The organism is Rhodovulum sp. ES.010 (genome assembly GCF_900142935.1).
Lineage (GTDB): Bacteria > Pseudomonadota > Alphaproteobacteria > Rhodobacterales > Rhodobacteraceae > Rhodovulum.
In genome coordinates, this window is sequence record NZ_FSRS01000001.1 from 1,721,866 (window position 1) to 2,176,400 (window position 454,535).

Here is a 454,535-nt window from a genome sequence, read left to right on the forward strand (position 1 = left end):
CCCTCCAGGGTCACGTCGAACGCGGGCGCGTGGACGGCCTGGAAGGCAAGATGCACGTCCTCCAGAACGGGTTCGGACAGGTCGCCAGGAACACCAGCGTGAGGTGCAGAGTCTCCTCGGGCGTCACCCGCCCGACCGGCAGCGTCGCCTGCACGCGGACCAGCGCCGCGCGCACCGCGCCGGGCAGGTCGATGGCGGCAAAGGCGCGGATCATCTCGGGGCCCTCCGGGTCGACAGGTGATCGAGGCGCGCCGCGATCTCGGGGCGGACCGGCCCCGGCCGCGGCGGGTCGCGCAGCGTGCTCGCCCAGCGGTCGGGCGGCGACCACCCCGCCCGTTGCCGTGGCCAGACCAAGGCGCGCAGCACCGCCTGCGCCTCCGGGGGCAGGATGTCGGGAATGTCGAAATCGTTCAAGACCGCCCAGCCCCCCGCCCAGGCCCGGGCGACCGACCACGGGTTGTATCCGCCCCCGCCGAGAACGAGATAGCGGGGGCTGACCGGCCTCAGCGCCGCCACCACGGACCAGAGCGAATTGTTCGAAAGGGACAAGCGCGCCAGCGGGTCCTCCTCCAGAGCATCTGCCCCGCATTGCAGCACGATCGCCTCGGGCGCCTGCGCCTCGATGCGCGGCAGGATCAACCGCGCGAGGATCGCCGCCATTTCCGTGTCGTTCAGCCCCCGCGGCACCGGCAGGTTGAAGACATTGCCGACGCCCGCATCGCCCAGCGCCCCGGTGAACGGCCAGCGCCGTTCCTCGTGGACCGAGATCATCAGCACGTCGGGGTCGTCGCGGAACGCGGCCTCGACCCCGTCGGGGTGATGGGCGTCGATATCGACATAGGCGATGCGCGTGACGCCTGCCCGCCGCAGCGACAGGATCGCCAGCACCGGGTCGTTGAGATAGCAGAACCCGCTCGCCCGGCCCTTCTGCCCGTGATGGGTGCCGCCGGCCGGGTGATGGATCACCCCGCCATCGCGCAGCAATTCGCCCGCCAGCAGCGCCCCGCCCGCCCCCGTCGCGGGGCGGCGGAACATCTCGGGGAAAACCGGGTTGGACGGCGTGCCGAGGCCGAACCGCGCGCGCTCCTCCGCCGCCACCCGCTGGCGGGCCTCGGCGCGCTCCAGCGCGGCGAGATAGGCAGGGTCGTGCCAGAGCGCGAGCGCGGCCGGCTTGGCCCGCGGCGAGGCGCGATAGTTCGCCGGACCCAGCCAGCCCAGCGCCCGGCCCAGGTCCATCACCGTCGATACCCGCGGGATCGCCAGCGGATGCCATGCCCCGTAGGACGAGCCCCGGTAGATCTCCGCCCCGAGGAAAAGCGGCGTCACCGCGCCAGCAGCGCCTCGATCTTGCGGGTCACCTTGCGCGAGGTGGGTTTGGTCAGCGAACCGTAGGTGTCCACCACCTCGCCCTCGGGCCCGATCAGCACCTTGTTGAAATTCCAGCGCGGCGCGAAGCCGTGTTCGGCCTTGAGCCACTTGTAGAACGGGTGCGCGTCGGCCCCCTTCACATGGGTGATCTCGGTCATCGGCAGGGTCAGCCCGAAATTGACGTCGCAGAATTCCTTGACCGCCGCCTCGCTGGACAGTTCCTGCTTGAAATCGTCCGACGGCACCGCCAGCACCACCAGCCCCTCGGCCCCGTAGCGGTCGTGCAGCGTCTGCAGCCCGTCATATTGCGGGGTGAACCCGCATTGCGAGGCGGTGTTGACCACCAGCACCGGCTGGCCCCGAAAACCGTCCAGCGCGATCTCGCCCCCGTCGATCGAGTCGAACCGGAACCCCTGGGCGGCTTCGGCGGACGGCGCGGCGAGGCCGAGGGTCAGGGCGAGGGCGGCGGTCATGCGGCGCATGGTCGGGCATCCTTGGCGTCAGGTTGTGCAGGGGAGGTATCGCGGCGCCCCGCCCGGTCAAGCACCGGCGGCGGCGTTGCATTCGGCGCGCCAGCGGTTATCTATCGCGCACTAGACCGTGCTATGGTTCCGGTATGATCCGCTACACGCTCACCTGCGCCGATGGCCACCGTTTCGACAGCTGGTTCCAGTCGGCAGACGCCTTCGACAGCTTGCGCGCCAGCGGCATGATCGTCTGCGCGACCTGCGGCAGCGACCGCGTCGAGAAAAGCCTGATGGCCCCAAGCGTCAGCACCGAGCGCACGCCCCCGGCGCCCGCCCCCGACCGCCCGCTGGCCCGCACCAAGGGCCCCGCCGAACAGGCGCTCGCCGAACTCAAGCGCAAGATCGAGACGCAGTCCGACTATGTGGGGCCGAAATTCGCGCAGGAGGCGCGCGACATGCATGACGGGCTGATCCCGCACCGTCCGATCCATGGCGAGGCGCGTCTCGACGAGGCGAAGAAACTCGTCGAGGACGGCGTGCCGGTCGCGCCCCTGCCCTTCCCCCCCGGTCGCAAGACGAACTGAAGGAGCCGCCCCCATGACCCCGCTGATCACCGGCGCAAACCGTGGCATCGGGCTGCGCCTGTTGCAGGACTACGCCGCCGAGGGCCTCTCGCCCATCGGCACCACCCGCGCCGACGATGCGCCGCGGGTGGACGGCGCGCGCTGGGAAGCGCTGGACGTGACCGACGCGAAGCAGCAGAAGGCGCTGGCCGGAAAGCTGTCGGCCCAGCCGGTCGACCTGCTGATCTGCAACGCCGGCCAGTTCCTGGACAAGCACGAGGCGCTGGAGACCGGTTATCCGCCGGCGATGTGGGCGCAGACCTTCGCCACCAACGTGACCGGCGTCTTCCTGACGATCCAGGCGCTTTTGCCGAACCTCCGGCTGGCCGCGCGGCCGCGGATCGCGGTGATCTCCTCGACGATGGCCTCCTCGGAACGCGCGCCGGGCGGCTCCTACATCTACCGCGCGTCCAAGGCGGCGGCCGTCAATCTCGGCCGCAACCTGGCCGCCGATCTGAAACCGATGGGCATCGCGGTCGGCATCTATCACCCCGGCTGGGTGCGGACCGACATGGGCGGCGCCGGGGCCGATATCGACGTGGCCGACGCCTCGGCCGGCCTGCGCGCGCGCTTCGAGGTGCTGAGCCTCGACACCACGGGCTGTTTCGAAACCTGGGACGGCCGCCCGCATTCCTATTGAGCTTGGCCGGGCCTTGGCCTAGAGGGGGCCGGAAGTGCAGGCGGGGGGCGCAGAAGGCGGGCAATGCCGGTTCTGGTGATGAAATTCGGGGGCACCTCGGTGGCCGATCTCGGCCGCATCAGGAACGCCGCCCTCAAGGTCAAGCGCGAGGTCGAGCGCGGCCATGACGTCATCGTCATCGTCTCGGCCATGTCCGGCAAGACCAACGAACTGGTCGGCTGGGTCGAGGAGACCTCGCCGCTCTTCGACGCCCGCGAATACGACGCCGTGGTCAGTTCCGGGGAGAACGTGACCGCCGGGCTGATGGCGCTGACGCTGCAGGAAATGGACGTGCCCGCCCGCAGCTGGCAGGGCTGGCAGGTGCCGCTGAAAACCTCCAGCGCGCATTCCGCCGCCCGGATCGAGGAGATCCCGCGCGCCAATATCGACCAGAAATTCGCCGAAGGCATGCGGGTGGCCGTGGTCGCCGGGTTCCAGGGCATCAGCCCCGAGGGCCGGATCACCACCCTGGGCCGCGGCGGCTCGGACACCACCGCCGTGGCCTTCGCCGCCGCCTTCGGCGCCATCCGTTGCGACATCTATACCGATGTGGACGGGGTCTATACCACCGATCCGCGCATCGAGGACAAGGCGCGCAGGCTGGATAGGATCGCCTTCGAGGAAATGCTGGAACTCGCCAGTCTCGGCGCCAAGGTGCTGCAGACCCGTTCCGTGGAACTGGCGATGCGCTACAAGGTGAAGCTGCGGGTGCTCTCCAGCTTCGAGGATACCGACGACAATTCCGGCACGCTCGTCTGCGACGAGGAGGAAATCATGGAACAGAACGTGGTCTCGGGCGTCGCCTATCAGCGCGACGAGGCGAAGATGACGCTGATCTCGGTCGCGGACCGCCCCGGCATCGCCGCGGCGATCTTCGGCCCGCTGGCCAAGGCCGGCGTGAACGTGGACATGATCGTGCAGAACATTTCCGAGGAGGGCCGCACCGACATGACCTTCTCCTGCCCGGTCAACCAGGTGGCCCGGGCCGAAGAGGCGATGAACGCCGCCAAGGGCGCGGGCGAAATCGATTTCCAGGAGCTCGTCGCCGATACCGACGTCGCCAAGGTTTCGGTCGTCGGCATCGGCATGCGCAGCCACGCCGGCGTCGCCTCGCGGATGTTCGATGCGCTGGCCGCCGAAGGAATCAACATCAAGGTCATTACAACCTCGGAGATAAAGATTTCCGTTTTGATCGACCGCAAATATATGGAACTCGCCGTTCAGGCCCTCCATGATGCGTTCGAATTGGACCGCGCCAACTGAAACGGGGGCCGATGCCCGAGGACCAGACCGACAGCGCCAGCCGCAGGTTGCTCGGCCGCCTGCGCGAGGCCCTCGCCGAGCCGGGCGCGGGCCAGGAACGGCTTGACCGCATCACCAGCATCATCGCCGAGCAGATGGGCACCGACGTGTGCTCGATCTACCTGCTGCGCGATGCCGACACGCTGGAACTCTGCGCGACCGAGGGGCTGAAACCCGAGGCGGTCCACCAGACCCGGCTCAGGATCGGCGAGGGCCTCGTGGGCCGGGTGGCCAAGACCGCCCGCCACGTCAATACCGGCAACGCCCCGCAGGAACGCGGCTTCCGCTACATGCCCGAGACCGGCGAGGAGATATTCTCGTCCTTCCTCGGCGTCCCGGTCCAGCGGCTGGGCGAGCGCATGGGCGTGCTGGTCGTCCAGTCCAAGCAGGGCCGGCAGTATTCCGAGGACGAGGTGTACGCCCTCGAAGTCGTCGCCATGGTGCTGGCCGAGATGACCGAGCTCGGCGCCTTCGTCGGCGAGGGCGAGGCGCTGGCCGCGCTGCACCAGCGCCCGGTCATGATCCAGGGCACCGTGGGCCAGGAGGGCGTCGCCGTGGGCCATGTCTGGCTGCACGAGCCCCGCGTGGTCATCGCCAACCCCATCGCCGACGACCCCGACACCGAACTGGCCCGCCTGCACGCGGCGGTGGACCGGCTGCGCGTCACCGTCGACGAGATGCTGAACGCCGCCCCCGGCACCGACAAGGACCAGCTCCAGGTGCTGGAAGCCTACCGGATGTTCGCCAATTCCCGCGGCTGGAAACGCCGGATGGAGGAGGACATCGCCCGCGGCCTGTCCGCCGAGGCGGCCGTGGAAAAGGAACAATCCGCCGCCCGCGCCCGGATGCAGACCGTGCCCGACCCCTACCTGCGCGAGCGGCTGCACGATCTCGACGACCTCTCGAACCGGCTCTTGCGCATCCTCACCGGCCAGGGCGAACGCACCGGCGCCGAGCGCCCGGCCGACCCGATCCTGATCGCGCGCAATATCGGGCCCGGCGAATTGCTGGATTACGGGCGCAGCTTGCGCGGCATCGTGCTGGAAGAGGGCTCGGTCGGCAGCCACGCCGCCATCGTCGCCCGTGCGCTGGCGATCCCGCTGGTCATCCATGCCGGCCGGATCACCGCCGAGGCGCTGAACGGCGACCCGATCCTGCTGGACGCCGAACAGGGCGTGGTCCATCTGCGCCCCGAGGAAAGCGTGGCCAACGCCTTCGCCGACAAGATGGCGATGCAGGCCAAGGCGCAGAAACGCTATACCACGATCCGCAACGAACCCGCGCTGACGCTGTGCGACACGCGGATCGGCCTGCACATGAATGCCGGGCTGATGGCCGACCTGCCCTCGCTCGACAGTTCCGGCGCCGAGGGGGTGGGCCTCTTTCGCACCGAGCTGCAGTTCCTGACCCGCCCGCAGGTGCCGCGCCGGGCCGAGCTTGCCGCGCTCTACTCGCGGGTGATGGATGCCGCCCAGGGCAAGCGCGTCGTCTTCCGCACCCTCGACATCGGCTCGGACAAGGTGCTGTCCTACATGAAGCCGCAGGACGAGCCGAACCCCGCGCTCGGCTGGCGCGCGATCCGGGTGGGCCTGGACCGGCCGGGCATGATGCGGATGCAGCTTCAGGCCCTGATCCGCGCGGCGAACGGCCGGCCGCTGACGGTAATGTTCCCGTTCATCGCCCAGCTCGACGAATTCCGCGCCGCCCGCGACCACCTGCTGCGCGAGATCGACCGCGAGGAACGGCTGGGCCGCGCCCTGCCCGAGAAGGTCGAGATCGGCGCGATGGTGGAAACCCCCAGCATGGCCTTCGCGCCGCGCCAGTTCTACGAGATGGCCGATTTCATCTCGATCGGCGGCAACGACCTGAAACAGTTCTTCTTCGCCGCCGACCGCGAGAACGAGCGCGTCCGCCGCCGCTACGACACGCTCAACGTCAGCTTCCTGACCTTCCTCGAACAGATCGTGAAGCGCTGCGAGGATACCGACACGCCGCTGAGCTTCTGCGGCGAGGACGCCGGCCGCCCGGTCGAGGCGCTGTGCTTCGCCGCGATGGGGTTCCGCACGCTGTCGATGCGCCCCGCCTCCATCGGCCCGGTCAAGCACATGCTGCGCAAGAGCGATCTCGGCGAGGCCCGCGCGGTCATCGACGCTGCCCGCGCCAGCGGCGCGCAATCGGTGCGGCCCGCGGTGATGGACTGGCTGCGCCGCCGGGGCGAGTAGCGACCCGCGACCGCCGGCCGCCCAGCCGCCTCAGGCGCGTTCGGCGATCGCCGCGGCGAAACGTTCGAACAGGTAATAGCTGTCCTGCGGCCCGGGGCTCGCCTCGGGGTGATACTGGACCGAGAACACCGGGCGGTCGGTCATCCGAATCCCGCAGTTCGAGCCGTCGAACAGCGAGACATGGGTTTCCTTCACGCCCTCGGGCAGGGTCTGGCTGTCCACGGTGAACCCGTGGTTCATCGAGGTGATCTCGACCTTGCCGGTTTCCAGGTCCTTCACCGGGTGATTCGCCCCGTGATGGCCGTGGTTCATCTTGATCGTCTTCGCGCCCAGCGCCAGCGCCAGCATCTGGTGACCGAGGCAGATGCCAAAGAGCGGCACGTCCTTTTCCAGCACCTTGCGGATCATCGGCACCGCGTAGTCCCCGGTCGCCGCCGGGTCGCCCGGCCCGTTCGACAGGAACACCCCCTGGGGGTCCAGCGCCAGCACGTCCTCGGCGGTGGCGGTCGCGGGCAGCACCGTCACCTCGCAGCCCGCCGAGGCGAGGCAGCGCAGGATGTTGCGTTTCGCGCCGTAGTCGATGGCGACCACCCGGTGCCCCGGCCCCTCGCGGCGGGTGTAGCCCTCGGGCCAGGCCCAGCGCATCTCGTCCCACCGGTAGCTCTGGGCGCAGGTGACCTCGCGGGCGAGGTCCAGCCCTTCGAGCCCGCAAAAGCCGCGCGCCTTGGCCACCAGCGCCTCGATGTCGAACCGGCCCTCGGGATCGTGGGCCAGCGCCACATGCGGCGCCCCCTGCTGGCGGATCGCACGGGTCAGCCGCCGCGTGTCCACCCCGCCGATCCCGATTCGGCCCCGCTTCGCCAGCCATGCCGTCAGCGGCTCGGCCGCGCGCCAGTTGCTGGGCTCGGTCGGGTCCCATTTCACCACCATGCCGGCGGCGACCGGCTCGGCGGTCTCGTCGTCCTCTGCGTTCACGCCGACATTGCCCACATGGGGAAAGGTGAAGGTCACGAGCTGCCCCGCATACGAGGGGTCGGTCATGATCTCCTGGTAGCCCGTCATCGCGGTGTTGAAGCACAGTTCGGCCACCGTCTCGCCGGTGGCGCCGAAGCCCTGGCCGTAGAACACGGTCCCGTCGGCGAGCGTCAGGCAGGCGGTCGGGCGGGGGCTGGCGGCGGCGGGCGACATCGGGACTCCTCGGGCGGGGGATCGCGCGCAAACTAGGGGGCGCCGCGGCAAGAATCAAGGGGCGCGGCAAAAAGCAAAATTCCGCAATTTCAATTACTTGAAAGAAAACGCCGGGCTTGCCTGCCGCCGGGGGGCGCACTATTTTCGCCAACTCGATGCCCCGGGCACGAAAGGCGACAGGCATGGATCTCAGAACCCGCATAGCGACGGCCCTGAAGACGGCGATGAAGAACAAGGAGGCCGAGCGCCTCGCGACGCTGCGCCTCATCAACGCCGCGATCAAGGACCGGGACATCGCGCTGAGGGGCGAAGGCCGCGAAGACGGCGTCACCGACGCCGAGGTGCTGGCGATCCTGGGCCGCATGATCAAGCAGCGCCACGAAAGCGCGCGCGCCTACGAGGAGGCGGGCCGGCTCGACCTCGCCGAGAGCGAGCGGGCCGAAATGGCGGTGATCGAGGACTTCCTGCCCCGCCAGCTCACCGAGCAGGAGATCCACGACGCGATCGAAGCCAAGATCGAAGGCCTCGGCGCGGAGTCGATCCGCGACATGGGCCGGGTGATGGCGGCGCTGAAGGCCGATTATGCCGGGCGGATGGATTTCGGCACCGTCGGGCCGATGGTGAAGGACCGGCTGGCCTGAGCGCCCCGCACCGGCCTGCGGCATCCTGCCCCCCCCGTCGCGTGGCCGACCGGGCTTGCGGGGGCGGCAGGAGATGCCATCTAGGGATACACGGTCGTGCGCGAACACAGGGTCGGCGCCGCGACGCATCTTGCGCTTTCGCCCCCCGGGCGGCGGCGCTAAGCTGGACCCGGGGATCGAGACAGGAACCTGAGGATGCTGAACAGCCTCAAGCGAAGCGTCAACAACTACACGAGGACCGTGAAACCGCACGAGTGGCCCGCCGTGGCGCTGCGCGGGGCGGCGCTGGTCCTGATCGTGAGCCACCTGATCGCGTTCTTCTTCATCTACTCGCACATCATCTTCATCTCGACCGGCGTGGTGATGGGCCTGTTGCTAGCGCGCGAGATGTACGAGGATCTCGCGCAGCGGTTCTTCCGTCTGAAGGCGGAGGAATACGAAAAGGACCTGATGGAGTTGCACGAGCGGGAGCATCCGCAGCATCCCGACGAGGACCCCTCGCTTCTGATCGAGGGGCGCGCCTCGATGAAGGACATCAGCGAGCGCAACTCCAGGCGCTGAGCCGTCCGGCCGCGGCGGCGGCGCGCGCCCGGGGCCCGCGGGCCCGGGGCGACGCCTGCCCTGCCCCGCAAGGCGCCGTCAGGCCGGCGGCAGGTCGTGGCCGACCATCCCGAACACCGCGTCGAAGCTGCGGTCCAGCGCCACGTCGAGATCGGCCATGCCGACCGGCAGCCCGAGATCCACGAGGCTGGTGACCCCGTGCTCGCGGATGCCGCAGGGCACGATCCCCTCGAAATGCGACAGGTCGGGGTCGACGTTGATCGCCAGGCCGTGGAAACTCACCCAGCGCCGGAGACGCACGCCGATCGCGGCGATCTTGTCCTCGCGCGGCGCGCCGGTGGGCCCCGCGCGCAGGTCCGGGCGCACGACCCAGACGCCGACCCGGTCGGGCCGCGTCTCGCCGACCACGTTGAACTCGGCCAGCGCCGCGATGGTCCAGGCCTCCAGCGCCCGGACGAAGCGGCGCACGTCGCGCCCGCGCCGGCCGAGGTCGAGCATCACGTAGACCACCCGCTGACCGGGTCCGTGATAGGTGTATTGCCCGCCGCGCGGGCTGCGGAACACCGGAAACCTGTGCGGGTCGGTCAGATCCTCCGGCCGGGCGGACGTGCCCGCGGTGTAGAGCGGCGGGTGCTCGACCAGCCAGATCGCCTCCTCCGCGCGGCCCGCGGCGATCGCCTCGGCGCGCGCCTCCATCTCCCGGCAGGTCTCCTCGTAGGGCGCCAATCCGTCGAATACTCGCCATTCGGGGCGCATGGTCGTCCTTTCCAGCCTTGACAGCTTTGCGGGCTGACCGCGACACTACTTCCACTCTGGCGCCCGCGCCGCCCCCGCGGACGGGGACCGCTTTTTGGGAGACATGGCATCATGAAAAAGCAATTTGCAATGGCCTGCGTGGCGACGAGCCTGGTCGTCACCCCGGCCTCCCGCGCGGCGGCCGACGCGGGCGACATCGCGGGCGGGATCATCGGCGGGATCATCGGCGGCGCGATCATCAATGAGGCGACCAAGAAGAAGAAGGTCTACCGCAAGACCTATCGCCCCTCCTCCGGCATCTCGTCGGCCACCCGCGAGCAGAACCGCGAAGTGCAGACCTCGCTCAACTATTTCGGCTTCCCGGCCGGCACCGTGGACGGCGTGCTGGGCCGGAACTCGCGCAACGCGATCTCGCAGTACCAGGCCCATATGGGGTACCCGGCCACCGGAAAGCTCACGCCCTATGAACGCGACTTCCTCGTCACCTCCTACCACCGTGCGATCGCGGGCGGGCCCAGCACCTCGCAGATGATCGCGGCCAATCCGCAAGGCCCGCGCGGGCTGCTGAAGACCTACCAGCAGCAGCTTGCCACCGGCGGCATGATGGCGACGCAGCCGATGGCGCCCGCGCAGCCCGGCACCACCGTCGTGATCAACCCGCAACCGCAGGCCGCGCCGCAGGGGCCGGTCGCGGCCGCGGCCCCGGCCCTGTCGACCCTGCCCGCCGTGACGGCGACGGCCGCGGCCGGCGCGGACGGGGCGGCCAAGCCCGCGCTGCCGACCTTCCTGGGTCAGGGCGGCGGGCAGTCGCTCAACTCGCATTGCAACAAGGTCAACCTGGTCACCAGTTCCAATGGCGGCTTCACCACGTCGGCCTCGATGACCGACGCCAGCTTCGCGCTGGAAGAGCAGTTCTGCCTCGCGCGCACCTATGCCATCGCCGGGGGGGAGGAGATCGCCGCCAAGATCACCGGCGTCGGCGCGGACCAGATCGCCGAGCAATGCGCCGCCTTCGGCCCCGCCCTGAAGGAGCATGTCGCCGCGCTCTCCTTCGACCCGATGGACACGGTCGTGAAGGGCGTGCGCGGCTTCGTGCTGGAGTCCGGCATGTCGCCGGCCCAGCTGGCGGGCACCGCCAAGGTCTGCCTCTCGGTGGCCTACCGCACCGACAACATGGATGTCGCGATCGGCTCGGGGCTGCTGCTGGTGGCGCTGGGCGAGACGGTCTATGCCGAACTCATGGGCCACCACCTCGCCCAGGGCTTCGGCACCGCCAGGCGGACGGACCTCGCGCTCGACTGGTACGATGCGGCGCTCGGCGCCGTCGAGAGCGGCACCGCGCCGGTCTTCGCCCCCGGCCAGCCGGAGCGGAGCGACCTGCTGCGCAATGCCGCCTACCGGGTGGGCGGCAGGTCCGACGGCGCCGCCGCCCCCGACGTGGCGAGCACGCCCCAGCCCGCCGCGCTGCCCACCTTCACGGTCGACAACTGACGCATGACACGACCGGGGGCGGGCCCGTCGCCCGCCCCGTCCGGCACCGCCCGCAGGCCCCGCGAGAAAGCGCGAAAATCCCCCTTCACATCGCCGGGCGAAGCGGCTATGTAGCCGCCCACTACCAGATCACGTGCGGTCGTGGCGGAATTGGTAGACGCGCAGCGTTGAGGTCGCTGTGGGGTAACACCCGTGGAAGTTCGAGTCTTCTCGACCGCACCATCCCTTCCCGTCCAGCGACAGATCGGCCCGCCCCGCGGCGCAGCCTGACAGCGCGCTGTGCACCCGGCCGAACCACCGACCGAATTCTGTGCATCTGCCGCGCCGCACGACGGCCCCGCGCCGCCGCGGGCTGGCCTTCAGCGCCCCGCATTCTATTTTCCATGCATCCCGATCGCCGCCTCCGGCACGGCCGACCCGGCCCGCACGGCACGGCGAAAGGGCAAGAACCGACGCCGCAACATGCTGATATCATGGCACCATTCTGCGCCACCCATCGTTTCCAAGTTCTTCGTTGCACTCCGGGAAACTCGTGATACCGTCTTTTGCAAAGGACGAAGGGTCCGCAGAAAAGCGCGGCGCAAGAGACCGCGCGACACAACAGGGGGTTACGGTTGACCGCTGCAACGGACAACGGGTTCGTGGTCTTCGACCGCGTCCAGAAAAGCTATGACGGCGAAACGCTCGTCGTAAAGGATCTCAACCTCGAGATCGGCCAGGGCGAGTTCCTGACGATGCTGGGGCCCTCGGGCTCGGGCAAGACGACCTGCCTGATGATGCTCGCCGGGTTCGAGACGGCGACCCACGGCGACATCCTGCTGGACGGCCAGCCGATCAACAACATCCCGCCGCACAAGCGCGGGATCGGCATGGTGTTCCAGAACTACGCGCTGTTCCCGCACATGACCGTGGCCGAGAACCTGGCCTTCCCGCTGGAGGTGCGCAAGATCGGCAAGTCCGAGCGCGAGGAAAAGATCCAGCGCGCGCTCGACATGGTGCAGATGGGCGGCTTCGGCGGGCGGCGCCCGGCGCAGCTTTCGGGCGGCCAGCAGCAGCGCGTCGCGCTGGCCCGCGCGCTGGTCTTCGAGCCCGAGCTGGTGCTGATGGACGAACCGCTCGGCGCGCTCGACAAGCAGCTGCGCGAGCACATGCAGTTCGAGATCACGCGGCTGGCGCACAATCTCGGCATCACCACCGTCTACGTCACCCATGACCAGGTCGAGGCGCTGACCATGTCCGACCGCGTGGCGGTGTTCGACGACGGCCGCATCCAGCAGCTGGCCGAACCGGACGTGCTGTACGAAGAGCCGGAAAACAGCTTCGTCGCGCAGTTCATCGGCGAGAACAACACGCTGATGGGCAAGGTGAAGGAGATCAACGGCGATGTCTGCCTTGTCGAGCTCGACGACGGCGAACTGATCGACGCCAAGCCGGTCAACGTGAAACGGCCCGGCGACCGCACCGTGGTCTCGATCCGGCCCGAGCGGGTCGAGATCAACCGCGAGCGGCTGGGCCCCGACGCGCACCTCGTCCATGCCGAGGTGCTGGAATTCATCTACATGGGCGACATCTACCGCACCCGGCTGCGGGTGGCGGGCAACGAGGATTTCGTCATCAAGACGCGCAACGCCCCCGATCAGCGCCGGCTGAAACCCGGCGAGCATATCGAGATCGGGTGGCAGCCGCAGGACTGTCGCGCGCTGGATGTCTAAGCGCGCGTCCAAGCCCCGCCGCCGGCCCGGCCAGGCGGGGCACAGACAAACCAACCGGGCCATCAACAAGGAGAGACTACCGATGAAACTCAAACACGTGCTTCTGACGACCGGCGCCGCGATGCTTGCCGCCCCGGTGGCCGGGGCGCAGGAGATGGCCGACTCGATGACGCTGGTGTCCTGGGGCGGCGCCTACCAGAACAGCCAGGTCAACGCCTACACCGAGCCCTACAAGGAGATGCACCCGGGCCTGGAAGTGGTCTGGGACGAAAGCTCGAACGAGGCGGTCGCCAAACTGCGCGCGATGAACGAGGCCGGCAACCTCACCTGGGACCTGGTCGACGTGACCGCGGCCGACGCGATGCGGCTTTGCGACGAGGGCCTGGCGATGGAGGTCGACCATGACGAGCTGCTGGCCGAGGCGCCGGACGGCACGTCCGCGTCCGACGATTTCGGCGACACCATCGTCAGCGACTGCTTCATCCCGCAGATCGTCTACTCGATCACCTTCGGCTACCGCACCGACATGATCCCCGAGGGCACCGAGCCGCCGAGCGACATCTGCGCGATCTTCGACACCGAAGCCTATCCGGGCAAGCGCAGCCTCGAAAAGCGCCCGATCAACAACGTCGAATGGGCGCTGCTCTGCGACGGCGTGCCGAAGGCCGAAATCTACGACGTGCTCGAGACCGAGGAAGGCCAGGAGCGCGCGCTGGCCAAGCTGGAGACGATCAAGGACGACGTGATCTGGTGGTCGGCCGGCGCCGACACGCCGCAGCTGCTCGCCGATGGCGAGGTGGTGATGGGCTCCACCTATAACGGCCGGCTGTTCAGCCTGATCGAGGAGCAGGACCAGCCCGTCGCGATGCTGTGGGACGGCCAGGTGTTCGACCTCGACGGCTGGATCATCCCCGACGGCCTGCCCGAAGAGCGGCTGGCGCGGGTCAAGGACTTCGTCCGCTTCGCCACCGACACCCAGCGGCTGGCCGACCAGGCCAAGTACATCTCCTACGGCCCGGCGCGCGACTCGTCGCAGCCGCTGGTCTCGACCCATGCCGAGCTCGGCATCGAGATGGCGCCGCACATGCCGACCAACCCGGAGAACGCGCAGAACACCTTCCTGCAGAACTTCGAGTGGTGGGCCGACTACCGCGACGACCTGGACGCCAAGTTCCAGGCCTGGCTCGCGCAGTAAGCGCAGGCTGACCGGCCGGGCGCGCCGCGCGCGCCCGGCCCGCCGCCGACGACGGCGGAGTTTTGCGGGGACAGACGCGATGCCCAAGGGATACATCATCGGCCATATCACCGTGACCGACCCGGAGGCCTACCAGGACTACATCCGGCGCGACACGCCGATCCTGGAAAGCTACGGCGGCCGGTTCATCGTGCGCGGCGGCGCCTCCGAGGCGCCCGAGGGTCCGGTCAAGGACCGCCACGTGGTCATCGAGTTCCCCGATTTCGAGACGGCGAAACGCGCCTTCCATTCGCCGGAATACCAGGAGGTGGCGCGGATCCGCCATGCCACCGCCGAAAGCGACATCGTGCTGGTCGAGGGGGTGGAATGACCGATATCGCCACGGGACCGGGCGCCTCGGGGCGCCGTCAGGACATCGCCCACAGCGCCGCGCCCGCGACCGGCCCGGTTCTGGCCGCCGACGGCCGCCCGCTCAAGCAGAGCCTGCGCCGCGCGCTGCGCGCCGAGAAGCTGCGCGCGCTGGCGCTGATCGCGCCGCTGCTGATCTTTGTCCTCGTGACCTTCATCGCGCCGATCGCGGACATGCTGTTCCGCTCGGTCGAGAACCAGATCGTGTCCGAGACCCTGCCGCGGACCGCCCAGGCGCTGCAGGACTGGGACCACAATTCCGGCGACCTGCCGCCCGACGACACGCTGGCGGCCTTCACCTACGACATGGTGGCCGCCGCCGAGCGCAAGGAACATACCCGCCTCGGCACCCGCCTGAACTACGAAATGACCGGCATCTCCTCGCTGTTCCGCAAGACCGGGCGGCGGGTCGACGATTTCGGCGAAATCTACATGGACCAGCTGATCGAGGTCGCGCCCGCGCTGGAAGAGCCCGCGACCTGGATGACGCTGATGGCCGCGCCCGACTGGCTGGCCGATTACGAGGTCTGGAACGCCGCGCGCACCGCCGCGGACGAGGCCGGGCGCGACTTCGACCAGGTCCCGCCTCTCTTCGAGGTCAAGGCGGGCGTCGCCGAGGTGCTGCCCGAAACCGCCGACGCCTATGGCGAGTTCGCCCGCATCGTCCAGGTCGAGGACGAAGACAACCCCGCCGAGGAAGAGGCCTGGGCGCCGGTGTTCCTCGCGCTCTACCGCGACCTCGTGCATGTCGGCCCCGGCGCGCTCGACGATCTGGACCCCGAAAGCGCGGCGATCCTGGCCCCGGCCCACGACGCGGTCGAAGGCTTCGAGACCGTGCCGCTGGCCGATCTCTATATCGACGCCGACGAGGACTGGGCCGATCCGCAGGTCTGGGCGACGATCCAGGCGTTCGCCCCCGACTATACCGCGGGCTACTTCCTCTCGTCGGTCGACCTGCAGAAAACGCCCGACGGCATCGCCGCCCAGCCCGAGAACCAGCAGATCTACATCATGCTGTTCGAGCGGACGCTGTTCATGAGCCTGATGATCATGGGCAGTTGCGTCCTGTTGGGCTATCCCATCGCCTACCTGCTGTCGAACCTGCCGCTGCGCACCTCGAACATCCTGCTGATCCTGGTGCTGCTGCCGTTCTGGACCTCGCTCCTGGTGCGGACCTCGGCCTGGAAGGTGCTGTTGCAGCAGCAGGGCGTGATCAACGACGTGCTCGTCTGGATCGGGATCGTGGCCGACGACGCGCGGCTGGTGATGATCAACAACCAGTTCGGCACCATCGTCGCGATGACCCACATCCTGCTGCCGTTCATGATCCTGCCGCTCTACTCGGTCATGAAGACCATTCCGCCGTCCTATGTGCGGGCGGCCAAGAGCCTCGGCGCGACCAACTGGACCGCGTTCTGGCGGGTCTACTTCCCGCAATCGGTGCCCGGCATCGGCGCGGGCTGCATCCTCGTCTTCATCCTGGCCATCGGCTACTACATCACGCCGGAACTGGTCGGCGGCACGACCGGGACGTTCATCTCGAACCGGATCGCCTATCACATTTCCACGTCGCTCAACTGGGGCCTCGCCGCGGCGCTGGGCTCGATCCTGCTGATCGTGGTCCTGATGCTCTACTGGCTCTACGACAAGCTCGTGGGCATCGACAACGTGAGCCTGGGGTAACCACACATGTCACAGATGGACCTGCCGCCCTATGCCACCACCGGCCAGAAGATCTGGCATTACGGGTTCAAGGTGCTTTGCGGGCTGATCTTCTTCTTCCTGATCGCGCCGATCCTGGTGATCATCCCGCTCAGCTTCAACGCCGAGAACTTCTTCACCTTCACGCCGGGCATGCTGGCCTTCGAGGCCGACGCCTATTCGCTGAAACACTACCGCGACTTCTTCACCAATCCCGACTGGCAACAGGCGCTGTGGAATTCGGTCAAGATCGCGCCGGCGGCGACCTTTCTGGCGGTGACGCTGGGCACGCTGGCGGCGGTGGGCCTGTCCCAGGAGCACGTGCCCTACCGCCGCGCGATCATGGCGATCCTGATCTCGCCGATGATCGTGCCGCTGATCATCTCGGCGGCGGGGATGTATTTCTTCTACTCGCGGATCGGGCTGCAGGGCACCTATCTGGGCGTCGTTCTGGCCCATGCGGCGCTGGGCATCCCCTTCGTCATCATTACCGTGACGGCGACGCTGGTGGGGTTCGACAAGTCGCTGACGCGGGCCGCGGCGAACCTGGGCGCCGACCCGGTGACGACCTTCTTCAAGGTGCAGATGCCGCTGATCCTGCCCGGGGTGATCTCCGGCGGGCTCTTCGCCTTCATCACCTCCTTCGACGAGGTGGTGGTGGTGCTGTTCGTGGGCTCGGCCAACCAGCAGACCCTGCCCTGGCAGATGTTCACCGGCCTGCGCGAACAGATCAGCCCGACGATCCTCGCGGTGGCCACGATCCTCGTGGCGATCTCGATCGCGCTTCTGACCACGGTGGAAGTCCTGCGCCGCCGGTCCGAGAAACTGCGGGGCATGAGTCCCGGTTGATCCCGCCCCTTTGCGAAACGGCGCGGCGCTTCTTACGTTGAAGACGGTGACGCGAACAAAGGAGGGAGCCCATGAAACCGCTGCAAACGCTGGTCCTGCTGGCCAATGAGCGCGAAGCGCAACTGCTGGTCAATCTCGGCCCCAACAAGGGCCTCACCGAACTCCTGCGCTTCGATGCGGCGCAGAACATCGAGTATTCCGACCAGCGCGGGCGCGAGCAGGGCGGCCCCGACATGGGCGGCCATTCCTACCAGCCGCCGACCAGCCCGCGCGAGCAGAACCGCGAGGCGTTCGCCGACGACGTGCTGAAGGTGAGCCTGCAGGAATGGGAGCGCGGCGATTTCACGCGCTTCGTGATGAGCGCGCCGCCCAAGATGCTGGGCGAGTTGAGGAACCGGCTGGCCGGCCCCCTCAAGGGCGCGCTTGCCGCGGACATGGACAAGGACATCGTGGGGGTTGCGACGGACGACCTGCCACGCCATTTCAAGGATGTGATCGTTTTCTGAACCGGGGCGCCGGTGCTCCGGCCACAACGCGGAGACGCTGACCTGCCACGGGATTTTTCCTCCACCTGCGATTAGAGTCCGACCCAAGGAGGGGACGGACAATGAAGCGAACGAGATACAGCGAAGAGCAGATTATCGGCATCCTGGCCGAGCATGAGGCCGGGGCGAAGTGTGCCGATCTGTGCCGCAAGCACGGCATGTCGGAGGGGACGTTCTACAACTGGAAAGCCAAATACGGCGGCATGACGGTGTCAGAGGCCAAACGGCTGAAGGCGCTCGAGGACGAGAACGCCAAGTTGAAGAAGCTGCTGGCGGAGCAGATGCTGGATCTGGCCGCGATGCGCGAGCTGGTTTCAAAAAAGTGGTGACGCCCGTCGTGAAGCGCGAGGCGGTCGCGCATCTGAAGGCCCGGTTCGGGCTGTCGGAACGACGGGCGTGCCAGATTGCCGGCGCGGATCGGAAGACGATCCGCTACCGGTCGCAACGCGCACCCGACACGGAACTGCGCGGCCGATTGCGGGAGCTTGCCAACGAGCGTCGGCGGTTCGGCTACCGGCGGCTCTTCGTCCTGCTCCGGCGGGAGGGCGAGCCCTCGGGGATCAACCGTATCTACCGGCTTTACCGCGAGGAAGGGCTGACCGTCCGCAAGCGGCGCGCGCGGCGCAAGGCCATCGGCACCCGCGCCCCGATCCTGGTCGAGGCGCGCGCAAATGCCCGTTGGTCACTGGATTTCGTCCATGACCAGTTCGCGTGCGGGCGGCGGTTCCGGGTGCTGAACATCGTCGATGACGTCACGCGCGAATGCCTCGCCGCGATCCCGGACACGTCGATCTCCGGCCGGCGCGTCGCGCGGGAGCTGACGGCGCTGATCGAACGTCGCGGCAAGCCGGGAATGATCGTGTCGGACAACGGGACGGAACTGACCTCGAACGCGATCCTGAAGTGGTGCGCCGAGAACCGGATCGAATGGCACTACATCGCGCCGGGCAAGCCGATGCAGAATGGCTTTGTCGAGAGCTTCAACGGCCGGATGCGGGACGAGTTCTTGAACGAGACGCTGTTTCGTAACCTCGCCCATGCCCGCGACCTGATCGCCGCCTGGGTCGCCGACTACAACACCGAGCGCCCCCATTCGGCCTTGGGCTATCAGACCCCGGCTGACTACGCGCAGACCCTGACCACCGCAATCGCCCGACCCGCTGCGCGAGATGAGAGCTCCGCGCGTCGGGCGATTGCTCAACCCGCGCCATTTGGCGTAAACACCAACCGGGCTCCGGTCGCGGCTGGATGAAAGATCAGTGGCAGGTCAACGCCCCCATGACCGACACGACCGATTCCCCGAGCGACGACCAACCCGAAGCCGGCGGCCGGCAGAAGACCGTGAACGGCAACACCCGCGAGGTCTGGACCCGCGGCCTCTGGATGCTGGTTCTGCTGCTGCTGTTCTCGATCGCCCAGGCGCTGCTGTGGGCGACCGCGATCCTTCAGTTCGGCTGGCTGCTGTTCACGGGCAGGAAGAACCCGCACATCACCGATTTCGGCACCAAGCTCGGCAACTGGATGGCGATCACGGCCCGCTACCAGGCCGTGGCCGGCGAGGAAAAGCCGTTCCCCTGGTCGGAATGGAAATGACCATGGCGGCAGGGACCCTGGCGGCAGGGGGCTCCGCCCCCTGACCCCCGGGATATTTCGGGCCAGAAGAAGGCCGGGACGCGGGCAGCGCGCCCCGGCCGCCGTCAGTCTTCCATCGCTTCGAGCTCGTCGATCATCCCCGAGATCATCGACAGCCCCTTGTCCCAGAACGCCGGGTCGGAGGCATCCAGTCCGAAGGGCGCAAGCAGTTCCTTGTGATGCTTGGAGCCCCCGGCCTTGAGCATGTCGAAATACTTGTCCTGGAAGTCTGCGCCGCTTTCCTCGTAGACCGCGTAGAGCGCGTTCACCAGCCCGTCGCCGAACGCGTAGGCGTAGACATAGAAGGGCGAGTGGACGAAATGCGGGATATAGGCCCAGAAGGTCTCGTAGCCCGGCATGAACTCGAAGACCGGGCCGAGGGATTCGCCCTGCACGCTCATCCAGATCCCGTTGATGTCCTCGGGTGTCAGTTCGCCGCCGCGCCGCGCCGCGTGCAGCTTGCACTCGAAATCGTAGAACGCGATCTGGCGGACCACAGTGTTGATCATGTCCTCGACCTTGCCGGCCAGCAGCGTCTTCTTCTGCGCCGGGGTGTCGGCCGCGGCCAAGAGCTTGCGGAAGGTCAGCATCTCGCCGAAGACGGAGGCGGTTTCGGCCAGCGTCAGCGGGGTCGAGGACAAGAGCTCGCCCTGGTCGGCGGCCAGAACCTGGTGCACGCCGTGGCCCAGTTCATGGGCGAGCGTCATCACGTCCCGCGGTTTTCCGAGGTAGTTCAGCATGACATAGGGGTGCACATCCGTCACCGTGGGATGCGCGAAGGCGCCCGGCGCCTTGCCCGGTTTCACGCCCGCATCGATCCAGCCCTTCTGGAAAAACGGCTCGGCCAACTCGGCCATCTTCGGCGAGAAGTCGGAATAGGCCTCCATCACGGTCGCTTTCGCCGTCTCCCAGTCCACCGTCTTGGGCTCCTCGGTGGGCAGCGGCGCGTTCCGGTCCCAGACCTGCAGCTTGTCGAGCCCCATCCAGCGCGCCTTCAGCGCGTAATAGCGGTGCGAGAGCTTGGGATAGGCCGCCACCACCGCATCGCGCAGCGCCGCGACCACCTCGGGCTCGACGTCGTTGGCCAGGTGCCGGCCGGTCTGCGGCGTCGGCATCTTGCGCCAGCGGTCCTCGACCTCCTTTTCCTTCGCCAGCGTGTTGTGGACGCGCGCGAAGAGCTTGAGGTTCGCCCCGAAGGTCTCGGCCAGCGCGCGCGCCGCCGCCTCGCGTTTCGCCCGGTCGGGATCGGTCAGCAGGTTCAGCGTGCCCTCGATCCCGAGCATCTCGCCGTCGACGTGGAATTCCAGCGCCGCGATGGTCTCGTCGAACAGCTTGTTCCAGGCCGAGGCGCCGACCACCGACTGGTCGTGCAGGAACTTCTCCAGCTCATCCGACAGTTGGTAGGGCCGCATCGCGCGCAACCGGTCGAAGACAGGCTTGTAGCGGGCGAGATCGGCATTCGCCTCGAACAGCGCCTCCAGCCGGCCGTTCTCGATCCGGTTCAGCTCCAGCGTGAAGAAGACCAGCGGCGTGGTATGCGTGGTGATCCGGTCCTGGCAGTCCGACAGGAACTTGGCGCGGCCCGCATCCACCGTGTTCTGGTAATAGCGCAGCCCGGCAAAGGACATGATCCGCCCCGAGACGCGGTTGATCGCCTCGTAGCGATGCACGCAGCCCAGCATCCCCCCGGCATCCAGATCGCCCAGCTTGCCCTCGTAATCGGCGGCAAACGCGGCGCATTCGCGCTCCAGCCAGTCCATGTCGCGCGCGATCTCGGGCGCGTCGGGGGCGGCGTAAAGGTCGGTCAGGTCCCATTCCGGCAGGTTGCCGAGGCCCTCTCCGGCGGTGGCATTGGCATCGAAGACGGGGGCGGGGGGAGCGATCGTCATGGGAACCTCTCTGATGTCGCGACGCTTCAACACATAGGGCCGGGGGGCGGGGGCGGGCAAGGGCAGCGATCCGCGCCCCGCGCCTTCTTCTGGCCGGAAGCATCCCGGGGGAGTCGCCCGGAACGGGCGACGGGGGCAGAGCCCCCGCACGGCCCCACCAGTCTTCACGCTCGACAGCGTGGGCGGGCCGGTATAGGCCGGAAGGCAACCGAGCTCAGACGCGGAGCCAGCGATGAAACTCTTGATGGTGGGCCCGGCGGGGCAGGAGAAACCGGCCCTGATGGATGCCGAGGGGCGGTTGCGCGATCTTTCGTTCAAGGCCGGCGCCTTCGCCGGCGAGGGCGTCTCGCTCGAGGCGCTCGACGCGATCCGCGCACTCGACCCGGAGGCGCTGCCCGTGCTGACCGAGACGCCCCGGATCGGCTCCTGCCTCGCCTCGGTGCCGAATTTCCACTGCATCGGGCTGAACTACGCGCGTCACGCCGCCGAGACGGGGGCCAAGCCACCGGCCGAGCCGATCCTGTTCTCCAAGGCGACCTCGGCGCTCTCGGGCCCCTACGACCCGGTCCCGATCCCCCCCGGCTCGGAAAAGGCCGACTGGGAGGTGGAGCTCGGCGTGGTCATCGGCCGCGCCGCCTGGCAGGTGACCGAAGCCGAGGCGCTGGCCCATGTCGCGGGCTATTGCGTGGTCAACGACGTCTCCGAGCGCAGCTTCCAGATCGAACGCGGCGGGCAGTGGATCAAGGGCAAGTCGGCGCCCGGCTTCGGCCCGGTGGGCCCCTGGCTGGTCACCGCCGACGAGGTGCCCGACCCGCAGGCGCTGGCGCTCTCGCTCGACCTGAACGGCGCGCGCGTGCAGGACAGTTCGACCGACGACATGATCTTTTCCGTGGCCGAGCTGATCAGCTACATGAGCCGGTTCTTCCGCCTCGTGCCGGGCGACCTGATCGCCACGGGCACGCCCGCGGGCGTCGGCATGGGCATGCGGCCGCAACGGTTCCTGCGGCCCGGCGACGTGATGGACCTGCGCGTCGAGGGGCTCGGGGCGCAGCGCCAGGAGGTGGTCGCGGGCTGAGCCCGCGGCCCGCGCGGGGCTGCGCGCCCCCCGCCTCCGGCCGCGGGCGGGGCGCCCGGCTGCGCCGGGCGCGCCTCCGGCGGGAGTATTTGGGCCAAGAAGAAAGCGGGCGGCGCGGCTAGGGGCTGCGGGCCGGCGCGAGGTCTTCGGCGGCGGTGCGGCGCACCGGGCCGGCGATCCCGTCCCAGGCACCGGGGACGAGCGCCACGCCCAGGACGCGCTCCGGGTTGGTCGGCGGGGGCATCTCGACGCCCTCCAGCCTTTCGAAGCCGAAGCGCCGGTAATAGGGCGCGTCGCCGACGAGGATCACGCGCGCCGCCCCCCGGCCCCGCGCCCGGTCCAGCGCGTCCTGGATCAGGATCGCGCCCAGCCCCTCGCCCTGGCGCGTCGGATGCACCGCGATGGGCCCGAGCAGCAGCGCCGCGGCCGCGCCCACCCGCACCGGCCAGAACCGGATCGCCGCGGCCAGCGTGCCGTCCGCGTCGCGCGCGGTGAGGCACAGTTCGGGCACGGGGGCCACGCCCTCGCGCAGGCGGTAGGACGACAGCGCCGTGCGCCCCGGCGCGAAGCACAGGTCGTAGAGCGCCTCCACCTCCCACCAGTCCTCTGCGGTTTCCTCAGCGAGGGTGATCACGCACCCGGCCCCCCGGTTGTCCTTGGATCGCCCCTAGCACGCGGCTATGACGGGGGCAAACGCGCGCGAGGTTTCCCATGTTCTACCGCCCCGAGGACGGCCACGGCCTGCCCCACAACCCGTTCAACGCCATCGTCACGCCCCGGCCGATCGGCTGGATCGCCACGCGCGGCGCGGACGGGGCGGACAACCTCGCGCCCTATTCCTTCTTCAACGCGGTGGCCTATGTGCCGCCGCAGGTGATGTTCGCCTCGACCTCGGCCAAGCCCGACCGCGAGGGCACCAAGGACAGCGTCGCCAACATCCGCGAGACCGGCGTCTTCTGCGTCAACATCGTGCCCTTCGCGCTGAAGGACGCGATGAACGCCACCTCGGGCGCCTTCCCGCGCGAGGTGGACGAGTTCGCCCGGGCCGGCCTGGAAAAGGCGCCATGCCGGACCATCGACTGCCCCCGTGTCGCCGCCGCCCCCGCGAACCTCGAATGCCGGCTCACGCAGATCGTGCGCCTGTCCGGCGACGCCAATTTCGCCGTGTTCGGCGAGGTCACCGGCATTCACCTGCGCGACGACTGTCTGGCCGGCGGGCGGTTCGACGTCACGCTCTACCAGCCGCTCGCGCGCCTGGGCTACCGCGACTACGCGGTGGTGCGCGAGGTGTTCGAGCTCAAGCGCCCCGGCGAGTAGGCCCTGCGGCTTCGCTGCGGGTTCAATTCTGCGCGGGCGCCCTTAAAAGGGGCGGGATTCGCGAAACCAACGAGAGGGGCGGACCAGATGGAACGGATGATCGCGGTGATCGGCGGCTCGGGCGTCTACGAGATCGACGGGCTGGAGGACGCGGCGTGGCAGGCGGTGGAGAGCCCCTGGGGCACGCCGTCCGACGAGATCCTGACCGGCACGCTGGAGGGCGTGAAGATGGCCTTCCTGCCGCGCCACGGCCGCGGCCATGTCCACGGCCCCACCACCGTGCCCTACCGCGCCAATATCGACGCGCTCAAGCGGCTGGGGGCGACCGACGTCGTCTCGGTCTCGGCCTGCGGGTCGTTCCGCGAGGATTTCGCGCCCGGCGATTTCGTGGTGGTGGACCAGTTCATCGACCGCACCTTCGCCCGCGAGAAGAGCTTTTTCGGCCAGGGCTGCGTCGCCCATGTCAGCATGGCGCATCCCACCTGCGGCCGGCTTGGCGCCGCCTGCCTGCAGGCCACCCGCGACGAGGGCATCACCGTGCATGACGGCGGCACCTATCTCGCGATGGAGGGGCCGCAATTCTCGACGCTCGCCGAGTCCCGGCTCTACCGCGAGAACTGGGGCTGCGACGTGATCGGGATGACCAACATGCCCGAGGCCAAGCTCGCCCGCGAGGCCGAGCTTTGCTACGCCTCCATCGCCATGGTCACCGACTACGATTGCTGGCATCCCGACCACGACGCGGTCGAGGTTTCCGACATCGTCAAGACGCTGACGGGCAATGCGGAAAAAGCCCGCGCCATGGTCACCCGCCTGCCCGGCCTTCTGGGCGCGCACAAGCCCTGCGAGAAGGGCTGCGACCGGGCGCTGGACTACGCGATGATCACCGCGCCGGAAAAGCGCGACCCGGATGTGATCGCCAAGCTCGACGCGGTGGCGGGACGCGTGCTGAACGGCTGACGCCGCCCGGGCCGAGGCGCCGGGACGCGGGCCGCATGTTCCGGCATACGGCCCGCCGCACGCCAGCGCCGCGTGGGCGGGACCTCAACGAAGGGGTATCGTCTGGGATGTCCGCAGGGCGGACGAAGCTGCCGTTGCCCGCATTTAACCCAGAGTCTGCTTTCAGTTTGAACCGTTCAACAAACGGTTCTTTTGGGAGATACGCAAGCGGCAGCTTTGAGCCCGAAGTCACCGACGCAATGTCGCGATGGGGTTCGCCTCCTTGAACTGAAAGTGACCTAAGGGATGGCTCATGTTTGGTTCTAAGACATCGCCTTAAATGTTGAGATGAATTGAACTATTCTGTCAGATCTACCAGCGGCCCATGGATAGGATCGCCGTTTGAGTCAAACCGACTAACGTTTCGATAATGGTTGTAGAAGGTTTCAGGGGACAACCCGAACGCAACTTCAAACGCCTCAGTCCAACCGACACCGTGCCCTAGGCTGTCATAGAACTGCCCAATGGCTGGGTAGCCATACAAATCGACCAAATCAATAGCACCAACTGTTCCAGCACGATAGACATCTAGCGCTCGCGAGGCGAGAGCATCTCTTTTCTCAAGCGCTGTGAGGTCGGGAAAAGTATTTTCCAACCGGCGATAGTTAACGATACGATAATCCCAATCAGGTGTCCGCAACGCAAACTGATTTCCGTAGGCTTGCGCGCTTCCCTCGCTCAACCACACAGGACCTTCATGCAATAGCTGCTCTTCTAGCCCTCGTTCCGTGAGTACAGCCCCCGCTAATTGGAATTGCATCAGGTGAACCATTTCATGAGCTATTAGAGAGTCCATCCACGCTTGATCAATCTCGGCCACGAGGCCAGCATCGTTTGCTACACACAGATACATAATGCCCGGCAGGGTCCTACCAGAGACACCTCTGTGCGATGTACAAGCATCCGCGATACCAGAGGACTCGTCCACAATTGGTAACTGCCCATGCTCAGAAAGCAAGCGTTTCAAGTCTGTCTCATTGTCGGCAACTACGATGACGTCGCGTCCAGCAAGATCAACCCTAAATGTCCGCTTTATGCCAATATGGGCTCGCATTGTAGAGGCGAGTACGCGCCCTCTAAAGCTCGAACCTATTGCGTCAGAAAAAACGATTTCCGGCTTGTCGTTTCCCAGTGATGGCCAGAACTGTTGTAGCTCAGTTTGGATCAGTCCGATGCGACGGCAGACGCTATTACCAAGACTCACATCAAATGTGCGTTCAAAGACCAACCCGCTCTCGAGTTGGAATTCTGCTAGAGCTCTGCGCGTATTTGGACCCACTTCCCCATCGCTAACACCGGGATCATAGCCAGCCTCAGTAAGCTGATTTTGCACGCAACGAACTCCCTCCTTTATTTGTGCGGCGGAAGCATTCGGGAAGATGAAAAGAAGAACAAAAAAACAGAATACCCGCATAGATCAATTTCCTTGGTGGTTCATCCGATTATTGTAGTTGGAGAGATTGCAATTTTCAGTATTGTTTTCAAGTCTGACCTCCCTTTCTGGCACAAACTTTGTGGGGCGTCTCCCCGATGCACCAGAAATCTATCAAATAGCTTAGTCCAGAGCAGACATTCGTGCAACGCGCAGCATCCGAAACTTAGGGCTCGAAGCGGCCCAACGGCCGGGGCGTGATCGCCCGCCGAGGGCGGATCGTCAGCGCCCGATACCGGCCCGCCTATTTGCCGTCGCCGTGCTCTTTCATGAACGTGCGGATGAAGGCGCGGATCTCGCGGGCGGCCGAGGTGTCGAGCTCCTTGCACAGCTCCACGAACGCGTCGCGCTCGGCCTTGTCGAGCCGCAGGACAAGCTGGCTGTCCTTCTTGCCACTCTTCTTGCCCATGGCGGCGCCACCCTCCGCAACCTTGACTTTTTGCCTAGGCGTTGTATATACACCCCATCCATATCGCAACCGGGGACGTTGGTGCAATAACGATAACGAAAGGATAACGACCATGACCCTTCAATCCGCGCAGGCCATCCTCATGCGGGACCGCATGGACTGGCGCAAGCCGCATCTGAACTGGATTTCGGACAGGTATTACCGCTACTTCCGCACGTCGCGCGGCTGACGGGCCGGGCCGTCTCGCGGCAATCGGAAGCATTGAACCCGGCCGCACAATCGGCCAAACGGGGAGCCAAAAGGAAAACGAGGGCGCCCCGCGATGCCGAAGACCACCTCCGTCAAGGATTACATCCGCACGATCGTCGACTTCCCGCACGAGGGGATCATGTTCCGCGACGTGACGACCCTGTTCGCCGATCCGCGGGGCTTCCGCATGGCGATCGACCAGCTGCTGCACCCCTATGCGGGCGAGCGGATCGACAAGGTCGTGGGGCTCGAGGCGCGCGGCTTCATCCTGGGCGGCGCGATCGCGCACCAGTTGTCCAGGGGCTTCGTGCCGGTGCGCAAGAAGGGCAAGCTGCCGGCCGCCACCATCGCCGAGGACTACCAGCTCGAATACGGCGAGGCGGTGGTCGAGATCCACGATGACGCGCTTTCGCCGGGCGAGAAGGTGCTGGTCGTCGACGACCTGCTGGCCACCGGCGGCACCGCCGCGGCGGGCATCAAGCTGTGCGAACGGCTGGGCGCCGAGATCGTCGGCTGCGCCTTCATCGTCGATTTGCCCGACCTCGGCGGCCGCAAGCGGCTGGAGGCGATGGGCATCGACGTGCACGCGCTCTGCGACTATTCGGGCCACTGACCGGCGCTCACCGCGCCCGCAGCACCGCGCCCGGGTTCATGACGCCCAAGGGGTCGAGCGCGTCCTTGATCGCGCGCATCGCGGCCAGCTTGGCCGGGTCGCCATAGCGTTCCAGGTCCTCGACCTTCAGCCGCCCCACCCCGTGCTCGGCGCTGACCGAGCCGCCCAGCGCGTGCACCAGGTCGTGCACGCAGGCCTTGATCGCCCCGCGCTTGTCCTCGTGGTCGGCACGGCTTTCGCCCGGCACCGGGAACACGTTGTAATGCAGGTTGCCGTCGCCGACATGGCCGAAGCAGTTGACGCGGAACGCCCCGATCTTCGCCAGCGCCGGCCCGCCCTGCGCGATGAACTCCGGGATCGCGGACAGCGGCACCGAGATGTCGTGCGACGAGATCGCGCCGATCTTGCGGTTCGCCAGCGGCAGGCTTTCGCGCACCGCCCAGAACTCCGCCCGCTGCGCCTCGGACTGCGCGATCAGCCCGTCGCTGACCAGCCCCGCCTCCGCCGCCTCGGCGAACAGCGCCTCCAGCGCCGCGTCCGGGTCCTGCCCCGCCCCCAGGCCCAGGTCGATCAGCACCGCCCAGTCCGGCGGCACGGGCCAGGGCAGGCGCACCTCCGGCATGGTCTCGGCCAGGAAGTCGAAGCCCTGCCGCGCCATCAACTCGAAGGCCGACACGCCCTCGCCGATCCGCGCCTGTGCCAGCGCCAGCAGCTTCAGCGCCGCCTCCGGCCCCTCCACCACCATCAGCGCCGCCCCGGTCCGCGCGGGACGCGGCGCCAGCTTCAGCGCGGCGGCGGTGATGATCCCCAGCGTCCCCTCCGCCCCGATCAGCAGGTGGCGCAGGTCGTATCCGGTATTGTCCTTCCTCAGCCGCTTCAGCCCGTTGAGGATCGACCCGTCGGGCAGCACCGCCTCCACCCCGAGGCACAGCTCGCGCGCATTGCCGTAGCGCAGCACGTTGACCCCGCCCGCATTGGTCGCCAACAGCCCCCCGATCCGCGCCGAGCCTTCCGAGGCCAGCGACAGCGGGAACAGCCGCCCGGCCGCCTCGGCGGCCTCCTGCACCTCGGTCAGGATCGCGCCGGCCTCGGCCACCAGCACGTTCTCGTCCGCGTAGACGGCGCGGATCGCCCGCATCCGCTCCAGCGACACGATCACCGGCGCCGGCCCCTCGGGCATCACCTGCCCCCCGACGAGGCCGGTCCCCCCGCCATAGGGCACGATCCCCACCCGCGCCTCGGCACAGGCGCGCACGATCGCGGCCACCTCCCCGGCCGAGCCGGGCGCCAGCAGCAGCCCGCCCTGCCCCGCATAGCGGCCGCGCGGCTCTTCCAGGTAGGCGGGCGCGAGGTCGCGCACCGCCTGTTCGGGCAGCCGCGCCCGCAGCGCGGCGGCGACATCTTCGGTGACGGGGTTCAGCATGGGCGGTCCTTTCGGCCCCGGTGAACCACGCCCCCCGTCCGCGTGCAAGTCACTCGGGGTCGTGCAGATGCGCGGGCTCCAGCACGATCACCGTGGGCCGCTCGGGCAGGGTCTTCAGCGACACCTCCAGGTGGCTTTCGCCGGGGCGCCGCACCTCGAACTCCTCGCCGATCCCGGTCAGGAACCGGTCCAGCGAGTAGTCCCCGAACCAGTGCATCGGGATGACGATGGAGCTTTTCAGCCGCTCCAGCACGCCGATCATCGTCGGCAGGTCCAGCGTCAGCCCGCCATCCACCGGCGCCATCACCACGTCGAGCCGGCCGAGCGAGGCGTACTGGTTGTCGTCGGGCGCGTGATGCAGGTGGCCCAGATGCCCGATGCACAGCCCCGCCACCTCGAAGACGAAGATCGAGTTGCCGTTCTCGCGCACCACGTTGCGGTCGTAGCCGCGCACATCGGTGGGCACGTTGCGCACCAGCATCTCGCCGAGGTCGAGGTAATGGTCGGCCGCCTTGCCCTCGCTGTCGGCCCAGCCCTGCAGCACATACGGGATCGACGGGTCGGGGAAGGCGGTGAAATGGGTGTGATGCGCGTTGTTCATGGTCACCACGTCGGGGATCAGCCCGGTGGTCCCGAGAAACCCGGTGAAGTCGGTCGCCGCGGTCAGCCCGCCCGCGGTCTCGATCACGAAGGTCGCGTGGTCGACATAGTTCAGCCGCACGCTGTAGGCGTCCGGCAGCGGCGTGCCGAAGCTGGCGCGGTGGACGTAGCTCAGCGCCGGGTCGGCGTCGGCAATGGCGATGCAATGGCTGGGGCGGCGCTCCTGCGCCAGCGCGGGCAGCGCGACGAGGATGCAGAGAAGCGTCAGGCACGAACGGATCATGGGCGGGCACCTCCTCGCCCAAAGGATAGCGCATCCTGGCGCGCGGTCACGGCCCGCGGAATGCCAAGGGAAGGTGAACGCGCCGGCCGGCGGGATCCGACAAAAGTCCGATGAAAGTCCGATGGAATTCCGATGCAATTCCGATGCCGGACTCCGGGCCGCAACGGGTGTTGCGCGCTACCCCGTGCCGGTCGCCGTCCGCCCGCGCCGGTCGCTGCGCAGGTTGGCGTAGAGGACATGGTTGCGCCAGCGCCCGTTGATCTGGAGATAGGCCTGCGCCACGCCCTCGTACTTGAAGCCGCTCTTTTCCAGCACCCCCCGCGAGGCCGCGTTCTCGGGCAGGCAGGCCGCCTCGATCCGGCTGAGATCGCGCAGGGTGAAGGCGTGGTGCACCACCGCCTCGATCGCCTCGCGCATGTAGCCCTGGCGGGCAAAAGGCTCGCCAATCCAATAGCCTAGCGTGCCCGATTGCGACGGCCCCCGGCGGATGTTGTCAAGCGTGATCGCCCCCAGCAGCACGTCGTCGGCGCGGCGGATCAGGAACAGCGGCAGCGCCGAGCCCGAGCCCAGCGCGCGCTGCGCCCAGTAGACCCGGTTGGTGAACGCCTTGCGGGTCAGGTGATCCTGGGCCCAGGCGGGCTCCCAGGGGGTCAGGAAGGCCGCGCTGCCCGCGCGCAGCGCGGTCCAGTCGCGAAAGTCGGAATGGGCGGGCGGGCGCAAGGTCATCCGCTCGGTCTCGATGCGGACCCGGCGCCTCAGGCTCAGCATCAGGCCGCGAGCCTGCCCTGCAGCGCCTCCAGCGCCGGCGCCCGCTCCACCGGCCCGTAGAGCGCGAGCGCCGCGCGCCCCGTCGCCGCCAGCCGGGCGGCGAAGTCGCGCACGTCGCCCGTCGTCACCGCGTCGATATGGGCCACCGTCTCGTCCACGCCGGGCACGCGGTCCCAGATCGACACCAGCCGGGCCAGCCGCTCGGCGCGGTTCGACAGGCTTTCCAGCCCCATCAGCAGCCCGGCCTTCATCTGCACCCGCGCCCGCGCCACCTCGGCCGGCGTGAGGTCCTGGGCGGCGCGCGCCATCTCGGCCATGGTCAGGTCGGCCATCTCGCCGATCTGGTCCGCCCCGGTGCCGGCATAAAGCGTGATCGTCCCGGTATCGGCATAGGCGCCGGCCTGGGCGAACACGGTATAGCAAAGCCCGCGCTTCTCGCGCAGTTCCTGGAACAGCCGCGAGGACATCCCGCCCCCAAGCGCCGTGGAAAACACCTGCGCGGTGTAGATCGCGGGGTCGCGGTAGCCCGGGCATTCGAAGGCCAGCGCCATATGCGCCTGTTCCAGCGGCTTGACCTCGCGCCGCTCGCCCCCGGTGAACCGGGCGGGTTCGTGGCCGTCGCGCCCGGCGGCCTGCATGCCGCCGAACAACCCCTCGGCCAGCCGCACGATCTCGTCGTGGTTGACGGCCCCGGTCGCCGACAGGATCATCCGGTCCGGCGTGTAATGCCGCCCGATGAACGCCAGAAGGTCGGCGCGCGAAAACCGCCGCACCCGCTCGGCCGGGCCCAGCAGCGTGCGCCCGATCGCCTGGCCCGGATAGGAGACCTCCTGCAGCCAGTCGAAGATCACGTCGTCGGGCGTGTCCAGCACCTGCCCGATCTCCTGCAGGATCACGCCCCGCTCGACCTCGATCTCGTCGGTCTCGAACCGCGGATTCAGGAGGATATCGGCCAGCACGTCGAGCGCCAGGGGCACGTCGGCCTCCAGCACGCGGGCGTAATAGGCCGTCATCTCGCGCCCCGTATAGGCGTTGATATAGCCGCCCACATCCTCGATCGCCTCGGCGATCTGCAGGGTCGTGCGCTTCCCGGTGCCCTTGAAGGCCATGTGTTCCAGGAAATGGGCGATGCCGTTCTCGTCGGCGCGCTCGTCGCGGCCGCCGGCCATGACCCAGATGCCGATGGCGGCGGACTGCACATCGGGCATGCGCTCGGTGACGATACGGAAGCCGTTCGGCAAGCGGTGCAGGTCTACGCTCAAAGCCCGCGCCTTTCCTCGATGAGTGCCTCGATCGCGCCCAGGTCGTTGTCCACGACCGTCACGCGTTCGTTTCGCTCATACAGGTCCGCCATGCGCTTTGGAAGAGGGGGGCGCGCCCCGGTCGCAGCCTCGACCGCGTCGGGGAATTTCGCCGGATGCGCCGTGGCCAGCGTGATCATCGGCGTGGCGGCGCCGGGCTGATCCTCGGCCACCTTCACGCCGACGGCCGTGTGCGGGCACAGGACTTCGCCCGTGGCGCGATGGGTCGCGCGGATCGTCTCGCGCGTTTCCTCCTCGGACGCGCGGCCCGAGGCAAAGACCTCGCGCAGCGCCTCCAGCGCGCCCTGGCTGATGGTGAACCCGCCCTCGGATTTCAGCGCCTGAATCTGCTGCGCCACCGCGGCGCCGTCGCGGCCGTAGGCCTCGAACAGCGCACGCTCGAAATTCGACGAAACCTGGATGTCCATCGAGGGGCTGATCGACGGGGTGACGCCGTGGGTCTCGTAGGCGCCGCCGGTCAGCGCCCGGTGCAGGATGTCGTTCTGGTTGGTCGCGATCACCAGCCGCTCGATGGGCAGGCCCATGCGCTTCGCGATGTAACCCGCGAAGATGTCGCCGAAATTGCCCGTCGGCACGGTGAAGCGCACGGCGCGGTGCGGTGCGCCGAGGCTCACCGCGGCGGTGAAGTAATAGACGACCTGCGCCAGCACCCGCGCCCAGTTGATCGAGTTGACGCCCGCGAGCCCCACCCGGTCGCGGAAGTCGAAATCGTTGAACATGTCCTTCACGGCGGCCTGGCAATCGTCGAAATCGCCCTTGAGCGCCAGCGCGTGCACGTTGTCTTCCGCGGGCGTCGTCATCTGCCGGCGCTGTACCTCCGAGACCCGCCCCTCGGGAAACAGGATGAACACGTCGACATTGTCGAGCCCCCGGAACGCCTCGATCGCCGCCGAGCCGGTGTCGCCCGACGTTGCCCCCACGATCGTTACCCGCTCGCCCGAGCGTTCCAGCGCACGCTGGAACAGCTGGCCGATCAGCTGCATCGCGAAATCCTTGAAGGCCAGCGTCGGCCCGTGGAACAACTCGAGCAGGAAGTGGTTCGGCCCGAGCTGGACCAGCGGCGCGCGGGCGGCATGGCCGAACCCCTCATAGGCGCGCGCGATCACCGCCTCGAACTCGGTATCGGAGAAGGCGTCGCCGACGAAGGGGCGCATCACCCGGAAGGCGGCGTCCTCGTAAGACAGCCCCGCCAGCCCCGCGATCTCGGCCGGTTCCATCACCGGCACGGTCTCGGGCACGTAGAGCCCGCCGTCGCGCGCGAGCCCGGTCAGCATCGCCTCTTCGAATGTCAGGATCGGGGCCTTGCCCCGCGTGGACACATAGCGCATCTGCCTGCCTTCTCTCAGCCTGCCGCCTGATACGCCAGAGGCGCGGCCCTGTCACCCGGAGAGAAGGCATTCGGTGGGGGGGGAAGTGTCCGGGCCGCGGGAGCGCGCGGCACCGGACGAAAACAGGGATCGCTCGGCAGTCGAACCCGAACGGGCGCCTGGGCGCCACTCCCCGGTTCCCTTGACTGGCGTTGTCCGCCATTCTGCGCGGCCCCTTGGAAAACCTCGGAAAGCCGTTGTATCGCGGACCAAAGGAAACATATTGAGAGGAGCAGCACAAGCGAAAGCTGCGACATTCCGCCGCCTTTCTGCGCCTGCCCATCCCCGAGGGAGACATCCATGAGCCAGCCGTCCTTCCGCCCCTTCGAGACGCTGATCGACCGCGAGCGCGCGCTCGGCATCCTGCGGCAGGCGACCGACGGGGCCGATGACGGCGAGCTGTTCCTCGAACGGTGCCGGTCGGAGGTCCTGAGCTTCGACGACGGGCGCGTGCGCACCGCGAGCTACGACGCCTCCGAAGGGTTCGGCCTGCGCGCCGTCCGGGGCGAGGCCGCCGGCTACGCCCATTCCACCGAGATCTCCGAATCGGCCCTGAAGCGCGCGGCCGAAACCGCGCGTCTGGCGGTGGCCGATGGCGGCGGCACGCTGGCCGACGGCCCGCCCGCCACCAACCAGCGCCTCTACACCGACGCGGACCCGATGGCCGACGCGGAGTTCGGGGTGAAGCTCAACACGCTGCGCGAGATCGACGCCTTCGCCCGCGGGCTTGACCCGCGCGTGATGCAGGTCACGGCGAGCCTTGCCGCCTCGCTGCAGGAGGTGTTCATCCTGCGCCCCGACGGTACGCTGCTGTCGGATATCCGCCCGATGAGCCGCCTGAACGTGGCGGTGATCGTCGAACAGGACGGTCGCCGCGAATCGGGCAGCCATGGCGGCGGCGGGCGGCGCGGGCTGGCCGTGCTGATCGACCGGGCGGACTGGGAGGCCTCGACGCGCGAGGCGCTGCGGATCGCGCTGGTCAACCTGCGCGCCGAGTCCGCCCCGGCCGGTGTCATGGACGTCGTCCTCGGCCCCGGCTGGCCGGGCGTGCTGCTGCACGAGGCGGTGGGCCACGGGCTGGAAGGCGATTTCAACCGCAAGGGCAGCTCCGCCTTCGCCGGGCTGATGGGCCGACAGGTCGCCGCGCCCGGCGTCACCGTGCTGGACGACGGCACCATCCCGGACCGCCGCGGCTCGATCAGCTTCGACGACGAGGGCACGCCCTCTGGCCGGAACGTGCTGATCGAGGACGGCGTTCTCGTCGGCTTCATGCAGGACCGGCAGAACGCCCGCCTGATGGGGGTGGCGCCCACCGGAAACGGGCGGCGCGAGAGTTTCGCGCATCCGCCCATGCCCCGGATGACCAATACCTACATGCTGTCCGGCGACGCGGCGCCCGACTCGCTGGTCTCCGAGTTGAAGGACGGCATCTATGCCGTGGGATTCGGCGGCGGGCAGGTCGACATCACCAACGGCAAGTTCGTCTTCTCCTGCACCGAGGCCTACCGCGTGAAGGACGGCAAGGTCGGCGCGCCCGTCAAGGGCGCGACGCTGATCGGCGACGGGCCGACCGCGCTGCAGAGGATTCGCGGCATCGGCAACGACCTGGCACTCGACCCGGGCATCGGCAATTGCGGCAAGGGCGGCCAGTGGGTGCCCGTCGGCGTGGGCCAGCCGAGCCTGCTGATCGGCGGGCTGACGGTGGGCGGCGCGGCGGCCTGATCCGGCCGCCAGAAAAATTCGCGCTAAAGGCGAAAAAATATACCGTCATTCATCTTCTGTTAACCTTCTTCGCGTTTAAGTTGTTTCCAAGGATGAGCGGAACTGCGGAGACGTGGAGAACATTTCTTCCTACCACCCCCTCGCACCACCCACCCGGGAAGACTCCTGGCAACGTGGTTCCGCTTCATCCGGCCGCGCCCTCGGGCGCGGCCTAACTTTTTGGGACATCGTAGTCTCCGGCGGGCTGGACCGGCGCCCGCCACCGGCTAACTCTCCTCCATGCGCCGCCTCGCCCTGCTCCTGTTTCTTCTGCCGTCGCTGGCCGCGGCCAATGACTGGGCCGCGCTCGACCGGCCCGGCGCGATCGCGATCATGCGGCATGCGCTGGCACCCGGCACCGGCGACCCGGCAGGTTTCCAGCTGGACGACTGCGCGACGCAGCGCAACCTCGACGCGCGCGGCCGCGCGCAGGCGCGCGCCATCGGCGCGGCGTTCCGCGAGCGGGGGATCGCCTTCGACCGCGTGCTGACCAGCCAGTGGTGCCGCTGCCGCGAAACGGCGGAGCTTCTGGGCCTCGGGCCGGTCGTCGAGACGCCCGCACTCAACTCCTTCTTCGGCGATTTCCCGCGGCGCGAGGCGCAGACCCGCGCGGCGCGCGACCTGCTTGCCGCGGCCGAGGGGCGACCGATGCTGGTCTCGCACCAGGTCAATATCTCGGCGCTGACCGGCCGCGGCACCCGCTCGGGCGAGGTGCTGGTGATCCGGCTTGATGGTGAGGCGGTCGAGGTTCTGGGCAGCATCCTCATCGACCCCTGATCACTCCGCGACGAAGGCGACGAGGCGGCCGAGGGCGAGCGCCGGAAGCCAACAGAGTAGCGACATCACGGCGACGGTCCGCCGAAGCGCGCGCGGAGCGGTGACCGTGTCGCGGCGGACACCGAACCAGAGCGCCGACAGGGTGCCGAGCAGGACAAGCAGCATCTTGGCCTGGAAAACCGCTGTCGACGCATACGTCGCCGGCGCCGCGAGAAACAGCAGCCCGCCAAAGACCACCGCCACGGCAAGTCCCGTGGCCGCGACCTGCCTCAGGACACGGACAAGCGGCACGAGGGGCACGCTCGGCCAGAGCCCCAGCAGCCGAAGGTCGAGCGGCAGGACGGCCCCCACCAGAAGCGCGATGCCGAACACATGCAACGCACTGACGGCGGCATAGCCCCAGCGCGAGACCCGCATCCATTCCGCAAGTCCGGTCGTGGCCAGCAGGCTCCAGGCGTCCGCCACCGCGGCCGGTCAGTCACGTCCGGGATAGAGGTCGTAGAGCGTGCCCCCAATCCGGATACGCTCGGCCTTCATCACGCGCCGGGACATTTCGGACGCCGGCTCCCCGACGAAGGTCGCCTCGACACCGGGCGAAAGATCGTCGTCCGCAAGACCGGCCCGCGCGTTGCGCCAGGGCTGGCCCACCTCGACGGTCCAGGTCTCGTCCCCGGCCTCGACCCGGAGTTCGCCATGGGGATTGCCGAGCCGGGCCTCGACGATGATGCCGGTCAGTTCGATGTTGTCGCCGCTCGTCCAGCGCCAGCCGTGATGGGCGAGGGCCGGAACCGACAGCGCCAGCGCAAGCGCCGTGCCGATCACCGCGCGTCGGGTATGCCGCATGTGCCAGGCTCCTCTCGTCGTTGCCGACACGCGAGGAGCTAGTGCAGCGACGCGCCGTCGCCACACGGCGCCGCGCCCGACCGCCTGTCCGCCGGTGAGCGCCGGGGTGTTCACCCTCTGTTAACCTTGGCTCGCGCACTCTCCCCCGGCCTTCGACCGGAGCCTGTTGCCGTGGATAGCCTGCCCCTCGATTCGCCGATCGCCGCCCCGCGCGAGGACGCGCTGCTCGCCGCGCTCAGGCTGACCCGGTCGCGCCGGGTGGGCCCGACGACCTATTTCCGCATGATGGCCGAACATGGCAGCGCCGCGGCGGCGCTTGAGGCCCTGCCCCGCGTGGCGCAGGCGGCCGGGGTCGAGGACTACGCGCCCTGCCCCGCGGGCGTGGCGCGCGCCGAACTCGACCGCGGCCGGGCGCTGGGGGCCCTGCCGCTGCTGCACGGGACCGCGGACTACCCCGACGCCCTGCAGGACTTGCCCGACGCCCCGCCGATCCTCTGGGCGCTCGGCCGGCGCGAGTTGCTGTCCCGCCCGATGGTCGCGCTCGTCGGGGCGCGGAACGCGTCGTCGCTGGGGGTGCGCATGGCGCGGCGGCTGGCCGATGGGCTGGCGGAGGCGGGCCATGTCGTCGTCTCCGGCCTGGCACGCGGCATCGACCGCGCGGCCCATCTCGCCGCCCTGAAAGGCGGCACTGTCGCGGTGCTGGCGGGCGGCATAGACGTCGCCTACCCGACCGAGAACGAGGGCCTGTTCGCTGAGATCGGCGAGGCCGGGCTGAGGTTGTCTGAGCATCCCGCCGGGCTTCAGCCCCAGGCGCGCCACTTTCCGCAGCGCAACCGCATCATCTCCGGCCTGTCCCGCGCCGTCGTCGTGGTCGAGGCCGCGTCCCGCTCGGGGAGCCTCATCACCGCGCGCACCGCGCTCGACCAGGGGCGCGAGGTGCTGGCGGTGCCCGGCCACCCGCTCGATGCCCGCGCCTCGGGCTGCAACATGCTGATCCGCGACGGGGCGACGCTGGTGCGCGGCCCCGACGACGTGCTCGAGGCCCTGAACGCGCAGCCGACCCTTTTCGAGCGGCGCCCCGAAACCGCCCCCGCCCGTGTTGCCGAGCGGGCGCGACCGCAGATCACGAACGTGCCCGAGACACCGGCCCATGCCCGACGCGAGACGCCGGCCGACCCGGCCCAGCTCCACCGCGAGATCCTCGACAGGCTCGGCCCCTCTCCCCTGGCCGAGGACCAGTTGATCCGCGACCTGGCCTTGCCCGCAGGCCGGATCGCCCCCGAGCTTCTGACGCTGGAACTCGAAGGCCGGATCGCGCGCGCACCCGGAGGGCTGATCTCGCGCCGGGACTGAACCCCGCCCGCCGGGGCGCATTGACATTCGCTACCGGCCGCCCACATGTTCCGCCGCCAAGCCCGCAAGCGCGAGTCGAAAGGAATTTCATGCCCGTCGTTGTCGTCGAGTCTCCGGCCAAGGCCAAGACAATCAACAAATATCTGGGCGACGACTACACGGTTCTGGCCTCCTACGGACATGTGCGCGACCTGCCGCCCAAGGACGGCTCGGTCGATCCAGAGCACGATTTCGAGATGAAATGGGAGGTCGCGAGCGACAGCAAGAAACACGTCAAGGCGATCGCGGACGCGCTGAAGGACGACAACGCGCTGATCCTCGCCACCGACCCCGACCGCGAGGGCGAGGCGATCTCCTGGCACCTCGAAGAGGCGCTGCGCAGCCGCAAGGCGATCAAGAAGGACACCGACGTCAAGCGGGTGGTGTTCAACGCGATCACCAAGTCCGCCGTGACCGAGGCGATGAAGAACCCCCGCCAGGTGGACGAACCGCTGGTGCACGCCTATCTCGCGCGCCGCGCGCTGGATTACCTCGTGGGCTTCAACCTTTCGCCGGTGTTATGGCGCAAGCTGCCGGGCGCGAAATCGGCGGGCCGCGTGCAGTCGGTCTGCCTGCGGCTGATCGTCGAACGCGAGATGGAGATCGAGGCGTTCCGGCCCCGCGAATACTGGTCGGTGAAGGCGATGCTGGCCACCCCCCGCGGGCAAAGCTACGAGGCGCGCCTTGTCACGCTGGGTGGCAAGAAGCTCGACAAGTACGACCTCGGCACCGCGACCGACGCGGAGATGGCCGTGCAGGCGATCACCTCGCGCGACTTCACCGTCGCCTCGGTCGAGGCCAAGCCGCAAAGCCGCAACCCCGCGCCGCCCTTCATGACCTCGACGCTGCAGCAGGAGGCGAGCCGCAAGTTCGGCTTCGGTGCGCGCCAGACGATGCAGGCGGCGCAACGGCTCTACGAGGCGGGCTACATCACCTACATGCGGACCGACGGCATCGACATGGCGCCCGAGGCGGTGATGGCCGCGCGCGACGCGATCAAGGACCGGTTCGGCGCCGACTACGTGCCGAAAAGCCCACGGATGTACAAGAACAAGGCCAAGAACGCGCAGGAGGCGCATGAATGCGTCCGGCCCACCGAGATGACGCGCGATCCGGGCAAGCTGCGCGTCACCGACGACGCGCAGAAGAAGCTCTACGACCTGATCTGGAAGCGCACGCTGGCCAGCCAGATGGAAGCCGCGCGGCTGGAACGCACCACGGTCGAGGTCGAAAGCGGCGACAAACAGGTCGCGCTCCGCGCCACCGGCCAGGTCGTGCTCTTCGACGGGTTCCTCAAGGTCTACGAAGAGGGGCGCGACGACGACGTCGTGGATAACGACGACAAGCGCCTGCCGCAGATCGCCGAGGGCGAGGCCGCGAAAAAGGAAAGCGTCTCCCCCGAACAGCACTTCACCCAGCCCCCGCCCCGCTACACCGAGGCGACGCTGGTGAAACGCATGGAAGAGCTCGGTATCGGCCGGCCGTCCACCTATGCCTCGATCGTGACCACGATCCAGGACCGCGGCTACGTGACGAAGGACAAGAACCGCCTGATCCCCGAGGACAAGGGGCGGCTGGTGACGGCCTTCCTGTCCAACTATTTCCAGAAATACGTGGGCTACGAGTTCACCGCGAACCTGGAGGACGAACTCGACGACGTCTCGGCCGGCGAACGCGACTATCACGAGGTGCTGGAGCGCTTCTGGCGCGACTTCTCGGCCGCGCTGGCCGAAACCTCGGACCTGCGGATTTCCGAGGTGCTGGACAAGATCGACGAGGTTCTCGCCCCCCACCTCTACCCGCCGCGCGAGGACGGCGCCGACCCGCGGGTCTGCCCCAAATGCGGGCTGGGCCGGCTGAACCTGAAAACCGCGCGTTCGGGCGGCGCCTTCATCGGCTGTTCCAACTACCCCGAATGTCGCTATACGCGCCCGCTGTCGGCCCCCTCGGACGACCCGGCCGCCGAGCTTGACGGCAAGGTGCTGGGCCATGACGAGGGCGAGGAGATCACGCTGAGAAACGGTCGCTTCGGCCCCTATGTGCAGAAGGGCGAGCCGACCGAGGAGCAGCCCAAGCCGCCGCGCGCGAGCCTGCCCAAGGGCTGGGCGCCCGAGGAGATCGACCTCGAAAAGGCGCTGATGCTGCTCTCCCTGCCGCGCGAGATCGGCCCCCATCCCGAGGATGGCGAGCCGGTCGAGGCGGGCATCGGGCGCTATGGGCCGTATGTCCGGCACGGCCGCGTCTATGCCAACCTTCCCGAGGTGGAGGAGGTGTTCACCGTCGGCATGAACCGCGCGGTGGAGGTGCTGGCGCAGAAGAAATCCCGCGGGCGCGGGGCGGGTGCGGCCAAACCGCTGCGCGAACTGGGCGAGCACCCGGAAAAGGGCGGCGCCGTCAACGTGATGGAAGGCCGCTACGGACCCTACGTGAAATGGGAGAAGGTCAACGCCACCCTGCCCAAGGGCGTCGAGCCCGAGGACGTGACCATGGAGACGGCCGTACAGTTGATCGACGAGAAGGCGGCCAAGAAGGCTGGTCCGAAGAAGAAGCCCGCTGCCAAGAAAGCCGCCCCGAAGAAAAAAGCGGCGCAGGCGAAGACGGACTAACCCGGCGTCACGGCAAGCCACCGTGAGCCGAGTTGATTGGCCTTTCCCAAGCAGGTCCCTCAGCCTCGGATCGAACGAAACGAACCGAGGCAATCCAATGACATCACGAGCAGTTTCCCGCCGCGCCGCGCTCGCGACCCTTGCAGCAACGCTGACCGCGCCAACGCTTCTGCGCGCGCAGGCGCGGCCGACGGTGCGCCGCAACACCTCCAGCTTCTCGCAGCAGCACTGGTCGGACCACTTCGACAGCCTGGGCGCCGCCGCCATCGTGGCCGACACGACCTCGCGCGCCCTTCATTTCTGGAGCGGCGACGGGCAGGACTACCGCGTCTACCCCACCTCGGTGCCGATCAGCGAGGAATTGACCAAGCGCGGCTACACGCGCGTGGTGCGCAAGAAGATCGGCCCGGACTGGACCCCCACCCCATCCATGCTGGAGCGCAACCCCGACCTGCACTACATGCCGCCCGGCCCCGACAATCCGCTGGGAACGCACGCGATGTATCTGTCCTGGCCCGCCTACCTGATCCACGGCACGCATGACACGCGCAAGATAGGGCGGCCCTCCTCGGACGGTTGCATCGGGCTGTATAACGAGATGATCGCGGAGCTCTACGCGATCACGCCGGTCGGCGCGCAGGTCAGGATCATCTGAGCGAAACCGCGCCACGGCGCGGCACTTGATTGACTCCCCCGCGCCCCTTCGCCACTACTCGGGGCGCGACGGTTCAGACGGGGAGCGATCCATGCAGAAGGTCTATTCCAGCGCCGCCGAGGCCCTCGACGGCCTCTTGTTCGACGGCATGTTCATCGCCGCAGGCGGCTTCGGGCTCTGCGGCATCCCCGAGCTTCTGATCGACGCGATCAGGGAGGCGGGCACCAAGGACCTGACCTTCGCCTCGAACAACGCGGGCGTGGACGATTTCGGCATCGGGCTGCTGCTCCAGACCCGGCAGGTCAAGAAGATGATCTCGTCCTATGTGGGCGAGAATGCCGAATTCATGCGGCAATACCTGTCGGGCGAGCTGGAGCTGGAATTCAACCCGCAAGGGACGCTCGCCGAGCGGATGCGCGCGGGCGGCTGCGGCATCCCCGGGTTCTACACCAAGACCGGCGTCGGCACCCAGATCGCCGAGGGCAAGGAGGAGAAGGTCTTCGACGGCGAGACCTACATCCTCGAACGCGGGATCGTGGCGGATCTGTCGATCGTCAAGGCGTGGAAGGCCGATACCACCGGCAACGCGGTGTTCCGCAAGACCGCGCGCAACTTCAACCCGCCGGCGGCGATGTGCGGAAAGGTCTGCGTGATGGAGGTGGAAGAGATCGTCCAGCCCGGCGAACTGGACCCCGACTGCATCCACCTGCCTGGCATCTACGTGCACCGGCTGATCCAGGGCGAGCACGAGAAGCGGATCGAACAGCGCACCACCCGCGCGGCGTAAGGGAGAGAACGACATGCCTTGGGACCGCAACCAGATGGCGGCGCGCGCCGCGCAGGAACTGAAGGACGGGATGTATGTGAACCTCGGGATCGGCATCCCGACGCTGGTGGCCAACTACATCCCCGAGGGCGTGACCGTCACGCTGCAATCGGAAAACGGGATGCTGGGCCTCGGCCCCTTCCCGGTCGAGGGCACCGAGGACCCGGACCTGATCAACGCCGGCAAGCAGACCATCACCGAACTGCCCCATTCGGCCTATTTCGACAGCGCCGCCAGCTTCGGCATGATCCGCGGCGGCAAGATCGCGATGGCGATCCTCGGCGCGATGGAAGTGTCCGAGAAGGGCGACCTTGCGAACTGGATGATCCCCGGCAAGCTGGTCAAGGGCATGGGCGGCGCGATGGACCTGGTCGCGGGCGTCAAGCGGGTGGTGATCGTGATGGACCACACAAACAAGCACGGCGAGTCGAAGCTCTTGAAGGACTGCACCCTGCCGCTGACCGGCACCGGCGTCGTGAACCGCATCATCACCAATCTCGGCGTGCTGGACGTGGTCGAGGGCGGGCTTCGAATCGTCGAATGCGCCGACGGGGTGACCGAGGACGAGATCCGCGACGCGACCGTTGCGAAAATCGTGAACTGAAATCGCCCACGTCCCGGCGCGCGGTCCCGTGACGACGCGAGCGGCCGCTGTCGGCATCGTGGCGCGGCACCGGCGGCAGCGACTGCGAAGACGGACAGGTGCACAACCCTGTTCCGCGGTGGTACCTGCGCCTCGGGGCGTCTTCCTCATACCCTCATCGAGAGTCGAAAGCGACGAGGCGCCGTTCGGTCGGCAACCGCCCCCATGACGGGCCGGCGTTGCGCCTTTCCGTATGCGCACGCCAACCATATGGTCCGGCGCGATGGCTATGGGCCAGGGTTGGCAGCATAACGGGCCGCGGGGATCGGGACGCGCGTATGGATCAGGCGGCCGAGGACAGGGCAGAGACGGGCATTGCCGCGATTCCGCTTGCCGAAAACGTGCCGGTGGATGCGCTGCTCGCCGGGGTGGTGGCCGCGCTTGCGGCCGAGGGATGCCGTGTTGCGGGGTTCCGCCAGATGCGGACCGATGGCGGCATCGCGCTCGAAGACCTTGCCGGGGGCGATATGTTCGCCATTTCGCAATCGCTCGGCCCGGGATCGCGGGGATGCAGCCTCGATCCGCGGGGGCTGGCCGAGGCTGCGGGCGCCGCGCTGCGGGCGCTCGAGACCGGCCCCGACCTTGTCGTCCTGCCGCGCTATGGCAAGGCCGAGGCCGAGGGGCACGGGTTTCGCGCCGTGATCGCGCGGGCCTGCGAACGGCAGATCCCGGTTCTCGTCGCGGTGCGCCCGGCCTGCGAGTCCTCGTGGTTGGAGTTCACCGGCGGACTCGCCGCCCGGCTGGACCCCGACCCGGACGCCTTGCTCAGCTGGTGCCGGGCGGCGCTGGCGGACCGCCGCTGAGCCCGGTCGAGATCAGGGCAGCGCCAGGATCACATGGCTCGACTTGACCAGCGCGGTCGCCGCGTCGCCGGGTTGCAGGTTCAGCGTTTCGGCGCTGTCGCGGGTGATCGTGGCGGCCAGCGTCTTGCCACCGCCAAGTTCCAGCACGATCTCGCTGTTCACGGGCCCGTCGGTCCGGTCGGCGACGGTGCCCGTCAACCGGTTCCGCACCGAGGTCAAACCGACCTCGTCCGCCTTGGCGAGGATCACGAAGCTGGACTTGACCAGTGCGAAGACCTCGACGCCGGGTGCCAGCGCCATCTCGGAGGCGCTGCGCCCGGTGATGACGGCGGTCAAGGTCTGGCCGCCGCCGAGTTCCATGTCCACCTCTGCGCTGACCGCACCTTCGGTCACGGCGGTCACGGTGCAGCGGTAGGCGTTGCGGGCCGAGGTCTTCATCATCAGGCTCCAGAGCATGTCGCCGGGGTCGAGGTCGATCTGGGTCTCGAGCGAGGCGACGACGCGCGCAAGCCCGTCCTGGATCGCGGTGAAGGCGGCGATCACCTTCTCGCCCGCGGGCGTCAGCCGGGCGCCGCCCCCCGCACGTCCGCCCGGCGCGGCGGTGACCAGCGGGGTCGCAAAGACGTTGTTCATCGCCTGGACGCCATCCCAGGCAGCCTTGTAGGACACGCCCACCTCGCGCGCGGCGGCCGAAATCGACCCGGTCCGACCGATCGCGCGCAACAGCGCCACGCGGTCCGCGCCCATCCGCGCCCCGGGCCGTTCCAGCGTCAACGCGCTGCGCAGATTCGTCGGCATCGCCGGTCTGGACCTCCCGTTCTCGTCGCCCCGTCATATCGCGTGCTGCCAAACCCCGCCACCGCCGCGTAAGGTCCAGCGCGTCGCGACCCGGACCTTCTGCCCGGACGCCCGGAGGGAGGTCTGGTGCCGGCCACCATCGCACCCGTCCGGCCATCCAGGCAGGTGCGGGAGCGCGCCGACGACCGCGCCGGCGCGTGCGCCGCCCCCGGCCAAGGGCGATGCCAAACGCGCGACCGAAGACGACGTGGGCCTTGCTGCCACGACGGTCTTCGCAATTCGGGCCCTCGATGCTGGCGGCGAGAATGGCGCGTCGCTTCGCGCGGATTCTGGCCATTTGCGTAATGCTCACCCGGTGTGCAGGTTTCTCCGCTGCGCACAAGATTTCGCAGGAAAAGACAGGGCTGGCCGGTGCCCACGTCGCAAAAGCGCTGCGTATTCGGGCGCTCTCGCCGTGTGGGCCAGATGATCGTCGAAAAGTCTTGCCCCGAACTCAGACCGCTCGCTATGCAGTCAGGGTACATAGCGCTTTTCTGAAGCAACGGAGCCGCCCGATGACCTTCCGCAGAACCGTCCTGCGCAGCAGCGCCGCCGCGCTGTTCGTCTCCCTAGCGCTCGCGGCGCCCGCCCGGGCCGCCGAGACCATCGTGGCGGTGGCCGCGAACTTCACCGAGGCCGCGAACGAGATCGCCGACGCCTTCGCACAGGCCAGCGGCCACAGCGTCACCTACAGCTTCGGGCCGACCGGGCAGCTTTACACCCAGATCACCCAGGGCGCGCCCTTCGAGGTCTTCCTTGCTGCCGACCAGGCCCGGCCCGAAAAGGCCGAGGCCGAGGGCTTCGACGTGGCCGGGTCGCGTTTCACCTATGCGGTAGGTCGGCTCGTGCTGTGGAGCGCGGATGCCGACATGATCGACGGCACCGCGGCGGCGCTGACGGAGGGCGCGTTCACCCATGTCGCCATCGCCAACCCCGAGACCGCGCCCTACGGCGCGGCCGCCGTCGAGGTGATGGAGGCGCTCGACATCCAGGAGACGCTGGCGCCCAAGATTGTGCAGGGCAAGAGTATCAGCCAGGCCCATCAATTCGTCGCGACCGGCAACGCCGAACTCGGCTTCGTCGCGCTCAGCCAGGTCGTGAACGGGGACCCTGGCGCCCGCTGGACGATCCCGCAGGACCTCTACAGCCCGATCCGGCAGGACGCGGTCCTGTTGAAGACCGGCGGACAAAGCGCGGCGGCGGCGGCCTATCTCGACTTCCTCAAGGGGCCCGAGGCACGCGCGATCATCGAGAAATACGGCTACGCCGCAGGAGACTGAGCCATGGCGGAGGCGCCCCTGCTCGACGCAGGAATGGTCGAGACGATCCTGCTCACGCTGAAGCTTGCCGGCGTCACGACCCTCGTGCTGCTGATCGTGGGGACCCCGCTGGCCTGGTGGCTGTCGCGGGCGCGTGGGCTGTGGAAAGAGGTCGTGGCCACCATCGTGGCCCTGCCCATCGTGTTGCCGCCCACGGTCCTTGGCTTCTACCTGCTGATCGCGATGGGCCCGAACTCCCCGCTGACGGCGATCCTGGGCCGCAAGCTGTCCTTCACCTTCGAGGGACTTGTCGTGGGCTCGGTGATCTACTCGCTGCCCTTCGTGGTCAACCCGATCCGCAACGCCTTCGAGGCGATGGGGCACAGGCCGATGGAGGTGGCCGCCACGTTGCGCGCATCGCCGCTGGATGCGTTCTTCACCGTCGCGCTGCCGCTGGCCTTGCCCGGCCTGTTCACCGGCGCGATCCTGGGCTTCGCGCATACGGTGGGCGAGTTCGGCGTCATCCTCATGATCGGCGGCGGAATCCCCGGCGAGACCAAGGTGCTGTCGGTGACGATCTTCGACTATGTCGAGACGCTGCAATGGGACAAGGCGCATGTGCTGGCGGGCGGCATGCTGGCGATGTCGTTCGCGGTGATCCTGGCGATGCTGCTGGTCGAGCGCCGGCTCAACCGGGCGCGGCAATGATCGGGGCGGCGTTCCGGGGCCGGTTCGGCACGTTCGATCTTGACGCCGCGTTCGAGGCGCCGGGAACCGGCATCACCGCGCTCTTCGGCCCGTCGGGCTGCGGCAAGACCACCCTCCTGCGCGCCATCTCGGGGCTGATCCGCCTGCCCGAGGGACAGCTGAGCGTCAATGGCGAGAGCTGGCAGGAGGGGCGCCGCTTCACGCCGCCCCACCGCCGCGCCGTCGGCTACGTGTTCCAGGAGGCGAGCCTGTTTCCGCATCTCTCGGTGATGGGCAACCTCACCTTCGGGATGCGCCGCCGCAAGGGGCCCGCGCCGGTCGGGCTGGACGAGGTTGTGGACCTGCTCGGCATCGGACGCCTGTTCGACCGCCACCCCGCGCAGCTGTCGGGGGGCGAACGCCAGCGCGTCGCGATCAGCCGGGCGCTGCTGTCGCAACCCCGGCTGCTGTTGATGGACGAGCCACTCTCGGCGCTCGACCGCTTCTCCAAGGACGACATCCTGCCCTACCTGGAACGGCTGCACGCGGCGCTGTCGATCCCGGTCCTCTACGTCAGCCACGACATCGCCGAGGTGGAACGGCTGGCCGACACGCTGGTTCTGATGGACGCTGGCCGGGTGCGCGCGGCCGGGCCCATCGCGGACCTCCTGGCCGACCCCGCGCTGCCGCTGATCCGGATGCCCGCACCGGCAGCGGTGATCGACGGCGAGGTGATCGCGACGGACCCCCGCTACGGGCTCTCGGAGGTCGCCGTGCCGGGCGGGCGGCTGACGGTACCGGGCGACCTGGGCCCGCCGGGCACGCGCCGGCGGCTGCGCATCCCGGCCACCGACGTGAGCCTCGGCCGCCACGCACCGCTGGACACCACCATCCTGAACGCCCTGCCGGCCCGGATCGAGGGCGCCGAGGAGACGGCCGATCACCAGATGACGCTGCGCCTGCGCCTCGGCCCGGACGGGCGCGGCGCCGCGCTGCTCGCCCGCATCTCGCGCAAGTCCTGGGACACCCTTGCGCTGCAGCCCGGCGAACGCGTCGTCGCCCGCCTGAAAGCCGTCGCCCTCGCCGGTCCCGCCTGAGCCTCGTCCTCATGCCCCCCGTCCCTCGTCGAGGGTGGCGCCCCCATGGTCGGCGCTCCGGCCGAGCGGGTCGGGGCCGGCACCGCCCAATGGGCCATCGTCGAGCACGGCGGCGCGGACCCAATCCCCTGGGTCGGGGCCCCTGTAAAGATCGATTCTGATCTACCGTTTCGGAAAATGCGGTTGCACGGGTCTCGCCTTCAACCGCTTGCGAAGCTCAGAGAAGGACCAAACCCTGAACAGCGCTGCCCCATAAACGCGGACTCCGGGGGGAGCCGGTCAAGCGATGCGGCGACGATGGCCGCGCAACATTTCGCATGAAGAAGCGTTTTTAAGACGCCGGGGTGCATCCCGGTCATGCGCACTCGCAAGGAGCCCATCATCATGAGCCGTCCGCCATGTCTGGCAACCGCCTCCCTTGCGCTCGTCGCCGCGCTGGCCGCGAGCCTCGCGGTCGCTTCGCCATCCCCGCGCACCATCGAGAGGGCTGCGCCCGCTGCCGAGCCCGACAAGGCCACACCGGCGCCGCCCGAGAAGGTCAGGATCGCGCCCGACGAAGGCGGCCACGCCACCCCGCCCACCTTCTCCTTCACCGGGACCTATGTCGCACCCTGGACCGCGCAGGCCGCTCGGTCGATCGCCCTCGGCCCCGATACGACGATCCCGTACATGGTCGCGCCGGTCGATCCGTTCGATGCCGGCATCTACGTCTGGGACGCGTGGCCGGTCCGGAGCCCGGACGGTGCCATCGCCGATATCGGCGGCTGGTCGGTCCTGATCGCACTGACCGCCGAGCAAGACCCCGATGCGCGCTTTCCGTTCTATTCCCGGTCCACCTGGAGATACTATTACACCAACGGCGACCGCTGGCTGCCCGGCGGCGTGATCTTCGACCGGACCGAGGCGCTGGGCTCGCGCCAGTGGGCGGGCTCGACCATGTACGACCCCGACAGCGGCTCCATCACCTTCTTCTACACCGCCGTAGGCAGCCCGGACGCGCCCAATCTCGCAGAGGACGTGCCCGACCGCGCCTTCGCCGACAACCACCCGGCGGCGGGCCGGCCCGACACGACGCAGCGCATGGCGCAGGTATCGGCCACGGTGTCGGCCGGGCCGAACGGCGTGGCCTTCGCCGATTTCGGCCCGCACGAGATCATCCTCGAGGCCGATGGCGAGATCTATGCGACCGCCGAGGCCTTCGTGCCCGACAACGTCATCTACGGCATGCGAGACCCCGAGTACTGGCGCGACCCGCAGAGCGGCGCGGAATACATCCTGTTCACCGCCAACGCCGCGGGCTTTCCTTCGCCGCATAACGGCGCCGTGGGCGTGGCCCGGCGCGAGGGTGCGGGCTGGCAGCTTCAGCGGCCGATCCTGGTGGCGCCGGGCGTGTCCTCGCAACTGGAACGCCCACACATCGTCGAGCGCGACGATGGCCTCTATCTGTTCTTCTCGACCCACGCCTTCACCTTTGCCGACGACCTGTCGGGTCCCGAAGGGCTTTACGGGTTCTGGAGCCCGTCGGGCGACCTTCGCGGCGCCTGGCAGCCGATCAACGGGCATGGGCTGGTCGCGGGCAATCCGCCGGCATCGCCCACGCAGGCCTATTCCTACCTCGCGCTGCCCGACGGGCACGTGATGAGCTACATAAACACGCCCTACGGCTTCAAGGCCGACCCGGCGGAGGACCGCGTGATGGTCGGCGGGCCGGCCCCGATGTTCCGCATCGCGCTGGAGGAGGGCAAGTCGACCATCGTCGCGTCGCCCGCGCCGACCACCGGCGTCGAGTGATCGCCGTGCTGCGACTTGCCGTCGTCCTCGCCGGTCTGCTCGTCGCCGGCCCGCTCGCCGCGCAGACGCCAGAGCGCGCCAAGCCCGGGCCACCCGCCGGCACCGTAGAGTTGGCCGGGTTCGAGCCGGACGCGATGTCGGGGCTGGCGTCGGTTCGGCTGCGCTCGCCGTGGCACGAACCGACCTTCGTGGAGGGCACCGACGGCCGCGCGTTGCGCTTCGACGGCTATTCGACCTTCGTAGAAGGCGTGCTGCCCGAGCGGGTGAGCGTTCCGGCGACGCTTCGCTTCGATCTCGCGGTCTGGTCCTGGCCGGTGGCGCGGGCGGGGCTCGTGGTCCTGCACGGGCCGCCGCGCATCGCGGTGACGCTCAACCGTTGGGGACGGCTTGTGGCCACCGCCGAGACGCCGGACGGCGTGCGGCAGGTCGTGGCCCCGAAGCCGCTGACGCGCGGGACATGGCACTCGGTGGCGCTGCGGATCGGGGCCGAGGGCGACGTGCTGGACCTGTATCTCGACGGCGCCCGGATCGGCCAGTCCCGCGGTGCGGCGCCCGCCCAGCTCGCGGGCGGCGTCACGCTGGGCCGCGACGCCACCTCGGGCCTTGCGCACGGTGCCTACCAGCGCGGCGTGCTCAACGGCGCGCTCGACCGGGTGCGGCTGACGCCGGGCGCCGTGCCGACCGCGGCCCTGCGAACCGAGCTCCCAACGCGCGCGGCAGACCTGCGCCCGAGTCCAAGACGGTTCGAGGACGATCCGCACCGCCCGCGCTACCACCCCATGCCGCCAGCGGGCTGGACCAACGAACCGCACGGGCTGATCCGCGCCGACGGCCGCTGGCATCTCTATTACCAGGCCAATCCGAACGGCCCTTGGTGGGAGCACATGCAGTGGGGTCACCTCGTCTCGGAGGATCTGGCCCGCTGGGAGGCGCGAAAGACCGCGCTCTGGCCCACGCCGGGATTCGATCGCGCCGGCATCTGGGTGGGCGACGTGATGCCCGACCGGGACGGCTTCCGCGCGCTCTATTCGGGCGTGAACGGCCAATGGGCGGGCGTCGGAATGGCCGAGACCGACGGGACGGATCTCGGCCGCTTCGAGAAATCCGCCGACAACCCGGTGATCGTCGAAACCCCGCCGGGCTATCAGGACATGCGCGATCCGTTCGTCATCCGGCGCAAGGACGACTGGTTGATGCTGATCGGCGCCGGGCGCGCGGCGCCGCAGGTGCCGACGATCCTGACCTATTCCTCGCCCGACATGGCCGCCTGGACCTTCGAGGGCGAGCTGCAGATGGGCGCTGTCGAGCGCTTCGGCACCTATTGGGAACTGCCAAAGCTCCTGCGCCTGCGGGATGACCGCCACGCCTTGATCGTCACCACCGTGAAGCCGCACACGCCAGCCCGCACGCAGTACTGGATCGGCGACTGGGACGGGCGGCGGTTCCTGCCCGACGACCTCGTGCCGCGGCCGCTGGATCTCTTCGGCACGCATCTCGCACAGTCCACCCACCCGCTGGGTGACGGCCGACATGCGGCCATCGGCATCGTGCCGGAAACCGCCCGCACCACCGAGGAGCGGCTCGAAGCGGGCTGGATTCACGGTTTCTCGCTTGCCCGGACCATCGACCTCTCCGAGGATGGCCGGCATCTGGTGCAGCGACCGGCCGAGGCCGTGCAGGGCCTTTTCGGCCCGCCGGCATGGGAAGCGCGCGACGTCGCACTCGACGATCGGGCGCTGCGGCTGGGCAATGGCGATGCCTCGGTCGCCCGGATCGAGCTGACGATCGACCCGGGCGACGCGCACCAGATCGTCGTCGCTCTGCGCGCCACGGCGGACCGGCGCGAGGCGACCCGGCTGCGGCTGTTCCCCGTTTCGCGCCGCATCGCCTTGGATTTCTCGGACAGCTCGGCAAGCCCCACGGCTCGCTCGGACTCGCTTTGGGAGCGCTATTCAGATCCCGAGGACGGGGCGATCTCCCTGACCCTGTTCGTGGACCGATCGTTCGTGGACGGCTTCATGGCGCGCGGAGAGGCTTTCGCCTTCCGCACCTTTCCGACGGCGCCCGATGCGAACGCCGTGTTCCTCAGCGCCCTCGGCGGCGCCGCCCGGCTTGTCGAGGCGCGCGTGGCAACGCTCGTGCCGGCCCCGAATGCGCGCACCGGAGGCCAAAAGTGAACCGGGAAAAAAGACCCTTTCCCGGAAGGCTGCACTTCCCGAGGTCGTTCCAAGGCTGCCGCGACCCGGCCCATTGCAGCCGCTCGCCGATTTATGCGACGCTGCATCGCAGCCTCTCCGAACCGGTCATTCGTGCATGATGCAGCATTTGTCGCGATTGATGGGCAGCAGTGCGGACGAAGCTGTCGGCCGACGAATCTCATGAATCCCCGAATTTTGCGGTATGCCGGACCGCGCGCCGCGCGCTCGACCGCACCGCCCTGGTCGGCCGTCAGGCCGACGTCGTGGTCGATGCCTGTTCTTGGATGTTGCCGGGCTTCAGGACGAGCGCCGTGGCGAGCGCGAGGGCTGTGGTACCGACGAACATCGGCAAGGGTCCGAAGGCCGACGATGCTGCGCCTGCGGCCACGGGCCCCGCGATGTTGCCCGCGCTGGTGATTAGCAGCGCTGCGGTGAAGCTGAGCGAGGGAAGCTCGGGAAAGAGCCGCTCTGACCAGAGCGATAGAACCGCGCTGATCATCATCACGAAAACGCCGTGCAGACCCGCCGATACGATCACGCCGCCCCACGATGTCGGGGCCCAGGCGATGATCGCGACGGACACCGCCGCGCCGATATTGAGCGCGCGCAGGAGCCACGACAGACCGATCGCGGATTTGATCCGGGCCGTCAGGAGCCCGAACAGGCCGAGCGCACCGTAGGCGGCAAAGACGACCGCGCCGCTCGCCTGTGATGGCAGCCCGGCGAGTCCGCCCTGCTCGGTCACCCGGTCGGCGGCGAAGGTGACGTAGATACCGTTGGTCACGCCGAAGGAGAACGCGACGAGATAGAGCGGAATGGCCGAGCGGGTGGCAAGCTCGCCCCATTTGCGCCGCGGTAACTCGCCGGCGGGCTCCACCGTATCGGTCAGCGCCAGAAGGTTGGCGAGTGCCGCACCGGCCGCACCGGCGGCGAAGACGGCCCAGACAACGCGCCAGCCGTAGCCGAAGAAGGCAAGGGACAGGGCGAGAAGACCGGTCAGCAGCACCCCGACCGCCGTTCCCGAACTGATCATCGACAACGCCCCGGGGCGATCGCTCTCATAGAGAACCCGCTGGACGGCGTTGTTGAACGGCGTCCACGAGAACCCCGCGCTGGAGCTGGCGAGGCAGAAGCCGACGGCCAGAATGATGGCGTTTGAGGATGCGGCCACGGTGGCAAGGCCGAAAGTCGCCGCGACCATGCCGATCACGATGGGCACGCGCGGACCCGCGCGGGCGATGAGGATGTAAGAGCAGGCAAGGCCGATGAAGAACGCCGCGAAGCCGAGGCTCGAGATGAGGCCTGCCGTGCTGGTCGAGATCGAGAAGTCCTCGCGGAACTGCGGCAGAAAGAGGCCGAATCCGATCCGCGCGGGGCCGAAGGCGATCGCGGTGGCGACTGACCCTGCCGAGGCGATACGTGTGAGGGTCTGCATGGTCACCTCCTGTCGCTTGGAAAGACTGGGCTGGTCGGATACAGGTTCCTCGATTGAGTACGTGCATCGCAGGGTACACCGCCGGGGCGCTGCTCGCGAATCTCACCTGCCGCAACGCGCCCTTGGCGCCCCGCGGAGGCCCATGTCACCAGCAGCGGTACGCCTTGGAAACAGGTGTCCTCGACGAACTGCCCGATCCGCAGGATCGCGTCGCTCGCGGTGTTGTTGTACCCGTGGACGAAGACCAGAAGCTCGCCCCGCCCGAGCGGTTAGGATGATTGCGAGAACATTCACGCGAGAGTCGAGATATGACACCTCCGCCGCAGGGAACCGCCCAGCCCATGCCGACATGGGTGCTGTAACCCTTCGTGTTGGGAACATTCGCCCTGACCTGGGGCATCGTCGGCAGCTACATCCTGTTTCCCGGGGCCATGGACGCGACCTTCGGCCAGATCAGCGGCGCACACCCATTTTTTTCCTCGCCACCTGGGCCCCCGGGATTGCCGCGGTCACGCTGATCCTTGTCCGGAGCGGATGGCGCGGGCTGCGGGCCTTTCTCTCGCGGCTGTTGCTCTGGCGCTGTGCCCCGGTCTGGTGGCTGTTCATCCTCGCCGGGCTGCCGTTGGTGTTCATGGCCGGGTCGCTGATCAAGGGCGGGCCACTGTTGGCGCCCCTGCCGCCCGAGGGCGCCGGGCCGGTGCTGGCGCTTTTGGGGATGATGCTGTCCCTCGGCCCGGTCGAGGAATTGGGGTGGCGCGGTCTTGCCCAGCCGATCCTGCAACGGCACATGGCGCCGATCTGGGCCGGCGCACTGATCGGCATGACCTGGGGAATCTGGCACCTGCCGGCCTTCCACCTGGCCGGCGTCGTGTTCGAGGATTGGGCCTTCCTGCCCTTTTTCATCGGCAACGTGACGCTTGCGATCCTGGTCACGCCGATCTTCAACAGCGCGCGGGGCAGCCTGTTGCTGCCCATGCTGTTCCACTGGCAATTGATCAACCCGTTCTGGCCTGACGCGCAGCCCTGGGATACCTGGATCCTGGTCGCCGTGGCCGTGGCGGTCGTCTGGCGACATCGTGACAGCCTGTTTTCCCCCACCGGCGCAGCGACCGAGGTCGTCCCGCCCCCCGCAGCGGGGTGATGGCTATGCGTGCGCGACGCCTTCTGGCCGCGATCGGCCTTTGTCTGGTCACGGCGGCCCCGGCGACCGCGCGGGACCCCGCCTCCGAACTCGCCGAGGTGCTCGACCGGTTCCGGGATCGCTACGGCTTTCCCGGCGGGACGGCCGCGATTGCCTTGCCGGGCACCCGGTTGGTCGCGGCGGCCAGCGGTCTGGCCGATGTCGAGGCGGGCCGAGCGATGACGTCTGGGACGCCGATGCTGGCGGCGAGCCTCGGCAAGAGTTTCGTCGCGGCGGTGGTGCTGGCGCTGGAATCCGAGGGGCGCCTTTTGCAGGCTGAACACCTGTCCGAGCACCTGGGCGACCGGCTTTGGTTCGACACGCTACCGAATGCCGCGCCAATCACGATTGGCCACCTGCTGCGCCACCAGTCGGGCCTGCCAGACCACCCGCATCTGTCCGAGTTCCAGACCGCGCTGGCGATGCGGGTCGCAGACAACGGGGCGGCCTTCACCCCGGAGGAGGTTCTGGCCTTCGCCCTGGGGCAGGACCCGCTGTTCAGGGCCGGGGCGGGCTGGGCCTATAGCGACACCGGCTATATCCTGTTGGGTCTGGTGATCGAGCGGGTAATAGGGCGGCCCTATTACGACGTGTTGCGCGAGATTCTGCTCGACCCGCTGGCGCTACGCGAAACGCGCCCCTCGGACCGGCAGGGTATCCCCGGTCTTGCCGTCGGCTACACGGTCCCAGGCAACCCGTCCGGTTTGCCTGAGCGGACGGCGGATGCGGCGGGACGGCTGGTATGGAATCCGGCGGTGGAATGGACTGGGGGCGGCTTGGCCTCCACCGCGTCCGATCTGGCGCGCTGGGGGCAGGTTTTGTTCCGCGGGACTGCGCTAGAGCGCGTCGCATTTAATCGGCCTCATAGCCGGCCGCCTTGAAGTAGTTGTAGCATTCTTGGTCTGAGACGAGGTCGCAGACATGGCCGACGGCCGCCCAAAGTTGATCGTAGGTTCGCGCGGCTGCCTTCCTTATGAGCGACTTCAGCTTTGAGAACGCCATTTCGATGGGGTTCAGGTCCGGGCTGTAAGGCGGCAAGAACAGGAACCAGGTGCCAATCGCACGCAGGGACGCCGCTGCGGCCGGGGCCTTATGGCTCGACAGGTTGTCGAGAATGACAACGTCGCCTTTGCGCAGCGTCGGCCCCAGCTGGGTTTCGATGTAGAGGGCGAACATCTCGGCGTTCATCGCCCCGTCGATGATCCATGGTGCGTCGAGCCGGTCGTGGCGCAGGGCCGCGACGAAGGTCTGGGTGCGCCAATGTCCGAACGGCGCGTGATCGACGAGGCGCTGCCCGAACGGGGCCCAGCCGGTCGTCTTGGCCATGTTGGTTTTGACCGAGGTCTCGTCCACAAAGGCCAGCCGGTCCAGATGGTTGGCCATGAAGGGCTGGCGTTTCGCGATCCAGATGCGCCGCAGATCGGCGACATCCTTGCGCTTCTGCTCAAGCGCCTGCAGGTCTTTTTTCGTGCGTCAGACCAAGCCCGCGCAGCACCCGCCAGATCGTGCCGCGATGGACCTCGATGCCATGGGTTTCGGCCAGCTCAACGGCCAATTCATCGAGCGTGATCTCGCCCTTGGCGGCGACGCGGGCTTCGATCCAGCCGGTCACGCCCGCAAGCTTGCCGTGCCCGCCGCCATTGCCTTGGGGCCGGGGCTTGAGTGATCCGGTCTCGCGACGCAGTTTGATCAGCTCGTTCACGAACTTCGGCGATACTCGGAAGTGCCGTGCCGCTTCGCGATGCCCATGACCTTCGTCCACGAACGCGACGACACGCTCGCGTAGCTCTATCGGATGTGGTTTGCCCATCTATGACCCCCATATCTGCCTCAAAGAGACGGAATCACATCACGGCCAATCTGGGAATCCTGAATCCGAAAGCCGGCGACACGCTCTAGAGGCGCCCTATCTCGATCGGTTGCTGGACGGCGTGCCAGTCGCGCCGGATACGCCGAGCATCCGATACGGGGCAGGCGTCGCGATCTATACCGAAATGCCGCGGGGGCCGGTCTATGGCCATGGCGGCTGGATCCCCGGCTGTGCTTCCAGCCTGTGCTACTACGTCGATCACGGCGTGACCGTGGCCTTCCAGATCAACACGGACAAGGGACCGTCGACGACAGTTCCGACCTTGTCCCGGCGCTGCAGGGGGCGCTGGCCGAGTTGGCGCTCGCCCTAGCAACCCGGAATACCACCGGAATACGGCACTAACGCTCCTGGTAGAAGCCTGAGAATCCCGACCCGGAACATCCCTCACCCGGATCTCAACACGTGCCCTCTCACTCAAGGCGCAATTGGGCAATCCGTGCGCGGACTTGCGTGCCCGTATCATCGCTGTCTGAAGAGATGGCCACCCCGACGAGGCTTCCGGGAGCCTCACCAAAAGCGCGACGATGGTCGCGGGCAAGGTCGACGCGCTCGGCAGCGGATCCGGTTCCCGACATCCTCTTGATTATGCTTCTCCCGCGCGGCCCCAGATACGGGCTTGGCAGGATCTCTTCTTGCGCATGGGCGCCACCCCAGATGTACATCAGGACACGAACGTTGGGGTTATCGAGAAGCGTACGGACGCCGCTTCCTTGGACATCCTGCGCCACCTGCTCTGGCAGGAAGACGAAATACAGCGACAGGTTTCGATCATCACCGCCCTTTCGGGTCAGATCGGTCGGAGGAACCGATTTCTCGACGGCCCATGTCCAGGACGCCTGGCGGGTCCGCCACAGGGACGACGGAAGCGCTGTCCAAAGAAGCGAGACAGTGTCGTCGGACCGCACAGCGAGGCTGGTGCCTTTGGGGGCGTATTCATTGCTGGAAAAGAGCGAGAACCGCTGCTCCTTCCAGCCGTGATCGAAGGCTATCTCGTGGCCAGTGGCTGGCACCGCCGCGATGGACAGTAGACTGACCAGGGCTGTCATGGTTCTGCGCATATGCCATCTCCTCTGGCGCGTGAGATAGGGCAACAGGCCTGTTTGAATAGTCGCTTGCGATTGGTCGAGGCATTCGATGCGCGAGGGACCTGCCGCGAACGGCTTCACCAAGCATGGAGTTTTCCGCCGTTACCATATTGCGACACAAGGGCATGTCTGCCGCGGCTAGGGCGCGCACGCTCCGGTTTCGCGAACGGCTGCAAGGGCGGCTCTTCAGTCGCGGGGCACGGGATCGCACTTGAGGCGCGAGATGTGTCCGTCCCACAGGCGCGCGAGGATCACCTCTGCCTCGTCCATGTCGGTGATGAGGTCATCGGGCGCGGTTGCCGCCACGACGTCCCTGGCCTCATGCACGATCTGCCCGCTCACGGCGATGACCGGGACCGGCACGGTCATCCGCAACGCAACGATCAGCCTTGCCAGCGCCGGGGCCGCATGCGCCCCGGCCGCCGACAGGCCGATCAGGACAGGTCTTGCGGCCGCGATCCGATCGACGAGCGCCTCATGGGGCAGGCCAAGCTCCAGGGTGATATCCCAGCCTTTCCGGCGGAAGAAGTCGGCCGCCATACGCAAGCCCAACGTGTGGGTTTCGCCGGGGACGGTGGCGAAGAGCGCCGCACGGCAGGTGCGAGGCACGGCTGGACGATCATGCCTGTCAAGCGCCCGCAGGATCGCGAATATGCGCGCCGTTGCGGTGGTGACCTGCATGAAGGACAGGTCATCTTCGGTCCACCACTGCCCCAGCATTCGCGCCGCAGGAGCAAGGTAGTGCAGGTACAGGTCATCGATCGTTGCGCCTTTGGCCAGCGCCTCCTGTGCGATCCGGGCGGCTGCGTCCGGCTCTTTGGATGTGAGAGACCTGCACAAGTCCACGAGCGTCTCCTCGGAGGGGGCAACGACTTGCGTCTGCCCCGGTGGCCTGTCCCGCGCCGCAAGCCGGGAGAGCACTTCCTCGGCGACCGATTGCACGGCCTCGGGCGGAAGGACCGAGAAGAGCTCGGTCGTTCTTCCCGTCGCCTGCTCATATTTGCCGGGGCAGAAATCCTCGCTCTGCGACGTCGGGCGCGACATCCAGGCCTCCAATGGTCTTCATGTTCTGCCGACAGGGCTTCGTTCGCGCGTCAACCAATCCGAAGCGTATCAGAGGGCCACGAACGATCAATTCCGCAGTTGTGGAAAGGTCTTACTTCCTTGACACTTAGCCGCGTCGGAAGGCGGCAAACCAAAGGCTCAGAATTCACCCGGGTGCCCTCCTTTGCGGGCCACCCCCATGTATAGCAGGCTGCTGAAAAACCTCGCTCTGGACGTCGGTTGAGGGACGTGATTCACCCCTTGGGCGGTTGCCGGAGGGGTTGGGATGCGGGGCGCGGACGAGACGGGCGGGTCGCTGTTCAGCTATGTTGACATCGAGGCGCGGATCCCGGCGCGGCATCCGTTGCGGCAGATCCGGCGGGTCGTGAACGAGGCTTTGGCCAGCCTCGATGCCGAGTTCGAGACGCTCTACGCCCCGGAGGGCCGGCCCTCGATCCCGCCGGAGCGGCTGATCCGGGCGAGCCTTCTACAGATCCTGTTCTCGGTACGCTCGGAGCGGCAGTTGATGGAGCAGATGGATTACAACCTCATGTTCCGCTGGTTCGTGGGCCTGGGGATCGACGACGCGGTCTGGGTCCCCACCGTCTTCACGAAGAACCGTGACCGGCTGCTGACCACCGACATGGCGCGCAAGGTGATGGGCGCGATCCTGGCTCACCGGGAGGTCGCACCGCTGCTGTCAGACGAGCACTTCTCGGTGGACGGCACGCTGATCAAGGCCTGGGCTTCCATGAAGAGCTTCCAGCCGAAGACCGAGGGCAGCCCGCCCGGCGCGGACGGGCCGGGTGACCCGCCGGGGGACACCGATCAGGATACCAGCCCCGACACCGCCCCTGCCCAGCCCGAAGCCGAGACCGTCCCGATGCCCAGCCCCAGCCGCCGCCACCGCAACGCCGAAGTCGACTTCCGCGGCGAGAAGCGCTCCAACGCCACCCATGCCTCGATCACCGACCCCGACGCGCGGCTGTTCCGCAAGTCGCAGGGGACGGGCGCGCTGCTCTGTTACATGGGGCATGCGCTGATGGAAAACCGCAATGGCTTCGTCGTCCAGGCCGACCTGACCCGCGCCGATGGCCATGCCGAACGCCGCGCCGCGCTCGACATGATCCACCGCCATTCCCCCGGCTCGACCCGCCGCCTCACGCTGGGCGCCGACAAGGGCTACGACAGCGCAGATTTCGTCGCCGATCTGCGACAGGCCCACGTCACGCCGCATGTCGCCCAGAAGGCCCGACACTCCGCCATCGACGGCAGAACCACCCGCCACCCCGGCTACGCCCTGTCCCAGACGCGCCGCAAGAAGATCGAAGAGCCCTTCGGCTGGGCCAAGACCGTCGGCGGCATGGCCCAGACCGTATACCGCGGCCTCGACCGCGTCGCCGCCCGCTTCACCTTCACCATGGCCGCCTGCAACCTCGCCAGACTGCCGAAGCTGCTGGCCGCCTGAAGCCAAAGGCAGGGCCGAGACCAAGCACACAGAACAGACGACGCCGGCCTCACGGGTGAGGGTCAGGGAAATCCGTCCGGCCGCAAGAGAATTTCAGCGGCCTGCTAGAAAATCGACCGGTTTGCCCTCGGCTGACATGGGCGCCGAATTTGAAACGAGCTCGGCGGAATAACTCGAAAGGTCGTTTTCTCCACAGACTCTGTGGGCAAATCTGTCCCTCCCCCTGCACGGGCCGGTACTTGCCTTCGTCAGCAGCGCCTTGGGCTCGGGGCTCGTTCTTGATCAAAGCCAGAACAGGAAGGCTGCGGCGAGGGCGACGGCTGAAAAGAAGGTCTCCGGACATCGGTCGCTCCGGGTCGCTGTCGCCCCCGGGCATTGTCAGAGAAAACCCGCTTGACCCGGCATGGGCCAACGCCGGCCGTCAGGTCATACCCAAACCCGGCCGCTGTCTTTCGAGCCGGCACATCCGCAAGACCACCCACGCCGGCGGGCGGAGTATCCGGGTCCGCATGGCCGAAGGCGGAAGCGCGTCGGCTTGCATTCGTCCTGGCACGCAGCCGGCGGGACGCGGCCGGTCGGCGCGCGCTAGGCGCTGAGCGGGGCCGTGCCGGAGGCGAACTGGAACAACTCCGCCTCGGCGAGCGGCTTCGAGAACAGGAAGCCTTGGAGCACGCAACACCCCAGCCCGCGCAGGATCTCGGCCTGCCGGGCGGTCTCGACCCCCTCGGCCACGGTCGCGATGCCAAGGGTCTCGGCGATTTCGACGATGGCGCGCACCAGATGGCGCGAGCGGGTGTCCCGCGCGACCGGCGTGACGATGCGCTTGTCGATCTTCAGCGCCGAGGGCGCGATCTCCATCAGGCCGATGATCGAGGCATGGCCCGAGCCGAAATCGTCGATCTCGATGTCGATCCCGGCCTCGCGGACGAGGTCAAGGTGGAACTTGAACGCGTCGCTTTCCTCTTCCACGAGGATCGATTCGAGCAGTTCGAAGGCGACATTGGTCTCCTCGTCCGCGATGGCGCGCGCCGCGGCGACCACATTGGGGTCGTGCATCCGGCCGGAACTCACGTTGAAGGCGATCTTGGGCACGAACAGCCCGCGCGCGCGCCAGCGCGCCAGCGCCTCGCGCGACTTCTCCAGCACGAGCGCGTCGATCTCGGGCACGATGCCGAGTTGGTCGGCCACGTGCATGAAGGCCGGCGGCGCGAGCAGGCCGCGCGTCGGGTGCCGCCAGCGCAGCAGGGTCTCGATCCCGACCAGGCGGCCGTCGCGGGCAGAGACCTGCGGCTGGAACACCGGGAAGAACTCGTCATTCTCGAGCGCCTCGTGCAGCGACGCGGCGAGACGGCGGTCATCGAGGATGGATTCGTGCAGGTCCTCGGTGAAGAACGCCATCCTGTTGCGGCCGCCGGTCTTGGCACAATAAAGCGCCGCATCGACAAAGACCTGAAGCTCGCCGTTCGTCTCGACGATGTCCTGCGTGTGGGCGATGCCGAAGCTCGCCCCGAAGCGGCATTGCCGGCCCTGATACATGAACGGCTCGCGCAGGCGGGCCTGGATACGCTCGACGAGAGCGCGGGCATTCTCGGGACTCTGGAACGGGGCCAGGATGATCGTGAACTCGTCGCCGCCGATGCGCGCGACGAAGTCGCTGGCGCGAATACTCTCGCGCAGGACCTTGCCGACATGGCGCAGGACCAGATCGCCGGCCTCATGACCCAGCGTGTCGTTGACGTATTTGAAGTGGTCGAGGTCGATGCGGATCAGCACGCAATCCCGCGGGCCGAGGCCGCGCGCAGCGCTCTTGACGCGGTCGGTGAGGACCTGGTCGTAGTAGCGGCGGTTCGGCAGGCCCGTCAGCCCGTCGTGCAAGGCCTGGCGCTCGTTCTCGATGCGCATGTCCTCGGCCGCCTTGTGGGCGCGGCGGAGTTCGTGTTCGCGCGCCACGTCCGCGGTCACGTCATAGACCGCGCCCGTCCAGACGACGGTGCCGTCCTCTTGACGTCGCGGGGTGGACGCACCGGCAAGCCAGACCTCGCCACGATCGGGATGGCGGACGCGAAAGCGCAAGGACCAGGGGCCGAGCGTGCGCCAGCTTTCGTCGATGCTCTCCATCATCGCCGCGAAATCGTCGGGGTGCACGCGGTCCAGCGCCTCTGCCCCCAACCCTTGGCTCCGGTCGCCGTCGAAGCCCATCAGAGAGCAGAAGCGGCCGGTCGTGTAGGGAAAGTCGAACGTGCCATCGGGCCGGCGGCGAAACTCGTAGAGCCCGACCGGGGCGATGCTGGCGACCGACGACAGCCGTTCATGGGCGCGCCGCACCTCTTCGGCCGCCTCCGCCGCCCGGTTCTCGACCTCGAGCCGCTCGGTGATGTCGACCGCGTTGCCGTAGAAGGTGGTCCTCCCGTCCGGTCCCACCGCGGGACCGGCGGACGCCAGAATCCACCGCTGGCCGAGGTCGGGATGATCCACGCGATGCCGGAACTCGGCGCGCGACCAGGTCTTTTCCGCGGTGCGGAACGTGTCCAGGATCGCCTCCCGGTCGTCGGGCGGGATATGGCGGAACACGACGTCGCCATCGGCCTGGAGCGCCTCCAGCGAGACGCCCATGAGTTGCGGCATGTTCGAGGTGCAATAGGGAAAACGCGTCGTTCCGTCCGCGTTGATCTGGAACGCGAAAAGCGCGCCGGGGGCGTTCTCGGCCATGGTGCTCAGCCGCTCGTGCGCGGCGCGGATTTCGTCGGATATGGCTTCGAGGCGCGCCTCGTTCTCCTTGTCCCGGTCGATGCTGATGAGCACGCCGGCGACAAGCGGCGGCAGGCCCCGGTCCGACCGGTCGATCCGACGCGCCACCACGCGATACCAGCGATAGCTGCCGTCGGCGTGGCGCTTGCGGTTCTCCGCTTCATAAAGGTCCGTCCGGCCGTGCAGCAGGTCCTCCATCGCGGCGATGGCGCCGGGGCGGTCCTCGGGGTGGATCACCTCGGACCAGGCCGCGTGGCTGGAGGGAAAGGCGCCGGGCGCGTAACCGAGCAGGTGATAGGTTTCGTCGGGCGCCCAGCCTCCGCCGTCGTCGGGGCAGATGGTCCAATAGCCGATCTCGCCCGACAGGGCCGCGGTGCGCAGGACCTCCTCGCTGGCGAGCGCGTCGTTGCGCGCGGCCTCGGCGTGGGCCAGCGCCTCGGAAAGCTGCGCCTGATGCTCCTTGATCGGGGTGATGTCGGTGAGACTGCCGCACACCATGTCCGGCAGGCCATGCGCCGCGCGGTCGATCCTGCGGCCGGCCGAGGTCATCCAGCGCCAGCTGCCATCGGCATGCCGCAGACGGAAGTCGCAGGCGAACGCGTCGGTTTGGCCGGCCTCGATGGCGGCGTGGCCATCGAGCGCGCGCTCCCGATCCTCGGGATGGATCAGGGCGCGGAAGCGATCGGCGTCGATTGGCTCGCCCGTCTTCAGCCCGAGCAACGCGGCCAGGTTCTCGCCGAACCAGCCCTCGCCCGTCGCGGGGATGCGCATCCAGGCCACGACATTGCTGTTCTCGTGCGACACGCGCATCAACTCGGCCATGCGCTGCGCCTCGTCCCGCGCCTGGCGCGCATCCGCAAGCGCGGCTTCGAGGGTCTGCGCCTGGGCCTTCCGGTCGGAAATCTCCACGAGACTGCCGCAAACGATCTCGGCCTCGGCGCTGTCGCCAGGATTGTACTTGCAGGCGGTCGCCGCGAACCACTTGTAGGCGCCGTCCTTGCAGCGCAGCCGGTAGTCCACACGGAAGATGTCGGCCTGGCCGCCGATCAGCCGCTCCATCGCCTCTATCGCGGCCTGGCGATCCTCCGGGTGAATGCGCGCGCGCACCCAGGCAGACTCCAGCTCGACCTCGCCCGGGGCGTATCCGAGCATCGCGTAATAGGTCTCGGTCGCGAAGATACGCCCCCGCGGGACATCGAAATACCATTGCCCGAACCCGGCGACCGCGGCGGCCTTGCGCAGGATGTCGAACTCGCGGTGATGGCCGTAGGCGTCGCACGCGGGACGGGCCAGACCCTGCGGCCGGCAGCAGGCGAGCTGTCGCGGCGCCCCCTGCACCTGCACCAGAAGGGCGGCGACCCGCCCCTCGGCGCGGATGACGGCGATCGTACAGTCGAGGTTGCGCAGGGTGCCGTCCTGCAGGAAGAAGCAGCCGCTGAATCGTTCGTCCGCCCCGCCGTCCAGCATCCGCCGGCGGGCCTGCTCCATCGCGTCGCGGAAGCGCGGCTCCAGGAGGTCGCGGTCGGTCAGGCCCACCATTCGGCCCGCCCCACAGCCGAGCAGTGCGACCGCCGCCGCATTGGCGCCAAGGACGGTGCCATCCGGCGAGACGATCCAGGCCGGGGCCTGGAGCTGGTCGATCGCTACCTGCATCTGGTCGAGCATCTGGTCCACGTTACACCGAATCACTGGGCAGCTCCCCCACCTTCTTGAGGGGCATTCCTTAATCCCCGGCTTATGGCGCTGGCGGAGGTGGCCCCGGACACGCAAGGGCCGGGGCGGGAGCGCGATGGCCGGCGGGTCGGGACGCCATGCGCCAGGACCGGGGCGCGCCGGCAGCCTACCCTCGCCGCATTTCGTCGGAAGGCGGGCTGCGCCGAGCCGTTTTTCCGCGGCACGGCCGGAGGAGAGCGGCCGGTTTCGCAGGACCATCGCCTTTCAGGATAAATGCCAGTATAAATGCGCTTTTTTGGGCCTTTGTTCTTTCTTATCTGCCTATATGGCTTCTGTTGGGGATTTTGTTTTAAATTCGGGCACACCGACCACAGCCCGGACATCGTTTCAGACCCATGCGTCACTTTCCCGTCTTCCTCGACACGGACGCGCGCCGGATCGTCGTCTCCGGCGCCGGCGAATGCGCGGTCGCCAAGCTGCGCCTGCTGCTCAAGACCCAGGCCAGCGTGGCGGTCTTCGGCGAAAACCCCGACCGGCAGGTGCTGGACTGGGCGGCCAAGGGGCGTCTTCGCTGGGTTCCGCGCCAGATCGCGGCCGGCGATGCGACGGGTGCGCTTCTCGTTTATGCGGCCAACGCGGAAGCGCACGCGGATGCGCGCGCCGCCGCGATCGCACGCGACGCCGGCGTTCTGGCGAACATCGTCGACAATCTCGACGACAGCCAGTTCATCACCCCCGCGATCGTCGACCGCGACCCGGTCACCGTCGCCATCGGGACCGAGGGCGCGGCGCCGGTGCTCGCCCGCGACATCAAGCGGCGGATCGAAGAGATGCTGCCCGTCACGCTCGGCCGGTTGGCCCGCGTCGCCCGGGCGTTCCGCCCCCGTGCCGAGCGGCTGCCGCCGGGCGAGGCGCGGCGGCGGTTCTGGAGCCGCTTCTTCTTCGAACGGGGACCGCGCGCCCTGGCCGATGGCGGCGCCGACGGTGCGCATGCTGCCCTCGTCACGTTGCTCGACGAAGTCGCGGCCGAGAGGACGGACGGACATGTCGCCCTGATCGGCGCGGGACCGGGCGCCCCTGAACTCCTGACGCTGAAGGCGCGGCGGCTGCTGCACGGGGCCGACATCGTCATTCATGACCGGCTGGTGCCCGCGGCGATCCTGGAACTGGCCCGGCGCGAGGCCGAGATCGTCGAGGTCGGCAAGACCGGTTTCGGGCCGGGCTGGAAGCAGGACGACATCGACGCCCTCATCGTCGCCAAGGCCCGCGAGGGGCTGAAGGTCGCCCGGCTGAAAGGCGGCGACCCGGCGGTGTTCGGCCGGCTCGAAGAGGAAATCGCGGCCTGCAAGGCGGCGGGGGTGAGCTGGGAGGTCGTGCCGGGGATCACCGCGGCCTCGGCCGCGGCCGCATCAATGGGCCAGTCGCTGACGCGGCGCGGCCGGAACACGGATGTGCGGCTTCTGACCGGGCACGACACCACGGGCTTTGCCGAGCAGGACTGGCGATCGCTCGCCCGCCCCGGCACGGTCGCCGCGATCTACATGGGCAAGCGCGCCGCGACCTTCCTGCGCGGGCGCCTGATGCTGCACGGCGCGGCCGACACGACCCCGGTGACCATCGTCGAGAACGTCTCGCGCCCCGACCAGCGCATCGTCCCGACCCGCCTGATCGACCTCCCGGAGGCGCTGGAGGGGATCGCGGGGCCGGCGACGCTGATGCTGGGCCTCGCCCCGCACGACGCGGCACGGGCGGCCGATATCGGCATCGACCTGAAGGAGGCGCTGTGATGCCGGCGCGGGACGCAACGCCGAAGGTCGTGACCGCGAACGACCTGCTGACCGGCGACGTGGTCTATCTGGCGGGCGACGGGGCGTGGTCGCGCCGGCATGTGGACGCCCGCCTCCTGCAGGACGCCGAGGCGGCGCGCGCCGCGCTGGCAGCGGCGGCGGCGCAGGCCGACAAGGTCGTCGGCGCCTATCTCGCAGAGGCCCGCCCCGGCCCGGACGGCCACCCGGAGCCGGTGCATTTCCGCGAGGTGTTCCGCACGCGCGGCCCGTCCAACTACCGCCACGGCAAACAGGACACGGGCACGCCCCGCGCCTGACATCCGCAAGGGACCGACATGTACAGCTATACCGATTTCGACGAGCAGTTCGTCCGCGCCCGCGTCAGCGAGTTCCGCGGCCAGGTGGCGCGCCGCCTGGACGGGTCATTGACCGAGGACGAGTTCAAGCCGCTGCGGCTGATGAACGGGCTCTACCTGCAGCTCCATGCCTACATGCTGCGGGTGGCCATCCCCTACGGCACGCTGAACGGCCGCCAGATGCGGCAGCTCGCTTACATCGCCGAGCGTTGGGACAAGGGCTACGGGCATTTCACCACGCGCCAGAACGTGCAGTTCAACTGGCCGCGCCTGACCGATGTGCCCGATATCCTGGACGCCCTCGCCGATGTCGAGATGCACGCGATCCAGACAAGCGGTAACTGCATCCGCAACGTGACCGCCGACCATTTCGCCGGCGCCGCCGCCGACGAGATCGCCGACCCGCGGCCGGTGGCCGAACTGATCCGGCAATGGTCCACCGACCACCCCGAGTTCCAGTTCCTGCCGCGCAAGTTCAAGATCGCCGTCACCGGCAGCCCCAACGACCGGGCGGTGACCCGCGCCCACGATATCGGGCTGCGCATGGTGCTGCGGGACGGCGCGCCCGGGTTCGAGGTCAGCGTGGGCGGCGGGCTGGGCCGCACGCCGATGATCGGCAAGGTACTGGCCGCGTTCGTGCCCGAGGCGGAGTTGCTGCCCTATCTCGAAGCGATCGTCGCCGTCTACAACCAGCACGGCCGGCGGGACAACAAGTACAAGGCACGGATCAAGATCCTCGTCCACGAAGAGGGGCTGGAGACGATGCGCGCCCGCGTCGAGGCGGAATTCGCCGCCCGCAAGGCGCAGTTCGCCGCCCGCAAGGCGCAGTTCGCCGGCGTGCCCCGCGAGATGGCCGACCGGATCGCCGCCGGGTTCCGCGCCCCCGAATTCCGCCCCGGCGCCATCCCAACGGTGCACGACCCGGTCCTGAGCGCCTTCATCGACACCAATGTGACGGCGCATCGCCGCGCCGATCATGCCATCGTCACCGTCAGCCTGAAGGGGATCGGCGCGACGCCCGGCGACGCCACGGCGGCGCAAATGCGCGTGCTGGCCGATCTGGCGGAGCGCTGCAGCCATGGCGAGTTGCGCGTCGGCCACGAGCAGAACATCATCCTGCCCCATGTCCGGCGCGAAGACCTTGCCGCTGTCCACGCGACCCTGATGGAGGCGGGGCTTGCCACCGCCAATGCCGGGCTCCTCTCCGACATCATCGCCTGCCCGGGCATGGACTATTGCGCGCTGGCCACCGCGCGCTCGATCCCCGTTGCGCAGGAGATCTCCCACCGTTTTGCCGATCTCGACGCCCAGCGCGAGATCGGCCCGCTGAAGCTCAAGATATCGGGCTGCATCAATGCCTGCGGGCACCACCATGTCGGCCATATCGGCATCCTCGGGCTGGAGAAGGCCGGGGTGGAAAGCTACCAGATCACGCTGGGCGGCGACGGAACCGAAACCGCCGCCATCGGGGAACGGCTGGGCCCCGGCTTTGCCCATGACGAGATCGTGCCCGCGGTCGCGCGGTTGATCGACGCCTATCTCGACCTGCGCCTGAACGCGGACGAGACATTCCGCGAGGCCGTCCGCCGGCTGGGCCTCGCGCCGTTCAAGGCGGCAGTTTACAAGGAGGACCAACGCGATGCGGCCTGACCCCCGACGCCTTCGCGCGCTCAACGCCTTCTACGCCGACCGGGACACGTCGGAGATCGTCGCGCATGTCGCCCGCGGCCTGTTCGGCGGGCGCGCGGCGCTGGTGTCGAGCTTCGGCGCGGAATCGGTCGTGCTCCTGCACATGTGGGCCGACGCCGACCGGACGGCCCCGGTTCTGTTCGTCGACACCGAGATGCTGTTCGCCGAAACGCTCGCCTACCAGCGGGAGGTGGCCGACCGGCTCGGGCTGTCGAACATCGTGCGGATTGCGCCCGATTCCGCGGCGGTCAAGGCCGAGGACCCCGACCGCACCCTGCATGGCCGCGACGCGGATGCCTGCTGCACCCTGCGCAAGGTGCGCCCGCTGGCCCGCGCCCTGGGCGACTACGATGTCCTGGTGTCGGGCCGGAAACGATACCAGACCGACAGCCGCGCGGATCTGGCGGTGTTCGAGCAGGACGAGGCCGGCCGGCTCAAGGTCAATCCGCTGACCCACTGGCGCCCAGAACGCATCGCCGCCTACATGGACGAACACCGCCTGCCGCGCCATCCGCTGGTGGCACGGGGCTTCCGGTCCATCGGCTGCGCGCCCTGCACTACGCCGGTCGCCGAGGGCGAGGACCCGCGTGCCGGCCGCTGGCGCGGATCCGAGAAGGCCGAATGCGGCATTCACTTCATCGACGGGCGGACGGTGCGCCCCGGGCGGGAGGACGCGGCATGAGCGTTGTGCTGACCGATCGGGGCATCGCGCACGACGCGACCCCGTTCGCCCCGCTGGACGAGTGGACCGGCGCCGGCGGGGTCGACCTGCCGAACAGCGTGGACGCGGCCGAGGTCTTCGCCCGCGTCCGGGCCGCGGAGGCCGTCCGCATCGCGTTTCCCTCCTTCGCCGACGGTCGGGGCTTCACCCTGGCGCGCCGGCTGCGCCAGCTCGGCTTTGCCGGACGACTGCGCGCCGCGGGTCACGTCCTGCCGGACCAGTACCGCCACCTGCGCCGGGCGGGCTTCGACGACATCGCCTTCGACGACGCGGCCGCCGCCGCGCGGTTCAGCGCAGCGGTGCCCGACGCAGTGTCTGAGAGCTACCGCCAAAGGCTCGGCTTCACCACCGGCGTCCCCGTTCCACCGCGCCCGTAGCGCGCCTGTGCCATCGCGCCGCGCGGCAGCCCCGCGCGAAGCTCAGTCGCGGGCGCAGAAGGGGGCGAGGCTTTCGATGAACGCGTCGACGAATTCCAGCGCGATCATCGACGAGCGGGACAGCCGCGAATGGAGCACGTCCAGATTGTGATGAACCCGCGGGACGAATGGCCGGATCTCGATCCCGGTGCGGGCGAATTCGCGGGCGTCGAGGACGCTGACCACCGAAACGCCGACCCCTTCGGCCACCAGCCGGCAGGCCGCACCGAACTGGCGGGTCTCCACGCAGGTCCGGGGTGAGACGCCGCATTGCCGGAAGGCGGCGTCCACCGACCGGAAGAACGGATCGTCGCGCCGGGTGTGGATCAGCCGTTCGCCCCCGAGATCGGCGGGCGCGATCTCGGCCTGCGCGGCAAGCGCATGTCCCGGCGGCAGCACGCAGACCGCCGGCACCGGGATGCGGTGCGCCTGAACCGCCGGGTGCCCCGCGAAATCCGCCGTCAGCCCGACATCGCAATGCTCGGCGATGATCCAGTCGAGGATGCGCTCGGGCCGGTCGGGCTCCAGCGTGACTTGCACATCCGGTCGCGACGTCAGAAAACGGGCGAGGACGCCCGGCCTCGGCCAGCAGAAGCCGGGCCTCGGGGGTCGGCTCGGCCAGGCCGCCCTTGCGGTTGAACAGCGTCAGGCCGGTGGCCTCCGACAGCGCCTGCACCAGCCGGCTGACCGCGGGCTGCGAAATGCCCATGAGGGCGGCGGCGCGGGTATAGCTGCCCGTCTGCGCCACCGCCTGGAACGCCTCGAGCTGGCGCAGGCGCACCTCCGACCCGACTACCTGGCGTTCGTCCATCCTGCGATCCGCGGCCTCGGCCATAACGCTGCGTTATGGCAGCTGTCATAGTAAATTCATTTGAAACAAAGATGACGCGGTGGTTTCGGTTTTTTAGGATGTCGTCGGCCCCGCGTCGGCGCATGGCTTCGCAATCGACCATTCGGAGAACACGCATGATCCTGAACCGCTCAACGACCGCCCTGGCCGCGGTGCTGGCGCTTGGCGCCGCCCCCGTCGCCGCCCAGACCGAGATCCAGTTCTGGCACGCCATGGGCGGGACCCTCGGCGAGAAGGTCGAGGAGATCGCCAACGGCTTCAACGAAAGCCAGGACGAGTTCGTCGTGTTGCCCACCTACAAGGGCAACTACACCGAGAACATGACCGCCGCGATCGCCGCCTTCCGCGCCGGGCAACAGCCGCATATCGTGCAGGTCTTTGAAGTCGGCACCGCCACCATGATGGCCGCCGAGGGCGCGGTGAAGCCGGTCTACCAGATCATGGAACAGGCCGTCATCGACTGGAACCCCGACGCCTACCTGCCCGCCGTCCGGTCCTACTACTCCACCCCCGAGGGCCAGCTTCTGTCGTTGCCCTTCAACTCCTCGACGCCGGTCCTGTGGTACAATCAGGACCTGCTGACCGAGGCCGGCATCGAAGACGTGCCGTCGACCTGGGACCAGATGTTCGCCGCGGCCGACAAGCTGCAGGAGAACGGCCACGACTGCGCCTTCTCGTTCGGCTGGCAGTCCTGGGTGATGATCGAGAACTACCTCGCCTGGCATGACGAGCCGATCGGCACGCAGGAAAACGGCTTCGCCGGCCTCGACACCGAACTGGTGATCGGCCAGAGCGAGGACCTGACCACACTGCTCCAGCGCATCGCCGACAGCATGGAAGCGGGCACCTTCAAGTATGGCGGCCGCCGCGGCGACTCGCTGCCGCTCTTCACCTCGGGCGAATGCGCGATGTGGATGAACAGCTCGGCCTACTATGCCTCGATGAAGGAGCAGGCGGAGTTCGAGTTCGGCCAGGCCATGCTGCCGCTGAACACCGCGGCCGCCGACGCGCCGCAGAACTCGATCATCGGCGGCGCGACGCTGTGGGTGCTCGATGGACACGAAGACGCCGCCTACCAGGGCGTGGCCGAGTTCTTCAACTACATGTCGCGACCCGAGGTGCAGGCGGACTGGCACCAGTCCACCGGCTACGTGCCGATCACCACCGCCGCCTACGAGCTGAGCCAGGAACAGGGCTTCTACGAGCAAGAGCCAGGCACCGACACCGCGATCAAGCAGCTTTCGCTGAACGAACCGACCGCGAATTCGGCCGGTCTCCGCTTCGGCAACTTCGTCCAGATCCGCGACATCATCAACGAAGAGCTCGAGGATCTGTGGGCCGGCAACCAGTCGGCCGCAGAGGCTCTCTCGAACGCGTCCGAACGCGGCAACGCGTTGCTGCGCGAATTCGAGGACGCGAACTCCTGAAACCACTCACGACCGCGGGGGGCGGGCCATCGGTCCGCCCTTCGTGCATGGAGGGACCGATTTGCGCACCAAGAAGGTCACGTTCCGCCACCGATGGCTTCCCTATCTCCTGGTGGCGCCGCAGATCGCGATCACCCTTGTCTTCTTCATCTGGCCGGCCAGCCAGGCCCTTTACCAGTCGGTGCTGCGCCAGGACGCGTTCGGCCTGCGGACCGAGTTCGTGGGGCTGGCGAATTTCGCCCGGCTCTTCGGCGATCCGCTCTATCTTGAGAGCTTCGTCACCACGGTCGTCTTCAGCGCGCTCGTCGCGGGGCTGTCGATGGGGATCGCGCTGGTCCTGGCGGTGATGGCCGACCGGGTGATCCGCCAGGCCACGGCCTATCGCACGCTGCTGATCTGGCCCTATGCCGTCGCCCCGGCCGTCGCCGGCGTGCTGTGGTGGTTCCTGTTCAACCCCACCATCGGCATCGCGGCCTACGCGCTGGGCGTGCTGGGCTACGACTGGAACCATTACCAGAGCGGTACCGACGCCATGACGCTTATCGTGATCGCGGCCGCCTGGCGGCAGGTGAGCTACAATTTCCTGTTCTTCCTGGCCGGACTGCAGGCGATCCCGCGGTCGCTGACCGAGGCGGCGGCCATCGACGGGGCCGGCCCGGTCAAGCGGTTCTGGACGATCCAGTTGCCGCTGCTATCGCCGACGGTGTTCTTCCTGATCGTGGTCAACGTCGTCTACGCGTTCTTCGAGACGTTCGGCATCGTCCACGCAACGACCAGCGGCGGGCCGGGCAACGACACGGTGATCCTCGTCTACAAGGTGTGGCGCGACGCCTTCGAGGGGCTGAACCTCGGCTCGTCCGCCGCGCAATCCGTGGTGCTGATGGCCATCGTGATCGCGCTGACCGCGATCCAGTTCCGTTATCTCGAACGGCGGGTGGAATACTGATGGTCGAACGCCGCCCCCTACTGAGCTTCATCCAGCATGCCACGCTGATCCTCGGCGCGGCGATCTTCGTGTTCCCGATCTACCTCGCCTTCGTCGCCTCGACCCATACGAGGACCGAGGTGAACAGCGGCCTGCCGCTGCTGCCGGGGGACCGGTTCCTCGAAAACTACGGCGCCGTCTTGGGCGAGGGCCTGTCGACCGCCGGGGCACCGCCGATCGGGCTGATGCTGATGAACTCCACGATCATGGCGTTGGCGATCACGCTGGGCAAGCTGGCGATCTCGCTGTTGTCGTCCTTCGCCATCGTCTATTTCCGGTTCCCGTTCCGGGTGCTCGCGTTCTGGACGATCTTCATCACGCTGATGCTGCCGGTCGAGGTGCGCATCCTGCCGACCTACGAGGTCGTGGCGAAACTGGGGATGCTGAACTCCTATGCGGGCCTCTCGATCCCGCTGATCGCGTCGGCCACCGCGACCTTCCTGTTCCGCCAGTTCTTCATGACCGTGCCCGACGAGCTGACCGAGGCCGCGCGGATCGACGGGGCCGGGCCGATGAAGTTCTTCCGCGACATCCTCGTGCCGCTGTCGCGCACCAACATCGCGGCGCTCTTCGTGATCCTGTTCATCTACGGCTGGAACCAGTATCTCTGGCCGCTGCTCGTCACCACCGACGAGAGCTATTACACCGTGGTCATGGGCATCCAGCGGCTCGCCAACGCGGCCGAGGAGGTGCCTCAATGGAACCTCATCATGACGACCGCGATCCTGGCGCTGCTGCCGCCCGTCATTGTGATCCTCGCGATGCAGCGCCTGTTCGTCCGCGGCCTTGTCGAAGTGGAGAAGTGATGTCCGAGATCCGTCTGAACGAGCTGCGCAAGGTCTATCCCGGCGGGGTCGAGGCGATTCCGGGGCTGTCGCTCGACATCACCTCGGGCGAGCTTTGCGTCCTGGTCGGGCCGTCCGGCTGCGGCAAGTCCACCCTTCTGCGCATGGTGGCTGGTCTGGAGGAGGCGACCGGCGGCGAGATCTTCATCGACGGCCAGCGCGTGAACGACCTGGAGCCCGCGGCCCGCGACATCTCGATGGTCTTCCAGAACTACGCGCTCTACCCGCATATGAGCGTGTTCGACAACATGGCCTACGGGCTGAAGAACCGCGGCATGCCGAAGGACCGGATCGCCGAGAAGGTCGGCACCGCCGCCGAGATGCTGGGGCTGTCCGGGTTCCTCAAGCGCCGGCCTCGCGAATTGTCGGGCGGCCAGCGCCAGCGCGTAGCCATGGGCCGGGCGATCGTGCGCGAACCCGCGGCGTTCCTGTTCGACGAGCCGCTGTCCAACCTCGACGCCAAGCTGCGGGTCAAGACGCGGGTCGAGATCCGCGACCTGCAGCAGCGGCTGGGCACGACCTCGATCTACGTCACCCACGACCAGCAGGAGGCGATGACGCTCGCGGATAAGCTGGTGGTTATGAATGCCGGCCGGATCGAGCAGATCGGCGCGCCGATGGAGGTCTACGAACGGCCCGCCTCGCTATTCGTCGGCGGCTTCATCGGCTCGCCGCCGATGAACGTGCTGCCGGCGGATGCCGGGGCCGCCCTGGCCGAAGCGGCGGGCGTCGCGCTGCCGCCAGCCCGCGAGGTCGTGATCGGCGTCCGGCCCGAGGCGCTGCAGCGCGCACCGTCGGGTCCGCTGGCGCCGACCGTGCGGGTCGTGGAACGCCTTGGCGCAACCGCCAACGTGCACGGGGTCCTGGAGGATGGCCGGACCGAGATCATTGCCAGCCTCTCGGGCGACGACCTGCCCGGCCCCGGCGAGCGGCTGCACCTCGGCGTGGCGCCGGGCAGCGTTCAGGTCTTCGCCAAGGAGGACGGGCGCCGGTTGTCCTGACCGCACCCGATCCTGCCGGTTCAGAACTCCGTCCAGACGGTGTCGCCCGACACCTGTCTGGGGCGCGCGTCCGACGGGGCGGCCGGCGCCCGCCGAGGCGCCCCCGGCGCCTGGGCCGGACCGCCCAACCGGAACTTGGACACGATTTGCATCAGGCGGTCCGCCTCCTGCTTGAGCGTGGCGCCGGCGGCCGTGTTCTCCTCGACCATCGCGGCGTTCTGCTGGGTCATCTGGTCAAGCTGCGACACGCCGCCGTTGATCTCGCTCAGGCCGACCGACTGTTCCTGCGCGCCGGTGGCGATGCCATCGATCAAATCGGATATCTCGGCCACCTGCCCGACGATGACGGACAAGGCATCGCCGGCCCGGTTGACCCGCGACACGCCGGATTCCACCTGCCGGGAACTGGTCTCGATCAGCCCTGTGATCTCCTTGGCCGCCTCGGCGGAGCGCTGGGCCAGCGCGCGCACCTCGGAGGCGACCACGGCGAAGCCACGGCCCGCCTCGCCCGCGCGCGCCGCCTCGACGCCCGCGTTCAGCGCAAGCAGGTTGGTCTGGAACGCGATGTCGTCGATTACGCCGATGATCTGCGTGATGCCGGTCGAGGAGTGCTCGATCTCGGACATCGCGCCGACCGCCTCCTTGACCACGGCGCCACTCTCTTCGGCGCCGCGCCGCGCCTTTGAAGCGGCATCCGCCACCTCGGCTGCTCCCTCCGCCGTCGACCGCACGCTGGTCGTCAACTCGTCCATCGCCGCCGCGGTCTCTTCCAGAGTCGCGGCCTGGCTTTCGGTACGCTGCGACAGGTGGTCCGAGGCGCCGCTGATCTCCTCGGCCCGCGCCTGCACTTCTTGCGCATTCTCCATAACGGCGCCGATGATGTCGCGCATCGCGTCGACGGTGCCGTTGAAATCAGCCCGGATCTGCTCGTAGCTGTCGGGGAAACGCTCCTCCAGCCGCTGGGTGAGATCGCCATCGGCCAGCCCGCGCATCGCGGCGCCCAACCGGTCGACGACGCGCTGCTGGTCTTGGCGGTCCTCTTCCTGCTGGGCGGAAAGATGCTCCGCCTCCGCCAGTCTGTCGCGGAACGCGACCAGATCGCGCCCCATCGTCCCGATCTCGTCGAGCCGGTCGGCGGTGGCGACCGAAGCGGTATGGTCGCCGCCCGAAACCGCGTTCATCGAGGCCAGGAAGTCCCTCAGCGGCCGGGTGATCGTGCGGGCGACGAGAACGCTGAGGCCAACACCGACGGCGAGGCCGACGACCACGAACAGCACGACGCCGTTGCGCAGGGAAATGAGCCCCGCGAGATACTCCTGGCGGTCCAGTTCCGCGACCAGGGTCCAATCGGCAAAATCGACATCCACGGGCAGCGTGTAGACGATGCTGTCGAGCCCGGTGATACCCTCCACCCCGTGGTGAAGGCCCGTCTCGCCGGCGCGCAAGGCGGTGACGAAGGCGCGCTCGGGCAGCGGCGTGAGCACTTCGAACCGGTCCCCAAGGCGCGAGTAGGTCCGTGCGCGACCGTCGGCCCCCGCGATATACATGTCCCCGTGGGCGCCCAGGAGGGAGGCCTGGCTGACCAGCGCCGACAGATCCCCGATCGGAATCTGGACCGCGAGCAGGCCGAGCCTTTCGCCCCGCTCGTCGAAAACAGGCGCGGCCATGAAGGCGGCCGGGGCGTCCCCGCTCGGCGCATACTCGCCGATATCGGACACGGCCACGCTGCCGGCCGGCGCCGCCGCGGCTTCGCGCACCACGCGGCCCAGGCCCGAATCGGCGTAGGTGCCGGAAACCAGATTCGTCCCGAACTCGGCCTCCTTGGTAACCGAGTAGACCAACCATCCATCCGGGTCGAAAAGGAAGACGTCGTAGTAGCCGAACCCCTCCAGCATCCTCGCGAAATCGGCATGCTGGCGGTCATGCACCCGACCGTAGGCCCCGGGGGCGCCCGCCGGCTGCGGACTGGCCGAGGTATACGCCGCGCGGACGGCGGCCAGGCTGGCCCCCTCCGCATCCAGCGACTCGCGGAATGCAGCGAGCGCACGTGCCAACGAGGGGCTGGCCGCCTGCGCAGCGATGGCCGTTTCGCGATCGGCAAACCAGTCCGCCACGCGATCGGTCTGGTCGTTCGCCATCGCCGCCAGGTCGTTGACGGCGCCTTCGTAGCTGATCTGGTAGGCCCGGTTGTACAGGAGGGCCCCCAGACCGGCCATCGAGACGAACATGATGGCGACAATCATCACGGTCAGCCGTGAACCGATCGGCAGTTCCAGGACTCTCTTCATTGGTACGCGGGCTCCATCCAGTTAACTGCCAAAGAAAATCGGCTACGGCCCTGCTACCGCGGATACCTACAAGAAAGTCCTAAGGTCGGCCGCTTGCGCCGGGGCTCGCCGGCGGGCCTATTGTTAGAACTTGTCTAAATTAAGGCCTTGTGCGAAAAGAGCGCCTCGGATGATACACGCATCCCGGACGCGGGCGGGCGCCCAGTGCCGGTCGGCCAAACCTGCGCGCGCAATGGGTGCGTCGGCTTCCCGTGTTGCGCCACCGACGGGGCGATCAGCCTGAACGCGAGTATCTCAGTCCCTTGCGGATTCAGTGCGCCATGACCCGCTTGCCCGCCCTCGTCAGCGCCCTTGCCTGCCTTGCACCCGCGGGCGCCGTCAACGATCTGTCGCACCGCTTCGTGATGCCGAGCACGGGCGGCTGCCCGGCCGGCGAAGACTGGAGTGCGCCCCTGCGGGTGGACACGATCAGGCGGCGTTTTTGACCATGGCGCGAGCGTGGCGGTCTTCGAACTGGGCGGGGCTGAGATACCCCAGGGCTGAATGTAGGCGGCAGCTGTTGTAGGCTTCGATGAAACGGGGGACGCCGACTGCGACTTCCTCATACGTTTCATACTCCATCAGGTATGCATCCTCCACCTTCAGCGTCTTCATGAAACTCTCGGCCTGTGCGTTGTCATACGGATTTCCGCGACGGCTCATGGAGCCGAGGAAACCGTGTTCGGCGAGAATGCTGCGATGCGGTTCTGACGCGTACTGGGATCCGCGGTCCGTGTGGAAGAGGCAGCCGGGCAAGGGGCGCCGCTCCGCGATAGCGTTTTCGAGCGCCTTCGCTGCCAGGCGGGCATCGATTCCGCGGCCGACGGCATGGCCGACAACGCGCCGCGAGCAGGCGTCGAGGATCAGCGCGGCATAGGAGAAGCCTCCGCGGATGGCGATGTACGTCAGGTCGGCCACCCAGAGCTGGTCCGGGCCATGAACCTCGAACTCCTTAGCGATGAACGGAAAGATCGGCCCGCCATGATCGCTGTCGGTCGTGCTCACGAAACGCCGGCGCAGCCGCGGGTTCAGGTCGTTCTCCTTCATCAGCCGCCGCACCTTCTTAGAGTTGACGACCATGCCTCTGTGGCGGAGCTCGGCACCGACACGGCGATAGCCATAGCCCTCGAACTCGTCGGTAATCGCCCGGATTTCCGCGATGATCGCTGCGTCGCCGGGCTTCGGACCGGAATCGGCATAGAAGCTGGATCGCGCGACACCCATCGGCTTACATCCTCGCCGGATCGGGAGGCCGCGGGGCCGACAGTCCCGGATATAGGCCCGTTTCTCGGCAAGCGTCCTGAGCGCTGAGCCCCTTTTGAGACAGCTCGATCTCACGGGCCTGGCGACCGGCCAGGCGCTCGAGCGCGGCTATCCGGGCTTCGCATTCGGCCATCAGCTCAGCTGCCGCCACGTCCTCGTCGAGGGCGCCGGCGTCTGCCTTTTCGACCCAGATGCGGATCAGGTTGCGCGACAGATCGTGGCGGCGGCCGAGTGCATGCAGCGTCTCGCCGCCATGATACTCGGCGACGACCTGGCGCTTGAATTCGGTACTGTGACTACGGTGGCGTCTGGACATGGGCTTTCTTCCTCTGAAAGCCCGTAGGGGATCAATTCAACCGGTCCGACTGGTCCACCCGCAGGGGCGCACTCCATAGCTGACCTCTCATAGCGTCACCATCTTCGTTCAATCGTCCGATCATAACGGCAAGATTTGCGTGCAAAAGCCGTCGCCGCGCTACACGTGCACAAACTGTCGCCGCGCTACAGCCAAGCGCAGACCGCGCAACGGCATAGAACTGATACCCAAATGAGACCCATAGCGGAATAGCACTGCGAGACCTGACAGGCGGCGCGCGCCAAGATATTGTTTTTATTTGCAAAAAGTGGTGCCCGGGGGCGGCATAAACTGTTGTTTTTATTGTAATATGTTGCGGGGCGGTGGGACTTTTTTCTTTCACCATGTTTATTGGATTTTTCCGGATATGTGTCCCACTTTTCCGATGGGGATTCAGGCCGGAGTTCACTGCTCGGGCCGGTGCCGCATCGCCGCAGCGCCTGGACATGACGGCGGCGATCCTTAGGAATGGTGACAGTAAGGAAGATCAATCTGGACGAGTGTGACTAACCCGCGCCTCACCTGCCCGATCTGCATGCACCGTGAGGCCGGATTGATCCCCGCCCCTCGGCATGTGCCCGCGTGGGATGATCTGACCGTCCCGGAACAGATGGCGATGCTGGCCGAAGTGGGCACCGCACTTGGTCGCGGCACGGCTGGTTTCTCTGCCTCATCCGATCACGGCCATTTCCACCTGCGGGAAGCCAGTACGGCGCGTCTGACAACCGGCGGCCGCGATCCGCTTCTACCGCTGCTCGCCGAGCGTCTCGACACCGCGCACTCGGTCGACTTGGCAGTTGCCTTCGCCATGGACAGCGGCGTGGCCCTGCTGGAGCCCTGGTTCCGGGAGCTGCTGGCGCGCGGCGGGCGGCTCAGGATCGTGGTGGGCGACTATCTCGACACGACCGACCCGACCGCCTTGGCCCGTTTGCTGGACCTAGAAGGCGCGGAGCTCTTCGTGTTCGAAACTGGCGGCCTCAGCTTTCACCCCAAGGCCTGGCTATTCCGTGCCGCCGATGCACGCGGGGCGGCAATTGTCGGTAGCTCGAACCTGTCTCAATCGGCGCTGACCGATGGTGCGGAATGGAACCTGCATTCCGAAGACGCGGCAGACAGTGTCGGGGTGGCTTTTCAGGACTTGCTGGCATGCCCCGAGGTAAAACCGCTGACGGCAGCATGGGTCGATGCCTATGCGAAACGCCGCAGGGCGCGCCCGATGCCCGAATTCACCGCCCGCGTTGTGGCAGAAGAAGGCCCACCACCGGAGCCGCATACGATCCAGCAGGAGGCGCTGGCGGCGCTTACACAAAGCCGTTCGAACGGCCACCGCGCCGGGCTTGTCGTGCTGGCCACCGGGCTGGGCAAGACCTGGCTGGCGGCTTTCGACACGATCCGTGCTAGGGCGGGCCGCATCCTCTTCGTCGCCCATCGCGACGAAATCCTAACCCAAGCCATGGCGGCCTTTCGCAAGGTCCGCCCCGAAGCCAAACTGGGCCGCTACACGGGCACCGAGAAAGAGGCAAATTCAGAAATCCTCTTCGCCTCGGTTCAGACACTTGGCCGCGTCGGTCACTTGCGCCAATTCGACCGAGACCATTTCGACTATATCGTGGTTGATGAATTCCACCACGCCGCGGCCCGCACCTACCAGAAGCTGATCGAGCATTTCACGCCCGGCTTCCTGCTCGGCCTGACCGCTACGCCCGACCGGACGGATGGCGCGGACCTTCTCGGCCTCTGCGGTGAAAACCTCGTCTACGAATGCGACCTGTTCCGCGGGATCGACGCAGGACATCTGGCGCCCTTCCACTATTTCGGCGTTCCGGATGACGTGGATTACGCACAGATCCCCTGGCGTTCCGGCCAGTTCGACCCCACCGCGCTGGACGCAGCCCTGGCCACCGAGGCGCGGGCGGTAAATGCGTTGGAACAATACCGCAAGCGCGCAACCGGCCCAGCGATCGGCTTTTGCTGTTCTATGCGCCACGCCGACTACATGGCGGATTACTTCCGCAACGCCGGTCTGAAGGCTGTTGCCGTCCATTCGGGCCAAGGCTCCGCCCCGCGGGCGAGCTCCCTCGCAGCGCTTGGTCGCGGCGAGATCGACATCCTCTTCGCGGTCGACATGTTCAACGAAGGCGTGGACGTGCCCGAGATCGGCACCGTGCTGATGCTGCGTCCCACCGAAAGCGCGATTATCTGGCTGCAACAACTCGGCCGCGGCCTGCGCCGCGTCGAGGGCAAGGTGCTGCAGGTGATCGACTACATCGGCAACCACCGCAGCTTCCTCACCAAGGTCGCAACCCTTCTGCAGGCCGGCGCAGGCGATCGCTCGATCTCGACCAAGCTGGACGTGCTTCAGGCCGGTGAGTTCCAAATGCCCCAGGGCTGCGAGATCACCTATGAGCTCGAAGTCATCGACATCCTGCGCAATCTCCTCCGCCCGAAAGAAGGCGCGGCGGAGCTTGAAGCCTTCTATGTCGATTTCCGGGACCGGACCGGTATCCGCCCCACGGCTGTCGAAGTCTTCCGCAACGGCTTCGACCCCCGCGCCTCCGGCCATGGCGGCTGGTTCGATTTCGTGCGGGACATGGGCGATCCCTTGCCCGAACGTCCTTTCGCCACTCACGGTCGTCTCTTGGGTGAATTGGAACGGCCCAGGGGTTTGTCCCGATCCGCCTTGACCGGACTGCGCGACGTCGTAGCCGGGCGGCAACCGAGCGAAGGCGCGTCAGAGCTTGCCTTCAACCCGCACCTGGCTCAGGGCAGCGACGGCTTTCGGTTGGCCCGGCCAGACGCCTCAGGTGAGTTGGAACTGCTTGTGCGCGAGTTGGTCGAATGGCGCCTGGCGGAAGCGCCCATCGTTCGCGAGGCCGCCGAGGCATCCGCAACCTTTGTCGGCAAGCCACAGGCTCTGGAGCTTTGGCAGCGCTACTACGTGCCGGACATCGCCGAGTTCTTTGGCGAAGAGTACAAGCAAAACCTTTGGCGCACCGGGATGAAGGCGCTGCCGAAGAAGAAGATCATGGTGCTTCTAGCCAATGTTTCGACCCAGGACCTGACCTACGAAAACGCATTCCTCAGCCCGTCACGACTGAAATGGTTCAGCCAAAACCAGACGCGCCAGGACAGCAAGCATGGCCGGATCATCAGCGGTGAGGAAGGTCATGAGGTACACCTGTTCATCCGCCGCGGGAACAAGGTGAACGGCAAGGTCAATCCATTCATCTATTGCGGGCAGCCCAGGTTCGCTGGATGGGAGGGTGAGAGGCCAATCGAAGTCCAATGGGAATTGGCTTCGCCGGCGCCGCGCGAGCTTTGGGCGGAGCTCGGAATTGCAGATCAAGATTGATAGCCTCGACAAAGCTAAATCAGCGTTGCCCCTGGGGGCATAGGAAGACAACGGCACATGGCAACCACGGAGCGGCAAGGACTGATTTCACGCTTTTTCTCGCGTGTCAGCGACACTGATCGTGACGTGCCTACGACCGAAGGGCCTCCTGCGTCTGGACATGAGGCCTGGGGCGACAATGCAACGCGCTCGGTAAGTGACTTGGTCAAGTCCGTTCTGAGGCAACCGAGTTGTTTGATTGTCACAGGATACCAGGACTTCCTATCTTCTCTGACAATCTTGCTCGAAACGGTCGACAAACTTGACGAGCGCCCAGAAGGCATGACCTGCCACTGATCTTTCATCCAGCCGCGACCGGAGCCCGGTTGGTGTTTACGCCAAATGGCGCGGGTTGAGCAATCGCCCGACGCGCGGAGCTCTCATCTCGCGCAGCGGGTCGGGCGATTGCGGTGGTCAGGGTCTGCGCGTAGTCAGCCGGGGTCTGATAGCCCAAGGCCGAATGGGGGCGCTCGGTGTTGTAGTCGGCGACCCAGGCGGCGATCAGGTCGCGGGCATGGGCGAGGTTACGAAACAGCGTCTCGTTCAAGAACTCGTCCCGCATCCGGCCGTTGAAGCTCTCGACAAAGCCATTCTGCATCGGCTTGCCCGGCGCGATGTAGTGCCATTCGATCCGGTTCTCGGCGCACCACTTCAGGATCGCGTTCGAGGTCAGTTCCGTCCCGTTGTCCGACACGATCATTCCCGGCTTGCCGCGACGTTCGATCAGCGCCGTCAGCTCCCGCGCGACGCGCCGGCCGGAGATCGACGTGTCCGGGATCGCGGCGAGGCATTCGCGCGTGACGTCATCGACGATGTTCAGCACCCGGAACCGCCGCCCGCACGCGAACTGGTCATGGACGAAATCCAGTGACCAACGGGCATTTGCGCGCGCCTCGACCAGGATCGGGGCGCGGGTGCCGATGGCCTTGCGCCGCGCGCGCCGCTTGCGGACGGTCAGCCCTTCCTCGCGGTAAAGCCGGTAGATACGGTTGATCCCCGAGGGCTCGCCCTCCCGCCGGAGCAGGACGAAGAGCCGCCGGTAGCCGAACCGCCGACGCTCGTTGGCAAGCTCCCGCAATCGGCCGCGCAGTTCCGTGTCGGGTGCGCGTTGCGACCGGTAGCGGATCGTCTTCCGATCCGCGCCGGCAATCTGGCACGCCCGTCGTTCCGACAGCCCGAACCGGGCCTTCAGATGCGCGACCGCCTCGCGCTTCACGACGGGCGTCACCACTTTTTTGAAACCAGCTCGCGCATCGCGGCCAGATCCAGCATCTGCTCCGCCAGCAGCTTCTTCAACTTGGCGTTCTCGTCCTCGAGCGCCTTCAGCCGTTTGGCCTCTGACACCGTCATGCCGCCGTATTTGGCTTTCCAGTTGTAGAACGTCCCCTCCGACATGCCGTGCTTGCGGCACAGATCGGCACACTTCGCCCCGGCCTCATGCTCGGCCAGGATGCCGATAATCTGCTCTTCGCTGTATCTCGTTCGCTTCATTGTCCGTCCCCTCCTTGGGTCGGACTCTAATCGCAGGTGGAGGAAAAATCCCGTGGCAGGTCAAAAGCTGCGACCAGCTCCGGGGCGGGATGGATGCTTCGCTCTACAAGGACTACATCCTCACGCTCCTCTTCGTGAAATATGTCTCCGACCGCGCAGGCGAGCCCGATGCGCTGATCGAGGTGCCGGAAGGCGCGTCCTTCGCGGACATGAAGGACCTCCGCGAGTCCAAGGCCATCGGCGAAGGCATGGACATGATCATCGCCCGGATCGCCGAGGAAAACGACCTGAGCGGGGTGATCGACCGGGCCTTCTTCAACGACCCCGAGAAATTCGGGCGCGGGCAGAAGATGATCAACACGCTGACCGCGCTGATCAACATCTTCAGCCGGGAAGAGCTGAACTTCTCGAAGAACCGCGCCGATGGCGACGATATCCTCGGCGACGCCTACGAATACCTGATGCGCAATTTCGCGACCGAGGCGGGCAAGTCCAAGGGGCAGTTCTACACCCCGGCCGAGGTCTCGCGCGTCGTGGCGGCCGTGGCGGGCGTCAGCCGCGCCACCAGCCCGAAACAGTCGGTCTATGACCCGACCTGCGGCTCGGGGTCCCTGTTGCTCAAGGCAGCGGAAACCGCCCGCGTGCCGATCTCGATCTTCGGGCAGGAGATGGACATCGCCACCCGAGGCCTCGCTCGCATGAACATGATCATGCACAACCGCGCCACCGCCGAGATCGCGCAGGGCGACGTGATCGCCGAGCCGCATTTCCTGGCCGATGCCCAGACCCTCCAGACCTTCGATTTCGTGGTGGCCAATCCGCCCTTCTCCGCCAAGGCCTGGGCCTCCGGCCTGACAGAGGACACGAAATACGGCCGGTTCGACGATGGCGAGCCGCCCGCCAAGAACGGCGATTTCGCGTTCCTGCTGCACATCCTCGCCTCGATGAAGGCGACCGGGTCGGGTGCGGTGATCCTGCCCCATGGCGTTCTGTTCCGCGGCAATGCCGAGGCCCGGCTGCGGGAAAGGATCCTGAAACGCGGCTATATCAAGGGCATCATCGGCCTGCCGGCCAACCTGTTCTACGGCACCGGCATCCCCGCCTCGATCATCGTCCTGGACAAGGCCGAGGCAAGCGACCGCCGCCCGGTCTTCATGATCGACGCCTCCAGGGGCTTCACCAAGGACGGCAACAAGAACCGCCTGCGGGAACGCGACATCCACAAGATCACCGATGCCTTCACCCGCGGCCAGGAAATGCCGGGATATTCCCGCCTCGTCCCCTTCGACGAGATCGCGCGGAACGAGTTCAACCTGAACATCCCCCGCTACATCGACGCCTCCGAGCCCGAGGATCTGCAGGATATCACCGCCCACCTGCAGGGCGGCGTGCCCGACCGCGACATCGATGCGTTGCGCAATTTCTGGGATGTCATGCCCAGCCTGCGCCCCACGCTCTTCGGGCCGAACCCGCGGGCGGGCTATTCCGACCCGCTGATCGCCCCCGACGCGGTGCGCGCCACCATCCGGAACCACCCCGATTTCGCGGCCTTCCGCGCGCAGGTCACCGAAATCCTGGATGGCTGGGTGCAGGCCAACACCCCCGCGCTGATGAGCATCGAACAGGGCGATCACCCCCGCGACCTGATCCACGCCATTGCCGAGGACATGCTGGCCCGGTTCGCCGCCGCCCCCCTGATCGACCGCTACGAGGCCTATCAGCGCCTGATGACCTATTGGGCCCAGACCATGCAGGACGACGTGTTCATCATCGCGGGCGGCGGCTGGCTGGCGGCGCGCGACCTGCGCGAGGCCCGCAAGGAGGTCAAGGACGGCAAGACGAAATGGCTGGAGGACGGCGACCTGACCGTGAACAAGGTGCGCCTTGTGGCCGATGTCATCCCGCCCGCGCTGATCACCGCGCGCTTCTTCCCTGACCTCAAGGATGCGTTGGACCAGGCCACCGCCCGGGCCGAAGAGCTGGGCCGCGAGATCGAGGAGCTGGCCGAGGAACACGGCGCCGAGGGCGGGCTGCTGGCCGAGGCCCTGACCGACACCGGCAAGCTGACCGCCGCCTCGGTCAAGGCGCGCGAGGCGTTGGGCGAGGCCGATGCCGAGGAACGCCCGCTGCTGAAACAGGCCGCCAGGCTGCTGAAGGCCGAGGCCGCGGCGAAAAAGGCGGCGAAAGAAGCCGAGGCCAGGCTGACCGAGGCCGTGCTGAAAACCTATCCCGAATTGACCGAGGACCAGATCCGCACCCTTGTCGTGCAGGACAAGTGGCTCGCCGATATCGCCGCCGCCATCGGGGCCGAGGTGGAGGCCAGGACCGAGGCCCTGACCGCCCGGGTGCGCGTGCTGACCGAACGCTATGGCCAGACCCTGCCGCAGATCATGGACGATCTGGCCGCGCTGGAGGCCCGGGTGGCCGGGCATCTGGCGGCGATGGGGGTGGCGGGATGAGTGGGGCGACTTTGCCCCAGGGCTGGAGCCTGAAGCGCCTGGACGAACTTGCCAGAGTGACAAGCGGTAAGCGGCTTCCTAACAGGCCGCTGAAATTCTCTTGCGGCCGGACGGATTTCCCTGACCCTCACCCGTGAGGCCGGCGTCGTCTGTTCTGTGTGCTTGGTCTCGGCCCTGCCTTTGGCGTCAGGCGGCCAGCAGCTTCGGCAGTCTGGCGAGGTTGCAGGCGGCCATGGTGAAGGTGAAGCGGGCGGCGACGCGGTCGAGGCCGCGGTATACGGTCTGGGCCATGCCGCCGACGGTCTTGGCCCAGCCGAAGGGCTCTTCGATCTTCTTGCGGCGCGTCTGGGACAGGGCGCAGCCGGGGTGGCGGGTGGTTCTGCCGTCGATGGCGGAGTGTCGGGCCTTCTGGGCGACATGCGGCGTGACGTGGGCCTGTCGCAGATCGGCGACGAAATCTGCGCTGTCGTAGCCCTTGTCGGCGCCCAGCGTGAGGCGGCGGGTCGAGCCGGGGGAATGGCGGTGGATCATGTCGAGCGCGGCGCGGCGTTCGGCATGGCCATCGGCGCGGGTCAGGTCGGCCTGGACGACGAAGCCATTGCGGTTTTCCATCAGCGCATGCCCCATGTAACAGAGCAGCGCGCCCGTCCCCTGCGACTTGCGGAACAGCCGCGCGTCGGGGTCGGTGATCGAGGCATGGGTGGCGTTGGAGCGCTTCTCGCCGCGGAAGTCGACTTCGGCGTTGCGGTGGCGGCGGCTGGGGCTGGGCATCGGGACGGTCTCGGCTTCGGGCTGGGCAGGGGCGGTGTCGGGGCTGGTATCCTGATCGGTGTCCCCCGGCGGGTCACCCGGCCCGTCCGCGCCGGGCGGGCTGCCCTCGGTCTTCGGCTGGAAGCTCTTCATGGAAGCCCAGGCCTTGATCAGCGTGCCGTCCACCGAGAAGTGCTCGTCTGACAGCAGCGGTGCGACCTCCCGGTGAGCCAGGATCGCGCCCATCACCTTGCGCGCCATGTCGGTGGTCAGCAGCCGGTCACGGTTCTTCGTGAAGACGGTGGGGACCCAGACCGCGTCGTCGATCCCCAGGCCCACGAACCAGCGGAACATGAGGTTGTAATCCATCTGCTCCATCAACTGCCGCTCCGAGCGTACCGAGAACAGGATCTGTAGAAGGCTCGCCCGGATCAGCCGCTCCGGCGGGATCGAGGGCCGGCCCTCCGGGGCGTAGAGCGTCTCGAACTCGGCATCGAGGCTGGCCAAAGCCTCGTTCACGACCCGCCGGATCTGCCGCAACGGATGCCGCGCCGGGATCCGCGCCTCGATGTCAACATAGCTGAACAGCGACCCGCTCGTCTCGTCCGCGCCCCGCATCCCAACCCCTCCGGCAACCGCCCAAGGGGTGAATCACGTCCCTCAACCGACGTCCAGAGCGAGGTTTTTCAGCAGCCTGCTAAGGCGGGCGAAGACCTGATGACGGCCCGGGATGCGTGGTTCGGCCTTCTGGACCCGGTGGAGCAGCCCAAGGGGGATGACGAGGTTCTGGCCTATTTCTCCAGCCCCGGCGGTTGGGAAGACGATCCGCAAGCCGAGGAAAAGGCCCGGCGGCGCCAGGCGCTCTACAAGCTGGCCGGGGCCTATGCCCGGGCATTCGCCGCCGCCGCCGAGGATCCCGCCGCCTCGGGCGTCAACGAGCTTGAACTTGCCCAGTATCGCCGCGAGGTCGACCATGCCATCGCGCTGCGCGACGCAGTGCGCCTCCACAGCGGCGACGCGGTGGACATGAAGCAGTTCGAGCCCGCGATGCGGCACCTGATCGACACCTACATCAAGGCTGACGAGACCGAGGTGATCTCGCATCTCGACGATATCAGCCTGATCGACCTGGTCGCCAGCAAGGGCGCCGAAGCCGAAGGGGCGCTCTCTCAGGCCATGAAAGGCAGGCGGGAGAACGTCGCCGAGGCCATCGAGAACAATGTCCGCCGGGTGATCACCGACGAAATCCCGGTGAACCCGAAGTTCTACGAGCGGATGTCTGAGTTGCTGAACGATCTGGTCAAGAAACGCCGGGACGACGCAATCGCCTACGCTGAGTATCTCGAGAGGATCGCGGAACTGGTCCGGGCGGTGAAGGCCGGTCATGGCGGGGCATACCCGGCGACCATCAACACACCCGGCCGAAAGGCGCTCTACGACAACCTCGAGCAGGACGAGGCCCTGGCACAGACGATCGATCAGGTGGTCCGGGAAACGGCCCAGACCGGGTGGCGCGGCAACAGGATGAAGGAAAGGATGCTCCGGCGGAAATTGGCGGAGGCGCTGGAAGACGATGAAACCGTGGATCGCATCATCGAGATCATCCGGACCCATGACGAATACTGAGGTGATCGAGGTCGCCGGTCTGTCGGTCGAATTGCTGCGCAAGCCGATCAAGAACCTGCATATCGGGGTCTACCCTCCGACGGGACGCGTTCGGGTCGCCGCCCCGCCGGCGATCAGCGAAGACGCCATCCGGGTCGCCATTGTGACCCGCCTCGGCTGGATCAAGAAGAAGCAGCGCGAATTCGCAGGGCAGGCCCGGGAAACAGAGCGCCGGTATCTCTCAGGGGAAACCCACTATTTCCTGGGCAAGCCCTTGAGGCTGTCTGTCCGCCAGTCCGGATCAAGCGGATGCAGCATGCAACTCGAGGGGGCGGACCGACTGACGATGACCGTTCCTGAAGGAGCAACGGCAGATCAGAAGGCCCGGTGGCTGGCCGCCTGGTATCGGGACGAACTGAAATCGCGCACGGCCCCCCGGGTCGTGAAATGGGCGGAACGCCTGGGTGTCCCGCCCCCCCGCTGGGGCGTGCGCCAGATGCGTACGAAATGGGGAAGCTGCAACCCGGACAAGCGCCTCATCTGGGTCAACCTGGACCTGGCGAAAAAGCCCCTTCAATGCCTGGATTACGTGGTCCTGCACGAGATGGCGCATTTCGTGTCCCGCCGGCATGATGAAGCCTTCTTGGCCACCCTGGACCGACACATGCCGGGCTGGCGCCAGATTCGGGCCGATCTGAATGCCCTGCCGCTGGCCGAGATGGCCCCATGACCGTAACATTGGCTCTCTTGCGGAAAGGCGCGGCCGGTCACATTGGAGGGGGCAAGCGGCCCGTTCCGGACCTTCAACACATCGCCGGGCGCGGCGGCGCAGCTTCACCAGACCGGCCATTCGTCCATCGTGCAGCATTTTCGGAGGGTGAAGGTCGGCTGCGCGGACGAAGGGGACTTTTCATCCTCACCGAAGCTTGACCTGTCTATAGCTTCACACCTTAGGAACGGTATCGACGGTCGAGAATCGGTGTGAGCGGACAGGGCGGCGGATGTATCAGATTTCGGAACTGGCGGAGAGCGTGGGCCTGTCGCGCGCGACGCTGCTCTATTACGAGAAGCTCGGGCTGCTGACAGGCAAGCGACAAGCAAACGGGTATCGCGTCTACACGGATGCCGACCGACAGCGCCTGCGCCTCATGCAGCAGCTTCAGGCCGGTGGCCTCAGCTTGCAGGAGTGCCAGGCCTGCCTCGATGGCAAACTCGATCATGACGTGCTGGGCCAGCGGCTCGAAACGCTGGAGCGCGAGATCGCCGAGAAGACGCGGGCGCGCGACCTGCTCGCAGCGCTTCTGGGGCGCGGCAGCCTGAAGGACTGGCACGAGGAGGTCGAGCGGGTGGCGCCCGATCTGCATCGCGCCTGGCTCATGACACAGGGGTTTTCCAGCGAGGAGGCCGCGCGGCTCGCGTGGCTATCGAAGGACATGAATGCACATGACGATTACATGGCGGTCTTCATGGAGGTGTTCTCCGGGCTCGACTGCTGGGGACCGGCGACCGAGGCCGCGACGTTAAAGGCCCTGGCCATGGTCCCCTTCGCGCCGAAGAGCATCCTCGAGATTGGCTGCGGCCCTGGCATGGCAACGATGAGTCTAGCCGAGGCCACCGATGCCCGGATTCTGGCGACGGACACGGACGAGGGCACGCTGGACAGGCTGCGCGACAGGGTGGTGGCAGAGGGCCTCGGCGAGAGGGTCGAGGTGCGCAACGTGGACATGGCGCAGCTGCCCGCGCCGGAGCAGCAGTGGGACGTGATCTGGGCCGAGGGCAGCGCCTATATCATCGGCGTCGAGCGCGCGATGCGTGACTGGAAGCGGCTGTTGCGCCCCGGCGGCGTGCTGGTGTTCTCCGAGATGGTCTGGCGGACCGATGCGCCCTCGGAAGACCTGCGCGCGTACTGGGCCTCGGAATACCCTGCGATGACGCGGGTTCCCGTCCGGCTCGAGCAGGCGAAACAGGCCCGCTACCGCGTGCTCGGGCATTTCGACATGGGACGGGAAGCGATGGACAGCTACTACCAGCCCCTGGAGGCGCGTGTCGCGGAGATGGAGGCGCGGCTGGCAGGCACCCGCGTGCTCGAAGATTTGCGCGCGGAACTGGCCGCCTACCAGGCCTGCGACGGGATCGTGAGCTTCGAGATGTTCGTACTCCAGAAGACCTGACGGGCACCTTGAGACCAATTTCCAACACCCGGCAGGTTCAGCCTGCCGATGGAGACATGATGATGGACTTTTCAACGGACTACGAGACCAAGGCGGACGCGATCGCGGACCTGTTCGCGTCGAGCTTCACTACCTCCGAGGGTGTGGAGGAGGGTGCGCTGATCGGCGCCCTCGCGCGTCGCCTGATCGCCGAAACCCCCACCGAGGACCTGCGCGTGTTCACCGCCTGGGAGGAAGGCATGCTCGTCGGCGGCATCTTCTTCACGCGCCTTACCTACGAGGGGGATCCGCGCACGGTCTTCATGATGGCCCCCGTGGCGGTGGCGACCGAACTGCAAGGCCAGGGAATCGGGCAGCGTCTGATCGCCCACGGCCTCGATGCGCTCCGGCAGGAGGGCGTGGACATCGCCGTGACCTACGGCGATCCGGCCTTCTATGGCCGGGTCGGGTTCAATCCAGTCTCGGAAGCCGACCTGCCGGCGCCGCAACCGCTCAACCAGCCGCAGGGCTGGATTGCCCAATCCCTGACCGACGCGCCGCTGACGCCGCTCCGCGGGCCGGCGCGCTGCGTCACCGCGTTCGACGATCCCGCGCTCTGGTAGGCCCATGGTCCGCGACTACTCCGCCTTCCTGCCCGGTGGCACACCGCAACGGCGAGAGCCCACGGGTCTCGAGCGCCTCGGCTGGGGCCCGGCCTTCGCAAGCCAGATCGACGCGGACGCCCTGACCGCGACGCCCCCGGTGCGCGTCGTTGCCGTGCACCGCAGCGGCTTGCAGGTGGCGGGCGACGGGATCGACGAGACGATCCCTCCGGGGCTGGAGGCCACTGTGGGCGACTGGCTGCTCTACGACCGCGCGCGCCCCCGGTCGAGCCGCGTGCTGGAGCGCAAGAGCCTGATCAAGCGCCGCGCGCCGGGCACGGGCCGCGAGGTGCAGCTGATCGCGGCGAACATCGACACGGTCTTCGTCGTCACCTCCTGCAACGCGGATTTCAACGTGGCGCGGCTGGAGCGCTACGTGGCGCTCGCCTTCGAGGCCGCGATCGAGCCCGTGATCGTCCTGACCAAGGCCGATCTCACCGACGACACCGCGCCCTATATCGAAGAGGCACGGAAGGTATCGGACCGGGTGCCGGTGGTGGCACTTGACGCCCGCGGCGAAGAACCGGCGGAGGCGCTGGCCGAATGGTGCAAACCGGGACGGACCGTCGCGTTCCTCGGCTCCTCCGGCGTGGGGAAATCGACCCTCACCAACGCGCTCCTCGGCACTCAGGCCATCGCCACCCAGGGCATCCGTGAGGACGACGCGAGGGGCCGCCACACCACGACCCGGCGCGAGCTGCACGCGACCCCCGGCGGCTGCCACGTCCTCGACACGCCGGGCATGCGCGAATTGCAGCTGACCGACGCCGCTGCGGGCATCGCCGACGTGTTCGAGGATATCGAGGCGCTGGCCGCAAGCTGCCGGTTCACCGACTGCCAGCATGAGACTGAGCCTGGCTGCGCCATCCTCTCCGCCATCGAAGGCGGCAACCTCGACCCGGCGCGGCTCGCCCGCTGGCGCAAGCTTCAGGCGGAAGATGCCTTCAACTCCGCCAGCCTCGCCGAGCGCCGCGAGAAGGACCGCGCCTTCGGCAAGCTCGTGCGCAGTGCAATGAAGGCGAAGTCGGATCGAGAGCGTTAGGTCCGAGCCCCGCTAACCCGGTCCGCTCGGGGCTCGGAGCCGACCTCTGTCTCGTCGCGGTATACCCCGGTCGCGGGCACCTCGCGGCGTTGAGGACGGCCCGTTCCGGCCATTGACCACCGCCTCGCTCCGCCGCGGCGCGGCCCGTCATTCCAGCCATTCGCTGCGCCTGCGAAATCACGCAGCCGACGCACCGCACATCGCGGGGTATTGCGAATACCTGACACAAACCATCAGATGACTTGGCCCAGCCCGAAGCGGACATTCCCTCAAGTCGGTTCACAAGAACGTCGCCCAATATTGCAGATGCTCGGTTTCGACGTCCTGAAGTCGAAAGCCGCCATGCGTAAGCGACGTGACCTGCAACTGGGGATCCGCAGCTTTGCAGGCTTTATCGATGGCAGCCGGTGCGCACGAGCGTCAATACCTCTCGGCCAAGTGTTTTTCGCGTCCTCATCTTGCCACGGAGCGTTGTGCGACACGGCGTTGTCCTTTGGAAGATCCCGTGCTGGAAGCGTGACTTGCCTGTCCTGCCATGTTAGCATTTCAGAATTAGATGCAGTCCAAGTTACGATTGATCCTTTAACAATTCACCTTGATTGCGCCTGTCATTGGTCCACCGGGAGGCCGCAATGGAAGGCACGTCGGCGGAATTCGGAAAGGCGCCTTATCAGCCTGGGGAAAGCGCTCAGGGTACCGGCGACGGTGCAGGAGACGCCGGGCTGCGGCTTCCACAGATCGAGGTACCGAAAGGCGGAGGAGCGATCCGCGCGACCGCGGAGGCGTTCAGCGCAAACCCCGCAACGGGGGCCGGTTCGCTCTCGATCCCGATCGGGCTGTCGCCGGGGCGTGGAGGCTTCGGTCCGCGGCTGGCCGCGAGCTATGCGTCGTCCGCTGGAAACGGCCCGCTTGGTTACGGTTGGGCGCTTTCGGTCGCCGGGATCCGGCGCAAGACATCGCGTGGATTGCCGCGCTACGACGCAACGGACGTCTTCCAGATGGCGGGGGCCGAGGACCTGGTACCCGTGGACCGGGCGGCCGATAGGCGCGACGGCTACGAGATACGCCGCTTCATGCCGCGGATCGAAGGCGGCTTCGCGCGCATCGAGCAGTGGCGCGACCTTTCGACCGACGCCGTCCACTGGCGCACGATTTCACGCGCGAACATCACGACCCTCTTCGGACTCGACCCCGAGGCACGGGTCGCCAACCCGGCCGATCCCGGCCGGGTGTTCGAGTGGCTGGTCTCCGAAAGTCACGACGACAAAGGCAACCTGATCCGCTACCGCTACGTCGCCGAGGATGGTCGCGGCATCGATACCGCAGCTCCGGGCGAGGTCGGGCGGACGCGCGGCGCGGCGAGGTATCTAAAGAGCATCCATTGGGGCAACCGGGTGTCCCGGCTGATCAATCCTATGGAGGCGCGCCGCGACTGGCTTTTCAGTGCCGTGCTCGACTACGGCGAGGACCATGTCGAGGCCTTGCCGCGCGATCCGGTGCATGACGCGGACGCCCAGCATTTGCGGGTCCGCGCCTCGGTTGCACCGCGACGTGCCTGGGCCCCGCGCCCGGATCCGTTCTCGACCTACCGCGCGGGGTTTGAACTGCGACTACACCGGCGCTGCGAACGGGTCTTGATGTTCCACCACTTCGAGGAACTAGGAGTCGGCCCCTGTCTCGTTTCGGCGACCGAGTTCGAGTTCGATGATTTTGCCGGACCTGCGCCTGGCTCGGACGCCGAACGTGTCCACCAAGGCAGCAGCCGCTACGGCAGTTTCCTGCGCCGCGCCCGGCAGGTCGGCTATGTGCGGACCGCTCCGGACTCGGACATCTACATCGCCCGATCGGCGCCAGAAGTAGAGTTCGACTACAGTCGCCCGGTGCTGGACGACAGGGCACGGACGCTCTCCGGTGATGCATTGGAGAATTTGCCCCAGGGTGTGGACGGCGAGCGCTACCAGTGGCTCGACCTCGACGGGGACGGTCTGCCGGGTATCCTCGCACGCCGGTCCGGGGCCTGGTTTTTCAAGCCGAACCTCGGATCGGGCCGGTTCGGCGTGGTCCGACCTTTGACCCGCCCTTCGATCGCGACGGGTCGCGAGACGTTTGTCGACCTCTCGGGCGATGGCCAGCTCGACGTCGCGGTTATGGCCGGCCCGACGCCCGGTTACTACGAGCGCACGGCACAGGCGGGCTGGACGACCTTCCGGCATTTTGAATCGCGCCCGGAAATCGACTTCGACGACCCGAACCTGCGCTTCGTCGATCTGACCGGCGACGGGCTGGCCGACATCCTGATCACGGGCGACGAGGTATTCACCTGGTATCCGTCTGAGGGCGAGGCGGGATTCGGCACAGCCGCGCGAACCTCACTGCCCTGGGAACAGGCCGAGGGACCGCGCATCGTCTTCTCGGATGGCGAGGGCGCGGTGCACCTCGCCGACATGACGGGCGATGGGCTGAGCGATCTCGTGCAGATCCGCAACGGCATGGTCGCGTTCTGGCCGAACCTCGGCTACGGGCGGTTCGGCGCTAGGGTTGTGATGGCCTGCAGCCCCTGGTTCGACACGCCCGACCTTTTCGATCCCCGCCGCGTGCGGTTGGCTGACATCGACGGCTCGGGCCCGACAGACATTCTCTATCTCGGTCGGGATGGCGTGCGGCTTTACTTCAACGCCTCCGGCAATGGCTGGAGCCGGGAAGCGCGCCTGGAGAGCTTGCCGCCAATCGACGCCACAGCGGTGGTGGCGGTCGCCGATATCCTCGGAACCGGGACCGCGTGCCTCGTCTGGTCTACGAAGCTGCCGGGCGGAGCGCTGGGTCCGATCCGCTATGTCGATCTGATGCATGACGGCAAGCCGCATCTGCTCACAGCCTCGCGCAACAACCGGGGGCTTGAGACGCGGGTCAGCTATGCCCCCTCGACGCGTTTTTTCCTCGAGGACCGCGCGAAAGGCCGTCCCTGGGCGACCCGTCTGCCGTTCCCGGTGCATGTGGTCGAGCGCACCGAAACGGTGGATCATGTCGCCCGCACTCGGTTCGTGTCGCGATTCACCTATCACCACGGCCACTATGATGGGCACGAACGCGAATTCGGCGGCTTCGCCCAGGTCGATCAGATCGATACCGACGAGTTGGCGGCGTTGAGCGCGGCCGGAGAGCTTGGTCCCCCGGCGAATGTGGACGCAACCTCCTACACGCCGCCGGTCCTGTCGCGGCGGTGGTTCCACACCGGCGCCCATCTCGACGCTGGCCCGCTTTCGGCCTATTTCGCCGGGCGCCTCGGCCGGGACCGGGGCGAGTATTTCCGCGAACCCGGCCTGCGCGAAACCGAGGTGCAGGCGCTGCTTCTGCCCGACGGCACCTTGCCCGAGGGCCTCGACGACGACGAGCGGCGCGAGGCGGCGCGCGCCCTCCGCGGCGCACTGTTGCGCGAGGAGGTCTTCGCGCTCGACGGCACCGATACTGAGCCCCTGCCTTACGTAGTGACCGAAAGGCGGCAGGAGGTGCGCTGCTTGCAACGGCGCGGAGGCAACCGGTTCGGCGTCTTCCTCCCGCTCGATGTCGAAAGCCTGACCTTCACCTATGACCGGCAGCAGATCGTGGTGCGGGAGGGAAAGGTCGCCCCCGAAACGGGCGATGCGGGCGCTTGGCCCGGCCAGGTCCGGATGGACCCGCGCGTCTCTCACGCGCTGACCCTGGAATTCGACCGGTTCGGCACCCCGCTGAAGCGCTTGGCGATCGGCTATCCGCGCCGATACGACGATCCTGCCGCACCGGACACTGCGCGGCGCACCCAGCGCGAGACGCGGATCACCTTGGCCGAGGCCGAGGTCACCAACGAGATCGACGGCCCCGACGCCCGCCGCACACCCGCCACCTGGCAGGTCACCGCGTGGGAACTGACCGGCTATGCCCCCTCGGGGCCGATGGACCTGTTTCGCGCCGAGGATTTCGTCTCCGTCGCACCCGGGGGTGCCGCCCGCGTCGAGGTGCTGCGCGACGCCGATATCGATCATGATGCGGAACCCGGCACAGGTCGCGTGCGCCGGCTCTTGTCGCGCTCGCGCACGCTCTTCCGGCGCGACGACCTGGACCGGGCGCTGCCGGCCGGCGAGCAGGGCGCGCTGGGGTTGATGCACGAGGCGCTGACCCTCGTGATGACCGAGGCGAATGTCGCGCGGCTTTACGGCGACAGGCTCGACCCCGAGACGCTGGCGCGGGTGACCGCCTTGGTCCGGGCCGATCGGCATACGGGCGATCCCGAGGGCGGCTGGTGGCGGCCTTCGGGGCGGCTATTCCTGTCGCCCGCCAACGAAGCGACCCCGGCGGAGGAGCGCGCCCATGCACGCGCGCATTTCTACCTGCCGCACCGGCTTCGCGATCCGTTCCACCATCCCTCCAGGCCGAGCGAAAGCGCGATCCGTTACGACCGCTACGACCTGCTCGTCGCCGAGGCCGAGGATGCGCTGGGAAACCGCGTCACCGTTGGCGAACGCGCGCCCGATCCCGACGCGCCGCTGCTTGCGCCGGGACAGGATTACCGCGTGCTGCAACCGGCACGGATCACCGACGAGAACCGCAACCTCACCGAAATCGCCTTCGACGCGTTCGGACTTGCGACCGCGGTGGCGCGCTCCGGGAAGACCGGGCGTCTACAGCCCGAGGGCGACCGGCTGGACCTCGGGCTGCGGACCGACCTGACCGATACCGACCTCGACCGGCTGTTCGCCGATCCCTCCGGTCCATTCGCGCGCGAGGTGCTGGGGTCGGCGACCACACGTAGTATATTCGATCCAAGACCGCTGCCCGGCGACCGCAGTCGACCCGCTGCTGCGTTGTCCCTCGCACGCGAGAATCACGGTGCAGACGCCGGGCGGATCGCCACTAGCATTGCCTATTTCGACGGCGCCGGAACACCGATTCAGACGAAGGGGCTGTTCACTCTTCCCGAGGCTCCAGACTCCTCGCCCCGTTGGATATGCAGCGGCTGGACGGTGCAGGACAACAAGGGCCGCCCAGTCCGGCGCTACGAGCCGTTCTTCACCGATACCCACGCTTTCGAATTCGACACTCGCCGCGGCGTCAGCCCGATTGTGTTCTACGATCCGCCGGGGCGCATGGTCGCCACCATGATGCCCGATCACACGTGGTCCAAGATCGTCCAAGGCCCGTGGCGCACGGCAAGCTGGGATGCGGGAGATACGGTGCTTATCGAAGACCCGCGCACCGATCTGGACGTGGGCGCCACCCTGGCGCGCCTGCCGGAAGAGGACCTGCTGCCCACCTGGCACAAGTCCCGGATCGCGGGTGGACACGGGCCCGATGCCGCGACCGCCGCGCGCCAGAGTGAAATCGCCGCGGCGACGCCTGCAGTCGCTTATACCGACAGCCTGGGCCGGACCGTCGCCACATTGACGCTTAACCGTACCCGCACGCCGGATGGGATCGACGAACGTATCGTGAGCGCCTCGGCACGCATTGACATCCAGGGCAACCCGCTGGAGGTCGTCGATGCGCTGGCTCGGCGTGCGATGTCCTACGACTACGACATGACCGGCCAGCGTCTCCGGCAACGGTCGAACGAGGCCGGCACGCGGCTCACGCTCATCGATGCCGCCGGCAACCCGGCACTCTACTGGGACGGCCGCGATTATTGCAGGCGCACCGCCTATGATGTCCTGCGCCGTCCGACGGGGCTTTACCTGTCCGAGAAGGGCGAGCCCGAGGAACTGATCTCGGCATTGGTCTATGGCGAGGCGGCGGATGACGCAGAGGCGCGGAACATACGCGGCCGCGTCGTCGAGACCCGCGACCAGTCCGGTCTCGTGCTGGCCGAGCGTTTCGACTTCAAGGGCAATCTGGAGGTCACGTCGCGCCGGATCGCCACCGCCTTCGACATCCGCGTGGACTGGTCGGGCGACGTTGAGCTCGAGAGCGACTGTTACGTGACCCGCTGCCGCTACGACGCCCTCGATCGACCCATCCAGACGATGCCCCCGCACCTTTCCGGCACGCGGCGGCACCACGTCGTCCAGCCGCGCTACGACCATCTTGGCAACGTGACGGCGATCGACGTCTGGCACGACCGCAACGCGCCGCCAGAAGGGCTGCTCGATCCCGAAAGCGATGTCTCGTCCGAGGCGGGCATCCACGCCATCAAATACGATGCGCGTGGCCGCCGGATCGCGACACGCTTTGCCAACGGCATCGAGACGCGATTCGCCTATGACCCCGAGACGTTCCGTTTGGTCCGTATCGAGACGACCCGCGGCGGGGACCGGCTGCAGGACCTCGGCTACACTTACGACGCCGTGGCCCATGTGACCCATATCCGTGACGCATCGGCCCAGCCGCTGTTTTTCCGCAATCAGGTGGTCGCACCCGACCAGACCTTCGAGCACGATGCCCTCGGCCAGTTGACCGCCGCAACCGGGAGGATCCACCTGGGCCAATGGGGCGGTCCTGCCGTGTATGGTCCCGGCAGCCCAACCGCCGCGCTGCTAGCCCATCCAAACGACGGCGCGGCGCTAGCACGTTATCGCGAGACCTATACCTATGACGATGCCGGCAACCTGGTCGAGATGCGCCAGCGCGTGGCGGCGCATCCCGGCGCCAGTTGGGCACGCCGCTACACCTATGACGAACCCGGTGCGCTGAGCCCCACGCTGCCTTCGAACCGGCTCAGCGCCACCTATCTGGGCGAGACCGCCGAGCCGGTCGCCGGCTACGATGCCCATGGCAGCATGCTGGGCATGCCGCACCTGGCCGAGATGGCATGGGACCATGTCGACCGGCTGAAGATGACCCGCCGGACCGAGGGCGCCGCCGGCGAGCGCACCTGGTATGTCTACGACGGCGGTGGCGAACGGGTCCGGAAGGTCACCACCGATGCAAAGGGCCGCATTCGCCACGAACGCCTCTACCTGTCCGGCGGGGTCGAGATTTTCCGCCGCCGCGGGGCCGGGCCGCTGACGCGAGAGACCCTGATTCTCACCGACGGCGCCGAACGCTTCGCGGTGGTCGAGACGCGGCTATTGGGCGAGGAACCGAAGACGCCGCGGCGCTTGGTTCGCGTGCAGATCGGCACCCACCAGGGCTCGGTCGCGCTCGAACTCGACGGTGCGGCGCGCATCCTGTCGATGCAGGAGTTCTCCCCCTATGGCAGCCGCACCTACCTTGCCGTGGCGAACGACATCGAGGCCCCCCGCCACGCCTATACGGGCCAGGAGCTCGACGGAGAGACGGGTTTCCAGCGCCACGGGTTGCGCTACTACGCCCCCTGGCTCGGGCGATGGACCAGCGCGGATCCCTTAGGCGTAAGGGATGGGTTCAACCTTTACGAATACGTGCATTCCAGACCGGAGTCTGCGCGCGACAGGACCGGCGCGGCGGACGAGGGAGTCGCCACGATTGCCAAATGGCTTCAGGGATTCGTCGACTCGGTCCCGGAGGACGAATACAAGCACCTCTCGGCTCTCGATCCCGAGTGGCAGGGAACGACTGCGGCCACCCGAGGGACACGCTACCATACAGTGCTAGAAGCTGCGACCCAGTTCGGCTGGAACAACGATGTCGGCGCCGATACGACCCGCGTGCTCTCAGAAATACATTTCGATACCCACGGGAATCTGTCTGCCATTGAGACCCCGCCAGGCGCCGCATTAAAGGACTATCGAACCGCAGATATCGGAATCCTAAAGGAGGGATTGAGTCGAGAAATCATCGCGGCTCGGCTCGATGCCGGAGAAACCGTAAAAGCAGCTGATGTTCTAGATGCAGCCGTCGACTACAAGACCGGAAGAGCCAGACTGAAGAAGAAAAAGGCGTTCGAGGCTCTCACCGATATTCCCTATGTCAAACTGGCGAAGGGCGGCGATCTTGTCGGCGACGTTTCAAAGGCCCTTGATGCCGCCGGAAACGCGATCAAGGCAACCAGTGTGCTCTCGAGGATCGACACGCCGAACAGGGGACTCCTTGGCGGGCTGATTGGGGCGGGTTTATGGTCTTGGCTGAAACCCGTGGCCGCCTGGGCCGGCCCGGCCGGAGATGCTCTCGAAATAACCGTCGGTGCTTCGAAGGTCGCATCCTCCCCGCCGGAAAAAAGAGAGCAGGTCGCGAAAGAAGAAGCTTTCGGTTTCGGGGGCGGTTTCCTCGGTGCGGCCGGCGGCGCGGCTCTCGCGGCTGTCTTTTGTGCCGAAACGGCTGGCATTGGATGCGTCATTCTCGGCCTCGGTCTCGCAGGTGGCGGCGGTTTTGCCGGTGATGCGGCAGGGCGAGAATTGGCTAAGCAGACCGAATCCGCCTCTCCGATCATGAGGGAGGACGACGAGTACATCTACTTCCCCGGAGAGGCGATAAACAAGAAGACCTACAAATTCGAGCTGCGTCCCGGTCCGAAGTTCTAGTGCCAGCAGGGAAATCTTTCAGAGGACTCCGATATGCCCCGTCTCATCGCCATCCGACTCCTCCCGGAACACCCGGTCACGGCTGCGGCCTTCGCGGATTATCTCGACGGGCTGACAGTCACGGTGTTCGACGCCTCCTTCGACGACCCGGGCGCCGAGGGGCCGGGGGCGGAGATCGGTTCAGCGGCCTATATCGCGCCAACGGTGCCGATCGACGTCTCGCCGACGGGTGCGCCGCAGCACGATGCCGACACGCGCATCGTGCAGCATTTCGGGGCTCACCCGACCAACCCGCTGGCCGACGACGTGATGTTCTCGGTCGCGACCGCGCTGATCGAGGTGCCGGACGGCACGCCCGCGGCCGAGCACGAGACGGTGGACCTGCGCATCACGCTGGAACGCGGCGGCGCGGCGATCGAGCATAAGCGGCGCTATTTCAACGTGGCGATGCGCAACGGCAGCCTGCCGGGCGATCCGGTGAACTATCCCGACCTCGAATTGGACGGCCAGCCCTTCGTCAGCCTCTATCTCTATTTGCCCGCGCCGGGGCTTGAGACCGGTGGTTCGCTCAACGTGCCAGAATACGGGACCGCGCCGCATTTCGATTTGTTGCTTAGCGCGGTGGAGGGCGTTCTGAACGACGATCCGGGCAATACCGACGAAATCGCCGACCTGACGCCGATCCAGGCGCGTCACGTCGCGACCGAAATCGTATGGCAACGGTCTGCCCGGCCCCTGCCCGTGCCTGACGCTTCTCTCGACCACATCTACACCGGGCCCCACGACACAGGGTCCCAGATGGACCGCGCGCGCGCGACCTTCGAGGGCGACCTGAAATCCTACCAGGTCAGCAACGACGCCACGGCAGACCGGCTGGCGAATTTCGTCTTCGCGCTGTCGGCAGCCCTGCGGATCGCGCGCCAGACCGAGGAACCCGAGTTCAGCGATACCGCCGCGATCGAGGTGCCGGTCGATACCGCCACGCCCGAGGCCGCCGCGCGGGTCAAGCTGACCGGGATTGCCACGGTGACGCCCTTCGAGGTGCCGGCCGCCTATGTCTACGCCCTGACCGCCGTGCTGCCGCTTCAGGTCACCCCCGAACAGCGGTTTGACTTGGTGCGGATGGCCGCGGAGGCCAGCAGCGTCTCGACCCTCGAAGAGGCGCTGCACAACGACATCATCGCGCTCGATCCGAATGTCAACGTGGCCCAGGCCGCGCGGCGGCTGGCCGCGCTCGGCCGCGCCCGCGAAACGGGACTGCCCGAGTGTCCGATCGCGCCGGGATCCGGTGCGCGCGACCTCGTCGATGGCTGGCTGGCTTTCGAGGGCGAGGACATCGCTGGGTTCTGGCCCGGCATGACCGCGGCCGAACGGGCGGGTCACTTCGAGATCGTGCTGCGCGCCGTCACCCGAAACCACGCCGCCCTGATGGCGGCGCTTGTCTCTCCCTCACCGCCCACGGTGACCACCGTGGACGAGCTGGCCGCGCTGCCCGACGACGTCTGGCGCGGGCTGTTCCAGGCCAATCCCGCGCTGCTGCCGCCGTTCACCCATCCCGGATCGGTGGACGAGCAGGCCGACACCTTCCTGCGCCACATGCGCAAGTTCTTCAATGCCGCCATCGCCCTGAGCGCCCCCGATCCGGTTGCGCCCGGCGCGCTTCCGCTGCTCGATCCGCCGGTCGACGACCTGATCGCGGCACTCGATGCGCAGATTGGCGGGCTCGATCTCGACACCTTCGATCCGGCGGCGAACGCGGCGGCGCTCGATGCGGTCTTCCCCGGCGATCCCGAGGGCCGCGCGCGTTTCGAGGCGTGGATCGGCTGCCTTCAGGCGGCGCTCGGCCTCGCGGCAGGGATCGTGCCCGACGCGCTCCGGTTCTCGGTGGCCGAGGCGCTTTGGGCGCGGGGCTTCATCCGTCCGGACGACCTGGACGGGCTGGACCTTGCCACCTTCACCGAGGCGCTGGTCGGCACCGTCGCCCATGACCACGCCGCCACGATCTTCGCCAATGCCGCGGCCGCAGGGGCGACACCGGCCGAGCCGGTCGGCCCGTTCGCGCCGGTCAACCCGTGGGGGGCGCTTGCCAACTGCATCCCGCCCAAGCACCTGTCACCGCTCGGCCCGGTCGCCTATCTCAAGGAGTTGCTGCAGGTCGCCGAGACCGCCACCTGCCAGGCGCCGCTGGCCGAGGCTGACGCGACGACGCTGGGTGCCGCGCTGGCCGGCCGGAGGGGGCCGATCGGCGATCTGTCGGCCAGTCATCCGAATGCCTGTGTCGCGCTTCCTCTGATCGACATCGTCAACGAGTCGCTGGAACGTATGGTGGCGACCGGCGGCGTGCCCGGCGCGATCCACGACACCCACCGCGACACCCTGGGCGGCCACGTCCCGCATACGAACCCGGCCCCGCCCGCGGGTGCGACGACGCACGATGCCGAGACGCTTTTCGGGGCGTTGCCCGAACACTCGACCCCGGCCATACCGACGGCCGAGCAATCCGCCTGGGATGTGCTGGCCTCGGATTTCTCGGCCTGTCCGCTGCCCTACAATCAACCGATCGACGTGACGCGCAGTTATCTCTCGGCGATGGGAACCAGCCGCTACGCCACGATGCGCGCCTTCACCCGCGAAATCCACGACTTCGTGCTGGATCCCGGCTCCCCGCCGTCCGAGTTCAGAAGCCACCAGTGGCGCTATCCCGTGCGCCTGCCCCTCGCGCTGGAATATCTCTGCATAGCGGCCCAGGAATACGATGTGCTCTACAGCCCGGGGGCGCTGGGTCCGGCGACGCTGCCCGCGCATTACGGGTTTCCGACCCCGCAGGGCCTGGATCCCGATGCCTGGATGGAGGTCGTCCGCATCCTCTCGGTATTCCTCGAACGGACCTGCCTCGACTACTGCCAGTTCCGCGACCTGGTCGCTTCCGGCTTCGTCTCGATCACCGTTTTCCACGGCGAGAGCCAGCGCGAAGACCTTCCCCTTTGCGAGCCCTGCTGCCTGGAAGAGCATCGGCTACTGTTCCCAGACGATCCCGACTTTTTCGGCCCGCTCAAGCGCCTGTCGGTGTTTATCCGCCTCTGGCGCCGGATGCAGGAGATGGAAACCACCGCCTACAGCTTTGCCGAGCTGGCGGACATCGCCAACGTGCTGACACTCTTCAACGGCAACACCGCGAATGCCGATTTCATGCGCCAGTTCGCAGCCTTCCAGATGCTGTGCGACGATTTCGGGCTGCTCCTCACCGATCCCGCCGATCCGCCCGCCGCCACGGCCAGCGGCGCCTCGCGCACCCATCTGTTGGCCTTCTGGGTGCCGGGGGCGGCCAAGGCCGACTGGGCGCTCGACCACCTGCTGGCGCAAATCCAGCAATACGCGATCAGCCACTACCACTGCCCGTGCCGGCCTCCGGAATTCCTCAAGATCCTGCGCCGTAACATGGACCCGCTGTCGCGCCTCGCGGGCTTCGATCCCGACACGCCCGGCCGGGAATGGAACGCCCATCCCACGCACACGCTTCGGATGGCCGAGCTTCTGGCCAAGATCTACGCGTCGCGATTCCAGGTGGGCGAGCTTCTGTTCCTGTTCACCACCGATCCGCAGCTTCAGGGCGGCGACCCCTATCCGGCCCAGACGGACAACGAAAGCGGCGATCTGTCCTTCGAGGTGCCCGACAACGAGGTCGAGAACGGGCTGCTGGCGCTCCGCCACAAGCTGCGTGCCGTCGAGGTCGACACCGAGGAAGCGAGTGCGTGGAGCTGGGCGCGCATCGGCGCCACTCTGGTCGAGACCTACGGTCTGCCCGAGGGTGATCCGCGCTGGGCCGAGCTGGGGACGCATTTCTTCCCCGAGATCCTCGAGGGCGAAGGCGAAACCGTCGCCTCTGCCGACCGCGTCTACCGCCAGGCTCTTCCGGCCGGCGCGACCTCGGCCGCGATGTGGAATACGCCCCAGGGTCCGTTCCGGTACATCTCGAGCACCCAAGAGCTCGAGATCTCGGTGCCCCTCGTCGATGCCGACGTCATCGCCAAGCTTGCCCGCATCCGGCAGCTGACGTTCCAGGAACGCGATGCGGTCAACCGGCTCTACATGGCGCCACGGGAATTGCTGGCGGTCTTTGCCTTCCTGTTCGAGAACCAGCGCGAGGCCGAACGCGCGCTGATCGAGGAAACCGACCCTGACCGCCGCTGGACGTGGTTCCAGCGCAATTTCGCCCGCTTCGACGCGCGAAGCCATGCCATCGCTGGGCACGTGGCCGAGCATCTGGACCGCGTGACCGGCGACACGAAACCGGACGGTCCCGAAACTGCGCTGCTGCTGATGCGGCATCTCTGGGCGGACGAAAATAACGCGACCGCGCCTTGGGAGGATGACAGCGGCGCGGTGCCGCCCGTCGCGTGGGGGCCGCGGCCGAATGGCGGTGCGTTCCATGCCTTGCACGGCGTGGTCGGCACCGGCCTGATCGCGGAATATCGCGGCGCCTCGGGGCTGGTCCGCTGGCGCGAGACCCGCGGCGGCATCGACGCGTTCGGCAAGGCCGAGAACGCCGCCAACGCCCCGCTGCCGACGCTGATCCCGGCGATGGACACGACCCTCACGGCCGAACAGCTCGACTACGTGGCGATCCGCAACGGCTTTGCCATGGGCACGGTGCGCGGAACCCCCGTAGGCGGCGCCGAACCGTTCACGCTACTGTGGCGGGGCCTTCTCCTGATCGAGGAAGCCGGCCGCTACGGGTTCAGCGCCGGTGCGCCGACACCGGATGGAACGCGCCCCGATTTCGAGGCGTTGCGCCGGTTCCACCGCTGGCGGGTGCGGCTTCAGCAAGGTCAGAAAAGCTGGGTCCTTTTGGCAAACGATTTCGGCGAAGAGGCCCCGGCCGACTGCACCAAGCCGGTCCACTTGGAACGCGGCTTCTATGACATCACGATCGAATTCGAGCGGCTGCCGCTGGTTCTCGACGGGCCCGAAGACGTTTGCGCACAGACCACGGGCTTTGAGATCAAGTACGAGGGGCCGGATGCCGGCGAAGGCTGGAGCACGATCCCCCACGACAAGCTCTTCATCGGCACCGGAGAGCGGCTTGACCGCGATCTCGACACCGCCACTACGCCGCCGGGCGCGTTCGGCGTGCTGGGCACCCGGCACGTGATCAGCGTGCGCTCGATGCGCCGCACGATGCAGCGGCTCTTCAAGGCCATGCTGTTCGCCGACCGTCTCGACCTCGGCGCATTGCCGAGGTCGGATAGCGGCCAGTCCGAGCTTGGCTACATGCTGTCCCAGCCGCAGGCGTTTTCCGGCCAGTCCTATTACGATCCCGGTGGCGGCTTCCAGGCCCACCGTGCGGATTTCGACTTCAACCTCCTGCCGGTGCTCGACAATTACCATCCGCCCCTGCCCGCCGACGATTCCCGCGCCGGACCGTCGGCGCAGCGCGTGTCGGCGCTTTTCGATTGGTGGGAGCGGCTGTTCGACTACACGGTGATGCGCGAGCAGACCGCGAAAAGCCCCGAACCGAAGGCCTGGCTGACCTTCCACGAGGCCGCAGAGCTGCATGTCGATCCGCCCGCCCAGCTCTTGCGCCATATCGATGTCGACATGCGCCACGCGCCGCTGGTCCTGCGGTATTTCGATCCGGCGCTGACGCCGTTACCCTTCGACGTGACGAGTGCGGACCTGGTGGACGAGCGCTGGACGATCCGGGTCTGGCATGCCGACCTGTGGCTCGATGCGCTTCGCGCCGCCTTCCTCGAAGCCGACATCGACCCGGCCGAACCGCATCTCTGGGCCTCTGATCCTCCCGAGATGGTGGGTCTAGAGAATCTCACCCGTTTCTACCGCGATGGAACTATCGAGAACGGTGCCCCGCGCCGTTATGCCGAGATACGCGCGCTGAACGACGGGCTGAGGCGCCGCGGACGCGACGCGCTGCTCGCCTATCTCACCGCGATGAACCGCATTGCGCTACCCTGGGGCGGGTTCGCCACAGCGCCGGACGACCTTGCCGATCTCCTGTTACAGGATGTCGAGGCCGGGCGGTGCCAGACCGCGACCCGCGTCGAAGAGGCGATCAGCGCGATCCAGCTTTTCGTCGACCGGGCCCGTCTGGGGCTTGAGGCGGGTTTTGCACCGGGGCCGGACTTCGCCCTGGCCTGGGATCGCCGCTTCGCCGATTTCCGCATCTGGCAGGCCTGCAAGCGCCGGGACATCTACCGCGAGTCGTGGATCGGATGGAGCGAGGAGGCCGTCGCCCAGGGGTCCGAGGCGTTCCGTTTCCTGCAAAGCGAGATGCGGCGCGGCGATCTGACCATGCCCGTGCCGGGCGGTGGCGTGCATTTCCCGGCGGCCGAGCTGCCGCCGCACCGGTCCCTGACTCTGTTGCAGAACCGCGAACCGGCGACCATGACCCGGCTGGACCCGCCGCGCCAGGGACTGGGCGTGATGGGCACGCCCGACCGCCACGCGCGGCCAAGCTGGCTCGCGCCCCTGCCCGGGGACGAGCGGGGGCAGACGCCGGTGTTCGATGCGGCCGGTTTGCCCATCCCGCAGCATGCGGGGCAGGACGCAACCCGCCCGCTCTGGTTCGAGGCGGCGGTCCGCACGGGCAGGCGCTTTCTTCGCGTCGCCGCGGCGTCCCTGGCGCCGGCCTCCTCGGACTACGACCCGAAATGTGGCGCCCCCGGCCTGAGTTGGTGCTGCCGCGACTGCGGCCGCGACCACCCTCCGGTGATAGACGAATATTATTTCTGGCTCGACATCTCGGAAGAGTATTTTCCCATCGAGCAGCAGGCCGACTGGGTCTCCGCCAGCCTTTTCGACGAGGAGGGCAACCTGGTCGAGGACGCGACCCCCCAGGACGGGACCGGCGCCCCCGTGCCCGGTACGGTCTGGCACGATCCCGAGGCGCTGCCCACGGCGCTTGCCTGGGCTCCGCGCCGGATCGTGCGGCTGAACTGGTGCCGCGTGCATAACGGCGAGTTCCAGGCTCCGCGGCGATCGAGCGAAGGCGTGCTCCTTGCAGAGACGCTGACCCCCGACCAGCCCGACATCACCTTCCGCGGGCGGATTGCGGACTCGCTTTTCTTCGACGTCGCCGGTGGCGAGACACGGATCGGCTATCCAGCCACACCGCTGCCGGGATTCCGTTATGACATCGCGCCCGACACTGCTACGCCGCTGCCCGAACTGCAAGAGGCCGAAGCGCCGGACCTGCCGGGCGGGCTGCCCGCCTTCCCGTGGTTCGCCTTCGCCGAACCCAGCGCACCGATCCTGCCGCTCGATGGCTTCGGCACGGCGATCGCCGTCGCCGGGCACCTCGCCGCGCATTGCCGGTATGAAGAGGCCCTTAAATGGCTGGAGCTGGAGTTCCCGCCGCTGCAGGGCGACAACATCTGGGCCGAGTGCGACCGGATCCGCCAGCCCGACCCTGTCCCGCCGGACAGCACCATCCCGCCGGACAACACTCCGACGAGCCCCGTGCCGGTGCCCGCGGCGCTGCCGCCCACGTTGCAACCGCGGCCGGGCGAATGCTGCTGCCCCAGTGCGCCGGTCTCCGACACCCGTGCCAAGCGGCGCCACGTAACTATGCTATACGCCGAGATCCTGCTCTCCTGGGCGCAGGCGTTGCTGCGCAAGACCACGCCCGAGGCCTTCCAGCGCGCCCGCATGTTGACCGATACCGCCCGGCGCATCCTGGGCCCGCTTCCCAAGACCGTTGTCGCGAAACCGGGCGACGAGGCGCCGGTGCCGGTCCGCGACGTGCAGCTGGCCTGTGCGCCGCTCAATCCGCGACTGATGTGCCTTTACACCCATGCCGAAGATGTCGAGGCGAAGATCCATGCCTGCCTCGACGCACGGCGCCACAAGCCCTGTGGCGAGCGGCCGTACTTCGGCGAGGACATCGTGCGCCAGTGCTGGCGCCTGTCGGGCGATCCCTGCCTGGATGCCGCGTATTGGTGCCGTCAACGCAGCCCGCACCGCTTTGCCGTGCTGATCGAGCGCGCCCGGCGCGCCGCGACCGAATGCAGTGCCTTGGGCCGCCAGCTTTTGTCGGCCTACCAGCAAGGCGATTCCGAGTACCTCGCCCAACTCAACGCCAAGCATCAACGCCAGGTCGGCGACCTGATCCTCGAAATCCGCCAGGACCAGGTGCGTGCCAGCGATTGGGACGTGCAGGCGCGGGTCGAGGCCAAGAAAGCAGCGATCACCAACCTGACCTACTACCAGAACCTGATCGACGCGGGCCTACTCTCGGGAGAGTCGCAATATGAGCCGCTGACCGGCACCGCGACCGGTCTGCGGGCCGCGGGCAACGTGGTCGAGGCGATCGGACAGGCGATGAACCTGATCCCCGATCCGAATGTAGGCACGTCGAATTTCGTCACCCTGCAGCCAGGAATGAAGCTGGCGACGATCTTCTCGTCGGCCGCGACGGTGGTGAACGTCGCGGCCGACATCGTCGGTACGGTCGCCTCGCTGGGGCTCACCAAGGACGGCTGGGAACGGCGCGAGGACGAGTGGCAGCACAACGTCGATCTCTACAAGATCGAGATCGCGCGCAACGAACGCGAAATCCTGGCCGCGGAGCGAAGGCGCGACGCCGCGCTGAACGAGCTGAACAGCCATCGCCAGACGATGGAGAACAATGCCGAGCAGCACGATTTCCTGCGCGACAAGTTCACCAGCCACGAACTTTATCTCTGGCTGGTCAAGGAAACCGCGGCGCTCCATGCCCGCTGTCACGACCTGGCCCTGCAATGCGCCTGGGACGCGGAACGCGCCTTCAACTTCGAGCGCGAGCTGTCCGCCGAACGCTTCATCTCGCTCGATCCGCCCGACAGCCTGCACGAACGGCTTCTGGACGGCGACAGGCTCAGCCTTGAATTGGCGCGGATGCAGAAGGTCTACGAGGACCGCGACCGCCGGCCCTACGAACTCACCAAGCACATCTCGCTGCGCCAGCTGTTCCCCACGGCCTTCCTGCAATTGATCTCGACGGGGCGCTGTATCGTTGACCTTCCCGAGTGGCTGTTTGACTGCGACAATCCGGGCCACTACCTCCGGCGCATACGTACGCTGTCGGTCAGCCTGCCCTGCGTAGTGGGGCCCTACACGGGCGTCCATTGCAAGGTGACTCTGAATTCGTCGTCGATCCGGGTCAGCCCCGAGGTTCTGGCCCCCGACCACCGGTGTTGCGACGACACGGGCTGCAACTCCGGCTACGCCCCCTTGCCCGACGACCCCCGCGTCGTTCATCTGCACGGCGCGGCCGAGGCCATCGCCACCTCGACGGGACAAGAGGATTCCGGCCTGTTCCAGCTCGACTTCGGCGATCCGCGCTACCTGCCCTTTGAATACCAGGGCGCGGTCTGTCGGCTTTGCATCGAGCTCCCGCACGAGACCAACCGCTTCGACATCGACACCCTTTCCGATTTCGTGCTGCACCTGCGCTACACGGCCCATGAGGGCGGCGAGATCCTGCGCCGCGCCGCGTGGGAATGCGCCCGCCGCCACCTGCCGGGTGCGGGGACGCGCTTCGTCGATGCCCGGCGCGAGATGCCGGGCCAGTGGCGGCGGATGGCTGCACCGGCACGCCACGGGGCGTCGGCAGAGGCGCAGTCCGACTACCTCGGGCTCCATCTCGACCGCGGGATGTTCCCGTTCCTCACCGGCAACCGCCGTCCGCGCGTCACCCGGATCGAGGTGCTGTTCGAAGCGCCCGATGCCGATCCCAGCCGCCATCACGACGTGATCTTCTTTGCCGGAGAGCGGGTCGAGAGCATCGCCCCGGACACCTGCCGCGAAGGCGTGTTCACGGTCGATTGCGTGTCCGACGCCGCCTGGCCCGGCTTCTTTCACGGAGTGCTGGAGATCGACCCGGTCGAGATTGCGGGACGGGACGGCGCCGCGCTCGGCGTTCTGGCCTTCGATCCCACTGTTGCCCGGCTCTGCAACGTCTGGCTGCTCTTCGGCTACGACTCGTCCGATGCAATGTCCTCCTGTCCTGCACCGCAAGCGGAAATGGAGGTGTGCCCCTAGATTTCCGCTGAAGTCTTTACCGATAGGCGGCGCGATTGGGTCCAAGGTGCAAATGAACGGACTCACAAGCGCCGGTGAGCGGCGCCCGACCAAAACGAACCGGATTCGCCGGAAACCAGGCGTCTTCGGTGCGCGCAGCGCCTATGCCTTGATCTATCGTATTTCCGTGATGGGAGAAACGATCAGCAATCCCACCGATCAGTGGTTTTTCGAGCGGGAACGTATTCGGCTGGCGAGGATCTCCCGCGAAACCAAGCTCTCGTACTCCGGAGATATGCCGGCCCGCAGGCGCGAGCCTGAAAATATTATCCTTTGAGCGCAACTTGCCCTTCTTAGCCACGCAGACGCTCAATTGCTGCGGAAGTCTTTTGTAGACACGCTGCGTTGCCGCAAGAGCAAGAACGTCGAGGCATGCGCATGATGCAGCAATCGGCCTTGCAAAGTCCGTTTACTGCGCATCGCTGCCGTTTGTCCAGACCGCGGCGAACGACTGCTCGCCGCCCTTCGGTCCGAAGAATTCCACATCGTCAATCTTGCGCCCATGCTATGGACGACGACAGGCCCACGTGTATTCCCGATCTGGACCGCCTCCCGGCCTCCGTTGGGCCCTGTAGATGATCCATCACGCCGGGGCTCGGACGGCGCCCATCCCGTTGCCCCCTATTCACATGGAGAAGCCGGTTCCGGTCAATGATAGACTGGCCGGTTTTCCAACAGCTCCGCCCTGTCCAGCATGCGCGTGACCATCCGCAGGTTGGGCTCGAGGCCAGAACGGGGAACCCGATCCAGGGTTTCGGCGATGGCATCGATCGCGGGCGCCGTCAGCCCGCGCCGAGCGCCCTCGCGCCGAGCGAAGGCCTGCAGGTCCGCGATCCCCATGCCCGGCAGGGTCAAGGGCGGGCACCGGCTGAGCAGGGGTGCGGGCAGGCCGGACAGGCTGTTCGCCGTCATTACCCACGTGATCCAGGACATGTCGAACCGCAGCTGGAAATACGGGCAGTCCCAGGCCCGTGCGGTCAGCGGCTCCAGCAAGGGCAGCAGCGCGTTGCCCATGTCGTAGGACCGGCCCTTGTCCGAGATCACGGCCCCGGCCTTCTCGACTTCGTCCAGCACGATCACCGGGTTGCCGACAAGCTGTGCGAGGATCGTGGTCAGGGGCCTGCCGGGCATGGCCGAGGACCAGCCGCGCTGCATCCCGGTCAAGGCAAAGCTGGCCGGTTCGCCGGTCGCGTCGATCGTCGTGGCGGGCAGCCCCACGACCTGGGCCAGGCGCCGGGCCCAATGGCTCTTGCCGATGCCGGGTGGGCCCACCAGCAGAAGGGGCGGCATGCGAAAGCCGGCCGCGCCCTGGCGCACGGAACGGCGCATCGCGTGCCAGGCGGCCTCGGTCGCGGGCGCCATCCAGGGCATTTCCGCCTGCAGGGTGGCGGCCAGCTCGTCGGCGCGCGCCTCGCTGCCGATCTCCACCAGCGTGACCCCGTCGCGCAGCGGGGCGAGGCGCTCGCGATCCTCCTGCCGAAGGTGACCCAGCCTGGTCGCGGCGGTCAGCCTTTCGACATAGCGCGCGGCCCGGCGGTCGATGCGTGCCTCGTCCTTGGCTGGCAATTGAGAGGCAAGGAATGTGTCCTGCTCTTTCGGGTCATCGACCCAACCTCGGGCCCTGGCCCGGTAGCCCAGCAGGAAGCGGCGCAGGCGGCCACGCACCTCGCGGGCGGTCGGGATCTCTCTGCCCGGGCGGGCGTCGACGAAGGGAATTCGGGCCATGGGATGTCCTTTCCAGCAGGGCGATGCCGCCGCCAGCGCGACGGCACCGCGCGACCGCCCTGGGGACGGCCGGTGGTTTCATGAAAGGACCCGGGTCTTGGGCAGAGAGGAAGCAGGAGCGGGGCGGCCCGTCAATGCCCCGGCCCAGCCGAAGGACGCCCAAAGGCGCCCCGAAGCCATGATTCGGCAAAGGATTGTTTTTAGGTCATATTTTTGAAAGCGCGCGCGCCGGTGGCAAGCAATCGCGTGTCAAAATGGCAGATAACCCCCGAAATGGCAGGTTTTCGGTGGGTGGGACAAAAAAGTGTCGAGACAGGTGATTAAAGCCCATTGGCCCCTCGTAAGTGATTGAAATTATTACATCCTGATTCAAATCGGCGACCCATTCACCCATTCTGCCAAGTCATTGTCGCCCATTCCCGCCAAGGCATTATTGCCCATTCGCGGATGCCCTCGCCAGGATTCCGAAGACGGCACGAAAAAAGGCCGCCCGAATGGGCGGCCTGGAAGGGAAAAGGATCCTGTTGGAGCCGGGCGTCAGATGTCCGATCGGCGATAGACGTAGGCTTCGAGTTTCGGGCGCGGCATGATCGGCGCGATCCCGGCCTCGGCGAGGGCCTTCCGGATTGCCTTCGCAGATTGCCCCCTGCTGGCCACGAGCTCGGCCAGGGTCACGTAGGTTGCCCGGAACCGGTCAATCTCTGCCTGGGTGAAATAGTGCCGAACCGCGCCCTTCGAATTCTTCACCGTTTCGGGCACCAGGAACGGCCGGCCGTCGCGGTCAGGGCACGAGACCAGGTGGCGGACGCCCGATGACGTAATCGAGAGCGCCTTGGCGACATCGGCGACGGCCAGGCGCTCTTGCGCCGCCCGCCGGTCCAATACGACCTTCACCTCGGCCGGATCGACGAGGACGGATTTGAACCCGAGGCCCGCGTCCAGCAGCTCGATCCGATCCAGGGCACCTTCCAGAACCAGCCGGATGATATCGAGGGTGGGCCAGCGCGCCGCCTCGGAGGCCTCGATCATGTTCATCATTCCCACGCCGGGCCGTTCCACCTGCCGGCCCCGGGCGCGAAGCCGTTCGAGCAAGCGGTCGAGATCTTCAACCGCAACGTTGCTCAGCACCCCGGAGGCCCGCGCCCTGTCCGGCGCGATCTGGACGATGATACCCTGCCGTACCAGCCGCTCTGCCTGGGTCCGGTGGCAATTGATGTAGGCGGGGATGTCCTTCACCGGGATCGAATTCTGAATCCGGTCGGCCAGCGCCTCGCCCAGTTCGACATCGACGGTGGCCATGCCATCCAGCTGATCCTCGTCAGCCGCAGGCAAGAGGCCGGTGCGCACCAACGCGCGGTTCAGGGTCCGGATATGAATGCCGCTGGCCTTCGAGAGGCTCTGGACGGAGTGGCGACGGCGCGCCTCGAGCACCTGGTCAAAGACCCGCGTTCCCGGGGCAATCGCCATCGCGTCGAGGATATAGTCGCGCAAGGCATCCGCGATCGGGCCCGGGTCTTTCTGGTTCTTCCGGAATTGCAGCCACTGGTAGAGGCGTCCGAACACCGCTTGCGGCCCACCTTTGCCCCCGGCATCCCGGAAACGCTTATGGATGAGGGCGAAAGCCTCGTGCAGCCCCCCTACACCGCGCTCGGCATGGTCGAACCCGGCGCCCCCCGCCTCGTCCCATTGCGCCTCGGTCAGCCCGGGCAGGTCGATGCGTGCCTCGTGAAGCAGCGCGACGCCGAGCATTTCACAGGCCCGGCTGGCCTGGTCGATCTGCTGCCCGTCAAGCCAGGCGGGGCCACGCGCCCCCGCAAGCCGCGCCTCGACATAGCGCTGCAAGGGCGATGCCGCCCTCGTCGGAGCATCCTTGGCCTGCCAGGTGAGAACAGCATCCTCCGGGGCCACCAGCGCCATGTCCTGGAACGTCTCGGCGTAAAAGCCGATCTTGTGTCGCACCAGCGGAATCCGATGACGCGGGCAGGTCCGCACTGGAGCGAAGCCCCAGTTCAAGCGGCCGACCCGTGCGCCGCCGGGCGCATCATCCTCCAGGAGGCAGGCCGGACAATAGGTCGTCCGGTCCCGGCCGATGAATTCCGCCGAGAAGACCTCGCCGCGATACTGGTAGAGCCGGGTCCCGATCCGCCGATAGGCCGCCAGGCTGAGCACCTCCTGCGGCACACCGGCAAGACCGGCAAGGCGCTCCAGGGCGACCGGCGTCGCATCGAGCACCTCCTTTCTGTTGAGCTCGATGGTGTTGAGAAACTGGAAGGGGCCGCCCCCCAGATGGAAGCGCGACACGCGCCCCACCCAGGAGACGAGGCTCTCGCCCTCGAGAACTGGCAGAACAGGCAACATCACCATGGCCTACGCCTTCTCAAGGATCTTCAGCTGGCGCGCCGTCCGCGCCGCTTCGTATTGCGCGGCCTCCTCGTCGAGCACGACCGAACTCCAGTCCGGAACGACGAAGACATTTTCGTCCCAGGGGCAGCCTTCCTTCATGCCCCAGGCTTCGGCGAAGTGCTCGATCCCCAACCTGTCGCCACCCTCCCTGAGCGCGCACTCGATCGCGTCGATGAGGGTCTCGATCGCCCGGCCGAAGCGTTTGCGGCTGGCATGGATCAGCCGGCCGGCCAGGTCTCCCGTCAGGTCGGGCGCCAGGCCGGCCTCGGCGCAATAGGACCGGATGAGATCCTCGAGGTCCGCGTTGTCCGCGCCCTGCTGCAGGTCCGGCGGGAAGATCTTGCTGAAGCGCCGGCTGACCTGCGGGTCGAAGCTCGTGATCCCCTTCAGCCGCTCGGTGCCGCTGAGAATGACGATCACGGCGCTGTCACCCTGCATGAGCGATTTCAGCGTCTTGAGCATTTCGTCGATCTCGCGCGCCGACCCGGACAGGAAGAGGTCGTGCGCCTCGTCGATCCAGAGGACGGCAATGCCCAACAGCGACATCCGGTGCCGCGCAATCCGGAACATCTCCCATGCGGGCGTCCGCTCGGACACGTCCTCAACCCCCACGGCCTTCAGGATGGCTTTCCCGATCCGTTTCTGGGTCGCCGGGTTCGGAACCGTGACCTCCACATAGCGCGCCATGCCGGTTTCGGGGTCCAGCCCAAGGCTCGGGATGCTGGCAAGGAGGCGGCGGATCGCCGTGGTCTTCCCGCCGCCGGCCGCCTCGATCAGCGCGATACCACGGGTTTCGAGGTTGGCGGTGAAGCGCACCGGAACCGGCAGGAAATTGCCATCCTCGTCAAGCTCGAGAAGGCGGGAGAGGTGATCTTTCAGCGACAGATCGCGCTGGTTGGTCTCGATGTGAATGTTCCGCAGGGCGGCGAGGGTGTTGCGAATTTCGCGGGGGTTACGGGGCATCGCGTGTCTCCTTGGTGGTATTGGAACTGGGGGGATCGGGATCGACTTGCCGGTGCGGCCGCCTCATGCGTCAGGCACACTTCGCCCGGTCACCGCAGGCGCTTGTGCGGCGTCTCCGGTCACGCGGGAGGCGTGTCCCTTCGGCACGGACCACCCGGACGGGCGGTCGGCCTCAACGGTCCTTCGATATCTCTTGCTGTATGTGGTCAGCGCGGACCCATCGTCCGCCTGATCGCAGCTCCTTGCCTGCTACGTCTTCCCGGCCATTTGCCGGTGGGCTTCGTCATCAGGTCACCCGACCTGAACGGAACATTAGCTCTTTTCTTGCAGGCGAAAGGAATTTCCTAAGAAAGATGCTCGGGGGCACGGAGATTTCCCCCAAGTCATTGTAATAAAATGGGAACTTTTCTTAGGCGACGTGATGGCAACGCGGCCAGGATTGGCCAGGCTTCGGCGTTGGAGATGTTCTACTCCTTCGCGCCCAGGGTCAGCGCTCCGAATGAATCCACGCGATCCCCTGGGCCCGAGCGGTTGGGCTGATTGCGAGAATACTCACGCGAGAGTCGAGATATGAAACCTCCGCCGCAGGCAACCGCCCAGCCCATGCCGACATGGGTGCCGTTGCCCTTCGTGTTGGGAACCTTCGCCCTGACCTTGGACATCCTGGGCAGCTACATCCTGTCTCACAAGGCCACCTGGGCCCCGGCGATTGCCGCGGTCACGCTGATCCTTGTCCGGAGCGGATGGCGCGGGCGGCGGGTCGTTCTTTCGCGGCGGTTGCTCCGGCGCTGTGCCCGGTCTGGTGGCTGTTCATCCTCGCTGGGCTGCCGTTGATGTTCATGGCCGGGTCGCTGTTCAAGGGCGGGCCACTGTTGGCACTCCTGCCGCCCGGAGGCGCCGGGACGGTGCTGGCGCTGAGGGGATGATGCTGCTTCTCGGCCGGATCCAAAAACGTGCCCTCTCACTCAAGACGCAATTGGGCAATCCGTGCGCGGACTTGCGAGCCTGTATCATCGCTGTCTGACGAGATGGCGACCCCGACGAGGCTTCCGGGGGCCTCACCAAAAGCGCGACGATGGTCGCGGGCAAGGTCGACGCGCTCGGCAGCGGACCCGGTTCCCGACATCCTCTTGATTATGCTTCGCCCGCGCGGTCCCAGATACGGGCTTGGCAGGATCTCCTCTCGCGGATGGGCGCCACCCCAGATGTACATCAGGACACGGACGTTGGGGTCATCGAGAAGTGTACGGACGCCGCTTCCCTGGACGTCCTGCGCCACCTGCTCTGGCAGGAAAACGAAATACAGCGACAGGTTCCGGTCGTCGCCGCCCTTTCGGGTCAGATCGGTCGGAGGAACCGATTTCTCGACGTCCCATGTCCAGGACGCCTGGCGGGTCCGCCACAGGGACGACGGAAGCGCTGTCCAAAGAAGCGAGACCGTGCCATCAGACCGCACAGCGAGGCTGGTCCCTTTGGGGGCATATTGATTGCCGGAAAAGAGCGAGAACCGCTGCTCCTTCCAGCCGCGATCGAAGGCGATCTCCCGGGCAGCGACAGGCACCGCCGCGATGGACAGTATACTGACCAGGGCTGTCATGGCTCTGCGCATATGCGATCTCCTCTGGCGAACGAGATAGAGCAGCAGGCCTGATTGAATAGCCGCTTGCGATCGGTCAAGGCATTCGATGCGCGAGGGACCTGTCGCGAACGGCTTCACCGAGCATGGAGTTTTCCGCCGTGTCCATATTGCGACATGAGGGCCTGTCTGCCCGAAGAGGGCGCGCACGCTCCGGCTTCGCGAAGGGCTGCGTGGGCGGCTCTTCAGTCGCGGGACATGGGATCGTTCCTGAGGCGCGAGATATGTTCGCCCCACAGGCGCGCGAGGATCACCTCTGCCTCATCGATGTCGGTGATAAGGGCATCGGGCGTGGTTGCCGACACGACGTCCCCGGCCTCGTGCACGATCTGTCCGCTCACGGCGATGATTGGGGCGGGCACGGTCATCCGCAACGCAACGATCAGCCTGGCCAGCGCCGGGGCCGCATGGGCCCCGGCCGCAGACAGGCCGATCAGGACGGGTCTTGCGGCCGTGATCCGATCGACGAGCGCCTCATGGGGCAGGCCAAGCTCCAGGGTGATATCCCAACCCTTCCGGCGGAAGAGGTCGGCCGCCATACGCACGCCCAGCGTATGGGTTTCGCCGGGCACGGCGGCGAAGAGCGCCGCGCGGCAGGTGCGAGGCACGGCTGAGCGATCATGCCCGTCAAGCGCCCTCAGGATCGCGAATATGCGCGCCGTTGTGGTGGTGACCTGCATGAAGGAGAGGTCGTCTTCGGTCCACCATTGCCCCAGCATTCGCGCCGCCGGGGCCAGGTAGTGCAGGTACAGATCCTCGACCGTGGCGCCTGCTGCAAGCGCGTCCTGCGCGATCCTGGCGGCGGCGTTCGGGTCCGCGGATGCGAGAGACCGGCAAAGCTCCGCGATCATGTCCGTCGAGGGGCGCGCGGCGTGCCTGGGCCCCGGCGTCCTGTCCCGCGCCGCAAGCCGGGAAAGCACTTCCTCGGCGACCGATTGCACGGCCTCGGGCGGAAGGACAGAGAAGAGCTCGGTCGTTCTTCCCGTCGCCTGTTCATACTCATCGGGGCAGAAATCCTCGCTCTGCGACGTCGGGTGCGACATCCAGGCCTCCAGTAGTATTCAGGTTCTGCCGACAGGGTTTCGTTCGCGCGTCAGCCAGGCCGAAGCGTACCACAGGGCCGAGCCCGATCAATGCGCTGGCTGTAAAAAGGTCTTACATGCTTGATGTTTAGCTGTGCCCGGAGGCGCCCCAAATGCGTCAGCGGTCGGCCGAGCCTGTCGGCCCCTTGCGCGCAACCCCCATGTACAGGATGAACCGCCCCGGCAGCGGACCAAAGGTCAGGTCGAGCCGCCGGTTGATCCCGCGCGGCCCCAGCCCCTTGCTTTCGCCGGGGATCAGGCCGGCGCCGACCAGCCCCGCCTCCAGCTCGGGGGGCGTGATGAACAGCGCGGGGTCGTGGGTCCCCTTGGGCAGCAGGCGCAGAATGTCCTCGGCGACGGTGATCACGCCCAGTCGGGCCAAGGGCGTGCGGTTGATCGTGTCGTAGAGGAAGATACCGCCGGGTTTCAGCACGCGCGCCACCTCGGCCAGCACCCGATCCAGGTCGCTCACGTGTTCCAGCACGTCCACGCAGACCACGATATCGAAACGCGCATCGGGATAGGGCAACTCCTCGCCCATGCCGGTGTCATAGCGGATATCGCGGCCGGTGGCCTGCGCATGGGCGCGCGCCGCCGCGATCGCCGGGGCCGAGGGGTCGATCCCCGTCACATGCGCCCCCCGGGCGTCCAGCGCCTCGGCCATGAAGCCGCCGGCGCAGCCCAGGTCGAGGACCTCGGCGCCTTGCCAGGACGCGAAACGGTCGAACCAGCGCAGACGGCCGGGCACCATGTTTTTCAGCGTGCGCACCCATCGGACCTCATCCGACCACCACTGCGCGGCCACGTCATCGTAAATGGTCAGGTCATTGCGGGCGGTGTCGGGCATACGCGCTCCTCTTTCCAAATCGCGGCACCGCGTAGGGCGTGCGGGCCTGGTAGGCCCGGAACCGGTCGCCGTAAATGGCGGAAAAGCGGCGCTCTTTCAGGCGCGGGGCCAATAGGCAATAGGCGGTGTAGCTGACGGCCAGCGCCAGTAGATCCGGCGTCCAGACCGGTACGGTCCACAGCGTCAGCGCGAAGGCCACATAGATCGGCTGGCGGATCAGGCGGAACAGGCCGGTTTCCGGCATGTCGGGAAAGACGGGGCGACGGTTGGCCGCCAGCGACATCCAGCCCAGCGCGCCCGATTGCACCTCGGCCCCGGCATCGAAACTGGCCCTCATCAGCAGCAGCCATGACCCGGCATAGGCCGTGCAGATCGCGCCGAAGGCCCAGCCCTCGGCCCGCCACCACACGATGCCGCTGGGCGTCCAAAGCGCAAAGAGGGCCAGCAGTTGCGCGGAGGCAATGATCGCGTAACTCGTGGTCGACAGGGTCGGCCCATGCTCCCGCGGGGCCAGCCGCGCCAACCAGCCCCGCCCGCGCCGGGTCAGCAGCAGGGAATGGGTCAGAGGGAACTGAAGCAGGAGCGCCGCGTTGGCCAGCAGCGCCCAGGGTTGTGGCACGCGGCCCAGGCTTTCGCTCATCCCGAAGAACATGGCGGTGATCATGGCTAGCACAGCCGCGGCAAAGATCGCGTGGCAGACCACGCCATAGGCATAGGCCAGCACGATCCGCGCCGCGCCGGGCGGGGGGCGCAGCGCGCCCCTGGTCAGGACCAAGAGCCGGCCAAGATGCGTGTCGTCGGGTATCTTCATGCTCAGCGAGATAGGGGGCGCCCCGGGAAAGACGACCTGCGCGGCGCAACGGCTGCGTCAACCGCCACCCTACCCCTCGACCTCGACCATCACTTCGTTCCGGCGCAGGAAGGGCGGTGTGAAAGGATCGTTGTAATAGGCGTATTCCACGGGGCCGACCGCCGTCAGGCCGCGCCCTTCGATCCACACCATCAGGCGCGTGGTGTCGGCCTCGAAATTCGCATCGCTCCATTGCCCGGAGAACCGCAACGCCGCCATGCGGCGTGGCGGGATCTCGGCCAGCCGGACGTCGCCGGCTGGCGCCGGGAGATCATCGAGGGACAGGCCCGCCGGCATGATGAACGACACCGTCCATCCATCCCTGGCTGGCTCCTGGGTGACCGGCGCGGTCATCGCGATCTTGCCGTCCGGGGCGACCTGGGTCACCGGGGCCGTCATCGCGATCTTCTCGCCGCCACGCTCCTTGGCGAAGATGTAGTTCGCCAGGGGCCCGAACGCGGCGCGCACGGCGGTATCACGCGCACCCGGCCGCGTCACGCTGGCGACAACAAGGGCGGGGTACCTGCGCAGCTCGAATGTGCCATCGGACAGGTCGAGGGTGTAATCGGGCGTTTCGACCGACCGGGTCACCCAAAGTGTGCCGGCAACCGCGGTGACGACGGCGACACCGGCAAGGCCCCACACAAGTTTGCCCACGGTTTCCTCTCCTTGCTTGCGGCTTCGGACAGACCCCCGGTTGTCTCGGGGCACTCCGGTGGATGGTTGCACGGTCGGACCGAAAACGAAGGGGCTGGGCGAGAACCGCCCAGCCCCGATCCTGGGGAGACAGGAATTCAGCGTCGCGTTACTCGGCGGGGACGGCCTTGGCCGGGGCTTGCGCCTTGCGGCGACGGGTTTCGGCAAGCTTTTCCTCGGTCTGGCGCATGTTGATATAGGCAAAGGCGACCACGAAGCCGAGCGTGCCGAGCATGAGAGGGCCGATGATGTCCATTTCCAGTTCCCTTGTGTCTAGCGTGGTTTTGACAGGGATACGGGACCAAAGGCCGCCCGGATCACGCCACCGCCGAAAAATTATGTGGATTCAGGTGCATACTTTGCATGCGGCGATGTAACGAATTGATCGGTCACGGGAAATCCCGGGCTGGCCCGGCGTGATAAAACGAACGTGAGTCGAAAGAACGGCCATGGACGGGCGGCACGGACAAGGACCTCGACACCGCGGCCGCCCGCTGCCTGAAACCGGCGGCCGACACCGTAAGCCCGTCGCGCATGGCTAGCGGCCTTACGCGCCGTCCAAGGCCGACACGCCCACGGACGCACCGCCGAAAACGGCGGCCCAGCACCGCTTGTTACGTGGCAGCCTTGGCGCACCCCGAAAGATGCCTATCTGGTTCATGATTTGCCGCGCCGCATCCGAGGTTCGACATGCCTGCCGCAACGCTTCTCGACCTTGTCATGGCACAGCCCAATGCGCGCAACAGGCCATGGGGCCCGCGCGCTGGAGGCCACCGATGATCGTGCTCCGCGTCACCTGGGGGATTGTCGGCCTTCTGTCGCTCGGCCTGGGCATTCTGGGCATGTTCCTCCCGCTCCTGCCAACCACCGGCTTTCTCCTGATCGCCGCGTTCTGCTTTGCCAGGTCGTCACCGGCGCTCCATGACTGGCTCGTCAATCACCGCCATCTGGGCGGCCCCATCACCAGCTGGCGCGAGCATCGCGCGATCTCGACACGGTCAAAACGACTGGCGATTGCCTCCATGGGCGCGGCCTTCCTGCTCAGCGTGATGCTGGGCATGGCAGGCTGGGTCCTGGCGCTCCAGGCGGTGGTCCTGACCACGGTCGGTACCTATCTGGTCACCCGCCCCACGCCGCCCGAAGCGTAGACCCGCGGCGCTTCGGCAACCTGGCGCGGTCTATGCGGACGGAGCACTCCTTCCACCTGCCTGGGCTTCCGACGCAGCCCCCTGCCCCAAGGCGCTCGCCGGGGTTGGCGAGGAAACATCCCGGCACCTTCTCTCGCGGCACTGCGCGCGCGACGATCCCGGATCGTCGCCCAAGGCGGGCGCCGTCCCGTGCAATCCTGTCATGTTGGGCTTTCCGGTTGCCGATGTCAGGGTGGCGGGAATTCCTTTGAAAATGGAACGAGCGCCACCGCGCTCGTGGTCGTTTCCCGTCGGTGGCCGGGACTTCGAAGACCGCCAAGGACAGCCTTCTTTGACAGACGTCATGGGATTTCGTCCGGGATGCACGTTGTCGCCGCTGCTCAAGCGGGCTCCACCACCTTCGGGGAATGATCAGGTCCCCGCACCGCGCTGCGTTCTCGGTGATGCGCGACAATGGTCACGAGCGTCCAGTCGTGCTGCCTCCTTTCTCTTCGCTCATCGTACAGTCCTCGACGGCATTCTCATGCCGGTCCGTCATACGGAGGATATGGAACGATTGAATTCAGCCGGAAAAACTTTCTCTTCCTGAAACCACGGTTCATCCATCCGGACCTTGCCGCGACCGCCCTCATGCCGTCCGCCGGACTTGCATGACCACCTCCGCCTGCGGCATCACCGTCCACGGATACGGGGCGGAGACGGTGGCCAGGAAGACGCTCAACAAGGAGAACCTTGCGGCCCTTGGCGCCGAGACGCTGGCCGATCTGCTGCTGGAGGTCACACGGGGCAACCGCGCCCGTCAGCAGCGCCTGAGGCTGGAACTGAGCGCGCGCGCCGGGCCCATGGATGTCGCCCGGGACATCCGCAAGCGGTTTGCCCAGCTCCGGCGGGCAAGCGGGTTCATCTCGTGGCAAAGGCAAAGGGCCTTCGCCCGGGAATTGTCCGATCTGGTCGATCTGATCGCCACGCGTGTCGCGCCCGACGCACCGGGCGAGGCGTTCGACCTGCTCTGGACCTTTCTCCAGCTTGCCCCGAACATTCACGAGCGCACCGATGACAGCAACGGCGTGATCGGCGGCGTCATGGACGATGCCATGGCCGCGATCGCCGATCTGGCCCCGCGCCTCGATCTCGACCCGGGGGCGCTGGCCGACCGGATCTTCGAGGCGCTGCGGGACAACGGGTACGGCGAATTCGACGGCGCGATCCCGGCGCTTGCCGAGGCGCTCGGGTCCTCTGGCCTGGAGCGGTTGAAAACGCTGGCCAAGGCCGCCAAGGCCGCGCCGCTGACCGGTGCCGACCTTGCCCGCTACGATTTCGTCGCGGATGAAGCGCGCCGCAGCACCCTGGCGCGGGAGGGGCGCGACCGGACCGCGGGGCTGATCCTGCAGGATGTGCCGATCTGCAGGGCGATGTCGATGCCTACATGGCCCGCTAGGCATATGCCTGAGCACGTGCTTATACCTGAGATGAGATCGTCCCTGATGGCGGACGCCGCCTATCCTCCTGCTTGCCTTCAGGGCGCTCATTCAAGCCAGAGGCTGCACGTTCCATGTCGCTCAAGCACGAAGCGCCCTTCCTGACGTTGCTTTCGCCAGAGCCGCCACTGCGCTTGTATTCAACGTGTATGGTGTGTCGTACGAGGAGAGCACGATGGGACTCGCAGATTGGCCGGGAAAGAGCGCCGCCGGTCCTGAGCAAGTGGAACATCTGGCAGTCCATCACATGCTGGACGTTTCGGCCGTCGCCGAATGCCTGATCGGGCCCTTCGGATTTGACCGACCGTTACGGGAGGCTCTGGTCCTTCTCGTTGCCTTGCACGATCTGGGCAAGATAAGTGACAGCTTCCGGAGGATGCTGCGCGAGGATATCCCGCAATCCTTCCGACACTGGGAACTGACCGAGGCACTCCTGCTCGAACTGGATCCCGCTTTGGCAGCGCATCTCAGGGGCGACCCCTGGCACCGTCAGACGCTTTATGCAGCCGTTGCCGGGCACCACGGGCGCCCGTCAAAGCGCAACATGGGCGGGCTTGAATGGTCCGGGCGACGGCCGCGCGATTACCGCCTCGCGCTGGAGGCTGTCGGCTCGGGCTTGGACGACGCCCGCGCGGCGGTGATGGCTTTTTGTGGCCTGTTTCCGGAAGCGTCTCTTGACGGGTTGTCCGATGATCGAACGATCGCCCTTTCCTGGTGGCTCCCGGGCTTTTGCACGGTTGCGGACTGGATCGGGTCGAATACGGACTTGCTCAGGCCGCCGACCTCGTGCCCCGCCCTGCCGGATTACCGGGCCAAGGCGCGCGAAGCGGCGCGCACAGCCGTGGCCGGGGCGGGCCTTGCGTCCGGCCGTGCGCGCGACATCCGACTGTTCGATTTCAAGCTCCGACCCATGCAGGCCTCTTGTGCAGAGGTTCCCTTGACCGACGGCCCGATGCTGGCCGTCATTGAAGACGAGACCGGCGCGGGCAAGACCGAGGCGGCGCTGATCCTGGCGCAGCGGATGCTGCTGGCGGGCAAGGGTCGGGGGCTGTTTCTCGCACTGCCGACGATGGCGACGGCCGATGCGATGTTTCGGCGTGCGGCCGAAACCGTCGGGCGGCTGTTCGATCGGCAGACGACCCTGACGCTGGCGCATGGCCGGGCAGGTCTTTCGGTGGATTTCCGCGATATCTTGAAAGGCGGGCCGCGCGGCGAGGATGAGGCGACCTGTTCGGACTGGCTGGCCGAGAGCCGCCGCCGCGCCTTGCTGGCCGATGTCGGGGTCGGCACGATCGACCAGGCACTGTTGTCGGTGTTGCCGGTGAAGTTCCAGGCGCTGCGCCATTTTGGGCTGTCTTCGAAGATCCTGATCGTGGACGAGGTCCACGAACTGGGCGAGCCTTATATCGGTGCCGAACTCGAGGCGCTGCTTCGCATGCATCGTGCGGCTGGCGGCTCGGCGATCCTGCTGACGGCAACCTTGCCGATGGCGCAACGGGCGCGGCTGCTGTCCATCTATGGCGGTGCGTCTGACAGCCCGGCCTATCCGGCGCTGACAGTCGCGGGCGGCACGACAATGACCGGTCTTCGGCGGGACACCGGCCCCGGGAAGGGCGCGGTGCGGATCGAGCAGTTGTCGCGTCCGGACGAAGCGGTCGAGGTTCTGTCCGAATGGGCCGGTAAGGGCGCCGCCTGTGTCTGGGTGCGCAACGCCGTGGACGATGCCATCGCCGCGGTCGTGATGCTTCGCGAAAAGGGGATCGCGGCGCATCTGCTGCATGCCCGCTTCGCGCTGAGCGACCGCAAGCGGATCGAGGCCGAGGTTCTGGCACGCGCCGGCAAGGAGGGCCAAGGGCGCGAGGGCTTCGTTCTGGTCGGAACCCAGGTCCTGGAATCCTCTCTGGATCTCGATTTCGACGTCATGGTGTCCGACCTCGCGCCGATGGCCGCCCTGATCCAGCGCGCCGGGCGGTTGTGGCGGCACATGGCCCTGCGTCCAGCCGCATCCCGCCCGGTTCCCGCGCCAGTCCTGCATGTGCTGTCGCCCGATCCGGCGCAGGTTGCCAATGCCCACTGGCTACACGGTACGCTTGACCGTGGCGCCTGGGTCTATCCGGTGGCCGATCAGTGGCGCACGGCGGACGTGCTGTTCCGGGCTGGCTGGATCGAGGCACCCTCGGGGCTGCGCGCCTTGATCGAGGCTGTACATGGTGAGGAAGCGGGGCCGGTTCCCGAGGCGCTACTCGAGGCTGAGGTCACGGCCGAAGGTAAGGGCGCCGCGGCGCGCGGACATGCGGCGCAGAACATCGTCGATCTGGCCGCGGGCTATCGTGCAGGCGGTCAGGCCAATGACGACGCCCGCTATCCAACGCGGCTGGGCGAGGCGCAGCGGGTGCTGGTGCTGGCCCGGCGGAAGACGAGCGGATTGCGGGCCTGGGCGGACGAGGCGGGGCCTGAGGCGTGGCCCCTGTCCGAGGTCTCCGCCCGCCTCAGCCGGCTGGATGCGCTTCCGCTGCCAGAGCAGTCGGCGCCCGAGATCGTGGCCGTCACCCGCGATTGGCCCGAGTGGAAGCGCGCCGAGTACCATCTGTGCCCGGTCGCCGAGGACGGAAAGATCTGTGCGGGGTTGCGGTATGAAGAGGAATACGGTTTGATTTTTCAATCCTTGGCGTAACCAGGGATGACCCATGTTCGGGCGAAGACGAAGATCGGTTCCCCACTCTAGTGGGGATGTTAACAGAACACCTAATAAGTGTTCAGGTGAAGATGAAGATTAATATTGACCTGCGGTTCGCACAGTGCTTTAATAGAAAAGCCCCAAGCCGGAATCCGACCTGGGGCTATCTCTAACGCCCATCCTAGCCGTTACCGCGGCCAGAAACAGAGAGGTTGGCACAGTGCAAAAAATACCCTGAGATCCTGCTCTTGGACAGCTTTTCTTAGCATTCTCCGAGAGCGCAGGCAAGGGCGCCACCGCCCTTGCCTGTTCTTGACTTGCCGAATGGGAGCATGACAGTTTCTGACGCACTGCGTTGTTACTATCCCCTCCAGCGAACGGGCTGCCCTCTCGTGTTTCTTGCGATCGGAGTTTTTCATGCCCCTCAATTTGATCGAAGACCCCTGGATTCCGGTTCTCTGCGCCGATGGCGCGCGGAGAACGATCGCGCCTTGGCAGATGGCCGAACCGGGTATCCTGCGCCCAGACTGGGCGCGTCCCGATCTGAACATCGCCTGTTATGAACTCCTGATCGGGCTGGTCTTTCTGGCCGACCCACCAGCAAACAACGGCGAATGGCAGCGCCGGATCACCCCCGATCCGCCGCGCCTGCAGGACCGGTTCGCCCCCTTCGCGCCCGCATTCAACCTGCTGGGCCAAGGACCGCGGTTCCTTCAGGACCTGGAACCACTCGTGGGCGACGCGAACCCTGTGGATATGCTGTTCATCGACAGCGCAGGCGCGAATGCGGCGAAAAACAATGCCGACCTCATGGTCCACCGCGGCCGCTATCCGCGGATTGACCTGCCGCTGGCGGCCATGACGCTCTATGCCTTTCAAGCCCATGCCCCGGCGGGAGGCGCCGGAAACCGCACCTCGATGCGGGGTGGCGGGCCGCTGGTCACGCTTGTCGATCCGGGCGAAGGGCTGTGGTCGCTGGTCTGGGCCAACGTCCCCTGCGGCGCGCCCGGCAAATTGGGCGACCTCCCCTGGATGCGGCCGACGAACATCTCTGACAAGGGCCAGCAGACCCTGCCGCCCGAGGGGCAGGTCTTCGGGGCCGAGGCGTTCTTCGGCATGCCGCGGCGGCTGCGCCTGATCGGGGACGACGAGGGGATCACCGGTGTGATCCAGAAACCCTGGGGCACGAACTATGCGCTGTGGAAACACCCGCTCAGCCCCCATTACCGCCTGAAGCCGGGCGAGGAATGGCTGCCGAAACACCCGCGTGCAGGCCGATTCGGCTATCGCAACTGGCTCGGCGTCGTGGCGCAGGAGGTGGGCAGCGAAACCTCGGAACGGTCGCTGTCCCTGCGCGACTGGGGGCAGCGGGGCGGCGAGGCGTCGGTCATGGTCGCGGGCTGGGCCATGGACAACATGAAGCCGCGTGATTTCACCCTGTCCGTTCAACCCCTGCTGAACCTGCCCGTCGAGATCGAGGACCGGCTGGTGGGGATGATCCTTGCGGCCGAGGCGGCCGGCGTCGTCCTGCGCGGGGCGCTGGAACCCGTTCTGGCGGCTGGCGAGGCCCGCGAGGTCGAGCGCGAGGCGTTCTTTGCCGGGACCGAGGATCGCTTTCTCAAACGGGTTCAGGAGTTGAATTCCGGCGATGACCCGCGGGGTGCGTGGCATGCCGACCTGCGTGCCCAGGCCTTGCGGCAGTTCGATGCGCTGGCCGTGCCGGGCCTCGACCAGCGCGAAACCGACCGGATCGCGCTGATCGTCGAGGCGCGGAAATACCTGACGGGTGCGTTCGCGGGCTTTGGCAAGCAGGGGCGGGACATCTTCACCCATCTCGGGATGGAGCTTCCAGTATCGAAAAAGGGGAAAGCGGCATGAGCGAAGACGGAAAGGCCCCGGGGGCCGTCGCCCTCAGCTGGTGGAGCACGCATCTCGGCGCGCGCGAGAACGCAGCGGCGCGTGCGCTGGCATCGCGGCTGCGGCGGGCTGCACCGGTCGCGGTGCTGTGCGAGCCCGCCGTTCAGGATCTGGCGCGGACGCTGCGGATCGAGCCCGGACGGGCCACCGATCTCGTCCGGCTTGCCGGTCTTCTGGCCGAGGTGCGCGAACATGATGGCGCGCCTCTGGCGCGCCGGTTGGGTGGGGTGGAACCGATCCTGTCCCACCTGCGGTTCCAGCGCCTGATGCGCGCAGAAGGCGATGAACTGACCGCGCTGCTGCGCCGCGCGATCGCCATGGCGGACCGGCGCTGCAACGTCGCCGCGCTGGCGGATGACCTGCTGCACTGGGAGGCCGCCCGGCCGCGATGGTGCTTTCACTATTTCGGCGCCGATGCGCCCAAGGACGAGTTGAAGGAGACGATCGAATGAGCACCTTTCTGCAATTCCATCTGCTGACCAGCTATGGCCCCTCGAACCCGAACCGCGACGACCAGGGCCGCCCGAAGCAGGCGATGGTCGGCGGCAGCCCGCGCTTGCGGATGTCTTCTCAGTCGATCAAGCGCGCCCTGCGCGAGAGCGCGTTCTTCGAACTGGACCTGAAGGACAATATGGGCACGCGTACCAAGCGGCTATATGGCGAACTGGTCCATCGGCTGGTGGGGCAAGGCGCGCCGGAGAAGGCGGCCCGCGAGGCCGCCGAGCAGGTCGCCGCGATCTTCGGCAAGCTTGAGGCGCCGAAGAAGGGCGAGGAGACACGGGTGGCGACGACGCTGGCCTTCATCTCGCCCGAGGAGTGGCGTCTGGCCGAGGACCTGGTGGGCAAGATCATCGCGGGCGAGGACCTGCCTAAGGAGAAGGAACTTAAGAAACAGGTGCTTCGCCGGGCCGATGGTGCCGTGGACATCGCCATGTTCGGCCGGATGCTGGCCGATGATGCCGACTTCAACCGCGATGCGGCAGTGCAGGTGGCCCATGCCATCACAACCCATCCCGCGCAGGCCGAGGAAGACTGGTATTCTGCCGTCGATGATCTTAACAAGGCGGAAGAAACCGGGGCTGGTCATCTGGGCGAGACCGCTTTCGGGTCTGGCGTCTACTACCAGTATGTCTGCGTGAACGCCGACCTGCTGATCGAGAACCTCGTGGGAGACCGGGAGCTTGCCGTGAAGGGCGCCGAGGCCTTGGCGCGTGCCATCGCGCAGACCACCCCGCGCGGCAAGCAGAACAGCTTTGCCCACCATCCTCGCGCCCACTATATCCTCGCCGAGAAAGGGTCGCAGGCCCCGCGCGACCTGTCGGGCGCCTTTTTCGAGCCTGTCCGGAAACCGCCTTTCCTCGACAATTCCGTGGCCGCATTGACCAAGGCCCGCGCCGATATCGACGCGGCCTATGGCCAGGCCTGGGAGGCCGACTGCGTTCTGCATGTCGGCATCGGCGGCACGCTGGACGAGGTCGTGCGCTTTTCAGGCGATGCGGTTCGGGGGGCGTGATGCGGCCCTATCTGGTGTTCAGCCTGACCGCCACGCTCGGCGCGATGGGCGAACTGGCGGGGCATGAGCGGCGGGGCTCGCTGGTCTGGCCGGGGCGCTCGGCGATCCTCGGGCTGCTCGGCGCCGCCATGGGGATCGACCGGCGCGGCGACTTCTCCGCCCTGGACGCTCTGGAAATGGCCGTCGCCGTCTTCGACAGCGGCGCCCCCTTGCGTGACTACCACACGGTCGAAACCGTGCCTTCGTCCGCTGCGAGGCGGCCGAACTCTCGCCCCGAGGCTCTTGCCGCCGCGCGCGGGCGCACCAACACCACGATCACGTTGCGCGACTACCGGTCCGGGGGGCTCTACGGTGTGGCAGTCTGGGGCGATGGCCTGGAGGCGCTAGCGGCGGCCCTGATGCGCCCTCGCTACACTCTTTATCTTGGCCGCAAGTCATGTCCGTTGGCGGCCCCGCCGGGGGCGAAGGTGATCGAGGCGGACAGCGCCGAGGCCGCGCTGGCGCATCTTACATTGCCGCCCTGGCGCCGTGTGGACCGGTTCGGCGCGCCCGCCACGGCCCGCATGCTGATCTGCGACGCGACGGAGGAGGACGCTGTCCGGGAACAGGTCCACGATGTTCCCCGCGACCGGTCGCTCTGGCATTTCGCGCCGCGCCGCGTCGCGCTCCGCGATGTCGCGATCACCGTGGGAGGCGCGCCATGAGCCTCTACCTCAGCCGAATCCGCCTGTCGCGGAGCCCCTCGGCGCAGGCGCTCGCGGGACTCCTGAACCCGTCCGACGCCGGGCCGCGCCGGTCGGCCCATCACAGGCTCCTCTGGGCGGCCTTCGCAGATGGCCCGGACCGCCGCCGCGATTTCCTGTGGCGTGAAGATCGGGACGGGACGTTCCTGACCTTGTCGGAACGGCCGCCCCAGCCGATGGACCTGTTCGAACCGCATGAGGTCAAGGACTTTGCGCCGGCGCTGGCGCCCGGCCAGAGGCTCGACTTCGTCCTGCGCGCCAATGCGACACGGACGAAGCGGGAAGGTCGCCGCCGCGTCGACGTCGTGATGGATGCTCTGCACGATGTTCCGCAGGGGGCGCGCGCCTCCGAGCGAATGGCGGCGGCAGGGCGGGAGGGCGCGGCCTGGCTTGCCCGCCAGGGCGAGGCGTCGGGGTTCAAGGTCGTGATCGCGACGGCCGGCGACTACTCGACCGTGGCCCTTCCCGATCACCGCGGCCCGCGCAGGGGTCAGCCGCAATTCGGCATCCTCGATCTCGAGGGCCGTATCGAGGTAACCGACCCCGAGGCCTTCCTCGCCCGGCTGGCCCGCGGCTTCGGCCGCGCCAAGGCGTTCGGCTGCGGCCTGATGCTGATCCGTCGGGCCGCATGAGCAGGGGCGCCCTTCCCGGCCTGCCGCCACCACGGCCGATCCCGCTGAAGGACCGCGCCTCGCTGGTCTTCGTCGAGCGTGCCAGGCTCGATGTGGCCGACGGCGCCTTCGTCGCCCTCAATGCCGATGGTACGCGCACCCAGATCCCGATTGGCGGTCTGGCAGGGATCATGCTCGAACCAGGCGCCCGCATATCGCACGCGGCCGTCGCGCTGGCGGCGCGGGCGGGAACGTTGATCACCTGGGTCGGCGAGGGCGGCGTGCGGCTCTATTCGGCAGGCCAACCCGGAGGTGCACGATCGGATCACCTGCTCTGGCAGGCATCCATCGCGCTCGACGATGCGGCGCGTCTCAGGGTCGTGCGCAAGATGTATGCCATGCGCTTCGGCGAGGCCGCCCCCTCGCGCCGTTCCATCGACCAGCTTCGCGGGATCGAAGGCGTGCGGGTACGCGAATCCTATGCACTTCTCGCCCGGCAATACGGCGTCGACTGGAAACGCCGCGCCTACGACCCTTCGGACTGGGAGGCCGGCGACATTCCCAATCGCTGCCTTTCGGCGGCCACTGCGTGCCTGCACGGCCTGACCGAGGCCGCCGTCTTGGCTGCGGGATATGCCCCCGCCATCGGGTTTCTCCATACGGGCAAGCCGCTGTCTTTCGTCTACGACATCGCCGATCTCTACAAGCTCGAGACCGTCGTCCCCGAGGCGTTCCGGGTCGCGGGCCAGGCGGCGAAGGGAAAGCTCGACATGGCACCCGACCGCGCGGTGCGGCTGGCCTGCCGCGATGCGTTCCGGCGCACCGGGCTTCTGGGCCGGATCATTCCGGCCATCGAGGAGGTTCTGTCGGCCGGCGACCTGCCGCGCCCCGCGCCGCCCCCCGAAGCCGTGTCGCCCGCCTTTCCCGCCTCGCCGCCCACTGGCGACCCGGGGCACCGGTGAATCATGTTGGTCGTCGTGGTTTCCAATGCGCCGCCAAGGTTGCGTGGCCGGCTCGCCGCCTGGCTGGTCGAGATCCGTGCCGGCGTCTATGTGGGCGACTACTCCGCCCGCACTCGCGAGATGATCTGGGATCAGGTCACGGCCGGGCTCGAAGATGGAGATGCTGTGATGGTCTGGAAGGCACGTACCGACCAGGGCTACGATTTCCTCACGGCAGGTACGAACCGTCGGATGCCGGTGGAATTCGATGGGCTGAAGCTGGTGAGCTTCTTTCCCGAGAAACCGCGTTGACGGCCGACTGAAAAGCCAACCGTTCGGTACGCTCTTTGACATCGTGAATCTTTCGGTAGATCAAGGGACTGCAGCAAGACTGTTCCCCGCCCGCGCGGGGATGAACCGGTCAGTGAAACGGAGTGCAGGACCGAGGCAAGCTGTTCCCCGCCCGCGCGGGGATGAACCGATCTTCGCGTCGTAGCCGTAGCGCGCGCTCGTCTGTTCCCCGCCCGCGCGGGGATGAACCGGTCTGTTGGCGTTGTCGAGCGAACCGTGTCAACTGTTCCCCGCCCGCGCGGGGATGAACCGGGCTTCCCGTGCTTCGGCGGCCTCGACCTTTCCTGTTCCCCGCCCGCGCGGGGATGAACCGAGGCGGTCGCGCACTTCGTCGACGAGAGTGTCCTGTTCCCCGCCCGCGCGGGGATGAACCGCCTAGAATGGCGCATGATCTGCGAGACCTTCCCTGTTCCCCGCCCGCGCGGGGATGAACCGAGGTGACACGATGATGGAGTTTGTTATGGAACCTGTTCCCCGCCCGCGCGGGGATGAACCGTTCATGTGGACAACCGGAAAATCTTCGAGGCCCTGTTCCCCGCCCGCGCGGGGATGAACCGCTCTTCGGGCGGGGTTCCGAACTCTACGTCCGCTGTTCCCCGCCCGCGCGGGGATGAACCGGTATAGAGCGCGGGAGGTTCGAGCCCAGTGGGCTGTTCCCCGCCCGCGCGGGGATGAACCGATCTGGATCGGCTGTTCGCCCGCGCGGTCCCGCTGTTCCCCGCCCGCGCGGGGATGAACCGGCCCCGCAATCACTTAAACCGAACCAGCAAACCTGTTCCCCGCCCGCGCGGGGATGAACCGTGACCACCAGACGCGACACGATAATATCGCGCCTGTTCCCCGCCCGCGCGGGGATGAACCGACCCAATACCGCCGCGTGATGGACGCCCTGCGCTGTTCCCCGCCCGCGCGGGGATGAACCGGCAACCTGGTCCGCGCCAAGGTGGACGACGACCTGTTCCCCGCCCGCGCGGGGATGAACCGGACGACGTGGTCCGCCTGCACCGGATGCACCCCTGTTCCCCGCCCGCGCGGGGATGAACCGGTGCTGCGCTCGCTGCAGCAGGGGGCGCTGCTCTGTTCCCCGCCCGCGCGGGGATGAACCGCGGTCCTTCTATGGGGGCCAGTGGCGACCGTGCTGTTCCCCGCCCGCGCGGGGATGAACCGCAAATGCGCGCCGACTGGACGCGGTTTCGGATCTGTTCCCCGCCCGCGCGGGGATGAACCGGCGCTGACCACGCCCGACAGGTTCCTGGCCGCCTGTTCCCCGCCCGCGCGGGGATGAACCGCCGCAGGCGCAGACCTGCCGGCAGGCTGCCCTCTGTTCCCCGCCCGCGCGGGGATGAACCGGCCTGGGCCGCTGCAGGTCGAGCGCGCGCTGTCTGTTCCCCGCCCGCGCGGGGATGAACCGGCGCAGCCGGCGCGCCACGCGGTCTGGATGGTCTGTTCCCCGCCCGCGCGGGGATGAACCGACGTCGGACGCCGGGTCGGCGACCTGCGCCTCCTGTTCCCCGCCCGCGCGGGGATGAACCGCGCGCAAAGCCCCGGCGTGGACCGCCAGAAGGCTGTTCCCCGCCCGCGCGGGGATGAACCGACGTGCAGCATGCGCTGGACGGTGTGCTTGTCCTGTTCCCCGCCCGCGCGGGGATGAACCGGTGCGGCGCAGGTCGCGGAACTGGAGCGTGGCCTGTTCCCCGCCCGCGCGGGGATGAACCGAGCCACGCGGCCGTCGGTCAGGAGGCTCACCCCTGTTCCCCGCCCGCGCGGGGATGAACCGGTCAACCGCGTGCAGGTGTTCCTGCGGGCGTCCTGTTCCCCGCCCGCGCGGGGATGAACCGGCGCGGTGCTTCCGAAACTTGAATTGCGGGTGCTGTTCCCCGCCCGCGCGGGGATGAACCGCGCGCGCTCGCGCGCTTCCACGCGCTTGGTCGCTGTTCCCCGCCCGCGCGGGGATGAACCGCTATATGTCCACGGATGGGGACAGTTCGGTCTCTGTTCCCCGCCCGCGCGGGGATGAACCGTTGAAACCGAGTTGCCCCGGCGCCGTGAGGCTCTGTTCCCCGCCCGCGCGGGGATGAACCGGCGGACTTTTCCGATGATCCGGGGCCGATGGGCTGTTCCCCGCCCGCGCGGGGATGAACCGTCTTCGGGATCGGTGGGATTGAGACGGCAAAACTGTTCCCCGCCCGCGCGGGGATGAACCGCTAGGCCCCATTGCGGCCCGAGGGGCACGCGGCTGTTCCCCGCCCGCGCGGGGATGAACCGGCCGGCGTGACCGCCGACCAGATCGCCGCGATCTGTTCCCCGCCCGCGCGGGGATGAACCGGGTTGAGCGCAGGGAAATACGCCCGCAAGTCCCTGTTCCCCGCCCGCGCGGGGATAAACCGGACCCCTGATGGCCGCCAACCCCTACACCTTCCTGTTCCCCGCCCGCGCGGGGATGAACCGTCGCCGTCGCGGTCCAGGTCCAGCCCGAGCTGCTGTTCCCCGCCCGCGCGGGGATGAACCGCGCACGCTCTCGGTGCTCTGGTCGGTTTCGATCTGTTCCCCGCCCGCGCGGGGATGAACCGTCACGCTTCTCGATCTTTCCGCGGCGGTAGTACTGTTCCCCGCCCGCGCGGGGATGAACCGGCGTCTACGCGGTGCCGTCCGAGATCTTCATTCTGTTCCCCGCCCGCGCGGGGATGAACCGACGCTACATCCGTGTCGATCCGGACATGGCACTTTATGTCGTATTCGAGATCGGCCAGCATCGGCCAGCGTTGGTGGGAGGCGACGACGGCCCATCCGACGCAGGACAGGAAGGGCCTAGCGGTCGTCGAGGGGATCGACAGGCGCCGCGGCGGCAAGCTGATCTGGAAACGAAAATGACGGCCGGGGTGATCCGACCGCCATGCCAGGTCCCTAGCAGGAGCATCACCGCTCTTCGGGTTCCCGGACATGATGAATATAGGCGTTTCAGCGGGGGTTATCAATGACCGGCGTCACGATGACCGTCACGCTCGAGGACCGTGAGGCACGGGAGAAGCTGCGCGCCCTGGTCGACCGGATGGAGCGCCCGGAAGGGTTCTACAAGCTGGTGGGCGATGCCATCGTCAATTCGACGAAGGAGAACTTCCAGTCGGAATCGGCCCCCGACGGCACGCCCTGGACGCCGCACGCGCCCTCGACCATCCGCCAGCGCATCCGGCGCGGCCAGGTGCCGATCACCAAGCTGCGCACCAACCCTGTTCCCCGCCCGCGCGGGGATTAACCGATCCTCGTCAACATGGCCGACGACCAAACAGCCTGTTCCCCGCCCGCGCGGGGATGTCCGGGCGCGCAGGTTTGCAAGGTAGTCGCGCGTGTCGGCCTACGGTCAACGGGCCGTTGCCGGGGATCAGGCGAACGGCCTCCAGCGCTTCGATCGCGGCAAAGGCCTCGAGCCATGCCGTGCTGTCGGAGAACTCCATGACACCGAGGAGGCGGCCGACATAGACGATGTCGCCGGTGGAGACGATGCGCGCGTCCGGCAACCAGACGAAGCTGTCGCCTGACGTATGCGCTGCTCCGGCGCCGCGCATGGCCAGTACTGCGGCGAGACTCGGCTTGGGCAGACGAAACCCCGAAAAAAGTTTCAATTCAGATCAGTGACTTGCCGGATAATTACGATTAACGCCCGGAGAATCTTTCTGGTGCAAGGGAGCAGAAACAACATCCTGCCTGGCCGCGTGATGGCGCGGTTCGCGACTACGACATCAAGTACAGCAAGGATCGGCCCGGCCTCGAAGATGCGATCCCGGGTTCCGGTCGCGAAGGACGGAGACCAAGACCCATGGATAAGAAGACCACCTCCCTCGGTCGCATGCCGCATGCCATCGGCGCGCCGCGTCATGGCCACCGCCGGTTCTCGCGCGAGATCGAGAATTTCTTTCGGGCGAAAGAGAACGGCCAATATCCTCTGCACAACAGGCTGTCGCGTGCCGCGAGCCGAGCGGACAGGCGGCGGTACCGCCGCGCGACGCCGAGGGCGCTGTAAGAACGGCTGAACCAGACAGGATCCCCACACCACTCTTCCCGCGAGGCGGGACCTTCGATCCGGCCCCGCCTCGGCCCAGACCCTGAACCGGACGCCCCCAGTCCGATGGACCGCCGCATCCTGCCGGTGCGGTGAATGGCGTCCCTGTACCTGAAGAAAAGTCCCATGCTTGATTTCCATAGCAGTCTGACGCTGCCTGCCCCGTCCCGGGCCGACCGCGATGTCGCCAATGCCTCGAAGGGGCACTGCACGGCTTTCGCGGTGCTCGGAGAAGGCGCCGGGATCCGCGTCAAGGCCGAGTCCCACCTCGAGTTCTGTCACCTGTTGCTTCTGAATGCCCGCGAGGATGTCGTCGATCTCCGCGAGCAGGTCCGCTTCCGGCACCGCCGCATCGAGCATGTCTTCGACATCGTCGCGACCCTGGCGACGGGCAAGACCATCGGCTTCACGGTCAAACCCGAGATCCGCCTGTTGTCCGGGCGGTTTCTCGAAAAGATGGGGCTGGTCACCTGGCATGCGCGCAAGCAGGATTTCGTCGACGAGGTCAGGCTCCTGACCGAGGCCGATATCGACCCGGTCGACCTTCACAACGCGAAGATCCTGGCCGCGGTCAGGCGGCCCGATCCGGATGCCGAACACGTCGCCCGCGCCGTCGCATCCGGCCTTGTCGGGGGCCGCTCCCTGCAAGATCTCACCGTGGCCACCGGCCTGCACGCCCGCGGCTACCGCGCGCTTCTGCGCCTGGTGCGCGCCGGCGTGCTTCGCACCGTCCGGCATGAACCCATCACCCCGAAAACACTGGTCTGCTGGAAAGGAGACTCCGAATGAGCCTGGATTTCGACCGCCGTTTCCCCCGCTTCCAGATCGGTCGCGAGGACCGCGTGACGATCGACGGTCAGGCGTTCCGTCTCGGTTACATGATGCAAGACGCCTATGCCCTGGTCCCTGCCGAGGGCGAGGGTGCGGCCCAGGTTTTCGAGTTCGGGCATCTGAACCGGCTCAACGCCGCCGGCAAGGTCCGGCACGAGATCGAGCATTTCCTGCCGAAAGAGCTGCGCACCCGGCGCCAGCCCAGCGGTGGAACAGGGTCCTCGCTGGCCACGCTGACACCCGGGCAGCGCGCGCGGATCGACCAGCGGTACGCCCTGGTCGAAGCGTTCAACGAGGTCCGCGCCGAGGGCGTGATGCAGATGACCGACGCCTCCATCGAGGCGCATATGGACGATATCTGCCGGCGTGCATCCGCGTATCTGGCCGACCAGGTCGACCCGGAGCTTGAATGGCGCAAGCAGCAAGCCGCAGCGGGCAAGGGTCGGAAGCCCAAAGGTGGTGGAACCCTTCAGATGGTTGCTCCCGTACATCCGACCACGCTTCGGCGCTGGGTGGCCCGCGTCGCAAAATCCGGCAAGGCGGGACTGATCGATCGGTTCTCGAATCGCGGCAACCGGACGAGCTATTTCACCGCCGAAGAGAACGCCCTGCTCGGGAAGACCGTTCGGGAAAGCTACCTGACCCTCAACCGAGCGCCGATGTCGAAGACCGTGACCGACGTCCAGCGCGCGTTCAGGAAGGAGAATGCCGACCGCTTGGCCGACGGGCGCCCGCCGCTCCGCGTTCCCAGCCGCGAGGCCGTGCGCCAGTGCATCAAGTCGTTCAGCCGCTTCGAGGTGCTCGTGTCCCGCTACGGCGAACAGGAGGCGATGAAAAGACTTCGGCCGGTCGGGCGTGGGCTCGAGGTCTCCCGCCCGTTCGAACGGGTCGAGATCGACGAGTGGAAGATCGATCTCGTGACGATCATGGCCAAGGCGGGAATGCGCGAGTATTACACCGAGGAAGAGCTCAAGGATCTCGGCCTCGATGACGGCAAAGGCCGCTGGTGGCTGGTGGCCGCGATCGATTGCCGGACGAAGCTCATCGTGGGCATGACGCTGACGCGGAATCCCAAGACCAGCGCCGCCGCCCAGTGCCTGCGCATGGTGGTCAGCGACAAGGGCCGGTTCGCGAACGCCGCGGGTGCACAGGTCGCGTGGAACCAGTTCGCGACGCCGGAGCTGCTGGTGTCCGACAACGGCGCGGCGTTCAAATCGACCGCATTCACCGACACCTGCGCGACGCTCGATATCACGCTGGAACGGACGATCGCGGGTCTTCCCGGCATGCGCGGACATATCGAAAGGGTGTTCCAGACGGCGGCCACGCGGCTCCTGCCGATGCTGAACGGTCGTACCTTCGGCGATGTCGCCACGCGGGGGGATCACCCGGCCGAAGCGCGCGCCTGCCTGGACACCGAGGACCTGTGCTATTCCCTGGTGCGCTGGATCGTCGACGTCTATCACAACACGCCGCACGAGGGGCTCGGCGTCCGCACGCCGCTCCAGCAGTGGGAAAGCGATCTGATGGATGGCAATTTCCCGCTCCGGGCTGCGCCGGAGATGCGCACGAAGCGCTGCGCCTTCGGCCTTCGTCTGAACCGGCGCCTCACCCGCGAAGGGCTTCGGGTGCTCGGCGTCCGCTACCATCACGAGGCGCTCGCCGCCACGGTCATCGAGGGTGGCCACAAGACCGTCGAGCTTCGCTGGGATCCGGAGGATCTCGGCGCCGTCGAGGTCGTGATCGATGGGCAGGCGCACGAGGCCCGCGCCGTTCATGACGGCTTCGACGGGGTGGATGCCCACACCTGGATCGCGGCACGGCGGGCGCTGCGGGCGAAATCGGCCTCCCGCAAGGCCTGGGAAGAAGAGGTCGTGTTCCGCGCGCTCGATGACATCGAGGCGTTGAATACGCGCAAGCAGCTGCAGTACGGCCTGGTCGACAAGCCGATCACCGCCGAGCGCCTGAAGCATCTCGAGGAAAGCCTCTTCGCGGGGTTCCATATCACCGGCAACACCCCCAAGACCCGCACACCGCTCGATGGCGTTGGCCGGGTGATCGAACCCCGCGCCCCGGAAGAGGAGCCGCAGGCGTCGATCGCGCAGACACCGGACGCACCACGTCCCGCGCGGCCGCGGAGTTCCAATTCCTGGACGATCCGCAAGCCCGGAAGCCCAGGTTAGGACCTTGGACCAAGGTTGATCCCGCCCAGGATGTCCGGAGACGTTCGGGCAGGCATATGAACCCCGTTCGATCCGGCCCCATCAAGGGGCCGGATTTTTTTTGATCAGAAGCGTCGCCAGCGACGGGTTTCGCTGTGTTGATCAGGTCCCCTTACCGCGAAAGACACGACCCGCCTGGGCAAGGCGCGTTCGGATTCCTAGCAGCATCTTCATCCGCTCATGCGCACCCTCCGGAGCCCACGGATCCAGACAATAGACATCACGACCAGGCTGAAGCTCCACGCGATGTCCCAATCGTTCCAGCAAGCCTGTGGCTTCTGCCCGGATTGCCCTTCGTCTCGGCGTATCATGATCTACACCGTAGACCACCAGAAAGGCGAAATTCGGCGGCCCGTAGTGGCACTGAGCGCAAAACCCCAGGTCGAGATCCGGATGCCGCGCTTGCATCTCCACTTGCACAAGGGACAGGTCCTCGACGCGCGTGTCCTGCGCGGTGGCATTTCGATGGTTTGGGGAAGTATGGTCGTTCATCGTCACACCTTGGCGATTTCCATGGAAGCAAACGGCGGCCAATCAGGCTGAGCCGCCGTACGGACGGCGGTTCTCGGCTGGCAGGCGGTAAAGAGGTCCGGCATGGGATCACCGCTCCGGCGATGGCGTCTTCGGGCCTTGCCCGAAAGAGCCCGCATCCGTTCCGGATCTCGATGAACGACACCGCACCACGAGAACGAAGGGCCGCCGGTCTGCCGCACGGGCTGGAAACAGGGCCCGATGAAGCTCGGAGAATTCTAACCCCAGCCGGCCTGCCGCAAGTGTCACGGGCCTGGAGGGTATGCTCACCGACCTTCGCCTTGAACGAAAGGGAGGGCGGCCGCGGTCATGCCGCGGCCGCCGGTGTCAGGTGGATTGGAGGCGGTCGAACACCTGCTGGGCGTCGATCAGAGCATGTGCATGCAGGATCTTTTCGGCCGGGCCAGACAAGCGATCCAGAACCTTCGCCAGCGCAAGGCCCAGGTCTGTCCGCGAGCGTACAAGCCGATCGTCGAAGAGCGGTTCATCGCCGATGGCGCCAACCTCGACCGTGGCGATACGCCACTCCGTCTCGCGCTCGAGGTTCGAGGCCAGATCATCGAGGAGGCTCTCGAGATCCTGGCGGAGCCGTTTGGTGAAGACGTCGCCCTCCAGGAACGCCGCCCTGCAATCGTGCACCATGCGATGCCGGTGGCGGGGCAACAGCTCCAGCAGGTCATCGAAGACCCTCCAGGATTGCCGCGCCTCTCGGATCGCGGTGGCGATATGGATTTCCGGGCCCGGGACCGGGGTATTCGGGTGGAACATGATGTGGTCCTCTTCTTGTGCTGCAGCGATCCGTGCTGCGTCAAATCGGACCCGGAAGGTGTGATGTGATATCGGTCTCTCTTGGGGCGCGGTCTCCTTTTCCCGGGGGCTTCGGAAGAAAAGCCCCGGGAAAAGGAGGCCAGGACGGCCGAGAGGGACCCGAAAGCGGGCCCCTCAGGTGGGTTTCGCGCAACCCTGTTTTATTTCAGTCACTTAGCACCCCATGGGCGCGAAAGCCCCTGAAAATGGGCGCCGAAATCGCCAAAATGGGCTTTAATTGCCCCACCCGACTATTGCGCCTCGGATAAATCTTCCATCGGAAGAAATCTGGTCATTGATTTTAATGGATTTTTTGACCTCGCCCACCAATTCGGCCACCGCGACTTCCATCATACACGGTTAAGATTTCCATCGGGTCCTCCGGCATTCAAACGGAAAAAGAAAGGCCGCCGAAAACGGCGGCCTTCCTCTGGCGGGCGTATGGGATCCGGGGCGCATAAGGCCCCTTATGTTAAGGGCGAAATGGTGACGGGAGATCGGCGACTCGATAGAGATCGACACCGATGTGCCGTTTCGGGAAGAACGGTCGAACGGATACCGCCCTCAACCGGTTGCGAAGTTCGGCAATCTCGATTCCCAGCGCGTTCGCGATCCGGGGTCGCGTCGTGTATGCCGCCGCGCAGTCCGCGACCTCCTCCTCCCGGAACCGCCGGAACTCATGCCGACCGTTCGGGCCGCGAACCGGGATGGACGGCAGGATCGCGCCCTCCGGCCCCGAAGCCGCAAGGGCCCATCCTGTCGCGTTCGGGATCTTGAGCCGGCCGAAGGCCTCGGCCGGCGAGAGCCCGAACATGATCTCCCCGACCCGCCACCTCACCTCCACCGGATCGACATGGATTGCGGCATATCCCTCCACCCCGTTCAGCCGGACCACGTTCTCCAGAAATCCCCCCAGCACGAGGTGCAGGATCTCGACGCTGGGCGCCGACACTTTCTCCGCGGCCTTCGCGATCGGGACGAGCCCCTCCGGAACCTGATCGACCGGCCGCGCAGCCGACCGGAGCTTCTCGAGGAAGGCTGAAACGTCCCGGGCGTCGATTGCCTTCCCGAGACGGCCGGGGCCAGGCGCCGCGCCGTCGAGCAGAGGCGCCAGAACCCGCTCGTCGAGCAACTGAGCAGCCTGCGGTCGCGTGCAGTTGAGCGCTTTCGGCAACGAGATCACGTGCACGATGCGGGTGATCGACGCCGCCACCGTGCGCCCCATCTCCGCGTCGAAGATCTGGTGCGGCCCGGCCTCCGGATCGTCCGGCACAAGCCCATGGGCGATCAGGACGTGCCTGAGCGTCCGGGTGTCTTGCCCGCATTCCCTGGCGAGCGAGGCGACGGAGTGGAACCGCCGGCATTCGAGGGTGCCGCCGAGAACCTGCGCACCGTCCGGCAGCTCGAACGAGTCGAAAACATGGTCGCGGAGAATCCGTTTCAAATCGCCCGGATCCTTTCGGGCCTTCGAAGACGCCAGCCACTGGTACAGGCGGCCGAAGACCTTCTGGGGCCCCGGCTTGCTGCCACCGTACCGGAACGCGCCTTGCACGGCCGAAAGCATCTCCCGAATGGCGCCCTCGCCCCCGGAGGCGACGGCAAATCCCGCCCGACCGGCACGGTCCCAATCGTCCGGCATGAAGGCATTGAGGTCCGGCGTCGGCCCGAACTCGAGAAGCACACCAAGCATCTCGGCAGCCCGAACCGCCTGTTCGAGCGTCTGGCCGTCGAGCCAGGCCGGACCCGGCCTCCGGTCGAGCCGGTCGACGACGTAGTCCTGCAGGGGCGAGCACGCCCGTTCAGACGTCCGGGCAATCAGGGCTTCGAGGCCGGAACCCCGCTCGGGAACGCGTTCTTCCAGATTCAGCGCAAAATCGCCCCAGGAGGTGGAAGGACGCTCGATCAGCGCAAGATGGTGAACCGGGCAGGTCCGGACCGCGCGGAGGCTCCAGATCAGACGCCCGCGGCGCTGAACCGCCGGTTCGCCTCCCTCGGCATCGTCCGCAAGAAGGCATGCCGGGCAGAAAGCCGCGTGTTTGCCACGGAGGAATTCTGCCGAGATCTCCTGTCCGCGCAAACGGTACCGGCGGCGGCCTACCATCCGGACCGCATTCTCCGCGAGGATTTCGGGGTCTTCCCCGGAAATATCGGCGAGACGCGCGATGGCGCCCTCCGAACCGCCGGCAAGTTCCATGAGCTTGATGTCCATGGTCGCCAGGAACGCGGGCAGCGTCCCTTCGGTGTGAAAGGCCGCCAGCCGCGACGCGAAGGAAACAGGCGTCTCGTCAGCGCTGAACGGAAGCCGCGGATACAGATGTCCGTTCATCTCAGCGGCCCCTCCGTGCGCGCGATTTCTTCGCGACGCCCGGTTCATCTTTTTCCTCGGGCTCAAGTTCGATGCGAGACCAGTTCGGCACGAGGAAGACGTTCTTCTCTGGCGCACAGTTCTCCGTGCGCGCCCAGTATTCCGCGAAATGCTGGAGATCGAGCCGATTGTGGCCCTCAAGCAGCGCCTCCTTGATCGCCATGATCGTCGTATCGATACAGCGCCCGAAGCGATAGCGGCTCGCATGCATCAGGCGCCCGACAAGATCGGCGGCTTCGGGAGGTTCGATGCCGGCCCGCGCGCAGAGGGTCTCGACGATGCTGCGAAACAGAAGTCCATCGGTCGCCTGGGTGACCGGAGGGAACTCGAGCTTGGAGAAGCGGCGCGTGATCTGGGCGTCGAACGCGACGATCTCCCAAAGTGCCGCGATGCCGGACAGCACCACGATGACGGGATGCTTGCCCTGCATCAGGCTCTTCAACGTATTGAGGATATCCTGGATCTCGGTGCGGTTCTCGCTGCGAAACAGGTGATTGGCCTCGTCGATCCAGACAACCGCCGTGCCGCGATTGGCGAGTTGCCGACGCACCGTGGCCCAGATATCCCACGATGTTGCCCGCGACATCTTGCCGGGATAGCCAAGCACCTCGAGGACTTCCTGGCCCAAACTCTTCAGGGTGGCAGGCGACGGGACCGTCACCTTGAGAAAACTCGGCACCTCCTCTTCTCCCGCCGCCTGGAGAGCCGGGAGCTTCTCGAGCGCCCGCTCGATGATCGTTGTCTTGCCGCCGCCCGATCCATCGACCACGATGATGCCTCGGGTTTCCTTGCCCCTGGCGAAGCGAATGGGTTCGGCAAGGAGATTGCCCTGCTCGTCTTTCCGGAGCACGTGATCGAGATGGGTTTTGACGGCGCCGTCCCGGACATCTGTCCGGACGTACAGGGCCTTCAGGTCGTCGACGATCTCGTCGACCATGAAGGCATGGTTGGGTTCGTGAATCATGGCGATCCTCTTGTGATCGGCCGGCCGGCGTACGTTCTGTGACGAATGGACGGCGAGGTTTTCAGGGGGGATGCGCCTTCCTCGGCGCGGGACACCTCTGACGGGCTATGCCGTCTCAGGAGGTGGCAGTGAGTATAATGGGTCTTCCTTCGTCGGATCGGAAAAGAGAAAGGTCGAAAAAAGGCGCGCCGCTCTCGGAAGAGCGGCAAGGGTGACGACCACCCCTGCCCTCTTCCGATGCTCCCGACGCACACGCGCCTCCCGGGCTAGTCCTCCTCGATCGAGTAGCCGCCCGTCGACCCGGACCGCGTGGTAGACGCCGACGGACCCAATTCGCCCGGTCCGGAGATCACTTCACCCGATGCCGATTCCGAGGACGTCGGGGGCAGAGCCGAGGAATCAGGGTCGCGATGGACGTCCGTGGGGATCACGAGGCCGATCTCGTCCCGCTGCGCGGGCGCATTCGTCGAAGAAGCCACCACATTGAATCCGGTGAAAAGGCGCTCCTCTTGGTAGGCCAGGCGGTCTTCCGACCAGTCTTCGGTAAGAATGCTTGCCGCTGCCTTCGCATCCGAGTTCATCGCCTCGATTTCACGGATCGCCTGAAGCACGATGGGCAGAGCCATTTCCGCCTCCTTGCGCCGCGCGGCACGAAGCCGGCGTGCCGCGGCCAGCCAGGTCTGAGCCTTGACCCCCGCGAACCCGGCGAGAGCCGCGTCGACCTGATGCCATTCGCCATCGAGCTTGACCTCGATCGCGCCGAGATCCTCGGAATACCAGCGCACCTCGACCTTCTTGTTGCGGGCATGGATCGCCCAGCGCGCCAGCTGCTCGGTCTGATAGCTGATCCCCAGGACAGTGATGCCGTCGTTCTGAACCGTGCATTCCGTCGCAGTCCCGAAGACAAGCCGTCGTCTGCGCATGGCCGGGATCGGCGTGACCCCCCAGACATGGTTCAGTTCGCGCCAGCGGTTCAGGGGCGTCTGGGCAGCGAGACCGGCGTGGGGCGTGTTGTGGTAGATGTCGACGACCCAGCGGATGAGAGCGAAGGTCAGGTCGTCGATGGTCAGCGCCGCTCTGCCCTCGGAATCGTAGTCTCCTCGGGCCACGACATTCGAGAACGTCCGGCCTGTCAGTCGCGGGATCAGGGTGTCACCGATGGTCCTGAACACGCGTTCTACCGTGCCGCGCAGCTGCGGAAGCCCGCCCGGCGCGCGTTCCGCGGTGATCCCCAGATCGGCGCAGGCGCCGCGAAAATCGAGGGACTTGTAGCTGCTTCCACCGTCGGTCACGATGGTTTCAGGCGTGCCGTGCATGTCCCACGAGGACAGCGCGTCAACCGCGTCCGCCCATTGCCCCTTGTCGCGGACCACCATCTCGAGGGTCTTCACGGCGTTGGCGGCCGTCGGCGTCGTGGACAGGCGCATACCGACGATACAACGCGAGGCTGCGCAGATCGCGACGGACAGCCACATGCGAAACGTCTTCCGCGGCTTGCCCTTGGAGTCGAGGAAACCGAGAGACCGGAGCTCCTCGTCATCAAGGTGCGCCAGCAGACCGGTATCGGACATGATCGTGATCAGGTCGACCTCCCACTCATCCATCTCGACGCGCTCGAGCGGGCGGGTCAGTTGCAGCCCCTGCCCGACCGGGGCGTGTTTGCGGCGGGCCGCTTCGAGCCCCATCCGGCCGATATCGACGTGGAACGGGTCGAGTTTCAGGATCGAACGGCGGACCGTTTCTCGCGAGGGCACGGCCAGGGGCGACAGTCCCTCTTTCGCGCGTTCCGCATTCGCCACCTCGAATGCAGCCTGGACATTCCTGAAAATCATGGCCTGCGTCGGCCTTTCGGGGGTCGCGTACTTGCGCACCTCTTCCATCAGGATGATCCGCTCCTCGGGCATGAAGCGGCTCGTCCGATTGCCACCCTTCGCGCGGTGGTCGCCGAGCCCGACCAGATTTTCCCGCTCGTAGCCGCGAACCCATTCGAGCAAGGTCTTGCTCGAAGGCGCTTTCGGCATCGTTTCATAGCCACCGACATATTTCCGTGCCGCTTTGCCGTTCCGCGTGTCGGTGTACTCTTTCGCAAGCGTCTGCAGTTTCACCATCACCCGGTCGACGGAGTCGTAGGTCCGCTTCACCCGCCCCTGCCGCTCGAGATCATAATACGCCTGCACAAAGGCATCGCGGATCAACAAACGCTCGCGCGCCGCGTCCGGGAGGGTGGCAAGCAGGTCGATGTCTGCGGCACTGTTTACGAGGCTGCGCCGGACGCCTTCCGGCAGGAAGGCGCCGCGCTCGTGGACGATATCGCCGTCGGCGACACGGCGGCTCAGCACGCCATGCGGAAATGCTTCCGCCACCCCGGTCTTGTCGACCCGGACAAAGATATAGCCTTCCTCGCTCTCGCTGACCGGCCGGAAGTCGATGCCGTTGATGGTCACCTTGTCATAGGTTTCGAAACGATAGCGCGTGCGGGTCGGATCGAAATGAAGGGTCATCGGCACAGCTCCATGGGCTTGATGAGCGACCACGGCGTGATCCGCTCGTGGCGGGCAAGGTGAAGGCGATGGCGCGCGACCTGGCGGATCAGGGCGCGCAATCCTCGCGCTCCCATCCCGATCTCGTCGGTCAACTCGTCAAGCCGCGCGGCCCCGACGAGATCGGACGTGACGGCGACCGCCACGGTATCCGCCTCCGGATCGGGGTGACGGACGGAATGAAACAGCGCTGCGTTGTGGACCTCGACCGGGTCGAGATCACGCTCCGTGAAGACCCGGACCTTGTCCGCGATCTCCGGAACGGCTTCCGCGGCAGCCGCACTGATTTTCTCGAGGAACTCACTGTCAAGGTACTTGCTGGCCTTCACCGCGATGGCGATGCGATTGCCATTCACCATGGTCGCCAGGAAATCGAAGTAATGGGAGCAATCCTCTCCGCGCTCGTCGGTCCAGCTCACCTCCACCTGGTCACGCAGATCGCGGACATCCGGGCGCGCCATCAGGATGAGCGCTGTCTGCATCTCGAGGTGGCTTTCGAACAGGAGGACGCGCCCCGGGCCGTCGCCGAGCACGAGGTGCCCGGAAAAGTGGCCCTTGGAATGCAGCGCGACGTCACGATCGGCGCTGGATGGTTCCGGCAGCAGGATGCCGCCACAAGGATCGGGTTCCATATCATTTCCTCTTCAACCAGGTCATCGGTTCAGGCGACCGAGGCTGGGTGCCCCGCGGCGGGCCAGGCGGGCCCCTTGGCCCACTCCCGTCGCGGAGGACGATCCCTCTCGGTCTGGGAAGGAAATTGATCCGCGGCCCGGATTCCCCATGCATTTTTGTAGACACGTCACTTCCCTGAAATCGTTGGATTTTCTCATCCCTCGTGCGCGGACGGAGAAAATATTCGATCCTCGGACCGACGAGATGCCGGTGGCGCACGTGGGCAGGGACACGGGCACGGGCACGGGCCCGAAGCCTTGTGGATGCCTCCTTCCGGCTGCAACAGATCAGGCCAACCGGACGCGAAGCTCCGCAAGACGGGCCCCGTACCAGGAAACCAGGGCCGACATGTCTCGCGGGCTTCCGCGCTCGCGGGAGATCCGGTCGATCGCCGAAAACGGGACGGCCGCGAGCCGGGTCTCCAGATCGAGGATCACCGCGCCGACGACGCGCGGCAACGGGGGCGTCGCGGACGCGAGGTCCGAGAGTGCCTCCAGCGACCGGAGGCCCGCCGAGTCGTCGAGCGAGCCCAGGACGTCCCGCAACCCGCCGATATGAAAGGCAAGGAAATCGAGTACGGCCAGAATGGCACATCCACGCTCTTCGGCATCGTTGAAATCGAAAATCGAATTCGGGTATGTCATGTCACTTCTCCTTGAAGGAAATCGCGCAACCGCAGGGCAGTCCGGATCTCCGGGTTCCGCGCGCGGCCGCGGGCTTCGGGCGTCATGGCCAGGACCGCGGCGAAGGCTATGCCGCCCTCATGGCGGAGCCGCCGCCATCGAAAGTCACGTCCGCCCTGACGGCATCCAGGAGACCATCCGTGAGGAGACAGATGTCTTCGACCCGGGGGTCGCTGGGGTCGAGCATTGCAAAGCGACCGGCTTCCGGGCGGGTGTCATCGTGGACGTTCACGAGGGCGAGCACGCCCAGCACGTCCATGGCGAGTTGCCGGGTGCGGCGCGTCGGCCGCGGTTCACGCGCAAGGCGTTCGGAAAGCTCGACGACGGCCCGAGCGGCCGTTTTCCCCCCGAGCAGACCGGCGGCGGCGTGCAGCGCCGACCCGTGGCTCTCGACGAACGCATGCAGAGACATGGTCCGGCCGTCGTGACCGGGGGGCCGCAGATGGGGCAGGTTGAAGGGGTCGAACATGTGAGCTCCTGTTCTTGCGAATGTCGATTGCTTTCTCCCAATCCGAATTCGCTGGAATTGCGACTTGAAAGCCGATAGATCAGCCGCTTCCGGCAGGCCGATTACGCCCCCGGACATCCTTCGATTTCGAATGGGTTGAGGTGCTCGCAGCCTCCCGCCACTACGGCGGGAAAAGTACTGAGAGAGTTTCTTCGGATTACACCATGAACCAATCTTCTCCGGTTTGCCTTTGCAAACCGAAGATTGGCTACTTTCTGGAGACCGAAAGAATTTTTCCGATCAGGCAGCCCGGGTGCGGGAGTCCCTTCCGAGTTCGCGTGATCATCCGCCGGGATGGGAAGCTGATCTAGATCGGCGCGCGGATCGTTCGGCATGCCCGCGCCATAACCTTCCAGTTGCCCGCGATGACCCCCACCAGACCCGCTTCTTGCTGCGGCAGCCCGGGCAACGATGCTCTGCGCCTACGGTGTCAGTCTAAATGAAAGCCTCAGCACGCCGACGGGCGGTCGCCAGGGCCGCCTCTGCCACTACGACCCGGCGAGGTGGGAGAGAAGGTGACCTGCCACTGATCTTTCATCCAGCCGCGACCGGAGCCCGGTTGGTGTTTACGCCAAATGGCGCGGGTTGAGCAATCGCCCGACGCGCGGAGCTCTCATCTCGCGCAGCGGGTCGGGCGATTGCGGTGGTCAGGGTCTGCGCGTAGTCAGCCGGGGTCTGATAGCCCAAGGCCGAATGGGGGCGCTCGGTGTTGTAGTCGGCGACCCAGGCGGCGATCAGGTCGCGGGCATGGGCGAGGTTACGAAACAGCGTCTCGTTCAAGAACTCGTCCCGCATCCGGCCGTTGAAGCTCTCGACAAAGCCATTCTGCATCGGCTTGCCCGGCGCGATGTAGTGCCATTCGATCCGGTTCTCGGCGCACCACTTCAGGATCGCGTTCGAGGTCAGTTCCGTCCCGTTGTCCGACACGATCATTCCCGGCTTGCCGCGACGTTCGATCAGCGCCGTCAGCTCCCGCGCGACGCGCCGGCCGGAGATCGACGTGTCCGGGATCGCGGCGAGGCATTCGCGCGTGACGTCATCGACGATGTTCAGCACCCGGAACCGCCGCCCGCACGCGAACTGGTCATGGACGAAATCCAGTGACCAACGGGCATTTGCGCGCGCCTCGACCAGGATCGGGGCGCGGGTGCCGATGGCCTTGCGCCGCGCGCGCCGCTTGCGGACGGTCAGCCCTTCCTCGCGGTAAAGCCGGTAGATACGGTTGATCCCCGAGGGCTCGCCCTCCCGCCGGAGCAGGACGAAGAGCCGCCGGTAGCCGAACCGCCGACGCTCGTTGGCAAGCTCCCGCAATCGGCCGCGCAGTTCCGTGTCGGGTGCGCGTTGCGACCGGTAGCGGATCGTCTTCCGATCCGCGCCGGCAATCTGGCACGCCCGTCGTTCCGACAGCCCGAACCGGGCCTTCAGATGCGCGACCGCCTCGCGCTTCACGACGGGCGTCACCACTTTTTTGAAACCAGCTCGCGCATCGCGGCCAGATCCAGCATCTGCTCCGCCAGCAGCTTCTTCAACTTGGCGTTCTCGTCCTCGAGCGCCTTCAGCCGTTTGGCCTCTGACACCGTCATGCCGCCGTATTTGGCTTTCCAGTTGTAGAACGTCCCCTCCGACATGCCGTGCTTGCGGCACAGATCGGCACACTTCGCCCCGGCCTCATGCTCGGCCAGGATGCCGATAATCTGCTCTTCGCTGTATCTCGTTCGCTTCATTGTCCGTCCCCTCCTTGGGTCGGACTCTAATCGCAGGTGGAGGAAAAATCCCGTGGCAGGTCAGGTCCCCTGCAAACCATAGCAAGACTGGTTGAAAACCATGTCGCATGCCGCCATCGCCAGTTTGCCCACGGTGCCCCTTGCGCTGATAATGGTTGTGCCTCTGGAGATCATTTTCGCTGAGCAACCATCAAAGCCAGCAGCGGTGATCTTCTTTTCGGTATCAAGAACGAAGACTGCTCCGGTTTCGGGCGCATCGACGACCGAATACCAAGGAACTTCGCCTCCCCAGTATTCCGGCACACCTGTCTTGGGGGTGCCACCGCTGATTATCGCGACCTGATCGGAGAATGGCCGACGTTCCCACCCCTTCGGCAGGCCGTCGGGGCCGAAGCTGTCGGGGAAGAGGGCGGCGGTGGTGGGGTCCATGTGGGCGGGGGGCTGGCCGAGGGCGCGGGCTTGGACGGGGTCGAAATCCACGAACCAGGACCGATAGAGCGCCCGCGCCATCTCCTCCAACGTCGCGCTCATCCGGCGGTTCAACTCGATCTTGTCGTCGAGGGACTGCAGGATGTCCGCGATGCGTTTCTGCTCCGCAATCGGCGGCAGGCAGATGTGAAACGCCTTCAGTTCCGGGTAGTAGATTGTCTGGTGGGTCGACCCATAGGAGAAGCGAGAGAACGAGTCCCGCTCTGCAAGCAACGCAAACTTCAGGAACCTGTAATCGAGGTTCTCAGAGCACACCCAGTTGGCAAAATCCTGACTGGTTGCCATCGGTCTACCCATGACAATCACATAGCCGACAGACGCGGTTCTGGATAGGCAAACGGTATTGGCGGGCAGCACCCTTGCTGCCGAATTCGCGATACCGAGATCGTTGGTGTGTTGCATGGTCTCATGGATAGTCCGGCCATGATTGCTGGTTGCGTCCTTGATGCCGATCCAAGGTATCTCGCCGCCCCAGTATTCGGGCTTCTTGCGACTCGGGGTGTGCCCAGATTCCAGCCGAGCAACATCCGTGAGAGCGGTCCAACGCCACCCCTCAGGCGCAGGCGTACCCGGGTTGCCGACGCCGAGGACATACTGCCCCTCAATAACGCCGGTTGTCGCTTCCCTGCCTCCGGTTTTTCGAGCCATTACAACAGCTCTCCGAGCCGGGCCTCGATCTCGTTCTCCAGACGTCGCCCCTCGGCGAACTGTGCCCGAAGCTCCGCCGTGAGCCGGTCGAATTTCTCCTCGAAGGGCTCGCCGTCCTCCTCGGCCGCGCCGGCGCCGACATAACGGCCCGGGGTCAGGACGTAGTTATGCTTCGCAATCTCCTCCATGGAGGCCGACTTGCAGAAGCCCGGCTCGTCGGCATAGGCGCCCGCGTCCGGCTCTCCGCGCCAGGCGTGGTAGCGGCGCGCGATGCGCGCGATCTCCTCGCGCGACAGCTCCTTCTGCTTGCGCGAGCCCGGCACCAGCGCGCCCATCTTGCGGGCATCTATGAACAGCACCTCGCCGCGGCGGTCGCGCAGCTTGGCGTCCTTGGCCACGCCGTTCGACTTGTCCCTCGCCAAGATCCAGATGCAGGCCGGAATCTGGGTGCCGTAAAAAAGCTGCCCCGGCAGTGCAATCATGGCGTCCACCGCCTCGGCCTCGACCATGGCGCGGCGGATGTCGCCCTCTCCGCTCGACATCGACGACATGGAGCCGTTGGCCATGACCACGCCCGCGACACCCGTGCTGCCCAGCTTGTCGTAGATGTGCTGCATCCAGGCGAAGTTGGCGTTCCCGACCGGGGGCGTGCCGAATTTCCAGCGCCGATCCTCGGCCAGGATGTCGCCGGACCAGTCCGAGATGTTGAAGGGCGGATTGGCCATCACGTAGTCGAACTTCTCGTCGGGGAAGGCATCGCGCAGGAGCGTGCCCTCGGCGTTCCATTTCAGGTTCGCCACGATCCCACGGATGGCGAGGTTCATCCGCGCGAGGCCATAGGTGGTGTGGTTCCGCTCCTGCCCATAGATGGCGAGGTCGGCCCGGCGATACTTGTGCGCCTCGAGGAAATTCTCGGACTGGACCATGAAGGACCCCGATCCGTGGCAAGGCTCATACAGGCGGCCCTTTACCGGTTCGATCATCTGGACGATGAGCTCGACAACCGGCTTCGGCGTGTGGAAATCGCCGCCGCGCTTGCCCTCGTTGCTGGCGAATTCGGAGATGAAATACTCGTAGATGCGGCCGATCAGGTCGAAGTCCCGGGGCGTTCCGTCGAACTCAATGTTCGAAAAGAGATCGATCAGGCCGGTGACGATGGCCGGGTCGAGCGACTCGCGTCCGAAGACCTTGGGGAGCGCGCCCTTGAGCTGCTCGTTGTCGGCCTCGATCGCGCGCATGGCGTTGTCGACCTTGACCCCGATGCCCTTGTCCTTGGCGTTCGCGGCCAGCGTGCTCCAGCGCGCGGCCTCGGGGACCCAGAAGATGCCGTCCGCCAGGTATTCGTCGACGTCCTCGGCGACCTCTTTGCCCTCGGGGAGGAGCTCGTCATACTTCCGCTGGAAGGCGGTGCCGATGTAGCGGAGGAACAGCAGTCCCAGGGCCACATGCTTGTACTCGCCCGGGTCCATGGATCCGCGCATCTTGTCGGCCGCCGCGAAGAGCGTCTTTTCGATGGTCATCCGCCGTCCCTTTCCTGGCGTTGTTTCGCCAGTCGGTTGATTTGCTTGTGCCAGTTATTGTTGAGAAATGGGCTAGGATCAATTCTCCCGGTCCGCGGGTCAGAACGCCGACGCAAAGCACTCTTCGTGGCTCCCGCCGTTCTCTCCTCTCTTGCCGATCCCAGGAGGACGACGTTAGTGTCCGCGGTGCTGGTGTAATTTCGCTGCCGCCAGCGGTGTAATCCTGGGTGGCCATCGAGGTGTATGGTCGAGGTGGAGTTTGGCGACTTCAACCACGAACCCTACGGAGACCCCGATGACCAAGACGACCATGGACCTGTCCGAGCTTATGGCCAAGCACGATCAGGGAGACTTTCTTCGAACCATAGCCGAGGCGGTGCTTCAGCTGATCATGGAGGCCGATGTCGAAGGCCTGATCGGCGCTGGTCGCCACGAACGCAGCGGTGAACGCACGACCTGGCGAAACGGGTATCGAGAGCGCGCTCTCGATACCCGTTTGGGCACACTGAACCTGCGGGTGCCGAAGCTGCGGCAGGGCAGCTATTTCCCCGGCTTCCTCGAGGCGCGGAAGACCTCCGAGCAGGCCTTGGTCGCGGTGATCCAGGAGGCGTGGATCGGCGGCGTCTCCACCCGTCGCGTGGACGAGCTGGTGCAGGCGATGGGCCTGTCCGGCATCTCGAAGAGCACCGTGTCGAAGCTGTGCAAAGACATAGACGAGCGCGTCGGGGAGTTCCTGAACCGCCCGCTGACCGGCGAATGGCCCTACGTCTGGCTGGATGCGACCTACCTCAAGGTCCGCCAAGGCGGTCGCATCGTGCCGGTCGCGGCCATAATCGCTGTCGCCGCCAACACCGAGGGCCGGAGGGAGATCATCGGCCTGGGCATCGGCCCATCCGAAGCCGAGACGTTCTGGACCGAGCTCCTGCGCTCCCTGAAGGCGCGCGGGCTGGGTGGGGTCAGACTGGTCATCAGCGACGCGCACACCGGACTCAGAGCGGCAATCTCAAGGGTATTCGAGGCCACGTGGCAGAGGTGCCGCGTTCACTGGATGAGGAACGCCCTCGCACATGTGTCCCGCGGCCAGCACACCGTCGTCGCCGCCGCGATCCGCCAGGCCTTCGACCAACCCGACCGAACCCAGGCCGGCGAAATCTGGCGCAAGGTCGCGGAACAGCTGCGCCCGCGCTGGCCCAAGCTGGCCGAGCTGATGGATGCCAGCGAGCACGATGTCCTCGCCTACATGACCTTCCCTCGGCAGCACCGCACGAAGCTGCACAGCACGAACCCGATCGAGCGTTTGAACAAGGAGGTGAAGCGCCGTGCCGATGTCGTCGGGATCTTTCCGAACGAGGCCTCCATCATGCGTCTGATCGGCGCCGTCCTGTTCGAAGCCAACGATGAATGGCAGACCTCGAGCCGCTACATGATGGTCGAGGCCTTCGCCCAGATCGACAAGGAGGAGATCGACCCCATTCTCAGCATAACCACGAAAGCCGCCTGATCATGCCCTCAGGCCATCCGGGAATTTACACCAGCTTGACGGACGTGACCGAGACGACCCAGCCATTCGAGAAAAAGAAGGTCGGCTGTGCCTGTTCTGCTGCTCAGGGATAGTGTCGGTCGTGTCGCGAATTCTGTGGAAAATCCCTGGCGGCGCGCTCCGGGCACGTGAAGTTGGCGCCGCTCAGGCGGCGAGGTCAAGGGGCATCGGTTCGAGGGGCTGAGAGAGGGTCTCCCATCCGTCGACCTTGCGCATCTGGATCTGACCGGAGGCCAACAGCGCCCAGAGCAGCATCGGCACGGTCTCGGCACAGGGCAGCACGGTCTCGGGTTCCATCGCATCCGCCATTACGGCCTGCTGGCCGGCGCGACCCGCAAGGCCACCATCGCCCGCATCCGCGACCTGCTCGGGCAGCGGCCGCCCGAACCGGACGCGCAAGAACGGCCCTTAGCTGCCGTCCACCTACCACGCCGGATGCCGCGGTGCGGCCCGTTGAACTTGCCATTCGCTGCGCACGCCTGCGAAATCACGCCGCCAGCGAGCCGCGCATCGCGGGGTATTGCTAATACCTGACACAAGCCATCAGATGACTTGGCCCAGCCCAAACCGGTCGGTCGTTCTGTGTACCCGATAACCACGCTTTCCCCACAGGAGACCCGGAAGCGGACTAACAAAACCTTTTCGCTTAGCTACCCCTCTAGCACTCCAAAGGCGAACAGAGTAGGCAGTCAAACGAACGATCAACGTAAGTGTGGCAATAAATTAATGGAGCTGGAATATGTCTTCGAAGGAAGCAAAAGAAGATCGCAGTTCTGAATTCAAAGGGTGCCTTGTATGTAAGCACGGTCGCTTCGTGGACGACCTGCCACTATTTGGTGAATGTCGCTGCAACCCACCTAGACCAAAAATAGATCGAAACAATGAAGTTGCTGGAAGAATTTTTCCGCATGTCCGGTTTGATGACTGGTGTGGGCGGCTTCAAGTAAAAACATCTAGGCGAACAGAAGCGCAACTCAAGAAGGTGATCCCACACCTGTCTCGAGAGCACATGTGTTCAGAGGCGAAACGTTTGCTTAATGAGGGCGACCATCTTTTGGCAATAAAGTTCTTTGAGTCCATTTATGGTGGTGGCGAAATTACAGTTCATATGATGGGCCGAATTTCAAAAACTCTACACGACTTGATGCTCAAGAATCAAGGCGATGCTGATTTGAGATCACTATTCGTAACGTGGCTTCGGCGCGCCGCAGACATGGGGCATCCAGGAGCCTGCATCTTATATGCGCAAGTTCTTGTCGATAAGGAGTATTCATTGCTCGACGAGGGATTGTCAGAAAAATATTTAAGGCAAGCTGCAGATCTTGGGGATGAAGACGCCAAGCGGAGAATTGAGATGGGTAGTCTGTACAGAATTGATGCAAAAAGCCTTCCGGAAATCCGCTAATTACAGGTGTTTGAAGTTGATAAGTGATAATTTTTCTCTACGAAATTCGGCTCCCACTCGACAATGGCGCAGTCGCATATATTCTCTGAATTGGATGGCGTGTGGATAACTCATTCGGTGCACTCTGGTTTTCATTGTCTGGAACCTACGCGAACGAAAGGATCAGCGCGGTGGCAAGCCAAAGCCTAATAGTCGGCGATTGGGCCGCCGCGCTTTTCAACATGCCCACCGCCTCGCCTCGCCGCGACTTCCGTCCGCTACCTGCGCATTGCGGCCGCTCGGACAGGACGCAGCGGTGGTCGACATGGGCCCCGCGGTTGCCCGCGCCGCCTCGCCGGTCCCCCGTGCTATCATGACGCACCAACGTCGGGTTGGTGTCGTGGTGGGCGTGGCGGATGGGAGGAACTGCCATGCCCACTGCCAACCTGCCTGCCATTCGCGCTTGCCGCCCCGCCTGGAACAAGGGCCGCGTCGTCGGTCAGAAACGCCCGCTGATGCCAAAACACGTCTGGGCCATCCGCGTCCGCCTCGAGATCGCCGGGAACCACCGCGACCTCGCGCTCTTCAACCTCGCCATAGACAGCAAGCTTCGGGGCTGCGATCTCGTGAAACTCAAGGTCGCGGATGTCTACGCGGCCGGCCAGGTCAAGGAACGCGCCTCGATCATCCAGAGCAAGACCCAGCGCCCGGTCCGGTTCGAAATCACCGAGGGCACGCGCAAGTCGCTCGCGCGCTGGATGGACGAGCCCCTGATGGTCGGCTCCGAATACCTTTGGCCGGGGCGATTCCATGAACGCCTGCACATCTCGACCCGGCAATACGCCCGCCTCGTCCGGGAATGGGTTCGTTCCATCGGCCTGGATCCCACCTCCTACGGCACGCATTCGATGCGCCGCACCAAGGTCGCCCAGATCTACCGGAAGACAGGCAACCTGCGGGCCGTGCAACTCCTGCTTGGCCACACCAAGATGGACAGCACGGTCCGCTACCTCGGCGTCGAACTGGAGGATGCGCTCGCGATCTCGGAAAGCGTCGAAATCTGAAGTCGACGGGCCGCCTTCACAGGCGGCCCGTTCCGGCCATTGACCACCGCCTGGCTCCGCCGCGGCGCGGCCCGTCCTTCCAGCCATTCGCCGCGCCTACGAAGTCACGCAACTGGCGTACCGCACCTCGCGGGGCATCGCGGATAGCTAACCAAAACGGTCAGATGCCGTGTGCCAGCCAGATCCTACTTGGTACACCGAGACGAGATTATCTCTCTGATTTTGGGCGAATAGTTTTTCATGTTAGGTCCGCCTTCACCTGACTTTCGCGATGGAGACAATCCCTAGTTTGTTCCATCCGTAGATAGTTGCGCGTGACACGCCAATCATCTTCGCGACGTCTTCCGCACGCACTCCTTGGTCCAGTGCCGCCTGTGCCTTCCGGACATTCTCAGGCGTCGCGAGGCTTGGCGCGCCGACACCCGGACGTTCGGACTTCGCAGAAATACGCAACCGGGCCGCACCCTTGACGTTGGTCGGATCGACGAGGTGAGGCTCAAGCCAAATCGCCCACCTGCGCAACGCGTTTCCGACCCGCAGCTTCGAGGCTTCGGTGTTGTAATTCCGGCTGAAACGCGTTCCGATTTCCTCGCCGATTTCTACACCGGTCCGGTGCGGGTCTTCGAGTAGGATTTCGCGCGTGGCTTGTAGCGTAGGGGCCTTCATGGCGGCGTGCCGAAGCATGTCTTCGGCAGATGCGCTGTTTGGCACAAGCGAGTAAACCTTACCGTCACGGACCTCGATCAACCCTAGCGCCACCAAATCAGTACGACTTCGGTTTTGGTTCGCGGCGTCCCAATCATCTGTTGGAACAGCTTCATCACTGGACATAGTGAATTCGAGCGAGGCTAGGGCCGATGGTGGAGCGGTGCCAGCGATGAAGAGGCGTTCGGAGCGCGGACTGTGACCATCGTTTTCGCTAAGAATTCTCTGCAGATCTTCTGAGGGCGCGCCGACTTTCCTCAACACTGCGACGCGCCCTTGGGAGTCGGTATCGAGAAAAGTGTCAATCACAGATGAATCGACACCGATTGAGCGCAGGGGAGGCCCTGCCGGGACCACCATTGGACGTTCGTCGCTTAGCTCATCGATTGTGGCTGGCTTGCGTAGTACGTGGAGATAGACCGCCAACGTCGCATCCCGACTCAGCGCGTTTTGCAGCCCACGTACGGCGAGGGTCCGGAGCAACAACCCGAACAGTTCCTTGTCCCGTGTCTTTTTACCTGTCAGGAACCGGGCGGCTCGCATGCCAATCCCACCGCTTGGTTCGACATCGTCAACCCGACCGAATTGAATCCATTCGGCGCGCGTCGTGAGAGTCGCAACCACCGCTGAGAAATCCTTGGTTGGGTCTGGTTTTACGAACCAGCCTTTCTCTCTATCGACTAGCTGACCCTCTAAAGTGCGCCCCGCATCCTCCACCTCAATGGTCTGCGGTCCCACTTGCTTCCAGCGGCGCGTTTGCCTTCGGGTTTCGGTAGTAGAGGACTCGCTGCCATAGTTTATGCCCGATTTCGCTGCCCCTTTTGCGTCCGGAATGGGCGCACCGGCAGATGCTCCCGCTTCTACTTCGGCACCAATACGCCAACCTCGCTGCGTTCGGTCGATATCCTCTCTGACATATGCGTCGCCCGATCTTTCGAAAATTGGGTCCGGCTGGCAGTGCTTGAATTGAACCTCAATGGACGCCTTCTTTATACCGAAGGAGACAGAAAGAGAGAAATCATCACCTTCAAGTTGAATCATTTCCTCGCCGAAAGAGGCCGATACCTCCAAGTCGTATCCACCCATGAAGCGGTTGGACGGCGCGCGAAGCCAGACATTGGCAATATGTGGATCCAAGGGCGAAGGTGCTCTTGCGTCATAATCGACAATGAAATCCGGTTCATCCATGGGTACATCTCTCGCTTCTCTAGTAGCCCAGCATCATCCTAATTCATTGAATGGATCAAGGTTTTAAATTTGCCAAGCCGATTAGGTCATGTTGACAAATGGCGCACCCAGAGGCGGATGAAGCGACGGTTGCACGCACGCTGGCAGGACGGCACTCTGGTTCCATGCTCTTTTCAGTCATTCGAGCAATGTGCGGCGAAGGTCCGCTCCCTGGAGAAATATCCCGAGGCAGGTCACACCTGAGATCTCGAGGTTGAAGGTCCGCCTTGTCGGCATCTGCAAATCCCCGCTGCAGAGCGGCGAATGCACACTTTCCGCCCACTCCGCGGGGCAGAGGTCGGACAGCAGGGCGGACGATCGAGCATCCTGTCGGGCTGCCCGCGGACCTTCGACGCACCAGAGACCAAGGGCAACATTCCCGCGGGAAATCTGCAGGATCCAGAACGCAGGTGACCGAACTCGACGGATGCCCTCTTCCATCGGCGCCGAAGAATTCGCTTCCGGTTCTCCCAAGCCAGCCAATGTTCCTCCTGTCGATTCCAGGGAGAATGGCATGTCTGCTCCGGTACCGAACATCTCGATCAGGACTTGCCGACGGTCGTGGGCCTCCCATGCTGTCGCCCAGGCCGCCACCGTCGCCGACCCGATCGGCGTGCGATCTGCCCATGACGAGCGACGGGACCGGGGGCCGGATACGTCTCGACCCCGCCGGGAGCGCGCGCCCTGCGAAGCGTCCGCCCTGGCGAGGCCCCTGGTGCGCGATCACGGCCCACCGCCCTCCAGCCCCGGCGCCGCCGGCCGGAGGGTCACCGGCCCCCGCCTGCTTGCGGCCTGCAAGGGCGTCGGCCGGTCCGTTCCCGGAGGACTCCGGAAGGTCGACCACCGCGGGCACGAGGTTCCCGCAGCGATCGGGAGGCCCCCGGTGGGCATGGCGGCAGTCATCCGCAAGGGCATGTGCGGGGTGGCAGCCGTCCGCGGGCCCGCGCCCCCGACCCAATCGGGCATGCGGTGATCGGGTGCCCGCATGACCCCGCATGACATGGAGATCGAGGAGACCGGGGAACCGGATGTCCGGACCGTGCGTTTCCGGGGCAAGCCGACCGACGTCGTCCTGTCGCCGCGGGCGTTTCCGCCGCTCGGCGTCATGGCCACGCCAGGCGGCCCTGGAGCTTCGGGACCGCCTTCTCGAACAGGATCTCGCCGATGTCGCGACCTGGCTCGCGCTGCGCCTTCCCGGCGCCGAGGTCTTGCTCCTCGCGCAATCGCACTACAGCCAGCCCGCCTTAGTCGCGGAAATTGCCTATGTCGTCGTCGAGACCAAGCCGCAGGCCGTGAGACGCAGCTGCGCGCGGAGGCCACGCGGGCGCTCTCGGCCCTTGACTGGCACATCGCGCCGCGCAATGCCGGCGCTGCCGCGGCACCAACGTGTTCCGGGTGGCGGATGGACGATGGGTGCGGTGGGTCGCGGAGGAGCAGGTCTGAGCGCCCTGCGATCCCTGGTTCGCCACGCCCGCGTCGGACCCGCCCGGATATACCTGCCGTGCCTGCGGGCACCGCGATGCCGTTTTCCAGTACACCGACGCAGGCGAGCCCTGCGACTGGCTGCGCGGGCTGCGGGCTGTTCGCGGGCGAGGCGCTCACCGACGCACAGGCGGCACGTGTGAGACGGGCGCGCTGTCTCGAGCTGCGGTGACGCGGGCCGCGGCCATGTCGCCCGAGGGTCGACCATCCTTGTCCGGCCGACCGCAGAAATCTGCCTGCGCCGGACGCGATGAGCCGCGCGCAGGTCACGCCGCGAAATCCGCCATCGTGGACATGCAGGGTCGGCCCAAGCGTGGTCCAGTTCCTGCACGGCCCGGGACCGTGATTGCGTCCTAGCCACCGGGTGCGGTCCGCGATGGACGCGCCCGGCGGCCGGACGAGGATATCGGCCGGCCCTTCCCGACGGTCTGGATCGTTACGCCCCCGGATTACGACGGGGATGCCCGTCAGACCCCTCCGGTCGCCACGGCGATCGACACCGGCGACGAGCCGGATCGTCGTTCCAAAGGCCCGATCGCTCGCGGCGCACCCGGCCCGACGCCCCGTCCCCGGTGGTCCTGCAGGGGGCGAACCTCTGCTCATCCCGCCAGGCCGACACCACGCACCGTAGCCTCCCGCCCTGCCGGTCACTACCATTTCGCAGCCGAAAACCGCCCGATGGAAGAATTAACCGTGTTTTAATGGAAGTTTTCTGCCCAAAATGGAAGATTTATGCGTGTCATCAAAAAGGACATCTCCGCCCGTCAGCTGCATTTCGAATGGCCGCAATTCATGCAGGTCATGCAGCCCTCGACCATGCGCATCTCGTAGGCGCCGCAGGCCGGGCAGGCGGGGCCGCGAGGGGCCTCGCCCACGGCCATCACCTCGGCGCGCGGGTCGGTCTTGAGCCCCTTGCCCTCGGACTCGATGAAGCCGATGGAAATCAGGTGGCGTTCGATCACGCCCCCGATCGCGGCGAGGATCGAGGGGATGTACCTGCCCTGCATCCAGGCGCCGCCGCGGGGGTCGAACACGGCCTTCAGCTCCTCGACCACGAAACTCACGTCGCCGCCCCGCCGGAACACGGCCGAGACCATACGGGTCAGCGCCACGGTCCAGGCGAAATGCTCCATGTTCTTGGAGTTGATGAACACCTCGAAGGGCCGCCGGCGGCCGCCGATGACGATGTCGTTGATGGTGATGTAGATCGCATGCTCGCTGTCGGGCCATTTCAGCTTGTAGGTATTGCCCTCGAGCGCGTGCGGCCGGTCGAGCGGGTCGGACAGGTAGACGACATCGGCCCCGCTTTCGGTCTCCGGCGTCTTGTCCGAGCTTTCCGAGACCGACAGCACGCTGCCGGTCACATCGTTCGGCCGGTAGGTGGTGCAGCCCTTGCACCCCGTCTCGTAGGCTTGCAGGTAGACGTCCTTGAACGCGTCGAACCCGATATCCTCGGGGCAGTTGATCGTCTTGGAGATCGAAGAATCCACCCATTTCTGGGCGGCGGCCTGCATCTTGACGTGTTCGGCCGGGGTGAGCGTCTGGGCGTTCACGAAATAATCCGGCAGGTCCGCGTCCCCGTGTTTCTCGCGCCACATCTGGACGGCGTAGTCCACCACCTCCTCCTCGGTTCGGCTGCCGTCGCGCTGCAGCACCTTGCGGGTATAGCTGTAGGCGAAGACAGGCTCGATGCCGGAGGACACATTGCCGGCGTAGAGGCTGATCGTGCCGGTGGGCGCGATGGAAGTCAGCAGCGCGTTGCGGATGCCGTGTTCGGCGATGGCGGCGCGCACGTCTTCATCCATATGGGTCAGCGCGCCGCTTTCCAGGTATTTCTCGGCATCGAAGAGCGGGAAGGCCCCCTTTTCCTTGGCAAGTTCCACCGAGGCGAGGTAGGCGGCCCGTGCGATCCGGTGGAGCCAGCGCTCGGTCTGCCGCGCCGCCTCGTCCGAGCCATAGCGCAGCCCCACCATCAGCAACGCGTCCGCGAGCCCCGTCAGCCCCAGCCCGATCCGCCGCTTCGCCTGCGCCTCCTGTGCCTGCTGATCCAGCGCAAAGCGCGACACGTCGACGACATTGTCCATCATCCTGACGGAGGTTGCGACCAGCGCGTCGAGTTCCGCCTCGTCGAGTTCCGCGATGCTCTCGAACGGGTCGCGCACCAGCCGGGCGAGGTTGATCGAGCCGAGCAGGCAGGCGCCATAGGGCGGCAGGGGCTGCTCGCCGCAGGGGTTGGTGGCGGCGATCGTCTCGCAATAGGCGAGGTTGTTCATCTGGTTGATGCGGTCGATGAAGATCACGCCCGGCTCGGCATAGTCGTAAGTCGCGCGCATGATCGTGTTCCAGAGGTCGCGGGCCTCGACCGTATGGTAGACCTTGTCGCCGAACTTCAACTCCCAGGGTCCGTCAGCCTTGACCGCCTCCATGAAGGCGTCGGTGACGAGGACGGACAGGTTGAAATTGCGCAGCCGCGCCGGGTCCTGCTTGGCGGTGATGAAATCCTCGATATCGGGGTGGTCGCACCGCATCGTGGCCATCATCGCACCGCGGCGCGAGCCGGCCGACATGATCGTCCGGCACATCGCGTCCCACACGTCCATGAAGCTCAGCGGCCCCGACGCATCTGCCGCCACGCCCAGCACGTCCGCGCCGCGCGGGCGAATCGTCGAGAAGTCGTAGCCGATGCCGCCGCCCTGCTGCATCGTGAGTGCGGCTTCCTTCAACATGTCGAAGATGCCGGCCATCGAATCGGGGATCGTGCCCATGACGAAGCAATTGAACAGCGTGACCGCGCGCCCCGTGCCCGCGCCCGCGGTGATCCGGCCGGCAGGCAGGAAGCGGAAATCCTCGAGCGCGGCGTAGAACTCCTCTTCCCGTGCGGCGCTGTCCTGCTCAGGCTCGGCCAACGCCCGGGCGATCCGCCGCCACGTGTCCTCGACCGTCAGGTCCTCGGGGCTGCCATCGGCCTTTTTCAGGCGATACTTCATGTCCCAGATCTGCTCGGCGATGGGGGCGGCAAAACGGCTCATCTCGGGTGTCCTCGGACGTTCGGGGAAGGTTGTTCAGAATAGGGCTTCGGCTTGAACTCCGCAACAAGTAGACTAGGTTTGACGGCCATCAACAGAATCTGGGGGCACGATGGCGGGGGGCCATGTCAATCTGGTGAAGCTTTGCGTCGGCGCCGAGCGGGTCGAGGACCTGACCCGCTGGCAGGCGAGCCCACGCGCCAAGGGGCCTGACGGCGTGCCCCGTCACGTCACCCGGATGTGGCCGAAACGCGAGGCCGAGCTTCTGGCGGGCGGATCTCTCTACTGGGTGTTCAAGGGGGTAATCCTCGCGCGCCAACGCATGATGCGGCTCGACGAGGTGCCGGGCGCGGACGGGATCACGCGCTGCGGCATCGTGCTAGACCCTGACGTGGTCCGCACCGAGGCCATGCCCAAACGGCCATTCCAGGGCTGGCGCTACTTGCGGCCCGAGGACGCCCCGCGCGACCTGACGCCCGGGCGCCAGCGCGAGGAAGACCTGCCGCCAACGCTCATGGCCGCCCTTGCCGAGATCGGCGTGCGCTGAACGCGCCCCATCCGCCGCAAACGGTCCGGGCGGGGTCGATGCCGCCGGGTGACGCGCGTTTCAGGTGTCGAGACCGAGACGGCCGGCGAGCGCGCGAAAGGCCTGCCGCGGCGCATCCTCCCACGCGGCCATGCGCGACTTGAACAACGTCGCCTGGCTGCGGTGGATCAGCCCGTCGGACAGGATTTTCAGGTGGTTGGCGCGCAGAGTCTCCCCTGTCGAGGTGATGTCCGCGATCACCTCGGCCGTCAGGTTCTTCACGGTTCCTTCCGTCGCGCCCTGGCTGTCGACCAACTGGTAATCGGCCACGCCCGCCCCGCGCAGGAACTCGCGCACCAGCCGGTGATACTTCGTCGCGATCCGCAGCCGGTGGCCGTGCACCGCCCGGAACGCCGCCGCCGCCGCGTCGAGATCGTCCAGAGTGTCGACATCGACCCAGAACCGCGGCACCGCGATCACCAGGTCGGCGAAGCCGAAGCCCATCGGCTCCAACTCGGCCACCCGCGACTCCCAGTCGGCGATGCGCTCCTGCACGAGGTCCGAGCCGGTGACTCCGAGATGGATGCGCCCGGCCGCCAGTTCGCGCGGAATCTCTCCCGCCGAGAGCAGCACCAGTTCCACCCCCTCGATCCCCTCGACCGCGCCGGCATATTCGCGGTCGGACCCGGTCCGGCTGACGCGCACGCCATGCCCAGCGAACCAGTCGAAGGTCTTGTCCATCAGCCGGCCCTTGGACGGCACGCCCAGTTTCAGCGTCATCCCACGGCCTCCAGCGAGAGGGCCAGCACCAGTTCCGGCCGCACGACAGCGCCCACTGCGGGCACCGCCTGCCCCCGGCCCAGCACCCGCGTGAGCGCGTCATAGCGCCCGCCGGTCGCGACGGGGGGCAGGTCGGGCCGGTTTTCGGCGTAGAAACCGAAAACGAAGCCGTCGTAATACTCCATCGTCGTGCGGCCATAGCTCGCCTCGAAATCGAGCAGGTCGACATCCACCCCCTGCTCGGCCAAAGCCTCCAGCCGCGCCTCCAGGAGGTCGAGCGCGGGCGCGATGGCGCGCAGGTCCACGGCAACGTCGCGCAGATGGGCGAGCGCGTTGGGGCAGGTCTCGCGGATCGAAAGGATGTCGTCGAGAAGCTCCACCTCCGCCGCCGAAACGGGCGGTTCGGCGGCGTCTTCCGCCAGCGCCGCCAGCCGTGCCGCGACATCCGCGCGGCTCCTCAGCCCGATTTCGGGCCCGGCCGCCTCGAGCACCGCGGCGGCTCCCGCCTCCTGCAGGTCCGACAGCAGGCGCTTGCGGGATTCGGGGATCGGGGTGCGCCCGCCGAAACGGTCCAGAAGCGCCCGGAACCGGCGCGGCCGCCAGACATGGCGGCGCAGCGCCGCCTTGCGCCGGGCGGTGGTGGACAGCCCGTCGATGGCCGCCAGCAAAAGCCCGATATCCCCCGTCGCGGCCCGTAGCCCCAAGGGCGAAAGGACCTCCGAGAACAGCGCGAAGACCTCGGCATCGGCCTCGGCCGGGCTCTCGCCGCCGAAAAGTTCGTAGCCCACCTGGATGTATTCGCTCGGCCGGCCGGCATCGCGTTCCTGCCGGCGGAAGACCTCGCCCATATAGGTGTAGCGCGCCGGGTCGGCGCCGGCCGCCATGTGCATCTGGACAACGGGCACGGTGAAATCGGGGCGCAGCATCTGTTCGCCGCGAAGCGCGTCCGAAGTCACATAGGCGCGCGCGCGAATATCCTCGCCATACAGCTCCAAGAGCGTGTCGGCCGGTTGCAGAATCGCGGTCTGCACCGGTTGGGCGCCGGAATTGCGGAAGAAGCCATGCAGCCGCTCTGCCTGCGCCAGAACCTCGGCCTTGGATTCCATGGCTCAGCCCCCGTCCCGGGTGAGCAGGCGCCGGACCTCGGCCACCAGGTCGCCGCGCGCGGCCTCGAACTGCGCCGGCTGGGCTTTCCATTCCTCGAGGCTCGCGCTTTCGGCGATCTTCGCGCCCAGCACCAGGTCCTTGATCTGGACGACGCCCCGCTCGGCCTCGTCCGAACCCTGGATGATCGCCACGGGCGAATTGCGCCGGTCGGCATATTTCAATTGGTTGCCGAAATTCTTCGGGTTGCCCAGATAGACCTCGGCGCGGATGCCCGCCGCGCGCAACTCGCCCACCATGGCCTGATAGTCGGCCATCCGGTCGCGGTCCATCACGGTGACGATGACCGGGCCCTGCATCGTGCCCCCTGCCCGGCCCTTGGCACGGAGCGCGGCCAGCAGCCGGTCGACCCCGATGGAGACGCCGGTCGCCGGAACCTCCTGCCCGGTGAAGCGCTTGACGAGGTCGTCGTAGCGCCCGCCCCCGGCGACCGAGCCGAACTGCCGCGGCCGGCCCTTCTCGTCGGTGATCTCGAAGGTCAGTTCGGCCTCGTAGACCGGGCCGGTGTAGTAGCCGAGGCCGCGGACGACGGAGGGGTCGATGACGATGCGGTCGGGGCCGTAGCCTTGGGCGGCGAGGAGGTCGGCAATCGCCATTAGTTCGGTGACACCCTCGTTCCCGACAGCTGAGCCAACCACGAGTTGTTTCAAGCGCTGCAGCACTAGGCCCTGGCTCGGGTTCGATGACGTTCCTTCTAAAGAACCCCAAGAACCAGCCTCAGGACAATCTTCACACTCTGCCGAATCTTCAGATTCAGTCACCGGTGATTTGCATGCATTCACAAATGAAAGGACGACTTCAACTTGATCGCCCGACAGCCCAGCCCCTTCGGTAAAATCCCCCGACTCGTCCGTCCGCCCCTCGCCCAGCAGAGCTCGCACGCCGTCCTCGCCCAGCCGGTCCAGCTTGTCGATGGCGCGCAGCACGATGCCGCGTTCGTGCTCGAACTTGTCGGAGTCGGCGGGGTCGAGGATGCCCGCAACCTCCATTACGCCATTCAACACTTTCCGATTGTTCACCCGCACGATGTAGTCGCCGCGGGGGATGCCCACGGCCTCCAGCGTGTCGGCCAGCATCGCGCAGATCTCGGCATCCGCGGCCACCGAGGCCGACCCGACCGTATCGGCATCGCATTGATAGAACTGGCGGAATCGGCCCGGACCAGGTTTCTCGTTGCGCCAGACCGGGCCCATCGCGTAGCGGCGGTAGGGGAAGGGCAGGTCGTTGCGGAACTGCGCGGCGACGCGGGCGAGCGGCGCGGTCAGGTCGTAGCGCAGCGCCAGCCAGTCGCCGTCCTCCTCTTCCTGCCAGGCGAAGACGCCGGCATGGGGGCGGTCCACGTCGGGCAGGTACTTGCCCAGCGCCTCGAGCGTTTCCACGGCAGAAGTCTCAAGCGGATCGTAACCATAACGGTGATAGACCTCGGCAATGGTGTCGAGCATCGCCTTGCGTTCGGTGACGTCGGCGCCGAAATAGTCGCGGAAGCCCTTGGGTGTCTCGGCCCTGGGGCGCCGGTTTTTTTTGTCCTTGGCCATGCGCGCCTCACCGCCTGCCTCTCGCGTTCGCGCGGGGTCTAGCGGATGGGGGGCCGGGGGACAAGGTGGCTTTGGGGAGGCGGGGTATGAGCATGGACGAAGAGCTTACGGCACTGGAAGAGCGGATCGCCCGGCTGATCCGCGAGACCGAGGAATTGTCGGACGAGGTCGCCCGCCAATCCAAGGAAATCGGCCTGCTGCGGCGGCAGGTCGACATGCTGCTGGGGCGCGAGGCCGAACGCGAATACGACGAGGGCGGCGGCGTACCGCTGGCCGACCGCAAACCGCCGCACTGGTAGCCGCCTAGCGCCCCGAGCGCGGCCGCGCATGGGCCCAGGCACGTTTCGCCCAGGCCAGCGGCGGCGCGAGGCGCCGGCCGCGCGAGCGCCCGGTATCGCCCCAGTCGGCGGCATTCAGCCCGTAGGCCGGGAAGGCGGCGATCAGCTTCTCGACCGGGTCGCGGTCGAGGTCGAACTCCACAAGCTGCTCCGGCCTGTCGGCCATATACGCCCGGACTGCCGCGATCTGCGCATCCCAGTCGGCCCGCCACTTCGCCGTCAGCGCCGCCTCGTCGGGCAGGCCCAGCGCCGCCATCGACCGGCGCGCGAATTCGCCGTGGCCGTGGCGCAGGCGCGAGGCGATCCAGGCCTCCCGGTCGCGCAGGTTCAGAAGAAGGATCGTGCCGGGATAGTCGCGCAGGATCTCGCGGAAGGCGGCGTTGCCCTCGTAATACTCGGTCTCGGTGACGTGGATCAGGTCGCAATAGAAGGTGTAGCCCTCGATCCCGGCCAGCGCCTTGCGCCCCCGTGCCAGGTTCTCGCGGATGATCCGCGCGGCGGTCTGCGAGCGCCGCGCGGGACGCCGGTGCTTGTGATGCAGCGCGGGATGCCCGCCCCCCTCGAACAGGCGGGCGAGACTGCGGGTGCCGCACTTGTTGAACCCCACTTGCACAACGCGAGGCAAGGGCGAACCGGCCATCAGAAATCCTCGACCAGCGCGACGCCCGGCAGCGATTTCAGCGCACCCTTGATCTCGGGCGTGACCGGGTAGCTGTCGCCGATCTCGATGCAGCAGTCATGGGGGCGGCTGCCGTCGCCGACCGGTAGATCGAGATTGACCAGGCGCAGCCGGATCGGCGCGCCGGGCCGGCCCCGCGGCGCCGTGCCGATCTGGTCGAGCAGCTTGCGCACATGCAGCGCGGCCTCCTCGCTCTCGATCGCGACCTCGACCCCCAGCGGGCCGGCATCGGCGATGAGCGTGTCCATCGCCGCGAGCCCGCGGACGGTCGGGTCGAACTGCCCCTCGGAAAAGCGCGCCTCCAGCGTGGCGACGACCTTGTCGGTGGTTTCCAGCACCTTGCGCGCGGCGGCCAGGTCCGCCTCCTCGCGGGCAAACATCGCAACGCCGGAGAGTTGCCCGGTGGGGTCGGACAGGTCCAGGCGCATGTAACGGGTGCCCTTGGCGCTTTTCATCTCGCGGTAGCCCGAGACCAGAACGCCGACCTTCATCACCGCGCCGCCCTTGCGCTCCGCCCGATCGCGCGCGGCCTCCAGGCTCAGCACATCCTTGCGGCGCAGCGCGGCCAGGTAGTCGTCAAGCGGATGGCCAGAGAGGTAGAAGCCGATCGCCGCAGCCTCCTCGGCGAGCCGCTCGTTCGGCAGCCAGTCGTCCACGGGCGCAAGCCGCGGCTCCGGCAGGTCCTCGCCCGCCTCGCCGAACAGCGACACCTGCGCCGAGCCGCGCTGGTCGTGCACGGCGGCGGAATAGGCGGACAGGGCATCGAGGCTGTCGAAGATGCGCCGACGGTTGCGGTCGAGTTCGTCGAAGGCCCCGGCGCGGGCCAGCATCTCGAGCGGCCGTTTGCCGATCCGTTTCAGGTCCACCCGGCGGGCGAAGTCATAGAGCGTGGCGAAAGGTTTGTCCCCCCTGCCCTCGACGATCAGCTTCATCGCCTCGATGCCAACGTTCTTGAGCGCGCCAAGGCCGTAGACCAGCCGGCCGTCGGCGACGCCGAACATCGCGCCGGACCGGTTCACGCAGGGCGGCACGATCTCGATCTTCAGCCCCCGGCGCACCTCCTCGGCATAGATCGCCAGCTTTTCGGTCAGGTGGATATCGCAATTCATAACGCCGGCCATGAACTCGACCGGGTGGTTGGCCTTGAGCCAGGCGGTCTGGTAGCTGACCACGGCATAAGCGGCGGCGTGGGACTTGTTGAAGCCGTAATTGGCGAATTTCTCCAGGAGGTCCCAGACCTCCTGCGCCTTCGCCTTGTCCACCCCGTTCTCGGCGGCCCCTTTCAGGAACTTGGGCCGCTCCTCGTCCATCGCCTCCTTGATCTTCTTGCCCATCGCCCGGCGCAGCAGGTCGGCGCCGCCCAGGCTGTAGCCCGCCATTTCCTGAGCGATCTGCATCACCTGTTCCTGGTAGACGATGATGCCCTGGGTCTCGTCCAGGATGTGGTCGATGGTGGGATGCAGGCGGTCGCGTTTCGAAAGGCCGTTCTTGACCTCGCAGTATTTCGGGATGTTCTCCATGGGGCCGGGGCGGTAAAGCGCTACCAGCGCGACGATATCCTCGATGCAGGTCGGCTTCATGCGCCTGAGCGCATCCATCATGCCCGAGCTTTCCACCTGAAACACCGCCACCGTGTCTGCGGCGGCGTAAAGCGCATAGGTCCTCTCGTCGTCGAGCGGGATCTGGCCGATGTCGTTCTCGGCCCCCGGGGCGGGGTCATAGAGGCGGGTGCCGTCGGCGGCCTCGTGCAACTGGCGACCGGTGCCGAGGATCAGGTCGATGGCGTTCTGGATGACGGTCAGCGTCTTCAACCCGAGAAAGTCGAACTTCACCAGACCCGCCTGTTCCACCCATTTCATGTTGAACTGGGTCGCCGGCATTTCCGAGCGCGGGTCCTGGTATAGCGGCACCAACTCGTCCAGCGGCCGATCCCCGATCACCACGCCCGCGGCATGGGTCGACGCGTTCCTCAGCAACCCCTCGACCTGCTGGCCGTAGGTCAAGAGCCGGTCGACCACCTCTTCGGCGCGGGCGGCCTCGCGCAGGCGAGGTTCCTCCTTCAAGGCCTTCTCGATGGAAACGGGCTTCACCCCCTCCACCGGGATCAGCTTCGACAGCTTGTCGACCTGCCCATAGGGCATTTGCAGCACCCGGCCCACGTCGCGCACCGCTGCCTTGGACAGGAGCGCACCGAAGGTGATGATCTGCGCCACCTTTTCCCGCCCATACTTGCGCTGGACGTATTCGATGACCTCCTCGCGGCGGTCCATGCAGAAGTCGATATCGAAGTCGGGCATGGAAACCCGCTCGGGGTTCAGGAAGCGTTCGAAGAGCAGCGAGTAGCGCAAGGGGTCGAGGTCGGTGATGGTCAGCGCATAGGCCACGAGGCTGCCCGCGCCCGAGCCGCGCCCCGGCCCCACGGGAATGTCGTGCTCTTTGGCACACTTGATGAAATCGGCAACGATCAGAAAATAGCCGGGGAAGCCCATCGACTCGATGATGCCCAGCTCGAACTCCAGCCGTTCTTCATACTCCTCAACCGGCGCGGCATGGGGAATGACCGCCAGCCGCGCGGCGAGCCCCTCCTTCGCCTGGCGCCGCAACTCTTCCACCTCGTCATCGGCGAAGCGCGGCAGGATGGGCTTGCGCTTCTCGGATTTCACCGCGCAGCGCCGGGCGATTTCGACCGTGTTCTCCAGCGCTTCGGGCAGATCGGCGAACAGCGCCGCCATTTCCTCCGCGCTCTTGAAATAGTGCTGCGGCGTCAGCCGGCGGCGCGGCGCGGCCTGGTCGACATAGGCGCCCTCCGCGATGCAGATCAGCGCGTCGTGGGCCTCGTACATCTCGGTCTTGGGGAAATAGACGTCGTTCGTGGCGACCAGCGGCAGGCCCATCGCATAGGCCATCTCGACATGGCCGCGCTCGGTCGCCTGCTCGGCCTCCGTTACCTGGCCACCCTCGCCCGGGTGGCGCTGCAACTCGACGTAAAGACGGTCGGGGAAGGCGGCGGCCAGCCGCGTCATCAACGCCTCGGCCTTCAGCCGCTGCCCGGCCTGCAAGAGCCGGCCGACCGGGCCGTCCGGCCCGCCCGTGAGGCAGATGAGCCCCGCGGCATGGGCGTCCAATTGATCCGGCGTGACGCTGGGCAACTCCCCGTGCTTTCCGACGTAGAGGCAGGAGTTGAGCTTCAAGAGGTTCTCGTATCCCGTCTCGTTCTGCGCCAGCAGCACCAGGGCCGCCGGCGGGCGCGGCCGCTCGCCCGGCGCGGCCGGGTCGAAGGCCACGTCCACCTGGCAGCCGATGATCGGCTGCACGCCGGCGGCGGCGGCCAGGACAGAAAACTCCAGCGCGCAGAACATGTTGTTGGTGTCCGTCACGGCGACGGCGGGCATGCCGGCCGCGGCACAGAGATCGGGCAGCTTCTTGACGCGCACCGCTCCTTCGAGAAGCGAATACTCGGTGTGCAGGCGAAGATGGATGAATCGGGGGGAAGCCATGCCGCAAGTCTAACCACCGCCAGCGCCCCGGCAATCCCAAAGGTTCCCCTTTTGGCCCTGCGCCGATCTGCCCATGAAACGGGCATCTGCCCTCGCGCCGTGCGTTTCGGGCCGGCATATGGCCCTCTTGCCATTGCGGCGCCCCGCGCCCACAGGCTACTAAGCGCGGGAAGGGAAAAGGGGACACCGCCCTGGTGCCAGCGCTTCTGACAGTCGACGGCCTGACGAAGGCCTATCCCGGCGTGGTCGCCAATGACCATGTCAGCTTCGACATCGCCGAGGGCGAGGTACATGCCCTGTTGGGCGAGAACGGCGCCGGCAAGTCAACGCTGGTCAAGATGATCTACGGCCTGGTGCAACCCGATTCCGGGCGGATGACCCTGCGCGGCGCCCCCTACGCGCCGCCCGAGCCCAGCGACGCGCGCAAGGCCGGCATCGCCATGGTGTTCCAGCATTTCTCGCTGTTCGCTGCGCTCGACGTGGCAGAGAACATCGCGCTGGGAATGGAGAACCCGCCGCCGATGCGCCACCTCTCCGCCCGCATCCGCGAGGTCAGCGAAACCTACGGCCTGCCGCTGAAACCCGACCGTCTGGTCGGCGATCTCTCGGCGGGCGAACGCCAGCGGGTCGAGATCATCCGTTGCCTGCTGCAGGACCCGCGGCTTCTGATCATGGACGAGCCGACCTCGGTGCTGACCCCGCAGGAGGTCGACATCCTCTTCGCGACGCTGCGCAAGCTGGCCTCCGAAGGGACCGCGATCCTCTACATCTCGCACAAGCTCGAGGAGATCCGCACGCTCTGCGACCGGGCGACGATCCTGCGGCTCGGCCGGGTCGTCGACAGCTGCGATCCGCGCGAGAAGAGCGCGGCCGAACTGGCCGAGATGATGGTGGGCGCGAAGCTCGCGGCACCCGCGCGGGCGGGCGACAGCCTCGGCGAGGTGGTGCTGGAGGTCGCGGGGCTGTCGCTGCCCTCGGCCAACCCCTTCGGCACCAGCCTGCGCGACGTCTCGTTTTCCGTGCGGTCCGGCGAAATCCTCGGCATCGGGGGCGTGGCGGGCAACGGGCAGGACGAGCTTCTTGCCGCGCTTTCCGGCGAGGCCACCGTCGCGTCCGATGCGGTAAAACTCAACGGCCAGCCGATCGGCGCGCTGGGGCCCGGCCCGCGCCGCCGCATCGCTGTGCTGGCCGCACCCGAGGAACGGCTCGGCCATGCCGCCGCGCCGGACATGAGCCTTACCGAGAACGCGGTGCTCACCGCCGCGATCCGCGAGGGGCTGGCCGCGCGGGGCTTCCTGAACTGGCCCGCCGCGCGCGCCTTCGCCGAGAAGGTGATCGAGGCGTTCGACGTGCGCACCCCCGGCCCCGGCAATGCCGCGCGCTCGCTTTCCGGGGGGAACCTGCAGAAATTCGTCATCGGCCGCGAGGTCTTGCAGCGTCCCGAAGTCCTGGTCGTGAACCAGCCGACGTGGGGCGTCGATGCCTCGGCCGCGTCCTCGATCCGGCAGGCGCTGCTTGACCTGGCCGAGGCCGGGACGGCGGTGGTCGTCATCAGCCAGGATCTGGATGAATTGATGGAAATCTCCGATCGCTTCGCCGCACTGAACGAAGGGCGCCTGTCGGCACCGCGTCCCGCGCAGGGGCTGACGCTGGAGGAGGTCGGCCTGATGATGGGCGGCGCCCACGACATGGAGGTCGCGCATGTGGCCGAGTGAGGGGCGCACATGATCCGCCTCGAAAGACGCCCCCAACCGTCGCGTGCCTGGACGGTCGCGGCGCCATTGCTCGCGGTCGCGCTGACCATGGCGGCAGGCGGGCTGATGTTCGCGGCCCTCGGCAAGGACCCGATCGAAGCGATCCGCACGATCTTCTGGGACCCACTGTTCAACGAGCAGTTCGCCAGCTATTCGCGGCCGCAACTGCTTGTGAAGGCGGGGCCGCTGATCCTGATCGCGATCGGGCTGTCGCTCGGGTTCCGGGCCGGCATCTGGAACATCGGCGCCGAGGGGCAATACATCATGGGTGCGCTCGCCGGCGCGGGTGTGGCGCTGGCATTCTACCCGCTGGATGCGTGGGTCCTGTTCCCGATGATGGTAATCGCGGGAGCGCTCGGCGGCTGGGCCTGGGCGATGATCCCCGCGCTTCTGAAGACCCGCTTCCGGACCAACGAGATCCTCGTCTCGCTCCTGCTCGTCTACGTGGCTGAGCAGGTGCTGGCCTCGATGTCGCTGGGACTGATGCGCAACCCCGAGGGCGGAGGCTTTCCGGGCAGCCGGAATCTGCAGCAATACCCCGCCGCGGCGAATCCCGAACTGATCGAAGGGACCGGCATGCATTGGGGCGTGGTCGCGGCCTTCATCGCGGTGATCGCGGCCTACATCCTGCTCAACCGCCACATGCTGGGCTTCCAGATACGGCTGACCGGTCAATCCCCCCGCGCCGCGCGATTCGCCGGCGTGAACCCGAACGCGCTGGTGATCTTCTGCCTCGGCACCTCGGGCGCGTTGGCGGGCCTTGCCGGGCTCTTCGAGGTGTCCGGCCCGGCCGGCCAGGTCTCGATCGACTTCAACCAGGGCTACGGCTTCACCGCGATCATCGTGGCCTTCCTCGGCCGGCTGCACCCGGTCGGAATCCTGCTGGCGGGCCTGTTGATGGCGCTGACCTATATCGGCGGCGAACTTGCACAATTCATGCTCGGCATCCCGGCCGCCGCGATCCAGGCCTTTCAGGGCATGCTGCTCTTCTTTCTGCTGGGGGTCGATGTCTTGTCCAATTACAACATTCGGCTCGGCCGGCGGGAGGTCGCCTAGATGGATTTCGGTGCGATCAACCCGGTCGTCCTGATCGCCTCGCTGATGGTGGCCTCGACCCCGATCCTGCTGGCCGCGATCGGCGAACTGGTGGTCGAGAAGTCGGGCGTTCTGAACCTCGGTGTCGAGGGGATGATGATCACCGGCGCGATCTGCGGCTTCGCCATCGCCGTCGAGACCGGCAACCCGACGTTCGGCTTTCTCGCCGCGATGGTGAGCGGCGCGCTCCTGTCGCTGGTCTTCGGGGTGCTGACACAGGTGCTGATGTCGAACCAGGTGGCGACGGGGCTTGCGCTGACGCTGTTCGGGCTGGGGCTCTCGGCGCTGCTGGGCCAGGGCTATGTCGGCGTCAAGCCGCCCGCGACCGGGCGGCTCGATCTCGGCCCGCTCTCGGACCTGCCGGTGGTGGGCCGCATCCTGTTCTCCCACGACCTCATGGTCTATTTCAGCCTCGCGCTGGTCGCCGCGGTCTGGGCCTTTCTGCGCTACACGCGCGCGGGCCTGATCCTCCGTGCCGTGGGCGAGAACCACGACGCGGCGCATGCGCTGGGCTACAAGGTCGTGCGCATCCGGCTGGCCGCCATCGCCTTCGGCGGCGCCTGCGCGGGGCTGGGCGGGGCCTATCTCAGCCTCGTGCGCGTGCCGCAATGGACGGAAGGCATGACCGCCGGCGCGGGCTGGATCGCGCTGGCCATCGTCGTCTTCGCCAGCTGGCGCGCGGGGCGGGTGCTGCTCGGCGCCTATCTTTTCGGCGGGGTGGCGGTGCTGCAGCTGAACCTGCAGGCCGCGGGGCTGGCCGTGCCGGTCGAACTCTTGTCGGCCTCGCCCTATCTGGTAACGATCCTTGTGCTCGTCATCATGTCGGCCGACCGGGGCCGCGCGGCGGTGGCCGCGCCCGCCTCGCTGGGCCGGGTCTTCCACGCCTCGACCTGAGGCGCTGCCAACAGGGGGGCCTTGGGGCCGCCCGTCAACTTGAGGGGAAAACACTCGATGAACCGCAGAACACTCCTTGCCTCCGCTGCCCTCGCGCTGGGCCTCGCCGGCACCGCGATCGCCCAGGACGAGCCGGTCAAGGTCGGCTTCGTCTATGTCGGCCCGATCGGCGACGGCGGCTGGACCTACGAACACAACGAGGGCCGCCTTGCCGTCGAGGAGCATTTCGGCGATGCGGTCGAAACCGTCTACCAGGAAAGCGTGCCCGAGGGCGCCGATGCCGAACGCGTGCTCACCCAGATGGCGCTTAGCGGCGCCGACCTGATCTTCACGACCTCCTTCGGCTTCATGGACCCCACGCTGAACGTGGCGCAGAAATTCCCCGACGTGAAGTTCGAGCACGCCACCGGCTACAAGCGCGCCGACAACGTCGGCACCTATTCCGCCCGCTTCTACGAAGGGCGCGCGGTGCAGGGGCTGATCGCCGGGCACATGACGGAATCGAACATCATCGGGTATATCGCGTCCTTCCCGATCCCCGAGGTGATCCGCGGCATCAACGCAGCCTATATCCATGCAAAGAAGGTGAATCCGGACATCCAGTTCAAGATCGTCTGGGCCTATACCTGGTTCGACCCGGCCAAGGAGGCGGACGCCGCACAAGCCCTGATCGAACAAGGGGCAGACGTGATCCTTCAGCACACCGACTCCACCGCACCCCAGGCCGCGGCCGAGAAGGCGGGCAACGTCTACACATTCGGGCAGGCCTCCGACATGGCGGAATACGCGCCCACGCCGCGGATTTCCTCGATCATCGACAACTGGGCGCCCTACTACATCGACCGCGTGCAGGCGGTGATCGACGGCACCTGGGAAAGCGACGACACCTGGCACGGGATCGACGAGGGCATGGTCAAGATCGGCGAGATCACCGACGCCGTGCCCGCCGACGTGAAGGCCGAGGCCGAGGCACTGATGGAGGAGATCGCGAGCGGCGATTATCACCCCTTCACCGGCCCGCTGACCAAGCAGGACGGATCGGCGTGGCTCGCCGAGGGCGAGACGTCCGACGACGGCACGTTGCTCGGCATGAACTTCTACGTCGAGGGCCTGACGGGCGAAATCCCGCAGTAAGGCCGCCACGGCCATCCATGGGGGCCCGCGCCGCGCGGGCCCCGACCGTGTCCGGCGTGCGCGCCCCGGCTAGAGCGCAGCGCCGTCGCGGTAGAGCCCGTAGCGTTCGACCATCACGCGATACTCGGCCGGAACGTCGCGGAACGACAGCATGCCCACCGGACGGCCGGCGTCAAGCACCGGCAGGTGGCGGAACCTGCCCGCCATCATGATGGTCTGCGCATCGCTCAGGCTCTCGTCGATATCGGCCGTCGCGGGATCGGGTGTCATCACCCGGCCGACGGACGTTCCATCCATCGCAAGCCCGCGGCACACGGCGCGCCGGATCACGTCCCGCTCGGTCAGGATACCGACAAGCCCCCCCTTCTCGATGACGGCCAGCGCGCCTTCGTCGCATGTTTCGAGCCGCCGGCACGCCTCGCGCAGGCTCGCCTCCGGCGCCGCGTGGCACAGTTTGCGTCCTTCAATGACACTGCGAATCAATTTGAAACCCATGGAGAAAATCCTCCCAACCAATACTCCCCCTCTTGCAGGGTAACATGTCGGGGCGTTCTGCATAGACGGGAATGCCCGACCCGGGCGCAGGTGTCGCCCGGAAGCCATTCCCTTGACTGCCCCCTTGTGGTTAGCTCGCCCCATGGAGACGGATTTTCTTGTGATCGGCGGCGGGATCGCCGGGGTGTCGGTCGGTGCCCGTCTGTCGCATCTGGGGCGGGTGGCGCTGCTAGAGGCCGAGACGGGCCTGGGCTACCACGCCTCCGGCCGGTCGGCGGCGCTGTTCGACATGTGCCTCGGCGCGGCGCCCATCGTTGCGTTGAACCGGGCGAGCCACGCGTATCACGCGACCGCGCATGGCGGGGTTCTGTCGGATCGCGGCCTGATGATCGTGGGCCGGGCCGAGGACGCGGCAATGTTCGAGACCGACCGCACCCATATGCGGCTGGAGCGCCTGACACTCGACGAGGCGCGCGCGTATCTGCCGATCCTGAACCCCGATCGCGTCGCCTTCGCGGGCTGGCATGCCGATGCCTGGGACGTGGACACCGACCGGCTGATCCAGAACTTCGCCCGCGAGATCCGGGCCAATGGCGGCGCGGTGCGGACGGGCGCGCGCGTCACCGACATTGCGCGCACGGCGTCGGGGTGGCGCATCGAGGCCGGCGGCGAGATCGTCGAGACGCGGCTGCTGGTCAACGCCGCGGGCGCCTGGGTGGACGAGATTGCGCAGATGGCCGGCGTCGCGCCGCTGGGCTTCACGCCGATGCGCCGGTCGATGGCGCGGCTGCCCGCCCCCGGCGGGCATGACACGCGCGCCTGGCCGATGACGCTCGGCGCGGGCGAGCGTTGGTACTGCAAGCCAGACGCGGGCAAGCTCCTGGTCTCCCCCGCCGAGGAACACGCGGCGGAGCCCCACGACGCCTTCGCCGACGACATGGTCTTGGCCGAAGGGCTCGCCCGCTACGAGGAGATGGTGATCGAGCCGGTGACACGGGTCGAAACGAACTGGGCCGGGCTGCGGACCTTCGCGCCCGACCGGCTGCTGGTCGTGGGCTTCGACCCGGCCGACCCCGCCTTCTTCTGGCATGCGGGCCAAGGCGGCGTGGGGTTCCAGACCGCCCCGGCGGCGAGCCAGATGGCCGCCGATCTCGTGGCCGGCCGCGCACCCGAGATCGGGGCCGATATCGCCGCCGCCTTTTCGCCCCAGAGGTTCGCGTCATGTCCCGCCGTCTGAACCTGCCCGACAGCGCGTCGGTGGCCTCCCCTGGGGAGGACGGGCGGATGCACGCGCCCTCGGCCGCGCGCAACGCCGACGCGATCTGCGCGGTCATCGCCGAGCACGGCCCGGCGACCGGCCGCGCGCTGGAAATCGCCAGTGGCACGGGAGAGCATGCCGTGCGGATCGCCGCCTGCAGGCCGGATCTCGACTGGCAGCCCTCGGAAATCGACCCGGCGCGGCGGGCCAGCATCGACGCCTGGGCTGCCCATGCGAAGCAACACAATATCCGCCCGGCCATCGCGCTGGACGCTTGCCGGCCGGGCTGGGGGGCGGCCCATGCGGGCTACGATCTCGTCTTCGCCAGCAACATCCTGCACCTGATCGGCCGCGCGGAGGCCGAAACGTTGATAACCGGGGCGGCGCGGGCCCTGGCCGCCGGAGGCGTGCTGATGATCTATGGCCCCTTCTCACGCGCGCACGGCTTCGCCAGCGACGGCGACGCCGCGTTTCACGCGGGCCTCGTCGCGCAGGACCCGTCCATCGGTTACAAGTCGAACCGGGACGTGGCCACCTGGATGCGCGCGGCGGGTCTGCTGCCCGAGGCACCGGTGGAGATGCCGGCCAACAACCTGACGCAGATCGCGAAAAAGCCGCTCGCACCTTGACCGGAGTCAAGGTAAGGGCACCCCGAAACTGATGTTTCGGACTCGAATTTAAAAACCGACGGAGACAAGCATGGACTGGACCAGCAAACGCGACGCCACCAAGGACCAGTTGCGCCGGCTCAACAAGTCGATCCCCGACGCGACCCGCGCGTTCAGCGGGCTCGGCAAGGCGGTGAAGGAGGGCGGCGAGCTCGACTTCAAGACCAAGGAAATGATCGCGATGGGCATGGCGATCACGCTGCGCTGCGAGGCCTGCATCGTGTTGCACATGGAGGCGCTGGTGCGCGTCGGCGCGACGCGCGAGGAAGTGGGCGACGTGCTGTCCATGGCAATCCAGATGGGCGGCGGACCGGCGATGATGTACGCCGCCGCGGCGATGGAATGCTACGACCAGCTCATCGAGGAAAAGGCCCAGGCCGCCGAGTAGATCGGCCTCAGGGCTGGATCGGCCGGAACTCGACCTCGGCCGCGGCGCGATACTCGACCGGCGGATAGGCGGACGGGTCGCGTTTGAGTTGCGGGAACCGTTGCCAGAGCGATTCCCGCTCGGCCAGCCCAAGCGTGGCGATCACCTGCTGATCGGGGACCAGGCTTTCGACCGGCAACCCGTTCACCGTGAGGACCTGCGGGAAGTCGAAGACGAACTGATAGAAGGTCATTCCGTCGCCGGCGCGGTCGATATAGGCCGCGTCCGAGACACCGGCGAACTCGGCTGCCGCGACCAGCGCTGGCATGTCCTCGGGCCAGTCCGCGAGGCGCCAGCCGGGGATCAGCATACGGTGGTCGGGCGCCAGCAGGAGCGGATGCTGCGGCATCATCGGGCCGAGGGCCCGCGGCGTGAGCCGCACGGGCGCGAGCGCGGGCGTCGCGCGCACCGCCTCGGGAGTGAGCGTGCGGCGCCAGACGAGCCGGACCGGCTGCAGCCCGTTGCCGCGGGTCACGATCATGTCGCCTGGGCGCACGTTCTCGACCCGGCGCGGCCCGCAGGGCGTGCGCAGGTTGGCGCCCGCCCCCAGCCCGCCGGGGAAGGCGTCGGCACTGCCCACCACCGGGTCGATCTGCTCGAAAAAGCTCATCGTCGCGTTTCCGTCTCCACGTGCGCACCGGGGACCCGTCGTTCCCGCGGCGAAGGAGAGCCGCTGGACACCGCCTGGCCTGCCGCACCACAGATGCGCGAGCCGGGATGCGTCATCGGGCCTCCCTCCGCGCCCGGTTTCCCGAGCTACTCCATTTTCCGAATCAAGGGTTAACAAATCGTCTCCACCGCCGTGGAGGTCAAAACGGGGCCACGCAGCCCGGCCACGGTTGCCTGCAGCGCGCGGCGCGCTATCGTTAAGGGTGTCTTGGCGTGAAAGGAGCTACAGCATGCCTCGCCCGATCCCGGCCGTCCTTGCCTTGGCCGTTATGGGCGGCAGCGCCAGCGCCGGCAGTTACACCCCAACACCCGGCGCTTTCGAGACCCGCTTCGTCGCGGAATGGGACCGCAACGGCAACGGCGTCGTGACCCTGGACGAGATCACCGCGCTGCCGGGGCACGTCTTCGGCCGCTTCGACCGCGACGGCGACGGGCTGCTCGATCCGCGCGAGACGGCACGATTCGACGCTGCGCGCCAAGCCGATATACGCGCCGTCGGTGGGCGTTACGGCGCCGAGGTGGCGCGACAGGCCGGCGGCGTCAAGCTCGGGCGCAACGACATCGACGGCAATGGCCGCATCAGCCGGGCCGAGTTCCGCTTGGGCGGCGCCGACTGGCTGGCCATGCTCGACCGCGACGGCAATGGCGTGGTCACCGCCCGCGATTTCGCCGCGCGCTGACCCCTAAACGTCTACGCGAATGCGCGCATTGGTCGGGTCGTGGGGGCTATCCTCGACGACTTCGGCCGGCCAGCGCTGGTCGAACAACTTGACCTCCAGCCGGGTGCCCGGCACGGCCATGTCCGGCATCACGTAGCCCATACCGATCGACTTTCCGAAGGCCACCGAGTAGCCGCCCGAGGTCAGCCGCCCGACGGGGGGCTCGCCGGCGTACAGCGCCTCGCGGCCCCAGGGGTCGGCATCCGTGGGCCCGTCGATCAAGAAGGTCGCGCATTTGAAGCGGATACCCGTCGCGTCCATCGCAGCCTTGCCATGGAAAGCCTTGGACAGGTCCACGAAACGGTCGAGCCCCGCCTCCAGCGGCGTCGCGTCGCGGCCAAGCTCGGTGCCGAAGGCGCGGTAACTCTTCTCCTGCCGCAGCCAGTTCTGTGCCCGCGCACCGACGGGTTTCAGCCCGTGCGCCTCCCCCGCCGCCATCAGGCGGTCGAACAGGTGGTTCTGCATCTCCATCGGGTGATGCAGCTCCCATCCGAGCTCGCCGGTATAGGCCACGCGGAGCGCCGTGACCGGCACCATGCCAAGCTCGATCTGGCGCGCCGAGAGCCAGGGGAAACGCTTGTTCGACAGCGCCGTCGCGGGCTCGGGGTCGCGGATCATCGCGTTCAGGATGTCGCGCGAGTTCGGCCCGGCCAGCGCGAAGACACCGAACTTGGTGGTCACGTCCTCAACGATCACGGGGCCGAACTCGGCGGTCTTGTCCTCGGCCGCCTTGATCAGGAAATCCTCGTCATAGGCATGCCAAGCACCCGCCGAAACCAGATAATAGACGTTTTCGGCCAGCCGCACGATGGTGTATTCGGTGCGTACCGTGCCGACCGTCGTCAGCGCGTAGGTCAGGTTGACCCGGCCGACCTTCGGCAGCCTGTTGCAGGTGAACCAGTCGAGGAAGGCGGTCGCGCCGGGTCCCTTCACGATATGCTTGGCAAAGGCGGTGGCGTCGATCACGCCGGCGGCCCCGCGGATCGCGTTCGCCTCGTCCACGGCGTATTGCCACCAGCCGCCGCGGCGGAAGCTGCGCGCGTCGTGGTCGAAATCGGGCGCCACATCATGGGGCGCGAAGTAGTTCGGCCGTTCCCAGCCGTTGACCTGCCCGAACTGCGCGCCCAGCGCCTTCATCCGGTCATAGCAGGGCGCGGTGCGCAGCGGCCGGCAGGCGGGGCGTTCCTCGTCGGGATGATGCAGGATGTAGACATGCTCATACGCCTCCTCGTTCTTGCGGGCGGCGTATTCGGTGGTCATCCAGGGACCGTAGCGCCGGGGGTCGAGCGAGCCCATGTCGATCTCGGCCTCACCCTCGACCATCAGGTCGGCGAGGTACTTGCCCGCACCGCCGGCCGCGGTGATGCCGAAGCTGAAGCCTTCGGCCAGCCAGATGTTGCGCAGGCCGGGCGCCGGGCCCAAGAGCGGGTTTCCGTCGGGCGTATAGCAGATCGGTCCGTTGTAGTCGTCCTTGAGCCCCACCTCCTCCGAGGACGGAAGCCGGTGGATCATGGACATGTATTCCTCCTCGATCCGTTCCAGGTCGAGCGGGAAGAGGTCGGCGCGGAAGCTGTCGGGACAGCCATATTCGAAGCGCGCGGGCGCATTGCGTTCATAGGGTCCGAGGATCCAGCCGCCGCGTTCCTCGCGCACGTACCATTTGGCATCGGCGTCGCGCAGCACGGGGTGTTCCGCGTTGCCCTCTTTCCGCCAGGCGACCAGGGCCGGGTCGGGCTCGGTCACGATATACTGGTGCTCGACCGGGATCGCCGGGATCTTGATCCCCAGAAGGCGCGCGGTGCGCTGGGCGTGGTTCCCGGTGGCAGTCACCACGTGCTCGGCGGTGATTATGGTCTGTTCCTCGGTTGGCACGAGGTTACCGCCCTTCTCGGCCATTTTCGTGACCGTCACCTTCCACTCGGACCCGGTCCATTCGTAGCCGTCGACCTGCCATTTCCGCTCGATCGTGGCTCCGAACTGGCGCGCGCCCTTGGCCATGGCCTGCGTCACGTCCGCCGGATTGATGTAGCCGTCGGTCGGATGGTAGATTGCGCCTTTCAGGTCGTCGGTACGGACCAGAGGCCAGCGTGCCTTGATCTCGTCGGGGCTCAGCCACTCGTAGGGCACGCCCACCGTCTCGGCGGTGGTGGCATAGAGCATGTATTCGTCCATGCGCGCCTGCGTCTGCGCCATCCGCAGGTTGCCCACCACGTAGAAGCCGGGGTTGAGGCCGGTCTCTTCCTCGAGCCCCTTGTAGAACTTGATCGAGTAGTCGTGGATATGGGTCGTGGCATAGGACATGTTGAAATACGGCAAGAGCCCCGCCGCGTGCCACGTCGACCCGCTCGTCAACTCGTCGCGCTCTAGCAGCATCGTGTCCCAGCCGGCGCGGGCCAGGTGATAAACGATCGAGGTGCCGACGGCACCGCCGCCGACGACGAGGGCTTTGACATGGGTCTTCATGGGCCGCGACTCCGGTTCCTGCATGCGTTTTCCGGCTAGTTACGCAGAATCCGCCCTGCCGTGAGAGGTTCATCCGACTTGGCGTGGCGCGAAAGCGACCTCGGCACGCACGTGTCGCCCCTCTGGACACCACCCGCGCCGGTCCGGAAAAACGGCTGCACGGTCAGGGGGGGCGCATGCGACCGGACAACTTCTTCAACCTCGACAATGCCGAGGGCGGACGCGTACGCGAGCTTGCCCCCGGCATCAGCGCGCCGATTTTCACGGGCGAACGGGCGATGGTCTCGATCGTCCGCTTTGCGCCGAATACGCGCGGCGTGATGCATGACCACCCGGAGGAACAATGGGGCTCTTGCGTCGCGGGCGGCGGCACCCGCTTCCAGGGTGACGACGCGGTGCCCGTCTCGCCGGGGGATTTCTGGCGCACGCCGGGCGGCGTGCGCCACACGATGGAAGCGGGCGACGAGGGACTTGTGGTGATGGACGTCTTCGCGCCGCCGCGAAAGGCCTACGAGACGCCCGGCAGCGGTTTCGGCGCGTAATGCGATCCCCTCAGCGCGGCGTGGCGTCGAACTCCAGAAGTTCGACCGCGACGCTGCGCGTCTCATCCTGGGTGAAGCGATAGGGAAGAACGGCGGTGAAGCGCAGGACCGGCGCGGGCGCCTCGGTGCCCGGATAGCCATGTTCGCGCAGCCAGGGCAGCGTCCGCCCCTCGCCTCCGCCGATCACCACAAGCCGCCCCGAGGGCTCGGCGAGCAACCGGGTGGGAAAGGGTGGCAGAACCTCCCAATCGGGACGGTGCAAGAGCAGGTTGCCGGTGTAGTAATGGTCTCCGAGGAGCGCGGGCACCTCGCCCAACTCGCGTTCGATCGCCTCGGCCAGGAGTTCGACGCGCAGGGAATCGCTGCCCGCCCCGCGCAGCCGCGTATCGGCGATCGCCCCCAGCAAGAGGACGGCCAGCCCGGCCACCGCGCCCAGATAGATTCGCAGGGCGCGGGCGGATGCCTCGCGGAACAGCAGCGTCGCGACCGGCGGCGCGGCCAACATGAAGAGCGGCAGGAGCCAACGCGCGCGGACCAGCGTCACATCCGCCAGCACCACCCCGACCGCCACCAGCCCGGCGCCGATCAGCGCCGCGCGCAGCATCAGCGTCTCATAGGGGCGCGGGGTCGGCAGGCGGCGCAGGGCCAACCCCCGCATCAGCACGAAAAGGATCAACAGCGGCACCAGTTCCACCAGACCGCCGCTCGCCATCTCGCCCAAGCCCTGCGGCCAGAGCGGCCCGGCAAGCTCGGCCGCGCCCTTGCGAAACTCCCACAGGTCAGAGAACGTCGCCTGCGGACGGGTGAGCATCGCGCCATAGGGCACGGCGATGACCGCCACTACCGCGAGCAGCGACAGCCCCAACCGCCGGTCGACCAACACCGCGCGGTAACTCGGCATCGTGAGGGCCGCCAGCATCAGGGCGGGGGGCACGAGCCAGTAATTGGGTTTGGCCAGCCCGCCAAGCCCGACCGCCAGCCCGAAAAGCAGGAAAGCCTCCACGCCGGGCCGCCGCATCAGGTGCAGGAAGGCGGCCAGCGTCGCGGCCGTCATCACCGCAAGCGCCTCCGTGTGCGAGCCGGTGCGCTGCGCCCACCACGCAAGATTGGGGATCAGCGCAAGCGCGAGCGTGCCCGCCATCGCCAAGCGCGCGCCCGCCTGCGGCCTCAGCGCCGCGAGCATCAGCGCGTAGGTCGTGAATAGGGCGAGATTCTTGGCCACCATCAGCCCAAGGGTGCCGACGCCGAAAACGTCGAACATGAGCGTCTGGTACCAATTATAGAGCGGCGGCTGCGAGCCGATGGCGAGGTGCCAGTCACGGGCGAGCACCACCATCTCGGCCTCGTCGCCTTCGAAGCTGCCCCCGAGCGCGACCCGGAGCGCGGCCTGGGCCGCGAAATAGGCCGCCAGCGCCGCCAGAAACAGAGCCGTGACGCGCGCTTCGCCGGCCTCGTCGGTCTGAAAGCGCGCTGTCATGGCGCGCCTTCGACCCGTGGAGTCTCGGCCAGCACGTAGCGGATCGGCAGAGGTTCGTCGGAGTGGCGATAGGGCAACTCGAAAAGCCCCTCGGCCCGCACGCGGGGCGCCGCATCCGCCGGCCAGCCCGCCAGCCGCATGCCCGCCTCAAGGCTGGAGGGCACATCCTCGCGCAGCAGGAACAGGACAGTCTCGCCCTCGAATGCCGCCGCGGCATGGCCCAGGTAGGGCGCGATCCGCCAATCGGGGCGTGCCCGCGCGAGATTGCCCGCGGTGTAGAACTCGGCCACGACCGGCGTCTCGGGCATGGGCGCGACGCCGGAAATCAGCTCGGGTAGCGGGCCGAAATCGACATCCCGCCGAGCGCCCGGCTTGAACCGGTCAAAGGTGAGACCGGCGAACATCAAAGCCGCCAGCAGCGCCAGCGCGATATAGAAGCGCGAAACCGCCCGCGGCGCCAGCCCTCCGTGCAGCCAGGCGAACAGTCCCGGCACGGCCAGGAAGGCCATCGGCAGCAACCAGCGCCCAGTGACATGGCCCATGCCCGACGCCCACACGCCCGCCAGCATCACGAGCGCGACCACCAGCGCCGCCCGCAGGAGCAGCGCGGACACGACTGGCGCGGGTGTCCGCATCACACGCGGCAGGCGGCCGAACACCAGAAGCAGAGCCGCCGCGAGCAGGGGCACCGCCAGCACCGTCGCCATCGACTCCGCCAGAAGCGGCACCCCCTCGGGCAGGCCGGAGGCGGCCGGCGGCGGTTCGTCCAGCTGCAGTTTGCGCATCGACGAGAAGGCGAGCGCCGGGTTCTGCAGCATCCAGGCATAGGGGCCGGCGACGATGGCGGCGGCGATGGCGGGCGCGACCAGCCCCCGTGCCGTCAGCAGCCGCGTGCGCATCGGCCCAAGGGTCAGCCCGGCGGCGAAAAGCCCCAGCGGCACCAGCCAGAAATTGTATTTCGCAAGCCCGCCGAGCCCGATCGCAACGCCGAGCACGCCCCACGCGGCCCAGCTTCCGCTGCGCATCGTCCAGAGAAAGGCGGCTAGCGTGGCCGCCGAGGTCACCAGGAGGATGTTGGAATGGGTCGTGGCGCGCTGCGCTTCCCAGGCGATGTCGGGAAGCAGAAAGAGCGACAGCGCCGCGAAGGCCGCACCCGGGGCCGCGACCCAGAAACGAAGCCCCAGGAAGACAAGAAGGTAGCTCAGGAAAAGCAGACCGTTCTTCAACAGGGCCAGCGCCAGCAACGACCGGCCGAAAAGTTCGAAGAGTCCGATTTGCAACCAGTTGTAGAGCGGCAACTGCGGCCCGTAGCCGAGCCTGAGGCCGGGCGTCATGACCATCATCTCGGCCTCGTCGGTCTCGAGCGCGCCACCCAGCGCGAGCCGCAGCCCGACCTGACCTGCGAAATAGGCGGCAAGGGCCAGACTCAGCCACAGCGCCGCACGCGTCTGTTGCGCCTCGATCCGGTCGGAGATTTCGGTCATGGCGGCGCCGTTCAGATCATGCTGGGCAGGACGAGGTCCGGCGGGCGATGGCCGTCGGCGAAGGTCTTGATATTGATGATGACCTTTTCGCCCATCTCGACCCGGCCCTCCACGGTGGCCGACCCCATATGCGGCAAGAGCACCACATTGCGCAACTCGCGCAGCCGCGGGTTGATTTCATGGCCATGCTCGAACACGTCGAGCCCGGCGCCGCCCAGTTCGCCCGCCCTGAGCATCCGGGTCAGCGCGTTCTCGTCGATCACCTCGCCGCGCGAAGTGTTAACGATCACCGCGTCGGGCTTCATCAGCCTCAGGCGCCGCGCGTTCATCAGGTGAAAGGTGGAGGGCGTGTGCGGGCAGTTGATCGAGAGGACGTCCATCCGGCTGACCATCTGGTCGAGACTGTCCCAGTAGGTCGCCTCCAGCTCCTCCTCGATCTCGGCTCGCAGGCGGCGTCGGTTGTGATAGTGGATCTGCACGCCGAAGACGCGGGCGCGCCGCGCGACCGCCTGCCCGATCCGCCCCATCCCCAGGATGCCGAGGCGCCGACCGCCGATCCGCCCCCCCATGAAGGCCGTGGGCGACCATCCCCGCCACTCGCCCGATTGCATTGTCGCGAGCCCCTCGGGAATGCGCCGCGTGACCGCCAGCATCAGCGCGATCGTCATGTCTGCGGTGTCCTCGGTCACCACGCCGGGGGTGTTCGCGACCAGGATGCCCCGCTGCCGCGCGGTCTGCACATCGATATGATCGATCCCGGCCCCGTAATTCGCAATCAGCTTCAACCGGTCGCCGGCGCCGGCCAGCATCGATTGGTCGATCTGGTCGGTCACGCAGGGCACCAGAACGTCGGCGCGGCGCATCGCGTCGACCAGCGCATCGCGGCCCATCTTCTCGTCGCTGGCATTCAGATCGACGTCGAAGAGTTCCTTCATCCGGGTCTCGACCGGCTCGGGCAGGCGTCGCGTCACGACAACACTCAGGCGTTGAGCGGGCATCCCGTGGCCTCCTCGTGCTTTCCAACCCGAACCGTGAGTGGCAAACTGTCCGAGATCGGGGCGCGGCACAAGACCCCGGGACCCAACGCGAATGAGCAGGACAGCAATGGTGCAGCGGAAAGCCGGGCAAGCCGTTCGGGCGGTATTGCTCCTTTTTCTTTGTATCGCGATCCTCCCCGCGCCGAGCGGTGCGGCGGAGCGCGGCCCGGTCACCAACCTGCCGCTGCCCCGCTACGTGTCGCTCAAGGCGTCAGAGGGCAACGTGCGCCGGGGCCCCAGCCTGAGCCACCGGATCGACTGGGTCTACAAGCGCCGGGGCGTGCCCTTGCAGGTCACCGCCGAGTTCGGCCACTGGCGCCGCGTGCAGGATCGCGACGGGGCGGGCGGCTGGATGCACTACTCGCTGCTTTCGGGCGTACGCACCGTGATCGTCGAGGACGACATGACACCGCTTCTGCGCCTGCCGCGCCCCGACGCGCCGGTGCGTGCGCGCGCGGAACTCGGCGTCATCGCGCGGCTCGGCGAGTGCCAGCCCGACTGGTGTCGCATCACGGCGGCGGGCCGCTCGGGCTGGGTGCCGAAATCGGCGCTTTGGGGCGTGGAACCGGACGAAATCCGCGAGTGACCTTGCCGTCACGGCAGACGGGCTGCTAACCAGTGCGCGGAACCCGCGCGCACCGCTCATCGATGCCCCACGCCGCCCGCCTGAACCTGTCCGCCGGGATCGCCTCGGTCGCCACCGCGCTCGTGCTGGTGGCGTTGAAGCTCTGGGCGCTGGGCGAAACCCAGGCGCTGTCGGTCGCGGCCTCGCTGGCGGATAGCGCGCTCGACCTGATGATGTCGGCGGGCGCGTTGGCGGCGATCCTCTACGCGGCCCGCCCGCCCGACGAGGACCATGCCTTCGGTCACAGCTCGGCCGAGGACCTTGCCGGGCTCGGCCAGGCCGTGTTTATCCTGAGCGCCGCCGGAGTGATCGCCTCGGCCGCGGTCGCGCGGCTCATCGCCGACACGCCCCCTCCGCTTGCTGCCGAAACCCGCGGAATCGTCGCGATGACAGGCTCCATCGTCATCACGCTCGCCCTCGTGCTCTGGCAGCGCCGGGTCGCGGCACGCACCGGCAACCGGGTCGTCCGGGCGGATTCGCTGCACTATCTCGGCGACCTCGTGCCCAATATCGGCGCGATTGTCGCGCTCTGGGCCTCGGCGCAGTTCGGCCTCGCGCGCCTCGACGCGGTAATCGCGCTTGCCACGGCGGGGATGCTGGCGGTCGGCGCGCTCGGCATCGGGCGCGCAGCCTGGGACGCGCTGATGGACCGCGCCGCCGCCCCCTATGTGATCGCCCGGATCGAGGAACTCGCCCACGCGCAGCATGGCATCCACGGCTTCCACGATCTCAAGACCCGGCGCGCCGGCACACGCCTTTTCGTGAATCTTCACATCGAACTCGACGGGACCCAAAGCCTCGACGCCGCGCACGAGATCGGCGCCGCCCTGAAACACGCGATCCTCGCCGAGTTTCCCGGCGCCGACGTGATCATCCATTTCGACCCGGTGCGCGCAGACGCCTGAGCCTTCTTCTGGCGGAAAATATCCCCGCCGGAGGCGTCCGCCGTCAGGCGGACCCCCGCCGCGCACCGCAGACGGGGCAGTCCGCGCGCCGCCTCAGCGCAATCGTGCGGGTCTCGGCATGGAGCGCATCGTAGATCAGCATCCGGCCGCGCAACCCCTCGCCCGCATCCGTGATCAGCTTGATCGCCTCGACAGCCATCAACGCCCCCATAACGCCCGGAAGCGGCCCGACCACACCCGCCTCGGCACAGGACGGCGCGAGGCCGGGCGCGGGCGCCTGCGGGAAAACGCAGGCATAGCAGGGCGTGCCTCGCGCCGGGTCATATACGCTGAATTGCCCCTCCCACTGGCTGATCGCCGCCGCGATCAGCGGTGTGCCCAGTTCCGCCGCAACCCGGTTCACAAGCGCACGCGTCTCGAAATTGTCTGACCCGTCGAGCACCAGGTCGTACTCTGCGAACAGCGCCCGCGCGGTCTCTTCGTCAAGCCGCCGGTTGTAGGGCCTGAAGTCGACATCCGGGTTCTGGGACGCCAGCGCCTCCTTGGCCGAGAACACCTTGGGCAGACCGGTGCGCGCGTCGGTATGAATCACCTGGCGCTGGAGGTTCGAGGTCGAGACCACGTCATCGTCGATCACCCCCAGCGTGCCGATACCCGCCGCCCCGAGATAGAGCAGCGCCGGAGAGCCGAGCCCGCCTGCCCCGACCACCAGCACCTTCGCCGCCTTCAGCCGCTTCTGACCCGGCCCGCCGATCTCGCGCAACACGATATGGCGGGCATAGCGGTCGAGTTCGGCCGGGCGGAACCGGCCCGGCGCGGCCGGCGCCTCGGTCGGCCGCCGCGCCCGGCGCCGCAGCGCGCCGAGCCCCGCCCGGTAGGCCAGGACGATCGCCACCAGAAGGCCAAGGGCGAACCAGCCTTCGGGTGTGCCGCCGATCGCGCGCTTCAGGGCGTGGCCCTCGGGCATGAGGACCTGAAGCGCGAGGATTCCAAGATACAGCGCCCCGATCATCGCCCAGCGCGTGCGGAGGGAGACCCCGATCAGCGCCCCGATCCCCCATAGGAACAGGGCGAGTCCGACGACCAGGACCATCAGCCCCGTCCCGTCGAGCCGAAGCCGCCTTCGCCGCGCGCGGTCGCGTCGAGCGCGTCCACCACCGCGAACTCGGCCTGCACCACGGGGGCCACGATCATCTGTGCGATCCGGTCGCCATGGTGGAGGGTATAGGGCGCCTCCCCGAGGTTGACGAGCAACACGCCGAGCGGCCCGCGATAATCGCTGTCGATGGTGCCGGGCGTGTTCGGCAACGTGATCCCGTGTTTGAGCGCGAGGCCCGACCGAGGCCGAACCTGCACCTCGAACCCGGGCGGGATCGCCACGCGAAACCCGGTGGGCACGATCCGGCGCTCCAGGGGCGCGAGCGTGACGCCGCCCGCGCGCAGCGCGGGCGCAAGGTTCGCGCGGATATCCGCACCCGCCGCGCCCGCGGTCTCGTAAGACGGCAGCGGCAGCGACCGGTCGGCCCAGTGCTCCCAGACAATCCTGAGCGTCGGCCTCATGCCAGCGCCTCGGCGATCCGCTGGGCCAGGCGCCGGGCGACCTCGTCCTTCGAGAGCCGCGGCCAGGTCTCGGCGCCCTCCGCGGAGATCAGCATCACCTCGTTCTCGGCGCCGCCCATGATACCCGTCGCTTCCGACACGTCGTTCGCCACGATCCAGTCGCAGCCCTTGCGCTCGCGCTTGGCGCGGGCGTTAGCCTCGATCTCTTCGGTCTCGGCGGCAAAGCCGACAACCAGCCGCGGCCGGCCTTCGGCCAGTCCGGCGACCGTGGCTAGGATGTCCGGGTTCTCGGCGAATTCCAGCGCAGGCGCAGCGCCCGCGCCGTCCTTCTTCATCTTCTGGCCGGCGGCGTTCGCCACCCGCCAGTCGGCCACCGCCGCAGCGAAAACCGCCGCATCGGCCGGCAGCGCGGCTTCCACCGCCTCCAGCATCTGCCGCGCGGTCTCGACCCGCACCACCTCGGTTCCGGCCGGCGGCGGCACGGCCGCGGGGCCGCTCACGAAGACCACCCCGGCCCCCAGCCCGGCAAGCGCACGCGCCACCGCCGCGCCCTGCGCACCGGAGGAGCGGTTGGCGATATAGCGGACCGGGTCGATGGGCTCATGCGTCGGTCCCGAGGTCACGACGATGCGCTTGCCCCGCAGCGGCCCGCCCGCCAGGGCGGCCTCGATGGCGGCCACGATCTCGGGCACCTCGGTCATCCGCCCCGGCCCGTATTCCCCGCACGCCATGTCACCGTCGTTCGGCCCGACGAAGCGCACCCCGTCGCTCCGCAGCGCCTCGGCATTCCGCCGCGTCGCCGGGTGCTGCCACATACGCACGTTCATCGCGGGTGCGACGAGCACGGGCGTGTCCGTCGCGAGCAGCAGTGTCGACGCGAGGTCGTCGGCATGCCCCCCGGCCATCTTCGCCATGAGGTCCGCGGTCGCGGGGGCCACCACCACCAGATCGGCCGCGCGCGACAGCTGGATATGGCCCATCTCGGCCTCGTCGGTGAGGTCGAAGAGGTCGCGATACACCTTTTCGCCCGCCAGTGCCGACAGCGACAGGGGCGTGACGAACTGCTCCGCCGCGCGGGTCACCACCGGGATCACGGCCGCGCCGCGCTCGCGCAGCCTCCGGATCAGGTCGAGCGTCTTGTAGGCGGCGATGCCGCCCGCCACGATCAGGAGAATGCGTTTGCCGGACAGCATGGGGCCACCTTCGGTTAAGCGCCTTCGGACTGTCTAGGCCGCGTGTCGGGGCGAGACAAGCTCACTCGGCGCGGAAAGCCGCGCACGGATCGGGCCGCTCGGCCGGGTCGGTCACGACCCAAAGGTCGTAGGGCGGCGTGCCCTCGGGCGCGGCCTCGAACTGCCCGACCGACAACACCTCGGCCTCTGGCGCCACGCGGGACAACGGGCGCGGCATTCCCCAATCGGTTCGTGCATGTCCGTTGCCGGTGATCACCACGACCGGGCCGCCGCTGTCCGCCAGCGCCTGCCGGGCCGCACGGGCCAGCGCCGCGTCGCGCAGCCGCTGCGCCTCGACCATGCCGCCCATCATCTCGGCCGGCATCGCGTTGCAATGCGCCTCCATCTGCCCCACCTCGCGGGTGGCCTGCTCGTCGGAAGACAGCGCGACGTCGATCCCGTAGTCGCTGGCCTCGCCGCCGAAGACGGCGGCCGCGCCCTCGCTCACGGCGCGCCGCACTTCGTCCCGGGGCAGAGCCGCACCATAGACGCGCGCCTCGGGCGCGGCAGCGAAGATCGGATGGTACATTGCGAAATCGGGCCAGCCCGAATTCTCCCACTGGAGCGCCGCGCCCAGCGCCTCGGCATCAGCGCGATTCTCCGGGGTGACGCGCGCGGCCTGTTCTGCCGTCAGCATCTCGAAAACGAGCGCCGCGGGGACAAGCGCCGCCACCGCTTTCGCCTGGTTTTCGTGGTGATGGGGATTGTCGTGCATCTCGCCCAGGATCACCACATCCACCTCCGGCAAACGCTCTAATGCCGCCGGGTCGATGTCTTCGGCCCCGGCGGCGGTCACGAATGTCAGGGCGGCCGACGCCGCAAGGCAGAACGGATGTCTCACGCGAGGAAGTGATGCACCTCGGGAGATTGGGTTTCAAGGCTCTTGCGCATCTTTCCGAACGCGGCGGCCTCGAGTTGGCGAACCCGCTCTTTCGACAGGCCCAACTCGTTGCCAAGGCTTTCCAGCGTCCGCGGCTCGTCGCGCAGCTTGCGCTCCTGAACGATGAACCGCTCACGGTGGTTGAGTTCGGACAGCGCGGTCGCCAGCCACCCACGCAATTGCGCCCGGTCGCGCCCATCCTCGACGAGGTCCGCCGCCTGAACCGACTCGTCCTCGATCGTCTCGATCCATTCGCGCCCTTCCTCGTCGGTCGACTGGGTGGCATTGAGCGAGAAATCGGACCCCGACAGGCGCCCTTCCATCATCTCGACATCTGCCAGCGGCACGCCCACCTCGGTCGCGATCATCTGGCGCAGCTGGTGCCGGTCGAGCATTTCGCCGCGGGCCGAGGCCTCGCGCTCCAGCCGGGCCTGCACGCGGCGCATGTTGAAGAACAGCGATTTCTGCGAGGAGGTGGAGCCGGTGCGCACCATGGACCAGTTGCGCATCACGTAGTCCTGGATCGACGCCTTGATCCACCACACCGCGTAGGTCGAGAACCGCACGCCCCGGTCGGGGTCGAACTTGTCCGCAGCCTTCATCAGGCCGAGCGATGCCTCCTGGATGAGATCGTTCATCGGCGCGCCGTAACGCTTGAATTTGGCCGCCATGGAGATCGCGAGACGCATGTAAGCGGTGATCAGGCGGTGCAGCGCGGCTTCGTCCCGCTCGTCCCGCCAGGCATAGGCCAGTTGAAGTTCCGTTTCCGCGTCGAGCAGTTCGGCCTTCATGGCCTGCCGCGACAGCGTGTTGGGGTCATGTCGATCAAGAGCCATGCCACCTCCCGGGTCTAGGCAAATCGGTTTTCCGGTTCCCTTGTTGTGCGGACGATACGGCTCATCGTGTCGCCCGGATCACTTTTTGAGCCATCAACGCGCCAAACGCCGCGCACGGGTTCTGTGCAAGAACGCGCAGAAATTCGCCGTCATTATGAAAACGCTGCGGGGCGACGCGCCGTTGCGCTCGTTCATGCGCTGCTTGGCTTTGGCCCTGCTTCGCCGCGGCAAAACCGCCATGGGACGCGGAAACCCGGTGCGACGCCGCGATCTTTACCATTCGCTAACCAAGCCGGCGTAGCGGTTAACCATTCCGGAGCGAGGGAGAAAACCATGGTCGCGCGGGCCTATACCGTGGCCTTCGAAGGGGTGGAGGCGAGGCTTGTCGAGGTGCAATGCTCGGTCTCGGCCGGGTTACCCGCCTTTTCCATCGTCGGGCTCCCCGACAAGGCGGTCAGCGAGGCGCGCGACCGGCTGCGCGCCGCGCTCGTCGCGATGGGGGTGGCGCTGCCCTCGCGCCGGATCACGGTGAACCTCTCGCCCGCCGACGTGCCCAAGGAGGGCTCGCATTTCGACCTGCCCATCGCCGTGGCGCTTCTGGCCGCGCTCGACGTCATCCCGCGCGACGCCGCCGAGGGCACGGTGGCCCTGGGCGAATTGTCGCTCGACGGCCGGCTGGTTCCCGTCGTTGGCGCGCTGCCCGCCGCCATGGCCGCGGCGGAGGCCGACCGCGCGCTGCTATGCCCCCGTGCCTGCGGCGCCGAGGCGGCCTGGGTCGGCGGGACGCAGGTGCTTGCCGCCCCAGACCTTACATCGGTGGTGCGCCACTTCACGGGCCAGGCCCCGCTCGCTCCGGCCGAACCCGGCGAGGTGACGCACGGGGCCGCGTTTCGCGATCTCTCGGACGTGAAGGGGCAGGAACGGGCCAAGCGGGCGCTGGAAATCGCGGCCGCCGGGCGCCATCACATGCTGATGGTGGGCGCGCCGGGCTCGGGCAAGTCAATGCTGGCCGCACGCATGCCGGGCATCCTGCCACCGCTCGCCCCCACCGAGGCACTGGAAACCTCGATGATCCATTCGCTCGCGGGGCTGCTGGACGAGGGCGGCATTTCACGGCTGCGCCCGTTCCGCGAGCCGCACCACACAGCCTCGATGGCCGCCATCGTGGGTGGCGGGCGCGGCGCCAAACCGGGCGAGATCAGCCTCGCCCATAATGGCGTGCTGTTCATGGACGAGTTCCCGGAGTTTCCCCGCGCCGTGCTGGAGACGCTCCGCCAGCCCATCGAAACCGGCGAGGTGGTGGTGGCGCGGGCCAACGCGCATATGCGCTACCCCTGCCGGTTCCTGCTGGTCGCCGCCGCGAACCCGTGCAAATGCGGCTACCTGGCCGATCCCGCACGCGCCTGCGCCCGCGTGCCCCAATGCGGCGAGGACTATCTCGGCCGCATCTCGGGGCCGCTGATGGACCGGTTCGACCTGCGCGTCGAGGTGCCGCCAGTTGCCTATGCCGATCTCGACCTGCCGGCGTCGGGCGACCCCTCGGCCACCGTCGCCGATCGCGTCGCGGCCGCCCGTGCCCGCCAGACCGCGCGGTTTTCCGGCCGTGAAAGCGTGCGGGTGAACGCGGAAGCCGAAGGTGCGCTGCTGGAAGAGGTGGCCACGCCGGAGACCGAGGGCCGGACGCTGCTGGCCACGGTGGCCGAACGGTTCGGCCTTTCGGCGCGGGGCTATCATCGGATCCTGCGCGTCGCCCGCACCATCGCCGATCTCGACGGGGCCGAAACGGTCGGCCGCGCCCATGTCGCCGAGGCGGTCAGCTTCCGCCTCTCGGTCGGCGACACCTGAGGCATCCGGCGCGCGAAGCGCCGTTCAGCCGCGCTTCTCCTCGACCGCCTGCCAGATGCGCACGGCCCAGTTCCGTTCGTCGAAGCGTTCGAGTTCCTGCAGGCCGGTGGGCGAGGTCACGTTGATCTCGGTCAGCCAGTCGCCGATCACGTCGATACCCACGAAGACCTGGCCATGGTCCCGCAGGGTCGAGCCGATGGCGCGGCAGATCTCCAGATCGCGAGCGGACAGCGCCGCGCGCTCGGCGCGGCCGCCGACATGCATGTTCGACCGGGTCTCCCCCTCGGCGGGCACCCGGTTGATCGCGCCCACCGCCTCGCCGTCGACAAGGATCACGCGCTTGTCGCCCTTCTCGACCGCGGGCAGGAACTTCTGCGCGATCAGCGGCTCGCGGCTGATCCCGAGGAACAGCTCGTGCAGCGAGGCGAGATTGCGGTCGGAATGCCCCAGCCGGAACACCCCCGCGCCCCCATTGCCGTAAAGCGGTTTCAGGATGATATCGCCATGCCTTTCCTTGAAGGCGCGCAGCGTGGCCAAGTCGCGCGCGATGATCGTGGGCGGGATCAGGTCGGGGAACTTCAGCACCAGGAGTTTCTCGGGGAAGTTCCGCACCCAGAACGGGTCGTTCACCACCAGCGTTTCGGGCCTCAGCAATTCAAGCAGGTGGGTGGTGGTGATATAGCCCATGTCGAAGGGCGGGTCCTGGCGCAGCCACACCACGTCGTAGTCGCCCAGATCGACCGCGATCTCCTCGCCGAGCGTGTAATGGTCGCCCTCCACCCGGCGCAGCTCCAGCGGCCAGCCGCGCGCAATCACGCGTCCGTCATCCCAGTAGAGCCGGTCGGGGGTGTAGTAGAACAGGCTGTGGCCGCGCGCCTGTGCCTCTTCGGCGATGCGGAACGTGGTGTCGGCCTCGATGTCGATGGCCCCGATCGGGTCCATCTGGATGGCGACCTTGAGCGTCATGGTCAGGCTCCCCTCTTCGCGCCCTACATGGCCGAGCGCGGGGGGCAATGCAACGCCGCTCAGACCGCGAAGGCGTTTTCGATCACGCGCACCTCGCCGGTGCCATTGACCAGGGCCACGTCGAAGCGAATCTCGGTCAGCTGACCGCGCGGTTCGCCGTCGAGGAACTCCTGCGCCGCGGTCATGATGCGTTCGATCTGGCGGGGCGAGACATGCGCGGCGGCGGCGTCGAAGCTGCGGCTTTTCTTGACCTCGACGAAAACGACCGCGTCGCCATCCCTGAGGATCAGGTCGATCTCGCCGCCCCGCCCGCGCCAGCGCCGGGCGACGACGGCAAGACCCCGGCGTTCATAGCGCCGCGCGACGCTGTCCTCGGCCGCCTGACCGGCGTGATAGGAGACGGAGCCGCTCATTCCGCCTCCAGTTTCAGCGCGGCCTGGTAGACCTGGCGGCGCGGCAGGCCCAGCGCGGCCGACACCTCGGCGACCGCGTCCTTGACCGACGCGCGCGACAGCGCCGCGCGGAGCGCCTCTTCCATCTCGTCCGCCCCCGCCGCCGCGCGCGCACCGCGCCCGACGAGAACCACGATCTCGCCCTTGACCTCGCGGCCGCCAAACCCTTCGGCCAGCTCGCCCAACGCGCCTCTGGACACCTCCTCAAACCGCTTGGTCAGTTCGCGACAGACTGCCGCCGGCCGCTCCGCGCCGAACGCCTCGGCCAGTTCGGCAAGGAACCGCCCCACCCGGCGGGGCGACTCGTAGAACACCAGCGTCGCCTGCAAGCCGGACAGGCCCGCGAGCATCGCCTTGCGCGCCGCGGCCTGCGGAGGCGGGAACCCCGCGAACAGCACCCGGTCGCTTGGCAGGCCCGCCACGGTCAGCGCCGCCAGCATCGCGGACGGGCCCGGCGCGGCATGCACCGGCACGCCCGCCGCGATCGCCTCGCGCGCCAGCGGAAAGCCCGGATCGGCCACCATCGGCGTGCCGGCTTCGCTGACCAAGGCGACCGATTTCCCTTCTTCGGCCAGGGTTATCAGGCGGCTGCGCACCCCCGGGCCGCTGTGGTCGTGATAGGCGACAAGCGGCCGGTCGCCGAGCCCGATTCCATGGATTTGCATCAGGTGGCGCGCGGTGCGCGTGTCCTCGGCAGCAATCACGTCGGCGGAGGCGAGAATATCCAGCGCGCGCAGGGTGATGTCCCTCGCCGCCCCGATGGGCGTCGCGACGAAGTGCAGGCCGGGGGGCAATGGCGTGCGGAGGATTTCCAGGGCGGGGCTCCAGGGACTTGTCTGACGTTTACTTGGGCAGCCGATCCGCATAGGCTCGCGCCGAACCCAAGGCATGACGCGAGGGACCTCAGGATGATCGCCGTTTTCCGCGCCGCCCGCAAGCCAAAGGCCCTTTTGGCGACCCTGCTGACCCTGCTGGCCGCATGCCAGCCGGTCAATCTCGGCAGTGGGGGCCCCAGCATCAACACCAACCGTCCCGTGCCGGTGGCGCTGCTGGTGCCCGGAGGGTCGGCCACACCCGGCGACCAGGTGATCGCGCGCAGCCTCGAGAACGCGGCGCGGCTGGCGATCTCCGACCTGCGGGGCGTCGATGTCGACCTGAGGGTCTACAACACCGGCGGTCGCCCCGACCAGGCGTCGGCGGTGGCCAAGCAGGCGGTGGGCGACGGGGCCAAGATCATCCTCGGGCCGCTCTATGCGCAATCGGCGAACGCGGCCGGCCTTGCGGCGGCGTCGCGCGGTGTGAACGTGCTCAGCTTCTCGAACAACACCTCGATCGCGGGCGGCAACGTCTTCGTGCTCGGGCCGACCTTCGAGAACACCGCCAACCGCCTGGCAAGCTACGCAGTGGCACAGGGGCGCCGCGACTTCATGGTGGTCCACGATCCGGACGTATCGGGCCAGACGGGCCGCGCGGCGGTGGAAAGCGCGGCCGCGCGAACCGGCGCGCGGATCGCCGCGACCGCCACCTACGAACTGTCTCAGAACGGTGTCGTGCAGGCGATTCCCGGCATCGCGTCACAAGCCCAGAGTTCGGGCGCGAGCGCGATCTTCTTCACCGCATCGACCGCGGGCGCCCTGCCCCTCCTCGCCCAGCTGCTGCCCGAGAACGGGGTCGACCCCGAAACGATCAGGTTCATCGGGCTGACGCGGTGGGACATTCCGCCCTCGACACTCGCGATGCCGGGCCTCCAGGGCGGCTGGTTCGCGCTGCCCGATCCCAACCTCAACGCCAGCTTCGAGGCCCGCTACAGCTCGGCCTTCGGCGAAGCGCCCCACCCCGCCGCGGGCCTCGCCTATGACGGCATCGCCGCGATCGGCGCCCTGGCAAGCCAGGGCAACGCAGACGCCCTGACCGCGGGCGCGCTCACGCAAGCCTCCGGGTTCGCCGGCGTGAACGGCGTGTTCCGCCTGCGCCCCGACGGCACCAACGAACGCGGCCTCGCGGTGGCCGAAATCCGAAACAACCAGGTGATCGTGATTGACCCTGCCCCAAGAAGCTTCGGCGGCGCAGGCTTCTAGGCCGGCCCAGACACGACAGACCACCCCGGCGCCGGACAGCCTGATCTGTCCGGCGTCCGACATTTTCGACCGCGCGGCCTTCACCGCCGAGCTCGACCGTCTCGCGGCCGAGACCACCGAGCCGCGGGTCTTGCGGGACGCGATGGTTAGCCACCTGAAAGCGGCCCGCACCCGCGGCCGCGCCGCCATCGCCCGGGCCTTCACCGAGCGGCCGTTCGACGCCGGGCCCACGGTGCGCGCCTATACCTGGCTGACCGATTGCCTGGTGTGCGCGGCGCTGGAGATCGCTTCGGACCACATCCACCCGCTGCCGAACCCCACCGAGGGAGAGCGTTTGGCGGTGTTCGCCGTGGGCGGTTATGGCCGGGGCGAGATGGCGGCCCATTCCGACGTGGACCTGCTGTTCCTCACGCCGTGGAAGATCACCCCCTGGGCGGAGAGTGTCATCGAAACGATGCTCTACATGCTCTGGGACCTGCGCCTGAAGGTCGGCCATTCCTCGCGCACCGTGAAGGACTGCCTGCGGCTGGGGCGCGAGGACTACACGATCCGCACCGCCCTTCTGGAGAACCGCTTCCTCGCGGGTCATGCTCCGCTGGACGACGAGTTGAACGACACGCTCTGGAACGATCTCTTCGACGGCACGGCCGCCGATTTCATCGAGGCAAAGCTGGCCGAGCGCGCGGAGCGGCACCAGAAGCAGGGCGGCCAGCGCTACGTGCTTGAGCCCAATGTCAAGGAGGGCAAGGGCGGGCTGCGGGACATGCAGTCGCTCTACTGGATCTCGAAATACATCTACCGGGTCGACCGCGCCTCGCAGCTCGTCAAGCTGGGCGTGTTCACCGAGGAGGAGTTCACCGGCTTCCTCAACGCCGAGCGGTTCCTTTGGGCGGTGCGCTGCCACCTGCACCTGATCGCCGACCGGGCGATGGACCAGCTGACCTTCGACATGCAGGTCGAGGTGGCCGCACGCATGGGCTATGCCGACCACGGCGGGCGCCGGGCGGTCGAGCATTTCATGCAGGACTATTTCCGGCACGCCACCACCGTTGGCGACCTGACCCGCATCTTCCTGACAAAGCTGGAAGCCGCCCACGTCAAGAAGGAGCCGATGCTCCTGGGCCTGTTTCGCCGGCGGCGCAAGGTGCCCGAGGGCTACCAGATCGTGCAGAACCGCATGACGGTGGCCGACCCGGACACGTTCCTCGCCGACAAGCTGAACCTTCTGCGCATCTTCGAGGAGGCCCTGCGCACCCGCACGCTGCTGCATCCCGACGCCATGCGTCTCGTCTCTGCGAACCTGCATCTCATCGATGACGACATGCGCCAAACGCCCGAGGCCCAGCGCATCTTCCTCGACCTGCTGCTGAAACACGGCAACCCGGAACGCTCGCTGCGCCGGATGAACGAACTCGGCGTGCTGTCGGCCTTCATCCCCGAATTCGAGCCGGTCGTGGCGATGATGCAGTTCAACGTCTACCACCACTACACGGTGGACGAGCATACCATCCAGTGCATCTCGACGCTGGCCCGGATCGAGCGCGAGGAACTGGTCGAGGAGTTGCCCATCGCCAGCCGCATCCTCAAGGCGGGGCTGAACCGCAAAGTCCTTTACGTGGCGCTGCTGCTGCACGACATCGGCAAGGGCCGGCCCGAGGATCATTCGGTGCTGGGCGCGCAGATCGCGCGCAAGGTCTGCCCCCGACTGGGGCTGAAGCCGGACGATTGCGAGACCGTCGAATGGCTGGTGCGCTATCACCTCCTGATGTCCGACATGGCGCAGAAGCGCGACCTGTCGGACCCGCGCACGGTGCGCGACTTCGCCAAGGCGGTGCAGACCAAGAAGCGGCTCGACCTGCTGACGGTGCTGACGGTCTGCGACATCATCGGCGTCGGCCCCGGCACCTGGAACAACTGGAAGGCGCAACTCATCCGCTCGCTCTACCGCGAGACGGCGACGGCGATGGAACAGGGGCTGGAGGCGGTCAACCGCCGCTCGCGCGAGGCCGAGGCCAAGCGGGCGCTGCGCGCGGCCCTGTCCGACTGGGACCGCAAGGCGCTGCGGGCCGAAACCCGGCGCCACTATCCACCCTACTGGTCGGGCCTGCCGCCCGAAACGCAGGTCGTGTTCGCCCGGTTGCTGCGCGAGATCGAAGATGACGAAATCCGCATCGATCTTGCCGAGGATGCCGATCACGACGCGACGCGCGTCTGTTTCGTGCTGGCTGACCATCCCGGCATCTTCTCGCGGCTGGCCGGCGCGCTGGCTCTGGTCGGCGCCAACGTGGTGGATGCCCGGACCTACACCACCAAGGACGGCTATGCGACCGCGGTGTTCTGGATCCAGGACTCTGACGGCAGCCCCTACGAGGGCGCCCGCCTGCCGCGGTTGCGGCAGATGATCGAGAAGACCCTGATGGGCGAGATCAAGCCGCGCGAGAAACTGGCCGACCGCGACAAGCTGAAAAGGCGCGAGCGCGGCTTCCGCTTCCCGACGTCGATCACCTTCGACAACGAGGGGTCCGAGATCAACACGATCATCGAGGTCGACACCCGCGACCGGCCCGGCCTGCTCTACGATCTCACGCGCGTGCTGGCCGAGAACAACGTCTATATCGCCTCGGCCGTGATCGCGACCTATGGCGCACAGGTGGTCGACAGCTTCTACGTCAAGGACAGCTTCGGGCTGAAACTCCATGCGCGGTCGCGCCAGGAGTCGCTTGAGAAGAAGCTGCGGTCGGCAATTTCGCAGGGTGCCGAGAGGGCGCGCGCGTGACGCAGCCGATCCGACTGGTGGCGGGCTTCCTGACGGTGGGCGTCTGGACGATGGCCAGCCGCGTGCTGGGCTTTGCCCGCGACATCCTGATCGCGGCCTACCTCGGCGCAGGCCCGGTGGCCGAGGCGTTCCTGGTGGCCTTCGCTCTGCCCAACATGTTCCGCCGCTTCTTCGCCGAGGGCGCGTTCAACATGGCCTTCGTGCCGATGTTCTCGAAAAAGGTCGAGGGCGGCGACGACGCGCTGGGATTTGCCCGCGACGCCTTCACCGGGCTCGCCACGGTGCTGATCGTCTTCACCGTGCTCGCCCAGGTGGCGATGCCGTTCCTGGTGCTCGCCATGGCCTCGGGCTTCGTGGGGGACGACCGCTTCGACCTCGCGGTGGATTATGGCCGGGTCGCGTTCCCCTACATCCTGTTCATCTCGCTCGCCGCGCTCTTGTCGGGTGTGCTGAACGCGACGGGGCGCTTCGTGGCCGCGGCGGCGGCCCCGGTGCTTCTGAACCTGCTTTTTGTCGGCGCGATGGTCGTCGCCGACGCCGCGGGCTGGCCCATCGGTGACGCGCTGGCCTGGACGGTCCCCATCGCCGGGATCGCGCAATTGGCGCTGGTCTGGACGGCGGCGTCCCGCGCCGGCTTCCGGCTGACCCTGCGCAGGCCTCGTCTCACACCAGAACTCAAGCGGCTCGCGATCATCGCGGGGCCCGCCGCGCTCGCTGGCGGCGTGGTGCAGGTGAATCTCCTGATCGGGCGCCAGGTGGCCAGCTTCTTCGAGGGCGCGGTGGCGTGGCTGTCCTATGCCGACCGGCTGTATCAACTGCCGCTCGGCGTGGTCGGAATCGCCATCGGCGTGGTGCTGCTGCCCGACCTGTCGCGCCGCCTGCGGGCCGAGGACACCGAGGGCGGGCGCTACGCGTTCAACCGCGCGGGCGAAATGGCGCTGGCGCTGACGGTTCCGGCCGCCGTGGCGCTGGCGGTGATACCGGGGCCCATCGTCAGCGTGCTGTTCCAGCGCGGCGCCTTCGATGCCGCGGACGCGGCGGCCACGGCGCTTGCGGTCGCCGTCTACGGCGCGGGCCTGCCCGCCTTCGTGATGCAGAAGGTCCTGCAACCGCTGTTCTTCGCGCGCGAGGACACGCGGAGGCCGTTCTACTACGCGCTCGTCGCCCTCGCGGTGAACGCGGCCATCGCGATCGGCCTCGCGCCCTTCATCGGCTACATCGCCGCGGCCTGGGGCACGACTCTGGCGGGCTGGGCGATGGTGGCGCTGCTCTGGCGCGGCTCGCGCGGCATGGGCGCGGCGGCGGACCTCGACGCCCGCTTCATCCGTCGGCTGGGCCGGATCGTGCTGGCCTCGGCGCTGATGGGCGTTGTGCTCTGGGGCCTCGCCTGGGTGCTTGCGCCGTGGTTCGGCGCCGGAACGGTGCGCTATGCCGCGCTCGCGCTGCTGGTCGCGGGCGGTATCGTCGCCTATTTCGCGCTGGGCCACCTCGTCGGGGCGTTCCGCATATCGGAATTCCGCAGGGCGCTCCGCCGTCAGCGGTGACGCAGCTTGGCGCGCACGCGACCCCATCCGCCAGGGCTTACGAAAAAGGACAGGCCGAAACCGGTGGCGAACCCGGCCACGTCGGCCACCCAGTCGTTGCCCCCGCCGAACAACAGGCCGAACACCAGTTGGATCCCCAGCAGAAAGCCGATCAGAGTGAAGGCCCGGTACTGGTTCGTCCCGGTTCCGGCCAGCCGCACCCAAAGAAGAAAGGTGAACGCCCCGATCAGCCCGTAGACCGCCGGGTAGCCGCCCACCAGCGGCACCGGGTCGTCGAGCAGCAGCCCATAGGCCAGCGCCCCCAGGATCGCCGAGCCGAAGAACACGACCAGAACCGCCCAGGGCCGGAATACCTCGCCCACCATCTTGCCCAGGGCAAGCAGGAACACGATCACGAAGAGCACATGGGTGACGCCGGCATGGACGAACGCATAGGTAACGAAGCGCATCAGGTGCTGCGGCGGGTATTGGCCGTTGGCCAGCATCCAGTCGAAGACCTGCCCCGAGAACCCGTAGTCCCGGAACGCCTGCAACCGCCAGCCCACGGCCTCGGCGCCGCCCATCAGCCCCCGTTCGCCAAGGCCCAGGACCACCTCCATCGCGATGATCGGCAGCACCAGCAGCCAGACCACCCAGGGCAGCGGGTTCAGCGGGTGCGCGTTCGGGTCGTGGCTCATGGGCGGGCCCCCTCGGTTGACGGTCTCTCGTGGCATGGGTAAGCGAGCGGGGCAACGAATTCCAGACGGAGACGAGTCCATGGCCGAGGCGGGGCACACAGCGCGCGTCTTTTCCGGCATCCAGCCCTCGGGCGGGCTGACGCTGGGCAACTACCTCGGCGCGCTCAAGCGCTTCGTCGAGACCCAGGACACCGGCGGCATGGAGACGATCTATTGCATCGTCGACATGCACGCGATCACCGTCTGGCAGGACCCCGACAAGCTGACCCGCGCCACGCGCGAGCTGGCCGCGGGCTTCATCGCGAGCGGCATCGACCCGCGGAAATCGGTCCTCTTCAACCAGAGCCAGGTGGCCGCGCATGCGCAGATGGCCTGGGTCTTCAACTGCGTGGCGCGGCTGGGCTGGATGCAGCGCATGACCCAGTTCAAGGACAAGGCCGGCAAGAACTCGGAAAACGTGTCGCTCGGGCTCTTCGCCTATCCGGCGCTGATGGCCGCCGACATCCTCGTCTACCACGCGACCCACGTGCCTGTGGGCGAGGACCAGAAGCAGCATGTCGAGCTGACGCGCGACATCGCGGCCAAGTTCAACAACGATTTCGGCGTCGATTTCTTTCCGCTGACCGAGCCGGTGATCGAGGGGGCGGCGACCCGCGTGATGTCGTTGCGCGACGGCACCAAGAAGATGTCGAAATCCGACCCGTCGGACATGAGCCGCATCAACCTCACGGATGATGCGGACACCATCGCCAAGAAGATCAGGAAGGCCAAGACCGACCCCGAACCGCTGCCCGAAAACCTTGGCGGGCTGGAGGGTCGGCCCGAGGCCCGCAACCTCGTGAACATCTACGCCGCGCTGGCCGAGACCACGCCCGAACAGGTGATCGCCGAGCATGGCGGTCAGCAGTTCGGCACGTTCAAACCCTCGCTGGCCGATCTCGCCGTGGCGCGGCTGGAGCCAATCTCGTCCGAGATGAGCCGGCTGATGGAGGACCCTGCCGAGATCGACCGCATCCTGCGCGAGGGCGCCGGCCGGGCCGAGGCGATCGCCGCCCCGATCCTGCGCCGCACCTACGAGATCGTGGGTATGGTCGGCGCCGGGTCGCACTAGGCTAATACGACGGGCGGCGCGCGGCCTCCTGTCGCTGCTGCTCGTCCTGTCGCTTGGGCTGTGCCTCTGGTCGGGCTGGCAGATCGTGACCGGCTGGCCAGGTGCGGCCATCGTCGCGGAAAGAGCGGATCGGATCGAGGCCCGCCTGGCGGCGCACCTCGCCCGCGCCGGGCGCGCCGGGCAGATCGAATCCCGCCTGGCGGCCTTGCTCGACACCGAGCCACGCAACTGGCTGGCGATCGAGGCGGTCGCGGAGGAAATGGAACGGCAGGGGACCGAACTGCCGTCCGACCTGGCCAACCGGATGCAGCGGCTCCACGCGGCCGATCGCGCCCCGGCGACCGCGGGCCGGGCCTGCGCCGCGTGTGCATGCGACGCACGCAACTGCACGCTGCAGACGCGTTGCACCCTGCGGCCTGCCGGTCCAGCTCACGCCCCTTCCAGATATCGCCGGACTCGCCCGCACCGGGGCAGCCTATGCCAACGGGGGCGAGATCGATGAAGTCGACCTCGCGCTTTCGGCCATCGGGCTCGGCGCCGTGGTCCTGGTGCCGCTGACGGGGGCAGCAGCGCCAGCGTCAAGCTGGGCGCAGGCACCGTGCGCCTCGCCCGCCGGATGGGACACCTGCCCCCCCCGGGCCTGACCGGACTGTTCGAGCGCGCCGCCCGCGAGGGGTGCGACTGGTCCGGGCTGCGCACGGCACGCAGTGCCGAGGACCTCGCCGCGCTGGCCCGTCCCGACCGGCTGCGCCCGGCACTCGATGCGCTCGACGATGGCGGGCGGATCGGCGGGGCGCTGGGCCTCCCCGCGACACTGCATCTTCTGTTGCATGCCGAGAGCGCGCGCGAACTGAAACGCCTCGCCAACGTGGCCGAAGCCGCGCCGAAGCGCAGCGTCGCCGCACTCGAGGTGCTCGGCACGCCGCGCCTGCTGCGGCTTGCCGCACATCTGTCCGATGCGGCGCTGCAGCTGATCATCGGCCTCGCCGGTCTCATCGCGGCGGTTGTCGGCCTGTTCGGCGAGGCAGTCGGAGCCACGCTTTTGCGCCGCCTTCGCCGCACGGCGGCCGACTGATCGCACGATTGACGCGGCATGTTCCATGGCTGGCGGCCGCTGGGAACGGCCGGGGCCGGGAGGTATGCAAGGGCAGCGCGAGGTTCCGTGCGACCCGACCGACGCCCATGCCACACGGCAGAACGGCTTACTCTTCGACCTCTCCGCGACGGCCGGGGCCAAGTGTCGCGCGTCGCCGTTTCACAAAACCGACTCGCAGCCGACATAAATTCGAATCACCCGGCTGGGATCATCATGGCACCCGGTCTCGTCCGACCGGCCTCCCCGGGGGCTGCCTCAATTCCCCAAGTCCGGCGCACGCCGCCCGCTGCGCCTGTCCCCGGCCTTTCGGCGGTGTCGGCCGACGCCCCGGCCGACACCGCCCGACGCCCCCGGCCGCCCCGCCGGGGGCGTTTGCTTTGGCGTCTGGACGCCCCCGGCGACCGGGTCTAGGGTGCGCGCGGTTCGACAGAGGGATGAGTCATGGCCACCGGCATCAACGTCCGCACCTATTTCGAGGGCCGCTGGCACGAGGGCGACCTCGCGGTGATGCGCGCCGCCGATCACGGAAGCTGGCTGGGCACGACCGTGTTCGACGGCGCCCGCTATTTCGAGGGCATCGCCCCGGACCTCCTGGCCCATTGCGCCCGCGTGAATGCCTCAGCCGAGGCGCTGATGATTACCCCGACGCTCAGCGCCGAAGAGATGCACGAGATCGTCTGGGAGGGGCTGAAGCTCTACCCCAAGGACGCCGCGGTCTATATCCGCCCCATGTACTGGGCGCTCGAGGGCGATTTCCTCGGCATCGTGCCGAAGCCTGACGCGACGGGCTTTGCGATTTGCCTGGAGGAGATCCCGATGGCGGCGCCCGGCTCGGCGACGACGCTGACGACCACCCGGTTCCGCCGGCCCACGCTTGACTGCGCGGTGGTGAACGCCAAGGCGGGCTGCCTCTATCCCAACAACGCGCGGATGCTGGCCGAAGCGCGGGCCAAGGGCTTCGGCAACGCGCTGGTGGCCGACGCGATGGGCAACGTGGCCGAAACCGCCACCGCGAACGTCTTCATGGTGAAGGAGGGCGAGATCTTCACCCCCATCGCCAACGGCACCTTCCTCGCCGGCATCACCCGCGCGCGGCATATCGCGAACCTTGCCGCCGAGGGGATCGCGGTGCACGAGACGGTGCTGAGCTTCGATGATTTCCGCGCCGCCGGCGAGGTGTTCCTGTCGGGCAACATGATGAAGGTGACGCCGGTCAAGGCCTTCGACGAGGTGCAGTACCAGCCGGGACCGGTGACCGCGCGGGTCCGCGAGCTTTACTGGGACTGGGCGCATTCGGCCGGCTGACCCGGGCCTTTCCCGTCCCCGGCCGCGTGCCTCCGGGGAGAGTATTGCGGCCAAGAAGAAGGCCGGGCCGGTAGGAGTTGTCAGCGCCCGCAGGCTCGGTCATGCTGGCGGGCGGTTTCCATGGAGGACCCATGCGCAAGTTCCTCGTCATCCTCGACGACAGCCGGGAATGCCTGAATGCGATGCGCTTTGCCGCGATGCGGGCGTCGAAGACCGGGGGCGGCGTGCAGATTCTTTCGGTCATCCCGCCGGAAGAGTTCAACCATTGGATCGGCGTCGGCGACCTGATGCGCGAGGAGGCGCGCGAACGGATCGAGGCGCATTTCGAGGTCTTCGCCAAGTGGATGCGCGACCGGCAGGGAGTCGCCCCGGAACTGGTGATCCGCGAGGGCGAACCGGTGCCCGAGATCCTGGCTCAGATCCGCGACGATCCCGAGGTGGGCGTGCTGGTTCTGGGCGCGGGCACCGAGAAGAAGGGCCCCGGCCCGCTCGTGACCCAGCTCACGAAATGCGCCGGCACCCTGCCGGTGCCGATCACCATCGTCCCCGGCGGATTGTCGAAGGAAGGACTGGAAGCGGTTTGCTGAAGCGATTAGAATAGTTCTAAGGATTGACAAGGAGCCGCCGCGGGCGCATATCCGAGTGGAAAGCTAAGGAATAGACTCATGTTCATCCAGACCGAATCCACCCCGAACCCCGCCACGCTGAAATTCCTGCCCGGCCAGGCGGTGCTGGAGGCGGGCACGGCGGACTTTCCCAGTTCCGAGGGGGCGGAGCGCTCGCCGCTGGCGGCGCGCATCTTCGCCGTGGACGGCGTGCGCGCGGTCTTCTTCGGGACGGATTTCGTGACCGTCACGAAGGCGGAGGATGTCGAATGGGACCATATCAAGCCCGCGATCCTCGGCGCGATCATGGAGCATTACCAGTCCGGCCAGCCGGCGATGACCGGCGAGGCTGCCGAGGCCGGCCATGCCGCGCATGACGGCCCCGACACCGAGATCGTAAACCAGATCAAGCAGTTGCTCGACACCCGCGTGCGCCCGGCCGTGGCGCAGGACGGTGGCGACATCACCTTCCACGGATTCGACCGTGGCGTGGTCTATCTGCATATGCAGGGCGCCTGCGCGGGCTGCCCGTCCTCGACATTGACGCTCAAGATGGGCATCGAGAACCTGCTGCGTCACTACATCCCCGAGGTGACCGAGGTCCGCCCCGTCGCCGTATGATGCCGGCCGAGGGCGGGCACGGCCCGACTATCCTGGCCTTCGACACGAGCCTGCCGCAGATCTCCGCAGCGGTGCTGTCGGGCGGCATCGTTGTCGAGCGCGAGGAGGCGATGCATCGCGGGCAGGCCGAGCGGCTGATTCCGCTGCTTGCAGACCTGATGACCGCAACGGGCGTGACGTGGCGCGACATGGACCTGATCGCCGTCGGCATCGGGCCGGGGAATTTCACCGGCACGCGTATCTCGGTGGCCGCGGCGCGCGGCCTCGCGCTCGGCCTCGGCATTCCTGCCATCGGCGTCTCTCTTTTCGAGGTATTGCGCGACCCGCAGACGCCGTCAACGGAACCGGCGGCGTTGCTGAGCCTTGAGGCCCCCAGGGGCATGGCCATCGTTCAGGCGTTCAGCAACGGCAAGCCGAACGCACCGCCCCAGGTGATCGATCCCGCAGCGCGGCCGCTCGACCTCGATCTTCCCCACGGCGCGGCCGTGCGCGGATTCCGGGCCGACGAGATCGCCCGGCCGTTCGGTTCCTCCTTCGAAGCCGTCGGCCCGGCGCAGGTGGCGGCCCGCATGGCGCGCCTCGCCGCGTTGCGCGCCGGCGAGGCGGATTTCGACCCGGCGGCGCGGCCGGCGCCCCTCTATGTCCGGCCCGCCGATGCCAAGCCGCCGGCCGACGCGCCACCGGTTATTCTCGATGACGCCTGAGGCGCTGGCCGCGCTGCACGCGCTCTGCTTCACGTATCCGCGGCCCTGGACCTCCGCCGAATTCGCCGCGCTGCTCGCCACCCCGGACACCTGGCTGACCGGCGACGCCACCGCCTTCGCGCTCGGCCGGGCGGTGGCGGGCGAGGCAGAGCTTCTTGCCCTCGCGGTTCATCCCGCGGCCCGGCGGCGTGGCCTGGGCCGTGCGCGGCTGGCCGGGTTCGAGGCCGGGGCGCAAACCCGCGCCGCCGGCGAAGCCTTTCTGGAGGTCGCCGCCGACAACGCCGCGGCCCGCGCACTGTATCAGGCCGCAGGCTACCGCGAGGCGGGGCGGCGGCCGGGCTATTACGCCGCGCCCGACGGCCGGCGCGTGGACGCGCTTGTCCTGCGCAAGGCGCTCGCCGCCCCTGACGCGGCGGGGGTCCAGAAATCGGTTGACGGTTTCCGGGGGCTCGGCCCTTAATTGGTCAGCTTTCAGGCCCTTGCGCCCCGCCGGATGCGGCCTGCGCCCCAACGAAGACCAACCGGGAGACATTCGATGACGCTGATGCAGAACGCTCTGGGCGCAGGTGCCGCGCTTGCGATCCTCTCGGGAGCCGCGCTGGCCGAACCGGCGATGGTCTATGACCTTGGCGGAAAGTTCGACAAGTCCTTCAACGAGGCCGCCTATACCGGCGCCGAACGGTGGGCCGAGGAAACCGGCGGAAGCTATCGCGAGATCGAGTTGCAGTCGGAGGCCCAGCGCGAACAGGCGCTGCGCCGCTTCGCCGAGGCCGGGCTCAACCCCATCGTGATGGCGGGCTTCGCCTTCAAGCCGGTGCTCGAGGAGGTGGCCGCCGACTATCCCGACACCAAGTTCCAGATCATCGACGAGACGGTCGAGGCGCCGAACGTGCGTTCGCTGATCTTCGCGGAGCACGAAGGCAGCTATCTCGTCGGCATGATGGCCGCGATGGCCTCGGAGACCGGCACGGTGGGCTTCATCGGCGGCATGGACATCCCGCTGATCCGCAAGTTCGCCTGCGGCTACGTGCAAGGCGTGAAGGCGGTGAACCCCGAGGCGACCGTGATCCAGAACATGACCGGCACCACACCCGCCGCCTGGGCCGATCCGGTCAAGGGCGGCGAGCTTGCCCGCGCGCAGATCGCGCAGGGGTCGGACGTGATCTATGCCGCCGCCGGGGCGACCGGGGTGGGCGTGCTGCAGACCGCCGCCGACGAGGGCATCCTCTCGATCGGGGTGGACAGCAACCAGAACTACCTGCATCCGGGCCAGGTCCTGACCTCGATGGTCAAGCGCGTGGACGTCGCGGTCTACGAGGCGTTCAAGGCCGGAGACGACCTTGAGACAGGCAGTTTCGTTCTCGGCTTGGCCAAGAACGGCGTGGACTATGCGGTCGACGAACACAATGAAGACCTCGTCACCGCCGAGATGCAGTCCGCCGCCGAACGGGCGAAGGCCGGGATCATCGCGGGCGAGATCGAGGTGCACAACTTCATGTCCGACAGCGCCTGCCCGGTGAAATAATCGGCATGGAGGGCGGCAGCGCGGCCGACGCGCGGCTGGCGACGGCGGCCGCTCCGGCCATCGAACTGCGCGGAATCTCCAAGGCGTTCGGCCCGGTTCAGGCGAACAAGGACATCGCGCTGAGGGTGATGCCCGGGACGGTCCACGGCATCGTGGGCGAGAACGGCGCGGGCAAGTCGACGCTGATGTCCATCCTCTACGGCTTCTACAAGGCCGATGCGGGCGAGATATTCGTGGGCGGGCAACGAACCGTGATCCCCGACAGCCAAGCCGCCATCCGGGCCGGGATCGGCATGGTGTTCCAGCATTTCAAGCTGGTCGAGAACTTCACCGTGCTGGAGAACGTGATCCTCGGCGCCGAGGACGGGCGGCTTCTCAAGCCGTCGCTCGCCAAGGCGCGCGACACGCTGAGGACCCTTGCGCAGGACTACGAACTGAACGTCGACCCGGACGCCCGGATCGACGAACTCGGCGTCGGGATGAAACAGCGCGTGGAAATCCTCAAGGCGCTGTATCGCCAGGCCGATATCCTGATCCTCGACGAGCCCACCGGCGTGCTGACGCCCGCCGAGGCCGACCACCTGTTCCGGATATTGGAAAACCTCAAGTCCGAGGGCAAGACGATCATCCTGATCACCCACAAGCTGCGCGAGATCATGGCGATCACCGACACGGTTTCCGTCATGCGCCGCGGGCAGATGACAGCCACTCTTGAGACAGCCAGGACCAGCCCCGAGGAGCTGGCGGAACTGATGGTTGGCCGCAAGGTCCTGTTGAGAATAGACAAGAAACCCGCGGCCCCGGGCAAGACGGTTCTCGAGGTCGAGAACCTGCATGTGGTGGACGAGGACGGCGTCGAGCGGCTGAAAGGCGTGTCGCTGAACGTCCGCGCGGGCGAGATCCTGGGGATCGCGGGGGTGGCCGGTAATGGGCAGTCGCAGCTTCTGGAAGTGCTGGGCGGCATGATGCACGGCACCGGCACCGTGCGGATCAATGGGGCCGAGATCGACCTGACCGGCCGCCACTTCGACGGCCGGTCGCGTCGCGCCCGCGGCATCGCCCATGTCCCCGAGGACCGCCAGCGCGAAGGGCTGATCATGCCCTTTCACGCCTGGGAGAACATGGTCTTCGGCTATCACCACGACCCGGCCTACCAGAAGAACCGCGCGCTGATGGACAATGCCGCGATCCGCGCGATGGCCGAGGAAAAGATGGCCCGCTTCGACGTGCGCCCACCGAACCCGCGCCTTGCCGCACGGAATTTCTCGGGCGGCAACCAGCAGAAGATCGTCCTGGCCCGAGAGATCGAGCGGAACCCCGACCTGCTGCTCGTCGGCCAGCCCACCCGTGGCGTCGATATCGGCGCGATCGAGTTCATCCACCAGCGCATCCTGGACCTGCGCGATGCGGGAAGCGCGGTGTTGCTGGTCAGCGTCGAGCTCGAGGAAATCCTGTCGATCGCGGACCGCATCGCGGTGATGTTCGACGGCCGCATCATGGGCGAGCGGCTGCCGGGCGAGACCGACGAGATGGAGCTTGGCCTGATGATGGCGGGCATGCAGGGGAAGGCGGCCTGATGCGGGACGTGATGCCCAAATGGGCCGACGTGGTGCTGATCCCCCTGTTCAGCCTGGGGCTCGCCTTCGTGTTGTCGGCAGTGGTGATCGTCGCCATCGGCGAGGATCCGGTCGCGGCGGTGAAGATGATGGTCACGGGCGCGCTGGGCTCGACCTATGGCTGGGGGTACACGCTCTATTACGCGACGAATTTCATCTTCACCGGGCTGGCCGTCGCAGTGGCGTTCCATGCGCGGCTTTTCAATATCGGCGGCGAGGGGCAGGCAACGCTTGGCGGCCTTGGGGTGGCACTGGTCTGCCTCGCGGCGCCCTGGCCGCACTGGACCCTGGCGCTGCCCGCCGCGGTGATCGGCGCGGCGCTGTTCGGCGCGGCCTGGGCGGCGATCCCGGCCTGGCTGCAGGCCAAGCGCGGCAGCCATATCGTCATCACCACGATCATGTTCAACTTCATCGGCGCGGCGGTGCTGAACTACCTGCTGGTCAACGTCATGCGCCCGCAGGGCTCGATGGACCCGGCCACTGCGAAGTTCCCCGAAGGCGCACACCTGCCGACGCTCCATGACCTGCTCGCCCCGTTCGGCATGGAATTTTCGCGCGCGGCGCCCGCGAATGTCAGCTTCCTCCTCGCGCTCGCGGCCTGCGTGCTGGTCTACCTGCTGATCTGGCGCACGCGGTTGGGCTATGAAATCCGCGCGCTGGGCCATTCCGAACCCGCGGCGATCTATGCCGGAATCCGGCCCGTGCGCATCGTGATGGCCGCGATGCTGATCTCGGGCGCGCTGGCCGGTCTCATGGCGGTCAACAACGTCATGGGCGAAGCGGAACGACTGGTCCTGAACTCGGTCGAGGGTGCAGGCTTCATCGGCATCGCCGTGGCGCTGATGGGCCGCAACCACCCGTTCGGCGTGTTCCTCGCGGCGATCCTGTTCGGCTTTCTCTACCAGGGCGGCGCGGAACTCGCGCTCTGGACCGAAATACCGCGCGAACTGATCGTGGTGATCCAGGCGCTCGTGATCCTGTTTACGGGCGCGCTCGACAACATGGTGCGGATGCCGCTCGAGAAACTGTTTCTCAGCCTGCGGAAAAGGCGCGCGTGATGGATTTCGCGACCGTCCTACAGGTCCTCGACTCCACCGTCCGGTTGGCCACGCCGCTTTTGCTGGCCTGCCTCGCGGGGCTGTTTTCCGAACGCTCGGGCATCTTCGATATCGGGCTGGAGGGCAAGATGCTGTTCGCCGCCTTCTTCTCGGCGGCCACCGCGGCGGTCACCGGCTCGGTCTGGCTGGGTCTGCTGGCCGGCATCGCCTCCTCGATGGTGCTGGCGGGCATCCATGGCCTCGCCTCGATCACCTTCCGCGGCAACCAGCTGATCTCGGGGGTGGCGATCAACTTCCTCGCGGCCGGTCTGACCGTCGTGATCGCGCAGGACTGGTTTTCCCAGGGCGGCCGCACGCCGTCCCTGCTCGGCGGGGCACGGTTCAACGCGATCACCCTGCCCTTTGCGGACAGCCTGCACCCCATCCCCGTGGTCGGCCCGATCTACCACGACCTGATCTCGGGCCACACGGCGCCGGTCTACTTCGCCTTCGCCATGGTGCCCGTCACCTGGTGGCTCCTGTTCCGCACCCGCTTCGGCCTGCGCCTGCGCGCCGTCGGCGACAGCCCCGAGGCGCTGGACACGGCCGGTGTGTCGGTCATCGCCACGCGCTACGCCGCCGTGGCGATCTGCGGGGTGCTCTGCGGGATCGCGGGCGCCTATCTGGCCACCGCGCTGCAGGCGGGCTTCGTCAAGGACATGACGGCGGGACGCGGGTATATCGCGCTGGCGGCGCTGATCTTCGCCAAGTGGCGGCCCTGGTATGCGCTGTGGGCGACACTGCTCTTCGGGCTGCTGCAGGCGATCGCGCTGCGCTACCAGAATATCGACCTCGGCGGCATCATTGTACCGGTGCAGGTGATGGACGCGCTGCCCTACATCCTGACCGTGGTGATCCTGGCGGGGTTCGTCGGCCGGGCAATCCCTCCCCGCGCCGGGGGCGAGCCCTATGTGAAGGAACGCTAGCGGGGCGCCGCGCCTTGCCAGCCGGGGGCCGGAGGCTTTAGGGACCGTATATGCAGATCTACCTGCCCATCGCCGAGGTCTCCGTGAACGCCTTTCTGCTGCTCGGGCTGGGCGGGATGGTGGGCGTGCTGTCGGGCATGTTCGGCGTGGGCGGCGGGTTCCTCATGACGCCCCTTCTGTTCTTCATCGGCATCCCGCCCGCCGTTGCCGTCGCGACCGAGGCGGTGCAGATCGTCGCGTCGTCCTTCTCGGGCGTCCTGGCGCATCTCAAGCGGAAGACCGTGGATTTCAAGATGGGCACGGTGCTGCTGATCGGCGGCCTCGCGGGGGCGGTGATCGGCATCGCGATCTTCAACCTACTGCGCGAGTTGGGCCAGGTCGATCTGCTGGTCAAGCTGTGCTACGTTGTCTTCCTGGGCGTGATCGGCGCGCTGATGTTCGTCGAAAGCCTGCGGGCGATCCGCCGGCTGAAGAACGGCAAGTCCGCGCCCAGGCGGCGCCAGCGGACCTGGGTCCACGCCCTTCCCTTGAAGACGCGGTTCCGCACCTCCGGGCTCTACATCTCGGTGATCCCACCTCTCTTCGTGGGCGCCGCGGTCGGTGTTCTGGCCGCGATCATGGGGGTGGGCGGCGGCTTCATCATGGTGCCGGCAATGATCTACCTGCTCGGGATGCCGACGAAGGTGGTGGTCGGCACCTCGCTGTTCCAGATCATCTTCGTCACCGGCTTCACCACGCTTCTGCACGCCACGACGAACTTCACCGTCGATCTGGGCCTGGCTTTGCTGTTGCTGATCGGGGGGGTTGTCGGCGCGCAGATCGGCACGCAGATCGGCGTCAAGATGAAGGCGGAGCAATTGCGCATCCTGCTGGCCGTCCTGGTTCTGGCGGTCTGCGGCAAGCTCGCGCTCGACCTGCTGCTGGAGCCGGCGGAGCTTTACTCCATCGCGGAGGCGGAGCATTGAGGCCGCGCGCGCTCCTCCTCATCTGCCTGCTCGCGGCGTTTCCCGCCCGCGGCGAAGAGGTCGTGGCCGGCCTCAGCCAGACGCGGGTCGCGATCAACACGAATTTCGCCGGGTCCGAGATCCTGATCTTCGGCGCCGTGAAACGCGACGCGCCCCTGCCCGAGGGCGCGTTGAACGTCGTCGTGACCGTGGCCGGGCCTTGGAAACCCGCCACCGTGCGGCGCAAGGAGCGGCGCTTCGGCATCTGGGTCAATGTCGAGCAGGTGCGGATCGACGCGGCCCCGAGCTTTTACGCGGTGGCCACCACGGCCCCGCTGGACGCGGCGCTGTCGGATACCGAGGATCTGCGCCACAAGGTATCGATCCCGCGCGCGATCCGCGCCGTGGGCACGGCGGACGAAGCGCAAAACCCCGAGCAATTCGTCGAGGCGCTGATCCGTATCCGGAGGGACGAGGGGCTGTACCAGTCCCTCCCGGGCGAGGTGTCGCTGTCGGAGGCGACCCTTTTCCGCACCTCCATCGCGCTGCCCGCGAACCTGACCGAGGGCGACTACACCACGCGCATCTTCCTGACGCGCGACGGCGCCGTGGTCGACGCCTACGAAACCGCGATCGGGGTGCGCAAGGTGGGGCTGGAACGCTGGACTTACACGCTGGCCCACGAACGGCCGCTGGTCTACGGCATCCTCTCGCTGGCCATTGCCATCGCCGCCGGCTGGGGGGCCTCGGCGGCGTTCCGTCTGCTGCGAAACTGACCCGCCCGGCAACCTGGCCCCCGACCCGCCGCGTCGCTCGATATCGGCGCCTCGCCGTCCCTGCCCCGCGCTTACGCCTGCCCGTGCGGCGTCCCCCCGATCGCGGCCGTCACGCTGTCCGCGGCCTTGCGCACCTCCTGGCCCATTCGAGCGGCCTCCGACAGGGTCATCCGGAAGGCGGGCCCCGAGACCGACAGTCCCGCGACGGGCTCGCCATGGGCGTTGAAGATCGGCGCGGCGACGCAACGCATGCCCTCGGCCCGCTCCTGGTCGTCGATGGCGAAGCCGCGCTCGCGCGTTCGGGCGAGGTCGCGGGACAGGCTCGCCTCGGAGGTGATGGACAGCGAGGTGAATCCGGCCAGTCCCTTCTCGGCGACGATCCCGGCCACCCGCGCCTCGGGGTAATAGGCCAGGAGCGCCTTGCCGATCCCCGACACATGCATCGGGCTGCGCGTGCCGGGCGGGAAGAAGGCGCGGATCGCCTCATGCGTCTCGACCTGGGTGAGGAACAGCACCTCGTCGCGGTTCTCGACGCCGAGGTTCGCGGTCTCGCCCGTGGCGCGCATCAGCGCCTGCATCGCGCCGCGCGAGCGTTCGGCGACATTGGCGCGCCGCAGGAACCCCGAGCCGATGCGGAACGCACCCGCGCCCACGTGCCAGCGCTGGGCGCCCTCCTCGAACTCGACGATCTCGTGGCCCTGGAGCGTGACCAGCACCCGGTAGACGGTGGCCGCGCTTTGCCCCGAGCGGTCGGCAAGCTCGGTCAGCGTCAGGCCGTTGGTCTTGGCGAGCGCCCTGAGCAGAGCCATCGCCCGGTCGAGCGACTGGATGGTGTTCTGCTCGGTCTTGTCGTGGAAGGCGCGGGGGCGGCCGCGCGGGCGGGCTTGCGTCATGCGAATCGGGCCTCCTGTCCGGCTGCCCGGAAAATGAAATAGTTTTTCATTTCATGAAAGCCAGAAAACGACGCGATTTCAGTCCGGTTGCACGTTTTTTCACCTAGCGCATCATTTTTTCAAAAAAATTGCACGCGGGACCGCCGCCGCGGTATGCCCACGGGGCGACACGAAAAGGAACAACTCGAATGTCCAGCCAGAACCCCGTCTTCATTCCCGGACCGACCAACATTCCCGAATCGATCCGCCGGGCCTGCGACATCCCGACGATGGACCACCGCTCCGCAGCCTTCCCACCGCTGTTCGAACGCGCCAAGTCCGGCGTGCGCCAGATGCTGAAGATGGACGAGGGCGAGGTGATCCTGTTCCCGGCCTCGGGAACGGGTGGCTGGGAAGCCGCGGTTACCAACACGCTGAGCCCCGGCGACAAGGTGCTGGCCGCCCAGCACGGCATGTTCTCGCTGAAATGGATCGATCTCTGCGAGCGCCACGGGCTGGATGTCGAGGTGGTCAAGTGCCCCTGGGGCGAGGGCGCCCCGGTCGAGCGTTTCGCCGAGATCCTGGCCGCCGATACCAGTCACGAGATCAAGGCGGTGCTGGTCACCCATAACGAGACCGCGACCGGCGTCACCTCCGACGTGGCCGCGGTGCGCGCGGCGATGGACGACGCGGGCCACCCCGCGCTGTTGATGGTCGACGGGGTCAGCTCCATCGCGTCGATCGACTTCCGGATGACCGAATGGGGCGTGGACCTGGCAGTGACCGGCTCGCAAAAGGGCTTCATGCTGCCGGTGGGCCTGGCCATCGTCGGCGTCAGCCCCAAGGCGCTGACCGCGATGGAGACCGCCAAACTCTCGCGCTGCTTCTTCGACTTCCGCGACATGTTGAAGCTCGGCACGCCCTACACGCCCGCCGTGGGCCTGATCAACGGGTTGGGCGCGGCCTGCGACATGCTGCTGGAAGAGGGGCTGAAGAACGTCTTCGCCCGCCATCACCGGATCGCCGAGGGCGTGCGCGCCGCTGTCTCGGCCTGGGGGATGCGGCCTTGCGCGGACCGGCCCGCGCTCTACTCTGATACGGTGACCGCGATCGTGCTGCCCGAGGGGGTGGACGGCAACGCGCTGGTGCGCCACGCGGCCGAGGCCTATCACGTCGCCTTCGGCGCCGGGCTGGGCGAGGTCGCCGGCAAGGTGTTCCGCATCGGCCACCTGGGCCAGCTGACCGACGTGATGGCGTTGTCGGGGATCGCCACCGCCGAGATGGCGATGGCCGACATGGGCGTGGCGGTGACGCTTGGCAGCGGGGTCGCCGCGGCACAGGACTATTACCGGACGAACAAGGCCGCCCCGGTGAAGGCGGCGGCGTGAGGGCGCGATGAAAGACGAGCACGCGATGTACATCCCGACCTATGACGACGTGGTGGCGGCCCATGAGCGGATCGCCCCCTACATCCACCGCACGCCGGTCCTGACCTCGAGCTATTTCAACGAGCTGACCGGCGCCGAGCTCTACTTCAAGTGCGAGAACTTCCAGAAGGCGGGCGCGTTCAAGGTGCGGGGCGCGTGCAACGCGGTCTTCGGCCTCGACGACGAGAAGGCGAAGAAGGGCGTCGCCACCCACAGCTCGGGCAACCACGCGCTGTCGCTGTCCTACGCCGCGGGGCGCCGGGGCATCCCGTGCTACGTGGTGATGCCCCATACCGCGCCCCAGGCCAAGAAGGACGCGGTGCGCGGCTATGGCGGCCAGATCACCGAATGCGAACCCTCGACCTCGTCGCGCGAGGCGGTCTTCGCCGAGGTGCAGGAAAAGACCGGGGCCGAGTTCGTGCATCCCTATAACGATCCGCGCGTGATCGCCGGGCAGGGGACCTGCTCGCGCGAGCTGAACGAACAGGTGGAGGGGCTGGACGCCGTCATCGCGCCGATCGGCGGCGGCGGCATGGTGTCGGGCACCTGCCTGACGCTGTCCAACCTCGCCCCCGATATCGAGATCTATGCCGCCGAGCCGGAACAGGCGGACGACGCCTACCGGAGCTTCAAGGCCGGCCACATCATCGCCGACGACGCGCCGAACACGGTGGCCGACGGCTTGAAGGTGCCGCTCAAGGACCTCACATGGCATTTCGTGTCGAACCACGTGACCGACATCTTCACCGCGTCGGAGCAGGAGATCATCGACGCGATGAAGCTGACCTGGCAGCGGATGAAGATCGTGATGGAGGCGAGCTGCGCGGTGCCGCTGGCCACCATCCTGACGAACCGGGAGGTCTTCGCGGGCAAGCGCGTGGGCGTCATCATCACGGGCGGCAATGTCGATCTGGACAAGCTGCCCTGGATCAAGGGCTGAACAGGGAGAACCGCCATGAAGGACGTGACCGATTTCGAAGGGCTCGAGGTGGGCTATGACATCCCCGCCCGGCCCGGCATGGACGAGGCCGACATCCAGACGCCCTGCCTGGTGCTTGACCTCGACGCGCTGGAACGCAACGTCAAGAAGATGGGCGACTGGTGCAAGGAACACGGCATGCGCCACCGGGTGCATGGCAAGATGCACAAGTCGGTGGACGTGGCGCTGTTGCAGGAGAAACTCGGCGGGTCCTGCGGCGTGTGCTGCCAGAAGGTGAGCGAGGCCGAGGTCTTCGCACGCGGCGGCATCAAGGACGTGCTGGTGTCGAACCAGGTGCGCGACCCGGCCAAGATCGACCGGCTGGCGCGTATCCCGAAGCTTGGCGCGCGGGCGATCTGCTGCGTGGATGACGTGGCCAACGTGGCCGACCTGTCTGCGGCCGCGCAGAAGCACGGCACCCAGATCGAGTGCCTGGTCGAGATCGACTGCGGCGCCGGGCGCTGCGGGGTGACCACGACCGAGGCGGTGGTCGAGATCGCCAAGGCGATCGACGCCGCGCCGGGGCTGAAATTCGCCGGCATCCAGGCCTATCAGGGCGCGATGCAGCACATGGACCTGTACGAGGACCGCAAGGCCAAGATCGACATCGCGGTGGCGATGGTTCGGGACGCCGTGGAAGGCCTGAAGGCCGAGGGGCTGGACTGCGACATCGTCGGCGGCGGCGGCACCGGCAGCTACTATTTCGAGGGCAATTCGGGGGTCTATAACGAGCTGCAATGCGGCTCCTACGCCTTCATGGACGCCGATTACGGGCGGATCCTCGACAAGGACGGCAACCGGATCGACCGGGGCGAGTGGGAGAACGCGCTGTTCCTGCTGACCAGCGTGATGAGCCACGTGAAGCCCGACAAGGCGATCTGCGACGCCGGGCTGAAGGCGCAGTCGGTCGATAGCGGGCTGCCCTTCATCTATGGCCGGAGCGACGTGGAATACGTCAAGTGCTCGGACGAGCACGGGGTGATTTCCGACCCCGAGGGCAACCTGAAGATCAACGAGAAGCTGAAGCTGGTTCCCGGCCACTGCGACCCGACCTGCAACGTGCATGACTGGTATGTCGGTGTGCGGGGCGGCAAGGTCGAAACGGTCTGGCCGGTCTCGGCTCGCGGCAAGGCGTACTAGGCGCTCCCGCCCCCGGCCGGCGCGGGGCCTTGTGGCCCCACTTGTCCGGGGTTGGGCGTGGCGCGGCCCGTGCCGGGCCGCGGGCCTCCGGCGGGATATTTGAAGCCAGAAGAAGCGAGGGCGCGGGGGCGCTGTCCCGGCGCCCTTTCCATGAGCGAGAAGGAGGGGCAGGGATGATCATCGTTCCCGAGAAGGAGATCGCCGGGCTGGTTTCGGCCGAGGACAGTTTCTCGGCGGTGGAGGCGGTGTTCGCCGCGATGGCGCGGGGGGATGCGTACAATTTCCCGGTGATCCGCGAGGCGATCGGGCATGCGGATGCGTTGTACGGGTTCAAGTCGGGCTTTGACCGGGCGGGGCTGGTCCTGGGGCTGAAATCGGGCGGCTACTGGCCGGGCAATGCCGAGAAGGGGCTGACCAACCACCAGTCGACCGTGGTGCTGTTCGATGCCGATACCGGGCAGGCGCATGCATTGGTGGGCGGAAACCTGTTGACGGCGCTTCGGACGGCGGCGGCGAGTGCGGTGTCGATCAAGCACCTGGCGCGCGACGACGCGAAGGTGCTGGGCATGGTCGGTGCCGGCCACCAGTCGGCCTTCCAGATGCGCGCGGCCGCGGCGCAGCGCGATTTCGAGCGGGTGGTGGGCTGGAACTACCACCCCGAGATGCTGCCCCGGCTGGCCGAGACGGCCGAGGAACTGGGCCTGCCATTCGAGGCGGTGTCGCTGGAGGAGCTGGGCGCGCAGGCCGACGTGATCGTCACCATCACCTCGTCGTTCGAGGCGCAGTTGAAGGATACCCATGTCCGGCCCGGCACGCACCTGGCCTGCATGGGAACCGACACCAAGGGTAAGCAGGAGGTCGACCCGGCAATCCTCGCCCGCGCCCGGGTCTTCACCGACGAGGTCGCGCAGTCGATCACCCTTGGCGAGGCGCAGCATGCGGTGGCCGCCGGCCTGATCGGCGAAGGGGACATCACCCAGATCGGCGCGGTGATCGAGGGCACGGCCGCGGGGCGGCAGTCGGCCGAGGAGATCACGCTGTTCGACGGCACCGGCGTCGGGCTTCAGGACCTGGCGGTCGCGGCCAAGGCGGTGGATCTCGCGCAGGAAAAGGGCGCGGCGATCGACGTCGCGTTCTGACGACCGGGATCGCGCCGCGAAACCGCTACAGGATCGGCGCCAGGAGCCGGGCCACCCGCGCGCCGTTGCGGCGCACGAGGCTCGGCGCCTCGGCCAGGCGCGTAAGGTAGCGGTAGCTGCGGTCGAAATCGGCCTCTATAAGCGCGGCGACCGAACGCGCGAACGCCGCATTGAAGACCAGCGCCGTCGCCTCGAAATTGAGCCGGCAGGACCGATTGTCTAGGTTCACCGTGCCGACCGAGGCGAAGCTCTCGTCCACGACCAGCGCCTTTTGGTGCAGGAACCCGTCGGTGTAGCGGAAGACCTTCACCCCCGCGTCCAGCATCTCGTCGAAATAGGCGAAGGCCGCGAGCCAGACCCAGAGGTGGTCGCGCTGGTCCGCCATGACGATGCGCACGTCCACGCCGCGGAGCGACGCCAGCGCAAGCGCGGTAAGGATATCCGTGTCGGGCACGAAATAGGGTGAAGAAATCCATATCCGCTCCTGCGCAGCGTGGATCGCGTTGCAGAAGTAGAGGCTGCCGGTTTCGAGCACATCCGCCGGCCCGGGCGCCACGACCAGTATGTCGAGGTTCGGCTCGGCCGGGGCCGGTTGCCAGAACAGGTCCAGCCGCTCGCCGGTGGCCCAGAACCAGTCCTCGGCGAAGAGCAGCTGAAGCTGGGCGACGGCGGGCCCGGCGATGCGCAGATGAGTGTCGCGCCAGCGCCCGATCTCCGGGTCGCGGCCCATGTATTCCTCGCCCACGTTGTGCCCGCCCAGGAACGCGGTGCCGCCGTCCACGATCACGATCTTACGGTGATTGCGGAAATTGACCTGGAAGCGGCTGTGGGGCTGCCGGATCGAGTGGAAGTTTTCCGCGATCACGCCCGCCTCGTGCAGGTCGGAGAGGTAGGAGGCGGGCAGCTTGTGACTGCCGATCGCGTCATAGAGCAGCCGGACCATGCACCCAGCCCGGGCCCGTTCGATGAGCCGGCGCTGCAACTCGCGGCCCGTCTCGTCGTCGCGAATGATGTAGAACTGCACCAGCACGTAGCGTTCGGCCCGCGTGATCGCCTCGAAGATCGCCTCGAAGGTGTCGGGACCATCCACGAACAGACGCGCGGCGTTGCCCGACACGGCGGACATGCCGGTCATCCGCTCGAATCCCGCGAGAGCGCGGCACAGGTGCGGCGCCAGCCCGTCGGCATCGACCCGATGGGCGGGATCGAAATCCGGCAGCGATTCGATCGACGCGCGCGACGAGCGGCGCGCGGTGACGTAGCCGGGCAGCCGCGAATGGCCGAGAAACAGGAAGATCGGCAGCGCGATGTAGGGGGCGGCGATCAGGAATACCACCCAGCCCACTGCCCCTTGGGGCGTGCGCGCGTTGCAAACCGCCCTGTAGGCCGCCCACAGCGCGAAGCCCTGCAATACCAGAAGCGTGGCGGGAAGAACGATCTGCAGCATGCGGCGATGCTCCTCCCTGCTCCGCGGAAACGCAAGCGCTGCGTCAGGCCGCAGCGAACTCCAGTTCACCCCATATCGGCAGGTGATCGGAACTGACCCGCGCCTTCGCGCTTTCGTGGACGCCCGCCCCTGCCAGCGCCAGCCCCTTGCCATGGACGATGCGGTCGAGCCCGGCGCTGGGGCGGCTCGCGTGAAACGTCTTGCCCGGCGCGACGACGCGGAACCGGTTCGCAAGCGGTTCGAACCCGCGGGTCTCGGACCATTCGTTGAAATCGCCGAGAATCACGGCGCGGGCGCTTTCGTCCGCGCAGAACCGGGTGCCTATGGCATCGAGCTGGCGCAGGCGCCAGGGCCGCAGAAGGGCAAGATGCACACCCACTAGGTTCATCGTCTCCACCCCGTTATCCACGCGGACCAGCACCGCGCCACGCGGTTCGAGGCCCGGCAGCGTCAGGCGCTCAGCGCCACGGATGCGCAAGCCGCGGCGGACGAGGACGGCATTGCCGTGCCAGCCGAGGCTCACGTCGTTCGGCGCCAGATCGGCGACGGTGAAATCGGTGGCGGATTCGATCAGCGCACGCGGCAGGGCCGAGGGGCGCGGTCCGAAGCGCTTGTCGGCCTCCTGCAGCACCACGACATCGGCGTTCAGTTCATTGATCACGTCGAGGGTGCGCCCGGCATCGCGCCGCCAGTCGAGGCCGACCGCCTTGCGGATGTTGTAGCTCGCGATCCGAAAATGTCGGATCGGCGCGCTGCCCGGCGCTGCCGGGCGGGCGGAAACGGGACGGGCTGGTCCGTTCGAGGGGGGCTGAGGGGGCGCACGCATCTGCCGTTCAAGGTAGGAATGCCCGGGCGATCGCACAACCATGCCGCGTCGCAAGGTGCCGGACCGGGCGAAAAATGGGGCGTATTTTCCTAGAAATCGCCCCGGTTGCCGCATCGGGCGTTGCCGATCGCGCACCCTTCACGGGCTTGTCGCGCCTTTGGCCGCGAAAGTCGACGCAAAGTCCCCGCCCGCGCCCGATTTCGGCCGCAATCGCCGCGCCGGCGGCCATGTTTTCGTCCAGCTTGTCAGGAAGAGTCTCTTTCGGATCGACGAGGGGTGGTCCGTCCGGCGCCCGGCGGATGCCCCGACACGCGCAACCGGATCACGATCATGAACGCAGCAGGCGAGATGAACACGCATAGTCCGCCCGAAGACCCGGTGGAGGAGCTTCAGCCCGGCACGACGCTGCTGCACGGGCAATACACGATCGAGCGGTTCCTGAACTCGGGCGGGTTCGGGCTGACCTATCTCGCCCGCGACAGTCTCGACCGGGTCGTGGTGATCAAGGAGTGTTTCCCCGAATCGCTCTGCATGCGCAGCGGGCAGGACGTGCGCGCCCGTTCACGCAGCTACAGCCAGGAATACCACTCCATTGTCCAGCTCTTCATCGACGAGGCGCACCGGCTGGCCCGGCTCGACCACCCCGGCATCGTCGGCGTGCACCAGGTGTTCTCCGACAACACGACCGCCTACATGGCGCTCGACTACATCAGGGGAAAGAACCTCCTCCAGATCATAGAGGACCCGAGCGAGACCCCGTCGCCCGCGGCGATCCGCGACATGCTGGTCAAGGTACTGGACGCGGTCGCCTTCATCCACGACCAGAGCCTGCTGCACCGGGACATCTCGCCCGACAACATCCTGATCGACCGCTCGGGCAACCCGGTGCTGATCGACTTCGGCGCGGCCCGCGAACGGGCAACGCGCAACAGCCGGGTGCTCTCGCGGCTGCAGGTCGTCAAGGACGGCTACTCGCCCCAGGAATTCTACATCGCCGGCATCCGCCAGGGCCCGCCCAGCGACCTCTACGCGCTGGCGGCGACCTTCTATCACCTGATCACCGGGGCGGCGCCGCCCGACAGCCAGCAACGCATGGCCGCTCTCGCCGCCGACGAACCCGACCCGTACGAGTCGCTCCGGGGGCGCGTGGGCGGCTACGCGCCCGCCTTCCTGGGCGCGATCGACAAGGCGCTGAACGTGGTTCCCAAGGAACGGCCGCAAAGCGCCCATGACTGGCTGGCGATGATCGACACCGCCCCCCGCCCGCGCGCGGAGGGCCAGCTGGAGGACGGCCAGCTGGTGCCGATGGATGACGACATGCGGCTGTCGATCTCGCGGCTCGTCGAGGAAACCAACCGCGCGGTCCTCGAAGCGCAGAAGCGGTCCGAGGCGGAATCGGGCACCCGGAAGATCGAGGCCCCGAAGCTTCCCGAACGCAAGCCCGCCTTCGCCTGGCGGTCGCTCTACGACGATGACGATGACCCGGCTGTCGAGGAGACGGAGACGCCGCCAGAGGCCCGCCCGGCCCCCATGCCCGAGCACGGTGACGCGGGTCCCGTGTCGCCCCGGCGGCCGCTGCTGCCGCGGCGCACCGTCCGCCCCAAGCGGGCGGGCCTGTTCTCGGGGCTATCGAGGCGCTTTCCCACCCGGCCGTAGCCGGCCCGTTCCCCCGTTCGACTGGTTCAAGCACGGAAGGCAGAAGGATGAGATTTCTGAAACGCAAGGACGGCGCGCCCGAGGCGGAGAGCGATTTCGACGACTATGTGCCCCCCTTCCCACCTCCGGCCCCCGCGCCCGCGCGCACCCACCCGCGCGAAGACAGTCTGAGGGACGCACCTGGCCTGCACGATCTCCCGCGCCAACCCGGTGCGGACACGCGCGCCGACACACGCCCGGAAGAGGCCGCGCCCACCGTCGAGCGGGATCCCGCCGGGATCGGAGAGGATGACGACATGATCTGGGACTACGGGGATGACGCCGCCGACGCGGCCGACCGAACCGCGCCGCCAGGCGACACCCCGATCTTTCCAAGCGCGCCCGCGACGCCGGCCCAGCGGCGCAGACCCACGGCGGCCGAGACGGAAGAGCGTCGGATGGCCATGTTTCAAAGCACGCCGCCACCGCCCGCCGACACCGCCCAGGAGACCCCGCCGCGCCGGAGCGGTGCCGCGCGGCCGGACGAGGACCGCTTCGAACTGACGCCGCCCCCGGCGGCCGAGACCGAGATCGCCGTGCCGCCGCCCTCGGCCGGGCGGGCCGGGGCTCAGGGCGGTCGCGCCAAGACCCGCCTGCTGGGCTTCGGCCAGCCGGCCGAGGGGGCGGGCGATCCGTTCGCCGACCCGGCCGGCGGCCGGAACGCGGCCAGCGCCGCCCAGCGCTTTCCCGTCGGCTGGCTCGTCGTCATCGAGGGCCCCGGCCGGGGCGCGCATTTCACGCTCTATACCGGGGTTTCGCAGATCGGCCGGGGCGAGGACCAGGCGATTCGCCTCGATTTCGGCGACACCAGCATCTCGCGCTCGGGCCATGCGCTTGTCGCATTCGACGATGAGCAGACCAAGTTCTTCCTGGGCTCCGGGGGCAAAGTGAACATCGTCCGGCTGAACGGCCAGCCGCTTCTCAGCACCGAGGAGCTGACCCATGACGACACCATCCGCATCGGCGAGACCAAGCTGCGCTTCGTCGCCTTCTGCGGGCCCGACTTCTCGTGGTCGGCGGGGACGCCCGATGATGACGGGCGCTGAACTGCGCCTCGACGTGGCGACCGGCATCGGCCAGGGCCGCCGCGAGCACCAGGAGGACGCGATCGTCGCGGATTTCCCGATCGGCGGCGACATCGGGATCGCCGTGCTGGCCGACGGGATGGGCGGCCATGCCGCCGGCGACGTCGCCAGCCGCATCGCGGTGACCGAGGTCTTCGGGGCGCTGAAGCTGCACGCCGCCGATGCCGATGACTTCCTGCGCGAGGCGCCCGATCACCTGCAGACGGCAGCCGAACGGGCCAATGCCAGCTTGGCGGAGCACATGCGCCGGAACGCCGAAACGGGCGGCATGGGGACCACGCTTGTCGCGCTGGCCGTCGCGCGCGCGCGGCTGTTCTGGCTCTCGATCGGCGACTCGCCGCTGTTCCTGTTCCGCGACGGCGATTTGCGTCGCATAAACCAGGACCATTCGCTTGCGCCGCAGATCGACGGCATGGCGCGCATGGGGCTTCTCAGCGACGCGGAAGCGCGCGAGCATCCCGACCGCAACTGCCTGACCTCGGCGATCACCGGAGCCGATATCAGCCGCATCGACTGTCCGGCCGATCCCGTCCGGCTCGAACCGGGCGATATCGTGCTGGCCGCCAGCGACGGGCTGACCTTCATCGACCGCGACAGGATCGGCGCCCTGCTTGCCCAGCACCGGCGCCGCTCCAGCGCGGAGATCGCCGGGGCGCTGTTCTCCGAGATCGAGGCGCTTGCCGATCCCGACCAGGACAATGTCTGTTTCACGGTCATCCGGGTCACCCGGCGCGGCTTTCTGCCCGCCGGCCTGTCCCGGCGGCCGGCCCACCGCGGCACCCGGCCGGAGGCGCCCCCTGCGCGTGCCGCGCGGCGCGGACGGCGCTGGCCCCTGCCCTTGGCCGCACGGCTCCTGCCCAGCTTTCGGAGGCGCACGCCATGAACGCGTTCTTCTCCGACGATCTCGTGGCGCGGCTCGACCGCCTGGTCGCCAGGGGCGGTCTGCCCGGCAAGGCCCGCGACTATGGCGAGGCACTCCTGCAGCGGCTGCGCGCCCCGGTCCGGGTGGTCGTTGCAGGGCCCGCGCGCAGCGGCAAGTCGACCCTGATCGCATTGCTCGCCGGCAGCGCCGCGCCGGCATCCGAGGGCCCGGGCGGGCCTGGCCCCGTAGCCTCGTCGGTGATCGAGAACCTCGTTCTGATCGAACACGCCGGGGCGGAAGCGCCCCTTGCGCACTGCGCGCCTCACATCATCCTGTGGTGCACCCAGGGCTTTGCCAAGGACGAGGCCGCGACATGGGCCGAGGTGCCGGACGGCCTCAAGGACCACGCCTTCCTGGTGCTGACCAAGGCCGACGAATTGATCCGGGTCGGCATTCTGCAGGAGCGCCTGGACGATCTTTGCGACGTGGTCGAGTCCGAGTTCCACAGCCTGTTTCCGATCGCGACGCGGCAGGCGCTCTCCGCTTGGTCGGGCACGCAGATCGTCGACGAGGTGGCGCATGCGCGCAGCGGTGCCAGGGCGCTCTTCGACGCGCTGGAGCGGATGGTCGCCCAGGGCCGTCGTGCCGACCTGGACGCGGGCGAGCTGTTCCTGCGGCGCCATGACGGGCTGACCGCGCATCCCGTGCCCGCGGCGCCGCAGGCCGCGCCGCGCCCCGAGGCGGCGGCCGACAGCTCCCCCGACCATGCACCTGGGACGTCGCAGCCCCCCGCCGCCGCCACCAACCGGGCCGCAGCCGCCGTGCCCGCCCCGGACGTGGACGTTTCGCAACGCGCGCTGCGCCTGCTCGACACCTTCCGCGACGGTTTCCCCGGCGCGATCGAGGGCGAGGCGGCCGACGCGGTCTCGGACCTGCTGTCGCTCTGCGGGAACGCCGCGGAAGCGCTCAACGCGCTCGTCTCCGACCTGTCCGGCGTGTCGGAAGAGCTGTCCGAGGACGTTCTGGAAGCCAACGAGACGATGATCCTGCTCGCGCTCGAAGGCACTGCCTCGGCGGCGGCCGACGCAGTGACCCTGCTGCTGCAGCTGCGCCGCGGGTTCGAAACCCGGCTGGCCGCCTGAGGGAGACAAACGCCGGATGGTCGCCACGATGTTGCCACGCCCAAGACAGTTTTCTCGGCCTTACTGTTTCCATGGACGCCGCAGTGATGACGGATGGGGCCTTCCGCGAGAGGCTCTTGACGGTCATTGCAGAGGGAAGAGGGGTGTCGCCACGTGACGCTGGACGATCGAGCAACCACCGCCGCCGAGCCGGTCCGCCCCCGGATCGAGAATCCGGCCCTTCTCGCCTCGGGTCTGGACGGGTTTTCCGGCTTCGTCGGCCGCATGGACCAGATGCGCGAGACCCTGTCGAACCTCGCCGACCTCGGCGACACGGCGACCGCCCGCGGCGCCGGCCGGCTGTCCGCCCAGCTCGACCTGATCGAGCCCGCGATCACGTTCATCGGCCAGGTCAAGGCCGGCAAGACGTCGCTGATCAACGCGATGGCGGGCTGGCCCGGCCTTCTGCCCGCCGACGTCAATCCCTGGACCTCGGTCGTCACCTCGATTCACCTGTCCCCGGCGTCCGAGACCGCGGCACAAGGCGCGACGTTCCGGTTCTTCGACCCGTCGGAGTGGGACCGCCTGATGGAAAAGGGCGGGCGCATGGGCGAACTCGCCGCCCGCGCGGGCGCCGAGGAAGAGCTTGAAAAGGTGCGCCGCCAGGTCGAGCGGATGCGCGAGAAATCCCAGGGTCGGCTCGGACGCCGCTTCGAGATGCTGCTCGGGCAGGAACACCGCTACGGCAGCTTCGACGAATCCATGGTCGAACGCTACGTCTGCCTGGGCGACGACTTCGAGGACGACGAGGGCGAGCCCTTCGACATGAAGGGGCGCTTCGCCGACATCACCAAGGCGGCGGACCTCTTCGTCGGCCATGCCAACGTGCCCTTCAAGCTGTGCCTGCGCGACACGCCGGGAGTGAACGATACCTTCCTGATGCGCGAGCAGATCACGATCGGCGCCATCCGCGACAGCCGCATCTGCATTCTCGTGCTCTCGGCGCACCAGGCGCTGTCGACGGTGGATATGGCGCTAATCCGCCTGATCTCGGCGGTCAAGGCGCGCGAGGTGGTCATCTTCGTCAACCGCATCGACGAATTGTCGAACCCGGCGTCCCAGATCGACGAGATTCGAGAGTCGATCCGCGCCACGCTCAAGGCCCATGACGGCCCGGCCGATGCGCCCATCCTCTTCGGCAGCGCGGCCTGGGGCCAGCACGCCCTGTGCGGCAGCCTGTCCGACATGAGCGCGGACAGCCGCGCAGCCCTGGACATCCTGGCCTCCGGGGACGGTTCGGCCGGTGCGGTCACGCCGGACGATGTCTGGCACCTTTCCGGCATCCCCGCCCTCTACCGCGCTATCGGCGAACGGGTCGAAGAAGGCGTCGGCGGCGAGGCCGTCGACAAGGTCGCGCGCAGCGTCGGCAACCTGGCCCGCGGAGTCAACGCCGCCCAGATGTCGATCGGGCTGGCGGTGGCCGACGGCCGGTCGGTCGCGCCCGACATGGGCCGCGTCCGGGCCGCGCTCGACGCGATCGAGGCGCGCGCGCTCTCTGCGCTGGACGCCGCCTGGTCCGCCCAGCGCGAGGATTTCTGCATCCGCCTTGACCGGTCGCACAACAGCTTCCTCGACCGCGCCACGGCGGCGCTGGTCGAACATCTCGAGAAATACGGCGAAGGCAACGTCTGGTCCTATGAGCCGACCGGGCTGCGGCTGTTGCTGCGCTCGGCCTGCCAGGTCTTCGGCAAGCGCCTCCAGGGAGAGGCGCGGACGATCTTTGCGACCGCGGCCGACGAGATCGCGGCGACCTATAGCGACGCCTTCGGCCTGACCGACAGCCTGGCAATCGAACCGCCGGAGCTTCCGCGTTTCAACCCGCCCGTGGCCATCGCGCAGACCATCGCGCTCGACGTGAAGGGCGCCTGGTGGCGGCGCTGGTGGCTGAGGCGGCGCGGCTATCGCGCCTTCGCCAGCGAGTTCCACAAGATGATCCGCGAAGAGACCGCCCCCATGGTCGACGAACTCGGCGACGCCCATGCCGGCGCGATTCGCGCCGACTTGATCTGCACGCTTGCCGACTTCCTGGCCGAGCAGCGCGAGGTGGTCATGGCGCTTGCCGACAAGGGCGGGCTCACCGCGGACGATCTCAACCGGGCGCTGGGGCTGCAGGCCCGTGCCGAACGCCTGCAACAAATCGAAAGCGCGGTGGCCACCATGCGCCGGGCCGCCGCCTGACGGGACGCCTTCGAGGACGTGATGCAATGACCGAGATGACCGACCAAGACCAGTTCCGCCCCGGCGCGGCCATCGATCCGCCCGCGGCGAAGAAACCCTGCATCGCCCTGATGGGCGAGTTCAGCGCCGGCAAGAGCACGCTGTCCAACCTGCTGATCGGCCAGACACCGCTGCCGGTGAAGGTGACCGCGACGCAGCTGCCCCCCGTCCGCATCTCCCATGGCAACGGGCCCGGCTGGCGCGAAGATCGCGACGGGACAGTCCGGCCGGTCGATCTCGAGGATCTCGCCGATATCTCGCCCGCCGAAACCCGGCTCGTGCAGCTCTTCGTCGAGGCCGACCTGCTGCGCCTGTGCGACCTGATCGACATGCCGGGCATATCCGACCCGAACATGGATTCGGGCGTCTGGGAGGATGTCATCGACCTGGCCGACGGCGTGATCTGGTGCAGCCACGCCACCCAGGCCTGGCGCCAGAGCGAGGCGGCGGTATGGGACGGGCTGGCGGACCGGCTGGCATGCACCAGCCTTCTGCTGCTCACCCGCAGCGACAAGCTGGTGACCGACCAGGACAAGGCCCGCGTCATCAAGCGCGTCTCGCGCGAGACCGAGGGACTTTTCAAGGAGGTGCTGCCGATATCGCTGACCGATGCGGTCGCCGGCCGCAACGATTGGGACCGCTGGACGGCGAGCGGAGCCGAAGCGTTCAGCCAGGCCTTCATCACCCTGCTGAACGCACTGCAGCCCGGCGGCGGCGATCTGCCCGCGCGCGCCCCGGCGGCGCCGACGAACGCGGCCCCTGCCCCCAACGCCGACACGGCCCCGCTGCGGCTGGAGGACGCCTTGCCGCCCGACCCGGCCGACCCCGGCGCCGTGCGCCCCCGGCGGGTGACCGTCGACCGGGACCGCAGCCGCGGCCGCCGCCCCACCGCCGAAGAGGCCAAGGCGTCCAGACCTTTCTGACGGCCGCGACCTCCCCGCCGTACGGTGCCTGCCCGTCCGCACGCACATGACGCGTTTTGCCGGTGGAAGGTCCGGCAAAATCAACTAGACTGCGCGCGATGGCGGCCACCCAGCGACTCCAGACCTTGCGCAAATCGATTCCGGGATGCCGGACCCTGGCCTATGTGGACCTGTCCGCCCGGCTGGTCCTGCGCGCCGATGCTGCGCCGGCCGCCCCGCAGGAAGTTCTCGACGCGCTGTGCCTGCGGGCCGCCCGCGTCCTCGTCGGACCGGCCGCAGCCGCTGCGGACGCAGTTCTGGGCGCGCCCCCGACCGAGGCAATTGCCTGGGGGGCGGGCGCGATCGAACTCTACCTGCGGGCGCCCGACGCGCCCGACGAGGCGCTCTGTGCAATCCTCGACGCCGCCGCCGACCCCGACCCCGCCATGGCCACGCTGCGCGAGGGGATCGGCGGGATCGTGCCCGCCGACCAGCCCGGTGCCCCGCGATGACCGACCTGGAGCGCCTCAACAGAAAGCTCGCCAAGTTCAAGACGGGCGACGATGCGCCCGAACAGACCGTCGCCGGCGGCACGGATGGAATCGTCTCGGCTCTCCTGTCGGAAATCGAGGAAACGATCCTGCCCCGCGAAATGGTCCTGACCGACGAGAACGGCACGGAGTTCCGGCTTCTGGTGGCCGGCCGGCGGCTGCTGCGCGTGGACGGCGGAAACGCCGCGGCGCCGGACTCGGACGATCCTGCCGACGCGGTCGCGGCCGCCTTCGCCGGACCGCTTCGCAGCTTTCTCGACCAGGCGGGCGAGATCAGCGTGGCCGCAGACCGCCCGCGGGACCGGCTCGACCCGACCGAGATCGGCTGTTCGGTCGAGGCGCTCGTGGCGGCGGCCGCGCAGCCGCCCGCGACACCGGCGGCCGATGCGGACCCGGTCTCGGCCTGCCTCGCCCTCTGCCGGGCCGGCCTGCGCCTCGACGCCGATGGCGGGGCCGAGACGCCCGTGGGCGACCCCGATCTCGTGATGCGCCTGCAGCACTTTGCCGAAGCCGCCCTTCCGACCCTCGCGCCGCCGGCCACACGGGCCATGCCGCGCCTGACGATCCTGCGTGCCGCGCGGGCAGACGATCTCGTCCTCGCCCATGTCGCCGCCCGGGACGGCGCGGCGCTGTTCCTCGCGCCGGCAGAGGCGCAGGCCGACCTTCTGTCCATCTGCCGGAACGCGGTCCCCGCCTGAGCCCCGCGCCTTGCCGCAGCCATGCCGCTTGACAGCGCGGCATCACCGGCATACCCCCGAACCGTCTTGGTTAACCCGTGCCTCCGGGGTCGGGTTATGAAAAGGGAACACGGTCCGGCCAGAAGGCCAAATCCGTGGCTGCCCCCGCAACTGTAGGCGGAGAGCGCGGCTGTTACATGCCACTGGACCGACGCGTCCGGGAAGGCCAGCCAAGCGACGACCCGCAAGCCAGGAGACCTGCCAGGACGATCACCCAGCCCGGCCGCGGGGCGTGGTCCGGGCGGCGGACGACTCCGCAGTGGTGATGCCTCACCGTCTGCGGAAAGGTGCGCCTTTCCAATGACTTGCAAAAGAAGAACGGGCCCGCCAAAGGCCCTGCAACGGAACGGGACGCACATGCTTCGCACGACATCCGCCATCGGCCTGGGCCTCGCCGCCCTCTCTCCCCTCGCCGCACAGGCGCAGGACAGCTTCCTGCTCGACGAACTCGTCGCTTCGGCGACGCTGGTACCGATCGAGGTCAACCGCACCGGCACAACGGTCGAGACGCTCGACTTCGGCGAGATCGTCGAGGGCGGCCAGAGCGTGGGCCAGACGCTGTCGCAACTGCCCGGCGTCACCGTCACCGCGAATGGCGGGCTCGGCGCCAGTTCCACGGTTCGGCTGCGCGGCCTCGGCGGCAGCTATATCGGGGTTCGGATCGACGGGATCGACGTGACCGACCCATCCGGCACCCAGACCTCGTTCAATTTCGGCACGCTAACCGCGGGGCTTCCGGGCCGGATCGAGGTGCTCAAGGGCACGCAATCGGCGCTTTACGGCTCGAACGCGATCGCGGGCGTCGTGGACATCACCAGCTGGCGGCCGGTGGATGAAGGATTCTCCGGGCAGGCACGCGTCGAGGGCGGCAGCTACGGCACAGGCGCGACGACGCTGAACCTCGGCCAGGTCGGCGAGCGCGGCGAAATCGCGCTGACGCTGTCGCATGTGACCGCGGACGGCTTCTCGGCACGTAACACGAATAGCGAGGATGACGGTTACGACCAGTCGCTGATGACGCTTTTCGCCGCCTTCGACGCGACCGAGAACCTGCGTCTCGGTGTCTCGGCGCTCTGGTCGGACGGCACCGTGGAGTTCGACCGCGCTGCCGCGGACCCGAGTGGCGAGATCGACGAAACGCGAAAGGGCCTGCGCGCCTTCGCGGAACTGACCACCGGCGCAGTCGATCATGAATTCGCGGTCTCGACCGTCGAGACCGAACGCTTCGACGAGGGCGGCTTCACCGAACGCTTCGTGGGCGAGCGCATCAAGCTCGAGTATCTCGGCGCGGTCGACCTGGACGCGGACCTGTCGCTCGCCTTTGGCGCGGACTGGACCGAGGAGACGGCGACGCTCGACGGCGCGTCCTACGATGGGGAGAACGGCGCAGTCTTCGGCGAGGTGCAGTATGCCCCGACGGCCAACCTCGACCTGGCGCTGTCGCTGCGCTACGACAGCTACTCCGATTTCGACGATCAGGCCACGGGGCGGGTCGCGCTCGCCTGGCGGCCGCGCGAAGACGTGATCGTCCGCGCCGTCCTCGGCACCGGATATCGCGCCCCCTCGCTCTACGAACGGTTCGGCCCCTTCGGCAACGCCGCCCTGGAACCGGAGACGAGCCGCAGCGCGGAACTCGGGATCGAGAAACGCTACGGCAGCGAGAGCTTCGCCAAAGCGACGCTGTTCTATACCGAGATCGACGACCTGATCGATTTCAGCGGCGCCGCCTACGCCCAGGTGCCCGGCACGACCAACAGCAAGGGGATCGAGCTGTCGGGCCGCTACGCTCTGAACGATACCGTCGCGCTCACCGGCGCCTATACCTACACCGATGCCGAGAACAGCGGCGACCGGCTGGTGCGGGTGCCGCGCCACGATTTCAGCCTCGGGCTCGAAGCGGGGCTGACCGACCGGCTCGACGGACGGCTCTCGCTGCAGACGGTGGCCGATCGGTTCGACACGAACCCGTTCCCGGCACCGCCGTCGGACATCGCGGACTATACGGTCGTCAATGCCGGCCTGAGCTACGCCCTGACGGAAACCGCCGAGGCCTATCTCCGCGTCGAGAACCTGTTCGACGAGGACTACGAGCCGGTGCGCGGCTACAACGGTGCGGGCCGCTCGCTCTACGTGGGGCTGCGTGCGTCCTTCTAGGCTGATAGCGCTGGCCGCCGCCCTCGCCTGCGCCGGGGCGGCGGCGCTGGCCAAGCCGCCCGAACGGGTGGTCTCGATGAATCTCTGCACCGATCAGCTTGCCATGCTGATCGCGGGCGAGGGCCAGCTTGTCTCGGTCAGCGACCTGGCAGCGGACCCGCGCAGTTCCCCGATGGCGCAGGAGGCCGGCGCCTATCCCGCGAATGGCGGCGGCGCCGAGGAGATCGCGCTGATGCGGCCCGACCTCGTGCTGGCGGGCGTCTATTCCGACCCGGCCACGCTGGGCATGCTGCGCCGGCTGGGCATCCCGGTCGCGCAAATCGAGATCACCAGATCGGTGGCCGAGATTCCGGCGCAGCTGCGCCGGGTCGGCGAGTTGCTTGGCCGCACGGCGCGGGCCGAGGCGCTGGCGACGGCATTCAAGGCGGGCCTTGCCGCGCTGTCCCGCGGCGACGGCCCGCGGCCGCTGGCCGCCATCTTCCATCCCAACGGCTATACGCAAGGGGCCGGCACGCTGTCCGATGACATCCTTGCCCATGCGGGATTCGACAATCTGGCCGCGGAACTCGGTCTTCGGCAGGGCGGGCGGCTCGCGCTGGAGGAGGTCGTGACGGCCGATCCCGACCTGCTGATTCTCTCGCGCCCCTACCCCGCCAGTTCGCGCGCCGAGGAAATCCTGGCTCACCCGGCGCTGCGCGACATCGCGGCCGCCGAACGTCCCGCCTTCACCGGGCCGGACTGGACCTGCGGCACGCCGCACGTGCTGGACGCGATCGCGCGCCTCGCCGAACGGCGTGCGACGCTGCCGAGGGAGGAGTGAGATGGCCGCCCGCGCGGTGATGATCCAGGGGACCGGCTCGAACGTGGGCAAGTCGCTGCTCGTGGCCGGGTTGTGCCGCGCGGCGCGGGCGCGGGGCCTGCGGGTCGCGCCGTTCAAGCCGCAGAACATGTCGAACAACGCCGCCGTCACCGCCGATGGCGGCGAAATCGGCCGGGCGCAGGCGCTGCAGGCGCTGGCCTGCGGGCTGGACCCGATGACCGACATGAACCCGGTCCTCATCAAGCCCGAAAGCGACACCGGGGCGCAGATCGTGGTGCAGGGCCACGCCCGCGGCCCCTTGCGCGCGGCGGATTTCGCAGGCCGCCGTGCCGCGCTGATGGCGCCCGTGCTGGAGAGCTTCGCCCGCCTTGCGGCCTCGGCCGATCTCGTGCTTGTCGAAGGTGCCGGCAGCCCCGCCGAGGTGAACCTGCGCGACGGCGACATCGCGAACATGGGCTTCGCGCGAGCCGCCGGCGTGCCGGTGATCCTGGTCGGCGATATCGACCGCGGCGGCGTCATCGCCCAGATCGTCGGCACGAAGGCGGTGCTCGACCCGGCCGACGCCGCGATGGTCCGGGGCTTTGCGATCAACAAGTTCCGCGGCGATCCGCGTCTCTTCGACGCCGGCTATGCGGCGGTTGAGCAGGCGACGGGGTGGCCGGGGTTCGGCGTGGTGCCGTGGTTCGACCAGGCGCACCGCCTGCCCGCCGAGGATGCGGTCGACCTGGGCGCGCCCTCCGGCACGGGCGGGTTTCACATCGCCTGCCCGATGCTGTCTCGGATCGCCAATTTCGACGATCTCGATCCGCTGAAGCTCGAACCGGACCTGCGCCTGACCATGGTCCCGCCCGGCCAGCCCCTACCCGGGAATGCCGACCTCGTGATCCTGCCCGGCACCAAGTCCACCCGCGGCGATCTCGCCTTTCTCCGCGGCCAGGGCTGGGACGTGGACCTCGCCGCCCATGTGCGGCGCGGCGGGCGGGTGCTGGGGCTTTGCGGCGGCTACCAGATGCTGGGCCGTAAAATCCGCGACCCCGAGGGGCTCGAAGGCCCGGCCGGCGAGACCGCCGGGCTGGGCCTGCTCGATCTCGAGACCGTCATGCTGCCCGACAAGACGCTCACCCGCATCGCGGCAACCCATGCCGCCACGGGCGCGGCCTTCGACGGCTACGAGATCCATATCGGCCGCACCGACGGGCCGGACCGGACGCGCCCCTTCGCCCATGTCGGCGGCCGGCCCGAGGGCGCGGTTTCGGCGGACGGACGCATCGCCGGCAGCTACCTGCACGGCCTGTTCGCGGCGGACGGGTTCCGCCGCGCGTGGCTCTCCGCGCTGGGGCAGCCGGCCGGCCCGCACTCCTACGGGGCGGCGGTCGAGGACACGCTGGACGCGCTGGCCGCCCATCTCGAACGTCACATGCCCATCGACACGCTGCTGGCGACCGCGACGCCCCCGGCCGGTTAAGATCGAAAGGGACGCAACGGCAGCATTGACAGCGAAATCGGGGCCTTTGCTTAATCGCACAAGAGGGAGTCTATTGATTTCGGGGGATGTCGAGACGTGGTGGGAAGCCTGCTGGTCACGGGGGGCGTGCGGTCCGGCAAGAGTTTCTATGCCGAGGCGCGGGTGCGCGCCTGTCGTGGCCGGCCAACGCTGATCGAGACGACCTCGCCGCGCGACGAGGAAATGGCGGCACGAATCGCCGCACAGAAGGCACGGCGTGGCACGGACTGGATCACCGTGCGCGAACCGCTCGGCCTCGTCCGGGCAATTCGGGAAACGGACGGGACCGGCCCGCGGCTGGTCGAGTGCCTTGCCGGCTGGCTGTCGAACGTGATGCTGGACCGGTTCGACTGGTTCGAGAGCGTCCGCGAACTGGAAACCGCCGTCGCCGAGCAGAACAGCCCGCTGGTACTCGTCAGCAGCGAAATCGGCGGCGGCGCCCCCGCAAGCACCCTGACGCGCCGCTACCAGGAGGCCGTGGGGCTGATGAACCAGGCCATCGCCGAGATCGCCGACGAGGTCGTGGTCGTGATCGCGGGCCAGCCGCTGACGCTCAAGCCCCCCGGGCACTGGACGGCCTGACAGGCCCCGCCTCCGCGTCGTGAGGATGGGCCGCGCGCGGCCGCCGTGGTCCGGCACCGTGCGACGGTCCACCGGGCCATCCCGGTCCTGGGCGCATAGCGGCCTTTCACCCGCAAGCAGGAGACGATAGCCACACCCTTCCGCAGGATTTGCAGAAAAACACCCATAAGTGGTATTGATGGTCGCATAGATCAACTTCCGGCGACCAGGCCCGCATGCACCCCCCGCTCCCGCTCGACTCGCCATCCTTTCTGCGGCGGAGCCTGCGCACCCAGCGCCGGGGCGACTTTCTGTGTTTCGACGCCGTGGCCGGCCCCGCCGGGTCGGGCCGGCGCGCATGGCTCGTTTTCGCCTCCGGAACGCCGGCGCAGGCGATCGGGCCCGCGGGCACCACGACCATCCGCAGCATGCGCTCCATCGGTGGCGGCCTCGTGGTCTGCGCCGACACGCCCGAGACCGAGGGCCCGATGCCGATCCGCCTCGGAGCGGCCGAGACCGCGCTTGACCTCCGCCCGGCGGAGACCGGACTCTTCTCCGGCCTGAACACCCTGGTCGCGCTGCGGAACGGCGAAGGCGCGGCGCAGGCGGCCGACTGGCTGGCCTATCACGTGCGGCGCGGCATGCAGGCGGCGCTGATCCTCGACCGTGCGCCGGCGGGCGATGCGGCCTTCGCTGAGGCGCTGGAGAGAAACGCCGCCGGGATCGCGGGTCTGGAGCGGCTCGTCCTGCTCGATCTCGACGCGCCGCTGGGCAAACCCGGACTGCCGCCCGAGGCCCACCCGTTCAACGCCGCGGAGGCGCCGGGCAAGGACCGGATGGACCTGCCCGCCCCCGACCCCTGGACCGCGCCCCTCGGCGAAGTGCAGATCTACGAATGGTTGCGCCACGCCTACCTGGACGAGGCCCGCGCCGTCGCCGATCTGGACCTGCACGACCTGCTCGCGCCCGTCGAGGGGCCGTCCGTCTTCGACCGCGCGCAAGAGGCCCCCTCGGGGGCTCTGCTTCTGGTCGCGCGCCACGTCTTTCCGTGGCGCGTGCGCGACCCCGAAGCCCCCCGCTTCCACGACCACGCCTGCGTGCCGTTCGACACCCCGCGCCGCGGGCGGCGCTGGTGCGTGGCCCCGGCCAAGGCCGGCCCCGGCACCGTCTGGCGCATGGTCCGCATCGCCGGTGCGCACCTGCGGCAGGAGGATCTCGCGCCCGTCTACCGCTGCATGGGGCTTCGCCACCGGGGCCACCCGGTCTCGCGCCTCGTGCCCAAGTCAAGCCTGGTCGAAGACCCCGCCCTCCTGCGCCTGTGCGCCACCGAGTTCGGCCAGAGCCCGGTGCGCATGCCGCGGGTCGCCCCGCCCCGGATCGATCCGGCCGCCACCCGCACCGCCATCGTCACCACGATGAAGAACGAAGGCCCCTTCATCCTCGACTGGCTGGCCTATCACCGGGCGATCGGGGTGGACGACATCCTGATCTACACCAACGATTGCAGCGACGGCACCGACCGCCTGCTCGACCTGCTCCAGCGCAAGGGCCATGTGCAGCACCGCGACAACCCCTACAGGGCGATGGGCCTCAAGCCCCAGCACGCCGCGCTTCGGGCCGCCGAAGACGAACCGCTGATCCGCGCCGCCGACTGGCTGATCTGCATGGATGTCGACGAATACATCAACATCAAGACGGGCGACGGCACCCTTCGGGCGCTGTATCAGGCGGTGGCGGGTGCCAACATGATCTCCTGCACGTGGCGGCTCTTCGGCAATGCCCACATCCACGGGTTCGAGGATGCGCCGGTCCCGGCCCAGTTCACCCGCTGCGCCGCCGAGCTCACGCGCAAGCCGCACCAGGCCTGGGGCTTCAAGACGCTGTTTCGCAACGTGGGGTTCTTCAAGAAACTTGGCGTGCACCGCCCCAAGGGGCTCACCCCCCAGCTCTGGGAACATGTCAACTGGGTCAACGGCTCGGGCCGCCCCCTGCCGCGCCAGATGTACCGCACCGCCTGGCGCTCCACCGCCGACACGGTGGGCTACGACCTCGTGCAACTCAACCACTACGCCGTGCGCTCGGCCGAAAGCTTCCTGGTGAAACGCGACCGGGGCCGCGTGAACCATGTCGACCGCGACCAGGGGCTCGCATACTGGTTCCGGATGAACCACAACGCCGAGGAAGAGCTCTCGATCCAGCGAATGATCCCGGCGATGGAGGCCGAGCGCACCCGACTCCTGGCCGACCCCGAGATCGCCGCGGCGCATGCGGCGGCCGTCACCGCGCATCGCGCCCGGATCGCCGCACTCCGGGCCACGCCGACCTACGCCGCCTTCTATGCCGAACTGACCGGCTGGCGGATGGAACGGCTCTCACGCATGCTCCGCCATTTCGGCGCCGAGGTGTTCCTCGCGGGTCCCGAATGCATCCCCGACGCCGTTCTCCGGTCCGCGCATGGCCCGGATTTCTTCTTCACCGTCCCGCACGGCGCAACCGCCCACTGAGCCCAAGGAAACCATCCCCATGCGCGAAAGCCTCGCTTATCCCAGCCCCCCGGTGCACGGCGCCGCCCGCCGCGGGGGCTGCACGCCATGACCCTGCCCACCATCGCCGCCCTCTGGATCGAGGGGCCGCTCAGCTTTCTCGAACAGCTCTGCCTGAAATCCTTCGTCGACGCCGGCCACCGTGTCCTGCTCTACCGGTACGGCGCCGTGGAGAACGTCCCCGACGGGGTCGAACCCGCCGACGCGGCCGAGATCCTGCCGCGAACGGACTTTCTCACCCATGCGCGCACCGGCAGCCCCGCCCTGCATTCCGACCTCTTCCGCTACCGGCTGCTCGCGCAAAGCGAAAACACCATCTGGGCCGACACGGACGCCTACTGCATGAGGCCCTTCCGCGCCGCGACCGGCCATTTCTACGGCTGGGAATCGGACAGGCACATCAATGGCGGGGTCCTCGGCCTGCCCGCCGACAGCCCCGCGCTGGCCGCGCTGCTCGACTTCACCGCCGACGAGTTCGCGATCCCGCCCTGGTATCGCGAAGACGAGATCCGCGCGCTGGAACGCAAGCGCGACGCCGGCCGCTCCGTCCATGCCAGCGAAATGGCCTGGGGCGTCTGGGGGCCGCACGCGGTGACGCATTTCCTGCACGAAACCGGCGAGGACCGCTTCGCCTTCCCGCAAGACGTGCTCTACCCGTTCAGCTTCCGCGACCGCGGCAAGATGCTGAAACGCAACCTCGACATCTCCCCCTGGGTGACCGCGAACACCGTCTCCGTCCACCTCTACGGCCGCCGCATGCGTGCGCGCCTGGTCGAGAAGGAAAACGGCGCACCCGCCCCAGAGAGCTTTCTCGGCCGGTTGCTGGACAAGCACGGGATCGACCCGCGCCTGGCGCCGCTGCCCCGCTCGCGCACCATGACCGGGGACACCGCCTGACCCGCGCGAACACGGCCGCCGCGCCCGTCCCGCAACACTTCTTCTGGCCGGAAATATCCCCGGGGGTCCGGGGGCGGAGCCCCCGGCCGGTCGCCTTGGCGCCAGCCAAGGCGAAACACGACGCACCGATCGGCCCTAGCCGCGCCCCACATAGGGCATCTTTGTCGCCAGCACGGTCAGGAACTGCACGTTGGCCCCCGGCGGCATCGTCGCCATGTGCAGGACAGACCGCGCGGCGTCGTCCACACCCATCGTCGGTTGCACCGGCCCGCCCGCCGCCCGCGCCCGCGCGGCCAGCTCCTCCACCAGCGGCGTGCGGGCATTGCCGATGTCGATCTGCCCGCAGGCGATGTCGAAGGCGCGGCCGTCCAGGCTCAGCGTCTTCGTCAGCCCGGTGACCGCGTGTTTCGTCGTCGTGTAACAGATCGACCCGGGCCGCGGGCTGTGCGCGGAGAGAGAGCCGTTGTTGATGATCCGCCCGCCCTGCGGGTCCTGCGCCCGCATCCGGGCAAAGGCCGCGCGGGCGCACAGGAACATGCCCGAGACGTTCACCTCGAGCACGCGGGCCCACTCCTCCGGCGCCACCTCGTCGATCGTGGTCTGCGGCCCGAACATCCCGGCATTGTTGAACAGTACGTCGATCCGCCCGGCCCACTCGGTGAACCGGTCGAACGCCAGCTCGACGGCCGCAGCGGCGGTAACGTCGGCGGGCAGCGCCAACGCCGCCGCGCGCCCGGCCGCCACCTCGTCCAGCGCGTGGGCCCGACGCGCCAGCAGACCCACGCGCCAGCCCGCCTCCAGGAACAGTTCCGCCGTGGCCCGGCCGATGCCGCTGCTCGCGCCGGTGATCAGGATGGTCCGCGCGCTCATCGGGCACCCTCCTCCGGCGCAAGGGTCAAGGGCGCAGGCGGCGCGGCAAGGTCCGCGGTCGACAGCGCCCCCGTCGGCCGCGCCAGCCGGTAGCGCGTGACCCAGATCAGCCGGTGTTCGGCCCGGGTGATCGCGACATAGGCGAGACGCTTCCACAGCGGCTGGCCGGCCTCGACCCGTCCGGCGCGGGCGGCTGCGTAAAGGTCGGGCGAAAACACCTGCACCGCCTCCCACTGGGACCCCTGGGCCTTGTGGATCGTGACCGCCGCGCCATGCAGGAAGGTCGCCCCCATATGGGCGGCATAGGGGATCATCGGTTCCTCCTCGTCGGGCATCTCGATCTTGACGATCGAAGCGGCCGAAAGCTGCGGGTCCTCCGCCCCGATGACATGCAGCCGCGAGAAGCCGGGCTTGCGGCCGGGCCCGAGGTAGATCACCTGCGCCCCCTTGATCAGCCCCCGCGCCTCAAGGTCGAGCCGCTTCTTGCGATGCTTCAGCGGCAATTCGATTCCGTCGCAGATCAGCGGCTCCCCGGGCAACAGAGCGTCCTCGGGCGCGTCATGGGCGCGCCGGAAGGCATGAATCAGCCGGATCCGCGTGGCGTTGCGCCAGACCAGCACCGGGGAACGCGCCATCAGGTCGGCATCGACCCGGCCCGCGACCTCGACCCGCGGGTCCCGCGCCGCGGCCTGCTCGACCAGCCGCTCGAACGCCTCGAACTCCAGCGCCGGGTCCGACAATGCATGCGCGAGGTCGAGGATCGGGTTGTCGTCCTGTTGCCGGTGCACGCGGTGCAGCGTCAGGAGGGTGGGTTGGGGAAGGGTGTCGAACACCATCTGCCCCGACTGGTTCACCGGCGCAAGCTGCGCGGGATCGCCGAAGAGCACCAGCGTGGGAAACAGTTCCTTCAGGTCCTCGACCTGGCGCGCGTCGAGCATCGAGGCCTCGTCGACGAACCCGATATCCAGCGGCTCCTCGCGCCGTTTCCAGCCCTTGATGAAATCGCTGCCCCTCAGCCCCGCCGCCGCCAGCGCGCCGGGGATCGAACTGTGCGTCCTGTAGAAGGCCAGCGCCCGGTCGAGCGCGACGTCGGTCAGCCCCTCGATCTCGGGTTTCTCGCCATTGCCCGCCAACCACTCGGCGATCTTCTCGTATTCGGGGTCGTAGACCGGGGTGTAGATGATCCGGTGGATCGTGGTCGCGGGCACGCCGCGCTGGCGCAGGACGCTCGCCGCCTTGTTGGTGGGCGCCAGCACCGCAAGGGTGCGCCGGTCGCGCCGCCGCCGCCCCTCGTAATCGCCCGAGACCGTCTCGACCCCGGCCTCGACCAGCGCGGCGACGAGGCGCGACAAGAGCAGCGTCTTGCCGGACCCCGCCTTTCCGGTGACCGCCAGTAGCGCCTCCTTGCCGTCGGCCCGCGGGCTCAGGCGGCCGCCGTCGATGTCGACGCCCACAGCCCGCAGCATCTCGGCCACGCGGTCATGGGCCTCGGCCTGGTCCTCGGAATAGGTGACGGCGGGGAGGGTCATGGGGCGGAGCCTACAAGCGCCGCCCCACGGGTGCCAGCGCGATCAGGCGGCCTCGAGCATCCGCTTCTTTTCGGGCGCGGCGTCCGAAAAGGACTGGTGGAACCACTTCAACGAGGTCTCGCGCGTGATGCCAAGCCGGGCCAGCGCGCCGGGGAAGAACTCCTCGCGCATCTGCCACAGGCCGACGCCGATCATCTCCTTGCCTTCGCCGGTCGAGCCGATCACCTCGGGCGCGATGTCGAGCATGCGGTAGATGCGGACCATACGCCGGTCGAACACCCCGACGAAATGCTCCACCGCGAAATTCGCCATCACCTCGGCGCCACCAAGCGCCAGCGCCTGCGAGGTTTCGCGCCCGGCATCGGGGGCGAGGCAGAACCGGGTGCACTCCCAGATCAGCGGGCTTTCGACCCGCACGCCATCGGTCAGGTGCAGGAAGTGTTCGTTGATCATCGTGCGCCCCGTGGTCGGCAGGAACCGCATCGAGCCACCGTGGCGGCCGTCGGCCTGCTCCCAGATCACGTAGAGCGGGTTGAGTGCGTCATACTGGTCGCGCTCCTCGCCGCGGTCGTTCACCGAGACGTCCCATCCGAGCCGTTCTTTGAACTGGATCGCGCGGTCACGAAACATCGTGTCGCGCAGGAGCGGAAACTTGTGCAGGCTGTCGGCATAGATGTAACGCAGCATATCGGGGCATCCCTCTCACGTTCTGTTCACGTTCTGTGCTGAGGGAAAGCTACCCTTACTCTGGTTACCAGCCTGCTAACCGACCGTGCGATACGCCGGTTAACGCCCTGGAAAGGTGTTTTATAACAGTCAGTTAAAGATCAGACCACGATCAGCCCCGCGCTGAGCGCCCGGGCGACCGCATGGGTCGTGTTGATCGCGCCGAGCTTGTGCCGCGCCGCCTCGATATAGACCCGGAGCGTGTGCTCCGAGATCTCCAGTTCGGCCGCGGCCTGCGACCGGCTGAGCCCCTTGGCCAGCAGAGTCATCGCAGACAGCTCGCGGGGCGAGAGCATGGCGACCGGCGCAAGCCGCTCGCCCCTTTCGAACTCGAGCGCCTTGCGGTTGAACTCGTGGGCGATCAGGATGAACTCGCGCAGATGGGCCTGAACGAACACGTTCCAGTCGTCGTCGGAACATTTGTGGTTCACCGTGAACATCGCGAATTGGCCCTGGGGGCCGTGGACGGGCACGGACAGCCCCTGGTTGCCGACGCCGTGCGCGACCGCGTCCGAAAGGAACTCGCGCGCGCCCTTTGAAGACCAGTTGAGCTGCTTCCAGTCGACCGGGTGGAACCGATTGATGCACCCCAGCACCACAGGGTCGACCCGGACGTAGCCACGCTCCAGATAGCGGTCGACCCATTCGGTGCTGTATGTACCTGCCCCGTACTGCTCTCCGACGCTGCTTACCCAGTGATAGACGACATGGGAGACGCCGTAATGGTCACGCAGATTCTCCGTCGCAAGAAAGAGATCCTCAAGCGTCGTTGCCTGCTGCAAGCGGTCGAGGTACGATTCTAAGACGTCTTTCATCGCCCGACTTCACAGCATCCGACGGGTGTGACGTGGAATTGCATGGGAACTGTGCTCGCCCTTGTTCTGCCTCGGCCGAGGAGATTTCGACCGCCGCCAGGGCCTGGCACGTCGTGAGCTCCTCGGACAGAGCAACCAATCCGTTCTTCCGGGCGTAGTTCCGGAGGTCCCCAAGGATGTCGATCAGCCACTCATGCTTCATGGTTCTCTTCCCGAAGTGGTTAACAGGACGTTAATACAAGCATAGCACGAGTTAACTTTCCGCGATATTCGCCGATTTTCCCTCCCCAGAAATAGCGAGGGGGCGCGACGCCAAGCCGTTGATGACGCTGTGTCACCCCCGCGCCGCGAATCGACTTCAACGGAAACGGGCCCGGGCGGCCATCGCCGCACCGGACCCGTTCGGTCGTCATGCGAGTCGCGGTTAACCGGTCGGGCCGGCCTCGAGCACGTCCTCGAAGGTGCGCAACCCGGTGCGCGGCGCCTGCACCAGGACCGCCATGTTCCCCGGCTTGTGCTCGTTGCGGTACATCTTCATGTGCGCGCCCGGGATTTCCGCCCAGGGGAAGACCTCCGACATGCAGGGGTCCAGCCGGCGCTGCACCATCAGGCGATTCGCCGCCGCGGCCTGTTTCAGGTGGGCGAAGTGGCTGCCCTGAATGCGCTTCTGGTGCATCCAGACGTAGCGGGCATCCATCGTCAGGTTGAACCCGGTGGTGCCGGCGCAGATCACGACCATGCCGCCGCGCTTCACCACGAAGGTCGAGACCGGGAAGGTCGATTCACCGGGATGCTCGAACACCATGTCGACATTGTTGCCCTTGCCGGTGATGTCCCAGATCGCCTTGCCGAACTTGCGCGCCTCGGCGAACCACTCCTTGTATTCCGGCGTGTTCACCTTGGGCAGCTGGCCCCAGCACTTGAAATCCTTGCGGTTGATGACGCCCTTGGCGCCCAGGCCCATCACGAAGTCGCGCTTGGACTCGTCGGAGATCACGGCAATCGCATTGGCGCCCGCGGTATTGATCAGCTGGATCGCGTAGGAGCCCAGCCCCCCCGAGGCGCCCCAGACCAGCACGTTCTGGCCGGGCTTCAGCTCGTGCGGGTGGTGGCCGAACAGCATCCGGTAGGCGGTGGCCAGCGTCAGCGTATAGCAGGCCGACTCCTCCCAGGTCAGGTGCTTGGGCCGCGGCAGCAACTGCTGCGCCTGGACCCGGGTGAACTGGCTGAACGACCCGTCCGGCGTCTCGTAACCCCAGATCCGCTGGGTGGGCGAGAACATCGGGTCGCCACCGTTGCATTCCTCGTCGTCGCCGTCGTCCTGGTTGCAGTGGATCACGACCTCGTCGCCCACCTTCCAGTTCTTCACCTTGTCGCCGACCGCCCAGACGATGCCCGAGGCGTCGGACCCGGCGATGTGATAGGGCGCGCCATGCCCGTCGAAGGGCGAGATCGGCACGCCGAGACCGGCCCAGATGCCGTTGTAGTTCACGCCCGCGGCCATCACGAGCACCAGCACCTCGTGGCTGTCGATCGCGGGGGTGTCGACCACCTCGACCTGGAAGCTCTTGTCCGGCTCGCCATGGCGCTCGCGACGGATGGCCCAGGCATACATCTTGGGCGGAACGTATCCGAGGGGCGGCATCTCGCCGATCTCGTACAGGTCTTTTTCGGGCGCCTCGTAGGGGGCGACGGTGGGATTCGTATCGAGTGCCATCGGGGCCTCCATGATCGACTATGCTTCGCCGCGACGCAGAATCGCACCGCGCATTAGGCTGAGATAGAAGTCTGCACGCAACTTTGCAATGGAAAAGGGGCTGCGTGAGTAATTTTATGTCTCTGCCGATGATGCCAACGCCGCGACGCAGCGAATTGACATCGCCAGATTCTTTCCCGTATCACGCTGAGAGCGAAATTTTCTTGCCATCCCAGTTGCGAGGCGCGCCATGACCGAGACGACGAAAGACCGCCCCTGGCTGATCCGCACCTATGCGGGCCATTCCACGGCCCAGGCGTCCAACGCGCTCTATCGCAAGAACCTCGCCAAGGGCCAGACCGGCCTCTCGGTGGCGTTCGACCTGCCCACACAGACCGGCTATGACAGCGACCACGAACTCGCCCGCGGCGAGGTCGGCAAGGTTGGCGTGCCGGTGGCGCATCTGGGCGACATGCGCACGCTCTTCGACGGCATCCCGCTGGAGCAGATGAACACCTCGATGACGATCAACGCGCCGGCCCCCTGGCTTCTGGCGCTCTACATCGCGGTGGCCGAGGAACAGGGCGCCGACATCTCGAAACTGCAAGGCACGGTGCAGAACGACCTGATCAAGGAATACCTCAGCCGCGGCACCTATATCTGCCCGCCGAAGCCCAGCCTGCGGATGATCACCGATGTCGCCGCCTACACGCGCGAGCATCTGCCGAAGTGGAACCCGATGAACGTGTGTTCCTACCACCTGCAGGAGGCCGGCGCGACACCGGAACAGGAGCTGTCCTACGCGCTCGCCACCGCCACCGCCGTTCTGGACGACCTCAGGGGCAAGGTCTCGGAAGAGGACTTCCCCGGCATGGTCGGCCGCATCTCGTTCTTCGTGAATGCCGGCATCCGCTTCGTCACCGAGATGTGCAAGATGCGCGCCTTCGCGGAACTCTGGGACGAGATCTGCCGCGCACGTTACGGTGTCGAGGACCCGAAGTTCCGCCGCTTCCGCTACGGGGTGCAGGTCAACAGCCTCGGCCTGACCGAGCAGCAGCCGGAAAACAACGTCTACCGCATCCTGATCGAGATGCTGGCGGTCACGCTGTCCAAGAACGCCCGCGCCCGCGCCGTCCAGCTGCCGGCCTGGAACGAGGCGCTCGGCCTGCCCCGACCCTGGGACCAGCAGTGGTCGATGCGGATGCAGCAGATCCTGGCCTACGAGACCGATCTTCTGGAATACGGCGACCTGTTCGACGGCAACCCCGTGGTGACCGCCAAGGTCGAGGAGTTGAAGGACGGCGCCCGCGCCGAACTCGCGCAGATCGACGCCATGGGCGGCGCCGTGGCGGCCATCGATCACATGAAATCGCGCCTTGTCGAAAGCCACGGCGAACGCATCGCCCGTGTCGAAACCGGCGAGACGGTCATCGTCGGCGTGAACCGCTGGACCGAGGGCGAGCCCTCGCCGCTCACTTCCGGCGAAGACTCGATCATGACCGTCGACCCGGAAGTGGAAGCCGACCAGATCGCGCGCCTGAACGCGTGGCGCGACGCCCGCGACGAGGCGGCGGTGAACGACGCGCTCAAGGCCCTGCGCGAAGCCGCGGCCACCGGCGCGAACATCATGCCGCCGTCCATCGCGGCGGCCAAGGCGGGCGCAACGACCGGCGAATGGGGCGACGTCCTGCGGGCCGTGTTCGGCCAGTATCGCGGCCCGACCGGCGTGTCGTCGAGCCCGTCCAACCGCACCGAGGGTCTGGACGAAATCCGCGCCGCGGTGGACGCGCTGACCGGGCAACTGGGTCGCCGCCCGAAGCTTCTCGTCGGCAAGCCCGGACTCGACGGCCATTCCAACGGCGCCGAACAGATCGCCGCCCGCGCCCGCGACTGCGGCATGGACATCACCTATGAAGGCATCCGCCTGACCCCGGCCGAGATCGTGGCCGCGGCCAAGGACGGCGGCGTTGACGTCGTGGGCCTGTCGATCCTGTCGGGCAGCCACATCCCGCTGGTGGAAAGCCTGATGCGGCTGATGAAGGAACACGACCTCCTGCACATCCCCGTCATGGTCGGCGGCATCATCCCCGAAGAGGACGCCCGGCGGCTGACCGCGATGGGCGTGGCCAAGGTCTACACGCCGAAGGATTTCGAGCTGAACCGCATCATGTTCGACATCGTCGGCCTGATCGGCCCGGAACCGGTCGCCGCCGAGTAACCCCGCCCCGGATCCGCCGCACCCGCCCCGGCCTTCTTCTGGCCCGAATATCCCGGGGGTCCGGGGGCAGCGCCCCCGGCGGGTCGCCCGGCGCCAGCCGGGGCGAAACCGGCGCGCAATACCGCTGGGCAGCGGCGCACGCGGGCGCTACCGTCGCGGCGACGACCACGGAGGCCGCCCATGACCATCCATATCGGCGCGAATCCCGGCGAGATCGCCGAGACGGTGCTTCTGCCGGGCGATCCCCTGCGCGCGAAATGGGCCGCCCGGACCTTTCTCGAGAACGCCACCTGCGTGAACGAGACCCGTAACATGCTGGGCTTCACCGGCACCTGGCGGGGGCACAAGGTCACGATCCAGGGCACCGGCATGGGCATGCCGTCGCTCTCGATCTACGTGAACGAACTGATCCGCGACTATGGCGCAAGAACGCTGATCCGCATCGGCTCGACCGGCGCGATGCAGCCCGATGTCGCGCTGCGCGACATCGTGCTGGCAATGACCGCCTCCACCCTGTCCACGCCCTCGCGCGGGGTGTTCCGCGAGCTGAACTACGCCCCCTGCGCCGACTTCGCCCTGCTCGCGGCGGCGCACCGGGCGGCGACGGCAAAGGGCATCGCCCCCCATGTGGGCGGCATCTACTCCTCGGACGTCTTCTACGACGAACGCCCCGACCTGACCGAGCAGTTGACCCGCCACGGCGTGCTCGCGGTCGAGATGGAGACGGCTGAACTCTACACCCTTGCCGCCCGCCTCGATGCCCGCGCGCTTGCCGTGCTGACGGTCTCGGACCACCTGCCGACCGGCGCGGCGCTGGCGCCCGGCGACCGCGAGCGCAGCTTCGGCGACATGGTCGAGATCGCGCTGGACGCGGCCTTCGCCTGAGGCGAACTCACCGCCCGTGGCTGCGGTCGTAGGGTGCGGGCGGCGGCGGGGTCCAGCCGGCCAGGGCGCCCGGGGCGGGCGCGAAGATCTCGACCAGCAGCGGGTGGCAGGTCGCCTCGGCTGGGCTGTTCACGCCGCAATCGCCCCAGGGGCAGGCCGACAGCGCCCCCAGCAGGTCGATCTCGGCAAAGAACTCGACATGGTCGCCGGGCCGCACCGGGCTTGCCTTGGTGAAATAGCGGTGCGTGTCGCGCGCGAACCCCGTGCACATGAAGACGTTCAGCACGTCATGCACATGCGCCTCCGCCGCATCCGCCCCCATCCCCGTCTCGGCGGCGAGCGCACGGATCAGGTTGGAATGGCAGCACTTGTGGTACTGCCCGCCCGTCAGCACCGCGTTCGTATAGGGGTCGCAACGCGTGCCGATCACGTCATGCACCCCGGCCCCGTCGGCATCGACTCCGTACCAGCCCAGGCTGTCGGCGGTGATCGTCGCCATGGGACGCAGGAACGGAAAGCACGACCACATGCGATCGCCCGCGGACAGATGCGTGCCGTGCAGCGCCCGCGTCTTGCCCGAGTAGAACCGCTCGGACAGATCGGCCGCGCTCCACAGGTTCAGGTCCCCCACCTGCGGGCCGTCGACACAGGTGATGCGGAAGACCTGACCGGCGGCGACGCGAAAACAGCGCCCCGCGCGCGGCGGCACGCGCGTCTCGCCGATCTTCGCCGCGCCCGTGCGCGCACGGGCGTAAAGCGCCATGTCGGGCGCGGGCAGCGTGTCGGGCGGATAGCAGGTCACCGCGGGCACGGCACGGCGGGCGGCGGCATCGGGTGGGGGCTGGCTCATGGCCGCCATCAGACCGCGAAGCCGCGCGCACCGCAAGGGGCCGCATCCCGCTGGGGGACACGGGCCCTCATGCCACGTCACGGGTCAGGCGGCGGCGATGTACCCGTAGTATTCCGGGGTTTCGGGCTTGCCGGTGACCAGCACCGGCAACGGCGTGTAGTAGGCATAGGCGTCTTCGAGGATTTGCAGCGCCTCTTGCGGGCTGATCCGCGGGGTGGTGTCGGTATCGGGCATGACAGCCTCCGTAGGGTTCCGATCTTTCCCCCTCCGCGAGCCAAGATAGGCCAGAGCGCGGCCAGCCACACCCCACGGATTGCGATTCTCGCCATGCTGCACGCGCAAGGCTCGGCGCGCTATCCAGTTGCGAGATACCCCGCAAGCCCCAGCAGGAATCCCGCGACCGCGCCCAGCGGCGGGGACCAGTGCCGGTCCAGCGGGGCCTGCGGCGCGACGTCCTCGAACACGATATACAGGATGCCCCCCGCGGCGAAGAGCATGACCGCCCCCAGCGCCGCCTGCGCCTCGGCCAGCACCGCGACCCCCAGCCAGGCCGCCCCCATCCCCGCGGGCAGCATCAGCCCGAACAGCAGCGCGAGGCGACGGGGGTTTGTCGCCCTCCCGCGATGCATCTCGCGCCAGGCGTTGAATCCCTCGGGCAGGTTCTGCAGGGCGATCAGGAACGCCAGCAGGGCGGCGGTCCGGGGCGCACCGCCCAGCATCGCGCCCAGCGCCATCGCCTCGGGCAGGTAGTCGAGCAGCATCGCCATGAACTGCGCCACATGGCCGCCACGCCGTTCCAGCGCACGATCCAGCAGGAAGAACGCAAAGCCCCCGGCGGCGAAGGCGGCAAGCGCGGCCGCGGCAGGCAGCGCGGCCGACCCCTCGGGCACCAGCACCAGCGCCACCGCCGAGATCAGCGCGCCGCCGCCGAAGGCGGTCACCGTGTGGCGGAATTCCTCGCGCAGCCAGCCGGGAAGCACGCCGTCGCGCGTCGCAAGCCACGCGCCAACCGGCGCCGAGGCCCCCGCCAGCGCCGCCAGAAGAAGCGCGCCGGGAAGCCCGCCCTCGCCCATCGGCTCAGACCGCGCGCTCGACCATCATCTTCTTGATCTGCGCGATCGCCTTGGCCGGGTTCAGCGATTTCGGGCAGGTCTTCGTGCAGTTCATGATGGTGTGGCAGCGGTAGAGCTTGAACGGGTCTTCCAGCTGGTCCAGCCGTTCCGGCGTGGCCTCGTCGCGGCTGTCGATGATCCAGCGATAGGCATGCAGCAGCGCCGCCGGGCCCAGATACTTGTCGCCGTTCCACCAGTAGGACGGGCAGGCCGTCGAGCAACAGGCGCACATGATGCACTCGTATAGCCCGTCCAGCTTCTTGCGATCCTCCGGCGACTGGCGCCATTCCTTGGCCGGCTCGTTGGTCGAGGTCTCCAGCCAGGGCATGACGCTGGCATGCTGGGCGTAGAAATGCGTCAGGTCCGGGATCAGGTCCTTGACCACAGGCATGTGCGGCAAGGGGTAGATCTTCACGTCCCCGTCGATCTCGTCCATCCCCAGCGTGCAGGCCAGCGTGTTGGTCCCGTCGATATTCATCGCACACGACCCGCAGATGCCCTCTCGACAGGAGCGGCGGAAGGTCAGCGTCGGGTCGATCTCGTTCTTGATCTTGATCAGCGCGTCCAGGACCATCGGCCCGCACTTGTCGAGATCGACGAAATATGTGTCGACGCGGGGGTTTTCCCCGCTGTCCGGGTTCCAGCGATAGATCTGGAACTTGCGGAGATTGGTCGCGCCCTCGGGCTTCGGCCAGGTCTTGCCGGTGCGGATCTTGGAATTCTTCGGGAGCGTCAGTTCAACCATTTCCGTCTCCTCAGTAGACCCGCGCCTTGGGCGCGATCTTCTTGAGATCTATGCCGCCCTCCTCGGAGGTCGAGAGCGGCTCGACCTTCACCGGACGGTAGGCGAGCCGCACCTCCGGCCCCTCGATCCAGGCCAGCGTGTGCTTGCGCCAGGTCTCGTCATCGCGGTCCGGGTAGTCCTCGTGGGCATGGGCGCCGCGGCTTTCCTTGCGCGCCTCGGCGCTGACCACCGTGGCCAGCGCGTTGGGCATCAGGTTGGTCAGCTCCAGCGTCTCCATCAGGTCCGAGTTCCAGATCAGCGACCGGTCCGTGACCTTGATGTCGTCCATCTTGCCCGCGACCTTCGCCATCTTCTCGCAGCCGTCTGCCAGGGTCTTGTCGGTGCGGAACACCGCGGCATCGGCCTGCATGGTCTTCTGCATCTCCAGCCGCAGTTCCGCCGTCGGCACGTGGCCCGCGGCGTGGCGCAGCCCGTCGAAGCGCGCAAGCGCGGCGTCGATCGAGGCCTGGTTCGGCGCGGGCACGGCGGTCTTGGGGTCGACCACGTCCTTGGCCCGGATCGCCGCGGCCCGGCCGAACACCACCAGGTCGATCAGCGAGTTGGACCCCAGCCGGTTCGCCCCGTGGACGCTGGCGCAGCCGGCCTCGCCCACGGCCATCAGGCCGGGGGCCACGCGGTCGGGATGGTCGGGCGTGGGGTTCAGCACCTCGCCCCAGTAGTTGGTCGGGATGCCGCCCATGTTGTAATGCACCGTCGGCAGCACCGGGATCGGTTCCTTGGTCACGTCCACGCCGGCAAAGATGCGGGCGGATTCGGAAATCCCGGGCAGCCGCTCGGCCAGCACCTCGGGCGGCAGGTGGCTGAGGTTGAGGTGGATGTGGTCCTTGTGCTCGCCCACGCCGCGGCCCTCGCGGATCTCCATCGTCATGCAGCGCGAGACGACGTCGCGCGAGGCGAGGTCCTTGTAGGTCGGCGCGTAGCGTTCCATGAACCGCTCGCCTTCCGAGTTGGTCAGATACCCCCCCTCGCCGCGCGCGCCCTCGGTGATCAGGCAGCCCGCGCCGTAGATGCCCGTGGGGTGGAACTGCACGAACTCCATGTCCTGCAGCGGCAGCCCCGCGCGGGCCACCATGCCGCCGCCGTCGCCGGTGCAGGTATGGGCCGAGGTCGCGCTGAAATAGGCGCGGCCGTAGCCCCCCGTGGCCAGCACCACCATCTTGGAGGCGAAGACGTGGATCGTGCCGTCATCCAGCTTCCACGCCACCACGCCCTGGCACTGCCCGTCCTCGGACATGATCAGGTCGATGGCGAAATACTCGATGAAGAACTCGGCCTTCTGCTTCAGCGACTGGCCGTAGAGCGTGTGCAGGATCGCATGCCCCGTGCGGTCGGCCGCGGCACAGGTGCGCTGCACGGGCGGCCCCTCGCCGAACTCGGTGGTGTGGCCGCCAAAGGGGCGCTGGTAGATCTTGCCCGCCTCGGTGCGCGAGAACGGCACGCCGTAATGCTCCAGCTCGTAGACCGCCTTGGGAGCCTCGCGGGCGAGGTATTCCATCGCGTCGGTGTCGCCCAGCCAGTCCGAGCCCTTGACGGTGTCGTACATGTGCCACTGCCAGTGGTCGGGCCCCATGTTGCCCAGGCTCGCGGCGATGCCCCCCTGGGCGGCCACCGTGTGCGACCGGGTCGGGAAGACCTTGGTGACGCAGGCCGTCCGCAGCCCCTGTTCGGCCATGCCCAGCGTGGCGCGCAGCCCCGCGCCGCCGGCACCGACCACCACAACGTCGTATTCATGCGTTTCGTATTCGTAAGCGGCCATGTGCCCTGCTCTCCGTCCTCAGATCGCGATGCGGATCACCGCGTAAAGCCCCGCCGCCATGATCGTGTAGCTGAGGCAGATATTGACGATCAGCAGCGCCTTTTGCGTGACGCCGCGGGAATAGTCCTCGATCGCGGTCTGGGCGCCCTTGCGGAAATGCAGCATCCCGACCCAGATCGTCAGCAGCGCCACCAGCGCCGGGAACGGGCGCGAGAAGGTGGCGACCACCTCTTCATGCGAGGAGCCCAGCGCCGAACCGAAGATCAGCACGAAGGCGGCGACCAGCACCACCAGCGCCACGCCGCTGACGATCATGAACCAGTGATGCTCGGTCCCGGCCTTGGCCGCGCCCAGGCCGACGGCCCGCTTGTAATCGGTGATATAGCGCATCTCGGCCCCCTCAGACGATGATAACGGTCAGGATCGTGAGACCGGCCGACCCGCCGATCACGGCCCAGCCCAGCTTCTCGGCGGTCCCCAGGTCCAGCCCGCGCCCGGCATCCCAGATCACGTGCCGGATACCGGCCAGCGTGTGGTACCATAGCGCCCAGACCGACAGGAACAGGACGAGATCGCCAATCCACGAGGTCAGCACGCCGTCGGCGCGGGCGAAGGCCTCGGGCCCGGAGGCCGCGGCGAGGAACCACCACACGATCAGAACCGCGGCCACGATCAGCGCGTTGCCGGTGACCCGCGTGAGGATCGACGTCACCGAGGTGATCTGCGGGCGGTAGACCTGGAGATGCGGGGAAAGCGGCCGGTTTCCGCGGTTGAAGTCAGCCATGGTATCCCTCTCGTCCTGGGGCGCTGCTGTCGCCCGATGTGATAACGGTTTTGACGGCCGTGTCACGGCTTGCACGGGGCCTGCGCGACGATTTTCCGCCGTGCGTTTCAAATTTTCCGCTTATGTGATCACGCCCGGCCAGCATGTGATCACAAAACCTCAGAGCGGAATCAACGCCCAGTAGTCCAGGTCCAGCAGCACATGCGGCAGGTATTTCCCGTCCGCGCCCTTCAGCGCGCCCGGCTCCCCGCCCGGCTTGACCGCCACGAGCCGCAGCCGCAGCGCGCCCATGCCGGGCGCCCCCGTCTCGGCCTTGTCCAGCACCTCCGACCATGCGGCCACGGTGTCGCCGGCGAAGCACGGGTTGGCATGCGCGCCGCCGTTCAGGCCCACGATCATCTGTGCGTTCGCCAGCCCGTTGAACGACAGCGCGCGCGCCAGGCTGATGACATGCCCGCCATAGACCAGCCGCTTGCCGTCGTCGCGCAGCGTCGCGTCGAAATGCACCTTGGAGGTGTTCTGCCACAGCCGCGTGGCCTGCATGTGCTCGGCTTCCTCGACGGTCACGCGGTCGACATGGTCGATCACTTCGCCGACCTCGTAATCGCCCCAGCGATGCGGCTCGCCGGCCAGGGTGAAATCGTAGCCCGTGAAATTCAGCGCCCCGGGCACCACCAGGTCGGCCGGGTCCACCGCCGCCGCCAGTTCGGGCAGGACGGTCTCGGGCGCGGGCGCCTCGGGGTCGCGCTTGCGCACCATCACCCAGCGCACATAGTCCAGCACCAGCTCGTCCTTCTGGTTCAGGCCCCGCGTCCGTACCCAGACCACGCCCGACTTGCCGTTGGAGTTCTGCTTGAGCCCGATCACCTCGGATTCGGACCGCAGCGTGTCGCCGGGCCAGACCGGCCGGTGCCAGCGCCCCTCGGCATAGCCGAGATTGGCGATGGCGTTCAGGCTGATATCGGGCACCGTCTTGCCGAACACCGTGTGGAACGCGATCAGGTCGTCCATCGGCGCGGCGGGCAGCCCGCAGGCCTGCGCGAAGGCATCCGAGGAATAAAGCGCGTGCCGCGCCGGGTAGAGCGCGTGGTAGACTGCCCGCTCGCCCCCCGACAGCGTCCGGGGCACCGCATGCGCGATCACCTGCCCGACCTCGTAATCCTCGAAAAACCGGCCCGGATTGGTCTTCACCATCGCCTCACAACTCTCCCAGCTTGAGATCGGGGGCATAGTCCCCCGGAATGTCCTTCACCACCGCCTGGGCGCAGCGCATCACGCCCGTCACCGGGTCGTGGGCATAGGCCGGGGAGCCGTGAAGCTCCCAGCCCATGGCCAGCGCCTCGGTCACCTTGTGGCAGAACACGGCGGTATCTTCCCCCGTCAGCAGGCGGTAGGCCCGCATGCCTAGCCCGACACCGGCAGCGGCCAGACGCCCAGCCAGGCATGGATCCCCATGATCGCCAGATAGACGACGACCGAGATCACCGCGAGGCGGATATCGCCGCCAAGGCTGCCGCCCCGCCAATGGGTGACCGGGGCCTGCCGGTTGATGACGACGATCTCGGCCAGCGCCCAGATCAACAGCCCGCCGAACAGCACGACCGACGCCAGGTCGCCGTTGACCAGCAGGTGCGCCACCGCCCAGGTCGAGAACCCGTAGAGCTGCGGGTGCCGGAACAGCTGGCGCGCGCGGCTCTTGGAATTGCTGATCCCGAAGAACGCCACCGCCAGCAGCATCAGGGCGTTGTTGGCGTGCACCAGCCAGCCGGGCGTCGTGTAAAGCACCGGCGCCGTGTTGCCGCGATAGCCGAGTACCATCAGCACCACCGACAGCAGCAGCACGACCGCGAACACGATCTTCGCGGGCACCGCGCCCAGGGTCTCGTCCAGTTGTGCCCGCGGCCCCTTGGCCAGGCGCTTGAACAGATGCGCAGCGCTCCACAGGAGCACGCCGAGAATGAGTTGGATCATGACGCAGCCTCCAGTTCCGCAATCCTCCCCGCCTTGGCGAGGGTGTCCCGTGCCGTAACGATATGCAGGTTCTCGACAATGCGGCCATCCACCACGGCCACGCCCTGCCCGGCCCGTTCCGCCTCGTCATAGGCCGCGATCTGCCGCTCCGCCAGATCGATCTCCTCCTCGGTCGGCGCGAAGGACTCGTTGGCCACCGCGACCTGCGCGGGGTGGATCAGCGACTTGCCGTCGAAGCCGAGGTCGCGCCCCTGCTCGCACTCGTCGCGCAGCCCGTCCTCGTCGCGGAACGCGTTGTAGACCCCGTCGACCGCGACGATGCCATGGGCGCGGGCCGCCAGCAGGCAATGCGTCAGGCTCGCCATCAGCGGCAGGCGGTCGGGGCGGGCGCGGCAACCGATTTCCTTGGCCAGGTCGTTGGTGCCCATCACGAACCCTTCCAGCCGCGGGTGGGCGGCCAGCGCGTCGGCGTTCAGGATGCCCTTGGGCGTTTCCATCATCGCCCAGAGCGGCACGCCGGGCACCGCCTCGGCCAGCGCATCCAGCTGCGCCGTGGTCTCCACCTTGGGCAGCAGCACGGCATCCGCGCCCGCGCGGCGGATCGCCGCGAGGTCATCGTGCCCCCACTCGGTCTCCAGCCCGTTCACCCGCACGATCCGGTAGCGCGTCCCGTAATCGTTGCCGGCCAGCGTCTCGGCCAGAAGCGTGCGGGCGGCGGGCTTTTCCTCGATGGCGACGGCATCCTCGAGGTCGAAGATGATCGCGTCCACGGGCAGGGTCCGCGCCTTTTCGAGGGCGCGGGCCTTCGAACCCGGAATGTAGAGAACGGAGCGGAACGGGCGGGCGCGCGGATCCATCTGTTGCTTCCCTGAATCATTTTGTTGCGCAAACCAACACGGACGGGACAGATTCCGCAAGCCCATTTTTGCTGCATCGCAGAAAGCCACCGTGCGCCGCTCTAGGGATTTGTTGCCGCTTCTCGCGCAGGCTTGACCGCGACGCCCCGATTTCCCCGAGGAGTAGCCCGATGCCGCGCCGCCTTGCCCTGTCCCTCGCCGCCATCATCCTGACCGCCCCCGCCCTCGCCCCCGCGCAGACCGCGCGCCAATGCGGCCCGCGCGGGGCGGTGCTCGACATCCTCGCCGAGCGCTACGGCGAATCGCGCCAGGCGGCGGGGCTCGCCGCGAACAACGCGGTGGTGGAGCTTTTCGCCAACCTTCAGACCGGGACCTGGACGATCACCGGCACCACGCCCGCGGGCGTGACCTGCCTGATCGCCAGCGGCGAGGCCTACGAGGCGCTCGCCGAAAGCCTGATCCCCGGCGAGGGCGCCTGAGCCGCCTCAGGTCACCCCGTCCCAGATCAGCTTCACCCCGATCACGCCGAGCGCGGTATAGGTGACCCCGAAGAACAGCCGCTCCGACACGACGTGATGGGCCCGCACCCCGAGCCACGCCCCGAGCAACGCCACCGGGGCGAGGACCAGGTCGGCCAGCAGGGTCTGGGCGGTGAAGATGCCGAGAAAGCCGTAGGGCACGGCCTTGAACAGGTTGATCGCCCAGAACGCGATGACAGTGGTCGCCTGGTAGGCGGTCTTGCCGATCCCCTGCGCCAGCAGATAGACCGCCACCGGCGGCCCGCCCGCATGGGCGACGAAACTGGTGAACCCCGCGGCCACGCCCGCCGCCAGCCCCGTCGCGGCTGAAAACGGCCGGGCGCGCGCGGGCAGCAGCCGCAGCCGCACCGCGCCCTGGAAGCCCACGAAGCCCAGCGCCACCGCCCCGATCAGCACGCGAAAGACGTCAGGCTCGGCGACCCGGTAGAGCACCGCGCCCAGCGCCACGCCGGGCAGCCCGCCCAGGATCAGCAGCCGCGCCGAGGGCCAGTGCCAGCGCCGCCAGTAGGGGCGCAGCGTGAACGCATCCATCAGCATCAAAAGCGGCAGCGTCAGGCCCAGCGCCACCGCCGGCTCCAGAATCAGCGCCAGCGCCGCGAGCGCGGCGAACGCCGCGCCCGAGCCGAAGCCCCCCTTCGAAATGCCGGCGAACAGGACCGCCGGGACCGCCACCGCAAAGAACGCCAGGTCGAACGAGATCACCGGCCCGCCCCGCAAAACGCTTGTGCCCACAAGCCCCTTAGCCGATCGCGGGGGCCGGCGGAACCGCGCGCGGCGCCCGCGCTGCATCGCGGCAGCCTTGCGCGGGGCGCGGCGAGGCACTACCCATCCGGCCGGAACCAACAGACCAGGGGAACAGTTCAACATGGCCAGACCCAAGATCGCATTGATCGGTGCGGGACAGATCGGGGGCACGCTCGCCCATCTCGCCGCGATCAAGGAACTGGGCGACGTCGTGCTTTTCGACATCGCCGATGGGGTGCCGCAGGGCAAGGCGCTCGACATCGCCGAATCCGGCCCCTCCGAAGGGTTCGACGCGCGGCTGAAGGGCACGACCGACTACGCCGACATCGCCGGCGCGGATGTCTGCATCGTCACCGCCGGCGTGCCGCGCAAGCCCGGCATGAGCCGCGACGACCTCCTGGGCATCAACCTCAAGGTCATGAAGGCCGTGGGCGAAGGCATCCGCGACAACGCGCCGAACGCCTTCGTCATCTGCATCACCAACCCGCTGGACGCGATGGTCTGGGCGCTGCGGCAGTATTCCGGCCTGCCCGCCGAAAAGGTCGTGGGCATGGCCGGCGTGCTCGACAGCGCGCGCTTCCGCCACTTCCTCAGCCTCGAATTCAACGTCTCGATGAAGGACGTCACCGCCTTCGTCCTCGGCGGCCACGGCGACACCATGGTGCCGCTGGTCAAGTATTCCACCGTCGGCGGCATCCCGCTGCCCGACCTGGTCGACATGGGCTGGACCAGCAAGGAAAAGCTCGACGCCATCGTGCAGCGCACCCGCGACGGCGGGGCCGAGATCGTGGGCCTGCTCAAGACCGGCTCGGCCTTCTACGCCCCGGCGACCAGCGCCATCGAGATGGCCGAGGCCTACCTCAAGGACCAGAAGCGCCTGCTGCCCTGCGCCGCCTGGGTGGACAACGCCTACGGTCTCAAGGGCCTCTATGTCGGGGTGCCGACCGTGATCGGCGCGGGCGGGATCGAACGCATCGTCGAGATCAAGCTCGACAAGGCGGAGCAGGAGATGTTCGACAATTCGGTGGGCGCGGTCCGCGGTCTAGTCGAGGCCTGCAAGGGGATCGACGAGACGCTGGCCTGACCGCCATGCGCCCAGGGTGACCCGGGGCCGCGCGCTGCGCGGCCCTTTTCGCGTCGCCGGGCATCCCTCCGCCCACCGAACCGACGCCTCCCCCCAGGGTCCGAGCCGAAAACGCCCTGCGCTTGCTGCGCGCCGCGGCGCGTCCCGTGCCGCGCGCCCGCCTGCCCGCACGCGCCGCCACGCCGCCGCCGCAGGCGCCGCCCGCGATTTTCCGCAGCTTTGTGATCACAGCTGCGAAATGCGTGATCACAAACGCCAAAAACATCGCGGAATGCCGCCGGCTCGACCCGAAAGGCGTTTCGTCGCACCCGGTTCCGTGCTTATGAGGTCGGAAATCGGACCAGCACGGGACAGCTCGATGAACATCCACGAATACCAGGCCAAGGCGCTCCTGCGCAGCTACGGCGCGCCGGTCTCGGACGGCCATGTCGTCACCCGCGCCGAAGAGGCCAAGACCATCGCCGGAGAGCTCGACGGCCCGCTCTGGGTGGTCAAGGCGCAAATCCATGCCGGCGGCCGCGGCAAGGGCCGGTTCATCGAGGAAGCCGCGGGCGAAAAGGGCGGCGTGCGGCTGGCGAAATCCGTGGGCGAGGCCGCCGAGGAGGCCCGCAAGATGCTGGGCCGCACGCTCGTCACCCACCAGACCGGCCCCGCGGGCAAGCAGGTCGGCCGGGTCTATATCGAGGACGGCTCGGGCATCGAGCGCGAGCTCTACCTCGCCCTTCTGGTGGACCGCCAGACCAGCCGCATCGCCTTCGTCTGTTCCACCGAGGGCGGCATGGACATCGAGGAGGTCGCCGCCTCCACGCCCGACAAGATCCTGTCCTTCGCGGTCGATCCCGTCACCGGCTACCAGGGTTTCCACGGCCGCCGCATCGCCTTTGCGCTGGGGCTCCAGGGCCAGCAGGTCAAGCAATGCGTCCGTCTGATGGGCACGCTTTACAAGCTGTTCGTCGAGAAGGATTGCGAGATGCTGGAGATCAACCCGCTGATCGTGACCGACACGGGCGAGCTGAAATGCCTCGACGCCAAGATGGGTTTCGATTCCAACGCGCTCTACCGGCATGACGACATCCTCAGCCTGCGCGACGAGACCGAGGAGGACCCCAAGGAACTCCAGGCGTCGAAATACGACCTGAACTACATCGCGCTGGATGGCGAGATCGGCTGCATGGTCAATGGCGCGGGGCTTGCCATGGCCACGATGGACATCATCAAGCTCTACGGCTCGGAGCCCGCCAACTTCCTCGACGTCGGCGGCGGCGCGACCAAGGAAAAGGTGACCGAGGCGTTCAAGATCATCACCTCGGACGAGAACGTCAAAGGCATCCTGGTGAACATCTTCGGCGGCATCATGCGCTGCGACGTGATCGCCGAGGGCGTCGTGGCCGCCGTGAAAGAGGTGGGCCTTCAGGTGCCGCTGGTCGTCCGGCTCGAAGGCACCAATGTCGAGAAGGGCAAGGAGATCATCAACGGCTCCGGCCTCGACGTGATCGCGGCGGATGATCTGTCGGATGCGGCCGAGAAGATCGTGAAGGCGGTGAAGGGGTGATCGCTTCTGATAGTAACGTGCCCCTGCAAGCGGAGCTTATTATCGAATTATGGAAAATGTGATAACAAGAACTCACCATGTATGATGCAGGGCACGAAGTCGAAAACAACGACATGAACCTCAGTCTAAACAATTCATCCCAGAGGGCAGGCGAGTACCGCGCTCAGCCCGGAAACTACAAGGCGTTCTTCCCTGCACCGTTGCCACCTGACCCCGGTATTGCGTTCACTCCGGAGACGTGGCGCCTCCTCTCTGACGCCGATCGCGCCTTAGGCCGCCTTGATGCCGTGACGCAGACACTACCGGATACCGAATTGTTCCTGTTGATGTATGTTCGCAAGGAAGCGTTGCTGTCGTCCCAGATCGAAGGAACGCAAGCGTCGCTTGAAGACATCATTCAGTTTGAGAACGACATTCAGGAGGCCGAGAACCCTGACGACGTCGAAGAAGTCGTCAACTACATCAGGGCTTTGAACCATGGCCTCGGAGCCATCGAACGCCTGCCGGTCTCTGTGCGACTAATCCGCGAGGTCCATTGCGAACTGATGCGGGGCGTGCGTGGCCAGAACCGGAACCCCGGCGAAATCAGGACGATCCAGAACTGGATCGGTCGGGAGGGAACAGACCTCTACGACGCACTGTTCGTCCCCCCACCTCCGGGCGATCCGCTAAACGCCGCGCTTTCAGATCTGGAACGGTTCATCCACTCCGAACCCGAACTGCCGGTGCTCATCCAAATCGCTCTCGTTCACGCCCAGTTCGAAACCATCCACCCGTTCTTGGACGGCAACGGCCGCCTCGGTCGCCTCCTGATCACCTTTCTGCTTTGCGAAAAGGACATTCTGGAAGAACCGAGCCTCTACATCTCTCATTTCTTCAAACGCTATAAGAGCGAATACTACGAGAGGCTTCAAGGCGTAAGAGATCGCGGGGACTGGGAAGGCTGGGTCAACTTCTTTTTGCGGGGGGTTAGAGACGTCGCGCGGGAAGGCGCCAGAACGGCGGGCGCTATTCTCAGGCTCCGCGAGGATCACAGAGCGCTTATTGCCGGCAAGTTGTCCAGAGCCCAGGCAGGCAGCGCCGCTCACCTGCTTGATCACATGTTCAAGGTGCCGGTCATATCGATCAACTCCGCCTCGAACGTCATACAGCGCAGTTTTGCTAACGCAAACACGCTCGTTGCGCGGCTCTGCGAACTCGGGCTTCTCGAAGAAATCACCGGGCGGGAAAGAGATCGTCTCTTTCGCTACAGCCCTTATGTCGCGCTATTCAGGGACTAGGAAATATGGCCGTACTCGTCGACAAGGAAACCAAGGTCATCTGCCAGGGCTTCACCGGCTCTCAGGGCACCTTCCACTCCGAACAGGCCATCGCCTATGGCACGCAGATGGTCGGCGGCGTGACGCCGGGCAAGGGGGGCCAGACGCATCTGGACCTGCCGGTCTTCAACTCCTGCCACGAGGCGGTGCAGCAGACCGGGGCGAACGCGTCCGTCATCTACGTCCCCCCGCCCTTCGCAGCGGACTCGATCCTCGAAGCCATCGACGCCCAGATCCCGCTGATCGTCTGCATCACCGAGGGCATCCCCGTGCTCGACATGATGACCGTCAAGCGCGCCCTCGAAGGCTCCAGTTCCACCCTCGTCGGCCCCAACTGCCCCGGCGTCATCACGCCCGACGCCTGCAAGATCGGCATCATGCCCGGCCATATCCACAAGCGCGGCTCGGTCGGCGTCGTCTCGCGCTCCGGCACCCTCACCTACGAGGCCGTGAAACAGACCACCGATGTCGGCCTCGGCCAATCCACCTGCGTCGGCATCGGCGGCGACCCGATCAAGGGGACCGAGCATATCGACGTGCTGGAATGGTTCCTCGCCGATGACGAGACCGAATCCATCATCATGATCGGCGAGATCGGCGGCAGTGCCGAGGAAGAGGCCGCCCAGTTCCTCAAGGACGAGGCGAAGGCCGGCCGCAAGAAACCCGTCGCGGGCTTCATCGCGGGCCGCACCGCGCCCCCGGGCCGCCGCATGGGCCATGCGGGCGCTATCGTCGCCGGCGGCAAGGGCGGCGCCGAGGACAAGATCGAGGCGATGAAATCCGCCGGCATCGTGGTGGCCGACAGCCCCGCGAAACTGGGCGAGGCCGTGCTGAAAGCCATCGAGGCATAACCGCATGACAGGCCCCGCGGCCCCCGGTCGGGCCACGGGGCACGGGAACGTCGGGAGGACCAGAATGACCGACCAAAGCGCGAACGAAACCTTTCACAACTCGTCCTTCCTGCAAGGACACAACGCCGAATACGTCGAACAGCTCTACGCCCGCTACGCCAACGACCCCGACGCGGTGGACGAACAGTGGCGGCGCTTCTTCGCCGAACTCGGCGACGACGAGGTGTCGGTCAAGCGCGAGGCCGCCGGGCCAAGCTGGGCGCGGCGCGACTGGCCGCCGGCGCCCAGCGACGAGATCACCGCCGCGCTCGACGGGCAATGGCCCGGCCTGCCCGTGGAAAAGGAAGCCAAGGCCACCGAGGAGAAGATCCGCGAGAAGGCCCAGGAAAAGGGCGTCGCGGTCACCGATGACGAGGTCAAGCGCGCGGTGCTGGATTCGATCCGGGCGCTGATGCTGATCCGGGCCTACCGCATCCGGGGCCATCTGGTCGCCGATCTCGACCCGCTGGGGATGCGCAATCCCACGCCGCACCCGGAACTCGACCCCGGCTCCTACGGGTTCACCGAGGCCGACATGGAGCGGCCCGTGTTCATCGACAACGTGCTGGGCCTGCAGGTCGCCTCGATGCGCGAGATCCTCGCCATCGTGAAGCGCACCTATTGCGGCACCTTCGCGCTGCAATACATGCACATCTCCGACCCCGAGCAATCCGCCTGGCTGAAAGAGCGGATCGAGGGCTACGGCAAGGAGATCAAGTTCACCCGCGAGGGGCGCCGGGCGATCCTGAACCGCCTGGTCGAGGCCGAGGGCTTCGAAAAGTTCCTGCACGTCAAGTACATGGGGACCAAGCGCTTCGGGCTCGACGGCGGCGAGGCGCTGATCCCGGCGATGGAACAGATCATCAAGCGCGGCGGTGCGCTGGGACTTGAGGAAATCGCCATCGGCATGCCGCATCGCGGGCGCCTGTCGGTGCTGGCCAACGTGATGGGCAAGCCCTACAAGGCGATCTTTCACGAATTCCAGGGCGGCAGCTTCAAGCCCGAGGATGTCGACGGCTCGGGCGACGTGAAATACCACCTCGGCGCGTCCTCGGACCGGGAATTCGACGGCAATGTCGTGCACCTGTCGCTGACGGCGAACCCCAGCCACCTTGAGGCGGTGAACCCGGTGGTCCTGGGCAAGACCCGGGCCAAGCAGTCGCAGATGAGGGATTACGACCGCAAGAAGGTGGTCGCGGTGCTGCTGCATGGCGACGCGGCCTTCGCGGGCCAGGGCGTGGTGGCCGAGGGCTTCGGCATGTCGGGCCTCGTCGGGCACCGCACCGGGGGCACCATCCATATCGTGGTGAACAACCAGATCGGCTTCACCACCGCGCCGCATTTCTCGCGCTCGTCCCCCTATCCCACCGACATCGCGCTGATGGTCGAGGCACCGATCTTCCACGTCAACGGCGACGACCCCGAAGCGGTGACCCACGCCGCCAAGGTCGCCACCGAGTTTCGCCAGAAGTTCGGCAAGGACGTGGTGATCGACATGTTCTGCTATCGCCGCTTCGGCCACAACGAGGGGGACGAACCGATGTTCACCAACCCCCTGATGTACAACAAGATCAAGAAGCACAAGACGACGCTGCAGCTCTATACCGACCGGCTGGTCGCCGACGGGCTGATCCCCGAGGGCGAGATCGAGGACATGAAGGCCGCGTTCCAGTCGCACCTGAACGACGAGTTCGAGTCGGCCAAGGAATACAAGCCCAACAAGGCCGACTGGCTGGATGGCCGCTGGTCGCATATCGAACGCGGCGGCGGCGACGACTACCAGCGCGGCGATACCGCGATTTCCGAGGACACGATGCAGGCGCTCGGCCAGGCGCTGACCACCGTGCCCGAGGGCTTCGCGCTGCACCGCACGGTCGGCCGCCTGCTCCAGGCCAAGAAGGAGATGTTCGACAGCGGCAAGGGCTTCGACTGGGCGACCGCCGAGGCGATGGCCTTCGGCAGCCTGCTGACCGAGGGCTACCCGGTGCGGCTGTCGGGCCAGGACAGCACGCGCGGCACCTTCTCGCAGCGTCATTCCGCGCTGATCAACCAGGACAGCGAAGAGCGGTATTACCCCCTCAACCACATCCGCAAGGGCCAGGCCCGCTACGAGGTCATCGACTCGATGCTCTCGGAATATGCGGTGCTGGGCTTCGAATACGGCTACAGCCTCGCCGAACCCAACGCGCTGGTGATGTGGGAGGCGCAGTTCGGCGATTTCGCCAACGGCGCGCAGATCATGTTCGACCAGTTCATCTCCTCGGGCGAACGCAAGTGGCTGCGCATGTCGGGCCTCGTCGTGCTGCTGCCCCACGGCTACGAAGGCCAGGGGCCGGAACACAGCTCGGCCCGGCTGGAACGCTTCCTGCAGATGTCGGCCGAGGACAACTGGATCGTCGCCAACTGCTCGACGCCGGCGAACTACTTCCACATCCTGCGCCGTCAGCTTCACCGCAGCTTCCGCAAGCCGTTGATCCTGATGACGCCGAAATCGCTGCTGCGCCACCGTCTCGCGGTGTCCGAGGCCAAGGCGTTCCTCACCGGCTCCAGCTTCCACCGGGTGCTGTGGGACGACGCCGAAACCCACCGCTCGTCCGACCTCACGCTGAAGCCCGACGACCAGGTCCGGCGCGTGGTGCTCTGCTCGGGCAAGGTCTATTACGACCTGCTGGAAGAACGCGACGCCCGCGGCATCGACGACGTGTATCTCATGCGGATCGAGCAGTTCTATCCCTTCCCCGCGCTCAGCCTGGTGAAGGAGCTCGAACGCTTCAAGGAGGCCGAGATGATCTGGTGCCAGGAAGAGCCCAAGAACCAGGGCGCCTGGACCTTCATCGAGCCGAATCTCGAATGGGTGCTCGGCCGGATCGACGCCAAGCACAACCGGCCGCGCTATGTCGGCCGCCCCGCCGCCGCCTCGCCCGCCACCGGGCTCGCCAGCCAGCACAAGGCCCAGCAGGCCGCGCTCGTCGACGACGCGCTGACAATCGAAGGGTAATCGTTCATGTCCACAGAAGTTCGCGTGCCCACCCTGGGCGAAAGCGTCACCGAGGCCACCGTCGCCACCTGGTTCAAGCAGCCCGGCGACGCGGTCTCGGCCGACGAAATGCTCTGCGAGCTCGAGACCGACAAGGTCACCGTCGAGGTCCCCGCCCCGGCCGCAGGCACCTTGTCGGAAATCGTCGCCGGAGAGGGCGAGACCGTGTCGGTCGATGCGCTGCTCGCCACCATCTCCGAAGGCGCGGGCAAGCCCGCCGAGGGCAAGAAGAAGGCCAAGGCGCCCGCCGACGAGGGCCGCAGCGTGCCCGAGGAAGCCGCCTCGGAGGGCGAGGGCGAGAAGATCGACGTCATGGTGCCCTCGCTCGGCGAAAGCGTGACCGAGGCCACCGTGTCCACCTGGTTCAAGCAGGCCGGCGACCCCGTCGCCCGCGACGAGATGCTGTGCGAACTGGAAACCGACAAGGTCTCGGTCGAGGTCCCGGCCCCGGCCTCGGGCACGCTGAGCGAAATCCTCGCCCGGGAAGGCGAAACGGTCGAGGCCGGCGGCAAGCTCGCCGTCATGACCTCCGGCAAGGGCGCGGCCCCCGAACCCCCCGCCGAACCGGCCGCGGCCCCGGCCGGGGGCGGCAAGGATGTCGAACATGCCCCCTCGGCGAAAAAGCTGATGGCCGAAAAGGGCCTGTCGGAGGACGACGTGAAAGGCACCGGCCGCGACGGCCGCATCATGAAGGAAGACGTGCAGAAGGCCGCCGAGGCGCCGAAACCGGCCGAAAAGCCCGCCGAGGCCCCGAAACCCGCGCCCGCCCCCGACGCCGCCCGCGCCCCGATCCCGGCCGAGGACGCAGAGCGCGAGGAACGGGTGAAAATGACCCGGCTCCGCCAGACCATCGCCCGCCGCCTGAAGGACGCGCAGAACACCGCCGCCATGCTGACCACCTATAACGAGGTGGACATGTCCGGCGTCATGGCGCTGCGCAAGGAATACAAGGACCTCTTCGAGAAGAAGCACGGCGTGAAGCTGGGCTTCATGTCCTTCTTCACCAAGGCGTGCTGCCACGCCCTGACCGAGGTGCCCGAGGTCAACGCGGAAATCGACGGCACCGACATCGTCTACAAGAAGTTCGTCCACATGGGCATCGCGGTCGGCACCCCCAACGGCCTCGTCGTCCCGGTGCTCCGCAACGCCGACACGATGAGCTTCGCCGAGATCGAGAAGCGCATCGCCGAGCTTGGCATCCGCGCCCGCGACGGGAAACTGTCGATGGCCGAGATGCAGGGCGGCACCTTCACCATCTCCAACGGCGGCGTCTACGGCTCGCTCATGTCCTCGCCGATCCTGAACCCGCCGCAATCGGGTATCCTGGGCATGCACAAGATCCAGGACCGGCCCATGGTGGTGGGCGGCCAGATCGTCATCCGCCCGATGATGTATCTCGCGCTCAGCTACGACCACCGCATCGTCGACGGCAAGGGCGCGGTGACGTTCCTGGTGCGGGTGAAAGAGGCGCTGGAGGATCCGCGGCGGCTGTTGATGGATTTGTGATCGTTCGTCGAGCCCCAACATCGGGTAGGGGCCGACGGAACGCATCTTAGTCGTGGAGGCTAAACGTGGCAAAATCTTATAAGGCGCTAAAGAAGCAGTTCGACGAATTGTCAGCTGATACGAAATCTTATCTTCACAAGCTTGAAGGACTTCTTGCGGGCTCTGACAAATACGATATTGCTCTGGCTTATATCTTCATGAAATTGGAGGAAGGACATCACAGAGCACTGAAGTGCGGTTTGATTCGGCGACACAAGTGCAACTCTGCCAAGGCAGACGAGGCGCTGGAGCAGCAGCATTTTACACGAGAATATTTCCGCAAGGTTTTCAAAAATGTACTTGGAAAAGACATACCCAGCGCCGCCAGGGAAAAACTTGCAAGTGCTGAAGGTATCAGAGATAAGCAGATTCACGGAAAATCCGTCTCGGATGCAGATCTCCGGCAAGGAATATCAGATGCGCTCACTTATATTTCGAACCTGGGTGAGTTTGTAAAAGAAAAGACCAATAAGAACCCGTTTGGTGATCTTCGTGGTCTTGCTGGGAAGACGCAGCTTCTGGACGAAGCCACGAGTTACTGGCTTCTAAAAGGGGTTGGGTTGTACACCGACCAATCATAGCGCAGTTTTGACTGGCGCGCCTCTTTTCGAAGCGTAAGAGGTATCGGCTCTCACGCCAAACCATCGGTGACAAGGACCCGCCCCATGCAACTCCTCTGCCGCCACGACCTGACCGATTTCGACGCCTGGAAGGCGGCGTTCGACCAGGCCGCCGAAGAGCGCCGCAATGCCGGCCTCACCGTGCTTCAGGCCTGGCGCGAAGCCGACCGCGAGACCCGAATCTTCGTGCTCTACGAGGTCAATGTCCGCGACAAGGCCGAAACGTACCTCGCGACCGAGGCCCGGCTGATGGCCGGCCGGGCCGGCGTCACCGACAGCAGCCACCATTTCCTGCAAACCCTCTAGCGACCGGACATGACCCCCGAACTCACCGCCCTCGCCCTCGCCATCCTGCTCCAGGCCGCGCAACTCGCGATCTTCGCTATCCCCGCGAATTTCGAGCTCGGCGCCCGCTACACCACCAGCCCCCGCGACGAGCCGCCCGACGGCAGCCTCTCCACCCCCACCGCCCGGATGCAGCGCGCCTTCCAGAACCATTTCGAGGCGCTGATCCTCTTCACCGCGGCCGTCACCCTCGTCACCGTCTCGGACCAATCCACCTGGTTCACCGCGCTTTGCGCCTTCGCCTACCTCGCGGCCCGCATTGTCTACGTGCCGGCCTACGTCCTCGGCTGGGCGCCCGGCCGGTCGATCATCTGGGCCGCGGGCTTTCTCGCCACGATCCTGATGACGCTCGCGGCGCTCCTGTGACCTTCTTCTGGCCGCAAACATCCTCGGGGGGAGTCGCGCCGCAGGCGCGGCGGGGGGCAGACGCCCCCCCTGCCCCGCTTCGCGGAAGTCCGATAAAAGTCCGATGGAATTCCGATGGAAATCCGATGGAATTCCGACAGCCCAAACCGGCAAGGGAGACCCCATGGCAAGCTATGACGTGATCATCATCGGCTCCGGCCCCGGCGGCTATGTCTGCGCCATCCGCTGCGCCCAGCTCGGCCTGAAAACCGCCTGCGTCGAGGGCCGCGAAACGCTCGGCGGCACCTGCCTCAACGTCGGCTGCATCCCCTCCAAGGCGCTGCTCCACGCCTCGCACATGCTGCACGAGGCCGAAGAGAATTTCGCGAAGATGGGCCTCAAGGGCAAATCCCCCTCCGTGGACTGGTCCCAGATGCTCGCCTACAAGGACGAGACCATCGGCCAGAACACCAAGGGCATCGAGTTCCTGTTCAAGAAGAACAAGATCGACTGGATCAAGGGCTGGGCCTCGATCCCCGAAGCCGGGCTGGTGCAGGTCGGCGACGCCACCCACAAGGCGAAAAACATAATCATCGCAACGGGTTCCGAGCCTGCGACGATCCCCGGCGTGGAGATCGACGAAAAGACCATCGTCTCCTCCACCGGCGCGCTCAGCCTGCCCAAGGTGCCGAAAAAGCTGGTTGTGATCGGTGCGGGCGTGATCGGGCTGGAACTCGGCTCGGTCTATGCCCGGCTCGGCGCCGAGGTGACGGTGCTGGAATATCTCGACCAGATCACGCCGGGGCTCGACGCCGAAATCGCCCGCAGCTTCCGATCCCTTCTGAAAAAACAAGGGCTTGAGATCATAACCGGCGCCGCCGTCCAGTCCGCCGAGGCGCTCAAGACCAAGGTCAAGATCGGCTACACGCTGCGCAAGGACGACAGCGAGCACCAGGCCGATGCCGAGGTCGTGCTCGTCGCGACGGGCCGCAAACCCTTCACGCAGGGTCTGGGCCTCGACGCGCTGGGCGTGACCCTCACGAAACGCGGCCAGATCGCCACCGATGGCCGGTTCAAGACCTCGGTCGACGGCATTTATGGCATCGGCGACGCGATCGAAGGCCCGATGCTCGCCCACAAGGCCGAGGACGAGGGGATGGCGGTCGCCGAGATCCTCGCGGGCCAGGCGGGCCACGTGAATTACGACGTGATCCCCGGCGTGATCTACACCCATCCCGAGGTCGCCACCGTAGGCAAGACCGAGGAAGATCTGAAGGAGGCCGGCCGCGCCTACAAGACCGGCAAGTTCTCCTTCATGGGCAACGGCCGGGCCAAGGCCAATTTCGCGGCCGACGGCTTCGTCAAGGTCCTCGCCGATGCCGAGACAGACCGCATCCTCGGCGCGCATATCATCGGGCCGGCCGCGGGCGATCTGATCCACGAGATCTGCGTCGCGATGGAGTTCGGCGCGGCGGCCGAGGACCTCGCGCGCACCTGCCACGCCCACCCGACCTATTCCGAGGCGGTGCGCGAGGCCGCGCTGGCCTGCGGCGACGGGCCGATCCATAGTTGAAGCGGAGGCGCGGTGCGGTCAGATGGCTTGGGGACGACGGTTGCAATTTCCGCCGCCCCCGGTCGTGCCGTTTCCGACACTCCGGGCCGGGCGACCCGTGGGGGGAAAGGACGAGCGCCCGGCCTGAGCGGAACATGGGGCGCACAACGGGAGATTGCGCCCCGCCACAAGAAGTTGTGAAAGCCCCGTCAGGCGGCCAGCATCCGAAGGCCCTGGGTCACGTCGGTGCGTACCGCTAGCCGCAGGGCCGGCTCGTCCCCCGCCCGAAGCGCGGCCAGGATCATCCGGTGATGCTGCGGCGGCTCGGTCCGCCCCAGCCGCCCGTAAAGTGCGCGCATGGTGGGCCCGAGCTGCAGCCAGACGGTTTCCGCCATGGCCAGCATCGCGGGCGCCTGCGCGCGGAGGTAAAGGGCACGGTGGAACTCCAGGTTGGTGCGGATGAACCCGACCGCGTCGCCACGCGCCACCACCTCGCCGATCTCGCCGTTGATCTTCTGCATCCGCTCGATCAGCGCCATGTGCGCCCGCGGCAGCGCCCGGCTGGCCAGTTCGGGTTCCAGGAGCGCACGCAGCGCCGCCAGTTCCTCGATGCGCTCGTTCGACAGCTCGGGCGTCGCCACCCGGCCCGAGGAAGACAGCGTCAGCGCCCCCTCGGCCACCAGCCGGCGCACCGCCTCGCGCGCAGGCGTCATCGACACGCCGAACTTCCGGCCGATCCCGCGCAGCGTGAGCGCCGCGCCGGGGGTCAGTTCGCCATGCATGATCTGGGTTCGGAGGGCCCGGTACAGCCGGTCATGCGCGGCCGTGCCCGCCTCCCCCGGGCGCGTCTGAATGAGCATGGGCCGACTGTGATCACGAATTTTGCCAAGGTCAATCGCCGAAGCGCACGCGATGCAGCGCCGTGCCGTTCGCCCGCAACCAGGCCCGCGGCGCCTCGTAGTCCGGCAGCAGGCCACGGACCACCGCCCAATAGGCGGCCGAGTGATTCATCTCGGCCAGATGCGCCACCTCGTGCGCGGCCACGTAGTCCAGAACCTCCGCAGGCGCCATGATCAGCCGCCAGGAGAACATCAGATCGCCGCGCCACGAGCACGATCCCCACCGCGAGCGGGTGTCCCTCAGCGTGATCCGACCGTAGGGCCGGCCAAGCGTGCTGGCATGCCGCTCGACGGCGGCAGAAAGGGCGTCGCGGGCCTGAGTCTTCAGAAAGCCCTGCACCCGTGCGGCCACACGCTCGGGCGGGCCGGGCACCGCGAGCGCCCCGTCGACCAGGCACGGGGCGCGGCCGCGGCCGGGGACCAGCGGCAGAGGGCGCCCGCGAAACGGGACGCTGCCTCCCAGCTCGACCGTCTGCCCGTCGGGCCGGGCGTCGAGATGGCCCCGTATCCAGCCTTCCTTCTCACGCAGAAAGGCAAGCCCTTCGGCCAGCGGCGCGCGGTGCGGCAAGGTCAGGGTCACGCGCCCGTCGAGTTGCGAGATGCGCAGCGAGTAACGCCGCGCCCGCGCCGACCGGCGCAGGGTGACGTCGAGCGGGGGGTCGCCTGGAAGCCGCGTGATGCCCATGTCTGCCTCTTGTTTCGCCCGGAGAATAGCAATCCAAAAGGGCTTTGACACGTTGGGGGACTTGTGGCAGGTGGCTGCAACCGCAAGAGACGTGACTCCTGAGAGGAACTCCATGCCGAAGGAAGAATGGGGCGTAAAGCGCGTTTGTCCGAATTGCTCGACGCGCTTCTATGACCTGCAGCGTGATCCGATGACCTGCCCCTCCTGCGGGCACAGCTTCTCTCTGGAGAGCCTGACCGCGGGCAAGGGGCGCACCATGCTGACCGAAAAGGCCAGGCCGGCCAAGTCGGCGCCCCAGCGCGATCTCGGCACGAACGAAGAGGTGATCGAGGACGACGATTCCTCCGATGTCAATCTGGACGACGACGTGCTCGACGATGACGACGACGACAACGTCTCGCTCGACGACATCGCCGACGTCTCCTCGGACGACAACGATGAAAACTGACGGGCGCGGGGCGTTTTTTTCGCTTGATCTCGCCCCGCCGCTTCCATAAGACACGCGGGCGGCCCCGAGGGGCCGCTCCCGTATCGGGGCCATAGCTCAGTTGGGAGAGCGCTTGCATGGCATGCAAGAGGTCAGGGGTTCGACTCCCCTTGGCTCCACCAATCCTCCACATCGATACGCACTGATTTTCGCAAGAAAATCTGAAGGCAATCTCCGCGCCGCCGGTCGCGGGTAGTATGTCGAGACCAGGCCCGGCCATACCCGCAGCGCCGGCTGCTACCGCTCTCCGCACCCAGCTTGTTTTACCCGCGGCGTCACGGCGCTCGCGATGTCGGCGGCCCGACGGCCTGCGCACCCCACGCCCGTTCGCGCCGCGGCCCGCACACCCGCCAAGGCAAGAGACTGCCGCCGCAAAGCGTGCCGCAGCTTCGGCAAGATCCTTCCTTTGGAATCTCTCAATCTTTTGGAAAGGCGGCGTTGGTATCGCATGAAAGCCCGCGAGCGGCGTGGGCGCACCCGGAAGTCCCGCAGCCGTGGCACGGCACCATACAGTTTTGGAGGTCAAATGGGTCAGCCCGAAATCCAGCCCGGGAGCGCCTGGGCTGCGCAACGGCAAGACGAAGAGGTTCACTTCGCTCCAGAAGAGATCTTCTATTCCAGAACGGACCGTCGCGGCCTCCTGCGGATGGGAAACTCGGTCTTCCGGCGCGTCGCGGGCTATTCGTGGGACGAACTCGTCGGCGCGCCCCACAAGATCGTGCGTCACCCGGACATGCCCAAAGCCGCCTTCCGGATCTTCTGGAAGCGGCTTCTCGATGGCTATGCCGCCGGCGCATACGTCAAGAACCGGTCCAAGGACGGCGGGTACTACTGGGTCTTCGCCGTGGCCCAACCGATCGACGGCGGGTTCCTGTCGGTGCGGATCAAGCCGACAAGCCCGCTCTTCGAGACGGTCAAGACGATCTACGCCGCCGTCCGGGCGGAAGAAACGGAACGGCGCCTCGACCCGGACCAGAGTGCCGGCATGCTGATCCAACATCTGCAGAAGGCGGGTTTTACCGGCTATCTCGACTTCATGTCGCAGGCGCTCTGCCAGGAACTCGCCGCGCGCGATCTCGCGAAGACTGGCCACCGGGCCGCGCGCCTCGATGAACTCCTGGGCGTCGGCCAAAGCCTGAAGGCCGCCGCGCACGAGCAAGAGCACCTCCTGGCGACGTTGAACGCGCTTCAGCTTCTGCCGAACAATATCCGCATCGTGGCGGCGCAAATGGAGAAATCCGGCGGCCCGATCACCGCGATCTCGGAAAACTACCGGGCCGCCTCGAAGGAAATCCTGGCCCGGCTCGATGCCTTCGCCGGCTCCAGGGGCAACCTCTGCACGCAAATGTCCCGCGCGGTCGCGGAGGGCGCCTTTCTGATGGGATGCGCCGAGGTGCAGACTGAACTGGCCCGCCAGTTCGGGACGGAAACGGCAAGCGACTGCCCCGAGAACGCGGACGAAGAAATGGCCCTTCTCGAAAAGCTCGAAGGCGAAAGCACCGCGCGTGCGCACGGCCACATGGAAGAAGCGGTGCAGGTCGCGGATCGCCTCGCCGCAACCGGCCGTGAGTTGCGCCGCGTGGTGCTCGGGCTCGATACGATCAAGGTCATGGGACGTGTGGAATGCGCCCGCTACGGCACAAGCGGCGCCCGGCTGGCGGCCACGATCGAGGATCTCGACCGCTACCATGTCGACATTCGCTCCCGCCTTGAAACCCTGATCGCACTTTCCGAGAAGATCTGCGACACCGCGCAGGCGTTCACGGCCTGATACCCGCGTCGGTCGATCGGCGTCACGCGGTCCAGCCGCGAAACTTCCGCATCGATGAGGATGGCGAGGGAGACGGGGCTCTGGAACGGGCACAGGGCTGTTCGATCGGCGGTTTCCCGGCGTCTTGCGGCGAACGCGCCCTTTGCCCAATGGGGGCCGACCCTTGCCTTTCGACCCGTTGGCGTTCTATCGCGTCCCGAGGCTCGCGGCTCCGTGACAAGGCGAGAAGATGACTTGAAGGTGATCGACCTATATCATTTGGGGTCGCCGCACCGCGCGGCGCCGTGGACCGGACCGCCATGCTTCGGCAATTGATTCTTTCTACGCTGCTGATCGCGGGCACGCTCGCGCTCTGGATCGCTTACGTGCCCTCGGCGATTCCGGTGCTCGACCGGGTCGGGTTGCTTGACCTTCTGGGACTCGAACGGACAGCAGAGTCGCAGACACAGGGCAGCCGGTTCCGCCGGGGCGGCGCCATGGCGGTGGTCGTGGAAAAGGTCGCCGAAGGCAAGATCAGCGACCGGGTTGCCGCGATCGGCGATGGCAGGGCGCTGCGCACGGTCAACCTGCGTACGAAGGCGACGGGACAGGTGATCGAACTCGGCGTCGACGATGGAGGCTATGTCGAGACGGGCGCGCTTGTCGTCCGGCTCGAGGACGAGGCCGAGCGCATTGCGCTGGAACGCGCGCGCCTGATGCTGGAGGACGCCCGCGACGAGGCCGACCGCCTGGCACGTCTGGAGACGACCGGCGCGGTGACCGAGGTCAGCCGGCGCGAGGCCGATCTGGCGCTGAGCACCGCCGAGCTTGCCGTCCGCGACGCCGAATTCGAACTCGCGCAGCGCAGGGTGCATGCGCCCATTTCGGGCTGGGCCGGAATCCTCGATCTGTCGGTCGGCGACAGCGTCTCGGCGCAGGAGACGCTTCTGACGCTCACCGACCGGTCGCAAATCCTGATCGATTTTCGGGTCCCCGAACGGGTGGTCGCGCAGATCGCGCGCGGCATGCCGCTCGAGGCCCGACCGCTGGCGATGCCCGGCACGGCGCTGAGGGGCAAGGTGGACGCCCTCGACAACGTGGTCGACCGGGCCAGCCGCACCCTGCGCGTGCAGGGGCGGCTGGACAACGCCGAGGACCTCTTGCGCGATGGCATGGCCTTCGAGGTGGTGCTGCGCTTCCCCGGCGAGACGCTGCCCGCGGTGGACCCGCTCGCGGTTCAGTGGTCGTCCGACGGGGCCTTCGTCTGGACCGTGCGCGACGAAACGGCGACGCGCGTGCCCATCGCCATCCGCCAGCGCAACGCCGACAGCGTGCTCGTCGAGGCCGAACTTACCCCCGGGGAGCCGGTCGTTACCGAGGGCGTGCAATCGCTGCGCTCCGGCGCCGCCGTGCGCATCGTCGAACCGCAGGCCGCCGCCCCGCAGGGCGCTGCGGCCCGGCCGCTCTGAGGCCGGCCCGCGATGCTGGAGGAAGCGACACGCGCGGCACAGCAGGGCGGCCCCGCCATGTTCGTGCGCCGCCCGATCCTGGCGCTCGTGGTCAGCACGTTGATCGTGCTGGCGGGCTTCGCCGCGCTCTTCGGCGTGGAAATCCGCGAATTGCCGAACGTGGACCGGCCGGTGGTGACCGTGACGACCGAGTTTCCCGGCGCCTCGCCCGAAACCATCGACCAGGAGATAACCGGCCGGATCGAGGGCGCGGTGGGCCGCGTTGCGGGCGTGCGCCAGATCTCGTCCAACTCGCGCTTCGGGCGCAGCCGGGTGACGCTGGAATTCGCAGAAAGCGTGGATATCGACGTGGCCGCCACCGATACCCGTGATGCCGTGGCACGGATCGAGGGGCAATTACCAGAAGGCGCCGAAGACCCCGAGATCGTCAAGGCCGACGCCGATGCCCAGCCGGTGCTGCGCGTCGCCGTCACCTCGCCCCGGCGGACCGCCCAGGACCTCACGCAGATCGTGCAGGACAGGGTCGAGGACCGCCTGATCTCGATCGAGGGCGTGGCGGACCTGCGCATCTATGGCGACCGCGAGCCGATCTTCCGCGTGGATATCGACCAGGCCCGGCTGGCCAGCCGCGGGCTGACGCTCGCCGATATCCGGGCGGCGCTGGGCGATGCGGGGTTCAATGCCGCGGCTGGCGACCTGGAGGGGACGCGCCAGTCTATCAACGTGCGCACCACCGCCATGCTTGAGACGCCCGAGGCGTTCGAGGATCTTCAGATCGCACCGCACGTCGACCTGCGCGATGTCGCGACGGTCACGCTCGGGCCCGCGCCGAACGAGACGCTCCTGCGCGCCAACGACCAGACCGGGATCGGGCTCGGCGTGATCCGCCAGGCGGGAAGCAACACGCTGGACATCTCGCGCGACGTCCGCGCGACGGTGGCCGAATTGGACCGGACACTGCCCGACGACATCAGCATCTTCGTCACCTCCGACGACGCGGTGTTCGTCAATGGCGCCATCGTCGAGGTGCTCAAGACCCTGGGGCTGGCCATCGGGATCGTGGTGCTGGTGATCTTCCTGTTCCTGCGCGACCTGCGCGCCACGCTGATCCCGGGCCTGACCATGCCGGTGGCGCTGATCGGCACGCTGGCGGCGATCTACATCGTGGGCTTCTCGGTCAATATCCTGACGCTTCTGGCGCTGGTTCTGGCCACCGGCCTGGTGGTCGACGACGCCATCGTGGTGCTGGAAAACATCGTGCGCCGCCGCGCCGAGGGCATGGGGCCGCGCGCGGCGGCTGTCCTGGGCACCAAGCAGGTCTTCTTCGCCGTGGTCACGACAACCGCGACGCTCGCAGCGGTGTTCATTCCCCTGTCGTTCCTGCCCGGCCAGGCCGGGGGGCTGTTCCGAGAGTTCGGCTTCACCCTGGCCATGGCGGTGGCGATCTCCTCGGTCGTGGCGTTGACGCTCTGCCCGGTGCTGGCCAGCCGGCTTCTCTCGGACCGAACCGGGGACCAAGCGCCGGGTCCGATCGCGCGGGTCGGCAACGGGCTCGCGGCGGTCTATGCGCGCACGTTGCATGGGGCGCTGGCGATGCCTTTGGTCGTCGTCCTGGCTGCCGGGCTCTTTGCCGTGACGGCGGTGCTGGTCGCCGGCGAGATCCGGCAGGAGCTGACCCCGCGTGAGGACCGCGCCGTGGCGCTCTTGCGGGTCACTGCGCCGCAGGGCGTCTCTCTCGACTACACGCAATCCAAGATGCGCCAGATCGAGGCGGCGGTGGCCCCCTTGCGCGAGACCGGCGAAATCACCAGCGTCTTCGCCATCTCGGGCTTTGGCGCCGACAATCGCGGCTTCATGGTGTTCCGGCTGGCCGACTGGGACGACCGCGCGCGCAGCCAGGACGAGATCGTGGGAGAGATCAACGGCAAGCTGAGGGAAATCGTCGGGGTGCGCGCCTTCGCGATCCAGCCCAATTCTCTGGGCATCCGCGGCGCGGGGCGCGGCCTGAGCTTCGCGATCACCGGTGAAAGCTACGACCGGCTGGCGGAACTGTCCGAAGCGCTGGTGGCCCGAATGGAGGAGGACACCCGCTTCGGCGATGTCGAACTGGAATACGAGACGACCCAGCCGCAGCTTTTCGTCGAGATCGACCGCACCCGCGCCTCGGACCTGGGCATCGACATCTCCGGGCTGGGCGAGGCGCTCCGGGCAATGCTGAACGGCCGGACCGTGGGCTCGGTCTTCATCGGCGACCAGAGCTTCGACATCCAGATGCTGTCGACCTCCGACCCGGTGAACGACCCCGGCGACCTGCAGAACATCTTCGTGAAGGCGGGCGACGGCCAGATGGTGCCGATGTCGACCTTCGTGCGGCTGGAGGAACGCGCCGTCGCGCCGGAACTCGACCGCGAGGACCAGAGCCGCTCGGTCGAGATATCGGCGAGCCTGACACCTGCGTTCGCCCTCGGCGATGCGCTGACGGAAGTCGAGGAGCTGGCGGGCGATATCCTTGGGGAACAGAACCGGATCGTGCCGCTGGGCGAGGCCGCGACGCTTGACCAGACCAATTCCGGCCTCGCGATCATCTTCGGCTTCGCAATCGCGGTGGTATTCCTGGTGCTGGCGGCGCAGTTCGAGAGTTTCATCTCGGCCATTGTCGTGATGGCCACCGTTCCGCTGGGGCTGGCCTGCGCGGTTTTCGCGCTTATGTTCACGGGGCTCAGCTTGAACGTCTATTCCCAGATCGGGCTGGTGATGCTGATCGGGATCATGGCCAAGAACGGCATCCTGATCGTGGAATTCGCGAACCAGTTGCGCGACGGCGGAGTCGAGCTGCGCCGCGCCATCGAGGACGCGGCCACCATCCGCCTCCGGCCAGTGATGATGACCATGACCTCGACCGTTCTGGGCGGGGTGCCCCTGATCCTGTCCTCGGGCGCGGGGGCCGAGGCGCGCGAGGCGCTGGGATGGGTCATCGTCGGCGGGCTGGGGCTTGCCACGCTCTCGACGCTCTACCTGACGCCGGTCGCCTACCTGCTGCTCGCGCGCTTCTCCAAGCCGCGAGCCGAAGAGACAACGCGCCTCGCCCGCGAGCTGGAGGAGGCGCTGGCCGGCTGAGGCGCGGTGCCGGTTGACAGCCGCGCGCCGCCGGCGGGATAGTGGCGCAAGGGACCGCGAAGGGAGGAGCGGTTCGCGCATCCATGCTGGTCTACGTCTACGATTACAGGCTGATCGCGGCCTCGGTGGTCATCTCGATGATGGCGGCCTTCACGGGCCTCGCCCTCACGCGGGGGCTGTCCGCGGTCTCGGAAGGCGTGCGCCACCTGCGGATCGCGATGGCCGCGATCGCGCTGGGCGGCGGCATCTGGACGATGCATTTCGTCGCCATGCTGGCGATGCGGTTCGAGGTCGCCGTCTATTACGAGGCGCTGCCCACCGTCGCCTCGGTACTGATCGCGATCCTGCTGGCGGGGCTTGCGCTGATCCTGATGCATTTCGGCCGACGCACCGGGCCCCGGATGGCGCTTTCCGGGGCGGTGCTCGGGCTCGGCATCGTGATCATGCACTATACCGGCCTTTCGGCCATCGAGGGCTGTCGGCCGGTCTACGGGCTGGCGGGCGTCGCCGTCGCGGGCGGGCTGGCCGTGCTGTTGGGCGGGCTCGCGATCCGCGTGGCCTATGGCCGGCGCACGTCTGCGAACATCCTCGCGGCAACGGCGATCTTCGGGCTCTCGGTCGCCATCGTCCATTTCACCGCGATGTACTGGACGGGGTTCGCGCGCACCGCCGGCGACGTGCTGGCCGGACCGGCCATCGACAACGCGCATCTGGCGCTGCTGGTGCTTGTGACCGCCTTCGTGATCTCGGGCGCCTTCCTGATGTCCGGGGCGTCCTTCCTCTCGGCAAGCCCGTTCCCCGCCGAAGCGCCGGCAGAACCGCCGCCCGCGCCCCCGAACGAGCCGGCCACAGCCGGCCCCCGCCTGCCCTACGAACGCGAAGGGGTCACCTACTTTTTGCCCCCGGGCGCGGTCTCGGCGATCCGGGCCGAGGGGCATTACACCATCGCCTATACCGACGAGGGTCGCGTCTTCTGCCCCTGGTCGATCAGCGAGGCGGAGCGGCGGCTCTGCGCCTCGGGCTTCTTCCGCGTCCACCGCAGCTACCTGGTGAATACCGGGCGCGTGGCGGCCTTCGAACGGCGCAAGGACAGCGGTCTGTGCCGCTTCGAGGGGCTCGCCGATCTCGACCGCGTGCCGGTCAGTCGCGCGCGCGTGCCCGCGCTCAGGGAGCGGCTCGGCCTCTGAGGCGCAACTCGTGAAGCCATTTCGCAACTCGTGAGAAGGATCGGGCCGGCGGTGCAGCACCCTGTCGCAGCCAACGCGGCGATCCCTACCCTTTGGCGGCGTGACTACCCGCCGATGTACGAGCGGGGGCGCGCCAGACAAGGGAGGAGCGCGGATGATCCCAGCGCAGTTCGAATATCACCGGCCGGACTCCGTCGCCGCGGCCGTCGACCTGATGCGAGAGCATGGCGACGAGGGCCGGGTCGTGGCGGGCGGCCACAGCCTGATCCCGATGATGAAGCTTCGGATGGCCGCGCCGGAACACCTGATCGACCTGCAGGGCATCGCGGACCTGAAGGGCATCGAGGTCGGAGAAACCATCCGCATCGGCGCGATGACGACGCAATCCGAAATGCTGATCCACACTGGCCTGGCCGACGCCGCGCCGATCCTCCTGGAGGCCGCGCGCCAGATCGCCGACCCGCAGGTGCGCAACCTGGGCACCGTGGGCGGCAACGTCGCCAATGGCGACCCGGGCAACGACCTGCCCGCGCTGATGATGTGCCTTGATGCGCGCTTCACGCTCGTCGGCCCCGACGGCACGCGCGAGGTGGCGGCGCGCGACTTCTACGAGGCGCCCTATGTCACCGCGCGCGAGGAGGAGGAGCTGCTGACCGCGGTCAGCTTTGCCGCCCCGCCCAGGGGGCACGCCTACGAAAAGCAGAAGCGCAAGATCGGCGATTACGCGACCGCCGCCGCGGCCGTGCTGATCGGCGCAGAGGATGGGCGGGTCGTGTCGGCCTCGGTCGCGATGACCAATGTGGCCGACGTGCCCGTTCACAGCACCGCGGCGGGCGAGGCCCTGATCGGGACCGCCTGCGGGGAGGACGCGGTGCAGGCCGCGGTTGCCGCCATGCAGGGCGACATCGACCCGGTGGAGGACAACCGCGGCCCCGTCGAGTTCAAGCGCCACGTCGCCGGCGTGATCCTGGCCCGCGCCATCGCGCGCGCCTGGGACCGGGCCTGAGGGAGGAAAGAATGTCCAGGATGCACCTGACGCTGACGGTGAACGGCGAGGCGGTGGAAACGCTGGCCGAACCGCGCGAGCTGCTGATCCACGTGCTGCGCGAGCGGCTGGGGATCACCGGCCCGCATATCGGCTGCGAGACCAGCCATTGCGGGGCCTGCACGGTCGACATGGACGGCCGCTCGGTCAAGGCCTGCACGGTTCTGGCCGCCCAGGCGCAGGGGGCCCAGATCACCACGATCGAGGGGATCGGCACGCCTGACGGGCTGCACGCGCTGCAGGAGATGTTCCGCGAGCATCACGGGCTGCAATGCGGCTTCTGCACGCCGGGGATGATCACGCGGGCCTGGCGGCTCTTGCAGGAAAACCCCTCCCCCACCGAGGAGGAGGTGCGCTTCGGCATGGCCGGGAACCTCTGCCGCTGCACCGGCTATCAGAACATCGTCAAGGCGGTGCTGGCCGCCGCGCACGAAATGAACACCGTCAAGGAGGCCGCGGAATGAAGGACCTTCCCGACAGCGAAGAGCGCAAGGCCGGGCTTCAGGGCCTCGGCTGCAAACGGAAACGCGTGGAAGATGCGCGCTTCACCCAAGGCAAGGGCAACTATGTCGACGACATCAAGCTGCCCGGCATGCTGCACGGCGATTTCGTCCGCTCGCCCTATGCCCATGCCCGCGTGAAATCCATCGACGCCTCGGCCGCCCTCGCCCTGCCCGGCGTGGTCGCGGTGCTGACCGCGAAGGACCTGGAACCGCTGGGCCTGCACTGGATGCCGACGCTCGCGGGCGACAAGCAGATGGTGCTGGCCGACGGCAAGGTGCTGTTCCAGGGCCAGGAGGTCGCGTTCGTCGTGGCGACCGACCGCTACATCGCCGCCGACGCGGTCGAGCTGGTCGAGGTCGATTACGAGGATCTGCCCGTGGTCGTCGACCCGTTCAAGGCCGAGGCCCCCGACGCACCGGTGCTGCGCGAGGATCTTGAGGGCGTGACCGAGGGTGCCCACGGCCCCCGCCGCCATCACAACCACATCTTCACCTGGGAAGAGGGCGACACTCAGGGCGCGACCGCGGCGATCGACGGGTCGGAAGTGATCGCCGAGGAAACCATCTATTATCACCGCACGCATCCCTGCCCGCTGGAGACCTGTGGTTGTGTGGCCTCCATGGACAAGGTGAACGGCAAGCTGACGCTCTACGGCACCTTCCAGGCGCCGCATGTGGTGCGCACGGTGGCCTCGCTGCTGTCGGGCATCGACGAGCACAACATCCGCGTGGTCAGCCCCGATATCGGCGGGGGCTTCGGCAACAAGGTGGGCGTCTATCCCGGCTATGTCTGTTCCATCGTCGCCTCCATCGTCACAGGCAAGCCGGTGAAATGGGTCGAGGACCGGATGGAGAACCTGATGTCCACGGCCTTCGCCCGCGACTATCACATGCGCGGCCGGATCGGCGCCACGAAGGACGGGCGCATCACCGGGCTGCACGCCCATGTCACCGCCGATCACGGCGCGTTCGATGCCTGCGCGGACCCCACGAAATTCCCCGCCGGCTTCTTCCACATCTGCACCGGCAGCTACGATATCCCAGTCGCCTATTGCGCAGTGGACGGCGTATACACGAACAAGGCGCCCGGGGGCGTCGCCTATCGCTGTTCGTTCCGGGTGACGGAAGCGGCCTATTTCATAGAGCGGATGATCGAGATCCTCGCGATCAAGCTGGGGATGGACGCGGCCGAATTGCGGGCGAAGAACTTCATCCGCGCCGACCAGTTTCCCTATACCTCGGCGCTCGGCTGGGAATACGACTCCGGCGACTATCACACCGCCTGGGACAAGGCGCTGAAGGCCGTCGACTACGAGGGGCTGCGGAAAGAGCAGGCCGAGCGGGTCAAGGCGTTCAAGCGCGGCGAGACGCGGAAACTGCTGGGCATCGGGCTGACGCATTTCACCGAGATCGTCGGCGCGGGTCCGGTCAAGAACTGCGACATCCTCGGCATGGGCATGTTCGATTCCTGCGAGATCCGCATCCATCCCACCGGGTCGGCCATCGCCCGGCTGGGCACGATCAGCCAGGGCCAGGGGCATGCCACGACCTTCGCGCAGATCCTCGCAAGCGAGACCGGCATCCCGGCCGACAAGATCACCGTCGAGGAGGGCGACACCGACACCGCGCCCTACGGCCTCGGCACCTATGGTTCGCGCTCGACGCCCGTGGCCGGGGCGGCCACCGCGATGGCGGGCCGCAAGATCCGCGCCAAGGCGCAGATGATCGCGGCCTACCTGCTGGAGGTGCATGACGACGATCTTGAATGGGATATCGACCGGTTCGTCGTCAAGGGCGCGCCGGAGCGGTTCAAGACCATCGCCGAGATCGCCTATGCCTCCTACAACCAGGCGATCCCGGGGGTCGAGCCGGGGCTCGAGGCGGTGAGTTATTACGACCCGCCCAACATGACCTACCCCTTCGGCGCCTATATCTGCGTGATGGAAATCGACGTGGACACCGGCGAGCATGAAATTCGCCAGTTCTATGCGCTCGATGATTGCGGCACCCGGATCAACCCGATGATCATCGAAGGCCAGGTCCATGGCGGTCTGACCGAGGCGCTGGCCATCGCGATGGGCCAGGAAATCGCCTATGACGCGATGGGCAACGTGATGACCGGCACACTGATGGATTTCTTCCTGCCGACGACGTGGGAGACGCCTAACTACACCACCGATTTCACCGAAACCCCCAGCCCGCATCACCCGATCGGCGCCAAGGGCGTGGGCGAAAGCCCCAATGTCGGCGGCGTGCCGGCCTTCTCCAACGCCGTCCACGACGCCTTCCGCGCCTTCGGCCTGACCCAGACGCACATGCCGCACGACCACTGGCGCATCTGGAAGACGGCCCACGACCTGGGCCTGCATGGCTGACCTCCGGCGCCTGCCGCGTCCCTTCGCGGCAGGCGCCAGTCGGGAGGAGGAGATGGGACGCATCGCCAACCGCATCGAGGCGCTCGGGCTGGTGCTGCCGGCCGAGGTGCCGGTCTCGCAGCCCTTCCCCTGGGTGAATCTCCGCGGCACGCGGGTTCTGGTCTCGGGCCATGGCCCGCAAGAGCCGGACGGGTCGCTGGCCGGACCCTTCGGACGGGTCGGCGCAGACCTGACCGCGGACCAGGGCAAGGCGCTGGCGCGCAAGGCGGCGCTGTCGATGCTGGCCAGCCTGACCCGCGCACTGGGCGATCTGGACCGGATCACCGCGTGGCACCGCGTGTTCGGCATGGTCAACACGGGCCCGGGCTTCGAACACAGCCCGCATGTCATCAACGGCTTTTCCGAACTCGTCCTCGAGCTGTTCGGCGACGAGGTCGGGCGCCATGCGCGCTCCGCCGTCGGGATGGCGGCCCTGCCCTTCAACTTCGCCGTCGAGATCGAAGCCGAACTGGAGATCGCGGCATGACATGGACCGAGTTGCAACGCGATCTCTCCGATCACGGCTATGTCGCCGGCGACGACCTCTCGATGGCGCTCTACCTCGCCCTGAAGCTGGAACGGCCGCTGCTGCTGGAGGGCGCGGCGGGCGTGGGCAAGACCGAGATTGCCAAGGTGCTGGCGGCGCTGAAGGACGCGCGGCTGATCCGCCTGCAATGCTACGAGGGTCTGGATGCCAGCCACGCGATCTACGAATGGAACTACCAGCGGCAACTGCTTGCGATCCGCGCCGCCGGCGAGAGCGGCGAGGCCGGATCGGGGCTGGAGGCGCGCATCTTCTCCGAGGAGTACCTTCTGGACCGCCCCCTTTTGCAGGCGATCCGCCAACCCACGCCCCCCGTCCTGCTGATCGACGAGATCGACCGGGCCGATGAGGAATTCGAGGCCTACCTGCTGGAAATCCTCTCCGACTTCACGATCTCGATCCCCGAGCTTGGCACCATCCAAGCCACCGCCCGGCCGCACGTGATCCTGACCTCCAACGGCACGCGCGATCTGTCGGATGCGCTGAGGCGGCGCTGCATCTATACCCATGTCGACTACCCCGAACGGGCAACCGAACTCGCGATCCTCGACAAACGCCATCCGGGGCTGGAGCCGCGCCTGGCCGGCCAGATCGTGGGCTTCGTGCAGGCGCTCAGGCGGGAAGAGCTGGACAAGACCCCGGGCGTGGCCGAGACGCTCGACTTCGCCGCGGCCGTCGCGGGGCTGGGCGTGGCCGACCTGACCGACGACCCCGCCGCGTTGCAGGCCGCGCTCGTCACGCTGCTCAAGACGCGGGGGGACCGCGCCCGGGTGCCGACCGAGGTGGCCCAGCGGCTGGCCGGGAAGGCGGCATGAGCGGCGTCACGCGATTTCCCGCCCGCGCAGCCGGGCCAGCCGACCGGATGGCCGATTTCATGGCGCATCTGCGGGTGAACGGGTTGGCATTGGGGGTGAACGAGACCGCAACCGTGCTGGCCGCGGCGGCGGCGGTGAACCCGACCGACCCCGGCGAGATGCGCCTGGCGCTCAAGGCGGTCTGCGCGGGCACGCGCGACGAAGCACAACTCTTCGATGACCTCTTCGCCGCCTACTGGCTGAACCGCGGGCGGGAACGGCAGCGCGCGGCGCAGCCCAATGGGACGCCGGACCGCCCCGAGCGCCGCCATTCGCCCTTCGTGACCGAGGCGCTGTCGGCGATGGGACGGGGCCATGCCGACACCCCCGAGGGCGGCGACGGCGCGGCGGAGCAGTCCGGCGAAGGTCGGCTGGTGGGCAGCCGCATCGCCCGGCTCAAGCGCACCGACCTGCGCGAACTGGTCACCCCGCAGGACATCGCCGCCGCCGAGGGCACCGCCCGACGCATCGCGACAGCCATCCGCGACCGCCGTTCACGGCGACTGAAAGCAGACCGGCGGGGCGAACGGCTGGACCTGCGCCGCATCGCGCGCGACTCCGTCGCCACCGGGGGCGAGCCCCTGCGCCTTTACCGCCGACTCCGGCCGCACCGCCCCGCCAATATCGTGGCGCTGTGCGACGTGTCGGGCTCGATGACGGTCTATGCCCGGGTGTTCCTGTCCTTCCTCAAGGGGCTGATCGGCGCGGACCTGCGCGCCGACGCCTACCTGTTCCACACGCGCCTCGTGCGGATCACCGACGCGCTGCGCGATCCCGACCCGATTCGCGCCGTCAACCGCCTGGGCCTGATGGCCCAGGGCTTCGGCGGCGGCACGAAGATCGGCGGCGCGCTCGCCAGCTTCAACCGCGGCTATGCCAAAAGCCGCGTCAACGGGCGCTCGGTGGTCCTGCTCCTGTCGGACGGCTACGACACCGACCCGCCCGAGCTGATCGGCCGGGAACTCGCCCAGCTCAGGAAACGCAGCTGCCGCATCGTCTGGCTGAACCCGCTGAAGGGCTGGCGCGATTACGAGCCCGTCGCGCGCGGAATGGCCGGCGCCCTGCCCCATCTCGACCATTTCGCGGCGGCGAACACGCTGGATGCGCTCGCCGCCCTGGAACCGGAGCTGTCACGCCTATGAACGCCATGAGACGGGACGACATCCTCGACGACATCGCCGCCCTGAAACGCGCGGGCCGCCCCTTCGCCGTCGCGACCGTGGTGCGCACCGTGCGGGCGACCGCGGCAAAGGCCGGGGCCAGGGCGGTGATCCTGCCCGACGGCACCGTCCGGGCCGGCTGGATCGGCGGCGGCTGTGCGCGCGGCGCGGTGCTGAAGGCCGCCCGCGAAACGCTGCAAGACGGCGCGCCGCGGCTGATCTCGGTCCAGCCCGAAGAGGCGCTGGCGACGGGCGGGCTGGCCCCCGGCGACACAAGGGACGGCATCCGCTTCGCCCGCAACATGTGCCCCAGCCAGGGCACGATGGACATCTTCATCGAGGCCGTCCTGCCCGCGCCCGACTGCGTGATCTGCGGCACCTCGCCGGTGGCGCTGGCGCTGGCCGAGCTTGCCCCGCGGCTCGGCTTCTCGGTCACCGCCTGCGCGCCGGCGGATGAACAGGCCGCCTTTGCCGCACCCGACCGGCGGATCGAGGGCTATGCGCTGGACGTGGAGCCCGCCGGCCAGCGCTTCGTCGTGGTCGCGACCCAGGGCAAGGGCGACGAGGCGGCGCTCCGGGCCGCGCTTGCGGTCCCGTCGGCCTATGTCGCCTTCGTCGGCAGCCGCGCCAAGACCGCCGCGCTGCGCGAAAAGCTGTCGGCGACCCTGCCCGCCGAGGCCTTCGCGCGCCTGCACGCGCCCGCGGGCCTCGACCTCGGGGCGATCACGCCCGAGGAAATCGCCCTGTCGATCCTGGCCGAGATGGTCGCCCGCCGCCGCGCAGGCCAGCGTGATGACCCGGCCCCCTCCGCAAGCGGCTGAGCCTCAGGCCGTCTCGGTCAGCCCGCCCAGCAGGCACAGCGTCTCGGCGATCTCGTCAACGCCTTGCCCGTGGCGCAGCGCGGCAAAGATAGTCTCGCCCGCGCCGCGCATCCGCTTCGCGTCGCGCTCCATCACCGACAGGTCGGCGCCGACATGGGGGGCGAGGTCGGTCTTGTTTATGATCAAAAGGTCCGATTTCGTGATTGCGGGGCCGCCCTTGCGGGGAATTTCCTCGCCCGCCGCCACGTCGATCACGTACAGCGTGATGTCGGCCAGTTCCGGGCTGAACGTGGCCGAGAGGTTGTCGCCGCCCGACTCGATCAGCACGAGGTCGAGATCGGGGAAACGCTCGGTCAGGTCCGCGACGGCGGCGAGGTTGATCGAGGCATCCTCGCGGATCGCGGTATGCGGGCAGCCGCCGGTTTCCACGCCCTTGATGCGCTCGGCGGGCAGCACCTGCATCCGCATCAACGCCTCGGCGTCTTCCTGTGTGTAGATGTCGTTGGTGACGACCGCGAGCGAGAAGCGCGGGCCGAGCGTGCGGGCCAGCGCGGCGGTGAGCGTGGTCTTGCCCGCGCCCACCGGGCCGCCGATGCCGACGCGAAGGGGGCCGTTCGGGGAACTCATGTGCGGAACAACCTCGTGTCCTGGGTTTCGTGTTTCATCGACGTGATATCGGCAAGGAAGGCCGTGCTGGCAAGATCGTCGAGCGTTTCGGTCGTCGCCCGCTGCGCCACGTCCTCGCAAACGGGCGTCAGCGCGGTCAGCACAAGCTGCCCGTCGGTCTGGCCAACGGGGATGAGACGGATGCCGGCCGAGACGAGGTTCGAGACGAAGGCGTGCAGATACATTCGCGCGGTCAGCAGGAGCGGCAAGTCGTGGAGCCGGGCCGCGCGGCCCAGCGCCACCGGATATGTCAGCACAGGCAGATCGTCCGCCCAGACATCACCCGTCACCTTAGCGAAGGCCGCGCCCTGGGCGGTGCTCTCCAGGAGCCGCTCGGCCGAGGGCTGGAAGGCGCGGGCAAACGCGTCGATCTCCGCCAGGGCCGCGGCGTCCGGCGCGCCGTGGGCGGCGGCAAGGAAGATCGCGTCCGAATGCCCCGCGCCGTTGCGGAGGATGTTCTCCAGCCAGGCCTGCAGCGTCGCGGCATCCGCCACGTGGCCAGCCGCCACCGCGGCCTCCAGCCCGTGGCTGTAGGCGAAGGCCCCCACCGGATAGGCCGGCGACAGCCACTGGGCCAGCTTCAGGATCTGCCCGTCAGTGACCATGATCGTGGTGGTGGTCATGCGCGTGGCCATCACCATGCGCGTGATCGTGGCCGTGGGAATGCGAATGCGTCCGCCCGTGCCCGTAGGCTCCGCCCTCGGGGGTGAAGGGCTCCTCCACCTCCGTCACGGTCGCGCCGATCTTCTCCAGCATGTCGCGGATCACGTGGTCGCGCTGGATCAACAGGCGCCCGGGCTCGATCTGGCAGGGCGTGTGGCGGTTGCCGATATGCCAGGCGATCCGCGGAAGGTGATCGCCGGTTACACACAACAACGGCTCGGCCGCCGCGCGCACGGCGATGGCGCGGCCATCCTCCAGGCAGATCAGGTCGCCCGCGTTCAGCGAGGTGGTCTTGGGCAGGTCGAGCACGAATGCGAGCCCGCCGTCGGTGACAAGCCGCTTTCGGCGCAGGAAACGCGCATCGTAGCCCAGCGTCACGGTGTCCACCGCACCGCTTCCGCCGGCAAGAAGGCTGCGCGCGACGGGCAGGGTGCTCATGTCCGCCCTCTTTTCGGGGCCGCGCTCACGCGAAGAGGTCGCGGAAAACGTAGCCCGGAATGTCGTCGCGCGTAAGCCCCATCCGGGCGAGTTGCGCGTCGGAGCAGGCGTTCAGGGTCTGGATCTCGCGCATCCGGGACCGCCGCAGGGAATAGGCGTTGAACCCCATCCCGAGCCCCGCGAAGAACAGGTCCAGCCGCTCGCCCATGCCGCCGGGCACGGTCTTGACCGTCATGTATGGCGTTCCCATCGGAAACCTCCTCGTGGTTCACAAGAAGTTTCCTCCCTTGCCTCTTAAGATAGAGCTTATGCCCCCCGCGGCCCAACGGCGGATCGGCCTGGAGGGCCGATTTTTGCTGCAATGCAGCAGATTTGTGCAACTGTCCCATTCGTCCCTCAGAACATGAAGTAGCGCTGCGCCATCGGCAGCACTTCGGCCGGCTCGCAGGTCAAGAGTTCGCCATCGGCGCGTACCTCGTAGGTCTCGGGGTGCACCTCGATCTCGGGCGTGGCGTCGTTCAGGACAAGGTCCTTCTTGCCGATGCCGCGGGTATTGCTGACCGCGAGCGTCCGCTTGGCGAGGCCGAGCGTGTCGCGGATGCCGGCCGATTGCGCCGCCTCAGAGACGAAGATCACCGCCGAGTTTTCGACCGACCGACCGAAGCCCCCCCACATCGGCCGGGTATACACCGGCTGCGGCGTCGGGATCGAGGCGTTGGGGTCGCCCATCTGCGCGCAGACGATAGTGCCTCCGATCAGCACCATGTTCGGCTTCACGCCGAAGAAGGCGGGGTCCCACAGCACAAGATCGGCGCGCTTGCCTTCCTCGATCGACCCGATCTCGCGCGCGATCCCATGGGCGACGGCCGGGTTGATCGTGTATTTCGCGACGTAGCGGCGGACGCGATAGTTGTCGTTCTCCCCCGTCTCTTCGGCCAACCGGCCCCGCTGCTTCTTCATCTTGTCGGCGGTCTGCCAGGTGCGGATGATGACCTCGCCCACCCGGCCCATCGCTTGGCTGTCCGACGCGATGATCGAAAAGGCGCCCATGTCGTGCAGGATGTCCTCGGCCGCGATGGTCTCGCGCCGGATACGGCTTTCGGCGAAGGCCACGTCCTCGGGGATCGACTTGTCGAGGTGGTGGCAGACCATCAGCATGTCGAGATGCTCTTCCAGCGTGTTGACCGTGAAAGGCCGCGTCGGGTTGGTCGAGGACGGCAGCACGTACTCCTCGCCGCAGACCTTGATGATGTCGGGGGCGTGCCCGCCACCCGCCCCCTCGGTGTGGAAGGCATGGATCGTGCGGCCCTTCATCGCCGCGATGGTCTGTTCGACGAACCCGCTTTCGTTCAGCGTGTCGGTATGGATCATTACCTGCACGTCCATGTCGTTTGCGACCGACAGGCAGCAATCGATGGCGGCGGGCGTCGTGCCCCAATCCTCATGCAGCTTCAGCGCGCAGGCCCCGCCTTTCACCTGTTCCACCAGCGCCTCGGGCAGCGACGCGTTACCCTTGCCGGCAAAGGCGAGGTTCATCGCGAAGGCGTCGGCGGCCTGCAGCATTCGGCCTATGTGCCAAGGGCCGGGCGTGCAGGTGGTCGCCATCGTGCCCGTTGCGGGGCCGGTCCCGCCGCCCAGCATCGTCGTCAGGCCCGAATGCAGTGCATCCTCGATCTGCTGCGGACAGATGAAGTGGATATGGCTGTCGAACCCGCCGGCGGTCAGGATCTTGCCCTCGCCCGCGATGGCCTCGGTCCCGGGGCCGACGATGATATCCACGCCCGGCTGCGTGTCTGGGTTCCCGGCCTTGCCGATCTTCGCGATACGGCCGTCCTTGAGACCTACGTCGGCCTTGTAGATACCGGTGTGGTCCACGATCAGCGCGTTGGTGATGACGGTATCCACCGCGCCACCAGCCCGCGTGACCTGGCTCTGGCCCATCCCGTCGCGGATCACCTTGCCGCCACCGAACTTGACCTCCTCGCCATAGGTGGTGAGGTCGCGTTCCACCTCGACGATCAGGTCGGTATCGGCCAGCCGCAGCCGGTCGCCAGCGGTCGGGCCGAACATCGCGGCATAGTCGGAGCGGGATATCGTGGCGGGCATATGGCGTCTCCTTCGGGACATGTCCGGCGCGCAAGCGCGCCTAGGCGAGGGGACCTGGCACGCACGCGGCGGCATGGCGGTTCGAACCCATGCCGGGCAATCCGATGCAGGGCAGTGCATTGAGGCGCGCGACGGGCTTCGGGCCGACACTGGCGACCCAAAGCCGCGGTATGCAACGCACAACGCTCATGCGTCGGGTCCGCCCTTGTCCTCGGGCATGATCGGCGGCGAGGCGGGTTGGCGCCGGGCACGCCTCTTGGAGGTCTTGGCACCCTCCGTCTCACGCGGCGCCGCGGGAGCGGCGGATGTCCCGGCGGCTGGCGATTTCGATGTGGCGGCTGGCCCGGCGCTCGGCTTGGCGGCCCGCGGTTTCGGCGCGGCCGTCTTGGCGCGGCCCGTCGCGGTGCTGCGCTTTGCGGTGGCGCCCTTGGCCCCGGACGACGCATTGCGGCGGGTGGCGGTCTTCGGCCTGGAGGCAGGTTCCGCCTTGGCCGCGGGCGCGGGCTTCGCTGCGGGCGCGGCAACGTGGCCATCGTCTTGCTTGGGCACGGCACGGGCGACGACGGGGGCGGGTTTCGCCGGCGTCGTTTTCGCCGCGGTCACGCCCCCCTCGAGGTTGATGTCGTCCGGCGCGTCGCCTGCGCCCAGGGCGGCATCCGCCGTCAGCGGGTCGACGCTGCCGGTGCGGATCATCACCACCCAGGGATTGGCGCGCATCATCGTCTCGAAGCAAAGCTGCGCCATCCGCATCTGCTGTTCCATCATGTAGGACACCATCCAGAAAGGCGAGGCGGGGGAATAGAGCGGCGGCGGGGTGGAAGTCATCGCGTGGTCTCCTCTCGGCGCGGACGCATCAGAGATCGCCCATCACCTGTTGGTTGAAGCCGAAGACGCGGCGGGCCCCCGCCATGGGGATCAGTCGCACCTCGCGGCGTTGACCGGGCTCGAAACGGACCGCGGTGCCCGCAGCGATGTCGAGACGTCGCCCACGGGCCTCGGCGCGGTCGAACTCGAGCGCCGGGTTCGTTTCGGCGAAATGATAGTGGCTGCCGACCTGCACCGGCCGGTCGCCGGTATTCGCCACCATCAAGGTGATCGCCTCGCGCCCCTCGTTCAAGGTCAACGCGCCGGCGGCGGGGAAAAGCTCTCCGGGGATCATCGCGCGCCCTCACCCGGCCAGCAGCAGGGCCGAACCGGCGGCGGCGACCACGCCGCCCGCGGCACGCCCGGTCGCGGCACCGCCGAAGCGGGCCAGGGCCCAGCCGGCCAGGACGCCGGCCCCATGCAACAGCGCGGTCGCCAGCACGAAGCCGCCAAGATAGGCCATCGCCGACGCCCCGCCCATTTCGGCCGCGTGCGCGTGGCCATGGAACAATGCGAGCATCCCGACGACGGCCGCGCCCATGCCGACGGGCAGACAGACGGCAAGGGCGACCAGCACGCCCAGCACGAGGACAGAGGCCACGATCATCGGTTCGACCGCAGGCAGCGGCAGCCCGACCAGAGCGAGGGCGAAACCGGCCGCCATCGCGCCGACGAAGGCCGCCGGCAACGCCCAGAGGGCACGCCCGCCAAGTGTCACGGCCCAGAGCCCCACGGCCAACATGGCCAGCACGTGATCCGCCCCGAAGACCGGGTGACTGAAACCCGCGGCGAACGACCCGTGCGCAACGGGATCGAGATGGGCGAATGCCGGGCCGGCGGCCGTGAGAGATGCCGGAAGCACGAAGGCAAGACGTTTCATCGTGGAAACTCCTTTTTGAATCGAGACACTGGCCGACTGTGGCCGGCCATCACCGCTGCTCCTTTTCGAGTTGCCGCCGGGCCTGGAGGGCCGATGCGGGCGCCACGAGCAGCATGATCTTCCAGGCGTTGAACCCGCGCGAGAAGGCCGAGTCCGCCGCTTCGACCCCCAGGCCATCGAACACCTGGGCCCCGACCCAGACCGCCCCTGCCCCGAGAAGAAGCGCCACCAGTGACGCGACCAAGACCGCGACGCGTCCCGGCAGGCGCGGCACCAGCACCTGCGGCACGACCCAGCCGATGAGAATTGACAGTAAGATGAAGACGACGAGGACCATGCGCTCAGCGGATCGGGTTGTGGACGGTGACAAGCTTGGTGCCGTCGGGGAAGGTCGCTTCCACCTGCACCTCGTGGGTCATCTCGGGCACGCCCTCCATGCATTGCTCGCGGGTGATCACGTGGGCGCCGGCCTCCATCATGTCGGCGACCGAGCGGCCGTCGCGGGCGCCCTCGACGACGGCATCGGTGATGAGCGCCACAGCCTCGGGGTGGTTGAGCTTGACGCCCCGTGCAAGGCGGCGGCGGGCGACCTCGGCGGCCATGGCAATCAGCAGCTTGTCTTTCTCGCGGGGGGTCAGTTGCATCCTATGTCATCCATGATCTGGGAAGGGCAGCCTCGGTAAGGCGGTGCAGCGCCGGGACCAGAACCCGGCGGAGGGCAAAGCTGTCGGCGGCGAGCACGCGCAGCACCAGAACATCTTCGCGTACGAGACTCGCGCCGCCCGTGGGCGGCATAAGCGCCCGCAGCGCAGCAAGATGCGATTCCGCCTCCGGCGCGACGAACACGAGGCTTGCCATCGCGCCCGCTGCGCCGGCCACCGCGGGCCGGGCGAGATGGGCAACCGCATCGCCCTCCAGCCGCATCGCGTCCAGATAGAGCGGCACACCGTCGCGGCGGATCTCGATCCGGTCGCGGAAGACGACATCGCGCAGCGCCTCGCCCATCGCCGCCCGCCCGAAGACCAGCGGTTCGACCAGGAGCAGCCGACCGCCAGGGGCAAGATCGGCCGCAAGGACACGGTCGAAGTCGGACCGCTCGTACAGGATCGTCTCCTGCGGCAGCCAGTCGATCCGCGCGTCGGGTGCCACACGCAGCACGGTGCGCATGCGGCCCCGCTCGCCCGGCTGCGCACGGTAGGCCCGTTCCGCCGCCTGGGTGGTGACGCGCAGATGCGCCCCCGTCCCGGCGTCGATCTCGACAGAGAACCGGTCGCCCCCGGTTATGCCCCCCGCGGTGTTGACCAGCACCGCGTCGAGCGCGCCGCCTCGGACCCGCGGGAACAGCGCCTTGAACGCCCCGCTCTGGCGCAGCCGAGCCAGCCCGGTGACCGGCCCGGCGCGCTTGACGGCCACTGCCACATGCCCCACCGCCCGCGGCTGGACCGCCGGTGTCAGCGCCATGCCATGTCTCGCCTCGCAAGTGATCGCCAGCCCCCCGGCCTCGTGTCGGTCGCATTCTTCTCCCGCAGCGGCGCCCCGCCTGCACAGGATTCGAGCGCTGCGAAAACGCAGGGCAGGCCGCGACGCCCGCTTTCCGGGCATCCAGGAGGCTGATTGATGAAGACTCATGCAAGTCATGCAGCGGCCTCACGGATCCTCGCGCACCACGTCAGGTACCCCCAGCCGGTCGATCAGCCGGTTCGTCTCGCGCTGCACCAGCGCGAGGTTGCTGTCGCGCACCGTGGGCAGCATCGCCCGCGCCCGGCGGCTGTCGCCATAGTCGAGCCGGGCGGTCACGATCTCTTCGTCGCCGCCGGCCTGGGCCAGCACCTGGCCGCGCGCGTCGAGGATGCGCGAGCCGCCCCAGAAATTTAGGTCGCCCTCACGCCCGACCCGGTTCACCATGATCACCGGCGCCCCGTACATCATCGCGTAGAACTGGATCGTGGTCGCCCAGGACAGCGGGTTGTCGAATCCGTCCCCCACCGCCTCGCGCCCCGAGGAGATCGGCGCGCAGAGGAAGGTCGCCCCATGCAGGAAGGACAGATGCGCAAGTGCGGGATTGTAGAGATCGGCGCAGATCAATAGCCCCATCACCCAGTCGTCGTCCAGGCGGTGCGTGTCGACGAACCGGCCATGGGCATAGTATTTCGTCTCGATCAGCCGGCCGTAGGAGGGCAGGTTGATCTTGCGATGCAGGTAGCGCAGCCGCCCTGCCTTCAGCACCGCCGCGGTATTGTAGAACTGCGCTCCCGGTCCCTCCTCGACGAAGCCCACCACGATCTCCATCTTGCCGGCCTCGCGGCTGAGCGCGCGCAGCCGCGCGTCGTCACGGCGCATCACCACGTCGAGCAGGTCCTCCGCACCGTAATGACCGACCAGAGAGAGCTCGGGAAAGACCAGCACATCGACGCCGCGGCCTCGGGCCTCGGCGATCGCTGCGCGGTGGCGATCGAGATTGGCGGCAATGTCGCCCGTCGCCGAGGCGAACTGGGCCGCGCCAAGGGTCAGGAAGCGGGCCATCAATCTCGTCCGTCGAAAAGCGCCGGGCCGTTGGATGTGCGGCCGCGGGTCAAGCGTGGCGGTTCGGCGACGACAGACATGATATCCAAGCGCTTCACGAGGGCCGACTCCGGTCGAGCGGAGCTTTGAACAGACCTTGCCCGCGCGAGCGCACCCCGTCAAAGCCGTTCTCCGGATCGTTGCCGGCCGAACTTCCGTCAATCGCCCGATGATCGAGTTCCAGGGGGGATCCGCCACCCGCGGCCGCACGGCATCTGGCAGCGAACGCGGCTCCTTGGCAGGCCGCGCGCGCGGATCACCGGCCGCCCCGCGCCCCCCGGATTGAGGCGAAGCGCCATTCTTCGCCGCCCCTTCCTGCCTCTTTCGCGACGCATTCTCCCGGCACGGCAGATCGAGACGCCCGGCCCAATGACGCCGCGTTTTCGGAATTATGCCCTTCTTCTTGGCTCCAAATACTCCCGGGGGGGGCGGCTTGGCATCAGCCAAGCCGAAACCGATCAGGTCCTGAGGATGCGGTAGATCGCCGGGATCACCAACACCGTCAGCGCGGTCGACGACGCGAGACCGAACAACAGGGAGATCGCCAGCCCCTGGAAGATCGGGTCCGCCAGGATCACCGCGGCCCCGATCATCGCGGCCAGCGCGGTAAGCAGGATCGGCTTGAACCGCGTGGCGCCGGCCTCGACCAGCGTCTCCACCGTCACCTGCCCGCCCGGATCGGCATGGCGTATGAAGTCGACCAAGAGGATCGAGTTGCGCACGATGATGCCGGCCAGCGCGATGAAACCGATCATCGAGGTCGCGGTGAAGGGCGCATCGAACAGCCAGTGGCCCAGCATGATGCCGAGGAAGGTCAGGGGCACCGGCGTCAACACCACGAGCGGCAGCTTGAACGAGCCGAACTGCGCCACCACGAGGATATAGATTCCCACCAGCGCCACGCCGAAGGCCGCGCCCATGTCACGGAAGGTCACGTAGGTCACCTCCCACTCGCCATCCCACAACAGCACGGGATCCGCCTCGGACAGCGGCTGGCCGTGCAGCTTGATCTCGGGCTTGGGCAACTCGCCCCAGTCCATCGCGTCGATGCGCTCCTGCACGGCCAGCATGCCGTAGAGCGGCGCCTCGAATTCGCCCGCCAGTTCGGCGGTCACCATCTCGGCATAGCGACCGTTGTGCCGGAAGATCGGGTAGGACGCCCGCTCCTCGGCCAACTCCACCACGTCGCCAAGCTCCACCACGCCGCGCCCGCCGGGCAGGGCGTTGGCGGGGACCGGGGTCGAGAGCACGCGCTCGTCCATTACCCGGTCGGACTTGTCGCGCCCGACCACGATCGGGATCGGCCTGCGCCCCTCGCCACGATGCGAATAGCCGACCGTCGTGGTGCCGTTGAGCAGCCGCAGAGTCTCCAGCGCGTCTGCCTCCTGCACGTCGAAGTAGGCAAGGTCCGCGGGGTCGAGGACAGCGCGGATGCGGCGCGGCTGGGTGCCGAAGCTGTCATCAACGTCGACGATGAACCCCGTCTCCTCGAAGGCCTGCCGCACCTTCCGCGCCACAGCCCGGCGCGTCTCGCCGTCGGGGCCATAGACTTCGGCGAGCAGCGTCGCGATCACCGGCGGGCCAGGCGGAGGTTCGACCACCTTCAGCACCGTGCCTTCGGGCAGGTCGAGGGCGTGCAACCGCTCGCGCAGGTCCAGCGCGATCGCATGGCTGGTGCGGTTCCGGTGATCCTTGCCGGTCAGGTTCAGCTGCACGTCGCCCAGATGCGGGCTTTCCCGCAGGAAGTAGTGCCGCACCAGCCCGTTGAAGTTGAACGGTTGCGCCGTGCCGGCATAGGTCTGGACCGAAACCGTCTCGGGCATGTCCAGCGCCATGCGGGCCACCTGCTGCGCCACCGCGTCGGTGGCCTCGACCGACGCGCCCTCGGGCAGGTCGATCACCACCGAAAGCTCGGGCTTGTTGTCGAAGGGCAAGAGCTTGACGGTGACGTGTTTGGTGTAGAAGGCCCCCATCGAGCCGAAGGACACCACGGCCACCGCCAGGAGAAAGGCGAGGCTGGTCCATTTGCGCGACAGGATGGGCCGCACCACGGCGGCGTAGATCCGGCCGAGTCGGCCGCCCGGATGGCCGTGGCCGCCCTCGCCGTGCAGCGGCGCGCGCCCGGCGACCTTCAGCATCAGCCAGGGCGTGATCATCACCGCCACGAAGAAGGAAAAGATCATCGCCGCCGACGCGTTCGCCGGGATCGGGCTCATGTAGGGGCCCATCAGGCCGCTCACGAACAGCATCGGCAAGAGCGCCACGACGACGGTGAGGGTGGCGACGATGGTGGGGTTGCCGACCTCGGCCACCGCCTCGATCGCGGCCTCGCGGCGGCTTTGCCCCGGTTTCATCATGCCCCAGTGCCGCGCGATGTTCTCGATCACCACGATGGCATCGTCGACGAGAATCCCGATGGAGAAGATCAACGCGAACAGCGAAACCCGGTTCAGCGTGTAGCCCATGAAATAAGCGGCGAAGAGCGTCAGAAGGATCGTGACAGGGATCACGATGGCCACCACCATCGCCTCGCGCCAGCCGATCGCGACGAGTACCAGAGCGACGATGGACACGGTGGCGAGCCCAAGATGGAACAGCAGTTCGTTTGCCTTCTCGGAGGCGCTCTCGCCATAGTCGCGCGTGATCTCGACCTCGACGGAGTCGGGGATCAAGCCCCCCTCCATCCCGTGCAGACGGTGCAGCACTTCCTCGGCCACCACCACAGCGTTCGCGCCGGCCCGCTTGGCCAGCGCCAGCGTGACCGCGGGTCGGCGCGTGATCTCGCCATCGGCGGCCATGCGCACCGTCGCGACGTGATGCTCGTCGAGATCCGTCACGACGCCGATCTCCGCCACGTCGCGGACATAGACGGTGCGCCCGTCGCGCGCGGTCAGTTCCAGGTTGCCGATCTCGGCGGGCGTGGACAGCGTTTTGCCGAGCACCAGCCCCACCTGCTGGCCGTCGTCGCGCACCAGGCCCGCCGGCGCCGCGGAATTGGCGCTCTGCACCTTGCCGGCCAGTTGCTGCAGCGTGATTCCGTATAGGGCCAGCTTCTCGGGGTCGGGGGCGACGCGCAGCGCCTCCTCGGTCGCGCCGACGAGGTAGGTCAGCCCGACATCCTCGATCTTGACCAGTTCGGTTTCCACCTCGCGGGCGATACGGGTCAGATCGGCGGCTGTGACCGTGTCCTGCCGAGGCACCGGCGCGAAGGTCAGCGAGACGATGGCGACGTCGTTGATGCCACGCCCCACCACCAGCGGCTCGGGGATGCCCACGGGGATGCGGTCCAGGTTGGCGAGGATCTTGTCACGCACGCGCAGGATGGCCGTGTCCTGGGACAGGCCCACCTCGAAGCGCGCGGTCACCATCGCCTGGTCGTCGCGCGTTTCCGAGTAGACGTGTTCGACCTCGTCGATGCCCTTGACGATGGTCTCGAGCGGCTCGGTCACCAGCTTGACCGCATCGACCGCCCGGAGCCCATCGGCACGGACGTGAATGTCGACCAGCGGGACCGAGATCTGCGGCTCTTCCTCGCGCGGCAGGCTCATCAGTGCGATGAGCCCCACTGCAAGCGCCGCCAGCAGCAAAAGCGGCGTGAGCGGTGACGCGATGAAGGCGTGCGTCAGGTGGCCCGCAAGGCCGAGCCGCGTCTTGCGGGGGGGATCGGCGGGGTCATTCATCACCGGTCACCACGGTGTCACCGGCGGACAGGCCCGAAAGGATCTCGCGCCACTCCGCACCGTCATGGCGCACGATGCCACCCGGCACGACGGCACGACGCACCGCACCGCCCTCCCCCGCGACCGCGACGAAGTCGAGTCCCCCTGCGCGCAGAACAGCGTCCGGCGGCACCAGGAGCGCCGCGCGCGTGCCCACGGGCAGCCGCACCGGCACGCGGCGGCCGACGAACCGGCCGTCCAGGCCGTCGACCTCGACATCGGCGACGACGCGCCCGCCCTCGATCTGGGGATAGACCTTGGCAAGCCGCCCGGTCTGGCCGTCCATGCCCGATCCCGCGCCAAGGGTGATCTCGTCGCCCTCGGTCAGCGTCGTGGCGTGGCGTTCCGGGATCGCGAGCCGCAGGAACACGCCGCCGCCGCCGATCTCGGCCACCGTTTCGCCCGGCGTGATGACCGAGCCGAGCGAAATCGGCACCGACAGCACCACGCCCGTATCCGGCGACAACACCGCACCTTCCGCCACCTGCTGCTCGACCACCCGCCGTTCGGCGCGCGTCGACTCGATCTGGCCCTCCAACTCGGCGACGCGAGTGCGAAGCTGGTCCAGGCGTTGCTGGGTGATCACGCCGCGCTCGCGCAGGGCCGCGCCGCGGTCGAGATCCGTTGTCGCGGTCTCCAGCTGGGTGTCCAGCGCCCTGAGTTGCGCATCGATGGCGCGCAGCCGGAAGCTGAGCTTGTCATCCTCGACCAGGGCGATTTCCTGCCCCGCCTCGACGCGGTCGCCCTCGGTGACCCTCAACTCCACCAGCGTGCCCCCGATCCGGGCGCGGGCTGGCACGCGGTCGCGGGTCTCTACCTGACCGTAGACCGCCTTCCACTCGGTGATCTCGACGCGTGACAGCGTGAGTTGCCCGGCCGCAACGGGCAACGCGGCGAGCAGGGCCAGAACGGCAAGCAGACTCCTCGGCATCCTATCCGACCTCCGGGACGGCGGGTCCGGCAGCGACACCGGACACCATACATGCAATCTTTTGAATGCATGAAGCATCTGGGCAGCCATTGCAAGACACAGCACGGCCGACGCTTAAAGGTTGCCGGAATGGCTTGTCCGCGCGTGCACCGCTCCCTATTGTCGAGAGACGCCCGCGTGCCGACTCCCGCGATGAGGCAGGCCACGGGTATTTGACGAGTTTTTCTGCCGAAACCCGTTTTCCGACAGGAGAGTAATTCGGTTTGATGGTTACGCCCGTGTCAGTTGCCTCCGAGAGCGAATCCAGCAGCGGTGCCGAAGAGACGCCGGACAGCCTGACCGAATTCGCCCTCGAAACGCTCCTGTCGACGCAGGACGGCTGGCGCGGGTTCGCGCGCAAGGCGGTCGCGCGCTGGCCCGAGGAACCGCCGCTTGCCCTCGTTTTCGCGCTCGTGAACGCCTCGGCCCAGATCGAGGCGATCTTCGCCGAGGGCAGCCCGGCGCGCGTCGCCGCCGAGCACGGGTTTCGCGTGGCGGGCCTGCTGGCCGCGGACCTCTACGCGATGCAGACGCTGGGCCTGCCGAACGTCCGGGCGGCAGACCTTATCGCCTATTGGCGGCGGCACGACGATTATTTCCTGAGGCTCTGATCGGCAGCGCGCATTCTTGCCAAGCGCCCGCGCGGCATGCGACCAAGGATCGATCGCCACCCCCAAAGGTGCCCTGCCCCCGTGCCCCGGACCGAGACCCGAAGCCCCGCACCGCCCGCCGCGGCCCTGCCGCAGGTAAGCCACCCCCGCAATCCGGGCGTGCCGCTGGACCTGGGCTGGATCGGGCAGGCGCGCGTCAACCGGCCCGCGGTGGAGCGGCGCTGCCTGGGCCTGCCGGGGCGCCGCTCGGTCAAGGGCGCGCACCAGGCGGCCTGGCTGCTGCGGGCCGTGCGCCTGATCGACCTCACGACGCTGTCAGGCGACGACACGCGCGGCCGTGTCGCGCGGCTCTGCGCCAAGGCGCGCCAGCCGGTGCGCGCCGATTTGCTGGACGCGTTGGGGGTCGAGCGGCTGACCACCGGGGCCGTCTGCGTCTATCACGAGATGATCGCGCCTGCCGTCGCGGCGCTTGAGGGCTCGGGAGTGCCGGTGGCCGCGGTCTCGACCGGGTTCCCGGCGGGCCTCTCGCCCTTCGCCACGCGGCTGGCCGAGATCGAGGCCAGCGTCGCCGCGGGGGCGTCCGAGATCGACATCGTGATCTCCCGCCGACACGTTCTGACCGGCGATTGGCAGGCGCTTTACGACGAGGTGGCCGCATTCCGCGCGGCTTGCGGCGCGGCGCATCTGAAGGCGATCCTCGCCACCGGCGAGCTTGGCACGCTCACCAATGTCGCGCGGGCCAGCCTCGTCGCGATGATGGCGGGCGCGGATTTCATCAAGACCTCGACTGGCAAGGAACCGGTGAACGCGACCCTTCCGGTCGGCCTGACCATGGTCCGCGCGATCCGCGCCTATCACGCAGCCACCGGCCACCGCGTCGGGTTCAAGCCCGCGGGCGGAATATCCAAGGCCAAGGACGCGCTGACATGGCTCGCGCTGATCAAGGACGAACTCGGCGACCGCTGGCTGAGGCCCGACCTCTTCCGCTTCGGCGCCTCCTCGCTTCTGGGCGATATCGAGCGCCAGATCGAGCATCACGTCACCGGCGCCTATTCCGCCGCCTGGCGGCATCCGATGGGGTAACGCGCATGACCGTTTCCGAGCTTATGGACAGCATGGAATACGGCCCGGCCACGGAAAGCCCGGCCGAGGCGCTGGCCTGGCTGGTCGACCGGGGCGACCGGTTCGGGCAGTTCATAGGCGGCGCCTTTACCGAACCGGGAGAGACTTTCGAGAGCCGGAACCCGGCGACCGGCGAGGTGCTGGCGCTGGTCAGCCAGGCCACGCAAGCGGACGTGGACGCCGCCGTCGCCGCGGCGCGCAAGGCGCAGCCGAAATGGGCAAGGCTCACGGGCCACGCGCGAGCGCGTCACCTTTATGCGCTGGCCCGCCTGATCCAGAAACACGCGCGCCTGATCGCGGTGCTGGAAACCCTCGACAACGGCAAGCCGATCCGCGAAAGCCGGGACATCGACGTGCCCCTGGCCGCGCGGCATTTCTATTACCATGCGGGGCTCGCCCAGCTTCTGGAGAAGGAAGTTCCCGGGCAGGTGCCGCACGGGGTCTGCGGCCAGATCATCCCCTGGAACTTCCCGTTCCTGATGCTCGCCTGGAAGATCGCCCCGGCCCTCGCCGCCGGCAACACGGTTGTCCTGAAACCGGCGGAATGGACCTCCCTGACCGCTCTGCTCTTTGCCGATCTCTGCCGCGAGGCCGGGCTGTCCAAGGGGGTGGTGAACATCGTCACCGGCGACGGGGCGGTGGGCGAGATGATCGTGGCGCATGAGAACGTCGACAAGATCGCCTTCACCGGCTCGACCGAGGTTGGGCGCAAGATCCGCGTGGCGACAGCCGGCAGCGGCAAGGCGCTGACGCTGGAGCTGGGGGGCAAGTCGCCTTACATCGTCTTCGACGATGCCGATCTCGACTCGGCGGTCGAGGGGCTGGTGGACGCGATCTGGTTCAACCAGGGCCAGGTGTGCTGCGCGGGCTCGCGGCTGGTCGTGCAGGAAGGCATCGCGGACGAGTTCCACGCCCGGCTGAAGGCGCGGATGGCGGGCCTGCGGATTGGCGATCCGCTCGACAAGTGCATCGATATCGGCGCGATCATCGACCCGGCGCAGCAGAGGCGCATCGAGGAGATGGTCGCCGTCGGCGCCGGCGAGGGCGAGATTTTCCAGCCCGACGGGCCGCTGCCCGAAACCGGCTGCTACTACCAGCCGACGCTGATCACGGGGCTGTCGCCCGCCTCGCGCCTGATGCAGGAGGAGATCTTCGGCCCGGTCCTGGTCTCGACCACCTTCCGCACGCCCGCCGAGGCCGTGCAACTGGCGAACGACACGCGCTATGGCCTCGCCGCCAGCGTCTGGTCCGAAAACATCAACACCGCGCTGGACGTGGCGCCGAAGCTCGCGGCGGGGGTGATCTGGGTGAACGGGTCCAACATGTTCGACGCGGCGGCGGGCTTCGGCGGCCTGCGCGAAAGCGGCTTCGGGCGCGAGGGCGGCTGGGAAGGGCTGCTGGAGTATCTGTGCCCGGAGGGCAAGCCGAAGCCGCTGAAACCGCTCGCCCCTGTCGAAAAGGCGGAAGACCCTGAACCGGCCGATCCGCTCGACCGCACCGCAAAGCTCTATATCGGAGGAAAGCAGACCCGACCGGACGGCGGCTATGCGCGCCCCGTGCACGGCCCCGGCGGACACCTGCTGGGCCATGTCGGCCTCGCTAACCGCAAGGACATTCGCAACGCCGTGGAGGCCGCGCGCAAGGCGCAGCCCGGCTGGGCGGCGGCGAGCGCGCATAACCGCGCGCAGATCCTCTTCTACATCGCCGAGAACCTGTCGGCGCGGGCCGCGGAGTTCGTGGATCGCCTGCACGCCATGACCGGCGGGCAGAAGGCGACTGCCAGAGCGGAGGTGGAGCACAGCCTCGACCGGCTCTTCACCTACGCCGCCTGGGCCGACAAGTATGCGGGCGACATCAAAGACGTGCCGATACGCGGCGCGGCATTGGCCTTCAACAGGCCGGTCGGCGTGATCGGGGCGCTCTGCCCCGACGAGGCGCCGCTGCTGGGCCTCATCTCGGTGATGGCCCCGGCCGTCGCGATGGGCAATTCGGTCGTGCTGGCACCCTCGGCCCCTTTCCCGCTGGCGGCTACCGACGTCTACCAGGTGCTCGATACCTCGGACCTGCCGGGCGGGGTGGTGAACATCGTCACCGGCGCCCATGCGGACCTTGCCGAACCGCTGGCCGCGCATGGCGACGTGGACGCGGTCTGGTCGTTCTCGTCCGCGGCGATCTCTGCCCCAGTCGAACGCGCGGCGGCCGGTAACCTGAAACGGACCTGGGTCAACCATGCCCGCGCCCGTAACTGGGCGGGCGACGAAGGCGAAGGCCGCGCCTTTCTGCGCGCGGCCACCGAGGTCAGGACGGTCTGGGTGCCCTGGGGCGCCTGAGCTACTTGTTGCCGCGGCCGAACAGCCGGCGCCAGAACCCTTCGGCGCGGTCGTCGACATTCTCGATGAAATTGCCGGCGTCGTCGATCAAGGGCTCGATCCGCTTCTCCTTGAAGCGCAGAACGACCTTGGCGACCCAGAGTCCGATCAACGCCACGACACTCAGCACGACGATGTTGAACCACGGGATCAGGGTCTGATCGGGACCTTCCGCGGGGCGCACCGAAACCGCGTTGGGATAGATCGAGAGATACTCGTTGCGCCAGCCGTAATGGGTCACGATCACCCATTGCGGGTCGTCCTTGGTCGAGACGACGTCGCGCGCCTCGGCCTGCAGGTTCGCGGTATCGACCTTGAAATAGGGCGGCCAGCCCCAGCCGGTATCCTCGTTGCGGTAAACGATCGGCTTGCCGTTCGGCCGGAACGCCTCGATGAAATGCACGTCGCGGTTCGACACCCCCTCCTGCGTGCCGGGCGCCGGGTCGGCCCAGAAGATCGAGTTGTCGCCGAAATCGATCCGGCGCACCTCTGTATTGGTGATCCGCACGATGTCGCGCTGGGGCAGCGTGTAGTGGAAGAAGGAAAAGACCAGGGCGGCAATGACCGCGAGAAAGGTCCATTTGACGTAAAACATCCAAGCCTCACGTGTAATTGACGATGTAGATGATCGTGCCGATCACGATGGCCGGCACGATATAGACCCCGAGGATCAGCTTGCGCCGAAGCGACTGGTCGTACTCCTTCAACCCGTCGCGGACAAAGGCCTCGCGGTCGCCCTCGCGAATCTCCCCGTCCCATTCGCGTTCCAGCTTATCCCGACGTACGGCACGGGAATAGAGCGAGACACTGACATAGACGATCGTCAGGACCACGGTCGCGAAAATGACGAAACGAAGCAGCGCGATCATCTGGCCACCTTCCGGCCTTGGAAACGGGCGTGCGGGTCAGGGCGTCCCGGCTCAGCCGCTCGCAGATCCATATAGGCGCGGGCGGGCCGGTTTGCACCCTGACCGGACGCCGCAACGCGATTGCCGCAGCGTTGGCGGCGCGCTAGTGTCTGTCGATGGACGACGCGGCGCGGGAAAGGCTGGGAGCGGCGGTGGAGGCGCGACGCGACGAGTTGGTCGCGCTGACGCAGGATCTCGTACGCATCCCGACGCTGAACCCGCCGGGCCGCAACTACCGGGAAATCTGCGACTATCTCGCCGCTCGGCTCGCAGCGTGCGGCTTTGGCGTGGAACTCGTTCGGGCGACCGGCACGCCAGCCGACAGCGATGCGACCCCGCGCTGGAACCTGGTCGCGCGGCACGAAGGCGCCGCCCCGGGCGACTGCGTCCATTTCAACGGCCATCACGACGTGGTCGAGGTCGGCCACGGCTGGACCGTGGACCCATTCGGAGGCGAGGTGAAGCACGGCCGCGTCTACGGCCGCGGGGCCTGCGACATGAAAGGCGGGCTCGCGGCGGCCATCATCGCCGCCGAAACCTTCATCGAGACCTGCCCCGACTATCGCGGCGCGGTGGAAATCAGCGCCACCGCCGACGAAGAGTCGGGCGGCTACGGCGGCGTAGCCTACCTGGCCGAGCAGGGATGGTTCGACCCGTGCCGCGTACAGCACGTCATCATCCCCGAACCGCTCAACAAGGATCGCATCTGCCTGGGCCATCGCGGCGTCTGGTGGGCCGAGATCGAAACCCACGGGCGCATCGCGCATGGCTCGATGCCGTTCCTGGGTGACTGCGCCGTGCGGCACATGGGCGCAGTCCTGGCCGAGATGGAGGAGACGCTGTTCCCGCTGCTCGCCGGCAGGCGGACCGAGATGCCGGTGGTGCCAGAGGGCGCCCGGCAGTCCACGCTCAACATCAACGCGATCCATGGCGGCGAGCCCGAGCAGACGGCGGACTACAACGGCCTGCCCGCGCCCTGCGTGCCCGACCGGTGCCGCATCACCCTCGACCGGCGCTTTCTCATCGAAGAGGACATCGCCGAGGTGAAGCGGGAGGTGACCGAGTTGATGGAGCGCGTGAAGGCCCGCCGCCCTGGCTTTGCCTACGAAATCCGCGAGCTGTTCGAGGTGCCGCCCACGATGACGGACGCGAACGCGCCGGTGGTGACCACCGTCGCCGAGGCCATTTTGCGGGTGCTTGGGCGCCAACCCGAATACGTCGTCTCGCCGGGAACCTACGACCAGAAGCACATCGACCGGATCGGTCGGCTGAAGAACTGCATCGCCTACGGACCCGGCATCCTCGAACTCGCCCACAAGCCCGACGAATGGGTAGGCATCGACGACATGGTTGATTCGGCGCGGGTCATGGCCTTGACGCTCAGGGAATTGCTGCTGAAGAGCAGCTAATCCCGAAAACGTCACGACGGCGCAAAGGCTGCGGCGCGTTGCGGTACCGCCGGCACGTTGTCGATCAGCCGAACCCCGTCAAGATGCGCCGCCACCAGGAGGCGCGCGGGCTCGGACAGCGCCTGCAGCGGCGCCAGAGTCGCCGCCGACCGGAACTCCAGGTACTCGACGTCCGAATAACCGCCCGCCAGCACTGCCGCCCGCGCCTCGCCCAGGGCCTGTCCCACCGGGGCACCTTCGGACATCTCCTTCACCGCCCGCGTCAGTGCCGCAAAGAGCGCCGGGGCCTTGGCCCGCGCCGTGTGCCCCAGCCGCACGTTGCGAGAGGACAGGGCCAGACCATCGGGCTCTCGCACCGTGGGGCATCCGACGATCTCCACGGGAATGCCCAGGTCCCGCACCAGCCGCCGGACCACCATCAGCTGCTGGAAATCCTTCTCGCCGAAATAGGCCCGGTCGGCCTGGGTTTGCAGCAACAGCTTGGTCACGACGGTCGCCACGCCGTCGAAATGGCCCGGCCGGTGCGCGCCGCACAACCCTTCGCTGACGCCGGAGACCGAGACTGTGGTGGCGAATCCCTCGGGATATACCTGGTCGGGCGCGGGCACATAGATCGCATCGACCGCGAAGGGCGCGAGTTTTGCGGCATCGCTCCCCTCGGTTCGGGGATAGTTCGCCAGATCGTCGGGATTGTTGAACTGCCTGGGGTTGACGAAGATCGTGACGATCACCCGGTCGGCGCCGGCCTTGGCGGCCTCGACAAGGCTGAGGTGCCCCGCGTGCAGCGCGCCCATCGTGGGCACCACGCCGATGCGCGCGCCCTCGGCACGCCAACGCGCGGTCAGGGCGCGCAGTTCCGCCAGCCGTCGCACGATGGGCGCGGTCACTGGCTGTCTCCGAACACGTGCTCGGGCGCGGGGAAACGGCGGGCGCGGACCTCTTCGGCATAGGCGGCAATGGCGGCGCGCGCGTCCCGCCCCAATTCGGCGTACCGTTTGGCGAATTTCGGTTTGAACTCGGCAAACAGGCCCAGCATGTCGTCGACCACCAGAACCTGCCCGTCGCAGCCCGCCGACGCGCCGATCCCGATGGTGGGAATCGGCACCTCCGCCGTGATCCGGTCGGCCAGCGCCGCAGGCACCTTCTCCAGCACGACGGAAAACGCCCCGGCCTCGGCCACCGCGCGGGCGTCGGCCGTGACCCGCGCCGCATCCGCGCCGCGCCCCTGCACCTTGTAGCCGCCCAGCGCGTTGATCGCCTGCGGCGTCAGCCCGACATGGGCCATCACGGGGATCGAGCGGGCGGTCAGGAACCGGATTGTATCGGCCATCGCGACGCCGCCCTCCAGCTTGACGGCCCCTGCCCCGGTCTCGGCCATCAACCGCGCGGCGTTGCGGAACGCCTGTTCGGGGCTTTCCTCGTAGCTGCCAAAGGGCATGTCGACGACCATCAGGGCGCGCTCCAGCCCGCGCGCCACCGCCTGTCCGTGCAGGATCATCATCTCCATCGTCACGCCGAGCGTGGAGGGCAGCCCGTGCAAGACCATGCCCACGCTGTCGCCCACCAGCACGAGGTCGCATTCCGGATCGACCAGGCGTGCGACCGGCGTGGTATAGGCGGTCAGGCAGACCAGCGGCGTCTCGCCTTTCCGCGACCTGAAGGCAGTGGGCGTGATCCGGCGGGCCTGTCCGGTTGCGCTCATTCTCTCCTCCCTCGACTGTTCCCGGGCTGCGCGGTTATACAATGCTGCGACGCAGAATCCACCCGCTGCGGCTCCGTAGCCACGCCGCGGCCCTTGCCTTTGGCCGCCCGGGGCCGTGAGATGGGGGCATGAGTTGCAAGGGAGACCGCAGAATGCGCCTCGTTCCGACCGCCGCCCTCTGCCTCGCGCTCGGCGCCGGCCAGGCTCTCGCCGCAGAGGACACGATCACCATCGGCATGGTGCTGGAGCCGCCGAACCTCGACCCCACCGGAGGCGCCGCGGCCGCCATCGACGAGGTGGTCTATGCCAACATCTTCGAGGGGCTAACCCGCTTCGCCCCAGACGGCTCCATCGTGCCGGGGCTGGCGAAAAGCTGGGAGGCGAACGAGAACGCCACCGTCTACACGTTCCGCCTGCACGACGGCGTGACCTTTCACGACGGCAGCGCGATGGATGCCGAGGACGTCAAGTTCACCCTCGACCGTGCGCGGGCCGCAGAGTCGACCAATGCGCAGAAGGCGCTGTTCGCCGGGATCGAAAACGTCGAGGTGGTGGACCCGCTGACCGTGCGGGTCACGCTGTCGGCGCCTGACGGCAATTTCCCCTTCAACATGGCCTGGGGCGACGCTGTAATCGTCGCGCCCGAAACGGTCGACAGTCTCGCGACCGCACCCGTTGGCACCGGCCCGTTCAGGTTCGACCGCTGGGCGCAGGGCGACCGGATCGAAATCGTGCGCAACTCCGACTACTGGGGCGCGACGCCGGCGCTGGCGTCGGCGACGTTCAAGTTCATCTCGGACCCCAACGCGGCTTTCGCCGCGATGATGGCCGGCGACGTGGACGCCTTTCCCAACTTCCCCGCGCCCGAGACGCTCTCGCAATTCGAGGCCGACCCGCGGTTCGAGGTGATCGTGGGCTCGACCGAAGGTGAGACGATACTGGCGATGAACAATGCGCAGGCCCCGCTTGACGACGTGCGGGTGCGCGAAGCCATCGCGCACGCGATCAGCCGCCAGGATATCATCGACGGCGCGATGTTCGGCTACGGCACGCCCATCGGTACGCACTTCCCACCGCACCACCCCGACTACGTCGATCTCACCGAGCTTTCGGCGCATGACCCGGCGCGGGCGAAGACGCTGCTGGAAGAGGCGGGTCAGACCGATCTGACGCTGCGCCTGGCACTCCCGCCGCCCTCCTATGCCCGGCGCGGCGGCGAGATCGTCGCCGCACAGCTTCGCGCCGTCGGCATCGAGACCGAGATCACCAACCTGGAATGGGCACAGTGGCTGGAACAGGTGTTCACGGGCCGCGATTTCGACCTGACCATCGTCAGCCATACCGAGCCCATGGACATCAACATCTATGCCCGGCCCGACTACTACTTCCAGTATGGCGGTCCCGACTTCGCAGCGTCGATGGAGAACTTGACAAGCACGACCGACGCCGCCGCGCGATCGGATATCCTGAAGGACGCGCAGCGCATGATCGCCGAGGACTACGTCAACGGCTTCCTGTTCCAGCTTGCCAAGACCGGCGTCGCCAACGCCGGGATCGAGGGATTGTGGGAGAACGCGCCGACCCAGGCCAACGACCTGACCGGCGTTTACTGGACCGAGTGATCCGCCTCCACCGCGATCCGTGCCCGCGCGGCGCGGATCACGCCGTCGAAATGCGCCCTCGCCGCCGGATGATGCGGCGGCAGCACCGTCACCACCTCGACCGACCAGTCGAGATAGGCAAGGCGGCGTGCCACGCTCCAGGTCACCGGCGGGGTCTCAGCCACGGCCCGGCAGTTGCTGATCTTGTCGCAAATTTTCACCAGCGCCGCGCCGGAGCTTTTGCTTGGCGCGTTCACCACCTGCATTCGCTTGCGCTCGGCCTTGGGCAGAGACTTGTCGTCGGTCAACGCCCCCACGATGGCCGCCACCTCGGCACCGAACGCCGCGGCAAGCTCGTCGTGGCTCGTCGGCGGGCAATCCTCCACCGTGTCGTGCAGCCAGGCGGCGGCAATCTCGACCACCCCGCCACCGAAACCCTCTGTCAAGGCGGCGACCTCGGCGACGTGGGTGACATAGGGGCTGGCCCCGGCATCCTTGCGGCGCTGATCGCGGTGGCGATCCTCCGCAAATGCGCGGGCCGCCCCGACCAGATCGGTCATGGCGTCTCTCCTTCGGGTTTTCGGGGATGCACGGCACTAAGCAGGGCCAGCACATTGAAAGAGTAGCCCGGGCTGCCCCGAAACGCAACGCCGCGGCCGCGCCCCCGCTCAGCCGACGACGTTGAACCCCGGACCGTAGGGATAATCGGTAATGTTCTCCGCACCCTCCGCGGTTACGATCAGGATATCGTGCTCACGGTAGCCGCCCGCGCCGGGCTGGCCCTCGGGAATCGTCAGCATCGGCTCCATCGAGATCACCATGCCGGGTTCCAGCACCGTGTCGACATCCTCGCGCAGTTCCAGCCCCGCCTCGCGGCCGTAGTAGTGCGACAGCACACCGAAGCTGTGGCCATAGCCGAAGCTGCGGTATTGCAGCAGGCCGCGCTCGGCGAGGAAAGCGTTGATGGCGTGGGTCACCTCGGCGCAGGTGACGCCCGGCTTGAGCAGCGACATGCCGTATTCATGGGCGGCAACGTTCGCCTCCCAGAATTCCAGGCTGGCCGCGTCCACCTCGGCCACGAACATCGTGCGTTCCAGCGCGGTGTAATAGCCCGAGATCATCGGGAAGGTGTTGAGCGACAGGATGTCGCCGCGCTGCAACGCCCGCGCGGTCACCGGGTTGTGCGCGCCATCGGTGTTCAGCCCCGACTGGAACCAGACCCATGTGTCGCGGTATTCGGCATCGGGAAAGCGGCGCGCGATCTCCAGGTCCATCGCGTCGCGCCCGGCCATCGCCACGTCGATCTCGCGCGTGCCCTCGCGCACCGCCTCGCGGATCGCGTAGCCGCCCACATCCGCCACCTGCGCGCCCGCCAGGATCAGTTCCAACTCGGCCGGACTCTTGCGCATCCGCTGCTGCATCGTGGCGGGGGCAATGTCCACGGTCTCGCGCGGCGCCAGAAAGGCGTCGAGCTTCGCCTTCTGCGCCAGCGTCAGGTGGTCGCTCTCGTAGCCGACGGCGCGTCCCTGCCCGGCCACATGGGCCACCGCACGCCAGTAATTGTCGCGCGCCCAGTCGGTATAAGTGATGTTGTCGGTCGCGCATCGCCGCCAGGGCTGGCCCGCGTCGATTCCCGCGCTGATCGTCACGGCCTCGGAGGCCGTGACCACCAGCCCATAGGGCCGGCCGAAACTGCAATAGAGAAAGCCCGAGTAATAGGCGACGGTCTGCATCGAGGTCAGCACCGCCACCTCTGCGCCCACGGCATCCATCGCGGAGCGCAGGCCCATCAGGCGGGTGTCGTATTCCTCAGCCGCGAAGGGCAGCGTGGCCTTGTCTCCGTTGTGAAAGCGGAAAAAGTCGGGTCGGGTCATCGAAACCTCCGAGCGGTCGGCCCGGGGCGGCCGAGCCAAGTGGGGTCCCGGCGTTCAGGAGACAGGGCGGGGTGCCCGGGCCATGGGGGCGCTTACCCCCGCGGCGACGCCATCGCCACGCGGCCCGCGCGGGATATTACGCCAAACGCGCGGCCCGGCAAGCGGGCAAATCCTCTGGCGCGAGGCGGGGCGCTTGCCTAGGCTCGCCCCATGCTGCGTTACGCTTTCAGGCGCCTTCTGTCGCTCGGACTCAGCCTGCTCGCCGCGAGCGTCGTGATCTTCACCGTGATCGAGGTGATCCCGGGCGATCCGGCGTCCTACATGCTGGGGCTGAACGCCGACCCGTCCGCCGTCGCGGCGCTCAGGGACGATCTGGGCCTGACCGGCTCGCCGCTGACCCGGTATCTCGACTGGGTGGGCGGCATGCTGACCGGCGATTTCGGCCAGTCCTACACCTACCGCGTGCCGGTGGCGGACCTCGTGGCGCAGCGGCTATGGGTGTCGTTGCCCCTGGCGGCTTACGCGCTGACGCTGTCCACGCTGATCGCCCTGCCCGTAGGGCTCTGGGCCGCGGCGCGGCGGGGCGGGCCAGTGGATTTCGGCGTGATGGGGGCGACGCAGCTGGGCATCGCGGTGCCGAATTTCTGGTTCGCGATGCTGCTGGTGCTGGTTTTCGCGGTGAATCTCAACTGGTTCTCCGCAGGTGGCTTCCCCGGCTGGGAGGCGGGCCTCTTGCCCGGCCTCAAGGCGCTGACCCTGCCGGCGGTGGCGCTGGCCCTGCCGCAGGCCGCAATCCTCGCACGCGTTATGCGCTCGGCGCTGATCGAGACGCTGGGCCAGGACTATATCCGCAGCGCGCGGGCCAAGGGTCTGAGCCGCGGCCAAGCGATCCGACGTCATGCGTTCCGCAACGCGCTGATCCCAGTGCTGACCATCCTCGGGCTGCAATTCTCGTTCCTGATCGCGGGCGCCATCATCATCGAGAACGTGTTCTTCCTGCCGGGCCTCGGGCGGCTGATCTTCCAGGCGATCACCCAGCGCGACCTGATCGTGGTGGAAAGCGTAGTCATGCTGCTGGTCTTCGCAGTGATTCTGGTAACCTTCCTCGTGGACCTCGCCTATGCCGCGGTCGACCCGCGCCTGAGGCGGCGATGAGCGGGCGGGCGCGGCTGATCGCGGGGGGCGCGCTGTCGGCGGTGTTCCTGCTGGCCGCGGCTGTGTCGCTGGTCTGGGTGCCCCATGACGTGGCCGTGCTGAACATCGCCGACCGGCTAAGCCCCCCGGGCGGCCCCTACGCCCTGGGCACCGATCAGTTCGGGCGCGACCTGTTGTCGATGCTGATGGTGGGCGCGCGGTCCTCGATCGCCGTGGCGCTGGTGGCGGTGGGCATCGGGATGGGCGCGGGCGTGCCACTGGGGCTATTGGCGGCGGCCAACCGGGGCGGCGTGCTGGACGAGCTGGTGATGCGGATGAACGACCTGATCTTCGCCTTTCCGGCGCTGGTCATCGCGATCCTGATCACGGCCGTTCTCGGCCCCTCGGCGGTGAACGCGATCATCGCCATCGGCATCTTCAACATCCCCGTCTTCGCCCGCGTCACCCGCGGCGCGGCGCTCAGCCTGTGGAGCTTGGATTACATCCTCGCGGCCCGCGTGGCAGGCAAGGGCGGGGCGCGGATCAGCGTGGAGCACATCCTGCCCAACATCGCGAACCTCTTGATCGTGCAGGGCTCGATCCAGTTCTCGCTGGGCATCCTGGCCGAGGCGGGGCTCTCCTATGTGGGCCTCGGCGCGCAGCCTCCGGGCACGAGCTGGGGCCGGATGCTGGCCGAGGCGCAGACCATGATCTACACCGCGCCCGCCCTCGCCATCCTGCCGGGGCTGTGCATCGTGCTGATGGTGCTGGGTCTGAACCTGATGGGCGACGGCTTGCGCGACGCGCTGGACCCGCGGCTTCGGAGGGCGGCACGGTGATCGCGCTGGACGATCTCTCGGTGACGATCCACGGCGCGCCGATCCTGCAGGGCGTCTCGCTCGGAATCGCGCGCGGGCAGATCGTCGGGCTGGTGGGCGAGAGCGGGTCGGGCAAGTCGATGACGGCGCTGGCGCTGATGGGGCTCTTGCCGCAAGGGGCGGGGGCGACGGGCCGGGTGCGGCTCGACGGGACCGACCTGCTGATGCTCCCCGAGGCAGAGATGTGCGACATCCGTGGCCGGCAGCTCGGCATGATCTTCCAGGAGCCGATGACCGCGCTGAACCCGGTGCAGACCATCGGCGACCAGGTGGCGGAAACGCTGGTGATCCACGGCGCGGCCTCGCGCGGCGAGGCCCTGCGCGCGGCGCGCACGCGGCTCGACCGCGTGGGCCTGCCCGCCGCCCGCTTTGCGCTGCGCCGCTACCCGCATGAACTCTCGGGCGGCCAGCGCCAGCGCGTCTGCATCGCCATGGCCATCGCGCTGCGCCCGCAACTGCTGATCGCGGACGAGCCCACCACCGCACTCGACGTCACCACGCAGGCGCAGATTCTCGACTTGCTGAAGGGACTGGTCGCCGAAGAGGGCATGGGACTGATGCTGATCACCCATGATCTAGCCGTGGTTTCGGGGATGGCCGACCATCTGGCGGTGATGCGCGACGGTGAAATCGTCGAACAGGGGCCGACCGCCGAGCTGCTCCGCGACCGCCGCCACCCCTATACGCGCGCGCTATTCGAGGCCTCGTCGCACCACCCCGAGGCGCGGTCCGCGCCGACGGACGGCGCGCTCTTGCAGGTTCGCGCCGCAATCCGCGACTATCCCTTGCCGCGCAGCGGGTTGTTCCAGCGTCCGCCGCCCTTCCGCGCAGTCAATGGCGTCAGCTTCGACATCGCGCGGGGCGAAAGCGTCGGGCTGGTGGGGGAATCGGGCTGCGGCAAGTCCACGCTGACCCGCGCGATCCTGGGGCTCGACCCGCTTCAGGGGGGTGAAATCCGGCTGGACGGGCACGCGGTCAAGGCCGGCGAACATACGCCCGCAACCCTGCGCCGCAAGATGAACGTCGTGTTCCAGGACCCTTACGGCAGCTTCAATCCCCGCCACCGGGTCGGCCGCCTGATCGCCGAACCTTTCCACCTGACCGGGCGCCCGGCCGATGCCGACGCCCGTATCGCCGAGGCGCTCAACTCGGTCGGCCTGTCCCCTGACGACCGGCACAAGTTCATCCACGAGTTCTCTGGCGGCCAGCGCCAGCGCATCGCCATCGCGCGCGCCCTGATCACCCGGCCCGAGCTGATCGTGCTGGACGAGGCGGTGTCGGCGCTGGATGTCCGCGTTCGCGCGCAGATCCTCGATCTGCTGGCCGACCTGCGCGCGCGCTTCGCCCTCTCCTACCTGTTCATCAGCCACGATCTGCACGTGGTGCGCGCGATCACCGACCGGGTGCTGGTGATGCGCGCTGGGCGGATCGTCGAGGAAGGCCCGACCGAAAAGGTGCTGTGCGCGCCCGACCATCCCTATACCAAGGAATTGATGGCCGCAGCGCCCGAACTGGAGGTGCCCGCATGACCGCCGAGTTGATCCGCGACCTGTGGTTTCCCACCGACCGCTGTTTCATCGCCGGGCACTGGACCCCGCCCGTGGGCGACGAGAGCCTGCCCGTCGAGAACCCCTCGACCGGCGCGGAAATCGGCCGGATCGCCAAGGGCCGGGCCGCCGATATCGACGCCGCCGTCGCAGCCGCCGAAAACGCCCGCCGTGGCGCCTGGGGCCGGGCGACGGCGGCCGAGCGGGGCCGGGTGCTGGCCCGAATCGGGCAGTTCGTGCGCGGCCGGGCCGATGAGCTGGCGGGACTCGAGGCCACCGACGTGGGCAAGCCGCGGACCCAGGCGCGGGCCGATGCGATGGCGCTGGCCCGTTACATGGAATTCTACGGCGGCGCCGCCGACAAGGTGATGGGCGAGACCATCCCCTATCTCGAAGGCTACACCGTCTATACCTTGCGCGAACCCCATGGCGTGACCGGCCACATCATACCGTGGAACTACCCGATGCAAATCATCGGCCGGTCGGTCGGGGCGGCGCTGGCCATGGGAAATGCCTGCGTGCTGAAACCCGCCGAAGAGGCCTGCCTTACAGCACTCGCCTTTGCCAAGCTGGCCGAAGAGGCGGGGCTGCCGCCCGGCGCGCTGAACGTGGTGCCGGGCCTCGGCGAAGAGGCGGGGGCGGCGCTGACCGCCCATCCGGGCGTCAACCATATCAGCTTTACCGGTTCGCTGGAGGTCGGCCGGCTGGTGCAGGCGGCGGCCGCGCAGAACGTGGTGCCGGTCACGCTGGAACTCGGCGGGAAATCCCCGCAGGTGGTGTTTGCCGATGCCGACCTCGACGCCGCCCTGCCTTTCCTTGTCAACGCGGGCATCCAGAACGCGGGCCAGACCTGCTCGGCCTCGTCGCGCATCCTGGTGGAGCGGCCCGTCTACAACGCGGTGCTGGCCCGCATGGCCGAGCGTTATCGCGCGCTGAAGGTCGGCCAGGCGCTCGACGATCTAGATGTCGGCCCGCTGATCTCGGCCCGCCAGAAGGAGGTCGTCGAGGGATTTCTGGCCAAGGGTGCCGACCTGGAGACGGCGGCCGAGGGCACCGTCCTCGGCGACGTGCCCGCCGGCGGGCACTACGTGGCACCGCGGCTGATGGCGCAGGTGCCGCCGGACCACGGGCTCGCGCAGGACGAGATCTTCGGCCCGGTGCAGGTGGTGATCCCCTTCGCGGACGAAGACGAGGCCGTCGAGATCGCCAACGGCACCGGCTACGGCCTCGTCGCCTCGGTCTGGTCGCGGGATGGCGGGCGGCAGATGCGGCTGGCGCGCGCCCTGCGGGCCGGGCAGGTGTTCATCAATAATTACGGCGCGGGGGGCGGGGTGGAACTGCCCTTCGGCGGCACCGGGCTGTCCGGGCATGGCCGCGAGAAGGGCTTCGAGGCGCTTTACGGGTTCTCGACGGTCAAGACGGTGGCCGCGCGGCATGGCTGAGGGAGGAAAAACGATGCGACTTGAGGGCAAGACGGCGATCGTGACGGGCGGCGGCTCGGGCTTCGGCGCGGGGATCGCGCGGAAATTCGCGGCCGAAGGCGCGCGGGTGATGGTGGCCGATATCGACGCGGATGCCGCGGCTGCCGTCGCGGACGAGGTCAGCGGGATAGCCCGGGCGGTGGATGTGGCCGATGACGCATCGGTGGGCGGCATGGCGCGCGCGGCGCTGGCAGAGTTCAGTCGGCTCGACATCCTGGTCAATAATGCCGGGATCACCCACTTGCCCAAGCCGATGGAGGAGGTTCCCGAGGCGGAGTTCGACCGGGTGCTGGCGGTCAACGCCAAGTCGGTCTTCCTGACCGCGCGCCACCTTGTGCCGCACATGAAGGCGACCGGCGCGGGGGCGATCCTGAACGTGGCCTCGACGGCCGGCCTGTCGCCGCGGCCCCGGCTGAACTGGTACAATGCCTCCAAGGGCTGGATGATCACTGCGACCAAGACGATGGCGGTGGAGTTGGCGCCTTCGGGGGTACGGGTCAACGCCCTGTGTCCCGTGGCGGGCGAGACGCCACTGCTGAAGAGCTTTCTCGGCGAGGACACGCCCGAGATGCGGACGAAATTTCTGGCGACGATCCCGCTGGGCCGGCTCTCGACGCCCGAGGACCTGGGCAATGCGGCCTGTTTCCTGTGTTCGGACGACGCGGCGATGATCACCGGGGTGGCGATGGAAGTCGATGGCGGGCGCTGCATCTGAGGGCCGGACCGGGGGCGCTGCCCCCGGACCCCCCGGATATTTCGGCCAGAAGAAGGAAAAGCATGCGACCGGGAGCGAGGAACCTGATCACCGATGTCGCGGGATTGAGGGTCGGGCAGGCCCGTGACACGCGGGCGAAAACCGGCGTGAGCGTGCTGGTGGGCGAGGCGCCCTTCGTGGCGGGTGTGCATGTGATGGGCGGCGCGCCGGGCACGCGCGAAACGGAGCTGTTGGCACCAGACCGGCTGGTGCAGGAGGTGGACGCGCTGGTGCTTTCGGGGGGCTCGGCCTTCGGGTTGGATGCGGCCTCGGGCGTGGCGGACGGGCTGCGCGCGATGGGCCGGGGCTTTGAGGTAGGGAGCTTACGGGTGCCCATCGTGCCGGGGGCGATTCTGTTCGATCTGTTGAACGGGGGCGACAAGGATTGGGACGACAACCCCTATAAAAGGCTGGGAAATTCCGCGCTCATTGCGGCTGCGGAGGCGTTCGACCTGGGCAGCGCGGGGGCGGGGTTCGGGGCGACGACGGCGGACCTGAAGGGGGGGCTCGGCTCGGCCTCGGTAGTGCTGGAGAGCGCGATCACGGTCGGCGCGCTGGTGGCGGTGAACGCGGTGGGCTCGGCGGTGATGGGGGGCGGCCCGGAGTTCTGGGCGGCGCCCTTCGAAATCTACAACGAATTCGGGGGCTTGGGCGGCGGCCAGCAGGAGCCGGCGGCGGTTCCGCGGACCAAGCTGACGGGGCAGGCCACGACCATCGCGATCGTGGCGACCGATGCCGCCCTGACCCAGGCGCAGGCGACGCGACTGGCTGTCGCCGCGCATGACGGGATCGCGCGGGCGCTGGTGCCGAGCCACACGCCGTTCGACGGCGACCTTGTCTTTGCCGCGGCGACCGGGGCGCGCGCCCTGGGCGATGCGGAGCTGGACCCGCTGCTGCTGGGGCATGCCGCAAGCTGTTGTTTGGCAAGGGCGATTGCACGGGGAGTATATCACGCAACCGCCGCCGACAACGACCCCCTACCGTCTTGGCAGGCGCGGTTTGGCGGCGTGTGAGAGGCACGGACCGCGGTGCTAGGCTGGCCGCAACCGCTCCGAGGAGGACGCCCAATGAAACGCCTGCGCCTTGCCGCCCTGATCGCCCTGACCGCGCCCGCGGCGTTGGCCGACGATGTCACCGAAACGCTGCAAAGCGCCATCGAGGCCTATGAAACGGGCGATGTGAAACACGCGCTGGAAGCGATCGACTATAATGGGCTGTCGGGCATCGGCCGGTAGGGCCGGAGTCCCGCATATGACTCGCATATGACTCTTATATGAGCTTTTCCGGCCGGCGGCGAGCGGGGTCAGCCCTCCGCGCCCGGGCCGAGGACCGCAGCGGTCAGAAGGCTGTCGGGCCGGGTCAGGCCCTCGATCACGTCGAAATGGTGCCGGCCCTCGTGGATGTGCAACGCGGCGCCGGGCCAGGCCTCGGCCAGCCAGCGCGCCTGGTCGAGAAAGACCGGGCGTTCCTCTGCGCCGACCCAGACGGTGACCGGGACGCTGGCGCGCGGCGCATGGGCGACCGGGCTTTCGGCCCGCGCCCCGGCCCCATCCAGGCGGAAGCTGTCGTTCATCTGCGTGCGGATGAGCGGGCGCAGGTCGGCGACCGGCGAGATCGGCACGACACGGGCGAGGCGCGCGGCGACGGCGTCGGGCAGGCCGGCATCGGCGCAGAGCATCCGCGCCACCAGGTGCCCGCCCGCCGAGTGCCCGGCCAGCGCGATGGGCCCCGGAACCAGCCGCGCCATCACCGGCAGCGCCGCGGCGATGTCGGCGGTGATCTCGGCGATCCGCACCTCGGGCGCCAGCCGGTAGGAGGGCAGCGCCACGGCCCAGCCGCGCGCCAAGGGCCCCGCGGCGAGATGCGACCAGAAAGACTTGTCGAAGCGCAGCCAGTAGCCGCCATGGACGAAGACCGCGAGGCCGCGCGGGCGGCCGTCGGGCAGGAACAGGTCAAAGCGCTGGCGCGGGTGGTCGCCATAGGGCAGGTCGGTCTCGCCGCAGGCGGTGGCGCGGAACGCGGCCGCCGCCGCGGCCCAGCGCGGCGGGTAGTCGGCGGCGCCCGGGATATGCGCCGCGTTGGCATAGGCGTTGTCCGGATCGGCCAAGTTGTCGTGACTGGACATCCACCCCGCCCCCTGCTTTCCATGGGCCGAAACCCAGAAGGGAGGATGACCGATGCCTGTGACCGACCTCAAGAGCCTTCTCCGCGATCCCGGCCTGCTGGAGACCCGCGCCTTCGTCGGCGGCGACTGGGTCGCGGCCGATGACGGGGCCACGTTCGAGGTCACCAACCCCGCCGATGGCAGCGCGATCTGCACGGTTCCCGACCTCACCCGCGCCGAGACCGCCCGCGCCATCGCGGCGGCGGCCGAGGCGCAGACGGGCTGGGCGGCGAAGACCGCCAAGGAACGCGCCAACATCCTGCGCAAGTGGTTCGACCTGATGATGGCCGCGCAGGAAGACCTCGCGGTGATCCTGACCGCCGAGATGGGCAAGCCGCTGTCGGAATCCCGCGGCGAGATCGCCTATGGCGCCTCGTTCATCGAGTGGTTCGCGGAAGAGGCCAAGCGCGTCTACGGCGACACGATCCCGGGCCACCAGGCGGACAAGCGGCTGACGGTGATCCGCCAGCCGGTGGGCGTGGCCGCCGCGATCACGCCCTGGAACTTTCCCAACGCGATGATCGCCCGCAAGGTCGGCCCGGCGCTGGCGGCGGGCTGTTCGATGGTGATCAAGCCCGCGGGCGAGACGCCGCTTTCCGCGCTGGCGATGGCGGTGCTGGCCGAGCGCGCGGGCGTGCCCAAGGGCGTGCTGTCGGTGGTGACCTCCAGCAAGTCGTCGGATATCGGCAAGGAATTCTGCGAGAACCCGGCGGTGCGCAAGCTGACCTTCACCGGCTCGACCGAGGTGGGGCGGATCCTGCTGGAACAGGCCGCGGGGCAGGTGATGAAATGCTCGATGGAACTCGGCGGCAACGCGCCCTTCATCGTGTTCGACGATGCCGACCTCGAGGCGGCGGTAGAGGGCGCGATCGCGTGCAAGTTCCGCAACAACGGCCAGACCTGCGTCTGCGCCAACCGGATCTACGTGCAGGACGGCATCTACGACGCCTTCGCCGGAAAGCTGGCCGAGTCGGTGGCCAAGCTGCGGGTGGGCGACGGGCTGGACGACAGCACCGACCTGGGGCCGCTCATTTCCGACGATGCGCTGGCCAAGGTCGAAGAGCACCTGTCCGACGCCACGGCCAAGGGCGCGCGGATCGTCAGCGGTGGTGAACGCCACGCCCGCGGCGGCACGTTCTTTCAGCCGACAGTGGTGGCCGGCGCCACGCAAGAGATGCAGTTCGCCTGCGAGGAGACCTTCGGCCCGGTCGCGCCGCTGTTCCGGTTCGAGACCGAGGACGACGTGATCGCGATGGCCAATGACACGATCTTCGGCCTCGCCTCCTATTTCTACGCGCGCGACCTTTCCCGCGTCTACAAGGTGGCCGAGGCGCTGGAATACGGGATCGTTGGGGTCAACACCGGCATCATCTCGACCGAGGTCGCGCCCTTCGGCGGCGTCAAGCAGTCCGGTCTCGGCCGCGAGGGCAGCCGCCACGGGATCGAGGACTTCCTCGAAATGAAATATATCTGCATGTCGGTCTGAGGGCGGCGCGTGGTCTAGGCCGCCGCCTCGTCCAGCCGCATCAGCGTGACAAGTTCGGCGAACGCCTCCCCCCAGGCCGCGCGCAGTTCGGGGGTGTAATCCGTTCCGAAAAAATCCTGCAATGCCAGGTCGAACGCCTGTTGGCCGATGTCCAGATGCGCCGCCGTCACCTGGCGCTGCGCGTGGACACGGCCCAGGTCCGCGGCGGTTTTCGCCAGTCGCTCACGGTCGCCGAGCACGCCCACGACCATCGCGAGGGCGGCCATCAGCATCCGCTTCTGGTGGGTCATGTCGACCCGGAACAGGGCGCGCACCTCTGGGGCAAGGTCGAACAACCGGTCATAGAACGCTTCGGCAAAGCGCCCCTTGGCCGAAAACAGCGCGCCGGAGCTTGCTAGGACGAGCTTGCGGTTGTGGGTGTCCATCGATGATCCCTCGTCGTGCGGGCGGACCGTAGCGCCCCGACCTTAATCCGCGATTAAGCCGGGTGCGTCCCGATGCCGCCAGATTTGCCTTGACCGCAGCCGAGGTGTGCGGGGAACATCGCCCCAAGGCGGGACGGCGGCCCGGCGCCTTCGGCGGCCGCACCCGGCGCCCGGGACCGGCCGACACCCACGGTCCCGGAGCGGGGCGCAGCAATCCGACCGGCGCGGGCCGTTAAGAGGCCCGTTGGAAGCGACCGATCGGAGGATGTCATCCCATGCGCTGTTTCACGATCCTAGGGCCCTCGCAATCGGGCAAGTCCACGCTGCTGAAGGCCCTGTCCGAGCTGGAGGGCCGCCCGGTCACGGCCGCTTTCTCCGACGTTCTGACGGTGAGCCAGTTCAGCTACCTGGACGAGCCCTGGGCGGGCTTCGACATCGCCGGCGGGCCCGATTACCTCGGCCATGCGGGCGAGGCGCTGGCGGCCTCGGATGCCGCGATCCTGTGTGTCGCGCCGGAACCGGACGCCGCGGTGCTGGCCGCCCCTTACCTGCGGCTGATCGAGGCGTCGGACGTCCCCTGCTTCATCTTCATCAACAAGATGGACCAGGACGAGGCGCGCATACGTGACATAGTCGGCGCGCTGCAGGCCTACGCGACCCATCACATCGTGCTGCGCCAGGCCCCGATCCGCGACGGCGATGGGCATGTCGTGGGCTCGGTCGACCTGATCTCGGAGCGCGCGTTCCAGTACCAGGAAGGCAAGCCGTCCAGCCTAATCGAGATCCCAGACGATCTGCATGACCGCGAACAGGAGGCGCGCGCGGAACTGCTGGAGCATCTGGCCGATTTCGATGACCATCTAATGGAGCAGCTGATCGACGATCGCGAGCCACCGACCGAGGATGTCTACAAGATCCTCGCCGAGGCGCATCGCGACAACGCGGTGATGGCAGCTTACCTGGGCGCGGCGGGCCATGGCAACGGGCTGACCCGGCTTATGAAGGCGCTGCGCCACGAGGCACCGGGGATGGAGGCGATCGGGCTCAGGCTCGGCGTGGAGGTGCCGCTGGCCATCGGTCTGGCTTCGGACACCAAGAAACACGTGGGCAAGTCCACGCTGATCCGGGTACTGGGCAGCCCCGTGCAGCATGGCAGCCCGCTGGCCGGCGACACCATCGGCAACCTGGCCGGAATCGACGGCAAGCCGGTCCCCGAACCGCTGGAGCGCGGCACGCTGGCCGTCGCGGTGAAGTCCGACCATCTCGATCCAGGCTATGCCTATACCGCCACCGCCGCCGATGAGTTGCCCGGCTGGACACGCGGTCGCCCGCCCTCCTACCCGCGCCTCTTGGCCCCGGTGAACGAGCGCGAAGACGCGCGCCTTTCGGCCGCACTGGCCCGGATCGCGGCAAGCGACCCTGGCATGGAGCTTGCCCAGGATGCCGAGACCGGGCATCTGGTGGTGCATCTTCAGGGGCCGATCCACCTGCGCCGGGTGCTGGCCAAGCTGACCGAGGATTTCGGTATTGAAGCCACCGAACACCCGGTCTCCGGCATCTACCGCGAGACCATCACCAAGACCGTCGACACTCATCACCGCCACCGCAAGCAGACCGGCGGCGCGGGCCAGTTCGCGGACGTGCAACTGACCGTGCGGCCCCAGGGGCGCGGCGCGGGATTTGCCTTCGGCGACACGGTCAAGGGCGGCGCGGTGCCGAAGAACTACATCCCAGCGGTCAAGGCCGGCGCGCGCGAGGCGATGGAACAGGGGCCACTCGGATTCCCGGTGGTCGATGTCGCGGTCACCCTGACCGATGGCAAGCATCACGCGGTGGACAGCTCCGACCATGCCTTCCGCACGGCAGCCAAAAACGGCGTGCGCGAGGCGCTGGCGCAGGCCGGCCCGGTCGTGCTTCAGCCGATCGAGCGGGTGGTGATCCACGTGCCGTCGGTGAACTCCGGCTCGCTGGTGGCGCTGGCCGGCAGCCTCAAGGGCCAGGTGCTGGGCTTCGAGGCGCACATGTCGGCGCGCGGCTGGGACATCTTCCAGGCGCTGATCCCCGCGGGCGCCAAGGAGGAGCTGTTCCAGGCGCTCGGCGGGCTGACCCACGGCACCGCCTGGTTCGAGTCGCATTTCGACCATTACGAGGAGCTGCACGGCAAGGATGCCGAACGCATCCGCGAGGCCCGCGCCGCCGAACTGGCCTGAGCCCGCCCGGGCCGTCACGCGATCGGGCGGATACCGTGGGGTGTGCCCTCGGTCCCCAATGTCCGCCGGGCCGCCTCACGCCGCGCCGGCCGCGCTCTCGACAAGCAGCCTGCGCACATGGTCGACATCCTCCACCTGCTCGAACAGGACGGGGATCACGCCGAGTGTTCGCAAGGGGCCCCAACCGGGATGGACCAGACCGTAGCCCAGCGGTTGGACCACGCCCTCCGACAGGAGATGGCCGACGGTCAGCGACGGGTAGGGACGATCCTCTACGACCGGGCAGGAGAACTCGGGCGACAGCGGGCTTGAGACGAGGAATGCGCGTCTGGCAAGGAAGTGGTTCCGGCCCTCGCGGCGGACAAGCGCGCGCCGGTCCGTCACCGCGTAGTGAAGGGTGCCGAGCACGTAGGCGCGCGTGACCACGATGTATGCCGAAACCAGACCGAACAAGAGGGTCACCGCACCGTAGACCCAGAGCGCATCGGTCGCGGTGACCCCCGCGTCGTCTCCGATCATCGGCCATGTGAGCCACATCGCGACCGCCCCGGCCAGAAGGCCGATATGCCAGGTCTTCTCGGCACCGACGACGTCGCGGATCCGGCGCCCGTATTGCGGCCGTCCGGTCCACAGAAGGGTTTCTGTCGGGGAGAGGTAGCCGTCCCATCCGGCCTCCGAATCCCCCGGACCGAGAGAAGAAATCGTTACGCGCAACACGAGGACCTTCGCCACGACATTCCGCGACGGAGGCTGACATGTTTCCGGGCGGGTTGAAAGCTCGGGGCGCGGGCGCCCTCCCCCGTTCACGCCGCCGCGACCGGGTACGAGGCGACTGGACAAGCGCGCGGCCTGCGGGCTAGCCATATCGGCGTCGGGAACGGGCGGCGGAGAGGCATTTGAAACATCCGGGGTGCATGGCGCGCGTGGCGGCGCTGTTGTCGCTTCTGGTCCTGGCTGCCTGCGGCGCGCCGCGCCCGGTTCCACCGCCCCCCGCGTCGCCCGAGGAGGTGGCGCAGCTGGCCCGGGCGATCGGGAACCTCGACCCCTCGGTGGCCGAGGACGAGGCCGAACGCGCGGCCCGCACCGCGCTCGACGAGGCGCACCAGCTTGCGCAGGAGTACGGCGTCACCGACGGGCCGCTGATCCACAACATGAAGGTCAATTCCGGCCTGCGCCCGCGGGGGCTCTGCTATCACTGGGCCGACGACATCGAGGCGCGGCTGCGCCGGGAAGGCTTCGAGACGCTGGAATTGCACCGCGCCATCGCCAATGCCGACAACCCGTTCCGGATCGAGCATTCCACCGTAATCGTCAGCGCCCGCGGCCAATCGATGGAAGACGGGATCGTGCTGGACGGCTGGCGCGACGGCGGAGACCTGTTCTGGGCGCAAACACGGGCAGATGCGGATTACGACTGGGTCCCGCGACAGGAGGTGTTCGCGATGAAACTCGCCCGCGATCCCGGCATCGCGGTCGTGTCGACCGCGGAATGATCAGCGCCGCCCCTCGCGCAGCCAAGCGCCGATGCTCAGCCCCGCCGCGAGCAACAGGAACGCCCAGGCGGGCGCAAGCGGCGTGATGGTGACGTCAGCGGTGAGGTAGGCCTCGCGCGGCGTCATGCCGATCCAGCCGCGCCCCGCCGCCAGCCGCCCCTCGCGCACGGTGCGGATGTCGGGCGCGCCCTCGTTCAGCGCGAGAATGCCGCCCCGCGTGGCGTCCACCGCCTCTTGCAGCTTGGCCCCGCTTGCGATGGTCTCCTCGAACTCTCGCGGCGCCGACGGGCCCAGCGCGATGACGTTGTCCAGATCCTCATCGACCAGCCGGTAAAGCCCGATCTCAGGCCCCTCGTAGGTCGCCTGGAACCGCCCCGGGGAGGTCTCCTGCAACTCTACCGTCTCGGTCTCGCCATCGGGGCGGGTAATCTCGACGCTGCGCCCCTCTTCGGCCAGCGAGCGGCGGGTAATCGTCATGGTCTGGCCCTCGGCCTCGGCGGTCAGCGCCTCTTCCTCGAGCTCGGGTTCCTTCATCATCCAGTGGGCGAGCCGGCGCAGCAGTTCCAGCTGCGGCCCGCCACCCTCGAAGCCGCGATTCCACAGCCAGGCATGGTCCGAAGCCATCAGCGCCACGCGCCCCTCGCCCACCCGGTCGAGCACGAGCAGGGGGCGCTGGTCGCGCCCCTCCATCACCACCTGCCCGCCGGTCGCCTCCAAGTCGATCAGGCGGAACCAGCGGCCCCAGTCGCCACCGTGTTCGGCCTTCAAGCCTTCGGTCACGGGGTGGCGCCGGCCCAGGTCGCTTACATTGGGCAGGAAGCCTTCCTCGATCACCCGCGCGGTGGGCTCGGCGGGCAGGATCTCGGACAGCGGCGACCGGTAGATCGAATCCGCGCTGGCGAAGTCAGGGCCAGCGGCGATGAGCACCGCGCCGCCTTCCTCGACATACTCGCGCACGTTGTCGAGATAGATCATCGGCAGGATGCCGCGCCGCTTGTATCGGTCGAAGATGATCAGGTCGAACTCATCCACCTTGTCGAGGAACAGCTCCCGCGTGGGGAAGGCAATCAGCGACAGTTCCGTGACCGGCACCCCGTCATGCTTGTCCGGCGGGCGCAGGATCGTGAAATGCACAAGGTCCACGGAGCTGTCCGATTTCAGGAGGTTGCGCCAGGTTCGCTCGCCCGGGTGCGGCTCGCCCGAGACCAGCAGCACCCGCAGCCGGTCGCGCACGCCGTTGATCTGCACCACGGCGGCATTGTTGCGGTCGGTCAGTTCGCCCGCTTCCTCGGCCACCGAGAACTGAATCACGTTGCGGCCGGCGTGGTCGAGGATCACCGGCACCTCGAGATCCTCGTTCAGCGGCACCCGGTAGCTTTGCGGCTCGCCGCCGTCGATGGCGACCGTGACCTGCGTCGTCGCGCCCATTTCGGCGGGCACGGCGCCCTGATCCTCGACCCGCAGCGTCAGCGTCACCTCCTCGCCGAGGATCGCGAAGGCGGGCGCGTTCCGGATCAGCAGCCGCCGGTCCCAGTCGTCCTGCTGTCCCGTCAACAGCGCATGCAGCGGCGCCGGCAGCGCGGGGGCGCGCTCGATATCGTGCAACTGCCCGTCAGTCAGCAGGATCGCGCCCGCGAGCCGGGCCCGGGGCACCTCGGCCAGCGCCTCGGACAGCGCGGTCATCAGCAGCGTGCCCTCGTTGCTCTCGCCATCGCCGAGCCGCACGATCCTGAGCTCGGTGTTGTCGAGCGCGTCGATTTCGGCCTCGACCCGCGCGATGGCCTCCGCGATCTGGCCGGGCCGGTCCGACAGGCGCTGACTGGCGCTTTCGTCCACCACCAGCACCACGATGTCCGACAACGGGTTGCGGTCCTCGGTCTGCAGCGACGGGTTGGCCAGCGCCGCGAGGATCGCCGCCGCCGCGAGGCCGCGAAGCCACCAACCCGACAGGCCGCGCCAGAGCGCGAAGCCGGTGAAGGCCAGGGCGGCCACGACCAGCGCCCAGACCAGCGGCCACGGCAGCAGCGGGTCGAAGATCACCGCGCCGTTCATTGGCCCAGCCTGTCGAGCAGCGCGGGCACGTGGACCTGATCGGATTTGTAGTTGCCGGTCAGCACATGCATCATGAGGTTGATCCCGAAGCGGAAGGCGATTTCGCGCTGGCGCTCGCCGGCATAGCCTCGGCCGACCGGGAACATCGCCCCGCCCTGCCCGTCCACCGCCCAGGCCGCCGCCCAGTCGTTGCCGCCGATCACCACCGGCGTGACACCGTCATTGAGGTCGCGGAACGGCATGCCCTCGGCCTGTTCGGCGTCCGCCGGCGCGGCTTCGACCCAGACATCGCGGCTGGCATGGCGGCCGGGGAAGTCCTGGAGCAGGTAAAAGGTCCGCGTGAGCACGTGGTCGGTGGGCACGGGTTCCAGCGGCGGCACGTCGAGCGGCTGGGCGAGTCGCTGCAAGCGCCGGCCCTCGGGCGAGCCGCCGCCGAACCGGGCGACGTCGGCGTCGCGCGTGTCGAACAGGATCATGCCGCCGGTACGCAGGTAGCGGTTGAGCTTGGCATAGGCCTCGGACGAGGGCTGCGGCTGGCCCGCGGTCACCGGCCAGTAGAGGAAGGGGAAGAGGGACAGCTCGTCGGTTTCGAGGTTCACGGCGATGGGCTCGGCGGGCTCGATTGAGGTGCGCTGGGTCAGTTTTTCCGACAGCCCGCGCAGCCCCGCGCGTGCCACCTCGTCCACCCGGGCGTCGCCGGTCACCACATGGGCCAGCACCACCTCGGTCGTGGCCTTCAGCGCCAGCGCGTCGTCCGTGGCCTGTTGCGCGTCGGCCTCCATCGGCAGCATCAGCGCCAGCACCAGCGCTGCAACCGCGCCCGAGCGCTGGCCGCGGAGCCGCCCCGAGAGCCAGAGCGAGGCGAGGATATCGGCGGCGAAAAACGCGAGCGCCGCGGTCAGGACCCAGCCTTTCAAGAGCGTCTCGCGCGCCAGCGCGAGCCCCTCGACGGGGATGCGCGCGGGCCAGGCGATCGGCGCGATCTGGGTTTCGGGGCCGACGACGTTGAGCGCGAGGCGGCGGTCGTCGCCGGCATAGAGCCCCGGCGGAAGGTCGGGGCCGGGGCGCGCGTCGGCTAGTTTCTCGCCGGGGATGCCGGGCAGCGTGCCGGCCTCGCCCACGTCGCCGAAGGCGTCCAGAACCGTTTCGGCGACCCAGGTGGTGCCCTGCAGTTCCGCCGCCTCGGGGCGCGCAGGGCGCGTCGAGACGGCCAACCGTTCAAGCATCTGCACGAACAGGCCCGAGAGCGGCAGGGTCGACCATTCGACGTTGGCAGTAACGTGGAACAACACCACCTGCCCTTGGCCCAGCTTCTTGCGGGTAACCAGCGGCGTGCCGTCGGTCAGCGCCGCGATGGAGCGGTCGACAAGCTGCGGGTCGGGCTGGGCCATGACCTGCGCGTTCACCCGGACGTCTGGCGGCACCTCCAGCCCGACGAAGGGAGATGATTCCGCGAAAGGCCGCAACTGCTTGGGCTCGCCCCAGCTCATCGCGCCGCCGACGGTGCGCCCGCCCACGCGCAGGCGCACCGGCATCAGCGGGTCTTCGGCGTCGCGGCTGACATCCGAGGCGGCGAGGCGGGGGCCCGCGAACCGCACCAGCAACCCGCCATCCTCGACCCAGCCCTGCAACGCCTCGGCCTCGGCGGCTGCGAGCGTCGCGATATCGGCCAATACGATCACGTCGGGGCTGGCAAGAATGATGTCGGACAGGGTGCCGTCGACTAGGTCCGCGGTCGGCTCGAGCGCCTTGTTCAGGTAGAACAGCGGCGAGAGCAATTGCAGCCCCTCGCGGTTTTCGCGCCCTGCAAGAAGCGCGACTTCTCGGCGCTTGAGGCTGTCATCGGTCAGCGTGACCGCACCGGCAGAGCGCACCCCCTCGACCGCGAAGCGACTGATGCGGTTGCGCAACTCGGGCGGCAGGACGAGCTCGGTCTCGACCGTGCCCGCGCCCGCCTCGAACGTGGCCTGCGTCCGGGCCAGAACCCGCTCCACCCCCGCCGGGTCCCGACCCGTCGCGCTGAACGTGACCTCGGAGGCATCGTCCGCCCGGGCGCGCAACGCGGTCAGCCGGATCGCCCCGTCCTCGAAGGCCGCAGGACGTAGCACAACAACCGGCCGGGGGCTTTCGAACACGCGGACGTCGCCCGCGGCGGTGAATGTGGTCAGCAGACCCTGCCGCCCCTCGTAATCCAACCCGCCGGACATCCAGAAGGTATCGAACCCGCCGTCCAGCCCGTCGGCCCATACGCCCAGCGCCTGCACGTCGGGCAGCCAGGGCGCGGGTTCCAGCCCGGCAAGCCGGCTGATCCAGGCCTCTGCCGCCTGGAAGGGCAGTCCCGCCTCGGGCAGGTCGGTCGCCTGCACCACGGCCACGGGCCGTCCGTCGCGCCCGGCCTCGTCCAGAATCGCCTCGACCCGGTCCATCCTACGCGGCCAGTCGCGCGCGTCCGCCCAGGTGCCGTCGATGAAGACGAGAAGCGGCCCCTCGCCCGGCTGCCGGTCCCGCGGGTTCAGGATCGGGCCGGCGAAGGCGACGATGAGCGCCGCGACCGCCAGCATGCGAAGCAGCAGCAGCCACCAGGGCGTCTTGTCTGTCTGGGTCTCGTCGTCGGTCAGCCCGAGGAGCAGCGCGACGCCCGGAAACCGCCGGCGGATCGGCGCCGGCGGCACGGCGCGCAACACAAGCCACAACGCCGGAAGCGCGACCAGCGCCCAAAGCAACGCCGGCGCGGCGAACCCGATGCCGCCGATCGTCCACATCAGCGCACCCGTTCGAGGGCGCGGTACAACCACAGAAGCGCTCCTTGCGCCCCTTCGCCCGAGTGATGCGTGGAGTAATACCAGCCAGTGACGCGCGCAAGCTCGGCCAGCCGCGCCTTGCGTTCGGCCAGTCGTTCGAGGTACCGGACCTTCAATTCTCCCGCCTTCAGCGTCTCGTGGCGCAGGCTGCCGCCCATGCTCTCGAAGATGGTGCGCCCGTCATAGGGGAATGCTTCCTCCGCGGGGTCCAGGATCTGCAGCATTGCGCCGGTGACGCCCCGATCGGCGGCCTCGGTCAGCGTGCGCTCCACCGGCGCCAGGTCACCGAGGAAATCGGACAGGAAGACCGCGCGGGAGTGGGGTGCCATCCCGCGGGCCTCCGGCGCCCCGTAATCGGCCTCCCCCTGCGCGGCGCTCAGGATGTCGGCCATGCGCAGGAGTTGCAGCGCCCCCCGGCGCGGGGGCAATCCGGAGCCCAAGAGGCCCACGCGCTCTCCGCCGCGGTTCAGCAGGACGGCCACCGCCATCGCCAAGACCCGGGCGCGTTCGGCCTTACTGGGGTGGGTCTTGTCGCCCGCAAAGCCCATGGAGGCGGAATCGTCGACCCAGATCAGCACGCTCTGCGCGGCCTGCCATTCCTTTTCCCGCACGAAATGCGCGTCCGACCGGCCGGACCGGCGCCAGTCGATCATTCGCGCCTCGTCGCCAGCATGCGCCGGGCGGTATTGCCAGAACTCGTCGCCCATCCCCGCGCGCCGGCGCCCGTGCTCGCCCAGAAGCACCGCCTGCGCCAGATGCTCGGCATCGGCGAGCAGCGGCGGCAGCGCCTCGGCGATGCCTTCGGCGCAGGCGCGGAGGGCGGCGGGGTCGCTCACGCGGCGGCCTCGACCCGCACGACCTCGCGCGCCACGCTCTCGATCACCTCCGCCAGGCTGTCGCCGCGGGCCCGCGCCGCGAAACTCAGCGCCATGCGGTGGGTCAGCACCGGCGCGGCCATCTTGAGCACGTCGTCGGCGGACGGCGCCAGCCGGCCCTCGAGCAGCGCCTGGGCGCGCACCGTCAGCATCAGGGCCTGGGCGGCGCGCGGCCCCGGCCCCCAGGCCACCGCCTCGCGTACGATCTCGGGCGCCTCGGGTTCCTGCGGGCGGCAGGCGCGGACGAGATCGAGGATCAACTCGACCACCGCCTCGCCCACCGGCATCCGGCGCACCGTCTTCTGCGCGGCGATCAGTTGCTCGGCGCTGAACACCCCATGCGCCTCCTCCTCTTCCAGCCCGGTCGTGGCGATCAGGATGTCATGCTCGGTCTTGCGGTCGGGATAGGGCACGTCGATCTGCACCAGAAACCGGTCGAGCTGCGCCTCGGGCAGCGGATAGGTCCCCTCCTGCTCGATCGGGTTTTGCGTCGCGAGCACGTGGAAGGGCGGGGTCAGCGGGTGCGCCTCGCCTGCAATCGTAACGGATTTTTCCTGCATGGCTTGCAACAGCGCCGACTGGGTCCGGGGAGAGGCGCGGTTGATCTCGTCGGCCATCAACAGCTGGCAGAAGATCGGCCCCTCGATGAAGCGGAAGGCGCGGGAGCCGTCCTCGCCGGTCTCCAACACCTCGGAGCCGAGGATGTCAGCCGGCATCAGGTCGGGAGTGAACTGGATGCGCGCCCCGTTCAGCCCCATAACCGTGGAGAGCGTGTCCACCAGCCGCGTCTTGCCCAGCCCCGGCAGACCAATCAGCAACCCGTGGCCGCCGCACAGAAGAGCCGAGAGGGTCAGGTCGACGACCCGCTCCTGGCCGATGAACCGCTTGGTAATGCTGTCCTTGGCCTCGGCCAGCCGGGTGCCCAGCGTCTCGATCTCGGCGACCAGCTCGGTCTCGTCGGACATGACAACTCTCCCTTCGGTCATATATGGGCTATTATCGGCACATATGGCGTGCGTCACAAATGGCAAAAAACCAGTCAGCACAAATGATCGTGAGACCCGACGCCGAAAAACTCGCGAAATCCGCCCGCGCGGCGGCCGTGGAGGGCAAACTACCTCCGGTTGATTCGTGGGATCCGCCCTTCTGCGGCGATCTCGACATGCGGATCGCGCGCGACGGGACCTGGTTCTATCTCGGCACGCCGATCGGCCGGGCGCCGCTGGTGCGGCTGTTCTCGACCATCCTGAAGCGCGAGGGCGAGACGTATTTCCTGGTCACGCCGGTCGAGAAGGTGGGCATCACCGTCGAGGACGTGCCCTTCGTGGCGGTCGATTTCGAATGCAGCGGCGAGGGCGCGGCGCAGGTGCTGAGTTTCGTGACGAATGTCGGCGACCGGGTCGCCGCGGGGCCCGAGCACCCGATCCGGGTGGAGCGCGACCCCGAGACCGGCGAGCCTTCGCCTTACGTCCATGTCCGCGGCGGGCTGGAGGCGCGAATCGACCGCAAGAGTTTCTACCGGCTGGTCGAGATCGGCACGCGCGAACGTCACGCGGGCGAGGAGTGGTTCGGCCTCCGCTCGGGCGGCGTGTTCTTCCCGGTGATCCCGTCGGCCGAACTGCCCTGAGCGCCCGTGCCCCGGTTCTGCGCGAATCTCGATTTTTTGTTCACCGAGCGGCCCTTCCTCGACCGTTTCGCCGCCGCGCGGGCGGCGGGGTTCGAGGCGGTGGAGGTCCTTTTTCCCTACGACCACGACCCCGGCGAGATCGCCGCGCGCCTCGCCGGCGAGGGGCTGGCGCTCGCGCTGATCAACACCCCCGCGGGCGACTGGGCCGCGGGCGAGCGGGGCTTCGCCGCGCGGCCGGACGATGTTGTGCGGTTTCGCGAGGGTTTCCTGCGCGGCGCGGAACTGGCCGCACGGCTCGGGGCCCGGCACCTGCACCTCCTGGCCGGCTGTGCCGCGGGGCCGGAGGCGCAGGAGACCTATCGCGACAACCTCGCCTGGGCCGCCGACACCGCGCCCGGCCAGAACCTGACCATCGAGCCGATCAACCCGGTCGACATCCCCGGCTATTTCCTGGCCCGCTTCGACGATGCGATCGCCCTGCTCGACACGCTGGAACGCCCCAACCTGCATCTGCAATTCGACGCCTACCACGCAAGGCGCATCGCGGGCGACGTGCCGGGGCTCTGGTCGCGGGTGAAGGCGCGGGTTGCGCATGTGCAGGTGGCCTCGACGCCCGCTCGGGATGAACCCGTGGCCAGCGAGATCGACTATCTCGGATTCTTCGCGCGGCTCGATGCGGACGGCTACGACGGCTGGATAAGCGGGGAGTATCACCCTGCGGGCCGCACAGAGGACGGGCTTGGCTGGATGTCGATGGCCGGCTAGAGCGCGTCGCATTTAATCGGCCTCATAGCCGGCCGCCTTGAAGTAGTTGTAGCATTCTTGGTCTGAGAAGAGGTCGCAGACATGGCCGACGGCCGCCCAAAGTTGATCGTAGGTTCGCGCGGCTGCCTTCCTTATGAGCGACTTCAGCTTTGAGAACGCCATTTCGATGGGGTTCAGGTCCGGGCTGTAAGGCGGCAAGAACAGGAACCAGGTGCCAATCGCACGCAGGGACGCCGCTGCGGCCGGGGCCTTATGGCTCGACAGGTTGTCGAGAATGACAACGTCGCCTTTGCGCAGCGTCGGCCCCAGCTGGGTTTCGATGTAGAGGGCGAACATCTCGGCGTTCATCGCCCCGTCGATGATCCATGGTGCGTCGAGCCGGTCGTGGCGCAGGGCCGCGACGAAGGTCTGGGTGCGCCAATGTCCGAACGGCGCGTGATCGACGAGGCGCTGCCCGAACGGGGCCCAGCCGGTCGTCTTGGCCATGTTGGTTTTGACCGAGGTCTCGTCCACAAAGGCCAGCCGGTCCAGATGGTTGGCCATGAAGGGCTGGCGTTTCGCGATCCAGATGCGCCGCAGATCGGCGACATCCTTGCGCTTCTGCTCAAGCGCCTGCAGGTCTTTTTTCGTGCGTCAGACCAAGCCCGCGCAGCACCCGCCAGATCGTGCCGCGATGGACCTCGATGCCATGGGTTTCGGCCAGCTCAACGGCCAATTCATCGAGCGTGATCTCGCCCTTGGCGGCGACGCGGGCTTCGATCCAGCCGGTCACGCCCGCAAGCTTGCCGTGCCCGCCGCCATTGCCTTGGGGCCGGGGCTTGAGTGATCCGGTCTCGCGACGCAGTTTGATCAGCTCGTTCACGAACTTCGGCGATACCCGGAAGTGCCGTGCCGCTTCGCGATGCCCATGACCTTCGTCCACGAACGCGACGACACGCTCGCGTAGCTCTATCGGATGTGGTTTGCCCATCTATGACCCCCATATCTACCTCAAAGAGACGGAATCACATCACGGCCAATCTGGGAATCCTGAATCCGAAAGCCGGCGACACGCTCTAGCAGGCTGCTGAAAAACCTCGCTCTGGACGTCGGTTGAGGGACGTGATTCACCCCTTGGGCGGTTGCCGGAGGGGTTGGGATGCGGGGCGCGGACGAGACGAGCGGGTCGCTGTTCAGCTATGTTGACATCGAGGCGCGGATCCCGGCGCGGCATCCGTTGCGGCAGATCCGGCGGGTCGTGAACGAGGCTTTGGCCAGCCTCGATGCCGAGTTCGAGACGCTCTACGCCCCGGAGGGCCGGCCCTCGATCCCGCCGGAGCGGCTGATCCGGGCGAGCCTTCTACAGATCCTGTTCTCGGTACGCTCGGAGCGGCAGTTGATGGAGCAGATGGATTACAACCTCATGTTCCGCTGGTTCGTGGGCCTGGGGATCGACGACGCGGTCTGGGTCCCCACCGTCTTCACGAAGAACCGTGACCGGCTGCTGACCACCGACATGGCGCGCAAGGTGATGGGCGCGATCCTGGCTCACCGGGAGGTCGCACCGCTGCTGTCAGACGAGCACTTCTCGGTGGACGGCACGCTGATCAAGGCCTGGGCTTCCATGAAGAGCTTCCAGCCGAAGACCGAGGGCAGCCCGCCCGGCGCGGACGGGCCGGGTGACCCGCCGGGGGACACCGATCAGGATACCAGCCCCGACACCGCCCCTGCCCAGCCCGAAGCCGAGACCGTCCCGATGCCCAGCCCCAGCCGCCGCCACCGCAACGCCGAAGTCGACTTCCGCGGCGAGAAGCGCTCCAACGCCACCCATGCCTCGATCACCGACCCCGACGCGCGGCTGTTCCGCAAGTCGCAGGGGACGGGCGCGCTGCTCTGTTACATGGGGCATGCGCTGATGGAAAACCGCAATGGCTTCGTCGTCCAGGCCGACCTGACCCGCGCCGATGGCCATGCCGAACGCCGCGCCGCGCTCGACATGATCCACCGCCATTCCCCCGGCTCGACCCGCCGCCTCACGCTGGGCGCCGACAAGGGCTACGACAGCGCAGATTTCGTCGCCGATCTGCGACAGGCCCACGTCACGCCGCATGTCGCCCAGAAGGCCCGACACTCCGCCATCGACGGCAGAACCACCCGCCACCCCGGCTACGCCCTGTCCCAGACGCGCCGCAAGAAGATCGAAGAGCCCTTCGGCTGGGCCAAGACCGTCGGCGGCATGGCCCAGACCGTATACCGCGGCCTCGACCGCGTCGCCGCCCGCTTCACCTTCACCATGGCCGCCTGCAACCTCGCCAGACTGCCGAAGCTGCTGGCCGCCTGACGCCAAAGGCAGGGCCGAGACCAAGCACACAGAACAGACGACGCCGGCCTCACGGGTGAGGGTCAGGGAAATCCGTCCGGCCGCAAGAGAATTTCAGCGGCCTGCTAGGTGCCCCGGTCCCGGCGCTGCAACCCCTCGAAATGGAAGAGCTTCGGGTCCAGCAGGTGCGAGGGCCGGGCGTTCATCAGCGCGCGGAACATCTTCTGCCGGCGGCCCGGGTGGTTCGCCTCCCACTGGTCCAGCAGCGCCTTGACCTGCATCCGCTGCAGCCCGTCCTGGCTGCCGCAGAGATCGCAGGGGATGATCGGGTAATTCATCGCCCGCGCGAAGCGCTCGCAATCGGCCTCGGCCACATGGGCGAGCGGGCGGTAAACGAACAGGTCGCCCTCCTCGTTCACCAGCTTCGGCGGCATGGTGGCCAGCCGCGAACCGTGGAAGAGGTTCATCAAGAAGGTCTCGAGGATGTCGTCACGATGATGGCCCAGCACCACCGCCGAACAGCCCTCCTCGCGCGCGATCCGGTAGAGATGGCCGCGCCGAAGACGCGAGCACAGCGCGCAATAGGTGCGGCCCTCGGGGATCTTGTCGGTGACGATAGAATAGGTGTCGCGATACTCGATCCGATGCTGCACGCCCATCCGTTCGAGGAAGGCGGGCAGCACCGTCGAGGGGAAGCCCGGCTGCCCCTGGTCGAGATTGCAGACCAGCAGTTCCACCGGCAGGAGTCCGCGCCATTTCAGCTCGGTCAACGCCGCGAGCAGCGTGTAGCTGTCCTTGCCGCCCGAGAGGCAGACCAGCCAGCGGGCGCCGCGCTCGACCATGCCGTATTGCTCGATCGCTTCGCGGGTCTGGCGCACGATCCGCTTCCGCAGCTTCTTGAACTCGGTCGTGGAGGGGGCGCCCTCGAACAGCGGATGGATGTCGTCGGCAGTGTCGAACATGGGCGGCGCTCGCGTGAAAACTCGTGCGATATGGCAAGCCGGGTCGCGTTCGTAAAGCCCTTTGCGATTCGTCCAATCCCGTGAACACTGTGCCGCAGACGGCACAGGGCGGAGGCCACACCCATGGACTACATCTTCTGCGTGCGCAGCCTGCGCGGCGGGGAATTCTCGTCGAACCCCGGCGCGACCCATTTCCTGGAGGTGCCTGAAGACGCTGCCCGGCCCCTGCCCGACCACCGGACCACGAAAACCGCCTGGTTCAAGCGCGTGCAGGCTAAGGCGCAATCGGGCCACGAGACGGACTTTTCCCGTGGCGATATCGTGGTCTATGTCCATGGCTACAACAACAGCCAGGAAACGATGCTGGCCCGCCATCGGCGCATCCGTCAAGGGCTTGAGTCGCATGGTTTCGAGGGCGTCGTGGTCAGCTTCGACTGGCCCAGTGCCGACAGCGCGCTCAACTATCTCGAGGACCGGACAGACGCCAAGCAGACCGCCCTGCGGCTGGTCGACGAGGGCATCGCGGCCTTCGCCGCGCTCCAGCGGCCCGACTGCCGGATCAACCTGCACCTGTTGGCCCATTCGATGGGCGCGTTCGTGGTGCGCGAGGCGTTCGACGACGCTGACGACCGCCCGGCCATCGCGGCACACAGCTGGTCCGTCAGCCAGGTCATCCTGGTGGCCGCCGATATCTCGTCGGCCTCCTTGGAGGATGGCAATCCCAAGACCTCGTCGCTCTACCGGCACTGCGTGCGGCTGACGAACTACTACAACCCCTACGACCCGGTGCTGTCGCTGACCAACATCAAGCGGATCGGGGTGGCGCCCCGGGCCGGACGCATCGGCCTGCCGGACGACGTGCCCGGCAAGGCGGTCAATGTCTATTGCGGCGAGTATTTCGACCGGCACTGGGACCGGGCCGGACAGCAGGGCCGGATCGCCCATACCTGGTATTTCGACGACCCGCGCTTCATGGAGGACGTGTTCTACACCGTCCAGGGCGAAATGGACCGCAACGAATTTCCCACGCGCCTGCCCACGACCGCAGGCAATCTCGCGCTCAGGCCGTGACGCTCAGTCTTTGTGGCGGCTGTCAGGATCGGGGACGGGGTCGTAGCCACAGCCGCCCCATGGATTGCAGCGCGCGATTCGTTTCGCGGCCATCCACCCGCCCTTGAGCGCGCCGTGCTTTTCCAACGCCTCCAGCGCGTAGGCCGAACAGGTGGGCTGGTAGCGGCAGTTGAACCCGACCCAGGGCGAAAGCACCAGCCGGTAGGCGCGAATCGGCAGCGCGAAGAGGCGGGCAAGCGGGGTCATTTCCGGCCCCCGTGGACCGTGGCAAGCGCCCGTGTCAGGTCGGCCTGCATCTGGGCGAAGTCGCGCGTGGCGGTGATGTCGCGCCGCCCGATCAGCACGTAATCCCAGCCCGGCTGCCCCTGTGCCGGCAGGACCAGCCGGGCCACCTCGCGCAGCCGCCGCTTGGCGCGGTTGCGGGCGACGGCGTTGCCGACCTTCCTGGAGCAGGTGAAGCCCACGCGGATGCCCTCGGCCTCACCAAGCGCGCGCTCGCGCGCCTGTAGCACGAAGCCGGGTGTTCCCTGGCACCGGGCGCGGGATGCACGCAAGAAATCGGCCCGCTTTTTCAGGACTTGCGGACGCAAGGACACCGCCGGAGGCATGTCCGTGGCCTCCGGCTCCTTGCCTGCCACGCCTGCCCCCGGCGGTGTCATGTCTACAAGCGGCGCGGGGGTTACGCGCTCAGCTTCTTGCGGCCGCGGGCGCGGCGGGCGTTGAGGATCTTGCGGCCGGCCTTGGTGGCCATGCGCGCGCGAAACCCGTGGCGCCGCTTGCGGACCAGGTTCGAGGGTTGGAAAGTGCGTTTCATCGCGCTTCGCTCCGTTCGCTCGAGGCCATGCGCGCGAGAAGCCGCAGCGGCCCGGTGTTTTTCGAAGCCCGCTCAATAGGGGCTCGGGCCGGACAAGTCAATTCTTCCCGCGCCTGAAATCCTGCAACATTTCGCGGCCCGGCGCGCGGGCAATGTTACAGAGCCGCCGGGAAACGGGCGCGAACGGTGCCGCAGCGTCACCCCGGATCAATGCCCCGTGAAGCGCCTGTTGCCGACGGCGCGCAGCGCGCATGTTGCGCAGGTACTTTGCCTCAGCCACAGTCCGAGACGATGAGCCAGATAACCGAGACCGAAAAGCCCAGCCTTGCGCGCCGCCTGCCACTGCTCGTGATCCTCACGGTGGCGCTCGTCGGGGCGCTGACGCTGCGCGACCAGCTGTCGTTCGACGCGCTGGCCGACCACCGCGAGGCCTTGATCGGGTTTCGCGATGCGAACTATGCCGGCACGGTGCTCGGCTTCGTCGTGGCGTATGTCGTGATCGTCGCCTTTTCACTGCCCGGCGCCACGATCGCCACGCTCGCGGGCGGTTTCCTGTTCGGGGTGTTCCCCGGTGTCCTCTACAACGTGACCGCCGCGACGATCGGCGCGATCCTGATTTTCCTAGCAGCGCGCTGGGGGCTGGGCGACCGGCTGGCCGCGCGGGTCGATGCCTCCGAGGGTCGCGTGAAACGGCTGCGCGAGGGGCTGCGCGAGAACGAACTGTCGGTGCTGTTCCTGATCCGGCTGGTTCCGGCGGTGCCGTTCTTCGTGGCGAATTTGCTGCCGGCGCTGGTGGGTGTCGCGCTCGGACGGTTCGCCTTGACCACCTTCTTTGGTATCATGCCTGGGGCGCTGGTCTACACATGGGTGGGCGCGGGGCTCGGCACGGTCTTCGCCCGGGGCGAAACACCCGATCTGGGTATCATATTCGAGCCGCACGTCCTCGGCCCGCTGCTCGGCCTCGCCGCTCTGGCCGCGCTGCCGATGATCCTCCGCATCATTCGCCGGAGGCGCGCCTGACATGACGCGCCTCAAGACCGACCTCTGCATCATCGGTGCCGGGTCTGCCGGGCTGTCGCTCGCGGCCGGTGCGGTGCAGATGGGCGCCCGCGTGGTGCTCGTCGAAGGCCACAAGATGGGCGGCGACTGCCTGAACTACGGCTGCGTGCCGTCGAAAGCGCTGCTCGCCGCCGCCAGGCAAGCGCACACCGTAAGGACGGGCGGCTTCGGCATCGCGCCGGTCGAGCCGCGGATCGACTACGCCGCCGCGATGGATCACGTCCGCATGGCCATTGCGACCATCGAACCACATGACAGCGAAGAGCGGTTCTCGGGGCTGGGCGTGCGCGTGATCCGCGCATGGGGCCGGTTCCTGAACGCGCGCGAACTGGAAGCGGGCGAGCACATCATCCGCGCCCGCCGCTTCGTGATCGCCACCGGATCGCGCCCCTTCGTGCCGCCGATTCCGGGGCTGGACGACGTGCCCTACCTGACCAACGAGACGCTGTTCGACCTGCGCGCGCGGCCCGAGCACCTGATCGTCATCGGCGGTGGTCCCATCGGCATGGAGATGGCGCAGGCCCATGCCCGGCTCGGCGCGAAGGTCACGGTGATCGAGGGCGACCGGGCCTTGAGTCGCGACGACCCGGAACTGGCAGGGATCGTACTGGACCGGCTGCGGGCCGAGGGCGTCGATATCCGCGAAGGCGCCCCGGCCAAGCGGGTCTCGGGCCGTGCCGGCGCGATCTCGGTGGAGACCGCGCAGGGGCCTGTCACGGGCTCGCACCTCCTGGTCGCCGTCGGCCGCACGCCGTCGCTCGACCGTCTGAACCTTGCCGCCGCGGGGGTCGAAACCAGGAAGGCCGGCGTCTGGGTCGGCGACGATCTGCGCAGTACCAACCGGCGCATCTACGCCATCGGCGATGCCGCCGGCGGGATGCAGTTCACCCACGTTGCGGGCTACCACGCGGGCGTGGTCATCCGCCCGATCCTGCTCGGCTTGCCTGCGAAGGCGAAGACCGCGCATATCCCGCGCGTGACCTATACCGAGCCCGAGCTTGCGCAGATCGGCCCAACCGAGGCCGAGGCACGCGAGGCGCATGACGACAAGCTCACCGTCGCCCGTTTCGACTTTGCGGGGAACGACCGGGCCATCGCCACGGGCCAGACCGAAGGCATCATCAAGGTGCTGGTCGTCAAGGGCCGGCCGGTCGGCGTGTCGATCGTCGGGGCGGAGGCCGGCGAACTCATCGGCCCGTGGGCGCTCGCCCTGGCAAACGGGCTGAAGATGACCGCGCTTGCGAACATGGTTGCGCCCTATCCCACCCTCGGCGAGGTTAACAAGCGGGCGGCGGGTGCCTATTTCTCGCCCAAACTGTTCGATAATCCCTGGGTGAAGGGGGGCGTACGCGTGATCCAGCGCCTCGTGCCCTGAACCCGCGGGCCACAGGCGAGGGTCATGGTCCTGAATTCGCTCTCCGGCCGTTTCCTCCTGCTGACGATCCTCTTCGTCATGCTGGCCGAGGTGCTGATATTCGTCCCTTCCGTCGCCCGGTTCCGCGAGGACTACCTGCTGTCGCGGCTGGAGCGCGCGCAGATCGCCTCGCTCGCGCTTCTGACCACCGACGGCATGATCGAGGCCAAACTCGAGGCGGAACTGCTTGAGAACGCCGGGGTCTACAACGTCGTGCTGCGGCGCGACGAGGCGCGGGAACTGGTGCTGTCCTCGCCGATACCCGAGCCGGTGCATGCCAGCTTCGACCTGCGCGAGTCGGGGGCGATGGCGCTGATCCCCGATGCGCTGCGGCGCCTGGCCGACCCTGAGCCGCGGGTGATCCGGGTAATCGGCGAACCCGTGCGCGAGGCGGGCCAACTGATCGAAGTCACCATGGACACCGCCTCGCTGCGGGCGGCGATGATCGATTACGGGTTGCGCATCCTGTTGCTGTCGGCGGTGATCTCGGTGCTGACCGCGCTCTTGCTGTTCCTCGCCGTCCGCCGACTGCTCGTGGTGCCGATCAAACGCGTCGTCGGCGCGATGCAGCTTTATGCCGCCGCCCCCGAGGACAGCCGCCGTATCATCACCCCCAATGCGCGGGTGCGCGAACTCAACGAGGCGGAAACCGCCCTGCAAACGCTGCAGAACGAGTTGACCGGCGCGCTGAGGCAGAAGGAACGGCTGGCCCAACTCGGCGCCGCAGTCGCCAAGATCAGCCACGACCTGCGCAACATCCTGACCACCGCCCAGCTCTTCGCCGACCGGATGGAACGCAGCGAGGACCCCGCCGTGAAGCGGGCGGCCCCCAAGCTGGTGAACTCGATCAGTCGCGCAGTCAGCCTGTGCGAGACGACGCTCGCGTTCGGTCGGGCCCAAGAGCCGCCGCCGCGCCTGGAGCGGGTGAACCTCGCCGCCATCCTCAACGACGTTGTCGATGCAGAACGGCTGGCCGCGGGCGAGGAAGAGATTAGCTTTTCCGAGGATGTGCCCGCGGGCCTGACGCTCCGCGCCGACCCGGAACAACTCTACCGCGTGCTCACCAACCTCATCCGCAACGCCCGCCAGGCGATCGCGGCCACCGGGCGCCCCGGCGAGATCGGTATCCGGGCGGGGGAGGACGAGGACGCATGGACGATCCACGTCACCGATACCGGCCCCGGCTTGCCGCCGAAGGCACGCGAACACCTGTTTCAACCCTTCCAGGGCGGCACGCGCAAGGAAGGCACAGGGCTGGGCCTGGCCATCTCGGTGGAACTGGTGCGCGGCCATGGCGGCACGCTGGACCTCAAGCGGAGCGACGAGAGCGGAACGGAGTTCGAGATCCGCCTGCCGAAATCCGAGGCCGTTCTGTTTTCGGTCGAGCGCCCGGCCTCGTGACACGCCGCCCGAAACACAGCGCACGTTTGCCTCTTGCATTGCCGGTTCAGCGGCGTTACACCCCGCTCCCACGCGCTGGTAGCTCAGTTGGATAGAGTACTTGACTACGAATCAAGGGGTCGGGGGTTCGAATCCTCCCCAGCGCGCCACTCCTCCCTTTTCCAATTTAATCACTCTAAGGCATTGAACGTTGAGCCTGTTTGGGGGCTCGAAGTCCATTGTCGCGGTCGCCCCGTCCGCTGGGAGAGGCCGATCCGATGGCGCCTAACGGCGCTCGCACCACGTCGCGAGAGAGCACCAGCCGGGTGCCTTGCCATGGAGCCAAAGCGGCCCCCGAAGTCCAGGTCGCATGCCCTGCCCGCACGGCAGGGCGGAGAAATCCGCTCGTCCGGTCGCTGACGCCCCGTGCAGCAGGTCGCCGAAACGGTCGACAACACGGCCTTCGCACGCGGCGCTGGGCGACGGCACAGAAGCCGCCGCACAGGAGTTCCGGATCGGCGAAGGGCCGATTGAATGGCATCCGCGAGGGGGCTATGCAACGGGCCTCGCATCAGCAGGGAGGGATAGCCTTGGCTCGTATCATCTTTGTCACCGGCGGCGCTCGGTCTGGCAAGAGCCGCCATGCCGAGGCCCGCGTGCGGGCCTTTCCGGGCGAGCGCCTCTACATCGCCACCGCCCGCGCCGAGGACGACGAGATGCGGGCGCGGGTCGCCAAGCATATCGCCGACCGCGGGGAGGACTGGGCCACGGTCGAAGCCCCGGTGGACCTTGCGGCTGCGCTGGACCGGACCGATGGGCGCGGGCCGCGGCTGGTCGATTGTCTGACGCTTTGGCTGTCGAACCTGATGCTGGAGGGACGGGACTGGGAACCGGAGGCGGAGACGCTGCTCGCGGTGCTTGCCCGTCAGCAAAGCCCTGTGATCCTCGTCAGCAACGAGGTCGGAATGGGCATCGTGCCCGAGAACGCTTTGGCGCGCGCCTTCCGCGATGCGCAGGGGTGGCTGAACCAGCGTGTCGCCGCGATGGCGGATGAGGTGGAGTTCGTAGTCTCGGGGTTGCCACTGCGGGTCAAGGGCACGCCACCCGCTTGACGGCGCCCTTGCTTACGGCCAGTGTCGGACGCGTTCTGGTGCTCCCCTAGGGGAGTGAAAAGGGAAGCCGGTGCAAACCCGGCGCTGCCCCCGCAACTGTGAGCGGCGAGTCCCTGCCCGACAGCCACCGGCCGCAAGGCCGGGAAGGCGGGCGGATGGGCCGAGACCCGCAAGCCAGGAGACCTGCCAGAGCGTCGAACCGACCCCGGGCGGCGGGCCCGGAGGCAGGATGCGGATCCGGCCCTTCGCCGCGCCCGCACACCGGCGCCTCCTGTCCCCAACCCTGGTCAATGGCTTTCCCGAACCCTTTGGGTCGCGGAGGCCACCCACGACTCCTGTCGGCCGTGCGGGGTATGCGCGGACCGTCGGATCACCGAAAGGAGTTGCGTTCCATGCAGCCCAAGGACACGACCACGAACGAAGGCTTCAAGGGCTTCACCAACACGTCCTGCCCCTTCCTGCCCTGCCACCAGGGCGTGCAGCGCGAGTTCAACTGCCTGTTCTGCTACTGCCCGCTGATCGCCTATGAATGCCCCGGTCCCTACGAGGTCTTCACCGATGCCAACGGACTGACGCGCAAGGACTGCTCGGCCTGCACGCTGCCCCATGATGGCTATCATCAATCGTGGAACTTCATCCAGCGCTGGCTGGAATACCCCGTGGTCTGGTCCGGGAAGCCGCGGACAGATCCGCCCGTGCGTCGGCCAAGACCGCCGGGACAGGAGGGCGGCTCGGAGGATTAGAGCGGGCCGGCGTGGCGGTGGCGCTGCCCTTCGTGACCGAGGTCTGGCAGGTCTATCTGCTGATCTTCCTGCTGCAATGGGCCTCGGCCGCCTTCACCCCGACCTTCCAAGCGACCGTTCCCGACGTGCTGCCCGACGAGTCGCGCTATACTCGCGCGCTGTCGCTGTCGCGGCTAGCCGGGAGGCTGATGACCTTTTGGGGCGCTTGGATGATGGCCCACATTCTTCTGGCCGGGCTAGCGCCAGCCGGTTTGGCGCTAGCCCGGCGGGTCTGGCCCGAGCCCCAAAAGCTGAGGCGCGCGGCGTTCATCGGGCCACCCCGTTTGCGATGCTGCCCGCAATGCTGGCCGAATACCGTTCCGCCATCGTCGCGCCCTCTGCCATCGCCGCCGATGACACCGTCACCGCGCTAACCGTAACCGGCGCCTATCGGGTGGCGCAGCTTGCTGTTCGATCCATAGCTGCGACAGATTATCCGACAAAAACGCCAGGATATGTGCTGGCCTGAATTCCAGCGGCCCCAGCCACCCGAATGCGAGCCAGGTCGATCCGCGGCAATCACGTGGAGACACCATGCTCGAAATCGACGACCTTCATGTTGACGTGGCCGGCATGACCGTTCTTTCTGGCATAGATCTGACGCTGAAACCCGGCGAGTTGCATGTTCTGCTCGGCCCCAACGGCTCGGGCAAGTCGAGCCTGCTGGCGACCATCCTCGGGCTGCCGCCCTACCGGGTGACGCGGGGCACGATCCGGCTGGACGGCAAGCCGCTTGCCGACTTGCCGCAGCAGGAGCGGGCCCGGCTTGGTATCGGGATGGCGTTCCAGCGCCCGCCGAGCCTCGACGGCGTGTCGGTGAGGGCCTTCGCCGCGGCGCTTGGGGCCGAGGAGACGCTTGCCCGCGAGGCTGCGGCACTCGATCTTGTCGACTTTCTGCGGCGCGACATGAATGTCGGTTTCTCGCGCGGCGAGATAAAGCGCTGGGAAATCCTCAAGCTGCTCCTGCAGAACCCCCGGCTGATGCTTTTCGACGAACCCGAAAGCGGGGTCGACCTGGAACATGTCATGGCGATCGGTCACCCACGACATCACGATGATCGACGAGGGCGCCGAGGTCGAGATGATTTCGGGCTCGGCGGTGCCGCGCGAGGTTCGCAAGGGCCCGCGCGTCTCGATCGGCGAGACCTACATGCGGGCCAACGCAAAATGCAGGTCGGTCACGATCGAGCATTGGGGCGCCGAGATGGAAGTCTGTTCCTACGGCTATTCCCGGATGGAGGCGGGGGCATCGTCGGCATCCACCGCGATCATGATGTCGCCGATCCGGCACCACAGCAGCCAGTCGGTCTCGGCGCTCGGGGCCGGGGCGAGCGTGGTGTCGCAGTCGATCGTCTTCGCCCCCCAAGGCACCAATCGGATACTGGAGAGCGAAACCCGGCTGACGGCGGCGGGTGCCCGGTCGAAGGACGTGACGCGCGGCCACCATGATCACCGAGGCGAAATCCGGGGGCATGTAGGCCTGCCCCGTGTCCGGCGATCAGGAAGCGTCGCGAGTCACGTCGGTGGCGAAGAGCGCAACGAAGTCGTCCTGCGGCATCGGCTTGCCGAACAGGTAGCCCTGGCCCTGATCCACCCCGATGGCGCGAATGACGTCGCGCTCGTCAGCGGTTTCGATGCCCTCGCAGATCAGCGTCAGCCCGAGTTCGGCCGTCAGCATCCTGACCGACCTGACAATGGCCGCGTTCGCGCCGCCCTCGGCGACGTCCTGCATGAACATCCGATCCAGCTTGATCTTGTCGAGCGGGAGGGACGAGAGATAACCGAAGGACGCGAAGCCCGAGCCGAAATCGTCCAACGCGAGCGATGGTCCCAGGGACCGGAGGCGTTCGAGGGTGCCGATAAGCTCGGGCGCACCCGACACGAACATCGACTCCGTGATCTCGACATGAAGCCTCTGCGGATCGAGCCCCGAGGCCTCGAGCGCCTGCGTGACGTCGTGCTCGACATCGCTTCGCTGAAACTGGAGCGGCGAGACATTTACCGCGACGGTCGTGCCGGCCGGCCACCGCAGCGCGTCGCGGCAGGCCCGCTCCAGAACCCAGCGGCCAAGCTCCTCGATGAACCCGTTGCCTTCGGCGAGTTCGATGAACTCGCCGGGCGAGACCATGCCGAATTCGGGGTGCCGCCAACGGACCAGCGCCTCGGCACCGATGACCGTCATGCCCGCAAGACGGATCTGGGGCTGATATACGAGGAACATTTCGTCGTTCTGGATCGAGGACCAGAGCGCGCGTTCCAGGTTGCGCAGGCGGGCATGCCGCTCGGAGGACTGCGCGTCGAAGAAGCGGGAGCCGTCCCCGGCCGTCTGGCGCGCCTCGTCAAGGGCGAGTTCCGCCTGGACCAGCAATCTCTCGGCCGTATCGCCCGCGTCGGCCTGGATGGCGATCCCCAGCCGGATGCCCGTCCGCGCCGAAGAGCCGCCAAGACGGTAAGGCTGCGACAGCGAGGTGATCAGCCCCTCCCCCATGAGCCCCGCGGTCAGGCGATCCGCTTCCGCGCAGAACAACGCGAACGTGTCGCCACCAAGGCGCGCCACCTCGGCCAGGTGCGGGTCGGTCAGTTCGATCCGCTTGACGAAGGCACGCAAGAGATCGTCGCCCACCTGCCGCCCGAGTGTCGCGTTGACCGTCTTGAACCGATGAAGATTGAGCGCAAAGACGGCGTGGCCCGTGCCGGTCTCCAGACTGGACCTCAGGCGCGCGAGAAACTCGGCCCGGTTCATCGCTCCGGTCAGTTCATCGAAGCGCGCCATGTGATCCAGACGCGCCTCCTGGGCGCGCGTGAGGGTCACGTCGCGGGCCGTCACGCATCCGACAACGACATCGTCAAGCGCGTGCTGCGTCCGCGACGCCCTTTGCAGGCGGGACGGCGTGACCGTGTACTCGATGCGCACAGTGTCCTCGCCGCGTCGAAAGGCAAGTTCGTGCGGTCCCGGGTCCTCGACGTCTCCATTGCGAAACGCGACCATGGCCGCCTGCGCCTGCGCGGCCATTTCGGGGGGGACGGTCTCGGCCAGCCGCCTCTCTTGCCCATCGATCTCGAACAGCTCCCGCGCACGTCGGCTCATTTCGATGACGGTGCCTTTTTCGTCCACCACGACGATGGCGTCGGAACTGTCGGTGATAATCCGGCGCAGCACGCGATGCATGTTGGTGCTTTGCGTCGTGGCCAGGCGCACCAGCCACCACCTGAGGTCGAGTTCGCGCGCCATCATGACCAGGCTGGTGACCGCCAAGGCCAGGATCATGATCGCACTCGGCAGCTCGAGTGCAGTGCGTGCGAACAGGACATGCCCGCCCGCTTCGCTCGCGGCGGCAAGCAGGGCGTAGAGTCCGATCAGCCAGCGCAACCGGCCGCCAAGCGGGGAAAGGGCCGCCCCGACCGCAATGACCGCAATCAGGGCGAGGAAGGGCCAGGCCGCCAGGCGAACCGGTGCGATCCCCGCAGCCAGGGTTTCGGCGGCAAGGATGTGCAGCATCGGACCGGAAAGGATGCCGTGGACGGGAACCGAAAAGCGGTCGCCCAACTCGATGGCATGCGCGCCCACGACCACCGAGCGGCCTGCGATTTTCTCGGGCGGGATGCGGCCTTCGAGGAGGTCGACGACGGAATAGCGTGATACCGAGTCCTGCCGAAGGCCGAAATTCACTTCGAAGGATGTGCTCGGCGTGCCAAAAACTCCCGAAAGCGTGGACGCCGCGGAGGGCACGTCCTCATCGGCAATGAGTTGCCCGAACGGATAGCGGCGTACCCGACCGTCGGCGTCGGGCGTGACGTTGACCGAAACAAGCCACGAATGCGTACGAAACATCGCAAGCGGGAGGTTGGTGGTCTCGGCTGCCTCTTCGGCATGCACACCTCCGGCCTGCTTGAAGGCCGGCAGCATCACGACGCCGCCTTGCTTCTGCAAAGCGTCGACCAGAATCGTATCGGATCGGCTGTCCGATGCCGTGCTGAGGTCGATATCGAGGAGTATTTCGGTGGCGCCCAGATCGGCCAGGGCAGTGACCACCTGCGCGTGAAGTTCCCGCGGCCACGGCCAGACCCCTATCGCATCGAGGCTTTTCTTGTCGATGGCAAGGAAGACGATGCCGCCACTGGCGTCGTGTTGGACCGACGCCATGCGGTGTTCGCTTTCCGCATTTTTCGCCCCGTCGAGCGCCCCAACATGGTCGAGCGTGGCGGCGACCAGGGCCACGAGGATGGGTGCCCAGAAGCGGAAAGTCAGCCACCGTGTCATGAGGGGCCTCGCGTCACCCGAAACTGCGGCTCTGACGCCCGCGTCGACCGGGGGCGGGCCAAAGCGCCCGCCCCCGGAGGCAGAGGGTGCCGATTGTCGCCAGACGCCGGCATCTACGTGCGTCCGATCCCGTGCCGGGCGACCGGGGTGCTGTCGAGGGCGATCTTCATTCTACCTGGGATGCCCGCCTTTACCGTTGCCGCCGGCGTTGCCGTTGCCATTGCCGCCGGCGTTGCCGTTGCCGTTGCCGCCGGCGTTACCGTTGCCGTTGCCGCCGGCGTTGCCGTTCCCGTTGCCGCCGGCGTTGCCGTTGCCATTGCCGCCGGCGTTGCCTTTCCCGTTGCCACCGGCGTTGCCGTTACCCTTGGCATTTCCGCCGCCGGCCTTGCCGGCCGCGTTGGCACCGTTGCCGTTCCCGTTTCCCTTGCCCCGCGCCGAAGACCCCGCGGGAGCTTCGGTGCCTTTCGCACGCCCCACTCGCGACGCGACGGCGGGCACATCGACGACCTGCGCCTTGCGCCCCCGGCCCATAACAGACATCGACCCGCGACCCTGCGCCGGCACCTCTGCCGCCTGCCCGGCACGCAGATCGACGCGCTGACCGCGCCCCGTATCGGTGGTTTCCACGACGCCGCGTTCGACGCTGACGGCGGCGCCGCGGCGGCTCACGTCGATGGCAAACCGCGTGCCCTTCACCACGGCCGCAAGATAGGGCGTCAGAACGGTTGTGTGCTTGGTCGGGCGCGTTTCGACATCGAGAAGCATGCGGCCGAACTTCTGTTTGATCTCTGTCTTCAGGCCGTCACGCCCACGCCGCTCGATGATCGAGGCGACGGTGTTGGGTTTGACCTGGATGATCTCCTGATCCCGTCGCAGCATCAGACGTCCGCTGCGGCCTGTATGGATCCAACTCCCGTTCGGCAAAGTCATGCCGGGCTCAACCTGATTCCACGAGCGCGCATCGGTCGTGTACCTGGCCGGCGGAGACACCCTCTCGACGCGCCAGCCGTCGGCCCAGGCCGAACCGGTCAGCGAAAGGACGGTCGCGAACGCGAATAGAAGTGGGATGAAAAGGCGCATCGGGTTCCCCTGCGTTTGATCTCGTCCTTCCTGTCGAACTCTCGTAAATCAGGGGTTGAGAGCGTGCTTGGGAACTATCGCCAATTTGAGCTTTTGCCGCGTGGCGGCGATTTGGGCGAAAATGGGATGCATCCCGCGGCTGCAAGCCCGGCCCAATGCACGACAAGATGACGGCGACCAGCATGACGGTGACGCTCATGCTCTCCCGGGACATGACTCTTCCGGATCGGACGCCTGTTGATCGTTCCGGCCTTCTGATCGGCTTGCGCCATGACCCGGCGCAGCATCCGGCCCCTAGCGGGCAGTCAGGGATGTCGCGGCGGATGCCCGCTGTCGGGGTCTAAGGGCGGCCGTGAATCGACGGTTGCAGCCCGCGCAGCACATCGTCCTTGCCGAGTTGGCCGATCAGGGTCTCCGCATGCACGACCCCGACCGGACCATCCGCTTGGAGCAAGGTCTCGAAACACTCCTGCACCAGGCAGTCGGCCGCGACGGTCACCGCGGGCCACACGGCGAGCGGCTGCATCAAGTCACGGGCGCGCAGCACGCCCAGAGGGTTCATGTGCTGCACGAAATCGGCAACGTAGTCGTTCTTGGGGTCGGTAAAGATGTCCTGCGGCGCGCCGCTCTGGATGATCCGGCCGCCTTCCATGATCGAGATGTGGTTGCCCAGCTTGAACGCCTCGTCCAGGTCGTGGCTGACAAAGAGGATCGTCCGCTTCAGCCGTTGCTGCAGTTCCAGCAACTCGTCCTGCAGCTTGGTGCGGATCAGCGGGTCGAGCGCCGAAAAGGGCTCGTCCATCAACAGGATTGGCGCCTCGGTGGCGAAGGCGCGGGCGAGGCCGACGCGCTGTTGCATGCCGCCCGAAAGCTCGCCCACCTTGCGGTCGGCCCAGTCCGACAGGCCCACCAGCGCCAGCTGGTCCTCGATCCGCCCGCGCGCCTCGCGCCGCCCGACGCCAGCCAGTTCCAGCCCCAGCCCGACATTCTCGCGCACGCTACGCCAGGGCAGAAGACCGAATTGCTGGAACACCATCGCGACGTGATGCATGCGGATCCGGCGCAGGGTGGCGGCGTCGGCATTGGTGACGTCGACCATGCCCTCGCCGTCATTGACCTCGACCTTGCCGCGCACCACCGGGTTCAGCCCGTTGACCGCGCGCAGCAGCGTCGACTTGCCCGAGCCGGACAGGCCCATCAGAACGAGGATCTCGCCCTCTTCCACGGACAGGCTGCAATCGTGCACGCCCAGAACCTGGCCGGTCTCGGCCTGGATCTCACCGCGCTCGCGGCCCTCGTCCATCAGCGGCAGCGCACGCTCGGGATGCTTCCCGAAGACGATCGAGACGTTTTCGATTCGGACCGCCGTACTCATTTGCGCGCCCCCAGGTTCAGGATGCGGTCCAGCATGATCGCGACCACCACGATGACGAAGCCGGATTCGAAACCCAGCCCCGTGTTCACCTGGTTCAGCGCCCGGACGACCGGCACGCCCAGCCCGTCGGCCCCGACCAGCGCGGCGACCACCACCATCGACAGCGACAGCATGATCGTCTGGTTGAGCCCGGCCATGATCTGCGGAAAGGCGTAGGGCAGCTCCACCTTGAACAGCGTCTGCGCCGGGGTCGCGCCGAAGGCCGTGGCGGCCTCCAAGAGCGCCTTGGGCGTGGAGGAAATCCCCAGATAGGTCAGCCGGATCGGCGCCGGCACCACGAAGATCACCGTGGAAATCAGCCCCGGCACCATGCCGATGCCGAAGAACACGATGGCCGGGATCAGGTAGACGAAGGGCGGCAGGGTCTGCATCAGGTCGAGCACCGGCCTGAGGTAATTGTATAAGCCCGGCCGGTGTGCGGCGTAGATGCCGACGGGCACGCCGATCGCCATGCAGACCAGACAGGCCGAAAGCACTAGCGTCAGGCTCTCGGTGGTTTCCTCCCAGTAGCCCTGGTTGAGGATGAACAGGAAGCCGAGGAACACGAACAGCGCGGTCTTCCAGTTGCGCTGCAGACCGTAGGTGAGTGCGACGAAGGCCAGGACCACGATCAGCGGATGGGGCCCCTGCAACACCCACAGGATGCCATCGATCATCGCCTCCATAAGGTCGGACAGGGCCTCGAGCGCGAAGTCGCCGTGATCGCGCACCCAGTCGAAGACGGCACTCGCGGCGTCGCCCACGGGTATCTTGTTGTCGGTCAGCCACTCCACGGCCCCGGTCCCTCCGTCTGGTTGGTGTAGGTCATGGCGTCATCAGCCGGACGCCTTGTCGCGAGCCGCCCACGCCCTGCAGGCGGCTGCGCCGGGTTCAGAGCCCTAGATGGGCGCGCACCGCCGGCAGGCCCTCCTCGCCCTCCACGGTGGTCACACCGTCGAGCCAGGTGTCGAGAACGTCCGCATTGTCCTTCAGCCAGGCCTCGGTCGCGTCGGCCGGATCGACGCCCTCGTCGAGGATCTGGCCCATTATGGAATTCTCCATCTCGAGCGTGAAATCCATCTGCGCGAACAGCTTGGCCGGGTTCGGGCATTCTGCGGAATAGCCTTCGCGGGTGACGGTGTGCACCACGCCCTCGCCGCCGAAGAAATCCTCGCCGCCGGGCAGGTATTTCAGGTCGAAATTGGCGTTCATCGGGTGCGGCTCCCAGCCCAGGAAGACGACATGCTTATCATCCTTCACGGCCCGGGCGACCTGCGCCAGCATCCCCTGTTCCGAGCTTTCGACCACCTCGAACTCGCCCAGCCCGTGGGTGTCGTTCTCGGTCAGGCTGACCAGGTAGGCGTTGCCCTCGTTGCCGGGCTCGATACCGTAGATCTTCTCGTCCAGCTCCTCGGCGAATTTCGAGATGTCGGCAAAGCTCTGCAGCCCCGCCTCCCAGGTATAGGCCGGCACCGCCAGGGTATACTTGGTGCCCTCGAGATTGACGTTGATCTGCTCGATCTCGCCGCTTTCCAGGTAGGGCGTGATCGCGCTGGTCTGCGCCGGCATCCAGTTGCCCAGGAATACGTCCGCGTCGTCGCCTTCCAGCGAGGCGAAGGTCACCGGCACCGACAGAACCTTCACGTCCACCTCATAGCCCAGCCCTTCGAGCACGTGCTTGGCGGTAGCGGTGGTGGTGGTGATGTCGGTCCAGCCGACATCGGACATCACGACGGTGTCGCAATCGGCCAGCGCGGCGCCCGAGGTGGCAAGTGCAAGCACGGATGCGGCGGAGATCAGTCTCATGGCTTTTCCCTGTTCTGTTCGAGTGGATTTATTGATTGACCAGTCAAACAATGGCTGATTAGCTCCGCTTTGCAACCATTTTCTCGGAGACGGTGCCGGATGAACGTCCAACCGCAACGCAAGGCGGAACTGATCGAGGCGACGATCCGCGAGATCGGCGCGACGGGCTCGCTTGCGGTGACCGTGGGCCAGATTTCCAAGCGCGCGGGCGTCTCCTCGGCGCTGGCGTTCCACTATTTCGGCGACAAGGACCGGCTGTTCCTGGCCGCGATGCGCCACATCCTCGCCGTCTACGGCACCGAAGTCCGGCAGGCCCTTGCCTCGGCCGACGGCCCGCGGACGCGGCTGGAAGGGCTGATCCGCGCGAGCTTCAGCCCCACGAATTTCAGCCATGACGTGATCGCGGCGTGGCTGAATTTCTACGTCCTCGCGCACCGCTCGCCCGAGGCGCGGCGGCTTCTGGTGGTCTATCACAAGCGGCTGCATTCCAACCTGGTGCACGACCTGCGCCCGCTCGCCGGCGAGGCCGCACCCGGCATCGCGCGCCGCCTGGCCGGGCTGATCGACGGCATCTACCTGCGCTTCGCGCATTTCCCCGCGGACGAGCCCGAGGACAGCGCCTCGGCCCATGTGCTCGCCGCGCTCGAAAACGAGTTGAGGGCCTGTTCGTGAGCCGCCCGAACATCCTGATCCTGATGGTCGACCAGTTGAACGGCACGCTGTTTCCCGACGGCCCGGCCGACTGGCTGCACGCGCCGAACCTCAAGCGCCTGGCCGACCGCTCGGTGCGCTTCGCCAACACCTATACCGCCTCGCCGCTCTGCGCGCCGGGCCGCGCCAGCTTCATGTCGGGCGAGCTGCCGTCGGTCACCGGCGTCTACGACAACGCCGCCGAGTTCCCCTCGGACCTGCCGACCTATGCCCATCACCTGCGGCGCGCAGGCTATCACACCTGCCTCGGCGGCAAGATGCATTTCGTCGGCCCAGACCAGATGCACGGCTTCGAGGAGCGGCTGACCACCGACATCTATCCGGCTGATTTCGGCTGGACGCCGGATTACCGAACGCCCGGCGAGCGGATCGAGTGGTGGTATCACAACATGGGCTCGGTGACCGGCGCGGGCGTCGCAGAGATCAGCAACCAGATGGAGTATGACGACGAGGTGGCGCATTGCGCCGCGCAAAAGCTCTATCATCTGGCGCGCGGCCACGACGACCGGCCCTGGTGCCTGACGGTCAGCTTCACCCACCCGCACGACCCCTATGTGGCGCGGCGGCGGTTCTGGGACCTGTACGAAAGCTGCAACCACCTGCTGCCAAAGGTCGGCGCGATTCCCTACGAGGACCAGGACGCCCATTCGAAACGGATCTTCGACGCGAACGATTGGCGCAGCTACGACATCACCGAAGAGGATATCCGCCGGTCACGCCGGGCCTATTTCGCCAATATCTCCTATCTCGACGAGAAGATCGGCCAGTTCCTCGACATCCTCGAGACGACCGGGCAGGAGGCGGCGATCCTGTTCGTGTCGGACCACGGCGACATGCTGGGCGCGCGCGGGCTGTGGTTCAAGATGAGCTTCTACGAAGGCTCGGCGCGGGTGCCGATGATGATCTGCGCGCCGGGGCTGAAGCCCGGCCGGGTGGACCGGCCGGTCTCCACCATTGATGTCTGCCCGACGCTCTGCGACCTGGCCGGCGTCAGCATGGAGGAGATCGCCCCCTGGACCGCCGGCCACAGCCTGGTGCCCGTCGCCGCCGGGGCCGAGCGCGGCCCGGTGCCGATGGAATACGCCGCCGAAGCCTCCTACGCCCCGCTCGTGGCGCTCCGCGAGGGGCGGTGGAAATACACGCGCTGCGCGCTCGACCCCGAGCAGCTGTTCGACCTGGAGGCCGACCCGCACGAGCTGACCAATCTGGCCGCGGACCCCGCCCGTGCCGAGACGCTGGCCCGGCTCCGTGAGATGGCCGATGCGCGCTGGGATCTCGACCGGTTCGACGCCGACGTGCGCAAGAGCCAGGCCCGGCGCTGGGTGGTCTACGAGGCGCTGCGGAACGGCGCCTATTTTCCCTGGGACTACCAGCCCCTGCAACAGGCCAGCGACCGCTTCATGCGCAACCACATGGACCTCAACGAGGTCGAGGACCGCGCGCGCTCCCCCCGCGGCAATTGAAGCCGAACAGGAACGGACATGACCCAAGACACGCAGCCCACTGCCAGCCATTACATCGACGGCGCCTATCTGGAGGATACGAGCGGAGACGCCATGGCCGTGATCTATCCCGCCACCGGCGCGCGCATCGCCAGGGTGCACGCGGCGACCCCCGACGTGATCGACCGGGCGCTGGCCGCAGCCGAGGCGGCGCAGGCCGACTGGGCCCGCCTGCCGGGGCGCGAGCGCGGCCGCGTGTTGATCCGCGCGGCCGAGATCATGCGCGCGCGCAACCGCGACCTCTCGATCCTCGAGACCTACGACACCGGCAAGCCCTTGCAGGAAACGCTGGTGGCCGATGCAGCCAGCGGCGCCGACGCGCTGGAGTATTTCGGCGGGCTCGCGGGCAGCCTTACAGGCGAGCATATTCCGCTGGGCGACGACTGGGCCTATACCGTACGCGAACCGCTGGGCGTCTGCGTCGGCATCGGGGCCTGGAACTACCCCACGCAGATCGCCTGCTGGAAGGCCGCGCCCGCGCTGGCCTGCGGCAACGCGATGGTGTTCAAGCCCTCCGAAACCACGCCACTTTCGGCGCTGAAGGTCGCCGAGATCCTGACCGAGGCCGGCGCCCCGCCGGGGCTGTTCAATGTGGTGCAGGGCGCGGGCGACGTCGGGCAGCGCCTGGTGACAGACCCGCGCGTTGCCAAGGTCTCGCTCACGGGGTCGGTGCCGACAGGGCGCAAGGTCTATGCCGCGGCGGCGGCAGAGATGAAGCATGTCACGATGGAACTGGGCGGCAAGTCGCCGCTCCTGGTCTTCGACGACGCCGATCTCGACAACGCGGTGGGCGGCGCGATCCTCGGCAATTTCTATTCCTCGGGACAGGTCTGTTCCAACGGCACGCGCGTCTTCGTTCAAACGGGGATCAAGAAGGCGTTTCTGACCCGCCTGGCCGAGCGGCTGAACGGCGCCGTGATCGGCGACCCGCTGGACGAGGCCACGAATTTCGGCCCGCTGGTCAGCGAAGGGCAGTTGAACATCGTGATGCGCTATATCGAGACGGGTCTTGCAGAGGGTGCGCGGCTGGTGACAGGGGGCCAGCGGCTGGACCGGGCGGGGTATTTCCTGCGGCCGGCGGTCTTTGCCGACGTGACCGACGACATGACCATCGCGCGCGAGGAAATCTTCGGCCCGGTCCTGTCGGTCCTGGACTTCACGGACGAGGCCGAAGCGGTGGACCGTGCCAACGCCACCGACTACGGCCTGTCGGCGGGCCTCTTCACCCGCGACATTTCCCGCGCGCACCGGGTGATCGGAGCACTCCGGGCCGGGACCTGCTTCGTCAACTCCTACAACGACGCGCCGGTGGAAATGCCCTTCGGCGGGGTGAAGATGTCCGGTGTCGGGCGCGAGAACGCTAAGGCCGCCATCGAGCACTACAGCCAGGTGAAATCCGTCTATGTCCGCATGGGCGACGTGGAGGCCCCCTTCTGATGCAGGCAGACTACGTCATCGTCGGGGCGGGCAGCGCGGGCTGCGCGATCGCGTATCGGCTGGCCGAGGCGGGCAAACGGGTGCTGGTCATCGAACATGGCGGCTCGGATGCCGGGCCGCTGATCCAGATGCCCGGCGCGCTGAGCTACCCGATGAACATGGCGCGCTACGATTGGGGCTACCGCACAGAACCAGAGCCGCACCTGGGCGGGCGCCGTCTGGCCTGCCCGCGAGGCAAGGTGCTCGGCGGGTCCTCCTCGATCAACGGGATGATCTACGTCCGCGGTCACGCGCGCGACTACGACCACTGGCGCGACCAGGGGGCCGAGGGCTGGGGCTACGCGGATGTTCTGCCCTATTTCCGGCGGATGGAGGACTGGCACGACGGCGGACATGGCGGCGATCCGGCCTGGCGCGGGGTGGGCGGGCCGCTGCACGTCACCCGCGGGTCGCGGATCAACCCGCTGACCCGCGCCTTCGTCGCGGCCGGGCGGCAGGCCGGCTATACGGCAACAGGCGATTACAACGGCCAGCAGCAAGAGGGATTCGGCCCCTTCGACATGACCGTGTGGAAGGGCGAGCGGTGGTCCGCCGCCCGCGCCTACCTACGCCCGGCGCTGAAACGGCCCAATTGCGATCTCGTGCACGCCTTCGCCCGCAGGATCGTGATCGAAGACGGCCGCGCCGTGGGCGTCGAGGTTGCACGCGGCGGCCAAATCGAGGTGATCCGCGCCGAGGCCGAAGTGATCCTCGCGGCCTCCTCGATCAACTCGCCCAAGCTGCTGATGCTGTCGGGCATCGGTCCCGCAACGCATCTTGCCGAGCACGGAATCGCGGTTGTCGCCGATCGGCCCGGCGTCGGACAGAACCTGCAGGACCACCTGGAACTCTACATCCAGGCCGCGGCCAGCCAGCCGGTCAGCCTGTTCACCTACTGGAACCTTCTGGGCAAGGCCTATGTCGGCGCACGTTGGCTGTTCACCCGGCGCGGGCCGGGCGCGTCGAACCAGTTCGAGAGCGCGGCCTTCATCCGCTCGGCGGCCGGGGTGGACTATCCCGACATCCAGTATCACTTCCTGCCCATCGCGGTGCGCTACGACGGGCAGGCCGCCGCCGAGGGCCACGGCTTCCAGGCCCATGTGGGTCCTATGCGCAGCCCCTCGCGCGGGCATGTCACGCTGCGCTCGGCCGATCCGGCGGCTCCCCCGCGGATCCTTTTCAACTACATGAGCCACGAGAAGGACTGGGCCGACTTCCGCACCTGCATCCGGCTGACGCGCGAGATTTTCGCCCAAGAGGCGTTCGCGCCGTATTTCAGGAAGGAGATCCAGCCGGCGCCCGAGGCGCAAACCGACGAGGATCTCGACGCTTTCATCCGGGAGCACGTCGAAAGCGCCTATCACCCCTGCGGCACCGCGCGCATGGGCCGGCGCGACGATCCGATGGCGGTCGTCGACCCGGAGGCGCGCGTGATCGGGGTGGAGTGCTTGCGGCTCGCCGACAGCTCGATCTTCCCGCGCATCACCAACGGCAATCTCAACGCGCCGTCGATCATGGTCGGCGAAAAGGTCTCCGACCATATTCTGGCGCGCGCGCCGTTGCCGCCCGACAACCGCGCGCCTTGGATCAATCCGAAATGGCAAGACGCGCAACGCTGACCGGGTCTAGGCCGGCGCCAGGTTCTCGCGGTTGTCGCGGGGATGCGGGTCTCAGCTCATCGGCCGCATATCGCAAGCCCATCGCGCGATGAGGCCCTCGAACCGCGCGCAGACATCCGGCATCGCCCGATGCTTGGCTGCAGTCTATCGCAGCAAGGGGATCACGGCCCGGTTCAGGCGCATGCCGAAAACAGGATCCGCATCGGACTTGCTACCGCCCACCGTCAGAAGTCCTGCCATGCGATCTGACCTCGGGCGGCGCGTTTCTGGGCCGGGAAGCTGATTTCGATGGGTTCGGTGTCGTCCGGTCGCGGGTGCTCGGCGGCCCCGTTCGCATCCGTTCGGCGCTTTTCGGTCCGCAGGCGCAGGGGGACGGCCGGGGCGGCGGTGCCTTGCAGCCAAAACCGTGCGACGAGGCCCTGGAGGGTTTCGGCCTCGTGGCGGAGGGTGGCCGAGGCGGCGGTGGCCTCTTCGACCATGGCGGCGTTCTGCTGGGTGACCTGGTCGAGCTGGGTGACGCCCACGTTGATCTCGCCCAGGCCCACCGACTGCTCCTGGGCGCCGGTCGCGATCTCGGAGACGAGGTCGGCGATGTTGCCCACGCGCCCGACGATGTCCGACAGCGCCTCGCCCGCGCGGTTGACCAGCGCGACGCCGGATTCCACCTGACCCGAACTCGCCGAGATCAGCTCCTTGATCTCGCGCGCCGCTTCCGACGAGCGCTGCGCCAGCGCGCGCACCTCCGAGGCGACCACGGCGAAGCCGCGGCCCGCCTCGCCCGCCCGCGCCGCCTCGACGCCGGCGTTGAGCGCCAGGAGGTTGGTCTGGAACGCGATGTCGTCGATCACGCCGATGATCTGGCTGATCTCGTCGGAGGAGCGCTTGATCTCGCCCATCGCGTCGACGGCGTCGGAGACGACGCGGCCCGAGGCCTCGGCATCGCCGCGGGCGGACCGCACGACGCCCTCGACCTCGGCCGCGCCCTCGGCCGCCGAGCGCACCGAGCCGGTGAGTTCGTCCAGCGCGGCGGCGGTTTCCTCCAGCGTCGCGGCCTGGGTCTCGGTCCGGTGCGACAGATCGTCCGACGCCCCGGCAATCTCCTCCGCCCGGCCGCGGATCTCGGTCGCGTTCTCCACGACCGCGGCCAGCATCTCGTTCAGCGTCGACATCGTCGCGTTGAAATCGTGACGCAGCTGTTCGTACTCGGCGGCGAAGGCCGTCTCGATCGGCTGGGTCAGGTCGCCCGCAGCGAGCGCCGTGAGGCCCTTGCCCAGACGTTGCACCGCGTCGGCCTGCGCGCGCCGGTCCGCGTCCTGGCGGTGCGCCAGCCGGTCGCTTTCGATGAGTCGGTCGCGGAACTGAACCGCCGCCCGCGCAATCGCCCCGATCTCGTCCGACCGCTCGGTATGGCATATGGGGGCATCGAAGCGTTTGTCGTTGAGCGCGTGGATCACCCGCTCGATCCCAGCCAGCGGCCGGCCGATCCTGCACACCGCTGCGACCCCAGCGGCCAGCGTTCCAACAGCGGCGACGACGAGAGCGAGGGTCACCAGACGGCTGATCCGGGCGGCCTGCGCCTGGGTCTGGTCGACCGACCGCACCATGGCACCCAGTGCGCGGGCCTGTTCGGCCGAAGCGGCGGCGATGAAGGCCTCGAGCCCCGCCCGGAGCGACCCGAGCATCTCGGACTTGCGCTCGGACAGCGCGGCCTCGCGGGCCGCGGCGTGCTGTGCCAGCGCGTCGAGGGCGGATTCGACCACGGGAACGTGCTGCGACGTCATGCCCATGAATTTCTTCGCCGCGTTTCCGGGGTCGCCGGCGATCTCGTCCCGCATAAAGGCGACCATGGCGGCCTCTGCCCGGGCATAATCCCCGATCAGCCGGCGCAGCGTCGCGTCGCCGGTCCCGAACCCTTCGGCCCAGCGGGCGAAATCCGTCCGCGCGGGGTCGGTCTGTACCTTGCCGAACGCACCGAACTTGGCCGCCCTGCTGACCGACTTCAGATAGTCCGCGTTCGCGACCTGCAGGTGCTCGAGGAAAGTCACGATGGAATAGCGCTGCCCCTCGAAATGAAACACCAGTTCCGAGGCGTCGCGATGCACCGTCAGCGCGGCGCCAAGCTCGGCCGACAACTCGTCCAGGCTGGCCGTGATCGCGGGGCTGTCGATCCGCGCGGCCTGATCGGCGATCGCCTCCAGGCTTGCGTCGATTCGGGCCTCGGCCGCCGGGTCGTACGCCGCGCCCCGGAAATAGGCGACGATCTCGGTCTGCATGCGCGCGGTCGTCGCCGCCAAGGCTGACGCCTCGGACACGCGCGGCAGCGCATCATCGGCGGTCTGGGCGATGTCGCGGGCGATCTGTCGCGCACCGCCGAAGCCGACAAGGCCGACGAAGATCGCGGCGACGAGCCCCGCGCCGAAGGCAACGACAAGCTGACCCGAAATCGACCGGACAAGGTTCATGGGCGGAGACCTTTCGCAAGACGGCCTAGCCATGCGGCGACCGCGCATTTTTCCCGCAGACCCGCGGCCGGGATGCGGGGCCGTCGAAGTCCGCTGCGGCGGAGCGCGCGACGTTTCATGGATTCGGTCCGGTTTCCTGTGCTGCAAGCGGCATACGGAACCGAGGTTAACGGCAGGGTAATCTGCCCGGCCTGCGGGCCGGGGACGCGTTGTGGATTTCGTATTGCCGCCATTCGGTTGGCGCATGGAGGCCGGCACGCCCGCAGCGTCGCGGAGGCACCGTGCCCGGCTTGCGGGCCGCTTTCCGCGACGCGGGCGAGCCCTGATGGCGTGACCGCCCCGGCGGCAGGGCGGAGTCCGCTTCCTCAGGTTTCGCCCGGCGCGGCGGCGCGCGCTGTCATCCGCCGTGTCGAGTCCGCAGCATGCCGACAGCACGGCACCGACCGCAGGTCGTGTCCGTCCACGCGGCTAGTCAGGCGCCGCCGGCCCGGCGACGTGGCTCGCCCGCTTGCCCCTGTGCAGCGTGATCAGTCGGGCCGGATCGTCGGCCGGGACAAAGCCGACATGCTCGATCGTGAACTCCTGGTTGGCCGGGAAGGCGAATTCATGGGAAACGTAATTCAGCACACCGATCAGTTCCCCATCCTCGAGGATGGGCTCCCAGACGATCGTGTTGCCGCTCCCGCGGGCGTTGACCGTGAACAGGAACAGCAAGGCATCGCCCGTCAGCAGGCCCGATTCCTGAACGTGCTTCCACATTTCGGGATTGCCGATGCGGTCGAGATATCTGTCGAAAGTGATGCCGAGCAGCTTCGACGGGTCCTGTCCACGCTTCCTGAAGATCAGTTCACCGGACGCGGACATTTCCAGCAATCGAAGGTTCCGGTCCAGCAGGGTGGCCGGCCGCAGGTTGTGGCGAACCACGGCGAGGCTTCGGTTCAGGTGCCGCCGCTCCTCGTCGCGCAGCAGCAGTGACCGGAGCGCCGCCTGCCGCGCCGGTCGCGGGATCTCGACCCCGCGCTCCCAGCGGCTGACGGTCCCCTGGTCGACATTGAGGCGCTCGCCGAGTTCGCGCTGGGTGATCCCCAGCCGCCTGCGGATGACTCGTATCGTCGGGCCGTCCAGAACACCCTCCATGGGGCCGTTGCGCGCGGTTGTGAACATAACACAAGGTGCGTCGCAGAAGAACACGGGTCATCAATCCAAGAGGCCGTCGCCTGCGCCCCGAGAGCCTTCATCTCCCTGCGCGGCGCGCCGGGTGGTATCCTGCCGATGCGATTCGCGGTGCAAGACCGCGACGGGTCGGGGTGATCGTCGCAACGGCATGCGGCCCGATGCCGGAACGCATAAGGCGACGGCACGGGCGCGCTGTTGGGGGCTGGAACGCGCCATGCAACCCCCAAGCCCCGCGTAGCAGCGTCGCAGGCTGCGGACAGGGGGTGTTCTTGGGTAGCACGCGCGCTATGGTCCGACGCGGTCGGTGGCACTTGAACAGGTCGGCAATGGCTTTGGGCGCCGGCCCGCGTGCGGGAAGTATCAGGGGCTCCCGCCGGAACAGCAGGAGCATGTCCTGCCGAGGAGGGGCGACCCGTCCGGAGGCAGCGGAACGCAAAAGGATGAAAGATGGCCAATAACTCTCAGAACCTGATCCGCCTGATCGTCGCCGTGCCGGCGATCGGCATTGCGTACTACGCGTTGACAAACGACCCGGCGCCCAGCCCCGCCCCGGAGACGGTGGCCGAAGCGCCGGCCGACGCAGTTCCGGCGGAAGACGGAGCCGCCGTGGAAGAAGCCGCTGCGGACGAGCCCTCCGCCGAGGACGTGGCCACCGCAGAGGATGACGGCGTCGCGGAAGAAGCCGCGGACGCCGTAGACGAGGCCGCCGACGTCGCCGAAGCGGCCGGAGAGGCCGTCGCGGAAGCCGCGTCGGATGTGGCCGAAACCGTCGACGAGGCTGCCGACACCGCCGGTGAAGCGGTCACCGAGGCGGTTACCGAGACCCGCGAGGCGGTCACCGGCAGCGAAGAGCCGCTGATCGGTGGCGACGAAGCCGCGGAAGCGGCGGCCTCCGAAGAGGTGGCCGAGGAGCAGGCCGCCGCGGAAGAAGCGCCCGTTGAGGAAGCCCCGGTCGAAGATGACGCCGCCGAGGAAGCCGCGGCGGACGAAGCCCCCGCAGAAGAAGTCGCAGCCGAAGAGGCGCCCGCCGCGGAAACGGCGGCAAGCGCCAACACGTTGGCCGAGCAGGCCGCGGCGCTTGCCGCGGAGTATTCGGCGCTGGCCGAGCGGGCCGCCGCGCTTGCCGGACGGTCGACGGCGCTGGGCGAAGAGGCCCCGGTCGAAGAGGCCGCAGTCGAGGGAGCCCCGGCAGACGAGGCACCGGCCGAAGAGGCCGCAACCGAGGAAGCCCCGGCAGACGAGGCATCGACCGAGGAGGCCGCAACCGACGAAGCCCCGGCAGACGAGGCACCGACCGAGGAGGCCGCAACCGACGAAGCACCGGCAGACGAGGCACCGGCCGAAGAGGCCGCAACCGAGGAAGCCCCGGCAGACGAGGCACCGGCCGAGGAGGCCGCAACCGACGAAGCACCGGCAGACGAGGCACCGGCCGAAGAGGCCGCAACCGAGGAAGCCCCGGCAGACGAGGCACCGGCCGAGGAGGCCGCAACCGACGAAGCACCGGCAGACGAGGCACCGGCCGAAGACACCGCAGCCGACGAAGCACCGGCAGACGAGGCACCGGCCGAGGAGGCCGCAACCGACGAAGCACCGGCAGACGAGGCACCGGCCGAAGACGCCGCGGCCGAGGGGGCCGGTGCGGCCGCGCTTGCGGCGGCGTTCACCGGCGACCCGACCGCGGGCGAGGCGGCGTTCCGTCAATGCGCCACCTGCCACGTCGTCGAAAACCCCGCTGGCGAGATCCTCGCCGGGACCAATGCGCGCGTCGGACCGAACATGTACGGCATGCCCGGTCGGACCGCCGGTCAGGTCGACGGGTTCCGCTACTCCAACTCCATGGAGGAAGCCGGCGAGCAGGGCCTCGTCTGGACCGAGGACCAAGTCGCCGTCTACGCCCAGAACCCCACGGCTTACCTGCGTGAGTATCTGGACGATCCCCGCGCCCGTGGGAACATGACCTACAGGGCTCGCGACGAACAGGAAGTCCGCGATATCTACGCCTATATCGCAACGCTCTCCGAGGAGTGATGGCGCCGCGGGCCGCCGCCCGCGCCTCACGAACGGCCCCGCCCCGGCCTTGCGCCCGGGCGGGGTTTTTCGTGCGCTCTAGCGCGTCAGCCCGGCATAGAGCTGGGGCAGCCGCTCGGGCAGCCGTTCGACATTATCCAGAATGAAGAAATTCCGCTGCCCGAAGATCTGCGCGACGTAGCTGTCGGCGCGCGGATCGAGCGTCAGGCAGAACGGAATGACGCCGGTCTTGGCGACCTCCTGCACCGCGGTGCGGGCGTCCTGGCGCAGGTATTGCGGGTCGCGCACGTCGATATCGGCGGGCGCCCCGTCGGTGATGACCAGCATCAGCTTCTTGGTTGCCGCGACGCGTGACAGGTGCGCGCCGGCATGGCGGATCGCGGCGCCCATGCGGGTGGACAGCTGCCCCTGCATCCCGGCGAGGCGGGCTTTCGGCATCGCTGCCCAGGGCTGATCGAAATCCTTGTAACGCTGGTAGAACACGTTGTGCCGCCCGTCGGAACAGAACCCGTGCAGCGCGAAGGCGTCGCCGACCTTGTGGATCGCCTCGGCCAGCAGGACGGTGGCGGCGCGGGTCAGGTCCAGCACGGTCTGGTCCTGCCCGGCGACCCTGTCATTGGTGGATTCCGACAGGTCGAGGAGCGTCATCACCGCGATGTCGCGGACCTTGCGGACCGAGCGCATCATCACCCGCGGGTCGGGCTGGCGGCCCATGCGGATGTCGATCATCGCCGAGAGCGCGGCGTTGATGTCGATCTCGTCGCCATCCTCCAGCTTGCGGATGCGCTGGACGCCCTGGGGCTGCATCGCGTCGAGCAGATGGCGCATTCGCTGGGTGAGCTTGCGGTGCTCGGTCAGGATGGTGTCGATCTCGGCCGGGTCGCCCGGCTTGGGGCGTTTTTCCAGCACCGTGGCCCAGGCCGGGCGGGACATCTGGATCTGGTAGTCGAACTCGTCATAGGGCACGGGGGGCGCGGTCGGCTCCGTGCCCTCCTTCTCGTTGAAGGAAAGCCCGTCATCGTCGAACAGCTCGTGCTCGGCGACCCAGATCTCCTGCGCGTCCTCGCCCGCAGTCTCGACCTCGACCTCGTTGACCATTTCCGAGACCGAGACGTATTTGCGGACCTGTTCGGGTGGGGGCGAAAACCCCTTTTCCCAGTCGACCTGTTCGAATTCCCAGATATAGCGGTTGTCGTCGCGATAGGGTGCGCGCTGCCCGTCGCGATACGCCGAGTAGGAACGGTCGCGGAGCCGGTGGGCCAGGTGCAGGCCGATATCGCGAGAGATGGCGGCGTTTGACAGGTCGGCCCCGGCAAGGGCCTCGCGCGCCCACCGGGCGGTGGGATCGTCGGTTTGCCAGTCGGGGTCGAGCAGCGCCAGCGCGATGCGGTCGAACTGCGCGCCCATGCTGCCGTCGTCCCCGGGCGCGTGGAACTGCCGCCAGAGGTCGCGGAGGCGGGGGAAGCGCGCGATCGCCAGCGCCTCGACGCGGGCATCCTCGATCAGCCCGATGCAGGCCTGCTGGAGCGCGTTCAACTCGTCGCCGGGAATCGCCTCGCGCGTCGCCATGACATGGGCCGAGGCGTGCGCCGCGGCGGCGCGGTAGAGGTCGAGCCCCGGCACGCCCTGCCAGTCGTCATAGGCGTCCGGCAGGTGCAGGAAGAAATCGGCGATGAAGGGGCGCGCGCCCTCGCGGCTTTCGAAATCGCCCGCGGTCGGTCGCATCAGGAAATCGCGGCCCCAGAGCGCGCGCAGATACATCCCGATCCGGCGGTGGATATCGACGAAGAGCGTGCCCTTGCGCTCCTTCTGCAGGATCGCCCGGGATTCGGCGCTTTCGAGGCTGAAATAGCGCGTGAGTTCCTCGAAATCCGTGCGATGCGCCTGCGCGCCCCAGTTGGCCCAGCGCCGGAGCCCGCCGAGGGTCAGCACGTCGAGCAGCTCTTCCAGATGCTCCAGCATGGGGCGCAGGCCGCGCGGCGCCTGGGCGAGCAGCTGGTTCAGGAGTTGCAGATAGGCCAGGAACAGGTCGGGGTCCGACAGCCGGCGCGAGGCGGTGGGGGCGGTGGCGATCACGCGTTCGATCACCGCGCCCGAGGTACGGGAGGCGAAACCCAGAAGGGTCTGCGCGAAATCGGGCACGATATCCTCGCCGAGGTCGCGGGCCAGCATGGGCACGACCTCGATCCAGGTTCGCACGATATGGTCGCCGCGCCCCATGTGCGACAGCGCGACCGCGCCCTTGAGCCAGTTGTCGAGGCCCCGGGGGCTGAGCACGCGCACCGCGTCGGGCCAGCACTGATCCAGCACCTCGCGCTGGGGCGCGTCCAGCTCGGCGGTCAGCTCGGCATGGTCTTCGAGCGTGGACATCGCCCTAGAAATAGGTCGTGACGGCGGCGTCGAGCGCGTCGCGCATGTCGGGGTCGTCGGTGATCGGCCTCACCAGCGCCATCTGGCAGGCGGCGACCGGTTCGATGCCCTGCGCCATCAGCGAGCCCGCATGGATCAGCATCCGGGTGGAAATGCCCTCGTCCAGGCCGTGGCCCTTGAGGTTGCGGGCGCGCTCGGCGATCGAGACCAGCTTGCCGGCGTCTTCGGCCGGGACGCCGGATTCGTGGGCGACGATCTCGACCTCGACATCGTGCTCGGGATAGCTGAAATCCAGCGCGCCGAAGCGTTGCTTGGTGGACTGCTTGAGGTCCTTCATCAGGCTCTGGTAGCCGGGGTTGTAGCTGATCACGAGGTGGAAATCCTCGTGCGCGCGCAGGAGTTCCCCCTTCTTTTCAAGGGGCAGGACGCGGCGATTGTCGGTCAGCGGGTGGATCACCACGGTGGTGTCCTGGCGCGCCTCGACGATCTCGTCGAGATAGCAGATCGCGCCGTTCCGCGCGGCGAAGGTCAGCGGGCCGTCCTGCCAGCGCGTGCCGTCGGCATCCAGGAGGTAGCGGCCGACGATGTCGGAGGCGGTCATGTCCTCGTTGCAGGCGACGGTCACCAGCGGCTTGCCCAGCTTCCAGGCCATGTGCTCGACGAAGCGGGTCTTGCCGCAGCCCGTGGGGCCCTTCAGCATCACCGGCATCTTGGCGGCATAGGCCGCCTCGAACATCTCGACCTCGTCGGTCACCGCCCGGTAATAGGGCTCGTCCGTCACGCGGTACTGTTCGACGGTATCCTTCATCGCTCGCCTCCCGATTGGTGGCCCGCCGGGCGCGCCGGCGGGCCGCAGCCTCAGACCGGGTTGCCCCGGATCACGACCATGTTGGCGCCCTGGCTCTGGGTGTAGTTGTTGTACCCGATCAGGCGGACATGGTTGCCGGGATTGGCCTCGGCGCAGGCCTTGATCTCGGCCAGGATCGCATCGACATCGGTTTCCCCGAACATCGGCAGCTTCCACATGTACCAGTAGTTGGAGGTGGCATGCTCGGGCTCGGTATGCTCGATGGCCGGGTTCCAGCCATGTTTCACGATCCATTCCACCTGCTTGCGGATCTGCGCGTCATCCATCTCGGGCAGGTAGGAAAAGGTGCCCATCTTGCGGCTGGCCGGGTCGGACAGGCGCGAGTTGTAGTCCTGAACGCTCATGTTTCTCTCTCCCTAAGCGATTAGCGGTGCTGGGTGTCCAGCTTGTCGACGGTATCGAACTCGAACTTGATCTCTTTCCACGTCTCCATGGCGATCTTGAGTTCCGGCGAGTGCTTGGCGGCCTCGGTGAGGATCTCCTTGCCCTCCTTTTCGAGCTCGCGGCCCTCGTTGCGGGCCTGCACGCAGGCCTCCAACGCGACCCGGTTCGCCGCGGCGCCGGCCGCGTTGCCCCAGGGGTGGCCCAGCGTGCCTCCGCCGAATTGCAGCACCGAGTCGTTGCCGAAGATCGAGACCAGCGCCGGCATGTGCCACACATGGATACCGCCCGAGGCCACCGGGAACACGCCCGGCATCCCGCCCCAGTCCTGGTCGAAGAAGATCCCGCGCGAGCGGTCTTCCTTGACGTAGCGGTCGCGCATCAGGTCGATCCATCCCAGCGTCGCCTCGCGGTCGCCTTCCAGCTTGCCGACGACGGTGCCCGAATGCAGGTGGTCGCCGCCCAACAGGCGCAAGAGCTTGGTCAGGACGCGGAAGTTGATGCCGTGATTGGGGTTGCGGTCCATCACCGCGTGCATCGCGCGGTGGACGTGGAGAAGAAGGCCGTTGTCGCGGCACCACTTGGACAGCGAATTGTGCGCGGCCCAGCCCAAAGTCAGGTAGTCCGACATGATGATCGGCGTCCCCAGCTCCTTGGCGAACTCGGCGCGCTTGTACATCTCCTCGACGGTGGGCGCGGTCACGTTCATGTAGTGGCCCTTGCGCTCGCCGGTCTCGGCCTCGGCCTTGTCGATGGCCTCCTGGCAGAACAGGAAACGGTCGCGCCAGCGCATGAAGGGCTGCGAGTTGACGTTCTCGTCGTCCTTGGTGAAATCGAGCCCGCCCCGCAGGCATTCATAGACCGCCCGGCCGTAGTTCTTGGCCGAAAGCCCCAGCTTGGGCTTGATGGTGCAGCCCAGCAGCGGGCGGCCGTACTTGTCCATCTTGTCGCGCTCGACATTGATGCCGTGGGGCGGGCCAAAGCAGGACATCACGAACCACAGCGGGAAGCGCACGTCCTCCAGCCGCAGCGAGCGCACGGCCTTGAACCCGAACACGTTGCCGACGAGCGAGGTGAAGACGTTGACGACCGAGCCTTCCTCGAACAGGTCCATCGGGTAGGCGATGAAGGCGTAGAACGCCTCGTCCGAGCCGGGCACGTCCTCGATCGCGTAGGCGCGGCCCTTGTAGTAGTCGAGATCGGTCAGAAGGTCGGTCCAGACCGTCGTCCAGGTGCCGGTGGAGCTTTCGGCGGCGACGGCGGCGGCGGCCTCCTCGCGGTCGATGCCCGGCTGCGGGATCACCTTGAACACGGCCAGGACGTCGCTGTCCTTCACCTTGTAGTCGGGTTCCCAGTAGGTGGACCGGTATTCCTTGACGCCGGCATCGTATGTCTTGGCCATGTCGCCTCCTCCGCGATTGATGCTGTCCCTCGCCCGATCCGAGTCGGGTCGGGCGCACTATGGCGCCTTGCACCACTATGCAAAACTGAATAGTTTTTATTCCTGAAATATACGATAGGTTATTATTTATGCCCGTCACGATCCGCCAGTTCCGCGTCTTCCAGGCCGTCGCCCGGCATCAGAGCTACACCGCGGCCGCCGAGGAGTTGAACCTGACCCAACCCGCGGTCTTCGCTCAGGTAAAGCAACTGGAAGAGCGGCTGGGGATGGCGCTGCTTGAACGGGTGGGCAAGCGGATGTTTCTGACCGATGCGGGCCGCGTGGTGCTGGAGGGCGCGCGCGACACGCTGGAGGGGCTGGAGCGGATGAAGATGCGGCTGGCCGACATGCGGGGGCTGCGCGAAGGGCGGCTGAAGCTCGCCATCGTCTCGACCGCGCAGTATTTCATGCCGCGGCTTCTGGGCGATTTCTGCACCGCCAATCCGGGGATCGAGGTGACGCTGACCGTCACCAACCGGCAGACCATGCTGGAGCGCCTCGCGGCAAACGAGGACGACCTCTGCGTTCTGGGCACGGTGCCCGACGGGCTCGACGTGGTCGCCACCGCGATCGCCAACAACCCGATCGTGGCCGTCGCCCGCTATGACCATCCGCTGGTGGGGCAGCGCGCCATAGCGCCCGAGCGGATCGCGCGGAAGCCCTTCATCCTGCGCGAACCCGGCTCGGGCACGCGACTGGCGGCCGAGCGGTTCTTCCGGGCCCGGGGGCTCAGCCTGCCGATGCGGATGGAACTCGGCAGCAACGAGGCGATCAAGCAGGCCGTGATCGGGGGTCTGGGGATCGCGATGCTGTCGCGCGACACGCTCGCGCTGGAGGGGCAGACCGGCGTTCTGAAGGTGCTGGACCTTTCCGGGTTTCCCTTGATGCGGCAATGGCAGGCGGCCTATCCGCGCGGCAAGCACCTCTCGGTAGCGGCGGAGGCGTTCCTCGATCATCTCGTAGCCCATGCCCGGGCGGCGGTCGAAGCCGGGCCGGAACTGCCGCCTGCCGTGCCCAAAGCGGCAGCGGGCTGAGCGGCGTCAGAAATTGATCGGAACGCCGGGCAGGTTCAGCTCGGCCATCAGGTCCCGCAATTCCTGCCGGGCGGCGATGTTCGAGATGTTCATCCCTGTCACGCCGATATCGCGCAGGTCCAGCAGCGTCAGCCCGTTCGGGAACAGTTCGCGAAAGATCACCCGTTCGGAGAACCCCGGCGCCACGCGGAACCCGATGCGGCGCGACAGGTTTTCCAGCGCCTCGCCCATCTTGCGCTTGTTGTGCATCTGCTGGGCGCCCAGCCGGTTGCGCAGCACGACCCAGTCGATCGGCTTCAGCCCCGCCTGCGCCCGCATCTGCCGGGCGTTCCAGACCATTTCGGAATAGACCGACGGGCCGAGGATCTTGCCCGTCGCCCCGTCATGGCGCGCCAGCAGATCGAAATCGATGAAACTGTCATTGAGCGGCGTGATCAGCGTGTCGGCCAGCGTGTGCGCGACCTGGCTGAGACGGGTATGCGACCCGGGACAGTCGACCAGGATGAAATCCTTGTCCCGCTCCAGCTCGGCCATAGCGGTCGACAGCCGCCGGTCATGGATGTTCTCGCCCGGCTCCAGATCGTCGGGCGACACGTCGGGCAGTTCGCGATAGTCGGGCAGCGGCAGGTCCACATCCGAGCGGTCCACATAGGCGCGCCGGTTGGCCATGTAGCGCCCGAAACTCTGCTGCCGCAGGTCGAGATCGATCGCGCCGACGCTGTGGCCCATCCGCGCCAGCGCCGTGGCGACATGCATGGAGACGGTCGATTTACCCGCCCCGCCCTTCTCGTTGCCGACGACAATGATATGCGCCACGTTCCGCCCTCGTGCTTCCGGCCCGGCCCCGTCTGCCGGCACCCGATGCTGTATATTTGCTGACCGGAACGATGAAAAGCGCCCGTTGACCGCTGGGCGCAGGACCCAAAACGCGGAACGCCGCCCGGGGGCGGCGTTCTTTCGTCTTGTCAGGCGGCGGCGCTCAGAAGCCGAGGCCCTCGTATTTCTTCTTGAACTTCGACACGCGGCCGCCGGAGTCCATCAGGCGCGACGAGCCGCCGGTCCAGGCCGGGTGCACCGATGGGTCGATGTCGAGCGACAGCGTGTCGCCCTCGGCCCCGTAGCAGGACTTCATCTGAACGACGGTGCCGTCGGTCAGCTTGACGTCGATCAGGTGATAGTCGGGGTGGATGTCTTTTTTCATCGGTCCGCTCCTTACGCCTGCGCGCCGGCCTTGGGCTTGTAATGGGTATCCTCGGCGATCCGGGCGGACTTGCCGCGGCGCGACCGCAGGTAGTTGAGCTTCGCGCGGCGCACACGGCCGCGGCGCACCACCTCGATATGCTCGACATTCGTCGAGTAGAGCGGGAACACCCGTTCCACGCCCTCGCCGAACGAGATCTTGCGGACGGTGAAGCTGCCGGCGATGCCCTCGCCGTTCTTGCGGCTGATGCAGACGCCCTCGAAGTTCTGCACGCGGGTGCGGGTTCCTTCCGTCACCTTGTAGCCCACGCGGACGGTGTCGCCCGGCTTGAAATCCGGGATCTTCTTGCCGAGCTCGGCGATCTGCTCGGCCTCCAGTTGCGCGATCAGGTCCATCGCGGTTCTCCATCTCTGCTCGCGGTTCGTCCCGCGAAGGTGGTGCGGCCCTCAGAGCTCTCGGTCTCCGTCCGGGTCCCTACCATGCGCTGCACAGTAAGCCCGCCAGAGGTCAGGGCGGCGTTCCTTTGTCAGCCTCTCGGCCTCGGCCCTCCGCCAGTCGGCGATCTTCGCGTGATGGCCCGACAGGAGAATGTCGGGGATCGCGCGGCCTTTCCAGACGGCGGGCCGTGTGTACTGGGGATGTTCAAGCAGGCCCTCGGAAAAGGATTCCTCCTCGGTGGATGCCTGATTCCCGAGTACGCGGGGTATAAGGCGGACGCTTGCGTCGATCAAGGCCTGAGCGGCGATCTCGCCCCCCGTCAGGACGAAATCGCCCAGCGATACCTCCTCGACGGCGTAGTCTTCGATCACGCGCTGGTCGAGCCCCTCGAACCGGCCGCAGATCAGGGTAAGGCCCTCGGCCTGCGCGAAACGGCGGGCCATCGCTTGCGTGAAGGGCTTGCCGCGCGGCGAGAGGTAGACGATCGGCCAGCGGGTGCGGTCAGGCGGCGTTCCGATGGCGGCCTGGTCGAGCGCGGCGCCCATAACGTCGGGGCGCAGCACCATGCCGGCGCCACCGCCCGCGGGCGTATCGTCCACGTTCTTGTGCCGCCCCTCGCCGAAGGGACGCAGATCGATCGTCTCCAGCGCCCAGAGCCCTTGGTCCAGCGCCCTGCCCGTCAGCGACAGGCCCAGCACCCCTGGAAACGCCTCGGGAAACAGGGTGACGATGCGCGCGGTCCAGGTGCCCTTCAGCCGCGGCCGTTCGTCTATCAGGTCGCGCGGCTGCAGGCTTGCCGAGATCGAGAGCCGCCCATGGGATTTCGGTTTCTCCGTCATGGGCGGTCTCTAGCCGGAAACGGCCCGGCGCGGAAGCCTCAGCGCTGGCGCGCCGCGACCGCCACGCCGGCGAGCCCCGCAGCCGAGATCGCCACCGACAGCCAGGCCGGAAGCGGCAACAGCGGACCGCCCAGCAGGTAGGCCGGACCGTAGCCAACGAGGTAGACGAGGTTCACCCAGATCAGCTGGTTCAGAACCACCATGGGCAGCGCCTGGCCCAGCGTCTTGCCCTGGGCCGCGCGATTGGCCTGCGCTTCGGGATTCAGGACGTTCGCGGCCGTGGCCAGCGCCGCGATCACGACGACGACCCAGAAGGGCTGCTGCGCGGCGCCGGCGACAAGCGCCCCGGCCATCAGGATCGCGGTGGAGATTTGCAGGAGCGAATTCGGCATGTCTGTCCTCTGAGGGATGATGACGCAGGTCTAGGGAAACAGCCCGTCGGGCGGGTCCGCAATGAGTCGGCCGGCCGCAAGATCGACGGTCGGCACGCAGGTCTCGGTGAAAGGCAGAAGCACGGTGGATTTCAGGCCCGGCCCGTGAACTTCCAGAAGGTCGCCCGCCCCGTGATCGTGCACGGCGCGGACGCGGCCGAGAACCTGGCCGCCGGTATCAACCACCGCCAGCCCGATCAGGTCGGCGTGGTAGAATTCGTCCTCGGCCAGGTCGGGCAGCTTCGCCCGCGGGGCGTAAAGCCGGGTACCGCGCAACGCGTCGGCCGCCTCCTTCGAGGTCACGCCGGACAGGCGCGCGGCAAAGCCACCCTTGACCGGGCGGCCCAGCGTCACCTCGAACCGGCGGCCACCATCTTCGGTGCTCAGCGGGCCATACCCGGCGATGGCCGTGGGCTCGGCACAGAAGCTCTTCAGGCGCACCTCGCCGCGGACCCCGAAGGACCCGGCGATCGCACCCACGCAGACCCGCGCCTCGCTCATCCCCGCCTCATCGCTTCGCCCCGATGCACAGCCCCCGCGCATCCACCTGTCCGCCGGCGTCCAGGCAGCGCCCGGACTGGATCGACCGTTCGAGCGTCATGCCCAGCCAGACGCCGCCGAAGAGGAACAGGATCGCGAAGAGCCGCAGCATTGCGCGCGCCGATTACTCGGCCTGGGCCTCTTCCGCCGGGGCCTCGGCCTCGGCGGCCTTCGCGGCCCGCTCCTCGGCGCGTTCCTTGGCCTTCGCGCCCGGTTCGGCCTTCTTGGGGTTGTTGCGCTGCTTCTTGTCCAGAACGCCGGCAGCCTCGAGCATGCGCGACACGCGGTCGGTGGGCTTGGCGCCCTGGCCGATCCAGTGGGTCACCCGCTCCATGTTCATCTTGACGCGATCCTCGCTGTCCTTGGGCAGAAGCGGGTTGTAGGTGCCCAGCTTCTCGATGAAGCGGCCGTCGCGGGGCATGCGGCTGTCGGCCACCACGATGCTGTAATGGGGCCGCTTCTTGGAGCCGCCGCGGGCGAGACGAAGTTTCAGTGCCATGTCAGTTTCTCCTGTTCGTTGGCGTGTCGGCAATATGCCTATTGCTGGTGTTTCCGGTGATGCTGGATCACTTCCTGGATGATGAAGGCCAGGAATTTCTTGGCGAATTCCGGGTCGAGATCGGCCTCGGAGGCGAGGGTCTCGAGCCGGGCGATCTGGCGCTCCTCGCGCGCGGGGTCCGAGGGCGGCAGGCCGTGCATGGCCTTCAGCCGGCCCACGGCCTGGGTGTGCTTGAACCGCTCGCCCAGCGTATAGACGAGGATCGCGTCCAGCCGGTCGATGCTGTCGCGGTGCTCCCTGAGCAGGTCCGCGGCGCGTTGGGCGTCGTCAGTCAAGGGGCACTCCTTTGCTCTTGAAAAGCGGATCGGAATAGCATCGGATTTCCATCTGAATTCCATCGGACAATTGGCCCGATTTCAGCCGCGCAGGCGACGGGTGGCGATAGACCACGTCGTGGCTGTCGATGGTCTCGGCGGCGGCGTCCAGTTCGGCGCCCAGGCGTTCGCACAGCCGTACCGAGGACAGGTTCTTGGGGTCGACATAGGTGACCGCCGTCTGCCAGCCGAGTTCGTCGTAGCACCAGCCGCGCACCGCATGCACCGCCTCCAGCGCGATGCCGCGCCCCTCGACGCGGGGCCAGATCACCCAGGCGATCTCGCGTTCCGGCCAGCCCTTGGGATACCAGCCGCCCGCCATGCCCAGCGTCGCATCGGTCTCGCGGTCGTGGATCATCCACATGCCGAAGCCGTGGATCTGCCAGTGCCCGATCTCGGCGGCATAAAGCATCCAGCTTTCGTATTCGGACAGCGGCCCGCCCATGAAGCGCGCGCGGTAGCTGGTGAAGGTCGCCTCGAAATTCGGGTAGTCCTCGGGCGCCGGGCCGCACAGGACCAGCCGCTCGGTCTCCAGCACGGGGATCGCGGTATGGGCCATCAGCGCACCGCCTCCGGGCCGGGGTGGCGGTAGACGAGGCAGGGCTCGTCGAAGGGGTGCGGCACGGCGGGGTCGATCTCGCAGCCCAGCCGCCCGGCCAGCGCGCGGGACCGCGCGTTGTCGGGATGGATGTAGCTGATCGCCGTGGTCCAGCCGAGCACGCGATAGGCGTGGTCGCGACAGGCCAGCGCGGCCTCGCGGGCGAGCCCCTGCCCCTCGGCGCCGCCGTAGAGAATCCAGCCGATCTCGGGTTCGGCCCAGCCTTCGGGGAAATGCGGCCCGATCGTGCCGATCGCTGCGTCCGACCCCCGCCGGGTGACCGTGAACATGCCGAAGCCGCGCATCGCCCAATGGCCCCAGCGCGCCGCAAACCCGCGCCAGGCCTCGCGCCGCGACCACGGACCGCCGACGAAACGCGCCCGGTCGGACGTGGCGAAGGCGGCGTGCGCCTCCCAGTCCTCGGGCCGCGGGCCGCGCAGGACCAGCCGCTCGGTTTCCAGAACGGGGAACGCGATCTCGAGGGTCGTCGGATCGGCTATGCGGGCCGCGTCGGTCACTTCTTCTTGCCGAGCCCGCCCATGCCGCCAAGACCCGGCGGCAGGTCCATGCCGCCGCCCATGCCGGGCGGCATGCCGCCGCCGGGCATGCCCATCTTGCGCGCGGCATCCTCCAGCGCCTTCTGGTCCATGTTGCCCATGTCGGGCATGCCGCCCTTGCCGAACATGCCGCCCATCGCCTTTTTCAGCATGGCGCGGCCGCCCTTCTTGCCGAGCTTCTTCATCATGTCCGACATCTGCCGGTGCATCTTGAGCAGCTTGTTGAGTTCCGGCACCTCCAGCCCGGCCCCCTTGGCGATGCGCTTCTTGCGGCTGGCCTGGAGGATCTGCGGGTTGGCGCGTTCCTTCTTGGTCATCGAGTTGATGAGCGCGATCTGGCGGCGCAGGACGGAATCGTCGAAGCCCGCATCCTCCATCTGCTTGGACATCTTGCCCATGCCGGGCATCATGCCCATGATGCCTTCCATGCCGCCCATCTTGAGCATCTGTTCCAGCTGCATCTTCAGGTCGTTCATGTTGAACTGACCCTTCTGGAAGCGCTTCATCATGCGCTCGGCCTGTTCGGCCTCGATGGTCTGCTGGGCCTTTTCCACCAGCGAAACGATGTCGCCCATGCCGAGGATGCGGTTCGCGATCCGCTCGGGATGGAACTCCTCCATCGCGTCGAGCTTTTCGCCCAGGCCGACATACTTGATCGGCTTGCCGGTGACCGCGCGCATCGACAGCGCCGCACCGCCCCGGCCGTCGCCGTCCATCCGGGTGAGGATCACGCCCGAGATGCCGATCCGGTCGTCGAAATTCTCGGCCGTGTGCACCGCGTCCTGGCCGGTCAGCCCGTCGACCACCAGCAGCGTCTCGCGCGGGTTGGCGACGTCGCGCACCGCCTCGACCTCGGCCATCAGCTCTTCGTCGATGGAAAGCCGGCCGGCGGTGTCCAGCATGTAGACGTCATAGCCGCCCATCGCCGCCTGCTGCTTGGCGCGCCTGGCGATGTCGACGGGCTTCTGCCCCGGCACGATGGGGAGGGTGTCCACCTCGATCTGGCGGCCGAGGATGGCGAGCTGTTCCATCGCCGCGGGCCGGTTGACGTCCAGCGAGGCCATGAGCACCCGCTTGCCGTTCACGTCCTTCAGCCGTTTGGCGAGTTTCGCGGTGGTCGTCGTCTTGCCGCCGCCCTGCAGGCCCACCATCAGGATCGGCGCGGGCGGGTTGTCGATCTTCAGCGCGCCGGGCTCGCCGTCGCCGGTCAGCACGTTGACCAGTTCGTCATGGACGATCTTGACGACCTGCTGGCCCGGCGTGACCGATTTCGTCACCTCCTGCCCGGTCGCCTTTTCCTGCACCGACTTGACGAAGCTGCGCGCGACGGGGAGCGAGACGTCCGCCTCCAGGAGTGCCACGCGCACCTCGCGCAGCGCGGTCTTGACGTCGTCCTCGCTCAGCGCCCCCTGCTTGGTCAGCCGGTCGAAGACGCCGGACAGGCGATCTGAAAGACTTTCGAACATGGGCGCTGCCCTCCGTCGACCGTTGCACCTGCCCCCGAATGTGGGTGGGGACGCCTGATTTGTCAGCGCCAAAGGCGCCAAACGCGTTTCGCCCCCGTGGGCGAAACCTCGCTGACGGGGGGCGATCCCGGGTCTGACCCCGGGACCGGAAGGCGCGGGACCGTTCCGGATATCGGCGCGGCTTAAGCCACGGATGGGCGCAGGAGTCAAGCGTGCCCGCACGACCGGCGGACGGGCACGCGCCGGAGGTCAGGCGGCGCGGGGCAGCGCGTCGACCGCGCGATGCGCGGCCTCGACCGAGGCGTCGCCCGCGACGGCCAGGCGGTCGGCCCCGATCACGGTGACGTCGGTCAGGCCGAGGAATGCCAGCACATGGCGCAGGTGGGTCGAGGCGAAGTCGATCTCGGAGCCGAGCGCGGTGCCGCCCGAGGCGGCCGCGACGATCACGCGCCGGTCGCCCAGAAGGCCTTCGGGCCCGTCCTCGGTATAGCGGAAGCTCACCCCCGCCCGCGCCACGAGGTCGATCCACGCCTTGAGCACAGCGGGCAGCCCGAAATTGTAGACCGGCAGGCCGATCACCACGGTGTCGGCGGCCCTGAGGTCGGCGATCAGGTCGTCCGAGAGCGCGAGTTCGGCGCGCTGGGCGTCGGTCCGCTCGGCCTCGGGGGTGAAATTCGCGCCGATCCAGTCGGCGCTCAGCAACGGCAGGCCGTCGGCCAGGTCGCGGGTCACGACATTCGTTGCGTCATCGGCAAGATGCGCGACGATGTGGTCGGTCAGCGCGCGCGAGACCGAGCCCTCGCGGCGGGCCGAGCTGTCGATGCGCAGGATGGTCTGGGGCATGGGAAATCTCCGTGGTGCAAATCCTCATGGGAAAATGGCCCTTGCGGCAGCGAACACAATTTCCCAGAATCAACATCGGATGTGAGGTGACGCACAGATGAATCTGGAGAACTGGGACGAGGTGCGCACCGCCTATCACGTGGCCCGGCTGGGCACGGTGAGCGGTGCGGCAGAGGCGTTGGGCGTGCATCACGCGACCGTGATCCGCCATGTCGACGCGCTGGAGACCCGCCTCGGGGTCAAGCTGTTCCAGCGCCACGCGCGCGGCTACACCCCCACCGAGGCGGGCGAGGACCTGCTGCAGGTGGCCCAGGTCACCGCCGAGCAGTTCGGCCAGCTTGCCGGGCGCCTGCGCGGCCACGGGTCGGCGATGACCGGCGAGTTGGCGGTGACGACGGTTGACTCGCTGACACCGCTTCTGGTGCCGGCACTCGCCCGGTTCCAGTCCGACCATCCCGACCTGTCCGTGCGCCTGATGGCGGACCAACGCCTCTACCGCCTCGAATACGGCGAGGCGCATGTGGCGGTGCGGGCCGGCACCCGGCCGGACGAGCCCGACAACATCGTGCAACAGCTTTATGTCCAGCGCTGTGCGCTGTTCGCCCATCGCGCCTATGTCGCGGCACACGGGCCGCTGGGCGACGATCTCTCGGCGCATCGCTTCGTCGGGCCGACCGACGAGACGCATCGCGCGCCGTTCAACCGCTGGCTCCACGCCAACGTTCCGGCCGGGCGGATCACGTTCCGCGCGGGCGACGGGCGGGCGGCCGTCGAGGCGGTGCAGGCGGGGGCCGGGATCGGCTTCGTTCCGGTATGGCGCGCGCGCGAGTTGCCCGACCTGGTCGAAATGCGCCCGCCCCGGCCCGACTGGGACGTGACCGTCTGGCTCGTGACCCATGTGGACCTGCACCGCACGGCCAAGGTGCAGGCGCTGACCGCGGCGCTCAAGTCGGCGGCGCAGGACTGGCCGTGAGCCTGTCCGAGGCCGCGCGCGGCCATCTTGCGATGCTGACCTTTTCGGCGCTGGTCGCCGGGTCTTTCAGCTTCGGCAAGACCATCGCCAACGCGATCGACCCGGTGGCGCTGACGGCGCTGCGCTTCGCGCTGGCGGGCGTGGTGATCGGGGCGGCCGCCGCGCTGGGCCCGGGCCTCGGGCTGCACCGCTTTCGCGCGCCGTGGCGGTTCGGGGTGCTCGGCGCGCTCTTCGCCAGCTATTTCGTGCTGATGTTCGAGGCGCTGAAGACGGCGCCCCCGGTCTCGACCGCGGCGATCTTCACGCTGACGCCGCTGATGTCGGCGGGGTTCGGCTGGCTGCTTCTGCGCCAGCGGACCACCGCGCGGATGGGGCTGGCGCTGGCCATCGGGGCCACGGGCGCGCTGTGGGTGGTGTTTCGCGGCGACCCGGCGGCGCTGATCGCGCTGGATATCGGGCGGGGGGAGGCGATCTTCTTCGTCGCCGCCGCCTGCCACGCCGCCTACACGCCGCTGGTGCGCAAGTTCAACCGCGGCGAACCCGCGGTCGTCTTCATCTTCGGGATGATGATGGCCGCGCTGCTGCTGCTGGGGCTGTATGGCTGGCCCGCGATCGGCGCGACCGACTGGGCGGCGCTGCCGGCGCGGGTGTGGTGGGTGACGCTTTACCTGGCGATCTTCGCCAGCGCGGCGACCTTCGTGCTGCTGCAATACGCGGCGCTGCGGCTGCCCTCGGCCAAGGTGATGGCCTACACCTACCTGACGCCGAGCTGGGTGATCGGCTGGGAGATCGTGCTGGGCAACGGTGCGCCGCGCGGCCTGGTGCTGGGCGGAATCGCGCTGACGGGGGTGGCGCTCGGGCTGTTGCTGAAGGACGAGGGCTAGGGGCGCGGGCTTGGCGGCGTCTCCGCCAGCTCGACCTCCAGGAACCGCTCGAACGCATCGAGATTCACGGCTTCGAACTGGCCGAAGCCCTGCATCCAGATCGAGGCGTCGCGCAGCGCGTCGGGTTCGAGCTTGCACCACTTGACCCGGCCGCGCTTTTCCTGGCTGATCAGGCCCGCCCGGCCCAGGATCGCCAGATGCTTGGAAACCGCGGCGAGCGACATGTCGAACGGCTCGGCCACGTCGGTCACCGCCATGTCGTCCTCAAGGAGCATCGCCAGGATCGCGCGCCGCGTCGGATCGGCCAGCGCCGCGAAGACGGTATCGAGTTGGTCGTCCATGGCGGCAGCATTGGGCGCGGGCAGGCCGTTCGTCAACCGTTCGGTTGAATATGGAGGAGGTCGCGCCGGCACCAATGCGGCGATGCAGCACGATATAAAATCTTTTTATATCAATACCTTGCTGCCACCTCAAGCCGCTTGACTCCGACACCCCCCCTCTCTACGTTCTCGGCGACTGTCCGAAGGGGCGCTCGCGATGATCGATCCGGAAGAACGGGAGCGGCTGGAGCGGCTCGAAGCCCGGATCAAGGCCCTCAAGAAGGCCGAGGCCGGGGAGCCAGCGACGCGCCACCAGGACGAGCATTATTCCCAGGCCCACCTTGCCTGGCGGATGGTGATCGAGCTTGTCGCCGGTCTGGGGATCGGCTTCGGCATCGGGTATACGCTGGACCTCTGGCTGGGGACCATGCCGATCTTCCTGGTGCTGTTCATATTGCTGGGCCTCGCCGCCGGCATCCGCGTGATGCTGCGCTCGGCGCAGGAGGTGCAGCGGCAACAGGCGGCCCAGGCGGCCGAGGACGAGAAGAGGGATTGAACGTGGCGAGCGAAGAAGCGACCGGCGGCCTCCAGATCCACCCGATGGACCAGTTCATCATCACGCCCCTCTTCGGCGGCGACACCGTGCACTGGTACACCCCCACCAACGCGACGCTCTGGATGGGGCTTGCGGTGCTCTGCGTGGTCGGGCTTCTGGTGATCGGCACCCGCGGGCGCGCCATCGTGCCCTCGCGGATGCAGTCGATCGCCGAGCTGGCCTACGGCTTCGTCTACAAGATGGTCGAGGACATCGCGGGCAAGGACGGCCTGAAGTACTTCCCCTACATCATGACGCTGTTCATGTTCATCGTCTTCGCCAACTTCCTCGGGCTGATCCCGACCGCGTTCACCACGACCTCGCATATCGCGGTGACGGCGACCATGGCGCTGGCGGTGTTCTTCGCCGTCACCATCCTGGGCTTCGTCAAGCATGGCGCGGGCTTCCTGCGGCTGTTCTGGATCGAGCAGGCACCGCTGGCCCTGCGCCCGATCCTGGCGATCATCGAGGTGATTTCCTACTTCGTGCGGCCGGTCAGCCACTCGATCCGACTTGCCGGCAACATGATGGCCGGCCACGCTGTGATCAAAGTGTTCGCGGGCTTCGCCGGCGTGCTGGGCATCGGTGCGGTTTTCCCGCTGGCCGCGATCACCGCCGTCTACGCGCTGGAGACGCTGGTCTCGTTCATCCAGGCCTACGTCTTCGCGATCCTCACCTGCGTCTATCTGCGCGATGCGCTGCATCCGCACCACTGACGCAATCCGACATCTGCCAATTCCAACGTAAGGAGTAATCGACATGGAAGGCGATATCGTTCAAATGGGCGCCTACATCGGGGCCGGTCTTGCATGCACCGGCATGGGCGGCGCCGCCGTCGGTGTGGGCCACGTGGTCGGCAACTACATCTCGGGCGCGCTGCGCAACCCCTCGGCGGCCGCCTCGCAGACCGCCACCATGTTCATCGGTATCGCGTTCGCCGAAGCGCTGGGGATCTTCTCGTTCCTCGTCGCGCTGCTGCTGATGTTCGCCGTCTAAGACGCCCTCAAGTTCCGATCCTTACGGCCGGGTGGGGCGTGACAACACGCGCCCACCCGGTGTAATTCCGGGTTCCAGGGGGACGCCATGGCAACAGAAACGAATGTCGCGGAAGGCGCCGCGCACGGCGGGGGCGAAGCGGTCGGCATGCCGCAGCTCGACTTCTCGACCTTCCCGAACCAGATCTTCTGGCTCGTCGTCACGCTTTTCGTGATCTACTTCGTGCTGTCGCGCATCGCGCTGCCGCGCATCGGCGCGGTCCTGGCCGAGCGGCAGGGCACGATCTCGAACGACATCGCCGCGGCCGAAGAATACAAGCTCAAGGCCAAGGAGGCCGAGAAGGCCTATGAAAAGGCGCTGGCCGATGCCCGCGCCGAGGCGCAGCGGATCGTCGCCGAGACCAAGGCCGAGATCCGGGCCGACCTCGACGCCGCCACCGCCAAGGCTGATGCGGAAATCGCCGCGCGCTCGGCCGAGGCCGAGAAGCAGATCGCCGAGATCCGGGCGAACGCGATGGAAAACGTGACCGAAGTGGCCCGCGCGACCGCCGCCGACGTGGTCGAGGCGATGGGCTTCAAGGCCGAGGCCCCGACCGTCACCGCGGCGGTCGACGCCAAGCTGAAAGGATAGTCCGGGATGAAGAGACTCACGCTCGCGCTGATCCTTGCGGCCGGCCCCGCCTTCGCCGCCAGCGGCCCGTTCTTCTCGCTGTTCAACACCGATTTCGTGGTGCTGATCTCGTTCCTCGCCTTCGTGGCGATCCTCGTCTACCTCAAGGTACCGGGGAAGCTGGCGGGCATGCTCGACAAGCGGGCCGAGGGCATCCAGCGCGAGCTGGACGAGGCCCGCGCGCTCCGCGAGGAGGCGCAGACGGTCCTTGCCACCTACGAGCGCAAGCAGAAGGAAGTGCAGGAACAGGCCGAACGCATCGTCGAGACCGCCCGGTCCGAAGCCGAGGCCGCCGCGGCCAAGGCCAAGGACGACCTCAAGGTCGCGATCGAACGCCGGCTGGCCGCTGCCGACGAGCAGATCGAATCCGCCAAGGCCGGCGCGGTCAAGGAAGTGCGCGACAAGGCCATCACGGTCGCCGTGGCGGCCGCCCGCGACGTCATCGCCAAGCAGATGACCGACCAGACCGCCGACCGCCTGGTGGACGATGCCATCGGCGAGGTGCAGTCGAAGCTCAAGCTGCACTGAGCGGCGCACTCGTTCAGAAGGGCCCGGCGACACGTTCGCCGGGCCTTTTTCATGCCCGTCCGCCGCGCCGGGCTAGTCCTTGCCCAACTCGTGCTGAAGCCGCAACAGCGCGATCGACTCGTTCTTCTCGGACCGCAGGTGGTCCGACAGTGCGCCCTCGACATAGGTCAGGTGCCGTTCGACCGCGGCCCGCGCCCCCGGCCCGTCGCGCGCCTGCAGCGCATCGTTGATCGCGCGGTGCTGGTCCAGGAGCATCGCGCGGGTCGTGCGCTGGCGGAACATGATCTGGCGGTTGTAGAACACGCCCTCGCGCAACAGGTCGAACATCGCGCGCATCATGTGCAGCATCACCACGTTGTGGCTGGCCTCGATGATCGCGAGATGGAATTCCGCGTCCAGCCGCGCCTCGTCCGCCGGGTTCCGCTTGCCGTTCGCCGCCGCCATCTTGGCGAAGATCGCGTCTACCACCTGCAGGTCGGTGTCCGAGCCCAGCCGCGCCGCGCGTTCGGCCGCCAGCCCTTCCAGGTCGCGGCGGAAGGCGATGTAGTCGAAAAGCGCCTCGTCATGGGTGGCGAAGAGCCGGATCAGCGCGTCCGAGAACGCCGCGCCCAGCACCTCGGCCACGTAGATGCCGGCACCGGGGCGGCTGACCAGCAGCCCGCGCTCCTGCAACTCGGCGACGGCCTCGCGCAGCGAGGGGCGCGACACGCCCAGCTTGTCGGCCAGTTCGCGCTCCGCGGGCAGGCGTTCACCGGGCCGCAGGATGCCGCGCAGGATCAAGAGTTCGATCTGGCGCACCACGGCCGTGGCAAGGCGTTCCGGCTGGACTTTCTGAAAGGGCATGGGCCACGCTCCTGAAGTGGTCAAAAGATATGACCACTTCAGGACATTCGCAACGGAAAGCGCCGCCGCGGCCCGTCGCGGGGCGGGACCGGATCAGGCCGTGGGCCGGATGACGATCTCGACCCGGCGGTTCTGCGCCCGGCCCTCGGGCGTCAGGTTCGAAGCCACCGGCTGATCCTCGCCGCGGCCATAGGCGCGGATGCGCGACGGCGTGACGCCGGCCCCGGTCAGCACCGCGGCGACCGATCCGGCACGGCGCGAGGACAGGTCCTGGTTGTAACTGGCCGGGCCGGTGTTGTCGGTATGGCCGATCACGTCCACCGTGGTGTTCGGGTAGTCGTTCAGGCTGCGCGCCAGCACCCGCAGATCGGCCTGCAGGTCGGGGCGCACCGCGGCGCTGTCGGTGGCGAAGAGGATGCCCTGGGGCATCGTGACCACCAGTTCCGAGCCGGTGTTGACCACACGGATTTCGTCGCTGCTGAAATCGCGCTCGAGTTCGGCGGCCTGCTTGTCGAGCTGGTTGCCGATCGCGGCGCCGGCGGCCGCGCCCACGGCCGCCCCCACGAGGGCGTCGCGGGCGTCGTCGTCGCCGTCCTTGCCGATCATCATCCCGGCAAGCGCCCCGAGGCCGGCGCCGAGCGCGGCCCCTTCCTTGGTGCGCTGGCGCGGATCGTTGGTTTGGGTCGCCGGGTCGGTACAGGCGCCCAGCGCCAAACCGCCCGCGGCGAGAAGTAGAAGGGTCTTGCGTGCTCGGGTCATGTCTGCCTCATCCGTCGTCGCCGGTGTTCCGGCCACCGCCCGACTATAGGCGAGACGGCGGATCGGCGCGAGGGGGTGAGGGCGTTGGGCGGCATCCCGCCGGTCCGTCAGCCCGCCTCCGCGTCGGCCCGCGCGCCCTCCCAGGCAAGCATCGCGCGCTTGACCGGCAGACCCCAGTGATAGCCGCCCAGCGCGCCGGATTTGCGCAGGGCGCGGTGACAGGGGATCACGAAGCTGACCGGGTTGCGGCCGACCGCCGTGCCGACCGCGCGCACCGCGGTCGGATGGCCGATGGTGCGGGCGATTTCGGAATAGGTGGTGACCTGGCCCGACGGGATCGACAGCAGCGCCTCCCATACCTTGATCTGGAACGGTGCGCCGATCAGGTGCAACCGCGCCTCGCCCGTGCCCGAGAAGGGCGCCTCGACAAGCGGCGCGACGCGCACCGCATCCTCGGCGAACTCCGCCGCGGGCCAGCGCGCGGCCATGTCGTCCAGCGCCGCCGCGCGGCCCGTCTCCTCGGTGAAGGCGAGTCCGCAGAGCCCCTTGTCGGTCGCCATCGCCAGCGCGTCGCCGAACGGGCTTGGGAAAAAGCCGTAGCGGATCGTCAGGCCGGCGCCCCGGCGCGCGTAGTCCCCGGGGCTCATCGCCTCCCATGTCAGGAACAGGTCGTGCAGCCGCCCCGACCCCGACAGGCCCAGCGCCCCGGCCGCCTCGAGCGTGGTGAAGCGTTCACGCATCAGGGCGCGCGCATGACCCAGCGTCAGGTATTGCTGATACCGTTTGGGCGAGACCCCGACCCAGCGGGAGAACACCCGCTGGAAATGCGCGGGGCTCATGTTCATCTCGGCGGCCAGCCGGTCCAGCGGCAGCGCCCGGCCGCCGGCGGCATCGATCCGCTCGATGGCGCGGCGGATCACCCCGTAATGATAGCCCGTTTCCGCATCGCTCGGCATGGCGCGTCTCCTTTCCCTGCCCCGCAGGATAGGCCCCCGCCCTGCCCCGCGCGACCCGAAAGCTGCGCCAAAGGCGGCGGCCTGCACCCTTGCCCCGGACGGCGGCAGCGGGCATAGGAAAGCCATGGCCAAGCCCTTGGACTATCGGACCATCCACGAGATGTTCACCCGCTTTCACGCGGCCGAGCCCGAGCCCAGGGGCGAGCTGGAGCATGTCAACGCCTATACCCTGCTGGTGGCCGTTGCGCTGAGCGCGCAGGCGACGGATGCGGGGGTCAACAGGGCGACGCGGCCCCTGTTCGCCAAGGTCGACACGCCCGAGAAGATGCTGGCGCTCGGCGAGGAGGGGCTGACCGAGCATATCAAGACCATCGGGCTTTATCGCAACAAGGCGAAGAACGTGATGAAGCTGTCGCGCATCCTCGTCGAGGAGTATGGCGGCGCGGTGCCGTCCTCGCGCGCGGCGCTGCAATCGCTGCCGGGCGTGGGGCGCAAGACGGCGAACGTGGTGCTGAACATGTGGTGGGGCCTGCCCGCCCAGGCGGTCGACACGCATATCTTCCGTGTCGGCAACCGCACCCGCATCGCGCCCGGCAAGACGCCCGAGGCGGTGGAGCGCGCCATCGAGGACAACGTGCCCGCCGAGTTCCAGCGCCACGCCCATCACTGGCTGATCCTGCACGGCCGCTATGTCTGCAAGGCGCGAAAGCCGATGTGCCCCAATTGCCTGATCCGCGATCTCTGCCCATACGAGGACAAGACCGAATGACCAAACCCTACGACGTCGTCGGCATCGGTAACGCGATGGTCGACGTTCTGGCCCATGCCGACGAGAGTTTCCTGGACACCCACGGGGTGCAGAAGGGCATCATGCAGCTCATCGACATGGAACGCGCGGTGCAGCTTTACGGACAGATCGGCCCGGCGCAGGAGATCTCGGGCGGGTCCGCCGCGAACACCATCGCCGGCATCGCGCATCTGGGCGGGCGCACCGCCTATGTCGGCAAGGTCAAGGACGACCAGCTGGGCGGGATCTTCGCCCACGACCTGCGCGCGCAGGGCGCCGATTACGACACCGCGCCGGCCCCGACGGACACCGAGGGGGAGACCGGGCGCTGCATCGTGCTGGTCACGCCCGACGGCGAGCGGTCGATGAACACCTATCTCGGCGTGACCGAGCACCTGACGCCCGCCGATATCGACGAACGCCAGGTGGCCGGCGCGGAGTGGATCTACCTGGAGGGCTATCGCTTCGACGGGGCGGACAGCCACGAGGCCTTTGCAAAGGCGATCGGGGCGGCGAAATCGGCGGGCGGCCGGGTGTCGCTGACGCTGTCGGACCCGTTCTGCGTGGAACGCCACCGCGACGCCTTCCGCCGGATGATCCGCGAGGACGTCGATCTGCTGTTCGCCAACCGCGCCGAGATCCTGTCGATGTACGAGACGGAGGATTTCCACGAGGCGCTGAGCCGGGCGGCGGCCGAGGTCGACATCGTCGCCTGCACCGAGAGCGAGCATGGCGCGCATGTGCTGTCCGAAGGGCGGCACTGGCACGTGCCGGCGATCCCGACGAAGGTGGTGGACGCGACCGGCGCGGGCGATCTTTTCGCGGGCGCGTTCCTGTGGGGGCTGACCGCGGGGCACGATCTGGAGACCTGCGGCCGGATGGGCTGCGTCGCGGCGAGCGAGGTGATCTCCCATATCGGCGCGCGGGCCGAGGCCGACCTGGGCGCGCTGTTCCGCGAGCACGGGCTGACCTGAGGCCGGGGCGCTCCCGCCCCCGGGCCGGCGCGCGGCTGGCGCCGCGCTTGTCCGGGGTTGGGGGTGGCGCGGCCCGGGGCCGCGCGGGGGCTCTGCCCCGTCGCCCGGGACCCGGGCGACTCCCCCGGAGTATTGCCGCCAAGAAGACGCGGGGCGGTCAGTCGCCGAGCTTGGCGTGGACCTCGTCGAGGTCGACCTCGCCCTTGGGCCGGCGGTTGGCCGGGTTCTCGAAATCGTAGCGGAATAGTTCGAAGTCGCGCTTGTAGATCTCGTAGACGAGATGCATCGAGAGGTCGTCGAAATAGGCCTCGACCGGGTGGGCGCGTTTCGGGCCGTGGCCTTCGGATTCGTTGAAGCGGGGAATCGCCGCGAGGTCGACCGGGTGCGGGATCTCGACCGCGTCGAGCACCGCCCGCATGCCGTCGTCGAACGCCTCGGTGAAGAAGATACGGTCGTAGCGGCCACCGCCCGCGATGAAGGTGGAGATGTGCCCCGACATCGCCGACCAGTGGATGTCGGGGTCCATCGGGCGGCGCCAGCGAATCGTGTCGCGGGCGAACAGCAGGAACCGGCGAAAGCTGGCGATCTGGTCGAAGTCGTCCCTGCCGTCCGGGCCCCCGACCTCGATCCCGTATTTCTGGATCAGCATCGGCACCAGCTTGCCGCGGTAGCGGTTGCCGTTGCGCTGGATCCCGCAGATCTTGTCGAAGAACGAGGACAGGATCCGGGAATAGGGGTTGCGGACGCAGGTGAAGGCATAAGCGCCGTGACCGCGGACCACGCGTTCGATGGGGGCGTGGCTGTCCTCCTGCGCCCATTTGTGAAGGCCGGTCGTCGCATCGTGGATGTCGCCGTCGAAGAATTCCCCGTGATCGGAGAAATACATGATCTGGCCGATGGTCGAGCAGGCGCATTTCGGGACGACGCGATAGACCAGGCTCTCGCTCGTCGTCATCCAGGTTCCGGGGAAGCCCATGCCCGCCTCCAAATGCCCGGCGGGTCTTCGCGCCGCCTGGGGCAACTACTAGAAGGCAAAGTTTTAACATTCTTTCAACGACACCGGCCCATGGTCGCCGCAAGCAGTCGACACGAGGGACCGAGCCGGGGCCGATGGCCAAGATCGCTTACATCCTGTTGTGCCACAAGGCGCCCGAGGAGGTCATCCGCCAGGCCGCGCAACTGACCGCGGCCGGCGATCTGGTCGCGATCCATTTCGACGCGCGTGCGCCGCGGGCGGCGTATGACCGCGTCCGCGCGGCGCTCGCCGGGAACCCGTCCGTCGCCTTTGCGCAGCGGCGGGTGAGATGCGGCTGGGGCGAGTGGTCGCTGGTCGCCGCCACGCTGGCGGCGCTGCGGGCGGCCGAGGCGGCGTTCCCGGACGCGACGCATTTCTACATGCTCTCGGGCGATTGCCGGGCGATCAAGTCGGCCGAATACGTCCATGCCTTCCTCGATGCGGAGGACGCCGACTACATCGAGAGCTTCGACTTCTTCGCGTCCGACTGGATCAAGACCGGGCTCAAGGCCGAGCGGCTGACCTATCGCCACCTCTTCAACGAGCGCCGGCGCAAGCGGCTGTTCTATGGCGCGCTCGCGCTGCAGCGGCGGCTGGGGCTGGACCGCGCGATCCCCGCCGATCTGCAGGTGATGATCGGCAGCCAGTGGTGGTGCCTGAGGCGCCGCACCGTCGAGGCGGTGCTGGACTTCATCCGCGCGCGGCCCGACGTGGTGCGGTTCTTTCGCACGACATGGATTCCCGACGAGACCTTCTTCCAGACCCTCGTCCGGCACCTGGTGCCCGAGGACGAGATCACGAACCGCACGCCGACATTCCTGATGTTCTCGGATTACGGAATGCCGGTCACCTTCTACAACGACCACTACGATCTGCTCCTGGGGCAGGACTTTCTGTTCGCGCGCAAGATCTCGTCCGAGGCGCACGAGTTGAAACGCCGGCTCGGCGCGCTCTACACCGCGAGCGGGGTCGACTTCCAAATCTCGGACGAGGGACGCAATCTCTACAGCTACCTCACCGGCCGCGGCCGCGTCGGGCGCCGCTTCGCGCCCCGCATCTGGGAGGCGGACTCGACGCTCGGCCCGGGGCGCGAGTTGATGATCGTGACCTGCAAGAAATGGCATGTCGGCAAGCGGCTGCTGGAACGCATCCGGCAGCGGACGAACCTGCCCGCGCTGGATTACCTCTTCAACGAGGAGGACACCGCGCTGCCCGATCTCGGCGGTATCCAGACGACGCTGGAGAAGCGGATGCGCCACCGGCGCGCGCTCTTGCGGATGCTGTTCGACCATTTCGGCACCGACCGGATGATCCTGTGCATCGACCCCGGCAGTTTCGAGTTGATGCAGGACTTCCACGCGGACCCCGCCCGCACGAGACTGCTGGACGTGCAGTGCCGGTTCAGCGACGACTACCTCGCCGGCCATGCCCGGCGCGTGGGGCTGGCGGGGGCACACACCCCGCCCGGCGTGCTGGCGCGCGTCCTGCCCACGATCCGCCATGACATCGCCTTCGAGAGCGACCGGATCCGCGACGCGCGGTTCGGCGATGTCTACCGCATCGAGGAAGGTCGAAGCCCGGAAGACAACGCGCAGCCCCTGTCGGAGTTCCTCTCGATCCCCTACGATCAGGCCCGCGAGATCGCCGCAACCGAATTCCTGTTCGCCGATTGAGGAGGGGCCATGGCCTACGAGTATGACGACCAGAACATCTTCGCGAAGATCCTGCGGGGCGAGATCCCGAACGACACCGTTCTGGAGACCGAGCACACGCTGGCCTTCAACGACATTGCGCCGCAGGCGCCGGTGCACGTGCTGGTCATCCCCAAGGGGCCCTATGTCTGCCACGACCACTTCGCGCTTTCGGCGTCGGAGGCCCAAATCGCCGATTTCACGCAGGCCATCGGCCAGGTCTGCCGCCTGAAGGGCGTGCAGCCGGGCGAGGGCGGGAATGGATTCCGCCTGATCTCGAACGCGGGCGCGGACGGCGTGCAGGAGGTGCCGCACATGCATGTCCATATCCTGGGGGGGCGCGACCTCGGGCGGATGCTGGCGCAGGAATAGGGCGCCACGCCTGCCCTGGCGCGGATAGGAGCCTTGGTCAGCGGAGGCATCACCATCCGGCCGGCCACCGGCGGCGATCTTTCGCAGATCGCGGAGATTCACGCGGCAAGCTGGCAGCGGACCTATCGCGGCGAGTTCTCGGACGCACGGCTGACCGGCGACATCCAAGACGGCCTTGCGCGGACGTGGCGGAAATACACCGCGCGGGAAGGCGATCTGGTGCTCGTCGCGGCGGCGGGGCAAGGGGCCGGCCGGGTGCTGGGCTTCTGCGCGGTCTGGTGTCGGCCCGATGCCTATCTCGACAACCTGCACGTCTTGCCCGGCCAGACCGGGCAGGGCATCGGCCGCCGGCTTGTCGGGCATGCCGCGCGCGAACTGGCGGCGCGCGGGCACCGCGGTCTCACGCTTGCGGTCTTTGCAGGCAACGCCGCGGCGCGCAGGTTCTACGCCGGACTTGGCGGAACGGAGATCGGCCGTTTCGAGCAGGTGGTTTTCGACCAGCGCGTGCCGAGCATACGAATAGCCTGGGACGATCTGGCCGCGCTTGCCCGGACGGCGGGCACGGCCGGGCACCGGGGCTGAAACGCCCTCAGACGGCGCGCCAGCGCCCGGGCGCGAGCCCGTCCAGCGTCCAGTCGCCCACGCGGGCGCGGATCAGCCTGAGCGTCGGATGGCCCACCGCCGCCGTCATCCGGCGCACCTGGCGGTTGCGCCCTTCGGCGATGGTCAGTTCGATCCAGCAATCCGGCACGGACTTGCGGAACCGCACCGGCGGCGTGCGCGGCCAGAGACCGGGCGGGTCGCCCTCCATCCGGCGCACGCGCGCGGGCCGCGTCGGGCCGTCCTTCAGCGCCACGCCCGCGCGCAAGGCGGCAAGCGCGTCGTCCGAGGGCAGCCCCTCCACCTGCACCCAGTAGGTCTTGGCCACCTTGTTGCGGGGGTTGGCGATCCGGGCCTGCAGGCGGCCGTCATCGGTCAGCACCATAAGCCCCTCGCTGTCGCGGTCGAGCCGCCCGGCGGGATAGACGCGCGGCACGTCGATGAATTCGGCCAGCGTGCGGCGATCCTCGCGCGGCGGGCCGTCATCGGTGAATTGCGAGAGCACCCCCCAAGGCTTGTTGAACAGAATCACCCGGCTCACGCCGCGCCCTTGCCCCGCGACGAGGTCAGTTCGACGAAGACATCCTCCAGGTCGGGCTCCTCGGTGGCGATGTCGCGGATCACGATGCCGGCGTTCCGCACCGCCTCGATCACCGCGCCGGTCGGGATGTCGCTGCGCCGGTAGGTGAAGCAAAGCGCCCCGTCGCGGCGGTGGCAGGTCTCCACGCCCGCGGGCATCTCGGGCAGGGTCGGCACCGCGTCCTCTGGGTGGATCACCAGCGTCTTGGCGTCCATCCGCCCGACCAGCGCGGCGGTCGAATCCCGCGCGATGAGTTCGCCGTGATTGATGATCGCGATCTCCTCGCACATCTGCTCGGCCTCTTCGAGGTAATGCGTGGTCAGGATGACCGTCGTCCCCTGTTCCTCGTTCAGCCGGCGGATGTTGTTCCACAGCATCTGGCGCAGCTCGATATCGACGCCCGCGGTGGGTTCGTCGAGCACGAGCACCTGCGGGCGGTGCACCAGCGCCTTGCCCAGGAGCAACCGCCGCCGCATGCCCCCCGAAAGGTTGCGCGCGTAGGCCTCGGCCTTGTCCTCCAGCCCGATGGCCCGAAGCACCTTGTCGGTCACGCGCTGGGATTTGGGCACGCCGTAGAGCCCGGCCTGCACCTCAAGCGCGGCGCGCGGCGTGAAGAACGGGTCGATGTTCAACTCCTGCGGCATGACGCCGATGGAGGCGCGCGACTGGCGCGGGTTCACGTCCTGGTCGAAGCCCCAGATGCGGACCTTGCCGCTGGTCTTGACCACCAGCCCGGCGAGGATGTTGATCAGGGTCGACTTTCCCGCGCCGTTCGGCCCCAGGAGCCCGAAGATCGAGCCGGCGGGGATCTCGAGGTCGACATCCTTCAGCGCTTCCTTCGGCGGCTGGTTGCCGCTGGCGGCATAGACCTTGCGCAGCCCCTCGATCTCGATCGCGTTTCCGTCCATCTCGGTTCCTTTCGTCGCCCGCTCAATGCTTGTCGGCGGCGGGCCATTCGCTATCATGCCGGCTCAGGTAAGGCGACCCCGTCGCCCCGGCAATCAGCGGAGCGCAGTCATGGCGGTTGAAGCCCCCGGACAGGAACAGGACACCCCGGCCCCCGAGACCGAGATCGTCAGCCAGTGGCGCGTGGCCTGCGACGGCAGCGGCGAGGCGCTGGGCCACCCGCGCGTGTGGCTGTCGATCTCGCGCGAGCGCGGCTTCGTGGAATGCGGCTATTGCGACAAGAAGTTCATCCACGAGAGCTTCGCCGACAAGCTGACCTAGGCCGGTCGGCCCGTCCCCCTACCCGGCCAGCGGCGCCGAAAGGTCCACCCAGATCGGCCTGTGATCGCTGGGCCGCTCACTGCGCCTGGCGCCGCCGCCCTCGACCTGGGCCTCGAACGGGTCATGGGCGATGCCCGCCCCCGCCACCCGCTCGCGCAGCGCCGGCGAGACCGCGAAATGGTCGAGCAGAAGCGGCCGGTCGGCGACCTCGTCCACGAAATCGTCGAACCGCGCGGTGAACAGGGCGGGCGGCGCGACGCCGGAAATCAGCGGGTGATGAAAGATCAGCTCGGGCGTGAAGGTCGAGCCCAGGACGATGTCGGCCACGTTGTGGGTGAGATACTTGCGCTCGAAGAGATCGCGCCCCGGTCCGTCGTTCCAGTCGCCGGTCACCACGATCCGCGCCTCGGGGTCGTCGGCCACCAGCGTGTCGAGATAGCCGCGCAGCCGGAACCCCTCCGCCGAGATGCGCCGCCGCGCCTGCAGCGCCTCGACGACGAATTCCTGCCGCCGCGCCGGGTCGCGCCACTTGGCGGCGCCGCCATGAACGTATTTCGACTTGGTGTGCAGGATCACAACCCGGACCGGCGGGGTGCCGATCGGGTCGACATCGACGACCAGCGGCAGCCGGGTGAAGTCGTAGCCCTCCAGCATCATGTCGCCGTTGACATCGGCGTCCCAAAGCTCCCGCAGGGCCTCGGTCGCGGGATCGGTCGCGCGCTCCATCGCCGCCACCTTCCCGTCCTTGCGACGCAGCGCGTAGAGTTTCTGGGCACCCCCGTCCAGGCCCATGATCGCCTCGTAACGCGGCCCGGCGCAATCGGACAGGAACTCGCCAAGGAACAGCGCCATCTCGGGCTCGGCGCTCGGCCCTTCCTGGATGCACAGCAGGTCCGGCTCCAGCGCGTCGATCACCGCCGCGGCGCGGCCCGCACAGGTCCGCGCCTCGTCGGCCGTCAGGCGGCCCGAGCCCCAGGACGGCGACTGGTTGCCCGAGAACCAGTTGTTCATCCATTCGATGTTCCAGTTGACGATCTTCATGGACGCGCTCCCGAGTGACGCGACCAGCTTAGCCCGGTTTCGACACGGCGCAATGACGTCCGTGACTCAGCCCCCGCCGCGGCGGGCGGCCCCGACATCGGGGGCGGTGGCGGTATCCGCCGGAAGGCCCGCGGCGCGCAGCATGTCGAGGTGCTGCGCCCGCGGCGCGGCCAGCGTCACCGCCATGCCGCCCTCGCGCGCCTTGCGGATGAAGCCGGCCAGGCTGTGCGCCCCGGTCATGTCCAGAAGCGGCACGTCGGCCAGGTCGAGGATCAGGTGGCGCGGCCGCGCGGCGATGCGGTCAAGCACGCTTTCGATCACCGGGGCCGACCCGAAGAAATAGGCGCCCGTCAGGCGCAGCACCACGGTTTCGCGGCTGTCGCCCCGGTCCTCGGGCCGGGCGTCGGTGTCGGTCTCGTCCAGCATCGCGTCGACACCGCTGATCTGCGCCATCCGGTGCAGGAACACCAGCGCGCCGAGCGCGAGCCCCAGGATGATGGCCTCGGTCAGGTCGCGCAGCACGGTGGTGATCAGCGTGGCCAGCAGAACCACGAGTTCCGCGCGTGCGCTGCGGGCGAGCGCCAGGATCGCCTTGAGGTCGATCATGTGCAGCGCGACCGAGACCAGAACGCCCGCCAGCGCGGCCAGCGGAATGGCGCTGGCCAGCGGCGCGAGCAGCAGCACGAAGGCGAGCAGGGTCAGCGCGTGGATCATGCCCGCGAAGGGTCCATGCGCCCCGGCGCGCACGTTGGTGGCGGTACGGGCGATGGTGCCGGTGACGCAGAAGCCGCCGAAACAGGCGGAGCCCATGTTGGCGATCCCCTGCCCGATCAATTCGGCGTTGGACCGGTGCCGCCGCCCGGTCATCGAGTCGGCGACGACCGCCGACAGCAACGATTCGATGGCCCCGAGAAGGGTGAAGGCCAGCGCGTCGGGCAGCACCGCGCGCACCTTCGCGAGCGAGATATCGGGCAGCGCGGGCGCCGGCAGCCCGGCGGCGATGCCGCCATAGGCGCTGCCGATCGTGGGCACCGGCAGCTTCAGGAGCCAGACGGTCAGGCCCGCCAGCGCGATCGCCAGCAGCATGCCCGGAACACGCGGCGCCCAGCGGCGCTGGAGCAGGATGAACCCGAAGGTTCCAAGGCCCAGGACGAGGTCGAGGGGACTGACTGTCGGCAGCGCGGCCCAGAGAACCGGGAGTTTCTCGAGAAACGGCCCCGGCTCGGGCCCGTCCAGCGTGAGCCCGAGGAAGGGCTTGAGCTGGCTCACGAGGATGATGATCCCGATCCCGGCGGTGAAGCCGACCGTGACGGGATAGGGAATGAACTTCACGAATCCGCCCAGCCGCAGCGCCCCGGCGGCCGCGAGGAACAGCCCCGAAAGGAAGGTCGCCAGCATCAACCCGTCGAGCCCGTGGCGCTGGACCGTGGCGGCCACCAGCACGATGAACGCCCCGGCCGGGCCGCCGATCTGGAACCGGCTGCCGCCGAGCAGCGAGACGAGAAAACCGCCGACGATCGCGGTGACCAGCCCCCGGTCGGGCGGCACCCCCGAGGCGATGGCGATGGCCAGCGACAGCGGCAGCGCGACGACCGCGACGGTCAGCCCGGCGACGAGATCTGCCTTGAATTTGCGCGGGCCGTAGCCCTCCGAGAGGACGGACAGGATCTTGGGCGTGAACTGCAGGTGCAGCGGCACGGGCTTGTGCATCATGTGCCTCGGAGGTTGAGGACGGAGGGACTCTGGGAGTGCCCCGCGCATACACGCAAGCGCACGCCATGTCCCTGCCGCATCCTGTCACCCCCGCCACGGGCGCGGACACGGAGCGCGCGCCCGGCCTCCCGGGCCGGACGGTTGCCGGTGTCAGCCCCGCTCCTTGCCCACGTTCTCGGCGAAGGCGGTCTCGAAGGCGGCCTTCTGCTCGGGACTCGCCTCGGTCTGGTGCGCGGCCTTCCAGTCGTCATAGGGCATGCCGTAGAACGCCTCGCGCGCCTCTTCCTTGGACATCTCGATGCCGCGCTCGCCGGCGGCCTCCTGCATCCAGCGGCTCAGGCAGTTCCGACAGAACCCAGCGAGGTTCATCATGTCGATGTTCTGAACCTCCGGGCGGTCCTGCATCAGGTGCTGGCGCAACCTGCGGAACGCGGCGGCCTCGATCTCGGTGCGGGTCGCGTCGTCCATCTCGTCTCCTCCCTGTCAGAGCCCGGTTTCGGCCAGCACCTCCCGAAGGATCGGCGCCAGCCGGTCGGCCCAGGCGATCTGGTCCTCTTCGCTCGCGATCACGTCGTTACGTAGCTCGATCAGCACGTTCGGCAGCCCGTTGGCGATGGCGTGACGGTCCACCGCGTCGCCGGGCAGGTGGCCGCCATAGGGCTCGTTCTCGCCCACGCACAGGTCGGGCTCGCGCCGCAGACGCGCCAGCAGCGGGCGGGCGAAACGGTCGTCGGCGCCGTGCAGCACGCCGATCTGCCAGGGGCGGTCGCCGCGCCCGTTGAGCCGCGGCGTGAAGCTGTGGATCGACACGAAGACGGTATCGGCACGCCGTTTGGCCAACCGGTCAAGCTCGGCGTCGTAGGGCCGCCAGAAGGCGTCGAGCCGCCGCTCGATCTCGGCGGCGCCCACGGCGCGATTGGCCGGGATCACGCTGCCGTCGTAGAGCCGCATCACCAGCGTCGGGTCGTCCTCGCCCCGGTTCGGGTCGATCACCAGCCGCGAGAAGCGGGTCATGGTCAGCGGCGCGTCCAGCCGTTCGGCCAGCCGCCGCGCCACGCCGGCCGCGCCCGGGTCCCAGGCGATGTGCCGCGCCATGTCCTCGGCCGGCAGGCCGAGATCGCCGCCGTTCACCGACGCCGGAACGATGTTGGTGGCATGGTCGCAGGTGACGAGCCAGCGCGAGCCACGCCCCGCCTCGATCGTCTCGAACGGCCGATAGGTTATGTCTGTGTCATCTTTCACGGTCACATCCCTATAGGGCAGACGCGCGCCTAGCGCCAGTTGTCATCCCGCCGGGTTTCGTCCTAGAGAGAAGGCGGCCGGAGCCGCCGGGGGCAATCCGCGCCTGAACAACAGATGGGGCAGGATGAGACGCCTTCGCAACCTCAAGATCGTGGCCACGCTGGGGCCGTCCTCGAACGACTACGAAATGATCCGCGACCTGTTCGAGGCCGGCGCGGACGTGTTCCGCCTCAACATGAGCCACGGCACGCATGAGGAAATCGCCGCGCGCCACGCGATCATCCGCCAGATCGAGCAGGATACCGGCCGGCCCATCGCGATCCTCGCGGACCTGCAAGGCCCCAAGCTGAGGGTCGGAACCTTCGCCAACGGCGCGGCCGAGCTCGAGGAAGGACAGGCGTTCCGCCTCGACCTCGACGAGGCGCCGGGCGACGGGCACCGGGTGCAACTGCCGCACAAGGAAATCTTCGCCGCGCTCGAACCCGGTGCGACGCTTCTTGTCAATGACGGGAAGATTCGGCTGGAGGTGCGCAACTGCGGGCCGGACTTCGCCGAGTGCGAGGTGGCGGTCGGCGGCACGATCTCGAACCGCAAGGGCGTGAACGTCCCCGACGTCGTTCTGCCCGTCGCGGCGTTGTCCGACAAGGACCGGCGCGACCTGGATTTCGTGCTGGATCTCGGCATCGACTGGCTGGCGCTGAGTTTCGTGCAGCGCCCCGAGGACGTGACCGAGGCCCGGTCCCTGGTGGGCGACCGGGCGGCGCTGCTGTCGAAGATCGAAAAGCCCGCGGCGGTGCATTGCTTCGACGAAATCCTCGCGGTGTCGGACGGAATCATGGTGGCCCGCGGCGACCTGGGCGTGGAAATCCCCGTCCAGAACGTCCCCCCGATCCAGAAACGCCTGGTGCGTGCCTGCCGCGCCGCGGCCAAGCCGGTGATCGTCGCCACCCAGATGCTGGAAAGCATGATCGAGAGCCCGATGCCCACCCGCGCCGAAGTCTCGGACGTGGCCAACGCGATCTACGAGGGCGCCGACGCGGTGATGCTGTCGGCCGAATCCGCGGCCGGGCAATACCCGATCGAGGCGGTCTCGACAATGGACAACGTCGCGATCGAGGTCGAGAACGACCCGGTCTATCGCGAGATCATCGAGGCGAGCCGGCAGGCCCGGCGCACCACGGTGGCCGACGGCGTGGTCTCGGCCGCGCGCGAGATCGCCGAGACGACCGACATCAAGGCGATCTGCTGCTTCACCGAATCCGGGACCACCGCGCTCAAGACCGCGCGCGAACGCCCGCGCGTGCCGATCATCGCCCTGACCCCCACCGCCGCGACCGCGCGGCGGCTGTGCCTGTCCTGGGGCATCAACTGTTATTTCAACGACAAGGTCGAACGGTTCAAGATGGCGGTGGTCAGCGCCGCCCGCGCCACGCGCGAGGGCGGCTATGGCGACGGCGAGGACCAGATCATCGTCGTCGCGGGCCTGCCGTTCAACATGCCCGGCTCCACCAACATCCTGCGCGTCGCCCCCTGCGAAGAGAGACTGATTTTTAACGTCGAGCCCGAATAATCGATTCGTCGTCAACCGTTCGGGAGTCGGACATGCAGGCCGATCTCTTCCTGGTCATCGGCTGTGTCGTGGGCATTCTGGCCGTGCCCGCGCTGCTTTCGGCCTTTACCCATGGCCATGCCCCGCGCGCCGCGGCGATCATGGTGCTGATCTCCGGCGGGCTGATCGCGCTTGCCGTCCACCAGAACCCGCAAGGCTACCGGGTGGAGGACGTGCCGCGCGTCTTTGCCGGCGTCGTGAACCGCTATCTCCCCTAGGGCCGGCCGGGGCGCCCGCGGGCACCGGCGGATTCCCCCTTGCCAGCCCTCCCCGTCCCCCTTATACGAGCGCCTTCTACCCGCGCGGCCGGCCCGTGAGGCATGCCGAGCCGTGCGTCAACCGCCCGAGAAGGAGACGGAAATGCCCAAGATGAAGACCAAGTCGAGCGCCAAGAAGCGCTTCAAGGTGACGGCCACCGGCAAGGTGCTGGCCGGCCAGGCCGGCAAGCGGCACGGCATGATCAAGCGGACCAACAAGTTCATCCGCGACGCCCGGGGCATGTCGACGCTGTCGGACCCGGACCAGAAACTCGCCAAGCGCTACATGCCCTACGACCGCTGAGGAGGCCTGACCCATGTCCCGAGTGAAAGGTGGCACCACCACCCATGCCCGCCACAAGAAGGTGATCAAGGCCGCCAAGGGCTATTACGGTCGGCGCAAGAACGCCTTCAAGACCGCGACCCAGGCCGTCGACAAGGCCAACCAGTACGCGACCCGCGACCGCAAGCAGCGCAAGCGCAATTTCCGCGCGCTGTGGATCCAGCGGATCAACGCCGCCGTGCGCAGCCATGACGAGGCGCTGACCTATTCGCGCTTCATCAACGGGCTGAACAGCGCCGGGATCGAGGTGGACCGCAAGGTGCTGGCCGATCTCGCCGTGAACGAGCCCGAGGCATTCGGCGCGATCGTCGAGAAGGCCAAGGCCGCGCTGGCCTGAGCCTCGCGCATCGCCATTCAGGCCCCGTCCGGTCGCCCGGGCGGGGCCTTTGCGTGACCGGTCAGGGCGCGCGCGACGCCGCTATGCCGTTGGCGGCACGCGCCAGCCGGGCCTCGCCGCTCTCGTCACCGAAGCACATGTCGAAATCGGCGCACGCGCTGCAGGACGGCGCGGCGCAGAGGACAAAGCCCTCCGACTCGCAGATCAGGCGGTAGAAGAACCGCTTCCACTTCATGTTGCCGGTGTTCCTGCGCGCCAGCGGCGCGAAATGACGCTCGAGCAGGGTGCACAATTCGCCCCGGTCGCGCAGGCCGAGATCCTGCCACAGGTGGTCGGGTTCCATCGCGCGGCGGGCGATCATCGCGGCCAGGGGACGTTCCAGCGCGCGGGCGCCGGTGGCGTGCGCCAGCAGAAGGTCGCGGACCGAACTCTGCTCGATCTCCGGCGCGGGCGGGTCCGCCTCGGCCAGCGCCGCCAGCCCCGCGCGGCAGGCCGGGAACAGCTCCCCCCCCAGCGTCAGCAGCGCGGCCCGGTCCAGCCCCGCCTGGGCGGGCACCGTGCCGCCCCGCCCGCTCTCGGCAATGGCGAGCGCGAGGATCGAGGCAACGACGTGCAGGTCGAACGGGTCGGCCCGCGGCGCCGCGCCGCCGATCAACCAACGGTAGGCTTCGTTTCCGGTCATCGCGGCTCCTGTCGTGCAAGGGGCGGAGGCGCCCGCGCCACCCGGCAGGGGCCGGCCCGCGCCCCGCGTCCGCCGCTTGCACGTCCATCCTCGCCGCCGGGCGCCCACGGTCAACGCTGCCGCCCCCTGTGCCGCGCGCGCCGCGCCCCGGCGCCCGGTTTTTCGGCAGCCCGCCGCCCGCCTGCTGACGGGACCGGCAGCGCATGGCCCGCCCGCGCGCACATTTGCAATCCCCCGCCCCTGTGCTATCGACGCCGCCGAACGCCAGCGAAGGGGCCCCGGGATGGACGATCTGAGGCAGAAATATCTCGATGCGATTGCGGGGGCCGGCGACGAGGCCGCGCTGGAAGAGTTGCGCCTGCAGGCCGTCGGCAAGAAGGGCGAGATCAGCCTGAAAATGCGCGAACTGGGCAAGATGACGCCCGATGAACGCCAGATCATGGGCCCGAAGCTGAACGCGCTCAAGGACGAGATCAACGCGGCGCTGGCCGCCCGCAAGGCCGCGCTGGCCGATGCCGCGCTGGAGGAACGCCTGCGGGGCGAATGGCTGGACGTCACCCTGCCCGGCCGGCCCCGGCCGCGGGGCACCGTGCATCCCGTAAGCCAAGTGACCGAAGAGATCACCGCGATCTTCGCCGATATGGGCTTTGCCGTGGCCGAGGGGCCGCAGATCGAAAGCGACTGGTTCAACTTCGACGCGCTGAACATCCCGCCCGAACACCCCGCAAGGCAAGAGCATGACACGTTCTTCATGGCGCGGACCGAGGGCGACGACCGCCCGCCGCATGTGCTGCGCACCCACACCTCGCCGGTGCAGATCCGCGCGATGCAGGCGCAGGGCGCGCCGATCCGGGTAATCGCGCCGGGCCGGGTCTATCGCTGCGACTACGACCAGACCCACACGCCGATGTTCCACCAGGTCGAGGGGCTGGCGATCGACCGCGACATTTCCATGGCCAACCTGAAATGGGTGCTGGAGGAGTTCTGCCGCGCCTTCTTCGAGGTGGAGGGGGTGGAACTGCGCTTCCGCGCCTCGCATTTCCCGTTCACGGAACCCTCGGCCGAGGTCGACATCCGCTGTTCCTGGGAGGGCGGCGCGCTGAAGATCGGCGAGGGCGACGACTGGATGGAAATCCTCGGCTCCGGCATGGTGCATCCCAAGGTGTTGCGGGCCGGGGGCATCGACCCCGACGAATGGCAGGGCTTTGCCTTCGGCATGGGCATCGACCGGCTGGCGATGCTGAAATACGGGATCCCGGACTTGCGGGCGTTTTTTGACTCCGACCTGCGGTGGCTCAGGCATTACGGGTTCAGCGCGCTTGATAGGCCGACCCTGCATGGGGGGTTGAGTGGGTAACATTGGTGCATTCCGCGCGACAAGTTCGAGCTGTCTAGCGGATTTGACTTCGTTTGATGCAAAGCACGGAGCCTAGAGTTCCGTCGCTGTTCCTTCGGACTATTCGTTGACGCTCACGCATCGACGATTGATACCAGCAGGGCTCGTGAGTTGCGTGCGGGCCCACTGTCTTCCGCGCGAGGTTTGTTCGATTGACCCAGCCAAAATCCTCGTCCGGTAGATTTTGTCCGATTATCCCCATCTTTCTGAGTTCTTTGATGTCATTTGTGCCCGGGTCAAAATCCGGACCTTCTTTAACACCAAATATCGAAATCAATCGTTTGACCGAATCTAGCATCCACATTGGGCGAGTGTATCACTCGTGAATAGGGAACTGGGAGTACTGCTGCATCATTAGCCCTGCCCGGCCGACAGGCCGGGCAGGGCCCGTCCGGGGCTCCGCCCGTTCGGCAGCGAAACGCGCCACTGGCGCGTTTCCGGGTAGCTGCCTCACCCCGCCCCGCAGGGCGGGCGTTGCCCTCCTTTCACATCCGTGCGGTCTGGCCCTCGCCAAACGAGCCGCCCAACCCACGCTGCACCCCAAGCCGGTCCGAAACATCGCCGCCTCCGTGTCGTTCCCCGGAAGGACCCGTCAGAATGGAGGACTGCGATGAAGATGAAGCTTTTCCAGCACGCCAACCGGATGCGTAACGCCGATACGCGCCGGGTCTACGCGGCCTATGAACTCGCCTACACGCTCGCCGATTTCGCCGCCGCCACCTGTTTCATCGTCGGCTCGGTCCTGTTCTTCTGGGACTGGCTGGAAACCCCGGCGATCTGGTTCTTCGTGCTCGGCTCGGTGATGTTCTTCGTGAAACCCTCGATCCGGCTGGCGCGCGAGATCCGGCTTTGGCGCATGGGCGAGGTCGACCGGCTGGCCCGGCGCGCCGAGGGGGACTAGCGCCCCCTTTCCCCCCGCCCCCCTTTGGGCTAGAGACGGCGCGACCAAAGACAGGCGGCACAAGCGATGAAATTCACCCTCTCCTGGCTGAAGGACCACCTCGAGACCGAGGCCCCGCTCGACGACATCCTCTACGCGCTGACCGACCTGGGACTGGAGGTCGAGGGTGTCGAGAACCCGGCGGTGAAGCTGGAGGAATTCACCATCGGCCGCGTCGTCAAGGCCGAGAAGCACCCCGATGCCGACCGGCTGCGGGTCTGCCGGGTGGCGACGGCGCAGGGGGAGAGCCAGATCATCTGCGGCGCGCCGAACGCGCGCGAGGGGATCACGGTCGTGGTGGCGCATCCGGGGAGCTACATCCCCGGCATCGACACGATCATCCAAGTCGGCAAGATCCGGGGCGTGGAAAGCCACGGCATGATGTGCTCGGAACGCGAGCTGGAACTGTCGGACGAGCACGAGGGGATCATCGAACTGCCGTCCGGCGAGGTCGGCCAGAAGTTCACCGACTGGCTGGCGGCGAACGACCCGGCCAAGGTGGACCCGGTGATCGAGATCGCGATCACGCCGAACCGGCCCGACGCGCTGGGGGTCTACGGCGTGGCCCGCGACCTGGCCGCCCGCGGGATCGGGCGGCTGAAGGCGCAAGCGGTTGAGCCGGTGCCGGGCGCCTTTCCCTGTCCCATCGGCGTGACCATCGACCCCGCGCTGAAGGAAAAGGGCGCGCCGCATTTCACCGGCCGCCTGATCCGTGGGGTAAAGAACGGGCCGAGCCCGGACTGGCTGCAGGACCGGCTGCGCGCGATCGGGCTGCGCCCCATCTCGGCGCTGGTCGATATCACCAACTTTTTCACCTACGACCAGAACCGCCCGCTGCACGTCTTCGACGCCGATATCGTCAAGGGCGATCTGCGCATTCACCCCGCCGAGGGGGGCGAGACGCTGCTGGCGCTGGACGAGAAGGAATACAGCTTCCAGCCCGGCATGATGGTGATTTCCGACGATGAAGGCCCCGAAAGCATCGCCGGCGTCATGGGCGGCGAGCATACCGGTGTGACGGAGGGCACGGTCAACGTCTTCCTCGAAAGCGCGTTCTGGGACCCGATCACCATCGCGGCGACGGGCCGGGCGCTGAAGGTCAATTCGGACGCCCGCTACCGGTTCGAACGCGGGGTGGACCCGGCCTATACCCTGCCGGGGCTGGAGGCGGCGACGCGGATGATCCTCGACCTGTGCGGCGGTGAGCCGTCCGAAGTCGTGGCCGACGGCGCGGCCCCGGACATGGACCGCGCCTACCGGCTGGATACCGAGCGTGTGGCGCGCCTGGTCGGGATGGACATCCCCGCGGACGAACAGCGCCGGACGCTGACCGCGCTGGGTTTCCGGCTGGAAGGCGACATGGCGCATGTGCCCTCGTGGCGGCCGGACGTGCAGGGCGAGGCCGACCTCGTGGAGGAAGTGGCCCGCGTGGCTTCGCTGACGAAGCTGGAGGGCAAGCGCCTGTCCCGCACCCATGTCGGCGTGCCCACGGGCATCCTGACGCCGATGCAGAAGCGCGAGGCGGCGGGGCGGCGGACCTGCGCGGCGCTGGGCTACAACGAGTGCGTGACCTATTCCTTCGTCGACCAGGGCGCGGCCGCGCTGTTCGGCGGGGGCGACGAGGCGACGGCGCTGGAAAACCCCATTTCCAGCGAGATGAGCCACATGCGCCCCGCCCTGCTGCCGGGCCTCTTGCAGGCGGCCGCCCGTAACCAGGCGCGCGGCTTCGCCGACCTTGCGCTGTTCGAGGTGGGGCCGGCCTTCCACGGCGCCGAACCGGGCGAGCAGCATACGCTGGCCACCGGTTTGCTGGTCGGCCATGCCGGTGCGCGCGACCCGCACGGCACGCGCCGGCCGGTCGACATCTACGACGCCAAGGCCGATTGCGAGGCGGTGCTGGCGGCCATCGGCGCGCCGGCCAAGGCACAGATCATGCGGGGCGCACGCGAGTGGTGGCACCCGGGCCGGCACGGGATGGTCTGCCTCGGGCCGAAAAAGGTGCTGGCCGTGTTCGGCGAACTGCACCCCAAGGTCCTGCGCGAGATGGACGTGAAAGGCCCGGCGATGGCCTTCTCCGTCTGGCTGGACGAGGTGCCGATGCCGCGCCGCAAGGGTGCGACGCGCGATGCGCTCGCGATTTCCGACTTCCAGGCGGTCGAGCGGGATTTCGCCTTCGTGCTGGACAGCGACGTCGAGGCGGCCAAGGTGGTGACTGCCGCGGCGGGCGCCGACAAGGCGTTGATCGAGGAGGTGCGCGTCTTCGACGAGTTTCTGGGCGGCAGCCTTGGCGAGGGCAAGAAATCGCTGGCGATCACCGTGCGCCTGCAGCCGATGGACCGCACGCTGACCGACGAGGAAATCGAGGCGGTCGGCCGGAAGATCGTCGAGAAGGTCGAAAAGGCCACCGGCGGAACGCTTCGGGCCTAGGGTCGCGGCGCGAGAGGGGGAACGCGCATGTTCGAGAACCGCGAAGACGCCGGGCGGCGCCTGGCGGAAAAGGTCGCGGCGGCCGCGCCCGAGAACCCGCTGGTGCTGGCGCTGCCGCGCGGTGGAGTGCCGGTCGCCATTCCGGTGGCCGAGGCGCTCGGCGCGCCGCTCGACCTCGCCTTCGTGCGCAAGATCGGGATGCCGGGCAACCCCGAACTCGCCGCCGGGGCGGTGGTCGATGGCGGTGCCCGCGAGGTGGTGTTCAACGAGGAGATCCTGGGCTATCGCGGCCTCAGCCAAGCCGATTTCGCCCCCCAGGTGGAGGAGAAACTTGCCGAGATCGCGGAGCGCCGGAACCTGTATCTCGGCGACCGCGCACCGCAGAAGGTGGCCGGACGAACGGCCATCGTGGTGGATGACGGGCTGGCGACGGGGGCGACGGCAACGGCCGTGCTGCGCGCGCTGCACAAGCGTGGGCCGCTTGAGGTCTGGCTTGCCGTGCCGGTGGGCCCGCAAGCGCTGATCTGGCAGATGCGCGGGCTGACCGATCGGCTTGTCTTCCTCGAGGCGCCGCGGGAATTCTACGCGGTCGGCGCGCATTACAGGCATTTCGACCAGGTGAGCGACGACGAGGTGGTGCGGATGCTCCACGCCGCCTGGGACCGGGAAGAAGGGAGAGAGAGATGACGCTGAAGGTTTACCTGTCGGGCGAGATCCACACCGACTGGCGCGAGCGGATCGTCGAGGGCGCAAAGGGGCTGGATGTCAGCTTCGACGCGCCGGTGACGGACCATGCCGCCAGCGACGATTGCGGTGTGGCGATCCTGGGCGCCGAGGACAACAAGTTCTGGCACGACCACAAGGGCGCGATGGTCAACGCGATCCGCACGCGCAAAGGCATCGCCGACGCCGATGTGGTGGTGGTGCGCTTCGGCGAGAAATATAAGCAGTGGAATGCGGCCTTCGACGCGGGCGTCGCCTCGGCGCTGGGCAAGTCGCTGATCGTCCTGCACGGCCCCGAGCATGCCCACGCGCTGAAAGAAGTGGACGCCGCCGCGCTGGCCGTCGCCGAAGAGCCCGAACAGGTGGTGCAGATTCTGCGCTACGTTCTGACGGGCGAGTTGCCGGGCTGACGCCGCGGGGCGCGGGCTGCGGCGGCTACCCGCCGGTGCCGTCCGGCGCCCCCGTCACCCCCTCCAGCGCCTCGGGCATTTTCGCGTGCAGCCAGAGCCGCGCCCCGTCGATCGCCTCGACATAGGCCTGGATCGGCCCGTCGAGGGCCGGATGCAGCCCGGCGATGGACGGGGCAAACAGATACACGGCGACCGCCGCCGCCCCGATCAGCACGACCAGGGCAAAGCCCAGGCGGAACCCGCTCCTCTGCCCGGCCGCTTCAGCCTCGGCCGTGACGATGCTGTCGGCGCCCCGGTCGGAACTGGCGGTCAGCGTGGAGTTGATTTCCTCGATATCCGGCAGGGTGTCGCGCCGCGGCGCGGCGGCCTCGGGCGCCTGCGCCGCGGGTGCGGGTCGCTGCACCGCCGTCTCGACCACCGCCCGCTCCGCTGGTGAGTCCGCAGGCTCCAGGCCCAGGTCCGGCTGGTCGGCGAAGGTCTCGACGGCCGCCTCCTCTTCGCGGGCGCGCTGTTCGCGCTCGGCCTCTTCCTTGAGGATGTTCAGCACGTCCGCGTCCAGTTCGCGCCGCGCGGTTCCGGGCGTGGACGCGGGGGCGGTCGCGTCGTCTTCGCCGGCCGGCTCCTCCTGCTTGGGCGCGCTGACCGGCGGCTCGGGCGGCATCGGTTGGTCGGCCTCCGGCGCAGGGTCGGCGTCGGCAGCTTGCTCGGTGGACCCCGCCCCGGCGCGTTCGGGCGGCGGCGCGGGGGGCTGATCGGCACCGGGCGCGGCATCTGCCATCGGGGATTCGGGCGCAGGCGTCCCGGCCGCCTGCTGGAACCAGATATGGCCGCAATTCGAGCACTGAACGTCGCGCCCCTCGCGGGGGATGACGGCGTCGTCCACCTCGTACTGGGCCTCGCAGTTCGGGCAAATCAGTCGCATGCTGTCCCGCGCCTCGCTCCGTTCCGGGGGTGTCCCCTTCCGGTTGTTTTGCCGCATGTTGTATCACCACAGGGCAAAATTCAAAGCATTTGAGCCCGCAGCCGATTGAAACCGGCGCAGGGCTCGGGCAATACGAAGGCCGGTTGAGCGGCGGAGCGCAGCGTGATCGAGCTCGAGGACGTGTCCCACAGCTATGGCGGAGGCGAGCTCCTGTCCGGCATCTCGCTGCATCTGGCCCCGGCCTCGTTCCACTTCCTGACGGGGCCGTCCGGCGCGGGCAAGACCACCTTCCTCAGGCTGTGTTACGGCGAGCTCAGGCCGACGCGCGGGCAGGTGCGCCTTTTTGGCGCGGAGCTCGACGGCATGGACCGCGACGAAATCGCCCGCACGCGCCGGCGGATCGGCGTCGTGCACCAGGATTGCCAGTTCCTCGACCACCTGCCCCTGGCCGAGAATGTGTGCCTGCCGCTGGTGGCCGCCGGGCGCGATGTCGCGGCCGAAGCACAGAACCTGCGGGAACTGATGGCCTGGGTCGGGCTCGAGGCCCGGTCGAACGCGCTGCCGCCGCAGCTTTCGGGCGGCGAACGTCAGCGCGCGGCCCTGGCCCGCGCCGTCATCATGGCCCCGGACGTGATCCTGGCCGACGAACCGACGGGCAATGTCGACTGGGAGATGTCCCTGCGGCTGCTGCAGCTGCTCATCGAGTTGAACCGCATGGGCAAGGCCATCGTGATCGCGACCCATGACCTCAACCTGATCCGCGCCGCCAAGGCCCAGGTCGCGGCGCGCGTGCTGCGGATCAAGGACCGGCAACTGCAGCTTGCGGGGGCGGACCTGTGAAGATGCCGGCACGATTCGACGCAGCCCTGGGCGGCGACCCGCGCACCGACCGGATCGTGCCGCCCTCGGGCTTCACCGCGCGGCTTACCCTGCTCACCGCGGCGTCGATGACGTTTCTCGCGGTGTTCGCCCTGGCGCTTTCGGTGGCGGCCGGCCGGATGGCCGAGCGCTGGGACGCCGCACTTGCACAGACCGCGACGGTGCGCATCTCGGCCCCGCAGGCGCAAATGGACACGCAGACGCGCGCCGTGCTCGAGGTGCTGCGCACCACGCCCGGCGTCGGCGCGGCCCGGCAGATTCCCGACGACGAACAGCGCGCCCTGCTGGAGCCGTGGTTCGGCCCCGACCTGCCGCTCGAAAGCCTGCCGCTTCCCCGGCTCGTCGAGATCACCGAGACCGGCGCGGGCCTCGACGCCGAGTCGCTGCGGCTGCGGCTTGCGGCCGAGGCCCCCGGCGCGGTGCTCGACGATCACACCCGCTGGCGGCAACCCCTGGTGCGCGCCGCGTCGCATCTGCGGCTGCTTGGCTGGCTCTCGATCGTGCTGATCGGCGCGACGATGGCGGCGATGATCGCGCTCGCCTCGCACGCCGCGCTCAGCGCCAATGCGCGGGTGATCGAGGTTCTGCGGCTGGTGGGCGCGCGCGACACCTTCATCGCGCGGGCCTTCGTTCGCCGCTTCACCCGGCGCGCCGTTGCCGGCGCCGCCCTCGGAACGGCGGCCGGCATGCTGGCCGTCGCGCTCCTGCCGGGCGACGGGGAGGCGGGCGGCGTTCTGGCCGGGCTCGGCTTCCGCGGGGTCGACTGGCTGCTGCCGCTCGCGCTGCCACTCGTGGCCGGCGGTGTCGCCTTCGTCGCCACGCGGGCGACGGCCATGCGGGTTCTGCGGGGAATCTCCTGAGATGCGCTACACGATCCAATACCTCCGGTCGCTCGCCTTCGTTACGCAGATGTACCTGGCAATGGCGGTCTTCGCGCTGCTCTACACGCCGATGGCGCTGGCCTCGCGGCCCTGGGCCTACCGCGCGGTGCGCCACTACGCGCTCTGGGTGCGCTGGACGGCGCGCTGGATGGTGGGGCTGCGCTCCGAGGTGCGCGGCACACCGCCCACGGACGAGGTGCTGATCGCCTCCAAGCACCAGTCCTTCTTCGACATCATCATCCTGGTCAGCGTCGTGCCCCGGCCGCGCTTCATCATGAAGAAGTCGTTGAAATGGGCGCCGGTTCTGGGATGGTACGCGATGCGGATCGGCTGCGTGCCGGTAGACCGGGGCAAGCGGGGCAAGGCCATCGCGGGCATGGTCGAGGCGGTGCGGAACGGCCGGCAAGCGCCCGGCCAGCTCATCATCTATCCGCAGGGCACGCGCGTCGCCCCCGGCGCGCACCGGCCCTACAAGGTCGGCGCCGGCATTCTCTACCAGCAATTCGGCCACGACTGCGTCCCCGCCGCGACGAATGTCGGCGTCTTCTGGCCGCGGACCGGCATCTATCGCAAGCCGGGCCTCGCCGTCGTCGAGTTTCTCCCCCAGATCCCGGCGGGTATGCCCGTCGACGGGTTCATGGACACGCTCGAGCAAAGGGTGGAGACCGCATCCGACCGCCTGATGGACGAGGCGGGCTTCCGCCAGGGGCGCCCCTGACCGCCGCACGGCGGGGACCGGCTCGGCGCGCAAAACTGCGACAGCACGCGCCGCGTTGCCCCATTTCGCCTACGCGACCGCCGTGACATGCGCCCGCCACGGGCGATCGCCCGAGGTGCTGACTCGGATGCATCGGGGCCGGAATGCCGCCTGCCGGAACACGCCCCTTGGCGGCGCGACACGGGCAGGGACCTCTCTGGAATGCGGCAAAGACGATTGCGTCCGGCTCAGGCCGCAAGCCCCTTCGCGCCCATTTCCAGGAACTTGCGCCGCCGCTGCGCGACGAGAGCGGTGCGCTCGACCCCGTCGAACTCAGCCAGAAGCGCCCGGAGATCGCGGCCCACCGCCTCGATCGTCTGCTCGCGGCCGCGCTGCGCCCCGCCCAGCGGTTCGGCGATGATGCGGTCGATCACGCCGAGCTTCAGCAGGTCCTGCGCGGTCAGCCGCAGCGCCTCCGCCGCCTCGCGCATCTTCTCGGCATCCTTCCACAGGATCGACGCGCAGCCCTCGGGCGAGATCACCGAATAGACCGAATGCTGCAGCATCGCCACGCGGTTCGCCGTGGCGAAGGCCACCGCGCCGCCCGACCCGCCCTCGCCGATGATGACGCTGACCAGAGGCACCCCGATCTGCAGGCATTTCTCGGTCGCCCGCGCGATCGCCTCGGACTGGCCGCGCTGTTCGGCGCCCTTGCCGGGATAGGCGCCGGGCGTGTCCACCAGCGTGATCACCGGCAGGCCGAAGCGGTCGGCCATGTCCATCAGCCGAACCGCCTTGCGGTAGCCCTCGGGCCGGGCCATGCCGAAATTGCGTTCCAGGCGCGTCTTGGTGTCGAAGCCCTTTTCATGGCCGATCACCATGACGGGGCGGTCGTCGAACCGCGCGATGCCCCCCATCACGGCGTTGTCCTCGGCGAAGTTCCGGTCACCGGCCAACGGGGTATACTCGGAGAACAGCGCCTCGATGTAGTCCTTGCAATGGGGCCGGTCGGGGTGACGGGCCACCTGGCATTTCCGCCACGGCGTCAGCGTCTTGTAGAGGTCCTGCAGCATCGCCGCAGCCTTGCGGTCCAGCGCTGCGGCCTCCTGCTCGACATCCATCTCCTCGTTCGCACGGGCAAGGGCGCGCAGTTCTTCGGCCTTGCCCTCGATCTCGGCCAGCGGCTTTTCGAATTCGAGATAGTTCATGCCCGGGCTCCCAGCGTGGTCCGGGGGGTATATGCCGCCCGCGCGGGCAATTTGCAACGGCACCGGGACGCGCGGCCGCGCCCCGGCGTCGCAGGCGCTAGCCGAGCCGGTAGCCCGGCGTCGAGGCCGAGATCGCGGCTTCCTCCTCGTCCATGCCCTCGGCGATCGACTCGAAGAGCGGCGTGGAGAGATAGCGCTCGCCGGTATCGGGCAGCATGCACAGCAGGACCGAGCCCGGCTCGGCCTTCTCGGCGATGGCCATGGTGACCGCGAAGGTGGACCCGCCCGACACGCCGGTAAGGATGCCCTCCTTGCGCGCCAGTTCCTGCGCCCACTTGATCCCGTCGGCTCCGGCCACCGGGATCAGCTCGTCGTAATAGCCCTCGTCCAGGGCCTCCTGCAGCACCAGCGGGATGAAGTCCGGCGTCCAGCCCTGGATCGGGTGCGGTTCGAAGGCCGGGTGGCTCTCGTCGGGCTCACCCTCTTCGTTGCGCTTCTGCGCGAAACCCGAGGCGACGAGTTGCGCGTTCTCCGGCTCGCTGAGGATGATCCTGGTCTCGGGCCGCTCCTCGCGCAGCAGCCGGCCCAGGCCCGTCACCGTGCCCCCGGTGCCGTACCCCGTCACCAGGTAATCGAGGCGTTGCCCGTCGAAATCGCCGACGATCTCGCGCGCGGTCGTCGCCTCGTGGATGTCGGCATTGGCCTCCGTCTCGAACTGGTGGGCCAGAAACCAGCCATTCTCGCGCGCCAGTTCCTGGGCCTTCTTCACCATGCCCATCGCCTTGTCGGCCTTGGGGGTCAGGACCACCCTGGCGCCCAGCATGCGCATCAGCCTGCGGCGTTCGACCGAGAAGCTCTCGGCCATGGTGATGACCAGCGGATAGCCCTTCTGCGCGCAGACCATCGCCAGCCCGATCCCGGTATTGCCGGAGGTCGCCTCGACGACGGTCTGACCGGGCTTGAGCCGGCCCTCGCGCTCGGCGGCCTCGATGATGTTGACCGCGAGGCGGTCCTTGACCGAGGCGCCGGGGTTGAACGCCTCCGATTTGACGTAGATCGTCACGCCCTCGGGCCCGAGATTGTTGATCCGGATCGCCGGCGTGTCGCCGATCGTGTCGAGCACGCTGTCGAACAGCCGCCCGCGCCCCTGGGTCGTTCTGGTTGCCACCGTGTCCTTCATCTCGCACCCCTTTCCTGGCTGACGCCCGCAGGCGCATGGTTCGGAAACTGGGGCGAAGATAAGTGCGACGGGCGCAGGATGCACCCGGTCGGGCGCCCCGTGGCGCGGATTAGGGAGGCTGTCGGGAGGCCGGAGGCCGCATGCGGACCGAATTCCCCCGAACCCCTCTCTCGAAAGGACAAACGGGGCCTGCCGGCCCCGCTTGCGAAACGCCCGTGTTTCGGCGCGTCTACTGCGCCGCGATCATCTCGGCCTGTTTGACGATCACCTCGGCCTGCTTGATCGAGGCGATGTCGACGAGGCGGCCCTTGTAGACGGTCGCGCCCGCGCCCTCGGCCTTGGCTTTCTCCATCGCCGCGAGGATCTCGCGCGCCTCTGCCACCGCCGCGTCGGAGGGGGTGAAGATCTCGTTGGCCAGAGCGACCTGCTTGGGGTGGATGGCCCATTTGCCGACCATGCCCAGCGTGGCCGAGCGCCGCGCCTGCGCGCGGAAGCCTTCATCGTCGGAGAAATCGCCGAACGGGCCGTCGACGGGCAGCACGCCGTGAGTGCGGCAGGCCGCGACGATGTTGGCCTGCGCCCAGTGCCACGGGTCGGACCAGTATTTCTGCCCCTCGCGATGCATGTAGTAGTTTTCCTGCGTCCCGCCGATGCCCGTGGTCGCCATACCCATCGAGGCCGCGAAATCGGCCGCGCCAAGGCTCATCGCCTGCAACCGGGGGCTGGCGGCGGCGATCTCCTCGACATGGGAAATGCCGGCCGCGGATTCGATGATCACCTCGAAGCCGAGCCGCTTCTGGCGGCCTGTCGCCTGTTCGATGGAACTCACCAGCGCATCGACGGCATAGATATCGGCCGCGCAGCCAACCTTGGGGATCATGATGAGATCGAGCCGTTCGGACGCCTGTTCCAGAAGGTCGACGACGTCGCGATACCAGTAGCCCGAGTCGAGCCCGTTGATCCGCACGCTGAGCGTCTTGGCGCCCCAGTCCACGTCGCCGATGGCCTGCACCACGTTCTTCCGCGCCTCGGCCTTGTCGTCGGGGGCGACGGAATCCTCAAGGTCGATATTGATGACATCGGCCGCGCTCAACGCCATCTTCTCGAAGATTTCCGGGCGCGAGCCGGGGCCGAAAAGCTGACAGCGGTTCGGGCGGGCGACGGGCGTGGGCTGAATTCGGAAGCTCATGCAAGGTCTCCTGGAAAGGATATGTCCGATTGATCGGCTCCGGGGATAGAATCCTGCGCGCCCCTCGGCAAGCGATTTCGCCGCAGCGCAGCGTGGGAAAGCACGATTCCCGGCGAAGCGCCAAAACCCCGCCCGTTTCGCTGCGCAGATGCGGGCTCTGGCGCAAGAATCTGCCGAATACTCTTTCTCTGACCGCAGAACATGCGCATTTGCACGATCCTGCCGCCGCAGTTCGGCAGGACATCCCGCTTCGGGATGCTAGGGTCTTGCGCGACCATCGGAGGACGAACCCATGATGATCCAGACGCCCTACCTGCTTTTCCTTGGCGACGCGCCCGATCCGCTGGCCGCCAAGGTCGCCCAGGGCATCCGCGACTGGCGGCCCGACAACGCCGTCGGCCAGTTCCGCATGGACGGCTGCAAGGCGGACCTGAAGTTGCCGGACATGACCCTAGAAGAGGCGAAAGCGGCCGGGGCCAAGACATTGGTGATCGGCGTCGCCAACCGGGGCGGCGTCATCAGCCAGGCCTGGAAGAAGGTGCTGGTCGCCGCGCTGGAGGAAGGGTTCGATCTTGCCTCCGGCCTGCACAACCTGCTTCGCGACGAGCCCGACCTCGCGGCCGTGGCCGAGGCCACGGGCCGCGTGCTGCACGACGTGCGGGTGCCCGAGGTGGAGTATCCCATCGCCAACGGCAAACGGCGCACCGGAAAGCGCTGCCTTGCCGTGGGCACCGATTGCTCGGTCGGCAAGATGTATACCGCGCTCGCGATGGACCGCGAGATGCAGGCGCGCGGGATGAGGTCGACGTTCCGGCCCACCGGGCAGACCGGCATCCTGATCACCGGCGACGGCGTGCCGCTGGACGCCGTGGTGGCGGATTTCATGGCCGGCGCGGTGGAGTGGCTGACGCCCGACAACGAGCCCGACCACTGGGACCTGATCGAGGGCCAGGGCAGCCTGTTCCACGTCTCGTATTCCGGTGTCACGATGGCGCTGATCCATGGCGGCCAGCCCGATGCGCTGATCCTCAGCCACGAACCCACCCGGCCGCACATGCGCGGCCTGCCCGACTACGCCCTGCCCTCGCTCGAGGCGTTGCGCGACCTGTCCCTGACCGTGGCGCGCGTGGCGAACCCCGACGTTCAGGTGGTGGGGATATCGGTCAACACCGCGGCGATGGAGGACGAGGAGGCGCTGGCCTGCCTGAAGACCATCGAGGCGCGCATGGGCCTGCCGACGGTCGATCCGTTCCGGCAGGGGGCGGGGCGTCTGGTGGACGCTCTGGCCGCGGTGTAGGGTCCCGCGCATGGAGATCACCGTCACCCCCGAGAGCTTCCCCTTCGCCGAAACCTTCACCATCTCGCGCGGCTCGCGCAGCGAGGCGCAGGTGCTGACCGTCCGCATCTTCGCCAACGGCGCCATCGCCTGGGGCGAATGCGTGCCCTACGCCCGTTACGGCGAATCGCTCGACAGCGTCGCGGCCCAGATCGAGGGCCTGCCCGAAAAGGTCTCGCGCGCCGACCTGCCCGACCTGTTGCCCGCCGGCGCGGCGCGCAACGCCGTCGACTGCGCGCTGTGGGACCTCGCGGCCAAGCGCGCGGACAAGCGGGTGTGGCAACTGGCGGGCCTGCCCACGCCGAAACCGGTCGTCACCGCCTACACGCTGTCGCTCGACACGCCTGACAACATGTGCACGGCGGCCTCCAAGCACGCGCACCGGCCGCTGCTGAAGATCAAGCTGGGCACGCCCGACGACATGCCGCGACTGGAGGCGGTGCGCGAAGGCGCCCCCGACACCCGCATCATCGTCGACGCCAACGAGGGTTGGACGGCCGACATCTATGCTGAGCTCGCGCCCCATCTGGTGCGCCTCGGCGTGGAGATGGTGGAACAGCCCCTGCCCGCCGGCGCCGACGACATGCTGGCCGAGATCGAGCGGCCGCTGCCGGTCTGCGCGGACGAGTCCTGCCACGACCGCGCCTCGCTGCCCGAGCTCAAGGGCAAGTACGACATGGTCAACATCAAGCTCGACAAGACCGGCGGGCTGACCGAGGCGCTGGCGCTGAAGAAACAGGCCCGGGCGGAGGGCTACGGCATCATGGTCGGCTGCATGGTCGGCTCCAGCCTCGCGATGGCGCCGGCGGTGGTTCTGGCGCAGGGCGCGGCGGTGACGGATCTTGACGGCCCGCTGCTTCTGGCCGAAGACCGGCCGACGCCACTGCGCTACGACAGTGCGGGCGTCCACCCGCCAAAGGCCACGCTCTGGGGCTGACGCCGGAACGAAAAGGAGACCGCGATGAGCCGCACCGTCTATGTGAATGGCGACTACCTGCCCGAGGCGGACGCCAAGGTTTCGGTCTTCGACCGCGGCTTTCTGATGGCCGACGGGGTCTACGAGGTGACCAGCGTTCTGGGCGGCAAGCTGATCGACTTTCCCGGCCATGCGGCGCGCCTGCGCCGCTCGCTGAAGGAACTGGACCTCACCTCTCCGGTCTCCGAGGACGCATTGCTCGACATCCACCGCGAACTGGTGCGGCGGAACGGCGTGGTCGAGGGCATGGTCTATCTTCAGATCACCCGCGGCGCCGCCGATCGCGACTTCGTCTTTCCCGACCCCGCGACAACGACGCCGACCATCGTCCTGTTCACCCAGGCCAAGAACCTGATCGACACGGTCGCGGCCAGGCGCGGCATCGCGGTGATCTCGATCGACGACATCCGCTGGGGCCGGCGCGACATCAAGACGGTGCAGTTGCTCTACCCGTCGATGGGCAAGATGATGGCCAAGGCAGCGGGCGCCGACGATGCCTGGATGGTCGAGGATGGCGTCGTCACCGAGGGCACCTCGAACAACGCCTATATCGTGAAGGACGGCAAGATCGTCACCCGCAACCTGGGCAACGAGATCCTGCATGGCATCACACGCGGCGCGGTGCTGCAATTCGCCCGCGAGGCACAGATGGAGGTCGAGGAGCGGCCCTTCACGCTGGAAGAGGCGAAGGCCGCCGACGAAGCCTTCGTGACCTCGGCCTCGACCTTCGTGACGCCGGTCGTGTCGATCGACGGGGTCGCGCTGGGCGACGGCACGCCCGGCCCCGTCGCGCGGCGGCTGCGGGAAATCTACATCGACGAGAGCCAGAAAGCCGCGCTCTAGCCGGCCGCCGCCGTCCGGGTGGCGGCGCTGGATGGACCGGACGCGCAACGGCCTGCCGCACGGCTGCGGTGCAACCTCGCGACGGATGACGCCGCAAGAGGTGCACGCCTCCACGAGGATCACCCGCCGAGTGTGCCGGAACGGCAGCAGCGGTCAGTCTGGGCGATGTCCTCCCGCTCGGCCACGACGCGGGTGAAGGTGCAGACCCCGAGGCGCTGGCCCGTTGCAGGTCGGTTGCGGCACATTCCGCGCCCGTCCGGCCAGGTTCGCCCAAGGCCGGGCCCACGGTGCAAACCGTGCCCCTCGGTCCGACGGGCGCCCCCATTGAACCGCGGGTCGGGCAAAAAACATCCGCATCGGGACATTGCGCCCGGCGCTCAGCCCGGCGGGCCACGCCGCCCGCTCAAAGCGCGATGCGGAACCGGGCGAAACCGTCCGGGCCGTCGCCCGCGGGCTCGATCGACAGCGCCCGCATGTCGTCGAGGTACCGCACGGCTTTCGGGCCGGTATCGAACAGGACAGTGGTGCCCGGCATCGGCGCGAGGCGCCAGTTGCCGTCGGCGGTCGGGTCGATTTCGCCGCGTTCGGCGATATAGCGCACGATGACGTCGCGGTTGGTGTCGGGCGCCTCGAGGATGATCGTGTCGCCCATCGCGCCGGGAAAGTCCCCGCCCCCGCCCGCGCGGTAACTGTTGGTCGCGACGACGAATTTCATCTCGTCGGTCACCGGCCGGCCCGCCCAGGTCAGGTCGACGATCCGGGCCGCGTCGGGGTTCACCAGCCGCCCCCTGGGCCCATAGCGTGCCGGCTGGCCGAGGTCGATCTGGTATTCCACGCCGTCGATCACGTCGAAATTGTAGCTTGGAAAATCGGGGTTCAGCAGAACCTGATCCCGGCCGCCCGACGTGATCCGGTTGAACATGCCCGCCGCCCGTTCGAGCCAGCCGCGCAGTTGCGCGCCTGTCACCAGCACCGCCCGCACCGTGTTGGGATAGAGATACAGATCGGCGACATGCTTGATCGCGATATCGCCCGCCGGCACGTCGGTGTAGTAGTCCGGCCCCGACCGGCCGCCCGCCTTGAAGGGCGCCGCGGCCGACAGCAGCGGGAGCCCCTCATGCGCGGTGCCCTTCAGCAACTCGCGCACGTACCACAGCTGCGCGTTCGACACGATCTGAACCGAGGGATCGTCGGCCACCAGCGCGAAATAGCTGTAAAGCGGCGCCCGCGTCCGCCCCACCGCGCGGCGGATATAGGCCAGGGTGTCCGCATGATCCCGCGCGACCGCGTCCAGCACCGGCCGCCGGCTCTGCACCAGCGGGGTGACCGAGCGATCCGCGTTGCGGCGCGCGATCGGGCGCAGGGCGGACTGGTGCGCGAGGATGCGCCATTCGCCGGCCTCGCGCCCCAGCATCAGGTCGACCACCCCCAGGTGCGACCCCCAGAACCCGCCCATCACCGCCGGCTTGCCGCGGATCGTGCCGCGCTTGGTGTCGACGCCGGGAATGCCCTCGAACGCGCGGCCGGGAAAGGCGAGATGCTGGTGCCCGGTCATGATCACGTCGATGCCGTCCAGCTCGGACAGCGGAACGCTGGCGTTTTCCTGCCCCTCGACATGGCCCGGCTCGCCGATCCCGGAATGGTTCAGCGCCACGATCAGATCGGCGCCGGCCTCCTTCATCTGGGGCACCCAGGCGCGCGCGCAGGCGACGATGTCGCGCGTGGTCACGCGCCCCTCCAGGTGCTTGCGATCCCAGGTCACGATCTGCGGCGGCACGAAGCCGATGAACCCCACCCGGATCGGATGGGCCACCCCCGCGCCGTCCACCAGCGCGCGCTCGACGATCACATAGGGCGGCAGCAGCGTGCCATCGGCGGTGGGGCTCACCCCCAGCTCGCGGGCGATATTGGCCGAGACCACCGGGAACTCGGCCCCGGCGATCGAACTCATCAGGAAGTCGAGCCCGTAATTGAACTCGTGATTGCCCAGGGTCGCCGCGTCGAAACCGACGGCGTTCATCGCCCGGATGATCGGGTGCACCTCGCCCGCGCGCACCCCCCGTTCATAGGCGATGAAGTCGCCCATCGGGTTGCCCTGCAGGAAATCGCCGTTGTCCACCAGCATCGCGTTGGCCGCCTCGGCGCGCAGCTCGGCGACATGGGCGGCGGTGCGGGCGAGCCCCACCGTGTCGACCGGGCGGTCGGAGTAGTAGTCGTAGGGGTAGACGTGGACATGGAGGTCCGTCGTCTCCATCAGCCTCAGATGCACCTGGCCCGCTCCCGCCCGAGCCGAGAATGGATGCAGCGCGATCAACGACGCCCCCGCAGCAGAGCCGGCCAGAAAGGCGCGGCGGTTCAGTCCGTCGTGTCGGTGATGCGTCATGCCGGCGCCCTCAGCTCCCTTGGCCGAGAGAGAGCGTGCACCATCACCGTTACGGGTGCGTGACGCTAACACGCCCTGAGTGTACTATCGAGAGCAATAATCGCGTTTTGGGCGAGTCGCCGCCAATTGCCTGCGCCGCATCGACATGACAGGACCGGCATGGCAGGAGAGCGCATGCGACTGGCGGAACAGGTGACATTCGGGGGCGGCGGGCTGGACCGCGCGGCGCATCTGCGCACCGACCCGGCGCGGCTGGCCGGCCTGTGGGCCGCACCCGGGGCGCGCGTGGCGCTGCTCTGGCGGGGCAAGCCGCTCGTCGCGGCGGGGGCCCTGGGCGCCGTGGAGCCCGGGCACCCGCTCTGCTCCGGTGCCTTCGAGCGGGCGGTCTTCCTCGGCCTCGCCGCGGGGCGGCCGCACTTCGCGGTCGACCTGTCCGACTGGCACCCCGACGAGATCCCCGACACGCTCGGCGCCTTTCTCGACCCGTCGGAACAGCGCCACCCGGACCTGCCCGACGACCACGCCTTCACCGAGATCCGGCGCGTCATGACGCAACTGTCCGCGCTCGACGCCGAGCTTGCGGCGACCGCCCGGGCGCTTCTCGGCTGGCACGACACACACCGCTTCTGCGCCCGCTGCGGCGCCGAGAGCCGGGTGGCGCAAGCCGGCTGGCAGCGGCTCTGCCCGGCTTGCGGCGCGCATCATTTTCCGCGCACGGACCCGGTGGCGATCATGCTGGTCACGCATGGCAACGCGGTGCTTCTCGGCCGGTCGCCCGGCTGGCCCGAGGGCATGTTCTCGCTGCTTGCGGGCTTCGTCGAACCCGGCGAGACGATCGAGGCGGCGGTGCGCCGCGAGGTGGCCGAAGAGGCCGGCATCCGGGTCGGCCGCGTGGACTACCTCGCCAGCCAGCCCTGGCCCTTCCCGACCTCGCTGATGGTCGGCTGCCATGGCCGGGCCACGACCACCGAGATCACCATCGACCCGGTCGAGATCGAGGCGGCGCGCTGGGTCAGCCGCGAGGAGCTGGTCGCCGCCCATGCCGGGGACCGGAAAGACCTGCTGCCCGCGCGGCACGGCGCGATCGCCCGGTTCCTCATCGAAGCCTGGCTTTCCGACCGGCTGGATTGACCCGGGCGCCCGAACTGGAAGGGGACGACAAGCGATGCAGTTCTTGGCACGAGAGGAGGTCGCGGCCCCGATCGACACGGTCTTCGCCGCGATCTCGGATTTCGAGTGGATGGAACGCGCGGCCCTGCGGCGCGGCGCCGACGTCGCGCGGGCGGACAGCCTGGCCGCGCCGGGGCCGGGCATGGCCTGGATCGCCGAGTTCGACCTGCACGGCAAGCGCCGCAGGCTGGAAACCGCGATCACGACCTACGCCCCGCCCGACAGGATCGTGCTCCAGTCGCATCTCGAGGGGCTCGCGGGGGTCGGCACCGTCGACCTCGTCCACCTCGCGCCCTCCCGGACGCGGATCGCCGTGGCCGTGCATCTGCGCCCGCAGACGCTGGGCGCGCGCGTGGTGCTTCAGACCGTGCGGCTGGCCAGGACAGGGCTCTCGGACCGCTTCAACTCCGGCCTCCACCGCTTCGCCCGGGAAATCGAGGCGGGCCGCTTCGGCGACGCCGGCGCCTGACCGCGCGCTCTCGGGCCGCGGCGCGCACATGACGCGGGGCGGCCCGTTCTTCGTGGTCCGGGTCCCGTCGCACACCAGCGGTCCGAGCGCGACGGGCGCCGCCGGCCGCCGCAGCCGCGCCAAATGGCGTCAGTGCCGTTTGCGGTCCGCCGGATAGACTCCGAGGATTTCCAGCCGCGAGGTGAAGTAGTCGAGTTCCTCCAGCGCGCGGGCGACATGTTCGTCCTCGGGATGGCCCTCGATATCGGCGTAGAACTGGGTCGCGGTGAACGAGCCGTCGACCATGTAGCTTTCCAGCTTGGTCATGTTCACGCCGTTGGTGGCGAAGCCGCCCATCGCCTTGTAAAGCGCCGCCGGAATGTTGCGCACCTGGAAGATGAAGGTCGTCATCATCCCGAGCTCGCCGCGCCGGGCCCGGTCCGGCTCGCGAGCCATCAGCAGGAACCGGGTGGTGTTCTTGTCGTGGTCCTCGATGTGGCGCGCGAGGATGTCCAGCCCGTAGATCTCGGCGGCGAGGTCGCCGGCGAGCGCGGCAAGCGTCGGGTCCCCGGCCTCGGCCACATGCCGGGCCGACCCGGCAGTGTCGGCGCCGGTGACCCGGTGAATCCCGTGCGCACTCAGGAAGTCGCGGCACTGGCCCAGCAGGACCGTGTGGCTCATCGCGTGGGCGATGTCGGCCAGCTTCGCCCCATGCGTGGCCAGCAGGTTGATATGCACCCGCACGAAGGCCTCGTCGACGATATGCAGCCCCGAATGCGGCAGCAGGTGATGGATGTCGGCTACCCGGCCATAGGTGGAATTCTCGACCGGCAGCATCGCCAGGTCGGCCTCGCCGGTGCGCACCGCCTCGATCACGTCCTCGAAGGTGCGGCAGGGCTGCGCCTCCATCTCGGGGCGGGCGACATGGCAAGCCTGGTGCGAATAGGCGCCGGGTTCGCCTTGGAAGGCAATGCGATTCGTCATGGGGCGCCCCGTGCGTGCTGGCGGTTCTGCGATCTGCGAGTGGTTAATACAGCTTGCATTGGCGGAGTTGAAGCGCATAGGAAAGGGCCGGGAACAAACGGGAACACGACATGTCCGGGCTTATGGCCTTCGTCAAGATCGTGGGCGGCGTCTGCATCGCCGTGGTGATCTTCACCCTTTTCAACCTCGCCGCCTCGGGCCTCTATACCGATCGCGGCCTCGACGAGCCGGCCTATGTAGTGATCGAGGACGAGGACGCCCCGACCGACGCGGCCCCGGTCGAGGAACCGACCTTCGAGGAACTGCTGGCCAGTGCCGATCCGTCCGCGGGCGAGTCGGTGTTCCGGGAATGCCGCGCCTGCCACAAGGTTGCCGAGGGCGAGCATGCGGTCGGGCCGTCGCTCCATGCGGTGGTGGGCCGGCAGGTCGCCTCTGCCGAGGGCTTCGACTATTCCGAGGCGTTCCTCGCGCTCGAAGGCGAATGGACGCCCGAGCGGATCGACGCCTTCATCGCCAACCCCCAGTCCTACGCCCGGGGCACCGCGATGACCTATGCCGGCCTTCGCGATGCCGAGGATCGCGCCGACGTGATCGCCTATCTCCAGTCGCTGGGGATGTAACACCGTCGGCCGCGCCGCGGCGCGGCCGACCTAGCGGCCGCCCTGCTGGTCGTCCTCGTCGTCCTCGTCGCCATCGTCGTCGGGCAGATTGAAGAAGCTGTCGGCGTCGGGCACGTTCTCGTCCGGCTTTTCCTCGTCGTCGCTGCCCGAAAGCGAGAACGTCTCGAGCCCCGAGATCGCGGTGGGCATTCTCGGCTCGGGCTCCATCTCCAGCGCCTGCTCGGTCGAGACCAGCTTGCGCCGCTCGTCGTCGGACATCAGCGCACCCTCGGCGGCCTTCTTCTTCGCGGCCTTCTGCACGGCGGCGTCGAGTTCGGACTGCTTGCACAGCCCCAGCGCCACCGGATCGATCGGCTGGATGTTCGCGATATTCCAGTGCGTCCGGTCGCGGATCGACTGGATCGTCGGCTTGGTCGTGCCCACCAGCTTGGCGATCTGGCTGTCGGCGAGTTCGGGGTGGAACTTCACCAGCCACAGGATCGCGGCCGGCCGGTCCTGGCGCTTGCTGAGCGGCGTGTAGCGCGGGCCGCGGCGCTTCTCCTCCCCGACGGCGGCGGGGTTGAATTTCAGCTTGAGCTTGTAGAGCGGGTCGGCCTCGCCCTTGTCGATCTCGGCCTGGTCGAGCTGGTTGTTCGCGATCGGATCGAAGCCCTTGACGCCCTGGGCCACGTCACCGTCGGCGATACCCTGCACCTCGAGCTCGTGCATGCCGCAGAACTCCGCGATCTGCTTGAAGGTCAGCGTCGTGTTGTCGACCAGCCAGACGGCCGTGGCCTTGGCCATGATCGGTTTGTTCATCGGCCTGCTCCTTTCCTACGACCAAAGGTCTCTCCTGCCGGGAAAACGGCTGCGCCGGGGTGGCGCCGATCCTCGTTTTCGGGGAGGTTGCAGCGGTATATAGTCGGCAAGTGAGACGGAGAAAAGAGAAAATGCGCTGGCTTGCGCTGTTGCTGATCGCGGCCACGATGGCCCGGGCCGAGGGCGAAACCGCGGGCCGGTTCGACTATTACGTGCTGTCGCTGAGCTGGTCGCCCACCTGGTGCGCGCTGGAGGGCGAATCGCGCGGCAGTCCGCAGTGCGACGAGGGCCGCGCCCATGGCTGGGTGCTGCACGGGCTCTGGCCGCAATACGACCGCGGCTGGCCGAGCTATTGCCAGACCGCCGAAGCGAACCCATCGCGGGCGCAGACCGGGGCGATGGCCGACATCATGGGCAGCGCCGGGAACGCCTGGCATCAATGGAAGAAGCACGGGCGCTGCTCGGGGCTCGATCCCGAGGGCTATTTCGGGCTCGCCCGCCGCGCGTTCGGGGCGGTGACCCCGCCCGAGGTGTTTCGCAAGCTGACCGAGCCGGTCAAACTGCCCGCGGCGGTCGTCGAGGAGGCGTTCCTGCAGGCAAATCCGGGCTGGCGGCCCGACATGCTGACGATCACCTGCCGGGAGGGGCGCATCCACGAGGCGCGGCTGTGCCTGACCCGCGACCTGGAACCGCGCCTGTGCGGCGACGACGTCGTGCGCGATTGCGAGATGCGCGACGCGCTGATGGACGCCGTGCCCTAGGAGACGACATCGTCGGCCCCGCCCGGCCTTCGGGCGGGGCCTGCCACCTGTCCCCGGCGGCGGTCCGGGCGCCTTCCCCCAAAGTCTCGCCCGGCGCCGCATCGGGCGGCGGTTGGTCGGCGCGCGGTCCCGCGCGCTGTCGGGGTCAGCCGCGCTTGCGGCGCCCGGCGGCGCCGAGGGCGGCAAGGCCTGCCAGCAGGAACCCGGCCGCGGCCGGCAGCGGAACGGGGGCGACGGTCACCAGGTCCTGGCTCTTGGTCGGGGCCGCGGTGGACCGCAGGAACGTCAGGCGATAACCGCCCGTCTCGCCCGACAGCGCCAGGAATTCGGCCGCCTTGTCCTCGACCGCGCCGGACGTCGCGCCGCGCAGCGCGAAGCGACCCGAGGACAGGTCGATATCGTCGCTGTCATAGACGAGTTCCCAGATCGCCACCTGGAAGGCGGCCGAGGCGATCGCGTCCGTCGCGTCGCCGTAATGCTGCGTGAACAACCGGTCGAGATTGCCGACCGCCTCGGCGCCGAGCAGGCCCGCAGCGGTTTCGTAGGGGGTCGACGTCTTGACGAGGTTGTGCGCAAGGTCCACGCACCAGGCCAGCAGCCGGTCGCCCGTGCCGACCACGTCAAACGTGAACTCGCCGCCGCGCGCGGCCTTGGCGCCACCGTCGAAGGTGAAATAGACGTTCTTTGCGCCGGTCTCCTGCCCGACATAGTCGAGTTGCAAGGTCGAGGCCGAAGCCGTCGCCATTGAGCCTGCCAGGGCCAGGCCGGCCATTCCGATTACGCGCATACTCTTTCCCCACACCAGATTACCGGTCACCACGGCAGGGCCCGAGCGGCCCCGCCTGCAATCAAGATAATCCCGTGGCGCAAAAGTGGCGAGACCGTGGCGGGAAACACTCCGTTTCGCGGGAAACGCCGCGGTCAGGCGATCTTCAGGACGATCTTGCCGACATGCGCGCTCGACTCCATGCGGGCATGCGCCTCGGACGCGGCCTCCAGCGGAAACTCGGAATCCATCACCGGCCGGACCCGGCCCGCGGCGACCAGCGGCCAGACATGGTCGCGCAGGGCGCCGGCGATCCGCGCCTTGGCAAGGTCCGATTGCGGCCGCAGGGTCGACCCCGTGATCGTCAGCCGCCGCAGCATCACCGGCGCGAAGTTCAGTTCGACCTTCGGCCCCTTGAGAAACGCGATCTGCACCAGCCGCCCCTCGTCGGCCAGCGCCTTGACGTTGCGTGGCAGGTAGTCGCCGCCGACCATGTCGAGGATCAGATTCGCACCGCCCTCCTCGCGCAGGATCGCGACGAAATCATCCTCACGGTAGTTGATCGCCCGCTCGGCCCCCAGCTCGGTGCAGGCGGCGCATTTCTCGGCGCTGCCGGCGGTGGCGAAGACCCGCGCGCCGAAGATATGCGCCAACTGGATCGCCGTGGTCCCGATCCCGGACGAGCCGCCATGGACGAGGAAGCGTTCGCCCGCCTTCAGCCCGCCGCGCATGAACACGTTGGACCACACGGTGAAGAAGGTCTCGGGCAGGCAGGCCGCCTCTTTCAGGCCGAGGCCATCGGGGATCGGCAGGACATGGGCCGCGGGCGTGGCCACGTATTCGGCGTAGCCCCCGCCGGGCAACAGCGCGCAGACCTTGTCGCCGACGGCAAGGCCCGTGACATCGGCACCCAGCGCCACGACCTCGCCCGCGCCCTCCAGCCCCGGCAGGTCCGAGGCGTCGGGGGGCGGCGCGTAAAGCCCGGCGCGTTGCAGGGCGTCGGGGCGGTTCACCCCGGCATAGGCCAGGCGAATCACGATCTGGCCCGGTCCGGGGGTCGGAACCGGGCGCTCGGCGGGGCGCAGAACCTCGGGGCCGCCGGGCTCGGAGATCTCGACGGCGCGCATCTTCTGGGGAAGGGCCATGGTCAGTCCGCGGCCTGCGCGGCCCAGCTGCCCGGCATGTCGCGCCGGCGGGCATGCGGCGGCTTGATCTGGCGGCCCAGCCAGTCCGGCCCGATCGTGAAGGGCTTGAGCAGCGGGTTCTTGCGGACCTGCGACTTGAGCTTCTCGAAGCGCATCACGCCGCCGATCCGGCGGTCGAGGAATTCCGAGGTCGCGCTGTTGCCGGGGCTTTCGTCGCCCAGCCAGTACAGCACCGTCGCCCCGTAGACCGCCGAGAGCGAGGCACGCTTGGTGTACCAGTTGACGTCGTCGGAGCTGTCGCCGAGCACGGTCCAGATGCGATCCGCGGTGCCCCAGACGAGTTTCGAGCCGTCCGCGGCGTATTGCGGAAGCGCGAAAAGCGTGGCGCCGCGGCGCACGACTTCCTTGTCGTCGACGGCCTCCAGCCGGTAGCGGACGGCCAGCGCGACCTTGTCGCGGAACCGCATCTCGGTCATGTCGGTCTGCGCGAGGCGGCGCGCCATCTCGTCGTCGCCGCGCTTGTGAAAGGCGACGGCCAGGTCGACGGCGCCGCGCGGGCAGGCGGCGCGGGCCAGCGCCGGGTCGACACCCGAATCGGCGATCGCCGCGCGGAAGGATGCCTCGCTCCACCCGTCGAAGGGCACGTGCATCATCGCCGCGTCGAGCAGCGCCTCCCTCGTCTGGTCCAGGCCGTTCGTCGTCTCGGTCATCGGAGCCCTCCTGTTGCCGGGTCGGTTCTATGGACAAGCTAGCCAGCCGTTGGTATAAGGCCACTTCCTGCTGTCAATCGCAACTCTAACGGAAAGGTGGTGACAACCACATGCAGGTGACCGTTCGCGACAACAATGTCGACCAGGCGCTTCGGGCGCTGAAGAAGAAGCTTCAGCGCGAGGGCGTGTTCCGCGAGATGAAGCTCAAGCAGCATTTCGAGAAACCGTCCGAGAAGAAGGCGCGCGAGAAGGCCGAGGCCATCCGCCGTGCCCGCAAGCTGGCGCGGAAGAAGGCCCAGCGCGAAGGGCTTCTCTGAGCCCGTCGACATGGCGAACAGGGGGCTTCGGCCCCCGAAGCGACGACCCCCGCGGCCCTGCCCGGGGGTTTGTTGTTTGCGCCCTCCGGGGCCGCGACGGGCGATCGGAATTCCATCGGAATTCCATCGGACTTTCATCGGACTTTTGTCGGACCCTGCAGGCAGCCCCCCCGGCCGGTGCGCCGGCCCCGGCCCGCACGGCTCAGCCGCGGTCGGCCTGCCCGTAGCCCGCGGTGAACTGCGCCACCGCCTCGGCAAGCTGGGCGTCGCTCAGCGTCGGCGGATCGCCCAGCAAGAGCGCACCGTGATACTGGCGGGCCAGCGCCTCCACCTCGACGGCGAGCCACATCGCGCGGTCCAGCGTCGCCTCGGCCGCCAGCATCCCGTGATGCGCCATCAGACAGGCCTTGCGCCCCTCCATCGCGGCGATGATCCGGTCGGACAGCGCCTGGGTGCCGAAGGTCTCGTACGGGGCGCAGCGGATGGTCCCGCCCCCCGCCGCGGCGACCATGTAATGCACCGCCGGGATCTCCATGTGCATGATCGCCAGCGTCGTGCAGTAGGGCGCGTGGGCATGGACCACGGCGCCGAGTTCGGGCCGCGCGCGCAACAGGTCGAGGTGGAAGCGCCATTCCGAGGACGGCTTGCGCGCCCCGTGCGGCGTGCCGTCCATGTCGAGCGCGACGATGTCCTCGGGCACCATCTCCTCGTAGGGGATCGAGCTGGGGGTGACGAGAATCCGGTCGCCCTGGCGGACGCTGATATTGCCGGACGACCCCTGGTTCAGCCCGACCGCGTTCATCTTCAGGCAGGCGGCCACGATTGCCGCGCGCGTCTGGTCCTCGTCCATCCCGGCCTCCATCCTTCGCGCCCCTATACCGGCAAGGCGGTGGTCTTGAACACCGTTCTCAGCGCAAAGGAGGATTGCATCCGGGTCACGCCGGGCAGGCGCGTGAGGTATTGCCGGTGGATGCGGGCGAAATCCTCGCTGTCCTCGGCCACCACCTTCAGCAGGTAATCCGCGCTGCCCGCCATCAGGTGGCATTCCATCACGTCGGGCACCCGCGCGACCGCCTTTTCGAACGCCTCCAGCACCTCGTCGGCCTGGCCCGACAGCGTGATCTCGACGAAGACGGTCGTCGGCCGGCCGACCTTGCGCGCGTCCAGCAGCGCGACATAGCCGCGGATGAAGCCCGCCCGCTCCAGCCGGCTGACCCGGCGGTGACAGGCCGAGGGCGAGAGGTTGACCCGTTCGCTGAGATCGGCGTTCGAGATGCGCCCGCGCTTCTGAAGTTCGCGAAGCAGGCGCCGGTCCATGTCGTCAAGCTGCATGTACGAGCAAGGTCCTTCGATCAATCGCGCCCTTGTTGCACGATTCTGCCCCAGATGCACGGCCTCGCGCTATCAGAAATCAATGCATCGCCCCGCCGTCTGCGGCATCCTGCCGCCAGGAGGAAGGAGAGTTTCATGCGCATCGGATGCCCGAAGGAAATCAAGCCGCAGGAATACCGCGTGGGGCTGACGCCCAACGCCGCGCGCGAGGCGGCGGCGCACGGCCACGAGGTGCTGATCGAACGGGGCGCCGGGCTGGGCGCCGGGTTCACGGATGCCGATTACGACGCCGCCGGGGCGACGCTGGCCGACCGCGCCGGGGACGTGTTCGAGCGGTCGGACATGATCGTGAAGGTCAAGGAGCCCCAGGCGGCGGAACGCAAGCGGCTGCGGGCGGGGCAGGTTCTGTTCACCTATCTGCACCTCGCCCCCGACCCCGAGCAGACCCGCGACCTGCTGGACAGCGGCGTGACCGCCATCGCCTATGAAACCGTCACCGACACGGCCGGCGGGCTGCCGCTTCTGGCGCCGATGTCCGAGGTGGCGGGGCGGCTGGCCGCGCAGACGGGCGCCTGGGCGCTGCAGAAGGCCAATGGCGGGCGCGGCGTGCTGATGGGCGGCGTGCCGGGCGTGGGGCCGGCCGAGGTCGTGGTGGTCGGCGGCGGCGTCGTGGGCACGCACGCCGCCCGGATCGCCGCGGGGATGGGGGCCGAGGTGACGGTGCTGGACCGGTCGCTGCCGCGGCTGCGCTATCTCGACGACGTGTTCGGCGCGACGTTCCGCACGCGCTATTCCTCGGGCGGCGCGCTGGCCGATCTGCTGGGCCGGGCCGACATGGTGGTGGGCGCGGTGCTGATTCCCGGCGCCGAGACCCCCAAGCTGGTGCGGCGCGCCGACCTTGCGGGCATGAAGCCCGGCGCGGTGCTGGTGGACGTGGCGATCGACCAGGGCGGCTGTTTCGAGACCTCGCGCCCCACGACCCATGACGCCCCGATCTACGAGGTCGACGGGGTCGTGCATTACTGCGTCGCCAACATGCCGGGCGCGGTGCCGAGGAGTTCCACCATCGCGCTGGGCAACGCGACGATGCCCTACATGCTGGCCCTGGCCGACAAGGGCTGGCGGCAGGCCTGCGAGGACGACCCGCACCTGCTGGCGGGGCTGAACACCCATGCCGGGCACCTGACCTACTACGCGGTGGGCCGGGCGCAGGGACTCGACGTGCTGTCGCCGCATCTGGCGCTGAAGGAATAGCGGCGCGGGGGCCGGGCACCCCCGCCCCCGAACGCTCGGCCGCGCGCCTTCAGCACGTCGCGGATCTCGGCCGGAAGGTCCGCGGCGGTGGGGCCCCCGGGCTTTTCCGCCGCGGGCGTGGCGGGCATCGCCGCCGCCTCGATCCCGCTCACCGGCCTGACCCGCAGGACCACCACCCGGGCGACGATCGGGAAATCGATCGGCGCGGTGATGACGTTGCCGCGGGCGATGTTGCAATTCCGGTGGCGGTTTCCCAGAACGGCGGCGAAATCCTGTCGAGGGGGACCCGATGACCGAAGCGATTGACCACCCCGTCACGAAACGCTGGCCGCCGCGCACGCCGGGGGCGATCCAGCTTTATTCCTTTCCCACGCCGAACGGCGTCAAGGCCTCGATCATGCTGGAGGAGACGGGGCTTGCCTATGACGCGCACAGCGTGTCGATCCTGGAGGACGACCAGTTCGCCCCGGAATTCCTGGCGCTGAACCCCAACAACAAGATCCCCGCGATCATCGATCCCGACGGGCCGGGGGGCGAACCGCTGCCGCTGTTCGAGAGCGGGGCGATCCTGATCTACCTGGCCGAGAAGACCGGCAAGCTGCTGCCCGCCGAGCCGCGCGCGCGCTACGAGGTGCTGCAATGGCTGATGTTCCAGATGGGCGGCGTGGGGCCGTTCTTCGGGCAGATGGGCTTCTTCGTGAAGTTCAAGGGCAGCGAGATCGAGGATCCGCGCCCGCGCGAGCGCTATGTCGGCGAATCCGTCCGGCTGATGACGGTGCTGGACCGGCGGCTCGAAGGGCGGGACTGGGTCTGCGACGCGTACTCCATCGCCGACATCGCCATCGCGCCCTGGCTGCGCACGGTGGTGACGACCTACGACGCGGCCGGGATCGTCGGCTGGGACGGCTTCCGCAACCTGCCGGCCTATCTCGACCGCTTCCTTGGCCGCGAGGCCGTTCAGCGCGGCCTCGCGCAGCCGCCGCGGAACTGACCGCCGGACGGCGGGCGCGCCTGGGCGCCGGTCCGGCCATACCGCATCGGGCGGGGCCGCGCGCCGAGGCGCGCGGCGCCTCCGGCGGGAGTATTTGGGCCAAGAAGAAGGCGGCCGGGCCGCCACACGGGAGCGGGCCGGCGGCCACGCGCGCCGCCTGCGGCCGCGTGGCGATCCGAGGCGGTTGCAGGCGGCGCGCCGGGCTGGCGCGGCGCGGGCGTGACGCGCTCCCGCGCGTGGCGCTGCCCGTGATCTGCGGGCCGCCGCCGCGGGCCGCGCGGGCGGGCGTCCCGGGGCGATCCGGGCCTGCGCCGATCTGGGTCGCGCTGCCTCGCGTGGGGGGGCGACCGGCGCGCCCATCGATCGCGCAGCCCCGCGCACCGATGTCGATGCGCGGGGCCGGATTGGGGAGGGCCGCGCGGTCCCGGGCCCGGTGGTCCTCAGAACTCGTGCCAGGCGCCGGCGTTCGCGGCCATCGCGCGGCCCGCCATCGGCGCGACCGCCTCGTCGCGGGTGTCCGCAGCGGCGCGGAACGCCGGCGCGCGCGCCGCCCCGCCGGCGTGGCCCTTCAGGCGGAAGCGGGACACGAGCGTTTCCATCGTCGAGGATTCCTGTTTCAGGGTCGCCGCGGCGGCGTTGGTTTCCTCGACCATGGCCGCGTTCTGCTGGGTCACCTTGTCGAGTTCCGTCATGCCGACGTTGATTTCGCCGAGCCCGACGGATTGTTCGCGGGCGCCGGTCGCGATGCCGCTGATGAGATCGGCGATGTTGCCGACGCGGTCCACGATCTCGATCAGCGCATCGCCGGTGCGATTGACCAGGGAAACGCCGGACTCCACGTGCCTGGTGCTGGTGGAAATCAAGTCCTTGATCTCCTTGGCGGCCTCGGACGACCGCTGCGCCAGCGCGCGCACCTCGGAGGCGACCACGGCGAAGCCGCGGCCCGCCTCGCCCGCGCGCGCCGCCTCGACGCCCGCGTTGAGCGCCAGGAGGTTGGTCTGGAACGCGATGTCGTCGATCACGCCGATGATCTGGCTGATCCCGTCCGACGAGTTTTTGATCTCCGCCATGGCGCCCATCGCGTCCTTGACCACGCGGCCGGACTCCTCGGCGTTTCCGCGGGTTTCGCGCACCGCCGTTTCGACCTCGGCCGCGCTTTCGGACGCCGCCCGGACGCTCGAGGTCATCTCGTCGAGCGCCGCGGCGGTTTCTTCCAGCGTGGCGGCCTGGTTCTCGGTCCGCCGCGAGAGATCGTCCGAGGCCACGCTGATGTCGTTGGACCGCGCGTTGATCTCGGAGGCGTTCTCCACCACCGAGCCGAGAAGCTCGCTCAGGGTGTCGACCGCGGCGTTGAAGTCGCGGCGCAGGCGATCGCGGCCGCCCGAGAACTCCTTGTCGATCGTGTAGGTCAGGTCGCCCGACGCCAGGGCGGTGAGCCCGCGGCCGAGCAGTTCGATGGCCGCGGCCTGGTCCTCCTGGTCGCGCTCCTGCGCGGCTTCGGCGTCCCTCGCCTGCTGCAACTTGCTGCGCAGCGCGTCGAGACTGCGGGCGATCACGCCGATCTCGTCGGCGCGGTGAACCTCCGGCACCTCGTTGTCGAGCGCGCCGTCGGCCACCCGGGTCATGGCCCCGCTGACATGGGCCAGCGGCTGGCCGACCATGCGCTTGAGCAGGAAGGTGGCACCGGCCACCAGCGCCACGAACAGCGTCACGATCACGGCCATCATGGGCGCCGTGTCGGAGACGACATGGCCCATCATCTTGCTGTCGGTCCAGACCGCGCCGAACGCGCCGACCACCCGGCCGCTCTTGCCGTAGTGAATCGGAATGGCGATCATGAAGCGGTCTTCGAGCTCGGCGATCTCGCCGGTCGAGAGCGCGGTTCGTGCCAGCGTGGTCAACGCGCCGCGCGTCTCGGCCTCGGCGTCGCCCTGTTCATCGACGAGATTTCCGGCGCCGTCCCAGACCATGAGCTGGACGAACTCTTCGCCCGCGTTCGCGACATGTTCGTCGAGCGCGGCCTGAATCGCCACCTCGTTCTCGAACACGATGTGGCCGCCCAGTTCCTTGGCGCTGGCATGGGACACCTGTTCGAGAAGCTTGACCACCGAATCGTCGACCAGCGAGGTGCCGGTGCGCACCGAGGTCACGGTCAGAAGCGTGGCGACGATCAGGGTCGTGCCGGCGATCAGGCCGGCGATGCGGAGGAAGACGGAGGATCGCACACCGGCTGCCGTCGCAGTGTCTGTGGTTGGTTGCATGTCGGGTCTCCTGGTGCGCGTTCACATGAACTCTTCGGCATCGACGGCGACGGTCATCGCGCCGATCGGGGTTCCGGTTTCGGGGTCGAGCAGGGGAAACGAAATCTGGGCCTGGTACTTCTGGCTGGACTCGTCGTACTCGATCTCGCCGAGATGGATGGCATTCGGTCCCTTGCCGTAGGTCTGCCGGTGCTTGGCCTCGTCGCCCTGCCAGTAGTCGGAGGGCACGCTGGACGTGGCGACGTTCAGGCCGCGCGCATCCATCACGATGATCTCGGTCACGGCGCCGCGCATATCGACCAGCCGCGCGCGGAGCGCCTCGGAGGCGGGATGGCCGGTGATCCGGTCGATCAGCGGGGAGGACGCCGCGCCGATCTGGTCGCGCCATTCCCGGTCGAGCCGGTCGATATCGTCCTGCGAATGACCGGCGGTCTTGGCGTTCTGCGCGATCACGGCGTTCAGGACGACGGGATCGCCGGTCCAGGGCCGAACGGATGTTTCGAAGAAGGTCTTCATGTCGGCGTCGTAGGGGCCCGCGGTGGCCGCCGCGGCCACCGACCAGAACGCCCCCGCCACCAATGCGCGTCTCGTTCCAAGCATATGCATGCCTCTCGTTCCCGGTCTCGGACCGTGATGCCCCGTTCATGGCGCTAAAGGTCCGGTCTCAAAAAATCGCTAACGGTCCCCCGCCCGGCCGGTGATCCAGAGCGGCGCGCGGCTCCACCTCGGCGGCGTTCTCCGCTTCCGGCGCGGCCTGACGCTCTGCCTCGGGTTCGGGGCGCGCATCGGGCAACCCACTCTGCCGAAGCAAGAAATCGTCGCCGGCAGGCGGCGTGGCGTGGCGTGGTGACTCGTCTCGTCGGCGCGGAGTATCGCCCCACGATTGCGGCGTTTTCGGTCTGAGAAAGTGCTTAGAATTGGTCGAATAACGAGTCGGCGCGGCAGCGGCCGGATCGTCGCGCAGGCCGCGCGCCGACGGGCGCTGACGGGCGCTGACGGGCGCTGACGGGCGCTCGATCCTCCAAACGCATATTTTCGCCCTTTGCCGGTGCGGACATTCGAGCGAGGATACCTGCGCATCGGCCGGCGGACGGTGCGATTCCGCCTGACAGCAGGGCGGTCGGACGGGGGGAGGCGACACTGTGAGCATCCGGCAGGACGCCGGCGGGAGGACCGGGGCCGACGCGGCGCGTGGCGTGACGAGCGGCCCGGGGTTCATCGCCAGGCGGTGGCGAAGGCCTCTGCGCGCAGGGGCCGACGCGGCCGCGCGGTCTCGGGCAGCGACGGGTGTCGCAGCTTTCAGCGGATCGCGCGGCAAGGCCGCGAGATCGTCGGGAGGGGACTGCAAGGGATGATCCGAAAGCCCCTTCCCTCCGCCCTCCTCCTCGCGGCGCTGTCCGCCGCCACCGCGGCGCATGCCGAACTGCCGCTTTTCGCCGCCACCTGCCCGATCGGCGGCAACGTCGACGCGGACCGGACCGGGACGGTCCGGGTCGGGGGCACTGTCGCCACGGTCAGGGAGTTCAACCCGACCTACTACGAAGCGACCCATGACGGCGTGACCTACAGCATCAGCCACGAAGGCGGCGGCCAGGGGCTGATCGTGAGCTTCTCGGCCTCCGGCGGACGCAACGGGATATGCACCATCCTGTCGGCCGGGCCGGTGCCGGGCGGCGGGTCGACGGCCCGCGGGGGCCTGCTGCCCGAGGAGGATTTCTTCGTCGTCGACCTGTCGTCCCCCGGCGGGCGGCTCAACATCCGCAACGCCCCGCGCCCGTCGGGCGAGCTGCTGGGCACGATTCCGAATGGCACGAACGTCATCAACCGGGGCGGCTGCACGATGTCGGACGGCGCGCAGTGGTGCAAGGTCCAGGCCGAGGGCGGCGGGGCGACCGGCTGGGTCGCGGCGCGCTTCCTGCGGCTGCCCGGGCCGGGCGGCGGCGAGTCCGCGGCGACCGCCGACGACGGCGGCGGGGCGATGGCCGGCCGCGGCGGCAACACCGTGCGCGTGCAGTTCGCACCGGGCACGACAGGGACGGAACTGACCGGCCAGCTTCTGCCCGGACAGTCGCGGCGCTACGTGCTGGGCGCGGCGACCGGTCAGGACCTCTACTTCCGGCTCGCCGCGAACGGTCCGGGGATGACATACGTGATCTACAACCCCGATGGGTCCGTCATGCAGGACGAGGTCGGCGCCGATCGGGAGTTCCGGACCCAGCTCTGGCAATCCGGCGATCATACCATCGAGGTCTACAACACGGCGAACGGCGCCCAGTCCTACAACGTGATCTTCGGGATCGAATGACGCGGCCCCGTCGCGGTCGACCCGCCAACAGCAGAGGAGAGAAGCATGACCCGGACATTCAGACTCATCGCGGGGCTTGGCGCGCTTGCCGCCCTGAGCGCCTGTGTCGAGACGACGGGGGGCAGCGCCGCGCAGATGCCGGTGGCGCCGGGCAGCCCGGCCTTCATCACCGGCATGTCCCCGGATGTCAGCCAGGCCGCGATCAATTCCTGCCGCTCGGCCCTGGCGTCCCAGACCACGGGCGGCGTCACCGTGGTCGGCAGCGAGTTCTCGCAGGCCAACAGCGCCGTCTACATGCGCGTCGGCGCGAATGGCGCGCCGTGGCGTTGCCTCGTCTCGAATGACGGGCGCGGGCCGGATCTGATGTTCATGGGCAGCGAAGGCTTCCTCTGACCGGAACGCCCCCCGGGGCGGACCGCGCGTGCGGGGGCCCCGGGGGCGAAACAGACGGAGTCATCCATGCTCGACACCCTCGGCACACCCGTCAGATACGCGATCATCGGCTGTATCGGCCTCGTTCTGGGGTGGTTCATCTCGCGCCTGCTCTTTGACGAGGTGGCGGCCACCTGGTGGTCCTCGGCGCTCGCCGGCGCCGTGGGCGGCTATATCGGCGGCTGGCTCAAGGAGAGGCGTGACCGGTCATGAGCCGGCCCGCCAAGCTGTGCCGCCTCGTCACGGGGGGCTTCATCGTTCTCTACGTGGCGGCGCTCGCGCTTCTGGCGATCGGCACGTTCGGGGTGTTCGGGCAGCCGCGCGATCCGCTTTCGGGGGTGTTCCTCATCCCCCTGGGCCTGCCGTGGAACCGGATGATCGACGTCTTTCCCGAGCCCCTGTGGCCCTGGCTGGCCGCCGCGGCGCCGGCGGTGAATGCCGCGCTTCTGATCACGTTGTGTCGCATGCTGAACGGGGCGGCGCGCGGTCACGAATGATGTCGAAAACGAAAGGACGGAACGGTTGGCAAGGTTCTGATCGGTTTGGCGGGGGTCCTGGTCGGTGCGATCGTCGGCGCGCTTCTGATCGCGCCGGTGATGCTGGGCGCCGGGGCGGGCACGGGCATCGCCGTGGGCATGAAGACGGCCGCATGCATCATGCAGGAGGCCGAGGAGGCGGGCATCGTGACCGCGGAGCAGGCGGAGCAGATCCGCGCCCTGGCCGCGGCGGAGTTCGGCGCGGACGTGCCCGAAGGGGAGAGCATGGGCGGCCCCACCGATTGCGCTACCTTCATGGACGAGATGCGGGCCGCCGCCTCCGAGTGAGGGGACGGTGGTGCCGCCCTTCGGTGGGGCGGCAATCGAAGCAGGGGGGACAGGACAGGACATGACGCAGGATCTCGGGTTCCGGCCGGGGCGCCGGGCGTTTCTCGCGGGCGCGGGGGGCGTGCTGCTGGCGGCCTCGGGCGCGCTGGGCCAGCATGTCTTCAAGGAACTCCACGAATTGCAGCCCGGCGAGTTCACCTGGCATCCCGAGCGCCAGCCCCGCGGGCCCGTGGCGGTGATCGTGTCGCTCGACGAGCAGCGGGTGCATGTCTACCGGGGCGGCGTGCGGATCGCGGTCTCGACCTGCTCCACCGGCAAGCCGGGGCACGAGACGCCCACCGGCGTCTTCGTGGTGCTGCAGAAGGATCGCGACCACCGCTCCTCGACCTACAACAACGCGCCGATGCCCAACACCAACCGGCTGACCTGGGACGGGATCGCGCTGCACGCGGGCAACCTGCCGGGCTACCCGGCGTCGCACGGCTGCGTGCGGCTGCCGCTGAGATTCTCGGCGCTGCTGTTCGAGGTCACGCATCTGGGCACGCCGGTGATCATCGCCGACAGCCACAGCGCGCCGGCCGAGGTGGTGCATCCGGGGCTGGTGCTCTCGGGCTACGCGGAAGCCGAGTTCGAGGAGGTGCTGGCCACGCTGGAGGACCGCAAGCACCCGTCGGACTGGGCGCTGGACGACGCCCATCCGATCACCTCGCTGATCGCCTCCTCCTACGACGCGAAGCTCGTGGTGATCGAGAACGACCGCGCGGTGGCCGAGGGGCGGCTGCTCTGGGACGGCGACCCGCTGGGGGCCCATGTCTACGTGCTGACCGGCGCCCATGACGGCGCGCGGGGCATGCACTGGGCGGCGCTGAGCTATGACGGCGCGGGGGCAGAGGCGATGCACGACCTGCGCCGGGTGCGCACCGAGCCGGAGTTCGCCCGCGACCTCAAGCGCCACGTCCATCCGGGCATGCTCTTCGTCTTCACAGACCTGCCGCTCCACCCGGACCGCCGCTCGGGCCGCGACTTCGTCATCATGTCGTGAGAACCGTCCGCCAGCCGGAACGCGATCGGAGAGAGAAAAATGAGGATCGACTCCATTCATGGCGGATTGGCGCCGGTCCGAGGCGGGGGCGGCGGACGCATCCCGGGCACGGCGTTCGCCAAGGCCAATTCCGTCGCGGTGCTCCGGGAGGCCAGCACCACCGTCCGGGCATGCCTGGTATCGAATGACGCCCCCCACTGTATCGCCGCGCCGGGCGGTGCGCCGGTCCACCTGTCCGCGCGTCCCGACCATGCCGAGCGCAGGAGTGGGGGCCGACGGCTGGCATGCCGATGCCCACGGCAACCTGAACGTTCATGGCGGGCCATCACGCCGCGCGCCGGGCCGTCCGGATGGGGACCTGGTGAGATGAAACGGACCCGCGTCACCGTCGCTGCGCCGCCGCTCGCCCACGCAGCCGCGCTGAGGCGGGGCAAGGGGCACGGCCGGTTGGATGGGCGCGCGCGACCTTTCGGGCAAAGGAAGCCGGGCGCAGGGCGGCCCGGTGCCGGGCGCGTCGAACGGGTGCGGCTTGCCGCCGGCACGACCGGCACGGCGCGCAGGGGTCGACCCGCTCCGGCGGCCTCCGCGACCTGTGTCCGGGGGACCCGCAACGGCCGGACCCTTTTCTCCGGCTGGCGGCCAACGGCCCGACCATGGCCCGACCGGGCGCGCCGTCCAAAGCGTCTCGCGGGCAGGTCCGGCAGCCGGGCGGCGGCGTTCGACGTGATCTTCGGGATCGCATCGGAAACCGGTTCAACCAAGCTGGAAGAGGCGAAGACAGCATGAACGGCAGCATCAGGATCATGATCGGCGCGGCGGCGCTCGGCGCCCTGGCGGGATGCGTCGAAACGGGTGGCAGCGGCGGCACCTCCGGCGGCGTGGTCGCGCCCGCCGGCATGGTCGACGAGTGCATACGGCAGGTCCGTGTCGGCCGGCCCGACGCCAGTATCACGACGCGCGACCCGATCCTCGCCGGCCCCGGCAATCGGGTCTTCGTCGGCATGACGGTCGACGGCATGAGCTGGGGATGCCGGATCGAGGATGACGGAAGCTACACCGCCTTCCCGACCTTCGCCAACTGAGGGCGCGGCTCGCCACGGGCTGCGACGGGGCGTTCGCGATCTGCGGGGCGGGGCTTCGGGACGATCCGGTTTCCGCCCGGTCCGCGTCCCGCGCGGTGTGCCGGCGGACGGCCGCCTTCGGCGCGCGGCCGGGCGCACGACGCCGGATGGCGTGCGCCCCGGGACGTGGACATGACCCGATGCGCGGAACCGACCGCCGGTGGCTGGCCCGGGGCGGTGTCGCTTTGGGGTGGCGCGGCCGGATCGGGCCGTTCGGGGTCGGGACGGCCAGAGACCTTCCGGCTCATGGAACGGGACTGCCCGCGCGGCCCCGGAGCGCGCGTCATCCTACAAGACGGTCGCCATGCGCGGGCGACGGAAGACGCGGCGCGGCCGGGCGCTCGGAAACGGCCGCATGACCGCCGCCCCGAGGAGCGCGCGCTTGGTCGCTGTCGCGCCGGATCGGCCTGTGCACGACCCGCTGCTGACCCGACAGCCGATCAGGCCCCCATCTCCTCGTCCATGTCGGCAAGCGGTTTCGCCGCCTCGCGCAAGGCCTCCATTGCCTTGGCGTAGGAGACCGGCTCGTCAACCGCCAGTCCCGCGGCCTCACGCATGGGCACGATCTGGTCCGCTTTCTCCGAGCCGTAGCTCAGCCAGAGCGCCTCGAAGTTCAGGGCCGGAACGCGCAAGGTGCGGATCTCGGCCTCCTTCTTCTCGTCGACGACGGCCAACGCCCGGGCCAGCGCCCTGCGGTAGGAGTCGAGATAGGCGGCCGAGGCCGACATCTGCAGCACGCGCGGTTCGTCGTCCTCGGAGAGGTCGAAGAACGCCTGGGGGCTGTCATTGCTGAGTTCGAAGACCCTGAGCGCCACCGCTTCGGGCGCCTTGCGGCTGCCCTTCTTTCCGACCAGCGCGTCGAGCCCCAGGGCATAGACGCGCTGCGCCCCGCCCAGCTCGGCCCCGTGCGCCTCGGCCGGCAGGTCGCCCGTGAAGGCCGGGTCCATCTTGGCGGCCAGCACCGGGCGCAGGTCCCAGATGCGCTGCAGCGCGAGTTCGGTCGGGTAGAGGATCCTGATCGGCAATTTGAAGTAACTCTTGGTGAAATAGGTGTGGGTCCACGTTCCGGAGCCCTGGTAGTTCGAGGCGAAATCCGCGACCGTGAGGTGGCTCTTGCCGTAGATCGGGTCGTCGATGTCGAGATACTCGGTCGTGCCGACCTTACCGTATCCGTAGATCACCATGAAGTGGCCGCCGCCCCCGTTCCAGCCGATGCGCGCGCCGACCGGCTTGCCGGCGTCGATCTCGGCCTTGATGGTGGCGAAGCTGGCCTGGCCGCTCATGTAGCTGACGAAGTTGTCGGTGCGGCTCAGCGCCCGGTCGAGATACCAGGGCACGTTGCACGGCGCCGGCACCGCCAGGTCGCAGCAATCGGTCCGGTCGAGTTCGGCGCCCGCCACCTTGCACTGGGTCCAGCTGCTGAACCGCCAGTAGAAATGCGAGACACTGGTGGCGGTTGCCGCCCAGCACCAGTTGGACTGGGTCTGAAGCTGCATGTCGAAATTCAACTGCTTGGACGAAAACCACACGAAGTCCCGCAGAATCGCGGCGTAAGGCCGGGACGTCGAAAGCACGTATTCCGAAAAGTTCATGGTCGCATCCTCCACAGGGCCGGGACGTTCCCGACCCTCTCCCTGCAGGCAGGATGACCCCCACCCCACGATCGTGGCAAGACCTTATCCGGGGCACGCGCCTTGGGACGGTCGGGGCGCGCGACGGGGCGGGTTGAGCGCCCCGCGCGCAATTTCGGGGCTCGGTGCGATGCCTGGCCGTGGATCGACCTGCATTCCTCGTGCTTCGGGTGGCGGTCGCGCCGGACCGTCAGAGCCGCTGGCCGCCCGCACGCAGCAGCTCGTCCATGCGGCGCTGCATGGTGTCGATCGCCCGCTCCAGATAGTCCGAGAAGGCCTGCGCGATCAGGGCCCGGGTCACGTAGCCCGGCGTCAGGATCGACACCCGGTTGCTGATGCGCGGGCTGAAACGGCGGATGACCAGGTCCGCGGACCGGGGCATCTGCACCACATGGCTGTAGGCGGTGATCATGTCGCAGATCATGTAGCAATAGCCCGAGGCCACGAATTGCAGACCGGGCAGCGAGGTGCGCAGTTCCAGCCGCTTGTTCAGGCGGCGCCCGGCCGAGCGGAACGCGGCCTCGGTCTGGACCGCGGTGGGATGCTCGTCGAAGAGGACGGCCATCGGCCGGCCGTCCAGCGTGTCGGGCGTGATGACCTCCGCCCGGGCGAGCGGGTCGTCCGCGCGCAGGACGCAGACGCATTCCAGGTCGAAATCCGTCTGGTCGATCGAGGCGCGCCGCCGGGGGGTCTCGGCGAAGCCGATATCGAATTGCTGGGAGGCCACGAGATCCTCGATCAGGTCCGAGGAGCGCATGTTGAACACGATGTCGACCTCGGACCGTCCCTCCAGGAATTCCGTCAGCAGCCGCGGCAGGAACAGCGACGAGGCCGCCGGGTGGCAGGCGATGCGCAGCTTGCCCCGCTCCAGCGCCCGGATATGGCCGAGCGTGAGCTTGGTGCGTTCGACCCGGGCAAGGATCGCCTCCGCCTCTTCCAGGAAGTAATGCGCCTCGGGCGTCGGGGTCAGCTTGCCCTGCTCGCGGATGAAGAGGGGAAAGCCCAGCTCCTGTTCCATCGTCGCGATCATCGTGCTGACGGCGGGCTGCGTGCGCCCGACGGTGCGGGCCGCCTGCGAGATCGAGCCGCTGCGCATGACCTCGCGGAAGGTGGCGATCTGTCGGAGCGAGAGGTTCATGCCGACCCATAAGGCGAATTGATGAAGTCAATCATATTTTCAAATTGATCTGATGGGGCCTGTCCAGTGAAATCTGTCGAAACCGGTGTCCGCCCGACATCGGGAGGGGGGCAAATGGACCGTTTCGCGAAATACCTGCTGACCGGGCTGATCGGCATCGTCGCGCTGGGGCAGTTCGTCCAGGTCATCACGCGCTATGTGCTGCAAGTGCCGGTGATGGGGCTGGAGGAGACGATGCTCTACCCCACGCTGTGGCTCTACATGCTGGGCGCGGTGAACGCGTCGCGCGAGAATACCCATATCCGCGCCAACGTCCTCGAGATCGTCCTCAAGACCCCGCGGCAGCACACCATCCTGGCCATCGTGGGCGAGATCATCAGCCTGATCGTCGGCCTGTGGCTCTTGAGCTGGGCGTGGGAGTACACGCGCTATGCCTGGCGCGTCTGGAAGGAAAGCCCGACCCTCTACATCCCGACCTTCTACTCGGACGTGGCGCTGGTGGTCGGCATCACCCTGATGATGATCTACACCGCCTGGCACCTCTGGGGCCATGTACGCAGCCTGTCGCGCGGAGCCGTCCAATGATCGAGATCGCGCTTCTGTCCATCGGCATCCTGGTGCTGACGCTCACCCTCGGGGTGCCGCTGCCCTACTGTTTCGGCGCGGCGCTGATGGTGATGTATTTCATCGGCGACGTGACGATGAAGGGCATGATGCTGTGGGGGTTCCAGCAGCTGGGCAACCCGGTGCTCCTGGCCATCCCGCTCTTCGTGCTGGCCGGCACGATCATGTCGGAATCCGGCATCGCCGCCTCGCTGTTACGCTTCGTCAATGCCTTCGTGGGCCATGTGCGCGGGGGCCTGGGCGTGGTGGCGGCCGTGTCCTGCGCGGTGATCGGCGCGATCTCGGGGTCCGGTCTGACGGGCATCGCCGCGATCGGCCCGCTCCTGATCCCCGAGATGGAAAAGCGCGGCTATCCCCGCGAATACGCCACCGCGCTGATCGCCAATTCCTCGATCCTGGGCCTCTTGATCCCGCCCTCGGTGACGATGATCGTCTATGGCTGGGTCACCGACACGTCGATCCTCGCCTGTTTCCTGGCGACGCTGGGGCCGGGGTTGCTGATCATGTTCAACTTCTCGGTCGTGAACCTGTGGATGAGCCGCAAGTTCCACCTGCATCTCGACGAGAAGCCCAGCTTCAAGGACCTGTCGGGCGAGGTCGCGCGGCGCGGCTTCAACGCGACGCCGGCGCTGCTGATGCCGATCATGATCCTCGGCGGCATCTATGGCGGGGTGATGACCCCGACCGAGGCCGCGGCGCTGGCCGTGATCTACGCCATTCCGGTGGGCTTCTTCATCTACAAGGGCCTGCGCTGGGAAAACTTCCTGTCCGCCGGCAAGGAGGCCGCGACCGCCGTGGGCGCGATCATGTTCATGATCCTGTTCTCGATGATCCTCGGCCAGATGTTCGTCTACGAGAGCATCCCGCAGCAGCTGGTCAGCTCGATCTTCGAGATCACCGAGAACAAGGTGCTGCTGCTGATCATGATCAACATCCTGCTGTTCCTGGTCGGCATGGTGGTCAACGACGTGACCGCGATCATCCTGATCGCGCCGCTGCTGCTGCCCTTGATGAACGCCATCGGGGTCAGCCCGGTGCAGTTCGCCGCGATCATGGGGGTGAACACGGCGATGGGCGGCGTGACCCCGCCCTATGCCTCGATCCTCTATCTCGGCGCGCGGATCGGCAACGTGAAGGTCACCAAGGTGATCCCGCCCGCGATGGTGCTGATCGTGACCTGCTACGTGCCGGTGGTGTTCCTGACCTCGCTCTGGCCCGACCTCTCGCTCTTCCTGCCGCGCGTATTCGGCTACTGACCCAAACCAACAGAGGAGACAGACCCATGACGAAATTCCCGACCGGCACGGCGGCCATCGCGCTGATGGCGCTCACGGGGGCGGCGAGCGCCGCCGACCTCAAGATGAGCCACGTGCGCCCGCAGGACGCCACCATCGACACGGAGTTGCGCGCCTTTGCCGAGGACGTGTCCGAGGCCACCGGCGGTGACGTGAACATCGAGATCTTCCCCGCCTCCGCGCTGGGCGACTACACCACCGTGCAGGAACGCATCAGCGTGGGCGCCATCGACATGGCCACCCAGCCCGCCGCCACCGCCGCCGACCGGCGGATGCAGATCAGCTCGTTCCCCTATCTCGCCAACGGCTGGGACGAGGCGCGCGCGATCTACGGCCCCGAGGGTCCGGTGCGCGAGGTCATGGCCGAGCTTTACGCCGCGCAGGACATCAGCATGCTGGCGGCCTACCCGGTCTATTTCGGCGGCATCTCGCTGAACACCGACCCGGTGAATCCCGGCGACCCCTCTGAATCGAACGGCATCAAGGTGCGCGTGCCCGGCATCAAGAGCTTCCAGCTGACCGGGCAGGCGCTCGGCTACATCCCCTCGCCGATCCCGTTCTCCGAGGCGTTCACCGCGATCCAGACCGGCGTCGTGGACGGCGTGATCGGGTCCGGCGCGGAAGGCTACTACGCGTCGTTCCGCGACGTGACCAAGGCCTACATCCCCGCCAACACCCATTTCGAGGTGTGGTACATGATCATCTCGAACGAGTCGCTGTCCGGGATGGACGCCGAGGACCAGGAGGCGCTGAAGACGGCCGCCGCCGAGTTCGAGGCCCAGCGCTGGACCGTGGCCGAGGAAGACCAGGGCAAGTGGGAACAGCGGCTGGCCGACGACCTGGGCGCCACCGTGGTCGAGCTGAGCGACGAGCAACTCGCCGCCATGGCCGCCAAGGTCCGCGAGGACGTCTGGCCCGAGGTGCTGCAGGACGTGGGCGCCGAGTGGGGCCAGGGCATCCTCGACCAGATCGGCAAGTAACGTGTGAACGCCTGGCGGGCGGCCCCTCGGGTCTGCCCGCCGACGCCCCTGTCGCGAAGGAACCTCTCGGATGGACGCGGACTATGCCATCATCGGCGGCGGTGTCGTCGGGCTCTCGGTGGCGTGGGGGCTGTTGAAACGCGGCCGGCGCGTGATCGTGATCGACGGCGATGACGGGTCGTTCCGCGCCAGCCGCGGCAATTTCGGGCTGGTCTGGGTGCAATCCAAGGGCATGACCCAGCCGCGCTACGCGCAATGGAGCCAGCACTCCGCCGCGATCTGGGCCGAGTTCGCCGCGGAACTGGGCGACACCACCGGGCGGGCCGTGCCCCTGGAACAGAAGGGCGGCTACGACCTGCATTTCTCCGAAGAGACCTTGCAGGCCACCGTCGAGAAATACGAGGCGCTCAAGGCGAAACTCGGCGGCGACTACCCGTTCGAGGTGCTGGGCCACAACGCGCTCCGCAAGGAGGAGCCCCATATCGGCCCCAGGGTCGTCGGCGCGATCCTGCATCACCAGGACGGGCATGCGAACCCCTTGCAATTGCTCCGGGCGCTGGCCGATGATGTGCGCCGGATGGGCGGTCGGGTGCTGAACGGCAAGACCGTCAGCGAGGTCGACAAACCCGACGGGTTCCGCATCCGCTGCAGCGACGGCACCACCGTCACGGCCGGAAAACTGGTCCTCTCCGCAGGGCTCGGGGCCGCCACGCTGGGCCCGAAACTGGGCTTCCGGGCGCCGGTGCGGCCCCAGCGCGGGCAGGTTCTCATCACCGAGAAGATGCCGAAGATGATCAACCGCCCCTCGCTGATCGCGCGGCAGGTGGACGAGGGCGGCATCCAGATCGGCGCGACCAACGAAGAGGTCGGCCATGACGACCGGGTGACCCAACCCGGCCTGTCCGGCCTCGCCGCCGAGGCCATCGCCGCCTATCCCGTTCTGGCCCGGGCGCAACTGGTGCGCAGCTGGGGGGCGCTGCGGGTTCTGTCGCCCGACGGGCTGCCGATCTATCAGGAAAGCCGCGAGATGCCCGGCGCCTATCTGGTGACGTGCCACAGCGGCATCACGCTGGCCGCGGTGCATGGCCGGCTCCTGCCCGATTGGCTGGAGGGCACCGCCGCCGCCCCGGATCTGGAGGTATTCAGTGAAGACCGCTTCGCCGTTCCTGGAGCTTGAAGAGGCACGCCGCGTGCCGGTGCGTTTCGACGGCACGGTGCTGGACCTGCCCGAGGGCGCGAACCTGGCCGCCGCCCTGCTGGCCGCGGGGGTCCGGGTGTTCCGGCACAGCCCGGTTTCGGGCGCCCCGCGCGCGCCCTTCTGCATGATGGGGGCCTGTTTCGACTGTCTCGTGGAGATCGACGGCGTGGTGCGGCAGGCCTGCATGGTCGAGGTGACCGAGGGCCTGCAGATTTCCCGCCCGCACGAAGGGGGCCTGCCGGATGGGGCATAGCGATCTGATCGTCGTCGGGGCCGGACCGGCGGGCATGGCGGCCGCCGCAACGGCCGCCGAACACGGGCTGAGCGTGACGGTGCTGGACGAACAACCGCGCCCCGGCGGGCAGATCTACCGCGACGTGGACCGTGCCGCGCCCCTCCGCGGCGCGCTTCTGGGCGCGGATTACGGCCATGGGGCGACCCTCACCGCCGGGCTGCGGCACGCGCGTGTCACCCACCTGGCCGGCGCGGTCGTCTGGGCCATCGAGGACGGGTTCCGCGTGAGTTTCACGCGGGACGGCCGCGGCGCGCAGGTGTCGGGGACGCGGCTCCTGCTGGCCACCGGCGCGCTGGAACGGCCCATGCCGCTGCCGGGCTGGACCCTGCCCGGCGTGATGACCGCCGGCGCCGCGCAGATCCTGCTCAAGCAGTCGGGGGTGCTCGCGCAGCGCGCGGTGCTGGTCGGCACCGGGCCCCTGCTCTACCTGATCGCGGCGCAGATGGTGCGGGCGGGCACGCCGCCGCTGGCGCTGGTCGAGACGCAGGGCCGCGGCGATCTTGCCGCGGCGATGCGGCATGTCGGGGGTGCACTGCGGGGCTGGCCCTACCTGGCGAAAGGGCTGGGGCTTCTGTCGGAACTCAAGCGGGCGCGCGTGCCGCGGTTCACCGGCGCGACCGGGATCGCCGTGGAAGGCGACACCAGGGCCGAGGCCGTCAGCTTTCGCAGCGGCGGCAAGGCGCACCGGATCGCCTGCGACACGGTTCTGATGCATCACGGGGTGGTGCCGAACACGCAGGCGGCCCGGTCGCTGGGGGTCGCCCATCGCTGGGACGCGGTGCAGCAGTGCTTTTCGCCGGTGCTCGACCGATGGGGGGCGAGCGATGTCGCCGGGGTATTGATCGCCGGGGACGGCGCGGGGATCGGCGGGGCGCAGGCCGCCGAACTCGCCGGGCGCCTGGCCGCGCTCCGGGCGGCGTCGGACCTGGGGATGCTCTCGGCCGGTGATCTGGAGGCGGTGGCCGGACCGCTGCTGCGCAGGCAAGCCAGGGAGTTGGCTGCCCGCCCCTTCCTCGACACCGCCTATCCGCCCTGTGCCGAGGCGTTGGCCCCGGCGGATGCCACCATCGTCTGCCGCTGCGAGGAGGTGACGGCGGGCCAGGTCCGCGGTTACGCGAAACTCGGCTGCCGGGGACCGAACCAGGCCAAGGCGTTCGGCCGGCCCGGCATGGGCCCGTGCCAGGGCCGATATTGCGGCCTGACGGTCACCGCCCTTCTGGCCGAGGCGACCGGGCAGACGCCCGACGAGACCGGCTATTTCCGCATCCGCCCGCCCCTGAAGCCCGTGACGCTGGGCGAATTGGCGGCGATGCAGGACACCCGACAGGACGCTGCAGAATAAGGGAAAGACATGATCGAACGACTGGAAACCGGCACGCGGATGAGCAAGATCGTCAAGCACAACGGCGTGGCCTACCTGTGCGGGCAGGTCGGGGAGGGCGCCACGGTGGCCGAGCAGACGCGCGATTGCCTGGCCCGCGTGGACGCGCTGCTGGACCGGGCCGGCTCGTCCCGCGACCGGATCCTGCAGGCGATCGTCTGGCTGTCGGACATGGCGGATTTCGCCGAGATGAATGCCGTCTGGGATGCCTGGGTGCCCGAGGGGCACGCCCCGGCGCGCGCCTGCGGCGAGGCGAAACTGGCCCGACCGGAGCTCCGGGTCGAAATCATCGTGACCGCGGCCTGCTAGCCCCGTCCGCCGCCGTGTCTTCCGGTCCTTCCGTCCATGATGATGCGGGAGGCTGGCCCTACTGTCCGTCCCGATTTCCCTTGACGGCCCTCCGCCCTCCCTTCGCGCGCGCCTCGGTGGTGGCGAAGTGGCACAGCCGGTGAGCGCAGGCGAAGCATGGTCCCACCGGAACAACGGGTCGGACCATGCGGACGGGAGGTCTGTCCCCCGCGTCTCGACCATCGAGACGTTTGCTTCGCGGTCCAGCCTGTTCGATGGGGCCGTCTTGCCGTCCGCATCCGCGCGGCGGTCGGCGACGGCCACGTCGAGGCGGCTCTAACCACACAGGCTCTTGTACGGAGAGCTGAGCACGTGCCGCCTGTGCCGGGCGCCCATGTCGTGATGCCCTTGGCCGGGTTTCACCGGGCAAAATGCGGGATCGAACGCGCTGAGGGCCGCGGCGAGGGCCGTGCAACGACACGCAGGCTTCGGAGATTTCCTGCTGCGGCCAGACCGGACATCGCGCGGCGGCGCGGCTCAATCTCCACGGCCGGGCTTGATCGGGGGCGCGGTGTGGTCCTACCCTCGCACGAGGTCGATGAGGGAGGACGTCGTGCGCGACATCGACCACGTGACGGAAATCGACCGCGTGCTGAAGGGCATCGCGACGGGACGGGACGACGTGGTCGCCGCCTCCTGGCGGCGCTGCGTCGAATCCTATGGCATGGATCCAACCCGCGTCGAGGCGGCCCATATCGTGACCGAGGCCCAACTGCGCGAGCATCGCGAGCAGGCCGAGCGGCTCATCGCCATTGCGCGATCCGGCCTGCAGGCGCTGTTCCGGCAGGTGGCCGGGCAGAACTACGTCCTGCTGCTGGCGGATTCCAAGGGCGTGACGGTCGACTTCTTCGGCGATCCCCGCTTCGAGGACGACTTGCGCGACGCGGGGCTGTATCTCGGCTCGGACTGGTCGGAGGACCTTGCGGGCACCTGCGGCGTGGGGTCGTGCATCGTCACCGGAGAGGCTGTCACCATCCACCAGTCCGACCATTTCGGGCTGGCGCACACGCCGCTGTCCTGCACCGCCGCACCGATCTACGACACGGGCGGATCGCTGGCCGCGGTGCTCGACATCTCGCTCTTGCGCTCACCCACGCCGAAGGCCAGCCAGAACCTCGCGATGAATCTGGTGCGCGCCTCGGCCCGGCGCGTCGAGATGGCCAACCTCATGGCGATGACGCGGCGCGACTGGGTGCTGCGGTTTTCCGCCAGCCCCGAGTTCCTGGAGGTCGACCCGGAGGCGGCCGTGGCGCTGGACGGCTCGGGCCGGATCATCGGGCTGACCGGCGCGGCGCGCAGCCTGCTGGGCGCGGCCGGGGGCGACCGGCCGTTGATCGGGCAGCGGATCGACGCGCTGATGGACCTGTCGGTCGACGATCTGCCCGACCTGATGCGCGGCCGCCCGGCCGAGGACCGGGTGCTGCGGCTGAAGGACGGGCGCGGGCTCTTCGGCCATGCGATCGCGCCGCAGACCGCGCACGGCCTCGCGCGCCGGCACGCCAATGACCTGCCCGGCGCGTTGTCGAGCTTTGCCGGCCCCGACCCGGCGCTGCAGCGCCTGCTGGCCGAGGCCGCGCGGCTGGCCCGCACCGGCATTCCGCTGGTCATCGCCGGCGAGACCGGGACCGGCAAGGAACGGCTGGCGCGTGCGCTCCATGTCTGCGGCCCCGGCGAACGCCCGTTCCGGCACGTCGTCTGCGCGGGCCTGGGGTCCGCCGGGGTGGAGGCCGCGCTCGGCGACCTCGGCGACGCGCCCGCGACGCTGTTCCTCGACGGCCCCGAGGACCTGGGCCCCGGGGCGCAGGCGGCGCTGCTGTCGGTCCTGTCGCGGGCGCCGCGGCTGCGGGCGATCTCGGCCAGCCGGGGCGACCTGGCCGAAGCCTGCCGGGAGGGCCGGTTCCGCCGCGACCTGTTCTTCCGGCTGGCCGGGCTCACGCTCGCCGTGCCGCCGCTGCGCCACCGGCAGGATTTCGACTGGCTGCTGGACCGGCTGCTGACCCGGCGCAAGGCGGGCGACCGGCAGCTTTCCCCGGCCGCGCGCGCGGAACTCAAGGCGCGGGCCTGGCCCGGCAACATCCGCGAGCTGGAAAACGCGCTCGACGTCGCGGTGGCGCTGGCCGAGGGGCCCGTCATCGACACCGCCGACCTGCCGCCGCCGGCCTGCGCCCAAGCGGCGGAGCCCGATCCGTCCGACGACCTGGAGACGCTGCTCGCGGCCTGCGACTGGAACATGGCGCGCGTCGCGCGGCGGCTGGGCGTGAACCGCTCGACCGTGATGCGCCGGGTCCGGAAAAGCGGGCTGGTGCCTCCCGCCTGAGCGTTGCGGGCGGGCGTTGCGCGGCGTTGCGCGCGCAACGGCGCCGAGGGCGTTCACCAGGAAGTGCGGCACTCTGCCGCAATTTCTCTGGCGTTTGTGACGCCTTTTGCGACAGCCTGTCCGGCGAGACATCGCGAAAGGGAGGAAACGCATGCTCGACACGACCATAGCCGATACCACGCGGGAGGCGCTCTCGGCGTTCGGCGACGCGCTGGAACAGGGCGATCTCGACCGCGCGGTCGAGATGTTCTCCGAGGACTGCTACTGGCGCGATCTCGTCACGTTCACCTGGAACATCAAGACGGTGGAGGGCAAGGAGCAGGTGCGCGACATGCTGGAGCACCAGCTTGCCACGACGAAGCCGCGCAACTGGGGCCTGGCCGAGCACGAGATCCCCACCGAGGAGGACGGCGTCACCACCGCCTGGATCGTCTTCGAGACCGATCTTGCGCGCGGCTACGGGCTGATCCGGCTGAAGGACGGCAGGATCTGGACCCTGCTGACGACGATGGTGGAACTCAAGGGCCATGAGGAGCCCAAGGGATTCGCCCGGCCGCTGGGCGCCAAGCACGGCGCCGGGAAGAACCGCACCACCTGGAAGGAGGAGCGCGAGGCCGAGGAGCGCGAGCTGGGCTACGAGACGCAGCCCTATGTCCTGATCGTCGGCGGCGGGCAGGGCGGAATCGCGTTGGGCGCGCGGCTGCGGCAACTGGGCGTGCCGACGATCATCGTCGAGAAGAACGACCGCCCCGGCGACAGCTGGCGCAACCGCTACAAGTCGCTCTGCCTGCACGACCCGGTCTGGTACGACCACCTGCCCTACATCAAGTTCCCGGAGACCTGGCCCGTCTTCAGCCCCAAGGACAAGATCGGCGACTGGCTGGAGATGTATACCAAGGTGATGGAGTTGAACTACTGGACCCGCACCACCTGCAAGGAGGCCAGCTACGACGAGGCCGCGGGGGCGTGGACAGTCAAGGTGGACCGCGACGGCGAAGAGGTCGTGCTGAAGCCGAAGCAACTGGTGCTGGCCACCGGCATGTCGGGCAAGCCGAACGTGCCCGAGTTTCCCGGCATGGAGAAATTCCGGGGCGACCAGCACCATTCCTCGCAGCACCCCGGCCCTGACGCCTACAAGGGCAAGAAATGCGTGATCGTCGGGTCCAACAACTCGGCCCATGACATCGCCGCGGCCCTGTGGGAACACGACGCCGACGTGACCATGGTACAGCGGTCGAGCACGCATATCGTGCGCTCGGACACCCTGATGGATATCGGCCTGGGCGGGCTTTATTCCGAAGAGGCGGTGCAGAACGGCATGACCACCGAAAAGGCCGACCTGATCTTCGCCTCGCTGCCCTACCGGATCATGCACGAGTTCCAGATCCCGCTCTACGAACAGATGAAGGAGCGCGACAAGGCGTTCTACGACGGGCTGGAAAAGGCCGGGTTCTGGCTCGACTGGGGCGCCGACGGCTCGGGTCTATTCATGAAGTACCTGCGCCGCGGCTCGGGCTACTACATCGATATCGGCGCGAGCCAGCTGATCATCGACGGCGAGGTCAAGCTGGCCCACGGCCAGGTGTCCGAGATCGTGGAGGACGGGCTGATCCTCGATGACGGCACCAGGCTGGAGGCCGATCTGATCGTCTATGCCACGGGCTATGGCTCGATGAACGGCTGGGCGGCGGACCTGATCGGCCAGGACGTGGCCGACAAGGTCGGCAAGTGCTGGGGGCTCGGCTCCGACACGCCGAAGGATCCCGGCCCCTGGGAGGGCGAGCAGCGCAACATGTGGAAGCCCACGCAGCAGGAAGGGCTGTGGTTCCACGGCGGCAACCTGCACCAGTCGCGCCACTACTCGCAGTTCCTCGCGCTGCAACTGAAGGCCCGGATGGAGAACCTCCCGGTTTCCGTCTACGGTCTCCAGGAGGTCCACCACCTCGGATGACGCGCGCGCGGCCGGGATCGGCCTCGCACCGATCCCGGCCAACCCACGGAAAAGGAGAAAGACATGAACGACAAGACCATGCGCGCGGCCGTCTGGCACAAGGCGCGCGATCTTCGCGTGGAGGACGTTCCGGTTCCCGACATCACCGATCCGCATGCCGTGCGCGTCAAGGTCGCCGCCTGCGGCATCTGCGGCAGCGACCTGCACGAATACGCGGCCGGCCCGATCTTCATCCCGGTGGATACGCCGCACCCGATCAGCGGGGACCGGGCGCCGATCGTCATGGGGCACGAATTCGCCGGCGAGGTCGTCGCGGTCGGCGACAAGGTGACCCGCGTCAAGCCCGGCGACCGGGTGGCCATCGAACCGATCCTGTCGCCCAACCGCGACGGCGCCTATCTGATGGAACGCTACAACCTCAGCCCGCTTCTGGGGTTCCACGGCCTGTCGGGCGGCGGCGGCGGGTTTTCCCAGTTCACCGTGGTGGGCGAACACATGCTGCACCCGATGCCGGACGACCTGTCATGGGAACAGGGCGCATTGGTGGAGCCGGCCGCCGTTGCCCTTCACGCGGTGCGTCAGAGCAGCCTGAAGGCCGGCGACAGCGCCGCCGTCTTCGGCGCCGGTCCGATCGGGCTGATGGTGATCGAGGCGCTCAAGGCTGCCGGTGCCGCCAGCATCCATGCGGTCGAGGTCTCGGATGTCCGCCGCCAGAAGGCCGAGGACCTCGGCGCGACCGTCCACAACCCGGCCGATGGCGATGTCGTCGAGTCGATCCATGACGCCTCGGCGGGCGGGGTCGACGTCGCCTTCGAGGTCACCGGCGTCCCCTCGGTGCTGGCGCAGAGCATCGATGCGACCCATCCGGGCGGCGAGGCCGTCATCGTCAGCATCTGGGAGAGCAACGCGTCCTTCCAGCCCAACACGCTGGTGATCAAGGAGCGCACGATGCGCGGCATCATCGCGTATCGCCATGTCTATCCTGCGGTCATGGCCCTGATGCAGAAGGGGTATTTCAGGGCCGAGGATCTCGTGACCGACCGGATCGCCCTGGACGACGTGGCCGAAAAGGGGTTCGAGAAACTGCTGAACGACAAGTCGCAGATCAAGATCATGGTGACGCCGCCGGGCTGAAACGGGCGGCGCGCCTTGCGGCGCCCCCCGCACCTGGGGCAGCTTCGGGATGCGATGCCCCATGGCCCTGCCGGGGCATGACGAGCGATCAAGAGAGGATAGCATGAACACAAGGGACTGGAGCGCGGCCTTCGATGCCGTACTGGACGGCGTGACCACGGGCGACACGGCGGCGCGCGTGCCCGGCGTGGTGGCGTTGGTCACCGACCGCGAGGCCAACGTCTACGAGGGTGCGACGGGCGTCCGCGATCTGGGCACCGGGGCCCCGATGACCACCGACACCGTCTTCGCGATCTTCTCGACCACCAAGGCGGTCGGCGGCACGGCGGTGATGCAATGCGTGGAGGAAGGGCTCCTGGATCTGGACGCGCCCGCCAGGGACTACGCGCCCGAGATCGGCGAGCTTCGGGTGCTGGACGGTTTCGACGACGCCGGCAACCCGAAGCTGCGGGCGCCGAAATCCGACATCACCACGCGCCAGCTGATGCTGCACACGGCCGGCTTCGGCTACGACTTCTTCAACGAGAACTACCTGAAGATGGCAGAGGCGCATGGCCAGCCCTCGGTCGTCACCGGCACGAAGGCCGCCCTGACCACGCCGCTGCTGTTCGATCCGGGCGAGAAATGGGAATACGGCAGCAATATCGACTGGGCCGGACAGGTGGTCGAGGCGATCCGGGGCAAGCGCCTGTCAGAGGTACTGGCCGAGCGTGTCTTCGCGCCGCTCGGCATCACCGACATGGCCTTCACCCGCAGCGACGACATGAAGGCGCGGACGGCCAGCATCCACGCCCGCGGCGCCGACGGCTCGCTGACGCCGATGGACTTCGCCCTGCCCGACGACCCCGAGGTCGATATGGCCGGGCACGGGCTTTACGCCTCGGTCGGCGAATACATGAAGTTCATCCGCATGTGGCTGAACGACGGGATGGGGCCGAACGGCCGCGTGCTGAAACCCGAAACCGTCGAACAGGCGGTTCGGAACGGGCTCCAGCCGCACCAGAAGGTGGTGATGCTGCCGGGCGTGATCCCGTCGCTGTCGAACGACGCCGAGTTCTTTCCGGGGCTGGAGAAGGGCTGGTCCTACACCTTCATGGTCAATGACGAGAAGGCCCCGACCGGGCGGCCCGCCGGCGCCATCGGCTGGGCGGGGCTGGCCAACCTGTTCTACTGGATCGACCGCGAGAACGGATTCGGGGGCTTCTGGGCGACCCAGATCCTGCCCTTCGGCGACCCGGTCTCCTTCGGCGGATATCTCGACTTCGAGACGGCGTTCTACCGGACCCTTCACAAGTCGCGCGCGGCGTGAGGCATCACGCCCGCCGCCGGGAAACCTGAAAAAGACGGCGGCGCGGCGTGCCGACGTCGGGTGCCGTCCGGTCGAACCCGGCGGGGCGCAACAGGCTTTCGACGAAGGCTGTTGCGCCCGGCGCCCCGGGGCTGCGCGGATGACCGTCTCGGCCGCC

General features: G+C 67.9%; 413 protein-coding genes, 3 tRNA genes, 7 pseudogenes, 1 CRISPR repeat array and 2 riboswitches (1 of these 426 running past the window's edge). Of the genes and pseudogenes, 238 read left to right on the top strand and 185 right to left on the bottom strand.

From position 1 onward, the window contains the following. The 4 genes in view from thpR to BUR28_RS08580 are tightly spaced (each overlapping or abutting the next) and all read right to left on the bottom strand, a layout consistent with a single transcriptional unit that may run on beyond the window. Positions 1-56, bottom strand: partial view of an RNA 2',3'-cyclic phosphodiesterase gene (gene thpR / locus BUR28_RS08570; protein ID WP_254813714.1) — the start only. 331 nt of this gene lie to the left of the window's left edge; only the first 56 of its 387 coding nucleotides appear in the window; the start codon lies at positions 54-56; its stop codon lies off the left edge, out of view. Then, a complete protein-coding gene (locus BUR28_RS20605; RefSeq protein ID WP_254813715.1) occupies positions 11-214 on the bottom strand; it encodes a 2'-5' RNA ligase family protein in 204 nt (67 codons plus the stop codon). Before BUR28_RS20605 ends, thpR begins: the two co-directional genes overlap by 46 nt. After that, complete coding sequence (locus BUR28_RS08575) at positions 211-1,326, bottom strand: acetoin utilization protein AcuC (RefSeq protein ID WP_074219743.1); 1,116 nt, start codon at positions 1,324-1,326, stop codon at positions 211-213. The genes BUR28_RS20605 and BUR28_RS08575 overlap by 4 nt, the downstream gene beginning before the upstream one ends. Then, positions 1,323-1,850 (bottom strand): glutathione peroxidase, encoded by a 528-nt coding sequence (locus tag BUR28_RS08580; protein WP_074219744.1) that lies wholly within the window; start codon positions 1,848-1,850, stop codon positions 1,323-1,325. The genes BUR28_RS08575 and BUR28_RS08580 overlap by 4 nt, the downstream gene beginning before the upstream one ends. A gap of 134 nt (positions 1,851-1,984) precedes the next feature. On the opposite strand from BUR28_RS08580, the gene BUR28_RS08585 reads away from it, so the two are divergent. The 4 genes from BUR28_RS08585 (at position 1,985) to ptsP (ending at position 6,661) form a co-directional block, all read left to right on the top strand. After that, positions 1,985-2,419 carry a DUF1178 family protein gene (locus BUR28_RS08585; RefSeq protein ID WP_074219745.1) on the top strand — a complete coding sequence of 145 codons (435 nt, stop codon included), beginning with the start codon at positions 1,985-1,987 and terminating at the stop codon, positions 2,417-2,419. Between the two features lie 13 nt (positions 2,420-2,432). Beyond that, positions 2,433-3,098, top strand: coding sequence for an SDR family NAD(P)-dependent oxidoreductase (locus BUR28_RS08590; protein ID WP_074219746.1), 666 nt, complete (start codon positions 2,433-2,435; stop codon positions 3,096-3,098). Between the two features lie 63 nt (positions 3,099-3,161). After that, positions 3,162-4,400, top strand: coding sequence for an aspartate kinase (locus BUR28_RS08595; RefSeq protein WP_074219747.1), 1,239 nt, complete (start codon positions 3,162-3,164; stop codon positions 4,398-4,400). A gap of 11 nt (positions 4,401-4,411) precedes the next feature. Next, positions 4,412-6,661 (top strand): phosphoenolpyruvate--protein phosphotransferase, encoded by a 2,250-nt coding sequence (gene ptsP / locus BUR28_RS08600; RefSeq protein WP_074219748.1) that lies wholly within the window; start codon positions 4,412-4,414, stop codon positions 6,659-6,661. Between the two features lie 30 nt (positions 6,662-6,691). Here ptsP and carA read toward each other — a convergent pair whose 3' ends face one another. Beyond that, the gene (gene carA, locus BUR28_RS08605) at positions 6,692-7,849 is read right to left on the bottom strand and encodes a glutamine-hydrolyzing carbamoyl-phosphate synthase small subunit (protein ID WP_074219749.1); all 1,158 of its coding nucleotides are present in this window, start codon (positions 7,847-7,849) and stop codon (positions 6,692-6,694) included. Between the two features lie 182 nt (positions 7,850-8,031). Here carA and BUR28_RS08610 point away from each other — a divergent pair, with 182 nt between their 5' ends. Further along, the gene (locus BUR28_RS08610; RefSeq protein WP_074219750.1) at positions 8,032-8,490 is read left to right on the top strand and encodes a GatB/YqeY domain-containing protein; all 459 of its coding nucleotides are present in this window, start codon (positions 8,032-8,034) and stop codon (positions 8,488-8,490) included. A 195-nt stretch (positions 8,491-8,685) separates the two neighbouring features. Beyond that, positions 8,686-9,051 (top strand): hypothetical protein, encoded by a 366-nt coding sequence (locus tag BUR28_RS08615; protein WP_074219751.1) that lies wholly within the window; start codon positions 8,686-8,688, stop codon positions 9,049-9,051. A gap of 78 nt (positions 9,052-9,129) precedes the next feature. Here the strand turns inward: BUR28_RS08615 and lipB are convergent, their stop codons facing one another. Further along, positions 9,130-9,807, bottom strand: coding sequence for a lipoyl(octanoyl) transferase LipB (gene lipB, locus BUR28_RS08620; protein WP_074219752.1), 678 nt, complete (start codon positions 9,805-9,807; stop codon positions 9,130-9,132). 111 nt (positions 9,808-9,918) lie between these two features. Between lipB and BUR28_RS08625 the strand changes: the two genes are divergently transcribed. The 10 genes and pseudogenes from BUR28_RS08625 to BUR28_RS18985 all read left to right on the top strand — a co-directional run bounded on the left by BUR28_RS08625 (position 9,919) and on the right by BUR28_RS18985 (position 19,301). After that, positions 9,919-11,298: a peptidoglycan-binding domain-containing protein gene (locus BUR28_RS08625; RefSeq protein ID WP_074219753.1), complete on the top strand. Its 1,380-nt coding sequence runs from the start codon at positions 9,919-9,921 to the stop codon at positions 11,296-11,298. 135 nt (positions 11,299-11,433) lie between these two features. Further along, positions 11,434-11,520, top strand: a tRNA-Leu gene (locus BUR28_RS08630). Between the two features lie 392 nt (positions 11,521-11,912). Further along, entirely contained in the window at positions 11,913-13,010 is a 1,098-nt protein-coding gene (locus tag BUR28_RS08635) for an ABC transporter ATP-binding protein (protein WP_074219754.1), read from the top strand. Between the two features lie 82 nt (positions 13,011-13,092). Further along, the gene (locus tag BUR28_RS08640; protein WP_074219755.1) at positions 13,093-14,205 is read left to right on the top strand and encodes an extracellular solute-binding protein; all 1,113 of its coding nucleotides are present in this window, start codon (positions 13,093-13,095) and stop codon (positions 14,203-14,205) included. Positions 14,206-14,284: 79 nt separating this feature from the next. Then, positions 14,285-14,575: a DUF1330 domain-containing protein gene (locus BUR28_RS08645; protein ID WP_074219756.1), complete on the top strand. Its 291-nt coding sequence runs from the start codon at positions 14,285-14,287 to the stop codon at positions 14,573-14,575. Continuing rightward, a complete protein-coding gene (locus BUR28_RS08650) occupies positions 14,572-16,296 on the top strand; it encodes an ABC transporter permease (RefSeq protein WP_083626538.1) in 1,725 nt (574 codons plus the stop codon). Before BUR28_RS08645 ends, BUR28_RS08650 begins: the two co-directional genes overlap by 4 nt. Positions 16,297-16,308: 12 nt before the next feature. Further along, positions 16,309-17,163 (top strand): annotated as a pseudogene (locus BUR28_RS08655) (ABC transporter permease); the annotation flags it as partial. A 71-nt stretch (positions 17,164-17,234) separates the two neighbouring features. Next, complete coding sequence (locus tag BUR28_RS08660) at positions 17,235-17,669, top strand: host attachment protein (RefSeq protein ID WP_074219758.1); 435 nt, start codon at positions 17,235-17,237, stop codon at positions 17,667-17,669. A gap of 101 nt (positions 17,670-17,770) precedes the next feature. Beyond that, positions 17,771-18,960, top strand: a protein-coding gene (locus BUR28_RS08670; RefSeq protein WP_139307446.1) for an IS3 family transposase whose coding sequence is annotated in 2 segments (ribosomal slippage) — positions 17,771-18,023 and positions 18,023-18,960 — 1,191 coding nt in all. Because the reading frame shifts where the segments join, the coding sequence is not laid out codon by codon here. A 26-nt stretch (positions 18,961-18,986) separates the two neighbouring features. Further along, positions 18,987-19,301 (top strand): DUF4389 domain-containing protein, encoded by a 315-nt coding sequence (locus BUR28_RS18985; protein ID WP_175566921.1) that lies wholly within the window; start codon positions 18,987-18,989, stop codon positions 19,299-19,301. Positions 19,302-19,405: 104 nt separating this feature from the next. Here the strand turns inward: BUR28_RS18985 and BUR28_RS08680 are convergent, their stop codons facing one another. Next, a complete protein-coding gene (locus BUR28_RS08680; RefSeq protein WP_074219759.1) occupies positions 19,406-21,229 on the bottom strand; it encodes a M3 family oligoendopeptidase in 1,824 nt (607 codons plus the stop codon). A 232-nt stretch (positions 21,230-21,461) separates the two neighbouring features. On the opposite strand from BUR28_RS08680, the gene BUR28_RS08685 reads away from it, so the two are divergent. Next, positions 21,462-22,304, top strand: coding sequence for a fumarylacetoacetate hydrolase family protein (locus BUR28_RS08685; RefSeq protein WP_074219760.1), 843 nt, complete (start codon positions 21,462-21,464; stop codon positions 22,302-22,304). 118 nt (positions 22,305-22,422) lie between these two features. Here BUR28_RS08685 and BUR28_RS08690 read toward each other — a convergent pair whose 3' ends face one another. After that, the gene (locus BUR28_RS08690) at positions 22,423-22,938 is read right to left on the bottom strand and encodes a GNAT family N-acetyltransferase (RefSeq protein WP_074219761.1); all 516 of its coding nucleotides are present in this window, start codon (positions 22,936-22,938) and stop codon (positions 22,423-22,425) included. A 77-nt stretch (positions 22,939-23,015) separates the two neighbouring features. Between BUR28_RS08690 and BUR28_RS08695 the strand changes: the two genes are divergently transcribed. Next, on the top strand, positions 23,016-23,621 hold the full coding sequence (locus tag BUR28_RS08695) for a flavin reductase family protein (RefSeq protein WP_074219762.1): 606 nt from the start codon (positions 23,016-23,018) through the stop codon (positions 23,619-23,621). Positions 23,622-23,708: 87 nt separating this feature from the next. Then, positions 23,709-24,581, top strand: coding sequence for an S-methyl-5'-thioadenosine phosphorylase (locus tag BUR28_RS08700; protein WP_074219763.1), 873 nt, complete (start codon positions 23,709-23,711; stop codon positions 24,579-24,581). A 337-nt stretch (positions 24,582-24,918) separates the two neighbouring features. Here BUR28_RS08700 and BUR28_RS08705 read toward each other — a convergent pair whose 3' ends face one another. Then, positions 24,919-26,034 carry a peptidoglycan-binding domain-containing protein gene (locus tag BUR28_RS08705; RefSeq protein ID WP_083626542.1) on the bottom strand — a complete coding sequence of 372 codons (1,116 nt, stop codon included), beginning with the start codon at positions 26,032-26,034 and terminating at the stop codon, positions 24,919-24,921. Between the two features lie 262 nt (positions 26,035-26,296). Then, entirely contained in the window at positions 26,297-26,461 is a 165-nt protein-coding gene (locus tag BUR28_RS20015) for a hypothetical protein (RefSeq protein ID WP_175566922.1), read from the bottom strand. 322 nt (positions 26,462-26,783) lie between these two features. Between BUR28_RS20015 and BUR28_RS08710 the strand changes: the two genes are divergently transcribed. Beyond that, on the top strand, positions 26,784-27,323 hold the full coding sequence (locus BUR28_RS08710; RefSeq protein WP_074219765.1) for an adenine phosphoribosyltransferase: 540 nt from the start codon (positions 26,784-26,786) through the stop codon (positions 27,321-27,323). Positions 27,324-27,330: 7 nt separating this feature from the next. Here BUR28_RS08710 and BUR28_RS08715 read toward each other — a convergent pair whose 3' ends face one another. From BUR28_RS08715 to thrC, 5 genes are all read right to left on the bottom strand, one after another. After that, complete coding sequence (locus BUR28_RS08715) at positions 27,331-28,746, bottom strand: FAD-binding oxidoreductase (protein ID WP_074219766.1); 1,416 nt, start codon at positions 28,744-28,746, stop codon at positions 27,331-27,333. A gap of 49 nt (positions 28,747-28,795) precedes the next feature. After that, positions 28,796-29,629, bottom strand: a complete 834-nt coding sequence (locus BUR28_RS08720; RefSeq protein ID WP_074219767.1) for an MBL fold metallo-hydrolase — start codon at positions 29,627-29,629, stop codon at positions 28,796-28,798. Positions 29,630-29,806: 177 nt separating this feature from the next. Next, on the bottom strand, positions 29,807-30,397 hold the full coding sequence (locus BUR28_RS08725; RefSeq protein WP_074219768.1) for a GNAT family N-acetyltransferase: 591 nt from the start codon (positions 30,395-30,397) through the stop codon (positions 29,807-29,809). Continuing rightward, positions 30,397-31,659, bottom strand: coding sequence for a M16 family metallopeptidase (locus BUR28_RS08730; RefSeq protein WP_074219769.1), 1,263 nt, complete (start codon positions 31,657-31,659; stop codon positions 30,397-30,399). Before BUR28_RS08730 ends, BUR28_RS08725 begins: the two co-directional genes overlap by 1 nt. After that, entirely contained in the window at positions 31,656-33,047 is a 1,392-nt protein-coding gene (gene thrC, locus BUR28_RS08735; RefSeq protein WP_074219770.1) for a threonine synthase, read from the bottom strand. Before thrC ends, BUR28_RS08730 begins: the two co-directional genes overlap by 4 nt. A 339-nt stretch (positions 33,048-33,386) precedes the next feature. On the opposite strand from thrC, the gene tldD reads away from it, so the two are divergent. Both tldD and BUR28_RS08745 read left to right on the top strand, forming a co-directional pair. Continuing rightward, a complete protein-coding gene (gene tldD / locus BUR28_RS08740; protein WP_074219771.1) occupies positions 33,387-34,808 on the top strand; it encodes a metalloprotease TldD in 1,422 nt (473 codons plus the stop codon). Positions 34,809-35,087: 279 nt separating this feature from the next. Then, positions 35,088-35,624 carry a histidine phosphatase family protein gene (locus BUR28_RS08745; protein WP_074219772.1) on the top strand — a complete coding sequence of 179 codons (537 nt, stop codon included), beginning with the start codon at positions 35,088-35,090 and terminating at the stop codon, positions 35,622-35,624. On the opposite strand, the gene BUR28_RS08750 is transcribed toward BUR28_RS08745, so the two are convergent. Together BUR28_RS08750 and BUR28_RS08755 are read right to left on the bottom strand one after the other, a co-directional pair. Then, positions 35,625-36,089 (bottom strand): hypothetical protein, encoded by a 465-nt coding sequence (locus BUR28_RS08750; protein ID WP_083626544.1) that lies wholly within the window; start codon positions 36,087-36,089, stop codon positions 35,625-35,627. It lies immediately after the preceding gene. Between the two features lie 9 nt (positions 36,090-36,098). After that, positions 36,099-36,467, bottom strand: a complete 369-nt coding sequence (locus BUR28_RS08755) for a DUF6152 family protein (RefSeq protein ID WP_074219773.1) — start codon at positions 36,465-36,467, stop codon at positions 36,099-36,101. A gap of 180 nt (positions 36,468-36,647) precedes the next feature. Here BUR28_RS08755 and dprA point away from each other — a divergent pair, with 180 nt between their 5' ends. From dprA to BUR28_RS08785, 6 genes are all read left to right on the top strand, one after another. Next, a complete protein-coding gene (gene dprA, locus BUR28_RS08760) occupies positions 36,648-37,820 on the top strand; it encodes a DNA-processing protein DprA (RefSeq protein WP_371441615.1) in 1,173 nt (390 codons plus the stop codon). Between the two features lie 89 nt (positions 37,821-37,909). Next, complete coding sequence (gene topA / locus BUR28_RS08765; protein ID WP_074219774.1) at positions 37,910-40,465, top strand: type I DNA topoisomerase; 2,556 nt, start codon at positions 37,910-37,912, stop codon at positions 40,463-40,465. Positions 40,466-40,562: 97 nt separating this feature from the next. Beyond that, positions 40,563-41,120: a L,D-transpeptidase gene (locus tag BUR28_RS08770; RefSeq protein WP_074219775.1), complete on the top strand. Its 558-nt coding sequence runs from the start codon at positions 40,563-40,565 to the stop codon at positions 41,118-41,120. Between the two features lie 91 nt (positions 41,121-41,211). Then, positions 41,212-41,907, top strand: coding sequence for a CoA transferase subunit A (locus tag BUR28_RS08775; RefSeq protein ID WP_074219776.1), 696 nt, complete (start codon positions 41,212-41,214; stop codon positions 41,905-41,907). Between the two features lie 13 nt (positions 41,908-41,920). After that, positions 41,921-42,550: a CoA transferase subunit B gene (locus BUR28_RS08780; RefSeq protein WP_074219777.1), complete on the top strand. Its 630-nt coding sequence runs from the start codon at positions 41,921-41,923 to the stop codon at positions 42,548-42,550. A 317-nt stretch (positions 42,551-42,867) separates the two neighbouring features. After that, positions 42,868-43,392: a DUF2478 domain-containing protein gene (locus BUR28_RS08785; RefSeq protein ID WP_074219778.1), complete on the top strand. Its 525-nt coding sequence runs from the start codon at positions 42,868-42,870 to the stop codon at positions 43,390-43,392. A gap of 12 nt (positions 43,393-43,404) precedes the next feature. Here the strand turns inward: BUR28_RS08785 and BUR28_RS08790 are convergent, their stop codons facing one another. Next, the gene (locus BUR28_RS08790; protein WP_074219779.1) at positions 43,405-44,190 is read right to left on the bottom strand and encodes a TOBE domain-containing protein; all 786 of its coding nucleotides are present in this window, start codon (positions 44,188-44,190) and stop codon (positions 43,405-43,407) included. A 554-nt stretch (positions 44,191-44,744) separates the two neighbouring features. On the opposite strand from BUR28_RS08790, the gene modA reads away from it, so the two are divergent. The 5 genes from modA to BUR28_RS08815 all read left to right on the top strand — a co-directional run bounded on the left by modA (position 44,745) and on the right by BUR28_RS08815 (position 51,240). Next, positions 44,745-45,509: a molybdate ABC transporter substrate-binding protein gene (gene modA, locus BUR28_RS08795; protein ID WP_074219780.1), complete on the top strand. Its 765-nt coding sequence runs from the start codon at positions 44,745-44,747 to the stop codon at positions 45,507-45,509. Positions 45,510-45,512: 3 nt separating this feature from the next. Then, the gene (gene modB, locus BUR28_RS08800; RefSeq protein WP_074219781.1) at positions 45,513-46,196 is read left to right on the top strand and encodes a molybdate ABC transporter permease subunit; all 684 of its coding nucleotides are present in this window, start codon (positions 45,513-45,515) and stop codon (positions 46,194-46,196) included. After that, positions 46,193-47,272, top strand: a complete 1,080-nt coding sequence (gene modC / locus BUR28_RS08805; RefSeq protein WP_074219782.1) for a molybdenum ABC transporter ATP-binding protein — start codon at positions 46,193-46,195, stop codon at positions 47,270-47,272. Before modB ends, modC begins: the two co-directional genes overlap by 4 nt. Positions 47,273-47,656: 384 nt before the next feature. Then, positions 47,657-49,063 carry a glycoside hydrolase family 68 protein gene (locus BUR28_RS08810; RefSeq protein ID WP_074219783.1) on the top strand — a complete coding sequence of 469 codons (1,407 nt, stop codon included), beginning with the start codon at positions 47,657-47,659 and terminating at the stop codon, positions 49,061-49,063. A 5-nt stretch (positions 49,064-49,068) separates the two neighbouring features. After that, entirely contained in the window at positions 49,069-51,240 is a 2,172-nt protein-coding gene (locus tag BUR28_RS08815; RefSeq protein WP_139307535.1) for a glycoside hydrolase family 32 protein, read from the top strand. 271 nt (positions 51,241-51,511) lie between these two features. Here BUR28_RS08815 and BUR28_RS08820 read toward each other — a convergent pair whose 3' ends face one another. Together BUR28_RS08820 and BUR28_RS20610 are read right to left on the bottom strand one after the other, a co-directional pair. Then, a complete protein-coding gene (locus BUR28_RS08820; RefSeq protein WP_074219785.1) occupies positions 51,512-52,696 on the bottom strand; it encodes an MFS transporter in 1,185 nt (394 codons plus the stop codon). Between the two features lie 2 nt (positions 52,697-52,698). Then, the gene (locus BUR28_RS20610; protein ID WP_371441616.1) at positions 52,699-52,944 is read right to left on the bottom strand and encodes an alpha/beta hydrolase; all 246 of its coding nucleotides are present in this window, start codon (positions 52,942-52,944) and stop codon (positions 52,699-52,701) included. Between the two features lie 320 nt (positions 52,945-53,264). On the opposite strand from BUR28_RS20610, the gene BUR28_RS08830 reads away from it, so the two are divergent. Together BUR28_RS08830 and BUR28_RS08835 are read left to right on the top strand one after the other, a co-directional pair. Next, the gene (locus BUR28_RS08830) at positions 53,265-53,837 is read left to right on the top strand and encodes a CPBP family intramembrane glutamic endopeptidase (RefSeq protein WP_254813717.1); all 573 of its coding nucleotides are present in this window, start codon (positions 53,265-53,267) and stop codon (positions 53,835-53,837) included. A gap of 5 nt (positions 53,838-53,842) precedes the next feature. After that, complete coding sequence (locus tag BUR28_RS08835) at positions 53,843-54,757, top strand: serine hydrolase domain-containing protein (protein WP_074219786.1); 915 nt, start codon at positions 53,843-53,845, stop codon at positions 54,755-54,757. Here BUR28_RS08835 and BUR28_RS20380 read toward each other — a convergent pair. Together BUR28_RS20380 and BUR28_RS20385 are read right to left on the bottom strand one after the other, a co-directional pair. Further along, a complete protein-coding gene (locus tag BUR28_RS20380; protein ID WP_139307493.1) occupies positions 54,729-55,334 on the bottom strand; it encodes an IS630 family transposase in 606 nt (201 codons plus the stop codon). The two genes, BUR28_RS08835 and BUR28_RS20380, sit on opposite strands and share 29 nt — an antisense overlap. Beyond that, entirely contained in the window at positions 55,321-55,686 is a 366-nt protein-coding gene (locus tag BUR28_RS20385; RefSeq protein ID WP_074218878.1) for a helix-turn-helix domain-containing protein, read from the bottom strand. The genes BUR28_RS20380 and BUR28_RS20385 overlap by 14 nt, the downstream gene beginning before the upstream one ends. 121 nt (positions 55,687-55,807) lie before the next feature. On the opposite strand from BUR28_RS20385, the gene BUR28_RS19380 reads away from it, so the two are divergent. Next, positions 55,808-56,056, top strand: coding sequence for a hypothetical protein (locus tag BUR28_RS19380; protein WP_139307536.1), 249 nt, complete (start codon positions 55,808-55,810; stop codon positions 56,054-56,056). A gap of 100 nt (positions 56,057-56,156) precedes the next feature. Here BUR28_RS19380 and BUR28_RS08850 read toward each other — a convergent pair whose 3' ends face one another. Together BUR28_RS08850 and BUR28_RS08855 are read right to left on the bottom strand one after the other, a co-directional pair. Beyond that, positions 56,157-56,792 carry a DUF3047 domain-containing protein gene (locus BUR28_RS08850; protein WP_254813718.1) on the bottom strand — a complete coding sequence of 212 codons (636 nt, stop codon included), beginning with the start codon at positions 56,790-56,792 and terminating at the stop codon, positions 56,157-56,159. Between the two features lie 225 nt (positions 56,793-57,017). Beyond that, positions 57,018-57,875, bottom strand: coding sequence for a cobalamin B12-binding domain-containing protein (locus BUR28_RS08855; protein ID WP_074219788.1), 858 nt, complete (start codon positions 57,873-57,875; stop codon positions 57,018-57,020). Between the two features lie 286 nt (positions 57,876-58,161). Between BUR28_RS08855 and BUR28_RS08860 the strand changes: the two genes are divergently transcribed. Next, entirely contained in the window at positions 58,162-59,343 is a 1,182-nt protein-coding gene (locus BUR28_RS08860) for an IS5 family transposase (protein ID WP_074219678.1), read from the top strand. Between the two features lie 585 nt (positions 59,344-59,928). Here the strand turns inward: BUR28_RS08860 and BUR28_RS08865 are convergent. Beyond that, a complete protein-coding gene (locus BUR28_RS08865) occupies positions 59,929-63,780 on the bottom strand; it encodes a sensor domain-containing protein (protein WP_175566923.1) in 3,852 nt (1,283 codons plus the stop codon). Positions 63,781-64,160: 380 nt separating this feature from the next. Here BUR28_RS08865 and cysG point away from each other — a divergent pair, with 380 nt between their 5' ends. Genes cysG through BUR28_RS08890 form a run of 5 tightly spaced genes read left to right on the top strand, consistent with a single transcriptional unit; the run spans position 64,161 to position 68,695 of the window. Then, positions 64,161-65,552, top strand: a complete 1,392-nt coding sequence (gene cysG / locus BUR28_RS08870; protein WP_074219790.1) for a siroheme synthase CysG — start codon at positions 64,161-64,163, stop codon at positions 65,550-65,552. Next, positions 65,552-65,869 (top strand): DUF2849 domain-containing protein, encoded by a 318-nt coding sequence (locus tag BUR28_RS08875; protein ID WP_074219791.1) that lies wholly within the window; start codon positions 65,552-65,554, stop codon positions 65,867-65,869. Before cysG ends, BUR28_RS08875 begins: the two co-directional genes overlap by 1 nt. A gap of 18 nt (positions 65,870-65,887) precedes the next feature. Then, on the top strand, positions 65,888-67,558 hold the full coding sequence (locus tag BUR28_RS08880; protein WP_074219792.1) for a nitrite/sulfite reductase: 1,671 nt from the start codon (positions 65,888-65,890) through the stop codon (positions 67,556-67,558). After that, positions 67,548-68,279: a phosphoadenylyl-sulfate reductase gene (locus BUR28_RS08885; protein ID WP_074219793.1), complete on the top strand. Its 732-nt coding sequence runs from the start codon at positions 67,548-67,550 to the stop codon at positions 68,277-68,279. Before BUR28_RS08880 ends, BUR28_RS08885 begins: the two co-directional genes overlap by 11 nt. After that, the gene (locus BUR28_RS08890; protein ID WP_074219794.1) at positions 68,276-68,695 is read left to right on the top strand and encodes a DUF934 domain-containing protein; all 420 of its coding nucleotides are present in this window, start codon (positions 68,276-68,278) and stop codon (positions 68,693-68,695) included. The genes BUR28_RS08885 and BUR28_RS08890 overlap by 4 nt, the downstream gene beginning before the upstream one ends. A gap of 42 nt (positions 68,696-68,737) precedes the next feature. On the opposite strand, the gene BUR28_RS08895 is transcribed toward BUR28_RS08890, so the two are convergent. Beyond that, a complete protein-coding gene (locus tag BUR28_RS08895) occupies positions 68,738-69,274 on the bottom strand; it encodes a LysR substrate-binding domain-containing protein (RefSeq protein WP_371441587.1) in 537 nt (178 codons plus the stop codon). A gap of 115 nt (positions 69,275-69,389) precedes the next feature. Next, positions 69,390-69,569: pseudogene (locus BUR28_RS20780) on the bottom strand (LysR family transcriptional regulator); the annotation flags it as partial. A gap of 131 nt (positions 69,570-69,700) precedes the next feature. On the opposite strand from BUR28_RS20780, the gene ugpB reads away from it, so the two are divergent. From ugpB to ugpC, 4 genes are all read left to right on the top strand, one after another. Beyond that, a complete protein-coding gene (ugpB, locus tag BUR28_RS08900) occupies positions 69,701-71,011 on the top strand; it encodes a sn-glycerol-3-phosphate ABC transporter substrate-binding protein UgpB (protein WP_083626552.1) in 1,311 nt (436 codons plus the stop codon). A 61-nt stretch (positions 71,012-71,072) separates the two neighbouring features. Continuing rightward, positions 71,073-71,957, top strand: a complete 885-nt coding sequence (gene ugpA / locus BUR28_RS08905; protein WP_074219795.1) for a sn-glycerol-3-phosphate ABC transporter permease UgpA — start codon at positions 71,073-71,075, stop codon at positions 71,955-71,957. Continuing rightward, positions 71,957-72,802, top strand: a complete 846-nt coding sequence (ugpE, locus tag BUR28_RS08910; RefSeq protein ID WP_074219796.1) for a sn-glycerol-3-phosphate ABC transporter permease UgpE — start codon at positions 71,957-71,959, stop codon at positions 72,800-72,802. Before ugpA ends, ugpE begins: the two co-directional genes overlap by 1 nt. Continuing rightward, positions 72,802-73,842: a sn-glycerol-3-phosphate ABC transporter ATP-binding protein UgpC gene (gene ugpC / locus BUR28_RS08915; protein WP_074219797.1), complete on the top strand. Its 1,041-nt coding sequence runs from the start codon at positions 72,802-72,804 to the stop codon at positions 73,840-73,842. Before ugpE ends, ugpC begins: the two co-directional genes overlap by 1 nt. A gap of 20 nt (positions 73,843-73,862) precedes the next feature. Here ugpC and BUR28_RS20615 read toward each other — a convergent pair whose 3' ends face one another. The 3 genes from BUR28_RS20615 to BUR28_RS08930 all read right to left on the bottom strand — a co-directional run bounded on the left by BUR28_RS20615 (position 73,863) and on the right by BUR28_RS08930 (position 77,748). Further along, entirely contained in the window at positions 73,863-76,130 is a 2,268-nt protein-coding gene (locus BUR28_RS20615; protein WP_074219798.1) for a methyl-accepting chemotaxis protein, read from the bottom strand. A 468-nt stretch (positions 76,131-76,598) separates the two neighbouring features. Then, positions 76,599-77,507 (bottom strand): IS3 family transposase, encoded by a 909-nt coding sequence (locus BUR28_RS08925; RefSeq protein ID WP_139307537.1) that lies wholly within the window; start codon positions 77,505-77,507, stop codon positions 76,599-76,601. Continuing rightward, positions 77,398-77,748, bottom strand: a complete 351-nt coding sequence (locus BUR28_RS08930) for a transposase (RefSeq protein ID WP_074219800.1) — start codon at positions 77,746-77,748, stop codon at positions 77,398-77,400. The genes BUR28_RS08925 and BUR28_RS08930 overlap by 110 nt, the downstream gene beginning before the upstream one ends. Positions 77,749-78,397: 649 nt before the next feature. Between BUR28_RS08930 and BUR28_RS08935 the strand changes: the two genes are divergently transcribed. Further along, a complete protein-coding gene (locus tag BUR28_RS08935) occupies positions 78,398-81,139 on the top strand; it encodes a DUF3427 domain-containing protein (protein WP_254813719.1) in 2,742 nt (913 codons plus the stop codon). Positions 81,140-81,479: 340 nt separating this feature from the next. On the opposite strand, the gene BUR28_RS08945 is transcribed toward BUR28_RS08935, so the two are convergent. Next, positions 81,480-82,669, bottom strand: a protein-coding gene (locus BUR28_RS08945; protein WP_139307446.1) for an IS3 family transposase whose coding sequence is annotated in 2 segments (ribosomal slippage) — positions 81,480-82,417 and positions 82,417-82,669 — 1,191 coding nt in all. Because the reading frame shifts where the segments join, the coding sequence is not laid out codon by codon here. A 14-nt stretch (positions 82,670-82,683) separates the two neighbouring features. Here BUR28_RS08945 and BUR28_RS08955 point away from each other — a divergent pair. Further along, on the top strand, positions 82,684-85,128 hold the full coding sequence (locus BUR28_RS08955; RefSeq protein WP_256370883.1) for an HsdM family class I SAM-dependent methyltransferase: 2,445 nt from the start codon (positions 82,684-82,686) through the stop codon (positions 85,126-85,128). 186 nt (positions 85,129-85,314) lie between these two features. Here BUR28_RS08955 and BUR28_RS08960 read toward each other — a convergent pair whose 3' ends face one another. After that, positions 85,315-86,496 carry an IS5 family transposase gene (locus BUR28_RS08960; protein ID WP_074219802.1) on the bottom strand — a complete coding sequence of 394 codons (1,182 nt, stop codon included), beginning with the start codon at positions 86,494-86,496 and terminating at the stop codon, positions 85,315-85,317. Between the two features lie 99 nt (positions 86,497-86,595). On the opposite strand from BUR28_RS08960, the gene BUR28_RS08965 reads away from it, so the two are divergent. The 8 genes from BUR28_RS08965 to BUR28_RS19390 all read left to right on the top strand — a co-directional run bounded on the left by BUR28_RS08965 (position 86,596) and on the right by BUR28_RS19390 (position 110,099). Next, positions 86,596-87,504 (top strand): hypothetical protein, encoded by a 909-nt coding sequence (locus BUR28_RS08965; protein ID WP_074219803.1) that lies wholly within the window; start codon positions 86,596-86,598, stop codon positions 87,502-87,504. Position 87,505: 1 nt separating this feature from the next. Beyond that, on the top strand, positions 87,506-88,213 hold the full coding sequence (locus BUR28_RS08970; protein ID WP_175566924.1) for a M48 family metallopeptidase: 708 nt from the start codon (positions 87,506-87,508) through the stop codon (positions 88,211-88,213). 271 nt (positions 88,214-88,484) lie between these two features. Then, positions 88,485-89,654: a MerR family transcriptional regulator gene (locus BUR28_RS08975; protein WP_074219805.1), complete on the top strand. Its 1,170-nt coding sequence runs from the start codon at positions 88,485-88,487 to the stop codon at positions 89,652-89,654. A gap of 62 nt (positions 89,655-89,716) precedes the next feature. Further along, on the top strand, positions 89,717-90,256 hold the full coding sequence (locus BUR28_RS08980) for a GNAT family N-acetyltransferase (protein ID WP_074221578.1): 540 nt from the start codon (positions 89,717-89,719) through the stop codon (positions 90,254-90,256). A 4-nt stretch (positions 90,257-90,260) separates the two neighbouring features. Continuing rightward, entirely contained in the window at positions 90,261-91,337 is a 1,077-nt protein-coding gene (rsgA, locus tag BUR28_RS08985; RefSeq protein WP_074219806.1) for a ribosome small subunit-dependent GTPase A, read from the top strand. Positions 91,338-91,969: 632 nt separating this feature from the next. Next, the gene (locus BUR28_RS08990; RefSeq protein ID WP_074219807.1) at positions 91,970-99,745 is read left to right on the top strand and encodes a SpvB/TcaC N-terminal domain-containing protein; all 7,776 of its coding nucleotides are present in this window, start codon (positions 91,970-91,972) and stop codon (positions 99,743-99,745) included. A 33-nt stretch (positions 99,746-99,778) separates the two neighbouring features. Further along, positions 99,779-109,783, top strand: coding sequence for a Tc toxin subunit A-related protein (locus tag BUR28_RS08995; protein WP_074219808.1), 10,005 nt, complete (start codon positions 99,779-99,781; stop codon positions 109,781-109,783). 52 nt (positions 109,784-109,835) lie between these two features. Continuing rightward, positions 109,836-110,099, top strand: coding sequence for a hypothetical protein (locus tag BUR28_RS19390; RefSeq protein ID WP_139307538.1), 264 nt, complete (start codon positions 109,836-109,838; stop codon positions 110,097-110,099). Between the two features lie 371 nt (positions 110,100-110,470). Here BUR28_RS19390 and BUR28_RS09000 read toward each other — a convergent pair whose 3' ends face one another. The 3 genes from BUR28_RS09000 to BUR28_RS09015 form a co-directional block, all read right to left on the bottom strand. Next, positions 110,471-111,547, bottom strand: a complete 1,077-nt coding sequence (locus BUR28_RS09000) for an AAA family ATPase (protein ID WP_074219809.1) — start codon at positions 111,545-111,547, stop codon at positions 110,471-110,473. A 537-nt stretch (positions 111,548-112,084) separates the two neighbouring features. Further along, complete coding sequence (locus tag BUR28_RS09005; protein WP_083626558.1) at positions 112,085-113,911, bottom strand: TniQ family protein; 1,827 nt, start codon at positions 113,909-113,911, stop codon at positions 112,085-112,087. 3 nt (positions 113,912-113,914) lie between these two features. Further along, the gene (locus BUR28_RS09015) at positions 113,915-114,913 is read right to left on the bottom strand and encodes a TniB family NTP-binding protein (RefSeq protein ID WP_074219810.1); all 999 of its coding nucleotides are present in this window, start codon (positions 114,911-114,913) and stop codon (positions 113,915-113,917) included. A 743-nt stretch (positions 114,914-115,656) separates the two neighbouring features. Between BUR28_RS09015 and BUR28_RS09020 the strand changes: the two genes are divergently transcribed. After that, on the top strand, positions 115,657-115,839 hold the full coding sequence (locus BUR28_RS09020; RefSeq protein WP_074219811.1) for a hypothetical protein: 183 nt from the start codon (positions 115,657-115,659) through the stop codon (positions 115,837-115,839). Between the two features lie 35 nt (positions 115,840-115,874). Here BUR28_RS09020 and BUR28_RS09025 read toward each other — a convergent pair whose 3' ends face one another. The 6 genes from BUR28_RS09025 to BUR28_RS20025 all read right to left on the bottom strand — a co-directional run bounded on the left by BUR28_RS09025 (position 115,875) and on the right by BUR28_RS20025 (position 120,280). After that, entirely contained in the window at positions 115,875-116,510 is a 636-nt protein-coding gene (locus tag BUR28_RS09025; protein WP_254813720.1) for a DUF3047 domain-containing protein, read from the bottom strand. 224 nt (positions 116,511-116,734) lie between these two features. Continuing rightward, on the bottom strand, positions 116,735-117,592 hold the full coding sequence (locus BUR28_RS09030) for a cobalamin B12-binding domain-containing protein (protein ID WP_074219813.1): 858 nt from the start codon (positions 117,590-117,592) through the stop codon (positions 116,735-116,737). Positions 117,593-117,749: 157 nt separating this feature from the next. Continuing rightward, positions 117,750-118,478 (bottom strand): bifunctional 2-polyprenyl-6-hydroxyphenol methylase/3-demethylubiquinol 3-O-methyltransferase UbiG, encoded by a 729-nt coding sequence (ubiG, locus tag BUR28_RS09035; protein ID WP_074219814.1) that lies wholly within the window; start codon positions 118,476-118,478, stop codon positions 117,750-117,752. Next, positions 118,456-119,289 carry a methyltransferase family protein gene (locus BUR28_RS09040; protein ID WP_074219815.1) on the bottom strand — a complete coding sequence of 278 codons (834 nt, stop codon included), beginning with the start codon at positions 119,287-119,289 and terminating at the stop codon, positions 118,456-118,458. The genes ubiG and BUR28_RS09040 overlap by 23 nt, the downstream gene beginning before the upstream one ends. A gap of 69 nt (positions 119,290-119,358) precedes the next feature. Next, the gene (locus tag BUR28_RS09045; protein WP_074219816.1) at positions 119,359-119,985 is read right to left on the bottom strand and encodes an SOUL family heme-binding protein; all 627 of its coding nucleotides are present in this window, start codon (positions 119,983-119,985) and stop codon (positions 119,359-119,361) included. A gap of 148 nt (positions 119,986-120,133) precedes the next feature. Next, on the bottom strand, positions 120,134-120,280 hold the full coding sequence (locus BUR28_RS20025) for a hypothetical protein (RefSeq protein WP_175566925.1): 147 nt from the start codon (positions 120,278-120,280) through the stop codon (positions 120,134-120,136). A 520-nt stretch (positions 120,281-120,800) separates the two neighbouring features. Between BUR28_RS20025 and BUR28_RS09050 the strand changes: the two genes are divergently transcribed. The 12 genes from BUR28_RS09050 to BUR28_RS09100 all read left to right on the top strand — a co-directional run bounded on the left by BUR28_RS09050 (position 120,801) and on the right by BUR28_RS09100 (position 134,656). Continuing rightward, a complete protein-coding gene (locus BUR28_RS09050) occupies positions 120,801-121,172 on the top strand; it encodes a YbaN family protein (RefSeq protein WP_074219817.1) in 372 nt (123 codons plus the stop codon). Positions 121,173-121,822: 650 nt separating this feature from the next. Beyond that, entirely contained in the window at positions 121,823-122,755 is a 933-nt protein-coding gene (locus BUR28_RS09055) for a DUF6880 family protein (protein WP_074219818.1), read from the top strand. A 70-nt stretch (positions 122,756-122,825) separates the two neighbouring features. Further along, a complete protein-coding gene (locus BUR28_RS09060) occupies positions 122,826-125,324 on the top strand; it encodes a CRISPR-associated helicase/endonuclease Cas3 (RefSeq protein ID WP_083626560.1) in 2,499 nt (832 codons plus the stop codon). A 420-nt stretch (positions 125,325-125,744) separates the two neighbouring features. Beyond that, positions 125,745-127,205: a type I-E CRISPR-associated protein Cse1/CasA gene (gene casA, locus BUR28_RS09065; RefSeq protein WP_074219819.1), complete on the top strand. Its 1,461-nt coding sequence runs from the start codon at positions 125,745-125,747 to the stop codon at positions 127,203-127,205. Then, positions 127,202-127,696, top strand: coding sequence for a type I-E CRISPR-associated protein Cse2/CasB (gene casB, locus BUR28_RS09070; protein WP_074219820.1), 495 nt, complete (start codon positions 127,202-127,204; stop codon positions 127,694-127,696). The genes casA and casB overlap by 4 nt, the downstream gene beginning before the upstream one ends. Then, the gene (cas7e, locus tag BUR28_RS09075; RefSeq protein ID WP_074219821.1) at positions 127,693-128,757 is read left to right on the top strand and encodes a type I-E CRISPR-associated protein Cas7/Cse4/CasC; all 1,065 of its coding nucleotides are present in this window, start codon (positions 127,693-127,695) and stop codon (positions 128,755-128,757) included. Before casB ends, cas7e begins: the two co-directional genes overlap by 4 nt. Next, positions 128,757-129,461, top strand: a complete 705-nt coding sequence (gene cas5e / locus BUR28_RS09080) for a type I-E CRISPR-associated protein Cas5/CasD (RefSeq protein ID WP_074219822.1) — start codon at positions 128,757-128,759, stop codon at positions 129,459-129,461. Before cas7e ends, cas5e begins: the two co-directional genes overlap by 1 nt. After that, positions 129,458-130,132, top strand: coding sequence for a type I-E CRISPR-associated protein Cas6/Cse3/CasE (gene cas6e, locus BUR28_RS09085; RefSeq protein WP_074219823.1), 675 nt, complete (start codon positions 129,458-129,460; stop codon positions 130,130-130,132). The genes cas5e and cas6e overlap by 4 nt, the downstream gene beginning before the upstream one ends. Further along, positions 130,129-131,073 (top strand): type I-E CRISPR-associated endonuclease Cas1e, encoded by a 945-nt coding sequence (gene cas1e, locus BUR28_RS09090; protein WP_074219824.1) that lies wholly within the window; start codon positions 130,129-130,131, stop codon positions 131,071-131,073. Before cas6e ends, cas1e begins: the two co-directional genes overlap by 4 nt. Positions 131,074-131,076: 3 nt before the next feature. Continuing rightward, positions 131,077-131,364, top strand: a complete 288-nt coding sequence (cas2e, locus tag BUR28_RS09095) for a type I-E CRISPR-associated endoribonuclease Cas2e (protein WP_074219825.1) — start codon at positions 131,077-131,079, stop codon at positions 131,362-131,364. Positions 131,365-131,443: 79 nt separating this feature from the next. After that, positions 131,444-134,095: a CRISPR direct-repeat array (repeat unit 29 nt; unit sequence CTGTTCCCCGCCCGCGCGGGGATGAACCG). Positions 134,096-134,130: 35 nt separating this feature from the next. Next, positions 134,131-134,274, top strand: a complete 144-nt coding sequence (locus BUR28_RS20030; protein ID WP_175566926.1) for a hypothetical protein — start codon at positions 134,131-134,133, stop codon at positions 134,272-134,274. Positions 134,275-134,377: 103 nt separating this feature from the next. Next, positions 134,378-134,656 (top strand): phage virion morphogenesis family protein, encoded by a 279-nt coding sequence (locus BUR28_RS09100; protein WP_074219826.1) that lies wholly within the window; start codon positions 134,378-134,380, stop codon positions 134,654-134,656. A 10-nt stretch (positions 134,657-134,666) separates the two neighbouring features. Here BUR28_RS09100 and BUR28_RS19395 read toward each other — a convergent pair whose 3' ends face one another. Further along, positions 134,667-135,023 carry an MBL fold metallo-hydrolase gene (locus tag BUR28_RS19395; protein WP_139307539.1) on the bottom strand — a complete coding sequence of 119 codons (357 nt, stop codon included), beginning with the start codon at positions 135,021-135,023 and terminating at the stop codon, positions 134,667-134,669. Between the two features lie 563 nt (positions 135,024-135,586). Between BUR28_RS19395 and BUR28_RS09110 the strand changes: the two genes are divergently transcribed. Continuing rightward, complete coding sequence (locus BUR28_RS09110; RefSeq protein ID WP_074219828.1) at positions 135,587-136,249, top strand: PDDEXK family nuclease; 663 nt, start codon at positions 135,587-135,589, stop codon at positions 136,247-136,249. After that, a complete protein-coding gene (locus BUR28_RS09115; protein ID WP_074219829.1) occupies positions 136,246-138,474 on the top strand; it encodes a Mu transposase C-terminal domain-containing protein in 2,229 nt (742 codons plus the stop codon). Before BUR28_RS09110 ends, BUR28_RS09115 begins: the two co-directional genes overlap by 4 nt. A gap of 141 nt (positions 138,475-138,615) precedes the next feature. On the opposite strand, the gene BUR28_RS19400 is transcribed toward BUR28_RS09115, so the two are convergent. From BUR28_RS19400 to BUR28_RS09175, 11 genes are all read right to left on the bottom strand, one after another. Continuing rightward, entirely contained in the window at positions 138,616-139,005 is a 390-nt protein-coding gene (locus BUR28_RS19400) for a hypothetical protein (RefSeq protein ID WP_139307540.1), read from the bottom strand. Positions 139,006-139,371: 366 nt separating this feature from the next. Further along, the gene (locus BUR28_RS09125) at positions 139,372-139,812 is read right to left on the bottom strand and encodes a hypothetical protein (RefSeq protein ID WP_074219831.1); all 441 of its coding nucleotides are present in this window, start codon (positions 139,810-139,812) and stop codon (positions 139,372-139,374) included. Between the two features lie 511 nt (positions 139,813-140,323). After that, positions 140,324-142,177: a TniQ family protein gene (locus tag BUR28_RS09130; RefSeq protein ID WP_074219832.1), complete on the bottom strand. Its 1,854-nt coding sequence runs from the start codon at positions 142,175-142,177 to the stop codon at positions 140,324-140,326. 1 nt (position 142,178) lies between these two features. After that, a complete protein-coding gene (locus BUR28_RS09135; protein WP_074219833.1) occupies positions 142,179-143,180 on the bottom strand; it encodes a TniB family NTP-binding protein in 1,002 nt (333 codons plus the stop codon). Between the two features lie 266 nt (positions 143,181-143,446). Continuing rightward, positions 143,447-145,681 (bottom strand): DDE-type integrase/transposase/recombinase, encoded by a 2,235-nt coding sequence (locus BUR28_RS09140; RefSeq protein ID WP_074219834.1) that lies wholly within the window; start codon positions 145,679-145,681, stop codon positions 143,447-143,449. Next, a complete protein-coding gene (locus BUR28_RS09145; protein ID WP_074219835.1) occupies positions 145,678-146,352 on the bottom strand; it encodes a hypothetical protein in 675 nt (224 codons plus the stop codon). Before BUR28_RS09145 ends, BUR28_RS09140 begins: the two co-directional genes overlap by 4 nt. A gap of 327 nt (positions 146,353-146,679) precedes the next feature. Continuing rightward, positions 146,680-147,036 carry a hypothetical protein gene (locus BUR28_RS09150; RefSeq protein WP_074219836.1) on the bottom strand — a complete coding sequence of 119 codons (357 nt, stop codon included), beginning with the start codon at positions 147,034-147,036 and terminating at the stop codon, positions 146,680-146,682. Positions 147,037-147,142: 106 nt separating this feature from the next. Continuing rightward, positions 147,143-147,544 (bottom strand): hypothetical protein, encoded by a 402-nt coding sequence (locus BUR28_RS09155; protein ID WP_083626564.1) that lies wholly within the window; start codon positions 147,542-147,544, stop codon positions 147,143-147,145. A gap of 573 nt (positions 147,545-148,117) precedes the next feature. Next, positions 148,118-149,307 (bottom strand): IS3 family transposase gene (locus BUR28_RS09160; RefSeq protein ID WP_139307446.1). Its coding sequence is split into 2 segments (ribosomal slippage): positions 148,118-149,055 and positions 149,055-149,307, totalling 1,191 coding nucleotides; the frame shifts between segments, so codons are not numbered across the junction. A 60-nt stretch (positions 149,308-149,367) separates the two neighbouring features. Further along, positions 149,368-150,444, bottom strand: a complete 1,077-nt coding sequence (locus tag BUR28_RS09170) for a restriction endonuclease subunit S (RefSeq protein ID WP_074219837.1) — start codon at positions 150,442-150,444, stop codon at positions 149,368-149,370. Next, a complete protein-coding gene (locus BUR28_RS09175; protein WP_074219838.1) occupies positions 150,444-151,964 on the bottom strand; it encodes a type I restriction-modification system subunit M in 1,521 nt (506 codons plus the stop codon). The genes BUR28_RS09170 and BUR28_RS09175 overlap by 1 nt, the downstream gene beginning before the upstream one ends. Before the next feature lie 295 nt (positions 151,965-152,259). Here BUR28_RS09175 and BUR28_RS09180 point away from each other — a divergent pair, with 295 nt between their 5' ends. Next, positions 152,260-153,465, top strand: a complete 1,206-nt coding sequence (locus BUR28_RS09180) for an IS256 family transposase (RefSeq protein WP_074219839.1) — start codon at positions 152,260-152,262, stop codon at positions 153,463-153,465. 183 nt (positions 153,466-153,648) lie between these two features. Here the strand turns inward: BUR28_RS09180 and BUR28_RS19405 are convergent. Further along, a pseudogene (locus BUR28_RS19405) lies at positions 153,649-153,801 on the bottom strand (IS256 family transposase); the annotation flags it as partial. Here BUR28_RS19405 and BUR28_RS20785 point away from each other — a divergent pair. The 3 genes and pseudogenes from BUR28_RS20785 to BUR28_RS09190 form a co-directional block, all read left to right on the top strand. Next, positions 153,793-153,933: pseudogene (locus BUR28_RS20785) on the top strand (IS91 family transposase); the annotation flags it as partial. The pseudogenes BUR28_RS19405 and BUR28_RS20785 sit on opposite strands and share 9 nt — an antisense overlap. Positions 153,934-154,243: 310 nt before the next feature. Next, complete coding sequence (locus BUR28_RS19410; protein ID WP_139307541.1) at positions 154,244-154,909, top strand: SEL1-like repeat protein; 666 nt, start codon at positions 154,244-154,246, stop codon at positions 154,907-154,909. A gap of 410 nt (positions 154,910-155,319) precedes the next feature. After that, positions 155,320-155,952 carry a tyrosine-type recombinase/integrase gene (locus BUR28_RS09190; protein WP_074219841.1) on the top strand — a complete coding sequence of 211 codons (633 nt, stop codon included), beginning with the start codon at positions 155,320-155,322 and terminating at the stop codon, positions 155,950-155,952. A gap of 255 nt (positions 155,953-156,207) precedes the next feature. Here the strand turns inward: BUR28_RS09190 and BUR28_RS19415 are convergent, their stop codons facing one another. Together BUR28_RS19415 and BUR28_RS09195 are read right to left on the bottom strand one after the other, a co-directional pair. Next, positions 156,208-157,845 carry a helix-turn-helix domain-containing protein gene (locus BUR28_RS19415; protein ID WP_139307542.1) on the bottom strand — a complete coding sequence of 546 codons (1,638 nt, stop codon included), beginning with the start codon at positions 157,843-157,845 and terminating at the stop codon, positions 156,208-156,210. Between the two features lie 2,285 nt (positions 157,846-160,130). Continuing rightward, the gene (locus BUR28_RS09195; RefSeq protein ID WP_074219842.1) at positions 160,131-162,395 is read right to left on the bottom strand and encodes an adenosylcobalamin-dependent ribonucleoside-diphosphate reductase; all 2,265 of its coding nucleotides are present in this window, start codon (positions 162,393-162,395) and stop codon (positions 160,131-160,133) included. A 109-nt stretch (positions 162,396-162,504) separates the two neighbouring features. On the opposite strand from BUR28_RS09195, the gene BUR28_RS09200 reads away from it, so the two are divergent. Beyond that, a complete protein-coding gene (locus BUR28_RS09200) occupies positions 162,505-162,939 on the top strand; it encodes a DUF1489 family protein (RefSeq protein ID WP_074219843.1) in 435 nt (144 codons plus the stop codon). Between the two features lie 60 nt (positions 162,940-162,999). Here the strand turns inward: BUR28_RS09200 and hisG are convergent, their stop codons facing one another. The 3 genes from hisG to hisS are packed head-to-tail and all read right to left on the bottom strand — an operon-like array spanning position 163,000 to position 166,397. After that, positions 163,000-163,698: an ATP phosphoribosyltransferase gene (gene hisG / locus BUR28_RS09205; protein ID WP_074219844.1), complete on the bottom strand. Its 699-nt coding sequence runs from the start codon at positions 163,696-163,698 to the stop codon at positions 163,000-163,002. Then, positions 163,695-164,804, bottom strand: coding sequence for an ATP phosphoribosyltransferase regulatory subunit (locus tag BUR28_RS09210; RefSeq protein ID WP_074219845.1), 1,110 nt, complete (start codon positions 164,802-164,804; stop codon positions 163,695-163,697). The genes hisG and BUR28_RS09210 overlap by 4 nt, the downstream gene beginning before the upstream one ends. Positions 164,805-164,807: 3 nt before the next feature. Continuing rightward, positions 164,808-166,397, bottom strand: coding sequence for a histidine--tRNA ligase (hisS, locus tag BUR28_RS09215; RefSeq protein WP_074219846.1), 1,590 nt, complete (start codon positions 166,395-166,397; stop codon positions 164,808-164,810). Between the two features lie 86 nt (positions 166,398-166,483). Here hisS and BUR28_RS09220 point away from each other — a divergent pair, with 86 nt between their 5' ends. Further along, on the top strand, positions 166,484-166,696 hold the full coding sequence (locus tag BUR28_RS09220) for a SlyX family protein (RefSeq protein WP_254813722.1): 213 nt from the start codon (positions 166,484-166,486) through the stop codon (positions 166,694-166,696). A 4-nt stretch (positions 166,697-166,700) separates the two neighbouring features. On the opposite strand, the gene BUR28_RS09225 is transcribed toward BUR28_RS09220, so the two are convergent. Beyond that, positions 166,701-167,375 carry a sulfotransferase gene (locus BUR28_RS09225; protein WP_074219847.1) on the bottom strand — a complete coding sequence of 225 codons (675 nt, stop codon included), beginning with the start codon at positions 167,373-167,375 and terminating at the stop codon, positions 166,701-166,703. Next, positions 167,375-170,911 carry a DNA polymerase III subunit alpha gene (dnaE, locus tag BUR28_RS09230; RefSeq protein WP_074219848.1) on the bottom strand — a complete coding sequence of 1,179 codons (3,537 nt, stop codon included), beginning with the start codon at positions 170,909-170,911 and terminating at the stop codon, positions 167,375-167,377. Before dnaE ends, BUR28_RS09225 begins: the two co-directional genes overlap by 1 nt. 191 nt (positions 170,912-171,102) lie before the next feature. On the opposite strand from dnaE, the gene BUR28_RS09235 reads away from it, so the two are divergent. Genes BUR28_RS09235 through BUR28_RS09250 form a run of 4 tightly spaced genes read left to right on the top strand, consistent with a single transcriptional unit; the run spans position 171,103 to position 175,788 of the window. Continuing rightward, positions 171,103-172,626, top strand: coding sequence for an ABC transporter ATP-binding protein (locus BUR28_RS09235; RefSeq protein ID WP_074219849.1), 1,524 nt, complete (start codon positions 171,103-171,105; stop codon positions 172,624-172,626). Between the two features lie 9 nt (positions 172,627-172,635). Beyond that, on the top strand, positions 172,636-173,721 hold the full coding sequence (locus tag BUR28_RS09240; RefSeq protein ID WP_074219850.1) for an ABC transporter permease: 1,086 nt from the start codon (positions 172,636-172,638) through the stop codon (positions 173,719-173,721). Beyond that, a complete protein-coding gene (locus tag BUR28_RS09245; protein ID WP_074219851.1) occupies positions 173,722-174,654 on the top strand; it encodes an ABC transporter permease in 933 nt (310 codons plus the stop codon). A 57-nt stretch (positions 174,655-174,711) separates the two neighbouring features. After that, entirely contained in the window at positions 174,712-175,788 is a 1,077-nt protein-coding gene (locus BUR28_RS09250) for a BMP family ABC transporter substrate-binding protein (protein WP_074219852.1), read from the top strand. 69 nt (positions 175,789-175,857) lie between these two features. Here BUR28_RS09250 and BUR28_RS09255 read toward each other — a convergent pair whose 3' ends face one another. Beyond that, positions 175,858-176,283 (bottom strand): CBS domain-containing protein, encoded by a 426-nt coding sequence (locus tag BUR28_RS09255; protein WP_074219853.1) that lies wholly within the window; start codon positions 176,281-176,283, stop codon positions 175,858-175,860. A gap of 142 nt (positions 176,284-176,425) precedes the next feature. Here BUR28_RS09255 and BUR28_RS09260 point away from each other — a divergent pair, with 142 nt between their 5' ends. The 3 genes from BUR28_RS09260 (at position 176,426) to BUR28_RS09270 (ending at position 178,597) form a co-directional block, all read left to right on the top strand. Then, positions 176,426-177,520 (top strand): NAD(P)/FAD-dependent oxidoreductase, encoded by a 1,095-nt coding sequence (locus BUR28_RS09260; RefSeq protein WP_074219854.1) that lies wholly within the window; start codon positions 176,426-176,428, stop codon positions 177,518-177,520. After that, the gene (locus BUR28_RS09265) at positions 177,505-178,170 is read left to right on the top strand and encodes a DUF938 domain-containing protein (protein ID WP_074219855.1); all 666 of its coding nucleotides are present in this window, start codon (positions 177,505-177,507) and stop codon (positions 178,168-178,170) included. Before BUR28_RS09260 ends, BUR28_RS09265 begins: the two co-directional genes overlap by 16 nt. A gap of 70 nt (positions 178,171-178,240) precedes the next feature. Then, positions 178,241-178,597, top strand: coding sequence for a carboxymuconolactone decarboxylase family protein (locus BUR28_RS09270; RefSeq protein WP_074219856.1), 357 nt, complete (start codon positions 178,241-178,243; stop codon positions 178,595-178,597). A gap of 7 nt (positions 178,598-178,604) precedes the next feature. Here the strand turns inward: BUR28_RS09270 and BUR28_RS09275 are convergent, their stop codons facing one another. Continuing rightward, positions 178,605-179,246 carry a Hint domain-containing protein gene (locus BUR28_RS09275; RefSeq protein WP_074219857.1) on the bottom strand — a complete coding sequence of 214 codons (642 nt, stop codon included), beginning with the start codon at positions 179,244-179,246 and terminating at the stop codon, positions 178,605-178,607. A gap of 289 nt (positions 179,247-179,535) precedes the next feature. Here BUR28_RS09275 and BUR28_RS20035 point away from each other — a divergent pair, with 289 nt between their 5' ends. Next, on the top strand, positions 179,536-179,985 hold the full coding sequence (locus tag BUR28_RS20035; protein ID WP_083626568.1) for an EF-hand domain-containing protein: 450 nt from the start codon (positions 179,536-179,538) through the stop codon (positions 179,983-179,985). 3 nt (positions 179,986-179,988) lie between these two features. Here the strand turns inward: BUR28_RS20035 and BUR28_RS09285 are convergent, their stop codons facing one another. Then, a complete protein-coding gene (locus tag BUR28_RS09285) occupies positions 179,989-182,487 on the bottom strand; it encodes a GcvT family protein (protein WP_074221584.1) in 2,499 nt (832 codons plus the stop codon). Positions 182,488-182,663: 176 nt separating this feature from the next. Between BUR28_RS09285 and BUR28_RS09290 the strand changes: the two genes are divergently transcribed. Continuing rightward, positions 182,664-183,029, top strand: a complete 366-nt coding sequence (locus tag BUR28_RS09290) for a cupin domain-containing protein (RefSeq protein ID WP_074219858.1) — start codon at positions 182,664-182,666, stop codon at positions 183,027-183,029. A 10-nt stretch (positions 183,030-183,039) separates the two neighbouring features. Here the strand turns inward: BUR28_RS09290 and BUR28_RS09295 are convergent, their stop codons facing one another. Genes BUR28_RS09295 through BUR28_RS09305 form a run of 3 tightly spaced genes read right to left on the bottom strand, consistent with a single transcriptional unit; the run spans position 183,040 to position 186,988 of the window. Next, positions 183,040-184,506, bottom strand: a complete 1,467-nt coding sequence (locus BUR28_RS09295; RefSeq protein ID WP_074219859.1) for an ArnT family glycosyltransferase — start codon at positions 184,504-184,506, stop codon at positions 183,040-183,042. Then, entirely contained in the window at positions 184,503-185,990 is a 1,488-nt protein-coding gene (locus BUR28_RS09300; protein WP_074219860.1) for an ArnT family glycosyltransferase, read from the bottom strand. Before BUR28_RS09300 ends, BUR28_RS09295 begins: the two co-directional genes overlap by 4 nt. A gap of 11 nt (positions 185,991-186,001) precedes the next feature. Further along, positions 186,002-186,988, bottom strand: a complete 987-nt coding sequence (locus BUR28_RS09305) for a 2-hydroxyacid dehydrogenase (RefSeq protein ID WP_074219861.1) — start codon at positions 186,986-186,988, stop codon at positions 186,002-186,004. 106 nt (positions 186,989-187,094) lie between these two features. Between BUR28_RS09305 and BUR28_RS09310 the strand changes: the two genes are divergently transcribed. Both BUR28_RS09310 and BUR28_RS09315 read left to right on the top strand, forming a co-directional pair. Continuing rightward, a complete protein-coding gene (locus BUR28_RS09310; protein WP_371441617.1) occupies positions 187,095-187,613 on the top strand; it encodes an SH3 domain-containing protein in 519 nt (172 codons plus the stop codon). 62 nt (positions 187,614-187,675) lie between these two features. Beyond that, entirely contained in the window at positions 187,676-188,557 is an 882-nt protein-coding gene (locus BUR28_RS09315) for a cation diffusion facilitator family transporter (RefSeq protein ID WP_074219863.1), read from the top strand. Between the two features lie 43 nt (positions 188,558-188,600). Here BUR28_RS09315 and BUR28_RS09320 read toward each other — a convergent pair whose 3' ends face one another. From BUR28_RS09320 to BUR28_RS19425, 6 genes are all read right to left on the bottom strand, one after another. Continuing rightward, positions 188,601-189,650, bottom strand: coding sequence for a HesA/MoeB/ThiF family protein (locus tag BUR28_RS09320; protein WP_074219864.1), 1,050 nt, complete (start codon positions 189,648-189,650; stop codon positions 188,601-188,603). Next, the gene (gene dut / locus BUR28_RS09325) at positions 189,650-190,117 is read right to left on the bottom strand and encodes a dUTP diphosphatase (RefSeq protein ID WP_074219865.1); all 468 of its coding nucleotides are present in this window, start codon (positions 190,115-190,117) and stop codon (positions 189,650-189,652) included. Before dut ends, BUR28_RS09320 begins: the two co-directional genes overlap by 1 nt. Further along, the gene (coaBC, locus tag BUR28_RS09330) at positions 190,114-191,310 is read right to left on the bottom strand and encodes a bifunctional phosphopantothenoylcysteine decarboxylase/phosphopantothenate--cysteine ligase CoaBC (RefSeq protein ID WP_074219866.1); all 1,197 of its coding nucleotides are present in this window, start codon (positions 191,308-191,310) and stop codon (positions 190,114-190,116) included. Before coaBC ends, dut begins: the two co-directional genes overlap by 4 nt. Positions 191,311-191,371: 61 nt before the next feature. Next, the gene (locus BUR28_RS09335) at positions 191,372-192,190 is read right to left on the bottom strand and encodes a ChaN family lipoprotein (protein WP_074219867.1); all 819 of its coding nucleotides are present in this window, start codon (positions 192,188-192,190) and stop codon (positions 191,372-191,374) included. Next, on the bottom strand, positions 192,187-193,065 hold the full coding sequence (locus tag BUR28_RS09340) for an RNA polymerase factor sigma-32 (protein ID WP_074219868.1): 879 nt from the start codon (positions 193,063-193,065) through the stop codon (positions 192,187-192,189). Before BUR28_RS09340 ends, BUR28_RS09335 begins: the two co-directional genes overlap by 4 nt. A gap of 61 nt (positions 193,066-193,126) precedes the next feature. Next, positions 193,127-193,345, bottom strand: a complete 219-nt coding sequence (locus BUR28_RS19425) for a hypothetical protein (RefSeq protein ID WP_139307544.1) — start codon at positions 193,343-193,345, stop codon at positions 193,127-193,129. A 53-nt stretch (positions 193,346-193,398) separates the two neighbouring features. Between BUR28_RS19425 and BUR28_RS09350 the strand changes: the two genes are divergently transcribed. After that, on the top strand, positions 193,399-194,910 hold the full coding sequence (locus tag BUR28_RS09350) for a YifB family Mg chelatase-like AAA ATPase (protein ID WP_074219870.1): 1,512 nt from the start codon (positions 193,399-193,401) through the stop codon (positions 194,908-194,910). 24 nt (positions 194,911-194,934) lie between these two features. Here BUR28_RS09350 and gshB read toward each other — a convergent pair whose 3' ends face one another. From gshB to rsmI, 3 genes are read right to left on the bottom strand one after another with little or no spacing between them, the layout of a single operon-like run. After that, entirely contained in the window at positions 194,935-195,876 is a 942-nt protein-coding gene (gene gshB / locus BUR28_RS09355; protein ID WP_074219871.1) for a glutathione synthase, read from the bottom strand. Positions 195,877-195,935: 59 nt separating this feature from the next. Next, the gene (locus BUR28_RS09360; RefSeq protein ID WP_074219872.1) at positions 195,936-196,289 is read right to left on the bottom strand and encodes a YraN family protein; all 354 of its coding nucleotides are present in this window, start codon (positions 196,287-196,289) and stop codon (positions 195,936-195,938) included. After that, positions 196,286-197,122 carry a 16S rRNA (cytidine(1402)-2'-O)-methyltransferase gene (gene rsmI, locus BUR28_RS09365; protein WP_371441588.1) on the bottom strand — a complete coding sequence of 279 codons (837 nt, stop codon included), beginning with the start codon at positions 197,120-197,122 and terminating at the stop codon, positions 196,286-196,288. Before rsmI ends, BUR28_RS09360 begins: the two co-directional genes overlap by 4 nt. Before the next feature lie 114 nt (positions 197,123-197,236). On the opposite strand from rsmI, the gene BUR28_RS09370 reads away from it, so the two are divergent. From BUR28_RS09370 to murJ, 3 genes are read left to right on the top strand one after another with little or no spacing between them, the layout of a single operon-like run. Beyond that, entirely contained in the window at positions 197,237-198,406 is a 1,170-nt protein-coding gene (locus tag BUR28_RS09370) for a penicillin-binding protein activator (protein WP_074219874.1), read from the top strand. Further along, on the top strand, positions 198,366-201,182 hold the full coding sequence (locus BUR28_RS09375) for a [protein-PII] uridylyltransferase (RefSeq protein WP_074219875.1): 2,817 nt from the start codon (positions 198,366-198,368) through the stop codon (positions 201,180-201,182). Before BUR28_RS09370 ends, BUR28_RS09375 begins: the two co-directional genes overlap by 41 nt. A 50-nt stretch (positions 201,183-201,232) precedes the next feature. Continuing rightward, complete coding sequence (gene murJ, locus BUR28_RS09380) at positions 201,233-202,726, top strand: murein biosynthesis integral membrane protein MurJ (protein WP_083626783.1); 1,494 nt, start codon at positions 201,233-201,235, stop codon at positions 202,724-202,726. Here murJ and BUR28_RS09385 read toward each other — a convergent pair. Beyond that, positions 202,717-203,403, bottom strand: a complete 687-nt coding sequence (locus BUR28_RS09385; RefSeq protein WP_074219877.1) for a rhomboid family intramembrane serine protease — start codon at positions 203,401-203,403, stop codon at positions 202,717-202,719. The genes murJ and BUR28_RS09385 overlap by 10 nt on opposite strands. Positions 203,404-203,482: 79 nt before the next feature. Between BUR28_RS09385 and trpS the strand changes: the two genes are divergently transcribed. Then, positions 203,483-204,514 (top strand): tryptophan--tRNA ligase, encoded by a 1,032-nt coding sequence (gene trpS, locus BUR28_RS09390; protein WP_074219878.1) that lies wholly within the window; start codon positions 203,483-203,485, stop codon positions 204,512-204,514. 1 nt (position 204,515) lies between these two features. Here the strand turns inward: trpS and BUR28_RS19000 are convergent, their stop codons facing one another. Continuing rightward, the gene (locus BUR28_RS19000) at positions 204,516-204,833 is read right to left on the bottom strand and encodes a hypothetical protein (protein WP_083626570.1); all 318 of its coding nucleotides are present in this window, start codon (positions 204,831-204,833) and stop codon (positions 204,516-204,518) included. Positions 204,834-205,130: 297 nt separating this feature from the next. On the opposite strand from BUR28_RS19000, the gene BUR28_RS19005 reads away from it, so the two are divergent. The 12 genes from BUR28_RS19005 (at position 205,131) to BUR28_RS09450 (ending at position 215,729) form a co-directional block, all read left to right on the top strand. Then, the gene (locus tag BUR28_RS19005; protein ID WP_083626572.1) at positions 205,131-205,589 is read left to right on the top strand and encodes a hypothetical protein; all 459 of its coding nucleotides are present in this window, start codon (positions 205,131-205,133) and stop codon (positions 205,587-205,589) included. A 462-nt stretch (positions 205,590-206,051) separates the two neighbouring features. Then, positions 206,052-206,915: a branched-chain amino acid aminotransferase gene (locus BUR28_RS09400; RefSeq protein ID WP_074219879.1), complete on the top strand. Its 864-nt coding sequence runs from the start codon at positions 206,052-206,054 to the stop codon at positions 206,913-206,915. Between the two features lie 131 nt (positions 206,916-207,046). Continuing rightward, the gene (locus BUR28_RS09405; protein ID WP_074219880.1) at positions 207,047-207,502 is read left to right on the top strand and encodes a universal stress protein; all 456 of its coding nucleotides are present in this window, start codon (positions 207,047-207,049) and stop codon (positions 207,500-207,502) included. Between the two features lie 78 nt (positions 207,503-207,580). Next, entirely contained in the window at positions 207,581-208,141 is a 561-nt protein-coding gene (locus tag BUR28_RS09410) for a NifU family protein (protein ID WP_074219881.1), read from the top strand. After that, on the top strand, positions 208,138-208,845 hold the full coding sequence (gene tsaB / locus BUR28_RS09415) for a tRNA (adenosine(37)-N6)-threonylcarbamoyltransferase complex dimerization subunit type 1 TsaB (RefSeq protein WP_371441589.1): 708 nt from the start codon (positions 208,138-208,140) through the stop codon (positions 208,843-208,845). The genes BUR28_RS09410 and tsaB overlap by 4 nt, the downstream gene beginning before the upstream one ends. Further along, positions 208,835-209,305, top strand: a complete 471-nt coding sequence (locus BUR28_RS09420; protein ID WP_074219882.1) for a GNAT family N-acetyltransferase — start codon at positions 208,835-208,837, stop codon at positions 209,303-209,305. Before tsaB ends, BUR28_RS09420 begins: the two co-directional genes overlap by 11 nt. A gap of 75 nt (positions 209,306-209,380) precedes the next feature. Further along, on the top strand, positions 209,381-210,370 hold the full coding sequence (locus BUR28_RS09425) for a BMP family lipoprotein (protein WP_074219883.1): 990 nt from the start codon (positions 209,381-209,383) through the stop codon (positions 210,368-210,370). Positions 210,371-210,375: 5 nt separating this feature from the next. Then, entirely contained in the window at positions 210,376-211,947 is a 1,572-nt protein-coding gene (locus tag BUR28_RS09430) for an ABC transporter ATP-binding protein (protein ID WP_074219884.1), read from the top strand. Further along, positions 211,947-213,044, top strand: a complete 1,098-nt coding sequence (locus tag BUR28_RS09435) for an ABC transporter permease (RefSeq protein ID WP_074219885.1) — start codon at positions 211,947-211,949, stop codon at positions 213,042-213,044. Before BUR28_RS09430 ends, BUR28_RS09435 begins: the two co-directional genes overlap by 1 nt. Further along, positions 213,044-214,009, top strand: coding sequence for an ABC transporter permease (locus BUR28_RS09440; RefSeq protein WP_074219886.1), 966 nt, complete (start codon positions 213,044-213,046; stop codon positions 214,007-214,009). Before BUR28_RS09435 ends, BUR28_RS09440 begins: the two co-directional genes overlap by 1 nt. 50 nt (positions 214,010-214,059) lie before the next feature. Beyond that, a complete protein-coding gene (locus BUR28_RS09445) occupies positions 214,060-214,974 on the top strand; it encodes a sulfite exporter TauE/SafE family protein (protein ID WP_074219887.1) in 915 nt (304 codons plus the stop codon). Further along, a complete protein-coding gene (locus tag BUR28_RS09450) occupies positions 214,971-215,729 on the top strand; it encodes a TIGR02186 family protein (RefSeq protein ID WP_074219888.1) in 759 nt (252 codons plus the stop codon). The genes BUR28_RS09445 and BUR28_RS09450 overlap by 4 nt, the downstream gene beginning before the upstream one ends. A gap of 71 nt (positions 215,730-215,800) precedes the next feature. Here BUR28_RS09450 and bhcR read toward each other — a convergent pair whose 3' ends face one another. Continuing rightward, positions 215,801-216,622: an HTH-type transcriptional regulator BhcR gene (gene bhcR / locus BUR28_RS09455; RefSeq protein ID WP_074219889.1), complete on the bottom strand. Its 822-nt coding sequence runs from the start codon at positions 216,620-216,622 to the stop codon at positions 215,801-215,803. A gap of 188 nt (positions 216,623-216,810) precedes the next feature. Here bhcR and bhcA point away from each other — a divergent pair, with 188 nt between their 5' ends. The 4 genes from bhcA (at position 216,811) to bhcD (ending at position 221,286) form a co-directional block, all read left to right on the top strand. Further along, positions 216,811-217,989 carry an L-aspartate--glyoxylate aminotransferase BhcA gene (gene bhcA / locus BUR28_RS09460; RefSeq protein ID WP_074219890.1) on the top strand — a complete coding sequence of 393 codons (1,179 nt, stop codon included), beginning with the start codon at positions 216,811-216,813 and terminating at the stop codon, positions 217,987-217,989. 7 nt (positions 217,990-217,996) lie between these two features. Continuing rightward, positions 217,997-218,968, top strand: a complete 972-nt coding sequence (bhcB, locus tag BUR28_RS09465) for a beta-hydroxyaspartate dehydratase BhcB (RefSeq protein ID WP_074219891.1) — start codon at positions 217,997-217,999, stop codon at positions 218,966-218,968. Between the two features lie 15 nt (positions 218,969-218,983). Then, the gene (gene bhcC / locus BUR28_RS09470) at positions 218,984-220,147 is read left to right on the top strand and encodes a 3-hydroxy-D-aspartate aldolase BhcC (protein ID WP_074219892.1); all 1,164 of its coding nucleotides are present in this window, start codon (positions 218,984-218,986) and stop codon (positions 220,145-220,147) included. A gap of 173 nt (positions 220,148-220,320) precedes the next feature. Beyond that, positions 220,321-221,286 (top strand): iminosuccinate reductase BhcD, encoded by a 966-nt coding sequence (bhcD, locus tag BUR28_RS09475; protein ID WP_074219893.1) that lies wholly within the window; start codon positions 220,321-220,323, stop codon positions 221,284-221,286. Between the two features lie 25 nt (positions 221,287-221,311). On the opposite strand, the gene cls is transcribed toward bhcD, so the two are convergent. Both cls and BUR28_RS09485 read right to left on the bottom strand, forming a co-directional pair. Further along, a complete protein-coding gene (gene cls / locus BUR28_RS09480) occupies positions 221,312-222,733 on the bottom strand; it encodes a cardiolipin synthase (protein ID WP_074219894.1) in 1,422 nt (473 codons plus the stop codon). A 43-nt stretch (positions 222,734-222,776) separates the two neighbouring features. Next, the gene (locus tag BUR28_RS09485; RefSeq protein WP_083626573.1) at positions 222,777-223,559 is read right to left on the bottom strand and encodes an endonuclease/exonuclease/phosphatase family protein; all 783 of its coding nucleotides are present in this window, start codon (positions 223,557-223,559) and stop codon (positions 222,777-222,779) included. A 348-nt stretch (positions 223,560-223,907) separates the two neighbouring features. Here BUR28_RS09485 and BUR28_RS09490 point away from each other — a divergent pair, with 348 nt between their 5' ends. The 14 genes from BUR28_RS09490 to BUR28_RS09555 all read left to right on the top strand — a co-directional run bounded on the left by BUR28_RS09490 (position 223,908) and on the right by BUR28_RS09555 (position 241,268). Further along, positions 223,908-225,215, top strand: coding sequence for a serine/threonine-protein kinase (locus BUR28_RS09490; protein WP_254813723.1), 1,308 nt, complete (start codon positions 223,908-223,910; stop codon positions 225,213-225,215). Between the two features lie 47 nt (positions 225,216-225,262). Beyond that, positions 225,263-226,300 carry an FHA domain-containing protein gene (locus tag BUR28_RS09495; protein ID WP_074219896.1) on the top strand — a complete coding sequence of 346 codons (1,038 nt, stop codon included), beginning with the start codon at positions 225,263-225,265 and terminating at the stop codon, positions 226,298-226,300. Beyond that, positions 226,287-227,222 (top strand): PP2C family protein-serine/threonine phosphatase, encoded by a 936-nt coding sequence (locus BUR28_RS09500; protein WP_175566927.1) that lies wholly within the window; start codon positions 226,287-226,289, stop codon positions 227,220-227,222. The genes BUR28_RS09495 and BUR28_RS09500 overlap by 14 nt, the downstream gene beginning before the upstream one ends. Continuing rightward, positions 227,219-228,343 carry a P-loop NTPase family protein gene (locus tag BUR28_RS09505; RefSeq protein WP_074219898.1) on the top strand — a complete coding sequence of 375 codons (1,125 nt, stop codon included), beginning with the start codon at positions 227,219-227,221 and terminating at the stop codon, positions 228,341-228,343. The genes BUR28_RS09500 and BUR28_RS09505 overlap by 4 nt, the downstream gene beginning before the upstream one ends. Before the next feature lie 153 nt (positions 228,344-228,496). After that, positions 228,497-230,560 (top strand): dynamin family protein, encoded by a 2,064-nt coding sequence (locus BUR28_RS09510; protein ID WP_074219899.1) that lies wholly within the window; start codon positions 228,497-228,499, stop codon positions 230,558-230,560. Between the two features lie 26 nt (positions 230,561-230,586). Further along, a complete protein-coding gene (locus BUR28_RS09515; protein ID WP_074219900.1) occupies positions 230,587-231,522 on the top strand; it encodes a dynamin family protein in 936 nt (311 codons plus the stop codon). Between the two features lie 98 nt (positions 231,523-231,620). After that, on the top strand, positions 231,621-232,013 hold the full coding sequence (locus tag BUR28_RS09520; RefSeq protein WP_074219901.1) for a hypothetical protein: 393 nt from the start codon (positions 231,621-231,623) through the stop codon (positions 232,011-232,013). Next, positions 232,010-232,750 (top strand): hypothetical protein, encoded by a 741-nt coding sequence (locus BUR28_RS20040; protein ID WP_074219902.1) that lies wholly within the window; start codon positions 232,010-232,012, stop codon positions 232,748-232,750. Before BUR28_RS09520 ends, BUR28_RS20040 begins: the two co-directional genes overlap by 4 nt. Positions 232,751-232,800: 50 nt before the next feature. Next, positions 232,801-233,010: riboswitch (cobalamin riboswitch) on the top strand. Positions 233,011-233,146: 136 nt separating this feature from the next. Further along, positions 233,147-234,943: a TonB-dependent receptor plug domain-containing protein gene (locus BUR28_RS09530; protein ID WP_074219903.1), complete on the top strand. Its 1,797-nt coding sequence runs from the start codon at positions 233,147-233,149 to the stop codon at positions 234,941-234,943. Beyond that, a complete protein-coding gene (locus BUR28_RS09535; RefSeq protein WP_074219904.1) occupies positions 234,930-235,763 on the top strand; it encodes an ABC transporter substrate-binding protein in 834 nt (277 codons plus the stop codon). The genes BUR28_RS09530 and BUR28_RS09535 overlap by 14 nt, the downstream gene beginning before the upstream one ends. A gap of 1 nt (position 235,764) precedes the next feature. After that, positions 235,765-237,228 (top strand): cobyric acid synthase, encoded by a 1,464-nt coding sequence (locus BUR28_RS09540; RefSeq protein WP_074219905.1) that lies wholly within the window; start codon positions 235,765-235,767, stop codon positions 237,226-237,228. Between the two features lie 96 nt (positions 237,229-237,324). Beyond that, the gene (locus BUR28_RS09545) at positions 237,325-237,849 is read left to right on the top strand and encodes a bifunctional adenosylcobinamide kinase/adenosylcobinamide-phosphate guanylyltransferase (protein ID WP_217693514.1); all 525 of its coding nucleotides are present in this window, start codon (positions 237,325-237,327) and stop codon (positions 237,847-237,849) included. 215 nt (positions 237,850-238,064) lie between these two features. Beyond that, a complete protein-coding gene (locus BUR28_RS19010; RefSeq protein ID WP_083626578.1) occupies positions 238,065-240,332 on the top strand; it encodes a glycosyltransferase family 2 protein in 2,268 nt (755 codons plus the stop codon). 87 nt (positions 240,333-240,419) lie between these two features. Next, positions 240,420-241,268 (top strand): glycosyltransferase family 32 protein, encoded by an 849-nt coding sequence (locus BUR28_RS09555; protein ID WP_074219906.1) that lies wholly within the window; start codon positions 240,420-240,422, stop codon positions 241,266-241,268. 135 nt (positions 241,269-241,403) lie between these two features. Here the strand turns inward: BUR28_RS09555 and BUR28_RS09560 are convergent, their stop codons facing one another. The 5 genes from BUR28_RS09560 to ccrA all read right to left on the bottom strand — a co-directional run bounded on the left by BUR28_RS09560 (position 241,404) and on the right by ccrA (position 246,925). Continuing rightward, positions 241,404-242,138 (bottom strand): SDR family oxidoreductase, encoded by a 735-nt coding sequence (locus tag BUR28_RS09560; RefSeq protein WP_074219907.1) that lies wholly within the window; start codon positions 242,136-242,138, stop codon positions 241,404-241,406. Then, the gene (locus tag BUR28_RS09565; RefSeq protein WP_074219908.1) at positions 242,135-243,667 is read right to left on the bottom strand and encodes an ATP-dependent DNA helicase; all 1,533 of its coding nucleotides are present in this window, start codon (positions 243,665-243,667) and stop codon (positions 242,135-242,137) included. Before BUR28_RS09565 ends, BUR28_RS09560 begins: the two co-directional genes overlap by 4 nt. Before the next feature lie 42 nt (positions 243,668-243,709). After that, positions 243,710-244,354, bottom strand: a complete 645-nt coding sequence (locus BUR28_RS09570; RefSeq protein ID WP_074219909.1) for an acyl-homoserine-lactone synthase — start codon at positions 244,352-244,354, stop codon at positions 243,710-243,712. A 140-nt stretch (positions 244,355-244,494) separates the two neighbouring features. After that, positions 244,495-245,208, bottom strand: coding sequence for a helix-turn-helix transcriptional regulator (locus BUR28_RS09575; protein WP_074219910.1), 714 nt, complete (start codon positions 245,206-245,208; stop codon positions 244,495-244,497). A 424-nt stretch (positions 245,209-245,632) separates the two neighbouring features. After that, positions 245,633-246,925, bottom strand: a complete 1,293-nt coding sequence (ccrA, locus tag BUR28_RS09580) for a crotonyl-CoA carboxylase/reductase (RefSeq protein WP_074221589.1) — start codon at positions 246,923-246,925, stop codon at positions 245,633-245,635. A gap of 229 nt (positions 246,926-247,154) precedes the next feature. Here ccrA and BUR28_RS09585 point away from each other — a divergent pair, with 229 nt between their 5' ends. Together BUR28_RS09585 and deoD are read left to right on the top strand one after the other, a co-directional pair. Next, positions 247,155-249,122 (top strand): protein meaA, encoded by a 1,968-nt coding sequence (locus BUR28_RS09585; RefSeq protein WP_074219911.1) that lies wholly within the window; start codon positions 247,155-247,157, stop codon positions 249,120-249,122. A gap of 180 nt (positions 249,123-249,302) precedes the next feature. Beyond that, a complete protein-coding gene (gene deoD, locus BUR28_RS09590; protein ID WP_074219912.1) occupies positions 249,303-250,007 on the top strand; it encodes a purine-nucleoside phosphorylase in 705 nt (234 codons plus the stop codon). 7 nt (positions 250,008-250,014) lie between these two features. On the opposite strand, the gene BUR28_RS09595 is transcribed toward deoD, so the two are convergent. The 11 genes from BUR28_RS09595 to BUR28_RS09640 all read right to left on the bottom strand — a co-directional run bounded on the left by BUR28_RS09595 (position 250,015) and on the right by BUR28_RS09640 (position 258,142). Continuing rightward, positions 250,015-250,857, bottom strand: coding sequence for an urea carboxylase-associated family protein (locus BUR28_RS09595; RefSeq protein ID WP_074221590.1), 843 nt, complete (start codon positions 250,855-250,857; stop codon positions 250,015-250,017). An 84-nt stretch (positions 250,858-250,941) separates the two neighbouring features. Continuing rightward, positions 250,942-251,091, bottom strand: a complete 150-nt coding sequence (locus tag BUR28_RS20045) for a hypothetical protein (RefSeq protein WP_175566928.1) — start codon at positions 251,089-251,091, stop codon at positions 250,942-250,944. Between the two features lie 119 nt (positions 251,092-251,210). Next, positions 251,211-251,930: a ZIP family metal transporter gene (locus BUR28_RS09600; protein WP_074219913.1), complete on the bottom strand. Its 720-nt coding sequence runs from the start codon at positions 251,928-251,930 to the stop codon at positions 251,211-251,213. Positions 251,931-251,934: 4 nt separating this feature from the next. Beyond that, complete coding sequence (locus tag BUR28_RS09605) at positions 251,935-252,714, bottom strand: succinate dehydrogenase iron-sulfur subunit (protein ID WP_074219914.1); 780 nt, start codon at positions 252,712-252,714, stop codon at positions 251,935-251,937. A gap of 10 nt (positions 252,715-252,724) precedes the next feature. Beyond that, positions 252,725-254,530 carry a succinate dehydrogenase flavoprotein subunit gene (sdhA, locus tag BUR28_RS09610; protein WP_074219915.1) on the bottom strand — a complete coding sequence of 602 codons (1,806 nt, stop codon included), beginning with the start codon at positions 254,528-254,530 and terminating at the stop codon, positions 252,725-252,727. 18 nt (positions 254,531-254,548) lie between these two features. Then, complete coding sequence (gene sdhD / locus BUR28_RS09615; RefSeq protein WP_074219916.1) at positions 254,549-254,920, bottom strand: succinate dehydrogenase, hydrophobic membrane anchor protein; 372 nt, start codon at positions 254,918-254,920, stop codon at positions 254,549-254,551. 10 nt (positions 254,921-254,930) lie between these two features. Beyond that, positions 254,931-255,314, bottom strand: a complete 384-nt coding sequence (sdhC, locus tag BUR28_RS09620) for a succinate dehydrogenase, cytochrome b556 subunit (RefSeq protein ID WP_074219917.1) — start codon at positions 255,312-255,314, stop codon at positions 254,931-254,933. Positions 255,315-255,473: 159 nt separating this feature from the next. Continuing rightward, the gene (locus BUR28_RS09625) at positions 255,474-256,508 is read right to left on the bottom strand and encodes a MaoC family dehydratase (protein WP_074219918.1); all 1,035 of its coding nucleotides are present in this window, start codon (positions 256,506-256,508) and stop codon (positions 255,474-255,476) included. Positions 256,509-256,512: 4 nt separating this feature from the next. After that, positions 256,513-256,716: a DUF1737 domain-containing protein gene (locus BUR28_RS09630; protein ID WP_074219919.1), complete on the bottom strand. Its 204-nt coding sequence runs from the start codon at positions 256,714-256,716 to the stop codon at positions 256,513-256,515. A 2-nt stretch (positions 256,717-256,718) separates the two neighbouring features. Then, positions 256,719-257,285, bottom strand: a complete 567-nt coding sequence (locus BUR28_RS09635; protein ID WP_074219920.1) for an NnrU family protein — start codon at positions 257,283-257,285, stop codon at positions 256,719-256,721. Further along, on the bottom strand, positions 257,282-258,142 hold the full coding sequence (locus BUR28_RS09640; protein ID WP_074219921.1) for an HpcH/HpaI aldolase/citrate lyase family protein: 861 nt from the start codon (positions 258,140-258,142) through the stop codon (positions 257,282-257,284). Before BUR28_RS09640 ends, BUR28_RS09635 begins: the two co-directional genes overlap by 4 nt. A 170-nt stretch (positions 258,143-258,312) precedes the next feature. Here BUR28_RS09640 and BUR28_RS09645 point away from each other — a divergent pair, with 170 nt between their 5' ends. After that, the gene (locus tag BUR28_RS09645) at positions 258,313-258,621 is read left to right on the top strand and encodes a hypothetical protein (protein ID WP_074219922.1); all 309 of its coding nucleotides are present in this window, start codon (positions 258,313-258,315) and stop codon (positions 258,619-258,621) included. Positions 258,622-258,627: 6 nt separating this feature from the next. Here BUR28_RS09645 and BUR28_RS09650 read toward each other — a convergent pair whose 3' ends face one another. Then, positions 258,628-259,383 (bottom strand): sulfite exporter TauE/SafE family protein, encoded by a 756-nt coding sequence (locus BUR28_RS09650; protein WP_074221591.1) that lies wholly within the window; start codon positions 259,381-259,383, stop codon positions 258,628-258,630. Positions 259,384-259,546: 163 nt separating this feature from the next. Here BUR28_RS09650 and mdh point away from each other — a divergent pair, with 163 nt between their 5' ends. The 10 genes from mdh to lpdA all read left to right on the top strand — a co-directional run bounded on the left by mdh (position 259,547) and on the right by lpdA (position 271,735). Beyond that, on the top strand, positions 259,547-260,509 hold the full coding sequence (gene mdh / locus BUR28_RS09655; RefSeq protein ID WP_074219923.1) for a malate dehydrogenase: 963 nt from the start codon (positions 259,547-259,549) through the stop codon (positions 260,507-260,509). Between the two features lie 358 nt (positions 260,510-260,867). After that, positions 260,868-262,061, top strand: a complete 1,194-nt coding sequence (sucC, locus tag BUR28_RS09660; RefSeq protein ID WP_074219924.1) for an ADP-forming succinate--CoA ligase subunit beta — start codon at positions 260,868-260,870, stop codon at positions 262,059-262,061. A 77-nt stretch (positions 262,062-262,138) separates the two neighbouring features. Then, the gene (locus BUR28_RS09665; RefSeq protein ID WP_217693515.1) at positions 262,139-263,341 is read left to right on the top strand and encodes a Fic family protein; all 1,203 of its coding nucleotides are present in this window, start codon (positions 262,139-262,141) and stop codon (positions 263,339-263,341) included. A 5-nt stretch (positions 263,342-263,346) separates the two neighbouring features. Then, positions 263,347-264,231: a succinate--CoA ligase subunit alpha gene (gene sucD, locus BUR28_RS09670; RefSeq protein WP_074219925.1), complete on the top strand. Its 885-nt coding sequence runs from the start codon at positions 263,347-263,349 to the stop codon at positions 264,229-264,231. A 64-nt stretch (positions 264,232-264,295) separates the two neighbouring features. After that, a complete protein-coding gene (locus BUR28_RS09675; protein ID WP_074219926.1) occupies positions 264,296-267,268 on the top strand; it encodes a 2-oxoglutarate dehydrogenase E1 component in 2,973 nt (990 codons plus the stop codon). A 6-nt stretch (positions 267,269-267,274) separates the two neighbouring features. Next, complete coding sequence (gene odhB, locus BUR28_RS09680; protein ID WP_074219927.1) at positions 267,275-268,813, top strand: 2-oxoglutarate dehydrogenase complex dihydrolipoyllysine-residue succinyltransferase; 1,539 nt, start codon at positions 267,275-267,277, stop codon at positions 268,811-268,813. 65 nt (positions 268,814-268,878) lie between these two features. Then, positions 268,879-269,433 (top strand): hypothetical protein, encoded by a 555-nt coding sequence (locus BUR28_RS19435; protein WP_139307547.1) that lies wholly within the window; start codon positions 268,879-268,881, stop codon positions 269,431-269,433. Positions 269,434-269,517: 84 nt separating this feature from the next. Further along, positions 269,518-269,778, top strand: a complete 261-nt coding sequence (locus BUR28_RS09685; protein WP_074219928.1) for a hypothetical protein — start codon at positions 269,518-269,520, stop codon at positions 269,776-269,778. A gap of 9 nt (positions 269,779-269,787) precedes the next feature. After that, positions 269,788-270,183 (top strand): MAPEG family protein, encoded by a 396-nt coding sequence (locus BUR28_RS09690; RefSeq protein WP_074219929.1) that lies wholly within the window; start codon positions 269,788-269,790, stop codon positions 270,181-270,183. A 163-nt stretch (positions 270,184-270,346) separates the two neighbouring features. Further along, on the top strand, positions 270,347-271,735 hold the full coding sequence (lpdA, locus tag BUR28_RS09695) for a dihydrolipoyl dehydrogenase (protein ID WP_074219930.1): 1,389 nt from the start codon (positions 270,347-270,349) through the stop codon (positions 271,733-271,735). 188 nt (positions 271,736-271,923) lie between these two features. Here lpdA and BUR28_RS09700 read toward each other — a convergent pair whose 3' ends face one another. Together BUR28_RS09700 and BUR28_RS09705 are read right to left on the bottom strand one after the other, a co-directional pair. Continuing rightward, positions 271,924-272,574, bottom strand: a complete 651-nt coding sequence (locus tag BUR28_RS09700) for a GntR family transcriptional regulator (RefSeq protein ID WP_074219931.1) — start codon at positions 272,572-272,574, stop codon at positions 271,924-271,926. Positions 272,575-272,605: 31 nt separating this feature from the next. Next, positions 272,606-273,298 (bottom strand): M48 family metallopeptidase, encoded by a 693-nt coding sequence (locus BUR28_RS09705; protein WP_074219932.1) that lies wholly within the window; start codon positions 273,296-273,298, stop codon positions 272,606-272,608. Positions 273,299-273,410: 112 nt separating this feature from the next. On the opposite strand from BUR28_RS09705, the gene BUR28_RS09710 reads away from it, so the two are divergent. The 13 genes from BUR28_RS09710 to BUR28_RS09770 all read left to right on the top strand — a co-directional run bounded on the left by BUR28_RS09710 (position 273,411) and on the right by BUR28_RS09770 (position 288,649). Beyond that, positions 273,411-273,746 carry a TIGR02300 family protein gene (locus BUR28_RS09710; protein ID WP_074219933.1) on the top strand — a complete coding sequence of 112 codons (336 nt, stop codon included), beginning with the start codon at positions 273,411-273,413 and terminating at the stop codon, positions 273,744-273,746. An 85-nt stretch (positions 273,747-273,831) separates the two neighbouring features. Continuing rightward, positions 273,832-273,907: transfer RNA gene (locus tag BUR28_RS09715), tRNA-Ala, on the top strand. A 167-nt stretch (positions 273,908-274,074) separates the two neighbouring features. Beyond that, on the top strand, positions 274,075-275,556 hold the full coding sequence (locus tag BUR28_RS09720; RefSeq protein ID WP_083626581.1) for a PAS domain-containing protein: 1,482 nt from the start codon (positions 274,075-274,077) through the stop codon (positions 275,554-275,556). Between the two features lie 311 nt (positions 275,557-275,867). Then, entirely contained in the window at positions 275,868-277,004 is a 1,137-nt protein-coding gene (locus BUR28_RS09725) for an efflux RND transporter periplasmic adaptor subunit (RefSeq protein ID WP_254813724.1), read from the top strand. Positions 277,005-277,016: 12 nt separating this feature from the next. Then, the gene (locus tag BUR28_RS09730) at positions 277,017-280,121 is read left to right on the top strand and encodes an efflux RND transporter permease subunit (RefSeq protein ID WP_074219936.1); all 3,105 of its coding nucleotides are present in this window, start codon (positions 277,017-277,019) and stop codon (positions 280,119-280,121) included. Positions 280,122-280,204: 83 nt separating this feature from the next. Continuing rightward, positions 280,205-281,308, top strand: a complete 1,104-nt coding sequence (locus BUR28_RS09735) for an MHYT domain-containing protein (RefSeq protein WP_074219937.1) — start codon at positions 280,205-280,207, stop codon at positions 281,306-281,308. Between the two features lie 154 nt (positions 281,309-281,462). After that, entirely contained in the window at positions 281,463-282,314 is an 852-nt protein-coding gene (locus BUR28_RS09740; protein WP_074219938.1) for an FAD binding domain-containing protein, read from the top strand. Between the two features lie 11 nt (positions 282,315-282,325). Then, positions 282,326-282,817, top strand: a complete 492-nt coding sequence (locus BUR28_RS09745; protein ID WP_074219939.1) for a (2Fe-2S)-binding protein — start codon at positions 282,326-282,328, stop codon at positions 282,815-282,817. Beyond that, positions 282,814-285,231 (top strand): aerobic carbon-monoxide dehydrogenase large subunit, encoded by a 2,418-nt coding sequence (locus tag BUR28_RS09750; RefSeq protein ID WP_074219940.1) that lies wholly within the window; start codon positions 282,814-282,816, stop codon positions 285,229-285,231. Before BUR28_RS09745 ends, BUR28_RS09750 begins: the two co-directional genes overlap by 4 nt. Before the next feature lie 52 nt (positions 285,232-285,283). Then, positions 285,284-285,757 (top strand): RidA family protein, encoded by a 474-nt coding sequence (locus tag BUR28_RS09755; RefSeq protein WP_074219941.1) that lies wholly within the window; start codon positions 285,284-285,286, stop codon positions 285,755-285,757. Then, entirely contained in the window at positions 285,754-286,629 is an 876-nt protein-coding gene (locus BUR28_RS09760) for an AAA family ATPase (protein ID WP_074219942.1), read from the top strand. Before BUR28_RS09755 ends, BUR28_RS09760 begins: the two co-directional genes overlap by 4 nt. Then, a complete protein-coding gene (locus BUR28_RS09765; protein ID WP_074219943.1) occupies positions 286,626-287,810 on the top strand; it encodes a vWA domain-containing protein in 1,185 nt (394 codons plus the stop codon). Before BUR28_RS09760 ends, BUR28_RS09765 begins: the two co-directional genes overlap by 4 nt. A gap of 5 nt (positions 287,811-287,815) precedes the next feature. Further along, positions 287,816-288,649, top strand: coding sequence for an XdhC family protein (locus BUR28_RS09770; protein ID WP_074221593.1), 834 nt, complete (start codon positions 287,816-287,818; stop codon positions 288,647-288,649). A gap of 3 nt (positions 288,650-288,652) precedes the next feature. Here the strand turns inward: BUR28_RS09770 and ureG are convergent, their stop codons facing one another. The 14 genes from ureG to BUR28_RS09840 all read right to left on the bottom strand — a co-directional run bounded on the left by ureG (position 288,653) and on the right by BUR28_RS09840 (position 301,478). After that, complete coding sequence (gene ureG, locus BUR28_RS09775; protein ID WP_074219944.1) at positions 288,653-289,276, bottom strand: urease accessory protein UreG; 624 nt, start codon at positions 289,274-289,276, stop codon at positions 288,653-288,655. Next, positions 289,273-289,956 carry an urease accessory protein UreF gene (locus tag BUR28_RS09780; RefSeq protein WP_254813725.1) on the bottom strand — a complete coding sequence of 228 codons (684 nt, stop codon included), beginning with the start codon at positions 289,954-289,956 and terminating at the stop codon, positions 289,273-289,275. Before BUR28_RS09780 ends, ureG begins: the two co-directional genes overlap by 4 nt. Beyond that, a complete protein-coding gene (ureE, locus tag BUR28_RS09785) occupies positions 289,910-290,416 on the bottom strand; it encodes an urease accessory protein UreE (RefSeq protein WP_074219945.1) in 507 nt (168 codons plus the stop codon). The genes BUR28_RS09780 and ureE overlap by 47 nt, the downstream gene beginning before the upstream one ends. A 25-nt stretch (positions 290,417-290,441) precedes the next feature. After that, positions 290,442-290,666 (bottom strand): DUF1127 domain-containing protein, encoded by a 225-nt coding sequence (locus tag BUR28_RS09790; RefSeq protein WP_254813726.1) that lies wholly within the window; start codon positions 290,664-290,666, stop codon positions 290,442-290,444. Positions 290,667-290,812: 146 nt separating this feature from the next. Next, a complete protein-coding gene (ureC, locus tag BUR28_RS09795) occupies positions 290,813-292,522 on the bottom strand; it encodes an urease subunit alpha (RefSeq protein WP_074219946.1) in 1,710 nt (569 codons plus the stop codon). A gap of 186 nt (positions 292,523-292,708) precedes the next feature. Next, on the bottom strand, positions 292,709-293,347 hold the full coding sequence (locus tag BUR28_RS09800; RefSeq protein ID WP_074219947.1) for a hypothetical protein: 639 nt from the start codon (positions 293,345-293,347) through the stop codon (positions 292,709-292,711). 28 nt (positions 293,348-293,375) lie between these two features. Further along, on the bottom strand, positions 293,376-293,681 hold the full coding sequence (locus BUR28_RS09805) for an urease subunit beta (protein ID WP_074219948.1): 306 nt from the start codon (positions 293,679-293,681) through the stop codon (positions 293,376-293,378). 9 nt (positions 293,682-293,690) lie between these two features. Beyond that, entirely contained in the window at positions 293,691-294,266 is a 576-nt protein-coding gene (locus tag BUR28_RS09810) for a HupE/UreJ family protein (protein ID WP_074219949.1), read from the bottom strand. 49 nt (positions 294,267-294,315) lie between these two features. Next, the gene (locus BUR28_RS09815; protein ID WP_074219950.1) at positions 294,316-294,603 is read right to left on the bottom strand and encodes a hypothetical protein; all 288 of its coding nucleotides are present in this window, start codon (positions 294,601-294,603) and stop codon (positions 294,316-294,318) included. A 4-nt stretch (positions 294,604-294,607) separates the two neighbouring features. Then, positions 294,608-294,910: an urease subunit gamma gene (locus BUR28_RS09820; protein ID WP_074219951.1), complete on the bottom strand. Its 303-nt coding sequence runs from the start codon at positions 294,908-294,910 to the stop codon at positions 294,608-294,610. Position 294,911: 1 nt separating this feature from the next. Then, positions 294,912-295,727, bottom strand: coding sequence for an urease accessory protein UreD (locus BUR28_RS09825; RefSeq protein ID WP_074219952.1), 816 nt, complete (start codon positions 295,725-295,727; stop codon positions 294,912-294,914). 186 nt (positions 295,728-295,913) lie between these two features. Further along, positions 295,914-296,789, bottom strand: a complete 876-nt coding sequence (locus tag BUR28_RS09830; protein ID WP_074219953.1) for a nitrilase-related carbon-nitrogen hydrolase — start codon at positions 296,787-296,789, stop codon at positions 295,914-295,916. A 497-nt stretch (positions 296,790-297,286) separates the two neighbouring features. Continuing rightward, positions 297,287-300,508, bottom strand: coding sequence for an efflux RND transporter permease subunit (locus BUR28_RS09835; RefSeq protein ID WP_074219954.1), 3,222 nt, complete (start codon positions 300,506-300,508; stop codon positions 297,287-297,289). After that, positions 300,501-301,478 carry an efflux RND transporter periplasmic adaptor subunit gene (locus BUR28_RS09840; protein ID WP_074219955.1) on the bottom strand — a complete coding sequence of 326 codons (978 nt, stop codon included), beginning with the start codon at positions 301,476-301,478 and terminating at the stop codon, positions 300,501-300,503. Before BUR28_RS09840 ends, BUR28_RS09835 begins: the two co-directional genes overlap by 8 nt. A gap of 278 nt (positions 301,479-301,756) precedes the next feature. Between BUR28_RS09840 and BUR28_RS09845 the strand changes: the two genes are divergently transcribed. The 3 genes from BUR28_RS09845 to BUR28_RS09855 all read left to right on the top strand — a co-directional run bounded on the left by BUR28_RS09845 (position 301,757) and on the right by BUR28_RS09855 (position 305,580). Next, a complete protein-coding gene (locus tag BUR28_RS09845; RefSeq protein ID WP_139307548.1) occupies positions 301,757-302,128 on the top strand; it encodes a hypothetical protein in 372 nt (123 codons plus the stop codon). An 81-nt stretch (positions 302,129-302,209) separates the two neighbouring features. Continuing rightward, a complete protein-coding gene (gene deoC / locus BUR28_RS09850) occupies positions 302,210-303,211 on the top strand; it encodes a deoxyribose-phosphate aldolase (protein WP_074219957.1) in 1,002 nt (333 codons plus the stop codon). Between the two features lie 5 nt (positions 303,212-303,216). After that, positions 303,217-305,580, top strand: coding sequence for an aldehyde dehydrogenase family protein (locus BUR28_RS09855; protein WP_074219958.1), 2,364 nt, complete (start codon positions 303,217-303,219; stop codon positions 305,578-305,580). 1 nt (position 305,581) lies between these two features. Here BUR28_RS09855 and BUR28_RS09860 read toward each other — a convergent pair whose 3' ends face one another. Then, positions 305,582-306,214, bottom strand: coding sequence for a DUF1523 family protein (locus BUR28_RS09860; protein ID WP_074219959.1), 633 nt, complete (start codon positions 306,212-306,214; stop codon positions 305,582-305,584). Between the two features lie 7 nt (positions 306,215-306,221). Next, complete coding sequence (locus BUR28_RS09865; protein WP_074219960.1) at positions 306,222-306,488, bottom strand: hypothetical protein; 267 nt, start codon at positions 306,486-306,488, stop codon at positions 306,222-306,224. Between the two features lie 155 nt (positions 306,489-306,643). On the opposite strand from BUR28_RS09865, the gene BUR28_RS09870 reads away from it, so the two are divergent. Continuing rightward, entirely contained in the window at positions 306,644-307,936 is a 1,293-nt protein-coding gene (locus tag BUR28_RS09870) for an acetylornithine deacetylase/succinyl-diaminopimelate desuccinylase family protein (RefSeq protein WP_074219961.1), read from the top strand. An 11-nt stretch (positions 307,937-307,947) separates the two neighbouring features. Here the strand turns inward: BUR28_RS09870 and panC are convergent, their stop codons facing one another. Then, positions 307,948-308,823 carry a pantoate--beta-alanine ligase gene (gene panC / locus BUR28_RS20395; protein ID WP_074219962.1) on the bottom strand — a complete coding sequence of 292 codons (876 nt, stop codon included), beginning with the start codon at positions 308,821-308,823 and terminating at the stop codon, positions 307,948-307,950. Then, positions 308,820-309,638, bottom strand: a complete 819-nt coding sequence (gene panB / locus BUR28_RS20400; protein WP_074219963.1) for a 3-methyl-2-oxobutanoate hydroxymethyltransferase — start codon at positions 309,636-309,638, stop codon at positions 308,820-308,822. Before panB ends, panC begins: the two co-directional genes overlap by 4 nt. Before the next feature lie 152 nt (positions 309,639-309,790). Between panB and BUR28_RS09885 the strand changes: the two genes are divergently transcribed. Further along, positions 309,791-311,260, top strand: coding sequence for an ABC transporter substrate-binding protein (locus BUR28_RS09885; RefSeq protein ID WP_074219964.1), 1,470 nt, complete (start codon positions 309,791-309,793; stop codon positions 311,258-311,260). On the opposite strand, the gene BUR28_RS09890 is transcribed toward BUR28_RS09885, so the two are convergent. Continuing rightward, positions 311,245-311,799, bottom strand: a complete 555-nt coding sequence (locus BUR28_RS09890) for an HD domain-containing protein (protein ID WP_074219965.1) — start codon at positions 311,797-311,799, stop codon at positions 311,245-311,247. The genes BUR28_RS09885 and BUR28_RS09890 overlap by 16 nt on opposite strands. Positions 311,800-311,907: 108 nt before the next feature. After that, entirely contained in the window at positions 311,908-313,113 is a 1,206-nt protein-coding gene (locus BUR28_RS09895; RefSeq protein WP_074219966.1) for a M24 family metallopeptidase, read from the bottom strand. A gap of 210 nt (positions 313,114-313,323) precedes the next feature. Between BUR28_RS09895 and BUR28_RS09900 the strand changes: the two genes are divergently transcribed. From BUR28_RS09900 to BUR28_RS20055, 7 genes are all read left to right on the top strand, one after another. Beyond that, entirely contained in the window at positions 313,324-314,268 is a 945-nt protein-coding gene (locus tag BUR28_RS09900) for an ABC transporter permease (RefSeq protein ID WP_074219967.1), read from the top strand. Then, positions 314,265-315,086 (top strand): ABC transporter permease, encoded by an 822-nt coding sequence (locus tag BUR28_RS09905; RefSeq protein ID WP_074219968.1) that lies wholly within the window; start codon positions 314,265-314,267, stop codon positions 315,084-315,086. Before BUR28_RS09900 ends, BUR28_RS09905 begins: the two co-directional genes overlap by 4 nt. Beyond that, a complete protein-coding gene (locus BUR28_RS09910) occupies positions 315,083-316,654 on the top strand; it encodes an ABC transporter ATP-binding protein (protein WP_074219969.1) in 1,572 nt (523 codons plus the stop codon). Before BUR28_RS09905 ends, BUR28_RS09910 begins: the two co-directional genes overlap by 4 nt. Continuing rightward, positions 316,651-318,114 (top strand): aldehyde dehydrogenase family protein, encoded by a 1,464-nt coding sequence (locus BUR28_RS09915; protein WP_074219970.1) that lies wholly within the window; start codon positions 316,651-316,653, stop codon positions 318,112-318,114. The genes BUR28_RS09910 and BUR28_RS09915 overlap by 4 nt, the downstream gene beginning before the upstream one ends. Positions 318,115-318,127: 13 nt before the next feature. Then, positions 318,128-318,868 (top strand): glucose 1-dehydrogenase, encoded by a 741-nt coding sequence (locus tag BUR28_RS09920; protein WP_074219971.1) that lies wholly within the window; start codon positions 318,128-318,130, stop codon positions 318,866-318,868. Between the two features lie 62 nt (positions 318,869-318,930). Next, positions 318,931-319,920 (top strand): P1 family peptidase, encoded by a 990-nt coding sequence (locus BUR28_RS09925; RefSeq protein WP_074219972.1) that lies wholly within the window; start codon positions 318,931-318,933, stop codon positions 319,918-319,920. 54 nt (positions 319,921-319,974) lie between these two features. Further along, the gene (locus tag BUR28_RS20055; RefSeq protein WP_175566929.1) at positions 319,975-320,142 is read left to right on the top strand and encodes a hypothetical protein; all 168 of its coding nucleotides are present in this window, start codon (positions 319,975-319,977) and stop codon (positions 320,140-320,142) included. Between the two features lie 68 nt (positions 320,143-320,210). Here BUR28_RS20055 and BUR28_RS09930 read toward each other — a convergent pair whose 3' ends face one another. Beyond that, the gene (locus tag BUR28_RS09930) at positions 320,211-321,032 is read right to left on the bottom strand and encodes an alpha/beta hydrolase (protein WP_074219973.1); all 822 of its coding nucleotides are present in this window, start codon (positions 321,030-321,032) and stop codon (positions 320,211-320,213) included. Between the two features lie 52 nt (positions 321,033-321,084). On the opposite strand from BUR28_RS09930, the gene BUR28_RS09935 reads away from it, so the two are divergent. Beyond that, positions 321,085-322,557: an NAD-dependent succinate-semialdehyde dehydrogenase gene (locus tag BUR28_RS09935; protein WP_074219974.1), complete on the top strand. Its 1,473-nt coding sequence runs from the start codon at positions 321,085-321,087 to the stop codon at positions 322,555-322,557. A 14-nt stretch (positions 322,558-322,571) separates the two neighbouring features. Here BUR28_RS09935 and BUR28_RS09940 read toward each other — a convergent pair whose 3' ends face one another. Then, positions 322,572-322,982, bottom strand: a complete 411-nt coding sequence (locus tag BUR28_RS09940; RefSeq protein ID WP_074219975.1) for a globin domain-containing protein — start codon at positions 322,980-322,982, stop codon at positions 322,572-322,574. Positions 322,983-323,257: 275 nt separating this feature from the next. On the opposite strand from BUR28_RS09940, the gene BUR28_RS09945 reads away from it, so the two are divergent. Continuing rightward, positions 323,258-325,192, top strand: a complete 1,935-nt coding sequence (locus BUR28_RS09945) for an elongation factor G (RefSeq protein WP_074219976.1) — start codon at positions 323,258-323,260, stop codon at positions 325,190-325,192. 75 nt (positions 325,193-325,267) lie between these two features. Here the strand turns inward: BUR28_RS09945 and BUR28_RS09950 are convergent, their stop codons facing one another. Continuing rightward, positions 325,268-325,924: a hypothetical protein gene (locus tag BUR28_RS09950; RefSeq protein WP_074219977.1), complete on the bottom strand. Its 657-nt coding sequence runs from the start codon at positions 325,922-325,924 to the stop codon at positions 325,268-325,270. A 182-nt stretch (positions 325,925-326,106) separates the two neighbouring features. Between BUR28_RS09950 and BUR28_RS09955 the strand changes: the two genes are divergently transcribed. Next, positions 326,107-326,685, top strand: a complete 579-nt coding sequence (locus BUR28_RS09955; protein ID WP_074219978.1) for a hypothetical protein — start codon at positions 326,107-326,109, stop codon at positions 326,683-326,685. On the opposite strand, the gene BUR28_RS09960 is transcribed toward BUR28_RS09955, so the two are convergent. The 4 genes from BUR28_RS09960 to BUR28_RS09975 are packed head-to-tail and all read right to left on the bottom strand — an operon-like array spanning position 326,686 to position 333,378. Further along, a complete protein-coding gene (locus BUR28_RS09960; protein WP_074219979.1) occupies positions 326,686-328,737 on the bottom strand; it encodes a hypothetical protein in 2,052 nt (683 codons plus the stop codon). Continuing rightward, a complete protein-coding gene (locus tag BUR28_RS09965) occupies positions 328,734-331,499 on the bottom strand; it encodes a DUF4159 domain-containing protein (protein WP_074219980.1) in 2,766 nt (921 codons plus the stop codon). The genes BUR28_RS09960 and BUR28_RS09965 overlap by 4 nt, the downstream gene beginning before the upstream one ends. Further along, positions 331,499-332,374 (bottom strand): DUF58 domain-containing protein, encoded by an 876-nt coding sequence (locus BUR28_RS09970; protein ID WP_074219981.1) that lies wholly within the window; start codon positions 332,372-332,374, stop codon positions 331,499-331,501. The genes BUR28_RS09965 and BUR28_RS09970 overlap by 1 nt, the downstream gene beginning before the upstream one ends. After that, positions 332,371-333,378 (bottom strand): AAA family ATPase, encoded by a 1,008-nt coding sequence (locus BUR28_RS09975; protein WP_074219982.1) that lies wholly within the window; start codon positions 333,376-333,378, stop codon positions 332,371-332,373. The genes BUR28_RS09970 and BUR28_RS09975 overlap by 4 nt, the downstream gene beginning before the upstream one ends. Positions 333,379-333,461: 83 nt before the next feature. On the opposite strand from BUR28_RS09975, the gene BUR28_RS09980 reads away from it, so the two are divergent. Then, on the top strand, positions 333,462-334,040 hold the full coding sequence (locus tag BUR28_RS09980; RefSeq protein WP_254813727.1) for a DUF1285 domain-containing protein: 579 nt from the start codon (positions 333,462-333,464) through the stop codon (positions 334,038-334,040). A 6-nt stretch (positions 334,041-334,046) separates the two neighbouring features. Continuing rightward, the gene (locus BUR28_RS09985) at positions 334,047-334,805 is read left to right on the top strand and encodes a hydroxypyruvate isomerase family protein (RefSeq protein ID WP_074219984.1); all 759 of its coding nucleotides are present in this window, start codon (positions 334,047-334,049) and stop codon (positions 334,803-334,805) included. 12 nt (positions 334,806-334,817) lie between these two features. Here the strand turns inward: BUR28_RS09985 and BUR28_RS20405 are convergent, their stop codons facing one another. Both BUR28_RS20405 and BUR28_RS20410 read right to left on the bottom strand, forming a co-directional pair. Beyond that, positions 334,818-335,423, bottom strand: a complete 606-nt coding sequence (locus tag BUR28_RS20405) for an IS630 family transposase (RefSeq protein WP_139307549.1) — start codon at positions 335,421-335,423, stop codon at positions 334,818-334,820. Further along, positions 335,410-335,775: a helix-turn-helix domain-containing protein gene (locus BUR28_RS20410; protein WP_074218878.1), complete on the bottom strand. Its 366-nt coding sequence runs from the start codon at positions 335,773-335,775 to the stop codon at positions 335,410-335,412. Before BUR28_RS20410 ends, BUR28_RS20405 begins: the two co-directional genes overlap by 14 nt. 168 nt (positions 335,776-335,943) lie before the next feature. Here BUR28_RS20410 and BUR28_RS10000 point away from each other — a divergent pair, with 168 nt between their 5' ends. Beyond that, entirely contained in the window at positions 335,944-337,125 is a 1,182-nt protein-coding gene (locus BUR28_RS10000) for an IS5 family transposase (protein ID WP_074218829.1), read from the top strand. 104 nt (positions 337,126-337,229) lie between these two features. Here BUR28_RS10000 and ttcA read toward each other — a convergent pair whose 3' ends face one another. Then, positions 337,230-338,066 carry a tRNA 2-thiocytidine(32) synthetase TtcA gene (gene ttcA / locus BUR28_RS10005; RefSeq protein WP_074219986.1) on the bottom strand — a complete coding sequence of 279 codons (837 nt, stop codon included), beginning with the start codon at positions 338,064-338,066 and terminating at the stop codon, positions 337,230-337,232. Positions 338,067-338,189: 123 nt separating this feature from the next. On the opposite strand from ttcA, the gene BUR28_RS10010 reads away from it, so the two are divergent. Next, on the top strand, positions 338,190-339,137 hold the full coding sequence (locus BUR28_RS10010; protein WP_074219987.1) for an alpha/beta fold hydrolase: 948 nt from the start codon (positions 338,190-338,192) through the stop codon (positions 339,135-339,137). A 3-nt stretch (positions 339,138-339,140) separates the two neighbouring features. On the opposite strand, the gene yidD is transcribed toward BUR28_RS10010, so the two are convergent. Genes yidD through rpmH form a run of 3 tightly spaced genes read right to left on the bottom strand, consistent with a single transcriptional unit; the run spans position 339,141 to position 339,951 of the window. Next, positions 339,141-339,383 (bottom strand): membrane protein insertion efficiency factor YidD, encoded by a 243-nt coding sequence (yidD, locus tag BUR28_RS10015; protein WP_074219988.1) that lies wholly within the window; start codon positions 339,381-339,383, stop codon positions 339,141-339,143. Continuing rightward, on the bottom strand, positions 339,380-339,796 hold the full coding sequence (gene rnpA / locus BUR28_RS10020; RefSeq protein WP_074219989.1) for a ribonuclease P protein component: 417 nt from the start codon (positions 339,794-339,796) through the stop codon (positions 339,380-339,382). Before rnpA ends, yidD begins: the two co-directional genes overlap by 4 nt. Positions 339,797-339,816: 20 nt before the next feature. Further along, on the bottom strand, positions 339,817-339,951 hold the full coding sequence (gene rpmH / locus BUR28_RS10025) for a 50S ribosomal protein L34 (protein ID WP_074219990.1): 135 nt from the start codon (positions 339,949-339,951) through the stop codon (positions 339,817-339,819). Between the two features lie 291 nt (positions 339,952-340,242). Here rpmH and BUR28_RS10030 point away from each other — a divergent pair, with 291 nt between their 5' ends. From BUR28_RS10030 to BUR28_RS20795, 10 genes and pseudogenes are all read left to right on the top strand, one after another. Beyond that, positions 340,243-340,971: a TVP38/TMEM64 family protein gene (locus BUR28_RS10030; protein WP_074219991.1), complete on the top strand. Its 729-nt coding sequence runs from the start codon at positions 340,243-340,245 to the stop codon at positions 340,969-340,971. 1 nt (position 340,972) lies between these two features. Then, a complete protein-coding gene (locus tag BUR28_RS10035) occupies positions 340,973-342,385 on the top strand; it encodes a dihydrolipoyl dehydrogenase family protein (protein ID WP_074219992.1) in 1,413 nt (470 codons plus the stop codon). Positions 342,386-342,409: 24 nt separating this feature from the next. Further along, a complete protein-coding gene (locus tag BUR28_RS10040) occupies positions 342,410-343,825 on the top strand; it encodes a sensor histidine kinase (protein ID WP_074219993.1) in 1,416 nt (471 codons plus the stop codon). A gap of 72 nt (positions 343,826-343,897) precedes the next feature. After that, positions 343,898-343,974, top strand: a tRNA-Arg gene (locus tag BUR28_RS10045). 420 nt (positions 343,975-344,394) lie between these two features. Continuing rightward, the gene (gene cobU / locus BUR28_RS10050) at positions 344,395-344,916 is read left to right on the top strand and encodes a bifunctional adenosylcobinamide kinase/adenosylcobinamide-phosphate guanylyltransferase (protein WP_217693516.1); all 522 of its coding nucleotides are present in this window, start codon (positions 344,395-344,397) and stop codon (positions 344,914-344,916) included. 19 nt (positions 344,917-344,935) lie between these two features. Further along, positions 344,936-345,122: riboswitch (cobalamin riboswitch) on the top strand. Between the two features lie 186 nt (positions 345,123-345,308). Further along, positions 345,309-345,659, top strand: coding sequence for a cysteine-rich small domain-containing protein (locus BUR28_RS10055; protein ID WP_074219995.1), 351 nt, complete (start codon positions 345,309-345,311; stop codon positions 345,657-345,659). Further along, a pseudogene (locus BUR28_RS10060) lies at positions 345,656-345,838 on the top strand (MFS transporter); the annotation flags it as partial. The gene BUR28_RS10055 and the pseudogene BUR28_RS10060, both read left to right, overlap by 4 nt. 161 nt (positions 345,839-345,999) lie before the next feature. Then, the gene (locus BUR28_RS20065) at positions 346,000-346,167 is read left to right on the top strand and encodes a hypothetical protein (RefSeq protein ID WP_175566861.1); all 168 of its coding nucleotides are present in this window, start codon (positions 346,000-346,002) and stop codon (positions 346,165-346,167) included. Positions 346,168-346,271: 104 nt separating this feature from the next. Next, a pseudogene (locus BUR28_RS20790) lies at positions 346,272-346,637 on the top strand (ATP-binding cassette domain-containing protein); the annotation flags it as partial. Between the two features lie 142 nt (positions 346,638-346,779). Next, positions 346,780-347,097 (top strand): annotated as a pseudogene (locus BUR28_RS20795) (hypothetical protein); the annotation flags it as partial. Between the two features lie 99 nt (positions 347,098-347,196). Here BUR28_RS20795 and BUR28_RS10070 read toward each other — a convergent pair. From BUR28_RS10070 to choX, 5 genes are all read right to left on the bottom strand, one after another. Then, complete coding sequence (locus tag BUR28_RS10070) at positions 347,197-349,917, bottom strand: EAL domain-containing protein (protein ID WP_175566930.1); 2,721 nt, start codon at positions 349,915-349,917, stop codon at positions 347,197-347,199. A 213-nt stretch (positions 349,918-350,130) separates the two neighbouring features. Next, positions 350,131-351,039, bottom strand: coding sequence for a FecR domain-containing protein (locus BUR28_RS10075; RefSeq protein ID WP_074219998.1), 909 nt, complete (start codon positions 351,037-351,039; stop codon positions 350,131-350,133). A 340-nt stretch (positions 351,040-351,379) separates the two neighbouring features. After that, positions 351,380-352,414 carry a choline ABC transporter ATP-binding protein gene (gene choV, locus BUR28_RS10085; protein ID WP_074220000.1) on the bottom strand — a complete coding sequence of 345 codons (1,035 nt, stop codon included), beginning with the start codon at positions 352,412-352,414 and terminating at the stop codon, positions 351,380-351,382. Continuing rightward, on the bottom strand, positions 352,411-353,247 hold the full coding sequence (gene choW / locus BUR28_RS10090) for a choline ABC transporter permease subunit (protein ID WP_074220001.1): 837 nt from the start codon (positions 353,245-353,247) through the stop codon (positions 352,411-352,413). Before choW ends, choV begins: the two co-directional genes overlap by 4 nt. Before the next feature lie 97 nt (positions 353,248-353,344). Then, entirely contained in the window at positions 353,345-354,259 is a 915-nt protein-coding gene (choX, locus tag BUR28_RS10095) for a choline ABC transporter substrate-binding protein (protein ID WP_074220002.1), read from the bottom strand. Positions 354,260-354,358: 99 nt separating this feature from the next. On the opposite strand from choX, the gene betI reads away from it, so the two are divergent. From betI to betA, 4 genes are read left to right on the top strand one after another with little or no spacing between them, the layout of a single operon-like run. After that, positions 354,359-354,931: a transcriptional regulator BetI gene (gene betI / locus BUR28_RS10100; RefSeq protein ID WP_074220003.1), complete on the top strand. Its 573-nt coding sequence runs from the start codon at positions 354,359-354,361 to the stop codon at positions 354,929-354,931. Continuing rightward, positions 354,928-356,433, top strand: coding sequence for a choline-sulfatase (gene betC, locus BUR28_RS10105; protein WP_074220004.1), 1,506 nt, complete (start codon positions 354,928-354,930; stop codon positions 356,431-356,433). Before betI ends, betC begins: the two co-directional genes overlap by 4 nt. Before the next feature lie 18 nt (positions 356,434-356,451). Further along, complete coding sequence (gene betB / locus BUR28_RS10110) at positions 356,452-357,909, top strand: betaine-aldehyde dehydrogenase (protein WP_074220005.1); 1,458 nt, start codon at positions 356,452-356,454, stop codon at positions 357,907-357,909. Further along, a complete protein-coding gene (betA, locus tag BUR28_RS10115) occupies positions 357,909-359,567 on the top strand; it encodes a choline dehydrogenase (RefSeq protein WP_074220006.1) in 1,659 nt (552 codons plus the stop codon). Before betB ends, betA begins: the two co-directional genes overlap by 1 nt. 224 nt (positions 359,568-359,791) lie before the next feature. Here the strand turns inward: betA and BUR28_RS10120 are convergent, their stop codons facing one another. Next, positions 359,792-362,029: a methyl-accepting chemotaxis protein gene (locus BUR28_RS10120; protein WP_074220007.1), complete on the bottom strand. Its 2,238-nt coding sequence runs from the start codon at positions 362,027-362,029 to the stop codon at positions 359,792-359,794. 468 nt (positions 362,030-362,497) lie between these two features. Then, positions 362,498-363,166, bottom strand: a complete 669-nt coding sequence (locus BUR28_RS10125) for a helix-turn-helix domain-containing protein (protein ID WP_175566931.1) — start codon at positions 363,164-363,166, stop codon at positions 362,498-362,500. 528 nt (positions 363,167-363,694) lie between these two features. Between BUR28_RS10125 and BUR28_RS20420 the strand changes: the two genes are divergently transcribed. After that, positions 363,695-365,233: a c-type cytochrome gene (locus BUR28_RS20420; protein ID WP_254813729.1), complete on the top strand. Its 1,539-nt coding sequence runs from the start codon at positions 363,695-363,697 to the stop codon at positions 365,231-365,233. Between the two features lie 78 nt (positions 365,234-365,311). On the opposite strand, the gene BUR28_RS10135 is transcribed toward BUR28_RS20420, so the two are convergent. The 4 genes from BUR28_RS10135 to BUR28_RS10150 are packed head-to-tail and all read right to left on the bottom strand — an operon-like array spanning position 365,312 to position 370,254. After that, positions 365,312-367,603: a nitric oxide reductase activation protein NorD gene (locus BUR28_RS10135; RefSeq protein ID WP_074220009.1), complete on the bottom strand. Its 2,292-nt coding sequence runs from the start codon at positions 367,601-367,603 to the stop codon at positions 365,312-365,314. Between the two features lie 4 nt (positions 367,604-367,607). Beyond that, positions 367,608-368,411: a CbbQ/NirQ/NorQ/GpvN family protein gene (locus tag BUR28_RS10140; protein WP_074220010.1), complete on the bottom strand. Its 804-nt coding sequence runs from the start codon at positions 368,409-368,411 to the stop codon at positions 367,608-367,610. 50 nt (positions 368,412-368,461) lie between these two features. After that, positions 368,462-368,815, bottom strand: a complete 354-nt coding sequence (locus BUR28_RS10145; RefSeq protein WP_074220011.1) for a ribulose bisphosphate carboxylase small subunit — start codon at positions 368,813-368,815, stop codon at positions 368,462-368,464. A gap of 20 nt (positions 368,816-368,835) precedes the next feature. After that, on the bottom strand, positions 368,836-370,254 hold the full coding sequence (locus BUR28_RS10150) for a form I ribulose bisphosphate carboxylase large subunit (protein WP_074220012.1): 1,419 nt from the start codon (positions 370,252-370,254) through the stop codon (positions 368,836-368,838). Between the two features lie 128 nt (positions 370,255-370,382). Here BUR28_RS10150 and BUR28_RS10155 point away from each other — a divergent pair, with 128 nt between their 5' ends. Then, positions 370,383-371,327 carry a LysR family transcriptional regulator gene (locus BUR28_RS10155; RefSeq protein ID WP_074220013.1) on the top strand — a complete coding sequence of 315 codons (945 nt, stop codon included), beginning with the start codon at positions 370,383-370,385 and terminating at the stop codon, positions 371,325-371,327. A gap of 6 nt (positions 371,328-371,333) precedes the next feature. On the opposite strand, the gene BUR28_RS10160 is transcribed toward BUR28_RS10155, so the two are convergent. The 13 genes from BUR28_RS10160 to BUR28_RS10215 form a co-directional block, all read right to left on the bottom strand. Beyond that, a complete protein-coding gene (locus tag BUR28_RS10160; protein WP_074220014.1) occupies positions 371,334-372,143 on the bottom strand; it encodes a division plane positioning ATPase MipZ in 810 nt (269 codons plus the stop codon). A gap of 163 nt (positions 372,144-372,306) precedes the next feature. After that, complete coding sequence (rpmE, locus tag BUR28_RS10165; protein ID WP_074220015.1) at positions 372,307-372,528, bottom strand: 50S ribosomal protein L31; 222 nt, start codon at positions 372,526-372,528, stop codon at positions 372,307-372,309. Positions 372,529-372,539: 11 nt separating this feature from the next. Next, positions 372,540-372,923: a 50S ribosomal protein L19 gene (gene rplS, locus BUR28_RS10170; protein ID WP_074220016.1), complete on the bottom strand. Its 384-nt coding sequence runs from the start codon at positions 372,921-372,923 to the stop codon at positions 372,540-372,542. Between the two features lie 51 nt (positions 372,924-372,974). Next, complete coding sequence (trmD, locus tag BUR28_RS10175; RefSeq protein WP_083626588.1) at positions 372,975-373,805, bottom strand: tRNA (guanosine(37)-N1)-methyltransferase TrmD; 831 nt, start codon at positions 373,803-373,805, stop codon at positions 372,975-372,977. A 38-nt stretch (positions 373,806-373,843) separates the two neighbouring features. Continuing rightward, a complete protein-coding gene (locus BUR28_RS10180) occupies positions 373,844-374,197 on the bottom strand; it encodes a hypothetical protein (RefSeq protein ID WP_074220017.1) in 354 nt (117 codons plus the stop codon). Positions 374,198-374,227: 30 nt separating this feature from the next. Then, on the bottom strand, positions 374,228-374,737 hold the full coding sequence (rimM, locus tag BUR28_RS10185) for a ribosome maturation factor RimM (protein ID WP_074220018.1): 510 nt from the start codon (positions 374,735-374,737) through the stop codon (positions 374,228-374,230). Between the two features lie 7 nt (positions 374,738-374,744). After that, the gene (locus BUR28_RS20075) at positions 374,745-374,888 is read right to left on the bottom strand and encodes a hypothetical protein (protein WP_175566932.1); all 144 of its coding nucleotides are present in this window, start codon (positions 374,886-374,888) and stop codon (positions 374,745-374,747) included. A gap of 12 nt (positions 374,889-374,900) precedes the next feature. After that, positions 374,901-375,275: a 30S ribosomal protein S16 gene (gene rpsP / locus BUR28_RS10190; protein WP_074220019.1), complete on the bottom strand. Its 375-nt coding sequence runs from the start codon at positions 375,273-375,275 to the stop codon at positions 374,901-374,903. Positions 375,276-375,313: 38 nt separating this feature from the next. Further along, positions 375,314-375,610, bottom strand: a complete 297-nt coding sequence (locus BUR28_RS10195; protein ID WP_074220020.1) for a chorismate mutase — start codon at positions 375,608-375,610, stop codon at positions 375,314-375,316. Next, positions 375,603-376,208 (bottom strand): GNAT family N-acetyltransferase, encoded by a 606-nt coding sequence (locus tag BUR28_RS10200; protein ID WP_074220021.1) that lies wholly within the window; start codon positions 376,206-376,208, stop codon positions 375,603-375,605. Before BUR28_RS10200 ends, BUR28_RS10195 begins: the two co-directional genes overlap by 8 nt. Beyond that, positions 376,208-376,765 (bottom strand): GNAT family N-acetyltransferase, encoded by a 558-nt coding sequence (locus BUR28_RS10205; RefSeq protein WP_254813730.1) that lies wholly within the window; start codon positions 376,763-376,765, stop codon positions 376,208-376,210. Before BUR28_RS10205 ends, BUR28_RS10200 begins: the two co-directional genes overlap by 1 nt. Further along, entirely contained in the window at positions 376,762-378,270 is a 1,509-nt protein-coding gene (gene ffh, locus BUR28_RS10210) for a signal recognition particle protein (protein ID WP_074220022.1), read from the bottom strand. The genes BUR28_RS10205 and ffh overlap by 4 nt, the downstream gene beginning before the upstream one ends. A 249-nt stretch (positions 378,271-378,519) precedes the next feature. Next, the gene (locus BUR28_RS10215) at positions 378,520-379,113 is read right to left on the bottom strand and encodes an FMN-dependent NADH-azoreductase (RefSeq protein ID WP_074220023.1); all 594 of its coding nucleotides are present in this window, start codon (positions 379,111-379,113) and stop codon (positions 378,520-378,522) included. 103 nt (positions 379,114-379,216) lie between these two features. On the opposite strand from BUR28_RS10215, the gene BUR28_RS10220 reads away from it, so the two are divergent. Both BUR28_RS10220 and BUR28_RS10225 read left to right on the top strand, forming a co-directional pair. Further along, positions 379,217-380,086, top strand: coding sequence for a LysR family transcriptional regulator (locus BUR28_RS10220; RefSeq protein WP_074221598.1), 870 nt, complete (start codon positions 379,217-379,219; stop codon positions 380,084-380,086). A gap of 2 nt (positions 380,087-380,088) precedes the next feature. Continuing rightward, on the top strand, positions 380,089-380,970 hold the full coding sequence (locus BUR28_RS10225; protein WP_256370898.1) for a DMT family transporter: 882 nt from the start codon (positions 380,089-380,091) through the stop codon (positions 380,968-380,970). On the opposite strand, the gene BUR28_RS10230 is transcribed toward BUR28_RS10225, so the two are convergent. Further along, entirely contained in the window at positions 380,967-381,311 is a 345-nt protein-coding gene (locus BUR28_RS10230; RefSeq protein WP_074220024.1) for an ArsR/SmtB family transcription factor, read from the bottom strand. The two genes, BUR28_RS10225 and BUR28_RS10230, sit on opposite strands and share 4 nt — an antisense overlap. Here BUR28_RS10230 and BUR28_RS20080 point away from each other — a divergent pair. The 6 genes from BUR28_RS20080 (at position 381,310) to BUR28_RS10255 (ending at position 384,078) form a co-directional block, all read left to right on the top strand. Continuing rightward, a complete protein-coding gene (locus BUR28_RS20080) occupies positions 381,310-381,453 on the top strand; it encodes a hypothetical protein (protein ID WP_175566933.1) in 144 nt (47 codons plus the stop codon). The genes BUR28_RS10230 and BUR28_RS20080 overlap by 2 nt on opposite strands. 54 nt (positions 381,454-381,507) lie before the next feature. Beyond that, positions 381,508-381,846 carry an AtpZ/AtpI family protein gene (locus BUR28_RS10235; protein WP_074220025.1) on the top strand — a complete coding sequence of 113 codons (339 nt, stop codon included), beginning with the start codon at positions 381,508-381,510 and terminating at the stop codon, positions 381,844-381,846. A 2-nt stretch (positions 381,847-381,848) separates the two neighbouring features. Further along, entirely contained in the window at positions 381,849-382,601 is a 753-nt protein-coding gene (locus BUR28_RS10240) for a F0F1 ATP synthase subunit A (RefSeq protein WP_074220026.1), read from the top strand. Between the two features lie 43 nt (positions 382,602-382,644). After that, a complete protein-coding gene (locus BUR28_RS10245; protein WP_074220027.1) occupies positions 382,645-382,881 on the top strand; it encodes a F0F1 ATP synthase subunit C in 237 nt (78 codons plus the stop codon). Between the two features lie 87 nt (positions 382,882-382,968). Then, positions 382,969-383,511 (top strand): F0F1 ATP synthase subunit B', encoded by a 543-nt coding sequence (locus tag BUR28_RS10250; RefSeq protein WP_074220028.1) that lies wholly within the window; start codon positions 382,969-382,971, stop codon positions 383,509-383,511. A gap of 6 nt (positions 383,512-383,517) precedes the next feature. Beyond that, positions 383,518-384,078: a F0F1 ATP synthase subunit B gene (locus BUR28_RS10255; RefSeq protein WP_074220029.1), complete on the top strand. Its 561-nt coding sequence runs from the start codon at positions 383,518-383,520 to the stop codon at positions 384,076-384,078. 72 nt (positions 384,079-384,150) lie between these two features. On the opposite strand, the gene BUR28_RS10260 is transcribed toward BUR28_RS10255, so the two are convergent. From BUR28_RS10260 to BUR28_RS10270, 3 genes are all read right to left on the bottom strand, one after another. Next, positions 384,151-384,921 carry a FadR/GntR family transcriptional regulator gene (locus BUR28_RS10260; RefSeq protein ID WP_074220030.1) on the bottom strand — a complete coding sequence of 257 codons (771 nt, stop codon included), beginning with the start codon at positions 384,919-384,921 and terminating at the stop codon, positions 384,151-384,153. Between the two features lie 93 nt (positions 384,922-385,014). Next, positions 385,015-385,680, bottom strand: coding sequence for a YiaD family glycine zipper/OmpA-like lipoprotein (locus tag BUR28_RS10265; RefSeq protein WP_074220031.1), 666 nt, complete (start codon positions 385,678-385,680; stop codon positions 385,015-385,017). A 107-nt stretch (positions 385,681-385,787) separates the two neighbouring features. Further along, positions 385,788-386,636 (bottom strand): methylated-DNA--[protein]-cysteine S-methyltransferase, encoded by an 849-nt coding sequence (locus tag BUR28_RS10270; RefSeq protein WP_074220032.1) that lies wholly within the window; start codon positions 386,634-386,636, stop codon positions 385,788-385,790. 124 nt (positions 386,637-386,760) lie between these two features. On the opposite strand from BUR28_RS10270, the gene nth reads away from it, so the two are divergent. Together nth and BUR28_RS10280 are read left to right on the top strand one after the other, a co-directional pair. Next, positions 386,761-387,405, top strand: a complete 645-nt coding sequence (gene nth, locus BUR28_RS10275) for an endonuclease III (protein WP_074220033.1) — start codon at positions 386,761-386,763, stop codon at positions 387,403-387,405. Beyond that, positions 387,402-388,397 (top strand): adenosine kinase, encoded by a 996-nt coding sequence (locus BUR28_RS10280; RefSeq protein ID WP_074220034.1) that lies wholly within the window; start codon positions 387,402-387,404, stop codon positions 388,395-388,397. Before nth ends, BUR28_RS10280 begins: the two co-directional genes overlap by 4 nt. Before the next feature lie 157 nt (positions 388,398-388,554). On the opposite strand, the gene BUR28_RS10285 is transcribed toward BUR28_RS10280, so the two are convergent. Continuing rightward, the gene (locus BUR28_RS10285) at positions 388,555-389,373 is read right to left on the bottom strand and encodes a sulfotransferase family protein (protein ID WP_074221600.1); all 819 of its coding nucleotides are present in this window, start codon (positions 389,371-389,373) and stop codon (positions 388,555-388,557) included. Between the two features lie 134 nt (positions 389,374-389,507). On the opposite strand from BUR28_RS10285, the gene BUR28_RS10290 reads away from it, so the two are divergent. Genes BUR28_RS10290 through BUR28_RS10300 form a run of 3 tightly spaced genes read left to right on the top strand, consistent with a single transcriptional unit; the run spans position 389,508 to position 392,057 of the window. Then, positions 389,508-391,085, top strand: coding sequence for a DUF5928 domain-containing protein (locus tag BUR28_RS10290; protein ID WP_074220035.1), 1,578 nt, complete (start codon positions 389,508-389,510; stop codon positions 391,083-391,085). Positions 391,086-391,094: 9 nt separating this feature from the next. Then, positions 391,095-391,475, top strand: a complete 381-nt coding sequence (locus BUR28_RS10295; RefSeq protein WP_074220036.1) for an HIT domain-containing protein — start codon at positions 391,095-391,097, stop codon at positions 391,473-391,475. Positions 391,476-391,508: 33 nt separating this feature from the next. Then, a complete protein-coding gene (locus BUR28_RS10300; protein WP_074220037.1) occupies positions 391,509-392,057 on the top strand; it encodes a GNAT family N-acetyltransferase in 549 nt (182 codons plus the stop codon). Positions 392,058-392,064: 7 nt separating this feature from the next. Here the strand turns inward: BUR28_RS10300 and BUR28_RS10305 are convergent, their stop codons facing one another. Both BUR28_RS10305 and BUR28_RS10310 read right to left on the bottom strand, forming a co-directional pair. Beyond that, a complete protein-coding gene (locus BUR28_RS10305; RefSeq protein WP_074220038.1) occupies positions 392,065-392,616 on the bottom strand; it encodes a pseudouridine synthase in 552 nt (183 codons plus the stop codon). After that, entirely contained in the window at positions 392,613-393,563 is a 951-nt protein-coding gene (locus BUR28_RS10310) for an ABC transporter ATP-binding protein (protein WP_074220039.1), read from the bottom strand. The genes BUR28_RS10305 and BUR28_RS10310 overlap by 4 nt, the downstream gene beginning before the upstream one ends. Positions 393,564-393,672: 109 nt before the next feature. Between BUR28_RS10310 and BUR28_RS10315 the strand changes: the two genes are divergently transcribed. Continuing rightward, positions 393,673-393,882: a zinc-finger domain-containing protein gene (locus BUR28_RS10315; protein ID WP_074220040.1), complete on the top strand. Its 210-nt coding sequence runs from the start codon at positions 393,673-393,675 to the stop codon at positions 393,880-393,882. Between the two features lie 18 nt (positions 393,883-393,900). Here BUR28_RS10315 and BUR28_RS10320 read toward each other — a convergent pair whose 3' ends face one another. From BUR28_RS10320 to BUR28_RS10335, 4 genes are all read right to left on the bottom strand, one after another. Beyond that, complete coding sequence (locus BUR28_RS10320; RefSeq protein ID WP_074220041.1) at positions 393,901-394,923, bottom strand: endonuclease/exonuclease/phosphatase family protein; 1,023 nt, start codon at positions 394,921-394,923, stop codon at positions 393,901-393,903. Positions 394,924-394,989: 66 nt separating this feature from the next. After that, on the bottom strand, positions 394,990-396,636 hold the full coding sequence (locus BUR28_RS10325) for a SulP family inorganic anion transporter (protein WP_083626591.1): 1,647 nt from the start codon (positions 396,634-396,636) through the stop codon (positions 394,990-394,992). Between the two features lie 150 nt (positions 396,637-396,786). Beyond that, positions 396,787-397,104: a DUF1244 domain-containing protein gene (locus tag BUR28_RS10330; protein ID WP_074220043.1), complete on the bottom strand. Its 318-nt coding sequence runs from the start codon at positions 397,102-397,104 to the stop codon at positions 396,787-396,789. A gap of 15 nt (positions 397,105-397,119) precedes the next feature. Next, complete coding sequence (locus tag BUR28_RS10335) at positions 397,120-397,878, bottom strand: N-formylglutamate amidohydrolase (RefSeq protein ID WP_371441591.1); 759 nt, start codon at positions 397,876-397,878, stop codon at positions 397,120-397,122. A 124-nt stretch (positions 397,879-398,002) separates the two neighbouring features. Here BUR28_RS10335 and pyk point away from each other — a divergent pair, with 124 nt between their 5' ends. The 4 genes from pyk to rplT all read left to right on the top strand — a co-directional run bounded on the left by pyk (position 398,003) and on the right by rplT (position 400,424). Further along, on the top strand, positions 398,003-399,448 hold the full coding sequence (gene pyk / locus BUR28_RS10340) for a pyruvate kinase (protein ID WP_074220044.1): 1,446 nt from the start codon (positions 398,003-398,005) through the stop codon (positions 399,446-399,448). A 32-nt stretch (positions 399,449-399,480) separates the two neighbouring features. Continuing rightward, entirely contained in the window at positions 399,481-399,705 is a 225-nt protein-coding gene (locus tag BUR28_RS10345; RefSeq protein WP_074220045.1) for a hypothetical protein, read from the top strand. 142 nt (positions 399,706-399,847) lie between these two features. Next, positions 399,848-400,048 (top strand): 50S ribosomal protein L35, encoded by a 201-nt coding sequence (gene rpmI / locus BUR28_RS10350; RefSeq protein WP_074220046.1) that lies wholly within the window; start codon positions 399,848-399,850, stop codon positions 400,046-400,048. A gap of 13 nt (positions 400,049-400,061) precedes the next feature. Next, a complete protein-coding gene (rplT, locus tag BUR28_RS10355) occupies positions 400,062-400,424 on the top strand; it encodes a 50S ribosomal protein L20 (RefSeq protein ID WP_074220047.1) in 363 nt (120 codons plus the stop codon). A gap of 61 nt (positions 400,425-400,485) precedes the next feature. Here the strand turns inward: rplT and BUR28_RS10360 are convergent, their stop codons facing one another. After that, on the bottom strand, positions 400,486-401,106 hold the full coding sequence (locus BUR28_RS10360; protein WP_074220048.1) for a nitrogen fixation protein NifQ: 621 nt from the start codon (positions 401,104-401,106) through the stop codon (positions 400,486-400,488). A 283-nt stretch (positions 401,107-401,389) separates the two neighbouring features. On the opposite strand from BUR28_RS10360, the gene pheS reads away from it, so the two are divergent. The 5 genes from pheS (at position 401,390) to BUR28_RS10385 (ending at position 407,002) form a co-directional block, all read left to right on the top strand. Further along, complete coding sequence (pheS, locus tag BUR28_RS10365) at positions 401,390-402,463, top strand: phenylalanine--tRNA ligase subunit alpha (RefSeq protein WP_074220049.1); 1,074 nt, start codon at positions 401,390-401,392, stop codon at positions 402,461-402,463. Between the two features lie 649 nt (positions 402,464-403,112). After that, positions 403,113-403,403 (top strand): YrhK family protein, encoded by a 291-nt coding sequence (locus BUR28_RS10370; RefSeq protein WP_371441592.1) that lies wholly within the window; start codon positions 403,113-403,115, stop codon positions 403,401-403,403. Between the two features lie 66 nt (positions 403,404-403,469). Further along, complete coding sequence (pheT, locus tag BUR28_RS10375; RefSeq protein ID WP_074220050.1) at positions 403,470-405,869, top strand: phenylalanine--tRNA ligase subunit beta; 2,400 nt, start codon at positions 403,470-403,472, stop codon at positions 405,867-405,869. Between the two features lie 27 nt (positions 405,870-405,896). Continuing rightward, positions 405,897-406,556, top strand: a complete 660-nt coding sequence (locus BUR28_RS10380; protein WP_074220051.1) for a phosphoribosyltransferase — start codon at positions 405,897-405,899, stop codon at positions 406,554-406,556. Continuing rightward, complete coding sequence (locus BUR28_RS10385) at positions 406,553-407,002, top strand: YtoQ family protein (protein ID WP_074220052.1); 450 nt, start codon at positions 406,553-406,555, stop codon at positions 407,000-407,002. The genes BUR28_RS10380 and BUR28_RS10385 overlap by 4 nt, the downstream gene beginning before the upstream one ends. 25 nt (positions 407,003-407,027) lie before the next feature. On the opposite strand, the gene BUR28_RS10390 is transcribed toward BUR28_RS10385, so the two are convergent. Continuing rightward, complete coding sequence (locus BUR28_RS10390) at positions 407,028-407,924, bottom strand: zinc-ribbon domain-containing protein (protein WP_074220053.1); 897 nt, start codon at positions 407,922-407,924, stop codon at positions 407,028-407,030. A 162-nt stretch (positions 407,925-408,086) separates the two neighbouring features. Here BUR28_RS10390 and BUR28_RS10395 point away from each other — a divergent pair, with 162 nt between their 5' ends. Genes BUR28_RS10395 through BUR28_RS10405 form a run of 3 tightly spaced genes read left to right on the top strand, consistent with a single transcriptional unit; the run spans position 408,087 to position 410,402 of the window. Then, positions 408,087-408,764: a cell division ATP-binding protein FtsE gene (locus BUR28_RS10395; protein WP_074220054.1), complete on the top strand. Its 678-nt coding sequence runs from the start codon at positions 408,087-408,089 to the stop codon at positions 408,762-408,764. Between the two features lie 2 nt (positions 408,765-408,766). Then, positions 408,767-409,663, top strand: a complete 897-nt coding sequence (locus BUR28_RS10400) for a cell division protein FtsX (RefSeq protein ID WP_074220055.1) — start codon at positions 408,767-408,769, stop codon at positions 409,661-409,663. Position 409,664: 1 nt separating this feature from the next. Continuing rightward, positions 409,665-410,402: a lysophospholipid acyltransferase family protein gene (locus BUR28_RS10405; protein ID WP_074220056.1), complete on the top strand. Its 738-nt coding sequence runs from the start codon at positions 409,665-409,667 to the stop codon at positions 410,400-410,402. Between the two features lie 227 nt (positions 410,403-410,629). Here BUR28_RS10405 and BUR28_RS10410 read toward each other — a convergent pair whose 3' ends face one another. The 3 genes from BUR28_RS10410 to BUR28_RS10420 form a co-directional block, all read right to left on the bottom strand. Further along, complete coding sequence (locus tag BUR28_RS10410) at positions 410,630-411,589, bottom strand: acetyl-CoA carboxylase carboxyltransferase subunit alpha (protein WP_074220057.1); 960 nt, start codon at positions 411,587-411,589, stop codon at positions 410,630-410,632. 97 nt (positions 411,590-411,686) lie between these two features. Continuing rightward, entirely contained in the window at positions 411,687-412,769 is a 1,083-nt protein-coding gene (locus BUR28_RS10415; protein ID WP_074220058.1) for a PLP-dependent cysteine synthase family protein, read from the bottom strand. Between the two features lie 229 nt (positions 412,770-412,998). Beyond that, positions 412,999-413,958, bottom strand: coding sequence for an L-malyl-CoA/beta-methylmalyl-CoA lyase (locus BUR28_RS10420; protein WP_074220059.1), 960 nt, complete (start codon positions 413,956-413,958; stop codon positions 412,999-413,001). A gap of 295 nt (positions 413,959-414,253) precedes the next feature. On the opposite strand from BUR28_RS10420, the gene dgcN reads away from it, so the two are divergent. From dgcN to BUR28_RS10435, 3 genes are read left to right on the top strand one after another with little or no spacing between them, the layout of a single operon-like run. Then, the gene (gene dgcN / locus BUR28_RS10425) at positions 414,254-415,255 is read left to right on the top strand and encodes an N-acetyltransferase DgcN (RefSeq protein WP_074221603.1); all 1,002 of its coding nucleotides are present in this window, start codon (positions 414,254-414,256) and stop codon (positions 415,253-415,255) included. Between the two features lie 10 nt (positions 415,256-415,265). Then, complete coding sequence (gene dgcA / locus BUR28_RS10430; protein ID WP_074220060.1) at positions 415,266-416,231, top strand: N-acetyl-D-Glu racemase DgcA; 966 nt, start codon at positions 415,266-415,268, stop codon at positions 416,229-416,231. Positions 416,232-416,255: 24 nt separating this feature from the next. Then, positions 416,256-417,113, top strand: a complete 858-nt coding sequence (locus BUR28_RS10435) for a D-amino-acid transaminase (RefSeq protein WP_074220061.1) — start codon at positions 416,256-416,258, stop codon at positions 417,111-417,113. A gap of 403 nt (positions 417,114-417,516) precedes the next feature. On the opposite strand, the gene BUR28_RS10440 is transcribed toward BUR28_RS10435, so the two are convergent. Then, positions 417,517-419,496 (bottom strand): bifunctional 2',3'-cyclic-nucleotide 2'-phosphodiesterase/3'-nucleotidase, encoded by a 1,980-nt coding sequence (locus BUR28_RS10440; RefSeq protein ID WP_074220062.1) that lies wholly within the window; start codon positions 419,494-419,496, stop codon positions 417,517-417,519. A 174-nt stretch (positions 419,497-419,670) separates the two neighbouring features. Here BUR28_RS10440 and nudC point away from each other — a divergent pair, with 174 nt between their 5' ends. Both nudC and BUR28_RS10450 read left to right on the top strand, forming a co-directional pair. Further along, a complete protein-coding gene (gene nudC, locus BUR28_RS10445) occupies positions 419,671-420,627 on the top strand; it encodes an NAD(+) diphosphatase (RefSeq protein ID WP_074220063.1) in 957 nt (318 codons plus the stop codon). 34 nt (positions 420,628-420,661) lie between these two features. Continuing rightward, on the top strand, positions 420,662-421,135 hold the full coding sequence (locus tag BUR28_RS10450) for an SRPBCC family protein (protein WP_074220064.1): 474 nt from the start codon (positions 420,662-420,664) through the stop codon (positions 421,133-421,135). Positions 421,136-421,264: 129 nt separating this feature from the next. On the opposite strand, the gene BUR28_RS10455 is transcribed toward BUR28_RS10450, so the two are convergent. After that, positions 421,265-422,098: a prephenate dehydratase gene (locus BUR28_RS10455; protein WP_074220065.1), complete on the bottom strand. Its 834-nt coding sequence runs from the start codon at positions 422,096-422,098 to the stop codon at positions 421,265-421,267. A gap of 110 nt (positions 422,099-422,208) precedes the next feature. On the opposite strand from BUR28_RS10455, the gene BUR28_RS10460 reads away from it, so the two are divergent. Beyond that, entirely contained in the window at positions 422,209-422,718 is a 510-nt protein-coding gene (locus BUR28_RS10460; RefSeq protein ID WP_074220066.1) for a c-type cytochrome, read from the top strand. Positions 422,719-422,748: 30 nt separating this feature from the next. Here BUR28_RS10460 and BUR28_RS10465 read toward each other — a convergent pair whose 3' ends face one another. After that, on the bottom strand, positions 422,749-423,516 hold the full coding sequence (locus BUR28_RS10465) for a DUF1013 domain-containing protein (protein WP_074220067.1): 768 nt from the start codon (positions 423,514-423,516) through the stop codon (positions 422,749-422,751). 131 nt (positions 423,517-423,647) lie between these two features. Between BUR28_RS10465 and BUR28_RS10470 the strand changes: the two genes are divergently transcribed. Then, positions 423,648-424,277, top strand: coding sequence for a ribonuclease T2 family protein (locus BUR28_RS10470; RefSeq protein ID WP_074220068.1), 630 nt, complete (start codon positions 423,648-423,650; stop codon positions 424,275-424,277). Positions 424,278-424,422: 145 nt separating this feature from the next. Here BUR28_RS10470 and BUR28_RS20085 read toward each other — a convergent pair whose 3' ends face one another. The 3 genes from BUR28_RS20085 to BUR28_RS10485 form a co-directional block, all read right to left on the bottom strand. Beyond that, complete coding sequence (locus BUR28_RS20085) at positions 424,423-425,022, bottom strand: VPLPA-CTERM sorting domain-containing protein (protein ID WP_254813731.1); 600 nt, start codon at positions 425,020-425,022, stop codon at positions 424,423-424,425. 176 nt (positions 425,023-425,198) lie between these two features. Beyond that, a complete protein-coding gene (locus tag BUR28_RS10480; RefSeq protein WP_074220070.1) occupies positions 425,199-426,188 on the bottom strand; it encodes an NAD(P)H-quinone oxidoreductase in 990 nt (329 codons plus the stop codon). A gap of 2 nt (positions 426,189-426,190) precedes the next feature. Then, positions 426,191-426,898: a COQ9 family protein gene (locus tag BUR28_RS10485; protein WP_074220071.1), complete on the bottom strand. Its 708-nt coding sequence runs from the start codon at positions 426,896-426,898 to the stop codon at positions 426,191-426,193. A gap of 110 nt (positions 426,899-427,008) precedes the next feature. Here BUR28_RS10485 and rpsU point away from each other — a divergent pair, with 110 nt between their 5' ends. Next, positions 427,009-427,215, top strand: a complete 207-nt coding sequence (gene rpsU, locus BUR28_RS10490) for a 30S ribosomal protein S21 (RefSeq protein ID WP_074220072.1) — start codon at positions 427,009-427,011, stop codon at positions 427,213-427,215. A 202-nt stretch (positions 427,216-427,417) separates the two neighbouring features. On the opposite strand, the gene BUR28_RS10495 is transcribed toward rpsU, so the two are convergent. Both BUR28_RS10495 and BUR28_RS10500 read right to left on the bottom strand, forming a co-directional pair. Next, on the bottom strand, positions 427,418-428,065 hold the full coding sequence (locus BUR28_RS10495; protein WP_139307552.1) for a class II aldolase/adducin family protein: 648 nt from the start codon (positions 428,063-428,065) through the stop codon (positions 427,418-427,420). Between the two features lie 23 nt (positions 428,066-428,088). Beyond that, on the bottom strand, positions 428,089-428,547 hold the full coding sequence (locus BUR28_RS10500) for an Lrp/AsnC family transcriptional regulator (protein WP_074220074.1): 459 nt from the start codon (positions 428,545-428,547) through the stop codon (positions 428,089-428,091). A gap of 135 nt (positions 428,548-428,682) precedes the next feature. Here BUR28_RS10500 and ald point away from each other — a divergent pair, with 135 nt between their 5' ends. Next, a complete protein-coding gene (ald, locus tag BUR28_RS10505; protein ID WP_074220075.1) occupies positions 428,683-429,801 on the top strand; it encodes an alanine dehydrogenase in 1,119 nt (372 codons plus the stop codon). A 289-nt stretch (positions 429,802-430,090) separates the two neighbouring features. After that, positions 430,091-430,792 (top strand): glutathione S-transferase N-terminal domain-containing protein, encoded by a 702-nt coding sequence (locus BUR28_RS10510; protein WP_074220076.1) that lies wholly within the window; start codon positions 430,091-430,093, stop codon positions 430,790-430,792. A gap of 440 nt (positions 430,793-431,232) precedes the next feature. On the opposite strand, the gene BUR28_RS10515 is transcribed toward BUR28_RS10510, so the two are convergent. Together BUR28_RS10515 and BUR28_RS10520 are read right to left on the bottom strand one after the other, a co-directional pair. After that, the gene (locus BUR28_RS10515; RefSeq protein ID WP_083626596.1) at positions 431,233-433,053 is read right to left on the bottom strand and encodes a methyl-accepting chemotaxis protein; all 1,821 of its coding nucleotides are present in this window, start codon (positions 433,051-433,053) and stop codon (positions 431,233-431,235) included. A 21-nt stretch (positions 433,054-433,074) separates the two neighbouring features. Beyond that, on the bottom strand, positions 433,075-433,653 hold the full coding sequence (locus tag BUR28_RS10520) for a hypothetical protein (protein WP_074221604.1): 579 nt from the start codon (positions 433,651-433,653) through the stop codon (positions 433,075-433,077). A 751-nt stretch (positions 433,654-434,404) separates the two neighbouring features. Here BUR28_RS10520 and BUR28_RS10525 point away from each other — a divergent pair. The 7 genes from BUR28_RS10525 (at position 434,405) to BUR28_RS10555 (ending at position 438,738) form a co-directional block, all read left to right on the top strand. Next, complete coding sequence (locus tag BUR28_RS10525; RefSeq protein ID WP_074220078.1) at positions 434,405-435,358, top strand: SH3 domain-containing protein; 954 nt, start codon at positions 434,405-434,407, stop codon at positions 435,356-435,358. Positions 435,359-435,403: 45 nt separating this feature from the next. Beyond that, a complete protein-coding gene (locus BUR28_RS10530; protein ID WP_074220079.1) occupies positions 435,404-435,751 on the top strand; it encodes a hypothetical protein in 348 nt (115 codons plus the stop codon). Positions 435,752-435,817: 66 nt separating this feature from the next. Next, positions 435,818-436,003 (top strand): hypothetical protein, encoded by a 186-nt coding sequence (locus tag BUR28_RS10535; protein ID WP_074220080.1) that lies wholly within the window; start codon positions 435,818-435,820, stop codon positions 436,001-436,003. Beyond that, the gene (locus BUR28_RS10540; protein ID WP_074220081.1) at positions 436,000-436,287 is read left to right on the top strand and encodes a hypothetical protein; all 288 of its coding nucleotides are present in this window, start codon (positions 436,000-436,002) and stop codon (positions 436,285-436,287) included. Before BUR28_RS10535 ends, BUR28_RS10540 begins: the two co-directional genes overlap by 4 nt. Before the next feature lie 45 nt (positions 436,288-436,332). After that, positions 436,333-436,614, top strand: a complete 282-nt coding sequence (locus BUR28_RS10545) for a hypothetical protein (RefSeq protein ID WP_074220082.1) — start codon at positions 436,333-436,335, stop codon at positions 436,612-436,614. A gap of 61 nt (positions 436,615-436,675) precedes the next feature. Continuing rightward, complete coding sequence (locus BUR28_RS10550; RefSeq protein WP_074220083.1) at positions 436,676-437,656, top strand: L,D-transpeptidase; 981 nt, start codon at positions 436,676-436,678, stop codon at positions 437,654-437,656. 782 nt (positions 437,657-438,438) lie between these two features. After that, on the top strand, positions 438,439-438,738 hold the full coding sequence (locus BUR28_RS10555) for a hypothetical protein (RefSeq protein ID WP_074220084.1): 300 nt from the start codon (positions 438,439-438,441) through the stop codon (positions 438,736-438,738). Positions 438,739-439,217: 479 nt separating this feature from the next. Here BUR28_RS10555 and BUR28_RS10560 read toward each other — a convergent pair whose 3' ends face one another. Both BUR28_RS10560 and BUR28_RS10565 read right to left on the bottom strand, forming a co-directional pair. Then, the gene (locus BUR28_RS10560; protein WP_074220085.1) at positions 439,218-440,369 is read right to left on the bottom strand and encodes a papain-like cysteine protease family protein; all 1,152 of its coding nucleotides are present in this window, start codon (positions 440,367-440,369) and stop codon (positions 439,218-439,220) included. Between the two features lie 229 nt (positions 440,370-440,598). Next, positions 440,599-441,546 (bottom strand): LysR family transcriptional regulator, encoded by a 948-nt coding sequence (locus tag BUR28_RS10565; protein ID WP_074220086.1) that lies wholly within the window; start codon positions 441,544-441,546, stop codon positions 440,599-440,601. A gap of 114 nt (positions 441,547-441,660) precedes the next feature. On the opposite strand from BUR28_RS10565, the gene BUR28_RS10570 reads away from it, so the two are divergent. The 11 genes from BUR28_RS10570 to BUR28_RS10620 all read left to right on the top strand — a co-directional run bounded on the left by BUR28_RS10570 (position 441,661) and on the right by BUR28_RS10620 (position 454,378). Next, a complete protein-coding gene (locus BUR28_RS10570; protein ID WP_074220087.1) occupies positions 441,661-442,131 on the top strand; it encodes a TRAP transporter small permease in 471 nt (156 codons plus the stop codon). After that, positions 442,128-443,426 carry a TRAP transporter large permease gene (locus tag BUR28_RS10575; protein ID WP_074220088.1) on the top strand — a complete coding sequence of 433 codons (1,299 nt, stop codon included), beginning with the start codon at positions 442,128-442,130 and terminating at the stop codon, positions 443,424-443,426. Before BUR28_RS10570 ends, BUR28_RS10575 begins: the two co-directional genes overlap by 4 nt. 26 nt (positions 443,427-443,452) lie before the next feature. Further along, positions 443,453-444,445, top strand: coding sequence for a TRAP transporter substrate-binding protein DctP (dctP, locus tag BUR28_RS10580; protein WP_074220089.1), 993 nt, complete (start codon positions 443,453-443,455; stop codon positions 444,443-444,445). Positions 444,446-444,515: 70 nt separating this feature from the next. After that, entirely contained in the window at positions 444,516-445,622 is a 1,107-nt protein-coding gene (locus BUR28_RS10585) for an NAD(P)/FAD-dependent oxidoreductase (RefSeq protein WP_074220090.1), read from the top strand. Continuing rightward, a complete protein-coding gene (locus BUR28_RS10590) occupies positions 445,591-445,896 on the top strand; it encodes a (2Fe-2S)-binding protein (RefSeq protein WP_074220091.1) in 306 nt (101 codons plus the stop codon). The genes BUR28_RS10585 and BUR28_RS10590 overlap by 32 nt, the downstream gene beginning before the upstream one ends. Next, the gene (locus BUR28_RS10595; RefSeq protein WP_074220092.1) at positions 445,886-447,280 is read left to right on the top strand and encodes an FAD/NAD(P)-dependent oxidoreductase; all 1,395 of its coding nucleotides are present in this window, start codon (positions 445,886-445,888) and stop codon (positions 447,278-447,280) included. Before BUR28_RS10590 ends, BUR28_RS10595 begins: the two co-directional genes overlap by 11 nt. Before the next feature lie 9 nt (positions 447,281-447,289). Next, entirely contained in the window at positions 447,290-447,628 is a 339-nt protein-coding gene (locus tag BUR28_RS10600) for a RidA family protein (RefSeq protein WP_074220093.1), read from the top strand. A 577-nt stretch (positions 447,629-448,205) separates the two neighbouring features. Next, positions 448,206-449,984: a sigma-54-dependent Fis family transcriptional regulator gene (locus tag BUR28_RS10605; RefSeq protein WP_074220094.1), complete on the top strand. Its 1,779-nt coding sequence runs from the start codon at positions 448,206-448,208 to the stop codon at positions 449,982-449,984. Between the two features lie 151 nt (positions 449,985-450,135). After that, on the top strand, positions 450,136-451,935 hold the full coding sequence (locus tag BUR28_RS10610; RefSeq protein WP_074220095.1) for an NAD(P)/FAD-dependent oxidoreductase: 1,800 nt from the start codon (positions 450,136-450,138) through the stop codon (positions 451,933-451,935). A gap of 63 nt (positions 451,936-451,998) precedes the next feature. Next, complete coding sequence (locus tag BUR28_RS10615; protein WP_305793696.1) at positions 451,999-453,069, top strand: 2,3-butanediol dehydrogenase; 1,071 nt, start codon at positions 451,999-452,001, stop codon at positions 453,067-453,069. 103 nt (positions 453,070-453,172) lie between these two features. Beyond that, entirely contained in the window at positions 453,173-454,378 is a 1,206-nt protein-coding gene (locus BUR28_RS10620; protein WP_074220096.1) for a methyl acetate hydrolase AcmB, read from the top strand. Positions 454,379-454,535: the final 157 nt, after the last annotated feature.

Excerpts from the sequence above, each read along its gene's own strand:
- BUR28_RS10310 (WP_074220039.1), bottom strand. The coding sequence starts at position 393,563 with ATGGACGGAAACGCGATCGAGATCGAGGGGCTGCGCAAGGTCTATGCC.
- BUR28_RS10530 (WP_074220079.1), top strand. The coding sequence starts at position 435,404 with ATGACCCGGACATTCAGACTCATCGCGGGGCTTGGCGCGCTTGCCGCC.
- ccrA (WP_074221589.1), bottom strand. The coding sequence starts at position 246,925 with ATGGCACTCGATACGAATCCCACCGTCGCCCCCTACGAGGCGCCCGAA.
- BUR28_RS10410 (WP_074220057.1), bottom strand. The coding sequence starts at position 411,589 with ATGAACTATCTCGAATTCGAAAAGCCGCTGGCCGAGATCGAGGGCAAG.
- BUR28_RS20030 (WP_175566926.1), top strand. The coding sequence starts at position 134,131 with ATGTCGTATTCGAGATCGGCCAGCATCGGCCAGCGTTGGTGGGAGGCG.
- BUR28_RS08850 (WP_254813718.1), bottom strand. The coding sequence starts at position 56,792 with ATGACAGCCCTGGTCAGTCTACTGTCCATCGCGGCGGTGCCAGCCACT.
- BUR28_RS09955 (WP_074219978.1), top strand. The coding sequence starts at position 326,107 with ATGGCGCGCGTGGCGGCGCTGTTGTCGCTTCTGGTCCTGGCTGCCTGC.
- BUR28_RS20045 (WP_175566928.1), bottom strand. The coding sequence starts at position 251,091 with ATGCCCGATACCGACACCACCCCGCGGATCAGCCCGCAAGAGGCGCTG.
- BUR28_RS10575 (WP_074220088.1), top strand. The coding sequence starts at position 442,128 with ATGATCGAGATCGCGCTTCTGTCCATCGGCATCCTGGTGCTGACGCTC.
- BUR28_RS10120 (WP_074220007.1), bottom strand. The coding sequence starts at position 362,029 with ATGAACCTTGTCCGGTCGATTTCGGGTCAGCTTGTCGTTGCCTTCGGC.
- BUR28_RS09340 (WP_074219868.1), bottom strand. The coding sequence starts at position 193,065 with ATGGCTCTTGATCGACATGACCCCAACACGCTGTCGCGGCAGGCCATG.
- BUR28_RS20015 (WP_175566922.1), bottom strand. The coding sequence starts at position 26,461 with ATGGGCAAGAAGAGTGGCAAGAAGGACAGCCAGCTTGTCCTGCGGCTC.
- BUR28_RS08990 (WP_074219807.1), top strand. The coding sequence starts at position 91,970 with ATGGAAGGCACGTCGGCGGAATTCGGAAAGGCGCCTTATCAGCCTGGG.
- BUR28_RS09710 (WP_074219933.1), top strand. The coding sequence starts at position 273,411 with ATGCCGAAGGAAGAATGGGGCGTAAAGCGCGTTTGTCCGAATTGCTCG.
- dut (WP_074219865.1), bottom strand. The coding sequence starts at position 190,117 with ATGAGGCCGACGCTCAGGATTGTCTGGGAGCACTGGGCCGACCGGTCG.
- BUR28_RS10485 (WP_074220071.1), bottom strand. The coding sequence starts at position 426,898 with ATGACCGAGACGACGAACGGCCTGGACCAGACGAGGGAGGCGCTGCTC.
- rpmH (WP_074219990.1), bottom strand. The coding sequence starts at position 339,951 with ATGAAACGCACTTTCCAACCCTCGAACCTGGTCCGCAAGCGGCGCCAC.
- BUR28_RS10595 (WP_074220092.1), top strand. The coding sequence starts at position 445,886 with ATGGGGCATAGCGATCTGATCGTCGTCGGGGCCGGACCGGCGGGCATG.
- BUR28_RS08780 (WP_074219777.1), top strand. The coding sequence starts at position 41,921 with ATGCCTTGGGACCGCAACCAGATGGCGGCGCGCGCCGCGCAGGAACTG.
- BUR28_RS09515 (WP_074219900.1), top strand. The coding sequence starts at position 230,587 with ATGACCGAGATGACCGACCAAGACCAGTTCCGCCCCGGCGCGGCCATC.
- BUR28_RS09770 (WP_074221593.1), top strand. The coding sequence starts at position 287,816 with ATGAGACGGGACGACATCCTCGACGACATCGCCGCCCTGAAACGCGCG.
- BUR28_RS10145 (WP_074220011.1), bottom strand. The coding sequence starts at position 368,815 with ATGAGCGTTCAGGACTACAACTCGCGCCTGTCCGACCCGGCCAGCCGC.
- pyk (WP_074220044.1), top strand. The coding sequence starts at position 398,003 with ATGAGACGCCTTCGCAACCTCAAGATCGTGGCCACGCTGGGGCCGTCC.
- BUR28_RS10470 (WP_074220068.1), top strand. The coding sequence starts at position 423,648 with ATGCGCTGGCTTGCGCTGTTGCTGATCGCGGCCACGATGGCCCGGGCC.
- BUR28_RS09575 (WP_074219910.1), bottom strand. The coding sequence starts at position 245,208 with ATGAAAGACGTCTTAGAATCGTACCTCGACCGCTTGCAGCAGGCAACG.
- BUR28_RS09240 (WP_074219850.1), top strand. The coding sequence starts at position 172,636 with ATGATCCGCCTCGAAAGACGCCCCCAACCGTCGCGTGCCTGGACGGTC.
- BUR28_RS10285 (WP_074221600.1), bottom strand. The coding sequence starts at position 389,373 with ATGGGCTTCCCCGGAACCTGGATGACGACGAGCGAGAGCCTGGTCTAT.
- BUR28_RS09025 (WP_254813720.1), bottom strand. The coding sequence starts at position 116,510 with ATGACAGCCCTGGTCAGTATACTGTCCATCGCGGCGGTGCCTGTCGCT.
- BUR28_RS09115 (WP_074219829.1), top strand. The coding sequence starts at position 136,246 with ATGAGCCTGGATTTCGACCGCCGTTTCCCCCGCTTCCAGATCGGTCGC.
- BUR28_RS10155 (WP_074220013.1), top strand. The coding sequence starts at position 370,383 with ATGCCCGTCACGATCCGCCAGTTCCGCGTCTTCCAGGCCGTCGCCCGG.
- BUR28_RS09440 (WP_074219886.1), top strand. The coding sequence starts at position 213,044 with ATGGATTTCGCGACCGTCCTACAGGTCCTCGACTCCACCGTCCGGTTG.
- BUR28_RS10500 (WP_074220074.1), bottom strand. The coding sequence starts at position 428,547 with ATGCAGCTTGACGACATGGACCGGCGCCTGCTTCGCGAACTTCAGAAG.
- BUR28_RS08705 (WP_083626542.1), bottom strand. The coding sequence starts at position 26,034 with ATGCGGGTATTCTGTTTTTTTGTTCTTCTTTTCATCTTCCCGAATGCT.
- tldD (WP_074219771.1), top strand. The coding sequence starts at position 33,387 with ATGAGCCAGCCGTCCTTCCGCCCCTTCGAGACGCTGATCGACCGCGAG.
- sucD (WP_074219925.1), top strand. The coding sequence starts at position 263,347 with ATGGCCGTACTCGTCGACAAGGAAACCAAGGTCATCTGCCAGGGCTTC.
- panB (WP_074219963.1), bottom strand. The coding sequence starts at position 309,638 with ATGAGCGCAACCGGACAGGCCCGCCGGATCACGCCCACTGCCTTCAGG.
- dgcA (WP_074220060.1), top strand. The coding sequence starts at position 415,266 with ATGGAGATCACCGTCACCCCCGAGAGCTTCCCCTTCGCCGAAACCTTC.
- BUR28_RS10270 (WP_074220032.1), bottom strand. The coding sequence starts at position 386,636 with ATGCCGAGCGATGCGGAAACGGGCTATCATTACGGGGTGATCCGCCGC.
- BUR28_RS09135 (WP_074219833.1), bottom strand. The coding sequence starts at position 143,180 with ATGATTCACGAACCCAACCATGCCTTCATGGTCGACGAGATCGTCGAC.
- BUR28_RS09555 (WP_074219906.1), top strand. The coding sequence starts at position 240,420 with ATGACCCTGCCCACCATCGCCGCCCTCTGGATCGAGGGGCCGCTCAGC.
- BUR28_RS09020 (WP_074219811.1), top strand. The coding sequence starts at position 115,657 with ATGGCGCGGGCGGCGGGTCGTTCTTTCGCGGCGGTTGCTCCGGCGCTG.
- BUR28_RS09540 (WP_074219905.1), top strand. The coding sequence starts at position 235,765 with ATGGCCGCCCGCGCGGTGATGATCCAGGGGACCGGCTCGAACGTGGGC.
- BUR28_RS09925 (WP_074219972.1), top strand. The coding sequence starts at position 318,931 with ATGCGACCGGGAGCGAGGAACCTGATCACCGATGTCGCGGGATTGAGG.
- BUR28_RS09445 (WP_074219887.1), top strand. The coding sequence starts at position 214,060 with ATGCAGATCTACCTGCCCATCGCCGAGGTCTCCGTGAACGCCTTTCTG.
- BUR28_RS09220 (WP_254813722.1), top strand. The coding sequence starts at position 166,484 with ATGAGCATGGACGAAGAGCTTACGGCACTGGAAGAGCGGATCGCCCGG.
- BUR28_RS08885 (WP_074219793.1), top strand. The coding sequence starts at position 67,548 with ATGCGGCCTGACCCCCGACGCCTTCGCGCGCTCAACGCCTTCTACGCC.
- BUR28_RS09690 (WP_074219929.1), top strand. The coding sequence starts at position 269,788 with ATGACCCCCGAACTCACCGCCCTCGCCCTCGCCATCCTGCTCCAGGCC.
- BUR28_RS10525 (WP_074220078.1), top strand. The coding sequence starts at position 434,405 with ATGATCCGAAAGCCCCTTCCCTCCGCCCTCCTCCTCGCGGCGCTGTCC.
- BUR28_RS09060 (WP_083626560.1), top strand. The coding sequence starts at position 122,826 with ATGGGACTCGCAGATTGGCCGGGAAAGAGCGCCGCCGGTCCTGAGCAA.
- sdhD (WP_074219916.1), bottom strand. The coding sequence starts at position 254,920 with ATGCGCTATATCACCGATTACAAGCGGGCCGTCGGCCTGGGCGCGGCC.
- BUR28_RS08855 (WP_074219788.1), bottom strand. The coding sequence starts at position 57,875 with ATGTCGCGCCCGACGTCGCAGAGCGAGGATTTCTGCCCCGGCAAATAT.
- BUR28_RS09730 (WP_074219936.1), top strand. The coding sequence starts at position 277,017 with ATGCTGGAGGAAGCGACACGCGCGGCACAGCAGGGCGGCCCCGCCATG.
- BUR28_RS19400 (WP_139307540.1), bottom strand. The coding sequence starts at position 139,005 with ATGAACGACCATACTTCCCCAAACCATCGAAATGCCACCGCGCAGGAC.
- BUR28_RS09170 (WP_074219837.1), bottom strand. The coding sequence starts at position 150,444 with ATGGCTCGAAAAACCGGAGGCAGGGAAGCGACAACCGGCGTTATTGAG.
- BUR28_RS20410 (WP_074218878.1), bottom strand. The coding sequence starts at position 335,775 with ATGGGCAAACCACATCCGATAGAGCTACGCGAGCGTGTCGTCGCGTTC.
- BUR28_RS10215 (WP_074220023.1), bottom strand. The coding sequence starts at position 379,113 with ATGCCCCAGACCATCCTGCGCATCGACAGCTCGGCCCGCCGCGAGGGC.
- BUR28_RS09920 (WP_074219971.1), top strand. The coding sequence starts at position 318,128 with ATGCGACTTGAGGGCAAGACGGCGATCGTGACGGGCGGCGGCTCGGGC.
- BUR28_RS10380 (WP_074220051.1), top strand. The coding sequence starts at position 405,897 with ATGTTCGAGAACCGCGAAGACGCCGGGCGGCGCCTGGCGGAAAAGGTC.
- yidD (WP_074219988.1), bottom strand. The coding sequence starts at position 339,383 with ATGACCCCGCTTGCCCGCCTCTTCGCGCTGCCGATTCGCGCCTACCGG.
- rpsU (WP_074220072.1), top strand. The coding sequence starts at position 427,009 with ATGCAGGTGACCGTTCGCGACAACAATGTCGACCAGGCGCTTCGGGCG.
- BUR28_RS10290 (WP_074220035.1), top strand. The coding sequence starts at position 389,508 with ATGGCCAAGATCGCTTACATCCTGTTGTGCCACAAGGCGCCCGAGGAG.
- BUR28_RS09370 (WP_074219874.1), top strand. The coding sequence starts at position 197,237 with ATGATCGCCGTTTTCCGCGCCGCCCGCAAGCCAAAGGCCCTTTTGGCG.
- BUR28_RS09905 (WP_074219968.1), top strand. The coding sequence starts at position 314,265 with ATGAGCGGGCGGGCGCGGCTGATCGCGGGGGGCGCGCTGTCGGCGGTG.
- BUR28_RS18985 (WP_175566921.1), top strand. The coding sequence starts at position 18,987 with ATGACCGACACGACCGATTCCCCGAGCGACGACCAACCCGAAGCCGGC.
- BUR28_RS09645 (WP_074219922.1), top strand. The coding sequence starts at position 258,313 with ATGCCGCGCCGCCTTGCCCTGTCCCTCGCCGCCATCATCCTGACCGCC.
- BUR28_RS19425 (WP_139307544.1), bottom strand. The coding sequence starts at position 193,345 with ATGGTAAAGATCGCGGCGTCGCACCGGGTTTCCGCGTCCCATGGCGGT.
- BUR28_RS10250 (WP_074220028.1), top strand. The coding sequence starts at position 382,969 with ATGGCAACAGAAACGAATGTCGCGGAAGGCGCCGCGCACGGCGGGGGC.
- BUR28_RS10560 (WP_074220085.1), bottom strand. The coding sequence starts at position 440,369 with ATGAACTTTTCGGAATACGTGCTTTCGACGTCCCGGCCTTACGCCGCG.
- BUR28_RS08880 (WP_074219792.1), top strand. The coding sequence starts at position 65,888 with ATGTACAGCTATACCGATTTCGACGAGCAGTTCGTCCGCGCCCGCGTC.
- BUR28_RS10125 (WP_175566931.1), bottom strand. The coding sequence starts at position 363,166 with ATGGAGGGTGTTCTGGACGGCCCGACGATACGAGTCATCCGCAGGCGG.
- BUR28_RS20605 (WP_254813715.1), bottom strand. The coding sequence starts at position 214 with ATGATCCGCGCCTTTGCCGCCATCGACCTGCCCGGCGCGGTGCGCGCG.
- BUR28_RS20035 (WP_083626568.1), top strand. The coding sequence starts at position 179,536 with ATGCCTCGCCCGATCCCGGCCGTCCTTGCCTTGGCCGTTATGGGCGGC.
- rpsP (WP_074220019.1), bottom strand. The coding sequence starts at position 375,275 with ATGGCACTGAAACTTCGTCTCGCCCGCGGCGGCTCCAAGAAGCGGCCC.
- sdhA (WP_074219915.1), bottom strand. The coding sequence starts at position 254,530 with ATGGCCGCTTACGAATACGAAACGCATGAATACGACGTTGTGGTGGTC.
- BUR28_RS09860 (WP_074219959.1), bottom strand. The coding sequence starts at position 306,214 with ATGTTTTACGTCAAATGGACCTTTCTCGCGGTCATTGCCGCCCTGGTC.
- BUR28_RS08590 (WP_074219746.1), top strand. The coding sequence starts at position 2,433 with ATGACCCCGCTGATCACCGGCGCAAACCGTGGCATCGGGCTGCGCCTG.
- pheT (WP_074220050.1), top strand. The coding sequence starts at position 403,470 with ATGAAATTCACCCTCTCCTGGCTGAAGGACCACCTCGAGACCGAGGCC.
- BUR28_RS09055 (WP_074219818.1), top strand. The coding sequence starts at position 121,823 with ATGACCACCTCCGCCTGCGGCATCACCGTCCACGGATACGGGGCGGAG.
- BUR28_RS09180 (WP_074219839.1), top strand. The coding sequence starts at position 152,260 with ATGACCAAGACGACCATGGACCTGTCCGAGCTTATGGCCAAGCACGAT.
- ureE (WP_074219945.1), bottom strand. The coding sequence starts at position 290,416 with ATGAGCACCCTGCCCGTCGCGCGCAGCCTTCTTGCCGGCGGAAGCGGT.
- BUR28_RS10480 (WP_074220070.1), bottom strand. The coding sequence starts at position 426,188 with ATGGCCCTTCCCCAGAAGATGCGCGCCGTCGAGATCTCCGAGCCCGGC.
- bhcR (WP_074219889.1), bottom strand. The coding sequence starts at position 216,622 with ATGACGCAAGCCCGCCCGCGCGGCCGCCCCCGCGCCTTCCACGACAAG.
- ugpE (WP_074219796.1), top strand. The coding sequence starts at position 71,957 with ATGGTCGAACGCCGCCCCCTACTGAGCTTCATCCAGCATGCCACGCTG.
- BUR28_RS08725 (WP_074219768.1), bottom strand. The coding sequence starts at position 30,397 with ATGCTGAGCCTGAGGCGCCGGGTCCGCATCGAGACCGAGCGGATGACC.
- ffh (WP_074220022.1), bottom strand. The coding sequence starts at position 378,270 with ATGTTCGAAAGTCTTTCAGATCGCCTGTCCGGCGTCTTCGACCGGCTG.
- bhcB (WP_074219891.1), top strand. The coding sequence starts at position 217,997 with ATGAAAGACGAGCACGCGATGTACATCCCGACCTATGACGACGTGGTG.
- cas1e (WP_074219824.1), top strand. The coding sequence starts at position 130,129 with ATGAGCAGGGGCGCCCTTCCCGGCCTGCCGCCACCACGGCCGATCCCG.
- cls (WP_074219894.1), bottom strand. The coding sequence starts at position 222,733 with ATGCTGCAGATCGTTCTTCCCGCCACGCTTCTGGTATTGCAGGGCTTC.
- BUR28_RS10180 (WP_074220017.1), bottom strand. The coding sequence starts at position 374,197 with ATGCCGAATTCGCTCCTGCAAATCTCCACCGCGATCCTGATGGCCGGG.
- BUR28_RS09870 (WP_074219961.1), top strand. The coding sequence starts at position 306,644 with ATGGACGACGCGGCGCGGGAAAGGCTGGGAGCGGCGGTGGAGGCGCGA.
- BUR28_RS19410 (WP_139307541.1), top strand. The coding sequence starts at position 154,244 with ATGTCTTCGAAGGAAGCAAAAGAAGATCGCAGTTCTGAATTCAAAGGG.
- BUR28_RS09825 (WP_074219952.1), bottom strand. The coding sequence starts at position 295,727 with ATGGCGCTGACACCGGCGGTCCAGCCGCGGGCGGTGGGGCATGTGGCA.
- BUR28_RS09245 (WP_074219851.1), top strand. The coding sequence starts at position 173,722 with ATGGATTTCGGTGCGATCAACCCGGTCGTCCTGATCGCCTCGCTGATG.
- BUR28_RS10135 (WP_074220009.1), bottom strand. The coding sequence starts at position 367,603 with ATGTCCACGCTCGAAGACCATGCCGAGCTGACCGCCGAGCTGGACGCG.
- BUR28_RS09940 (WP_074219975.1), bottom strand. The coding sequence starts at position 322,982 with ATGGACACCCACAACCGCAAGCTCGTCCTAGCAAGCTCCGGCGCGCTG.
- BUR28_RS09735 (WP_074219937.1), top strand. The coding sequence starts at position 280,205 with ATGCTGGTCTACGTCTACGATTACAGGCTGATCGCGGCCTCGGTGGTC.
- BUR28_RS10030 (WP_074219991.1), top strand. The coding sequence starts at position 340,243 with ATGAGCCAGATAACCGAGACCGAAAAGCCCAGCCTTGCGCGCCGCCTG.
- BUR28_RS20085 (WP_254813731.1), bottom strand. The coding sequence starts at position 425,022 with ATGGCGACGGCTTCGGCCTCGACCTTGCAACTCGACTATGTCGGGCAG.
- BUR28_RS09255 (WP_074219853.1), bottom strand. The coding sequence starts at position 176,283 with ATGGGTTTCAAATTGATTCGCAGTGTCATTGAAGGACGCAAACTGTGC.
- BUR28_RS09700 (WP_074219931.1), bottom strand. The coding sequence starts at position 272,574 with ATGCTCATTCAGACGCGCCCGGGGGAGGCGGGCACGGCCGCGCATGAC.
- nudC (WP_074220063.1), top strand. The coding sequence starts at position 419,671 with ATGCGACTGGCGGAACAGGTGACATTCGGGGGCGGCGGGCTGGACCGC.
- BUR28_RS09895 (WP_074219966.1), bottom strand. The coding sequence starts at position 313,113 with ATGACCCGACCCGACTTTTTCCGCTTTCACAACGGAGACAAGGCCACG.
- BUR28_RS08785 (WP_074219778.1), top strand. The coding sequence starts at position 42,868 with ATGGATCAGGCGGCCGAGGACAGGGCAGAGACGGGCATTGCCGCGATT.
- betB (WP_074220005.1), top strand. The coding sequence starts at position 356,452 with ATGACCCAAGACACGCAGCCCACTGCCAGCCATTACATCGACGGCGCC.
- BUR28_RS10150 (WP_074220012.1), bottom strand. The coding sequence starts at position 370,254 with ATGGCCAAGACATACGATGCCGGCGTCAAGGAATACCGGTCCACCTAC.
- BUR28_RS09530 (WP_074219903.1), top strand. The coding sequence starts at position 233,147 with ATGCTTCGCACGACATCCGCCATCGGCCTGGGCCTCGCCGCCCTCTCT.
- dgcN (WP_074221603.1), top strand. The coding sequence starts at position 414,254 with ATGATCCAGACGCCCTACCTGCTTTTCCTTGGCGACGCGCCCGATCCG.
- rpmI (WP_074220046.1), top strand. The coding sequence starts at position 399,848 with ATGCCCAAGATGAAGACCAAGTCGAGCGCCAAGAAGCGCTTCAAGGTG.
- BUR28_RS08875 (WP_074219791.1), top strand. The coding sequence starts at position 65,552 with ATGCCGGCGCGGGACGCAACGCCGAAGGTCGTGACCGCGAACGACCTG.
- murJ (WP_083626783.1), top strand. The coding sequence starts at position 201,233 with ATGGCCAGCCGCGTGCTGGGCTTTGCCCGCGACATCCTGATCGCGGCC.
- BUR28_RS09410 (WP_074219881.1), top strand. The coding sequence starts at position 207,581 with ATGTTCATCCAGACCGAATCCACCCCGAACCCCGCCACGCTGAAATTC.
- BUR28_RS08720 (WP_074219767.1), bottom strand. The coding sequence starts at position 29,629 with ATGATCCGTTCGTGCCTGACGCTTCTCTGCATCCTCGTCGCGCTGCCC.
- BUR28_RS09305 (WP_074219861.1), bottom strand. The coding sequence starts at position 186,988 with ATGCCCGCTCAACGCCTGAGTGTTGTCGTGACGCGACGCCTGCCCGAG.
- BUR28_RS10140 (WP_074220010.1), bottom strand. The coding sequence starts at position 368,411 with ATGAAGGATACCGTCGAACAGTACCGCGTGACGGACGAGCCCTATTAC.
- BUR28_RS08860 (WP_074219678.1), top strand. The coding sequence starts at position 58,162 with ATGCGGGGCGCGGACGAGACGGGCGGGTCGCTGTTCAGCTATGTTGAC.
- BUR28_RS09155 (WP_083626564.1), bottom strand. The coding sequence starts at position 147,544 with ATGTTCGACCCCTTCAACCTGCCCCATCTGCGGCCCCCCGGTCACGAC.
- BUR28_RS09485 (WP_083626573.1), bottom strand. The coding sequence starts at position 223,559 with ATGCGTGCGCCCCCTCAGCCCCCCTCGAACGGACCAGCCCGTCCCGTT.
- ubiG (WP_074219814.1), bottom strand. The coding sequence starts at position 118,478 with ATGCCCGACACCGCCCGCAATGACCTGACCATTTACGATGACGTGGCC.
- dnaE (WP_074219848.1), bottom strand. The coding sequence starts at position 170,911 with ATGGCTTCCCCCCGATTCATCCATCTTCGCCTGCACACCGAGTATTCG.
- BUR28_RS09585 (WP_074219911.1), top strand. The coding sequence starts at position 247,155 with ATGACCGAGACGACGAAAGACCGCCCCTGGCTGATCCGCACCTATGCG.
- BUR28_RS09495 (WP_074219896.1), top strand. The coding sequence starts at position 225,263 with ATGAGATTTCTGAAACGCAAGGACGGCGCGCCCGAGGCGGAGAGCGAT.
- BUR28_RS09930 (WP_074219973.1), bottom strand. The coding sequence starts at position 321,032 with ATGTCCAGTCACGACAACTTGGCCGATCCGGACAACGCCTATGCCAAC.
- BUR28_RS09835 (WP_074219954.1), bottom strand. The coding sequence starts at position 300,508 with ATGAATGACCCCGCCGATCCCCCCCGCAAGACGCGGCTCGGCCTTGCG.
- BUR28_RS08685 (WP_074219760.1), top strand. The coding sequence starts at position 21,462 with ATGAAACTCTTGATGGTGGGCCCGGCGGGGCAGGAGAAACCGGCCCTG.
- BUR28_RS09865 (WP_074219960.1), bottom strand. The coding sequence starts at position 306,488 with ATGATCGCGCTGCTTCGTTTCGTCATTTTCGCGACCGTGGTCCTGACG.
- BUR28_RS08700 (WP_074219763.1), top strand. The coding sequence starts at position 23,709 with ATGGAACGGATGATCGCGGTGATCGGCGGCTCGGGCGTCTACGAGATC.
- BUR28_RS09300 (WP_074219860.1), bottom strand. The coding sequence starts at position 185,990 with ATGACCGAAATCTCCGACCGGATCGAGGCGCAACAGACGCGTGCGGCG.
- modC (WP_074219782.1), top strand. The coding sequence starts at position 46,193 with ATGATCGGGGCGGCGTTCCGGGGCCGGTTCGGCACGTTCGATCTTGAC.
- BUR28_RS10260 (WP_074220030.1), bottom strand. The coding sequence starts at position 384,921 with ATGCCCTTTCAGAAAGTCCAGCCGGAACGCCTTGCCACGGCCGTGGTG.
- BUR28_RS09625 (WP_074219918.1), bottom strand. The coding sequence starts at position 256,508 with ATGGTGAAGACCAATCCGGGCCGGTTTTTCGAGGATTACGAGGTCGGG.
- BUR28_RS19010 (WP_083626578.1), top strand. The coding sequence starts at position 238,065 with ATGCACCCCCCGCTCCCGCTCGACTCGCCATCCTTTCTGCGGCGGAGC.
- betA (WP_074220006.1), top strand. The coding sequence starts at position 357,909 with ATGCAGGCAGACTACGTCATCGTCGGGGCGGGCAGCGCGGGCTGCGCG.
- topA (WP_074219774.1), top strand. The coding sequence starts at position 37,910 with ATGCCCGTCGTTGTCGTCGAGTCTCCGGCCAAGGCCAAGACAATCAAC.
- BUR28_RS09110 (WP_074219828.1), top strand. The coding sequence starts at position 135,587 with ATGCTTGATTTCCATAGCAGTCTGACGCTGCCTGCCCCGTCCCGGGCC.
- BUR28_RS09855 (WP_074219958.1), top strand. The coding sequence starts at position 303,217 with ATGACCGTTTCCGAGCTTATGGACAGCATGGAATACGGCCCGGCCACG.
- BUR28_RS10320 (WP_074220041.1), bottom strand. The coding sequence starts at position 394,923 with ATGAAGATCGTCAACTGGAACATCGAATGGATGAACAACTGGTTCTCG.
- cas6e (WP_074219823.1), top strand. The coding sequence starts at position 129,458 with ATGAGCCTCTACCTCAGCCGAATCCGCCTGTCGCGGAGCCCCTCGGCG.
- BUR28_RS09290 (WP_074219858.1), top strand. The coding sequence starts at position 182,664 with ATGCGACCGGACAACTTCTTCAACCTCGACAATGCCGAGGGCGGACGC.
- BUR28_RS09150 (WP_074219836.1), bottom strand. The coding sequence starts at position 147,036 with ATGACATACCCGAATTCGATTTTCGATTTCAACGATGCCGAAGAGCGT.
- BUR28_RS09100 (WP_074219826.1), top strand. The coding sequence starts at position 134,378 with ATGACCGGCGTCACGATGACCGTCACGCTCGAGGACCGTGAGGCACGG.
- BUR28_RS10515 (WP_083626596.1), bottom strand. The coding sequence starts at position 433,053 with ATGCAACCAACCACAGACACTGCGACGGCAGCCGGTGTGCGATCCTCC.
- BUR28_RS09295 (WP_074219859.1), bottom strand. The coding sequence starts at position 184,506 with ATGACAGCGCGCTTTCAGACCGACGAGGCCGGCGAAGCGCGCGTCACG.
- BUR28_RS09250 (WP_074219852.1), top strand. The coding sequence starts at position 174,712 with ATGAACCGCAGAACACTCCTTGCCTCCGCTGCCCTCGCGCTGGGCCTC.
- BUR28_RS09900 (WP_074219967.1), top strand. The coding sequence starts at position 313,324 with ATGCTGCGTTACGCTTTCAGGCGCCTTCTGTCGCTCGGACTCAGCCTG.
- BUR28_RS09145 (WP_074219835.1), bottom strand. The coding sequence starts at position 146,352 with ATGGAACCCGATCCTTGTGGCGGCATCCTGCTGCCGGAACCATCCAGC.
- BUR28_RS20615 (WP_074219798.1), bottom strand. The coding sequence starts at position 76,130 with ATGAAGAGAGTCCTGGAACTGCCGATCGGTTCACGGCTGACCGTGATG.
- BUR28_RS09385 (WP_074219877.1), bottom strand. The coding sequence starts at position 203,403 with ATGAGCCACGACCCGAACGCGCACCCGCTGAACCCGCTGCCCTGGGTG.
- BUR28_RS08755 (WP_074219773.1), bottom strand. The coding sequence starts at position 36,467 with ATGCGGCATACCCGACGCGCGGTGATCGGCACGGCGCTTGCGCTGGCG.
- BUR28_RS09665 (WP_217693515.1), top strand. The coding sequence starts at position 262,139 with ATGTATGATGCAGGGCACGAAGTCGAAAACAACGACATGAACCTCAGT.
- BUR28_RS09570 (WP_074219909.1), bottom strand. The coding sequence starts at position 244,354 with ATGCTGCGTTACATCTATGCCGACAGCCTGCACAAGTTTCCGCTCCTG.
- BUR28_RS10420 (WP_074220059.1), bottom strand. The coding sequence starts at position 413,958 with ATGAGCTTCCGAATTCAGCCCACGCCCGTCGCCCGCCCGAACCGCTGT.
- BUR28_RS20080 (WP_175566933.1), top strand. The coding sequence starts at position 381,310 with ATGGCGGCAGCATTGGGCGCGGGCAGGCCGTTCGTCAACCGTTCGGTT.
- ureG (WP_074219944.1), bottom strand. The coding sequence starts at position 289,276 with ATGAGTTCCCCGAACGGCCCCCTTCGCGTCGGCATCGGCGGCCCGGTG.
- modB (WP_074219781.1), top strand. The coding sequence starts at position 45,513 with ATGGCGGAGGCGCCCCTGCTCGACGCAGGAATGGTCGAGACGATCCTG.
- BUR28_RS10040 (WP_074219993.1), top strand. The coding sequence starts at position 342,410 with ATGGTCCTGAATTCGCTCTCCGGCCGTTTCCTCCTGCTGACGATCCTC.
- BUR28_RS08995 (WP_074219808.1), top strand. The coding sequence starts at position 99,779 with ATGCCCCGTCTCATCGCCATCCGACTCCTCCCGGAACACCCGGTCACG.
- BUR28_RS09640 (WP_074219921.1), bottom strand. The coding sequence starts at position 258,142 with ATGGATCCGCGCGCCCGCCCGTTCCGCTCCGTTCTCTACATTCCGGGT.
- pheS (WP_074220049.1), top strand. The coding sequence starts at position 401,390 with ATGGACGATCTGAGGCAGAAATATCTCGATGCGATTGCGGGGGCCGGC.
- BUR28_RS10000 (WP_074218829.1), top strand. The coding sequence starts at position 335,944 with ATGCGGGGCGCGGACGAGACGAGCGGGTCGCTGTTCAGCTATGTTGAC.
- hisS (WP_074219846.1), bottom strand. The coding sequence starts at position 166,397 with ATGGCCAAGGACAAAAAAAACCGGCGCCCCAGGGCCGAGACACCCAAG.
- sucC (WP_074219924.1), top strand. The coding sequence starts at position 260,868 with ATGAACATCCACGAATACCAGGCCAAGGCGCTCCTGCGCAGCTACGGC.
- BUR28_RS10400 (WP_074220055.1), top strand. The coding sequence starts at position 408,767 with ATGCCGGCACGATTCGACGCAGCCCTGGGCGGCGACCCGCGCACCGAC.
- BUR28_RS10495 (WP_139307552.1), bottom strand. The coding sequence starts at position 428,065 with ATGGACGAGGACCAGACGCGCGCGGCAATCGTGGCCGCCTGCCTGAAG.
- nth (WP_074220033.1), top strand. The coding sequence starts at position 386,761 with ATGGCCAAGCCCTTGGACTATCGGACCATCCACGAGATGTTCACCCGC.
- BUR28_RS08835 (WP_074219786.1), top strand. The coding sequence starts at position 53,843 with ATGCGTGCGCGACGCCTTCTGGCCGCGATCGGCCTTTGTCTGGTCACG.
- sdhC (WP_074219917.1), bottom strand. The coding sequence starts at position 255,314 with ATGGCTGACTTCAACCGCGGAAACCGGCCGCTTTCCCCGCATCTCCAG.
- BUR28_RS09310 (WP_371441617.1), top strand. The coding sequence starts at position 187,095 with ATGGTGCAGCGGAAAGCCGGGCAAGCCGTTCGGGCGGTATTGCTCCTT.
- BUR28_RS08625 (WP_074219753.1), top strand. The coding sequence starts at position 9,919 with ATGAAAAAGCAATTTGCAATGGCCTGCGTGGCGACGAGCCTGGTCGTC.
- cysG (WP_074219790.1), top strand. The coding sequence starts at position 64,161 with ATGCGTCACTTTCCCGTCTTCCTCGACACGGACGCGCGCCGGATCGTC.
- BUR28_RS09260 (WP_074219854.1), top strand. The coding sequence starts at position 176,426 with ATGGAGACGGATTTTCTTGTGATCGGCGGCGGGATCGCCGGGGTGTCG.
- BUR28_RS08580 (WP_074219744.1), bottom strand. The coding sequence starts at position 1,850 with ATGCGCCGCATGACCGCCGCCCTCGCCCTGACCCTCGGCCTCGCCGCG.
- BUR28_RS10510 (WP_074220076.1), top strand. The coding sequence starts at position 430,091 with ATGACCGAAGCGATTGACCACCCCGTCACGAAACGCTGGCCGCCGCGC.
- bhcD (WP_074219893.1), top strand. The coding sequence starts at position 220,321 with ATGATCATCGTTCCCGAGAAGGAGATCGCCGGGCTGGTTTCGGCCGAG.
- BUR28_RS10245 (WP_074220027.1), top strand. The coding sequence starts at position 382,645 with ATGGAAGGCGATATCGTTCAAATGGGCGCCTACATCGGGGCCGGTCTT.
- BUR28_RS10055 (WP_074219995.1), top strand. The coding sequence starts at position 345,309 with ATGCAGCCCAAGGACACGACCACGAACGAAGGCTTCAAGGGCTTCACC.
- BUR28_RS09520 (WP_074219901.1), top strand. The coding sequence starts at position 231,621 with ATGGCGGCCACCCAGCGACTCCAGACCTTGCGCAAATCGATTCCGGGA.
- BUR28_RS09050 (WP_074219817.1), top strand. The coding sequence starts at position 120,801 with ATGATCGTGCTCCGCGTCACCTGGGGGATTGTCGGCCTTCTGTCGCTC.
- BUR28_RS09285 (WP_074221584.1), bottom strand. The coding sequence starts at position 182,487 with ATGAAGACCCATGTCAAAGCCCTCGTCGTCGGCGGCGGTGCCGTCGGC.
- BUR28_RS20385 (WP_074218878.1), bottom strand. The coding sequence starts at position 55,686 with ATGGGCAAACCACATCCGATAGAGCTACGCGAGCGTGTCGTCGCGTTC.
- BUR28_RS09565 (WP_074219908.1), bottom strand. The coding sequence starts at position 243,667 with ATGACCCTCCCCGCCGTCACCTATTCCGAGGACCAGGCCGAGGCCCAT.
- BUR28_RS10535 (WP_074220080.1), top strand. The coding sequence starts at position 435,818 with ATGCTCGACACCCTCGGCACACCCGTCAGATACGCGATCATCGGCTGT.
- BUR28_RS09760 (WP_074219942.1), top strand. The coding sequence starts at position 285,754 with ATGACATGGACCGAGTTGCAACGCGATCTCTCCGATCACGGCTATGTC.
- BUR28_RS09130 (WP_074219832.1), bottom strand. The coding sequence starts at position 142,177 with ATGAACGGACATCTGTATCCGCGGCTTCCGTTCAGCGCTGACGAGACG.
- BUR28_RS20065 (WP_175566861.1), top strand. The coding sequence starts at position 346,000 with ATGCTGGCCGAATACCGTTCCGCCATCGTCGCGCCCTCTGCCATCGCC.
- BUR28_RS09745 (WP_074219939.1), top strand. The coding sequence starts at position 282,326 with ATGTCCAGGATGCACCTGACGCTGACGGTGAACGGCGAGGCGGTGGAA.
- BUR28_RS08660 (WP_074219758.1), top strand. The coding sequence starts at position 17,235 with ATGAAACCGCTGCAAACGCTGGTCCTGCTGGCCAATGAGCGCGAAGCG.
- BUR28_RS09315 (WP_074219863.1), top strand. The coding sequence starts at position 187,676 with ATGCCCCACGCCGCCCGCCTGAACCTGTCCGCCGGGATCGCCTCGGTC.
- BUR28_RS10605 (WP_074220094.1), top strand. The coding sequence starts at position 448,206 with ATGAGGGAGGACGTCGTGCGCGACATCGACCACGTGACGGAAATCGAC.
- BUR28_RS10520 (WP_074221604.1), bottom strand. The coding sequence starts at position 433,653 with ATGCTTGGAACGAGACGCGCATTGGTGGCGGGGGCGTTCTGGTCGGTG.
- BUR28_RS09820 (WP_074219951.1), bottom strand. The coding sequence starts at position 294,910 with ATGCAACTGACCCCCCGCGAGAAAGACAAGCTGCTGATTGCCATGGCC.
- modA (WP_074219780.1), top strand. The coding sequence starts at position 44,745 with ATGACCTTCCGCAGAACCGTCCTGCGCAGCAGCGCCGCCGCGCTGTTC.
- BUR28_RS08890 (WP_074219794.1), top strand. The coding sequence starts at position 68,276 with ATGAGCGTTGTGCTGACCGATCGGGGCATCGCGCACGACGCGACCCCG.
- BUR28_RS09685 (WP_074219928.1), top strand. The coding sequence starts at position 269,518 with ATGCAACTCCTCTGCCGCCACGACCTGACCGATTTCGACGCCTGGAAG.
- BUR28_RS10570 (WP_074220087.1), top strand. The coding sequence starts at position 441,661 with ATGGACCGTTTCGCGAAATACCTGCTGACCGGGCTGATCGGCATCGTC.
- BUR28_RS10415 (WP_074220058.1), bottom strand. The coding sequence starts at position 412,769 with ATGAAGGACACGGTGGCAACCAGAACGACCCAGGGGCGCGGGCGGCTG.
- BUR28_RS09265 (WP_074219855.1), top strand. The coding sequence starts at position 177,505 with ATGTCCCGCCGTCTGAACCTGCCCGACAGCGCGTCGGTGGCCTCCCCT.
- BUR28_RS10235 (WP_074220025.1), top strand. The coding sequence starts at position 381,508 with ATGATCGATCCGGAAGAACGGGAGCGGCTGGAGCGGCTCGAAGCCCGG.
- BUR28_RS20055 (WP_175566929.1), top strand. The coding sequence starts at position 319,975 with ATGAAACGCCTGCGCCTTGCCGCCCTGATCGCCCTGACCGCGCCCGCG.
- BUR28_RS09275 (WP_074219857.1), bottom strand. The coding sequence starts at position 179,246 with ATGAGCTTTTTCGAGCAGATCGACCCGGTGGTGGGCAGTGCCGACGCC.
- BUR28_RS08965 (WP_074219803.1), top strand. The coding sequence starts at position 86,596 with ATGACGGCCCGGGATGCGTGGTTCGGCCTTCTGGACCCGGTGGAGCAG.
- ttcA (WP_074219986.1), bottom strand. The coding sequence starts at position 338,066 with ATGTTCGACACTGCCGACGACATCCATCCGCTGTTCGAGGGCGCCCCC.
- BUR28_RS10440 (WP_074220062.1), bottom strand. The coding sequence starts at position 419,496 with ATGACGCATCACCGACACGACGGACTGAACCGCCGCGCCTTTCTGGCC.
- BUR28_RS20075 (WP_175566932.1), bottom strand. The coding sequence starts at position 374,888 with ATGCTGCGGCTCTTCGCGATCCTGTTCCTCTTCGGCGGCGTCTGGCTG.
- BUR28_RS10435 (WP_074220061.1), top strand. The coding sequence starts at position 416,256 with ATGAGCCGCACCGTCTATGTGAATGGCGACTACCTGCCCGAGGCGGAC.
- BUR28_RS10610 (WP_074220095.1), top strand. The coding sequence starts at position 450,136 with ATGCTCGACACGACCATAGCCGATACCACGCGGGAGGCGCTCTCGGCG.
- ald (WP_074220075.1), top strand. The coding sequence starts at position 428,683 with ATGCGCATCGGATGCCCGAAGGAAATCAAGCCGCAGGAATACCGCGTG.
- BUR28_RS08615 (WP_074219751.1), top strand. The coding sequence starts at position 8,686 with ATGCTGAACAGCCTCAAGCGAAGCGTCAACAACTACACGAGGACCGTG.
- BUR28_RS09815 (WP_074219950.1), bottom strand. The coding sequence starts at position 294,603 with ATGGTCCTCGTCGTCTTCATCTTACTGTCAATTCTCATCGGCTGGGTC.
- ureC (WP_074219946.1), bottom strand. The coding sequence starts at position 292,522 with ATGCCCGCCACGATATCCCGCTCCGACTATGCCGCGATGTTCGGCCCG.
- BUR28_RS20040 (WP_074219902.1), top strand. The coding sequence starts at position 232,010 with ATGACCGACCTGGAGCGCCTCAACAGAAAGCTCGCCAAGTTCAAGACG.
- rnpA (WP_074219989.1), bottom strand. The coding sequence starts at position 339,796 with ATGACACCGCCGGGGGCAGGCGTGGCAGGCAAGGAGCCGGAGGCCACG.
- BUR28_RS09635 (WP_074219920.1), bottom strand. The coding sequence starts at position 257,285 with ATGATCCAACTCATTCTCGGCGTGCTCCTGTGGAGCGCTGCGCATCTG.
- BUR28_RS08745 (WP_074219772.1), top strand. The coding sequence starts at position 35,088 with ATGCGCCGCCTCGCCCTGCTCCTGTTTCTTCTGCCGTCGCTGGCCGCG.
- BUR28_RS09915 (WP_074219970.1), top strand. The coding sequence starts at position 316,651 with ATGACCGCCGAGTTGATCCGCGACCTGTGGTTTCCCACCGACCGCTGT.
- BUR28_RS09500 (WP_175566927.1), top strand. The coding sequence starts at position 226,287 with ATGACGGGCGCTGAACTGCGCCTCGACGTGGCGACCGGCATCGGCCAG.
- ugpC (WP_074219797.1), top strand. The coding sequence starts at position 72,802 with ATGTCCGAGATCCGTCTGAACGAGCTGCGCAAGGTCTATCCCGGCGGG.
- BUR28_RS10585 (WP_074220090.1), top strand. The coding sequence starts at position 444,516 with ATGGACGCGGACTATGCCATCATCGGCGGCGGTGTCGTCGGGCTCTCG.
- BUR28_RS09935 (WP_074219974.1), top strand. The coding sequence starts at position 321,085 with ATGCCTGTGACCGACCTCAAGAGCCTTCTCCGCGATCCCGGCCTGCTG.
- BUR28_RS10615 (WP_305793696.1), top strand. The coding sequence starts at position 451,999 with ATGAACGACAAGACCATGCGCGCGGCCGTCTGGCACAAGGCGCGCGAT.
- BUR28_RS10200 (WP_074220021.1), bottom strand. The coding sequence starts at position 376,208 with ATGGCCCATACCGCGATCCCCGTGCTGGAGACCGAGCGGCTGGTCCTG.
- BUR28_RS09505 (WP_074219898.1), top strand. The coding sequence starts at position 227,219 with ATGAACGCGTTCTTCTCCGACGATCTCGTGGCGCGGCTCGACCGCCTG.
- BUR28_RS09755 (WP_074219941.1), top strand. The coding sequence starts at position 285,284 with ATGGGACGCATCGCCAACCGCATCGAGGCGCTCGGGCTGGTGCTGCCG.
- casB (WP_074219820.1), top strand. The coding sequence starts at position 127,202 with ATGAGCGAAGACGGAAAGGCCCCGGGGGCCGTCGCCCTCAGCTGGTGG.
- lipB (WP_074219752.1), bottom strand. The coding sequence starts at position 9,807 with ATGCGCCCCGAATGGCGAGTATTCGACGGATTGGCGCCCTACGAGGAG.
- BUR28_RS09320 (WP_074219864.1), bottom strand. The coding sequence starts at position 189,650 with ATGGTCCTGGTCGTCGGACTCGCCCTGTTCCTATGGGGGATCGGGGCG.
- BUR28_RS10315 (WP_074220040.1), top strand. The coding sequence starts at position 393,673 with ATGGCGGTTGAAGCCCCCGGACAGGAACAGGACACCCCGGCCCCCGAG.
- BUR28_RS10405 (WP_074220056.1), top strand. The coding sequence starts at position 409,665 with ATGCGCTACACGATCCAATACCTCCGGTCGCTCGCCTTCGTTACGCAG.
- BUR28_RS10390 (WP_074220053.1), bottom strand. The coding sequence starts at position 407,924 with ATGCGACTGATTTGCCCGAACTGCGAGGCCCAGTACGAGGTGGACGAC.
- BUR28_RS10450 (WP_074220064.1), top strand. The coding sequence starts at position 420,662 with ATGCAGTTCTTGGCACGAGAGGAGGTCGCGGCCCCGATCGACACGGTC.
- BUR28_RS10325 (WP_083626591.1), bottom strand. The coding sequence starts at position 396,636 with ATGATGCACAAGCCCGTGCCGCTGCACCTGCAGTTCACGCCCAAGATC.
- BUR28_RS09005 (WP_083626558.1), bottom strand. The coding sequence starts at position 113,911 with ATGGTGATGTTGCCTGTTCTGCCAGTTCTCGAGGGCGAGAGCCTCGTC.
- BUR28_RS09125 (WP_074219831.1), bottom strand. The coding sequence starts at position 139,812 with ATGTTCCACCCGAATACCCCGGTCCCGGGCCCGGAAATCCATATCGCC.
- bhcC (WP_074219892.1), top strand. The coding sequence starts at position 218,984 with ATGAAGGACGTGACCGATTTCGAAGGGCTCGAGGTGGGCTATGACATC.
- bhcA (WP_074219890.1), top strand. The coding sequence starts at position 216,811 with ATGTCCAGCCAGAACCCCGTCTTCATTCCCGGACCGACCAACATTCCC.
- BUR28_RS08610 (WP_074219750.1), top strand. The coding sequence starts at position 8,032 with ATGGATCTCAGAACCCGCATAGCGACGGCCCTGAAGACGGCGATGAAG.
- BUR28_RS09790 (WP_254813726.1), bottom strand. The coding sequence starts at position 290,666 with ATGGGAACGCCATACATGACGGTCAAGACCGTGCCCGGCGGCATGGGC.
- BUR28_RS09630 (WP_074219919.1), bottom strand. The coding sequence starts at position 256,716 with ATGCGGGCCTACCGCCTGCTGACGGGGGAAGATACCGCCGTGTTCTGC.
- BUR28_RS10565 (WP_074220086.1), bottom strand. The coding sequence starts at position 441,546 with ATGAACCTCTCGCTCCGACAGATCGCCACCTTCCGCGAGGTCATGCGC.
- casA (WP_074219819.1), top strand. The coding sequence starts at position 125,745 with ATGCCCCTCAATTTGATCGAAGACCCCTGGATTCCGGTTCTCTGCGCC.
- tsaB (WP_371441589.1), top strand. The coding sequence starts at position 208,138 with ATGATGCCGGCCGAGGGCGGGCACGGCCCGACTATCCTGGCCTTCGAC.
- BUR28_RS08810 (WP_074219783.1), top strand. The coding sequence starts at position 47,657 with ATGAGCCGTCCGCCATGTCTGGCAACCGCCTCCCTTGCGCTCGTCGCC.
- BUR28_RS09210 (WP_074219845.1), bottom strand. The coding sequence starts at position 164,804 with ATGGAATCCAAGGCCGAGGTTCTGGCGCAGGCAGAGCGGCTGCATGGC.
- BUR28_RS09960 (WP_074219979.1), bottom strand. The coding sequence starts at position 328,737 with ATGAACGGCGCGGTGATCTTCGACCCGCTGCTGCCGTGGCCGCTGGTC.
- BUR28_RS09405 (WP_074219880.1), top strand. The coding sequence starts at position 207,047 with ATGCGCAAGTTCCTCGTCATCCTCGACGACAGCCGGGAATGCCTGAAT.
- BUR28_RS09605 (WP_074219914.1), bottom strand. The coding sequence starts at position 252,714 with ATGGTTGAACTGACGCTCCCGAAGAATTCCAAGATCCGCACCGGCAAG.
- BUR28_RS09810 (WP_074219949.1), bottom strand. The coding sequence starts at position 294,266 with ATGAAACGTCTTGCCTTCGTGCTTCCGGCATCTCTCACGGCCGCCGGC.
- BUR28_RS09805 (WP_074219948.1), bottom strand. The coding sequence starts at position 293,681 with ATGATCCCCGGAGAGCTTTTCCCCGCCGCCGGCGCGTTGACCTTGAAC.
- BUR28_RS09420 (WP_074219882.1), top strand. The coding sequence starts at position 208,835 with ATGACGCCTGAGGCGCTGGCCGCGCTGCACGCGCTCTGCTTCACGTAT.
- BUR28_RS10330 (WP_074220043.1), bottom strand. The coding sequence starts at position 397,104 with ATGGACGACGCGACCCGCACCGAGATCGAGGCCGCCGCGTTCCGCAGG.
- BUR28_RS09800 (WP_074219947.1), bottom strand. The coding sequence starts at position 293,347 with ATGACTTCCACCCCGCCGCCGCTCTATTCCCCCGCCTCGCCTTTCTGG.
- BUR28_RS10385 (WP_074220052.1), top strand. The coding sequence starts at position 406,553 with ATGACGCTGAAGGTTTACCTGTCGGGCGAGATCCACACCGACTGGCGC.
- BUR28_RS08975 (WP_074219805.1), top strand. The coding sequence starts at position 88,485 with ATGTATCAGATTTCGGAACTGGCGGAGAGCGTGGGCCTGTCGCGCGCG.
- BUR28_RS09840 (WP_074219955.1), bottom strand. The coding sequence starts at position 301,478 with ATGCCGAGGAGTCTGCTTGCCGTTCTGGCCCTGCTCGCCGCGTTGCCC.
- BUR28_RS09360 (WP_074219872.1), bottom strand. The coding sequence starts at position 196,289 with ATGAGCGGCTCCGTCTCCTATCACGCCGGTCAGGCGGCCGAGGACAGC.
- BUR28_RS10265 (WP_074220031.1), bottom strand. The coding sequence starts at position 385,680 with ATGACCCGAGCACGCAAGACCCTTCTACTTCTCGCCGCGGGCGGTTTG.
- BUR28_RS10360 (WP_074220048.1), bottom strand. The coding sequence starts at position 401,106 with ATGACCGGAAACGAAGCCTACCGTTGGTTGATCGGCGGCGCGGCGCCG.
- BUR28_RS10345 (WP_074220045.1), top strand. The coding sequence starts at position 399,481 with ATGCAGGCCGATCTCTTCCTGGTCATCGGCTGTGTCGTGGGCATTCTG.
- BUR28_RS08710 (WP_074219765.1), top strand. The coding sequence starts at position 26,784 with ATGCCGAAGACCACCTCCGTCAAGGATTACATCCGCACGATCGTCGAC.
- cas2e (WP_074219825.1), top strand. The coding sequence starts at position 131,077 with ATGTTGGTCGTCGTGGTTTCCAATGCGCCGCCAAGGTTGCGTGGCCGG.
- BUR28_RS08595 (WP_074219747.1), top strand. The coding sequence starts at position 3,162 with ATGCCGGTTCTGGTGATGAAATTCGGGGGCACCTCGGTGGCCGATCTC.
- BUR28_RS10230 (WP_074220024.1), bottom strand. The coding sequence starts at position 381,311 with ATGGACGACCAACTCGATACCGTCTTCGCGGCGCTGGCCGATCCGACG.
- choX (WP_074220002.1), bottom strand. The coding sequence starts at position 354,259 with ATGAGACTGATCTCCGCCGCATCCGTGCTTGCACTTGCCACCTCGGGC.
- gshB (WP_074219871.1), bottom strand. The coding sequence starts at position 195,876 with ATGACGCTCAAGGTCGCCATCCAGATGGACCCGATCGGGGCCATCGAC.
- BUR28_RS10550 (WP_074220083.1), top strand. The coding sequence starts at position 436,676 with ATGACGCAGGATCTCGGGTTCCGGCCGGGGCGCCGGGCGTTTCTCGCG.
- BUR28_RS09765 (WP_074219943.1), top strand. The coding sequence starts at position 286,626 with ATGAGCGGCGTCACGCGATTTCCCGCCCGCGCAGCCGGGCCAGCCGAC.
- BUR28_RS09430 (WP_074219884.1), top strand. The coding sequence starts at position 210,376 with ATGGAGGGCGGCAGCGCGGCCGACGCGCGGCTGGCGACGGCGGCCGCT.
- BUR28_RS09560 (WP_074219907.1), bottom strand. The coding sequence starts at position 242,138 with ATGAGCGCGCGGACCATCCTGATCACCGGCGCGAGCAGCGGCATCGGC.
- BUR28_RS10010 (WP_074219987.1), top strand. The coding sequence starts at position 338,190 with ATGGACTACATCTTCTGCGTGCGCAGCCTGCGCGGCGGGGAATTCTCG.
- BUR28_RS09030 (WP_074219813.1), bottom strand. The coding sequence starts at position 117,592 with ATGTCGCACCCGACGTCGCAGAGCGAGGATTTCTGCCCCGATGAGTAT.
- BUR28_RS09720 (WP_083626581.1), top strand. The coding sequence starts at position 274,075 with ATGTCGGCGGCCCGACGGCCTGCGCACCCCACGCCCGTTCGCGCCGCG.
- BUR28_RS09015 (WP_074219810.1), bottom strand. The coding sequence starts at position 114,913 with ATGCCCCGTAACCCCCGCGAAATTCGCAACACCCTCGCCGCCCTGCGG.
- BUR28_RS10460 (WP_074220066.1), top strand. The coding sequence starts at position 422,209 with ATGTCCGGGCTTATGGCCTTCGTCAAGATCGTGGGCGGCGTCTGCATC.
- BUR28_RS09190 (WP_074219841.1), top strand. The coding sequence starts at position 155,320 with ATGCCCACTGCCAACCTGCCTGCCATTCGCGCTTGCCGCCCCGCCTGG.
- BUR28_RS09675 (WP_074219926.1), top strand. The coding sequence starts at position 264,296 with ATGACCGACCAAAGCGCGAACGAAACCTTTCACAACTCGTCCTTCCTG.
- BUR28_RS08980 (WP_074221578.1), top strand. The coding sequence starts at position 89,717 with ATGGACTTTTCAACGGACTACGAGACCAAGGCGGACGCGATCGCGGAC.
- carA (WP_074219749.1), bottom strand. The coding sequence starts at position 7,849 with ATGTCGCCCGCCGCCGCCAGCCCCCGCCCGACCGCCTGCCTGACGCTC.
- BUR28_RS09705 (WP_074219932.1), bottom strand. The coding sequence starts at position 273,298 with ATGGGCATCACGCGGCTTCCAGGCGACCCCCCGCTCGACGTCACCCTG.
- BUR28_RS10255 (WP_074220029.1), top strand. The coding sequence starts at position 383,518 with ATGAAGAGACTCACGCTCGCGCTGATCCTTGCGGCCGGCCCCGCCTTC.
- BUR28_RS10600 (WP_074220093.1), top strand. The coding sequence starts at position 447,290 with ATGATCGAACGACTGGAAACCGGCACGCGGATGAGCAAGATCGTCAAG.
- BUR28_RS10620 (WP_074220096.1), top strand. The coding sequence starts at position 453,173 with ATGAACACAAGGGACTGGAGCGCGGCCTTCGATGCCGTACTGGACGGC.
- BUR28_RS08770 (WP_074219775.1), top strand. The coding sequence starts at position 40,563 with ATGACATCACGAGCAGTTTCCCGCCGCGCCGCGCTCGCGACCCTTGCA.
- BUR28_RS09890 (WP_074219965.1), bottom strand. The coding sequence starts at position 311,799 with ATGACCGATCTGGTCGGGGCGGCCCGCGCATTTGCGGAGGATCGCCAC.
- hisG (WP_074219844.1), bottom strand. The coding sequence starts at position 163,698 with ATGACGCTGAAACTGGGCGTGCCGTCCAAGGGCCGGCTGATGGACAAG.
- BUR28_RS09595 (WP_074221590.1), bottom strand. The coding sequence starts at position 250,857 with ATGAGCCAGCCCCCACCCGATGCCGCCGCCCGCCGTGCCGTGCCCGCG.
- deoD (WP_074219912.1), top strand. The coding sequence starts at position 249,303 with ATGACCATCCATATCGGCGCGAATCCCGGCGAGATCGCCGAGACGGTG.
- BUR28_RS09780 (WP_254813725.1), bottom strand. The coding sequence starts at position 289,956 with ATGGTGATGGCCACGCGCATGACCACCACCACGATCATGGTCACTGAC.
- BUR28_RS08715 (WP_074219766.1), bottom strand. The coding sequence starts at position 28,746 with ATGCTGAACCCCGTCACCGAAGATGTCGCCGCCGCGCTGCGGGCGCGG.
- BUR28_RS10280 (WP_074220034.1), top strand. The coding sequence starts at position 387,402 with ATGACCAAACCCTACGACGTCGTCGGCATCGGTAACGCGATGGTCGAC.
- thrC (WP_074219770.1), bottom strand. The coding sequence starts at position 33,047 with ATGCGCTATGTGTCCACGCGGGGCAAGGCCCCGATCCTGACATTCGAA.
- rpmE (WP_074220015.1), bottom strand. The coding sequence starts at position 372,528 with ATGAAAAAAGACATCCACCCCGACTATCACCTGATCGACGTCAAGCTG.
- BUR28_RS10075 (WP_074219998.1), bottom strand. The coding sequence starts at position 351,039 with ATGCGCCTTTTCATCCCACTTCTATTCGCGTTCGCGACCGTCCTTTCG.
- BUR28_RS08935 (WP_254813719.1), top strand. The coding sequence starts at position 78,398 with ATGGCGATGCTGGCCGAAGTGGGCACCGCACTTGGTCGCGGCACGGCT.
- BUR28_RS09040 (WP_074219815.1), bottom strand. The coding sequence starts at position 119,289 with ATGAAGATACCCGACGACACGCATCTTGGCCGGCTCTTGGTCCTGACC.
- BUR28_RS10455 (WP_074220065.1), bottom strand. The coding sequence starts at position 422,098 with ATGACGAATCGCATTGCCTTCCAAGGCGAACCCGGCGCCTATTCGCAC.
- BUR28_RS09980 (WP_254813727.1), top strand. The coding sequence starts at position 333,462 with ATGATCGTGAGACCCGACGCCGAAAAACTCGCGAAATCCGCCCGCGCG.
- BUR28_RS09750 (WP_074219940.1), top strand. The coding sequence starts at position 282,814 with ATGAAGGACCTTCCCGACAGCGAAGAGCGCAAGGCCGGGCTTCAGGGC.
- BUR28_RS10295 (WP_074220036.1), top strand. The coding sequence starts at position 391,095 with ATGGCCTACGAGTATGACGACCAGAACATCTTCGCGAAGATCCTGCGG.
- BUR28_RS08930 (WP_074219800.1), bottom strand. The coding sequence starts at position 77,748 with ATGTCCAGACGCCACCGTAGTCACAGTACCGAATTCAAGCGCCAGGTC.
- BUR28_RS08790 (WP_074219779.1), bottom strand. The coding sequence starts at position 44,190 with ATGCCGACGAATCTGCGCAGCGCGTTGACGCTGGAACGGCCCGGGGCG.
- BUR28_RS08695 (WP_074219762.1), top strand. The coding sequence starts at position 23,016 with ATGTTCTACCGCCCCGAGGACGGCCACGGCCTGCCCCACAACCCGTTC.
- BUR28_RS09175 (WP_074219838.1), bottom strand. The coding sequence starts at position 151,964 with ATGACCATCGAAAAGACGCTCTTCGCGGCGGCCGACAAGATGCGCGGA.
- BUR28_RS10465 (WP_074220067.1), bottom strand. The coding sequence starts at position 423,516 with ATGAACAAACCGATCATGGCCAAGGCCACGGCCGTCTGGCTGGTCGAC.
- BUR28_RS09195 (WP_074219842.1), bottom strand. The coding sequence starts at position 162,395 with ATGAGCCGTTTTGCCGCCCCCATCGCCGAGCAGATCTGGGACATGAAG.
- BUR28_RS20025 (WP_175566925.1), bottom strand. The coding sequence starts at position 120,280 with ATGGACATCATCGGCCCTCTCATGCTCGGCACGCTCGGCTTCGTGGTC.
- cas5e (WP_074219822.1), top strand. The coding sequence starts at position 128,757 with ATGCGGCCCTATCTGGTGTTCAGCCTGACCGCCACGCTCGGCGCGATG.
- BUR28_RS10555 (WP_074220084.1), top strand. The coding sequence starts at position 438,439 with ATGAACGGCAGCATCAGGATCATGATCGGCGCGGCGGCGCTCGGCGCC.
- BUR28_RS08820 (WP_074219785.1), bottom strand. The coding sequence starts at position 52,696 with ATGCAGACCCTCACACGTATCGCCTCGGCAGGGTCAGTCGCCACCGCG.
- BUR28_RS09425 (WP_074219883.1), top strand. The coding sequence starts at position 209,381 with ATGACGCTGATGCAGAACGCTCTGGGCGCAGGTGCCGCGCTTGCGATC.
- rsgA (WP_074219806.1), top strand. The coding sequence starts at position 90,261 with ATGGTCCGCGACTACTCCGCCTTCCTGCCCGGTGGCACACCGCAACGG.
- BUR28_RS09435 (WP_074219885.1), top strand. The coding sequence starts at position 211,947 with ATGCGGGACGTGATGCCCAAATGGGCCGACGTGGTGCTGATCCCCCTG.
- BUR28_RS09965 (WP_074219980.1), bottom strand. The coding sequence starts at position 331,499 with ATGTGGACGATCGGCGGCATCGGGTTCGCCGCGCCGGCGTTGCTTTGG.
- BUR28_RS10370 (WP_371441592.1), top strand. The coding sequence starts at position 403,113 with ATGAAGATGAAGCTTTTCCAGCACGCCAACCGGATGCGTAACGCCGAT.
- BUR28_RS09400 (WP_074219879.1), top strand. The coding sequence starts at position 206,052 with ATGGCCACCGGCATCAACGTCCGCACCTATTTCGAGGGCCGCTGGCAC.
- BUR28_RS09490 (WP_254813723.1), top strand. The coding sequence starts at position 223,908 with ATGAACACGCATAGTCCGCCCGAAGACCCGGTGGAGGAGCTTCAGCCC.
- choV (WP_074220000.1), bottom strand. The coding sequence starts at position 352,414 with ATGAGTACGGCGGTCCGAATCGAAAACGTCTCGATCGTCTTCGGGAAG.
- BUR28_RS09000 (WP_074219809.1), bottom strand. The coding sequence starts at position 111,547 with ATGGCCCGAATTCCCTTCGTCGACGCCCGCCCGGGCAGAGAGATCCCG.
- BUR28_RS09830 (WP_074219953.1), bottom strand. The coding sequence starts at position 296,789 with ATGGCCCGCTTCCTGACCCTTGGCGCGGCCCAGTTCGCCTCGGCGACG.
- BUR28_RS08645 (WP_074219756.1), top strand. The coding sequence starts at position 14,285 with ATGCCCAAGGGATACATCATCGGCCATATCACCGTGACCGACCCGGAG.
- trmD (WP_083626588.1), bottom strand. The coding sequence starts at position 373,805 with ATGACGGAGAAACCGAAATCCCATGGGCGGCTCTCGATCTCGGCAAGC.
- BUR28_RS09600 (WP_074219913.1), bottom strand. The coding sequence starts at position 251,930 with ATGGGCGAGGGCGGGCTTCCCGGCGCGCTTCTTCTGGCGGCGCTGGCG.
- BUR28_RS19005 (WP_083626572.1), top strand. The coding sequence starts at position 205,131 with ATGGGACACCTGCCCCCCCCGGGCCTGACCGGACTGTTCGAGCGCGCC.
- BUR28_RS08680 (WP_074219759.1), bottom strand. The coding sequence starts at position 21,229 with ATGACGATCGCTCCCCCCGCCCCCGTCTTCGATGCCAATGCCACCGCC.
- BUR28_RS19415 (WP_139307542.1), bottom strand. The coding sequence starts at position 157,845 with ATGGATGAACCGGATTTCATTGTCGATTATGACGCAAGAGCACCTTCG.
- rplS (WP_074220016.1), bottom strand. The coding sequence starts at position 372,923 with ATGGACCTGATCGCGCAACTGGAGGCCGAGCAGATCGCCGAGCTCGGC.
- BUR28_RS08650 (WP_083626538.1), top strand. The coding sequence starts at position 14,572 with ATGACCGATATCGCCACGGGACCGGGCGCCTCGGGGCGCCGTCAGGAC.
- BUR28_RS10540 (WP_074220081.1), top strand. The coding sequence starts at position 436,000 with ATGAGCCGGCCCGCCAAGCTGTGCCGCCTCGTCACGGGGGGCTTCATC.
- BUR28_RS19390 (WP_139307538.1), top strand. The coding sequence starts at position 109,836 with ATGAACGGACTCACAAGCGCCGGTGAGCGGCGCCCGACCAAAACGAAC.
- cas7e (WP_074219821.1), top strand. The coding sequence starts at position 127,693 with ATGAGCACCTTTCTGCAATTCCATCTGCTGACCAGCTATGGCCCCTCG.
- betI (WP_074220003.1), top strand. The coding sequence starts at position 354,359 with ATGAACGTCCAACCGCAACGCAAGGCGGAACTGATCGAGGCGACGATC.
- mdh (WP_074219923.1), top strand. The coding sequence starts at position 259,547 with ATGGCCAGACCCAAGATCGCATTGATCGGTGCGGGACAGATCGGGGGC.
- odhB (WP_074219927.1), top strand. The coding sequence starts at position 267,275 with ATGTCCACAGAAGTTCGCGTGCCCACCCTGGGCGAAAGCGTCACCGAG.
- BUR28_RS09885 (WP_074219964.1), top strand. The coding sequence starts at position 309,791 with ATGCGCCTCGTTCCGACCGCCGCCCTCTGCCTCGCGCTCGGCGCCGGC.
- BUR28_RS10035 (WP_074219992.1), top strand. The coding sequence starts at position 340,973 with ATGACGCGCCTCAAGACCGACCTCTGCATCATCGGTGCCGGGTCTGCC.
- BUR28_RS09350 (WP_074219870.1), top strand. The coding sequence starts at position 193,399 with ATGGTCGCGCGGGCCTATACCGTGGCCTTCGAAGGGGTGGAGGCGAGG.
- BUR28_RS08960 (WP_074219802.1), bottom strand. The coding sequence starts at position 86,496 with ATGCGGGGCGCGGACGAGACGAGCGGGTCGCTGTTCAGCTATGTTGAC.
- BUR28_RS08775 (WP_074219776.1), top strand. The coding sequence starts at position 41,212 with ATGCAGAAGGTCTATTCCAGCGCCGCCGAGGCCCTCGACGGCCTCTTG.
- BUR28_RS09975 (WP_074219982.1), bottom strand. The coding sequence starts at position 333,378 with ATGTCCGACGAGACCGAGCTGGTCGCCGAGATCGAGACGCTGGGCACC.
- rplT (WP_074220047.1), top strand. The coding sequence starts at position 400,062 with ATGTCCCGAGTGAAAGGTGGCACCACCACCCATGCCCGCCACAAGAAG.
- BUR28_RS09945 (WP_074219976.1), top strand. The coding sequence starts at position 323,258 with ATGCGCTGTTTCACGATCCTAGGGCCCTCGCAATCGGGCAAGTCCACG.
- BUR28_RS09270 (WP_074219856.1), top strand. The coding sequence starts at position 178,241 with ATGGACTGGACCAGCAAACGCGACGCCACCAAGGACCAGTTGCGCCGG.
- BUR28_RS08585 (WP_074219745.1), top strand. The coding sequence starts at position 1,985 with ATGATCCGCTACACGCTCACCTGCGCCGATGGCCACCGTTTCGACAGC.
- lpdA (WP_074219930.1), top strand. The coding sequence starts at position 270,347 with ATGGCAAGCTATGACGTGATCATCATCGGCTCCGGCCCCGGCGGCTAT.
- dctP (WP_074220089.1), top strand. The coding sequence starts at position 443,453 with ATGACGAAATTCCCGACCGGCACGGCGGCCATCGCGCTGATGGCGCTC.
- BUR28_RS09225 (WP_074219847.1), bottom strand. The coding sequence starts at position 167,375 with ATGGCCGGTTCGCCCTTGCCTCGCGTTGTGCAAGTGGGGTTCAACAAG.
- coaBC (WP_074219866.1), bottom strand. The coding sequence starts at position 191,310 with ATGCTGTCCGGCAAACGCATTCTCCTGATCGTGGCGGGCGGCATCGCC.
- BUR28_RS08640 (WP_074219755.1), top strand. The coding sequence starts at position 13,093 with ATGAAACTCAAACACGTGCTTCTGACGACCGGCGCCGCGATGCTTGCC.
- rimM (WP_074220018.1), bottom strand. The coding sequence starts at position 374,737 with ATGAGCGAGGCGCGGGTCTGCGTGGGTGCGATCGCCGGGTCCTTCGGG.
- ugpB (WP_083626552.1), top strand. The coding sequence starts at position 69,701 with ATGATCCTGAACCGCTCAACGACCGCCCTGGCCGCGGTGCTGGCGCTT.
- ptsP (WP_074219748.1), top strand. The coding sequence starts at position 4,412 with ATGCCCGAGGACCAGACCGACAGCGCCAGCCGCAGGTTGCTCGGCCGC.
- BUR28_RS09140 (WP_074219834.1), bottom strand. The coding sequence starts at position 145,681 with ATGACCCTTCATTTCGATCCGACCCGCACGCGCTATCGTTTCGAAACC.
- BUR28_RS09200 (WP_074219843.1), top strand. The coding sequence starts at position 162,505 with ATGGCGGGGGGCCATGTCAATCTGGTGAAGCTTTGCGTCGGCGCCGAG.
- BUR28_RS09740 (WP_074219938.1), top strand. The coding sequence starts at position 281,463 with ATGATCCCAGCGCAGTTCGAATATCACCGGCCGGACTCCGTCGCCGCG.
- trpS (WP_074219878.1), top strand. The coding sequence starts at position 203,483 with ATGGCCGAGGCGGGGCACACAGCGCGCGTCTTTTCCGGCATCCAGCCC.